The following is a 371,109-nucleotide window of genomic DNA, read 5'->3' on the forward strand; positions in this document are numbered from 1 at the left end:
GGTTATTTTTATAAAATTTATTTGTTCATTTGAAGCAGAAGAAAATCCATAATAATACCCTTGGATTCTTTCAACATTGTTCATGTATTGACTATAGCTCGAAAGTTCTAGGATATTTTGAGGAAGTAGATTCTGAATAATTAATCTTTTATTATATAAATAATTTTCTAAAACAGGACTAATCTCCCCTTTTGATTGTGCAATTTCATCTTGTTCAGTTGTGCTTGATACTCTTTGAAAAACGATTTCACCGCTCACAGGCTGAACATTAAAGTCATACCCAGCATAAATGCCTTTCAAAAAAGGTTTGTGCATTACTTTTTCATTACCGTAATATATTGACATATAAGCATCTCGATCTGTATTTGAATTTTCCTTTCTAAAAAGTACAGTTATAACACTTCTTAAATCTAAAATTGTACCGTGATACACAAAAGTAGATAGTTTGCTGTCTTCCCAATAATACAAAACCCATTCTACTTCCTTTAAACCAATTGATACAGTTAGCTTTGTTTTGATTATACTTTTATTTTCCCCAATATAATAGCCAACATAAAACTCTTTATCATTAGATATTATTTTTTTTTCAAAAATTCCATATTGATTGCTTCTGTCTTTATCATTTATGAATTCACTTCTGTCTAAAAAATCGTAAACATCTTTATATCCTAATGCGTGAAAATATGCAAAAGAGAATTCTCGAGATAATTTTATAAGTTTCGAGCCGTTTTTATAAAACCTCCACTTGTTGTATAAATACTTACCGTTTAAATATAGATTGTTCTCTGAGTCAATCATTTTTTTTATGCTGGGAAGTTTCTCGTCAAAGTTATTAAATCCATACAGCTGATAATCAATAATTAAATTAGAATCTATTTCATATTTTACACGAAATTTACTAATTAATTCTTGATGTAATTTGCTGAAAACGTCTCCGTCAAGTATAAGAGTTCCTTTAGTTCTATTTTTGTCAAACATAAATTCCTATTTAATTCCTCAAATGTACAGGAATATTTTAAAAATAATTAAAAAACAGGAATATTTTATGGAAAGAAAATAAATACTCAATTTTGTATAAACCAATTAACAACCATTAATATGAAATTAATAACCATTAACATGAAACAAAATTTATTATTATTAGTTCTTTTTGTTCCATTTTTATTATTCTCTCAAGATGTAAAACTAAACGGGACCGTTAAATCCGCTTCTGAAGTTTTGCCAGGAGTTAATGTTTTAGAAAAGGACACAAATAACGGGACATCTACAGATGCAGATGGAAACTTTAGTATTAAAGCAAAAGAAGGTGGTACGCTGGTATTTTCATCTTTAGGTTATAAAACCAAAGAAATTAAAATTAATAACAATAAAGTAATAAACGTTACTCTTGACGAAGATGCTTCACTACTTAAAGAAGTTACTGTAAGAGGGTTTAGTGATGTGAGAGGAAAGGCTAGAAAACGACTTGAATCAATTCAAAGCATGCCTGAAAGTGTTACTGCAGTAACATCTCAACAAATTGACATTACTGGCATTGATGATATAGGAGGTTTCTTGACACAAATTCCAGGAATATCATATAGCGAATCTCAAGATCCTGGAACAGTTATGATTAGTGTGAGAGGTATTCCACAAATTAGATATGGGGCTTCTCCAATAGCTACAGTTGTTGATGGAGTTTATTTAGCATCTGCTGATTTAAATAATCAATCTTTATTTGATATTGATCAAATTGAGGTAATTAAAGGGGCTCAGGGTTTATTTTATGGTAAAAATGCTATAGGTGGAGCAGTTGTGATCACCACAAAACAACCAAAAAATGGTTTTGAAGGTAAAGTGAAGGGGGGGTATGGAAATGGAAACACAGTTGATTTAGAGTCTAATATATCTGGATCTATAGTTGATAATAAGTCCTTTTATCGATTTGGAGTTAGTTATTCAAATTCTGATGGATTTATTGAAAACACTACGCTTAAAAAGAATGTAGATTTTAGAAAAGATTTATCAATGCGTGGATTATTGAAATTTAGACTAGGAAGTTCTAGTACTTTATCTTTGACAGGGCAGCATAATAGTTCTAGAAGCGGGTCGGTGACATACGTTAATAGTAATGATAATCCAGATTTTGAAGATTTTAACCCGAATAGTTTTAAGGGCAATCCAACTGCAGATTTTTTAGGAGTTGGTACATTAAAATCTACAATTGTAGCAGCTTCTTTTGAAACAGCTTTTGATGGATTTAAATTAGAATCTCACACATCCTATTCTGATGTTGACTTATTCTATAATGGTGATTACTTAGCATTTGCACCAATAGATGTTTACGGACCAACTCCAGCAGCTTTTCAAACGATGAATAGAACATCAAGAACACTTAATGAAGAACTACGTTTATTGTCTTCGAATTCTTTGTCTAAATTGCAATGGAATTTAGGTCTTTTCTACCAAAATGTTGATTCCAATTGGGACACAAATGCATTTTATAATGAGGATCCAACAGATTTTAATTATACAAATACCGCAATAGATAGGTTGTCAGCAGACAATAATACTTTAAAATCTCTAGGCTTATTCGGTTTTTTAGAATATAATTTAACAGACAAATTTAATATTTCTGCTGGTTTGAGAAATGAATGGGAAACATTGGAAAATATGGAGAATGTGAGTGGTGTAAAAAGTAATAGATCGTACAATGCATTTCAACCAAAATTATCGGCTTCCTATAAGTTTTTAAAAGACAAAATGCTTTACGCAAGTTATAGTCGAGGTTTTAGAAGTGGTGGTTACAATTCTTTAGTAGTACCTGCTAGTGGAATTAAGAAGGAAATTGATCCTGAATTTACAAATAGTTTTGAAGTGGGAGCAAAAACGAGTTTTTGGAAAAATAGGTTTATATTTAACCTAGCTTATTTTAATACTGTTTTTGAAAACCAACAAGTTTATCGTTTTGGTTCTGATGGGGTAAGAAGCTTTTTAGGAACAGTAAATTTTGAAGAATCTAAAGCTTCCGGTTTTGAAGTAGATGCTAAATTAAGAATTTCAAACCATTTTGATTTATTAAGTGGTGCATCATTTATAAAAACTGAAATTACAAAAGCATTTGAGGCATCAGCAATAGGAAATAAAATTCCATTTGCACCACAAAGTAGTTTTTATGTAGGTTTATTTGCTCATTTCAAAGCGGGAGAAAATTCTAAAATATCAGCAAATATAAATGTTGAGAATAAAGGTAAAAAATATTGGTTTGCTGACGATTTATATGGGACAGACCAAAAGGACGTTTTCCAAAAACCTTATACTTTAATCAACACAAAGTTGATATATGATATTAAAGATTTTACAATTGGTTTATGGGGAAAAAATATTTTCAACACACAATATAATCAAGAATGGTGGCCTTTTGGTGTATTCGATGGAGATCCTAAAGGAGGTCCTATTGGAGATATTCGTACACCAAGCCAACCAGCAACATACGGGATAGAATTATCTTATAAATTCTAAAACCAAACCTTATTAAATATTGACAGTTTTTTGATATTTATATTTTGAGTAAGTTAATCTAGGCTTTAGAAAACTTTTAAGCTACTAAAGCCTTTATTTAAAAAATCCAAACAAGTAAGAAAGTAAAATAAAAAATAAAAAAATGAGAGTAGCAACAGATATTGGCGGCACTTTTACGGATCTTGTATGCCTAGAATTTGACAAAATAACAGGTAAACCCACAGGCGTAAAAGTAGCAAAAGCAGATACAACTCCTTCCAATTTTGAAGAAGGTATCATTAATACTATAAACAAGGCGGAACTAGACTTGAAAGAAATAGATTTTTTCGCCCATGGAACCACTGTAGTTATTAATGCGCTTACAGAACGCAAAGGAGCAAAAACAGCATTAATTACAACAGAGGGATTTAGAGATGTACTAGAAATAGCACGATGTAACCGTCCAGATCTTTTTAATTTTAATTTTGTAAAACAGCCTCCTTTTGTTCCACGTTATCTTCGTTTTGAGGTAGAAGAGCGAATGAGTTATAAAGGAGAAATCATAAAGGAGTTAAATAGTGAAGCTTTAAAAACCATATTAAAAACATGTAAGGAAGAAGGAGTTGAATCTATTGCAATTTGTTTATTACATGCCTACAAAAATCCAAAACATGAAATTCAACTAGCTAAAGAAATTGCTCTGTTAAATAGTTCAATTGAGGTTATTTGTTCTTATCAAGTTACTCGAGAATGGCGCGAATATGAACGTACTAGTTCTACAGTGTTGTCTGGTTATATTTTACCAATTGCAAAAAAATATTTAAATAATCTTGAAGAAAAGTTAAAGGCAAAAGGATTACGTGATGCTCCATACATTATGCAATCTAATGGCGGTATTACAACCCTAAACGATGTGCGAACAAACCCCATAACGATGGTAGAATCTGGACCCGCAAGCGGCGTTTTTGGAGCCATTGCTTTAGGGAAAATTATTGGCAGAACAGATTTAATTGTGCTTGATATTGGTGGAACCACAGCCAAATGTGCTTTAGTAGAAAACGGTCAAGTAAAAATCACCACCAATTATAAAATAGAACATTCAAAAACCGAAGCAGGGTATCCTATTCAAACGCCAGTAATTGATATTGTAGAAATAGGAAATGGCGGAGGTAGTATCGCATGGATTGATGAAGGTGGTAAAATGCATGTTGGGCCAAAAAGTGCTGGAGCAATGCCTGGACCAGCCTCATATGGAAGAGGAGGTAAAAACCTGACAACTACGGATGCAAATATTATCATGGGAAGAATTCATCCAGATTATTTTATTGGAGGAGAACTACAACCTGATTATCAAAGTATCGAAGAAGCTGCAAAACCTTTATGTGAAGCACTAAAAGGAACAAAAGAAGAAATTGCAAAAGGAATTATTAGAGTAGCAAATGCCAATATGATTAATGCCTTAAAACTTATTTCAGTAAATAAAGGTCATGACCCAAGGGATTTCACTATGGTAGTTATTGGCGGTGGTGGTGCGATGCATGGCGCCGATTTAGCAAGAGAACTCCAAGTTGCGGAACTAATTATTCCACCCCATGCAGGAGTATTTTCTGCTTTTGGAATGCTTATGTCAGACATTAGAAGAGATTATATCAGAACAAATGTTTTAACGCTTTCTAGCGAGCAAAGCGACTCTATTAAAACAACTTTTAATGAAATGAAAGAAGAAGCAAACATAAGTTTCTTTGCTGATAACTATACTTCTGAGGATATAAAATTTACTTTTTATGCTGATTTACGCTACGCAGGACAAGAACATTATGTAAAAGTCTTACTACCATATTTTTCAGAAAACACCTCTTTAGCATCCATTATTGAACACTTTCATAAGGAACATAAAAAGCACTATTCCTTTCAATTGGATGCACTGGTAGAGTTGGTTAATTTTCATTTGGTTGCAGAAGTAGAAGTAGACAAACCTGATTTTCCCCTCATTGAAAATACGGGAAGAAAAGTAGATTCCGCTATTTTCGATACAAGAAAAGTAGATTTTGATGATTTAGGAATTCATCATACTCCATTTTACCATAGAGAGTTACTAGAACCCGACATGACAATACATGGACCTGCAATTATAGCCGAAAAAGCAACTACAACAGTAGTAACTCCTCTTCATATTGTAAATATAGACAAATATGGAAATCTTATTTTAACACTTCAAAAAACAGTATAATGGAAAAATTCACTTTAGAAATCATTCAGGACACATTAGTAGCAGCTGGCGATGAAATGTTCAAAACCTTGGAACGTACCAGTATGAGTCCAATTATATATGAATCACTAGATTATGCAGTAGGGATTACAGATGTAAAAGGAGAATTATTGGCTCAAGGCAATGGTGTCACCGCTTTCTTAGCGGCATTGGACTCTGTAGTTAAAGCCACATTAGACAAATTTAATGGAGAGAATACCTTAAAAGAGGGAGATATAGTTATTGCAAATACACCTTATGCAGGTGGAGGAACACATTTGTCTGACGTGTCAATAGTTTACCCCGTTTTTTATAAAAAAGAATTGGTTGCATTTACAGTTAACAAAGCACATTGGACAGAACTAGGAGGTACATATCCTGGCTCTGTTTCTACAGTATCGACTGAGATTTATCAAGAAGGAATGCACTTTCCATTTATCAAGATAAAATCAGAAAACGTGATCAATGAAGCCGTAATAGATATGATAAAAGCTAATGTCCGATTACCTGACAGTACATTGGGTGATTTATATGCGGGTATTGCTGCTGCAGAAGTTGGAGCAAGACGAGTAATTTCAATCATTGAAAAATACGGATTAGAAACGTTCAAGAAAGCCAAAGATGATTTTTTGGATTATGGAGAGCGTATGTGTATTGAGGCATTGAAGAAAATACCAAATGGCGTTTACGAAGGAGAATCAGCAATAGAAGACAATGGGTTTGGTGAAGGACCATTCCCTATAAAAGCCAAAATTACTATTACAGATGAAGAGTTTATTGTAGATTTTAATGGTTCTCATCCGCAAGTAAAAGGAGCTACAAACCTTTCCTTTAGTGGTTTGGTAACGGGTTCTAGAAGTCTTTTTAAAGCCATTACTACACCAAGTATGGATGCTAATGGTGGATCGTTCAGACCTATGAAAGTAATTTGTGAACCAGGTACAATTGTAAGTGCAGAAGCTCCATCGGCTGTATCAGTGTATTATGAAGTATTAATAAGCGCTATAGATTTATTATGGAAAATTTTGGCACCAGTAATTCCAGATAAATTACCCGCAGGGCATATGCGTTCGATCTGTGCAACATTCATTTCAGGAATTCATCCAGATACCAATAAATTTTATATTCAAGCTGAACCATTAGCCGGAGGTTGGGGTGCATCTGCAACCCATGATGGAAATAGAGGACAATTGTCTTGTGGTAGTGGTGAATCCTACAACATCCCTATTGAAATACGAGAAATGCGTTACGGAATTCAGGTAGAACAATACGCATTTCATAATGAAGGTGGTGGCTATGGCGAATTTCAGGGTGGCAACGGGCAATATATAGATTATAAAATTTTATCCGATGGTGCACATGTAACAGCAGCTTTTCTAGGAGAGAAAACAAAAACTTGGGGGATGAAAGGAGGACACGATGGTTCTTATAATTATTTCATGATTATTAGAAAAGATGGCTCTAAAAAAAGATATAGTTTAGGGACTAATATTTATCTGGAAAAAGGAGACATTGTACGATGTGTCACGGCAACTGGTGGTGGATACGGAAGCCCAACCAATAGACCCAAAGAGAAAATCCTATTAGATGTAAAAAATGGGTTTATAACCCAAAGTGAGGCGCAAGAATTTTATAAAATATCATAAAAATGTTCTTTAATAAAGAAACATATACATCTAGAAGATTAGAACTTATCAAAAAAACAGGTAGCGGCATTATTATTTTACCAGGCAATGGTGAGTGTGCTAGGAATTTTAAAGCCAATACCTATTTTTTTGTTCAGGACAGCTCCTTTTTATACTATACGGGTATAAACTTACCTGACTTAATATTAGTTTTAAATTGCGAAACTGGAGAGTCTATTCTTTTTGGAAATGAAGCTTCTTTTGATCATAAGATATGGATGGGACATCAAGAATCTTTAAAAGATAAAGCTATTAAAATTGGTATTATTAGTGTATTAGAAGTAAATAAATTATTTGATTATATAAAAAATTACTCCGTTAAATCTAATATTCACTATTTGCCAACTTATCGTTCATCTACAAGCATCCTCCTATCGCAGCTTTTAGATAAATCTATAAATGAGATAAATGCAAAGATTTCAATAGATTTAATTAATGCTGTAGTTTCACAAAGAGAAATAAAATCTGCTTTAGAAATTCAAGAATTAGAAAAAGCGTTAGACATAACAAGGGAAATACATCTTAAAGTAATGTCTATAACCAAAGCTGGTAAAAAAGAATCAAATTTAGTTGGAGCAATTGAAAATACAATAACTACACAGGGGAGCTACACAGCATATCCTCCAATAGTTACTGTACAGGGTCAAATATTGCATAATTTTAATTATACCAATGAGCTTAAAAAAGGACAGTTATTATTAGGTGACTTTGGAGCGTGTTCTCATTCTGGATATGCTGGAGATATTACTAGAACTATTCCTGTTTCAGGAAAATTTACTGTAAAGCAAAAAGAGATTTATCAAATTGTATTAGATGCTCAAAATAAAGCCGTAGAATTACTTAAGCCCAATGTATTATTTAAAGATGTTCATTTAGCCTCATGTATGACCATAGTTGACGGTTTAAAAAATATAGGTTTAATGAAAGGTGATACCGAGGAAGCAGTAGCGGCGGGGGCTCATGCTTTATTTTTTCCTCATGGTTTAGGTCATATGATTGGTTTAGATGTTCATGATATGGAAAGCGTGGGCGAAAACTATGTTGGCTATGATGATGAGGTTTCAAAATCAGACCAGTTTGGATTAAAGTCATTAAGACTTGGTAAAAGATTGAAACAAGGATTTACTGTTACCATAGAACCAGGGATGTATTTCATACCTGAACTAATTAATGACTGGAAGTCTAATAATAAAAAATGTGCACCATTCTTTAATTTTGATAAAATTGAATCCTATTTAGATTTTGGAGGGATAAGAATTGAAGACGAATATGTAATAACAGAAAAAGGAAGCGAAATTTTAGGGAAATACATCCCAAAAAAAATAAGTGAAATAGAACAAATTATGTTAGATTAAAAAAACTTTTTATAAAATTTAAATTATGGAAAATACTAAAAATGCATCTTTAAGAATAATGTATTTAAATCCTGTAGGATTTAGTTCTTTAGATCAGGTCTTTGCAGATATGGCAAAGGAATATAAAGAAGAAGGAACAGAAGTTCACATAACCTCATTGAACCCATCGGTAGGTCAAATGAATAATTTGGAGTACCGTACTTTCGAGTCTTTCATTCATTTAGATACGCTAAAAGCTGTAAGACAAGCCTCTTTAGAAGGATTCGATGCTATTATAATTGGATGTTTTTATGACCCTGTTATAGAAGACGCCAGAGAAATAGCTGGAGATATGGTGGTTTTAGGACCATGTGAAGCATCGTGCCAAGTGGCAGTTCGAATTGCTAACAATTTCTCGGTATTAATTGGCAGAAGAAAATGGTACAATCAAATGAATGAAACCATAAAAAGATATGGTTATGGTGAAAAAATTGCCTCTTTTAGAGAATTATCAATGACAGTCCCTGAATTTGTAGCGAACCCAAGTTGTACTAAAGAAGAAATTATAAAACAAGCAAAAATTGCTGTTGAAGAAGATAAGGCCGAATGTATTATTTTGGGTTGTACCTGTGAAATTGGACATTATAAAGAAGTACAAGAAATAATAGGTGTACCAGTAATTGACCCATCAATAGCTGCCCTAAAAACGGCTGAAAGTGCAGCCGGTCTAAAAAAAATAAGCGGTTGGGGAACAAGCAAAAAATGGGGGCTAGAACCACCTTCGGAGGAGGATTTAAAAGCATTTGGCATATTGCAAGAACCTTATGTTTTTGGTAATCGTATAATTGTAAATTAATAATTTTATGAGCGAAATTAATAACGAAAAAAAAATAAACTGGCTAGGATTATTTGCTATTTGGTTTGGTGGTATGGTTAGTGTACCGTCTCTATTAATAGGCAGTATGTTAATCAAGGGATTAACCTTTTATAATACACTTTTAGCTGGGTTTATAGGGTTTTCAGTTGTCTGTGTTTTTATGTGCTTAGAGAGTATTGCTGCATTTGATACAAAAAAAACAACGGTACAACTTGCGAGTAGCTCATTTGGAGTAAATGGCGCCAACATTCTAGTTGGTTTGGTGGTAGGTATTTCTTGTATAGGTTGGTTTGGAGTACAATGTAATGTAGCTGGTTCTTCCTTTGCAGAAATTATGTCTATTTATTTTGAGGATGTTTTTTCGCCTAGAATATGGTCATTTATTATTGGATTAATGATGATGTTGACAGCTGTTTTAGGCATAAAGTATCTGAAATACCTAAATTACATAGCCGTTCCAGCCAAAATATTGTTATTAGTGTTTGGTGTAATTATATCTTTTCAAGGCAAATCTTTCAATATTATATCTAGTTATACACCTCCTGAAAAAATAGCGTTTTTAACAGCCATAGGACTTTCAATTGGTTTTGTTTCAGTTGGGGGTGTTATTTCTCCAGATTATGCTCGATTTGCAAAAAGCAGAAAAGATGTTATTAAAGGAGTTATTTTAGGATTGTTGCCGGCAGGTATTTCATTGTTGGGAGTAGGAAGTATGTTGGCTATATTACAGAATACTTATGACATTGTTGAGATATTCTCCAAATTTGGTTATCCATTTATGGCATTATTAATCTTAATTGTTGCCACTTGGACTACAAATGTGATGAATGCTTATTCGTCAGGATTAGCTCTTAATCAACTGTTTCATTTTCCAGAAAACAAGCGTTATATAAGTACAATTATTGCGGGTGTTATTGGTGGAGGTTTAGCAGCAATAGGGATTTTAGATAAATTTATGGATTTTTTGATGATTTTAACCATAACTGTTCCTCCTATTGCTGGAGTTCTGATTTCAGATTATTTTGTCTCTAAATCTTTTAATCCTAATACAAATCAAGCATTTAACTGGAAAGGGATTGTTTCTTGGCTTTTTGGAGTTACAGTAATGCTCGTAATGGAAAATCCTATAAAAAATGTATTAGGCATTGCCGTTTCATTGATTTCCTATTATGTTTTCCAGTTGTTTTTCAAAGGTATTAAAAGCGAAAAAATTGAATTATGATTACTCATAAAGTAATTCAATTTCATAAATACGGTGGTACGACTTGGATTTGATCCTATTGGAAGGAGTTTTTAGATAACTATACAGATGTTCTTACTAAAGATGCTATCTTGTTTTTATATGGATTACTTTCTGGAAAAGTTACCCAAGTCCCAATTGTTCAAATGGTAAGAAATAATGCTATTATTTATCCTTACTCTATATTCAACTTTGTTTGTAAACCAAAAATGCTCGAACGAAGATTTTTTTATTCTAAATGGTATCAATAACGGACTTCTTTAGCCCGTTATTGATAAAGTATTTTCTTTTTTGGATATAATAATAGTTTATGAATATATGAAAGAGTAATATTCAAAAAGGAAAAATTGTAGTTGAAGTAAATTAAAAAATTAAAAAATTATAAATATAATATTATGAAAGTATATCAATTAGCGTATCCGAAACCCGAAGAAAATTATTTAAAAGAGATAGTTGAAATCAACGATAAAACGATTTTAAAAATGGGAACTTGCTTCTTTAAAGCAGGATCAAGACTCCCTGAAATAGGATTAAAAGCCAATTCTGAAAACGAAATTTCAATTATTATGGAAGGAAGCCTTAAAGCCATATCCGAAACAGGAGAAAGAATAATACAAGCTGGCGAAATATTGCAATTTAAACCTAATGAAATGCAAGCAGGAGAATTTTTAGAAGATTGTAAAATTATATGGATTTTAATGGAATAATTATGATTAAAGTATTTGATAGTGAAGAGATCAAAAAACGCCTTGATTATATTAATTTGATAGATGCGTTAGAAAAAATATTTTTGAAGAATGAGGTTATTTATCCTGAAAAAAACTATTACTCTCTTTCAAAAAATACTAATGATGAAAACATCATCATTAATATGCCTGCTTGGGACAACGATTATTTTGGAGTAAAGTTAGTTTCTGTTTTTCCAAATAATGAAAAAAAATATCAAATACCATCTCTTCACGCTGCATATTGTTTGTGGGATGCAAAAAAAGGAGTGCCATTGGCCTATTTTGACGCTACCGAAATGACGAAAATTAGAACTGCGGCAACATCAGCTTTAGCATCAAAGTATTTATCAAAAGAAAATTCGAATACCCTATTAATTATAGGAACGGGAGAAATGGTGCCTTATTTAATAGAAGCTCATTGTGCCGTAAGACCTATAAAAAAAGTATATGTTTGGGGTAGAAATAAAATCAAAGCTATTCGAATCAAGGCTTTAATAGACTCCAAAATGTCAGGTTTAGAATGTATTGCTATTGATGATTTATCTAGCATTATTAAATCTGTAGATATAATAAGTTGTGCTACTTCTAGCAATGATGCAATTATCCAAATAGAACATATTACACCAGGACAGCATTTAGATTTGATAGGTTCTTTTACGCCTCAAAGTCAAGAAGTAAGCTGTGAGGTAGTCGCTGCATCATCAATTTATTTGGATGATATAAAAGCAACACCAAAAAAAGCAGGAGAAATTTATCAAAGTATTGAAAAAGGATTTATTACTTCAGAATGTATCAAAGGTGATTTAATTACCTTATGTAAAGATAAAAATCACAAAAGAACAAATGATGATGAAATTACACTTTTTAAATCAGTTGGGATCGCTATAGAAGATTTTGCATCCGCTAAATTAATATGGGAAAGTAGGTTTTGAATATCCAACCTAAATAAAATTCATAACTCATGAAAATTTGATGATTAAAAAAATTATTTCCAAATAGATGGTTCAGATAGTGCAAAAAAACACAAAAAAAAATGATTAAAATATTTAACAATACACAATTTGCTTTTGCATTAAAAAGCGATTCCGAACTCGACAGAGCTTATTTTCTTTTTAAAATGATTGATAATCAACCTTTAGTAAAAATAGGAACAGCTATTACAAATTTTGCCTTAAAAGCAAAGCTTCCGGTTGAAAGATTAATTCGAGCAACTGTTTTTGATCATTTTTGTGGAGGTGTAAATGAAGATGATTGTTTGAGTGTAGTAGATAAAATGTTTACCAAAGGAGTATCTTCAGTATTAGATTATTCTGTTGAAGGAAAAGAAGAAGAACAGCAATTTGATGCCGCTCTACAAATGACTCTAAAAACAATTGAATTTGCCAAAGAACGAAAGGCAATTCCTTTTGCTGTTTTTAAACCTACAGGTTTTGGAAGTATCGGTTTATTTGAGAAAGTGGGAGAGAAAAAAACTTTAACTTTAGAAGAACAAGCAGAATGGAATAGAGTAGCAGCTCGTTTTGATTTAGTTTGCAGTGAAGCACATAAAAAAAATGTAGCTTTACTTATAGACGCAGAAGAAAGCTGGATGCAAGATGCAGCTGACGATTTGGTTACACAAATGATGCAAAAATACAACAAAGAGAAAGCGATAGTTTTCAATACTTTACAAATGTACCGTTGGGATCGTTTGGATTATTTGAAAAGCCTACATAAACAAGCCGAAAAAGAATGTTTTTTCATAGGCATGAAATTGGTTCGTGGTGCTTATATGGAAAAGGAAAATGTCAGAGCAGAAGAAAAAGAATATCCAACACCAATTTGTGCTTCAAAAGAAGCAACAGATCAAAATTATGATGCGACTGTGCTTTATATGACTGAACATTTAGATAAGATGTCCATTTTTGCAGGAACGCATAATGAACAAAGTTCTTATACTTTAATGAGTTTGATGGAGGAAATGGGAATCAAAAATAATGATAACAGAATCTGGTTTGGTCAATTGTACGGGATGAGTGATAATATCAGTTATAATTTAGCAGCACATGGTTATAATGTAGCAAAATATTTGCCGTTTGGCCCCGTAAAGGACGTCATGCCTTATTTGATTCGTCGTGCTGAAGAAAACACTTCTGTAGCGGGACAAACAAGTAGAGAACTGTCAATGATAAAAACAGAAAGAAACAGAAGAAAAGAGAAATAGTCTTTTTGATAACAAAATAATAAATAACAATTTAATCGAACAACAACATGCCAAAAGGAATTTACAACGTCCCTAAAGCGTTTAACGAAGTCGTTAAGTCCTACGCTCCAGGTAGCACCGAAAGAAAAGAAGTCTTAGCTACTTTTACAAAAATGTATAATGAAAATGTTGATGTTCCATTATACATTGGAGGAGAAGAAATCCGCACCGGAAAAACGAAAACCATAAACCCTCCTTTCGACCACAAACATGTTGTGGGACAGTACCACGAAGCTGATAAAGAACATATAGAAAAAGCCATTTCAACTGCTCTGGAAGCTAAAAAGAAATGGGCTAATTTAGCTTGGGAACACAGAGCATCGATATTTTTAAAAGCTGCTGAATTGCTTGCCGGACCTTACCGTGCTAAAATAAATGCTGCTACTATGATTACTCAGGCAAAAACAGTACATCAAGCTGAAATTGACGCTGCCTGTGAATTTATAGACTTTTTGCGTTACAATGTGCAGTTTATGTCTCAAATTTATGCAGAACAACCCGCTTCATCCGAAGGTGTTTGGAACAGATTAGAACACAGACCACTTGAAGGATTTGTTTATGCAATCACTCCATTTAACTTTACAGCAATTGCCGGTAATTTACCAGCTGCTCCAGCATTGATGGGAAATGTTGTAGTTTGGAAACCAAGTGCTACACAAATTTATTCTGCAAATGTAATCGTAGAAGTATTCAAACTAGCAGGATTACCGGACGGTGTAATCAATGTGGTATATGGAGACTCTGCGATGATTTCTGAAACGTTATTAGGAAGTCGTGATTTCGCAGGAATCCATTTTACAGGTTCAACTCGTGTTTTCAATGACATTTGGGGAAAAATTGGACAAAACATCAGCAAATACAAAACATATCCAAGAATCGTAGGAGAAACTGGAGGTAAAGATTTTGTTGTGGCGCATTCATCAGCTATTCCGGCTCAAGTTGCTACAGCACTTTCCAGAGGAGCTTTCGAATACCAAGGACAAAAATGTTCAGCTGCTTCAAGAGCTTATATTCCACAATCGATATGGTCGGAAGTGAAAAAATTACTAGTAGCTGATTTAGCCTCAATGAAAATGGGATCACCAGGAGATACAAATAATTTCGTTTCTTCCGTAATTTCAGAAAGTTCATTTGACAAATTAGCCGGTTTTATTGACCAAGCTAAAAAAGATGCTGATGCCGAAATTATTGCAGGAGGAAATTACGACAAGTCTGTTGGTTATTTCATAGAGCCTACCGTCATCGTAACTACAAATCCAAAATACAGTACAATGGAAACCGAATTATTTGGACCAGTATTGACGATTTACGTTTACGAAGATGCTAAATGGGAAGAAACTCTAGTTTTAATTGATTCCACGTCTGAATATGCCTTGACAGGAGCTGTTTTAAGTCAAGATCGTTATGCAATTGAATATGCTATGAAAGCTTTAGAAAATGCCGCAGGTAATTTCTACATCAATGATAAACCTACAGGAGCTGTTGTTGGACAACAACCATTTGGAGGAGCAAGAGCTTCAGGTACTAATGACAAAGCAGGGTCAGTATTGAATTTATTACGTTGGGTTTCGCCAAGAACTATCAAAGAAACCTTTGTTACTCCAGAAGATTTCAGATACCCATTTTTAGGAGAATAAACCCCTCTATTCTACAAAATAAAAATTTGAATTGATTTTAAAACCCCACAAGATTAAATTATTTGATTTTTTGTGGGGTATGTATTTTGTTGAAGTTGCTAATTGACAAGTAAATTGATTTTTCAAAACATTTTTTGATTAACAAAAAAGTTCCTAAATTAAGTTAGTAACTATTTCCGCATAAATTCAATCAACCTAATAGCAAAACAGTTCTAAAAATCTATTAATAAGGCGATCTCAAAGGCGAATGCAATTCGACGTGATTATCTTTAGGATAACTTCTAGTATAATTCGAGGTCAGAAGACCTCGAAGAGCAGGGGGAATTTCATTGTTCGTGCTACGCACGCAACGAAATTCTAGCTGTTATAAGCCGTTTTATTTATTTACAAAGACAGATAAATTTTCTGAAATTTCGTTTTCATTATAATTTTCTGAAATGTCTTTCAAGTCTGTTTCGGAATAGATTGGATAAAATATTTGGTATCAAGACAGTTGCTAGCCGTGCGGCAGTAGCGGTAAAATTTCTGGTTCTGTTTGAAGAAAACTTTTAATTTAAGAAGTTCTGAGTTATAATATTTAGCTATTGTTTTATAGGAGCCCAATGGCTTGTTGGTTTCTATAGTATAGATTTCGCTATAGTAAATCAGTTTAGCCGCAAACTTTGGTTTGATATCGCGAAACAATTCTATTTCTTCTTTCTTGTTCAACGATTTGTATTTTATGAAAAAGGTTTTCAGTTTCTCTAAGGCAGCAACGCTGCTTTTCATTGCCTGTTCTGCTGATTGTATTGGGCTTTCTGTTTGCAGATGGATTACTTTTAATTGCTGCTCTAATTGGGACATCAAGGATTCAGAAAATAATTTCATTGAAGCGATTTAAGATTTACAAATTGACTTACTTGGTAATTGAATTGTTCTGTAAATCTATTTGATGGTGACTACCTTTGCAAATGGAGTGGTGTGCGATTCCCGAATTGAATATTGAAATTCCCGAATTGCATAGTAGTTATAATTTTATTTTTTTGCATTTATGATGACATCTTAAATTGTTTAAATAAGCTGTGGTAATCATGGATTGCGATGTTGTATGATCCTTTATATCTGCAAAGTAGCTTTTTAGTAAATGGTACTAAAAACAGCTTGTTTTAAAGAAATACTACTATATTTACTATAAACTATTATAAATTGTATGATTGACATTCTCAAGGTTAAAACAGAACTTTTATTGGAAGAAACAAAAACATCAGGTCATGCTCCGTTAAAGTTTATTTGTAATGATAACAATTTGTATTACTGTAAATATTTAGTTGATTTTGATCCAAATGAAATTAATTGCCTTGCTTATGAAATAGTTTCGCATTATCTACTGAAAGCCTTGAATATCCCTACTCCAGATATTGCTTTGGTTCAGGTTGCTGAAGGAACTTTGGATAAAAGTAAAATCGTAAAAAACAGACGCCTTCGTGTAAACCATATTTGCTTTGGTTCTAAAGGAATAGATCCTTCAGAAGAAATTAATGAATTTGAAACCTGTAGTAACAAAAGAGAGTACAATCGAATTGTAAATCCAGAAGATGTTATCAAAATTGCTCTTTTTGATTTGTGGATTAATAATGTAGATAGAGGGCGATTTATCAATCCAGGTTTTAATTACAATCTATTGGTTGTTAGATCTGGCAGCAAACGTAAAATAATGGCATTTGATCATGCTTTTGTTTTTGGTGGAGTTCAGCAAATAGGAGTTTTTAATTCAAAAATGCCCTTCGAAAATCAGGATAAGTTTCATCAATCAGATTTTTACAAGAGCTTTATTCGTTATATGGACGAAGAAGAAATAATTGAAATTGTTGATAATTTCATACCTTTGTTGAAAATTTCCTATAAGGAGGTTATTGATGCTATTATTTTTCAATTAGCTGATGTATGGAAATTAACGCCTAATTTAGCGGACCGAATACAAGAATATTTGTTTTGTGAAGAACGAATTGAAAAAGTAAAAGCGGTTATATTGAACAGTAAATCCATTTATTAAAATGAAAACATTTTTTAGCATTGTCAGCATTCAAACTAACCCTATTTCTTCGGAAAAATTGGTTATGGGCGTTTTGGCTATTACCGAAAATGAAATTCATTTTGACTATTCTAAGAGCAAATTAGGATTGTTGGATAAATTGGCTCCTACCAAAGTTGGGATTGGAAGCATGGCTAAAAATGCCTTGCAGCAAATCAAGCAAAAAGTGGCTGAGACTAATAAAGCGTTGACCAAAGACCAACAGCAATTAGTATTTGCAAAGTCGATTTTCTCTAAAGATTATATTTCTTATTTGAATAAATATAATAATGGCATTTTGCATTTTACGGAACCTACATCTTTGCCTTTTGATTTTACTGCCGAGAAATTCATGCAGTATTATTACAACTTTGTAGGTGAAACGATAGCTATAGAAACCAAAAAAGAAATCGTGACTTTTGCCAAAAAGATAAAACCTGCTTTTGAAAAAGAAGGTCTTGACGAAAAAGCGGATCTAAAATTTACTTTTGACCCTTTTACTTTCAATGGTATTCTAAAAGAGACACATATCCCGCTGATTACTAAAAATGGAGCTATTAGTGCCATTCAAATCGTTGATTTTAGTTTAGGAGAACAAACGGTGGTGCATCATTTGTATGAAACAAAAATTATAAAAGAAGCTTTGAATGTCTTTGCGAAAAAGGCCAATACTACAGTTAAAAAAATTAAAATTGCTTTTGAAGAACCCATTCAAGGTACATTACAATACGATTTATTTGATTTGAGTATTCAAAACTACAAAGATGATTTTGATTTTATTACACCAGATGTATTAGAAAAAGAAACGGAAGTGATTTGTAACTCTGACAATATCAAATTTTCTGAGTTTCTTTTGACTTTAGAATCTTAAAAAGGGCTTTTCAGCCCTTTCTTTTTTGCATTACAGTTTCTATTTGTTCTTTAAAACTTTTAATTACACTTCACATTGCAGTCACGGAATACAATTCTGCGCCATCGGGATTACTTCTCTTAATTGATTTTGATTGTTTGCACGAGCGAGACGCTCGCATTAGCGCGGCTAAAAATGGCAAACCTATTGGGATTTATGTTCTTCAATTAAATTAATAATTGTTTCGTTTATATTACATATTTCACCAAAATCCAATTTAAACCATTCTCCTCTTGTGCGATTTTCTTTGTATATTTTGTGAAGTTCTTTTTCGATTTTTTTATCACATTGCCAAGCTTTTAATAAAACTACATTTGGTTCCTTAGACTGCAATGTTCTTTCTCTATATTTAGGATTTTTACTCTGTCCAATTTTAAAAGTAAAGTCATCACAATTCATCATTATATATACATATTCCACATCAGGAGCCAAATTTTTATAATTTTCTATTTCTAAAAAACTTCTATAAAATTTTACTCGATTGTAAGTTTTTATAATTTCTATTGCTGAAGACGAAACCAAAATTCCTTTTCCTGTTCTTTGAAGATCAGATGTGGTAACCGTCATGATATCATTTGCTTCAAAGAAGGTTCTTAGTTGATGTATGAATGTATTGTAGACTGATAAGACTTCTAGTTTTTTATTAATTTTGGTAATTTCCAATGAAAAGAGAAGTAAAATATTGTAAAAATTATTTTCTTTAAATTTTAATTCTAGCATGTAACCTGGATGTTCATGTGAAAATTGAACGTACACAAATTGTATTTCATAAGATTGTTCAAAATTCGCTGATAAAGCAAAACATTCATTTGTTAGCCCTCTAAGAACATTACCAATTTCTAGATTATCTTTTGCCCATTGCCTAACGGTTTCAAATTCGAGATTAAATAATTTACTATCAAATTCATTATTTAAATCTGTTCTCATCGAATTGGTTCTTTAAGGCGTAGTTTTTTTGACATATACTGTAGTGTAATCGATTCATGAAAAATAGTAAGTTTTATTTGTTTTTAAGCACAGTTCTTTGTTAGGTGATGTTCACTCTTTCAATTTAAACTCAATATCACATAGAATTTTATACACATTTTCAAAAAAAACCAATGCATTTGTCTTAGACGAACTGTCTTGTTGTAATTGCGCTATGGCTGGAGAAGTTTTAGCGATATCAATTATTCTTGTAATTTTAACATCTTCATTGTTAATTAAATTATTTTGTACTTCTGAAAAATTAAAGAGAAAGCCGGAAAAGAATTGTGGTAAGTCTTTATTTATGACTGAAGTTTGAGCGTGCGAATATGCATCCCTTAATGATTTGGCCTTTTCATTTAAATATTGGAATTGAGCTGAAGATATTAGTCCTTTACTTTTCGCAAGCGATACTGTCTTTGGCAATTTTAAATGATCAAATTGACTATGTACATGATTTACTGCCTTGTTATATTTTTCAAAATCCGAATAAGTCAAACCTTTTGTTTCAAACTTAATCAAGGCCATTTTCATCGTACGTTCAAGCAAATGACTTGTTGAAGTAATGCTTGCGGTATACAAACCAAATAAAAGACAATTTAAGGCCTCCATTTTCAAAGAATTAATCTCACACATTTCAATTAAGTTGTGATTATAGTACTTTTTAAGTTCATCAAAGTTCTGATCAATTCTTTCTGAAAAATGATTTTTTAAATTCTCTTTGTTGCTCATTTTTTATTATTAATTTCGCCTAACATTCCCGCGCTTGGCTACGTTGCCAATCAAAGCGAGCTGCGTTGTTTCGGTGAAGATAAACTTTCTTCGTAATATTGCTTTCCGGTTAGTTAAGTATTTGGCAATAATCGCTTACTGTGTGTTATGGGAAGTGCTTTTTATACAATTTCTATCTCTTCTTCTCTTAGCCAACCAAAATCTAATAAGTTTTTTTTTAATGTTGTTGAACTATCTGTATAGGCTACAATAGCTAAACTTTCTTTAGCTCTACTACAAGCAACATAGAAAAGTCTTGATGTACGATCTATTCCTGTTTCTTTACCGTCTGCAATATTTTTATTATCTGCTGGAGTTAGTGATTTTGTTCCGAATAACTTATCGTAACTGAACATAAATCCTTTTGCTTCAACATCATCGATAACAACCATTACTCTATCATACTCTAGTCCTTTTACACCTTGATGTGTTCCAAATCCTGAGTTTTCAGATATGTAGTCATTGTATTTTATTATCTCATTAAAATCTGCATTTAATGCAATATCCCAAGCAAGTAATAATTCATCATCTTCCTCTTCTTCCTCTCCAGTTTCAACGCGAGTGATAGAAGATCGTTCTATAGCTAACTTTAAGTCAGCGGGTAATTTGAATAACTTTGAACCATTTATATTGTTTAGTATTTCTAATAATATAGGTGATTTATTGTCATCCCAAAGTTTTAGAAGTTTTTCAACATTAGTGTTAGCTGTTTTTAATATACTGATTTTATCACTTTCGTTTTTGATGTTTTCCTTATCAAAAAGGGGGGATTGCTTTTTAATAATATTAGCTATTTCAAAACTATTATTGCTTTTATGAGCTAGTAATAATGGTAAAATTATTTTAATGAAAAAATTAACTGATGAGGAGCTACCATCTAACAAACCAGTTTTCATTTTATCAACAGAATATAATGGATTAAAAAAAGTCGAGAACCCCATCCTAACAGCAGCCATATGGTGTTCAAGGGTAAGAGTCTTTACAGGAATATATTTTTTATCCTTTGGAATATTTTTGTCTGTCCATTTATCGTCTTCCGTGATTGATGACATTTTCTGTTTAATTGATTCTTCAGTAGATAGTTTATCTAATCCCCTCTGAACGATAAAAAATCTAACAACACCACCTGAATTTTCAATTCTTGGAATTTGCTGTTGTTGATCCCCATCTTCTCTGATTTTGTTGATTAGTTCAATTATTCTAGACTTTGAACGATGATTCATTTGTTTTACCGGCTTCAACCAATCTGGTGGTAAATCTTCTCCTAATTTCTCTTTACCATCACTATAAATACGTTGCATAGTATCACCAAAAAGGCCTAATGAGAATTTTTCTACGTTCAGCGATTGTAATGAAAATAAAGCCTCTATTAGATCTTTTTTGGTATCTTGACTTTCGTCAATTAAAACAATTGGATATTTATTAATTAATATCTGCTTAAACAAATCTTTTGAAGCGATAAAGTGAGAGGCAATTGAAATTACCTCAGCGTGATTTAATGAATCTTTAGTTAAATTATCGCCATTAGGATTATAGATAAATTTAGAGATTTTATGTAGTGAGTCAAGTCTTTTGGTTTTAGATTCAATTTTCCTTTTATTAGTAACAGATGTTTTATTGTTAGGATCTCTGCTTTTTGATAGCTGTATGTTTAAGTCATCTATAGATTTTTTTAAATCTACAACCAACCAAGCTTTTATATCTGTTGTAAAGTTTTGAATTAAATCCCAACAAAAACTATGAATTGTACTAACACTAAAAATTGGATCGTAAGCTAACCTATGATTGATTTCATCTGCAGCTGCATTTGTATAGGTTATTATTGCAATCTTTTTGTTTTTTAACTTAAACACTTTTCCATAGTTTTCTTTAAATTGGCTTAGTACATTTACTAATGTGCGTGTCTTACCAGATCCGGCACCTGCAAAAAGAAAAAAACTTTTAGGATTAGTAGGATCAATACAATCGTAAATTTCAACATCAACATTTTTATCAATATCATTATTATAGGTAGTCATCTTACTTAAGTTTAATTGATGTTAATATTTTTATTTGATTTCAATTGTTCTTCGATCCAAATGAGTCCTTCTTCAATATATTTAGGTGTATTTAAATTTTCAGGATTTTCGAAATACAAAACGTCTAAAGCAAATTCTGCTTTTTTTGCACCTTCCGCATTAATTGCATCATAAGCTTTTTTTGCAACATTTGTAATATCAGTTTCATTAGCTGACTCAACCATTTTTTTAAGCAAACCTGATGATTTAGATATTGACTTAAACGTTTCAATATTTTCTACTACAAGTGCATCTTCGAAAGTGTATGGATAAATCTTTTTACCTTTTATATCTATTTCATTTTGAAACGCAACTCTAATTGGATTATCAGCTAGAACTTTATCTTTATATTCTAAGTCTAACAACTTATTGATATCATTAAGTCTAGGATTCCAACTTTTTAGCGTATCGTTATTAGTTTCTTGGTTAGATACTTTTTTAGGTTGACACTTTCTAAATTTCTCTTTTGGGGGAGTTTTTGAGTTGTCAGTATATTTTTCTTGAGAATCAATATCTGTAATAATCAAAGTAATTAAGTCTAATTTTTCAATTAATGGTTTTAAGCGATGAGCGTGACTACCTCCAATTTCAAGAATCGTTACATAACAACTATCAAGTATTTGGTGTTTATTTTTTATAAAATGAGGAATAAGCATTCTTTCTGCAGGTCCTTCAACTAATATTGCCGCATCTGCAAAAAATAAATCATTATGAGTTGTATTAAGATATCTAATAATAAACTTTTCAGTTTCCTTCTCTTCAGATACAGCACTATCAAAAACTGATTTTAAACTAAGGACTTCTGATGTCGGTATTGTCAATGTATTATTTCTTTTGAAATATCTTAGACTCTCAAATTTTTGATGTGCTATATAACTTGAATGAGTACTTATAACCAATTGAGTTGTGAAATCAATTTTTACATCCAAATCAGGATGCTTTCTTAGAACATTATATGCTTTTTTAATAAAAACTTGTTGTACTTGAGCGTGTAAATGTGCTTCAGGTTCTTCAATTAAAACTAAGTGTAGAGGTTCTATAATATCATTATCTTCACTTGTTGCCTTACCTTTACGCATCCATTCATCTCTGTATCGCATTAATTTGAAAATTATTGATATTAAGTTTTGATACCCTAATCCATTGTATTTCTCGGGTAGAGATAATCCATTGTCAATTTCATATCTAACTGCAGATTCGTGTTCTAATCCATCAGCAGCTTTAATGAGCGATGATAAAGTTATTTGAGGATTACCAAAACCAGGATAATTCAAATCTTCTAATTCTTTTAAAGGGTCTTTAAATCTAGTTTTTAGATTGCCATCAAATACCAATTGAGCATTATTCAATTTTTCTAGTGCATCTAAGTCATTTTCTGTTGGGTCTATGGAAGGGTTAAGATGTTTGTCATAGTAAGTACGTAATTGAGATGATAGATTTCTAGAATTTTGTGATTCTGTATTGTCTGAATTGGCATCGCTAAACCCTCTTTGAGCATTTATTGTGTCGATTTTAATTAATCCATTAAGTGGATTTCCTTCTAAGGCAATATTATGTTCAGTTAATTCTTGATCTTTATCAAATTTCTTGGGGTCTAGAATATATGTTTGGATTTCAAATAAAGAATTTAATTTTTTTTCACAGAATTGCCAAAAATCTTTAGGCCATAATTCAACATTTTTACCAGAATCAGTATTTAGCTTCTTTACTTTACTTCTGCTTACAATATACTCTTCAATTAATGCTTCTAAATTTTTAGGTTGGAAAATTAATCTAATCCCTAGTAGTCCACCTTCCCAATCTAGAGTAGGAATTAAATGGCTTACATATCTTAGTTCTGAGGTCTCTACATTTATCCATAAATCCAATGAAGGTAAATATGGTTCAAGTAATTTCATACTTTTATCCTCTTCTGACAAATCGGAATTTATAATCCAAGTTTCAGCGATTTTATTTAACTCCGTCCAATTAGATATTGTAAAATCTTGTGTTTTAAATTCCTTTCTTTTTAAAAAAGTTATTAAAGCATCCATCGCCGTGGTCTTCCCACTATTATTTGCTCCTACAAATATTGTTTCTTTTTCAGAAAATTCAATTTTACATGAATTTAGTTTTCTGAAATTTTTGATTTTTATAAAGTCAATTTTCATAGTTGGTTTTTATGTGAAGTAATTAGGGAGTATTTTCCACGTTCTGACGCTTTGAGATGGTGTGTGGTTCGTAATCTTTTGCAGAAAATATGATACGAAACGGTAATTCCACTAAATTACACACTAGCTCAAAACGGCGGTTGTATGCTGTTGCTCTACAGTAATTTTTCTTTCGTGTTTCGAAGACTCTATTACAGATTGATTTTTTTCTAAACTCAAAACCCAAAAAGTAATAACCCAAATGATTAACATTAAGATTTGATATTTAGTTTTGTCAGAATATTTTAATGCTGTTAAAAATTCATGAAGCAATGTGAAGATAAGTAAACCAAAAAACCAGCAAATTTTTGGATAAATATTATGATTATCAATAAAGCTAAGTAACACTAATAAAAGCAAAGGTTGTAGTCCCCACATTGTCATTAATTTGATGTAACTTTCACTTGGAAGTTCTTCATCAATTTTAATGGTTATGTCTCCCAAAATGTCAGTATTTTGATTTGCTGTTTCATAATATTCTCGTCTACTATTTCTTTCGTTTTCTCTTTTGATATATATTACAGTAACAGTAAGTATAATGGAAAAAATTGCACCGATAAATTGAAGTAATATGCTGTTATTATAAATAATTGATATTTCCATATTAAAATCTATTATTTACCCAATTTTTAATTCTAATGTCTCTATCTTCCAATAAGCTTTTCCACAATTCGTGACTTTTTAAACCATCTTTATCGAACTCTGTTTTATAGTAGTCAATTGGAACTCCAGGCGTCAATAATGGAATGAAATAATTCACATATCTTGTTTTTTTATTTGTAATTATTATTTTACAAAGTAAATTTACGGTCACTAAATTGTCGAGTAGATTTACTTGATCTGACTTTTGTAAATATTTTTCAGGAATCAAAAATATTGTATTTTGAAAACCAGGACTGAAATTCCAATCGACGATGAATTCATTATATAAATTCTTTTTTACATCTAAGTCTTCAGGGTTTGAAAGCGCTAACTCTAACCAATGATAAATTAAAACAAGGCTCTTAAAGGATTGTTGTTCATAAAAATTGGCATTAGCCCATTTCATCAAATTACTCTCGTAAAATTTGAGTTTAAGATTACTATTATCCGATCCTCTCAACTTTTCAAAAAGTTTTATTAATTCATGTCTATTAGGAAATATTATATCCTCGATTATGGATTCAATTTTAATTTCTTCATTATATTTAAAAGAGCTTATCAGTTTTATTGACTCTTCAACATAATTTGCAATGTAACTTTCCTTATTAAATATTATTTCAATATTTGTCATTTTGTTCATTTTTGTCTTACAATAGTATACAACTTGTTTATATCAGCCACAAAATGGCCATAATCTACCCGAATTAGTTTGCTTTGTGCCATAAAATTGTTTTTTATTGGCCTGTACCAAACATACAAAACCATTTTTATTATCCTTTACGGTTTTCCACATTATCAGAAAAAAATAAAATGTAAATAAACAAAGACTCCTCAGTATCTTTTACTTTTTTCTATTCTTCCAACTACCATTATAAGGCCTATCCCTCAAATGTTCATAAAACTTCCCTGTCACATAAAGACCTATAAGGCATACCACAATTAGTCCTATAATTTCATACCATTTCATATTTTGAATTTTTAATTAAGATCAAAATATGTATTTAAATTTTTATAAGATATGCAATTTGGAAAATTCAATATGCAATTTAGAAGTATTGCTAAGAAATTAAAAAAAGATGCCTAAGCATCTTTTATTTGTTATCATTTATTTTAAGTTTTTTGTCTATTTCCTCAACTCGCTTAAAAAACTCAGATACTGGCACTTTATAATATTCACACAATTCATAAAGAGTACTGACGGTCATATTCTGATTTCCGGTTTCATTACGGCCAATATGAATTGACAAATCTTTATTAGCTTTTATATTGTTTGCTACTTGCTCTTGGGTCAATCCAGTTTTAGCACGAAGTTCTTTTAAAACTAGCTTTACTGCACTTAGTAATTGTTCATTTTTTATCTGTTCCATAGTATTTCAAATTGAATCAGAAAAATATTTTCACACAATGACATATTTGTCATTTTATTTTTTATCTTTATGCCCTAATTCTATTAGAATTAATATTATTTTTGCGATTCTTCATATAAAATATTTGAAGCATTCGCTTTGAATCTCGTTTTCAAAAACTGGTAATTTTTAAACGCTCGAGATGATAAGTACGATGCTCACGTCCCATGGCGTGGGCTCACTTATTCGTGCGTAGGGTATACCAGTACCTTGAAAAACGATATAAGCTGAGTTCCATGCCATTTTTATTTCTAATAGGCTCATACTCCGCTTAACATTCTTAGCACCGCTTCATCCTTTTCATAGTCTCGCAGCAGTTTAACCCACTAAAACCCGCATGCCTATGACATAAAAAAAATACTATCTGTTTAATGCCTGTGCTGTTTCTTTATTTTGAGTTAGTGTTTTAGTGCAGGCTCTTTTTTAAAATTATGAATTATGAATTATGAATGGTGAGTAGTAAAAAGGTCATTTTTATTTTGAATTTTAAATTTTGAATTGAGATAAAGAACGAAGGCGCCGATCCTCAAAATCAATCTTACTTTTTTATATCACACTCACGCCACATTACCTTAGGAATACAATTGAGTTTATAACATCTGAATTATTAAAATGAAATACTACAAACAAATACAAATAGGAATAATTTTACTTTTTATAGCAACGATGATTATGTGGCTTTATGGTTGAGATAGTTTCACCGAAACTGATCTTCCAAAGTCATATTGTGAGGGGCAAAGAGGTCATTTTTATTTTAAATTTTGAATTATAAATTTTGAATTGAGATAAAGAACATAATAACAAGAACAAAGAAGCAAGAATATAAATCTAACTAAAATGATGCCTATGACAGAATAATAACATTGAAAGTGAGATTGCTTTCCACCACGGCGGACAAGCTTTGCCTCGCAATGACAAAAAAGGCCCTCCAACCGTCTCGACAACTGCATAGAGGACCAATGCTAACAAAACTAACGTTTCATTTAACTATACCAATATTATGAATAAAAATTCATTATTTATGGGTTGGGCAGTATTTTATTATCCTATTCTTTTTGGATTATATCTTTGCTGTCTTCCCGTTATGGCTAGAACGCCATTGCCAAAACCCATTCTTCAACAATATACTATTACCGGAACTGTAAGAGACAGTCAGGGTGTACTGCCTGGTGTTACTGTATCGGTTCAGGGAAAATCAACAGCCACCATTACAGATTATCAAGGTAAATATGGCATAACGGCCACGGCGACTGATATTCTTGTTTTTTCTTTCGTAGGGTATACCACCTTAAATATTCCTATAGCCGGACGCACTATAGTTAGTGTACATCTACAAGAGGATGCTACCCAACTGCAAGAAGTACGAATTAATGCGGGTTACTATTCCGTAAAGGAAAGCGAACGCACCGGAAGTATTGCCCGTATTACAGCTAAGGCTATTGAAACGCAACCGGTCACAAATGTGCTTGCGACTATGCAAGGAAGGATGGCTGGTGTTAATATTGTGCAGGAAAGTGGTATCGCAGGTGGCGGATTTAGCATCAGTATTCGGGGACTGAACAGTCTTCGAGAGGGTGCGAATGCGCCACTTTTTATTATTGATGGCGTGCCCTATTCGTCTGATCCTATTAGCGATCGCCAGACTTCAACCTCTATACCTGGAGATGGAAACCCATTGGGGAGCATCAATCCTAGTGATATTGAAAGTCTAGAAATATTAAAGGATGCAGATGCTACTGCTATTTATGGTTCCCGTGGTGCCAATGGAGTAGTGCTGATTACCACTAAAAAAGGCAAAGCAGGTAAGACGACCTTTACTATTAATTCCAGTCACGGTAGCGGTAGGGTTAGCAAAATTATGCCTCTAATGAATACAGAGCAGTATTTATTGATGCGTAGAGAAGCATTTGCTACTGATGGCATAACGACCTATCCCGCCAACGCCTATGATGTAAACGGAACGTGGGATCCGAGTCGGTATACCGATTGGCAAAAGAAATTGACAGGAGGTACATCTGAGGTTATGGGATTGCAGGCAACTGTTGGTGGCGGTTCAGAACAAACTAAATACCTACTAAGTGGAAATTATCGAACAGAAAGCAGCGTATTTCCGGGTGATTTTTTATATACACGAGGAGGAGCTCGACTCAGTTTTGACCATGTCTCTGAGGACAAAAAGTTTCATATTACCTTCTCAGGAAGCTATACTGTGCAACACAACGACTTGCCTTGGACTGACTTTGTAACCTTATCGCGGCAACTTGCACCCAATGCTCCAGCACTCTATGATGCGAATAACAAGTTGAACTGGGAGAATAGCACGTGGGAAAACCCATTGGCTAATTTAGAAAGCAAAAATATCGCTACAACGTCTGATTTGATTGCGAATAGTTTGCTTTCGTATCGAGTAGCTAAAAATTTAGAATTTAAAACAAGCTTGGGTTTTACTGATCTTCATAATGAGGACAATCGTTCTATACCTTCTACGGTATATGATCCTGCTTATAATTTGGGTAGTCAGTATTCCTCCATTTATAGCAATACTGTGAGCAAGCGGTCTTGGATTGTTGAGCCACAACTGAATTGGAGGAGGGAATATGGACAATCTAAAATTGATGTGTTGTTGGGAGCCAGTTATCAAAACCAAGACAGTAAGAAGCTCCTTAGCCTTGCCAGTGGATTCACCAGTAATAGTTTGCTCAATGACTTGTCATCAGCATCAGTAGTTCAGCTTTTTAATAACGATGCGATATATTATAAATATCAAGCTTTTTTTGGAAGAGCCAATTACACCTTTGCCGACAAGTATATTGTAAATTTCACCGGTAGGAGGGATGGTTCCAGTCGTTTTGGACCAGGAAAGCAGTTTGCTACTTTTGGAGCCATAGGCGGGGCTTGGTTGTTTTATAAAGAGCCACTGCTAGCTGAAAATAGTTCATGGCTCAGTTTTGGAAAACTACGATCTAGTTATGGTACAACTGGAAATGATCAAATAGGGGATTACCAATTTCTAAACACCTACAGCTCCTCTGGATATCAATATGGAGGTACCAATGGTTTGCAGCCTGCGCGACTTTATAATGCTGATTTTGGTTGGGAAACTAATAAAAAATTTGAAGCTGGACTAGAGCTTGGATTTTTTAATGATCGTATTTTTTTGACAACCGCTTGGTATCAAAATCGTTCCTCGAACCAGCTGGTTGGTTTACCTTTAGCAGGAACCACAGGTTTTAGTAGCATCCAAGCCAATTTAGATGCGACCGTTGAAAATACTGGTTTTGAAGCTACGCTGCGCTTAGTACCGATTAAAACTAATAATTTTTCGTGGACGACTAACTTTAACGTGACCCGAGCAACGAATAAATTGATTTCATTTCCCGGTTTAGCAGCCTCCAGTTATCGAAGTGATTATGTTATAGGCGCGCCTACTACAATAAAAAAGTTGTTCCATTTTACGGGAGTTGATCCACAAACAGGAGTATACCAATTTAAGGATGTGAATGGTGATGGCGCTATATCCTTTGAAGACGATCGTGAAACCGTGAAGGATTTTAATCCGAAATACTATGGAGGCTTGCAAAACTTATTTGTTTTTAAAGGTTTACAATTGGATTTCCTATTCCAGTTTGTCAAACAGGAAAACTTCAATTTTGCTGCTACACAGCGCTTTGCTGGATTGTTGAGTAATCAACCATCAGCTTATGTCAACAGCTGGCATCAGGCTGGGGATTTGGCTCCATATCAGAGGTATACTACTGGCACTGACCAACAGGTTATGCAAGCCAGTGAATATTTTGGTTTGAGTGATGGTGCTGTGAGCGATGCTTCCTATATACGACTGAAAAATATTTCGCTTTCTTACGATTTTTCGAGAGCATTTTTGCCACAAGTAGGCTGTAGACTTTCGCTGCAAGCTCAAAATCTTCTTACTATCACTTCGTATAAAGGGGCCGATCCAGAGTTTACTCAAGGAGGCAGCTTACCGCCGTTGCGCGTGGTTTCAGTTGGCATACAACTTACGTTTTAACATTTAAAATTAAAATATATGAAAAATTTAATACGAATCCGAAAATACATTATGAGGCCACTGGTATTGTCGTGTTGCCTTTTCCTTATCAGCTGTGATGATTTTGTTACAATAGACCAACCCAATTCACAACTGACCACAGATGCGGTTTTTGAGAATGCAACCACTGCTACTGCTGCGATGGTAGACGTATACTCACAAATGAGAGAGAACGGACTGTTTACCGGAAAATCTTTTGGGCTTTCTTGCCTGTTGGGTACGTATGCTGATGAAATGGTTTCTTATGAAAACGGTGCGTATACCACAGCCGATTTTTATAACAATTCCTTGCTTGCTTCAGATGCTTTTGTTTCCTTATTGTGGACTAGTTCCTATAATCAGATTTATGCAGCTAATGCCGTTTTTGAGGGAGTGGGCACTTCCTCCTCTATAGCCATTAGCGATAAAAATCAGTTGCAGGGAGAAGCTCTTTTTGCACGAGCCATAACTCACTTTTACCTGCTCAATCTTTTTGGGGATATTCCATATGTAGCCACCACTGATTATGTTTATAACAGTACCATCCCTAGAATGTCTACTGAGGTTGTGTATCAAAAGATCATTGCTGATCTGGAAATGGTTATTCAATTACTAGCTGTCAACTACACTAGCGCAGACCGCACCCGTCCCAATAAGGCAACCGCACAGGCGTTGCTTGCACGGGTGTTTTTGTACCATGGTGATTATGCAGAATCCGCTAACATGGCCTCGGCTGTTTTGAACGATACTTCCAATTATATTTGGGAGGATAATCTTGATGCTGTATTCCTCAAAGAAAGCACTAGCACGATCTGGCAATTTGCTGCTGGAAGCGAAGGGGCGAATGCGTATGAAGGCAGTACTTTTATTTTCTTTTCTGGTCCGCCACAGCTGGTTTCCTTGTCCGATGGTTTCGTATCAGCGTTTGAGCCCAATGATTTGCGGAAAAGTCATTGGATAAAAACTGTGACTGAAGGGAGTACAGTTTGGTATCATCCCTATAAATATAAGCAAGACCTTGCTACAGGCTCGTCTATGGAATACTCTATTATTTTTAGAGTAGCAGAACAATATTTGATACGCTCAGAAGCACGTGCTAGGCAGGGCGAAATCATTGGTGCCAGAGAGGATTTAAACAAAATTAGACATGCAGCAGGCCTATCAGATACAGATACTACTACTCTAGCAACCTTACTCGAAGCCATCTTACAAGAACGAAAGGTCGAATTATTTGCGGAGCACGGGCATCGTTTTTTTGATTTGAAACGCTTTGGGAAATTAAATGATGTTTTGGGTTTGAAGCCAGGATGGAATGCGGGCGACCAATTATGGCCGTTGCCTCAAGCGGAGTTGTTGGTAAACCCATTTTTAAAACCCCAGAATCCCGGATATTAATATGATACTATATAATAATGGCTTTCTTAGGTTTCTCTACAGAAAGACCAATACGACACTTTGTGGCACTATTTGCCGATGGGTTAATTTTTTAATTTTTTTGTTAGTTGCTTGCCCGAATTACGGACAGGTACTACCAAAAAAAGCAGTTACAGAAACTGATTATCATTTGTGGGGAACACTTTATACTGACAAAATATCTGATAAAGGTAACTGGGTAAGCTATGCGATGCGCTATGACGAAAGCCCTGATACGCTTTTTGTGAAGCGTACTGATGGAAAGAAGATGTATACTTTTGCTAAATCCAATGCGGGAGCATTTAGCGGGGAACGTCAATTTGTCTGCCGTGATACTGATGGACGACTATCTCTTCTTGATTTGGAGAAGGATAAGATCAACGTAATTGAAGAAGTGGAAACGTATTCCTTTTCGGGAAATGGTAACTATTTGATTACTGTGGAAGGAAAAGCGAAGCAGCGCGTATTACAACTCAGGAATAGTGGAGGAGAGCTACTGCAAAGCATCGCTGGGATTGATCAATTCCGCATGACTAGTACCAAAGATGCACTGGTCTGTACCATTGAAAACGGTGGCGTTTGCCAAGTACTGAAGGTATCCTTTGGGTCAACTATTGGGAAATCAGTAGTAGCTGAAAGTGGTAGTGGGAAATTTTCGCAACTGATATGGAATGCTGATGGTCAATCTGTTGCTTTTCTTAGAGAAAATAAAGATAGTATCAGTGGAATTAATCGTCCGGCTGTTTTCTGTTTTTCTGTAAAAAATACTACATTATTTCAAATGGAGCCCAATAAAATTCCAGAGGGTTTTTATGTGGAAAGCGGATTCGCAAGTGGTTTAACGCTTTCTCCCGATGGTAAAAGGGTATTTTTTACTATTAGGAAGGAAATTACTATTGCAGAAAAGTTTGATGGTGTGCAGTTGTGGAATGGCAATGATGCGGTAGTTTATCCTGAAAGGCAGACTGTGGGGGATGTCGAATTTAATACCAGAATCTCAGCATGGTGGCCGGAGCGCGATCGTTTTATGCTAATTACCGATGAAAGTAAACCCTTTGGTTTTCTGAATGCTAGTGAAGATTTTGCTATTACTTATAATACGAAAGATTTAGGACCGCAATACAAACTGGATCGCAATGTAAACTATTATGTTACTGATTTAGAAACGGGACGGAAAAATTTGCTTTTAGAAAACCAGTCTACAGAACTAGAGGCATCAAGTTTGTCACCCAGCGGAAAATACTTTGCTTATTTTAAAGATAACGACTGGTGGGTGTATAATTTTTTGACTCGTACCCATTCTAATATTACAGGAAGGCACGGATTACAATTAGCGGATTGGGAAGATAAAATTTGGCAAATTAACTACCGGATTGTAGGCTGGGGTATTCATGACGAATGTATTCTACTTTATGACCGGTTTGATATTTGGCAAATAGATTTTAAAGAAAATAAAGCTGTTCGACTTACTAGGGGGAAGGAGTCGGGAATTACATTTCGGATAGCTCCGCCAGTTGATAGCGAATTTTTTGTACCCTATTTTACTGGACATATTGATGCAGCGATCAATACTAAAAATAAAATAATGTTAAGTGCAAAAAGGAATAATGAAAGTGGTTACTTTATTCTTGGTCCAAAAAAGAACGTAGAACCGATTGTTTTTGGTGATTTTCTTACTACAAAAATACTAAAAGCCAGCAAAGCGAATGCGTATGTTTATGAATCACAGAAATATAATAGTCCGCCAGAATTAAGCATAAGCATGGGCAAGGAAGGGACGAGTAAAAAACTCTATCAGAGTAATTTACAGCATTATAAATATGCGTGGGCAAAGCAGGAAAAGATCTATTATCGGGATTCAAAAAACACACTTTTAACTGGGATCTTGTATTATCCTGCAGCTTATAATCCAGAAAAGAAGTATCCAATGATTGTACACATATACCAAACGCAATCCTATTTACTTCATTATTACATCAATCCATCGCTCCATAATATGGCAGGATTTAATACCTCTAACCTAACTGCTCAAGGTTATTTTGTGCTGCTCCCTGATATTGAATATGAGTTGGGAAATCCAGGGGTATCAGCTGCAGATTGTGTCATTGCTGCCACCAAAGCGGTTGTAAGTAAAGACGTAGTCGACAGTTCTAAAATTGGATTAATTGGACACTCTTTTGGAGGATATGAAACCAATTTTATACTGGGGCAGACCAATTTGTTTGCAAGTGCTATATCAGGGGCTTCTGTTTTTGATCTTGCTGGATGGTATCTTTCTATCGGTTGGACTGCTGGCAGACCTGAGATGTGGCGATTTGAGAGCCAGCAGTGGCGCATGGGAAAATCGCTGTTTGAGGATAGGGAAGGCTATGCGTGTAATTCGCCGCTTACTTATGTCAATAAAATTAAAACGCCTGTGCTCATTTGGACAGGAGAAGAAGATAGACAGATTCATTATTATCAAAGTGTTGCTTTTTATCTTGCGATGCAACGACTGAACAAGAGTGCCATCTTGCTAGTGTATCCCGGAGACGGTCATGCATTGGTAAAAAAGGAAAATCAACAAGACTTTGCTCATCGAATTGAAGATTGGTTTGGCTATTATTTAAAAGGAGAATCACCCAAAAAATGGATTGCTGAAGGAGTACAATAAGAAATGCAGGTCATAAGAAATTATGACCTGCATTAATTTTACCTTAAATTTTTTTTAAGGTTTGTGGGTCAATATCTCTGTACAGTCCGATGTTGGCGAAGGTTTCGCATACATTTGATCTGTTCCGTCAACACAAAGCACAGTTCCGATGTTATTACAGATTTTTTGTGGCTGACAATTGAATGGCGCCGTACGTTTAAACCCTTGCACGCTCGCGATTTCAGATTTAGTTGTCGAATCACTGGTGCTTACCGCACCTGCCGATGCCAACACAAAGGCGACAACGGGAAACATCATTTTAATTGCTAAAGATTTCATAATATTAAAATTTAAAAATTAACTAATGTGATCTACTCTTTTTTACAGGTTTTCGATCTGACCCCTGATACTGGCCGGTATGTCTTTCATTTAATTATTGTATTTATTTTTCAATGTTGCAGCTAGTTTGTAAGAAACAATGTTGGACCCTATTATTGCAAAAAAATGGGTATTGGTTACTATAAAATCATCAATTTTTTCACCGTCAATTTTGTAGATGTAAAAGCTCATTAAATAGGATTTCGTTAGAATGTCGTATACATCGATAACATTTGCATTTTTCCACATTTTTATTTCATCATATCTCCCAGGTAATGTTGAGTTTACGAACAACAGGTTATTATGGATTGCGCTAACTCTGTTTACCAATAATGGGGGTGCTGAAAATACCCTCTGCTTCTTCGCCTTTACATATGCAATTTTGATTTTAGCTTTAGAAGTGGTATCAATTGTGTTTCCGCGATGCACAAGGTTAAGATATTGATCTGAAACCGTATATTGATTGCGGTAGTAGTATAAGTAAACAAATTTTCTTTGCTGTTGACTGTACTGCATTGTTCCATCTGTATCGAATAATCCATCAATTTGTTTCTGAAGAAGTTCATGAGCCGATTTTTTAATTTGGCCATCGTTGAGGTTTACAGTTGCTAAAAGATTTTCTCGAGTATTGCTGAGCGTTCGAATTATGATGGTTGCGGAATCAATGAGTACTGCTTTTGTGAAACCGGGGATTTTTCTGGATTGTAAAACGGCTTTTCCATCACTTAAATTTCCTTTAAAAATTATGGGAACTGTACCGTCGAATAAATAAAAGTGGGGTGGAAGTACTCGTAATTGAATATTATGGAATTTGAACAACGTATCCGTAATCTTGATGTGCTGGGTTGTGATCACTTGAAGTGCTGTATCCAATGTAGTTATCAATGCTGGTGCCGAAGTATTTCCCAGAAATAGCTTACCATTGCTTTCGCCAGCAAAGTAAAAGGAATTGAATTTCAGGTTTTCTACAGTAATTCGTTTGGCAGGAAAGGGAGGAAACCTTCTCACAAAGTTATTGCGATGTTGCACCATGTCTTCAGAAATAAGAAACAGCCCAGCCATTAAAACTACACTTAGTAGCGATATTGCTACAAGACGTATGCTGATATAAAATCGCGGTTTATTCTGCCAATCATTGGAAAGATACAAAGCTGTCGCTGCAAGTATTACCATTGCAATATTGAAAATAAGATGCTCTGTCCAGTTCATGTTTTCAAGGATGCCTCCGCAAGAGCAGGGTACAAATGAGCTGTAATTGAGTATTATGTAGATATAAATTGTAAGTAGTAGCATCAGTCCAAATGCCGAGAACAATCCGATTATTCTGGTTTTTGGTATTGATAGCAAAATAGCTATTGCAAATTCTACTGTTAGTACTGCATAAGAAATATATGTAGCAAAGGCAGTAAGTAAAGGAGATTGAGCAAGCTGTATCTGAAAGTTGTGAAAATCCAGTAGTTTACTGACTGCTGAATAGACGAAAAGCAGTATGAATAAGTAACTAATACTGATCGTGAATTTCTCTTTGAATGTAGCAGTTACTTTCATTGTACTGTTTTTTTTAGTACTGTAAAATTGTAAATAAAAAACATATAACATTATGCAAATCAGGCATTTCGTTATTCAAAAAATAAAACAGTGCAAAAGCATTAGGGTAGAAGATCTTCTTCGGGTCTTGATAGATCACTTGGTTTGTAGCCAAATCTTTTTTTGAAGGCTTTATAGAAGTTAAGATAGCCCTTAAAGCCGTTCAGATATGCAATTTCTTTTAAAGAAACAGCTGTTTGCCGGATCATTAGATTTGCTCTTTTCAAGCGTTCCTCTTGATAAAAGTTATAGACACTTGTTTTGAAAAAATTTCTAAAACCATTTTTTAATATGTGTTCTTCAATAGCAAACATTTGAGCCAAGGAATGTAAAGTGGGTAATGGTTCATCCAGATGACTTAAAATATAATCATGCAGATTTTGCACCGCAGTAACTTCATTGTGTTTGCGAATTTTTGAACCAGAGAGACGGTCATTAATGTCACGCATCTCTTCAAGTATGGTTGATACTGAACTTACAATTATTTCATCGCTATATAGTAATCGTGATACTGTGCAAAATGACGGCAGTAGGTGATTGTCACCAGTAATTAAAATTAATTGCAAAGTAGTGTTGTAATTGGAGTTTTTATCTAATTCATCAAGAATACCTTTCCAAAGATCTTTCGATTGCTGAGCGATCAATTTTCCAAAGTCGGTATTGATAATTGTATCCGGTTTATATTTAAGAGTGTGTGGCACCTCATTATTAAAACTCAATAAAACAAAATCATTATCCAATACAAATGTTAATTGAATTAGATTTTGGTACGGATAGTAAGCACTGTTATGTCCTGATGCCAGACTTATTTTTTGGAGATCTTCCGCAATTTTATTTAATGCGACAGCAATACTTTTTAATTCATCATTGCTATTATCCTGGATGCGGATGGTCATATTTCCACTTGCCATTTCAAACAGCATTTGGTAAATACGTTTAATCCGGACCTGATTAAATTGGTCTGACATAATTATATTATTTGAAGTGATTTGCTGGAGGAAGAAAAGGAAAAACCTTTGCAAACCTATCTAAATAAATTATACGAAGCTAAAAGTATGGTGTGCAATTCGGGAATTGAATAGGTGTTTTTTAGTTAAAAGTGAGTGGTAAATCGTTTTTTAATTCCATAATCAAAGAGTAATTCTCGATGCGTTTTATAATTGATGTAAGGAGTAATAGGATTTATTGTAGTTTGTTTTTTAGGTCTTTACCTGAGATGGAAGATTTATGAGTTTAGGAGGGATTATAATAAAAATGATAGTTGGAAGAGTAGGAGGAAGGAATAGAAAGATGCTAGGAGGTGTCATTTTTTGTTTTATGCCGATGTGGGATACATATCAGTTGGGTATCCAAATAAATAGTTCTTTTGATTATTTGTAATAAAAACTTTATATCTATATTTGTTCAAAACGGACAATCAATAGCGACAATCAACCCAATTTTGAGTGTATAGTCGCTACTTTATAGCGAGTATAAGCAAGTTATGGGCAAGTTGACCGGAACGCAATAAAATCACTATAAAAACCAAAACGTCTGAACCAATGGAATATCCAGAAATTTTTGTAAAAAAAGCAAAAGAATGTAAAAAAACAGAAACCTATATTGGAACAGGTAATCCAAATGGCAAAATTTTAATTGTTGGTAAAGAAACAGCAACAGACACTGAAAACAAAGCAAATGGAAACGAACTGTACGTAAGATTTCAAAATGAAATGCTTCAAGATTTCAAGGAGAATGCTATTAAATGGAATTTAAATATAGAAAATCTAGTTAATGTAGATTCTTTACCAAATTGGATTGGAGGAAAAAATTCTCCTTTGACTTCAAATCCATTGTTCCCTTTTAAAAGTTTACATCCTAAGGAATTGAGAGAAGGTCAAACTTGGAGTAAATATCAAAAGCTACACGATTTAATATTTTTAAACGATTTATCATTAATAAAAGAAAAACAGATTGATTTTCACAATAATTTCTTTTTGACAGAGATGAATAGTTCACCCGCAAAATTCACAAAAGATGCTGACAAGAGCGGAATTCCAAATAGAAAACAATTTTTCAAAGAAAGTGATTTTTTTCAAAATTTTCCTGTTGTCATATTAGCTTGTAGCAATTATATCAATGGTAATGAAATCGAAGAGATTTTCAATGTGAGTTTTGATAAACAATGTGGAGTTGAAAAGCAATTATTTTGGACACATTATAATTCTGATAAAACAAAATTGGTAATTCATACAAGACAATTAAGCACAAATGTTTCAGACAATTTGTTGATAGAAATTGCTAATGAAGTTCGCAATTTCTTAAAATAAAAATTAATTAAAACCGATTAAACAAATAAAACACATTATTATGGCAGTTTATAAATTAAAAGCAAAGGGAAGTTACGGGAACATGTCTAAAGGATATGAATTTCAAGTTATTTCTTCAACAATTCCGACTCCAAATGCAACTGACATCGAAAAAGAAATTGAACGATTAGGTTTTAATTCACAAGCAAAATCATATAAAAGTGCTGGGAATTTTGAAGTAACAAAACTGTAACTAAAAACACAACCTGCCCATAACAGTGGTTTTGCTCAATGGCTTGGGCTTGGTTTTTTCCTGCGGAAAAAACGCTGTCCGCCAAAATTGGGTTTGTGTTTGGAGAGTTCGGTCTTGAATCACAAGCCACTGCGCAAATCCACGGGACGTTATGCCTCATTCTAAAAAGACGACAGTGCAACAAAAGAACGACAGAAATATGACGGAAAGAAAAGCCAATGCTTCCGCAAAATCAAAAGAGGTGCAACCCAACGCACAAGCCGACTCACGGTTGCACTACATTTGTTTTTTCCAAAACGTACAAATAACAATATGAATCTTAAGGAAACTTTTGCTGAATACGAGCTAACTCCAGGACAAACAAATCTTATTGCCGAATTGGAAGAATTTCTTGCCGACAAATCAACATGCTTTTTGCTTAAAGGTTATGCAGGAACTGGAAAAACTTTTATGATGAAAGGGCTCACAGACTTTCTTTCTACAAATAAAAGAAGTTTTAGAATTTCTGCACCGACAGGGCGAGCAGCTAAAGTAATTTCACAAAAGACAAAACACAAGGCATATACAATTCACAAATCAATTTATTCAAGCAAAGACTTGAAAGAATTTAAAGTAAAAGAAGAAGACGGAACAGAAACTTACAAATTCTATTACGACTTAAAGAACAATGTAGACCCTGCAAACACAGTTTACATAATTGATGAATCGTCAATGCTCTCAAATGTTTACTCCGAAGGAGAATTCTTTAGGTTTGGTTCAGGTTACTTATTAAAAGATTTAATTAATTATATCAATTTTGATAACAATGACCACAATAAAAAAATAATTTTCATTGGTGACAATGCACAGTTACCTCCAGTCAATATGAATTTTTCGCCAGCATTGGACTGCAAATATTTAAAAGAAAATTGTAACATTGAATCAAAAGAGTTTGAGCTCACAGAAGTAGTAAGACAAAAAGCGGACAGCGGAATACTTCATAACGCAACCAAAATACGTGAATCATTAAAAGCTAATCTTTTCAACCAACTTGATATTGAAATAAATTTCAAAGACATAAATAAAACGAAACACAAAGAACTTCTTTCAAAATATTTACAAGCTTGTAACAATAGCATTGATGACGAAACTATAATTGTGGCTCATTCCAACTCATCAGTAAAAGAGTATAACGACTTTGTTAGAAACCACTTTTTTCCAAATCAACAATTTCTTACGGTTGGAGACAAAGTGATTTTAGTTAGCAATAATTACAATCATCAAAAAATGGAATTGCTTAATGGCGATTTTGGCTTTGTAAAACAAGTATCGCCAGTAAATGAAAGCAGAGTAATTAAATTGAAACGAAAAAATAGAGTTGGAAAATTAGTCGAAATTGATGTTCGTTTGACTTTTCGCAACGTAATGATTGCTTTTACGGACGAAGAACAAAACAAACAAGACATCGAATGCAAGATAATTGAGAATCTACTCTATTCTCACAATCGTGATTTAAGTTCAGACGAGCTGAAAGCTATTTATATTGATTTCAAAATTCGTAACGGCTCATTAAAAGCAGGAACTAAAGAATTTAAAGATGCTTTGAGAGCAGACCCTTACTTCAATGCTTTAAGAATAAAATTTGGTTATGCAGTAACTTGTCATAAGGCACAAGGTGGAGAATGGAAAAATACTTTTCTAAATTGCAAAACGTCAATGGGTTATTTCAATTCAAGTTATTTTCGTTGGCTTTACACAGGAATCACAAGAGCAAAAGAAAATCTATTTGCAATTGACGAACCACATTTTAAAATTGGAAGTAACCTTCAACCACCAAGGATTGAAAATATCGCGCCCCGACAAGACATACTTGTTTTAAGTGATGAAATATTAGAAATGGAAATACCTTTTGACCTTCCAAACGAAACACCATTTTTAAGAAACATATTTCTTGCAATAAATGATGTTCTGAAAGATGCGAACTTGAAGATTAATTCAGTCAAACATACAAGTTATTTGGAACATTACACTTTCTCACAAGGAAACGAAAATGTAGTTTTCAAAATCCATTTCAACAATAAAAATAAAATCACAAGAATTGAAAAACCAACAAACAGAACAGAACTTGTTGAGTCAATTTATTCTGTGTTAACTCAACTTGAAAATAAAGCAATCATTTTAACAGAAGAAAAAACGACCGAATCAAAAAGCGAGAGCCTATTTGAATTTGAAAAACCATTTTTAAAAGAGTTTTATGACAGCATAAAACTGAAAATAGAACCCACCAATATTTACATCAATAGTATTGAACACAACTCTTATTGCGAAGTATATGAGTTTAAGAAAAACGGACTCATTGCAACTTACAAGTTTTGGTATGACGGTAAAAGCATCTTTAAGAAAACGGAAATTATTCCAGCAAGAACAACAGGTTTGACGGATGAAATTAATGAACTTCTAAAACACACTAATAATTAATGGATTCTAAAACTGTTTTTGAACTTAGAAATGAAGCCAAAAATTTAGAAGGTATCTCAAAACTCAATAAATTAACTGAGGCATTAAATCTTGCACAAAGATTATTTTCTGTCGAACCTTATGATGAGTGGATTCAAAAGGCATTTGCTTACACTCTAATTGATTTAAGTAAATACTATATTTTCAATAAAAACATCAATCAAGCTGGAGTTTATTATAATCAGCTACTTTTAATAAACTTTCAAGAAGTTGACGATATTATAGAAAGCCAAAAGAATTTTCTTCGTCCGAAAATTGATGTCAATTATACAGAAGTTCAAAAAGCAGAGGAACTAAGTAAAAATGGAAATCATCGAGATGCTTTAAATATTTTCAAAAAACTGATTACTGAAAATCGTCTAACTGAGCTTCACCACGAAGCTTATGGTTGGGTAATATACAGATACATAAAAGATAAAGAAAATGAATTAACCTCAATTCAAGTTAGAACCTTTCTAAGAGATTATATAGATTTAAAGAATGAAAGACCATCAATGCTTCATTCTATGATTTTGAATTTCGCACTGCATTATTCAAAAGACCATTCTGATTTCAATCTTTATAATTTCTTTAAATTATGGAATCCTTTAAACTTAAGGAATGAAGATAAAAAGAAGCAGCATTTTAATGATAAGGAAATCCCATCATTAATTTCAAGAATATTTAGAGAATTCAACGAAAAAGATTTATCAATAGATATTGACTTTCTAATTGAAAATACTGATTTAAATATCGGGGAGGATTTGAATACTTGGGAGTGTTTTTTAGATTGGGATGATTTGAATACTTCGGTTAAAATATACACTTCTACTCAAAAGGTATTAGATTTATTAAGAGAGCCTTATTTCTGGAGATTATTCAATGCCTACAAAGAAAATAAGAAGTCTGAACTATGGAATGTCTTCAATAAATACAATCAGACTTTTTCAAAATATGAAAGGTCAAAATGGCATTCTGAAATTTTGAGTATTGCCGAACGATATATGCAAGAAACCGAAGAATGGAGATTTTTAGATTTTTTCAAAATTTGGAATCCTGAAAACCTACTTGACGAAGACTGGAAAGAAGTTAAGAAAGATAACAAAGTTTATAAACCACTCGCTATTAAATGCATAAAAAAGACTTTTGAAATTATAAAGACCCAAAACAAAGAGTTTAGTGAAAATTGGTTGATACCTATTTATTCAAAAGCCGTTCAACTTTATCCAAATGATGAATGGCTTTTAAGGGAGAACGCTTTATTACTCATTAAAAACAATGAATTTGAATCAGCAATTAATATTTACAGAAAACTAGTTTTAGAGTTAGGCGACAAATCGTATATCTGGAATGAGTTTTCTTCTTGTTTCAAGAACAAAAAAGACTTAAAAATCGGAATGCTTTCAAAAGCTATTCAGCTTGAAAAAAATGAAGATTTTCTTGGCGATATTCATCTAGAACTAGCTAAGACACTTTTTGATAATGGCTTAATCGAAAATTGTATTGTTGAACTTAATTCTTATAAAATACATAGAGAATTGAAGGGTTGGAGATTATCAGAATCATTTATTGAAATTTCGAACAAAACAAAAAATCAGAACACTAACCTAAAAGACAACAAAAGTCTCTATGACAAATATATTCCTATTGCTGAGCTATATGCTTACGAAGAAATTGACTGGACAGAAGTAATATTGGTAGATAAATGGAAAAATGAAGGCAAAGAAAGAATTGCTTTTACAAATGGAAAAACAATTGATTTTTCAATTGGTAGCAGACGATTTGGTTTATTAAAACAATCATCAATAGGTAAAGTCTATAAATTTAAGTTGCACAAGCAAGAAATCAAAAAAGAGGTTGAAGCCAAATTTGCTTGGATGGGAAAAACAACTATCACAGATTATAAATACATTCCATTAATTGTTGATAAATCAGAAAAACCAGACTGGTCAATTCTTGATGATATTTATGCTACAATTGATTACATCAATACTGAAAAAAATATAATTCACGCCATTACCACGGATAACAAAGAAGTATTTTTCCCAAAAGGCAAAATTCAATTACAGATTGGCGACTTTATTAAAGCTAAATATTACAGCAAGAAAGTAAAGGATGAAATCAGAATTGAATTAAAAGACATTGCCAAGATTGACAAAGAAAATGCAGTTGTTCATTTTTCAAAAATAATTGCAGTTATTGATGGAGTAAACAAAGAAAAGAATCTTTTTCATTACGTTGGAAGCGCAACTGTTCAAGGTATTATTCGATTCACAGAAACCGATATAATTCCAGAAGAAGGGAAGTTTTTAGAAATATTTTACACTTCAAAAAAGCATAGAACCGAAAATAGAACAATTATTAAACCAATTCAGATTAATGAAACCGAAGAAATAAATCCTAAATTAATAAAGTCTATAAATGGTATTTTGGTATTGAAATATAAAACTAGTGGAGGTACTGTTGATTTTTATGACTTGGATGAGGATGATATGAGCTACACATCACCTGACTTTGGTTTTGTTGGAGATTTTTATGTTCCAAAAAATGTTTTATGTGAAAATAAAATAACGACGAATTGCAATATTACAGCAACAGCAATTTTTTCGGGAGACAAATGGAAAATCATAAAATTAGAAAAAGTATAAGCCACCGCATTTGGTAGCACATTTGCAGTTTTTTCCAAACGCAAAACGACACGAAAATGAACAAGTAAACAACGACTGAAGAAATAAGAACGAGGCATAACTGCCGTTTGGCAATATGTCGGGTTTTAGGCTTAATTTGAAGTTGGTTTTGTATTTGTGAGAATTTAAAAAAGTGTTAATTGGTATTTTTGATAATTTTATCATTGTTGCTGTTTGACATTTTGTTTCTTAAAACCATCATATCCTCACTCACTTTTTTATCCAATATTTTAGCATAGTGTTGTGTGGTTCTTATGTTTTTATGGCCCAACATTTTACTCACACTTTCTATTGGAACACCATTTGTGAGCGTTACAGTTGTCGCAAAAGTGTGTCGGGCAATGTGGAAGGTTAAATCTTTTTTAATGCCACAAACATCCGCTATTTCCTTTAAATAGCTATTCATTTTCTGATTGCTTAAAATGGGTAGCAGTTTATCTTCATTTATGCATTGTGGATGATTGGCATATTTCAGAATTAATTCTTCCGGTATAGGGAGGAGGGGAATACGAGAAGCGGTTTCTGTTTTTTGACGATGGGTGAATATCCATTTTCCACCATCAATACCCATACTGATGTTTGATACCGTTAAGTTTTTGACATCGATGTAAGCCAGACCGGTAAAGCAGCTGAAAACGAAAATATCTTTGACTAGGTTTAGTCTTTCAGTTATGAATACTTTGGAATAGATATCCTGAACTTCTTCTTGCGTTAGATAATCTCTTTCGACTTCCCTAATTTTTGATTTATAGTTTGCAAATGGATCTTTATCTAGCCATCCATTTGAAATACAGATTTTGATTATCTTTTTGAAGTTCTTAATGTATTTGACTGCTGTGTTGTTAGCGCATTTGCGGACACTTCTTAGATAGAATTCATATTCTGTTATGAAAGGATGGTCTATTTTATTGATTTCAATATCGGATATGTTGTATTTCCACTCCAAAAAGTCTTTGGTGTGCTTGAGTGAGGTTTTGTATCGCTCTAGTGTTCCAGGTGCGTATTCGAGCCCTATTAACTCTTCTACTTTCCGGTTGTGCTCTTCGAAAATAGGGATGAGCATACGTTCACGCTCATTGATGCCGAGAAGTCTATTTTTGAAAACTTCAATTGTGAGGGGTTCATTGCGGTGAATTAATTCCATTTGGATATCGAATATTTTTGATTTCAGTAAATCAAGGTATTCATTTAATGAACGAGCATTCTCTGTGTTGCCTTTCATTTTTGACATCTCAGGAGACCATTTAGCGGAATCTATGAATTTTTTGGTACTGAACTCTATTCGATTTCCATCTACAGTTAATCTTACATAGATAGGAAGTAGACCAGCAGCATTAGCTTTTGTGCTTTTGGCATAAAAGTGCAATGTGATTTTAGTTTTCATAGTGGTAACCTTTTAATTATTATTCAATTTAGATTTCTAAAGGATATCAAACAAGATGTTTAAATAGTGGACTAGTGTTAAATTAGCCATTGAACAGGTTGTTTGAAATGCTTAAGTTGATTCAGCGAGACCCTGATTTTTGAAAAATTCTAGGGTCTCGATTTTATCTCGTTAAGGATGAGATTAGATGAATAATTTGAATATGTCATAAAAGCAAAAACCCCGTAAATCATAAGATTTACGGGGTTTTGATACCATTTGTTTTTCTACTGGCGGAGAAAGAGGGATTCGAACCCCCGGACCTGTTACAGTCAACAGTTTTCAAGACTGCCGCATTCGACCGCTCTGCCATTTCTCCAGTGAGCGACAATCATTACCTGATTGCGAGTGCAAATATAAGCACCTTTTTCGATTATCAAAAACAATTTGAAGAAAAATTTCAACTGTTTTTTAAACTATTTTTTAATCGTTTCATTTCCTTTATATTAGCTTGAAAATATTTTTTAGAAATAAAAATAAAAAACTCTAATAGTTGACGTATTCTGTGATTTCAAGACCATAGCCAATCATTCCAACACGTTTTCCTTGCTCGGTATTAGATACTAATCGGATCTTAGAAATATCAATATCGTGTAAAATTTGTGCGCCAATTCCAAAATCTTTATTGTCAATTTTAAGTTTCGGTGCTTTCATGTGGCCGTCGGCTTGTAATGTTTTCAATTCAGAGATGCGACTCAGTAAATTTACCGACTGCATATCTTGATTAATGAAGATTACAGCTCCTTTTCCTTGTTCGTTTATTTTTTTAAACATATCGTCCAGTTGTTGGTCGGCATTATTAGTCAAGGTGCCCAAAATATCGTTGTTAACCTGAGAAGAGTTGATTCTGGTTAGAACAGGCTCGCCAAGGTTCCAAGTTCCTTTAGTTAAGGCAATATGGATTTGCTTGTTGGTAGTTTGTTGGTACGCTCTTAAACGAAAGGTGCCAAAACGAGTAGTAATGTCAAAATCTTCTTTCTTTACAATTAGGCTATCGTGTTGCATGCGGTAGGCTACAAGTGCTTCGATAGAAACTAATTTTAAATCAAATTTCTTAGCAACTTTAGCTAATTGTGGCAAGCGCGCCATTGTTCCATCTTCGTTCATTATTTCGACAATCACACCAGCCGATTTGAATCCCGCTAATCGAGCAAAATCTATAGCTGCTTCGGTATGACCTGTTCTTCTCAAAACACCTCCTTGTTTAGCGATCAAGGGGAAAATATGTCCCGGTCTGGCTAAATCATGTGATTTAGTATCAGAATCTACTAAAGATAAGATAGTTTTGGCTCTGTCAGCAGCCGATATTCCTGTTGTTACGCCGCCACCTCTTAAATCTACAGAAACTGTAAATGCCGTTTCCATAGGGTCAGTATTGTTTGTAACCATTACGTGTAATCCTAGTTCTTTACAACGGCTTTCAGTCAATGGTGCACATATTAATCCGCGACCGTGAGTTGCCATAAAGTTGATCATTTCTGGAGTTACTTTTTCGGCTGCAGCCAAAAAATCACCTTCGTTTTCTCGATCTTCATCATCAACAACTATGATTATTTTTCCTTGACGTATGTCTTCGATTGCTTCCTCAATTGTGTTAAGGTGTATTTTATTTGTGACCATGTTAGGTATTTTATTTTTTAGATGGAAATATTTTTTGAAATAGTTTTTGGAATGGACTTAAAATAAGGTCCATGTTTATTAGTCCTATGTCATTTGTTGCGCGATAGGTTAATAGGATAGCTAATGGTGTTAAGATAAAAGAAGACATCCACGCTCCCATAAAAGGAGACAGACCATTTTCTTGCGCTATTTTCTTGCCAAATGTATTTATAAAGTGATAGGAGATAAAGATAAGTACTGCAAATATAATAGGTAGACCAAGTCCTCCTTTTCTAATGATGGCACCTAAGGGTGCTCCTATAAAAAACATCATAAAACAAGCATAAGCGATTACAAATTTATCGTAAAAGGCAAGTTGATGGTTGTTGATGTTTTTCTGCTTACTTTCAAAATTGACTTTAGTAGCATCGATAGAGTAGCCTGTGCTTACGGTGTTGCTATTTGCCATTTTCAAAATCTCTAATTTCTGCCTATTGTTATATAAAGCTAAAATGTCAGCGGGAAGTGGCTTCTCTTTTTCTTTGGCTGTTTTAGGAACGATATTTTTTGAGGTAATTCCTGTTCTCGAATTAATATTTTCCGAATTGGATACAATTTCGCTTTTCAAATTTTTATGTAAGGAATCTAAGGTGTAGCTCAATTCATTAATGGTCAACATAGTATTAGTGTTGGCAATATTATTTTCGTTTACATCTACTTTATTGAGTTGCGATAAATCGATATTAAGAGTGTATTTTTTAAAAGCGCTTTTTGCGAAAGGCATTTTTATTCGGTCTTCATATTTCTTTGGAACTAGATCTTCATAATAGTTACCGTCATTTAGAACAAGTTGTAAGATGCTGGATGTTTCACTGCTAACTAATTTTCCGTCTTTAGCTTTGATGACCGTCTTGCTACCGTCTCCAACACTTGATTTCTTATGGATCGTAACACCAGTTAAAACGCTTCCATTTTCTCCCGACTTTTTATTGACTTTGATGTTGTAATCTCCTACGTCACTAAACTGACCTTCGGCAATGGCCATGGCGGGTTTTACTTGCGCGATATTTTTTCTGAAATTGATAAACTTATATTCGGCAAAGGGAATTACATTATTGGCAAAAAAGAAGGCGACGATACTAAGCAAAAGTATAAAAGCCGTAAGGCCTCTCATCGCTCTTTGCAACGATATACCTGCAGATTTCATTGCAGCAAACTCATAGTTCTCGGCTAAGCTTCCAAAGCTCATTATCGAAGCTAATAATATGGAAAGGGGCAATACCAGCGGAATAATTCGAGGCATCGAGAACATTAAAAACTTAATGACTAAAGCAAAATCTAAATCTTTACCAGCAAGTTCTGCTATAAAGAGCCATACTGTTTGCAATATGAATATAAAAAACAAGATTACAAATACCGTAGTAAATGTAATCAGGAATGTTTTTAATAAGTATTTGTCGAGAATTTTCACCTAAAGATTTAATCTAATTTATTGATGTAGTAATTTGGATATTTACTTTCGGCAAAGATAAATTGATTTTTTGACAAAGGTTGATTGGTTTTAAAAGAATTAACGGTTAAAGTAGTTTTTGTTCCTTTTTTACCTACTTCTATCAAATTATAGATGTGTTTCGTTTGTACATCGATCCCTAATAGTATTTCTTTTCTCTGATCTTTAGCGTTAGTAGGAATTAATTTGATGTACTGTATTTTGCGACCTCTTACATCTTGCAGAATATCCATCGAATATTTATAGCCGCTATTAAAAAAAGTTAACATTTTTGAAGGTGTAATCGCACTGTCGTCTTTTTCGTTAAAACTCGAAATTGTAATTTCTTCATCTTCAGGAACGATGGTGTAGGTTTTTTTTCCGTCAAAAATTTTAGTTATTCCCATGAAATTCAATACGTATTGATTGTTTTTCATAGTAACATTTCCCTTACTATCTTGATTTATATTTTCTCTAGAATTGTTTAAAGAATATTTAAAATCAATTACAATATTGTTATAACTTCTAACTTTTGCTGTTACCTGATCTAAAAGTGCTTTCGCATTTTTATCTTGTGCTTGTGTCGAAAAGCTAAAAAGTAGTACAAATGTAATTAGAATGATTTTTTTCATGGTTTTAATTGTTTTGTTCATTGTTAAAAAATTGATCAAGAGAACTCATGTCCAGAATATTAACACCACGTGCTTTACTTCCTTCAAAAGGACCTACAATTCCTGCTGCTTCTAGTTGGTCGATTAATCTACCAGCTCTGTTGTAGCCCAGCTTTAGTTTTCTTTGTAACAATGATGCTGAGCCTTGTTGTGCATTAACAATAATTTCGGCAGCTTCTCTAAACAAAGTATCTCTTTCGGAAATATCTACATCAAGATTGATGCCACTATCTTCTCCCACGAATTCTGGAAGCAAATAAGCTGTAGCGTATGCTTTTTGGGATCCAATAAAATCAGTTATTTTTTCTACCTCAGGCGTGTCTATAAAAGCACATTGAATTCGCACCACATCATTACCGTTTGTATAAAGCATGTCTCCGCGTCCTATCAGCTGATCTGCTCCAGAAGTGTCTAAAATTGTTCTTGAATCAATTTTTGATGTTACTCTAAAAGCGATTCTCGCAGGGAAGTTGGCTTTGATCAAACCTGTAATTACATTTACAGATGGTCTTTGCGTGGCAATAATCAAATGGATACCAATTGCTCTGGCTAATTGTGCCAAACGGGCAATGGGAACTTCGACTTCTTTTCCAGCAGTCATAATCAAATCGGCAAACTCATCTACTACTAATATAATGTAAGGTAAAAAGCGATGTCCGTTTTCAGGATTTAGTTTTCGAGCCTTAAATTTATCATTGTATTCTTTAATGTTTCGCACCATCGCATCTTTTAACAGCGAATAACGATTGTCCATTTCTACACAAAGAGAATTCAAGGTATTTACCACCTTTGCGTTATCTGTAAGAATAGCATCTTCACCATCAGGAAGTTTGGCTAAATAGTGTCTTTCAATTTTATTAAAAAGAGTCAGCTCCACTTTTTTAGGGTCGACCAATACAAATTTAACTTCGGCGGGGTGTTTTTTGTACAATAAAGAAGTTAGAACTGCATTTAAACCAACCGATTTTCCTTGTCCAGTGGCACCCGCCATCAATAGGTGAGGCATTTTAGCAAGATCTACCACAAAGGTTTCGTTAGAAATAGTTTTTCCTAAAGCAATAGGCAATTCCATTTCAGCTTCTTGAAATTTAGCCGAACCAATCACACTTTTCATAGAAACCATCGTTGGATTCTTATTCGGCACTTCGATACCTATTGTTCCTTTTCCAGGAATAGGGGCGATGATACGAATTCCTAATGCCGAAAGGGATAAGGCAATATCGTCTTCGAGATTCTTAATTTTTGAAATACGAATTCCTGCTTCTGGAACGATTTCATATAAGGTTACAGATGGTCCAACAGTTGCCTTGATTTGCGCAATTTCAATTTTATAATTGCGCAGTGTATCAACAATTCTATTTTTATTTTCTTCTAGTTCTTCCTGGTTAATTGTGATTCCACCAGTTGAATATTCTTTTAAAAGATCAATTGTAGGGTATTTATAGTTGGATAAATCCAAAGTAGGATCGAATAAACCAAAATCGGATACAAGTCTAGAAGCCAAATTCTCTTCAATAAGATCTTCTTCGGGCGCAGTTTCGATCACAAAGGAATCATCAACAGCGTTTTGATCTGTCAGAATTTCTTCGACTACTTTCGGTTTAGAAATAGGGTCAAGATTGATTTCTGAAGATTTACTAATAGTTGGTTTTAAAGCTTCTTTATTAACTTCAAATTGAGATGGCTTTGCAACTGGAATACTGTTTTCTAGTTCTTTTTCTTCTGTTAGAGCAAACTCTTCTAAATTATAAGAGTTTCCTGTTTTAGCAACAGAAGGAGAACCTAAATCAGACTTAATTTCTTTTTTTGTATTTTCGAAAAAGGACTGAATTCTTTCTGGAGATAGTTTTAGTTTAAATATAACATAGATAATTAAACCAAAAATTAACAGTAATAATGTTCCTGTTTTTCCAATATAATCCTGCAAGAACAAATTCAATTCATAACCGATTGTTCCTCCTAATTCTGGAAGGGAAGTGGCGAAAAAGCCAAATAAAATCGACAAAACAATAATCGCAAATAAATCCCAAAACCAGATTCCTTTCAATTTATTAAAAGAAATTCCCAAGATTAAAAAGATTCCTGTTAGAAAAAATAAGCGCACAAAAAGAAACGAAGCAACCCCAAATCCTTTGTAAACAATTGCATCTGCTAATAAAGCGCCAAATTTCCCCAACCAATTCTGCACAACTTCTGAGCGATCTGTGAGTTGTGAAACAGCACTTTGATCTGCTTGGCCGTGAATATAAAAGGAGATAAAAGCAAGCAGTAAAGCAACAGAAAATAAGATAAAGAGACTACCCAGCACGATTTTGTGCTGTTTCGTTAATACCCGCGATGTACCTACTTTAGCTTTTGAGTTGATTTTCTTGTCTAAAGTTTCTTTTTTTATTGTTTTTGCCATTCTTGATTGTATGTACTACTGCTTAAAAAATAAGGGGAACGTATATGATTAAACCGATTATTATTGCAGTTATTCCCGCAAAAAAAACTGCTCCCGCTGCAATGTCTTTTATGAAGCCAATTCTTTCATCATAATTAGGATGAATAAAATCAGCTATTTTTTCTACAGCCGTATTCAGTCCTTCAATACTCATCACAAAACCGATTGCCAAAGTTTGAAAAAGCCATTCGGTTGCCGAAATATGAAAATAAAATCCAGCGATGGTGACTAAAATTCCTAATGAAAATTGTATCATTATGCTGTGCTCTGTAGTGATTAATTTCACTGCCCCTTTTACGGCATAATTAACACTTTTTAGTCTTCCTGTGATGAAGCTATTGTCTTTTTGAAATTCCATTAAATAAAATTATAGTACTGCTAAAGCAGCTGCATAATTTGGTTCATTAGCAATTTCAGGAACTTGCTCCGTATGGATAATAGTACCGTTTGTGTCAACCACAATTAGCGCTCTAGAGTGTAATCCAGCTAATGGACCATCAAGAATTTCAAGACCGTTTGCTTTACCAAAATCTCCATTGTTGAAATCAGATAGGTTTATTACATTTTCAAGTCCTTCAGCACCACAAAAACGTTTTTGAGCAAAAGGTAAATCTCTTGAAACGCATAATACAGCCGTGTTTTCTAATTTTCCAGCACTCGAGTTGAATTTTCTTACTGAGGTAGCACAAGTCCCAGTATCTATGCTTGGGAATATATTTAACACTAATCTTTTTCCAGCAAAATCACTTAGTGAAGCGACAGAAAGATCGTTGTTTATTAATTTAAAGTCAGACAGTTGTGTTCCCACTTTTGGTAATTCTCCTGAAGTATTTATTGGATTTCCTCCTAATGTAATTGATGCCATGATATGTGTTTTTTAATGAAGTTCAAAAGTATGAAAATTAATTAAGAATTAGGATTTAAGCTGTAAGATTTTAGTACGGGGAACAAAGGTTTCTAATCAAGTGGGTTTTCGATAAATAGGAGATAAATGAAAAAAACGCAGCCATTTCTGAGTGCGTTTTTTCTATAGTAGCGGTATAAAAGAGTTTCTATTTGTCGATAGAACCCAGCACTCTTTTCATAAAAGTGTTTAGGGCTTCTTTTTTATCTGTTCCGGATTTTACTAATTTATTTACTTCTAAAGCTCCGTACATATTCGAAATCAATTCACCTATAACATCTAATTCTTCGTCTTTCAAAGACGGGATTTCTGTCATTGCTTCCAGAACTTCAATCGTTTCAATGATATAATCTTGATCGTTTTCTTCAATAAACTGAGTCAAATGCTTTATTACAGGTAATTTCATTTTTTTAAATTTAGGAATTCTGATTTAGGATTGAGGAATAAACAAATACTATTTAGGAATTGTAATTTGAGTTCTAGGAATTAAACAATTTCATTTACTAATTCAATTAGTACTTCTTGCTTATTAGTTTGCGTTTCGTTTACCAAAACTCCGTTTACAAACGTAGCAAAAGTTGGTAGGTTACTCACATTGGCCATTTTTCTTGACTCAGGAGAGTTTTCAGCATCAACAAGGACAAAAGCAATTGCTTCGTTTTCTGAAGCCAATTTTTTGAATTTTGGTTTCATTATTCGACAATTTCCACACCAAGAAGCCGAAAATTGAACTACTACTTTCTCGTTTTTAGTTACTAAATCCTGTAATGTATCTTCGTTTAAATCTATTAACATGTTTTTCTTTTTAAATTCAATTTCAAAAATTAAATGGTAATTTCAAAAATTAATGGCAATATCAATATTCAATAATTAAAATTGATATTGCCATTGATATTGATTTTTTATTCTTAGTTCAAGCTTAAATATGCAGCAGTACTGTTTCTGTCAGCGCTCATCGCTTCTTTACCAGCCTCCCAGTTTGCAGGACATACTTCTCCTTTTTCTTGGATATGAGTATAAGCATCAACCATACGTAAATATTCATTTACATTACGACCTAGTGGCATATCGTTTACACTTTCGTGGAAAATTTTTCCAGTTTCGTCAATTAAGTAAGTAGCTCTAAAAGTTACATTCGATCCTTCGACAATTACAGAGTCAGTTTCTTCACTATATTCTGTAGAATCGACATCAAGAATACCTAATATGTTAGATAAGTTTCTGTTTGTATCAGCAAGAATTGGGTAAGTTACACCTTCAATTCCACCGTTGTTTTTTGGAGTGTTTAACCAAGCAAAATGCACTTCACTTGTATCGCAAGAAGCACCAATTACGATTGTATTTCTTTTTTCAAATTCCGGTAATGCTGCTTGAAAAGCGTGTAGTTCCGTTGGGCATACAAATGTAAAATCTTTTGGGTACCAAAATAATAATACTTTTTTGTTGTTTTTTGTAGCTTCTTCGAAAATGTTGATTTTTAAGTTGTCACCCATTTCTGAGATAGCGTCAACTGCAATACTTGGGAATTTTTTACCTACTAATGACATAATAATATATTTTATTGTTTTTTTAATGTTTTGCAAAAATAGGCATTAAGCTCGTATTTAAAGAATCAATTCCAATTATATATTTTTATTAAGCAATAGATTTTAACTATAAAAACAAAAAAAATACCATAACTGAAAGAGAGCTATGGTATTATGATTTTATGGAGATTTTTGTAATATGGTATTTTAGTTATTTTTTTCAGCTACCAATTGTCTGATTTTTATATTGAATGCCGCAAAGAGTAAAGTCATAAACGGACTTATAATATTGAAGAAGGCATAAGGTAGATAATCGAAAGTCGAAACGCCCAATGTACCAGCATGATAGGCTCCACAAGTATTCCAAGGGATTAATACAGAAGACACAGTACCGGAATCTTCTAATGTTCTACTTAAATTTTCAGGTGCTAGACCTTTCTTTTCATAGGCTTTGGCAAACATTTTACCAGGTACAACAATCGCTAAATATTGGTCAGAAGCTGTAATGTTTAGGGCTAAACAACTTCCTACTGTCGCTGCAAATAGCCCAAAAGTAGTATGTGCTAATTTTAACAATGCATGACTTATTCTAGCCAAAGCACCAATGGCATCCATAATTCCGCCAAAAACCATAGCACAAAGTATTAACCAAATAGTGCCTAACATTTTTTTCATTCCACCTGAGGTGAATAATGATTCTAGGGTTTTATTATCGGTAGCTACGACCACGTCTCCAGTTATAGCATTCATGACTCCTTTATAAGCCGACTGGAAAGTCATTTGGTCAACTCCAGCAATTTTATTTATGATATGTGGTTGAAAGAAGATAGCAAAGGCTGCAGCTAATAACGTACCAATTAGCAATGCTATTAACGGCTCCGTTTTTCTAATAATTAAGCCAATTACGACTACAGGCACAAGGAATAACCAGGGTGATATTGTAAATGAAGCTTTAATATCGGTTAACAGGGTAGCAATATCAACGTTTCCAGTCACATCCACGGAGAGACCAAGCACAATAAAAAGAATGAATGTGATAACATATGTTGGTATTGTCGTTAAAGCCATGTATCGAATGTGGGTGAACAAATCAGTTCCAGCCATTGCAGGAGCAAGGTTTGTTGTATCTGACATGGGAGATAATTTATCACCAAAATAAGCACCAGAAATTACTGCACCAGCTACCATTCCCAGATTAAACCCCAATGCACCACCTACACCAATCAAAGCGATACCAACAGTGGCACTCGTTGTCCAAGAACTTCCTGTCGCTATTGAAATTATAGAACATATAATTAGTGTGGCCGGCAAAAATATCGCTGGACTCAGAATTTGCAAACCGTAATAAATCATCGAAGGAATAATTCCGCTAACTAACCAGGTTCCTGCTAAAGCACCCACCATAAGCAATATTAGTATGGCACCTACAGTAGATTTTACATTTTCAGATACTTCCTCTATCATTTTATGGTAGCTAACTTTATTAAAAAAGCCAACAATAGCCGCAACAGCTCCTCCTAACAGTAAAACAAATTGATTGCTGCCGCTCAAAGCTTCATCGCCATAAACATAAACATTAAAAGCGAGCATGATTACAAGTGCAGCGACTGGGATTAATGCTTCACCAATTGATAATTCTTTATTTTTATGTATTTTTATGTCCATCGTATTTCTAAATCTTTTGAGTTTGCAATATAGATAAAAAAGGTTCGATTAGCCTAACGCAATTTTCTGAAAAATTAAGTTTATGCCTTGTCTTATTTAATTTATTTAACAAAAACAGAGATGTTTGTGTGTTTTTATTCGAATTTAATATGGATTATATTAAAAAATAGAATACACAAGGTTCCCTTTTTTTAATAGATTTTTATGTCAATATCTATTTATATATTGCTAATGTTCACAGGTAGAGTTCCTTGACAAGGAATATTATTAAGCAGTTGAAGCGCCGCAGTTTCCTGAAATTCCTCAAAATCCTGATAAATTTGAACAAGGCCAGTTAGCGATTGTATGTTAGGAAGTAGCGGTAAAACATAAGGATTTCCAAATAAATATAAAACACATTTTTTTGTTGTGAATACATTTTTTAGTAACTGTAAAACAGAGTCTTCAATGTCAAAATTATTCATTGGTTTGGCTTTTGGTACAAAAAGCGCAATAATTAGCGTATCATAATCAGCTAAATTATTTTCTATTTCCTCACTTTTGTTCGTAGCATCCATCTCAATTGCAAAATTTGGTGCAGATAGGGAAGGAGTAAGTGTTTTAAAAAAAGTATTTTCGGTGGTTTTATAAATGCTTAGGCCTGCTAATTTACCTCTTTTTGCGGCATCAAGAACTACTGCCGTATTTTGATTGTCCTTGATATTAGTAATACAATTTTCAGCAATTTTATAATTCAAAAGAGAAGCTGTTGCAAAATCTAATTCGGTCGTAGGAACCGTTTCTATATCAGATAAACCTACTTTTTGCTTGCATTTTACAATTCGATTGTAGCTGTCTTCAATACGTTCAGGAGTAGCGTTTTTAAGTATTTCTTGAATGCCTTCGGGTACATTTTCGGCAAAACACAACACATCATTTCCGGCGTTGAACGCTTCCCATTCCAGTTGCCCCTTTATTTCGTAAAGCATAGATACACTGCGCATATTCAAGGCGTCTGAGATAATTAATCCATTATAGTTTAATTGCTTCCGCAAAAGATCCTCCACGACTGACTTTGATAATGTAGCCGAAGTATTTGCTCCGCCATTCAATGCAGGCACTGCTAAATGTCCTATCATAATTGAATCGACATCACTTTCGATTCCTTTTATAAAAGGATATAATTCATTTTCGAGTAATTGCTCTAGGCTTTCTTCTAAAACGGGTAATCCTAAATGAGAATCAACATTGGTATTTCCATGTCCGGGAAAATGTTTTAAACATCCTAAAACACCTACGTCGTTCATCCCTCGTAAATATTCTAATGCAAATTGAGCCACCTTTTCTTTATTTTCTCCAAAAGAACGGTACCCAATTACGGGATTATTTGGGTTATTGTTTACATCGGCTAAGGGCGCTAGATTATAATGTATCCCAGCCGATTTTAGATCAAGTCCTATTTGTTTCCCTACTTCATATACTAAATAGGATTCGCTCAAAGGCAAAGCGCCAAGTGTAATCGCATATGGGTATTGCGGTGTTTTTTCGACACGCATCGCTAAGCCCCATTCGGCATCAATACTCATTAATAGTGGAGTAGTGGCACATTTTTGATAGCGTACAATTAAATCTTTCAGTCGTTGGTAACTGTCATCATTAAAGACAATTTTCTTCTTAGTTTCATAATTAGTAGCAGCGCTGGCTCTACTATGAAAAAAAGTAAGACCGCCGATGTTGTGCTTTCTAATTAACTCTTCGGTTGCTTGAATATTTTCTTCGGTGTCGTTTATAAAAACAGCTGGAAAAAAGAATTGTCCTATTTTTTGTTCTAATGTCATTTTTAGTTCTTAGTTTTTAGTACTTGTTTGTAAGTTTTTAGTACTTAGTTTTACGTGATAATAGATTGGTGTTTAGTCCTATTAGTTCAAAGTTGGAGTAATATTTTCACTGCAAATTCAAGACTTACTTAGCTATTAAACAGTAATTATCGCTACTCTTTATCGACTACATTCTCGCTAAACAGACTAAGAACTTTGTACTCACGGCCAGGTACTATTTATTATTGTCCGATTTCTTTCCAAATGCCTTTGGATAAATCAAATAACGCGAAATTATCAATCCTGGAATTGTGGCTAGAAAAACCCAAATAAAGAAGTTTCCGTAACCTAGATAATCTTGGATAAAACCACTAACCATTCCAGGTAGCATCATACCTAATGCCATAAATCCTGTAGCAATAGAATAATGAGAGGTTTTCGATTCGCCATCGGCTAGATAAATTAAGTACATCATAAAGGCGGCAAAACCAAAGCCGTAGCCAAATTGCTCTGCAATAACAGTAGCATAGATATAGTAAATTGAGGAAGGATGAAAATGGGCTAATAAAACAAAACCGATAATAGGTAAGTGCATCGCTAAAATCATTGGTAACATCCATTTGCCAAGACCGTCTCTGGAGATTACAATTCCACCAATTATTCCACCTACCGTTAATGCCACTACACCAAAAGTACCATAGATAATACCTACGTCTTGGGTTGTCAATCCCATTCCTCCAACAGAAATATCGTCAATTAAGAAAGGAGTAAGCATTTTTAATAATTGGGATTCCCCCAAACGAAATAAAAGGATAAAAGCCAAGGCTAATCCAATTTGTTTTTTTTGAAAGAAGCTAACAAAGACATCTCCAAAACTTACTTTTGGTTCCGTTGATTTCTCATCCTTCGCAGGAGTAACTTCAGTTCTTGGCGTAGCGAAATAATTATAGATGGTTAAAGCAGTCATAATTAAACCCACGATAATCATAGTATAAGACCATGCTTTTTGCTTGTCGCCATATTCCTGCTCCAGATACCCACCTATGATTACGATCAAACCATTTCCGGTAAGCATAGAAAGTCGGTAGAATGTACTTCGTATTCCTAGAAAAAAAGATTGTTGTTCTTTCTCTAAAGCCAACATATAGAAACCGTCACTCGCTACATCATTCGAAGCAGATGCGAAAGCCGCTACCCAAAAAACAGCAAGACTGATCACAAAAAAATTATTCATGGGTATCGTTAAACCCACAATCAAAAAAGCAATAGAAATCACTAATTGCATGGCTAGAAACCACTTTCTTTTGGTTGCATATAAATCGATGAAAGGGCTCCATAATGGTTTTATAACCCAAGGAAGATATAATAGACTCGTGTAAATCCCGATATCTTCATTATCAATTCCCAGGTTTTTGTACATAATAACCGAAACCGAGATAATTATCGCATACGGCAAGCCCGAAGCAAAGTTCAAAAATGGTATCCAATACCAGGGTCTGTTATCTATTTTCATTATTCAAAGAACTTTGGAACGTTTTGATTTCAATAGGTTTGTTAACTAAAGTAGCCTGACTTTCATTACCGTAGTAATCAATGAAAGAAACAGCGCAGATATTATTTTTTTCTAAAAGGTTATTCTGAACGTTGATGGTAATGCTATTTTCTTTTTCTTTAAACGCAATTTTATCAACGATTTGACTTGGATCATTAATGTCCAGTTTAGAGCTGTTTTTTGCACCGTAAACCATAACGTAACGAATTTTGCTCAGCGACGGATAGTTCAATGTAACCGCTGCAGTTGTCTTGTTAGACTTAATATTAGAAATAATTGGGTACTCAATATTTGTTTTTCTAAAATTAGGAACCACATAAGGAAGCGCTGGGTATTTGTACTGATTTTCCAATAGCAAATCAGTCACAGCTTTGTTTCTGTTCACAAAAGATTTGGCACTAAAAAAAGCATTTCCGCCCATGTTTTTGTAAGAACGGGTCATATCAATCTGATTCGGAATCTCATTTGGGTTAAACCATTTTTTATCAGAGTCGGTGTTGACTTTATAACTTCCGTTCCCAATGTAAATAGCCGTATTCGTTGAGTTTGCTGCCCACCATTTAATTAGTTTTGCATAGGAAGCTGTTTTGTGTTCGATACTCCAATACAATTGCGGAAGCAAGTAATCAATCCAGCGATGCTCCATCCACGCCATTGGGTCAGCAAACAAATCGTCATAATTTGTTTGCCCGGAATTCGTATCTGATCCTCGTGGATCGACTGATTTGTTACGCCAAACACCAAATGGGCTAATACCAAATTGTACCCAAGGTTTAATTGATTTTATAGAGTAGGAACAGTATTTTACAAAATTATTCACGTTATAACGCCTCCATTCTGGCAAACTCATTCCCTCGCCATATTTTTTGAAAGAAGCGGTGTCATTAAAATTTTCTCCGGGTATTTTGTAAGGATAAAAATAGTCATCAAAATGTATTGCATCGATATCATAGTTTCTAACTACTTCATCAACTACATTAATTAGATGAGTCTGAACCTCAGGCAAAGCGGGATTGTAGTAGTATTTCCCACCATATTTGATCATCCATTCTGGATGTTTAAAATAATCATGATCTGGACTTAATTCTGCGGTATTCAGATTCATTGTGGCGCGATAGGGATTCATCCAAGCATGGAATTCAAAACCGCGTGCATGAGTTTCTGTAATCATCCATTCCAAAGGATCAAAATAAGGACTTGGTGCTTTTCCTTCTTTTCCGGTCAAATACTTAGACCAAGGCGCTAGTTTTGAAGGATAAAAAGCATCACCAACACTTCTTATTTGAACAATAACAGCATTATAATTTAGTTTTTTATAGGTGTCTAAAATTTCAATAAAATCCGATTTTTGTTTTTCGATTGGATCTTTTCCGCTTTTTGGCCAGTCAATGTTAACCACAGTGGCGATCCAAACAGCTCTAAATTCGTTTTTAGGATAACTCACTGTTTCTTGTGCGATTCCATTCGAAAAAGACAATAAAAAAAAGGAAAGCAATAGAAAAATGTAATGGTTAGGCTTCATTATTGGGATGTTTTTATAGAATTCAAAAATAGTTTTTTTAGCGACAAGTATTAAATATAAAAGTCTTAAAATTGGAATTCTTTAGCTGGAGCAATTTCTTTGCCAATTATTAGCTACTCACTGTAAAAAACGACTTCTTTAAAGGTCGAATTACGCACTATACTTTAAAAATCAAATTGTATTTATAAAATAGCCATAGGATTACAGACCAAAAAACAGCATAAAACAGGGCATAGGCTAAGGAGGAATTTAATGGATTTTCAAATATTGATACAATCCAGACGTTATAGATTAGATATTGGATATTGATTTGGTCCGTTGCGATTTCAGGATTTTGAATGGTAATGGAGCTCAAAACTCTTGGAATTATCCCAGAAAAGAAAAAAACGATCATAGGATTCACTCCCCAAAACAGAAACAACTTTGTCCATTTTTTATAGTTTGCCACATCAATTATATAATATAAAACGGCCAAGCATAAAGCAGCGATTCCGGCAGTATATAACACATAAGAACTTGTCCAGAGTGGCTTGTTTAATGGAAAAATTAAGCTCCATATCAAGCCAAGAACCAACAGGACACTACCTACAATGGCTATTTTTTTGACAATTTCTATTTTTGGAATTTCTAAGTTGAGAATTTGTCCCACAAACATTCCTAAAATACCGGTACCAATTGCTGGTAAAGTGCTTAAAATTCCTTCGGGATCCCAGGTTTTTGAGTAACTCCATAAATGTCCGTTTAGGATTAAATTGTCTAACCAAGCCGCTAAGTTGGTGCCTTTTTCAAAATTGGCTTCGCCAAATCCAGGAACGGGAACAAAAGCCATCAGAATATAATAGCCAATTAAAATAGAGGCCGCAAGGAGAAGTTGTGTTTTTAAGGTGGTTTTTAAATATAAAAGAGCAATGAAGAAATAGACAATTCCTATTCGTTGTAAAACCCCTGGAATTCGTACATCTTGGTAGGCTGGAATGTTACTATAAGCTAAGAATAGTAGGATTCCAAGTATAGAGAAAACCAAATACGTTTTAATTTTCAGGCTGAAGTTTCCAAGAAGGGCATAGGCTACTGCAAAAGTTATTAGCAATCGAACAAGGAGTAATGAAACACCTTCTAAACCAAAGACTTCTATTCGGCTAAAGTAATTTAAGAATAATCCCAAACAAAAAATCCGCAAAGAACGAACGAGAATTTTATTAAAAACGGTGAAGTCAAACTGTTTTGTTGGCATTGCAAAAGGAATTGCAGTACCCATTATAAAAATAAAGAATGGGAAAACTAAATCAGTAGGAGTACAGCCATGCCATTCTGCATGTTTTAAAGGCGGATAAATAGAGCCCCAACTTCCCGGGTTGTTGACGATCGTCATTAACAAAATTGTGAACCCTCGGAATACGTCAAGCGAAATTAAACGTTCTTTTATCATGGTGATTTATTTTATAATAGCTTCCTGAATTATTTTCTGAATATCTTCTCTAATTCTTTCTTTCGATAATTTATTTCCTTCAGGTCCTACTTCAGGATAGGTTCTGTTCGAAAGCAAAACATATACAATTTCTGTTTCTGGATCTACCCATGCAATGTCACCAGTAAAACCAGTATGTCCAAAACTGAATTCAGAGACACAGTTGCAAGTAGAACCGTCTTTGCCTATTCTTTTATCAAAACCTAAGCCTCTTTGAACACCTTCTGCGGCGTAATGCGAAGTGTTAAATATATCAAATGTTTGTTCAGAAAAGTAGCTTTTATTGCCATAATTACCTTTTTGTAGAAACAATTGCATCATTTTAGCCACATCCATCGCATTCGAAAAAATTCCTGCATGACCTGCAACTCCGCCTTCCATAGCAGCAGCCATATCATGTACATATCCTTGTATTACTTGATGACGGAAGTAATTGTCAACTTCTGATGGTGCAATATTGTTTTTGTCAAATTTTGTCAACGGATTGTAAAGTGTATTGTTCATTCCTAGAGAACTGTAAAAGTTTTTCTGACTTAAAACTTCTAATGGTTGTTTGGTTTTTCTTTCTAAATATTCTTTTAAAATAATAAAGGTAAAATCACTGTACTTGTATTCTTTTTTTAAAGACAATGGAGAATCAGCGATTATTTTCATAATCGTATCATGATAATCATTTCTGATAAAAAGATTATCTGCTACTTTAGTAGAAAACTGCGCATTCGGAACTTTACGATAATATTTTTCAGAAGGATTATTTTTACTGTCCAATGTTGCTTTATAAAATGGAATCCAAGCCTGAAGTCCAGCGTAGTGGGTAAGTAAATCCTTAAAAACGATGTTTTCTTTATTTGTTTTCGAAAAAAAAGGAAGCATTCTCTTTAGCTTAGTGTGCAATTTCACCTTCTTTTTATCATATAATTGCATAACATTTGGAAGCGTCGAAATCATTTTAGAAATCGAGGCTACATCATATAAATCCGAATTTGTAACCTTTTTTATAGTGTCATAAGTGTGATGACCATAGGATTGCTGGAAAATCACATTGCCTCGTCTTGCTACTAATACTTGCATTCCAGGAGTCATTTTGCCATCAATTGCTTTTTTTGCAACGCTGTCAATTTTAGATAAAATCTTTGGATTGATATCTTCATTTTCAGGAGTAGTAAAACCCAGTCGGTTTAATTTTTGTGTTGATAAACCATAATTTACAGGAAAATAATTATTTATGGAAACCGGTAATTTACCTTTGGCTTCGACCGCACCAAATAGTATTTCTGCAGAAACGATTTGACTAATATCTGAATTTTGGTACGAAAGTACTAACCCTTCGATATCGTCAAAATTAGTTACTGGTAATAAAGAGTACGGTTTTGCAAAAACATCTAAGATTACTTTGTTGTTTTTTGCAATTTCTTGCAACCAAAACAATTCTGTTTCAGAAACATTTTGCTTTTCCCAAACTCCATTTTTCTTGTGTAGACCAACGATTACGGTTTTGTATTTTTTTAATTCGATGTTTAAACTGTCGATATTAGTATGAGACACTTCGGTTATTTCAGTATATTTTTTTAATGTTGCCACAAAAGAACTATTCACGGCCTCGCCTAATTTTACGTAGGCAATTTTTTGGCTTAAATCTTTAATAGGAAGTATGTTCTTGTCATTTTTTAATACTGTAATTGCATTTTCATACAGTTTGTAACTTAAAGCTTCATTTTCTGAGGGATTCAGCTCCGCTGACAAATTTTCAGTAACAATAGGCTTGTATTTATTTAGACCTACTTTGTATTTATAATGTAATATTTTTTTTACGGAATGTGCCAAGCGCTCTTCAGTGAGAATACCTTCATTATAAAATCTTTCTAGTTTTTTAAATCCTGCAGCAACGTCAATAGGGAAAAGTAAAATGTCGTTACCTGCAAGTAAAACGGCTAATTCAAGATCGCCAGGACCTTTAAAGTCACTCGCACCTTTCATTCCTAAACCATCGGTAAAAATCAAGCCATCAAAACCTAATTGTTTTTGAAGTACATTAGTCACTATATTATAAGAAGCCGATGAAGGGTGATTTTCTTTTGGTTCTAAACTAGGAATGTTAAGATGTCCGACCATTACAGAAACTAAACCTTCATCAAACATTCGTTTGTAAGGATGTAACTCTACTAAGTCAATTCGCTCTTTAGAAAAATTAACTAATGGCAATGTATGATGAGAATCGGTTGATGTGTCGCCATGACCAGGGAAATGTTTACCTGTACTAAAAACTCCTTGCCCTTGAACGCCTTTCATCAAAGCGATAGCTTTATTAGCTACATTATTTTTATCCTCACCAAAAGAACGATTTCCGATAATAGGATTTTTAGGATTGGTGTTGATATCAATCACAGGCGAAAAATTGAAATGGATTCCCATTCGCTTACTTTCAGCTCCCATTTGTCGACCTACTTTCTCAATTAAACTCAAATCTTGTATCGCTCCTAAAGTCATGTTCCACGGAAAAAAATAAGTAGAGTCTAACCTCATACTTAATCCCCATTCGGCATCAATTGCCACGAATAAAGGTACTTTTGCTTCTGCCTGATACTGATTCGTTAATTTAGCTTGACGACCTGGACCACCTTGGAAAAAAATTACACCTCCTATATTGTATTCTTTAATTAACGCTTTGGTTTTATTTTCATGAACCGAATCTTTGTTAGAATAAGCCGAAATCATATAGAGTTGTCCTATTTTTTCTTGAACAGTCATTTTGGTATAAATACTATCGACCCAGCGGGTTTCTGGATCAGAATCTTTGAAGAAATTTTTTCTTTCGGATTTTTTTAATGCAGTATAAATGGTTTTATCTTCTGTATAAGAGTCTTTTTTTAAGGCACTAATTGTATCGTTTTTTTTGGAAATAGCGCAATTAGTAATTAATAGTAAAAACACCGTGTAAAGGCTAATCTTTATAAAAAAATTTTTCATTTAATTTATTTTTATGTGAAGTTCATACCTTTCTTATGTTAGAGTGGCATACAATAATTTAATCTATACTTTAATTTTTTTACAGTACTAAAAACTTATTCTTTCGGTACTGCGTGAACTGGTTAATAGTAAACCTAGATAAGTTAATAATCCGTTGAGAACTATTAATTCATTGTCAAATACATATCCAGAAAATAAGGTTCTGGAATATTCGTTTATTAAATAGGTAAATAGGGGAGACAGTAAGCAAATAAATGGGACTAGTTTGTCATTGACATTTCTGTTTTTTTGGAACAAACCAAAAGCATATAATCCTAATAATGGCCCATAAGTGTACGATGCCACTCTAAAAATCATACCTACTACCGAACTGTCATTAATAGAATTAAAAACAAGTATCACTACAAAAATAAGTGCTGAAAAACTGATGTGTACAAAATGTCTAATGCGTACATTATTTTTCTTCTTTTGATTTTCTTCTTTATCCATTCCTAGAAAATCGACACAAAAAGAAGTTGTTAATGCTGTTAAAGCCGAATCAGTAGTAGCGAAAGTAGCTGCAATAATTCCAAGTAAAAATATAATCGCTGGAATTATAGAAAGATGATTTAAGGCTATTTCTGGAAAAAGCAAATCGGTTCTTGGTTTACCTGTAATTAAATCTGTTGGTACGGCAATTCCGTTTTTGTTTGCATAGATATAAAGTAAAGCACCTACGCTCAAGAAAAATATATTGATAACAACAAAGATTCCTGTAAAGGTAAACATATTTTTTTGGGCTTCGCCAATGTTCTTGCAACTCAGATTTTTTTGCATTAAATCTTGGTCAAGACCTGTCATTGCAATGGTGACAAACATTCCTCCTAAAATCTGTTTTACAAAATGGAATTTACTTCCCAGGAAATCATCAAAGAAAAATATTTTAGAATAATTACTATTTTTTACCTCTTCGAATGCAGCAATAGCGCTCAAATTCATGCTATCACAAATAAAATAAATTGTTAGGAAAACTGAAGTTACCAAGAAAAACGTTTGTAAAGTATCTGTGATAATGATTGTTTTCAGTCCGCCTCGATAAGTATAAGAAAATATAAGAAGTAAAGCGATTAACACAGTCATCGCAAAAGGAATTCCATAAAAATCAAAAACATAGCGCTGCAGTACAATAACTACTAAATAAAGTCTAAAAGCAGAGCTTATCGTTCTACTAATTAAGAAAATAGAAGCCGCAGTTTTATAACTGTAAAACCCCATTCTTTGCTCGATATAGCTGTAAATAGAGGTTAAATTCATTCTGTAATACAACGGTAATAATAACTTGGTGATTATTATAAATCCTATTGCATTACCTATTATAAATTGAAAATATTTGAATTGTTCACCACCAGCTGCACCAACTTCTCCAGGAACGGAAATGAAAGTAACTCCAGAAAGAGCAGTTCCAATCATACCAAAAGCCACTAAATACCATTTTGAATTTTTGTTGGCAGTAAAAAACGCTTCGTTTCCATCATCTTTCCGACTCACTCTGTGAGAGATATAAAATAATACTCCGAAATAAACGATGATTAGAATGAGGATTGCGCTTGGTGTCATTTTTGGTTTTTAGAGGTTGGTAGTTCTGTTGTAAATGTAGAGTAGAGTTTGAAGTATTTACTATTAGTTTCCTAAATTTTTATTTTCAGCTAATAAAACAGCTCTAACACTTTTGTATTTATTTAATAGTTCTGCAGCTAATTTTTCATCTATTCGAAGCTCTTCTACAATCATTTCAACACCTCTTTGAACTAGTTTTTTGTTAGATAGTTGCATGTCAATCATTTTGTTTCCATACACTTTTCCAAGCTTTATCATTACCGAAGTAGAGATCATATTTAGGACAAGTTTTTGCGAAGTTCCCGCTTTCATACGTGTACTTCCTGTTAGAAACTCTGGACCTACAACAATTTCAATAGGAAAATCGGCTTCTGCTGAGATCAAACTATTGCTATTACAAGAAATACTTCCGGTGCTAATTTTATTTTCACCAGCCATTTTTAAACCACCAATGACATAAGGGGTATTTCCCGAGGCTGCAATTCCAATAACAAAATCAGCACTTGTAATGTTATGTTTTTTTAAATCTAGCCAAGCTTGATTAAAATCATCTTCGGCGTTTTCAACTGCTTTTCTAATGGCGTAATCTCCACCAGCAATAATTCCGATTACTAAATCGTGCGGCACTCCAAAAGTAGGAGGGCACTCTGATGCATCTAAAATACCAATTCTACCAGAAGTTCCAGCACCAATATAAAACAAGCGACCGCCCTGTTGCATTTTTACAACAATGGCATCTACCAGTTTTTCAATATTTGGTATTTGTTTTTTTATTACGCTCGAAACTTTCTTATCCTCGGCATTGATTCCCATGAGTATTTCTTCGGTACTCATTTTTTCTAGATTAGCGTAAAGCGATTCTTTTTCGGTATCAGGATTATTTTTAGCCATTTTTATACTATTTAAAAGGTGAAGCTTTAATTATTTATTGTATTAATAAATCAAATATTTAGAACGCATTTTTTTAAATGAATTCAAATCTTTCTGCCAGCTTTGTCTTATCTTACTTTCCGAAACTCCAGTTTCAATCTGAGTTTGTAATTTCTTTGTTCCAGCTAATTTTGTAAAAAAGGCGTTGAAAAATTTAGTTTTGTCGCTGGTGTTTTCATAGGCTTTAATTAGCCATTTTAGTTCAAGTCGTTTAAGTTTAGGGTAGGATGTTAGATCCTCACCAAAGCATTCTTTTCCATTATGCATGGGGTCTTTAGCTCCAAAATTTGGTTTTGGAGTAAAGCTAAAATCAAAACTTTTTTTATTTAAAAAAGGGGAACCATAGATTTGAAATTGCTTTTCTGTACCGCGGCCCATACTTACATTAGTACCTTCAAATAGGCATAAACTAGCATAGAGATTTATAGATTGGTCGTTTGGTAAGTTTGGCGATGGTTTTACTAGTAAGCTGTATTGCATTTTACGATTATAGTCGATACAAGGGATAACAGTTAATTTGCATTGTGCTGCATTTTTTAACCATTTTTGACCATTTATCATTTTTCCATATTCACCAATTGACATTCCATGAAGCAGCGGAATAGGATGCATGCCAACAAAACTTGTAAATTCTTTTTCTAATAACGAACCATCCACAATACTACCATTTGGATTTGGTCGGTCTAGGATTATGAGAGGAATTCCATTCTCAGCACATGCTTCCATAACATAATGTAAAGAAGAAATATAAGTGTAAAAACGAGCACCAACATCTTGCAAATCGAATAGCAAAACATCAAGGTTCGCTAATTGTGCTGGTTTTGGTTTTTTGTTATCTCCGTAAAGGGAAATTATTGGCAATCCAGTTTTAGGATCTTTTCCATCAACCACATGTTCGCCTGCATCTGCCGTTCCTCTAAAACCGTGCTCAGGCGCAAAGATGGTTTGAACATTTATTTTTTTATCTAGTAGGAAGTCGACTAAATGAGTATTATTAGACAAAATTCCAGTTTGATTGGTTATGATTCCAACTTTTTTATCTTTTAATAATGGGAGGTACTTCTCAAAATTATCAGCTCCAGTTTTGATAACGCTTTTAGACTTATTCGTTTTAGGATCTATTTCTATGTTTGATGGAGTCGAGGAAGCTTGAAAAGAAATAGAAAACAACAAAATAAAGGTTAGTTTTTTTATAAATAAATCCATGATAATTTAAGATTAAATCACTGTTATTAAAAGCGATAATTAGTTGAAATGAGGATAAGGTAAACCACTTTAGCTAAGCTAAAGTGGTTACTATCCAGTAAAATAAGGGTTTATTTATTTGTGAAGAAAGTTAATACGGGGATGTTTACCGTAGCACTAGGTAATCCATTGTTTAGACCTCCTACGTAACCTCTACTAAAAAAAGTGTAAGCTCTTCCTTTTCTTGGTGTAAGTGTAGTTTTGGCAACAATTGTAGCTGTGCCCACTGTACGCAATTGAACTTCGTATGTCGAAGATTCTAGATCAGGGATTGGTATAATTGGAATAAATGCTTCATTTCCTTTTAAGTATGTAACTCCAGAATATATAACAGCATTGCTATTCAACTCTTTAATAGAGAAGTCAAAACCTGTTGTTGGCGTATTTGTAATCACATTTATAAAGCGGATATAAGCTTTTGTAGGGTCAGTTAGGGTAACTGACAAATCATCTTTTATTGTGTGTGCCGTATAATTTGGAGACAATCCTACTATGAAACTAGTGTAATTTTTTTTAGCCTCGATATTAAAAGGAGAAGTAAAAAGAGTACTAGCTGCTACAGTTGCAGTTGCAGGAGTCTCTACTCTCAAATTTTTAGTTCCAGAAGGAATTAACGAGTAATTGATGGAAGCTGGATAACCACTACCATAGTTAGTTCCTATAGGTAAACCTGATAATACAGTAACTCCACTAGTTTTTACGTCATCAACATACCAAATGGCACTAAAGTTTTTTCCGTCTGGACCAATAGCTGTATGTTGAAATTTCACTAAAGCATCATTTGGAGAAACACTTTCCTTATATGGAGAAAAATTAGTTTCATCACCACAAGAAGAAAAGATACCTAAGCTAAGTACAGCTAATCCTAAGTACTTTGTAATTGTTATTTTTATATTTTTCATCTGAATTTATTTAAGAGTAGATAATTAGGGTTGAGAGAACCACATTTCTTCTGTATGATAGCTTGGTTTATCCGCTCCAATAGCTTGCAATGCAGCAAAGTTCCATACGTATTCTGAATTGAAACGCGGACGAACTCTATATGCTAATTTTCCATTATTATCTGGCGACAATGTAGGGAAAGCTATTGTTTCATAAACCAAAGGATCATAGTGGTATTTTCTCATATCCGTCCAAGTTTCTAAATATCCATACCCAAAAAGGGCTACATATTTTTGCATCATAATGTGCTTAATCGTCAGATTTGCAGCAGTAGGAACAATATTTACATCACTAAGGAAAGCGGCTTTTTGCGCAGCCGTAATCAATGCAGCTGTTGGTGCAACTGTAGATACAACCGTATTTCTATTTACCATATCAATACTTGCTTCAATCCCTTTTTTGTAAGCGTCTAATGCCATTGCTTTGTCTCCTTTTATAAATGCTGCTTCTGCTTTTATGAATTGTAATTCAGCATAAGTCATTAAAGGAAAATCAGCTTTGTCTCTAAAAAGGTATCTTCCAGGAATAGTACTGTTTCCAGAGCCTATCGTTCCCCATAAGTTAGGAATACGCGTAGCAGCAACAGTTCCAGCTGTAGTACTTAATGGATTTCCTCTAAAAACGCCATCTGCCGAAGGTTGTAAAATGTTAGCCATACGTGGATCTACCGTTCCTCCAAATACTGTTCCATCCATAGCACGCAAAATGAAATCAGATTGACGGAAACTATTTAAGTTATTACGACTAGGTCCGAAAAAGTTAGCGTCAGATGTGCTTGTTGCTGTAAATTTAACGTAGCAATCATCATTGATGCTTGATAACGATTTGTTTACATATTCAATCACTTTATCAGGGCTGTAAGTTGTTTTGTTGATTAAGTTATTTGAATTTCTAGCTAATACTCCATAGGCAAATTTGGTCCATTTAGTTCTATCACCACCATATATTAAATCTCCTTTTGCGGTATAACTAACATCTGATTTTCCATCCGTTCTTGCTAAATCAACGATAGCTTCATTAGCTAATTTTACCACTTCAGCATAAGCCTCTTCTTGAGTTCCATAGTCAAATGTAAGCCTAGCAGTAAAGACTTGATCAAATTTGATAAGATTTGAATGGTAGTCTGTAGATACTTGCCAAGTCCAAGCTTTAATTGCTTTTGATAAACCTACTATATCATATCGTTGGTTTTTATTTGCAACTTCTTGAGCTTGTGTAAGGTTTAATCCAATCGAGTAATAAGCCATTTTCCAAATTTCTCCACCACTATCACTATTTGCAATATAACCGTATTGGTCAAATATATAATTAGCGGTTGTATGAGAAAAGTATTGGGTGTATTTACCTAAGAATCTAGAATCAAATTGAATTCCTGTAGCCATAGAGGCCTGGATATTAGGTAAAAGATATATTGGCTCCGTAACAGTTGGAAAACTGGGATTAATATTTACTTCTGCTATTTCATCACGATTACAAGCTGTAGATAATAAGGCTACCATTGATACAGCTATATATTTTGTTATGTTTTTCATTTTATTATGTATTAAATTCCAAATTTAAAACCTAGATTAAAACCTCTTGCGGTTGAAAGTACTCCGTAGTCAAACCCTGTACCACCTGCGCCACCAGAACTTGCGTTCAAACCATTTACAGCAGGATCAGCTCCTGTATAATTTGTGATCATAAAGGCATCAGTTACGGTGATATACATGGAAACACTACTGAAAAATTTTGTTTTTTTCAACATTTCCGAAGAGAACTTATAGCTCGCTGTGATGTCTCTCATTCTTAACCAATTGATGTCTTTTTCGATAAAGTCAGAGTCAACATAATTAAGATTATAATATTCGTTTTGGTAGTAAGGAGTTACTTGAATATTGTTTTTAGTTGGTGTAGAAGAGTTTTCTAAACCGTCTTGGAATACACCTTCTAAAACCAAGGGAGTTTCACGATCTAAAGTTTTAGTACTTAAACCTTGAGTGTATAAATACGCTGCTGTTGCATTGTAAATATCTCCACCTTTACGGATGTCTAACAAGAAGGATAATTTGAAGTTTTTATAGTTAAAACTATTTTGAAGTCCAATAGAAAAATCAGGATTTCTATCACCTACAATAGGAAAGGACTGATCTTTCACTGGCTGACCATTTGAAGGGTTGATTAAAATATCACCGTTGTTGTTTCTCAAATTAGTAAATCCTGTAAACGTTGTCAATGGGCCACCTACTCTGGCACCACCTCTAATGTTTCCAAATAACCAAGTGTCTGAAGTATAATATTCAGGTAAAGTAGGAGGTAGGCTTAATAATTCACTGTCTGTTTTAGTGAAATTGGCCATTACATCCCAGCTAAAGTTATCTGTTAAGATTGGCGAACCTGTAAGTGTCATCTCAAGCCCTCTGTTTTGTAACGCTCCAAAGTTAAATGCAGTTAATACAAATCCAGTTCCATAACTTAAACGCATGTTGTTGATAATAGGATTATCAGTTTTTCTTTTATAAACAGCAACGTCAATACCTATTCTGTTTTTAAGAAAACGCATCTCTGTACCAAACTCAGTAGAGGTATTCATCTCTGCTTGAAGATTAGGATTTGCTCCAGTAACTGAATAACCAAAACCTCCACCAGTGGTTGGCTTGGTTTCATAAGTAGGCGATATCGAATAAGGCTTAGCGTCATTTGCTACTCTTGCATAAGATGCTCTTAATTTTCCATAAGATAAAATATCGTTGTCTTTTAATGCGCCTAATTCTGTAAACACAAAACTTAAAGAAGATGAAGGATAAAAGAAAGAGTTGTTTGCTCTTGGTAAAGTGGAAGAAACATCATTTCTTCCCGTTAATGTTAGGAATACAATTTTGTCATAGTCTACAGTAAATTCTCCAAAAACACCATCAACGCGTCTTTTGATTATTCTTTCTTGTGAACGTTGTGATAATGGATCAGTATTATTAATATTCATTACGTCCACCTCATAGTAACGTTCTCCTTTTGTAGAAAGAATTTTATAGTTATTCTCTAATCTAGCAGCACCTATACGAAGTAAACCATTAAATTTTCCAATGGTATGTTTTGCAGTACCAAATGCTAAATAGTTGTAATTATTCGATTGATCAGTATATTGCTCAAAGTAACCACCTGTCGAAATACCAGTACCGCTACCAATACCTAAGGCACTTCTAGATGATTCTGGATGTACTGACTTGAATCCTTGAGTTGAGTTTGCATCTATACCAAAACGTCCTGTAAAACTTAACCAAGATAAAGGATCATAAGTTAAAGCAACATTGGTTAAAATACGATTGTTTTTATCATTTCCTTTGTTTTTATTTACTTCAAAAAATGGATTATCTACCTCAGTATCATTTGTTCCATCAGTAATTTTACGTCGGCTACCATCAGAGTTTAAATAATTTGTAACGTCCTCATTAGCAGGATAAGATAATAAGTTTAATAAAAATCCACCAGCTCCTTTAGATGTTTTGTCTGTTTCAGATTTGATGTAAGAAAAAGAAGCTTCTGATTTTAATTTATCACTAATTTTTGCAGTTCCGCTTAAAGATAAATTTAATCTATTGTAAGCTGAATTTGGAACAACACCAGTTTGCTCTAAATTAGACATAGACAAACGATACGTCATTTGTTCCGTTCCTGCGTCAAAAGTAAGGGCGTTTGTTTTCTTAATACCTGTTTTAAAGAAACTATTGATATTGTCATATAATTGAGTTCCATCAGCATATTTTTCTCCAAAATGTCTACGAAAATTATTATTAGATATACCATTAGAACCTCTTTGATAAACTCTTTGTGTTTCTGGGAAACGATATACATCATCTAGCCTGATATCTGTGGAATAGGTGATTGTACCTTTTCCTTTTTTTCCTTTTTTAGTAGTAATGATGATAGCTCCATTTCCTGCTTCTATACCATATAATGCAGCAGCTTCAGGGCCTTTCAATACAGTAACTGACTCAATATCATCTGGATTTATATCAGCACCACGATTGGTATAATCAGTATCTCTGTTTGGTCCATTCGAAATTAATAATCCTTGATCTAAAGTAGAGTTACTAATAGGTAAACCATCAACAATAAACAAAGGTGAATTGTTTCCACTCATTGAGTTTACACCACGTAGTTGGATTGCAGCAGAAGCGCCCGGAGCACCAGAAGTACTAGTTACTGTTAAACCTGCTATTCTTCCTTGTAAAGCATTGATGAAATTTTCTCTTTGCGTATCGGCGATATCAGAACCTTTTACACCTTGTGTGGCATAACCTAAAGATGCTTTTGGTCGATTAATACCAAAGGCTCCAGTTACTGTAACTTCTTTTAGATTTTCTGCACCTTCATTTAATGTAAGGTTTAATGTGGATCCTGTCACTTTTAATTCTTTGGTTTCAAAACCAATATAACTAAAAACAAGCACATCAGTGTTTGATGCATTGATAGCATAGTTACCATCTAAATCAGTGACGCCACTCTTAGTAGTGCCTTTAATGAGAACTGTCACTCCAGGAATCGGAATCCCATCGGTTTTGTTTTTTACAGTTCCAGTAATTGTTTTTGTTTGTGCAAATGTGATTTGTACTACCAAAAACAACAATGAAATCAGGAATAATTTTTTCATAATTATTTGGTTTATGTTATGGTTATTAAACAAATGTATTTATTCTCTGCAAATAATTGCACTATTTTTCGAGTTATTTTCATTAAAAACTTTAATAATGCAACATAACGCAGTTTTTTGTTGTTTAAATTTGCAGATAATCGAAATTCTATCATAAATTAGAACCTACTAATTCATTATTTTTATACATTTGTTTTTATCATACACCATTATACTATGCTTAAAGCAGAAAGACGTAATATTATATTGAAAAAACTTACTGATGAACAGCGAATTAGCACAATTGACTTGGCTGAGGAGTTGGCTGTCTCTGAAGATACTATTAGAAGGGATTTAATTAAGTTGCATGAAAAAGGACTTCTTGAAAAAGTGTATGGTGGTGCTATTCCCGTTGTTAACAAGGCAAAAAATATTTTTGATATTGTGATATCAAACGTAGATAAAAAAGAAATAATAGGGAATAAGGCGCTTTCGCTACTTCATGATGGTCAGGTGATCATTATGAGTGGGGGAACTACTAACTTGGTTTTTTCTAAATTAATTCCACCATTATTAAAAGCGACAGTCTACACTTATAGTTTGCCTATTGCGATGCAATTGTCTCAATATCCTAATATAGATTTGATTTTTATTGGAGGTAAAATGCAAAAAAATGCTATGGTTACTATAGGAATCGATGTGCTTCAGGTTTTGTCAAAAATTAAGGCCGATATCTGTTTTATGGGAGCTAGTAGTATAAATGTCCAACAAGGACTAACCGAAATGGGGTACGAGGTTTCCATTGTTAAGAAAGCAATGATCGAATCATCAGATAAAGTGGTTTCTATGTTTACTTCAGATAAATTGGCTACAAAGATGCCGCATGTTGTTTGCGAATTAAACAAGTTAGACACTATAGTTACAGATTTAAGTCCAGAAGATGCTAGGCTGGAAGAATATAGGAAATTAGGAGTTACCGTTTTATAACAGTCTGGAAAAAATTTTTGCATTATTTTGCGTTATTTTTTTTACTTCTAGAGCAGTACAACAAAAAGATTTTTTTGGTTTTACGCTATCTTTGATGTGCAGTATTCAAACTTTGATATGTTATTAAACAAGGAAATAATTCTTTGATTTAAGATGTTTAACGAAGTTTAATTTAGCCCGTTTACAACGAATATTTTAATATAATTAGATTTACATGTCGATCGCATTACAACTAAAACGATTATCAGACTCATTAGAAGGAACACTTTTATATGACCAACTCCATAAAACACTCTATGCTACTGATGCTTCGGCTTATAGGATAATGCCTGTGGCAGCTGCCTTACCTAAGAATGAGGCAGATATTATAAAATTGGTTCATTTCGCTAAGGAAAATAAAATTTCTCTAACTCCCAGAACAGCAGGAACTTCTCTTGCAGGGCAAACGGTGGGTGATGGTATTGTAGTTGATGTTTCTAAATATTTCACAAAAATTCTCTCTTTCGATAAGGATAATAAAACGGTGACTGTTCAACCGGGTGTAATTCGGGACGAACTGAATTTATACTTGAAGCCGCACGGCGTGTTTTTTGGTCCTAATACTTCAACATCTAATCGTTGTATGATAGGAGGAATGGTAGGAAATAATTCTTCGGGAACAACTTCCATCCGTTATGGTGTTACCAGAGATAAAATTGTAAAGATAAAAGCGATTTTAAGTGATGGTTCTCAGGTTGTATTTGGCGAATTAACTTCAGCTGAATTTATCGAAAAAACAAAAGGGAATTCTCTTGAAAGTAATATTTATAAAAGCCTGTTTACTGAATTATCAAATGAGGCGACCCAACAGGAAATTGTAAAAGAGTTCCCGAAACCGGAAATCCATAGACGAAATACAGGATATGCAGTAGATATATTATTGCAATCTGATCTTTTTGGCGGAAGCCAACCCACCATAAATGTGGGGAAATTACTTTGTGGAAGCGAGGGAACTTTGGCTTTTACAACCGAAGTTACTTTGAAAGTTGATCTTTTACCACCCACTAATAATGTGATGGTAGTAACGCATTTTACCAGTGTTCAAGAAAGTTTAGAGGCGGTGATGATTGCCATGAAGCATCATTTATATACCTGCGAAATGATCGATGATACGATTCTTGATTGTACAAAAACAAACAAAGAGCAAAGTAAAAATCGGTTTTTTATTCAGGGTGAGCCCAAAGCGATAATGATGTTTGAGGTGGCTTCACATGCCAGTATGGAAGATGCCGAAATGCAAGCCAATGCTTTGATTAAAGACTTAGAAGCCAATCATTTTGGTTACGCTTCGCCAAAATTATACGGTGCTGATATTGAAAAAGTAAACGAACTTAGAAAAGCAGGTCTCGGACTTTTAGGCAGTATTGTAGGTGATGAAAAAGCAGCTGATTCTATTGAAGATACCGCTGTTGAATTGAGTGATTTACCTAATTATATCGCTGATTTTTCGGCGATGATGAAACGCCACGGCCAAGAAGCGATTTATTATGCTCATGCTGGAGCGGGAGAATTGCATTTGCGTCCTGTTTTGAATTTAAAAACAAAGGAAGGCGTTTATCAATTTCGAAATATTGCTACCGAAGTAGCACATTTGGTAAAAAAATACCGCGGTTCACTTAGTGGTGAACATGGCGACGGAATTGTTCGTGGTGAATTTTTACCTTTTATGATTGGCGAAAAAAATTACGAATTGTTAAAACGCATTAAATTGGCATTCGACCCAAATTCGGTTTTGAATATGGGGAAAATTGTTAATGCTTTGAAAATGGACGAGAATCTTCGTTTTGAAGTTGGTAGAGTAGAACCAGAAATTCAAACTATTCAGGATTTTTCAGATAGTATGGGCGTTTTACGTGCTGCCGAAAAATGCAATGGTTCAGGAGATTGCAGGAAATTACCATCGGCGGGCGGAACTTTATGTCCGAGTTATCGTGCCACGCGAAATGAAAAAGACACGACTCGTGCCCGCGCCAATGCCTTGCGGGAATATCTAACCAATTCAGAAAAAGATAATAAATTCAATCATAAAGAATTATACGAGGTTTTTGAACTTTGTATTAGCTGTAAAGCTTGTGCAAGCGAATGTCCGTCTAATGTTGATGTGGCGGCGCTTAAAGCTGAATTTTTATACCAATATCAAAAGGCAAATGGTTTTTCGCTTCGAAATAAAATTTTTGCTAACAATTCGAAACTAAATAAACTAGGAAGTATTTTTCCATCCCTAACTAATTTTATGGTACGCCAACCATTTGTGAAAAATGGAATGGGAATAGCTTCAAAAAGAGAAGTACCATTATTAGCTCCAAAAACGTTTAGAAAATGGATCGAAAACAATAAACCTAAAGCAGCAGGACTTTCATTTGCAAACGGAAAATTGTATCTTTTTTGTGATGAATTCACTAATTATTATGATGTTGCTGTAGGGATTGATGCGTATGAATTATTGACACAATTAGGCTATGAAGTGCTAATTGTCGATCATGAAGAAAGCGGAAGAGCATATTTATCTAAAGGTTTTCTGGAAGAAGCCAAAGCTATTGCTAATAAAAATGTCGGCACTTTTGCACCAATTGTCACAGCTGGAATTCCATTAATTGGTTTAGAGCCATCGGCAATTCTGACATTTAGAGATGAATACATTCGTCTGGCTGATGATAAGGCTTCCGCCGAAAAATTAGCAAAAAACTGTCTGACAGTTGAAGAATTTTTCAAAAGAGAAATTACAGCTGGTAAAATACATGAGGAGCAATTTTCGGATATTCAAAAAACGATAAAAATTCACGGGCATTGCCACCAAAAGTCATTGAGTAGCGTTGAAGCTTCTTTTGCGATGTTGAATGTTCCAAAAAATAACTCCGTTACTATTTACAATTCAGGTTGTTGTGGTATGGCGGGTTCTTTTGGTTATGAAAAAGAACATTATGAGATCAGTATGCAAATGGGGGAGGACACCTTATTTCCAAAAATTAGAAGTACGGCCGATACAACTGAAATTGCTGCTGCTGGTACAAGTTGTCGCCACCAGATTTTTGATGGAACCAATAGAAAAGCTTTGCATCCCGTTACCATTTTGAGAAGTTGCCTAAAATAATATTCTTATTCTTTTATATGATGAATGGGAATTTAAAACGCCTAATGCTATGAAAAAATCAATCTTTTTTACTTTCTTTTTATTCGTTTTTTTACCTGCTCAAGCAGCTAAGATTGATACTTTAGAAGTTTTTAGTGCAGTGATGAATAAGAATATAAAAACCTGTGTCGTTACTCCAGATAGTTATGATAAAAGCAATAGAAATTTACCAGTTGTATATCTGCTTCATGGCTATAGCGGAAATTATGCTACTTGGCTGAAAAGTTTTAAAGACGTTGCGGAGCAGGTAGATAAGTATGATTTTATAGCCATTGGTGTTGATGGTAATTATTCCAGTTGGTATTTTGACAGTCCAGTTGACCCAAATTACCAATATGAAACTTATATAATTGATGAACTAATACCTTATGTTGATAAGAAATATAAAACGATTGCAAGTCCTAAGGGCAGAGCAATAACAGGTTTGAGTATGGGCGGACACGGTGCCTTATATTTATCCTTTAAGAATCAGGAAGTATTTGGAGCAGCAGGAAGTATGAGTGGAGGGGTTGATATTCGACCTTTTTCGGAAAAATGGGATATTAAGAAACGCTTGGGTTCAATAACCGATTTTCCTGAAAATTGGGAAAAAAACACGGTGGTTAATATGCTAGAATTGGCTCAAACTAATTCACTAAAACTTATCATTGATTGCGGAGTTGATGATTTTTTTATTGATGTCAACAGACAGCTTCACCAAAAGATGCTGGCACTAAAAATCAATCATGATTATATTGAGCGGCCTGGAAAACATAATATTGATTATTGGGAAAATTCATTGAAATTTCAATTGTTGTTTTTTAATAATTTTTTTAAGGAAACAGTTAGGGAATAAGGAGGGGAGTTTAGTTATGTCCGGATGGTGAACTAAAGAATAAGACGCAAAAATTGCTTGAAAAAGTACAATTTTATTTACTAGAGCAATGCAATTTTAAACAAAATATAAAAGATGAAAAAAAAGCTCTTATTAATTGTCATTTTTTTAAGTTCTATGAGTGTCTTAAAAGCACAGAAGCTAGATCTTATTCCGAGACCAGTTAAAGTTGAACAAACTTCGGGGGCGTTTGTAATTCCTTCATTGGTACACATTAGTATAGATAAAAAAGCACAAAAAAGTGCGGGATATATTGCGGATTCGTTTTTTAAAAATACGGGAATTAATCCAAAAATTTCTATTGGTAAAAGAAACCAAAAAAACACAATACGGCTTGTCGTAGATCAAAAAATGAATGTTCCAAATGATGGTTATACCTTGAGTGTTGCAAAGACCGGTGTTGTTGTCAAGGGAAAATCTCATAATGGAGTTTTGAATGGCTTTCAAACCTTACTTCAAATGTCTTCTGCAAAAGATGTTAAAAAAGGAACAATCCCTTTTGTGAAAATAGAAGATTATCCTCGCTTTGAATGGCGCGGAATGATGCTGGACGTTTCGAGACAGTTTTTCGATAAGGAAACCGTTAAAAATTATATCAGTTGGTTAGCGGCACATAAAATGAATATTTTTCATTGGCATCTCACTGATGATAATGGCTGGAGAATTGAAATTAAATCCATGCCCGATTTGACTTCAAAAGGAGCGTGGCGAGGTCCAGGAGAAGTGCTGTTGCCTTCTTATGGCTCTGGAGATAAGCGTTACGGCGGTTTTTATACACAAGAAGATATTAAAGAAGTAGTCGCTTTTGCCGCTGAACGTGGCGTTTCTATTATGCCAGAAATTGAAATTCCAGGACATTCTCGCGCCGTAACTGCCTCTTATCCTGAAATAGGTTGTGTTACAACGCAAGAAACAAAAAGTGTTCAAGGAGAAGTGAAGAACGTATGGTGTGTAGGTCGCGAAGAAAATTTTGAGATTCTAGATGGCATAATTAAAGAGTATTCAGAACTTTTTCCTTTTGATTACATACATATTGCAGGTGACGAGGTAAACCGTGCTAATTGGGAACATTGTCCGAAATGTAAAGCGGTGATGGCAAAGGAAGGCTATACTGATACGTTTCAATTGCAAAACTATTTCTTTAGACGAATTGAAAAAATTGTTGAGAAATACGATAAAAAATCAGCGGGCTGGAACGAAATCCTGAAAGGTGGCGAACTAAGTCCAAAAACGGAGATTTTTGCTTGGCAAGGAGTGAGTTACGGAATCGAATCTGTGAAAAAAGGACATCCTACTATTATGATTCCGGGACAATATACGTATTTTGATATGGCACAATCTGAAGAAGAGCGTGGTCATCGATGGGCCGCTATTACAGATACTAAAAGAGTGTATTCATTTGAACCAGTTCCAGAGAATGACCTATCAGTTGAAGAACAAAAATTAATTAAAGGTGTTCAGGGTGCATTGTGGAGTGAATATCTTGATGTTCCAACTCGATTTATGGAATACCAAAGTTACCCAAGAATTGCTGCTTTGTCTGAGATTGCTTGGTCTAAAAAAGAACATAAAAACTGGGATGATTTTTATGGAAGGTTAACTAATAGTCACTTGCAGCGTTTAGCTGATTTAGGAATTGCTTTTAGAGATTTTCCGCCTACAGCAATTTATAAAAATGGAAAGATAACGGTAAGGTTGCCTTATGAAGGGGCGGTTGTTCGCTACGATACAGAAGGAAATGAGCCTACAAGACAATCTCCTTTATATACAAACTCAATTGAAACCAAAGAGTATGAAAAATATAGGTTCCGTACTTATTTCAATGAGAATGCTGCTAGTCCTGCTGTAAAAGTGGAGAAATTACCAGTCGCAAACTGGAATACTTCAAAAGTGGAAACTATAAAGATTTCAGAAGATATTACGGATCATATCGATAAAAAAGCGATTTGGTATTTATCTTTTAATCCAGTAACTGACGAAGCAACGAGTGGCGTAATCAAGGAAATTTCACTTTTTGAAAATGATAAATTAATTAAAACCTATTTACCAGAAAGAACTTTAAAATCAAAACCTAGCTTGCGTTTTGTAATCGAAAATTACAACGATAACAACAAGTATCGTTTAGATTTTACAGTAGAAAATAAAGAGGTCAAAGAATCGGCTGCAAAGGTTGATTTCATTGCAAGTCCGTATCAAGAACCAGAAGTAAAAGTGACTTCATCGATGGCCGAAAATCCAAAATTTCCATTTACAAGATTAGAAGATTATAATTTAGAAACCTATTTGCGTACGGATGTTCCTTGTGAAAATGGCGACTGGATTTTATACACTTTTACTACTCCTGTTATTTCTTCAAAAATTGAAGTATTGACGGGAATTCCACACCACCCGAGATTTATTGTAAGTGATGGACATGTTGAATACTCGTATAATGGAGTCGATTTTATAAAGGGAGATCCTTTTGATTATGGAAACGCATTTATTTATCCAAAACAAGCTGTAAAAGCAGTGAAAATTGTAATTACGGGAACCAATAATGAACCTATTATGGCAGGACAAGATTTAAGAATTAATCCTTAAAAAATGAAAAATACAGTTATCAGAGCGTTTCTTATTTTGTTAGTTTTTTCAGGAATCAGCTGTCGTTCGGTGAAAAAATCTTTCGACACTAAAAAAAATGAAGTTTACATTGACTCGATGTTTACCAATGGACTTGAAAAAGGCTTCTTTCCTGGTGCCCAAGTAATTGTAGGAAGTAAAGACAGTATTTTTATTTCAAAAAACTACGGCTTTCATGATTATTCAAAAACCGAAGTTGTAAAAGCAGAGGATGTGTATGACTTAGCTTCGATGTCCAAAGTTTTAGGAGCGACCCTAGTAGCGATGCGATTAGTAGGTGAAAATAAGATGAATTTAGAAGATAGACTAGGAGATGTTGTAGCATTTTATAAAAATACTGCGATTGCTGATTTGACACTTTTCGAATTATTAACCCATACAACCGGGATAAAACCATCCATCACTTTCTATCAAAGTTTGTTGTCTACCTCTAATGGATTGCCATTTTTTAGCGATCAAAAGTCGGAGAATTATCCGGAGCTATTTGATACGATGTATGTGAATAATACTATAGTTTATGATGAGGAATACGTGTCATTAGAACCGAAAGAAAATTACATCCAAATAGCTAAAACTCTGTGGCTGAATCCTGAATTTTATACTACAGTATATGAGAAAATAGCAGTGGCCAATACTAATCCAAGTGGAAAATACTTGTACAGTGACCTAAACTTACTTCTTGTAAAGCAAATGATCGAGTCTAAAACGGGTGTGAAATTAGACCAATTAACCAAAGAAATATATAACGAATTAGGCATTTCAACTATTGGATTTAACCCTTTGAAATGGACAGTTGAGCAAAATGTAATTCCAACAGAAATTGATAATTTTTTTAGAAAAGATACTATTAAGGGTTATGTTCACGATGAAGCAGCGGCGATTTTTGGAGGTATTTCTGGGAATGCTGGGTTGTTTGCAAATGCAACCTCCATCTCCGTAATTTGTCAGATGCTGCTAAACAAAGGAAATTATCAAGGAAAACAAATTCTTAAAACGAAGGTCATTAGAGAATTCACAAAATCGCCTTTAGTCAAAAAAGGAATTTATCGCGGACTTGGTTTTGATAAACGAAAACCAAATGACATTTATAAAAAAAATGATTTTGGACATACTGGATATACTGGAACCTTTTTCTTTTTAAATCCGGACAATGATCGATTCTTGATCATTTTGTCTAATCGTGTGAATCCTAGCCGAAGCAATACATTGATGTATAAAGATGATTTTACGGCTAAGATTTGGAAAAAAATAAATAAGAATAATTAAATTGGCACTGTGTGAAAGCTAATTCTAATTTGCATTTTGCCTACTTCAATTTCCTTTAAGGAAATGCACAAAATCCAGTAATTATCTTGAAAGTATTTCTGAAATAATTAACTCTTTTGATGTTTTTCAGCGAAGAGTTACAGCTTTTTTTTCTGGCTTACTCCCTCTAGAATGTCATATTGTTATATTTAAGTCAAATGAGGATTTTTAAATTGCAGGATTGACTTTTGATATAGTTGATTTGTGTTGTTTTGACTTTTTATCGATTTCTAATAAAAAATAACTGTCTTTTTATCGAAATATGAATTTGTTTTATACATTTGATTTTTAAATAAAACTTACGTTATTAGTATAATAATGGGGTGTTATTTAAAGTATATTAAATTTTAATGTAAAAATGTAACGAATGACATTTTCAAGTTTATTTCGAAAGAAGACCGTACAGGATATCTTAAAACAGATTGAAAAAAATGAAGCCGACGGTCACGAAGCGCTAGGCCGACATTTAACGGCTCGTGATTTAACAGCTTTTGGAATTGCTGCTATAGTTGGTGCTGGTATTTTTAGTACGATTGGTAAAGCCAGTTCAGACGGTGGCCCTGCCGTTATTTTCCTTTTCTTATTTACGGCTCTTGCCTGCAGTTTTGCTGCATTTGCTTATGCAGAGTTTGCTTCTATGGTTCCCGTTTCAGGAAGTGCTTATACTTATTCTTATGTTGCCTTTGGCGAACTGATGGCTTGGATTATCGGTTGGGCATTGATCATGGAATACGCCATTGGGAATATTACGGTTGCCATATCCTGGAGTGATTATTTTACAGGCTTGCTCGATAGCGGCGGCATCCATTTGCCCCAATGGGTACAAATGGATTATCTAAGTGCATCAAATGGTTATAAAGACGCAACTGCTTTAATGCAGGGCGGAAAATTATATGAAAATCTTAGTGAAGGATTAAAGGCAGCTTACACTGCCTGGACCACGGCGCCAACAATAGGTTCGTTCCATTTTGTAGCCGATTTACCTGCGCTGTTTATTATCATATTGATTACGGCTTTAGTTTATCGCGGCATGAAAGAGTCTCGTAATGCGAGTAACGTTATGGTGGTTGTGAAGCTGTGTATTATCCTTTTGGTTATTGCAGTTGGGATTTTTTATGTAGATACTGATAATTGGACTCCTTTTGCGCCAAACGGTGTGAGCGGAGTTTTGAAAGGAGTGTCGGCGGTTTTCTTTGCTTACATTGGTTTTGATGCAATTTCTACCACAGCCGAGGAATGTAAGAATCCGCAACGGGATTTGCCGCGCGGTATGATGTGGGCGATTATTATATGTACGATTTTATATATTATTGTTGCTTTAGTTTTAACTGGAATGGTGAATTATTCGGAGCTGAATGTGGGTGATCCATTAGCGTTTGTATTTCATAAAGTAGATTTAAAATGGATGTCGGGGATTGTGGCGGTGAGCGCTGTGATTGCAATGGCGAGTGTTTTATTAGTTTTCCAAATGGGGCAACCTCGTATTTGGATGAGTATGAGTCGTGACGGTTTGTTACCAAAGCGTTTCTCTAGAGTGCACCCAAAATTTAAAACACCTTCTTATGCAACGATTGTAACAGGTTTTGTAGTGTCGGTTCCAGCCTTATTTTTAAACCTGACTATGGTGACTGATTTGTGTAGCATTGGAACTTTATTTGCCTTTGTACTAGTTTGTGCTGGAGTATTAGTATTGCAAAATAAACCTGATATACCAAGAGGGAAGTTTAAAACACCTTATGTAAATTCAAAATATGTGATTCCTTTTATGTTGGCTGCCGGTCTATATTACGCTTTTAGTTATAACAATAAAGCGACAATGGATTTTCTTACTAATGAAACCCAAGTAAACGATGCAACCACTATTATTACTTCTTTAAACAAAGAAGAATCCACAAAAGTATATGATTATCTAGTAAGTATCGGAGGCCAAAAAACAACTGCTGAATCGCTAGATTTAGAAAATTTATTGAGTCAGTACCAGAAAGATGATGCGAATTACGCCACTGTTGTGGCAGGATTGCCGATAAACAATGCATTAAAATATGAAAGCGGGCTAAGTTTGTTTAAACATAAAATTCCAATGTGGATTTTCCTCATTGTGTTGGTAGGACTTACTTTCTGGTCATTCGCTGAAAATTTATCTTTAATTCCGTTATTAGGTTTAGTAAGCTGTTTGTATATGATGGCAGAACTGAGCGTATGGAACTGGATTTATTTTACCGCCTGGTTACTTATCGGACTTACGATTTACTTTGGCTTTAGCCGAAAAAACAGTAAATTGAATTTGAAAGAAGCCTAGTATACTCATTATTTGTAGTAAACCGTCTTGATTATTTTAAGGCGGTTTTTTTTATAGTTAGTTGCTTTTTAAATTAGTTGATAAGAAATAATCACTTACCGTTGTAAAAAAAAATACCCAGCCGCCACACGAAAAGATTTGTAAAGCTGCTGGGTATTTTATGAATTTCGAAAAATTAAAACTTTGTCATTCTGCCTATCGAGAGAGTTAAATACTCTCAACAAATTTTAAAAATATTTTTTTATGTAGCTCCAAATCCATATTAGGAGAAAGCGACGCACGAACAATATAATCCTTATCACCTTCCTTAGTTGTTCCTTGAGTCGATGTTGCAGGAATGGTCCAATAGCAGCCTTTTAATTGGCCATAGCTCACACAGAACTTACTCTCGTTAGGAATTTCTGTAATCATTAAGTTAATTAACTTCAAGTTCAAGGCTCTTTTATGAGTTTCTTTTTCTTCGGCAGTATTCCCTTTAGTAGGAAGATCCAGTGAAAAAACAGATGGTGTAAATCCTTGGCTCGCTAATTCCTCTGAAACAAAATTGATTTTTGCCTCGGGTAGAGCAGTATTGATAAAGTTTACAAAATCACGTGTATTACTATAAGCATCCTTAATTCGCTGATTCATGGATGGCAATTGCTTGGCTAAAATTTCATATTGTAGCGCCGTAGCCTCATTATCACACAGCGTAAGATGCATTTCTATTTTCTCCATCAAAGCTTCCGTTTTTGTATTTCCTACGCAGTATCCAGCCGTACATTGTCCGCCACTTGGAAATTTAGAACCACTAGCAAATGAAATAGTTCTTATTTCAGAAAGTACTTCTCCCACACCTAAAAAGTGAACATTTGGACAAAAGGTTTGATCTAGAATAAAAACGGGATCTATCGCGATTGTACCAAAAGCCGTTTTGCGTTCTTGACTTAACACCCTTTTTAAATCTATAAGATTAGGTACTTCGACTCTTGGGTTTGTTGGGATTTCAGCAATGATGTAAGGGATTGCGTCTTCAATAGCAATTTTTGCTAAAACAGTATCAATGCTTTGAACCATATCGTTATCACCATCAACAAGTAAGTCAACTATTTCAACATTATCTAGGCAAGCAGCGACACGTCTTGCTTGGTCATTTGTACCACCATAACAATTTGGAGGGACAATAATTTTTATCGCCTTTCCTTTGTGTTTTTCTACCGCATCGTGAACTAATCCCATTAAAATCGCATACTGAATGGATAAACCACTTGAAGCCACTAATGGTTTTGTAGTTGTGGCAGTAATGGATTTAATTGATTCTAAAACCGAATTTTTATCTGCTTCAACATTAGTTTTTCGATTATGAATAGGAGATTGCTCTACTAAAGATCTCAAAGCTGTAAGAGAATCATCTGGAGTCATGGCAACAGTCTCTCTTCTTCTTACATGCTGAATTTCGGATATGTAACTTTCGTTTTTTGGACCATTTACTACTAAAACGCTTCCTAGGTCTCCATGAAGACTGATGAAAAAGTCAATTTCAGTAGGGAGATTAACAGTATCAAATTCCGCTTGTTGCGAAATAAAGATTGTACTTCCGTTTTTTGGATTGCTATTAGTATTAGAAATGGCTTCAGCATTTTCAACTTGTTTTAAATCGAAGGTATAACCATAAATATTTCGCACTATTTCGGCATCAAAAAATTCAAGCAATTCACCGGTGTAGAAGATTTGGATGTTTTTCTTGTCTAATGCGTTTTTTCTTAGAATTGCCAAAATAGGAACCGTCTTAGATGAAAAACTGATGACATTTTCAGACTTTAAATTATTTGCCTTGGCAATCGCCCATTCCAGTAAACAAGATAAAGGATGTCCTAAGCGAATGTAGTCGTATGCCGTAGGTAATTCACTTAGGGCAGCTGATTCTGAATTATTACCGTCGTATAAAGCTTCGAACTGCTCTAAGAATTGAGTTTTCGCCAATTTTTCGTCATATATATCTAGTCGATGGGTTGTTATACTCAACCAGCCAGTTGGCATGTTTTTTAACACCTCTTTAATGTAATTTAGCCTCTTATTATTGTCCATTATTTTACTCTTTAAATAGTAGGGCAAGGTACATTAATAAGATTTGTTTTAAAAGGGTGCTAGCTGTTTTGTTGCCTTGTCGAATTATTTCATGCTATCGCGAATAAGCTGCACGTTCGAAGAATGCAGTAAATTTCAAATTCCTCACGGTTTTCACTTCGAAGAATAATTATGTAATAATTAAAGTAAATTCTGTAAGGTGGTTGCTGTGTATTCTTTCAATATTTGTAAAATAATAACAAACTAAAAAACAGGATTATGAATAGACAATATTCTAGAGTGGGAAAAACGTATCCAAAGATGGATCCTACTGTATTATGCAGTAACTCTAAAAGAGATCTAAATTCATTTTCTAGGACTGAAGAAAACAAGGTAGTTCAAAGCCCGATAAATTCAACAGTTGGTAGCTTTTTAGGAAAATAAGTACTAAAGATAAATAATAACTAAATTTTAAAATTATGAAAAAGATTAAAAAAACAGTTTTAGCTCTTTTATTATTCAGCGGAGCGGCAGCAAGTGCACAAGATAGTGCTTACACAAATATGATAAAAATTGGTGTTAATGGAGGTATAGCATTGCCTTCAGAAAATGCATCAGCAACTGTAGGAGTAGATTTAGGATACCAATATTTAGTTACGCCAGGTTTTGGACTAGGGATAGCGACGGGTTACAATCAATTTTTCGGAAAAGAGAATGACGGAATCAATAACAATGATTTCGCTGTAGTACCTGTAGCAGCTATGTTTAGATACTATCCACAAACATCTGGTTTTTATCTAGGAACTGATCTAGGGTATGGATTTATTACCGGTGATGATAAAGTAGCGACAAATTCATTAGTAGATAGACCTACAGGTGGTTTGTATATTAAACCAGAAATAGGATATCATAACATTCACTGGAATTTTGCATTACAGTACACTAAAGTATTTACTGGAAGCGAAGGAAACATTGGATCTCAAGATTATTCAGTAGGTGCATTAGGAGTAGGAATAGGTTATAACTTACCATTAGGGAAATAAATGGATTTGAAACATTTCAGGTTTCGAATTCAATAGATTAAACTAAAATTTTAAAAGCATTTGGTGTGAGACTTTTGTCCTCGGCCATCCTTTTAGAATTTTAGTTTTTTTTGTTTAGTAGAGTTGGGAATTACCTAGAAAGTGGCTTTTTGAGTAGCACTTGGAAACGGGAGAAATTAAAGGTTGTACAAGAAAAACTAAAAGTAAAAGTGCTAGAAAAAGCAGAAAAGAAACCTTTTTTGCCCAAATGTCCTTGTTGTAAAACAGGCAATTTGCATCGAATAGCGGTTTTTGACCAGCGTGGTTCGCCTGCTTGGTACCTTGGCGATAGCCAAAACTTAGTTGCCTGTAAAAGTTAACTTTATGGGTAAGGGATTCTATGTCCAAAAGTGAAGGAAAAACACATTAAAACCAACTGAAAAACTACTTCAAAAAAAAGAGGCGCATTGGCCTCTTGATTATTTCACTCGAAACTTTACGATAACTCCATAGTGTTTACGGCATGTAATCGGTTCCGTTCAACACGGATTTCATTGTTCGTGCTACGCACGCAACGAAATCCTAGCTGTTATAGGCTGCCCTTTTATCCTCTATTAAAAATACAATTTTCTAATTCTTTATAAACTTCCATTTCTGGAGTAACATATTCAGATAACGTTAGTTTAAAACTTTCAGCATTTACACTTCCAGTTATTCCACAAAAATTTCTAAATCTATTAGTTTCATCTTTTATATTATCATCAATTACATTAGTCACGAACTTATCATATTCTGTTTCGTTAAATGTTAAACTATTCGCATTGCAAAAGGCAATTAAAACTTCTTTGTCAAAAAGATAGTTTTCAATTTCCCATCTTTTCATTATTCTAAAATGATCGGGATTAGTTTTTAAGTATACTTGTCTATCATTTTCGTCATTTTGCCTTCCAGATGAAACATCTCTGTCTTTAAAAACAAAAATTTCTATATCTGAAAAGACCTTTGTTAAAATAGCCAACGCAACTTCGCTTCTTTGGTCTAACTCTGTATTACCACCACTTGAAATAAACAAAGTGTCGTGATATTTTTCTCCATAAATGTTATTAAAAACTTTGGCGTCGAAACCGTTCTCCTGTCCATTTGTGCCTGGTCTATCTTTTCCTTCACAATATATTATTCGTTTGGGACTAACTAAACCAGTTAAGTCGTCCAATGCGGTTTCAAAGATTTCTTTCCATTTGGAAAGAGATTTTTTTATAGGAGTTAGTGTTTGTTGTGTTGATGCCCAATTAATTCCTTTTTGAAATTGAATTATTTGACATTCATCTTTCAAATCTTCTTGTAATGCTCTAAGAAATCCAATACTATGAGTTGCTAACCATATTTGACAATTCTGACCAATAAGTTTATTTATTTCGAGTAATAGTTTTTTTTGAATTGAAGTATTTATGTGCAATTCCGGTTCGTCTATCAAAAATATAGTCTCTGAATATTCATCTTGTCTTAAATATAAATCTAACAAAATATCTACCACTTCCTTTTCACCCGAGGATAATACATTAAATTCAAACTCAATTGGATGGTCGTCTTTTTTAAAGAATAGAGTTCCTTTGTTAGCTTCAATATCTCCAATACTTGTGATTTCTAAATCAAGGCAATTTTTTAGAGATTGATTTAAATCTCCAATTATTTTAGCTTTGGCTGAATCATAGGTTGCTGTTGATGGATTATCTTTTAAATATTTATTGAATTTTATATTTAAACGTCTGTAATTTTCTTCCATTTTGTCATCAAGATCAGAAGAAGCCGTTGCGCCATAATTATTTAATCTAATTTCGCTTGTAGCTTTTGATTGACTAACTTTTAAATTACTATTATATCGATATGGACTTCTAAAAGAGAACATAGTATTTTCATTTCCAATTTTACTTCTGTTACTTTTTACATTATTGAAATCTCCATTATCAAAATCAATAATTACGTTCTCGTAATTAAAATTTGGAGTTTGAGTCATTGAATGATAAGCATATCCTTTTTGCCCTTTGTTTCCTATCTGATTATAAGCATTATTGACAAATAGCATTCCGTCAAGAACACTACTTTTACCACAACCATTTGGACCAACTAAAGCAATAATTCTTTTGGGTTCACTTCCTAAATCAATGGTTAAATCGTGAAATCTTTTGTATCCATTTTTTAGTTGTATTCTTTTTATCTTCATTATGAATTATTTGATTGATTATTAGGTTGTTGCGGTAGGGTTGCCTATAACTTATATATACTCGCTACATAATAGCGACTATGCACCTAGTTTGAGGTAGATGGTCGCTATTGAGTAACTTATCAATTAGCTAATATATAATATTTTATTTACAAATTATCAAAGAGATTTTTTATTTGTCTAGTCCTTTTGGTATGAACAGGAGAGTAGATTTCTGTTGTTTTGCAACTACGGTGTTCTGGTAATTCTTAGTAAAATTATAAATACGTTCCGCTTGGAAGTAAATGGGTGGTGCAATTGAATTCTTGTGGAGAATTCTTTAAGATATCAAAAGGTGTATTTTGTGGATTATTGCTTTCGCGGTCGAAGAATGGTCTCGCGTGAAGGATGGTAGTGGAAATCCTTTTATGTAGCGTAGCGAAATAAAAGATTGCAACGTACAGCCTGACCCTGCTGCAACGGAGTGGAAGCAGGGACACGCCCAGATGATTTAAGATTTAAGAACAACGTGCTTAATTCAAAATAGTGCATTAATTGTGAGATGCTGAATCAAGTTCAGCATTAACAATCCGCCATGTTGACTGCAATGGCGAGTCCACCTTCTGAAGTTTCTTTGTATTTGTTGTTCATATCCTTAGCGGTTTGCCACATGGTATCGACTACTTTGTCTAAAGGCACTTTGGCGTTCTTAGGATCGGTTTCTAGGGCTAGTTCGGCGGCATTGATGGCTTTTATCGCGCCCATAGTATTGCGTTCGATACAAGGGATTTGTACCAGACCGCCAATAGGGTCACAAGTCAAGCCCAGATGGTGCTCCATGGCAATTTCAGCGGCCATTAAAACCTGCTCTGGGGTTCCGCCCATCAACTCACACAGTGCTGCTGCAGCCATAGAAGACGAAACGCCAATCTCTGCCTGACAACCGCCCATTGCAGCTGATATCGTAGATCCTTTCTTGAAAATACTACCTATCTCTCCAGCAACTAAAAGGAATTGCTTGATTTCTTTAGGTCCTGCATTATGGTTCTCAATCACTAAATAATACATCAATACCGACGGAATTACTCCAGCGCTACCATTTGTAGGCGCTGTTACAATACGGCCTAAAGCGGCGTTGACTTCGTTTACGGCCAAGGCAAAACAGCTTACCCATTTCAGGATTTGGCGAAATTTTACTTCGGTCAGTCTTATTTGCTCCATCCACGTTTGCGGATTGCTATAATTTGATAATCCAATTAAATTTTGATGCATGTCAAATGCTCTGCGACGCACTTTCAAGCCACCCGGAAGGATTCCCTCCGTATGACACCCGATGTACATGCACTCTAACATGGTGTTCCAGATGCGCATTAACTCATGGTCGATAACAGCCTCGGTGCGCATGGATTTTTCGTTTTCATAAACGATTTCAGAGATTTTCTTGTCTTCAGCTTTACAATAGGCTAAAAGATCAACTGCTTTATCGATAGGAAACGGAAAAGCACATTTTATTTGTACTTTCTTTTTGGCATTAAGGCGTTCTTCTTTAACTACAAATCCACCACCGATGGAGTAGAAGGTAGCGACATGCTTTTTTCCATTCGAAAGAAAAGCGGTAAATCGCATTCCGTTAGCATGAAAAGGAAGAAACTTTTTATTGAAAACGATATCTTGCTCAAAGGAAAATGGAACTAGGATTTCGTTGCCTAAATTGATTTGGTTTTCCTCTTTGATGGCTTTTATAATTCCATCTATATTTTCTACAGGAATGTATTCTGGGTCTTGACCACTTAGTCCTAGCATAACAGCTAAGTCAGTTGCATGTCCTATTCCTGTTAGGGAAAGGGAACCATATAAGTCTGTTTTTACTCTTACAACATCCTGAATCAGGTTTTTACTTCTTAGCTCTTCAAGAAAGCGCTCTGCGGCTCTCCATGGTCCAAGGGTATGCGAACTAGAAGGTCCAACACCAATTTTTAGCATGTCAAAGACAGAAATACATTCTTCCATAATTAGAGTAGTTTAAAGCGCAAATATAGCAGAAATTAGCAATGATGTAAATCAAAAACGGACTAATATTAGTTATTTGGTAAAAAATTAAGTCCGATTTTATCGATTCTGTAAATAAAAGTAAGATTGTCTTTGTTATATAAATTATAACGCCCTTAGACACAGTATTTACCAGTTAATAAGCAAGATCGCATTCGATTAAAAGTTATTTTAATCCAATACTAAAACGGATATCCAATGGCAAGATTAAACACTAGGTTCTCTTTTCGCCAAGAACGATCACCAAAATTCACTTGATCTAAAACCCAGCGGTCTCCATCAGGTAAATACGGTTTGCGAATAGGGAAAGCAAGATCTGTTCTTAACACTAAAAAAGAAAAGTCAAAACGCAATCCGGCACCTACACCCACGGCGAATTCTTTTAAGAAGTCCTTAGAAAACTTAGCTCCAGGTTTTTCCGGATTCTCTTTTAACAACCAGATGTTTCCTGCATCTACGAATAACGCACCTTTTACAAAATCATAAATGGTAGCGCGGTATTCTGTACTGAATTCTAATTTTAAATCTCCGGATTGATCAGCAAGAAAGGTATTTGAAGTTGAAGTCCCATCAAAACTTCCCGGACCTATAGAACGTGCTCTAAAAGCTCTAATACTATTTGTACCACCGTTGAAAAACTGTTTTATAAAAGGCATCTCATCTGAGTTTCCATAGGCAAATCCTGCACCCGCAATGATTCTGCTGGCCAATTGTTTTTCGCCACCTAATTTTAAGTAATGACGGAACTCATTTTCGACTTTTACAAATTGGCTGAAGGGTACATTATAGACTTTTACAGTATCTCCTTTTTTCAAGTTGGCACCCGTCACTAGTCCCGCAATATTTCCTGATAAGTCCACTCCGGCTTTGTAGTAGAAGGTGTTCTTCCTTCTTTTTTGCATCGTGTTCGTGTAGGTATAAGAATAGGTAGGGCCAAAGATTAATTGTTTTTCGATCACTTTGCCAAGCGAAGCATTTTCAGCGATTTTTTCTTGATAGAGTGGGGTTACGTTGTTCGGACTGGCATATGTAATTTCGGTAACATTGAACTGATGTTCTTTGCGCTCGTTTTCTTTCCATAAATAACCAAAGGAGCCTTTGAATGTTTGTAGTGAATATAATTTAGTTCTTTTTTGGAACTCATAACCTAATGTTGCTTTGGTTTTTGGAACAAAACCACTAGAAGATTCAAAACGGAAAGGAGCGACAATTCTAGGCCAAATTAGATTAGCTTCATTACCAAAACGGTACACATTGAAGCCGTTATTTACTCCTGAGACTTGTACTTCTAATCCAGCAAATGCAGATACAGTAAGTAATTCAGCCCCTTTTAATAGATTTCTATTGCTCCAGTTTAAATTCAGTTCGGTACCGCTATAATTAGCTGAGTTTGTCTTGGCCGATAATTCCAAACGAATGGATTTTTTAGGTAAAGGAGTAAGGAAATAATAAGCATCGAGATAATTCCCGATGGTGTCTGCTACCTTAAATTCATTTTTCACAAACTTAAATGTACCTAAATTAACCAAGCGATTTAGAGATAGATTGTGGTTAGTGCGATTGTATAGATCGTCTTTTTTGAAATATAAGGTACGATCAAAAATTCTAGGTTTAAACAAATTTTCAGAGTCGATAATGGTAAAATCATTATGATGTACAATTGCATCTGGTGCAACAATGACACTATCTGCGTTGATAGAATAGTTAGGATATACTACGATATCGTTAATGCGGTACTGTGTTTGTGACAACTCTGGAGTTTCGTCTTTTACCATAACGATTAAATCGACCTTATGGTCAGCTACGGTGCTGTCTACTTGAATTTTTAGAAAGTCAGGATGGAAATAGTAGAATCCTTTTTCCTTAAGCCGTGCATCGATGCGTATTCTTTCTTCTTTAATAGTGGTAAGATTATAGCCTTGATCTTTTTTTAATAAAGACCTTCTTTTTGTTGCACTAACAGCAGTTGAAAGCACCGAGGAATCTTGTGGAAATTGCACGTCTCTAATTAGGTATTGCCTTTTAGGAACTACCGTGTAAATTGCTTTTACTGTTTTCCCGCGACGTGTTGAGTCGGCTGTTGATTTAGTATTAAAATAGCCGTTGTTTTCGGCATTGTTTTGTAAAACGAGTTTGTTGTATTCGAGATCTACTTTACTGTAATAAACTGGAGCTTCGCCTACTTTGTTTTTTAACCAATAGCGAAATCCCTTTTGTTTTTTTGGTGTACCCGCAAGATTGTAAATAAATAATTTAGGTCTTAATCCCAGAATTGAGGCATTGGGTTTTGGTCTTACAATAGCTTCAAATTCCGCTTGTAATGCTTTGCGTTCTTTTTTTGGTGTGGTATTGCCTTCTACTTTTATTGTGGCACCCACATACAACAGTTCTCCTTCTGGTAGGTTTTTTGTACCGCTACAAGAAGCCATGAACATTATTATAAATAGAAAATATAGTATGGAATTCTTTTTCATCAGACTTCTATTTGGAGTGTTCTTATCTTTATTTGTTTTTCTTTTTATCTGTTTTTTCTTTTTCGAATAACTCCCTAAATTTATCGTAATCTAAGGTAATAACAAAAGCAAGTCCAGTTTCAACGACCTGACCTTGAAGAGCAACTTGGTATTTATTGATGCGGTATGCTTTTAATTTATACCTGCCGTCCTTAGAAAGTTGGTATTCTATAGTGACATCACCGGCTATAGTATTTGCCTCTTGATTTTGCTGTTGTGGACCTTCTAAACCAAAACTACTTCCTACGGTAATCTTCAGTCGATCGTTTAGTAATTTTTTAGATATCCCTACATTCAAATCAGTTTTGTTTTCCAGTTGGCCTGTAGTATAATCCTGGGACGAAACTAAATCAAAATTAAGTTCGACACCGCTTATTAAATTACCTGCTAAATTATTCAATTGCTGAGACAGAATTTTACTTGCACTTTCTCTAGCTATTGAGGAAACGCTAGCACCTCCAGATTCGCTAGCAAATGGATTTTCGCCTATGAAACGATTCAGCAGGAGTAGAGCAAATACTTGTTTGTTAAGTTCGTCCGGCTGCTGACGCAACTGCGTTAGTTTAGCTTGAGTTGTATTGATGATTTCTGTTGAAACACTGTTATTCCCTTCGGGCATTAATATATCAAAAGAAATACTTGGCTTCATTAAATCGCCTTTCATTTTTAATTCAGTTTCGAAAGGTATTTTTTGTTTATAGGTGTTTCTTACCGAAGCAGAAACATTAGCTAACTGATCGTCCACTAAATCAATAGGTGCGGCTTCATTTTTATAGACAGCAATGATATTGATATCAGCTTCTGTTGGTTCGCCAGTCCACAAAATATAACTCCCACTTTTAATATCAAACTTTCGTTTGATTAGGTTGAAGTTCATCTCATAAGCTCCTTCTTTCAGCTCGTATCTTCCTGTTAAAGTTGTTTTTCCTGAAGGATCAATTCCTCCAGTTAACTGGGCTTCGCCTTTTAATTTTAAGAAATCGCCATTGGCTTTGTCGATTACAATCGAAAGTTCAGCTTCTTTATCGATTTCGATATTTACAGAGGCATTAATACCTGTAATTTCAAGATTACTTAATGCTTCATCTGCTCTCAACGTCTTCTGAATCATCGGCGGGTTGTCCTGATCGATAAATTCAACAATTCCCTCTCTGTCTGCTATCGAAGGATCAGATTGTGGCATTACAATGGTGAATTTAGTGTCTTTGTTGACTTTTATGTTTCCGTCAACGATAGGACTTTTAAAAGTACCACCAATTTTTAAATGATTGTCCAGATACATTTCGCCGTAATACAAATCATTGTCTTTTTCCTGAGAATTAATGGCTTTAAAATTCACGGCATCAAGTGATAAATCATAGCCAATGTTACTTAAATTTTGAGTGGCGATTTTTCCGTTAATAACTAAATCATTGTCTCTTTCGTCTTTTATAGTAAAGCGATTGAAAACGATCGTATTTCCAGTAAAAACAATCTTATCATTTAAGGATTTAAACGTAGAATTAAGTGGGGTGACTTTAAATCCAATTTCGTTGAATTTTAAATCACCAACTACTAGTGGTTGGTTTGCTTTCCCTGAAATTTTAAAATTCCCGCTAAAAAAACCACTGCTTTCTTTTAGGTTGTCCAATGTAAAACCTTGGATGCTTTTTAGATTTATTCTCGAAATATCCAAGTTCATGTCTAAAATTCCTTCGCCCGTTTTATAGGTTCCGTTTAAATCGACTAGATTGTCTTGTCCTGTGATAGAAACTCTGGTGTTGTAAGTATCAGCCACTTTATTGTTAACATGCAGGTTTACGGTACCCACGGTGTCTTTTTTGAAGGCAAAATTATCTACAATCATATCAGCAGTAAATATGGGAGTTTGATTCAAGTTTTTAACAACTGCTTTACCATTAATGTTTCCGCCTATTTCTAAATCTCCCTTTACGGCAATATTTGTGATTGTCTCGATCTTAAAATTAGTAAAATCAATAGAAAGTGGAGCATTTTCTTGGGTTGACTGTGATTGTATTCTAATGCTGCTTTGCTCTTTGCTTAATTCAAAATTACTAGCATAGATTCCTTTTTCTCCAAAACGAAGCAGGTTATTATTGTCCATTTTCCAAGACTCATAATTAAGCAATAAATTATTCGGGTCAAGACGAAGTTCGTTATTTCCCGAAGCTGCTTTCAAAGTTCCAGATACTAGGTATCTTTCTTTATCCTTTAGATCTTTTAATTGAAAGGTATAAGCAGCGGTATTGTCTTGCACTATTCCATTTATGGAAGTATAAGGCAACTGGAATTGACTATTTTGAATATCATCTACAACAAGAGAATATACTAAAGCATTGTCCTTTGTATCTACTTTTAACACTCCATTTGTAATGGTATTATCACCATAAATTAATTTAGGAATGGCTCCATTCAAAACAATAGAATCATTGACTGTGTTGTATCTTCCAGTGATAGAGATAGGTTCAAGGCTCTTTAGCTCCGGAATGAATTTTATTAGTAAAGGACTGTCTGCAATTCTGATATTAAAAGCTAGCTGTTGCTTTTCGGCAGTTGTTGCTTGTTTATTTTGATTTGGATTATAATAATGAGCTATGGAGTTTGTTAGTGCATCGGCTATGGTTGCTAGTTTGTATTTTCCTTCTATTTCCGCATTTAAAAATGGAGATTTGAAAGTTAATGCATTTCTGTTTGCAGTAGAAGTGATAACCATTGTAATGGAATCCATGACAAACTGCTCATTTTCATCGGCAATAGTAAGGTTGGTAACATTGAAATTTCCATTTAGATAATCTAGATCAACTGACTGAAGATCTGCATCTATCTCTCCTCTAATCTTCATTGGTCCAGCGTGAAGATTTAACTTTGCTAGGTCTGCAACATCGACATTTAGTTTTATTTTTCCAGTAGGATACTTGTCTTTAAAACTTCCACTACTGACTAAGTCAAAAGTTAAATTAGGATCGTTACTAGCAGCTACAGCTTGAAACAGTCCGTTGTTTATGTTTCCTTTAAGATCGAGATTTGTATAGTTGTACTTATTATAATTGAATTTTCCAATGGTTCCTTTTACGGCAGCATTAGCAGTTTTCGGGTCTAATCCTGATCCTTTGACAGTAGCATTTAAACTTATTTTTCCAATGGAATTATTCTTAATCAGTTTGCCGAGATCGAAATTTTCCAACTTTGCTTTGACATCATATTTTTCTTTGTTTTTTATTCTCTGGTCAAAAGCAGCAATGATTTTTGCAGGACCAAAACTACTTTTTAAATCAAGATTGGTACTGAAGTTATTGATGGTTCCTTTAAAGGTTCCGCTGGCATTAAATGCAGCAGGTAAACGCATTGAATTCGGAATAGTTTCTTTTGGAAGGAAAGTATTAAAATCCTTTGCTGTAGATGCAAATTCCTTGATGTCCAAATCAAAGTAGGCTTTTTGGGTATCTGGTAATCCAGTAATAGTTCCGCTTCCTACAATCTTCGTATTTCCTATGCCGCTAATCTCTAAACTCGGGATAGTTACGGCACTTAATTTTCCATACACCTTGCTATCTACATTTAGTATAGCATTTGGATTATCTTTAAAAGGAACGGTATTAGCTAAACTAGGTACAAATAGCAAAATATCTTTAAATCCTACACTACTTTTTTTCAAAGTGGCATTAATGCTTAAATTTTCTAAATTTTCACTTATTGCCGCGATTGATGAGTAGCCAATTAGGAGTTCGTCTCTTACTAGTGTTTGTGGTGTTCTTAAGTATAAGTTTTTAAGAAATGAATTTGTTTTACCATAGAAGAAATCAGCTTTAAACGACTCAATATTAAGACCGCTTTGCTCTTTTGCCGAAAAATCATTTACTTTTCCAGAAATACTTACAGAGCTGTAATGAATGTCTTGGGTGTCAAAACTTAGTGATTTTAATTTTAAATGGTTCGAATCAAAACCTTTTGGTAAAGCTGTAATGTTATTATTGTCGTAGTTGAAATCAACTCTTTTGAAGTTAGATTGTCTCACTTTAAAATCCCAATCGCGACTTTCATTTGGAGCCGATTCTTTTTTAGTCGTGTTTTTTTCTGTTTTACCAAGGGCTAATTTCCCATTTGCATCTGATAGATTTAGAACATCGATTAAGAAAAAACGATTGTAAAAGTCGGTTTTGTCAAATTTAACAACGGCATTTTTTAGCGATAAAGTAGTGCTTAATTTGTTTAGTTCATCCTTATAATCTACTGCAATTTTAGACAAATCAATTTCGCCTAAAAGTAGCGTATAACTAGTTGGTGGTGCATTGTCCTCTTGAATATTCGTTTGTGCAATACCTTGTTTGTATTTCAGGTCTAAACCTTTGATTTTAATTTTTGGCACTTCAAAAGCCATCGCGTCTAAATCAAAAGTTTTGATGCGTGTTTCCAGGTGTTGCAATTTGATGTACATGTCATTTTTTGAGAACGCATCCGTATATCTTAGATTTATGGTGTCCAGATTAATTTTTTCTAACGAAAATGTCATCGGAGTTGCCTCTGGATCTTGCTTCTCTGGTGAAGAGAATGCTTTAATGATATAATCAAAATTATATACGGACGTAGAATCTCTATTGATATTTGCCGATACTCCGTGAAAGTCGATGGAGTTAATTTCAACCTTGTTATTTAGTAATTGAAACATACTAATGTCGACAGCGAGTCTATTAGCAAGCAGCAAGGTATCTTGCTTAAGTCCTTCAATGTATACACCTTCTAGAATTATTTTTTTAGGAAAGCCAATATCTATTTTAGCTACAGACACCTTAGTTTTTATTTTACTCTCTAGATAAATTACAGCTTTATCCTTGGCAAAATTTTGAACATAGGGAATTTGGATAAGCAGTAAGATCAATAAAAATAATACAATGATTATTCCTACTGTCCATTGGATAACTTTCAAACCTTTTTTTAAATATTCTTTCAAACGATACTTTTTTTTCTTAATCTAAAAATTCAAAATATGCTAAAATTCAGAATTGAATTAACTACAAAGATGAAAATTTATATTGGTACTCTTTTATAAAAAAGTAAGTTTATATTGCAAAATTAATGGATTAGGATAAAACTAGATCTAGTTTTCTTAACATCGTATTTTCTTATTGTCTAAAATGGGCGTATTAAAACGGATTTTTCTCTATGGTTAGGTTCTATATATAGGGATTTCGTTAATTTCTTGCGCCTGTTTTTCTTTTAATAAATAATCTTTTATTGCTATTAGCATGGCTTTGTTAGACGTAAATAACTCTCTGTTAAAATTGATTACTGTGGTAATGTCAATTTTTTCTAACGAAGTATTTTGTGCCTCGGCGTAGAAGTCGTTTAAAGCGGAACTATAGTTTTCTTGTATTGTATTAAAAAATCCCTGCAGATTTTCAAAATTGGCTGGAACTTCCGCAGTAATTAGATTGTGAAACTCCTGGTATAAATCTTGTGTTTCCTGTTTATTTTGGGTGAAGAAATTATACTTAATGTCTTTGGACGAATTTCTAAGGTTGTCAATATTAGATTCAATATCTTTTACACTTTTTACCGAGTGCATCGCGCTACGTACCGCAGAAATTAACTGGTTGAGATCAGAATATTGATCGGATTGTAGTTTTGACCTTAATTCTAAATAAAACACCTGAAGTTCTCCCTGTACCTGCTTTAGAAAATCATATTTTTGCTCTTTAGTTTTTATGAAGAACTTCTTTTTTTCATTGATGCTTTCATAGTTAGGATTAGTACGAATATAATGGGTATCAATTTTAAACTGTTCGAGATTGAAAAGCATGCAATTATTAATAAAAAAGTGTGTTTCTCTTTTAAATAAGTCGAAAGCAGTTAAGGGTTCTACGATAGAGGCATGTCCAATAAATGCGGTTACAGTTCCATCTGTGTCTTTGAAAAATCCTTCCAAAAAACGAGTAAAATGATCTAATAGCGGTATGAATAGTAGAACCGAAAATAGATTAATGATGGTCGAGAAAGTGACTAAACCAATGAGAGGATCTTTTACATTTAGTAAGTCAGTTATCAAGAATAGTAGAGGGGATAATAGTAGGAACGCAAATAGAGTGACAAAGACATTAAAAAGAAAATTCCCGAGCACAATTCTCTTTTTGGAAGCGCTGCCGCCTATCGCGCCAAGCATTACTTTAATAGTTGTTCCGGTTTGTGAACCCAATATTATTGCGGCGGCAATAGGCAAACTGATAGCACCAACGTGGATCGCACTAAGCGTAAGTGCCATGGTAACCGAGCTGGATTGAACCAATAAGGTGATAATAAAGCCAATGAGTAAAAAGACAGCAAGATGCATCGACTCGTATTGAGAAAAATTAAAAAGTTTTACCTGAGCTTCCATGGCGGTTTTCATAAAAGACAATCCTATAAAAAGTAAACCAAATCCGAAAAGGAAATAGGAGATATAGCGATAGTTTTTTCGATTACCAAAAAGGATAAGAATAAAGCCGCCTACACAAACAACAGGATAAGAAACTACTTCTATGTCCATTTTAAACCCGAGCACAGCCACGACCCAGCTATCAAGTGTAGTACCCAAATTTGCTCCAAGAATAATAGCCATCGCATTTCGCATAGTAAAAACACCAGCACCTACAAAGGCAAGAACCATGAATGAAACCATGGAGCTGCTCTGGAGAATTCCTGTCACTATCGCTCCGCCGGTAACCGCACCAATTCTGTTCTTAGTTATGCGTTGTAAAAAGAGTTTAAAAGTGCGTCCGGAAAGATTTTTTATTGATTCTTCCAGTAAGTACATAGCAAATAGAAAGAGGCCTACCCCTGCGCTGAGTTTGAGAATATGATAGAAGATATCCATAGCAGAAAATATACCTAAAGGTAAGAGGAAAATCCTTGATATGAAAACGAAAGGATAATTTGTAATTAGCGCTATTATCTGAATTCATAATTTTGCTTTGACAAGTACTTTCTATGATTCAGCATAATTATTAGGTAACATTCATACTAATTACTACATAACACTGGTATTAGGTTAGTTGTATTTTGTTTAGTAAATTATTAACAAGAATATATTTTGTAAAAAATTCAAAAGAAAACTAATTTTTCATTAACTTTATATTTAAGTGTAAGTAAATCAGTTGTTTAATGCTTTAAATTATTTAATTATGTCTGGAGAAACTTTTTTAATGTGGTTGCTTTTAGGAGTAGTTGCAGGATGGTTAGCAGGGCTGCTTATTACTGGTGGCGGTTTTGGAATTATCGGAAATATGGTTGTTGGTATTATTGGTAGCTTTCTAGGAGGTTGGATTGGCGGAAAACTCGGTATTTCAGATGCTGTGGTTGGCGGTTTTAGTTTTGCAAGTATCGCAACTGCTGTGCTTGGAGCTATAGTATTACTGTTTGTCGTTAGTTTAGTAAGAAGAGTATAGACGGCTTAAGAAATACTTGTAGGTTCTTGAAGTCAATAGTTTTCTATTGGCTTTTGTTTTTAATTTTTACTGGTTCCAATACATGACAATGATAAATACAATTATTGCCAAAATTCCAATTAAAGAACTGATAAAAAAATTATCAACCCATTTTTCAAGTTTGATTTCTTTCTTTGATTTTTGTGTTCAAATCGAAAAAAAGGACAAAACCGATGAAATAGTTAATAGCAATGCGACTATTGAGGTAAATTCATCAATTAGAATTTTTCTAGTGGCATCTGTCATATGAAGCGACGTAATTATAAAGAGACAAAAACCGAGTGGGTTAGCTGATTTATTTAGAATATGCTGAGAAGTTTTGTTTGCCAAAGTTGGTTGTTTTTTAGAGAAAGTAGCTGCACTATTTAAGGAAGATCGATCAGTTAAATCTTATAAATAAGGAGTTTGTGATTTTCTAATACTCTACAATTGCAGGTCAAGTTCTTTAATTTGTTTTTCGAAAGTGAGTGCATATTGATAGCCGTAGTCTAAAATTTCATCTGCTCTTTTTAAGTTAAAAAGGCTAAACTGACTCATGTTTGGCGGTTCAATGTATAAAGTACAGCTATCTATTTTACTTTGTACCGAGCTTTTCATGGCCAAATGAAAGCAGCGGTCAACAATATTATTCATGTGTACTTGATCTACCTCTTTCTTGATGGAGTTGACATAACTACCAATTATCACGTCGCATTGCCCAACTAAAGGTTCAATAGGAAAATTATTGAGTACGCCGCCGTCCACGTACAAAGTGTTATTGTAGTTTACAGGTTGGAACAACAAAGGCATACAGGAAGTAGCCATTAGCGATTGCGATAAATTTCCAGATGATAAGTAAACTAGTTCTCCTTTTAAAATATCGGTAGCGGTTATATACAATGGTATGTTGAGATCCTCAAAAGAATTAGTGGGAAAACTTTGCTCATAAATGTCATTGAATCCTTTCATAGCAAAAAAGCCTTGCCTCTTAATAAGAATGTTAGAGAAACTAAATATTTGTCCCTTTTTTAGAATACTAACAATCTCAGCGATAGAATAACCTGCAGCATAGAAAGCGCCTGCAATTGCACCAGCACTAGTCCCTGAAATATGAGAGGGAACAATTCCAAATTCTTCCAACGCTTTTAAAACCCCTAGATGAGCAATTCCTCTAGCGCCACCTCCTGATAATACAATGCCAATTTTGCTTTTCATTTGCCTATATATTCTGCTGAACTAATATAAATAAAAAAGACTGATTACCAACAATAAACGTTGACAATCAGTCTTTTTCTAATTTTTATAAAGATTCAATACGTTTGTAAATTTAGAATAGATTTTACAAACTTTGCATGAAGAATAAATTAGAGCGCAATAAAGTCGGCTGTTTTAGGAATTACATTCATTACTTCCATAGCAATTGCCGGAGTTGGATTAGCTATTTTTCTAAGTTTTGTATCCATCCACGCACCATCTACTGTTATTGTGGCGCACAATTGATCTTCGCCGTTTCTTAGCTCATGTACAATTGACCAGCGAGAAGCATCAGCTCTCATTTTAGAAATTTTAGTATGCATGAATATAGTATCTGCAAGTCCTATTTCTTTTCGAAAGATACACTCTTCTCTAAAAAGAATAGGGCCAAAAGAATTTTTTTGTAAAACTCTCATTGTTAATCCAAGGCTTTCCAAAATTTCGATACGATGCTGCGCCCCAAAATCATAGTAAGCACTGTGTCGCACATGAAAGTTAGGGTCTAAATCTGACCAACGAAAGGATAATTGTTTACTGAAAGATGTCATTATAATTTTTCTATTTAATTTTTTATTTTGCAAAAGTTGGTTTTCACCACAGCCAAATCGCGATGTGTACCTGAAAATTGCGATTGCGAAGATAAGAAAAAAAGGAGTTTTTATGAAAAATAGCAACTTTGTATTTGATGAACAATCTTTGTGAAGGAACAACGAGAAAAGTTTCGTGTTGTCTAAATTAAGCTGTCGAATACCAGTGGTATAAAGAGGCTAAATCTACTGTTTAGACTATCAGAAAAAAAGCGAGAACGACAATGATTTTAAAACTATATTTGCGCTTTGGTATTTTTGCCAAGACTGATCCCCGTTTTTTATGATGACGAAAGATGAAATAATGCCTAAGACCGCAATAACTTCAGATGAAATTGATAGATGCATCGCCATATTGGCGCAATTAAATTCGAATACCGACGAGATTTTCGATATTGAAAAAGATAAAAGAACGGCTTTGATTAAAGCGGCAGGAATGTTTTCGAGACCAGATCGCGACGAACTTTCGAGACGTAAAAAAGACGGTAGGTTAGTAGCCAAGCGCAAAAAAGAAAAGCAAGACAAAACCGCTCGTAAAGAAACTGGAATACGTCACGCTCGAGAAGCAAGTATATTTGTTGCGCCAAAACTTTTGGCATATAATGATCTTGCTAGCAAAGAACAGTTAGAACTAGAAACTCCTAGAAATTGTTATGTGTGCAAAACTCCATTTACTAAAATGCATCACTTTTACGATACAATGTGTACAGATTGTGGAGATTTTAATTACGCCAAACGTTTCCAAACAGCAGATGTAAAGGGACAAATTGCGATTATAACAGGTTCTAGATTAAAAATTGGATATCATATTACACTAATGCTGCTTCGTGGAGGAGCAACCGTCATTGCCACTACTCGTTTTCCAGTGGATTCAGCTTTGCGTTTTTCTAAAGAAGAAGATTTTATGGAGTGGGGACACCGCTTAAAAATTCATGGATTAGATCTACGACATATTCCTAGCGTGGAGATTTTTTGCAATTTTATAGAACAAAAATACGAGCGTCTCGATATTCTTATCAATAATGCGGCACAAACCGTGAGACGACCAGCGGGATTTTATACTCATTTAATGGCTAATGAAGAACTGCCAATAAGTGACTTACCAAAACAAGCGCAAAATTTATTATTAGACCATACTGATTGTTTACAGGAATTAAAAGTATTGACTTCTGGAGCTTCTTCTAATCAGAATATGCCGGTTACTTGGCACGGACCGGAACCTGGTATTGGTTTACGGGCTTCCGCCAAATTATCTCAGATTCCGTATAGTTTTGATAATACATTAGTAGCCAATGAAGTATTTCCAGAAGGGGAGTTGGATGCCGATTTACAGCAAGTAGATTTAAGAAAAACGAACAGCTGGCGATTGCGATTAGGACAAATCGAAACCACAGAAATGATTGAAGTACAACTTGTCAATTCAGTAGCGCCATTTGTATTATGCAATCGACTTTCGGAAATAATGAAGAAAGACAATACAGGAAAAAAGCACATCATAAATGTTTCGGCCATGGAAGGCAAGTTCCATCGCTTTTTTAAAGAAGCTCGTCACCCTCATACTAATATGGCCAAAGCGGCTTTGAATATGCTAACACACACCGCCGCAGGGGAATTGGCAAAAGACGGAATATTCATGAACGCTGTAGATACGGGTTGGGTAACTGACGAAGATCCTGCAGAACTTGCCAAAAAGAAACAAGAACTAGAAGATTTTCAGCCACCTCTCGATATTGTTGATGGCGCTGCACGAGTAATGGATCCTTTGTTTGACGGTATAAATACAGGAAAGCATTGGTGTGGAAAATTCTTAAAAGATTACAACCCGATCCCCTGGTAATAAACTAAACTTCAATTTTTTTCTTGAAATTACGGACACTTTATTGCGTGTCCGTAAATCTTTCTATATAAATATTTAAGGAAATTAAACACAAGCAAGAACTTGAAATATATTCTTAGTTTGGAATTCATTTTATAAAGTCCTCTTTAATTAAAAAACGCCATAAGAATCAATTTACAAAACTTAATTTTTGTTTGATTCGACTATTTGTGTCTACGGAGTGTTTTAATGACTGTTTATGTATGTAATTAGTATTAATTATAAGGGTTTCCGCTATAAATGGTTAATAGATAATTTCACTTTTATTTAAATAAAAAAAATGATTTTTTAAGGTTTATTTAACAAAAAAGAATAGATTTGGAATCTATAATGTTATTAAAAAACCAAAAAGACTATTTATGAGATTTAACCATTTTTTTTTAGGAGTGTTATTTATGATAATAATGCCCACAGTGCTAAATGCCCAATCAATCAAAGGGATTGTATTGGATGAGAATGGACAAGCGTTGCCGTATGCTAATGTTGTTGAAAAGGTAACTTCTACCGGAGTCACCACAGACGGCAACGGTAATTTTGAAATTAAGGTAAAGGGATTTCCAGTTACATTAATCGCAAAGTATGTTGGATTTCAAAACAAAAGTATCGAGGTGACTAGTGATGGTGCAGCTATCACTTTTAAGTTAAGCCCTAATAACAGCCTAGATGAGGTTGTTGTAACGGGAAACAGATCAAAAGTGAGAAGTGTATTAAATTCAGCTGTACCAATCGATAAGTTGTATGCAGAAGATCTTAAATCAAGCGGGCAGGTAACATTTGATAAAATGTTAGCTTATAAAATTCCGTCATTTAACTCAAGTAGTCAAGCGGTTTCTGACGCGACTGCGCATTTTGACCCAGCAGATTTACGTGGTTTAGGCCCGAGTCGTACTTTGGTATTAGTAAACGGAAAAAGAAAAAATCAAAGTGCTTTAGTGTACATCAACGATACTCCAGGTAAAGGAGAAGTAGGAACAGATATGAAAAGTATTCCATTTTCTGCTATCGAAAGAGTAGAAGTACTTCGTGATGGAGCTTCGTCTCAATATGGTTCAGACGCCATTGCAGGAGTAGTGAATATTATCTTGAAAAAACAAACTAATTTTACTGAAGTAAATCTTACATCGGGAGTAACTTCTGAAGGAGATGGTTTCAATTTTGGAGCAGATCTTAACTCAGGATTTAAAATTGCTGACAAAGGTTTTGTGAATTTTAATATTTCTTACTTAGACCAAAATAAAACGAACAGAGCAGGGAGACCTGGAAGAGACGGTTTATTTGAAGTTGAAGCAAACGATCCAACATGGGGAGATTGGTTAAGTAGAAATCCTGACTTAGGAATGAATATTGGGCAACCAGATTCTAAAATGGGAGCCTTTGTTGTTAATGCCGAATACCCACTTTCGGATAAAACGACACTGTATGCTTTTGGAGATATAAATATTAGAAAAGGAACAAGTTTTGCTTTGTACAGAGCGCCATACTGGGTTTCAGATCCGAATAATTTATTACATGAAGCGGGTACAACTTATAATGGTTTCCAACCTACATTTAATACGGATGTATTTGATAATCTTGGATCTATTGGAATAAAATCTAACATATTAGGTTTTAATGCTGATTTCAGTTTAACAGCAGGTTCTAATAAAGTGGATTATATAGTAGGAAATACATTAAATGTATCTTTGGGCGCAAACAGTCCTACAGAATTTGAAGTAGGTGGTTATACTTTTAGTCAATTAGTAGGAAATGCTGATTTTTCTAGAACTTTTGATAAGGTAACCTTCGGTTTTGGAACTGAATTAAGAAAAGAAAGATACGAAGCTAGAGCAGGTCAACCAGAATCTTATGCCGGAGGTGGTGCACAGTCATTCCCTGGAATTCAACCTTCGAATGCATTAAATGAAGATCGTAACAACTTTGGTATTTATACCACTTTAGATTACGATATGACAGAGGCTTTTTTGATAGGAGGATCTTTAAGATATGAGAAATATTCAGATTTTGGAGATAACTTTTCTTGGAAAGTAAACTCACGTTACAAGCTTAATGATGATGTTGCTATACGTGCATCTTATAGCACAGGATTTAGAGCTCCTGCTTTACACCAAATCTATTTGAGTAACATTCAAACCTTAGTTTCTGGTGGTACAATTTCTAATCAGGGAACTTTTAACAATGTGGATCCAGCAGTGAGAGGACTTGGAGTTCCTCAATTGCACGCTGAAAAATCACAAAATCTTTCAAGTGGTATTACTTTTAGATCAGGTGCTAATTTTTCTGCTTCGCTAGATTTCTACAATATTAAAGTGAAAGACCGTGTATTATTTTCTGGAGAAGTAGGATTTGACGGCGATGATAATACAACAAACCCGGTTGAAAGAGTATTGCTTGATAATGATATCACAAGTATGAAGTTTTTTATCAATGCAGTTAATACAATAACTAATGGTGTTGATGTTGTTTTGAATTACAAAAACCTTGAAATAGGAACGGGTAAACTTGGACTTAGTTTAGCATCTACATTTGCTAAAACTAAAATTGACGGACAAATTGCTACGCCATCGATTTTGAAAGCGAACGGATACGATATTTTTAACCGTAAAGAGCAAGGTAGAATCTTAAGTGCAAGACCTAATACAAAAGTTTTGTTAGGAGCTAATTATGATTTGAACAAAACAACGTTTATTTTTAATAATACTTATTTTGGAGAAGTGTCATGGCAACATGCTACTGATGTCTCCAAAGATCAAACTTTTGCAGGAAAAGTTATTACAGATTTAGGAGTTGCTTATAAATTTACATCTACACTTTCAGCTAATGTGATGGTAAACAATCTATTTAATGTGTATCCAGATGAATTGGATCCAAAAGGAGATGTTGCTACTGATTTAGGAGGTCGTTTTAAATACCCATGGGAAGTTAACCAATTTGGTTACAGCGGAACAACATTTACAGCGGGTGTAAACTTTAAGTTTTAAGAATCACTTAATAGACTATAAATAAAAAAAACGGGATTTAATCCCGTTTTTTTTATGACTGTAATTTACTTTTTTTTTAAATCTAAAATAGAATTGATAGAAGTCTCGTTATAAAAATGCTTAGTATATTAAAACCAGATAATTAAGCAGGTATTTTTTCGATGATGATGGCATCTCCAGCTGTATCATAGTAAGTACAAGTCATTTCGATAATATCAATACGCCAGTTAGCGATTCCAGATTGAGCCGCCTGTTGGCAAAAAGTAAAATAATCGCTTTGTCCGCCTTGATGCATCACTAGAAACTCGATGAAACGTTCTTTATTAGCCATTGGCGCAATTCTAAGAAGGTTGTATTTTTTATCCGTACTTACAGCATACTCCTTGTTGCCATAATAAGAAACGCGTCCGTCATTGACATGAGTATCATATCCTTTTACACCTAAATTGATTAAGTCTTGAATATAAATTGGAAAATCACTTCCGGTTTGTACTTTATCGTGTGCTAGTTTAATTTGCTCTAGGGTAAACATTACTTTTAGTTTTTAATTTATAAGTTTGAAAATTGATTAATTATAGTCCGTTTTTCGTAATGAGTTCGTCTATATTTTCGGTAATTCCAATAACTTATTTGGAATTTGAATCTATAATTTGTCGATTACACGATCTTTATAACTTTAGGATTATTCTAGCTATACTTTCAACTTGTTTTTATGATTTTTTATACGACTGTAACTGCTGCTTTTAGGATTTAAATAAGAATCAATTTGAAGTTTATGTTGTTCTATTTGGTATTTATTAAAATTATCCCATTTTGGAGCATAGCTTGTTTTTTGACCATATAAGGAATCAATACATACATTGTCGTCTTTATATTTGTCGTGTAAAACTTCTAAAATTTTAAAGAAAAACGCGTCGAGCAATACTATAGCGTCAAATTGAGCTTTAAGATTATCATAATTAGTGTCGGCTGGATTAAGTAATTGTAGTAAATCCAACAGCTCTTTCTTTTCGGCCTCATCAATTTCTGTTAAGTAACCGTATTTTAAAGTTTTATAAACTAAATTATTCCAAGCTACGCTATCATGTCCCCATTTAACATCAGGAAGGCTTAAAGAATGCTCACAGATTAAAACAATAGCATGTAGAACATCATTTAAATACTCTGCTGGAAACTCATCAAAACTTCTAAATTCGAAACCACTTTGATACATCTTTTCCTGATTGAAATCAAGACCAACTTCTGGAAGTAGTTGGTATTCCATTTCCAATTCTATTCGGTCTCTCCACCAGATGTTATCTTCTTTTTCAAAATTTAGTAGTTTTCTAAAATCATCGACCTTGTAAGTAAGAATTTTTCCTCTTGGCATTGCCTTATTATAAGTTCCTACGCCAATATAACGAGACATGGCATTTCGCATAGATCCCATTGTGAAATTTTCATCCATATCATAGGTATCGCTGATCACTCCCATAATATCTGGACTTCCTAAAGTCGCTATAAAGAAAGGCTCAAACCATTGTAATAAATAAATAGCATTAGCATGTGTTTTATCGAAAGTATCGTAATCTACAATGCGGCTATTTTCTGTAAGAGTAGGTAAAGTAATATGAAAATGGTAAGTTCCGTTATTAAACAAAACAAGGTTTTCTTGATTTGTCATAAACATATTAAGACCATTATTATAATCTGGAAAAGATAATTTTTCATTTAGAACACCTGACTCATTGATTTTATCGAGAAATAACTTTTTGGTAGCTTTTAACTCATTACAAGAGCCAACGATGGTTCTGTTTTCAAAATATTTTGTTACAAATTCGATAGAATCACCATCAAAATGCACAGATCCCATAGTTTTTTCTCTTTGGGTAATCATACTTTGAATATTATACGGCTGATTTTCAAGAAAAGTTTCCATGATAGATTTTCCAAGATATTCAGGATTGTCAATCGGCTCGGGTTTTGCTTCAGTAATTTCGTTACTGGTCGCAATTGCAAGTACTGCCGGAATTGTTTTATGCTGGAAGTTAATATCAAGCTTTTCTAAGGAATGACTATTAATCATTCTACTTACTTTGTATTCTTTGTCTAAAGTGAAAGCTTTCTTCAATAAAGGAGCTAAGCTTTCTGGCTTATAGCATTTTCTATAATCAATACTATATTTCTCAAAACCAATTTTTTCTTGTATAAATTCACCAGATACTATTAAGGATTCTTCAAATTGCATGTAGGTTTCGTTTTCTAATCCAATTCCCCAGTAATATTTTGCTGTGTGATTTACTTTCATTTATACAAGTAGTTCTTTAATATGTTAATTAATCTTTATAGTTATTCTTTTTTGACTTTAAAACAAGAATTTTTAAGGTTTAAGTCCTTTAAAAACAGTGGTTTATTCTGTTTTGTTTTTTTTGAATTCGCAATTATAAAGCGCTTTGTACTTTTAATTTACAAGAATTGATTCCAATTCTAAAATTTTAGTGTTTATACCCCTAAAACAACCGTTGAAAAAATAAAATTTTGTACTGTAATTATAAAATATGTACTGTATGTAATTTATTTTATATCAATGATTTAAGCAGGAGGAAAGCCGAATTATAGTTTTTGCTATTCTTGTCATTTTCCAAAGTGCAAAAGTACTTAAAAATAATGTTATTTCCAACTAGATAATTGAATGAAAAATAACGAAAAAGCAAGAAGTTTTTATTTAAATGTTATTTAAAATGAAAAATAAATTTATTTAAAGTTATAATCGTTCAATATATTGATTTTAAAATAATTAAAACAAGGGGGCTAGTTGATTTTATTTTTGTTTTCGAGCTGTTTTTATTCTTAAAGTTGTCATGGTTTTGAAGACGCAAATAAGTGTTGATTTTATCCAATTAATGATAAGCTTATTTAGTCATGATAGTAAAAAACAGAGGAAGAATAAAGTGCATTATTCCACCAATCTTTTCTAGCTTTGGCGAAGTAGTTGTAATTCAATTTTCCCGCTTGTGATTGCAAAGGATACACAACAACACCATTTTCTCGATATGCTTTTTTTACTACTGTTTCTGGTACAACAGGAACGATATGTCCGGAGAGTCCTTTTTGTTTTCTTTTGGCGCAAATTATTCCTACACCTCCGTTAGTATTTACTTTGTTTTGCATTTCGTCAAGGTTGTATATCCTTTTCCAGCCAAAACTTTCTCCCCATTTCAAAAACCAATCGTGGATCGCACTAGAATAAATTGTTTCTACAGTTTCACCATAAACGGCTTCTACATTTTGCCCGTCAAGTATTTTTTTGATTGCGTCGTCTGTCCACCAAACTGTAGGTAGGTAAACTTTAGAGAAATAACAGAAATCATAAGAGTATACGTTACAATAAGTATCTTCGACTGTTCTTTTATATCGAATGTTTGTAGTTACATCTAGTTTATCGATTAGGCGAGCGATACTTTCTCGTTTTGTTGCTGAATCAGTTAAGTCTCTAAATGGAATACTAGAATCGCAAATAGGCGTGTACTTCATTAAGGTAGAGTCTAAACGGGAATTTATATGAGGTAAAAAACCGGCAATCTTTATTTTGCTATCACAACTTGAGTCAGTAACTATAGACTCAAAGATGTTAGTAGTGGTATCATTATTCATTTTGACTAATTTGATATATTATCTTACAATGCTCTAATCTAAATTGTATTTTATCTCGTTTATTAGAGCAGTATTTTAATTACTAATTTTTATAAAAAAAGTTTTTAAAGGTTTAAGCGTTCTACAAATATTAAGAACTATCTAGGGCGCCTTTGAGTAAAAAATCTTTCTTTAAAAATTTAAAAGTAATAAAAAAATAGTAAAAAGACTTGCTAGAATGTGTTTGAAAATTAAAAATAAAGCATTAGAATCTGGGGGATTCCTATTTTAAATCTTATCCCGAAGCTGGTTTTAAACTTTGCTTTCTCCATTTAAATCAGTTGTAAGTACAAGACTCATATAGTCAAAAAACGGGCGTACCGATTTAAATAATTCGTTTACCTTGTTTATGAAATCTGGGTCAACTACTTCTTGATCAGTAAAATGATGTCTCAAGATAAATTGCTTGTGCCGTATTAAATTGATTGCTTCATGATCTTTTGAAAACCCTCTTGGAGACGTTAGAACTTTATCGCCAGCCAACTCTGTGAAATTTTCCTTTATTGATTTAGAGTTAAAAATTTCACGCCAGGCGTCATGATTTAGTTCGATATCTTTTCTTATTCTTTTTAGGTCATCTGGATTAGGTGAGAAAAAACCGCATGCTAGAAAATTATTTTCGGGTTGGATATTCAAATAATACCCACCTCTTTTTAAGGAGGTAGCTCGTTGTAATCCTATTGCAAAACGAGGTTTATAAGGCAATTTGTTTTTACTAAATCGAACATCATTATAGATTCGGTACAGACTTTTTTTACCAGAAGCATTTTCGATGGCGTCGTGAGAATTCATTAGAAGTATAAGTTGGTCAGCAAAAGCGATAATGTTATTTTGTGCTGTAGTATATTGTGTTTTATTTTCAGTAAACCAGTCTCTATTGTTATTCTTCTCTAGATTTTTTAAAAAAGTAATGCTGCTATCGGTTATTATGAAATCTCTCATTATTCATTTTTATCAAATGTAGGAAACTTTTTTTATGAAGTATGAAATTTGGGTTGTAGTACTTCATTTATGGGGTATATGTTGTAAACCACAAATACTCTTGTTAAGGGATTGAAATAAAAATTGGACTAAGATGATTAATTAGATAATATAGGAATAGCTTTTAAATATTTAACTTAAACTGCCACTCAGACTGCACTATTTTTTCAATGTCAGTCAATTCAAAATGTCATGTTGGCAGATTATTTTCCGCCATTTTAACATAAACTGACAATTAATAAGGAGCTTTTGGCTTGGCACAAAGATTGCTTTAGAGTCATCAAGTTATAAAAATAAGTATACAATAAATTAAATATATTAAAAATGGGTAAAATAATCGGAATTGATTTAGGTACGACAAACTCTTGTGTCTCTGTAATGGAAGGTAACGAAGCAGTTGTTATCCCTAATGCAGAAGGAAAAAGAACAACACCATCTATCATCGCTTTTGTTGAAGGTGGAGAGATTAAAGTGGGAGATCCTGCAAAAAGACAAGCGGTAACAAATCCTACCAAAACAATTGCTTCTATTAAACGTTTTATGGGTCATTCTTTTTCTGAAGTTACGGCTGAAGCAAAAAGAGTTTCTTACAAAGTAGTAAAAGGGGACAACAATACACCACGTGTTGATATTGATGGTCGTTTATACACTGCACAAGAATTGTCAGCAATGACACTTCAAAAAATGAAAAAAACTGCTGAAGACTATTTAGGTCAAACAGTTACTGAGGCAGTTATTACTGTTCCTGCTTACTTTAATGATTCACAACGTCAAGCGACTAAAGAAGCTGGTGAAATTGCAGGTCTTAAAGTTATGCGTATTATCAACGAGCCTACAGCTGCAGCTTTAGCTTACGGTCTTGATAAAAAAGGAAAAGATCAAAAAATTGCTGTTTACGATTTAGGTGGAGGTACATTTGATATCTCTGTTCTTGAATTAGGAGACGGAGTTTTTGAAGTATTGTCTACAAATGGTGATACTCACCTTGGTGGAGATGATTTTGACCACGAAATTATTGACTGGTTAGCTGCTGATTTCTTAGCTGAAGAAGGTATTGATTTACGTTTAGATCCAATGTCTTTGCAACGTTTGAAAGAAGCTGCTGAGAAAGCAAAAATTGAATTATCTTCTTCTGCTGAAACTGAAATCAACTTACCATACGTAACTGCTACAGCTTCAGGACCAAAACACTTAGTTAAAAAATTAACTAGAGCTCAATTTGAGAAATTAACTGACGCATTAGTAAAACGTTCTATGGCACCAGTTGCTAAATCATTGAAAGATGCAGGTTTAACGGTTTCTGATATTGACGAAGTGATTCTTGTTGGAGGTTCTACTCGTATGCCAAGAATTGCTGAAGAAGTTGAAAAATTCTTTGGTAAAAAAGCGTCTAAAGGAGTTAACCCTGATGAAGTTGTTGCAATTGGAGCAGCTATTCAAGGTGGAGTTCTTTCTGGAGATGTAAAAGATGTATTGTTACTTGACGTTACACCTTTATCTTTAGGTATCGAAACTATGGGGGGTGTTATGACAACTCTTATTGAGTCTAATACTACTATTCCAACTAAAAAATCACAAGTATTCTCTACTGCTGCAGATTCTCAACCAACAGTTGAAATTCACGTATTGCAAGGAGCTAGAGCAATGGCTGCTGATAATAAAACAATTGGTCGTTTCCATTTAGATGGTTTACCACCAGCTCCAAGAGGGGTTCCACAAATTGAAGTAACTTTTGATATTGATGCTAATGGTATCATCAAAGTTTCGGCAACTGATAAAGGAACTGGAAAATCTCACGATATTCGTATCGAAGCTTCTTCTGGATTAACATCTGAAGAAATCGAAAAAATGAAACAAGATGCTGAAGCTAACGCTGAGTCTGACAAAATCGCAAGAGAAAGAGCTGAAAAATTGAACGAAGCAGATGGAATGATCTTCCAAACTGAAACTCAATTGAAAGAGTTAGGGGATAAATTATCTGACGAAAACAAAGTAGCTGTAGAATATGCATTAACTGAATTGAGAATGGCTCACCAATCTCAAGACATTCCTGCAATCCAAACTGCGCTTGATAATATCAATGCTGCTTGGAAAACTGCTACTGAAGCAATGTACGCTCAAGGAGAACAAGGTCAAGGTGCTGCACAGCCACAAGCTGAAGCGCAAGGAGACGATGTTCAAGACGTAGATTACGAAGAAGTAAAATAATTATTTTCTGTAGAGATGCACTTCGGCGCATCTCTACTATATAATACAAAAAACCGATCTAGAAATAGCTCGGTTTTTTTATGCGCTTTTTGTATTTTTTTTATGCATCATTTTCAGAATTACTAATACGTGTGGAAATGTGATAGCTGCAAGAAAAGAGAAAAACAGAGCATTAAATATTTCTTTATCTCTAAATAGGAAATAGAGAAGTCCAATTCCCAATAATGAAACCAACCAATATACAAAGGCATTCCTGCAGTAGGCTATGAATAGGCTAAAGTTAAAAGAACCATAAATGAATATTATTTGGTCAATTATAGAAGGAATGCTATGCCAAATGATAAAGTAGATTGCAAATCCCCATATTAAACTGGAAGTTTTGAATATGACCGCAAAAACCACAAGAAAAAATAATTCTGCCTGTAATTTTTTTCGAAAGGATTCAAAATTCCAATAAAAATAAGCACTTATACTTAGAAAGATCAATCCGCTAGTCAAGAGGATTTCATTTATATATAACGTAGGGACTTTAAATCGTATAATCTCAGTTACGATCACTTCAACTTCATTAGAATGAAAGTAAAATAACAAATACAATATAATGATTCCGTAAATAAAAGGATAAACAATCAAGAGAAATTTTGAGACTTTAAAATCCAAATACAAGCCTTGCTGATCGCCAAAGTGAAAGGCACTAACAAAAATAAAAAGAATTAAGGCTAGCATAGGTATTAAATAGAATAGCAGTACCCCAAATAAAACTACAAGAACATAATAGGTTAATATTTTTTTAAATGAAATTCTGTTGTGAGAATCGTTTGTACTCTGAATTATAAGTAAATCATTAGCACCATGTAAAATTCCAAAGCTAAAAATGAGTAAAAAACCAATTACTATTTGAACTTCTGTTGGAAAAAAGGAGGTGAGCCATAAGCAAAAAAAGCTTGCTACGATTGCAATATTTGTGTATCTAAGCATGATTAATTTAAATTTGTTTAAAATTAAACAAAAACAATGGAACAAAATGTAATTTATTTGTTTAACATTACTTATATTTGATTAAACAAATAACCTTTAACCTTTAACCTTTAACCTTTAATTATGACAAATTTTATGTTTATTTCAGGAATGGTTGCAAAGTTATCTCCTACAGACTACGTAGGATTCACTTTTTTCGTAGGGTGCATGGCAATGATGGCCGCATCTGCATTTTTCTTTCTATCACTTAGTCAATTTGATAAAAAGTGGCGTACTTCAGTCTTAGTTTCGGGTTTAATTACTTTTATTGCTGCAGTTCATTATTTCTACATGAGAGATTATTGGGCCGCATTTGGAGAATCACCTACCTTTTTCCGTTATGTTGACTGGGTATTGACAGTGCCATTAATGTGTGTTGAGTTTTATTTAATATTGAAAATAGCGGGAGCTAAGCAATCTTTGTTATGGAAGATGATTATTTATTCTCTAATAATGTTGATTACTGGTTACTTTGGTGAAGTCGTCTTCACGGAAGCCGCCGCTTTTTGGGGAGCAGTTTCAGGAGTAGCTTATTTCTTAATCGTTTACGAGATATGGTTAGGTGAAGCTTCAAAATTAGCGAAAGCTGCAGGTGGAAATGTACTTACTGCACACAAAATATTATGTTGGTTTGTACTTGTAGGTTGGGCTATATACCCATTAGGATACATGATGGGGACAACAGGATGGTACAACGGATTAATTCCTTCTGGTAATATCGATGTTGTCTACAATATCGCGGACGCAATCAATAAAATTGGTTTTGGATTAGTAATATATACTTTAGCAGTGAAATCACAAGTTAACTAAAAAATACAAATTTATTTGTTTATTAAAACCGGGCTAGTCATAGTTCGGTTTTTTTTTAGCTGTGCAACATGATAAATCTCATGGTATACAAGAAGAGGGCTTAATACCTTTGTTTACTTTAATAATTATCGAATGAAATCATCGGTAACACTTATTTCAAAAATGTTAAGGGACTATTCATTGAAGAAAGAATTTTGTAATATTACTGTATATATAATTTTACATGAGAAAAATTAAATTTAAAAAAGTTAGAAAAGTACAACCGAATAATCTTGAATATACCGGAAGGCACAAAAAGATGGAGTCGGAACTACAATTATTTGTTTATGACACTGCAGACTTTCTTGAATATGAAGAAATTGATATTATCGACTTAAAGAGTTGTATTAATGATAAAAAAACAAATTGGCTGAATCTACACGGTTTAAATGAACTTGAAATAATAGAAGCAATAGGAGCTTTTTTCAAGATTGATAATTTTTTGCTTTCTGATATTTTAAACACGACTAGGCGAACAAAGGTGGAAGAATCGCCAGATACTTTGTTTTTTAATATAAAATCCATGCTGCCTGCTGAGAATTCAGATAATATTAGTGTGGAGCAAATTAGTTTTTTAATAAAAAATAATGTTCTGATTTCTTTCCAAGAAAAGAGAAGTGATTTTTTCTCACATATAAGGGAAAGAATTAGAAACCAAGCTGGAAGTGTTCGTAGTAAAAAGGCTGATTTTTTACTGTATTTGTTGTTAGATGCTGTTATGGAGAATTTCTACATCACTATCGAAAATGAAGAAGACAAAGTCGAAGAATTAATAAATCTTTCTAAGAATAGTACCGACCCCAAAATTCTGGAGCGAATTGAGAAACACCGTGATAATTTTAATTTTTTAAAACGTTCGATTGTTCCACTTCGGGATTCCTTGTATGCGATTAAAAGTTTGAAAGAAGACGAAGATTTTGAAGTTATCGAATTAGAAACCTTCAGCTATTTTTCGAGATTGCATCAAAAAAGCTTAGAGCTTTTAGAGCAAATTGACTCAGATATGGGGATGTTAGAAAGTGCATCTAATTTCTTTTTCTCTTCGCAAACGCATAAGATGAATGAGATTATGAAAACATTGACCATTGTATCTGCAATATTTATTCCGCTTACTTTTATTGTTGGAATTTATGGGATGAATTTTGATAATATGCCCGAACTAAGGCAACATAATGGATACTTTACGGTTATTGGTGTCATGATTTTAATCGTAATAGGAATGGTTTTTTATTTTAAAAAGCGTCGATGGTTTTAACTACTAAAAGAAGGTAAATATTCAATTTATATTAGAATTAAATTTAAAAACAAAAAATGAACAAAGCCATATACATAGCGACTTCTGAGCACAATAGTGGCAAGTCGATTATTACTCTAGGTTTAATGAGTATGCTAATTGGTAAAACAGCCAAAGTAGGTTATTTTAGACCTATAATTGAGGATTTTGAAGATGGAAAATTAGACAATCACATCGAAACTGTAATCTCTCATTTTGGTCTGGATATTGCATTTGAAGATGCATTTGCCATTACCAAAAGCAAGCTGATAAAAAAGAAAAATCAAGGTAGAATAGGAGAAGTTCTCGATCTAATTATCGATAAATACAAACGACTGGAAGAACAATTTGATTTTGTTTTAGTTGAGGGAACGAGTTTTAGCGGTGAAGGAACCGTAATCGAACTCGATATGAATGTGTTAATCGCTAAAAACTTAGGGATCCCAACAATAATTGTGGGTTCTGGAGTTGGTAAAACATTAGATGAGTTAGTTGACAGCCTTTATTTGGCATACGATTCCTTTCGAGTAAAGGAAGTCGAAGTGTTGGGAATTATTGCTAATAAAGTACAACCTGAAAATATTCAATTAGTAACTGATGGTTTGAGAGCAAGTTTGCCAAAAGAGATTTTGGTTAATTCTATTCCAATTATTCACAGTTTGAATAATCCAACGATTAAAGAAATTGTTGATGAACTAGGTGCCAAAGTGCTTTTTGGTGGTGAATTCTTAAATAATCAAATTGGGAATTTTAGTGTTGGAGCCATGCAGCTGCGCAACTATTTGTTACACCTGAAAGAAAATGCGCTAGTAATCACTCCTGGTGATCGTGCTGATATTATTTTGGGAGCATTGCAAGCCAATGAATCTGCAAATTACCCAACCATTGCAGGAATAGTTTTGACGGGTAATATAGTCCCTGACGACAGTATTCTTAAATTAATTGAAGGACTAACTAGTGTTGTTCCTATTATTTCTGTTGAAGAAGGGACATATCGAATAACCAATAAAATAGGCGATATCAAAGCTAAGATTTATGCTGATAATAAGCAGAAAATCGAGACTTCTATTAATACTTTCGAAAAGTATGTTGATTTGGATAGTTTGGCTAAAAAACTAAGTTCTTTTGAAGCGGAAGGGATGACTCCAAAAATGTTTCAGTACAACCTAGTAAAAAGAGCTAAAAAACATAGAAAGCATATCGTTTTGCCAGAAGGGAATGACGATCGAATTATTATCGCTGCCTCTCGATTGTTAACTATGAATGTAGTTGATATTTCTATTCTCGGAAATAAAAAACAAATTGAAAATAAGGTAGCAGAATTAGGTATAGCTTTCGATTTTTCGAAAATAAAAATCATCAATCCTATTGAATCTGAGAATTATGAGGACTATGTAAATACCTATTATGAGTTGCGCAAGAACAAAAATGTTACTTTGGGAATGGCGAAAGACTTAATGGAAGACGGCTCGTATTTTGGGACAATGATGGTGTATAAAGGTCATGCGGACGGAATGGTTTCTGGAGCAGCTCATACCACCCAACATACGATTCTACCAGCCTTACAATTCATAAAAACGAAACCAGATAGTTGTATTGTTTCTTCAATATTTTTTATGTGTTTAGAAGATCGAGTATCTGTTTTTGGCGATTGCGCCATTAATCCGAATCCAACTGCAGAACAATTGGCCGAAATTGCAATTTCTTCAGCCGATTCCAGTTTAGCTTTCGGTATTGAACCAAAAGTGGCTATGCTGTCTTATTCTTCTGGTTCTTCGGGAAAAGGGGATGAAGTAGAAAAAGTGAGAAAAGCAACTGAAATAGTGCGATTAAAACGCCCCGATTTAAAAATTGAAGGACCGATACAATATGACGCCGCAGTTGATATGGCTGTAGGACAAAGTAAAATGCCAAATTCAGAAGTGGCTGGACAGGCAAGTGTCCTTATTTTCCCTGATTTGAATACGGGTAACAATACGTATAAAGCAGTGCAAAGAGAAACCGGAGCATTAGCCATCGGGCCCATGTTGCAAGGATTAAACAAACCTGTAAACGATTTAAGCCGTGGCTGTACAGTGGATGATATTATCAATACGGTGGTTATTACAGCAATTCAAGCTCAGGGATTGTAGCTTTTTATTTAAAGATTGAAATATTTTATGATGTAAACGATAATCTTTTAATCTTGAAATATTTCAATCTTTTGATCTTTAAATTAAATATAAATGAAAATAGTAATAATAAATTCGGGGAGTTCATCCATAAAATACCAATTAATTGAAATGCCTTCAAGAGCTGTTATTTGTAGCGGTATGATCGATAGAATAGGGCTAGAAACTTCAAATATCACCTATAAAACTAATACTGAATCTTTAGAAGAAAATAAACCTATTCTGAACCACAAAATAGGACTCGAAAGAATTGCGCAACTGTTGATGGATCCCAGTATTGGTGTAATTAAAAGCACTCAAGAGATTGATGTCGTGGGACATCGCGTAGTTCACGGTGGCGCTAGTTTCTCTAATACGGTTGTTATTGATTCGGCCGTAAAGGAAAAAATAAAACAGCTTTCTCAGTTGGCACCTCTCCATAATCCCGCAAACTTGGAAGGAATAATTGTAGCAGAAGAGATTTTTAAAGAAGCTACACAAGTGGCTGTTTTTGACACTGCTTTTCATCAAACGATTCCTGTTATAGCACATAAATATGCGATTCCCAATAAATTATTAACGGAAAATAAGATTAGAGTCTATGGTTTTCACGGAACGAGTCATAAATACGTTTCAGAAAGGGCTGCAGAATACTTAGAAAAAAGCAGTAAAATTATAACAATTCACTTGGGGAATGGCTGCAGTATGACCGCGATTAAAGACGGTGTTAGTATCGATCATAGTTTGGGTTTTGCACCTTCTAACGGACTTATTATGGGTACCAGAAGCGGTGATATAGATCAGTCGGTTGTGTTTTACATGGTTAATACGTTAGGTTATACTTTGGATGCAGTGAATAATCTATTGCTTAAAGAAAGCGGAATGCTGGGGCTTACCGGTTTCAGTGATTTGCGAGATATAGAATCACAAGCAGAACAAGGAAATAAGGAATGTCAGCTAGCACTGGAAATGAACGCCTACCGAATTAAAAAATTCATTGGTTCTTATACTGCGGTAATGAATGGTTTAGACGCCATTATTTTTACGGCTGGAATAGGGGAGAACTCGTCCTATATTAGAAAATTAGTTTGTACTGATATGGAGTATTTTGGACTGGATTTAGACGATGGTAAAAACGAAGTTCGTTCGAAACAAATACGAGAAATTAACACGGTGAATTCGAAAACTAAAATTATGGTGATTCCAACTAATGAAGAAATTGAAATTGCCAATCAAGTATATGACTTGCTTTTGAAGTAAAAAATTGAGTTTTATTAAAAAGGCTTTTTCTGTTAGATTATAAATACAATAAACTATGAATATTTTTGTTTCTTTACGCGTAGAATAAATTTCTAGTTCTGAATATGACTTTGTAAAGAAGTAAAGACTTTTATATTAGTATCATTGACTGACCAATAATTATATAAAAATAGAATACGAATTAACCACAATCAATAATGAAAAAAAACACATTTATTGCCTTATTATTTATAGCTAGTAGTTCTATTTCGGCACAAAAAAGTGACGAGCAAATGCTTAAGGAAGTCTACAATTCAGCTTTAACAAACTCTAAGTCTTACGCTTGGTTAGATCATCTATCTAATAAAATAGGATCTCGTTTATCTGGATCAGCGGGTGCTGAAAAAGCAGTTGTATATACTAAAGCCGAAATGGAAAAGCTCGGTTTTGATCGAGTTTATCTGCAAGAAGTAATGGTACCAAAATGGGTAAGAGGAGAAAAAGAAACAGCGTACATCTTAGATAATAAAACCAAAATTACAGTTCCTATTTGCGCGCTTGGCGGTTCAATTGCTACTCCTAAAAAAGGAATTACTGCTGAAGTTATTGAAGTGAATAGTTTGAAAGAATTAGCAGAACTAGGGAAAGATAAAATTCAGGGGAAAATTGTATTCTTCAATAGAGCTATGGACGCTGCTCAAATTGAAGCTTTTCATGCTTATTCGGGAGCGGGAGATCAACGGTATGCTGGAGCTGCAGAAGCCTCTAAGTTTGGAGCCGTTGGTACCATTGTACGTTCTTTAAACTTACGATTAGATGACTTTCCTCATACTGGTGCTCAAGGATATGGTGATATTCCGGAGTCGCAATACATCCCTGCTGCTGCAATAAGCACAAACGGAGCTGAATTGTTGTCGAAAACTTTAAAATCGAATCCAAAATTAAAATTTTATTTCAAACAATCTTGCGTGCAAATGGATGACGTTTTATCCTATAACGTAATCGGAGAAATAAAAGGGAGTGAGTCGCCAGAAAATATTATGGTTGTTGGTGGGCATTTGGATTCTTGGGATTTAGCCGATGGCTCACATGATGATGGAGCAGGAGTAGTGCAAAGTATGGAAGTGGTAAATATATTTAATAATTTAGGGTATAAACCTAAAAATACCTTGCGTGTCGTTCTTTGGATGAATGAAGAAAACGGACTAAGAGGAGGCAAAAAATACGAAGAAATTTCACTTTTGAATAAGGAAAATCATATTCTTGCTTTCGAAAGTGATTCAGGAGGCTTTACGCCTAGAGGTTTTTCTATTGAGGGTGACGCTGCAAATTTTGATAAAATAGTAAGCTATAAGAAATTATTCGAACCTTATTTAATACATAGTTTTGTTGTTGGACATGCTGGTTCTGACATTGGGCCATTAACGTCTAAAAAGATTATTAAAATGGGTTTAAAGCCCGATTCTCAACGTTATTTCGATCATCATCATGCAGGAAATGACACCTTTGATGCTGTAAATAAAAGAGAATTAGAATTAGGAGCTGGAACAATGGCTTCTATGATTTATCTGGTTGATAAATATGGTATTGTAAATTAGAAATTTTATACCAGCTTAAATAAATTAAAACCACAATCGTACCGATTGTGGTTTTTTAATTATAAAGTTACTTTGTTCAAAAAAATAGATAGGAAAATGACACGCATTTTTTAGCTATTTGAAAGAGAAAAATAGACATAAAGTATACTTTATGTAAATAGTTTTAAATATCTGATATGTAGTATTTTATGATAAATTAAGGTTGTATTTTATCAGGTTCTTTTATTTCTTCATCTCCTTCTCCCAATAGAACGGATAATGTTTTCAATCTACTGGAACGATCAGCAATTAGTTTTGCGATACTTGCAAATGGCACAAAGAGAATCATACCTGCAGCACCCCATAATATTCCTCCTAGAGTAATAATGATGATGATTACTAAAGCATTTATTTTTAATCGCCTGCCCACTGTAAATGGAAAGATTATATACGCCTCCAAGGCTTGGACAATAACAAAAACAACGATAACAGCTATCGGATACCAAATAGAGTTAAAGGTTATCCAAGAAACTGCAATGGGTAAAAGAGCGGATATTATGATTCCTACAAAGGGAATAAAGGTAAGTATGGAGGCTATAAAACCAAACATAAATGGATGTGGTACGCCAATAATTAAAAGACCGATACTATTTAAAAGACCGACGAGTAAGTAAACTAATAGCATCCCTTTGACAAAGTTGTAATAGGCGTGTATAGTTTCAACTAGAATTTCATAAATCGTTTCTTTTTTGTCTGACGGAAAAATTAAGTACAATACTTTAACTAAAAGATGACGGTAATAAAGAATAAGGGCTGAAAGTACAGGGATAATTAGAAGAAAAAACAGGGATTCTGAGATTGAATATAGTGAACTTCGAAGGAGTGAAAAAGCTTCTTTTCCCGAATTATTTATGTAATTTTTAAAAAATGCAACTTGCTCTTCAGTAGTTACATCAAAGCGCTCTGCAATAGAAATACTGACTTGATTCCAAGTTTCCATGACTTTTTTACTGAACAAGTCCCACTCACTTGTGAATGCATTGATTTGTATAAATAGTAAATAAACTATAAACCCGAATAAAGAAGTTAGAAGTAAAATAGAAATACTAATAGCGCCTATTTTGTTGATTCCTTTGTTTTCCATCCACTTGCAAATGGGGAAAAGGATAAAACTGATTAGTAGTGAAAAGCTGAGTGGGATGAATAGTGTTTTTCCAAAATAAAGTATAAAGCCAATTAAGACAATATATTGAAGTATTTCAAGTGCTGAAAATTTACCAGATGAAGATTGTATTTTCGGAAATTTTATCATTACAGCTTTCTACTTTAAAAATTATCTTTTTTATCGCGCTACTATTTTTTTCCTCAAAAACAATCAAGCATAAATAAACTCCATTGTTCTAGTTTAGTCTTTGAATGTGATAATAAATTTAGCACCTTCATTTAAGCTACTTGCTACTTTAATTTTTCCCCCAAGGCTAGTAATATGATTGTACACTAAATAGAGTCCAATGCCGTTGCTATCGCTATTGTTACTGAATTTTTGATGCAGTCCAAAAATCTTATCTTTCACTTTATCCATATCAAAACCAAGTCCCTGATCTGAAAATAGTAATTGATTCATTCCATCCGTCCTTTTAGTTTGGATTGTAATAACAGGAACATGATCTATTTTTGCATATTTAATAGAATTAGTTACTAAATTCAAAAAAATACTTTTCATGTAAGCTTTATTAAAAGTAATAGTTTCAAAAGCAGAAAAGTCAATGTCAATAATTGCTTTCGAATCTTTAATTAAAGAATTTACAGAAATTAGTACTTCATCAAGAGCTTCTCTTAAATTAATCTCTTCAACTTGAGTGTTTAAATTCTCATTTACAACTAATTCATCAATCGAATTGTTTAAAGTCTCTTTTAAATTTTCACTAGTAATTTTAAGAATATTTATTAACTCTAGGGTTTCTGTATCATAGATTTTAGAAACATCTAGAAGATTAAAAACCGAAAGCATGTTGTTTACAGGTGACTTTAAATCATGTGAGGTTTTATGTGATAAGAGCGTTAGTTCCTTGTTTATTTGTGTTAGTTTGGCAAGGAGTAAATTACGTTCCTCTTCCATTTCTTTTTTATGAGTGATATTTTTGGCTATTGCATAAACTAATCTTTCAGATAATACAGGCATAGATGTCCAAGATAACCAAACTATTTTTCCGCTTTTAGTGAGATATCTATTTTCAAAGTTCAAAAGTGGCTTGTCATTATAGACTTGTTCTCTAGTTTCTATTGTACTTTTCAGGTCTGGTTTATAAACGAAATCACTTATGGGAGTGGCATATAATTCTTCATCAGAATAACCTAATAATATTGAAACCGCGGAGTTTATTCTCTTAAAATAACCATCAAATCCTGCAATACAAATTAAATCCGCGGATATGTTGAAAAAATTATCAAAGCAATAGATTCCATCAGGATCCGTATTCGTTTTGTTTTTAATCATTGGACTTTGTAGCATTAATTATTTATTTTTCAGGCTAATACTAATTTCGTGAATTCGCTAGCTGGCAAAAAAGAATTGTTTTTTCAAAATTAAATAATAATAATTTAAATATTGATACTATTTAATTCTTATTTCAAATAAAATGAGAAGCAATATTTATTAGAAATAGCTAAAAAATATTATACAAGAAGAGGCTATCATAACATGATAGCCTCTTTTTTATGTACAGCAAAATTAAAGTATGTTGTGCTTAATTTTACTGAGGTCTTTTGTCCTTCAGTTTTTTTTAGATTCTAAAAATACCTCCAACTGCAATTATCCTTTGAAAAAAGAAAAAATCTTGTGAGGCGCTATCTTCGGTACTTTGAGTTGTACGAATATCTTGCATATTTATGTAACCGCCTTTTAATTCTCCTTGAATATAAAAGTGTTTGAAAAAGGTAATGTTTAAACCCGCTTTTAATGAAGTTCCAAATCCTGAAATATGAAAATCGTCATGGCGTTCTTTTCCCATTAGGGTTGTATTTGTCTTAGGATATAATACTCCAACACCAACACCTTCCGTTAAATTAACTTGGATTTTATCTGTATTACCAATTTTAAAAATAGAAGAAATATCATCATGTCTAGAAAACTCTGTATTCACATAGTTCAAACCATCCGTGTGCTCATACATTAAAAACTGTTCTGTCAAAACAGTTGGTGTATTATTGTATTGTCCATCAAAAGCAGTATTTGCAGCAATAGTCCCTGTAATGTTAGCCGTTTGATTTTGGGTCATTACATATTTCATATGATCCACTCCTATTGCAATGCTGTAATGGTCATTGATGAAATACCCCATTCTAAAATTAGTCTGAGGAATTGTCATTTTTGCAGGGTTAATGTAATCAACATGCCAACCTTTAGGTTTGTCTTGTGCTTTCAGATTATCTATCGTGAAGTTATAGTCTTTTCCCTTAAAGGTCACATCAGATTTAGAGTAACTTTCTCTATTTCCACCCCATGAAACAATGAACTTGCCTTTGTTGTGGGCCGTATATTTATCTTGTATTTTGATTTCTTCTTGTGCGGTAACCGAATTAGAAAAAACTAAGGCAGTAAATGCCGCGTATAAAAATATATTTTTCAATGAACGAATTGTAAAAATTAAAATGAATTAACCGTTTTTCTGATGGCTACAAGCTTAGTCATTAAAGCCTCAAAATAATCTAAATGCAGCATATTTGCTCCATCACTTTTGGCATTAGCCGGATCAAAATGAGTTTCGATAAAAATTCCGTCAACACCTACAGCAATTCCTGCTTTGGCAATTGTTTCAATCATATCTGGTCGTCCACCCGTTACACCAGCCATTTGGTTGGGTTGTTGAAGTGAATGTGTTACATCTAAAACTGTCGTTGCATATTGCTGCATAGTAGGGATTCCTCTGTAATCAACAATCATGTCTTGGTAACCAAACATTGTTCCGCGATCTGTTACCATTACGTTTTGATTGTTGCAATCCAAAACTTTTTGTACGGCATGTTTCATGCTTTCCGGACTCATAAATTGTCCTTTTTTCAAGTTTACGACTCTTCCTGTATTGGCTGCAGCCACAACTAAATCAGTTTGACGAACTAGAAAAGCTGGGATTTGAAGTACATCCACATATTGAGCGGCCATCGCTGCATCTTCATTTGTATGAATATCAGTTACGGTAGGGACATCAAAAGTTTCAGATATTTTTCTAAGAATTTTTAGCGCTTTCTCATCACCAATTCCAGAGAAACTGTCAATTCTAGAGCGATTTGCTTTCTTAAACGAACCTTTAAAAACGAAAGGAATTTGCAATTTATCAGTAATACCGATTAATTTTTCGGCAATTTGCATCGCCATTTCTTCACCTTCTATCGCACATGGCCCAGCGAGTAAAAAAAAGTTACCACTATTGGTATGTTTGATTTGAGGAATATCTTGTATGTTCATAATAGTTTTTTTGAAAGTGCAAAGATAGTTATGATTTGTAACTTAAGTTTAGATTTTATCGCTTTTTTAAGAAGCTAGTTCCTGTTCTTGATTCGTTAGAGATAACAGCTCGACGACAAGAGGTTTCTTATGTTTTAAAATTTCTTTAATGCCAATCCTACAGGCACCATTAAAACTCCCTTTTCATAGATGTTTAAATAAAGAACCACTGGTTTTTTTTGTCCCTGCCAAGTTACTTCATATACATCGAGAAATCCAGCACCCATTTCGCTTCTTTTAGTTGGAAACGGACAACAGCTTTCTAGTTTTTTAAAAGTGATTTTTTCTCCTTTAGGTCCAGATAAAGCATTCAAAAAGCGTTCTTGATTGATAGACTCGTTCAAAGTATTTCGATAAAAAACATTGATAGGGTAGTCCTTATTGTATCCGTATTTTGCTTCTTTACTGAATTCTGTAATCACAAAAGTATTGTGCTGCGAGATTTGTGGTATAGGAGCATTGTCATCAATATTCTGTATTGTTGATTTGGTGCTTACACAAGAAGTCGTTAAGATAATCAGTGTTATAAAAGCAACGATTTTTTTCATATAATAGATTTTGTTGTTTTGAATGTTGAATATGCTTTATCGCACAATAGGAATTAGAAACAAATATAAAAAGAAGTTTTACTCTTAGTTGTTATAGTAGCCTTTTTTTATGATTGCTTAGCTTTTTGATCGAATGTAACATTTCTCACATACTAGGTAATAAATGCTTCCTATATTTGCAGCAAAATTAAAAAATATGAATTTTATAACTCAAACATGGCCTTGGTATCTTTCAGGCTTTTTAATCGGCAGCATTATGCTGATCTTAATTTATTTTGGAAAGTCATTTGGAATGTCTTCCAATCTACGCTCGTTATGTTCTATGTCGGGATTAGGAAAACGTGTTGGTTTCTTTAACTTTGACTGGAAAGCACAGCGATGGAATCTTGTGGTGGTTGTAGGAGCGATGATTGGAGGCTTTGTGGCCGTTAATTACATGAGCGATCCTTCAAACGTTAGTATTAATCCAGCAACTATTGAACAGTTAGCTAAATTGGGAATTGATGCGCCAGATGGTAAATTGTTACCGAATGCACTTTTTGGACCTGATGTTTTTAGTTCGCCAAAAAGCATTTTAATATTGTTAATTGGAGGCGTTTTAGTAGGTTTTGGAGCTCGTTATGCAGGCGGTTGTACTTCCGGTCACGCAATTTCTGGATTGAGTAACTTGCAAATCCCTTCTTTAAAAGCCGTTGTTGGATTTTTTGTTGGCGGTTTGATTATGGCTTATTTATTATTCCCCTTAATTTTTTAGAATATGAAAGTATTAAAATATTTATTGGTTGGTTTTATTTTCGGAATTGTACTTACAAAAACTGAGGCGGTTTCTTGGTACCGAATCTACGAAATGTTTAGATTTCAGTCGTTTCATATGTACGGAATTATAATGGTTGCGATCCTTACAGGAACTATTGGAATTCAAATAATGAAAAGATATAATGTGAAAGATATCAAAGGATTACCAATTGAAATCCAAGATAAAGAAAAAGGATCGACACGCTATTATGTTGGCGGATTGTTTTTTGGATTGGGTTGGGCACTTGTGGGTTCCTGTCCAGGTCCAATATTCATTTTACTAGGTGCTGGTTTCTGGAGTATTAGTATTGTTCTTTTTGGTGCGCTGTTAGGCACTTATATTTATGGCGTTTTAAAAGATAAATTACCTCATTAGTATAGTAGTAGTTACTACTTCAAAATATATAAATAGCATTTTCTAGAAATTGAAAATGCTATTTTTTTTATTTAATTCGAAAATCCCGCATACGAGTAAAAATTGCGCTACAAGGTATGTTATCATAATTAGAAAGGAATCTAAAACAACGGGCTGATAAAACTTGTTGAAAGCAAGGATACTGTCTGAGGTTACAAAAACAATGGCTCCTATCAAGATATACCAATTTCCGGGCGTATCCCATATTAAGAATCCTTTGAAAGCAAATAATAGCATCGTTGAGATAACTAATGCATATACAAAAACGGGAATAGTCAAACCATCAAGACTTGGCAATAGTAGAGACATCATTAAGCTGAGATAGACTATAATTGCAGTAACTCCTATCCAGAAAACAGCGATACTTTTGGTTTTCTTAGGTTTTATTTGTTTGTTAAATAAGAGTATATAGGCGATATGAGACAGTAAGAAAGCGATTAAACCTACCATAAAATACATCTCGTCTCTGTCAGCAAATAAAAGGATAATATCACCAATCCATGAAAAGAATAAAGCTGTAAGTAAGAACTTTTTCGATGGGAAATCACTATGAAAATACACTCCCAATATTAAAAATGGAAGTAGAAAAGGTTTAATGTACCAAGCAATATCTTCGTGACCTAAGAGGATAATTAAAAGGTAAGTAAAACTTATAAAAACATAGCTTTTTAAAAACAAAGTACTTTTCATGGTCGGTTTTTAGACGTGGATAAGAGAAGTTTTTTTTGCTTTAAACTCGAAAGAAACAAAATAAATGGACATCACTAATGAAAGTAGGAGGTAAGAGATTACAATATAACTTGCTAGCGGAAAAAAGGAATTGAGTCCAAACCAATCTCCAAAATAGTATATAATACCGAGGCCAAATAAAAAACGAACGGTTTCCCAATACACAGAAAACCGACTTTCATCCATTAACTCCGTATAACTATAAATAGTGAGGAATATAAATAGGCCGTAAATAAAAATAGAAGGCAATCCTATTATAGCAATATTATTAAAAAGAAAACTGACAAATAGTAAACTTATTAATGCTTGAAAAACAGACCAATAAACAAGTTTTGATGAAGCATTAGTTCCATACTTTTCAAAAGCATAAACATTTGTAATCTTGTTTACTGGATACTTTTCTTCAAAATTTTCAGGACGCCAACCAGTGGGTTTAAACCAAATTGTAAATTTATCCTTCCAGTTTTCTGCACGCCAAGCATCCGAAATTAGTAATCCTAAATGCTGAAAGTTAATCCGAATTGGATTCCAAGTTTGTGCTGGTCTTGTAATGCCGTAAACAGCTGGGACAGTTTCTAATTCCTCTTGGAAAGTATGGAATAATTTATCCCAAATAATAAATATCTGCGAGTGGTTCTTGTCAATATATTCTGGGTTAATAGCGTGATGTACTCTATGATGAGATGGAGTAACAAGAATATGCTCTAAAAACCCCATTTTTTTTATATGCTTGGTATGATACCAAAATTGAAGAAATAATTGAATTGGAAGCGTAATAACAATAACAGAAGTAGGCACTCCGATAATTGCCGCAGGAATTAATAAAAAAGTAAATAAATTGACGAAGCTGGAAACGGTTTGTCTTAATGCACATGCAAGATTGAATTCCTCACTGCTGTGATGAATGGCATGTTTGTTCCAGAAAAAGTTCACCTGATGCGCGATACGATGCGTCCAGTATCCGTAAAAGTCAATGATTATAAAGGCCACGATATACGTATAAACGTTGGCTTCTAAATGAAAAACTGCAATTTTAGAAACCATCCAACCATAGGAAATAAAAGTGATGCTTAAACCTAAGACGTCTTTTACCGCATTTGTAATTCCAGAACTAACGCTCGATGCACTATCCATTAGCGGCACGCTGTCTTCGCCTTTATATGCACCATAAATTTTTTCCACGATGATCAGTACCAAGAAAAAAGGCATTGCAATTAGTAATATTTTACCATATTCTTCCATAAAAGCATTCTATTTTACCCAAATATAGGATAAAATAGAATGTTTTTTGAATTATTGTAAAAAAAAAGAATATGGTATTTATTAGCGTTATTCCTGTAGTTTAGATAATTTCTGCACTTAAACCTGCTTCTAATAAGCTGGTGCATTGTGGCTTCAATTTGTCAAGTGGCCCCGTTTTTACGGTACATTTACCGTTGTAATGCACAATTAGCGAACATTGTTCTGCTTGTTCTGGTGTATGGTCACAAACACGCATCAAGGTGTCGATTACATGGTCGAAAGTATTGACATCATCATTATAGACGATGATTTCGTTATTTTTAGAGGTCACTTCTTTAACACTGACTTTTTCTCTAATTTTTTCTTTTGTACTCATTTTTAAATAATTTAAGGGTTAGATAAAAATATAGTTTGGCTTATCAATTTTTAAAAATGCAAAACACAAAATTTTGCATAGTTTTAAAGGGCGTTCTATTATCTTCATTAATTCATTCTAGTTTTGCAAACGCGCGCCCAATTTATTTTCCAGTTGGATTATTGGTATATAATTTAGTTGCTAATTTACGTATTTAAGTGAAACCCAGTTGTTTCTTTCAAATTTTTTAACATACGTTAAGCCTTTCTCTGTGCAGGAAGCATCGATAAATGGAATGTCTTGCGTATAAAAACCACTTAATAAAAGTGTTCCTTTTGGGTTTAAGCAATCTACATAAGTTTGCATGTCGTTCAACAAAATGTTTCTGTTGATGTTCGCAATAATTAAATCATATTTTTTATCTTTCAACAAAGAAGCATCTCCTTCATAAACAGTAATATGTTTGCAGTTATTACGTTCCGCATTTTCGATAGAATTGAGATAACACCAGTTGTCAATATCGATGGCATCAATAGGCTGAGCGCCTTTCATTTCGGCAAGAATAGCTAAAATAGCGGTACCGCAGCCCATGTCTAATGTTTTCATGCCCGTAACTTCTGTTTCTAGCAAATGCTGAATCATCATATGAGTTGTCTCGTGATGACCTGTACCAAAACTCATTTTAGGCTCAATCAAGATATCAAATTCGGCATCTGTTTTTGGGTGAAAAGGAGCACGCACATGACAATTTCCTTCTACATCAATTGCTTCAAAGTTTTTTTCCCATTCTTCATTCCAGTTTACCTGATCGATTTCTTCGAATGTATATTCGATTTTAAACTCCTCTGAATCTAATATTTGAATATTCGCAAGGATATTTTCGTCCCACAATTCTTTTTGTACGAATGCAGAAATTCCAGTCTCCGTTTCTGTAAAACTTTCAAAAGCAGTTTCTCCTAATTCAGCGATTAATATTTCTGAACCTAACTCTTTTGGTTCAACCGTAAAATGGTATCCTATATATATGTTTGACATCTTTAATTTTTTTGCAAAGGTACTCTTTACTTTGTATAATATAAAAATAAAAAAAGCGGTAAATTCAATTACCGCTTTTCGTGTATGTTCAGATAAGAGGTTTAGATTGCGCTTACAATCGCAACAAAATCATCTGCTTTTAATGCTGCACCACCAATAAGACCGCCGTCTACATCTGGCTTAGAGAATATTTCTTTAGCATTTTCTGGTTTTACACTTCCGCCATAAAGTATTGAAACTTCTTCTGCGATTTCGTTTCCATATGCTGTGCGAACTGTTTGTCTGATGAATTCGTGCATTTCCTGAGCTTGTTCTGGAGAAGCAGTTTCACCTGTTCCAATAGCCCATACTGGCTCGTAAGCTAGAACAACATTTCCCCAGTCTGAAGCTTGAATGTTGAATAATCCATCTTTCAATTGATTTTCTACTACATTAAAATGATTCTTAGTTTGACGGTCCTTTAATTCTTCGCCAAAACAAAAAATCACGGTCATGTCATGCTCTAAAGCAGTATTTACTTTACTTGCAATTAAGGCATCTGTCTCATTAAAAATAGCTCTTCTCTCTGAGTGTCCAAGAATTACTGTATTCACACCTACATTTTGCAACATATCAGCAGATATTTCTCCTGTAAATGCTCCACCTTCTGCTTGATGCATATTTTGGGCAGCCACATCTATATTGGTGAATTCTAAATGATCAACCGCTGAAGCTAGGTTGATGAAAGTTGGCGCTACAATGACTTGTACTTTAGTTTCGAGAGGCATTTTATCGATCAATTCATTCAATAAATCTTCAGTTTGCTCCGCATTTTTATGCATTTTCCAGTTTCCTGCAACTATCTTTTTTCTCATTTCAATTGGTGTTATATTTAGTTCTTAGTTTTTAGTTCTTTTTTAAAATGGTATTATTTTAAAGAAGCTAAAGTTTCATTAATTTTATCAAAATCTGTTTCTATTGCGCGGTACAAAACTATTTTACCAGTTTTATCTACAATAATGTACCTTGGAATCCAATCTAAATCGATCGCTTTAGCAAAAACTCCGCCCATTTGGTCGTTAACCATATACTGATCTCCTATAAGTGCGTGTTTTTCAATTCCGGCTTTCCATTTATCAGCCGTTTTATCCATCGAAAGAAAAACATAAGCTACGTCTGGATTGTTCGCCTGTAGTTCTTTTATTTTTGGCATTGCTTTTACACAGTCTCCACACCAGGAAGCCCAAACTTCAATTACAATTGTTTTTCCTTCGTGTTTCTTTAATATATCTTGAAAAGCAACTTGACTTCCGTCACTCGCTAGCAATGTTTCTGATAAAGCTACTTTCGAAAATTCAGTTTTTTGTCCATCAGTTTTAGCACAAGAGAATGCAACGAAAGCTGTTAATAAAGCAAATATTTTTTTCATTTTTTTATTTTTAACAAAGTTAAACAAACAATTTAATTAGGGTATACAGTTTAAAAAAAATTAAATAATCTCATTCGAAATAACAAAACAAACGAGCTTCGTTATAAATTCCAAAATGAAATCGTAATAGTTGGACTTAAAATCAAATCTGGAAGAACTTAAATTGTAATTAAAGTAATAAATCCGACCAAAATCCTAATTTTTTGTATTATGAAAGTCTGATTTTAGGGTCTAAATAGGCATAAATAATATCGACTAGGATATTGATCGCCACAAATGTCGTTGAAATCACCAAAACTGAACCCATGATTACAGGCAGGTCTAAATTGTTCAACGCTTCTACTATTTCTTTCCCTAATCCATTCCATCCAAAAATAAATTCAACAAATACCGCTCCGGCAAGCATCGATGCAAACCATCCTGAAATTGCAGTAACCACAGGATTTAAAGAGTTCTTTAGGGCGTGTTTTCTAATGATTTGAAATTCAGAAAGGCCTTTTGCTCTTGCTGTTCGAATGTAGTCTTGACCAAATGTTTCCAATAATGAGTTTCGCATTAGCTGGATTACCACTGCCAGCGGACGGATTCCTAAAACCACTGCTGGTAAAATTATATTCTTCCATTGGATATAGCTTCCTTCTCCAAAATCATCTACTTCATATAAACTTCCGGTCATATTCAAGTGCGTATACTTTTGCAATACAAAACCAAAAAGCCAAGCAAATAAAATCGCACTAAAAAATGACGGAATACTCATTCCTAATGTGCTCACAAGTGCAATTAAGCGATCAATCCAGCTATCCTTGTGAAGTGCTGAAATAATTCCTAATAGAACACCAAAAGCTATCGCAATGATAATGGCGAACAAGGCTAATATTGCTGTGCTTGGCAAAGTATTGCCAATTATCTCTGATACTTTCTTACCACTTTTCTGGAAACTTTCCCTTAAATAAGGAGTTTTAAGTACCACAATTGAATTCGAAAAAGTAAACAACTTTGCCGCATTGTATTTACCTTTACTCAAATAAGTATAATCTGATTCGGTTGTACTGTGCAGTGAAATAGGCGAGAGGTCGTTGAGATAATATAAGTATTGGGTCGCAATGGGTTTATCAAAACCATACTTTTTCTTGATCAATGCTAATTGCTCTGAGTTTTCATTTTGATCCAGCATCATTCTTGCGGGATCTCCAGGTAACACATTAAATAAAAAGAAAATGACTGTAATTACCCCAAAAAGAGTAAGTAGCGCATATCCGAATTTATTGAGAAAGTATTTCAGCATTGTTAAATCTTCGATTGCCAAAAGCGAAAAGTGATTAAGTTAAACTTATGTTTTTCCTTCTTTACTTTTCGCTTTTTAGTTATTTATAATTTCAAATCTTCGATGTCGTTGTAATGAACTTTTTGTTTAATCGTTCCTTTTTCAAGAAGCACAATACTAGGATTAGCTCTTTCGATCGTTTTTAAAGTTATTGCATCACATTTATAGAAGTCAAATGTAAGTCCGTATGTTTTCTGGGCTTTTGCAACTTCTTCTGTACTGGAGTTCGTCATTCCTATTACTTTGTAACCTTTAGCTTTTGCTTCCTGACTTAATTTGTTCAGTTTATTCATTCCTGCTTCCTCTGAAATTGCTAAGTCATAGGTAACAATCATCATTAATTTAGGCTCTGCTAGCAACTCATCTTTATGATCATAATCGTCTTTCATCATCGTGAAATCATGAATAGGAGGAACGTAACCTTCAGTAATTACTTTGTCTTTTCGCTCTACAAAGTTGGCTCCGTCTGGAAGATTCATTAAATCGTCAGTCGTAAACTCTTTGTCCACTCCATTTACATTATAGATAAACAGCATCTCTACAACAGACTGTGGCGCACCTTCGGGAATTTCCATTCCTTTTTGGATATTTGCTTCTACTTTATAAGGACGAAAGTCTACTAAAGGCAAATGATTAAGTAACCAAACTGCCATCAAGATACACAAGATTATAGTTGCGTAGGTAATTGTATTTTGAATACTGTTTGCAAAAAGGGGCTTTACTAATTTTTGATTAATGAATAAAATAAGGATAAAGAATAGTAAAACGATATCCTTAGTGAAAGACTGCCAAGGTGTAAGTTTTAAAGCATCTCCGAAACAACCACAATCTTTTACCACATCAAAATAAGCTGAATAGAATGTTAAGAATGTAAATAATACAATCATAAGGAAGAGACTTCCAATCGTGAATTTAGATTTGTATCCAATAAGAAGCATGACGCCAAGAACCACTTCGACGATGACTAAAAATATAGCCAAGCCTAATGAAAGCGGTACTAAAAAAGGGATGTTAAAAACGGGTTCGCTAAAATATTCAGCCAGTTTATAGGAGAAACCTACTGGGTCGTTTAGTTTTATTAATCCCGAAATGATGAAAAGTAAGCCAACGAATAATCTTGAGAATTGAGTAATTATGTTTTTCATTTTATCTACTATTTATTTACCAAAATTCATTAATATTAGTGCAAAAATGGAATAGTTAATCATGTCTTGATAATTTGCATCAATACCTTCTGACACGATTGTTTTTCCTTTGTTATCTTCGATTTGTTTTACGCGAAGTAGTTTTTGTAAAATCAGGTCTGTTAAAGAACTTACCCGCATTTCGCGCCATGCTTCGCCATAATCATGGTTTTTGTTTTCCATTAATTCTTTGGTGAGTTGGACTTTAGCATCATATAAAGCAGTTGCTTTTTCGACATTTAAATCTGGCTGCTCTACAACTCCTAATTCCAATTGGATTAGCGCCATTATAGAATAATTAATGATCCCGATGAATTCTCCGGTTTCGTCTTCGTTTACTTTTCGAACTTCATTTTCCTGTAAACTTCTTATTCTTTGTGCTTTGATGAAGATTTGATCCGTTAAAGAAGGCAATCGCAAGATGCGCCAAGCACTTCCATAATCGGTCATTTTATTGATAAATAGCGAACGACAAATCGCAATTACGTTATCGTATTCTTGAGAAGTATTCTTCATTATTGATGTATATTTGTCTAAAATTTCCTCAAAAATAGGGATTAATTTTAAAAGGTTTAAAGTTTCAGGTTTAAAGTTAATGGAATTGTTGAGTTTTGTAATTAAACAACTTTGATCATGAAAAATATAAACCTTAAACAAGGAGAAGCTTAAACAAAGAAAAAATGACAATCAACTGTAAAGGACGACTTATCGATTTATCAATTCCCAAAATTATGGGAATTTTGAATGTAACGCCAAATTCATTTTTTGATGGTGGAAAGTACAATGATGAAAGTGAATTGCTGACTCAAGTTGGGAAAATGTTAAGCGATGGAGCTACTTTTATTGACATTGGAGCGTACTCCAGTAGACCTAGTGCTGAATTCGTTTCAGAGGAAGAGGAGTTGGATAGAATAATTCCAGCAGTTCAATTAATCTTAAAACATTTTCCAGATGCCTTACTTTCGATCGATACATTTAGAAGTGAAGTAGCCAAAGCTTGTATAGAAAATGGTGCAGCCATTATAAATGATATTTCGGCTGGAAATCTGGATGAATCGATGTTTGATGTTATAGCTAAATATAAAGTTCCTTATATTATGATGCACATGCGTGGCACGCCACAAACGATGCAAAGCATGACTAATTATGAAGATATTGTCAAAGAAATGCTGTTTTATTTTTCAGAAAAAGTGAATAAAGCAAGGAGTTTAGGTATTAGTGATTTAATTATTGATCCCGGATTTGGCTTTGCTAAAACGCTAGATCAGAACTATGAAGTACTGCGAAAAACGGAATTATTTCAGCTTTTAGAATTACCTTTATTAGTTGGTATATCTAGAAAATCGATGATTTATAAGTCGCTTAATAGCAGTGCAAAAGAAGCGTTGAACGGAACTACAGTTTTAAATACAATTGCCTTAACCAAAGGAGCCGGTATTCTTCGTGTTCACGATGTAAAGGAAGCGGTTGAATGTGTTCAACTTTGGAGTAAAATTAATTTATAAATAGGGAATAAAAATTCAGAATTCCTTTTAATACATACAGATGAAATATTTAAGTTTAGTTATTCTTTTTCTTTTGCTGTCCTGCGGAAATAAAGAAGATATATTATTGCCAAAATCGAATGTGACCATGGTGTCTAATGTGTTAGATCATTCACCCATTTATATTTTTTTTAGAACAAACGGCAACGATACTTTGGCGGAAGTCAACAGAAAAAATAGCATTATTACAACCAATTGGATTTTTAATATAGACAAGCGGCTGCCTTTAAGACTCGTGATTCCAGAAGTGATAAAACTGCAAGAAAAAAAGCGAACTGAGAAATCGCATGTAAATGAAAAAGCCGAGAATTATTATTCTTATGCGGATAGTATTGGTAAGAATATGGCTTTTATTCCCTTTACAAAAGTGTTTTATAAACTGGAGCCTACAGTATCAAGTGCGCTAGTAATTTACTTTTATAAAGATAAGATTACGGTTAATAATACTGTAGTTGCTAAAGCCGAATTACAAGAATATTTGAATAATATTCAAGTAGAAAGTGACATGCCAGTTGTATTATACTTTGATAAAAATAGTAGTTATGGTTCTTATATTCAAAATAAGGTTTTTATAAAAAGCATTAAATTAAATAATAAAGGTTTGAGTTTTGATGAAAATCAAGAGTATCTATTTTAATAAACACAAAAGCTGAACACTAAAAACTGATTACTGAATACTTTTTTATTGGTGATGATAAGGTTCATTCTTCAAAATCGTAAACCCGCGATACAATTGTTCTATGAAAAATAAGCGCACCATTTGGTGAGAAAATGTCATTAGCGAAAGCGATATTTTGCCTTGAGCTTTAGCATAAACCGTGTCTGAAAAACCATAAGGTCCACCAATTACAAATACTAAAGTTTTTACGCCAGAATTCATTTTCTTTTGTAGTTCTTCAGAGAAACTTACGCTGGAGAAATTCTTCCCATTTTCATCTAATAAAATTAATTGGTCAGTGGTGGATATTTTGGCTAGAATCAATTCGCCTTCTTTCTCTTTTTGTTGGCTTTCAGATAAGTTTTTTACATTTTTTATATCTGGTATAATTTCTAAATCAAATTTGATATAAAAAGACAAACGCTTGGTATAATCATCAATCAAAGACTGTAATGCTTTATTATCGGTTTTGCCAATGGCGATTAGTTTGATATTCATTTTAGTCTATTTTAAAGGAAAATTAGCTTCGAAAGTCTTGAAACGAGTATCTAAGTCCTTTGTTAATTGTTTTTTCAGCTTTTCGTCCTGAATAAAGCTGAAGTTTATACTGTTGTACACATATTGCTTAATATCAGGATAGGAAATGTCTTTGTATCTTTTGGCTAATAGAACATACTGCTCGGTCATATTTGTTCGTAGTATTCCAGCATCATCAGTACTAATTACGATGGGAACTCCAAAATTTCTGTACAATGATATAGGATGGCGGTTTTCCTTGACTTTCAATATGAATTCATTACTCACTAAATTGATTTCGATAACAATCTTGTTTTTTGCCATATAGCGCAACAACTCGTACGATTTTGCTTCATATGCCACATCAACACCGTGCCCAATACGATTGGCTCCAGCGGTGTAAACAGCATCGCTAATATGCCAAGTTAGATCTTCAGGTTGAACTAGTCCAAGAGTAAGCTCGCCAGCATGCATTGAGTATTTTACATTTGGGTACTGAGAATGGCAGTAATTAAACATTACCATATGCAACCAATAATCTTTCATGGATGTTTCTCCATCCTCTGGAGAAACTATATTAACGCCAGCCATAAGCGCGCTCTTGTCTGCTGAGATAAAAGCGACCACTAAATTTTTAAACAAATCAACAGGTTCCATAAAGCGCAATACAAAATTTTGATAGCGCATCGTGAAACGCTGATCATCAATTTTTAAATCATTGTGCATTTTTTCCACAAAGTTAGAATTGAAAGTGCTAGCGTCTTTAGCAGCATCTCTTTCTAACATTTTCTTATACAAAATATCGAGTAGCGCTTTTACTCCTTTTTCGTCTCTTTTAATTGCTAATTGTCTTAATTGCTTATTAAAATCACTTAGATCTTCAGTCTTTATATTAGAAGGAATGGTAGATAATTGCGTTTCGATATAACTTACATTTTCTGAAATAGCTCTATTTTTTAGTTCCAATAAACCTTCGCCAAAATGACCTGTAATCGCTGGGCTAAATTTATCAAAAGACTCAAAAAATAATTTGTCAGATGGGTAGCTAACATAGTTATAATCTTTTACAGACCATTTTTCCATTATTTTTTGTTTGTAAATATCTAGTTCGCCACGACCTTTAATAGCAGAGAATTGTTCCCAGTTTCCAGTGGCAGGTTTTTCTTTAAGCACCTGCATGGTTGCGGTATTGAGGTAGAAATCATCGGCAATAGCATCTTCTAAAATAGGCTCGGCATAAATAGAACCACTAAAATGATGGTGTAAATCGCCTCCTTTTGGCATTTGAGAAAAGAATGCAGTTAACTGCGCTTCATTGTCTCTGATTTTTTCTAAATATTGACTTGGAGACTGCGCATACCCAAAGTTTAGTATTGCAGAAAAAAGGATTGTATAAATTAATTTCATAGTAGCGGTTTCTATTGCCCGACGGCTATCGGTAATTGTCCATTAGCGGAATTTATTTTGAATTGCAGAATCCGTAAATAGGTGTTATTTTTTCGATTCTAAGCATGCAGTTCAGAATAAATTGGAGGCAAATATAGGTGATAAAGCGAATAAAAAAAATAGTCGCAATAATTACTCATTATTCAGCTTGATATTAAACGGAGTAGTACATTTATTTTTTGAATAGTAAAATTAGCTGTATTTTGATTGTTGATCGAAAGGGAGGTTGTTTTTTAATTTTTAGCTTGTTAGTAAGGCATATAGAGATTCGGTTAAGAATAATAAAAATTGTGTTTTACTATAATTGTTTGGTAAATAAACTCGCGCTCTTCAATTGATTAATATCATCTTCAAAGTCATTTGATATTACTGCCCTTTCAAATGACTGATAGGAGTGATGTAAAGCGGCTTTTTTTATAGCAAAATTATCGATGGCGTATAAACTGGTGTAGGCTTTTTGCAGACGCAGTGTTACTTCGATATTTGCGGCACCGTCTCTTGCAATGGGTCTAAAGGCATCTTCAAATAAATCACTAATAACAATTTCGGGAACTGCAATTCGATCGAATGTTATCTTTTTTTCGACAGTAGTAGTACTAGCATTATTCCAAAGCGAAAATAATCTTACATGACTGCCAATAATTTGAATAGCAGTACCCGGATCGTTAATTCCAGGAGATAAAGCTCTACTCGCTATTTCAGTTAAAGTAATGAGTCCAAAACGAGGATCTTCGTCAAAATATCGGATGTGACCCATTGTAAATGCATTTATCAATTCGCTAAAATCATCTACCACAACAGGATTACTTTGCGGGCTAATGTAAAATAAAGGCTTGTCTAAGGCGACAAAGCTACCTTGAATTGCATTTATGGTAATCAAAACATCTAATTTTTCAGCGATTTCCTGTAGTCTAGACATATTAATCTGCTGTACATAGCCACTTGTTTCGCAAAATACAGCAAGACCTTTTACAGTGGAAGGGTTAACGGCAATACCGCCTAAATTAGGTAATTTCAGTCTGTTTTTTATGGCGTTGAAGGCAGCATTCTCGACTAATTTGATGGTGTGACCCATACGGCCCAATTTAGAAATGCGCTCCACCCATCTTAAAAAAGTAAGTATAACTAAGGTGAAAAACAGTAGTGTGAATACCAATAAGGTAAAATGACCAGCTGTGCCATAATAGCCGTTTTTTAGCGCGACCATTGCAACTATACTATATATAAAAGCGCCTATAAAAACCGAAAGAGCATTTTGAGAAACATCATCGGCAATTATTAATTTAAAGGACCGAGGAGTTGCAATGCTGCTCGCCGCCGAAAATGCGGAAATCATTGATCCCACTGCGAAAATAGCAATTACTAACATGCTAGCCGAAATGGTGTTTAGCAAATCCCCTAAAGACTCCGATTTAATTTCGGGAACTATTTCATGAATAGATGTAGCATCAGCTAATTTTGCTATTAAAGCACCTAATATCGAAACAACACAAAAAATGAATGGTCTAAACCATAGTTTTTCTCTGAGTCGATTAATAGCAAAGAGTATGTTTTTTCTCATGAGATTTCAATTTATACTAAATTAAGGATATAATTTTAAAAGTAACTTAGATGGTAGATGGATGTCTAACATAGTAGTTCTAAAGTATATTTTAAAAAGAGGTAAATTTAACGAGGGCTTCCATTTAATCCTGCTTGAATTTTTTCATCAGCTAATGCTTTGTTCTCGCTATCAGCTTCCATTTTATCAGCTTCATCTTCTCTTGAAATAATAAGGCTGATACTTATAGGGAAATGATCAGAGTCAATTGTTTTTTCAACTTTCATGTCGACGAGTCTAAAATGGCTGCTTAAAAAGTAATGATCCAGTGGCCATCGCAATAATAGCTGCTTTGCGTTAAAAGTACTATACATGCCGCGTCCACGTCGAGGATCCATTAATTCGCTAGTTTTTAAGAATAATTCGGTAGTGTAACTCCAGGCCACATCATTCATATCGCCTATAACAATACAGGGATCTTTATACTCTTTTGCCATTTTTCCAATTAATAGAATTTCGGCATCTCGGTCGGTACTATATTTGTTTTCTTGGGGTACCGGTGGTGTGGGATGCAGACCATAGATTCTTACATTTTGGTTGTCGTATTCTACGTCCACAATAATAGAGGGGATTTCCTTATCAATAAGGAAATTGATTTTCTGTTTTTTTAATGGTAATTTGCTGTAAAATAGTAAGCCATAAGTGTTTTCTTGTGGTATTTCTAAGTAGTAAGGATATTCTTCTCGAAGTCCTATTACCGCTTCTAGCCATTTTTGATCGGTTTCTACTAAGAATATTATATCTGGATTTCTCTTTTCTATCAATGCAAGAAGTTTTGAATAACTGGTATTGTATTGGTAAACATTAGAAACAAGTATGTTTATAGTATCTTGGTTGGGTGCTTTTACACGGTCAATCATTGTTCTTCCCAGAAACGTAAACGGAAGTATAACATAGAAAAGATGGATGAACGTAACGCCTAGAAAAACAATGATGCACCAATCTATTGTCAGTAGAGTGTCTCTAAACAATAACAACCAGGCTGCAATAAGAAAGCCAATGATTACAAACTTTTGTAATCGAGGGTAATCAAAAACACGAAAAACCCAAAAATCTTTTTTTATTAATGGCAATAGTACCATAAGTATAACCAAAAAGGAAAAGAAATAGAGTGAAATCTTTAATATTGTCATGGAATGCTAGTTGTGTTAAATTTTAAAGTGTTTTGTATAATAAGCATGTAATCTATGTTAAGACACAGTAATTAAAAGTGAAAAATATCATATAAAGTATAAAAGTACTCATTAAGTACTAGTTTACTGCTTTTTTGATTGCAAAAAAAAAGAGTTTTTTCGGACAATAAAATTATTTTGCCACAATGAGATAAGGAAATTAAATAAGTCATTAAAGCTCAAATTAGAAGTGACTGTACTGCTAAGAATGTGATTGTTATAAGTAAAGGATTTCACTACTGCTACTTTTATTTGGTCTTAAAACTACTAAAAAGATTACAAAGCAAGTTTTTCAATCCACAAAAAATAGCTTACTTTAGCAGTATATAAATTTACTATAAACATGATTAGCGAAGCACAATTTCAAAACGAATTACAGATTTTAATTGCAAATGCCATCCGTGAAGATGTAGGTGATGGTGATCATAGCTCGTTAGCTTGTATTCCAGCTTCGGCTCAAGGAAAAGCAAAGTTATTAGTGAAAGATGACGGAATTATTGCCGGTGTTGAATTTGCTAAAATGATCTTCCAATATGTAGATCCAAACTTAGAAGTTGAGACCTTTATAGTTGATGGTACGCCAGTAAAATACGGAGATTTAGTATTTCATGTGTCGGGAAGTTCGCAATCGATACTTAAAGCAGAAAGAATGGTTTTGAACTCGATGCAACGCATGTCAGCCATCGCTACCAAAACAAATAATTATGTCAAGTTACTTGAAGGAACGGATACTAAAATATTGGATACTCGTAAAACCACACCTGGTTTTCGAGTTGCCGAAAAATGGGCAGTAAAATTAGGTGGTGGCGAGAATCATCGGTTTGCCTTGTATGATATGATTATGCTCAAAGACAACCATATTGACTTTGCTGGCGGTATAACTTTGGCGATAGCCAAAACAAAGGAATATCTCAAGGAAAATAATTTGGACTTGAAAATTATTGTGGAAGCTCGAGATTTAAACGAGGTTAAGGAAATCGTTGCCTGCGGCGGAGTGTACAGGATTCTATTAGATAATTTTGACTTTGAAATGACTAGAAAGGCAGTGGTTTTTATAGGTAATCAAAGCTTAACGGAATCATCGGGGAATATTAATGAAGAAACTATTAGAGCGTATGCTGAGTGTGGAGTGAATTATATATCTTCGGGAGCATTAACGCATTCTGTCTCTAATATGGATTTGAGTTTAAAAGCGATATAAATTTACTAATTTCGCAACCTGATCCCAGTTATTAAAGGGACTGATACCTGAATAGAATGAGTGAGGAAATTGAAGAAAAAATTGATAAAATCCCGGTGTTGCGCAATTTTGCAATATATTTAAAAGGGATCAAATTGAAGTGGCTGGCTGATTTACGGCTTTATGATTTAATGGAATTGTATGTTTTAGGTATTGTAGAAGGGGCAGTATCGAATAGGGCTGGTTCTATTGCATTTAGTTTTTTTATGGCATTGTTTCCATTTGCGTTGTTTATTCTTAACCTTATCCCATACATTCCCATTGAGGGATTTCAAGCTGATTTTTTGAAATTTGTATCAGAGGGAGTTCCTCCTAATACATTTTACGCGATTGAAAATATTGTAAATGACATATTACATAATAGTCATTCAGGATTGTTATCTACGGGTTTTATACTGTCTATTTTCTTGATGGCTAATGGATTAAATGCTATTTTGGGAGGCTTTGAAAACTCAAGACATGTCTTAGTAAAAAGAGGTTTTGTTCGTCAATATTTGATTGCCGTGGGGATGTCTGTTTTTTTATCGCTGTTGTTACTAGTTACAGTAGGTGTTATTGTAGTTTTTGAAGTATTTATTCATAAATTAACCGCTAATCAGGTTTTAAATGAGCAAATTCCATTAATTGTGATGGGGAGGTATTGTTTTTTAATTGCAATGATTTTAACGACCACCTCAATACTATTCAAATTTGGAACAAAACATGATAAATCAAGAGCATTCATTTCTATAGGATCGGTTTTTTCTACGATTTTGACTATTATTATTTCGTATTTTTTTGGAATTTGGGTTATCAAATTTTCTCAATATAACCAACTTTACGGCTCGATAGGAACTTTACTAATTGTGATGTTCTATATCTGGATAAACTGTATGATTTTACTTCTAGGTTTTGAATTGAATGCAGCAATAAATAATTTGAAAAGAAAAAATAATATTAAGACAATCTAAATGATTTTCGCTAATTTTATGGTATGTTTGATGTAAGTAAAGCTATTTTTGGTCTTAGAAGCGCATTAATTGAGGGATATATCCTTCTGATTCAAATAAAATAAAAAGAAGTTTCCTCTTAAGGGAAATTGTAAAAAAGATAAATTATGAAAAAGAGTATCACATTCGTATTGCTATTTGTTTCAACATTGTTTTACGCACAAGGTCATGATGTAATTGGAAAATGGAAAACAATAGATGATCAATCTGGAGAAGCTAAATCAGTTATAGAAATTTATGAAAAGTCCGGAAAAATTTATGGTAAAGTAATTGAAATTTTCGATGCTAAGCATAGAAAAGATCGTTGTAATGGTTGTGCAGGAGAAGATGCAAATAAACCAATTCTTGGGTTAACAGTCATAAAAGGACTTTCAAAAGATGGAGACGAATACAATTCAGGAAAAATTTTAGACCCTAAAAATGGTAAAGTTTATAAATGCTTGATTACTTTAGAATCAAAAGATAAACTTAAAGTACGTGGATATATTGGATTTGCTGTGTTAGGAAGAACTCAATATTGGAATAGAGTTAAATAAGATTTTCTATATCTCTAAACTGTACTGATAAACCCCCAATATTTAAAAGAATGCTTTTTTTTGCCGAAGTAATTTTACCGCTTTCTCTTGCCAAAACGTTCACGTATAGTATATCGGAAGCCGAGTACCATTATATAAAGAAAGGAATGCGGCTTGCAGTTCCTTTTGGAAAAAGTAAAATCTACACTGCTCTAGTTGTAGAAACCCATCAAAATAAACCCACATTATACGAGGCTAAGGAAATTCATCAAATTCTAGATGAAAATCCTATTGTTACTGAAATACAAATATCCCATTGGCAGTGGATCGCGTCGTATTACATGTGTGCCATTGGGGATGTATATCGTGGTGCTATGCCAAGTGCTCTACTCTTAGAAAGCGAAACTGTTATTTCTCAGAAAGCAGATGGTTTTGTTGATGAAAGTACACTTTCAGACGATGAGTTTTTAATATTCCAAGCCTTACAGCAGCAATCTTCTCTAAAGGTGCAGGATATCATTGCAATTTTAAACAAAAAAAATATTTTTCCGGTCATTCAAAAACTGATTGATAAGAATATATTGGTGCTTCAGGAAGAAATGCTGGAAAACTATAAACCAAAATTAGTTCGCTACATTCGTTTGCATTCTAAATATGAATCCAATCAAGGATTAGGCGCATTGTTAGAATCACTAAAAAGCGCTAACAAACAAAAAGAAGTTGTTTTATCTTATTTTCAATTAAGCGCTACTGACAAGAATCCAATCACTGTAAAAAAACTAGTGGACGCTGCTGGAACAAGTTCGGCAATTGTAAAAACGCTAATCGATAAAGAAATATTCGAAGATTATTTTATACAGGAGGATCGCGTTAATTTTGCAGGAAAGAGTAGGGACACGGAATTGCAACTTAGTAAAGCCCAACAAAATGCTTTTGACGGAATAAAAGAAAGTTTTACGCAAAAAGAAGTTACTCTTTTACATGGTGTAACTTCCAGTGGAAAAACAGAGATTTATATAAAACTGATTGAAGAATATCTTCTTACAGGAAAGCAAGTGTTGTATTTACTACCTGAAATTGCGCTTACCACCCAATTAGTAGGCAGGTTAAGAGTTCATTTTGGAAATAAAGTAGCTGTTTTTCATTCGAAATACAATAACAATGAGCGTGTAGAAGTATGGAATCAGGTGTTGCAAAACTCTGAGAAAGCACAAATAGTGATAGGAGCGAGGTCGGCATTATTTTTACCCTTTGCTAACTTAGGTTTTGTAATTGTCGATGAAGAACACGAGCAAACCTTCAAACAAATTGATCCTGCTCCCAGGTATCATGCTCGTGATGCCGCAGTAGTATTAGCAAGTTTTTATAAAGCTAAAGTTTTATTAGGTTCAGCAACACCTAGTATTGAAACTTATTTTAATGCTGTTTCAAAAAAATATGGCTTGGTAGAAATTAAGGAGCGATATGGTAAAGTGATGATGCCGGATATTGAACTCGTAGATTTAAAGGACAAGTATTTTAGAAAAAGAATGAAAGGTCATTTTAGTGACACCTTGATCGAAAGAATTACAGAGGCTATCGCTGTAGGAGAACAAGTGATTTTGTTTCAAAATAGAAGAGGGTATTCTCCTGTCGTGGAGTGTATGACTTGTGGCCACGTACCGCATTGCCAGCAGTGTGATGTGAGTTTGACCTATCATAAGCATAAAAACCAGCTGCGATGTCATTATTGTGGATATTCTATTGCTAAACCCACACATTGTCACAGCTGTTCTAGTGTTGAATTGACTACTAAGGGCTTTGGAACTGAGCAAATCCAGCAGGAATTAACAACTCTTTTTCCTGAGAGTAAAATCGGAAGGATGGATCAGGATACTACCCGAGGTAAATTTGGATTCGAAAAAATAATTGATAGTTTTAAAAATCGAGAGATCGATATTCTTGTGGGAACGCAAATGTTAGCAAAAGGACTTGATTTTGATAATGTCAGTTTAGTAGGAATTATGAATGCTGATAATATGTTGTATCATCCTGACTTTAGAGCTTTTGAAAGAAGTTTTCAAATGATGACACAGGTGTCTGGGCGTTCAGGGCGTTCAGAAAAACAAGGAAAGGTGATTATTCAAACTTATAATCCAGAGCATAATACAATTCAGCAGGTAACTAGGAATGATTATGCAGCAATGTATAAGGAGCAGTTATATGACAGACAAATTTATAAATATCCACCTTATTTCAGAATTATAAAAATAACATTAAAACATCGTGATTTTGACAAGCTTAAGGAAGGGTCTATGTGGTTGTACCAAGTGATTAGTCAAAATTTAACTATACCTGTATTAGGTCCAGAGGAACCCGCGATAAATAGAATCAGAAACGAATATATTAGAACTATTATTATTAAAATTCCAACTTCTATTTCGATAATAAGTACTAAAAATACAGTTCAAAAAATGTTAAACAGTTTCGACTCAGTTGCTCAGTATAGAGCAATTAAGGTGTCAATAAATGTCGATTTTTATTAAAGTAGTTTTTTATACAAATGATAGTGCTTTTACTAGGTCCTCTTTTCTATTTCTACTCAATGGTATTTTAGTAATACCGATTTCGGCAAATTTACTATTGAAGCGATCTACTTTGTCTACGTTTATAATGTACGACTTGTGAACTCTTACAAATTTCTTTGGTGACAAATCATTTTCGAATGCTTTCATTGTAGAAAGTACTAAGTTATTGTCATCTTCAGTTACAACTCTTACATAATCACCAAAAGCTTCAATCCATTTTATTTTTGAAGTAAAAATCTTTAATTTTTTTAAATTACTTTTAATAAAAATATGTTCTCCGTCTTCTTCTTTGGTGTCTTTTTTAAGTAAATGTAAATCCATCGCTCTGGTTACAGACGCGTTAAATCGGTCTAATGCAATCGGTTTTTGAAGATAATCGGTTGCATCATAATCAAATGCTTTTAAAGCATATTCTGCTTTAGATGTAATGAAAATAATCTGAGGTTTGATTTTTAAGCCGTCTAAAAAATCAAAACCGCTGATTACTGGCATTTCAATGTCAAGAAATATCAAGTCTACATTGTGTATAGACATACAACTTCTCGCTTCTATCGCATTTGAAAAGTCGCCAATTAAGTGTAAACTTGGATGGTTGTTCACAAGCTTCGAGATAATCATTCGTTGGATGGAGCTGTCATCCACTACAACACAGCTTAGTTTCATAATGGTTGGTTTTAAGATTTAGTTAAGTAAATGTATAGTTTTTTTTCAAATGAATAATAATTTGATACCATTTATTTTGTCATACGTCGATTAAGTTAAAATTAGTCTTGATTATTCGAAAATAAAAACTACTTTTGCACCCAAATTAACATATAAATAAATATTTATGAATCATTATGAAACTGTTTTCATTTTAAATCCCGTTTTATCTGATGTTCAGGTAAAGGAAACAGTAAGCAAATTTGAAGATTTTCTTACTACTAGAGGAGCCGAAATGGTATCGAAAGAAGACTGGGGCCTTAAAAAAATGGCTTACGAAATTCAAAACAAAAAATCTGGTTTTTACCATTTGTTCGAATTCAAAGTATCAGGAGAAGTTCTAATTGCTTTTGAAACTGAATTTAGACGTGACGAAAGAGTTATGCGTTTCTTAACTGTAAGTCTTGACAAACATGCTATCTCTTGGGCTGAAAGAAGAAGAGCAAAACTTAAATCTCAAAAAGCTTAATTATCATGGCAACATTACAACAATCTGCTTCAGGAAAAAAAGACGGGGATATCAGATATCTTACTCCTTTAAACATAGAAACTAACAAACAAAAGAAATACTGTCGTTTCAAAAAATCTGGTATCAAGTATATCGATTATAAAGATGGTGATTTCTTATTGAAATTCGTAAATGAGCAAGGAAAAATTCTTCCTCGTCGTTTAACTGGAACTTCATTAAAATACCAAAGAAAAGTGTCTGTAGCTGTTAAGCGTGCACGTCACTTAGCTTTAATGCCATACGTGGCGGATTTACTTAAATAATAATTAAAATCAGTTGTTGGTTTTCTGAAAATGAAACCTAACTTCTATAATAAAGGACAACAACATGGAACTTATTTTAAAACAAGACGTTCAAAACGTAGGATTTAAAGATGATATCGTAACTGTAAAAAACGGATACGGTCGTAACTTTTTAATTCCACAAGGATTTGCTCAATTAGCTACTTCTTCTGCAAAGAAAGTATTAGCTGAAAACTTGAAACAAAGAGCACATAAAGAAGCTAAAGTTGTAGCAGATGCACAAGCAACTGCTGAAGCTTTAAAAGCTATCGAAATTAAAATTACAGCAAAAGCTGGTGGTGAAAAATTATTCGGTTCAATCACGAATATTGACATCGCTGATGCATTAGCAAAAGGTGGTCAAGCAATTGACAGAAAATTCATCACTAGCGGTATCGTTAAACGTACTGGTAAATATACAGCTAATGTACGTTTACACAGAGATGTAATTATCGAATTACCTTATGAAATTGTTGCAGAATAATTTCAATTGTTAAACAATTTGTTTACAATATTTAAAAATCACTCTTCGGAGTGATTTTTTTTTTGCCTTCTTTTTGATATAAAAAAGAATCCTTTCGTGTAAGCCGAGAAATAATTAATTGTTTCTTGTTTTGAACCTGGAGAAATCAGCTATTTTTTGATTAAAAATTATAAATTTGCTACAGAGTAAAAATAATAGAAACTTTGTGCCTTCCGAAAACTATCGGAAGTGCCTTTGTAGAAAAACAAATTTCATGAAATATACAAGATTAACAAAAGAGCAATTTGACGAATTAAATCAAGAATTCAGTACTTTTTTAGCTACCCAAACTATTGATAAGGCTGAATGGGACACTATTAAAGCAGAGAAACCAGAAGTAGCCGAGCAGGAACTTGATGTGTTTTCTGACCTGGTATGGGAAGGAGTTTTGACTAGAGCTGAATATTTAGAGCATTTTTCGAAAAATCATATTTTTCTTTTTCAGAGTTTCGATACTCATGTGCAATCTATAGTTCTAAAATCATTAGTTCCAGAAGTTGATTTTTTAACAAAAGATGGATTGCAATGGCTTAGTGACAATATGTTTACAGATACAATCGAAATGAAAGTAGGTAAAAAAGAGTTTACAGAAGAGCGTAATACTTCTCTTTTTGCTTTAATACAGCAAGGTGCTTTCTTAAGTGACGGTCAATTATACAAGCAAATTAATTCAATTATTGAAGGGTAAATATTCACTATATTTATTTTAAATTGGTTATTTTAGTACGCGATTATCAAATACTAAAATAGCCAATTTTTTTTCTATGGATGTTCAAAATACGATTCTAAAATTAAGGGAAGAATTAGATCAATACAATTACAATTATTATGTATTGGACGAACCCACTATATCGGATTATGAATTTGATATAAAACTTAAAGAACTTCAAGATTTAGAAAATACACATCCTGAATATTTTGATGAAAATTCTCCTACGCAACGTGTTGGAGGTGCAATTACTAAAAATTTTAAAACAGTTCCCCACGAGTACAGGATGTATTCTTTAGATAATTCCTATTCTAAAGAAGATTTAATCGATTGGGAAAAACGTGTACAGAAAGTTTTGGGCGAGGTACCATTAGAATATACTTGTGAATTAAAATATGATGGCGCATCAATTAGTATTACTTATGAGAATGGAAAACTAAAAAAAGCCGTTACCAGAGGAGATGGCTTTCAAGGTGATGATGTTACTAATAATATCAAAACGATAAAGTCAGTTCCGCTACGTTTAAAGGGTAATTTTCCTGCTAAATTTGATATTCGTGGCGAAATTATTTTGCCGTTTGCTGGATTCGAAAAAATGAATCAGGACTTAATTGAAATTGGAGAAACACCTTATTCAAATCCTAGGAACACAGCCTCTGGAAGTTTAAAACTTCAGGATAGCGCTGAAGTTGCTAAAAGACCTTTAGATTGTCTGTTGTACTTTCTAATTGGAAATAATCTACCATTTAAATCTCAGTTCGATGGCCTGGTAACGGCCCGAAAATGGGGTTTTAAAGTTCCCAAAGAAGCCAAGTTAGCTCGTAACTTAGAAGAAGTTTTCGAGTTTATAGACTATTGGGATGCGCACAGACATAATCTTCCGTATGAAACGGATGGAGTGGTCGTGAAAGTGAATAACTTTCAGCATCAGGAGGAATTAGGTTATACTGCTAAATCTCCGCGTTGGGCGATTGCCTACAAATTTAAATCAGAACAAGTTTCGACCAAGCTAAATTCGATTTCGTATCAGGTGGGAAGGACAGGTGCAATTACGCCAGTCGCTAACTTGGAAGCGGTACAACTAGCGGGAACTATTGTAAAGCGAGCTTCGCTACACAATGCTGACCAAATTGAGAAGCTTGATATTCGGGTAAACGATACAGTTTTTGTAGAAAAAGGAGGAGAGATTATTCCGAAAATTATTGCTGTAGATTTAAGTATGCGCCCTGAGAATTCAGAACCTACCATATACATTACGCATTGTCCAGAATGTGAATCATTATTGGTTCGAAATGAAGGTGAAGCGAATCATTATTGTCCTAATTTTTATGGCTGCCCTCCACAGATTATTGGAAGAATCCAACATTATATTTCCAGAAAAGCAATGGATATTGAAGGACTTGGGGGCGAAACAGTAGCACTACTTTTTAATAATGGATTAGTTCATAATTACGCCGATTTATATGAATTGAATGTAGCACAAATTCTTCCACTGGAAAGAATGGCGCAGAAGTCAGCCGAAAATTTGGTTAATGGCGTCCAAAATTCAAAAGGCATTCCTTTTGAGCGTGTTTTATATGCGCTAGGAATTCGATTCGTTGGTGAAACTGTAGCCAAAAAATTAGCTAAACATTATAAAAACATTGAAGCGTTAAGTTTGGCTACGTTGATGGATTTAATTTTGGTTGATGAAATTGGGGAGCGGATTGCACAAAGTGTCATTGAATTTTTCGATAATGAACAAAATATAATTATTGTTGACAGATTAAAAAGTTACGGAGTTCAGTTTGAAATTGTTGAAAAATCAAACCCAAATGCAACCGACAAGCTTAGCGGGAAGACTTTTGTCGTTTCTGGTGTTTTCGAAAAATTCTCCAGAGATGATTTAAAGAAAGCGATCGAAGACAATGGAGGAAAGGTAGGGAGCTCAATTTCTGCAAAAACTAATTACATAGTTGCTGGAGATAATATGGGACCGGCAAAATTAGAAAAGGCTGGAAAACTCAATATTCCAATCATTTCTGAAATTGAATTTATGAAGTTGCTAGAATAACTTTAAAAGCATAACAGATGTTTGGACTTAAGAATGAAAATACTCGTGGAAAACGATTGACAATACTATTTTATAGTATTGCGCTAATTGAAGTAATTACAGAATTGCTTTCGGATATAGTATTGGTATTTATTTTTAAACCTTTATTGTCTATTGGAATTATGGTCCTGTATTGGAATGCATCTAAGGAAAGAAATCGCACTTTTTTTGTTGTGCTTTTTTTGTCGATGGTTACTAATATTCTTTTTATTCCTGGGACCGAGAATTTATTGTTTATGGGGCTAATCGTTTTTTTAGCACATAGGTTACTGCTAATTTCTTATGTAGTGCAGCTAATAAAACTCAAGGATTATTTCCCTTTATTTATTGCTGTTTTGCCTTTTTTATTTATTTTTTCTTATTTATTGTCGATTTCGACAGAAATACAAATGAAGAGTTATTTTGTATTAATAATTCAAAATGTCTTGATTTCGGTTATTGGCGGACTTGCATTGTCTCAATATGCGATGAATTATAATAAAATGAATTCCTGGTTGTTAATTTTTGGATTGCTGTCTGTAACGCAGTATTTTATTGTTTTTATTGAGAAATATTACCTTTCGAATATAGCGCCAATAGCGTTTAGGCCATTGGCGATGCTATTGAATGCCAGTGTTTATTATGTGTTTTACCGCTTTGTGATAGACGCAGAAAAAGTAAATGCTGAATCGGTGATTTTGTTAGACAACGATTGATCTTCCTTCGTGTGTTTTATTTTTATTTGAATCAAAAAACACATCAATTCGACCAAGGTTTATTCCGTAACATCCTACTTGATTTACTAGAACTTCTTTGTTATCAAGGTTTTTGACAATTGTTGGTTTGTTTAAAAATGTATGAGTATGTCCACCAATAATCATATCGATATCCTTTGTTAGTGCAGCTAATTTTAAGTCGCAAATCTTTTCTGGTTCATTTCTATAGTTGTACCCTATGTGGGATAGACATATCACTAAGTCACAATTTTCTTCTTTTTTCAAAATACGTACCATGTCCTGGCTTATTTCTACAGGGTCATTGTAAACTGTTTCTCCATACATATTTTTGTCAACTAGGCCATTTAATTCCACGCCTAATCCAAAAACGCCAACTTTAATTCCGTTTTTATTGAAGATTTTATAAGGTTTTACAAAACCGTCCATAAGCGTGTTCTTGAAATCATAATTCGAAGAAATGAATTCGAAACTAGCATGTGGTAACTGCGCATAAAGACCTTCGATACCGTTGTCAAAATCATGATTCCCTATCGTTGCGGCATCATAGCGCATCATACTCATCAATTTAAACTCCAGTTCTCCGCCATAATAGTTAAAATAAGGAGTTCCTTGGAAAATATCACCAGCGTCCAGCAGTAATACATTCGGGTTTTCTTTTCTAACGGCTTCTATTATTTCGGCTCTTCTAGCAACACCACCCATATTTGGATTCCTTGGATGATCTGCAGGAAAAGGATCAATATAACTGTGAACGTCATTTGTGTGTAAAATGGTAAGTTGTTTTATTTTCGAGGATTCAAAACTACTTAATGACAAACCCAAACCTACAAAAGCAGTTCCAGCGGCTGTTTTCTCTATAAAATCTCTTCTTTTCATCAATTTATTTTTTTTGGAGCTATTTCCCGCTCCCGAAGCTTCGGGAGATTACAATCTTTTTATCTCGTTCTAAAAACGAGATAGAAAGGATTTTCATTTCTATCGGGGCTAGTCGTTATGGTATTAAACCACTTTTATTAATACTAATTATTCTTCTGTAATTCGAATATCAGTTGGTACGGGAATCGTATCAACGTCTTTAAAATAGTCGATCAGTATATCGCGAAGTTTATAATTCAAATCATATTTTTGAACACCTTTAGAAAAGAAAGTCATATTGTCTCCTCCGTTTGCTAAATAATCATTGGTAGCAACATAATAAATTGTCTCAAGATTAAGTGCTTTGCCTTGTACCTGAATACTTTTTGGTGTGCCATTTTTGTCAATCGTAAAAGACATTCCAGATAGAGGATGTGGTTTTTTATCGGCAATAAAATAATTTACTAACTCTGTGATTTGTTCGCCTTTTAAAGCAATGACAACAAGACTGTTTTCAAAAGGCATGATTTCAAAAGCAGTTCGGGCAGTAACATCTCCTTTTGGAAGTACTGAGCGAATTCCGCCACTGTTGAGCATGCATATATCAATGTTTTTGTTTTCTCTACTTTTAAATACGCGGTTCCCTTGGCTTCTCGTAACGTCAGACTGAAGGTTACCAATTTTAGTTTGCCATTTCCCTGAACTTTTATCTAGCGTTTCCGGACAATAGGCTAAGACGGTGTTTAGATCTTTATTTATGTGTTCCCTATAAGGTTTGATAAAAGCATCAATTTCAGAGCTTTGATTGGTTGTGTTTACTATAGGAACTAGTTTTCCTTCAATAGTAGTAACATGAAGAACTTGTTTACTGCACGAAAGCGCAGAAAATAATGTTAAGAATATAACAAAAAGTTTTAAAAACCCGTTATACTTTTTTAGATTTACCATTTAAAATGAGACTTTATTAATTAATTTTGTTATCCAGTAAAATTAGTATGTTTTTAAGTTATATAAAAGGTTTTTTCGTAAAAAGGAAGTTGAAAAATATTTTTTATGATGTAAAAAGTAGTACGTTTTCTGGTGCTATAAAAACGGTGGGACTAATTATTGATGAAAGTCATTTTTTAGAGAGAAATTCTTTGATGAAAGAGTTGGTCGAAAACGGAATTTTAGAAGAAAACATTACAATTATTACTTACAAGAACAGCGTAAGTAAAAGTGGTACGACAGCTGATTTTAGTTCGAAGGATTTGAAATCAAATTTTGAAATAACCAATGCAGCTGTAAATGATTTTATCAGCCAGGATTTTGATGTATTGATTAGTTATTATGAGGTAGATAGACCAATTTTAATGTTGATCACTCATTGTTCTATTGCTAAACTCAAAGTAGGATTTGCATCAATTGATAAAAGGTTGAATCACCTAATAATAGATACCACTGCTGAAAAAAATGAGGTTTTTACAAATGAGTTGTTCAAATATTTAAAAAGAATCAAACAAAATTAATTTAATATAATCATGCAAGCATTAATAGGAACTGGTGTTGCCCTTGTGACTCCCTTTAAAGAAGATTTTTCAATTGATACGGAAGCATTGTGTAGAATTGTAGAATATTCAATAGCCGGGGGAATTGAATATCTTGTAGTTCTAGGAACAACAGCAGAGAACGCCACACTTTCTGAGGCAGAAAAAGAGGTGGTTATTAAAACAGTAGTGGACTGCAATAATGGACGCTTACCATTAGTCTTAGGAGTAGGAGGAAACGATACTAGAAAGATTGTTGAAGAGTTAAGAACTAGAGATTTATCTGCTTTTATTGCGATACTTTCAGTTTCTCCATTTTATAATAAACCTACACAGGAAGGAATATATCAACATTTTAAAGCGATTTCTGAAGCCTCTCCAATTCCTGTGATAATATACAATGTTCCTGGGAGAACGTCAAGTAATATGTTGCCAAAAGCAGTTTTGCGATTGGCAAATGATTTTAAAAATATTGTAGCTGTTAAAGAAGCTGCTGGAGATATCGTTCAAGCGATGCAAATATTGAAGGATAAACCAAGCGATTTTCTAGTGCTTTCAGGAGATGACATGATTGCTTTACCAATGGTTCTTGCGGGAGGTTCAGGCGTGATTTCAGTAATAGGACAAGGTTTTCCGAAAGAATTTTCTGAAATGATTCGTTTAGGATTGGATCGCAAAGTAGAGGAAGCATATAAATTGCAGTATCTTTTATCTGATTCTATTGATATGATTTTTGAACAAGGAAACCCTGCTGGAATTAAGCAAGTGTTTGATTCATTGGGTATAGCAGAAAGTTTTGTGCGTTTACCATTAGTTCAGGTTGATGAATCCTTAGCTCAGAGAATCGATGATTTTGTTAAAAAATTATCAAATTAGATATACTAAGTACCGCTTACTTATTAAGCAAAGAAATATTTTGTAGTAGCTAAATTAATAACTAAATTTGCCACCGAAACTTCGGTATGATTTTTTGTGGGTTTGAGTAACCCATAGAATAAATAAAAAAAATTAAATGAAAAAAATTGTATCTCTATTGCTTCTTACTGTTCTTTTTGCTTCTTGTAACGAATACCAAAAAGCACTGAAAAATGATGATGTAGCCGCGAAATTTGAAATGGGTACAAAACTTTATGAAGCTGGGAAATATAGTAAAGCAATACGACTTTTTGAACAAATAGCACCTGCTTACAGAGGGAAACCGCAAGCAGAAAAGTTGTTTTACATGTTTGCACAATCTTATTACAAAACAAAACAATATTATTTAGCTGGTTATCAGTTTGAAAGTTTCGTTTCAGGATATCCAAAAAGTGAAAAAATACAGGAAGCTGCGTATTTAGGACCTAAAAGTTACTCTATGTTGTCACCAGTTTACAGCTTAGATCAAACGGATACTTTTAAAGCAATTGATAAATTACAGGCTTTTATTGATACTTATCCTAACTCTGAGTATTTGCCTGAGGCTAATGCAACAGTGCGTGCTTTAAGTGAAAAAATCGAAAAGAAAGTATTTGAAAATGCTAAAGGATACAACACAATATTAGATTACAAGTCAGCAATTGTCGCTTTAGATAATTTTATAGCTGATTATCCTGGAACTCCTTATAAAGAAGATGCTTTATTTTATAAGTTTGATTCTGCTTACCAACTAGGAATCAATAGTGTTGAATATAAGATGGAAGAACGTTTGAATGTTGCAAAAACAGCACATACAAATTTGATGAAATTTAACGCTGATACAAAATACAAAAAAGTAGCTAACGAAATGCTAGCTAGAGTTGAACAAGATTTACAAAAATTTTCTAAATAAATAAAGTCATGGATTTAAAAAAGACGAATGCTCCGGTAAATACAATAACCTATAATAAAACTGTTATTGAAGAACCTACTGGAAATGTGTATGAGGCGATAACCATTATGGCTAAAAGAGCAAATCAAATCAATTCTGAAATTAAAAAAGAATTGACTGAGAAACTAGAAGAGTTTGCTACATATAATGATAGTCTTGAAGAAGTTTTTGAAAACAAAGAACAAATTGAGGTTTCTAAATTCTATGAAAAATTACCAAAGCCACATGCTTTAGCAGTTCAAGAATGGTTAGATGGTAAAATTTATCACAGAGATTCAAATAAATAAAAGTGCAATGTCAGTTTTAAGCGGAAAAAAGGTTTTACTAGGAATTTCTGGTGGAATTGCCGCCTATAAAACAGCGTCATTAGTACGACTTTTCATAAAAGCAGGTGCACATGTCCAAGTGATAATGACACCTGCTTCTAAGGATTTTGTAACTCCTCTTACATTATCCACCTTATCTAAAAACCCGGTTCATTCCACGTTCTTTAATCAAGATGAAGAAAACGAAAAATGGAATAATCATGTTGAGTTAGGGCTTTGGGCAGATCTTATGGTTATTGCTCCCGCTACTGCAAATACCTTGTCTAAGATGGCAAACGGTAGTTGCGACAATCTTTTGATCGCTACCTATTTATCTGCCAAATGTCCTGTGTATTTTGCACCAGCAATGGATTTAGATATGTATATTCATCCCTCTACAGTAGCTAGTTTTAAAGCTTTAAAAGAATTTGGAAATAACATAATTCCTGCCGAAAGCGGGGAACTTGCCAGTGGTCTTTCTGGCGAAGGAAGAATGGCTGAACCTTCAACTATTATTCGTTTCTTGGAAGCTGATTTAGAAAGTAAATTACCCCTCAAAGGAAAAAAAATACTAATTACTGCCGGTCCTACATACGAAGCAATAGATCCTGTACGTTTTATAGGAAACCATTCTTCGGGTAAGATGGGATTTGATATTGCTAAAAGTGCTGCTAACTTAGGCGCTTCAGTTATTTTAGTAGCTGGTCCAACACATTTTAAGGTAGATCATTCTTTAATTAAAGTGATAAATGTTGTTTCTGCTCAGGAAATGTATGAAGCCTGTCATCAGTATTTTGGAGAGGTAGATGTTGCTATAGCGGCTGCTGCTGTAGCTGATTACCGACCAAAAAATGTGGCTACTCAAAAAATTAAAAAGGCCGCAGATAATTTTGTTATTGAGCTCGAAAAGACAAAGGATATCCTAGCTTCGCTTGGAGATAGAAAGAAAAATCAGTTTTTAATTGGTTTCGCTCTAGAAACTGAAAATGAAATTGAAAATGCAAAGGGGAAAATCCAGAAAAAAAACTTAGATTTGATTGTTTTAAATTCTTTACAAGATCAAGGTGCAGGTTTTGGAAAATCAACTAACAAAGTTACCTTTATTGATAAGGATTTTAATATCGAACCGATGGAACTGAAATCGAAAGAAGCCGTTGCTGACGATATATTAAATAAAGTAATTGCGAAATTTAATGAATAAGATAATTACCTTTTTATTACTACTTTCAGTTGGGCTTACTCAAGCGCAACAGCTTAATTGTACTGTGACGGTAAATTCAGATAAATTAAGCAATGCTAATCAGCAGGTTTTTAAAACTCTGGAGACATCGTTAAATGAGTTTGTAAATAAAACAGATTGGGCAGGACAGTCATTGAAACAGAGCGAAAAAATTAGTTGTTCGATGTATATTACTATTGAATCAAATAATTCAGATCAGTTTACGGCGACCTTACAAGTACAATCTTCAAGACCTATTTACAATTCCTCTTATTCATCACCAGTTGTAAACTTCAATGACAAAGATTTTAGTTTTAGATATACTGAGTTTGAGAATCTTCTTTTTAATCCTACTTCCTTTGAGTCAAATCTCGTTTCTGTGATTTCTTTTTATAGCTATATTATTTTAGGAATGGATCAAGACACCTTCGTTTTTGAATCTGGAGATTCTAATTTTGAAGTTGCACAAAATATTTCAAACTTAGCGCAACAAAGTGGTTACAAAGGTTGGAGTCAGTCAGATGGAAACCAAAATCGTTATTTTCTTATTAATGATTTGTTATCCGGATCATTTTCAACAGTACGAAAATCGTCTGTAGACTATCATTTAGGCTTAGATCTTATGTCAAAAGATTTAAAATTGGCCAAAGAAAAAATAAAGGGAACTTTATTAGATTTAGGTAAATTTAACTCATCTAAACCCAACGCTTTTTTGACACGTATCTTTTTCGATGCCAAATCAGATGAAATTCTCTCTGTTTTTTCAGGCGGACCCAGCAGTAATATCTCGGATTTAATTGAGAGTTTGAATAAAACATCGCCATTGAACTCCAGTAAATGGGAAATGATTAAATACTAAATTTATTAGCTTTTTTACAATAAATTTAAATCTTCATAATAAAACACACCAGAAATGATAACCACGCTATCGATAAAAAACTATGCATTAATAGAAAAATTAAGTATAGATTTTTCAAAAGGATTTTCAATTATTACGGGAGAAACAGGTGCTGGAAAATCGATTATTTTAGGAGCTCTAGGCTTGGTTTTAGGAAAAAGAGCCGACTTGACTTCTTTAAAAAATAAGGAGGAAAAGTGTATTATTGAAGCTCATTTTGAAATATCAAAATACAATTTATCCCCTTTTTTCGATAGTAATGAATTAGATTATGAAGACGATACTATTGTAAGACGCGAAATTCTTCCTTCGGGAAAGTCGAGAGCTTTTATCAATGACAGTCCTGTGAATTTACAAGTTTTACAAGAGCTGAGCTTGTTTTTGATAGACATTCATTCGCAACAGCAAACAAGAGAACTCTCTGATGAGAATGTGCAGTTTGATATCATTGACGCTATTGCGGGAAATTCAGAAAGTATTCAAGAATACCAAGCACTTCTTAAAAGCTATAAAACCGATAAAACCAAGTTAAATTCGCTTATAAAAAAACAAGGGGAATCGTTAAAAGAGCAAGAGTACCATAGTTTTTTACTAAATGAACTAGTTGAAGCAAATTTAAAATCAGGAGAGCAAGAAGTTCTTGAAGATGATTTCGAAAAGTTAAATAACGTAGAGATTATCAAGGAATCTCTTGATAAATCGTTGGCTGTTGCCAATGAAGAACAAATAGGAGTTTTATATAATTTAAAAGAAATAAAAGGTTCGTTACAAAAAATCGCCTCTTTTTCGACAGACTATAATGCGCTATTAGAAAGAATCACAAGTGTCGCTATAGAGTTTGATGACATTTCAGATGAACTGAGTCGCTGTTCAGATAAACTTATTAATGATCCAGCACAATTAGATTTTATTGGTCAGAAGTTACAGCTTATTTATAATTTGCAAAAGAAACATCAGGTTTCGACTGTCGATGAATTATTAGAAATCCAAACTCAATTAGAAAATTCAGTTTTTGAACTTGGTAATTTAGAAGGAGAAATAGAAAAATTGACACTTGCAATTCAAGAAAAAGCTACATTATTAGATAGTCAGGCGATGCTTATTCATAATAAAAGAGTGGAAGCAGTTCCTGTTTTATCTCAAAAAATGATTACTATATTAGCGACCTTAGGAATGCCTAATGTTCGTTTTGATATTCAACTAATAGAATCTGCTAATTACTATAATAATGGTAAGGATGAAATTCAGTTTTTATTTTCGGCCAATAAAGGAACAGACTTTGGTATACTGAAGAAAGTTGCTTCTGGAGGTGAAATGTCTAGAATAATGCTTGCTGTAAAAGCAATATTAGCACAATATTCGAAGCTTCCAACATTGATTTTTGACGAAATTGACACTGGTGTTTCTGGAGAAATCGCCATCAAAATGGGCGAAATCATGAAAGAAATGAGTCAAACCATGCAAATTTTTGCAATTACACATTTACCACAAATAGCAGCAAAAGGAAACGCACATTTTAAGGTTTCGAAATCAACGGTAGGCGAAGACACGCAGTCTGAGTTAAAATTACTGTCAGAGGAAGATCGAATCATTGAAATCGCCCAAATGCTGTCTGGAGCAGTAGTCTCAGATTCTGCTCTAAATCACGCTAAAGCCTTGCTGAACTAGTTTTTTGGGTTATATTTGCCCTCTTTAGTTAGAAGTAGAATAATTTTCATAAAAAATAGAAATAGTAAATCAACGATTAAACGATATAAAAAATGATCATAGAACCAAGAATGAGAGGATTTATTTGTTTGACATCTCACCCAGATGGATGCGAGCAAAACGTAAAAAATCAAATTGAGTATGTAAAATCAAAAGGTGCTATTGCTGGTGCTAAAAAAGTATTAGTAATTGGTGCTTCAACAGGATTTGGATTAGCGTCAAGAATTTCTAGTGCTTTTGGATCTGATGCTGCAACTATTGGAGTATTTTTTGAAAAACCACCAAGTGAAGGAAAAACTGCTTCTCCAGGTTGGTACAACTCTGCTGCTTTCGAAAAAGAAGCGCATAAAGCAGGTTTGTATGCTAAAAGTATTAACGGAGATGCTTTTTCGAATGAAATAAAAAAACAAACATTAGATCTTATAAAAGCGGATTTAGGACAGGTAGATTTAATTATCTATAGCTTGGCTTCGCCAGTTCGTATGCATCCAGTTACTGGAGTTTTGCACCGTTCAGTTTTGAAACCTATTGGAGATAAATTTACTAATAAAACTGTTGATTTCCATTCAGGGAAGGTGTCAGAAATTTCGATTGAACCGTCATCTGGTGATGATATTGAAAATACTGTTGCTGTAATGGGAGGTGAAGACTGGAAAATGTGGATCGACGCTTTAAAATTAGAAAATCTATTGGCTCCAGGTGCAACAACAGTTGCTTATTCTTACATTGGCCCATCTTTGACTGAAGCGGTTTATAGAAAAGGAACAATTGGTCGTGCTAAAGATCACCTTGAAGCGACTGCATTTACTATCACTGACAGTCTTGGTGACATTGACGGGAAAGCTTATGTTTCTGTAAATAAAGCCTTAGTAACACAAGCAAGTTCAGCGATTCCAGTGATACCTTTGTATATTTCTTTATTGTATAAAATAATGAAAGATGAAGGGATTCATGAAGGTTGTATCGAACAAATTCAACGTTTGTATGCGGATAGATTATTTACTGGAAAAGAAGTCCCAACGGATGAAAAAGGAAGAATTCGTGTTGACGATTGGGAAATGCGTGCTGATGTTCAAGAAAAAATAGGCCAACTATGGCAAGAAGCAACTACCGAGAATCTTGCTGAACTAGGAGATTTAGAAGGATACAGAAGTGATTTTCACAATCTTTTCGGATTTGGACTTGAAGGAGTAGATTACAAAGCAGATACAAATGAAATGGTAGGAGTAGAGAGTATCAAATAATTCTTTTCTTTAATTGTAATATAACACCTTATTTTATGCGGTTCATGCCAATTAAAATAAGGTTTTTTTTTGGTTTTAGGAGCTTCACGATTTAGAATTTTGATGAATTATAATCGCGCCATTCGCTGTATTCCCGCTAAATAAAAACTACGGCTAAAAAAGCCTTGTTTTTCTAAATCGGGAGATGCCGCTGCTGTCACGGCTAAAGAGAGGTTATGTGCTATTTAACTTTTGAAAATACTGGAATCAAAAATTACCACAATATTGTCATTCCGGCGAAAGAGGAATCCTAGCTAAAGATGTAGTTTGATGAAATTCCTCCTCTGTACTAATAAAAAACTTATTGCTTGTTTTTTAGCTTAAAAATTTCATAGTAATTTTTAAGCTAAAATAATATTATCTACATCTCATTGCGTTAGAATACGGTTTTTGCTAATTATAAAGTGGACTACTTTAGTAGAATCTCCTTTTTAATATAATTTTAGCTATTAATTTTATATCAATTGCTTACTTTAGTTCGATTGTTAACGCAAGGGGATTTTCGAAACAGAAGATGCTCATATTGTGTTGTAACTCATAAAAATTATATAATGAAAAATCGACTATTATTACTTTTACTATTATTGGCGACTTTTGCCCATGCACAAACAGAACTTACAAGTTTAAAACTAGCCGAAATAAAAGTTCAAGTAGATAAACAAACGGTTAAATTCAGAGATTCTTTGACAAAAGTGAATGACGGTACTGATCTTAAATTAGATATAGAATTTAAAACAGACCTGTACCGGGTTGAAAAATTAGCAGATAAGAAAGTTGCGATTGATTATACCACTTCAGGAATGACCAACGCTATTGTTGAACTCAATAATGATTACGACAAATTACTGAATAAGTATTATGCCATTTTGATAAAAAAACTAGTACCGAAGGATCAAGAAAAATTAAAAGTAGCGCAAAGAAATTGGATTAAGTTTAGAGATAGTGAAATTCAGCTTATCGGAATTGTTTCTAAAACAGAATATTCTGGAGGAGGATCCATTCAAAGTAATATTATGGCGGGTAGAATAAGTGATTTAACAAAAAATCGATTGTATAGTATTAAAGAGCATCTCAATCAATTTCTAGATTAGATTCGAAAGTAAATTCGAGCAAATTAGTTAAGGATTTTGAAAGTAATAAAAATGTTGGAATAACAAGAAGAGGCTTACTTTAATTATATAACGAACCATCAATTAGTAGTTGATGGTTTTTTTATTGAGATAGTATATCTTTGTCGAAAAATTCCCTTATTACAGTAATTAATCCCAGTATAGAAATATGTTTTTTTCTTTAATTATTCCAGTATACAATAGACCTGAGGAAGTAGATGAACTATTAGAAAGTTTATCAAAATCAGCATATAATGAAGATTTTGAAGTTGTGATTATAGAAGACGGCTCTTCAGTGAAGTGTGAGGATGTTGTAAAAAAATACGACAGTAAATTAACTATTGCCTATTATTATAAAGACAATTCAGGACCTGGTGATTCCAGAAACTACGGAATGAAAAAGGCCAAAGGTGATTACTTTATTATTTTTGATTCTGATTGTATTATTCCAACCCAATATCTTCTTGAAGTTGATAAAGCTTTAAAACTAAATTATGTAGATTGCTTCGGTGGTCCTGATCGGGCTCTTGATAGTTTTTCAGATATTCAAAAGGCAATCAACTTTGCGATGACTTCATTTCTTACAACTGGTGGAATAAGAGGCGGTTCTGAAAAAATTGATAAGTTCCAACCTAGAAGTTTTAATATGGGATTGTCTAGAAAAGCATTTGAAGCATCAAATGGCTTTGGAAACATCCATCCCGGTGAAGATCCAGACCTATCAATCCGATTGTGGAATTTAGGTTTTGAAACCAAACTCTTTCCTGATGCGTATGTTTATCATAAAAGAAGGATTGATTGGGACAAGTTTTCCATACAAGTAAATAAATTTGGTAAAGCCAGACCGATACTTAACAGTTGGTATCCGCAGTACAATAAAATCACTTTCTTTTTTCCGTCTGTTTTTATTATTGGATTTGCGGTCGCAGTGCTGTCTCTGATTTTCAATTTTGACGCATTGCTTAAATTGTATTTTATTTATTTTTTGGTACTATTTTTGGTGTCAACTTATCAGAATAAAAGTATTAAAATTGGCTATTTATCAGTAGTAGCTGTTTGGAAACAATTTTATGGTTACGGAATAGGTTTTATAGAATCATTTGTAAAAATTATTATTCTAAAACAAAAACCACAAGTAGCTTTTCCTGAATTATTTTTTAAAGTTTAAGTATGACTAGAATTATAGGATTGACTGGAGGTATCGGAAGTGGAAAGACTACAATAGCAAATCATTTTAAAACTTTAGGAATTCCTGTTTACATAGCAGATGATGAAGCTCGAAAAATTATGCAAACTTCAGTAGTAATCGATGCTATTAAGAAGACATTTGGTGAGACACTTTTTGAAGGAGAAGTATTAAAAAGAGATAAGCTTGCTCAAATAGTGTTTAACGACCCCGAAAAACTGCAGCAACTCAATGAGATTGTTCATCCGGAGGTAAAACGACATTTTAAACAATGGCTTTTAGAACACAAGGCGTTTCCAATCGTAGTTTATGAAGCCGCTATATTATTTGAGAGCGGAAGTTACAAAGATTTCGATGTAATTATTACCGTTACAGCCCCTTTAGAATCAAGGATTCAAAGGGTAATGACGCGCGATAAAACTTCAAGAGAGCAAGTTTTAGGTAGAATAAATTCACAATGGACTGATGAACAGCGCGTTTCAAAAAGTGACTATGTGATCGAAAATATTGAAATTGAAAATGCTAAAAGAGAAACAGAAAATATTCTTAAAATTTTGAGGATTAAACAAAATGAGTATTAGATGTTAATGTTTGGTTAATACATTATCATTCATATTGTTAAAATGTTAATTTTGAACCGATGAATAAACTTTTTTTTAGATTACTGGTTTTATTGATGAGTTTATCCTTAATAGGGATAATTCTAGTTCAGGTGTATTGGTTTAATACATCATTTAAAAATAATGATGAACAATTTAAATTTCACGTAACACAAGTTATTGGTAACGTTGCTGATAAGCTTCAAAAACAAGAAGCGTATAGTTTTTATGACAAATACAATCGCATAAAAGATAGTACTGGGAAAACACCAAGAAAAGAAGATTTAACAGAGTTTTATTACGTACAAAGAAATACGAAAACAAATAAAACTATTGTCTATTCAAATAGTGTTATTTCTGAGGATTACGACATTTCATCTTCATTATTTAATAAAAAGTTTAATAATGAAAAGTTTAAAAATTTTAGTTCTAAACGAGTAACTGAGGTTTATAACAATAATACAGTTGATAAATCAAGTTTGTCTAATAATCTACTTCCTGATGTAACGGTTGAAAAATCAGGTAATCTAGATGTTTTGGATAAAGTACAATTTGAAATCTCTTACAAGGATATTGCCGCGGCAATGCCATTAAATGAAAGAGTTTCTAAAGAGGAACTTCAAAAATTAATAAAAAAGGAATTAGAAGAATACGGTGTAAATACAAAATTTGAATTCGGAATTTACAGTAATGGTATTGCTACAAACGTAAAATCTCCTGAATTTAAATACGATAAAGAATTAACCTATTCTATACCTATTTATACTGATAACGAAGGAAATGAAAAATACAAGTTATTAGTTAGTTTTCCGCACAAGAAAAAGTTCTTATTGTCTGAATTGATTAGTATAACTGTTTTATCGATCATTTTCACGTTAATTATTATTGTGGCTTATACAAGTGCTTTAAATCAATTGATACGCCAACGTCAAATTTCTGAAATCAAAACTGATTTTATTAATAATATGACGCATGAGTTTAAAACACCTATCGCTACCATTAATTTAGCTCTAGATGCGATTAAAAACCCAAAGATAATTGATGATAAAGAAAAGGTTTTCAAATACCTGCAGATGATTCGAGACGAAAATAAACGGATGCATGCCCAAGTTGAAAATGTTTTACGAATTTCTAAACTCGAGAAAAAAGAGCTCGATATAGATAAGGAATCGAGTAATGTTGAAGAGGTGATTCTTGACGCTATAGAACACGTTAATTTAATTCTAGAGGATAGAGAAGGACAGATAAAGACTCATTTTGATGCTAGCAGAAAGACAGCATTAATGAATGACGTACATTTTACAAATGTGATTGTAAATGTATTAGAAAATGCTATTAAATACTCTCCGGATGTACCTGATATTGATGTGTATACAGAAAACATTAAAGATATGATCCTTATTAAAGTAAAGGATAAAGGATTAGGAATGAGTAAGGTAGCTCAAAAAAGAGTTTTTGAAAAATTCTATCGAGAACATACCGGAAATATACATAATGTAAAAGGGCACGGTTTAGGATTGGCTTACGTTAAAAGAATTGTAGAAGACCATAACGGTCAGATATATGTAGAAAGTGAGAAGGGAAAAGGAAGTACCTTCATTATAAAATTACCTTTAATAAATTAAGATACCACTAATATAATAGAAAATGGAAAATATAAATAAAAAAATACTTTTAGTAGAAGACGACCTTAATTTTGGTGCGGTACTTAAAGATTATTTAATGTTAAATGATTTTGAAGTTACTTTAGCTAAAAACGGTATGGAAGGGTTTGAAAAATTCAAGAAAGATACGTATGACTTATGTATTCTTGATGTCATGATGCCATACAAAGACGGATATACATTAGCGAAGGAAATAAGAGAGAAAAATAGCGAAGTACCTATTATTTTCCTTACGGCAAAATCGATGAAAGAAGACGTTTTGAAAGGTTATAAAGCAGGAGCTGATGATTATTTGAACAAGCCTTTTGATTCAGAAGTACTTTTGATGAAGATAAAAGCGATCATTCAAAGAAAATCTTCTGATTCTAAAACAGAACAAGTTCAACATGAATTCAATATTGGGAAGTTTCACCTTAATTCTAAATTGAGATTTTTAACTTTCGACAATCAAGAACCAATAAAACTGTCTCCAAAAGAGAATGAGTTATTAAAAATGTTGATTCTTCATGAAAATGATTTAATGCCAAGAGAATTAGCCTTGACAAAAATATGGAGAGATGATAATTATTTCACCTCTAGAAGTATGGACGTCTACATCGCTAAATTAAGAAAGTATCTTAAATTAGATGAAGATGTTGAAATTCTAAACATTCATGGTGAAGGATTTAGACTTGTTGTTAAGAACAAAGTAGAGAAATAAAATAATAAAGGCTTCGAGAAATCGGAGCTTTTTTTTTGGGGAGTTTTGTCGAAATTTTATTCTTTATTGCCAATTCAGTTGTAAAGCAAAGCAGTTTTTGTTCTCTTTTGTTATACTAAAGGTAGTGGATTCTTCACATAGATTCTCATGAATAATAACGGTGTCATTTAAGGAAAGTTCCTTCATGAAATTCATTTCAAAACTGCTCATCTTTTGATTGAGAATCAATTTATCGTCCACATGATCTAAGCACCATTCTAGGTATTTTACATTGTTGACGTGATTGACAATATCCAAATCAGATAAATAGACTACTTTTTCAAAAACAACTTCCTTCTCTGGATTAACCGTTATTTTGGAAAAACTTTCTTGCGTAGGGTTTCTTTCGGGATAGAGTTCGAAATGTTGATAGGGCAACGCCAATGCTTCTGGACGTCGTTTCTCCGTATTAAAAACGGCCCAGAAAGTTTCTGAACCTACTATTTTAACGCCATTTAAATGCATTTCTAAGGCACGTACAGAACGGGAGTTTTCTAGTGTGTTTATCCATGTTGTTACCGTTACAACGTCTCTCCATTTCGGAAGCGCGCTAATCTCAACACGCATTCTGCTTAATACCCAGGCTTGGTCGAATTCCTGCATATCAGAAAAACTGATGCCACCCATATCTGAGTGTGCCGCAGCTGTTAATTGCAAAATATTGCACAAGTCAGTGTATTTTAAATAGCCATTTGGCATGCATTGCGTGAAATTGATTTCCCATTCCTTACTTAAAATTGAAGTGAAATTTGGAGATATTGGCATGAAGATTTAAGATTTATGATTAACGATTTAGGATTTTTGATTTTTTAAGAAGGGATGAAATAAGTGTATATTTATCACTACCGAAATCAATATAAGAAATCCTAAAAAGAAGTAATTTTTTTGTATAAATTTTTAAAAGAAGGTTGTGAAATTTTCATTTATAGACCTATATAATATAGCATAACTAAATATGTTGTAAAAAGTAAAAATAAAATTTTACTGATTACTTTCAAAACTTTCAATGATCTAATTTTTTGGAGTTGACGTAATCGATAATTTTTGAATATGGTGTTTCAAAATGGAACCATTTTGTGTTTTCCTCTCTTTTGAACCAAGTGAGTTGGCGTTTGGCAAAACGTCGTGTGTTTTTCTTGATTTCTTCGATGGCAAATTCTAAGCTAAAATCGCCGTCTAGATAACTGAAGAGCTCTCGATAACCTACTGTTTGCAAGGCGTTCAGTTCTCTGTTTATGTACAATCCTTTGGCCTCTGCCAATAAACCTTCGTTTATCATGATATCAACCCGTTGGTTGATTCGGTTGTACATTAAACTTCTTTCAGCTTCAAGACCAATGAGAATAGGAGTGAAGCTACGTTCGTTCTTTTTCTGGTTTAAAAACGAGGAATATGGCTGTCCTGAGCCAATGCAAACTTCTACAAAACGCATCATGCGTTGTGGGTTTTGCAGAGTTTGTGGATTCTCATTTGTAATTTTATCGAAATATGCTAAATCGAGCGCTTTTAATTGCTCTTGTAAATAGATGATGCCTAATTTTTCATATTGCGCATTTACAGCTTCTCTTACTGAAGGATCAATTTCGGGAAAATCGTCAAATCCTTTTAAAATAGCATTAACATATAAACCAGAACCGCCTACTAGTACTACGTAGTCATTTGTCAGGAATAATTCCTCCATTTTTTTAATAGCTTCTTTTTCAAAATCACCTACACTGTAGTTTTCGAATATCGATTTGTTCTGAATAAAATGATGCGGAGCGGCAGCTAATTCGGTTGTTGATGGTACGGCAGTTCCAATTGTCATTTCCTTAAAAAATTGACGGCTGTCACAGGAAATGATTTCGCATTTATAATGATTAGCCAAGATTATACTCAAGGCTGTTTTTCCTATAGCTGTAGGTCCGACGATGGTAATTAGATGTTTCATATTTATTTTTAGCCCAGATAGCAACGTAAACCCCGGACGACTGCAAGTTAGTATTTCTAGATGTAAAAGAGCGCCTTAAGAAGCTCCTTTTATGTCTTAGAAATACAATTTCCAGGCGGAGGAGTTGTAGTGAATAGCTGGAAATAGCTTCATAAATTAGTCAGTGGTAAAGGAATGTCCGCAATGAGGGCAATAATTAGCATCCTCAGGATGATCTTCGTTACCGCAAGCGCTGCATGGTTTTTTTGGCTTTAAAGCAAGGTTCTGCGCACTTTTCGCTATCTCGGCAGTTACAATTCCAGTTGGTACGGCAATGATTCCGTAACCTAAAATCATTACTAGAGAGGCGATAAATTGCCCTAATGGTGTAGCAGGGGAAATATCTCCATATCCAACGGTGGTTAAGGTCACGATTGTCCAATAGATACTAACAGGAATACTAGTAAATCCATTTTCTCGACCTTCTACAAGGAACATTATTGAGCCAATTAATATGGTGCTGATAAGAACAAAGTAGATAAAAACGATTATTTTCCCTCTACTGGCTTTAACAGCTTGGTTGAGTTGTGTGGATTGAGTTATAAACTTTGGATGGTTTAATATTTTGAATAATCGCAATAAACGTAAAGAACGAATGACAGTGAGAACACTTGTTCCCACAACGAAAAACGAGAGATACATAGGGAGAATTGCAAGTAAATCGATAATACCGTAAAAGCTAAATATGTATTTCCAAGGCTTATTAATCGAAATGATTCTAAGCAGGTATTCCAGCGTAAATAATCCAGTGATAATCCATTCAAGTAATACTAAGGTACGATGGTACTTGGTGTCAAATCCACTAACGGTTTCCATCATCACTAAAAGGACACTCAGTACAATAAGACCTAGCAGAATTAAATCGAATAACCGACCCGCTTTTGTTCCAGTACCATGGATTATGATATTAACTTTTTGTCTAAAACGTTCGTATTTTGATTTTATATCAGGCATAAGAAAGCGTAGTATTTGGAATTGAATTTTAGAAATTAATGATTTTAAATCCTTTGTTTTTTCTAATATGCCCCTGAATAATTGTACGTGTATCTCGATTATTTTGCATTGGAACGATAATGTTTTTCAGGATTTCGATATTATTGATCTGATAATTTAAATCGTAAAAAACATAGCCTTTGTAAATACCGTTTTCGACTAAAACGGCACTGCGTTCATTGACAGTTCGCCCTTTTTCAACGATAATCATGTTTGTGTGTTCAAAACTATTTTTAGCAATGAGTGCTGTTACTCTTGAATTGTATTCTACTGTCGAGATGGTGCCCACACATGCGCCATCACATTCTTTTATTTTATATTGAAAACAAGCTGCTTTTGTCTGATATAATCCAGTATATTTTTGACATAAATTAAATTCCTCAGTGATTCTGAATAAAATATTTTTACCTTCTTGTAAGCTGGTGAACGAAGTGATTTCTTTTTTTCTACCGTCAGCTTTTTGTATCTTTAAGTTTAAATAGCCGTTTTCGTCCATTTCAGGATACAATGCCCATTGAAAAATACTTTTTCGTTGCGCTCGGTTATATTTTGGTTTGTTTTTCTTGATCTCTTCACTTTCCTTCAATAGTGCAATAAGCTCGCTCCCTGTTTCTTCATAAGTTACAGTGAAGACTTCCAGTTGGATTTTTTTAGCACTATTAGTAATTCCTGTGAAATGCTGGTTTACTCGTTTCTTGATGTTTTTACTCTTCCCTATATAAATAAGATCACCTTTTTCATTATGGATATAATAAACTCCCGTAGCATTAGGCAAGCCACTTAAAATATCAACTAATTTAGGAGCGATTCCTTTCTCGATTTTTAATCTAATGAAGTCTTTGACGATTTCTTTTTCAAGATCTTTATCCAATAACATTTTGAATAATTTTACTGTAGCCAAAGCATCGCCACTGGCTCGATGTCTATCAGCCATTGGAATTCCTAAGGCTCTTACAAGTTTTCCTAAGCTATGAGAAGGTTGTTCTGGTAGTAATCTTTTAGATAATTCAACGGTACAAAGTGTTCTTAAATTAAAATCATAGCCTAAGCGACGAAACTCTGTTCGTAATATTCGGTAATCGAAATCGGCATTGTGTGCTACAAGTACGCAATCATTTGTCATTTCGATGATTCGTTTTGCAACTTCAAAAAACTTGGGAGCCGACTGTAACATGGCGTTATTAATCCCAGTTAATTTTACTACAAAGGGTTGAATTGGAATCTCAGGGTTGACTAAACTTATGAATTGATCTACTATTTCATGACCATCATATTTGTATATGGCGATTTCAGTAATTCCTTCTTCATTGAATTGTCCTCCGGTGGTTTCTATGTCTAGTATTGCGTACATTGTCAATATCAATTTCAATTTCAAAAATCAATGTCAATATCAAACTCAATTTTATAAATCAATACCAATTCCTAAGGATTAAAAATTGTGATTGCTATTGTAATTGTTATTGAAAAAACATTGACATTACGATCGAATTATTTTTTATTATTAATCATTTTTGAAGTGATTGCGATGAGTTCTTCAACTTCGGTCAAAAGCCACTTCTTTTCTTCTGAATCGCCTGCTTTTATATAATCAAGAACTTTTAAAGAATTTCGAGATTCTTTCAATTCCTTTACCGTTAATGAGGCTTTAAAAACAAAATCTTTGCTAGTTAGCATGCCTTGAGCTTCTCCATAATTTAATGCAGCACTTCCTGAAGATCTTATAAGTTGGTTTTTATAATATTCGATTTCGTATGATTTTTCTAATTTTCTAACAAAGAAAATACATTCGCCAGCAAATCGAACCAAACGATCTTCAAAATTATATATTTTATCAAAATTAGGTTCGTCAACTTCCATTGTTAATTATATTTTTTTGAATTTCAATTGTCATAGCCATTTCCATTACCATTGCCATTGAAATTGCCATTGCTATTTCATCTCCCCCCAAATATACTACTTCCTATGCGAATCATCGTGCTTCCGCATTCGATAGCCAGCTTATAATCGCCAGACATTCCCATGGAGAGCGTACTAAATTGACAGTTTTCAGAATGATGCGATTGTAATTTATCAAAAATTGATTTCAAATACAAAAACTCCTTTTTTATTTGATCTTGGTTCTCTGTAAATGTGGCCATTCCCATTAATCCTGTGATTCGTATGTTTTTCATTTCCGCAAATTCAGGTGAAGCGAGAATAGCATGTAGTTCGTCTTCATCGAGACCAAATTTTGTTTCTTCCTCCGCAATATGCATTTGTAGTAAGCAATCAATAATTCTATTGTTTTTTAAAGCTTGCTTATTAATTTCATTGAGTAATTTAAAACTGTCTACTCCATGAATCAAGCTGACAAATTCAGCCATAAATTTAACCTTATTTGTCTGAACATGACCTATCATGTGCCATTGAATATCTTTTGGCATTTGTTCCCATTTTTCAGTCATCTCCTGAATTTTGTTTTCACCAAAAATACGTTGACCCGCATCATAAGCTTCCATTAAATCTGGAATAGGTTTAGTTTTTGAAACAGCAACCAGCGTTAGCTGCTCTGCTAAGGTATTTTTTATCGAAAGTAAATTTTCAGCTATTGACATAGAGAGGGTTTTTATATATAAACTCTTTTTATCGAAATAAAGTTCATAGATGATTATGCGTTATTAGATTTAGACTTAAAACAAGTCTTTTTTTTGGGTATAATTTGAACAATATTCACCTAAGCTATAATATTGTAACTGTTAGTAGTTAAAAGAATATATCGAACTATAGAAATGATTTTTTTCAATTCGAAAGTAACAACTTTGTGAAAAGTGTTATCATTGATAGAATACTCCGCTCTAAAAGGAATAATTCTGGAAATTATTTATTGTTTTAAGTTGGTAGTCGCACTATTCAATAGAAACTACGACTACCAACTTTTACTTTACGCAAACTGTTTAGAGATTTTCTCTGCTTTTTTGCTCTCTGAATAATCGTAGAATCCTTCACCAGATTTCACTCCTAATTTTCCGGCGCGAACCATATTAACTAGTAGTGGGCAAGGAGCGTATTTTGGGTTTTTGAATCCGTCATACATTACGTTTAGAATGGCAAGACACACATCAAGACCTATGAAATCAGCTAATTGCAATGGTCCCATAGGATGGCCCATTCCTAGTTTCATTACCGTGTCAATCTCATATACACCAGCTACTTTATTGTATAATGTTTCGATAGCTTCATTGATCATTGGCATCAAAATTCTATTAGCAACAAAACCAGGGTAATCATTGACTTCGACTGGTGTCTTTCCTAATTTTTCTGAAAGCGTCATAATAGTTTTCGTCACTTCATCACTGGTGTTGTATCCACGGATGATTTCGACTAATTTCATGATAGGCACTGGATTCATAAAGTGCATACCAATAACGCGTTCGGGATGTGAAACTACCGCTCCAATTTGAGTTATAGAAATCGAAGATGTATTTGTTGCTAATATCGTATTGTGAGAACAAGCCTCATTCAATTGTTTGAAAATATTTAGCTTTAATTCTACATTCTCCGTTGCAGCTTCTACCACTAAATCCACACCTACAACTCCGTCTTTAATATCAGTGTAGGTAATTATATTTGTGATCGTTTTTACTTTGTCTTCTTGGGTAATGACTCCTTTTGAAATCATTCTATCTAAATTGGCAGCAATTGTCGCCATTCCTTTATCTAAAGATTTTTCAGATAAATCAATTAATTTTACTGTAAAACCACTTTGGGCAAATGTATGGGCAATTCCATTTCCCATTGTTCCTGCACCGATTACTGCTATTATTTTCATTTATTGTATATTTAATTCTAAAGTTTTCTCGTTTAACTTTTAAATTTGAAAGGCTGTTCTATTTCTTGAAACAATCGATAATTTGATGCGCAACTCGCAAAGCTTCTGTAGCTTGATCTAAAGTGACAATAGGTGCAGTATTATTATTTATTGCATCTGCAAATGTTTCTAGTTCCTCAAGAATGGCATTGTTTTGTTCCACATCAGGATTCGAAAAATAGATTTGTTTTTTTACTCCTTCGGCATTTTGCAAAATCATATCAAAATCACCTGGAGTTTCTGGTGCATCTTTCATTCTTACCACTTCGCATTTTTTCTCTAGAAAATCGACAGATATGTAGGCATCTTTTTGAAAGAAACGTGTTTTTCGCATGTTTTTCATCGAAATTCTACTGGCAGTTAAATTAGCAACGCATCCATTTTCAAATTCGATTCGGGCATTTGCAATATCGGGTGTATCGCTAATTACCGAGACTCCACTAGCACTTATCTTTTTTACTTTAGATTGTACTACGCTTAAAATCACATCGATATCATGGATCATTAAATCCAAAACTACAGGAACGTCTGTACCACGAGGATTGAACTCAGCCAAACGATGCGTTTCAATAAACATAGGTTTATCAATCATATTTTTAGTGGCGATAAATGCGGGATTGAAACGTTCCACATGTCCCACTTGTCCCTTAACATTATATTCATTTGCCAAAGCAATAATTTCTTCTGCTTCTTCAATCGTATTTGAAATGGGTTTTTCTATAAAAACGTGTTTACCAGATTTGATGGCAACTTTGGCACATTTATAATGGGAAAGGGTTGGAGTAACAATGTCTATTACGTCAACTGCATGAATAAGAGTCGCAATTGTACTAAAATGTTTGTACCCAAATTCTTTGGAAATTTTCTCGGCATTCTCTTGATTTGGATCGTAAAATCCAACTAATTCATATTTTTCAGACTGTTGTAATAAACGTAAATGTATTTTTCCTAGGTGTCCAGCACCTAATACTCCAATTTTCAGCATAATAATGTTGTTTCTACAAAAATAGCAATTAAAATTAAAAATCCATTTTTTAAAATAGCAAATTGCAATTAAACTAGTAATAATTTGATCACGAATTTAGGACTTGTTTATTGGTATTTTTACTTCTATTTTTGCTGAAATAAAATAATAAACTTTGAAAGATACAGCCAAACATCAAGGACTTCGGAATCAATTAGTAAGCGTTTTAAGGGAAAAAGGGATTACCGATGTGAATGTGTTGGATGCGATTAAAAAGATACCGAGACACTTGTTTTTGAATTCCAGTTTTGAAGATTATGCCTATCAGGACAAGGCTTTCCCTATTGGTGCTGGTCAAACTATTTCGCAGCCTTACACGGTTGCTTTTCAATCTCAACTGTTAGAAATTAAAAAAGAGCACAAAGTATTAGAAATAGGAACTGGCTCTGGATATCAAACGGCAGTTTTATGTTTGATGGGAGCAAAGGTGTTCAGTGTGGAACGACAAAATGAATTGTTTAAACAGACTTCTACTTTGTTACCCAAATTAGGAATTCGTCCAAAACATCTTTCCTTTGGTGACGGATATAAAGGCTTACCAGGTTATGCTCCCTTTGACAGTATTATTGTTACCGCAGGAGCTCCTTTTATTCCGCAGCCGCTAATGGCGCAATTAAAAGTAGGAGGTAGGCTTGTGATTCCGTTAGGAGATACCGTACAAATTATGACCTTGCTAATTCGGGTAAATGAAACGCAATTTGAGAAGCATGAACTGGGCGAATTTAAATTTGTTCCCTTATTAGAAGATAAAAATTAAATTAAAGCCTCGTTCAAAGAGGCTTTTTTATTGGCTAATAGTTCTAATGTTATTTTCTAAACTTTCTTTCTCTATTTGAGCTAGATATAACGTGAAAGCATCATTATTTTCTTTAGAAATCGATTCTTTTAAGGATTGAAAATACCTGTTGCGGCTTTCATTTTCAGCTTTAATGTTTGCAATTAGGTAACCATGCTGCAGTAGAACAAAATTCATAATTAGCCGAGATACCTTTCCGTTTCCATTTATAAATGGGTGAATTGTAAGTATGCGCTGTTTTATTGTGGCAGCCAATATTATGGGATGTATTAGATTTTTATTCATTTCGTACCAATTGAAAAGCGCTTCTAATTCTCGCGGAATCGATGCTGGTTCACAAGGAGTAAAACTTCGATCCTTAATTGTGATCGACACAGCGCGGTAATGACCTGCTTCTTTAGGAAGTATTCCTCTTAAAATAATAGCATGAATGGATAGCAGTTCTTTTTCAGTAAAAATTGTATTGCTTTCAACCTTATTTTTAATAAATGCAATCGCTTCTTGATGGTTAATTGCTTCCAGATGCTCGCGCATGCTCTTGCCAGAAATAGTTTGGCCTTCATTAACAACCAGCTCAGTTTCGTTAAGCGAGAGTGTGTTTCCTTCGAGTGAATTAGTATTGTAGGTGTATTCTATTTCTAAAGCCTCGGTGAAGCTATTATTTTTAATTTGCTTCGAAAGATTCAGTTTTGCTTTAAAAGAATCAATTTCATCTAAAAGTTGTTGGAGTACTGTTGATACTTTTTTAGCTGTCGAGCTTGAATTTAATCTAATTTCTTCTTCGGCAGCACGTAAAGCTTTTAAAGCAAATTCATCATTACCTATTTCATGGATTATTTTTTCTTTCAACCAAGAAATTATAATTGTTTCATAATCAATATCTAAAAGTGCAGCTAATTTTGAAACTTGATCTTTGGTTGGTTTTCGAGTTCCGCTCTCAAATTTACTGATAAGTGCTTGGTCAATCCCTAAAAGTTGAGCTACTTCTCTTGTTTTAAAGTTTTTAAGCTCACGAGCTTCTTTGAGTAATGTTTTCATTTTTAAACCAGATTATAAATAGTCTTGACAAATTTAGTCATCAAAGTAAACGTTAAAAAAGGGTAATCGCATTTACCCTTTCGTTATTAAAACTCTTTCTTGATACGCGCTAAATCACGCTTAGTATCTGCTTCTTTTAATGATTCTCTTTTGTCATAGGTCTTCTTACCTCGACAAAGCCCTATTTCAAGTTTGGCCATTCCTTTCTCGTTAGTAAACAATTTTAAAGGGACTATAGTTAAACCTTTGGCTTGAACACTTCGGGCTAAACTTTTTAATTCTCTTTTATTTAGTAACAATTTTCGCTCGCTACGTGCTTTGTGATTGAATTGATTTCCAAAGGTATATTCTTCGATATAGGTGTTGATGGCAAAGAGTTCTGTGCCACTGAATTCACAAAAACTCTCAGTGATATTGGCCTTTCCTAAACGGATGGATTTGATTTCAGTACCCGCCAAAACAATTCCTGCAGTGAATTTTTCGATTATTTCATAATCGTATCGGGCTCTTTTATTAAGTATGTTGACTTTTTTTAGCATAGGACTACAAATGTAGGAACAAATCAATGAATCGACACTATTTTTTATAAAATTGATTTAAATTTGCACTATGGAAAAGCAACAATCAAAAAATCCGCTTCACGGAATAACGCTAAAATCAATCTTGGAAAAACTAGTAGATCATTACGGATTTGATACTTTGGGTGAGTTGGTGAAAATTAAATGTTTTAATGACAATCCAAGTGTAAAATCAAGCCTTACTTTTTTAAGAAAGACAGATTGGGCAAGGAAAGAAGTCGAAGAACTCTATATTCAATCTCTGTCTAAATTTGATAAATAGCGTTAATTTATTCGATACGAAATCATAACTCCTCCTCTGTAAGGAATCCATTCACCGCTTTTATTGTAATTTGTAGCATTATCGTATCGTTCTCCGGTGCTTATAAGATAACCTTTGTAAAAGCCTTGATGAGAACCACCGCCTAAAAAGCAGTCCAGCATGAATTTATCATTTATTTTAGTTTGATAACCAATGGTACCGCCCACAAAATACCCCAAGCCATGTTCAGAATAATCAGTGTTTAAATAATTCCATTTTTGGAATTTATACAGGCTAGCACCAATGTGAGCTCCAAGATAAAAACCATTGAATTTTTCTTTAAAATGATATCTATATTCTGGTGTAATAGTATAAAATTGTCTCGGTTTTCCATTAACTGATTTCCAAGGAGAACCCAAAATATCAAAGTGGAAAGTTGATTTTTCACCTATACTGGTTTCGATACCTACATTAGGAATAGATAACAAAGTGGTTAAAGCATTAACTTTAACGTAGGTCTGACTTTGTAATTGAAATGAAATTAAAAGAACAATAAAAAAAAGTAGTTTTTTCATAAGGTTAAATTGACTGAACAATGAATAGATTTACTATTTTCAGCATTAGTTGCAAATATAAAGTAAAAGCGCAAGAATATGTAATCTAAATATTATAAAAAATGAATTAATTAGTATGTTATAACTGATTTAATTTCGAATAAATTACACTATCCCAAAACCGGCCTTCAAAATATTCATTCTCTCTTAAATGGGCTTCTTTTATGAATCCATTTTTTTGCAAAACCTTCTCCGAAGCTAGATTATTTGGGTCAATAACTCCTTCAACAGAGTGCAATTGCATTGTCTTAAAACCATAGTTCATTAATTCATTTACGGCCTCTGAAATGATTCCTTTTCCGCTAAAGTCAGGCAGAAGCATATAACCTATTTCAGCACGATAATGTTCTGGTCTTATTCTGTAAAATCCGATTAGACCGATTAATTCCGAATCATTTTTAAGTGTTATAGCCCAGTTTATACCTTCGTTATTATCGATTTTATCATCTATCATTGCAATGTGTTCCAGAGCATCCTCAGTAGTTTTAAGCAAAGGTCTTGGAATGTATTTCATGGATTCAGGGCTTGAACGTAATTCGAGAATAGCGCTTGCATCATTTTTATTAACACGTCTCAAAGACAGACGTTCAGTTTCTAGATTTGGAAATGGAGAGAAGTTTATAGTTAACATTTATTTTGTGGCTTAAAGGATTTCGATACTAAATTCGGCATTAAAAGTCTGGTCTGGATCTAAGATTTGAATGCCTTCTTTGTCCATCATATTTCCATTATTATCAATTGAATCAGAATATCCAAACCAAGGTTCAATACAAAGAAACGGCGCATTCATTTTTGTCCAAATTCCAAGATGTGGAAAAGAAGCATAATGAATTCGAAGGAATGGTGTTTGATTCTTCGAGATTGTTAAAAAGTGGGATTGCAATGTTTTAAAAATCAAAGCATCGTCCTTAAATAATTCATGTTTTAGCGGAACCAAATTATTGGTCTTAGCAAGTATTTTAGTTTCATTCGAAATCAAATCATTTTGCAAGAGGCTGTATTCTAAAACTTCGTCTTTTTCAAATTGTAAATTATAGTCTTCAAAATTGCCTGCTAGAGCAAAAGCTGGATGTGCTCCTAGCGAAAAAGGCATTTGTGTGTTGCTCTTGTTTAGGACCTTATAAGCAATAGTCAAGCTATCGCCGTCAAGAGTATAAATGATCTGCAGCTCGAAATCAAATGGATATTTTTTTATGGTTTCTTCAGATGATTTTATTGTAAAAGTGGCGCTATTTTCATTTTTTTCGATTAATTCGAATACCATATCTCTGGCAAAACCATGTCGTGATAATTGATATTCTGCACCATTATATTGGTAGCTATTATTTTTTAAAGTTCCTACTATTGGAAATAAAACAGGAGAGTGTTTGCCCCAAAAATCAGCATTGCCTTCCCAGATATATTCGACATTTAGCTTACTTTTTAAAGAACATAATTCTGCTCCAAGGTGTTTAATTGCTGCAGTTAAATTTGAATTTGTTATTGTTGTTATCAAAATGAAAGCTGTATTTAGGATTAATTAATTAGGATTGTAAAGATATTTCTTAATTTTCATAATTAATAAGGAAAACTACCATAAATAATTTCTTAATTTTTCATTAAAGGATCGAATTAACTATACCAGTACAATTATTTTTACTTAATTTGCTTACAAACAACGAAAAACATGAAAAATATTAGGTTTAAAACCATGCTTCAAATGGTTTTATTATTGGGGATTACTTCCCTTTATGCGCAACAAGCTCCTGTAAATAAGGTAAGTACGTTAGAGTCAAATTACAATTACCATGATGCTTTTGCGCCATTTTTTTACACAAAGAATGGAACCAGTACAAGATCGGCAAGTGGTCAGCCAGGTGCAGAATATTGGCAAAACAGAGTCGATTATCAATTAACGGCAAAATTGAATGAGAATAACAACGAAATTATAGGTACTGATTTAATTACCTATACTAACAATAGTCCTGATACGATGTCTTTTGTATGGATGAACTTAGACCAAAATCTATTTAAAGAAGATTCACGTGGTAATGCTGTTGTTCCATTAACGGGTAGTCGCAATGGAGGTCAAGGTGAGGTTTTTGACGGAGGTCATAAAATCAAATCGGTAAAAATTGTTAGTACTATCAAAGGGAAAACTACCGAAGTTGACGCTAAATATATGATTAGCGATACTAGAATGCAGGTTTTTCTTCCGCAGGTTTTGAAGGCAAAAGGCGGAGTCGTAAAAATTAAAATTGATTTCTCTTATATTTCTCCAATGGAAGGTTCAGACAGAACTGGAGTTTTGGAAACTAAAAACGGAAAAATTTTCACCATTGCACAGTGGTATCCGCGCATGTGTGTTTATGACGATGTAAGAGGTTGGAATACGCATCCTTATTTAGGAGCATCTGAATTTTATTTAGAATATGGTGATTTTGACATTAAGATTACTGCACCAGCAAATCACATTGTGGTTTCTTCAGGTGAGTTAGTGAATCCTGCAGCAGTTTATAGTACTGTTGAGCAAAATAGATTAGCTAAAGCGAAACTAAGTGACAATACGGTTGTAATTCGTACCGAAGAAGAAGTAACTGCATTAGCAAAAAACACTTCTACAGCTACTAAAACATGGCATTATAAATTTAAAAATGCTAGAGATTTATCTTGGGCTTCTTCAGCGGCATTTATTTTAGATGGTGCTAAAATTAACCTTCCAAGCGGAAAAAAATCATTAGCATTATCGGCTTATCCGGTTGAAAGTGCAGGTAACGAGGCTTGGGGACGTTCTAGTGAATATACTAAATATTCTATCGAACATTATTCTAAAAAATGGTTAGAATATCCTTATCCAGTAGCTACAAATGTGGCAGGAAATGAAGGTGGAATGGAATATCCAGGAATCGTTTTCTGTAGCTGGGAATCTAAAGGAGCTGATTTATGGGGAGTTACTGATCATGAATTTGGTCATATTTGGTTTCCAATGATTGTAGGTTCAAATGAGCGTTTATTTGGTTGGATGGATGAAGGTTTCAATACCTTTCTAAATTCATTGAGTACAGCTGAATTTAATAATGGTGAGTACAAAGAGGAAGCGATGAATTTACATCAAAATGCGGAAATGTTTACAAGTCCACATTTAGAAGCGGTGATGAGTTCTCCTGATAATATGAAGGAAGCTAATATTGGTCTTTTACTGTATTATAAACCTAGTACAGGATTAACAATTTTGCGCGAGCAAATTTTAGGAAAAGAACGTTTTGATTTGGCTTTACGTACTTATATCGAACGTTGGGCTTATAAACACCCTACTCCAGATGATTTCTTTAGAACGATGGAGAATGTTGCAGGTGAAGATTTAAGTTGGTTTTGGCGAGGTTGGTTTCAGTACAACTGGCGTTTTGACCAAGGTATTAATGGAATCAAATATGTAAAAAATGATCCTAAACAAGGAGTTATCATTACCGTTGAAAATTTCGAAAAAATGCCTATGCCTATAATCTTAGATGTAAAAACAAAAAGCGGTAAGGTCGAAAGAATAAAACTTCCTGTTGAGATTTGGCAAAAAAACAAGGAATGGTCGTTTAAGCATAATTCTACAGAGGAAATTGAAAGTATTACTTTAGATCCAGAGCATGTTTTCCCAGATAGTAATTCAGAAAATAATGTGTGGACTTCTGATAAAGGTACTGTTGAAAAAGATTTAATTTTAGATGGTTACTTAGGTAGCTACTCGAATGCTCAAGCGCCAATAAAAATTGCATTTTCAGAGAAAAATGGTGTGCTAAATGTGCTGATTACTGATTATCCATCGTTTTCTGTAGAACCAATAGGGAAGAACCTATTTGAATCTAAAAGAGCAGGATTGAAATTCCAATTTAATGAGAGTCAAACTGGTTTTGAAATGATTATTGGTGACACTCAAAAAATACCGTTTACGAAAGATAAATAATATTTTATAAAACAATTACAAACGAAAAACACCAGCAATTTGCTGGTGTTTTTTTATACAAAATATTTTGTTTTCTTATGCTGGAATCTGCTGACTTAAGCAATGCAAGGTTCCGAACCCCCAGATTAAATCAATAGAACTGATTCCGATGATTTCTCTATCAGGAAAACAGTCAGCAAGGATGTTCAGCGCTATACGGTCATTAGGATCGTTAAAAGTAGGAACTAATAGGCATTTATTCAAAACTAGGAAGTTAGCGTAACTTGCCGGCAATCTTAAATCTTCAAAATCTACTCGATTTGGCATCGGTAATTCAACAATTTTAGGTGATTTACCATTTTCTAATTTAGCATTTTGCAAACGTTTCAAGTTGTCTTGCAAAGGAGCGTAGTTAGCATCTTTTGGATCTGATTCTACAATGGTTACAATCGTATCCGCATTGATAAAACGGCATAAATCATCGATATGTCCATGAGTATCATCGCCTTCAACACCATCGCCTAACCAAATTACATTCGATACTCCTAGGTATTCCTTGAAAATTGCTTCGTAATCTGCTTTGGTAAAGTTTGGATTTCTCACCTGAATATCAGGATGCATTAAGCATTCTTCTGAAGTCAACAAAGTACCGCGTCCATTACTGTCTATTGCTCCACCTTCTAGAATTACAGGTTTATCTTTGTACATCACCTGGGTAAGTGGCATATCTAGAAAATCAGCTACTCTAGCAGGGACATGTTTGTCTAACTGGAAATTTTTATATTTTGCCCAACCATTAAAATTAAAGTTTAGCGCTTCTCTTAGATCTCCATTTTTTACAACAATTGGCCCCGAATCACGCATCCAACTTCTATTTGTTTTTTGGATGATAAAGGAAACATTATCGAGATTTACTCTTGCCATTTCTAACATTTCGCTCACTTTACCTTTTAGTTTTTCATCAAAAACAACTAAAAAGACTGTTTCATATGTTGCAACTTTCTTAATAAACTCAACAAATGCCCATTGAATCGCTTCGTATTTTCCAGGCCAGTCTTTTCCGTTATGAGGAAAACAAAGTAAAATGCCTTGTTGGTTTTCCCATTCGGCAGGGAATCTTCTGTTATTTTCAGTCATGATTTTTTTCGATTATAAAGGACAAAGGTAAACATTAAGGAGCAATTTTTAAATTGTTTTTGAATGCTTGAAACCAAATAAGAGGAGTCATTTTAATTTTTTTAAGCAGAGTAGTTTTGTTAATCATTCGATAATATTATTTTAATCTCGCTTCGATGCAATCTCTATATTTTTGGAAAAACTAAAAATAGAATTATGAAAAACTATGGATTAGCCTTATTTGCATCAATTTTTTTATTGACAGCTTGTGCAAATGAAAACACTAATGAGAATGAAATACCGGAAGGAATGGTAAGTGAAAACCCTTCTAGTTTTAAAGAAATTGCTTCGATAACTATTGGAGGCGAAGGAGCAGCCGAAATAAGTGCTTACGACGAAGTTTCTAAGAAACTTTTTACGGTGAATAATAGTGATAATAATAAAATTGATGTGATTGACCTAGAGGATCCAACCAATCCAAAACGTATTGCAAGTATTAATTTGTCAGTTTATAACGGAGCTTCAAACAGTGTGGCTACATACAATGGTAAACTTGCTGTAGCTTTAGAATCGACCATTGACAAACAAGCCAATGGCAAGGTGGTCGTTTTTAGTACTGCTGATTATAGCTTGATTAAAGAAATTACCGTGGGTGCTTTACCGGATATGGTTGTATTTTCGCCTGATGGCAAATTTATTGTGACAGCCAATGAAGGAGAACCGAATGCAGATTATACTATTGATCCCGATGGTTCGATTTCTATAATTGATGTCTCAAATAATTATGCGGTGACCACATTAAACTTTGCTGGTTTCGAAAGTCAATTGAGTACTTTAAAAGCAAAAGGATTTAGAATTTCTAAAATGGCTAAAAGTTTTACCGCCGATATTGAACCAGAATACATTACTATTTCAGCCGACTCTAAAACGGCTTGGGTTACCTTACAAGAAAATAATGGGGTTGCCAAAGTGGATTTGACAAGTAAAACCATTTCGTCTCTTTTTGGCTTGGGATATAAAGATTTTAATTTGGCAGAAAACGGAATTGATATCAGCGATAAAGACGGAGCTGTTGTATTCAAGCCTTGGAAAGTAAAAGGGATGTTTATGCCAGATGCAATTGCGAGTTATACTGTAAACGGAACGCCTTATTTTGTTACGGCTAACGAAGGAGATGCTAGAGAATACGGTAGTTATGCTGATGTAAAAAGATTAGCTAAAATGACTTTTGATGCGACTGTTTTTCCTGATGCAACTACTTTTAAAGCAGATGCCATGATGGGGCGATTGAATTTGATTTCTACAGAAGGCGACACAGATAATGACGGTGATTTAGATGAGTTAATTAGTTTCGGAGCCCGTTCATTTACGATTTGGAATGGAAATTCAGGAAGTTTAGTTTTTGATAGTAAAAACGATTTAGACAAGCGTTCGAACGATTTTGGAACTTATGATGACGGCAGAAGTGACGATAAAGGTTCAGAGCCAGAATCAGTAGTAGTAGCCAAAATGGGAGATAAAAACATCCTATTTGTAGGATTAGAAAGAACCGATACGGTAATCATTTATGATATTACTAATCCATTGGCTCCAAAATACTTGCAAAGTATCAAAACAGGTGATGCCCCAGAGGGATTACTTTTCATTCCTGCTTCAAAAAGTCCAACGAAAAAAAGTTTGCTGATAGTAAGCAGCGAAGGGGATGGAACTGTTAAATTTTTTCAACCTGATTTGAATTAAGAATTAAAATTATTGTTTCTACACAAAAAAAGCTACCAAATTGGTAGCTTTTCTGCATTTATATAAAATGAAATTAGTCGATTGCTCTTTTAGTGATATCTCCAAAAGCGTCTATTCTTCTGTCTCTGAAAAACGGCCAGTTTTGACGTACATTTTCTTGTAAATCTAAATCAACTTCGGCAATTAATATTTCTTCTTTATCGTGTGAGGCTTGCGCCAAAATTTCACCTTGTGGTCCTGCAATGAACGAAGCGCCCCAAAACTGGATTCCGTCCGTATCTGGTAGGTATTTTTCTAAACCTATTCTGTTAGCTGCCGCTACATATACACCGTTTGCTACCGCATGTCCTTTCATAACATTCATCCAGGCACCGTATTGATTTTCGCCAAATTGCTCTTTCTCTCCCGGATGCCATCCTATTGCTGTAGGGTAAAACAAAACTTCTGAACCACCTAAGGCAGTCAATCGAGCAGCTTCAGGATACCATTGATCCCAACAAATTAAAGTTCCAATTTTTCCTTTTTTTGTTGGTATCGTTTTGAAACCTAAATCACCAGGAGTAAAATAGAATTTCTCATAAAAATGAGGGTCATCTGGAATGTGCATTTTACGGTATAATCCCGCTTCTGAACCATCAGTATCAATTATATAAGCGCTGTTATGGTAAATACCAGCCATTCTTTTTTCGAAAAATGGAACAATGATTACCACGCCTAATTCTTTTGCCAAAGCACTAAAAGCGATAAACGAAGTACTGTAAAGCGGTTCGGCAATTTCGAAATTGGCTACATCTTCACTCTGACAGAAATAGTGACTGCTATATAATTCAGGAATCGAAATAACCTCAGCACCTTGACCTGCAGCATCACGTACCCAACTCAAACACTTTTTTAGGTTGTTTTCGGCAACATCGTTCAGGTTTAGTTGAATAACTGCAATTTTATATTTTTTCTTTGACATAGTCTTATTTTTAGATTGCAAAAATAGTGAATTTTATAAAGAGTAGAAAATCATAAAATTGAAAAAAAGAGCAATAAAAAGTATGGTGCTAAAAAGACGTTAAAGAGATTGCAATAGGAAACGATAATACATTGTATAAGGTTATAAAATCAGATCTAAATTCGAAATAAGAAAAAAAGGAACTATTTTTGTTGCTTAGAATCAATCAAATACATTTTTATGAAAAATATTTTTAAAGCTACTCTAATTCTTTTCACATTGCTTTTTAGCTGCACTTCATTATTAGCACAGTCAAAAGACAAAAAAGCTAATGCGATTGTCAAAGAAATGCTAACTGCAATGGGTGGAATGAAAAATTACAATTCAACCCAGTTTATTCAATGGGATTTTGTGAATAGAAAACTCTCTTGGAATAAATGGACCGGAGATGTTCGCGTCGAAAATCCATCAGCAAAACAAGTAATTTTAGTAAATATAAATACTTTAAAGGGCAAAGTATATGAAAATGGAGTACTAGTAAATGATCAGGCTAAAGCCAAAGAGCTACTTGAAAAAGGGAAAAACTGGTGGATTAATGATTCTTATTGGTTAGTAATGCCATGGAAATTACAAGATCCTGGTGTAAGTCTAAAATATGTTAAAACAGAGAAGTTACCTAATGGTAAAACCGCCGATATATTGCAACTTACCTTCAGTGCTGTTGGTGTAACTCCCGAAAATAAATATTGGTTGTTTGTAGGTAAAGAAGATCACCTGATAAAGCAATGGGCTTACTATAAAAACTTTAATGATGCTGAGCCTAAGTTTTTGAAGCCTTGGAGCAACTATCAAAAAGTGGGTAATATTTTGCTTTCTTTCGATAGACCAAATGAAGAGGTGGGACCAAAAAACGTAGTCGTTAAAACTAATTTAGATTCCTCTATTTTTACAGAGCTATAAAAAGTAAATATTTTCATTTCGCAATAAAAAACCAGTCTAAATTGACTGTTTTTTTATTGTGAAATATCCGAATCTTGAGTTATTTTTAAAAGTAAGGTTTAGTGTTTTCGGGTTGTAATTTAGGCGAGCAAATCAAATATTCTACTTCAACTCACAATTATCCGGCTTTGATAGTTAAAAACTGGAAAGTCAAGAAACATCGTTTAGGGTTTAGTTAAGCGGTATTGGTAGTTCATGTTTGCGGCTGCCGTCTTCTGCACTTTCTTCAAACAAAATAAGGATTAATGTTGAATAATTGTCTTTTTTCTCAATGTCAATTGTGAAGTCAAAATTACCCCATTCTGGTGCGCCAGCGTCTGTTGTTGTAAATCCACTTTTCAATTCATTATGACCGTCCTCAATAACCCAACTAATGTTTGCTTCCCAAACTTGTGCTTGTCCTTGCAAGCGGAACTTATTTTCACCAACTTTTTCTACCGTTACTTGGCGAAAACGTTCATTTGAAGATGCTGTAACCATTTCTTCTTCGGGTGCTATGGATTTTGTTATTTGAACAGTATCATTAACAATTGTGGTATCAATACTTTCACTATCGTCTTTATTTTGTTTGTTGCATGCTAGTAATAGCAAACTTAATAACCAGATTGTCGATTTTATTTTCATGTTTTATTTAGTTTTAATTTTTGTCCTATCGGCATTTTACCAGAACATATTGTCAGAAAGATTAATCTATATTTATTTGTAATAACAGATTTTCGATTCTTCATATTTTACTATTTCGCTTTTCTCTACTTAATCAAACTTACCACCAAATAATAAAATACTCTATATAGGAACCGTTATATTTTTGCCAAATTAAGGGAGATTGTTTTTCCTTCATACAAGTTTGAATGTCTTTTACTACACCATTAAAGTCGGTCCAGATTTCGTTTTCAGCAGGATCCATTCCCCATTCCTTTTTTGAAGGGATATAATAATTTTTTGCGGGATTATCCAGCTTGCTAAATGTTTCCATGTTTAGATAATACCCTTTTATGTCTTTTTCATAAATAGGGTTAAAATTACCTTTGTATTTGTAAGGAATAAACAGGGAAACTAATAAACACAACGCTTGGGAAATCTCGTTGATTGCAATAGCTTTAAACCTTGATTTAGCACAATTGTGGTATAGTAAAGGAAATTGTTTAGTTTTTAATTTTTCTAATTTCTCTTTTAAAGAATCATTCCTATTTGGGCCAATCCAATTATTTATAGCTTCTGAAGAAATGCTAGGGTCAAACAGGTAAAACTTATAAGCTAACTCCATGTGAATTAATTGCTTTGTATGTTCCTCTTCAATAATAAAATCAATTTCTCCTATGGTTTTATTATCTTCAATTAACTGAGTATTTTCATACAAGACATTGTAGTTGGATGAAGATTTAATCAATTCAGAAACAATTTTCTCTACTAAATGACCTAATCTCACATTAGTTGGTAATTGAAATTCGAGGTCAGTTGTTAGGTTTAATGCTGAGAGATCAAAAGATTGCAAGCCTGTCACAGAAAAGTCTAGACTATTCACTTTTACTATTGATGCTATCCTAGACTTTGTTTTCATTATATAGTAGGTGTTAATGTATTTTGTTTCCGCAAAGATACACAGAGCCTGCGTAGCGATTTATTTTAAATAGATAAGACATATAAGTTTTCGCTTTTTAATTATTTAAAAAACATAATAAATAGAAGCGCATATAGCATTTTTGTTTTTCAAAGATACGTAGATACAGCATAGAGATTTTTAAAGAATCACAAAGAATTTCTGTAAATCAATTTATTCTGAGCTTCAATCGCAACTCAAATAATGCAATCAAATTATCTTGATTTTACGCCAAACTTATCAAAATATATTCTTAAATTAGTATTTGGTTCAAAGCGCATAAAGATATGTTTAACTGTCTTTTTTTTACCAAATTAAATTTCCGTTTTTAATGTGGATTTATCGTTCCCAATAATATAAAATACGTGATTAAACAAAGACTTGCCCTTAGTTTAAAGATTTGTTAAATTACTAATAACAAAAGTTAACAAGTAGCAAAATGTAATTACATTTGTAATACTACCGCTATTAAATGTTGATAGTGTAGTAAGGCAATGGGACTATTTAATAACTCAAATTAAAAGATTATGACTATAGATTTTGAAATCATCGAAAAAGAAGAGATAGAAACTTTAAAATTTCCACATACTGAAGTATTAGAAGACGAAAGTGCTATCATCCAGCGGAAGAATGAATTAAAGCGAGCACTTGCTTTAGGAAATTTAGAACATTCTAAAATTCAAATTTTCTTTGAAGATGATTCGTCAAAAAAAATGGTTGAAACCACAGTTTGGGCATTAACAGATGAGAGTGTTGTGCTAAAGAAGGGTGTTGGAATCCCAATTAATAGAATTTTAAAAATAGCATAAAAATAAATCTTCTACAAAGAAGTTTATTTGTTTTTTCCATTCTTAGGAACGAGAAATTTGCTTATTTATATATACAGTAAAATTTGTTTCAGAAAGAGAGGCAAAGGAAATCCCAGAGATTTTCAAAGGATTATAAAGAATTTCCACTTAAAAGGTCGTTGCGATGAACAGTCTGTCCGACGTGTTGGAAAGCAATCACAATAAGAGATTTTTCACAAGAGGTTCAAATTATATTCTAGAATAGGAACGGGAACGAAGTCAGAAGACTTCGCCTTTACTTTGAAATTGATAAAAAAATACCAGCCTTTCAACTGGTGTTGTAAAGAACCCTTTCAGAGTTCAAAACTCTGAAAGGGTTGATAGATTAAATTGATTTATTGTTCTGATTCCGTTTGGTTTCTAAAAACCAATTCCCCATTGAAAGCATCGAGCAATATGATACTGTCCGTAGCGATTTTTCCGGCTAAAATTTCTTTAGAGAGGCTATTCAATACGTCTCTTTGAATCACACGCTTTACAGGTCTGGCTCCAAATTGTGGATCATAGCCTTTCTCCGCCAAGTAAGCGATAGCTTCAGGCGTGGCATCCATGGTGATTCCTTGCAGCGCAAGCATTTTGGTCACGCTCTTAAGTTGTAAACTAACAATCTTAGTTATATTAGCAGTGGTTAATGGCGTAAACATTACGATTTCGTCGATACGATTGATAAATTCTGGACGAACGGTTTGTTTTAATAAACCTAGCACTTCGGTTTTAGCGGCCTCCGTGGCTGCTTCCATACTTCCTTTTAAGTTTTCAAACTTTTCCTGAATAATCTGACTTCCCATATTAGAAGTCATTATGATAATTGTATTTTTAAAATCGGCGAGACGTCCTTTATTGTCGGTTAATCGTCCTTCGTCTAATACTTGCAACAAGATGTTAAACGTGTCGGGATGTGCTTTTTCAATTTCATCCAGTAATATCACAGAATACGGTTTTCTACGCACCGCCTCAGTCAACTGACCGCCTTCGTCATAGCCCACATATCCTGGAGGCGCACCCACTAAACGGCTCACGCTATGGCGTTCCTGGTATTCACTCATGTCGATACGGGTCATGGCATTTTCATCATCAAACAGGTATTCTGCCAATGCTTTTGCCAATTCAGTTTTACCAACACCAGTTGTCCCAAGGAATAAAAAGGTTCCAACTGGTTTTTTCATATCTTGTAATCCGGCGCGGCTTCTACGTACGGCATCACTTACGGCCTCAATCGCTTCTTCTTGACCTACAACACGCTGATGCAATTCGGCTTCTAGGTGCAATAGTTTTTCGCGTTCTCCTTGTAGCATTTTCATAACTGGAATTCCAGTCCATTTGGCTACAACTTCTGCAATATCTTCGCGAGTCACTTCTTCTTTTATGAGTGAACTTCCGCCAGCTTGGTTTTCGACAAGTTCATTATGTAAAACATCAAGACGTTCTTGGGCTTCTTTGATTTTACCATAGCGAATTTCCGCTACTTTACCATAATCGCCATCACGTTCGGCTCTTTCGGCTTCGTATTTATAGTCTTCGATTTCTGTTTTTATTCCTTGAATATTATCGACAACATCCTTCTCTGATTTCCATTTGGCATAAATTTCATTTCGCTCTTCTTTAAGATTGGCTAAATCCATTCCTAAAATTTTGAGCTTGCTTTCATCTTTTTCTCTTTTTATGGCTTCAATTTCGATCTCGAGTTGCATTACTTTTCGATCTAAAACATCCAATTCTTCAGGTTTTGAATTGATTTCCATGCGTATTTTTGAAGCGGCTTCGTCCATTAAATCAATGGCTTTGTCCGGAAGAAAACGGTTGGTAATATAGCGTTGTGATAATTCGACTGCAGCGATAATCGCCTCGTCTTTTATCTGTACTTTGTGGTGTGTTTCATATTTTTCCTTGATACCTCGCAGGATTGAAATTGCACTTTCAGTATCTGGTTCTTCTATAATTATTTTTTGAAAACGTCTTTCGAGCGCCTTGTCTTTTTCGAAATATTTTTGGTATTCATCCAATGTGGTGGCACCAATAGCGCGCAGTTCTCCACGAGCCAAAGCAGGTTTCAGAATGTTTGCCGCATCCATTGCGCCTTCGCCACCTCCAGCGCCTACGAGTGTATGTATCTCATCAATGAAAAGAACAATATCACCTTCGGCAGCGGTAACTTCTTTAACGACGGCTTTCAATCGTTCTTCAAATTCTCCTTTATATTTGGCTCCCGCAATCAAGGCACCCATATCTAGTGAGAATACGATTTTATCTTTCAAGTTATCTGGCACATCACCGTCAACAATTCGATGCGCTAAACCTTCGGCAATGGCGGTTTTACCTACGCCGGGTTCTCCCACAAGCATTGGATTGTTTTTTGTACGACGCGTTAATATTTGTAATACTCTTCTAATCTCTTCATCACGACCAATTACAGGGTCTAATTTCCCTTCTTTGGCTAGTTCGTTTAGATTTTTAGCATATTTATTCAAAGAGTTATACGTTTCTTCGGCAGAGGCGGAAGTCACTCTTTCTCCCTTTCGCAATTCGTCAATCGCGGCTTTTAATCCTTTTTCGGTTACGCCTTGGTCTTTTAATATTTGGGCAGCTTTACTTTTCGAATTAAAAATTGCTAGAATTAAATGTTCGATAGAAACAAATTCATCGTTCATTTTCTTTGCAATACTTTCTGCTTCATTTAAGGTTGAATTAGCCGTTCTGGAAAGCATTATTTCGCCTCCACTTACTTTTGGGAAACTTTGAATTGTGCTGTCTACTATTTTTATAAATAGTGGCACATTTACATTTAGTTTTTTCAAAATAAAAGGAGCTACATTTTCGTCCACTTCAAGCATGGATTTAAATAAGTGTTCGTTTTCTATTTGTTGTTGGCCAAAGCCTTGAGCAAGCTGCTGTGAGTGCTGGATGACCTCCTGTGATTTAATCGTAAATTTATTTATGTTCATGATTTTATATTTTTGGAGTTATTTTGGTAACTTTGATAATTATTATTCAATTTATATTCCAATACAAAAACGCAGACAAAATGACTGTATCCGCGTGATTTTAATCATATTAACAGGACAAATTGTCTTAAAATTAATAAATTATGAGTTTTTTTAAAAATATCTTTAGTGGTTCGTCTGACAACCAAAATGAATCTACATCTAAAATTGCCTGGAATGCTTTAACTGATTTGGAGCAGCTAAATGAGATTGTATCTCTTTCTAATGATAAACCAGTTGTTATTTTCAAACACAGCACGCGCTGTAGTATAAGTAGAATGGCTTTGAAACAGTTTGAAAATGAATTTGATCTCTCAGATAAAGTTACGCCATATTTTTTAGATTTAATAGCGCATCGCGATGTTTCTAATGATATTGCATCACGATTTGGAGTAATGCATCAATCGCCGCAATTATTGTTGATTAAGGGCGGAAAATCAGTTTATGATGTTTCCCACAGCGACATCGATGCTGACGCTCTGAAGGGGAAGGTATAGTTCTAAAAAAGGTTTAAAAAAAAGCCACGAATTCACTAATTAAATAAATGATTAGTGGATTCGTGGCTTTTTCTTTTTAAAATTTTCCACTAGAACCGCCACCACTAAATTCACCTCCATCAAATTCTATATTTGATCCCGTTGAAGTTTCTGGTTTTAAGCCCAGTTGTGACGAAATCAGTATTTCGGCATCTAAGAAAGTATTTGTTTTGCTAAACCGGTCGGGCTTAAATGTGATTCCAGTTTCTTTGTCTTTAAGTTTTTTGATAGCTAAATAAGTTAGTACAAAGAGGAGTACACCGCCAATCGTTAATATAATTTCAATAGACAAAATAGGATAGTAAAAATGGATGGTATAGATAGAAAAACTAAGTGTTAAGAACCCAATCCAAAACATTATTCTATCTTTTTTTAATATCGAATAGACTAGGTAAAAAAGTGGGGCAACAAAGGTAAAACCATAAAAGAAGAATGCAAACGGAATATCACTATCTGGAGCAATCTCAGTTCCAAGAAGTACAACTGAAAGTTCACGCACTACCAGGTAATTTCCGGACAGGTAAAAGAGAATAAGGCTGAAACTATTCGCTAAAGAAATTCCTTTGTAATAAAATGGGTTTGTTATTTTAGACACAACTGTTTTACTACTAAAATAGATTACAACAGCAAATAACATCATTACAAAAGGCAAAATAGTTTTACCAAAAGTACCTATTTCAAACATGGCGTAGATTACAGTAGCTGTCAATGCTAGACAAAATAGTAATGCCATGGAAAGATGTAGATAGCGTAGATAGCTAATTAATCCAGTAATCGTTATAATTGATGCAATTACCATCTCGTTTCCATCTGTTAAAATACCTACGGCTATTGCCAAAGTTAATTGAGATCCTACTATAAAAGCATCATCTAAGCCATGTCCATACAATTTTAGACGACTTAAAACTTCTGCTCCTGCAAAACCAATGGTGGTATATAGGAATACAATTACTTTGAAATTTTCAGTTATTAAATCCTCGCTGAGTAAAGTTAAGAAACCACAGATAGAGGAGTATAAAAAACTTCCCAATATGAAAAAAGCCAGTCTGATTAATAGGTTATTACTATTTTTAGGAGTTGCTAGTTGTCTAGAAATGGCATTATATTGTTCATTATCTATGAAGCCCCCTACTTTTAAAGAATGTGCTTCTTCTACTAGAATCAAATTCTCTAATTCACCTTTATCGTATACTATCATCGTTACTGTTTTTATTGAATTTTTTAATAAGGCGAATAAATAAGATTATAGATATTATAAAATAAAAGGGCACGAAAAAGAAGAAAGAAATTAAAAATTCATCAATATTTAGTAAAGCAATTGCTTTGAATAAAATGATATTAACTCCAATATAGGCATAAATGATTGTGAAAACAAAAAGAGAAACAGATTTGACTTTGTAACTGGAGATATAAAAGTAATACAAGGCAGCAGCTAAAATAACTGCGAATACGAACCAGTGTGGTTCAAATAAATTATTAACACAGGAAATACTTATAAGGTGTAATCCAAAAGTCAAATAGACTAAGGTGAAATGCTTTTTTAATGCAATTTGTTTACTGTAAATTGACCAAAGAACGAGTACAACTCCTAAAGCTATCCCCGAATAGCTTAACGTATTTGTTGTGTAGAAATTATTATTGAGTAGCGATTGCGGGCTAACTGTTAAACCAATATATGCGGCTAGGCCAGTTATAGCAATGGATAGGATGCTTTTATTATCAAAATAATAGGCGCAAAAAAGTCCAATCACTGTGGGAACTAAAGTAGCCAATCCATAATGAGTGCCAAAAGCGTTGTATTGATATTGTAAGTAGCCTATAAAAATACAAGTCAAAAGAACAGCAGCAAGAATGAGGTTGTCAAATATGGGATTCTCAAAACTAGTCTCTCCTTTTTGAAATCCATTGCTATTCTTGAAACTGAAGTAGTAACAAATAATGGCTACCACTAATAGAAATGATAAGATAGCGATATGACCAATCGTGTCAATATTTTGATAAATCAATATTCCAATTCCCGTGGTAAAGAATAAAACTGACAGGTATAGAAACAATTTTAACTCGGTGTTTAGCGAAAAAATCTCTAAATTTCGATACGCTTTAACCTGCTTAAATTGAGTGTCCGTTATTAATTTTTTCTCAAAAAGAGTCTGAGTTGCTTGTTCTTTAAAAGAATCCATAGTTATAATTTAAATGGGCTACTATTCAAATATATGTATTCTGTGTTGATTTTCCGTACTACTTTTTTCGCATAGTATGATTTCAAAAAAAAATCCATTCAGTTAAGAATGGATTTTTAAAGAAGTTGTGCAAATTATAGTTGTTGTATTTTTAATACGATTTGTCCATTTTATCTTTTATCTCAGCTAAACACAAATTATTAATACTCCCTTCATGCGTATGTTTAGTTTCTTTTGGAGATTCGTAAGTGCCATTCTCTAATTGCTCGGCTACAGCTTTGTATGCGTCTCTAAAAGGCATTCCAGCTACAACCATTTCATTTAAAGTATCTACAGTAAACAGGTAGTTGTATTTTTTATCCGCTAGAATATTGTCTTTTACTTTGATATCTTTTATAGAGAAAATGGCAATATCTAGACAGGCTTTTAGGTTTTGAATAGCCGGAAACAAGCCTTCTTTTAATAATTGTAAATCTCTGTGGTAGCCACTTGGAAGATTATTTGTGATTAAAGTGATTTCGTATGGTAAAGCTTGAATCTTGTTGCATTTTCCGCGGATTAATTCAAAAACATCTGGGTTTTTCTTGTGCGGCATAATGCTAGAACCTGTTGTCAAATGCGCAGGTAAACCAATAAAATCAAAATTCTGACTCATGTACAAACAAACATCCATCGAGAACTTAGCCAAAGTTGCAGCTACACTGCTCATTGCAAAAGCCAAAGTTTTTTCTGATTTTCCGCGGCTCATTTGAGCGGCAACCGAATTGTATTTTAAAGTTTCGAAACCTAATTCTTTTGTAGTGAATGTTCTGTTAATAGGGAAGGAGCTACCGTATCCTGCAGCAGAACCTAGGGGATTTTGATCTACCACTTTCAATGCAGCATTCAACATCGTAATATCATCAATCAAGGTTTCAGCATAAGCTGAAAACCACATTCCGAATGAAGATGGCATAGCGATTTGTAAGTGTGTGTACCCAGGAAGCAAAACATTTTGATATTTCTCTGCTGACTCCATTAGTAAATCAAAAAGTGATTTTACTTGCTCTTTTAAATCAATAACAACGTCTTTTAAATACAAGTTCACATCAACTAGAACTTGGTCGTTACGAGAACGAGCGGTATGAATTTTTTTACCAGCATCACCTAGTTTCGCCGTCAATAAATATTCAATTTTGGAATGCACATCTTCAAATGAATCTTCGATTATAAAGTTTCCTTCAGCGATATCAGTAATGATTTCGTTTAAAGCTGCTATTAAAGAATTTGTTTCAGTAGTAGTTAATAAACCAATGCTCCCTAACATTTTAGCGTGAGCAATGGAGCCCAAAGCATCATATTTAGCTAAAACTAAATCCAATTCTCGATCGTTACCAACGGTGAATTGTTCGATTTGTTTATCAGTAGGTATTCCTTTTTCCCAAAGTTTCATAGTTGTATGTTTTGTTTCGCAAAGTTTCTCAGAGGTAGCTCAGAGACTCGCAAAGTTTAATTTTTTAATATTTGTTTCACAAAGTTTCTCAGAGATTCGCAAAGTGTATTTATTTATTTATTTATATCGAACAATCTCCCGCCTCTAATCAATTGCGTTCATTTTATTGTTTTAAGAAATCACCAAGTATTTTAATATACAATTTAATTCCTTCTTCGATTTCGTTCACATATATAAATTCGTCTGCGGAGTGCGACCGTAGCGTATCTCCAGGTCCTAATTTCAAAGATTTACAGCTCAAAACAGATTGGTCAGAAAGGGTAGGAGAGCCATAAGTCGTGCGTCCTAGAGCGATTCCGGCTTGGACTAATCCATGCGATTCTGGAATAGACGAGGAACTTAAATTCATAGAACGCGGCGTAATCTCTGCGTTCACATTGTCTTTTACAATTTGTAAAATTTCATGATTCGTATAGCAGTCGTTAACACGGATATCGATAACCAAATCACATTCTGAAGGTACGACATTGTGTTGTTTTCCGGCATTGATTTGGGTAACGGTCATTTTTACGGGACCTAATTGCTCTGATATTTTGTCGAAAGTATAGTTTTTAAACCATTCCATGACCGGAATCGTTTTGTAAATCGCATTGTCGTCATTTAGATGTGCGGCATGACTTGGCGTTCCTTTTACTTTTACATCCAAGACTAATAAACCTTTTTCAGCTATAGCCAATTGCATTAAGGTAGGCTCGCCCACAATTGCACAATCTAATTCCGGTAAATGTTTTAAGACACTATTTAAGCCATTTTTACCGCTACTTTCTTCTTCGGCAGATCCCACAATGACAATGTTATACGGTAAATTTTCCTTAGCATAAAAATGGACAAAAGTAGCTAACAAAGAAACCAAACAACCGCCGGCATCATTACTACCTAAACCAAATAATTTACCGTCTTTTACAAAAGCATTAAACGGATCGTTTGTGTAGGCTTGGTTGGGTCTTACAGTATCGTGGTGGGAATTTAAAAGCAAGGTAGGTTTAGCGTCATCAAAATGCTTATTGTAAGCCCAGACATTATTGTTTTCTCTTTTGAAGGGGATATCGTTTGAATTGAACCAGTTTTCAATTAGTATGACAGTCTTATCTTCTTCGCTTGAAAAAGAAGGAGTCTCAATTAGTGCTTCTAAAAGGGAAATGGCTTCTTGTGTAAGGATTTCGATGTTTTTCATTTTATTTTTGTTTTTGCCGCTAAGGCGCAAAGGCGCAAATTTTATTTTTTATTAGATATGCGATAAACAATACCCGTTGCTGCTCCATCTACTTTGGAGAGGGCTTTGGAGAGGATATTTATAGTTGTATTGTAGTGCAAATAGCATCCTCGTTTTCTAACATGCTATGGTGGCCAATTCGTATTTTTTGAACTCCTTTAGACAAGCTATTGAAGCAATTGTCTAGTTTTGGAATCATACCAGAATGAATGGCTTTTTCTTCTTTTAATTTCGAATATAACTCCGCATTCATATTTAAAATTACTGAGGAATCATCTTCTGAATCGAATAAAACACCTGGTTTTTCGAAACAATAATTCAAAGTTACCTTAAAGACTTCTGATAAGGCAATAGCTAACTCGCTGGCTATCGTATCAGCATTTGTATTTAATAACTGCCCGTTTTTATCATGGGTTATAGCGCAAAAAACAGGAACAATACCGCTAGAAAGCAAAGTTTCTAATAGTGGAGTGTTCACTGATTTTACATCGCCTACAAAGCCGTAATCAATTGTGGGGTGATTTCTTTTGTCTGACTGGATTAAATTCCCATCCGCTCCAGAAAATCCCATCGCATTAGTATTATGAGCCTGTAATTGCGCCACAATATTTTTATTGATTTGCCCCGCATAAATCATTACTACCACATCAAGCATAGGCGCATCAGTAATACGACGTCCGTCAATCATTTGTGGAACTAAACCAATCCTTTGAGCCATTTTTGTCGCTGACTTTCCACCACCATGCACGAGTACTTTATAGCCTTCAATGTTGGAGAAATCAGTTAGAAACTGTTGTAGCTCTTTGGGATCATCAATTATGTTTCCACCTATTTTTATTACGGTAACGGATTTTTTATTGCCCATTTTTTAATATTTTTTGCAAAACTAATTGTGCTGCATAGGTTCTATTGTTAGCTTGTTCGATTACAATTGAATTCTCGCTGTCAATCACTTCATCGGTAACAATCACATTACGTCTAACTGGTAAACAGTGCATGAACTTGGCGTTGTTAGTCAGTTTCATTTTATCTGCTGTTACTGTCCAATTTGGATCTGAATTAGTGATTTTTCCGTAGTCTTTGTAGTTGCTCCAGTTTTTAGTGTAGATGAAATCGGCATTTTCAAATGCTTTATTTTGATCGTATTCAATCTTGGAATCTTTGGTAATTTCAGGATTTAATTCATAGCCTTCAGGATGCGTAATGACAAAGTCCGCATCTTGTAACTGCATCATTTCCACAAAGGAATTGGCTACAGCCTGAGGTAAAGCTTTAGGGTGCGGCGCCCAAGATAAAACAACCTTTGGTCTGTGTTCAGTTTTGAACTCTTCCATAGTAATCGCATCGGCAAGGGATTGCAAAGGATGTCCTGTGGCGCCTTCCATATTAACGATGGGCACAGTGGCATATTTTAAAAATCCGGCTATTACGGTTTCGGCATTGTCTTTTTCCTTGTCTACCAATCCAGCAAAAGCTCTAATAGCGATGATATCACAATACTGAGACACTACTTCTGCAGCTTCTTTTATATGTTCTGAAGCGCCTTGATTCATGATTGCTCCATCTTCAAATTCTAGTGTCCAACCTTCATTGGTAAAGTTCATCACCATGACGTTCATTCCCAAATTTAAAGCCGCCTTTTGAGTACTCAAGCGGGTTCTTAAACTTGGATTAAAAAACAACATCCCTAAGGTTTTGTTCTTTCCTAGTTTTTTATTTTTAAGCGGTTTGCTCTTAATTTTAATTGCCGATTTCACCCATTTAGAGAGAGAGTCGATATCTTTTATTGAAGTATAGTTCATCGTTATGTTATTTTAGTAAAAGGTATTTTGTTTTTTAAAGCATTCAAAATGAAATTATCATTTAAACCATTGACAACCCAAGTCTCAATATTAGCTGCCTTAGCAATGGCTGCCGCTTCAATTTTAGATTGCATTCCACCTGTTCCTTGAGATGATTTCGTATCACCTACCTCTTTTTGAAGAGACTTAATGTCTTTAACTAAAGTAATAGTTTCAGGTGTGGAATCGTGGATAGACGATTTTGTATATATTCCATTTGTATTGGTAGCGATGATTAATATATCTACTTTTAATAAAACTGCCGCTAATGCCGCTAATTTATCATTGTCACCAAATTGAATTTCATCGGTTGCAACGGTATCGTTTTCATTAATAATCGGAATGTAATTGTTCTCTATTAATACATTAATAGTATTGACAATATTTACTTTTGACTGTTCTTTTTCAAAGTCAGAATAGGACAATAAACACTGAGAAGTAAGTAATCCTAAGTCGCTGAAGTTCTCATGAAAAATCCGCATTAAATGGGGTTGGCCAATAGATGCTAGCGCTTGCTTAACAACGATTTCTCTTCCTTTACTCTCTAGTTTTACGAACTGTTTTGCTGCGGCGATAGCGCCAGAACTAACAATAATAAACTCGTAATCCTCGTTTAAAGCGGCAATTTGCATCCCAATATCCTCAATCTTTCCTCTCGAAATATGATTGGTTTCTCTTGTTAATGTATTTGTACCTATTTTTAGTAATATTCTTTTTTTAGCCATTGTATTTAACCGCGTAGGTTTTTTTTTAATTTACTTCTAACCGCAAAGTTCGCAGAGGATTTTCCTTACTTTATTTTTTTAACCGCAAAGGGCACAAAGTTTTTCTTCCTTTTTTATCTATAAAAACGCAAAGTTCGCAAAGCGGTGTGTTAGTATTTTGTACCTAAATTCCAATTACTATTTTCTCAAACGGATTACTGTACATTAAATACTAAACACTGCAAACTACCTAATTTGTCCATCTCCGTAAATATACCATTTATTAGTAACCAGGTGTTGCAGTCCTATTGGTCCTCGTTGATGCAATTTGTCTGTACTGATGGCGAGTTCACCACCAAGACCTAATTGACCTCCATCAGTAAACCGTGTGGATGCATTATGATATACTGCTGCCGTATCCACGTTTTCCATGAATTCCTGTGCAACAGCATCATTTTTAGTAATAATCGAAGCCGAATGACCTCCACAATATTTGTTTATTTTTTCAATTGCCTCTTGATCAGAATTAGTGGTTCCAATGACGATTTTGTAATCTAAGAACTCTTCATACCAAATCAAATCAGACTCAATTGCTTTTACTCCAGTTGCTTTTGCGACAACATCGTCTCCTAGAACTGTAACATTAAATAGTTGCAGCTCGGTAATAATTTGCTTTGTGAAAATTTCCCAATTTGGCAAATTCCTATCGATTAACACTTTATCCAAAGCATTACAAACTGAAATATTTGAAGTTTTTCCGTTCATGATAATGGCTAAAGCTTTATCTAAATCGGCATCTTTGTTTACATACACAAAATTATTCCCTCTACCACTTACTATTACTGGGCAAGTAGCGTGTTTCTTAACAAAGTTAATCAGGTTTTCACCACCACGAGGAACAATTAAATCGACTTTTTGTGTTGGTTTTTCTAGAAAAGCTTGGGTTTCATTTCGGTCATAATTTAAATATTCGACCCAAGAATTAGCTACATCATTGTCTGTTAAGGCTTGATGCCAGAGGCTTACAATCTTTAAATTAGAAAGCAATGACTCTTTTCCGCCTTTTAGCAAAATTTTATTTCCTGATTTAAATGCAATTCCGCCTGCTTCGACAGTAACGTCTGGCCTTGACTCATAAATGATTAAAATAGTTCCAAAAGCAGCCGTTTTATTGCTGGCTTTCATGCCGTTGTCATGAGTAAAATTAAATCGAACTTGCCCCACAGGATCTTCTTGAGTTGTCAATTGTTGTAACGATAGAATCATTCCGTCAATTTTAGCATCATCAACGAGCAAGCGTTTTTCCATAGCCAAATCATCACCGGAATAGTTGGCAAGATCTTGCTGGTTTGTGGTTTTTATAGCTGTTCTTTCTTTTTCGAGAAGCACAGCCATTCGACTTAAAACGGCATTTCTTTTTACGATTGGAAGTATTTTGTTCATTGTTCTAAAATTAGGAGATTTGTCAAAGTTTAAAACTTTATCAAATATTGATTTATATCTAAGACTTCAATTCTGCCAACGATTCTTGCAACGCGACAATAAATGTATCTATCGCATCAGTTGTAATTGTTAAAGGTGGAAGAATTCTCAATAAGTTTTTATTGTTGGCACCTCCAGTAAAGATATGCTTTTCGATAATCATCTTTTTTCTCAACGTGCTAACATCAAAATCAAATTCGACACCTAGCATCAATCCTCTTCCTTTTACTTTTGTAATTTCAGGGATTTGCTTAATGGCTTCAAAAAAGTAATCCGATACCTTATTAGTGTTTTCAATTAATTTTTGATCTTCGATAACATCCAGCACTGCGATTCCAGCGGCACAAGCTAAGTGGCTTCCGCCAAAAGTTGTTCCTAATAGTCCGTAACTTGCAGTAAATTTTGGAGAAATCAATACACCACCAATCGGGAAACCGTTCCCCATACCTTTGGCAGTGGTAACAATATCAGGATTGATTCCGTGATGTTGAAAAGCAAAGAATTTTCCGCTTCTTCCGTATCCTGATTGTACTTCATCTAAGATTAAAACTACATCGTGTGCTATACATGCTTTTTCCAAAGCTTGAAAAAACTCGGTTGTTCCTTGGTCTAAACCACCAACACCTTGAATAGGCTCGATAATTACCGCACAAACATCTCCCTTTTTTAATTCGGCTTGTACCAAATCAATTTGGTTCAAAGGCAAGAAAGTAACTGCTTGCTGCGCATTTAACGGCGCTACTATTTTTTTATTGTCTGTAACCGCGACTGCCGCAGAAGTTCTTCCGTGAAACGAATTTTCAAAAGCAATCACTCTTGATTTATTGGTATGAAAGGAAGCTAGTTTCAACGCGTTTTCATTGGCTTCAGCCCCAGAACTGCATAAAAATAAGCTGTAATCAGTTAAACCAGAAGCTTTGCCTAGTTTTTCAGCTAACTCTGTTTGCAATGGATTCTGGATCGCATTTGAATAAAAACTAATGTTGTCTAATTGTGCTTTCACTTTAGCAACATAATCTGGTTGGGTATGACCAATAGAAATTACTCCGTGACCAGAGTATAAATCTAAATATTCAGTTGCGTTGTCGTCTGTAATGGTGCAATCTAATGCTTTTACAGGAGTGATATTATATAATGGGTAAACGTCAAATAAGTTCATTTTTTTTTGTTTAATGGTTTAAGGTTTAAAGTTTCAAGTTAGGTGGGCAACTTTGAACTTTAAACTTGAAACAAATTTTTAAAACCCTGAAGGTTTCAAATGCAATCCAGTTGTTTCTTCAAGTCCAAACATTAAATTCATGTTTTGGACGGCTTGACCGGAGGCGCCTTTTACTAAATTATCAATTATTGAAGTAATTAGTATCCGGTTTCCTTTTTTCATTAAACTAATGATGCACTTGTTCGTTTGCACTACTTGTTTCATGTTGATGTTAGTAGTGGTAACGGTTACGAAAGGTTGGTCTTTATAAAAAGCTTCATATTTAGCAACTAAATTCTCTAAACTTTCTTCTACGGTAGTATATAGAGTAGCGAAAATTCCTCTAGCAAAATCTCCTCTATTCGGTACAAAAATCAATTCGTTTGCATAATCAGCTTGCAGTTGATTCACACTTTGATTGATTTCACCTAAATGTTGATGATCGAATGCTTTGTAATGTGACATATTGTTTGATCTCCAACTAAAATGTGTAGTTTCTGATGGGCTAACTCCTGCACCGGTGCTTCCTGTTGTAGCATTGATATGTACATCGCTATTTAATAATCCTTCTGCTGCAAGCGGTAATAAAGCCAATTGGATTGCTGTAGCAAAACAACCTGGATTTGCGATATAGTTTGCGTTTTTAATATTGGTTTTATTCAGTTCAGGCAAACCGTACACAAATGATTTTCCTTTGAATTCTTTGTCCTTCGTCAATCTGAAATCATTTCCTAAATCGATGATTTTAGTATGGCTGGCAAATTGATTTTGTTCTAAAAACTGAATCGATTTTCCATGACCTAAACACAAGAAAACAACGTTTACATTTGGATTTACAGTGTCAGTAAAATTCATTTCTATATCACCCATCAAATCATGGTGTGCCACTGATAAAGGCCTACCAGCGTTTGTAGTACTGTAAACAAAATCAAGTTTTGTGTTAGGATGAAACATTAGTATTCTAATTAATTCTCCTGCCGTATATCCTGAACCTCCTATTATTCCAACATTAATCATGTTTTTATTTTTTAAAATCTATTAGAATTAAACCTTTGAGAGTAATTCGTTTTTTTTTTATTACTCGTAAGTTTCATTATTTACAGACGAAAATATGTTTTGGGCATTTCCTAGTATCTTGATAAATCCTTTGGCATCATCAGATGTCCAAGCATTGTTCATTTCTCCATATTGACCAAAACCTGTATTCATCAAATCATTTTCTGATTCAATTCCGTCAAGCGTAAAGTGATACGGCTTCAATGAAACTGTTACAGTTCCGTTAACTGTTTTTTGAGTGTCTTCAAGGAAAGCCTCAATATTCCTCATTACAGGATCAAGAAATTGACCTTCATGAAACAACATTCCGTACCAGTTTCCTAGTTGCTCTTTCCAGTATTGTTGCCATTTACCAAGGGTGTGTTTCTCAAGTAAATGATGTGCTTTTATGATAATTAATGGAGCAGCAGCTTCAAAACCAACTCTTCCTTTAATACCGATAATCGTGTCACCAACATGTGTGTCTCTACCAATTGCAAAGGCATTTGCTAATTTCTCAAGAATAACAATATTGTCAACTGGTGATTTTTTAATACCATTGATAGCAATCAATTCGCCTTTTTCGAAAGTCAAAGCTACTTTTTCTTCGCCTTCTTTTTGTAATTGCGAAGGATAAGCTTCGCTAGGAAGTGGTTGACTTGAAGTTAAAGTTTCTTTTCCACCTACACTAGTTCCCCAAAGTCCTTTGTTGATTGAATATTGTGCTTTCTCCCAAGAATAGTGTACTCCGTTTTTTGCTAAATAATCCACTTCTTCTTGTCTTGATAATTTCAAGTCTCTAATAGGAGTGATGATTTCAATTTCGGGAGCGATGGTTTGGAAAATTAAATCAAAACGAATTTGGTCATTTCCAGCACCGGTGCTTCCGTGAGCAATTGCAGTTGCACCCACAGATTTGGCATATTTTATAGCTTCAATTGCTTGAAAAACACGTTCAGCACTTACAGATAATGGGTAGGTATTATTTTTTAAGACATTACCAAAAATTAAATACTTGATTGCTTTATCGTAATATCTGTCTACAATGGTTAGGTTAGCGTGTTTTGCACTTCCTAATTCGTAGGCTCTATCTTCAATTGCTTTTAATTCGGCATCATCAAAACCTCCAGTATTGATTAATACGGTGTGAACTTCATATCCTTTTTCGTTTTTTAAATACTTAAGGCAATATGAGGTATCTAAACCTCCACTATAAGCTAATACAACTTTTTTCATATTTTGATCTATTATGGGCTATTGGCTTTAAGCCTTTAGCAGATTATATATATTATTTTAATTTAGTCTTCTAAGAAAAGGGCTTGTTTGATTTTTTTCAAACGATTCCAAATTCTAACATTAAAAGGATGTTTTGGCGGCACCTTAGCTTTTTCCTTCGGATCATAAAGCATTCCAGTACACAAGCACATTTTGTTATCTTTACTTTTTAAAATTTCATAATTGGTACACGTTTGACATCCTTTCCAAAAACTGGGATCTGTCGTTAGTTCAGAAAAAGGAACTGGTTTATATCCCAATTCAGAATTGATTTTCATTACAGCTAATCCCGTTGTGATTCCGAATACTTTTGCATTTGGATATTTTTTCAAAGAGTAATCAAACACTTTAGATTTAATTTTTTTGGCTAGACCTATATTTCTGTAATCAGGATGTACAATTAATCCTGAATGCGCCACATAGTTGCTGTCTTGCCAACTTTCGATATAACAAAAACCTGCAAAAACGCCGTTGTCCAAAGCGATAACTGCATCTTGATTTTGCATTTTTTTCAAAATATATTCAGGCGTTCTTTTAGCAATTCCAGTTCCTCTCAACAAGGCAGACGACTCTATAGTATCGCAAATAATTTGTGCGTACTTAAAATGCTCTTCCTGGGCAATAATAATAGAGATATTCATTACAAGAGTTGAATTTTTGAGTTAAAAAATGATTTGTAAGATAGTTTTAAAATGCATTCTTTGTTTCCCAAAATAAAATAACAAAAATACGAATTTATTATCCAATGAATTGAATAACAAGGAAGTATGATGAAAGAAATATTGATTTTGGAAAATAGGTATTCCAACGGGAAACAAATGTGATTTCAAAATGAAAAAAAAATAAATGAATAGAAATATTTACAACACAACTGTGGAAACTATACTAATAGCGTCCGTACTTCGGGAGAAGTAGCAGTTGTGATTATCCGTGAGTTTGGATTAATATTTAAATTTGTATTATTCATTGGTGCAAAAGTACACTATTTTATTTTACGCAACACCAAACTTCATGCTTTCTAACAAAATTTTAATTCTTTGTTGCATTTTATAAAAATAGCAATTCTATGAAAATTATGTTGCAAGAGACTTTGTAATTTCTGCTCACTCAATCAGCAATAGACCAAAACAGGAGGTCTGTCTGCGCAATAGTGTTTTTCTTGACCGACTTTAAATTTAATTAGCAGGATCTTTTTTCATTTCGAAAACCTTGAAATAAGGTCATAAAAAAACCATCAAAGTAGATTTGATGGTTTTAATTTTTATAGAAAATAATGAATTAATGTGCCGATGAAGTCCCAGTGTCTAAGTTGACACCTTGGCTTTTTAGTATTTTAGGACAGTAATAGCCATAAAATGCCAAATAGGCAAAACCAAGAAGAGGTACCACATAAGAAAAACGTGTAAAAGTAATGCCAAGTATTCCGTTTGGATTAGTTAAATCTAAATCGCATATTGCTCCTTGAACTAGCGGGATTACACCACCACCAAGAATCATCATAATTAAGAATGAAGACGCTTTTCCAGTGTTTTTTCCTAACCCTGCGATAGCTAAATCGAAGATAGATGGCCACATGATTGATAAGAATAAACCTCCTGAAATAAAGAAGTATTTAGCGATTTCAGTATCTGTACAAACTAAACCTGCAAACATCATGGTTAAACCAGCGATTGCAAAAAGCATTAATGTTTTACCTGCATTTTTACCACCAATAAAACTAACGCCTATAAACAATAAGATCCAAAGAGGGTAGATGTAGAATTCAGAAACATTATGACCAGCAAATATATTAGCTCCGATAATTACTCCAAATGCTAAAGCGGGCACGATAAACTTAAGCGCAGTGTTTACTAAGTTAGTTGTGTTAAACACATTCACACCACCATTCCAGCGACCAATCATTAAACTTCCCCAGTAAAGTGCAATAAATGGAGAAATTGCGTCTTCTAATATTCCTCCAAATTCCCTAGTATGAAGTAAAGCTGGTAGATTACTGATAATTGTTACCTCTGTTCCAACATATATAAAGATACCTATCATTCCTAAGTACAATTGTGGATAGTCTAAAATGCTGAACTTAGCGTGTTTGCTTTCAATTTTAGCCTCAATCACATCTGTTTTTGCTGGATCCTCTATTCTAGAAAAATACATGAATATTGCAACTAAAACGAAAGTAAGACCTAAAATTATAAAAGGTAATTTAATATCTTCTAATGAAAGACTTGTCTTTTTGTTATCTCCCATTCCAAAAAGTGCAATACCTAGAAGAATAGCACCAAGTGTTGTTCCAAATGAGTTTAAACCTCCAGCCAAAGTTAAACGGTGTGCTCCAGTTGCTGGACTTCCCATTTTAATAGCAAGTGGATTTGCAACAATTTGTTGAATAGAAAACCCAAGACCCACAGTAAACAATGCGGTCAAAAAGAATGGAAAACTTTCCATTGTTGCAGCAGGAACAAATAAAAACGAACCTATCGCAGAAATAAGTAATCCTGTAGAGAGCGTTTTTTTGTAGCCAAATTTTTGTAAAACATCAGACTTTAAAGAAACAAGAAAGAAAATTAGTGAGCCTACAAAATATGCGGCATAAAATGCCCAAGCCACTAGTTGTGATTGCAGTTGAGATAATGTAAAAACTTTTTTGAAAACGGGTATTAATATATCATTGGCAGAGCCAACAAATCCCCAAAAGAAGAAGACTATTATTAATGATATAAACTGTCCCCACTTAGTTTGTAAATTTTCTGAATTCATAATTATTGATGGTTAATTTTTTTAGTTCGGTCGTAAATGTAGATTTTAAGTAAAGTAAAAAAAAATTATTTATAAGAAAATTGATTAAAATTATACAATCGGCAGTATTTCTATAATGAACAACATATTTTTGTCGTTTGCTACGTTTTTTATCATAGATTTTCTAATCCAAAATTCTAATTTTTACATCTTTGCTATAATTTCTTCCTATGGGAAGTGTGTAAGAATGTACTTGTATTCTATTTCCTTCTATAGATTTTACTTTGTTTACAGCTATAATATAGGATTTATGGATGCGAGTAAATTGATCCTCAGGCAACTCTTCGGATAAAGCGGTTAAGGATTTATGGGTAATGTAAGTTTTATCAGTAGTGACTACTTTTATATATTCTTTCATCCCTTCGATAAATAAGATTTCATCAATGATTATTTTCACCATTTTCTTGTCAACTTTGATAAAAATGTGAGAATCAACCTTTAGTGTATCAGCTTTTAAATTGTTTTTTAAATTAAAATCGGCTTCGATTTTGTGAATACATTTAATAAAACGAGGAAGCGGTATGGGTTTAACTAAATAATCTAAAACATCAAGCTCGTAACTCTCGGCAGCAAATTCTCTAAAAGCGGTCGTAATCACAATTTTAGTTTTGTTTTCAATCAATCTGATTAGTTCAAAACCAGTCATTAAAGGCATGTGTATGTCTAAAAAGACGACATCGATAGCGTTGCTGTTTAGAAAATCTAAGGCCTCGATAGGATTATGAAAAGTCCCGATGATTTCAAAATCAGAAAAATTAGTAAAATAATTCTGCAGTATTTTTGTTGCTAAGGGCTCATCATCAATCAAAATACATTTAATCTTCATTTTGGATGGGTATTTGCAGTCGAATGATATAATAATTGAATTTTATTGTTTTTTCTAAAGTGAAATTATTTTGAAAAATCAATTTCAACCTTTTTTTGGTGTTGGATAAACCAATCCCTTTTTTTGTTTTAGTATTTTGTGAAAGTACAAAATTATTTAGTATTTCAAATTGCAGCTTGGTTTTATCGATTACTTTGCAATTAATCTTAATTCTGAGGTTGTTATTGCAAGGTCCGCCGTGCTTAAACGCGTTTTCAATCAATGTTATGACGAGCAAAGGTGGAATTTTTATGTCCTCAATGTTTGATTCGATATTTACCGCTACTTCCACATGCTCAAAACGAAGTTTTTCGATTTCGATATAATTCTGGATATAATCAATCTCTTTGGTTAGGTCCACCATTTGGGTTCCCTTAATATCATATAAAACATATTCCATCAATCGAGAAAGTTTTAAGATTACATCAGGGACTTTTTTAGAGGATTCTAAAGATAAAGCATAGAGATTATTGAGCGTATTGAAGAAAAAGTGTGGTTGTATTTGAGTCTTCAGATATTTGAGTTTCATCTTAGACTGATTCTGCTTCATAATCGTATTTCGATCTCTTTCTTTTAACCAATTCATGGTAGAGAAGACAGAAGAAGCAATAGATAGTACATAAATTTCGCCAATGGTTACTGCAACAATATGGTTTATATCAAAGGGACGATATACTTTGTTGGCTTCAGGCCAAATATTTTCTGAAATCATATAATAGGTCAATCCAGTTTTGGCCATATAAATAACAGCTAAACTCGCTAGTAGCGCTAAGGTATATTTATAATATTCGAATTTTACAATGTAACGAGGAATGAGCACAATTAGATTAAAGTACACAAAAGGTATGTGCAAGGAAAACTCAATTAGGTTGGATTTAAAAGAGTATGGATAATTATCAAAGTAAGAACCCCAACGCAAAAAGTTGATTAAAAAAAAGATAACCCAAAACCAAATATGATTTCGGAACTCCGTATTAAATTTTATTTTTCTAATGGGCTTCAATTGAAAATAAATTAGAGGTTAAATCATTGCTTTTCAAAACTATTAACAGGATTAATTTGCAACTTTAAGGAATTTGCAACCAAAAATCGAATTTTAATCCAATAAAATCCAAAATAAAATGAATTTAACATATTAACTGCTTAACAACTACAGTTCGTTAAAGAAATGATGTCGTTTGTTGAATATTAGTAATTTTTTCTATCAGAATGCTTTAGTAAAATACACTTTGTTTACTAAAGGATGTGGTTAATGCCGATTTTCATGTTGTTAGTATAATTTATTTTTTTAAGAATGTTTTAACAGATAGATTTACACTATAACTAACAAAAATCAATAAAAATGAAACAAATTATTTCAATCTTTATGATTCTTTTCACTGTACAAGTTTCACTTGCGCAAATGAAAACTGTCAAAGGTTCGGTTACAGATGGAAATCGCGCTCCTATACCAGGAGTTAATATTATCGTTCAAGGTGAGAGCACGTCAGCAAGTACTGACTTTGATGGTAATTTCTCTGTTCAAGTTGCAAAAGGTAAAACCTTATCTTTTTCTTATTTAGGTTTAGAGACAAAAAATGTTGTGGTGGGTGAATCTAGTACAATCAATGTCAGAATGAATGAGGCAGCTACAAATTCTTTAAATGAAGTTGTGGTCACTTCATTAGGAATCACTAAAGCGAAAAAAACATTAACTTATTCAGCTCAGGAATTAAAAGGGGAGGAATTAGTGCGAGTGAAAGATGCTAACATTATCAATACCGTTGCTGGTAAGATTGCTGGTGTGGCTATTACTAAAAGTTCCTCAGGTTCAGGAGGTTCAACTAAGGTGGTAATTAGAGGTAATTCTTCGTTTACAAATAACCAACCATTATATGTAATTGATGGTATTCCATTGTCAAATGGAGGTTCTGTTCAACCTAATGGAACTTTTGGAGATTTAGCTGGAGGTAATAGAGATGGAGGAGATGTTGTTTCCTTAATTAATCCTGATGATTATGAGGGTATGACTGTGCTTAAAGGAGCGGCTGCTTCTGTATTATATGGTAGTCAAGGTGCAAATGGTGTAATATTACTGAGTTCTAAAAAAGTAAAAGCAGGTGTAGAAACATTCAATGTAAACTCAGTTACTACATTTGATTCTGTAGCTTATTTGCCTGAATTTCAATCTGATTATACTTCAAATGTAGGTGATGCCAAAAGCTGGGGAGCAAAACAAAAAGTAGAAGGAGATATCAAAGATTTTTTTAATACTGGAACTACTCAAATTACTTCTATGTCTTTTTCGAAAGCTACTGAAGGAGCTTCTACTAGTTTAACCTATGCTAATACTGATGCGTCTGGAGTAATACCAGGAAATCATTTGAAGAAAAATAATTTTGGAATACGTCAAACGTCAAAGTTTTTTGATGATCGATTGAATGTAGCGGTAACTGGTAATTATGTTTCTCAAAAGATTAACAACAGGCCTGTAAACGGTTTATACTTTAATCCAGTGAGTGGTGTTTATTCTCATCCTAGAGCATTTAGCCTAAATGATTTGAAGAACTATGAAGTTTTTGATGTTACTAAAAACTGGAATGCTCAAAATTATCCTGGATTTGCGGCAGTTAATGAAAATAATGAAAATCCATATTGGCAAATTAACAGACAAAAATCTTTTGATACTAATAATTTCTTTAATGGAGCTATTGCTTTAGATTACAAAGTTACCGATTGGTTTCGTTTAACTTCAAGATATAGTTATAACAGAAGTGAAAGTAATTTTGAAAAAGAAATGTACGCTACATCAGCTACTTCTTTAGTACATCCTAAAGGAAGATACATTAATTCTAACTCTATCGCAAGTCAAAATTATGCAGATATAATAGGTTTAATAAATACTAATTTCTCAGAAGATTTTTCTTTTAGTGGAACTGTTGGAGCAAGTATTAATAATGGCAAGAGTACAGGACTTACTTTAGATTCTGGAATTGGTGGCGGATTGAAAAATGCTAATATTTTTACTTTAGGAAATTTTGCAAATAATAATGGGAATTATCAAACTGCGTATCAAAGAGAAGTACAATCTGTATTTGCAGCAACTACATTGGGTTACAAAGATTATTTATTCCTAGATGCTGCCGCAAGAAATGATTGGTCATCGACTTTAGTAAACACAGATAATCCAAGTTTCTTTTATCCTTCTTTAGGTGTAACAGCGATTATAAGCGAAATGACTACAATGCCAGATTTTATCAATTTTGGAAAAGTACGTGCTACTTATGCACAAGTTGGTAATGACATTGCTGCTTTTATTACAACACCTACCTATTCAATAATTGCAGGTCAACCAGTTAATCCTCCTGTAGGTCCAAGACCAGGAACTACTTTGAAACCAGAATTGAAATCAGAGTATGAATTAGGTACAGAATGGAGAATGTTTAATAATAGATTAGGTTTTGAAGTTTCATACTATGATTCGAAAACTAAAAATCAATATATGCAAGTTCCTGCTGAATCTACAAATGAAAATGGATACCTAAACTATGCAATAAACGCTGGAAGTATTTCTAACAAAGGATTTGAGGTGGTTTTATTTGCTGATCTTGTTAAAGGCGATAAATTTAACTGGGAATCTAGAATCAACTATTCTCAAAATAGGAGTAAAGTAAATGATATTCCTGCTCAAAATCTAGAAGGAAGAATCGTGCTGACTGATCCAGGATCGAATAATTATAGATATTCATTAATAGAAGGAAGACCTTTTGGTATAATTGAAGGTAAAAACATTCAAAAAGATGATCAAGGTAGATTGTTAGTTGGTGATAATGGCAAGTTGTCTGTTAATGCTGATTGGGAAGAAGTTGGAAATGCTAATCCAGATTTCATGTTAGGTTTTTCTAATACATTTAAATTTGGTGCTTTTACAGCAAATATCTTAATTGACGGTCGTTTTGGTGGTGAAGTTTTAAGTTTAACGGAAGCTATCAATGATTTTAACGGAGTTTCTAAAGCGAGTGGCGATGCCAGAAATGCTGGTGGTGTTAAAATTAATGGTGCCAAAGCTGATGGAACTGCTGTAACTACAATGGATGCTTTCGATTATTACGATAAAACGGCAGGAAGAAACGGTGCAACCGGTGAGTATGTTTATGATGCAACTAATATTAATGTAAGAGAAGTTTCTATTGGATATACTTTCAGTAAAACTAAATTACCATTTATGCAAACAGCAAGTATTTCTTTAATCGCAAGAAACTTATTCTTTATTTATAAGGATGCTCCATTCGATCCAAATATTGCATTGAGCACAGGTGAAGGCTTGCAAGGTGTAGACGTTTTCGGTTTACCGTCAACAAGAAGTATTGGTATTAATTTAAATTTAACTTTTTAATCTTACAATCATGACAATAAATAAAATAAAAAGAACAGCATTATGCCTTTCTTTACTTACGGCTTTTAGTTGTACAGATAATTTTGAGGAGATAAATACAAATCCAGAAGGTGCAACTACAGAGCAATTAGATCAGGATTATAATAGTATAAAATCTTTGTTTAAGCCAGCATTTAATCATTTGTATATTTGTGAAACTACATGGCAATACCAAATTCAGCAAAGTTTACAAGCTGATGGATGGTCAGGTTATATGACTACTCCAGTTCCTTTTGGACCGCAAAACAATCATGATTATGTTTTGAATGGCGGTTGGAATAGCTACGCTTGGGATGATGCTTATGTTAATATTATCTCGTATTTATATAAGGCAGAACAACGTTCCAAAGATAAATTTGATCAATTTTATGCTTGGTCTTTGATCTTGAAAGTTGCAACCATGCAAAGAATTACAGACATGTACGGACCAGCTGTATATTCTAAATTTGGAAAAGGAGTTGCTACTTATGATTCACAAAAAGAAATCTACAATCAAATGTTTAAGGATTTAGATTTTGCCGTAGCAGAGCTAACAAAAAGGAATACAGCGGGCGAAAAAACTGCTTTTGACGAAACTGATTTGTCACTGTATGAAGGAAAGTATGCAAAATGGACAAAATATGCCAATTCATTGCGATTAAGAATGGCGATGCGTATCTCTAAAGTTGATCCTGCATTAGCAAAAGCGGAAGCAGAAAAAGCAGTTAGTCATTCGATTGGAGTTTTTACAATAAATACTGATGCTTTAAAAATTAAATCTCCTACGGATCTTAACGTAATTGACGTTATGAGTCATAGTTGGGTTGGTTTATTTATGGGAGCTGACATGGAATCAATTTTAGGAGGTTATCAAGATCCAAGAATAGCTAAATATTGGAATACTTCAGCGGTAGAGCCAGGACAATATAAAGGAGTAAGAACAGGAATTGTATATCCTTCAGGAAGTACTTATTCTAAATTTTCTAAAACAGGTCCTAGAACTAAAACTGGGGAAATTACTTGGATGTCTACTGCAGAAGTTTATTTCCTTAGAGCCGAAGGTGCTTTAAGAGGATGGAATATGGGCGGAACTGCACAAAGTTTATATGAAGCAGGTATAAAAGCGTCATTTGAACAAAATGGTGCGGAAGGGGCTGACGCTTATATTACAGATAATACCAAGCTACCTAAAGATTACGTAGACCCACTTAATCCTGCAAATAACGCACAAGCAATTAGCAAGATTACTGTTGCTTGGGGAACTGATAAAGAAAAGAATTTAGAGAAAATTATTACTCAAAAATGGATCGCTACTTATCCTGATGGTCAAGAAGCGTGGTCAGAATTTAGAAGAACAGGTTATCCAAAATTATTCAGAATATCTAATAACCAAAGTAATGGCCTTATTAGCACGGAGCTTGGAGTGAGAAGACTAGCTTTCTCCAATTCAGAAGTTAGTAATAATAAAGAAGGAGTAGCTTCAGGAGTTGCAGCGCTAGGAGGGCTTGACAATGGAGCAACTAGACTTTGGTGGGATACCACTGGGCCTAATTTTTAAATAACAAATTAAGTTAATAAGTTAAAATGGTATAGGTATGTAAATTACTTATACCATTTTTAAAAACCACTTCTTTATAAAGTCGTATTAAACAATATAAAATGAAAATTTCTTTAGAAATTAAACCGGATATAAGTTATAAAAGTGCTGGAAAATTTGAAGACACCAGATTTGAAAAAATTCACAACGAGATTTTCAAAAGTTCAAGTGAAGCGTCTTTAATTATCGCCCAAGAAATAGCTCAATTAATAAGAGATAAGCAAGAGCAAAACCAAGCTTGTGTTCTAGGTCTAGCAACTGGTTCTTCGCCTATAAAAGTGTACGAGGAATTAGTACGCATGCACAAAGAAGAAGGACTTAGTTTTAAGAATGTGATTACATTCAACTTGGATGAATACTATCCAATGACCAAAGAAAACAGCAAGAGTTACCACTATTTCATGCACCAACATCTTTTTAATCATATTGATATTAAACCTGAAAACATCAATATTCCTGATGGAACTGTGGCTATAGGAGAGTTAAATCAGTATTGTATTGATTATGAAATGAATATTAGAAATTCAGGTGGCTTGGACTTTCAATTGCTGGGAATAGGACGTACAGGTCATGTTGGATTCAATGAGCCAGGTTCTCATATCAATTCAGGAACTAGGATCATTACCTTAGATTATATTACTAAAGTTGATGCTTCATCTGATTTTAATGGAATTGATAATGTTCCAAAGAGAGCGATCACCATGGGAGTTTCTAGCATTATGCGATCTAAAAGAATTGTACTGATGGCTTGGGGACAAAATAAAGCTGATATTATAAAAAGAACGATTCAGGGTGATATTAGTTCTGAGGTTCCTGCTACATTCTTGCAAAATCATACTAATACTACTTTTGTTCTGGATCAATCTGCGGCTTCAGAATTGACTCGATTCAAAACACCCTGGTTAGTAGGGGAATGTTTTTGGACACAGGAATTGAAGAGTAAAGCAATTGTTTGGCTTTGCCAAAAAACAAATCGAGCCATTCTCAAATTAACAGACAGAGATTACAACAATAATGGCATGTCAGATCTTCTAGCGCAAGAAGGTTCCGCTTATGATTTGAATATTAATATGTTTAATGTTTTACAACACACTATAACAGGATGGCCAGGAGGAAAGCCTAATACCGACGATTCTCATAGACCTGAAAGGGCGTACCCTGCAAAAAAACGTGTAGTTCTTTTTAGTCCTCATCCAGATGATGATGTGATTTCAATGGGCGGTACTTTTTCGAAATTAATAAAGCAAGGACATGATGTACATGTCGTTTATCAAACATCAGGGAACATTGCAGTTACTGATGACGAAGCTTTAAAATTTGCCGAGGTGGCTAATGATTTTGTTGGCGATGATGCTAGCAAAATTAATTTCCGTGCTGTTGTAGATTTTTTAAATACTAAATCAGAGAATCAATCAGATTCTTTAGAAGTTAGAAAATTAAAAGCTTTAATACGTCGTCGTGAATCCTATGCCGCAACAAGATATATAGGTTTAAAAGATGAGAACACCCATTTTCTTGACATGCCATTTTATGAAACCGGTCAGATAAAGAAAAAGCCCATAAGCGCAGCAGATATTAGTATTGTAGCAGATATCATCGAAAAAATAAAACCCCATCAAGTTTTTGCGGCTGGTGATTTAGCTGATCCCCATGGAACTCATGAAGTTTGTTTGAATGCCGTTTTTGCAGCTATGAAACAATTAAAACATAAATCTTACATGGATGATTGCTGGTTATGGTTGTACCGCGGCGCTTGGCATGAATGGGATTTACATGAAATTGATATGGCAGTACCATTGAGTCCAGACGAAGTTTTATTGAAAAAACACGCGATTTTATATCATCAATCCCAAAAAGACAGGGTGATGTTTCAAGGAAATGATTCTAGGGAATTTTGGGTTCGAGCTGAAGATCGAAATAGAAACACAGCAAAACTGTATGACGATTTGGGCTTGTCAGAGTACGAAGCGATAGAGGCTTTTAAGCGTTTTGATTATTAAAAATAACATTTAAATTTAGTTACTACTATATGAAATACTCCTTAATCTTATTATTTGTGGCTTTTATATCAAATGCCCAAATAAAAAAAGAAAATTTAAATTTGATGCCATGGCCTCAGAATATAACCATGCAAGAAGGTGTTTTTGCACTTACTAAAAATTTTAAAGTAAATATTACTGGAGATCCAAATTCGAGAATTTATGTAGGAACTACAAATTTTCTACGACGATTAGATGGAAGAACTGGCTTGTTCCTGACTCAAGGCTTTGTAACTCAATTGAACGAATTTCCGGAGGCCGAGTTGCAAATTAATTGCTCTAAAAAAGGAAAGATTGATCTCTATGAAGACGAAAGTTACCATTTAGATATTCAACCCAACAAAATTACGATTAATGCCACAAGCGATATTGGAGCCCTACATGCATTAGAAACTTTATTGCAATTATTGCAAAATGATAGTAATTCTTACTTTTTCCCGACAACCTCGATAACAGATTTGCCGAGGTTTACTTGGCGAGGTCTAATGATCGATGTAGCAAGGCATTTCCAGCCCGTAGACGTAATCAAACGAAATCTAGATGCCATGGCGGCTGTCAAAATGAATGTTTTTCATTGGCATTTAACTGACGATCAAGGTTGGAGAATTCAAATAAAGAAACATCCTAGATTAACTGCATTGGCTTCGGATGGCTCTTTCTATACTCAAGAAGAAATTAAAAGTATTGTAAAATATGCTGATGAAAGAGGGATTCTTGTTGTTCCAGAAATTGATGTTCCGGGTCATGCTTCTGCTATATTAACTGCCTATCCAGAATTGGGCAGCAAAATAATTCCTTTGACAAACGGAAATTCAGAGAAGAATAGGGAAGCAATTGCTTTGTCAACTTACGGAATCGAAAGAAATGCAGGTATTTTTAATCCAACTTTAGATCCCACGAATCCGAAAACCTATCAATTACTAAGTGAAATTTTTGATGAGGTTTGTCCATTATTTCCGGGTGCCTATTTCCATATTGGCGGCGATGAAAATGAAGGAAAGGATTGGGATTCAAACCCACGAATTCAGGAATTTAAAAAGAAAAATAAGTTGGTTACTAATCATGATCTTCAAACCCATTTTACGATGAAATTAGTTCCGATGTTGAAAAAACATGGAAAACAATTGATGGGATGGGAAGAGATTATGACAAAAGACATGTCTAAAACAGCCATTATACATTCTTGGAAAGGACCAAATGAAGGCGTGCCCGTTGGGCAATCAGTTGCAAATGCAGCAAAAAATGGTTATAAAACCGTTTTGTCAAATGGATATTATATTGATTTGATGCAAAGTGTAAATGACCATTATTTGAATGATCCAATTCCCAAAGGAAGCAATCTAACAGCTGATGAAAAATCCAGAATATTAGGTGGAGAAGCAACCATGTGGACCGAACTCGTAACTCCGCTAACGCTTGATTCCAGAATTTGGCCAAGGACTGCAGCCATTGCTGAGCGATTATGGTCTAATCAAGAGGTGGTGGATTTAAATAGTATGCATAAAAGGATGAAAACAGTATCCTTTCGACTCGAAGAACTTGGAATTACACACATTCGAAACAAACATGTAATTTTAAGAAATATAAGTAATAATCAGGAAACAAGAGCTTTAGAAGATTTTTCGAATGTATGCGAACCACTGAAAATCTATAAGCGTAATGCTGGCGGAACTGAATATCAGATGTACTCTCCTTTGACATTATTTGCTGATGCCTGTACAGCCGATGCTTCGGATGCATTAGATTTTGATAGCGCGGTAAATAAGTACTTAGAAAATAAAAATACGGAGAATCAAAAAAGGGTTACTGATTTCTTTAGAAAATGGATTGAGATGGATACAAATTTAATTGCATTAAGTGCTAATGCACCACTTGTAAAGCCGCTGTTGCCTTTATCAAAAAGTCTAAGCGATTTGTCACAGCAGCTTTTATTGGTGATTGAGATGAAACAAGTTACTAATACTACTTCTATTAAAGATCTTTTAGAAAAATGCAATTCTAAAGAACATGCTGATGTAGAATTGGCGGTTTATAATAGTTTAAAAAAGTTAATGTAAAAAAGTTTCGAAAAAGAGGAATTGAATTAGCCTTTTTTAGAACAATCTTTTCTTTATTTGGTTAAATGGTTTTGTTTAAAGAAATGATGTGGAACCTGGTAATTAATTGCCAGGTTTTTTTTAGTTTATTGAAGCAATAACAAATTCGATTTAAAAACACAGAAGAATATTGCCTTAAATAAATGATTATTTTTTCGTACTTTTGCGGAAATTTTATAAAAAGAGATACATGCTAACAATTAATAATTTATCAGTTCAATTTGGCAAACGAATTTTGTTTGACGAAGTAAATACCACCTTTACACACGGTAATATTTATGGAGTTATCGGTGCTAATGGAGCTGGGAAATCTACATTTCTTAAAATAATTTCAGGTGAAATGGACCCTACATCAGGTCATGTCCATTTAGAGCCTGGGAAACGTATGTCGGTTTTAAGTCAAAACCACAATATGTTTGATGAACATACTGTATTGGAAACCGTAATTATGGGGAACAAGACTTTATATGCTATCAAAAAAGAAATGGACGAGCTCTATTTAGATTATAATGATAAAAATGCAGATAGAATAGGTGAATTGCAAGTGCAATTTGAAGAAATGAGTGGTTGGAATGCTGATTCTGATGCCGCTGCAATGCTATCAAATCTTGGAATTGGAGAAGAGCACCATTTTACATTAATGGGAGATCTAGAGGGAAAAATTAAAGTTCGTGTCCTTTTGGCACAAGCTTTATTTGGAAATCCAGATTTACTGATAATGGATGAGCCTACCAATGATTTGGATTTTGAGACTATTGCTTGGTTAGAAAATTTCTTGGCAAACTATGAAAACACAGTAATTGTAGTATCGCATGACCGTCACTTTTTGGACTCTGTTTGTACTCATATTTCTGATATTGATTATAGTAAAATAAACCATTATTCAGGGAATTATACTTTCTGGTATGAGTCAAGCCAGTTAGCTGCAAAACAACGTGCACAACAAAACAAAAAAGCAGAGGAAAAGAAACAAGAATTAGAAGAATTTATTCGTCGTTTTTCTGCGAATGTAGCCAAGTCTAAACAAGCTACTTCCCGTAAGAAAATGATTAGTAAGTTAAATATATCTGAGATAAAACCTTCAAGTCGTCGTTATCCAGCGATTATTTTTGACCAAGAGCGTGAAGCTGGAGATCAAATTTTGAATATCCAGAATCTAAGCGCATCTATTGATGGTGAAGTTTTGTTTAAGGGTGTTGATTTAAATATGGCCAAGGGAGATAAAATTGTTTTATTTTCTAAAGATTCACGTGCCACAACTGCTTTTTACGAAATTTTGAACGGGAACCAAAAAGCGGATTCAGGTTCTTATGATTGGGGAGTAACGACGAATCAAGCTTATTTACCGGTAGAAAATCATTCTTTTTTCGAAAATGATTTGTCACTTGTAGACTGGTTGCGTCAATGGGTAAAAACAGAAGAAGAACGTGACGAAGTAAATATTCGTAGCTTCCTAGGGAAAATGATTTTCTCAGGAGAAGAAGCATTAAAAACATGTAGAGTGTTATCAGGAGGAGAAAAAGTACGTTGTATGATGTCTCGAATGATGATGGAAAGAGCTAACATATTGATGATTGATGAGCCTACAAATCATTTGGATCTAGAGTCAATTCAAGCGTTTAACAATTCATTGAAAAACTTTAAAGGATCTGTAATTTTTACAACTCATGATCATGAATTTGCTCAAACTGTGGGGAATAGAGTAGTTGAATTGACACCAAATGGAGCAATTGACAGCTATATGACTTTTGATGAATATTTAGATGATGAAAAAGTTCAAGAATTAAGAACTAAGATGTACGCTAAATAATAGCGATATAAAACTATATTTGAAACTCCTGCGACATCGTGTTGCAGGAGTTTTTTTATACCTTGATTCGGCTATTTCTTGCCAAATAATTTACTCACAACAAAGAGGATAATCGCAATGACAGCGATGACTATAAAAATACCTACACCCATTCCAGCTTTAAAAATTCCTTCAATTACAGAACATCCCGTAAGCGATAATACTACCGTTAAAAGCAGTAAAACTCTAATTATTTTATTTTGCATAATTTCTAGTATTTAGTTTAATTTTTTAGGTTTGATAAAATTAAGTAGATATGTTAAATTTATATTTACATAATTACGTATTTATGTTATACAATTATTGTAATTGTAATTTTGTTAAAATGAATTTTTAATCTCCAATTTTAATTATTAAATCCTAAATTGGAATTCGTATATTTGCAAAACCAAACACAACACATTATTATGACTCAAAAAGTATTGCTCAATTCCAAAGAAGTCAATATCATTCTGCATCGTTTGGCTTGTCAGCTAATTGAAAAACACCTCGACTTTAAAGATACAATTCTAATAGGAATTCAGCCTAGAGGAACTTTTCTTGCGGAGCGACTTAAAAAAATTTTGGAAAAGGAATATAATACGCCTGAAATAAAATTAGGCCTCTTGGATATTACGTTCTTTAGAGATGATTTTCGAAGAACCGAAAAACCATTAGAAGCAAATGAAACTAAAATTGATTTTATTGTCGAAAACAAGAAAGTAATCTTTATTGATGATGTATTGTTTACAGGCCGTAGCATTCGATCTGCCTTAACAGCGATTCAATCTTTTGGCAGACCTTCAGAAATCGAGTTACTTGTTTTAATTGACAGACGTTTTAGTCGTAATTTACCTATTCAGCCTGATTTTAGAGGGAGACAAGTTGACGCCATAAACAATGAAAAGGTAAAGGTGGAGTGGAGTGAAAATAATGGTGAGGACGCAGTGTATTTAGTGACTAATTAGAAGACTTGATTTAAGTCGGGAAGAATCTAATTTTATAAAAATAAAAATAATCGTAAAAAAATGAAAGAATTAAGCGTAGATCATTTATTAGGGATAAAATATATTAACAAGAGTGATATTGACCTTATTTTTGAAACAGCCGATCATTTTAAAGAAGTCATTAATCGTCCCATAAAGAAAGTACCTTCGCTACGAGATATTACAATTGCCAATATATTTTTCGAAAATAGTACCAGAACAAAACTTTCTTTTGAACTGGCACAAAAAAGATTATCTGCAGATGTGATTAGTTTTTCGGCAGCACAGTCTTCTGTAAAGAAGGGAGAAACTCTAATCGATACCGTAAATAATATTCTATCGATGAAAGTCGATATGGTGGTCATGCGTCATGCGAATCCTGGAGCAGCTTACTTTTTGTCTAAAAACGTGAAAGCAAGTATCATAAATGCAGGTGATGGTGCACATGAACATCCTACGCAAGGTCTTTTAGATAGTTATTCGATACGAGAAAAACTAGGTGAAGTAGGAGGTAAGAAAGTGGTAATTGTTGGTGATGTATTGCATTCCAGAGTTGCGTTATCTAATATCTATGCTTTGCAAATGCAAGGTGCCGAAGTTAAAGTTTGCGGGCCAAAAACGCTAATCCCAAAACACATAGAATCACTTGGAGTAACCGTAGAGCCAAATTTACGTAAAGCGCTAGAATGGTGTGATGTTGCTAATATGTTGCGCGTGCAAAACGAACGTATGGATGTGAATTATTTTCCTTCAACTAGAGAATATGCGCAACAGTATGGAGTTGATAAAACCTTACTTGATTCTCTGAATAAGGAAATTGTAATCATGCATCCAGGACCTATAAATAGAGGTGTGGAGATTACATCTGAAGTGGCGGATTCTAGTCAATCTGTTATTTTAAACCAGGTAGAAAATGGGGTAGCAATTAGGATGGCAGTCATCTATCTTTTGGCTTCAAAAATTCAGTAATAAAAATAAAGGTAGTATCTTAGCTATATAGAAATTTTGAAATCCCATTACAATGAAAGTAGATCAAAAAGGCCACACAATTACAATTAAAGATACTCAAGGGGATTTCACTTCTTTTTTGATGAAAGTTACGCATCAATATAAAACCTTTGAAAATCATAATATTACAATAGATCTTTTACATCATAAAGACTTAACTGTCGATGAAGTAAAATTATTCTTACCTCTTTCTAAAGAGCATAAAAAAGCAAAAAAATCATTTGTAGTTGTCGTTTCAGATTTAGATTTTAATGCTGTTCCAGATAAACTAACTGTGGTTCCTTCTTTACTGGAAGCTAATGATATTATCGAAATGGAAGAAATTGAAAGAGATTTAGGTTTTTAAAAATCATTTATTCTATTGTCTTTAATCGAAAAGTATCATTTTGAAACTAACAATACTAGGCTGTTATGCAGCTACTCCACGTACATTTACAAATCCGACGTCTCAAATTTTAGAAATTAAGAATAGATTATTTCTAATTGATTGCGGAGAAGGTACACAAGTACAATTGCGTAAAAACAAAATCAGATTTTCTAAAATTAATCATATTTTTATATCGCATTTGCATGGCGATCACTTTTTTGGCCTTATAGGTTTAGTGTCCACTTTTACATTGCTTAATCGAACTACAGATTTACATATTCACGGACCAAAAGGAATCAAAGAAATTATAAAGTTGCAGCTGCGATTGACCAATTCCTGGACGAATTATAATTTACATTTTCATGAATTAGAATCGAATGAAAGCGAGATTGTTTTTGAAGATGATAAAGTGGTTGTAAAAACAATACCGCTGAAACACCGTATTTATACCAACGGTTTTTTATTCGAAGAAAAGACCGATAAAAGAAAATTGAATACGGACGCTGTTCAGAATTATGAAATTGACAAATGTTATTATCAAAATATTAAAAACGGTAAAGATATCACCTTAGATGATGGAAGGATAATTGAAAATACACAATTAACATTCGATCCAAAACCACCATTGCGCTACGCATTCTGTTCTGACACCAAATACAATGAGGATATAATTCCAATAATAGAAGGAGTAGATGTCTTGTATCATGAATCTACTTTTTTGCAATCAGAAGAAACGCTGGCAGGCAAGACCATGCATTCCACAGCAAAAGAAGCTGCGACAATTGCTTTGAAAGCTAATGTAAAACAATTAGTTTTAGGGCATTATTCTACGCGTTATGAAAATATTAGTCTTTTTAAAGAGGAAGCAGAAACTATTTTCCCCGAAGTTCTATTAGCTGACGACGGACGTAGTTTTGACTTTTAGCCTCAGTCCGAACGATTTAACAAATAAAAGAAATAGCCTTATTTTTAGAAACTGATAGTTTAATAATAGAATCATCTTAAAAACACATAGAAATGCAAGATTTAAGCAATTATAGAAAATCGTATGAAAAGAGTGAGTTATTAGAATCTAACATTCCAGAAGATCCTATCAACCTTTTCAACAGGTGGTTCCACGAAACAGAAGGTTTTGGAGGAAATGAAGAAGTAAATGCGATGACTGTATCGACAGTTGGTCTCGATGGATTTCCAAAGGCTAGAGTTGTATTATTAAAAAAATTCACAGAAGAAGGCTTTATATTTTATACCAATTATAATTCAGAGAAAGGCAAAGCGATTGAAGCAAACCCAAATATATGTCTTTCTTTTTTTTGGCATAGTATGGAGCGCCAGGTTATTATAAAAGGAATTGCTCAAAAGACCTCAGAAGTAATCTCAGATAATTATTTTGACTCAAGACCTGAAGGAAGCAAGTTGGGAGCCCTAGTTTCTAATCAAAGTGAAGTAATTCCATCTCGCACATATCTTGAGGAAAATCTAAAGCAATTAGAAGAAGATTTTGATAGCATCGTGATTCCAAGACCACAACACTGGGGTGGTTATTTAGTTGTTCCAGTTGAAGTTGAGTTTTGGCAAGGAAGGGCTAATCGTTTACATGACAGAATTAGATATAAAAGCTTAGAAGATTTTTCTTGGAAAATTGAAAGACTATCTCCTTGATATGTAGGAAAAACGTAAAGGCTGGTGTTAAATTAATGTATTTCGTCGATTTTAATTGATTGTTTGTCGATAAAAAAAGTAGTTTTGAATTTGGAAAACAACTAATATTCAAAATAATAATAAATGAAGTAGCGGATGCTAACAAGTTTATTATTTATCTACTACAATTTTTTTATGAGATCAAAATCACTTTTAGTATTAGGCCTTATTTCGGCTATAATTACTATGAATTCTTGTTCAACAGATTCTTACGAAACACCAGAATCCATCGCATTGGATAAACAATCTCCTACTATTTCACAAACATCTACGGCAACTGTAGACTTGTATAATTATTCTTATTCTACTTCTGAAAATCAACTTGTGGATTTAATTAATGCGCACAGAGTTAGCATTGGTTTACCTGCATTAGTTAAAGCGAATTATATTTCCTTAAAGGCGGAAGGTCATAGTAATTATATGATTAGTACAAGTATGCTAAGTCACAATAACTTTACAGTACGTGCCGAAGATATAATGAAAACTCTAGACGCTCAATCAGTAGGTGAAAATGTTGCATATAATTCTAGTACAGCACAAGCTGCTTTTGATGCTTGGATGGCAAGTCCAGGACATAAAGCGAATATTGAAGGCGCTTATACAAATTTTGGTGTCTCAATTAGAGTGGATTCTGCAACTGGAAGAAAATACTACACCAATATTTTTGCAAAGATGTAAATCATAATTTTATTTAATAAAAATACTGTCTCTTTAAAAATAGACGGTATTTTTTTATCCTAAAAGTGTAAAACATTTTTATTTAAATATAGATTTTGAAATACTATCTTTTTGAATCTGGATGAGCTATTCATTTAGAAGTTAAAAAAGTCAATTACAAGAGTGAAATTTAGATTTCCAAAATTATATTCTTTAATAAGCTAGTTCAGTATTTCTTTTGAAAAAGTAAGAAAAATTACAAGTATTTTTAATAATGATGTAGTTCGTCGATTTTTTTTGTTTGTTTAACGGAATTGTATGTATGTTTGAGGAGAATTAGAACACAATTAAGATACAACATTAAAGAAGTTTGCCCCACAATCTACTTTAAACTTAAACTACTGAATTATGAAAAAAATTTTACTTCCTACAGTACTATTATTAGCGGTAATATTTACTTTGAACTCTTGTTCTTCTGACTCTTCTGAAGTAACGCCAGTAGAAGCTCAAACTCAAGTAGTAGTAAATTATACATATTCTCCAATTGAGTTAGAAACCTTAGCACTAATAAATGATTATAGAGTAAGTGTTGGTCTTAATGCCTTAGAGAAAATTAATTACATCTCTGCGAAATCAGAAGTGCATGATAATTATATGATCACTAATAATGTGGTTAATCACGATGGTTTTGTAGACCGTTCTGATAAAATTATAAAAAATCTTGGAGCAAAAACAGTGGGTGAAAATATAGCATACAATTACAATACGCCTGAAGCTGCAGTAGCTGCATGGTTAAAAAGTCCAGGTCACAAAGAAAATATAGTTGGAAATTATACTCATTTCGGAATTTCTATCAGAGAAAATTCGGTAACTGGTAAAAAATATTACACTAACATCTTTGCGAAAATATAAGTAGATTATTTTTTTAATGAGGCTGTTGTTCCCAAATCGCAGCCTCTTTTTTTTACTTCAATAATTTTTTTTCAAATTAGAGGCTGCTGTCCCCAATAGCAGTCTCTTTTTTTTTGTTCGTTTCCCGAATAATAGTATCACTTTAAGTAATTATAGTTAATGAATTATAATCGATGCTTTTCTATAATAATTAGTCATAGAGGATCGTAAAGTATTGCAATTTTAAAATAGAATAAATTGGCAAAGTGACATCAACACAATATCTTTGGAGCAATCAAAATAAAGATAAAATGACAACCCATCTCGCACTGCTTCGTGGTATAAACGTTTCTGGTCACAACATGATTAAAATGGATGCGCTAAAAACAACTTTGGAAAACATTGGTTTCACAAAAGTGCAGACCTACATTCAATCAGGGAATGTTTTTGTAACTACTGAGGAAGAAAGCGCTCTCAAAGTGGGTTTTATCATCAAACAGGAACTTTTTAAAGTTTTTGGCGGTGATGTACCAGTGATCGTTATTAATGCGGCTGACTTACAAGCTTGCTTCACCAATAATCCCTTTTTGAAAGAAAAAGAAGTAGACACTAAGAAATTATATGTTGCTTTTGTATCGAAAGAACTTGGGTCTGAAAACATCAATGATTTGAAAATTAGCCAATTTAAACCCGACGAAGCTTATTTAGATGGCAATCGAATTTTTATTAAATACGCCGTTGGAGCTGGAAAAACGAGACTTGATCAAAAATATATTGAGAAAAAACTAAATCTTACAGCAACCATAAGAAACTGGAATACCGTGACACATTTGTTAAAGATGTATGAAGAAATGGTTTAATTTGATTGAGATTGAAACCTTTTGAATTAGTAGATTATCGACTTATTTTTCTTAAAATTCTACATTAATAGTATCCCAAACTCCGAATCATTTGATTTCGGAGTTTTTTTATGTTGGCGATAAGCCAATAAAAAAGGAATTATTAATTGATTTCTTATGATAGTATTCAGAGGAGTATTGGATTTTTTGTTTTAATTTTATTGATAAATTGCGTAAAAGTTAATTTTGTAACTGTCTTAAATAGAAATTATTGAATGTGCTATGTTAAACAATTAATACTTCACTACAAGGATTTGGAATAACACTAGAAGGAGGTTTGAAATTCTATTTCTTCTACGAAAGATTTGAAAATATATAAAAATAGTAATATGGAAGCAGATGCGAGAACGATTATTTCAGTTGAAACTATGATTAACGCACCCGTAGAAACGGTATGGAAGAACTGGATCACGCCCGAGAATATTGTTGTGTGGAATGTAGCTTCAAAGGATTGGCATACACCCTACGTAGAGAATGATTGCCGAATGGATGGTAAATTTCGTTATAGGATGGAAGCCAAAGACGGTAGTACGGGTTTTGATTTTATTGGTAAATATGAAGAGGTTAAAATATACGAGCAAATTACATACACTATAGAAGACGGAAGAAAAGTAAAAATTATTTTCACATCTGAAGATAATCAAACCAAAGTAATAGAATTATTTGAAGCAGAAACTGAAAACTCTATCGAATTACAAAGAGAAGGTTGGCAAGCTATTTTGGATAATTTTAAAAATTATGTCGAAATCCGATTGGAACAAATAAGTGCATCAAAATGGAAGATCTAAAATTAGTACTGCCATAGATTCTACTCCGAATCCTCTAGGTCTTCGGAGTTTTTATTACGATCACTATTTTTCTATTAAATCACAATACCAAAATCCGAATTCAAATGCGTCTGTGGAATCAGTATCGCAAGCGCTATTTGAAGCAACCGTTTTTGGTTTCTCGTATTTTCGATACACGATTTCGCCAACTTCAAAATCAATTGGTTTTGCGAATATAGGTCCATCAAAAGTAAAAGTGTGAAATTCACCGTTTTCGCCACAAACATCTACATTTTCTGGTAAATCGTTTATAAAATTTTGATCGATAAGGCGTCCTACAAAACTTTTATCGAGATAACGCTCGTTAACGCAAACAACGATGGTTTTAAACCCTAGCGCAATGAATTCCTTTATCAAATCATGAGTTGGTACTTTCCAAAGCGGAAAAACACCTATCAATCCCATTGTGGCTAATTTGTCTTCTCTGTATTTACGGAGATCATCCAAGAAAATATCACCAAAAACAGAGTGCGTTACGCCTTGCTTCTTCAGTTTTTCAAGTGTATTCTCCATGACACTTTCATAAGCTTCCATAGTGGGCATTTCTGGAATTTGCATAATTTCTAGCGGTAATCCTATGCTTTTAGCCTGTTGCTTTAGTAATTCTATGCGCACGCCATGCATGGAAACACGCTGAAATTGCTCGCTGACGCTCGTTAGCAAGCAGTGTTTTTCAAATTCTGGGTCTTTTAAAATTTTATATAGGGCGAGAGCAGAGTCTTTTCCGCTACTCCAGTTAAATAAGGCAATCTTTTTCAATGTATTTTGGGTCAAAATTTATGTCTACAAACTTACAAAATTACTTCTATTTGTTTCTGAATCCTTTGTAACTTTGGGTTTTACTTCTTAAATTTTCTTGAATGAAATATCTGTTTCTTTTACTATCCACGTTGGCTTTCGCCCAACAAACAAAATACGTTGATTTCAAATCGGTTTCCGGTCAAATCAGTTTAGATCCTAAAGAAAAATCGGTTGCGGGTTCTGTCAATTATTGGTTGGAGGTTTTAATGCCTATTGATACTATAAAAATAGATGCGCAAAACATGAGTTTTACAAAGGTAAAACTGAATAACAAAGACGTGGGCTTCATAAATTCTGAGAAGCAATTGCTAATCATCTTTCCGTTTAAAAAGGGTAAAAACGAAATCAGTTTCGAATATAAAGCAACACCAAAGCAGGCTCTGTATTTTGTAGGTTCTGATGCAGCAGATGATTTACAAATATGGACGCAGGGACAAGGGAAATATACAAGTCATTGGTTTCCTAGTTTTGATGATGTGAATGAAAAAGTGATTTTTAGTATGGAACTGGTTTTTAATCAGGATTATCAGGCAATTTCAAATGGAGTACTGACTCATAAAACAACGAACGGCAATAGTTCATCATGGCAATATAAGATGGAAAAGCCCATGAGTTCTTATTTGCTGATGCTTGCCATTGGTAAATTTGATAAATATACAGAGAAAACAAAATGTGGAACCGAATTAGAATTGTATTTAGAAAAGAATCATGCAGATAGATACGAAGCAACGTATCGGTATTCTGCTAGAATGTTTGATTTTCTGGAGAAAGAAATAGGAGTGAAGTATCCTTGGAAAGTTTATAAGCAAATTCCGGTTCGTGATTTTCTATATGCCGGAATGGAAAATACCTCGGCTACCCTTTTTTCAAGTAGGTATGTGGTCGATTCTACAGGTTTTGAAGATCGCAATTATATCAATGTCAATGCCCATGAACTGGCGCATCAATGGTTTGGAGATTTTATCACCGCCGAAAGTGGAAAACATCATTGGTTGCAAGAAGGATTTGCTACTTATTATGCCTTACTTGCCGAACGGGAAATCTATGGCGACGATTATTTTTATTCTAAGTTATATGAATCAGCACAGCAAATTAAATATGCTTCTAGAACCGACTCGATTCCGGTGATGAATGAGAAAGCAAGTTCCTTAAGTTTTTATCAAAAAGGGGCTTGGACATTATTCGTTTTACATGAGGCAATAGGCGACAAAGCATTTAAAAAAGTCGTGCGTCGCTACTTAGAAAAATACGCTTTTCAAAACGTAACCACAGCTGATTTTTTCCGGGAAGTTAATAGAGTATCTGATTTCGACACCAATAATTTAAGTAAAGTTTGGCTTGAATCAACTGTTGTTAGTAATAATGAAATCAATGAGTTATTGGGTAAAAATAAAACCACCAGACTTTTATTAGAATTAGATATCCTAAAGAAAAAACCATTAGCTGAAAAATCAGCGTATATGGCAGAGCTCCTTACATCAGACGTGTATTATACGGTAAAGGAAGCGCTTGTTAACCAACTTAAAAGCGAAAAATTTGAAGCTAAAAAACAGTTATTGGAATTGGCTTTAGCTACTAATAACATCCCAGTTCGTCAGGCTGTAGCCAATACAAATTCAAAAATCCCAGAAGATTTTAGATTACAATATGAGACTTTGTTAGATGATAAATCCTATCAAACGCAGGAAATAGCGCTGTTCTATTTATGGAATAATTTTCCCAAACATAGATCAAACTACTTGGAGAAATCTAAAGACTGGGTTGGTTTTAGTGATAATAATCTAAAGACATTATGGTTATCACTGGCGGTATCAACGCCAGAATATGATGCAGACAAAGCATCTTTAATAGCGGAATTAATCAATTATTCTTCACCTAAATTTGAAGCAATTACACGTCAAAAAGCTTTAGAAAAGCTGATTGCTTTCCAACTAATTAATGCTGCTGTTTTAAAGAATTTAGTAAACGCGACTACACATCATATGTGGCAATTCTCTAAGTTTGGAAGAGATAATATTCGAACAATGTTAAAAAACAAGGAAATGGTGATTTCATTTGAGAACTTAGTGTCTCAACTAGATGAAAAAGAAGAATTCCAGCTAAAGAGACTTTTAAAGGAATTGCAATAGATGATACCGTAATTATTATCGCTGCTTTATTCAAATAAAAAACACAACATTTTTATACTACCAAAGCTGTCCTACCTCATCTTTTATAAAAGCCAAAGCGGCACTACTAGGAGATGGTTTTTCTAATAAATCACTTAGAACTAATTCTCGTAAACCATCAGCATTTGTTACTTTTTCGTTTGCGGCAGCTAATCGAATCATCTGAATTGTTGCATTTTTGGCTGTAACAATAATGGACCAACAACGTTCCGAAATATAAATTTGTTGGGCGAGATTATGCTCAAATTCTTGCTCTATCTGTGCAATTACAAAATTTCTATAGTCATTTTTATCTTCAGAAAGAGGGCTGATTCTTACCATCAATTGCGAAGGGTTAATACGCTCCATAAACAAAGTCATACGCTCATAAGCCTGCAGGCGAACGGGCAATGTCGATGCTTGATTGTCTTTTTGCAACAACCATCTTCGGGTATTTTGTTGGTCTTTAAAATGAGAATTAAATAAAAAATAGGCAACACCACCTGTAATTAAAGATGGAAGAGTATAGGCAATTATTTCAACGATAAGAGGAGAATTCATTTGTTTTCAATTTGGTAAAGCAAAAATATACTTTTTGGAGATAAATTCACATGAATTGTAATGGAATGTATCTACGGAGTAGTACTTTTGCAAAAAATATTACTTTTTCAACAAGGTTTAGTGTCTCATCATTTTATTTCGTGCCATTAATGGAGGTTTATATCATTGTTTTTCTTTGTATTGCTGCTTTTGCAGCAGGTCTTATTGATGCCATAGTAGGTGGCGGTGGACTTATTCAAACGCCCGTTGGGCTAATATTATTACCTAATTTACCGGTTTCTACCGTAATTGGAACCTTGAAAATCCCAGCCTTTAGCGGAACTTCATTTGCGGCTTATCAATACTTGAAAAAGGTAGATATGAACTGGAAATTGCTGTTTATTATGATGGGACTGGCCATGCCTTCAGCATTTTTAGGGTCTGCTTTATTGACTTATATGAGCAATGACTTTATGAAGCCTTTACTGCTTTTCATTCTTTCACTTTTGGCAATTTACACCTATGCTAAGAAAAATTTCGGACAGCACGTGGAGAGAAATATTTCCGAAAGAACTCAGATTTTAAATGCAATCATCATCAGTTTTGTAGTTGGTTTTTATGACGGATTTATTGGTCCGGGAACAGGAAGTTTCTTTGTGGTCGCTTTTATCGCTTTGATGGGGTTTGATTTTCTTCAGGCTTCTGCCAATGCTAAAATGGTTAATCTAGCGACAAATTTTGGTTCGATCTGCTTGTTTATGATGAAAGGAAAAATTATTTGGGCTATTGCTTTGCCCATGGCTGCAAGCAATGCGCTTGGGGGATGGCTCGGCGCTAAACTGGCTATAAATAAAGGGAATGGGTTTATTCGCATTTTCTTTTTGATTATCGTTGTGGGTACCTTGATCCGTTTTGCTTATGATGTCTTTTGGATCTAAGAATACACTCAAATAATGCAGTCTCAACTTTTCTAATAAGAAAAAAATGAAGCGGTTTTAAGGGAAATTTCAGCCGTTGTACTGTTTTTAAAGCGAAAATAATTTAGAATAGAAAAACCTTCGAGTTACAGGGTCATTTATCAAATTGATATGATTGAGAATAATTATAATATAAAATGAAAATCAAAAAAGAAGTTCGATTATTACCCGAAAAAAACAAATCAATTGCGACTATTTTAGCTTTTGCATTAGTCCCTTTATCGGGATTAGCAACAGATATTTACTTGCCTTCGATGCCTCAAATGGGTATTTCGTTAAACACCAGTGAAAGCAATATTCAACTTACGTTGATGCTTTTCTTAGTAAGTTATGGCTTAACGCAAATTGTAGCGGGTAGTCTATTAGATGTTTATGGAAGATACCGCTTGTCGCTACTTGCTTTACTTCTCTTTATTGTAGCGAGTTTAGTGATAGCGACCACCGATAGTATTTGGGTGATTTATTGCATGCGTGTTTTACATGGCATTTCTGTAGCTTTTATTGCCGTCGCTAAGCGTACTTTGTTTGTCGATATCTATGAAGGCGCAAAACAAAAAAGCTATTTGAGTATTATGACTATTGTCTGGTCTGTAGCGCCTATTGTCGCTCCCTTTATCGGCGGATATCTACAATATGGATTCGGATGGCGTTCTAATTTTTACGTTTTGGCATTTTTTGGATCTATAATGCTAATTTTAGAGCTGATATTTTCTGGGGAAACTTTGAAAACTAGAAAAAAAATGGAAATAATTGCAATTAAAAACAGCTATTCTGAAATGCTGCAACGGAAAGATTTTAGATATGGCTTGCTTATGTTAGGAATTTCGTATGGAGCAGTAATGTTTTATGGTCTGAGTGGTCCTTTTATTCTGGAACATGAGTTGGGTTATTCAGCAATTGTAACGGGATATGTTTCATTGTTTCTAGGAGCAGGCTGGATGACAGGTGGGTTTCTATCGAAAGCATTAATTAGCAAACCGTTAGTGAGTAAATTAAGAGTGGCTAATTACATTCAGTTTGCTCTGGTTTTAACCATGATGTTAAGTGCTCCATTTCTAAGTAACTTATTCACGATAGCTATTTTTGCTTTTTTAATTCATATTGCGGCAGGCTTCACTTTTAGTGTTTATTTTCCGTACTGCCTGAGTAGTTTTCCTCAATATGCAGCTACAGCGGGAGGATTAACAGGTGGAATAACCTATGTGCTTACTTCTCTTTTTAGCTATGGGGTCGCGTATCTCGTTCAGGCAAATACACAATTTGGACTTGCAGAAGGATATTTACTTTTAGTTGTTGGTGGATTTTTTACTTTAATATTGATAGGAAATAATTTTAAAAAGGCGCAAAATGAACAAGAAAGCAAACTGAATTTGCAGCAATGTAACAAGTAAAATCTAACATTTATAGATAAAGTAGATTTAGCTTACTACACGAAAATATAGAATGCCTATTATTTCGTGCAACTTTACTTTGTTTGTGAAATTAGTGCAATACCTAACTTTCTATGCCTGTAATTTTTCCCTGTAAAGCATTAATCGAATAAGTACCTCGGATTTCGATTTAAAACTCCTTTTTAATTCTTAAATTCTTATTTTTGCATAAATAGATAATTTCCATGCAAAAATACATTTCCCAACTTAACGAAGCACAACGCGAACCGGTCTTGCAAAAAGACGGTCCTATGATTATTATTGCCGGTGCTGGTTCAGGTAAAACACGTGTTTTAACGATTCGTATTGCCTATTTAATGCATCAAGGAATCGACGCTTTCAATATTTTGTCGCTAACTTTTACCAATAAAGCAGCACGTGAGATGAAAAAACGGATCTCTGATATTGTGGGATCTAGTGAAGCCAAGAACCTTTGGATGGGAACGTTTCACTCTGTTTTTGCTAGAATTCTGCGCTCTGAAGCTCATTTGTTAGGATATCCTTCTAATTTCACGATTTACGATTCACAGGATTCGCTACGTGCTATTTCTGGAATTATCAAAGAAATGCAATTAGATCGCGATGTTTACAAACCCAAACAGGTTTTAAGCAGGATTTCGAACTTTAAGAATAGCTTAATTACTGTAAAAGCATACTTCAATGATCCGGATCTTCAAGAAGCGGATGCGATGTCCAAAAAACCTCGTATGGGGGAATTGTATCAAAGTTATGTAGACAAATGTTTCAAATCTGGGGCAATGGATTTTGATGATTTATTGCTAAAAACCAATGAACTATTGACTCGTTTTCCAGAGGTACTGGCGAAATATCAAAACCGTTTCCGTTATATCCTTGTGGATGAGTACCAAGATACAAATCACTCTCAATATTTAATTGTTCGTGCTTTATCAGATAAATTCCAAAATATATGTGTGGTTGGTGACGATGCCCAAAGTATTTATGCTTTCCGTGGTGCTAACATCAATAATATTTTGAATTTTCAGAAGGATTATGAAGGGGTGCAAACCTTTCGATTAGAACAAAATTATCGTTCGACAAAAAATATTGTGGAAGCGGCAAATACCGTTATAGATAAAAATAAAACTAAACTGGATAAAATCGTTTGGACCGCTAATGATTTTGGTCCAAAGATAAAAGTGCATCGCAGTATGACTGATGCTGAAGAAGGTCGTTTTGTAGCTGGAACGATTTTCGAACAAAAGATGCAAAACCAAATGAATAATGGTGCTTTTGCTATCTTATACCGCACCAATGCGCAATCTCGTGCGATGGAGGATGCGCTAAGAAAAAGAGATATTCCGTATCGAATTTATGGAGGTTTGTCTTTTTACCAAAGAAAAGAAATTAAAGATGTGCTTTGTTATTTGCGATTGGTAATCAATCCAAAAGATGAAGAAGCGTTGATGCGTGTGATCAATTATCCGGCGCGAGGCATAGGAAATACTACGATCGAAAAATTAATGGTCGCAGCCAATCATTATAAAAGATCAATTTTTGAAGTGATGCAAAACATTGATAAAATTGATTTGAAATTAAATTCTGGAACCAAACAGAAACTATTAGATTTCGTAACCATGATTCAAAGTTTTCAGGTGATTAATGAAAATCAAGATGCTTTCTACTTAACGGACCATGTTTCTAAAAAAACAGGATTGGTTCAGGAATTGAAGAAAGATGCCACACCCGAAGGAATGGCCAAAATCCAAAATATAGAAGAATTATTAAACGGAATCAAGGATTTTACCGAAGGCCAAATAGAAATTGATGGTGCTCGTGGTGCTTTATCTGAATTCATGGAAGACGTAGCTCTAGCCACCGATTTAGACAAAGATACTAGCGATGAAGATCGTGTTGCCTTAATGACAATACATTTAGCAAAAGGATTAGAGTTTCCTCACGTTTTTGTGGTAGGAATGGAAGAAGATTTGTTTCCAAGTGCCATGAGTATGAGTACCAGAAGCGAACTTGAGGAAGAACGCCGTTTGTTTTATGTAGCCCTGACAAGAGCCGAACATCAGGCGTATTTGACCTATTCGCAATCCCGTTACCGCTGGGGTAAATTGACTGACAGTGAGCCTTCTCGTTTTATCGAAGAAATTGATGGACAATATTTAGAGTATCTCACTCCCGCAGAAAATAATTACCGATACAAACCCATGATTGATAGTGATATCTTTGGGGATGTGGATAAGTCTAAATTGCGTTTGGCCAAACCAGCCAACGGAACACCTCCACCACAAATTAAGGGGAATGCTGTTAATCCTGAAATAAATATTCGTAAATTGAAAGCTATTTCCAATAATGGAAGTTCAGGAACTGCTAATTTATTCGACAATAAACTGGTTGCTGGAAATATGGTTATGCACGAACGCTTTGGCAAAGGGCAAGTAATCAATATTGAAGGAGTAGGGGCTGATAAAAAGGCAGAAATTAAATTTGATGTGGGCGGTATAAAAAAATTATTATTGCGTTTTGCAAAATTGGATATAATAGGATAATAAATTTTGTTTCATACTATTTTGTGCGTCTGTTCGAGTGTTTTTTGTGTAGCGTAGCGGAACACAAAATGTATCGAGAACTGTATTATTAAAAGCGGTTTACAAAATGATATTATGAAACAGTCCTTTGTATATATATTAAAATGTTCTGACAACTCTTATTATACGGGGGTAACTAGTAATTTGGCTCAAAGAATATTTCAACATGAAAAAGCTTTTTATCCGGATTGTTATACGGCAAATAAAAGACCTCTAACATTGGTTTATTATTGTGAATTTACAGACATTAATTTTGCAATAGATATTGAAAAAAAAATTAAAAAATGGTCTAGGGTAAAAAAAGAAGCATTAATCAACGAAGAATATGACAAACTGCCTAATTTAGCAAAGAAAAAGTTTATCAATCAACCTAAAGATTTGTAAGTTAAAAATAAAAGGTATTCAAATTAGTGATATAACTAATTTTTAAAACGCTTCTCGATACTATTTTAATTAGTATAGCTTTCGCATTACTAATCAAAATCACTCGAAGAGACGTGCGAATCACTATAAAACAAAACAAAATGGCACAATTTATAAAAATATACGAAGATAAACCTAACGAAGCGGCTATAGCCAAAGTAGTAAAGATTTTAAGAGATGGTGGTTTAGTTATCTATCCAACAGATACGGTGTATGGTTTGGGGTGTGACATTACAAACACAAAGGCTTTAGAGCGCATAGCTAAGATTAAAGGGATAAAATTAGAAAAAGCAAATTTTTCATTCATTTGCCATGATCTAAGCAATATTTCTGACTATGTAAGACAAATAGACACGGCAACTTTTAAGTTATTAAAAAGAGCTTTGCCAGGACCTTATACCTTTATTTTACCAGGAAATAATAATTTACCTAAGGAATTTAAGAAGAAGACTACTGTAGGAATACGTGTTCCAGATAATTCGATCGCTCTGGAAATTGTACGTCAATTAGGGAATCCTATTGTTTCCACTTCTATTAGAGACGATGATGACGTGATTGAATATACTACTGATCCTGAGCTTATTTTTGAAAAATGGCAAAATCTAGTTGACATGGTTATTGATGGTGGCTACGGTGATAACGTAGGTTCTACTATAATTGACCTATCAGGAGATGAACCAGAAATAATAAGAGAAGGAAAAGGAAGTTTAGATATTTTGTAGTAAGCTGCTTTTGTTTTTAGAAATGTAAGCATAAAAAAAAAACGTTCCGAATTTCGGAACGTTTTTCTATTTATGTAGTTTGTAAATTCAAACTACACTATGAATTTTCAAAACTATTGTTTTGGGTTTTTCATTTCTTTTTCGATCATTTCGTAGAATTGATCAATTTTAGGCAATACAACAATGCGAGTTCTTCTGTTACGAGATCTGTTATCAGCTGAATCATTTGCTACTAACGGTACGTAAGAACTTCTACCTGCAGCGATTAATTGAGAAGGGTTAACACCTAATTCATTCGTTAATACACGAATAATTGAGGTAGAACGTTTCACACTTAAATCCCAGTTGTCAAGTAAGATGTTGTTTCCAATGTACGGAACGCTATCAGTATGACCTTCAACCATACATTCAAAATCTGGTTTGTCATTTACAACTTTAGCAACTTTAGCTAAAACTCCTTTTGCTTTATCAGTTACGTTGTAACTACCGCTTTTGAATAACAATTTGTCAGCTATAGAGATGAATACAACTCCTTTTTCAACATTAATTTCAATGTCTGGATCATTGAATCCAACTGTTCTTTTTAGACTTGTAACTAAAGCAAGTGTAACACTGTCTTTCTTAGTTAACGCGTCTTGCATTCTAGTAATTTTTAAATCTTTTTCTTTGATTGACTCTAATGCTTTTTCAATATTTTCGGCACCTTTAGTAGTCAATACAGTCATGTCCTTAGAAGTACTGATCAACGTTTGGTTGTGGTCTTTTAAACCAGCAACTGTTGCTGTAAGGCCTGCTTTCTCTTCTAGACAAGAATTCAATTTTACGGTACAACTATTCAATAAGTCTTGAGTTTCTTTGTTTTTCGCTTCTAGTTCGCTGTATTTCTTTTTAGAAACACAAGAGGTTAAAAGGGCTAGTACTGATAAGGCAATTACAATTTTTTTCATAAATTTAATGTTTAGTGAATTACAAAAATAGTTTTAATAAAGTTAATAAAATAGATAATTTAATGTTAAAATTAATTAACAAATACCTTGCCACCATTAACAAAGTATTGGAAAACGATGCTTTTGAGCTTGTAATACTTCTTACTCTGGAAAGTCCCTCTTTTTTTGTAAGTGTTTGAAAATAAAGTATAAAAAGAATAATGAGCTTTCATAATTGCTGTAAAATGCGAAAATTTACCTTGTAAAATAAATTGTATACCCGCTATTCCGTCTAGTACCATACGGACAAATAAAATACCAAACAAACTTTCCTTTGGTAGGTTCTTGGTTAACATTAGTAATGAATTTCTGAAGTTCAAGTAGGTTTTCATTGGATGTCCTTGTTTTAAAGTAGCACCACCCACATGATACACTAAGGATTTGTAGTTGTATTTTATGCTATATCCCTTATTGATAGCACGCCAGCATAAATCGATTTCTTCCTGATGAGCAAAAAATTCATCGTCAAATCCATGCAATTCTTTAAAAACATAACTTCGGATGAAGAAACAAGCTCCTGAAGCCCAAAATATTTCTCTGTCCTGGTCGTATTGTCCTTGGTCTTTTTCGATGGTATCAAAGACACGACCACGGCAATAGGGATATCCATATTTGTCAATGAAGCCACCAGCAGCGCCAGCATATTCGAAATATTCTTTATTTTTAAAATCTAAAATTTTAGGTTGTACAATCGCAGTTTGAGGATCGTTTTTAAAAGTATCGATAACAGATGACAACCAGTTTGCAGTTACTTCTATATCTGAATTTACCAAAGCATATATTTCAGCATCAACGTGTTTCAGCGCTTCATTATATCCTTGAGCAAAACCAAAGTTCTCGCTATTTTTTATGATTTTTACAGTAGGATAGAACTGTTCTATATATGACACGGACTCATCTGTAGAAGCATTGTCTGCAACATAAATAGTGGCTTCTGGCGAAAATTCGATTATTGAAGGTAAAAATTGCTCTAATAATTGTACACCATTCCAATTAAGGATAACGACTGCTATATTCATTTTGATTATTTAGATCCTATATTCAGGGAGTTCAGACAGAAATTGGTATTTCTCGTTTTCGAAATCCATTTGGCAAAAGTAGTGATTCATTCCGTTGGTTACCATCAAATATTCGGCTTTCATTGTCATGTTGTAACGTGCTATTTGGTCAAAGGTTGCTTGGGCAATTTTTATTTCGGGAGCTTTGCATTCGATTAAGACATCTATTGAACCATCGTTCTTAAATACGACCACGTCATATCTCTTGCGTAAGCCGTTGACTTTAAGTACTTTTTCTACATTAATCAGGGATTTCGGGTATTTTTTTTCTTCCAATAAAAATCGAACAACATGCTGGCGAACCCATTCCTCGGGAGTGAGAATGATAAATTTTTTCCTAATTTCGTCAAAAATAGACACTTTATTTTCGCTATTTTTGAAGCGGAAAGTATAAGAAGAAAAATCCAATTGCTGCATCAGGCAAAAATAATTAAAATGTTTAAAGTTTACCGCTTAAAGTTAGGGTTATTTACAAAGATCTAACTGAATACGACAACTAAAGACTGAATACTCAAAAAAATGGACGAGGTTATAAAAATTCTGAATGATATTAAAAGTGGGAACATCAAACCAATTTATTTTTTGATGGGTGAGGAACCTTACTATATTGATATTATATCAGATTATATTGAAAAAAATGTCTTGTCTGAAGAAGAAAAGGGATTTAATCAAACCGTTTTGTACGGTAGAGATGTTTCTGTCGAAGACATTATTTCTACTGCAAAACGCTATCCAATGATGGCTGAACGCCAAGTGGTAATCGTAAAAGAAGCGCAAGAGTTGACACGAACGATTGACAAGTTGGAAAGTTACGCCGAGAATCCAATGCCTTCTACCGTTTTAGTGATTTGTTATAAGTACAAAACATTAGATAAACGTAAAAAAGTAACCAAGGTACTGGGGAAAAATGGGTTAGTTTACGAAAGTAAAAAATTATATGAAAATCAAGTTGGAGATTGGATAAAACGCATACTGGCTAGTAAAAAATATACGATCGAACCCAAAGCTAATGCAATGCTTGTGGAGTTTCTGGGAACAAACCTAAGTAAAATAAATAATGAGCTTGAAAAGCTACAAATTATTTTACCCAAAGGAAGTGTAATCACCCCTAAAGATATTGAAGAAAACATCGGGTTTAGTAAAGATTTTAATGTGTTTGAACTCCGCAAAGCAATAGGGGAAAGGAACCAACTAAAAGCGTACACTATCGCTGAAAATTTCGCCAATAATCCAAAAGAGAATCCGATGGTCGTTACTACCAGTTTGGTTTTTGGTTTTTTTATCCAATTACTAAAATACCACGGACTGAAAGATAGAAACCCGAAAAATGTCGCATTAGTTATTGGAGTCAATCCATTTTTTCTAAAAGAATATGATGTAGCGCTTAAAAATTATCCAATGAAAAAGGTGAGTCAGATTGTGGCTTCCTTGCGGGATATCGATGTGAAAAGTAAAGGAGTAGGAGCGAGTTCTATGTCAAATTCTGACTTATTGCGAGAAATGCTCTATAATATATTCAATTAGTATTTATATATACGATATTTGCACTGAAAAAAACAGACTTTAATTATGGGAATGAATAAGAATACTATTTTAGGATGGGCTACTTTTATAATGATAATAATGGGTTTACTTTTAATAGGTCTTGGCGCATTTAGATACAGCGATGTTTCTGGATGGGGATTTGCTGCTGTTGGCGTGGGATTCTTAGCAAATGCGTGGGTTTTTAGCTCACTTAAAGGCCGATTATAAAATCGCGTCGAAAAAAAATGCTGTAAAAAAAATAGATTTTATATATTAGAAGAAGAAAAGCACTGTGGAAATAGTGTTTTTTTTATATAATATTACATTAAAAAAAAATAGAATTGTTTATGTGGAAAAAATTATCAATAAAATCGCAGTTAATATTAATTCTATTGATTCCATTTTCAGGGTTAATTTATATCACTATTTCAAATATAAATTTCTCTGTTGAGCATTATAAAAATATTGATGAAAGTTTAAAAAATGTTAAAAATATAGCTGCATTATCAGAAGGTATTGAGTTGATTGGCAGCGAGCGCGGGTTGGCTAATTATTCTTTTTTTGATACAAATAAAAAGAACGATTATTTAGAAAGCAAACATAAAACGAATGAATGGTTTTTAAAGAATGATATTAAAGATACTTTAATCTTTACTGATCTTAACAAAGCTCATACAAGAATTTTAAATCTGCGAGAAAGTATTAATGATAAAATTGAAGATCCTGTCACTACTTTTGTTAAGTACACAGAAGTTAACGAAAGTCTCATTAATCTAATCGATAGAGAAATTATTTATAGTAAAAATGTTAAAATTTCCGCACTTGCAAATAATTATAGCAGTTATGTGATGTTGAAGAGAGCAGCATTATTAAAAAGAGCTGTAGTACTGCAAACTTTAATAGATAAAACGAATAATAGTGCATTAATAGATTTGTACTTTCAGTCTAAAGTATATATTAGAACTACTGAATTCAAATTGTCAAATTATAAAAATGATCTTCTAAATGCAAAGCTGATTGAATTTAGAAACTCTAAAAATTATGTGTCTTTTAATAACGCCGCACAAGATATTATAAGTAATAAATTGAATTATTCCCCTCATGAATGGTGGAAAGGGTCCTCGAATATTGTAAAAGACATCGCTAAATTAGAAAAAGATAATTTAGATTACATTGTAAAATTTGCTAGTAATGAAAAAGCATCAGCATTAAGAGGTGTCATAATTTTAGTCTCTATTCTTTTACTATTTCTAGCAATAACTTTTATTTTATTATATAAATTAGTCAATCAATTATCTGGCTCGTTGTATTTAATGTCTACAACAATAAGGAAGATATCAGAAGGAAAAATTATACGCAACCCTACTTTTTCAGGAAATATTGAATTTCAAGATATTAGTGATTCCTTTAATCAGATGTTAGTAGGAATGAAAGAGCAATTAGAGTTAGCATCAAAAATTAGTTCAGGACAGTATGGAACAAAAATTAGCCTAAGAAGCCAAAACGATACTCTCAATAAGTCAATGAACGTAATGTCTCTGGAACTAAAGAGGATGGAAGAAGATTCTATTGAACTTAACAAAATGAAGGAGAGTATAAGCAAGATCAATAATTCTATATTAGAATCAACAGATTTAGAGGAATTTGGAAAAAAAATATGTCATACTCTTGTCGAGCAAACCGAAGGTTGTCAAGCTAATTTTTATATAATTAATGCTACTAAAGATAGCAATCAACTTTATAAAATAGGGGGCTATGCTGACCATAAAAACACTCCTGCTGTTATTAAGATCGGGGAAGGTTTAGTAGGAGAAGTTGCCTCGTCAAAACAACAAAGATGTTTGAATAACTTGCCTAATACTTATTCCTACTTAGCCTCTTCTCTCGGCGAAACGCCCTATTTTAATGTATTGATTACACCTGTTTCCTTTCGAGATAAAGTTATTGGTGTGATCGAAATAGGATCTTTGGAAAATTTTAGTGATGATCATAAAGTACTTTTAAAAACGATTTCAGATTCAATAGGAAGTGCAATTGAAGTTTATGTGCGCAACGAAGAATTGAAAATTTCTGTCGATGAAATTAATCGGAAAAATAACATACTTCAAGTACAAGAAGAAGAACTAAGACAAAGCAATGAAGAGTTAAATAAGCAATCTATGTTGCTGCAACAATCGGAGGAAGAACTCAAGAATCAAGCAGCAGAATTAGAGCAAACGAATTCCTATCTGGAAGAAAAAGGGCGTGAACTTGAACATAAAAACCATGAAGTTGTCATTAAAAATGAAGAGCTAGTTATTGCGCAAGAAGAATTGAATATTAAAGCCGAGGAAATTGCGCAAGCAAGTAAGTATAAGTCTGAGTTTTTAGCTAATATGTCTCATGAGTTAAGGACACCTTTAAATAGTATTTTGATTCTGTCTGACCTATTAAAAGAGAATAATTTAGGAAATTTAACAGATCCACAAATTGATAATCTTTCGGTAATCAATTCTTCGGGTAAAGATCTACTAAATCTAATTACTGATATTTTAGATATTTCTAAGATTGAGGCTGGTAAAGTCGAAATTTATAGTGAAGAATCCATTGTCGAAAGAGTCTATTCAGACATGGATGGCTTGTTTAGAGCACAAATGGAAAAGAAAAATATTGAGTTAATAACAAGCATTGCTGAAGACTGTCCTAGAAAATTATTTACTGACATTGGAAAATTAGAACAAATACTCAAAAACTTTTTGTCGAATGCATTAAAATTCACTCCTGAAAACGGTAAGGTTTCATTACGTTTTTCATCTGGTTCAGGCAATACTGATTTTACTTCAGAAACATTGACTAAACTGAAATCAGAGGACGTATTATCCATTTATATTGAGGATAATGGGATTGGAATATCGCAAGAAAATAAAAAGAAATTATTTCAAACATTCCAACAAGCAGATAGCTCTACAAGTCGAAAATACGGTGGGACAGGATTAGGTTTATTCATTTCTAAGGAATTAGCGATACTGCTAGGTGGGGAAGTTAAATTTGAAAGTGAGATAAACAAAGGAAGTGTATTTAGTGTGCATATTCCAGCAAATTTCCAAGATTATAAAGCTGAAAAATTAGAATCTCATAGCGCTAATAAGGTAGATTCAATAAGGATAGAAACCCCAATATCGTCGGAAGCTGTCGTAGATTTATCAGAAAATCTTAAGGATGATAGAGATTTGGTTTCGATTGATGACAAAACCATATTAATAATTGAAGATGACGCTTCATTTGCAGACGTATTGTTGCAAGTAGCCCATGATAATGGTTTTAAGGCAATAGTTGCTTATCAAGGAGAAACAGGGTATCAATATGCAAAAAAATACAAGCCAAAGGCTATTATTCTAGACATGAAATTACCCGGAATTGATGGCTGGACGGTATTAAAATGGTTAAAAGAAGACAAAGATTTACAACACATTCCTGTTCACGTTATGTCTGGGATGAATAGAGAAAAATTAGCCAAAGAAATGGGCGCTTTTGATTTCTTAATCAAACCTATTACTACAGCTAAACTAAAGAATGCTTTTGAATCTATCGATATTCAGATAAATAAGGTATTTAAAAAAGTATTGATTTTGGAAGATGATGTAAGTCTTAATTATTCAATAAAAGAGCTAATTCATAACTGTGATCGAAATGTAATTTGTGTTCAGGCACATACCTTTAAAGAAGCAGAGCATATTTTGGCAAACGACGATATTGATTGTGCTATTATGGATATTGGTTTACCTGATTCTAAGAACATTGCAAACATTGCAGCACTTAGAACAGTATCAAAAAATAAACAGATTAATATAATTGTTAATACAGGACAATCCTTGACCGATGAAGAACAACTAGAATTACAAAATAGTGCAGATAGAGTTGTTATAAAAACGAGTAATGTTACTGAAAGATTAAAAGATGAACTACTGTTGTTTCTAGATACTGTGGAGACTTCGAATAAAAAAGTGAATAAAACAGTCTCGAATTTATTGGGAGGAGAAGTTCTCAAGGACAAAACAATTTTGATTGTTGATGATGATATTCGAAATATATATGCGCTTTCAAGTGCTCTAACAACAAAGGGAGCTTCGATTTTAACCGCATTCAACGGAATTGAAGCACTTGAGGTTTTAAAAAATAACGCCACTATTGATATTGTCCTAATGGATGTTATGATGCCAGAGATGGATGGTTTTGAAGCAACCCGAAAAATTAGAGAAAATCCAAAATGGAAAAATCTTCCTATTATTGCACTTACTGCTAAGGCGATGAAAGGGGATCGGGAAGAAATATTAAATGCTGGAGCTTCTGATTATCAGTCTAAACCTATAGATATACAGCAGCTTATTTCTTTAATTAGTATATGGGTATATAAATAGATGATTGAATTTAATGATATTGACGAAATAGTTTTTTTGATAAAAAAACAATATGGTTACGACTTTGAAGGCTACTCGCGAGCATCCTTTCTTAGACGTATCAATCGTTATATGCAGCTTTCTGGAATGGTTAATATAGTTAATTTGAAGAATGATTTGATAAACTATCCTGAAAACTTTAATACTTTCATAAACGAAATAGTCGTGAATGTTAGCGAGTTTTTTAGAGATCCAGATTTTTTTAGTTCGTTGCTAACTAATGTTTTTCCGTATTTAGAAAGTTATCCTAAGATTAACGTATGGAGTGCAGGTTGCTCTTTTGGTGAAGAAACCTATTCATTAGCAATCTTATTAAAAGAACTTAATTTATTAAATAAATCGAGGATATATGCTACAGATATTAGTACAAATGCACTAGATAGATCTAAAAAAGGAATATATTCGATAAAAGATTTTAAAGAATATTCTAATAATTATTTTTCATCTGGGGGAAAAGAATCCTTGAATAAATATTTCGTATCTGACGGAGAAAAAACGATTATAAATTCAGAATTAAAAAAAGATATTTTATTCTCTAGACATAATCTAGTTACTGATGGTGTTTTCAAAGAATGTCAGCTTATTCTATGCAGGAATGTATTAATTTATTTTAATGAAGAATTACAAAATAAAGTTCTAGAGCTTTTTTATGATAGTTTACCAGTTCATGGTTTTCTAGCACTTGGAAATAAAGAGTCATTGCGTTTTAGTTCTATAAATGATAAATTTAAAATTATAGACAGTAAACAAAAAATTTATCAAAAAATAAAATGAGAATAATTATCATTGGTGGTTCAGCTGGTGCTTTCAATCTTATATTATCTATACTCAAAGGATTAGATAAAGAGATTGATATTCCTATTGTATTGGTTCTACACAGACTAAAAAATGCAAAAACGATACTCGAAGATTATCTGCAGCTAGAATCTCATTATAAAGTTAAAGAGGCTGAAGATAAAGAACTTGTCAAAGCAGGACATATCTATACTGCTGCATCGAACTATCATCTCTTATTAAATGAAAATTTAAGCTTTTCATTAGATGTCTCAGAAGAAGTCAATTATAGTAGACCATCTATTGATGTTAGTTTTGAATCTTTTTCGTTTGCCTTAAATGAAAAATGTTGTGGAATTTTATTGTCGGGAGCGAATCAAGATGGAGCAATAGGTCTAAAAATGATTGCTGAAAATGGAGGAAAAACGATTGTACAAGATCCTAACGAAGCCGAATTTTCATCGATGCCACTTTCGGCAATTAAAATATATAATAATCATATAGTGTGCACACTAAGCAAAATAATAAAAAATATAAATAATTATGCCAAATAAAAAACATACTCTTTTATTAATTGATGACAAGCCTGAAAATTTGATGGCTTTAAAGAGTATTCTTGATCAACCAGACAGAGAAATCATCAGTTGTTTGTCAGGAAATGAAGCGTTACAAGTATTACTTACTAAAAAAGTTTCGTTAATACTGGTTGATGTTCAAATGCCTGATATGGATGGTTATGAGTTTGTTGAAATCATAAAGAGTCACCCAAATACGGTCTCTATCCCAACTATTTTTGTCACGGCAATAAGTAATGAACAAAAGTATTTGTCTAAAGCATATGATTTAGGAGCCATTGATTTTTTATCCAAACCTTTAAACACTGAAATTACTCGAAAAAAAGTGGAGTCATTTCTAAAAATTTGGGAATACGATCAAGAGCTAAAAAAATTAAATGAAGTATTAGCTCAAAAGAATGAGGAACTAGAACAATTTGCTCATATCATTGCCCATGATTTAAAGACGCCATTGGGAAACATGCAAATTTTAATAAATTTAATTGAGGAAGATTATAATCTTGAGCTTAACGGTGAGGTTGCAGAACTATTTAGTATGGTGAAAAAATCTTCAAAAAGCATGTCAAAATTAATTGAAGATTTACTTTATTACAGTAAAAATGTGCGAAATAATGAGGGTAAGGAACTAGTTAATATCGAAATTGCAATTGATGAAATTTTAAAACAGACAAATCAGTTAACAAATATTCAAATTGAAAAAGAAAATTTGAATCATAATATTCTTTTTCAACCTCTGGCTTTTCATCAAATCGTTTCTAATATTATATCAAATGCAATTAAATATAATGACAAGGAAGTTTTAAACCTTAAAATCTCTTTTGATGAAGAAAATTCCTCCTTATCAATTAAAGATAATGGCCCAGGTATAAATGATAAATACCATGATAAAATTTTCGAGATGTTTCATACATTGGGTAAGAGTTTTAATGGCGAAAGCAGCACAGGTATTGGCTTAAATTTAGTTAAGAAGCTTGTAGATCGAAACGATGTTTCAATACAAGTTAAAAATAATAAGGATGTAGGATGTGACTTTGTGATTTCAAATTTTGAACTTATTGATTAAAAGGAGTAGGATTTATTGAATTTTATTTCAAATTAGCACAAACATTATGATTGATTCATTCTACTTTAAAGAGTCTTTCTTGATAAAAATATAATACCTTTGCACTTCAAAAATTTATTAATTTTGTGTGCGATAATAGTGGTTTAAAAAGAATTGTATTCTAATTAAAAGACTATTATTACTTAAAAACAATTAAAAAAATAAGATATGTCAGATGATAAAAAAGTAATTTTCTCAATGTCAAAATTGAGTAAAACGTACTCAAGTAGTGATAAACAAGTATTAAAGAATATATATTTAAGTTTCTTTTATGGGGCTAAAATTGGAATCTTAGGTCTTAATGGATCTGGAAAATCATCTTTATTAAAAATAATTGCTGGTGTTGATAAAAACTATCAGGGAGATGTTGTATTTGCACCGGGATATTCAGTTGGATATTTAGAACAAGAACCAATTCTTGACGATAGTAAAACGGTTATCGAAATTGTTCGTGAAGGTGTTGCTGAAACGATGGCTGTTTTAGAAGAATACAACAAAATTAACGATTTGTTTGGTCTTCCAGAAAACTATGAAGATGCGGACAAGATGGACAAACTAATGGACCGTCAGGCGGCATTACAAGACAAAATCGATGCATTAGGAGCTTGGGAAATTGACACCAAATTAGAAATTGCAATGGATGCTTTACGTACGCCAGATGCAGATACACCTATAAAAAACCTTTCTGGAGGAGAACGTCGTCGTGTGGCTTTATGTCGTTTGTTATTGCAACAACCTGATGTTTTGCTTCTTGATGAGCCTACGAATCACTTGGATGCAGAAAGTGTATTGTGGTTAGAGCAACATTTAGCACAATATGCAGGAACAGTAATCGCTGTAACGCATGATAGATACTTCTTAGACAATGTAGCGGGTTGGATTTTAGAGTTAGATAGAGGAGAAGGTATTCCATGGAAAGGAAACTATTCTTCTTGGTTAGACCAAAAATCAAGCAGAATGGCTCTTGAAGAAAAAGTAGCTTCTAAACGTAGAAAAAACTTAGAACGTGAGTTGGACTGGGTTCGTCAAGGTGCCAAAGGACGTCAAACGAAACAAAAAGCGCGTTTACAGAACTACGATAAAATGCTTAATGAAGATCAAAAAGCATTAGACGAGAAATTAGAAATTTATATTCCTAATGGACCACGTTTAGGTACTAATGTAATCGAAGCTAAAGGAGTTGCTAAAGCATATGGAGACAAATTATTATATGATAATTTGAACTTTACCTTGCCACAAGCTGGAATTGTTGGAATCATCGGACCAAACGGTGCTGGTAAATCGACAATTTTCAGAATGATCATGGGCGAAGAAAAACCAGATGCAGGTGAATTTGTTATTGGTGATACAGTAAAAATCGCTTATGTTGATCAAGCGCACTCCAATATTAATCCAGATAAATCGATTTGGGAAAATTTCTGTGATGGTCAAGAATTAATTATGATGGGCGGTCGCCAAGTAAATTCTCGTGCTTATTTAAGTCGTTTCAACTTTGGAGGAAGTGATCAAAACAAAAAAGTTTCAACATTATCTGGAGGAGAGCGTAACCGCTTACACCTTGCGATGACTTTGAAAGAAGAAGGTAACGTTTTATTACTGGATGAGCCTACCAATGACTTGGATATTAATACTCTTCGTGCTTTAGAGGAAGGTCTGGATAATTTTGCAGGCTGTGCTGTGGTGATTTCTCACGACAGATGGTTCTTAGATAGAATTTGTACACACATTCTTGCCTTTGAAGGAAATTCTGAAGTTTATTATTTTGAAGGTGGTTTCTCTGAATATGAAGAAAATAAGAAAAAACGTTTAGGTGGGGATTTAACTCCAAAACGTTTGAAATACAGAAAACTAATAAGAGGATAATATCAATTTGTTTTCGATATTTACAAAAGAGGATGCTTCGCGGCATCCTCTTTTTTTATGCATAACTAGCTTAAATTTATTTGTTTTTCAATAGCTGTTTGATTTCTCTTTTGGACATTTCTTTTGTTATGATAGATTCGTTGTAATCAACTGTGAAGCTATTTTTAGGGATTATTTTGATTGCTCCTGCTGCAGTATAAAAGTAAGGAGTTAAATATACGTGCGGAGTTTTAGATGCTCTTAAAGATTTAGAGCTTTCAAACATTCGATTTTTATCGAAATAGTAAATGCTAAAGTGTAAAATATAATTTTCATTATTGAAATTTGCCAATGTCCCCAACATGGTGTTAGGATATACAATATCTCCTAATTTTACCTTGAAACTGTCTTTTTTAAATCCGCTGTAACTGGCATAAGTTCCGTCTTCGTGTTCGATTTGAATACTATTGGTCTTGCTTGTATAAAGCATCTTAGTAATAGTGTCATTTTGAAATTCATTTTTAAGGTTAACAACTATTCCTTTTCGCATAGCAAAAACGGAATCAACTGTTTTACTATTTGTAGAATATGATTTCCAACTTTCAGGTTTTTCGGCCCCAAAATACTTTTCATTCAAATTGCTACTTTCATAAATAGTAATTTGCGTTCCTTTTTTAAACGGAAGTAAATATTGAAATAAACGATCTACTTTTGGTTCTGAATTTCCAAAAGCATAAGAAGTTTTATAGCCGTAACCAATTCCCAGTTCGCCATTGGTAGGCTTAAGTGACAATAGTCTTCCTGAATTACCTTCTACAACTTGTTCATGATGTAGCGAAGTACTAGTATTACTCAAGCTATTAAACTCCATTTTCACAGTATAACTTCCCGGTTTGTTTTTCGTATAAAAAAAATCTACACTTTTATTGTCATTTCGAACCGAAGTTACTTCGACAGTACGGTCTTGAGCTTGTAACGGAGTAGCGCAACTTACTACAATTAGAATTATAGAAGTAATTAATTGGTAATGATTTTTCATTTATATTTAAATTTAGCTTGGTTTTTTCTAGTAGGTTACGAATGAGATTAGATTAAAAATTTCCTTGTATCCGTAAACAATTAAAACTAGAAATTATATTACGCACACATCACACACATTCTAATGATGTATGGTAGGATAAGTAAATTTAGGAAAATATTAGAATTAAGTGTAAGAAAAAGATTCTTTTATTGACTTAAAACAATTAATTTGAGGGAGTCCTTGTTGAATTGAAAAAAAACAAGGTTCAGGGATAAATAATTAATTTATCTGAAGATCTTTAAATACAGGAAATTAGGGAGTGTATCATTTCAGCATTTTTTATAACAACAAAGGGATGCCCATTTCGGCATCCTTATTATGTTGCATTTACAATTATATTCAGTGGTTTTTAGGATTTAATCTATGCGGATTAAAATCACATTTTCAATCACTTTAATTATAGGTGGTTTATTTCTTTTTCTTGTCGTTGTTCATTAAAAGCAAAACAGTAGCTACTAAGGCTAGACATACAAAACCAAACCCAAAAACAATAATTATCGAACCGCTATCCCAAGTAATAAGTGCTATATTTTTCATGTATATTTTAAATTAAAAATCAAAAATATAGATTTTGAAAGTGATGTAATATGATAAAAATCAGTAAATCGAAATTTATACTAAAAATTTTACTTTTAGTTCGGGAGTTGGGATCATACAACTCTCTTTTTTACCATACCATTTGTATCTGTTTCTAGCAATCCAATCGTATATTATGTCACTAAATGAGTTGGGTAAAAACTTAAATAGTGCTAGTAAACTATAGAAAGAGCCAAGTTTAGAAGCAATTTCTAAAGCCGCTTCCGATTTGTAGTAATAAGCTATTCCAGGTTCGTAAAGTATTATACTATCTGTATTTTGTTGGTCTACTCCAATGTGCTTACATATTTCCACTCCCAAATCAGATTGTAAAGCAACAAAACGAAATAGATCTTTTTTATCGTGTTTTATGATTAATTGTACCGCCGAATTACACAAATTACAAACGCCATCAAAAAGGATAATTTTTTTTTCTTTAGGTATCTTTAATAGTGACGGAGAAATCTCTTTTGACATATTTAGTAGTATTAATTTAACTTTCATTGCGAGGCACGAAGCAATAGCATAACGTATATAAACAACAAAAATTCTTTACTAGGTTTGTCGATGTACTCTAGTGAGTTTGCTTCGTTCCTCGCAAAGACGCTATATCCTGAACACTGATTACTTCTTCTTCATCGCTTCCACCAGTTCCAGTTCATCTAAGCTGACTTTCGAGGTAAACATGCCGTAATTTACAGTTGCTTTATTCTTTTCTATACTGTCAATACTTCCCACAGCTTTTCCGTCGAGCATGCGCACACGATCACCTACTCTTAAAATAGCCTTTACTTTTTCGACTACGGGTTTTAGCTTCTTTTCCTTCTTTTCTTTCCTAATTTCCTCTACATGAACCGTCACTTCGGCAACGACTTCTTTCTTCTTGGCTACGATAGCTTTGGCTTCTTTCGGAGTGGCTTTCTTGCGTTTTGAATTCTCAATTTCGATGATTTTCAAAAACTCACCAATAAGGTCTTTTTTACTTTTATTATTAAAATATTTCTCGGCAATGTCTTCAATTTTCTGGCCTATGTAAATTGTTTTTTGATTACTGTCATACAATTCCTGATAGCTTTCTAGTTTTTGTTTGATTTTGACATTGATCGTTTCCATTTTCTTTCCTTCCTCACGCGCTTTGGTTTCTTCTTCTTTTAGCGTTTGTGAAGTCTTTTCCATCTTTGAGCGTTCCTTTTGTAAGGTCGCAATGGTTTTGTCAAAACGCACTTTTCCAACTTCAATTTTTTTCTTAGCACGATTGATTAGACTAAAAGGAATTCCATTTTTTAGAGCAACTTCAAAAGTAAAAGAACTTCCTGCTTGGCCTAATGCCAACTTATACATAGGCTCCAATGATTTTTCATCAAACATCATATTAGCATTCGTCGCAAAAGGCAACTCATTGGCTAGAATTTTTAGATTCGAATAATGAGTTGTTATTATTCCAAAAGCTTCCCTATGGTAAAATTCTTCGAGGAAAATTTCAGCCAAAGCACCACCCAGTTCTGGGTCAGAACCTGTACCAAATTCATCAATCAAGAACATCGTTTTCTTATTGCACTTCTTTAAGAAGTAGTTCATGTTCTTTAGTCGGTAACTGTATGTACTTAGGTGATTTTCAATAGATTGATTGCCTCCAATATCTGTAAGTATTCTATCGAACAGAAAAGTCTCAGAGCGTTCATGCACTGGAATCAACATTCCAGACTGCAACATCAATTGGAGTAATCCAACTGTTTTTAAAGATATTGTTTTACCACCAGCATTAGGTCCAGAAATCACAATTATTCTGTTTTCTTGCTTCAGTTCAATGGTTTGCGGATGCGTAATTTGCTTCTTTTGTTTGTTGTTTAAATACAAAATAGGATGGTAGGCATCTCTAAAATAAAGACGTCTTTCTTCCGTAATCGTAGGCATTATACCATTGATTCGATTCGCATATTTTGCTTTGGCAGCAATAACATCAATATCACTAAGGAAATCCTGATATTGGATTAATAAGGGCAGAAACGGACGAATATCATTTGATAATTGTTTTAAAATTCGCGTAATTTCTTCGGCCTCTTCGTATTCTAAATTACTTAATTCACGAGAATATTTCAAGGTTGCTTCTGGCTCGATATAGGCGATACTTCCTGTTTTTGAACTTCCTAAAATGGATCCTTTAACCTTACGACGGTACATCGCTAGAACCGCCAAAACTCTGCGGTTTTGAACGAAACTTTCCTTGATATCATCCAAATAACCCAAACTGTTGTATTGTGTCAATGCCACACCAAAACTCTGGTTGACTTTTCCGCGAATTAAATTGATATCTCTACGAATATTTAATAATTCTGGAGAAGCATTGTCTTTTATTTCACCATATTTATCAACGATCGCATCAACAGAAGTGATAATTTCCTTGGTAAACTCAACTTCTAAAGCTCTGGTATTTAGGTGAGGGTAATAGTCATCGAATTTTTTGAAATAAGTCAATAAAAAATTCACCGTTGAAGACAAGGTGGCGATTTTTCTAAAACTACCTACTTCAAGAAAGCTATCCTCTATTGCCAGAAATTTAATTTCGTGAGTTATAGCATCAAAACCATGATTTGGAATCGCATTGTTATTTTGAAAGGAAGAAACATATTCAGATGTTTGCAATAAAGCTTGCATCAAGGTTTCTTTGTCTCTAAAAGGTGTGATTTCTAGTGCTTTTTGTTTCCCAATGTCGGTATTACAGATCTCTGAAATAGTTTCGAGAACGGTTGGGAATTGTAAATCTTGTAAGGTCTTTTCGGTAATGGATATCATTTTATACGGTACGTTCTAAAAGGCTCAAAGTTACAAAGTTTCCCACTAAAAACGGTTTACTTTTTTGTGTAGTTTGCGAAAAACTTTGCGAACTTTGCACTTAAAAATATTCTATGCAAATCAACCTTAAGCCCGAATGGCAAACCCTTTTGGCCGACGAAATTCAGAAACCTTATTTTAATGAATTAGCGGTGATCGTGGAGGAGGAATACAAGATTCACGCCTGTTATCCGCCAAAAGAGTTGATTTTTGCAGCTTTTAATCGCTGTTCATTTTCAGATGTGAAAGTAGTGATTATTGGTCAAGATCCGTATCATGGAACTGGAGAGGCTAATGGCTTGTCTTTCTCGGTGAATGATGGAGTAAGAATTCCGCCTTCGTTGCGTAATATTTTCAAGGAAATCAGTGCCGATTTTGACCATATTTTTTTGCCAACATCGGGTAATTTAGAAACCTGGGCTGAGCAAGGTGTTTTACTGCTAAATGCTTCGCTAACCGTTAGAAAAGACAGTCCAAACAGTCATAAACATTTGAAATGGAATCTATTTACAGATGGTGTAATTCAAAAAATTTCTGAAGAAAAGGACAATGTAATATTTATGCTTTGGGGCGGATTTGCTCATAAAAAAGGAGCTAAAATTGATAGAAATAAGCATTTAGTTTTAGAATCGGGTCATCCCTCACCGATGAGTGCTAATCAAGGAAAATGGTTTGGAAATAAGCATTTCACTAAAGCAAATTCGTATTTGAGGGATAATAAAAAAAAAGAGATTGATTGGATTTTCAATAATGGAAGTCTTTTTTAATAGACCTTTAAAATACTATAAGTTGATATTTATATTCATTTACAGTTCGTTAAGCAAAAAATAATCATGTGTTCTAACAAAATTCAATTTATTTTTCCTTAAATTTATGGATAACTAAAACTAACCTATATGACTGTAGATCAAATATTAAAAGAGAAAGGGCATGAAGTTTATTCAATAGTTTCCACTATTACGGTTTATGAAGCTTTAAGAATAATGGGCGAAAAAAACGTGGGAGCAATTCTGGTGATCGAAGATGATGTTTTAAAAGGAATTTTATCCGAAAGAGATTACGCGAGAAAAATCGTTTTGAAAGACAAAGCTTCCAAAGATACCTTTGTTCATGAAATTATGGGCGAGGAGATTATTAGTGTAAAACCAACGGATAACATCGAATATTGTATGGATTTAATCACCAATAAAAGAGTTAGACATCTACCTGTTTTATTAGATGAAAAAGTTGTTGGTATAGTCTCTATTGGTGATGTGGTTAAATCAATTATTGAATTACAAAAAAATACGATTGATCACTTAGATTCTTATATCCACGGTACTAAAGCTTAATTATACCTAAATTTATAATAACCTAGCGAAATACTATGGCAACAATCATTCTTTCTATTGTACTTCTAGCTATTGCAATTGCTGGAATTGCCATCAAACTGCTGGTGAAAAAAAACGGTAGTTTTTCAGGTACTTGTAGTAGTAATAATCCATTGTTGCAAGGCGATGGGGAGTCATGTGGTATTTGTGGCGCTAGACCGCAGGAAAAATGTAAATCTTAATTCAATTGCTCAATACGCTTCTTTAAACTCTGGGAAGTATGGGTTTTCCAATGTCCATTTTCATCATAAATAAAATAAACCTCCAAATTTAAACTTTTGTTTTTTTCTAAAAAAGCAATCGATTTTTTAAGACCCATCACCATGAAAGCTGTGGCATAAGCATCTGCCGTGATTGCATCATCAGCAATTACCGTGGTACTCAATAAATTATGTTTGGCTGCATAACCCGTTTTAGGATCAATTATGTGTGATAGCTTTTGATTTCCTTCAATGTAAAATTTTCTATAATTACCAGAAGTGGCCAGCGCTCTATTATTTAAAGTTATAATGGCTTCGAGTTTTCTTCTATCGGATTTATCTTCAGTAGGTTGGTCGATACCTACTTTCCATTCTTCAGTATTTTTTTTCCCTTTGGCTTTAATTTCGCCTCCTAATTCGACCAAGTAATTTTTAATCCTTTTGCTTTCGAGAAAATCAGCTATAACATCTACTGAATATCCTTGCGCAATAGCATTAAAATCGATTTGTATTTTTGTTTTTGATTTTATAATGCGGTTATTCTTCAAAGTCACCATTTTATAATTCACTAATTGTAGTAAACTATCAACTTGGTTTTTGCTCAACTTGTTTTTTTTCGTTGGTCCAAATCCCCAGGAATTTACTAATGGACCGACTGTGATATCAAAATTTCCTTCCGTTTTTTGAGACACTTCAACAGATTTATTAAAAACCGTTCTGAAATATTCATCAACAACAACATTTTTTTCATTGTTATTTATTCTAGAAATAATCGAAGTTGGAATCCATGTTGACATCGATTGATCAATATTTTTTAATAGTGAATCAATCTCTTTTTGGTACAAAACACCATTGTCAGATAAGTAAGTAATGTGGTAGGTTGTTCCTTGCGAATTTCCTTCTAGCTTTATAATTTCTTTTTTATCGGAAGCACAACTCGTTAGGACTAATAGCAGAATAAGAAGTAGTGTCTTTGTCATAAAAATATTATTAACCTCCAAAGTCATCAAATGCAATATTTTCCGGTGGAACACCTAGATCGTCTAACATTTTAAATACTGCCGCATTCATCATTGGTGGACCACAAATATAATATTCAACATCTTCAGGTGCTTCGTGATGTTTCAAGTAATTTTGAAATAATACATTATGTATAAAACCAGTGTAACCAGTCCAATTGTCCTCTGGTAATGGCTCAGAGAGTGCAATATTATATTCGAAATTTGGAAATTCTTTTTCTATTTTTCTAAAATCCTCGGTATAAAAAACTTCTCGTGAAGATCTTCCTCCATACCAAAAACTCACTTTTCTATTTCTTTCTTTTTCAGTGTGAAATAGATGAAATAAATGCGAGCGTAAAGGCGCCATTCCTGCTCCGCCGCCTATGTAAATCATTTCTCTTTCTGTTGGTTTAATGTGGAAATCTCCAAAAGGTCCAGCAATTGTTACTTTGTCTCCAGGGTTTAGCGCAAAAATATAGGAAGATGCTATTCCAGGATTAAGCTTCATAAATCCACCTGATTTTCGGTCGAATGGGGGAGTTGCTAATCGAATGTTAAGGATAATAATATTGCCTTCCGCAGGATGATTCGCCATCGAATAAGCTCTAAAAATAGGTTCTGAATTTTTCATTTTTAAATTCCAGATCCCGAATTTGTCATAATCCCCTTTGAAGCGTTCATCAATTTTGTATAAATCATTTTTAAAATTGATTTCACATTCAGGAATATCAATTTGAATGTAACAACCTGACTCAAATTCTAGAAAATCACCTTCGGGCAATTTAACCACTAATTCTTTAATGTAAGTGGCAACATTGTCATTTGAAACTACTTCGCATTCCCATTTTTTGATCCCCATCACATTATCAGGAATGACTATTTCCATGTCCCGTTTTACTTTTACTTGACATCCTAGTCGCCAATTGTCTTGCTGTTCTTTTCTCGAAAAATAAGGGGTTTCAGTTGGTAATATTTCGCCGCCACCGGATAAAACTTGGCATTTACACATACCACAGGTACCACCGCCGCCGCAAGCTGAGGGTAAAAATATTTTTTTGTTAGATAAGGTAGAGAGTAGTGTTGCACCAGCTTCTGTTTCAAGCTGATCAACTTCGTTTATAATTATCTTGACTAATCCTGACGGAATAAGCTTTGATTTGGCATACAGAATTATATAAACAAGTAATGAGTTGAAGAGTAAAAATACTATTACGCTACTTACTATTGTTGTGCTATCAATACTTAATATTATCATTTTAATTTGATTAAAGATTTATATCGAAATCCCCATAAAACTCATAAAAGCGATTGCCATTAAACCAGTTAAAATAAACGTAATCCCTAAACCTCTTAAAGGCGCTGGAACATTAGAATATCTTAATTTTTCTCGAATAGCAGCTAAAGCAACTATCGCTAGAAACCATCCCACACCAGAACCCAAAGCAAAAACAGTGGCTTCCCCTAAAGAGGCATATTCTCTCTCTTGCATAAATAATGCACCTCCCAGAATAGAGCAGTTTACCGCAATTAGGGGTAAAAATATCCCCAAGGAAGTGTATAATGCGGGCGCAAATTTTTCAACAATCATTTCTACTAGTTGTACAATAGAGGCAATGGTTGCGATAAACATAATAAAACTTAAAAAACTTAGATCAACAGACTTGTAGTCATCAGATAACCATTGCAAAGCTCCCGCTTTTAAGACATATTTTTCTAGGAGGTAACAAACAGGAACAGAAATAGTTAATACAAAAGTCACCGCAAGGCCAAGTCCCACAGCGCTTTTTACCGTTTTAGAAATCGCCAAATAAGAACACATGCCAAGAAAATAGGCAAATATCATGTTTTCAATAAAAACCGCTTTTATAAATATATTGAAGTGTTCCATGTTAAAATGTTTAAATCGTTCATTACTTGATTACTTCGATTCAATTAGTTTTTTATTACGACTTCTTTGAATCCATATAAGAATTCCCACAATGATTAAAGCCATAGGTGGCATGATGACGAGACTATTATTGAAATATCCCATTTTATAAATGGATTCTGGAATGACACGAAAACCCATCAGTTCTCCAGAACCAAATAGCTCCCGAATCATAGAAACGATTACCAAAATTAAGCCGTAACCAAAACCGTTGCCCATTCCGTCTAAAAAGGAAGGCCATGGCTTGTTAGACATGGCAAAGGCTTCTAAACGCCCCATGATGATGCAATTTGTTATAATTAATCCCACAAAAACCGATAACTGTTTGCTCACATCAAATACAAAAGCTTTTAAGAATTGATCTACTATAATCACCATTGCCGCAACCACCGTTAGTTGAACGATAATCCGAATGCGATTGGGAATAATATTTCGAATAAAAGAAATAATCACATTCGAAAAAGCACAAACTACCATTACTGCAAGAGCCATTACAATAGAAGGTTTCATTTTTACCGTTACCGCTAATGCTGAACAAATCCCCAATACTTGTACCGTAATGGGATTGTTATCATTTAATGGATCAAATAAAAGTCTTTTATTTTTTGGCGAAAATAAAGGCTCTTTTTCTTTTTTAGGTTTTGCAGGTACTGCGATGGTTTCTTTGCTCATAGCCTGTTATTTTTAGTTGGTTGAAGCTACTACTCCTTGTTTTTTGAAATATGGGATGTAGTTGTTTACCGTTCGTTTAATCATTTCAGAAACTCCTTTACTAGTAATCGTCGCTCCCGAAACTGCGTCAACACCGTGTGTGTCATCTGGTTTTGCTCCACCTTTAATTACAGTAACGGAAACAAAGTTTCCAGAATCATCAAATATTTTCTTCCCAACGAACTGCTGCTGAAATTTTTCTGTTTCAATCTCCGCACCAAGGCCAGGTGTTTCGCTTTTGTGGCCAAAACTAACTCCATAAACAGTATTCTTATCGCTTTCTAGCGAGATAAAACCCCAAATAGGTCCCCACAATCCTTTTCCTCTAATCGGAATAATATAAAAAGACTTGCCATCTTTGGTACAAATAAATAACGGAAACAACTGCTCATTGGTTTTTCCAGTTTTGGCTTTATCCAATTCTTTTTTGAGGTCAATGTCAAATGCAGTGACATTGCCAGTTATTTGTTCCCCTTTATTATTCAACACAATTTGTTTGCTAATGTATTGATTAAAGGCAGCTTCGGTTTCGGATGTTTCAGTAGGAATTGAAACAGAGCTGAGTATATTTTTCATTTTTTCGACCCTAACATTTTTCTCCTGATAGGGAGCAAGACTTATGGCTGTTACTGATAACAGAATAGCAATGACTACCACCATAAAGGAGGAAAAAATAAACGTGGCTTTGTTACTGTCTTTATCCATTTTGATTGTGTATTGGGGTAACTCTATTTAGTCTTTTTTTAATATTTGCTTCTACTACATAATGGTCTATTAAGGGCGCCATTACGTTCATAAATAAAATAGCTAACATCATTCCTTCGGGATAAGCGGGGTTAAATACTCTGAAAAGAATTGCTAACAGTCCTATTAAAAATCCATAGATGTATTTTCCAGTATTCGTTTGTGCAGCACTTACAGGATCAGTGGCCATGAAAATAGCGCCAAAGGCAAAACCTCCCAAAACTAAATGATGTAGCGGGCTGATTTGCATTAAGGTATTCAATCCAAAAATATTAAATATTACAGCCATCAAAAATCCTCCAGCAAAAACTGATGCCATAATGCGCCAACTGCCAATGCCTGTATATAATAAAATTCCAGCTCCAATCAAGCAAGCAATAGTCGAAGTTTCCCCTACAGATCCAGGAATAACACCTATAAAGGAATCCATAATACTGGGAATTTTATCAGCAAAACCAGCTGCTGCATCTCCTAATGGTGTCGCACCACTATAAGCATCAACAACGGCTTGCCCTTTGTTTGTACTCGTGTTAATCCAAACTTCGTTTCCTGACATTTTGGTTGGATAGGCAAAGAATAAGAATGCCCTAGCGGTAAGCGCAGGATTTAAAATATTCATTCCAGTACCACCAAAAACCTCTTTCCCGATAATTACCGCAAAAATGGTGGCAATAGCCAACATCCACAAAGGGACATCAATGGGCATTATAAGCGGAATCAACATACCTGAAACTAAGAAACCTTCATTTATGGTATGTTTTCGAATAATAGCAAAGATGAACTCTGTTGTTAATCCTGCTCCGTAAGAAACTAAGATAAGTGGGAGAACTTTAATAGCTCCAAAAATAAAATTATCCATTAGTGAAACATCTGCAATCCCTAAAGCGAGATGGTGTTGGTTACCAATATTCCACATACCGAATAACAGACATGGAACTAAAGACAACACCACTAAGATCATCGTGCGTTTTAAGTCGATCGCATCGCGTACGTGTGTTCCCTTGCTTTTTGTAGTATGGTTAGGTACAAATAGGAAGGTTTCAAACGCATCAAATGCGGGATGGAATTTCTCTAGTTTTCCTCCTTTTTCGAAATTAGGTTTGAGATTGTTTAGTAAGTTTCTAAGTGGCTTCAAATTCAGATTGTTTAAGGATTAAATTTGGTAACTATTAGATTGTGTGATTTGTATGTCCGTTTAATTAATTTGATACTTATATGTTTAAAAGACTCATTTTTGAGAATTACTATTGAAAATATTTTAGTCCAATTGATAATTTCTTTTTACTAATCTTCTTGATCAACCCCACCAACTTCGCTTTGATTGACGGAAATAACTTTATCGTGGCATTAAATACTCATTGTTTAACGATGCGACTTTTATTCCCTTTTATTAAGGTTTCCTAATAAACTAGTTATAGATTAAAACTAAAAATCTTATATGTCTTAAAAGAGACATAACTATTCAACTAAATTCCTTCCGAACCATATCTAGTCCGTGACGAATGATTTCTTGCGATTTTATTTTTGATGTACAGACTAACTCGCAGAGTGCAAAATCTTCCTCTGCGACTTCATAAATACCCAGCTTTTCCATCATATCGATATCTTCAATTAGTATTGATTTTAAAAGTTGTACAGGGTAAATATTCATTGGAAAAACTTTTTCATATTGTCCAGTCATTACAAAAGGACGTTCTTCGCCATGTAGATTGGTATTTAAATCGTGTTGTTTATTTGGTGTCAGCCAAGAGAAAAAAGTACGAGATACACTGAATTTATCAAAGCCTGGTTTTAGCCAACCCATAAATTCGTATTGGTTTCCTTCTAGAATTACGGTAATTTGGGAATCATAGAAACCTAAAAATCCGTCCGCGGGAACTTTACTGCCTGATAAAATAGAGCCACTAATGATTCGGTTTTCTCCTTTTTTTAGACCTGCATCTAAAAGGATATTTTTTATAGAAGAACCTACAATCGTTTTGTAATATTGGGGTTTTATAATTTGAGAGCCTGTAACCGCAATGGTTCTAGTGGCGTCGAATATTCCTTCGGTAAATAATTTTCCAATGATGACTACATCTTGTGGATGAATGTACCACACGACTTCGCCTTTATTTATTGGGTCAATATGGTGAATTTGCACGCCAACATTTCCCGCAGGATGAGGACCTGATATATTGTTGATTTGTACGTTTTGAGCTTGGCTAAAAGCAGCAGCGGGGGAGCTGTTTGCTTTTAGGTTTAAGTGTACTTTTCCCGTCGTTAATTTTTTTAAGGCATCAATTCCCGTTTGAAAATGAGACTCTTTCCCTGACATAATGAAATCGTTATCAGCTGCTAATGGATTTGTATCAAAAGTAGAAATAAAGATGGCTTTTGGCTTTTCGCTAGGTTTCGCAATAGTTCCGTATGGGCGTTGACGAATAAAAGTCCAAACGCCGCTATCTAGCAGTTGCTCAACGATTTCTTTTCTCGAAAGTTGGTTGGGATTTGATTTACTAAATAAGTGGTGTTTTACTTCCCTATCGGCAAGGATTTTAATTTCTAAGATGACTCTTTTTTCTCCGCGAAGAATTTCAATTACTTCGCCGCTTACGGGAGAGCAAAACAGAATATTTTCATCGTTTTTATCGTAAAATAGTTTAGTTCCAGCTAGAACATTAGTTCCTACTTTAACTAATAATTTTGGCGTAAGACCCACAAAATCTTTTGGTTTAATAGCAAATATCTCGGCCACGGGCAGCTCCAATACTGACTTAACAGCTTCACCTATCAATTTGAGATTCAATCCCCTTTTAATTTTAATATATTCACTCATACATTAATTTATTTTTAGTGGGTATTACTTATGATATTCTGGTTTATGGATGTAATTTTAGTATGCTATAAGATTATGCGTATTAGATTTTTGTTAAAAACAAGAAGTTTAAAGTACTAATTTAATGAATTTGCGTGAAAAAACAACAGTGAAAATATTTTAATTTTGCAATAATAAATAATGTACGACAAAAAAATTAGTTTTATAACTAAATGAATATTAAAGTAATAACATTAAAATTAAATTATAAATCTAACTCTGCTTTATAAAACAAAGAATAAATTGAAGGATTTACATAAGCTACCAGATATGTAAACTAGATAAGTGCTCTATCAATTTCTTGCATTAAATTTAGAGTTAATAAAAGAATATTTTTCTAATCAAAAAAGTGGATTTTAAAAAGTATTAATTAAAAAACAAAACATTTTAAGGGAAACCGTAAGGAAAGCGATTTCTTTAAGACTAATTTCTAAAAAAAATAGTAAGTAGAAGTTATTTTTTAAACTGAAATAGTATTTAGGTTTTAAACTTAGTTAAGGTGACTCGGAATTTTTAGGTAAAATACACAATGTGAATCTCAAAACTAAAGTAATTGAAAACATTTGAAACAGAACGATTATATCTGACGCCAACGACCACGGTGGATCCCGAATTAATTTTAGAACTCTTCAATACTCCAAAATGGATTGAATTTATAGGAGATAGAAATCTAAAATACACTCAAGATGCAAAGGAATATATATCTAATCATATGACTCCTCAACTCGAAAGACTAGGTTTTGGGAATCATACTGTTAGACGAAAATTTGATGGAGCAAAAATAGGTTGCTGTGGACTTTATGATAGAGAAGGCGTGGAGGGAATGGACATTGGATTTGCTTTTCTTCCACAATATGAGAATAAAGGTTACGGTTTTGAAAGTACAAATGCCTTGAAAGAAGCTGCTTTTGCCGAGTTCAATTTAATGGAAATTAGCGCAATCACTACACAAGGGAATATCAGTTCACAAAAATTATTAGTAAAACTCGGTCTGCAATTTGAGAAAAACATCAAACTAATTGATGATTCCGAAGAGTTACTACTATTTAAATTATTGGTTTAGATTAGAAGTAATAGACTTTTTTCTAAATCCTCGATGCTAAGTATAAAAACTGTGGCGCTAATTTTAAATAGAAATTTGAATTCCTATAAAACTGAAAAAATAGTATCTTGGCTCGCTGTAATAAAATAATAAACGAGCGATCGTGATGAATGAAAAGCAAAAATTAAAGGAAGTTGCTGGACTTTTTTTAAAGTTAGGAATTATAGGTTTTGGCGGTCCCGCCGCACACATTTCTATGATGCGAGAGGAAGTAGTGGTGAAAAAAAAGTGGCTCGACGAACAACATTTTTTAGATTTAATAGGTGCTACTAATTTGATTCCAGGTCCTAACAGTACCGAAATGGCAATTCATATTGGTCACGAAAGAGCAGGATGGAAAGGACTTATTGTCGCCGGATTATGCTTTATCACTCCAGCCGTTTTGATAACTGGAATATTTGCTTGGCTTTACAAAGAATACGGTCAGCTGCCTGAAATCCAGCCTTTTTTGTACGGAATAAAACCGGCAATAATTGCCATTATTCTAAGTGCTATTTTTCCTTTGGCAAAAAAATCATTAAAAACAGTTCGATTAGGAATTATAGGTGGCATCGTTTTGCTGCTTTCACTATTGCAGTTCAATGAAATAGCACTGCTTTTTGGCGCTGGATTCCTGGCTTTGTTTTGGAATTCCATAACCAACAAAGATTCTAATATTAAAGGAAACAACTGGATTCCGCTGATGCTAATTCCAGTTTCTAAAACAGCTTTATTAGTACCCACTAACTTAAATTTATTTCTGATTTTCTTAAAAATTGGGGCAATACTATATGGAAGCGGTTATGTGCTTTTTGCTTTTTTGGATGCCGAATTAGTTGCTAAAGGATTACTCACCAGGACGGAATTGATTGACGCCATTGCGGTAGGACAATTTACACCGGGACCTGTTTTCTCCTCAGTTACTTTTATTGGCTATCAGATCAATGGTATATCAGGAGCACTTATTTCTACGCTAGCAATATTTTTACCCTCTTTTGTATTTGTGGCGCTATTAAATCCTTTGGTAAAAATGATGAGAAACTCAAAGTCTTTTGCCCTATTTTTGGACGCGGTAAATGTAGCTTCGATTGCGATAATTGTATCAATCTGTTATGAATTAGGGACTGAAACTATCACAGACTGGCGTACGATTTTAATAGCTTTATTGAGTATTGGAATTGCGTTCAATTATAAGAAAATAAATAGTGCTTTTATTGTTTTGGGAGGAGCATTAATGGGTTATTTACTGTTTTTGGTTTAACAAAATTTGTTTCGTTTTTCTAGTCTTTTTCGAAAAATAGAGGGGAACATAAAAATATAAAAAAGCCACTAAGAACGATACTTAGTGGCTTTTTTGGAATTAACAACCTCTTAAATTTTTATTCGCAATAGCTTATTGCCATCCACCACCAAGGGCTTTGTACAATTGAATTACAGCTCTATATTGTTGGAACTTGTTATCTACTAAACTTAATTCGGCATTTAAAGCATCATTCTTAGAAGTCAAAACCTCTAGGTAATTGGCTAAACCATAAGTCAACAATTCATCTGAAAAATTAGCTGCTTTTTTAAGGGCATCAGCCTGTTTCACTCGAACCGTCATTTTATAAGTTTCATTATTGTATTGGGCTAATGCATCTGAAACTTCTTTACCTGCAGTAAGCAATGATTGTTCAAACTGTAAGTAGGCCTTCTCCTGATTGGCTTTGGCAATTTCATATTTCGTTCTAACTTGTCTTTGATTGAAAATAGGTTGTGTTAGACCCGTAATCACATTAGCAAATATAGAATTAGCACTAAACCATTCTTTCAAATCGATACTTTGAAGTCCGCCTGTAGCTGTAATTCTTAAGGCAGGATAAAATCCGCTTTTGGCTACATTAGTCATTTCAAAATTAGTGATTAAATTGTATTCGGCTGCGATCACATCAGGTCTGTTTCTCAATAAACTTGCAGATACTCCTAGGGTAATTGCTGGTTGCATTGTTTGAGATTCGAATGTGTTGCGTTCAATTTTAGCCGAAGGCTCTCCTAAAAGAATACTCATCGTATTTTCAAGGAAAATGATGTTGTTCTTTAGATCCGCAATGATAAGATCAGTAGCATATTTTTGAGCTTCGGTTTGTTTAACACCAACTTCAGTTACATTACCGGCCTCTTTTAAAGCAAGTATAGTTTCAACACTTTTGTTGCGGTTAATCAAGGTTTCTTCAGCTACTTTTATTTGTGCATCGACTGAAAGTAATTGATAATAAGTAGTCGCGATTGAGGCAATCAACTGTGTTTTTATCGCTTGGTTTACGGCCGTAGTTTGCAAGTAAGATGCATTAACAGCACGTTTATTGCTTCTTATTTTACCCCAAATATCTGCTTCCCAAGATAAAGAACCCGTTAATTGATACTGATCTGTGCTGCGGTCTTTTAACAAAGCGCCAAACTGACTGTTTCTAGATAATTCCTGGTGCGTCCAGTCTGCTCCTGCAGAAAGAGTAGGGAAGTAGCCCGCTTTTCCTTGCTTCATTGTTGCCTCAGCCGCAACTAGATTTTGCATGGCAATACGGATGTCTAGGTTGTTTTGTAATCCTTTAGAAATATATCCTTGCAATAATGGGTCTGTAAAAACCTTGTCCCAGGACACATTAGCTAATGAAATAGTGTCCGTAGACACTACCTCATTTCGATATAAATCAGCTGTTTTTAATTCTGGTCGTTTGTAGTCTTTAGCAACGAAACACGATTGCATTACCGTTGCAGTTAGCCCTAATAGCGCGACTCTGTATATTTTATTTTTCATTTTCTTCTTCTAAAAGTGGAACATCATTTTCATTAGCAACTACTGGTTTTCCAGATAGACGTTCTTGTAATCCTTGAAAGATGATAAACAAAATTGGAATAACAAATACTCCTAAAATTGTTCCTACTAACATTCCTCCAACAGCTCCCATACCGATAGAACGGTTTCCTACTGCTCCAACACCTGAAGAAAATGCCAATGGCAATAATCCGAAGATAAAGGCTAGTGAGGTCATTAAAATAGGACGCAAACGTGCTTTGGCACCTTCGATAGCGGCTTTTGTAAGATCCATTCCATTTCGGCGCCTTTGTATAGCAAACTCGACGATCAGAATGGCATTTTTGGCCAGTAGTCCTATCAACATTATCAAGGCGACTTGGAAATAAATATTATTTTCTAAACCGGCCAGTTTTATAAAACCAATAGCTCCTGCAAGACCTACAGGTAGTGAAAGTAGCACTGATAATGGTATTAAATAACTTTCGTATTGTGCACTCAGCAAGAAGTAAACAAATATTAAACTCAATAAGAATACACCAATTGCTTGACTTCCCGCTAAAATTTCTTCCCGGGTCATTCCAGAGAATTCGTAGGTATAACTTTTTGGCAAATGTTCTGCAGCTACTTCCTGAATAGCTTTAATTGCATCTCCTGAACTGTATCCTGGTTTTGCTTTACCGTTTACGTTTACTGCTTTTAGCATATTAAATCGCGCCACGGCTTCAGGTCCATAAATTCTTTTGAAATCAACAAATTGACTTATTGCAACCTGCTGTCCTGAGGAATTTTTAACATAAACAGAATTAATCGATTCCAGATTGGCGCGGTCTGATGCTTTGGCTTGAATCATTACACGGTATTGTTTTCCGAATTTATTGAAATCCGTGGTGTACAATCCGCCATAATAACCTTGCATAGTACTAAAAATATCAGTTACTGAAACTCCAGCGTCCTTGGCTCTTTCTACATTAATATCCATTTGATATTGTGGAAAAGAAGGATTAAAGTTTGTAATTGCATATTGAATTTCAGGCCTTTTCATTAATTCGCATAGAAACTCATTACTCACCTTACTCATCGTCGCCCAATCATCATCTCCTTTGTCTTGAATTTTTAGTTCAAAACCATCTGCTGATCCAAAACCTTGCACACTAGGTGGCGTAAAAAACAGTGCTTTTGCATCTTTAAAGTGAGCGGTTTTAGCAAATAGTTGCCCCACAACAGCATCAACTGATTGGTTGTCTTCTTTACGTTCGCTCCAGTCTTTTAATCTAATAACGGTAAAGGCATAAGAACCTCCATTTACACTGTTTAACAAACTGAAACCTACCACACTCATTCGTGCTTCTACAATGTCCATTGATCCAAGAATAGAATCTAATTCATTGACCGCAAGTTGAGTTTTCTCTAAGGTTGTTCCCGGAGGAAGCGTCAAATCGGCCATGATAATTCCCCTGTCTTCATTAGGAATAAACCCAGAAGGTGTTGATTGGAACAAAATGAAAGTAATTCCTGAAAACACTACTAAAGCCGTAATGGTAATCCATTTTTTCCGTGCTAAGAATCCAAGAGACTTAACATATTTGTTATTCATTCGATCAAAACTAGTGTTGAAAGCGATGAAAAATTTATCTTTAAAGTTTTTGTCTTTATGGTCAGAATCTTGGTGTGGCTTTAAAAATAAAGCACATAATGCCGGGCTTAAAGTCAAAGCGTTTACTGCCGAAATCAAAATAGCAATGGCCAATGTTATGGCAAATTGCTTATAAAATACTCCCGATGGACCACCCAAGAAAGATACTGGAATAAATACCGCTGCCATTACTAGCGTAATCGAAATAATCGCTCCTGTAATTTCGCTCATTGCTGATAAAGTAGCTTCTTTTCCGGATTTAGCGCCCTCATCAAGTTTAGCATGTACTGCCTCGACGACGACAATGGCATCATCGACCACAATACCAATCGCCAGAATCATAGCGAAAAGTGTTAACATATTTATAGAGAAACCAAATATTTGAAGGAAGAAAAAGGTTCCAACAATAGCTACAGGTACTGCGATAGCAGGAATTAAAGTAGATCGAAAATCTTGTAAGAATAAATAAACCACAAGGAAAACCAGTAAAAAGGCTTCGATTAAAGTATAAACTACTTTATCAATAGAGGCGTCTAAGAACGTTTTAGTATTATATGGAATAACATAATCCACTCCCGCAGGGAAGTTGGGTTTTGTTTCGTCAAGAATATCTACAATTTCAGTAATGATGTCTTGTGCATTCGAACCAGAAGTTTGAAATACACCAACAGCAACACCTTGTTTACCCATAGCGATATTCTTAGTCCCATAGTTGAAACCACCCAATTCTACGGTAGAAACATCTTTAAGTCGCAAGAAATTTCCATTTCCTATTGCTTTTACAATGATATTTTCATAATCTTCTACTTCAGAAAGACGCCCTTTGTATTTGATTACATATTCATAAACTCCATCGGCATTTTCTCCAAATTTTCCTGGAGCAGCTTCAACATTTTGTTCTTGCAATGCAAGTTGAATGTCTTTAGGAGTTAGGTTATAAGTAGCCATTTTTGCAGGATCAATCCAGATTCTCATCGAATAATCTTTGGCTCCAAAAACATTAACCTGACCTACACCTTTAACACGTTGTAATTTAGGTACTAGATTTATTTTGGCATAATTCTGAATATATGTTTCATCAAAATCATCATTATTAGAATATAAAGCAAAGAACATCAAGGCACTAGTCTGGCTTTTTACGGTTGTAACTCCAGTTTGCACTACTGCTTGAGGCAGTTTAGAAGTCGCACGAGCCACTCTATTTTGCACGTTTACCGCAGCTAGATCTGCATCAACTCCTAATTCGAAGTAAACAGAAATTTTAGCCGAACCATCATTAGCGGCAGAGGAAGTCATATAGGTCATTCCTTCGACACCGTTGATCTCTTCTTCTAGCGGTATAACCACACTATTCAGTACTGTTTCGGCATTTGCACCAGTATACGTTGCAGATACTTGAACTGTTGGCGGAGCAATTTCGGGGTATTGTTCTACGGGTAATGACATCAATCCTAAAACACCTAAAATGGTAATTAAGATTGAGATTACGGTCGAGAGTACTGGCCTCTCTATAAAAGTTTTTAACATCTCAGTAAATATTATTTAGTAGTAGTTTTTGTTGCAGTTTCTGCAGCTGCTGGAATGACTTTTTCAGCTACCGTATTTTTTGTAGGCTGTGGTACAATTTCCATGTCCTCTTTTAGTTTGGAAGCTCCTTCAACAACGACAACATCTCCTTCAGCAAGTCCCGAAGTTACAATGTAATTCAAGTCAGAAGTTCCATTAGTTTCTATAATTCTCGACTTTACTTTGTTGCTTTTATCAACAGCATAAACCATTTGTTTTCCCTGCACTTCAAAAACAGCATTTTGAGGTAATAAAATAACATTGCTTTGTACGATTGGTAAACGAACAACTCCGCTACTTCCGCTTCTTAAAATCCCTTCTGGGTTCTTAAATTCGGCTCTAAACTCTGTTGTTCCAGTAGTTGCATTTACTAATCCGTTAATCGTTGCAATTTTTCCTTTTTGATCGTATTCTGAATTGTCTACTAAAATCAGGGAAACTTCTGGAGCTGATTTTAACTTTTCAGCAGTTGTAGCACCTTTAAATGTCTTATTAAAATAGAGCACTTGTTTTTCATTCATAGAAAAGTAGGCACGTACAATTTTTGTGTCAGACACTGTTGTTAAAGGCATTTCGCTAGTAGGATTTACTAAACTTCCTTCTTTAAAAGGCAAACTACCAATGACTCCGTTTACAGGAGAATATATGGTTCCGTAACCAATATTAGCAGCAATACTTCCATAAGCACTTTTAGCTTGTGCTAATTTTGCTTTGGCTGTAGCCAATTGAACATTACTAATAATGCTTCTTTCTACAAGAGGCTTCAAACGATCTACTTCGACTTGTGCCGCTGATACCATCGCTTTTGCAGCTGATGCATCTTGGTTTAGCGTTTGTGTTTCTAATTTGAACAAAATTTGTCCTTTTCTTACCACCTGACCTTCATCAACATACACTTTTTGGATAAATCCGCTCACTTTTGGTCTAATTTCAACATTTTGTTGACCTTCAAGATTAGCAGTAAACTCTTGATAGACCGTCGCATCTTGAGTTATTATTTCTTGTACAGGAAAAGGAGCGGGTCCTTGTACTGCAGCTTGTTGTTCTTTCTTTCCGCACGAAGAGAGTAGCAGTACGAAAGCTATTAGTGGTAATGAAATTTTTTTCATTTTGTTAAATTTGATTAATTATTGATTATTATTGTTATTATCGATTTCTATTATTTTAAATTCAGCAATGGTCTTTACAAAAAGTTCCTCCATTTCTTCAATGTGATTTTTATATGCTTTTACATTCTCCAAATTGCATTTTTCTTGAGGACATGTAATGGTTTGTTCGCGATAATGAAGCATTTTATTAACAAGAAATTTTTCCGCTTCCAGCATTTTTTTATAATTCAAAAGTCGTTCGCTTAATGGAGAGGCTTTGAAATATTTTTTTCGATCACCAGCAATTGTGAAATAATTTATTTTCTCCATTTTAAGCAGTAAATTCAGGTTTGTGGATATCGAACTCTTACTCGCCGATAACTTTTCGACTAAACTCTCAAAGGTCAATCCCGATTTGCATCCGTCAATAATCAGTAATGCTAAAATTCTCGCTGCTAGTGGAGGAATATTATATGTAGACGCAAAATGAATTCCGGAAAATTCAATGAGTTCCCCTCTCTCTTTTTGTAAATTGTCCATGTTTTTTTTTGCAAAGATACGATTGGTTCGCAAATCACCGAACCAATCGAACTTAATGTTATGTTAATTTTATCGAAATGAAATAAGCTCGAGAAATAGCCAGTATTTTATAAGTATCACTGGTAGTAAACAGCTGTAAAAAACACTTTGAGAAACTAAAATCTATTTTTCCTATATTTGTTGACCTAAAAACAAACTTATAGTGAGTCAAATCAATAAGCTAAAAATATTCAATGACCCTATTTATGGGTTTATTACCATACCCAATGCATTAATTTACGATTTAATTCAGCATCCTTATTTTCAACGCCTGAGAAGAATTTCGCAAATGGGATTGTCTTATCTTGTTTACCCAGGAGCGAACCATACTAGGTTTCACCATGCTTTGGGTTGCATGCATCTCATGCAAAAGGCAGTTGATGTTTTGCGTTTTAAAGACGTTGAAATTTCAAAAGAAGAAGAAAATGCGCTTTATATTGCCATTTTATTACATGATATAGGACATGGACCTTTTTCGCATGCCATGGAAAGAAGTATTGTTGAAGACGTACACCATGAAGAAATTTCTTTGTTGTTTATGCATCAGTTAAACGCTGAATTTGATGGGCAACTTGATTTAGCTATAAAAGTATTTAAAGGCGAATACCATCGTTTGTTTATGTTGCAATTGATATCCAGTCAGCTGGATATGGATCGAATGGATTACCTAAAAAGAGATAGTTTTTACTCGGGTGTGGCCGAAGGAAATGTCAACTCAGAACGATTGATTCAGATGATGAATGTGGCTGATGATGTTTTAGTAATCGAAGAAAAAGGGATTTATTCTGTTGAGAAATTTTTGATGTCCAGACGTTTAATGTACTGGCAAGCTTATTTGCATAAAACCAGCTTAGCGGCCGAATTGATCTTGACGCGAATTTTAAAACGTGCCAAAGAACTAACCCTAAAAGGAGTGGTTTTACCATCAAGTAGACCTTTGAACTATTTCTTGCAACATAAAGTTACAATGGATATATTTGATGCCCAGACTTTAAATTTATTCGCTCAACTCGATGATTTTGATATAATTAGTGCTCTAAAGGAATGGCAATATCAAGATGATTTTATTTTATCTACGATGAGTAAAATGATAATTAATAGGGATTTATTAAAAATAAAATTAACTAGCGATAAAGTGCCTAGTGAAGATTTACAACCTTTAAAAGAACGTTTTGCATTAGAAAACAATATCAGTTTATTAGAAGCAAACTATTTTATTTTTAAAGGAAAAATAAAAAACCAAGCTTATAGCAAAGAAGCAGAACCCATACGAATATTGAAAAAAGATAGGACAGTAGAAACTGTCATTGAATCTTCTGATCAGTTGAATTTAAAATCATTATCTAAATCAGTGACCAAATATTACATATGTTTCCCAAAACAACTCGTGGAAATGAACATTTAAAATCTATTTTTTTATATTTTTGTCGCAATGAAATTTACAGCAGAACAAATAGCGGGAATATTGGAAGGAGAAGTTGTTGGGAATCCCAATGCTGAAGTGCATGAGTTGTCTAAGATTGAAGAAGGAAAGGAAGGGTCGCTGACTTTTTTATCAAATCCCAAATACAATAACTACATATATAGCACCCAAGCTACAATCACGATTGTAAATAAAAGCTTTTTTCCAGAATCGGAAATAACGACAACGATGATAAAAGTAGAAGATGCTTATTTGGCTTTTTCTAAATTATTAGAGTTCTATGATCAGGCAAAAGGGGCTAAAAGCGGAATCGAACAGCCGTCGGTAATAGCAGAGAATGCTACTTATGGTAAGAATTTGTATTTAGGTAGTTTTAGCTATGTAGGTTCTAAGGTCGTTTTAGGCGACAATGTGAAAATTTATCCTAACTGTTTTATCGGAGATAATGTTGTCATTGGCGATAATGTAACTATTTTTGCAGGAACTAAAATTTATGAGCAAACCGTAATTGGAAAAAATTGTACCATACATTCTGGTGCGGTGATAGGAGCTGATGGTTTTGGCTTTGCGCCAAATCCTGACGGAAGCTTTAAAAAAATTCCGCAAATAGGAAATGTCATAATAGAAGACGACGTAGACATCGGTGCTTGTACATCTATAGATCGTGCTACAATGGGTTCTACAATTATAAGAAAAGGAGTGAAACTGGACAATCAAATCCAGATAGGTCACAACGTGGAAATAGGAGAGAATACCGTAATTGCAGCTCAAACTGGTGTTGCAGGCTCTACTAAAATTGGGAAAAACGCAATGATTGGCGGTCAGGTAGGTATTGCAGGACATTTAACCATTGGGAATAATGTTCGAATTCAGGCACAATCCGGAGTAGGAAGAAACATCAAAGATGCGGAGATCTTACAGGGAAGCCCAGCATTTGGCTACAACGATTACAGTAAATCGTATGTCCACTTTAAAAATTTACCAAAGATCGTCTCAGAATTAGAAGAATTAAAAAAACAAATATTAAACCAAAAAATCGGGAATAATGGTTAAACAGAAAACTATAAAGACAGAAGTTTCGCTAACAGGAGTTGGATTGCACACTGGTAAAGAAGTTACAATGACTTTTAAACCTGCTCCGGTAAATAATGGTTTTACTTTCGTCCGAGTAGATTTAGAAGGACATCCTGTTGTTGAAGCAGATGCAAACTATGTTGTAAATACACAACGAGGAACCAATTTAGAAAAACTTGGAGTAAAAATACAAACGCCAGAACATGTGTTAGCGGCCCTAGTTGGTTGTGATTTAGATAATGTTATTATCGAATTAAATGCTTCGGAGCTGCCTATAATGGATGGTTCGTCTAAATATTTTGTTCAAGCACTTGAAGAAGCAGGCGTAGAAGAACAAAACACAAAACGCAATGTTTATGTTGTTAAGGAAGTTATTTCATTTACTGACGAGGAAAGCGGAAGCGAAATTTTAATCATGCCAAGTGATCAATATTGTGTTACTACGATGGTTGATTTTGGTACAAAAATTTTAGGTACTCAAAATGCAACTATGAAAAGCATTTCTGAATTTAAAAATGAAATTTCACAATCAAGAACCTTTAGTTTTCTACATGAATTAGAATCATTGTTAGAAAATGGTTTAATTAAAGGAGGTGACTTGAACAACGCTATTGTGTATGTAGATAAAGAAATCTCTGCAGCTACTATGGAGAATTTGAAAGTTGCTTTTGGAAAAGAAGATATCAATGTGAAGTCAAATGGGATTTTAGACAATTTGACATTACATTATCCTAATGAGGCTGCAAGACACAAACTACTTGATGTAGTAGGTGATTTAGCTTTAATTGGAACAAAAATACAAGGTAAAGTTATCGCTAATAAACCAGGGCATTTTGTAAATACACAATTTGCTAAAAAAATGGCAAAAATCATAAAAATCGAACAAAGAAATTATGTTCCTGTTTTTGATTTAAACCAAGAGCCCTTGATGGATATCCATAAGATTATGGCTGTACTTCCTCACAGACCTCCATTTTTATTAATTGACAGAATTATCGAAATGTCTGAAAGTCATGTGGTAGGAATGAAAAATGTTACAATGAACGAAAATTTCTTTGTAGGACATTTCCCGGAAGCACCAGTAATGCCAGGAGTTTTAATTGTGGAAGCAATGGCACAAACCGGAGGAATATTAGTATTAAGTACAGTTCCAGATCCTGAAAATTATTTGACTTATTTCATGAAAATTGATAATGTTAAGTTCAAACAAAAAGTATTACCTGGTGATACTTTAATTTTCAAATGCGATTTAATAACACCTATTCGAAGAGGGATTTGTCATATGCAAGCAAATGCTTACGCTAATGGTAAATTAGTTGCAGAAGCCGAATTAATGGCTCAAATTGCTAGAAAGCAATAAATTAATAATAGGATAAGACCCTGAAATATACCCTTTCATGGTTTTTATTTTATAGATATAAATTATAAAAAAAAGTAGATGAATCAACCATTAGCATATGTTCATCCTGGTGCGAAAATCGCCAAAAATGTTGTCATTGAGCCTTTCACAACAATTCACAATAATGTAGTTATTGGAGACGGTACTTGGATAGGATCTAATGTTACCATTATGGAAGGCGCGAGAATTGGAAAAAATTGTAATATATTTCCTGGCGCAGTTATATCTGCTGTTCCACAGGATTTAAAATTTGGTGGAGAAGAATCACTAGCAATTATAGGTGATAATTGTACGATTAGAGAATGTGTGACTATTAATAGAGGAACTGTAGCATCTGGACAAACTCTAATTGGCAATAATTGCTTAATTATGGCTGCTGCTCATATTGCGCATGATTGTATTGTTGGCAATAATGCTATTATTGTTAACGGTGTTCTTTTAGGAGGACATGTTACTATTGGGAATCATGCTGTTATAGGAGGCTTAGCTGCTATTCATCAATTTATTAGTGTTGGTGATCACGCCATGGTTTCGGGTGGTTCATTAGTGCGAAAAGATGTACCTCCGTTTACTAAAGCGGCCAAAGAACCTTTGTCGTATGTAGGAATCAATTCTGTTGGACTGAGAAGGAGAGGTTTTACATCTGAAAAAATCAAAGAAATACAAGAGATTTATAGGATTTTATATCAAAAAAATTACAATGTAACTCAAGCTTTAGGAATAATTGAAGCAGAGATGGAAGCGACTCCTGAACGAGATGAAATCATTGATTTTATTAGAAATTCTTCACGTGGTGTAATGAAAGGCTATACAGGAAATTACTAAAGAAAGCTCTGGCTCGTGGCATCTAGCTATTAGCCTAAAAATAAATAATTTAAATATAAATCGCTAATAGCCATAAGCTAATAGCCAAAAGCAAAATAAATGGCATCTACTTCAGACATTAAAAACGGATTATGCATTAAGTACAATAATGACATATACAAGATTATAGAATTTCTTCACGTTAAACCGGGAAAAGGACCTGCTTTTGTTCGAACTAAATTAAGAAGTTTGACAAATGGAAAAGTATTAGACAATACTTTTTCTGCTGGGCATAAAATTGACGAAGTGAGAGTTGAAAACCACAAATTTCAATTTTTATATCCAGAAGGAGATGATTTTCATTTCATGAATACGGAGACTTTCGAGCAAATTTCTTTGAACAAAAACATTTTAGATTCGCCAGATTTATTAAAAGAAGGAGAAAATGTAATGGTAAGTATCAATACAGAAACAGATTTACCTCTTTCTGTAGATATGCCTGCGTCAGTAATTCTTGAAGTAACTTATGCTGAACCAGGAATTAAAGGGAATACTGCTACAAATGCTACTAAATCGGCAACGGTTGAAACTGGAGCTAGCGTAAATGTACCTTTGTTTATCAATGAAGGAGATAAAATTAAAATTGATACCGCATCAGGTTCTTACATGGAGCGTGTAAAAGAGTAAATTACAGTTTTCAGTATTCAGTTTGTCATCAAGCTGAATACTGACTATTGAATACCGAATACTAAATTTATGAAATTTCCAAAAGTTTACGCGCTAAAAGAAATTGCCACTATTATCAACTGTGAATTTGTTGGGGATGCTAATTTTACAGTATCTGGAATGAATGAAATTCATGTTGTAGAAAAGGGCGATATTGTATTTGTGGATCATCCTAAGTATTATACCAAAGCTTTAAATTCAGCTGCGACTATTATTTTGATTAATAAAAAAGTAGATTGTCCAGAAGGAAAAGCATTATTAATTTCAGAAGATCCCTTTACTGATTTTAATAGATTGACGAAACATTTCAAACCTTTTGAGTTTTCGAGTGCTTCAATTTCTACTTCAGCTGTAATAGGTCAAGGGACTATAATTCAGCCTAACGCTTTTATTGGAAACAATGTAGTAATAGGTAAGAATTGTTTAATTCATGCCAATGTTGCGATTTATGACAACACCATAATTGGAAATAATGTCATTATTCATGCTGGAACAGTTTTAGGCGCCGATGCTTTTTATTACAAAAAGCGAGAAGATGGATTTGATCAATTGCTTTCAGGTGGTAGGGTCGTGATAAAAGATAATGTGGGTATTGGCGCACTTTGTACAATTGACAAAGGAGTTACGGGAGATACCGTTATTGGAGCAGGAACAAAAATTGACAATCAGGTTCATGTTGGTCATGATACTGTAATTGGAGAAAAGTGTTTAATTGCCTCTCAAACTGGAATAGCAGGTTGCGTTATTATAGAAGATGAAGTTACTATTTGGGGACAGGTAGGAACAACAAGCGGAATCACGATTGGCGAAAAAGCTGTGATTCTGGGCCAAACAGGTGTTACAAAATCTGTTGAAGGTGGAAAGTCCTATTTTGGTACGCCAATAGAAGAATCACGAGAAAAATTAAAACAACTAGCTAATATTAAGAAAATTCCAGAAATTTTAAATAAATTAAAATAATATGACAGCAAAGGAACTCGTTCAAAGTTTTTATAAATCAGATGCTCTTATTGATAGTGCAGTGCTGAAGGAATATTTGCACGCAGACATTCTGGTAGATTGGAATAATAGTACGGGTTTTGTACAGCTTAACTACGATGCTTTAATAAATCTGTCTGAAGAATTAGGTCGCGCATTTGTTCGATCGAAGATTAGAATAAGTCATATTATTGAAGAAAATGATATGATTACAGTGCGCTATTCTCATTTTGTTAAAACAATAGAAAACCCTAGAGAAGAGATGTTAATGGCACATTTCATATCGATTTGGCAAATAAAAGACAATAAATTATTTCGAGGCCACCAAATGAGTCAATTAGCATAATTTATTTTGTTAATAAATGGCCACAAATAATTTTCAAAACCTTACTTTTGCATCACAATTTTTAAAAATCACATAAAATATATATCATGAGTGTTTTAGTTAATAAAGATTCCAAAATAATTGTTCAAGGATTTACAGGAAGCGAAGGAACTTTCCATGCTTCTCAAATGATTGAGTACGGAACAAACGTTGTAGGTGGTGTTACTCCAGGAAAAGGTGGCTCAACTCATTTAGATCGTCCTGTTTTTAATACAGTAAAAGACGCTGTAGAACAAGCAGGGGCTGATACTACTATTATTTTTGTACCACCCGCTTTTGCTGCTGATGCAATAATGGAAGCTGCTGATGCAGGAATAAAAGTGATTATCGCTATTACAGAAGGAATTCCTGTAGCTGATATGATCAAAGCAAATGCTTATGTTAAAGAAAGAAACGCAAGATTGATAGGACCTAACTGTCCAGGAGTTATTACTCCAGGTGAAGCTAAAGTTGGTATTATGCCAGGTTTTGTTTTCAAAAAAGGAACTGTAGGTATTGTTTCTAAATCAGGAACATTAACGTATGAAGCGGCTGACCAAGTAGTAAAACAAGGTTTAGGAATTACTACAGCAATTGGTATTGGTGGAGATCCAATCATTGGAACTACTACAAAAGAAGCGGTTGAATTGTTAATGAATGACCCAGAAACAGAATGTATCGTAATGATAGGTGAAATAGGTGGACAATTAGAGGCTGATGCTGCTAAATGGATTAAAGCTGATGGTAACCGTAAACCAGTAGTAGGATTTATTGCAGGAGTTACCGCTCCAGCTGGTCGTACAATGGGTCACGCAGGTGCTATTGTAGGTGGAACTGATGATACAGCAGAAGCTAAGAAAGAAATCATGAGAGCATGCGGAATCCACGTGGTAGATTCTCCAGCTGAAATTGGTAAAAAAGTAAAAGAAGTTTTAGGATAGTTTGCTATTTTAAACTAAAATAGAATAAGCCTCACATTTGTGGGGCTTTTTTATTATAAAATAGAATTAAAGAATATCTTTGCACTTTATTAAAAGAGGTCATGTTTTGCCTTTTCATTTAATAAATAAAACATATGGTTGTAGTGATCCTTGCTTATTGTGGGGTATTTTTTTGTGAAAGCCAAATAAAATAAAAATAAATAATATGTATAAGGAATTAAAAAAATTCAAGGTTAGCGACTCATTTTCATTTGCTACAGACGACAGCTTAGAACAAGTTTGTAATGCTTCAGAAGGAAGCGGTGTGTTTTTAGTATATGCAGTAGGAGAAGAAAAAGAGTTAATCATGGTAGGTTCTACTGGAACAGTACAAAATGATGGCTCTTTGAAAATAAAAAATGGTGGCTTAAAAGAAAAGATTGTTGAAGGACATCAATTTGCAAAAACAGGAAGAAAATATTCTTGGCCAGCGCAAATGTCTAAAGAAGATATTAGTTTGTTAGAAGTAGTGTGGTATGAAACATTCAATGATAAAACTAAAGGAATTCCAACTGCTGTAGAAGCACAAGTTTTACAGAACTTCTTAGATGAAAACGGTAGATTACCGAGATGGAATGTAGCATTCTAAAACATTTCAACCTATATCATTATAAAATAGCTTTACTTCGGTAAGGCTTTTTTTATGAAAAATTATTAGATTTTATCGTTTAGATCTCCTGAATGTATTACATTTGCAGCCGTTATCACGAATCTCTTTATGAGATAGCAACCTGCAACAACGAGCAAGGTGCTAAAACGATAAGCCAAATCCTTTGGAAAAAATGTTGTTTAATTCCCATTTTTTAGCTTTTGTTTTTCGTCATATTTAATTCATATTAAAATTAATTTTATGACTGTTTTTTCGAATAAAAGAGGAAATCCGTACGCTTTGATTCCCCTGTTTGTTTTTATTTTTACTTTTCTAGGTGCTGGAATTGTATTGGATGATTTTTATGCATTTCCATTTCCAATTGCGGTAATAGTGGGGATTATTGCTGCCTTTTTACTATTCAAGTCCTCCACAGATGAAAAAGTAGCGACTTTAATTGCAGGTTGTGGCGAAAGTAAAATCATGACTATGTGTTTGATTTATTTACTTGCGGGAGCATTTGCAGTGGTTAGTAAAGCGATGGGTGGTGTCGATGCTGTGGTAAATTTAGGAATCAGTACTATCGATGTGGCTTATTTTCCATTAGGAATATTCTTAATTGCTGGGTTTTTATCAACTGCTTCCGGAACTTCTGTGGGTGCAATTGTAGCAATAGGTCCTATAGCGGTGACATTAGCAGATAAAAGTGGCGCTTCATTGCCTTTAATTTCAGGTGCTTTATTGGGTGGTTCCATGTTTGGAGATAATCTGTCTATGATTTCAGATACTACTATTGCGGCAACTCAATCTTTAGGATGTAAACTGAAAGACAAGTTTAAAGTCAATTTATTTATTGCGCTTCCAGCCGCGGTAATTACTATAATTTTATTCTTTTACCTAGGTTTAAATTCAGATATTGTTGCTGTTGAGCTGCCTAAAGCAAGTTTTGAATGGCTTGCAATTATTCCATACCTATTAGTAATTGTTCTGGCCTTGGTAGGATTAAATGTGTTTTCCACCTTGCTTATTGGTACAATTCTAGCGGGTATCATCGGTTTTTTTAGCGGTTCTTTTACGTTTATGGAGTTTATCCAAAAAATATACGAAGGTTTTACTTCAATGACTGATATTTTCTTATTGTCAATGCTTACGGGAGGTTTAGCTGCTTTGGTGGATAAAGCAGGTGGAATTGATTTTTTATTATACCAAATTAAAAGCCGTATCAAAAGTAAAAAATCAGCGCAGGCAGGAGTTGGTGCGCTAGTTGGATTTGCTAATTTGGCAATAGCCAATAATACAGTATCGATTGTAATTACTGGGCCTATTGCTAAGGAAATAAACGACGAATATCATTTAGACGCTAAAAAAACAGCCACTATTTTAGATATTTTCTCGTGTATTGTTCAGGGTATTTTACCATACGGTGCTCAGGTTTTGTTGATTTTAAGTTTTGCAGCAGGTAAATTAGACTTCTTTGATTTAATCAGTAATGCTTGGTATCATTTGTTTTTATTCGGATTTACTTTATTTGCAATTTATAGCTCACATTGGGATAAATGGATGAAAAAGTTTTTGAAAGTATAAATTGCTGTAATGACACAATTTTATTGAATTTGAAATTTTTTTTAAGAAAGGAATTACTCTATATTTGACAATTCGTTTGTAGCCCTGATAGTAACGAAAATCCTTTTATGTAAGCCGCGGCGGACATAAAAGATTGCAGTGGATAGCAGGAATAGCTTCAAATAAATATTAAACTTATTTTATAACATGAAATTACTAGAAGGAAAAGTAGCCATTATAACAGGCGCAAGTCGCGGAATAGGAAAAGGAATCGCTGAAGTTTTTGCAAAACATGGAGCAAATGTTGCTTTTACTTACAGTTCATCTGTTGAGTCGGCTTTAGCATTAGAAAATGAATTGAACGCGCTTGGAATAAAAGCCAAAGGATACCAATCGAACGCTGCTGATTTTAACGAAGCACAAACTATGGTTGATGCTGTAATAGCTGAATTTGGAACTGTAGATATTTTAATCAACAACGCTGGAATCACTAAAGACAACCTTTTAATGCGTATGTCTGAAGAAGATTTTGACCAAGTTATTGATGTCAATTTGAAATCGGTTTTTAATATGACAAAAGCGATTCAAAGAACATTCTTGAAAAAACGCGCTGGATCAATCATTAACATGAGTAGTGTAGTGGGAGTGAAAGGTAATGCGGGTCAAACGAACTATGCCGCTTCCAAAGCTGGTGTTATTGGGTTTACAAAATCAGTAGCACTTGAATTAGGTTCGCGCAATATTCGTTGTAATGCGATTGCACCTGGATTTATTGAAACGGAGATGACTGCAAAATTGAATGATGATGTAGTTCAAGGATGGAGAGACGGAATTCCTTTGAAAAGAGGTGGTACTACTGAAGATGTTGCTAATGCATGTCTTTTTCTTGCATCAGATTTGAGCGCGTATATTACGGGTCAAGTTATGAATGTTGACGGAGGAATGCTTACTTAAAAAATAGTGATCAGTATTCAGTTTTCAGTATCAGTACAAATAACTTATAATTGATGATTAAATAATACTAAAATATGACTACAACCACTATACTATTATTGTTTTTATCATTATTAGTAGCTGGTTGTTTATCATTTTTTCAATATTTTTATAAAGCCAAAAACAAATCAAAACTGAATTTGTTTTTGGCTTTTTTACGTTTTTTAAGTTTATTCGGGATTATGTTGCTGTTGATTAATCCTATAATTACCAGAAATACACTTGAAATTATAAAACCGCCTTTAGCGATTGTTGTAGATAATTCAAGTTCAATTACGGCATTAGATTCCAATAAAAAAGCATTAGAGGCTTATGCAGCAATAGCAACTAATACAGCATTAAAAGAGAAGTTTGACATACAATCGTATCGTTTTGATGCCGAGTTTGAACCTTCGGAGGAATTTGATTTTAAAGGAACACAGACCAATCTGGGTGGGATTTCTAAAGAATTAAAAAGTATTAATAGAAATAGTACATTCCCAACAATTCTCCTAACTGACGGAAACCAGACTTCTGGGAATGATTATGTCTATAGTTTTGATCCTAGCAATAAAGTTTATCCTATCGTCTTAGGAGATACAACTGCGGTAGTTGATCTAAAAATTAGCCATATCAATGTCAATAAATATGCGTTTTATAAGAATAAATTTCCAGTAGAAGTGTTTTTGAATTATTCAGGTGATAAAAACATAGTAGCTAATTTTACTATTTCGGAAGGAAATTCAGTTGTAGTAAAACAAAGTATTTCTTTTTCTTCTTCGAAAAAAACTGCCGTGATAAATGTCCTTTTAGCTGCAAATAAAATTGGTTCCCAAATATTCAAAGCAACAATTAGTGGTGTAGAAAAAGAGAAGAACAGTTACAATAACACTAAGAATTTTGCTATCGAAGTAATCGATCAAAAGACAAATATTGCACTAATAACCGCAATAAATCATCCAGATGTAGGCGCTTTAAAACGCAGTATTGAATCTAATGCTCAGCGTAAAGTAACTATTGTTAATCCAAAAGCTATCAATTCATTAAAAGATTATAATGTGTTGATCTTGTATCAACCAACTGCAGCTTTTAAATCTGTTTTCGAAGAAAATAAATCAGCAGGAATAAGTTGCTTTATTATCACAGGAACGAGTACTGATTTTTCATTTTTAAATCAAGAACAAAGTAACTTAGTATTTAAAATGAGCTATCAAAAAGAGAATTATTTGGCGGGCTTTAACCCGCAATTTAATTTATTTGCCATTGATAATATTGGTTTCGAAAATTTCCCACCATTGGAAAATGCATTTGGTACAATTACGCCGAAGGGAAATGCGGATGTTTTACTTTTTTCAAAAATTAGAAGTATGGAAACTAATTCTCCATTACTGGTTTATACTGAAAATAAAGGAAAGCGCGATGCCTTTCTATTGGGAGAAAATATTTGGAAATGGCGCTTGCAAAGTCACGTGGATACGCAGTCGTTCTCAAAATTTGATATCTTTATGGATAAGACAATACAATATTTAGCGTCCAGCAGTTCTAAAAAAGCATTGGTTGTCAATCATGAAAGTTTTTATAATTCAGGCGATGCGATTGAAATTACCGCTCAGTATTTCAATAAAAATTATGAATTTGACAATAAAGCCCGTTTGACCATAATTGTAACAAATACAGCAACGAAACAAACAAAAAACTATGATTTATTAAAGGGAAACGCCTTTTACAAAGTAAATCTGGGCGGACTTGCTGCAGGGAATTATAATTTTACCGTAAAAGAGTTGAATTCAAATACTAGTTATTCAAGCCGTTTTGAAATTTTGGATTTCGATAGAGAGAAACAATTTGTCAATCCCGACATGGAAAAATTAGTGCAGCTGGCAACCCGAACACAAGGCACAGTATACTCTCCGGACCAAGTGGCGGTATTGATCAAATCACTTTTAGAAGATGAAAATTATAAAGCAATAGAAAAAAACAAGGCAACCAGATCACCTTTGATTGATTGGATAATGCTGTTGATTTTAATAATCTCCTTACTAGCTACGGAATGGTTTGTCAGGAAATACAACGGATTGTTATAAATAACACAATACTACAATGGATTTCAGATTAAAAGTATTCTACACGGTCGCGACCAGATTGAGCTTTACAAAGGCATCAGTAGCACTATTTATAACACAACCAGCCGTAAGCAAGCACATACAAGAACTAGAGGAATCGTATAAAATTAAACTTTTTGATCGAACGGGATCGAAGATTTCCTTGACGATCGCCGGAGAAAAATTATTAAAACATACCAAAAGTATTTTCGAAATCTATCGTGAAATCGATTTTGATATGGGTGCGCTTATAAATGAGCAACGTGGAATACTGCGAATAGGAGCAAGTACCACAATTTCTCAATATATTATTCCGCCAGTATTAGCCCGTTTTCATCAAGAAATGCAGGGAATCAACGTCAATTTGCGCAATGGAAATACAGAGCAGATTGAAAGTGCCTTATTGAATAAAGAAATTGAAATAGGGATTGTAGAAGGGCAGTCTAAAAATAAAGGAATTAAATACACTCCGTTTTTAAAAGACGAATTGGTACTTGTATGTAACAGTACAAGCGCATTGGTCAACAAAGAAGAAATTACCAAGCAAGATCTACTGGAATTGCGATTTTTATTGCGTGAGCAGGGTTCAGGAACTCTCGAAGTAATTGAACATGCCTTAAAACCTTTAAAAATTAAAATGTCTGAGTTAACTGTCGAAATGCAATTGGGAAGTACCGAAAGTATTAAATCGTATTTAATGAACTCTAATTGTGTTGCTTTTATTTCGATTCATGCGATTCAAAACGAACTGAAAAACAATGAATTGGTGATTCTTGATGTTGATAATTTAACGATGGAACGTTATTTTTATATCATTAGTTTACAAGGAAAAACCGACGCTCTTTCAGACTTGTTTATTAAAAATATTTCAAGACATTATAACCTGAAGTTATAGGAGATTGTTAATTATGCTTAGTGAAAGTCATATAAACTGCTGACCTTTGTAAGGTAATAATTAAATAAATTTATTGTGAAAACGCAATCCATTATTAAAAAAAATAGTGCTACTTTTCTTCAACTAAATCCAACCTTTCAGAAAATAATCTTTGGTATATTAACCGTTCTTTGTCTTACAGGCTTTATTTCTCCACCAATGGGATTATTGTTGGGTTTAGTTGTGGCGAACTTATCAGGTCATCCATTTTTAGAATTAAATAACAAGGCAACTAGTATCTTACTGCAAGTTTCGGTTATTGGACTCGGCTTCGGTATGAATGTAAACAGTGCGCTATCTGCTGGAAAAGAAGGTTTTATATTTACAGTAGCTTCTATATTTTCTACTTTAATTTTAGGATATTTTATTGGAAAATGGTTCAAGATCGAAAAGAAAACGGCTCATTTAATCTCTTGTGGAACTGCTATTTGTGGCGGAAGTGCCATTGCAGCGATTGCGCCAGTGATAAAATCGGATGAGAAACAAACTTCGGTGGCTTTAGGAGTGATATTTATTTTGAATTCGATTGCGTTGTTTTTATTTCCTGTAATCGGACATTGGTTGGATCTCTCTCAGCAAGAGTTTGGTTTATGGTGCGCTATAGCAATTCATGACACAAGTTCAGTCGTGGGTGCGGCTAACAAATATGGACCAGAAGCATTGCAAATGGCAACTACGGTAAAACTCGCCAGAGCTTTATGGATTATTCCTGTTGCCTTGATAACAGCAGTATCATTTAAAAACAAGTCTAGCAAGGTTAAAATACCGTATTTTATTGGATTGTTTATTTTAGCAATGCTACTGAATACTTATGTTCCTCAAACTGCTCTTGTTGGACCTGGCTTGGTTGCACTTGCAAAAATTGGATTGACACTTACTTTATTCTTAATTGGAGCTGGATTAAACTTCAATGTGCTAAAATCCGTCGGTTTAAAACCGTTATTTCAAGGTATTTTACTTTGGGTTTTTATTGGAACAGCAGCATTACTATCAATTATCTATTTTAATTAGGAATACGAGTGAATATTTTCTTTTGATGACAAAGAATTGTAATCGGAGATAATCATACATAAGCGCTATTAAAAGAAAAAAAGCAGCTATAAAAAGGGTTTTTATTTCGAAAAAAGTATACATAAAACCACCTAATATACAACCTATAAAAAAGAATACAATGATTGATAATCTAAGATAGATACTAGTCTTCAATCTTTTTCTTTCGGTTGCTTTTTTGTAAAAAAACAATTGCGATAATTCGATTCCTAAATCAGTAAAAAGTCCCGTTAAATGGGTGGTCCTTACAATTGAGTTTGATATCTGTGTTACCAATGAATTTTGTACTCCCATTGAAAAAAGCAATGAAAAAGCGATACATTTTCCCGAAATCGTTGATAAATCACCTTTTACTCCAAAAAAACCAACTAAAACCAAAATTAGTATCTCCAGTGATATCGGAATTACATGTGATAAATTTGGCTGTTTTAAAGCGACTGATTCGGCTAAAAAATTTGATACAAAAGCACCAGCTAAGAAAAAAAGAGTAAATACAAAAAATGTAATTGCCGCGGTATAGTTCTGCTTAAAGATTTCTTCAGCAAAGAATGCAAAATGCCCTGTAACATTTGTTGTCAAGGTTTTTACTGCCAATACTCCCGTAATATTGACGATTCCTGCAACGAATGATAAAAGCGTGGCTAAACGTAAATTATGGATAAAAGTTCGGTTTTTTCCTTGGTGGCGAAACATAGTTAGATATAAGTTATTTCTTAATTTACGTAATCTTGAAGAAGATATTTCCAAATGCTATGAAAAACAAATACATTTGTGCTTCAAAAAAATAAAAGTAATGATAAATATCAAATTTAAGCGTACAATCCTGTTGCTAACTGCAATATTCATAGGATTTCTAACATTATCATGGGGATTCGTAGGGCATGAAAGAATTAATAAAGCAGCTGTGATGGCTTTGCCGAAACCGCTTCAGGTTTTCTTTTACAACCATATTGATTTTATAACCCACGAATCTACCGTTCCAGATTTAAGAAAGTATATTTTGCAAGATAAGGCGGAGACTCCGAGACATTATTTTGACATGGAAAATTTTGGTAGTGTCGACAGTTTTCCACAGTCTATGGCCGAAGCCAAAAAGAAATATGATGACAAATTTTTAGCCAAAAACGGAACATTACCTTGGCATATCCAAGATATGATGACCAAATTGACGCAAGCCTTCAAAGACAAACGAAAATCAGAGATCTTATTTATTGCTGCCGATTTAGGACATTATATCGCTGATGCGCATATGCCATTACACACTTCTGACAATCACGACGGACAATTAACGGATCAGAAAGGAATTCACTCTTTGTGGGAAAGCAGATTACCTGAATTATTTGTTAAAGATTACAAATTCACAGTAGCTCCTGCAAAGTATTATGAAGACGTGAATAAAGCAACCTGGGACATGATTAGTGATACTCACAGTTTGGTTGCTCCTCTTTTGGCAGCCGATAAAGGTCTTAGAACAACATTAGGCGCAAATCAAATATTTGTGACGGATGCAGAAGGAAATGTGGTGAAAAACAAATACAACAGCGCAAGATATACCAATGAATATGCGGCTAAATTTCATACTGCCTTAAACGGAATGGTCGAAAGCCAAATGAAGAAGGCGGTTACTGTAACTGCTAGTTTCTGGTATACGGCCTGGGTTAATGCAGGAAAACCGGATTTAAGTAAGCTAGATTCTGAAGCGCTTACTAAGCGTAATGCTAAAGCCTATAAAAAGGATAGTAAACTCTTTAAAAAAGGAGAGCTTTTTGGTCTTGAAATTGAAAAGGATGCCGAATAAAAAATAATCCAATTGGATAAAAAAAAAGCCTGTGAAATCGTTTTTCACAGGCTTTTCTATTTGATTTAGTTATTTCTGGTATTTCTTTTTCTTCAAAATATCCGAAGCTACTTGATAGTAAGAGATTGTTTCATGTACCAAGTCGGTTCTTTCTTTTTTCAAAGGCTTTTGATCGTAATAGATTTGGAAATCACTCTCAACTCCAGCTTTCGGTAATAAAGTCAATTTAAATTGTTTTACTTCTTGTTTGGGTGAGATGATGGTTAAAACATTTTCTTTGATCATTCCTAAATCTTGATACGTCCCAATCAACGCTCTTGGATTGTAATCTGATTTTAAAACATCTTGACCAAAGAATTTACTTTGGTAGTTAAAATTTAAAAGCCCAAACAAGGTGGGCATAATGTCAATTTGCGACATCAAATTGGTGTAACGCTGCGGCTGAATAAATCCAGGACTGCAAATCATGGCTGGAATTCGGTATTTATCAACGGGTAGCTCGGTTTTTCCAGCGCTGGATGCACAATGATCTGATACAATCACGAAGACAGTATTAGCAAACCAAGGCTGTTTTTTGGCCATTGTAAAGAATTTGTTTAGTGCATAATCTGTATATTTAACTCCACCTTCACGTGATTTTACATCACCTGCAATATCAATTTTATTGTTCGGATAGGTAAATGGCCTATGGTTACTTACCGTCATCCAATGGTTGAAGAATGGTTTTCCAGTTTTAGCTTCTTCATTCATGACTCTAATAGCTTTGTTAGCCATGTCTTCATCACAAACACCCCACACATTAGAAAATGTAATTTCTTGCGGTAGCAGTGTTTTCTTATCTACGATATCATAACCATTTCCTAAAAAGAAATCTTCCATGTTGTCAAAGAAAGCATCTCCGCCGTAAAGGTATTTCACATTATATCCTTTCGCTTTAAAAACACTTGCTGTTGAGAATTTATCTTTATTGTCTTGTCTTTTCACAACACTTTCTCCAGCTGTAGGAGGAATACATAAGGTTACCGCTTCTAAACCGCGAACAGTTCTATTTCCTGAAGCATAAAAATTAGTAAAAAGTAAACTTTGTGTTGCTAAGCTATCTAAGAATGGCGTGATATTTTCCTCGTTTCCATACGTTTTCATGAAATCAGCACTGTAACTTTCGATAGTGATTAAAACTACATTTTTATGGTTCTCGGCAGCGGCACTTTTAATTTCTCTTAAAGTAGATTCTCCAGTAATCCCATTTATTTGTTGAGCTAGTAAGGCATAAACTTCTTTTTCGGGTAGTGTTATATAGAATTTAAAATAGTCCAATTCACTATTCATAAAAGCCAAATAAAATTTATAGATTCCATTGGACTGTAATTCATTTGAAAAAATATTCTGCGAATTTTCTTTGGTAGCTAAAAATGGAATCGCCAATAATGACAGTCCGAACAAAACAAGATAAATTCCTGATATTTTAATTTTTTCAACAAATGTGGGAATGTTGTCAATATAACTTCGGGATCCTTTTAGTATAAAATAAGTAACGATCCCCGCTATTATAAAAAGTCCAGAAAACAAAGGAATTACAGGATAGGACTCCATAATATTTCCAATTACCTCATTGGTGTAAACCAAATAATTAACCGCAATGAAATTGTATTTTACTCCAAATTCATTCCAGAAAAAATATTCACTAATCGCATTTTGTAATATCAAAACAACAAATAAAAACATAACGAAGGCAAAAAGCCAATATCTAATCTTGTCACGGTGTTTTGGTGCAAAAAGTAAAAGTCCAAATAAAAACGTTTTTATCCCAACGAATATAAGACCAATCTTTGGTAATTCACCTCCATATTCATTCAGAATTGATTTTCCTGAAGCTATGTAAAGAAATAAGGTTATAAATAGTCCAAAGACAATGTAGCCGTAGGGTTTTAGGTATTTCCCATTAGATATAAAAATCAAGTACAACCATAAGAAACCGCTGGCGAGTATAAAAACAAAAACATCAGAAACGAAACCAAAGATAAAAATCTTTAAGGCATCTGTCCAAATAAACAAGGTATCAGTGATGGGATGGAAGAGCAGTATGATTCTTAGGATGAAACTAACTGTTACGTAGAAAAAAATAAGATTATAAAAAGGGGATAATTTTTTATAGAACGACATGTTTTTTTTTACAAATTAAGGTATTTAGATTTATAAATCGTTCAATTATAAGGGCAATCATTCTTAATTTTCACTTAAGATGAGAATTTTTTAACAATATTGATTTTGATTTAGAGTTACATTTGATGAAGATTAGGTAGTGTTGAGAAAAGACCGCCTACCAATTGGTTTTGAAGGAGTTAATAAAAATCGATTTAAAATTAAAATGATAATGAAAAAAGTGATGGTAATAGTATTCCTTTTTGTGATAAGTCTAGGGTATTCTCAAGATTGGAAAACAAATTTTGAACTCGTAAAGAATGAAGCTGTTAGTCAAAAGAAGCCAATTTTATTAGTGTTTTCAGGATCAGACTGGTGTGCACCCTGTATAAAATTAGATAAGAACATTTGGCAATCTGCAGAATTCAAGGAATATGCTGCAACTAATTTAGTATTAGAGCGTGCTGATTTTCCGAAGAAAAAACAAAATCAACTGGAGGCTGATCTTAAAAAACAAAATGAAGGTTTGGCTGAAATGTATAATAAAGACGGTATTTTTCCATTAGTTGTTATTTTGGATTCTAACGGAAAAGTATTGGGTAAGACCAGTTATAAAAACGTAACTCCTACAGAATATATCCAACTACTTAACTCATTTATAAAATAATAATGCGACAGCTATCTTTAATTTTATTCTTATTTGTTGGTGTCGTGGTCTCTGGACAAGTCACCCAAAAAAGAACATTGTCTATGTTGGGTAGTCCCTTTGAAATGATTGTTGAAGCCAAAGACATTCCGGAAGCCGATGCTTATATTGACATGTCTGTTGCCGAAGTGTCTCGCATTGAGAACTTAATCTCAGACTGGATTCCGACGACGCCAATCTCTGACGTCAATAGAAATGCTGGAATAAAACCAGTTAAAGTGCCTCAAGAAGTATTTGATTTAGTGCAGCGCTCGATACAAATATCTGAATTAACCTCAGGAGCTTTTGATATTAGTTGTGCCTCGATGGATAAAATTTGGAAATTTGATGGCAGTATGACCAAAATGCCTACACCGGAGGAAATTAAAAAATCAGTGGAGAAGGTGGGCTATAAAAATATAATGCTAGATGCTGAGAACAATACAATTTTCCTTAAAAATAAAGGAATGAAACTAGGATTGGGCGGAATTGGTCAGGGATTCATTGCCGATAAAATAAAAGCATTACTTATTTCGAAAGGTGTGATTGCCGGAATCGTAAATATATCTGGGGATATCAACACCTGGGGAAAACAGCTCAATGGAGAAAAATGGAAAGTGGGAATTAAAAATCCGTTAAATAAGGACAAAATTTTCGCCACTTTTCCGCTGGAAGACAGCGCTGTAGAGACTTCAGGAAGTTATGAGAAATACGTGACTTTTAACGGAATACGATATTCACATATCATTGATACCAGAACTGGTTATCCTGCTTCAGGAGTGATTAGCGTTTCGGTTTTTGCAAAATCAACAGAGTTTGCTGATGCGTTAGCAACGGGTGTTTTTGTAATGGGAGTAGACGTAGGATTAGATTTAGTCAATCAATTACCGGGAGTAGGATGCATATATGTCGATGATAAGGGCAAAATATTTGCATCAAAAAATATAGATTTAAAAAAATTCAACAATGAATAGATTAGCTCTTTTTATAATCGTTTTGATTACCCTGCAATCTTGTGTTGCAGTTAAGGAATATGATAAATTATACATTAACGATCCTGACATGAAGTTAGCGGCAAAACCTTCTGAGAAATACGAAACCACTTTTCAGGTATATCGTGAGGCTGCAGCAGGTGCCAATGGCGGAAAAACTGGTGGTGGATGTGGTTGTAATTAATATAGCAAGATGAAAAAAATAATATTTACGATGGCTTTGTTAATAAACATGGCTGTTGTTGCCCAAGTTAAAGATTCAACGACCACTTTTAAAAAGAGAGTTTTAGAAAATACCGAAGTGGATTTATTACTAAGTTACTATAATCAGGATGGGACGCATTCTGCCGTTAGCGGTGGAATAGGTTCAGAAAAACTATCTGATTTAGCTTCAAATATTGTTGTGGCCGTTCCGCTAAATGAGGATGATGTCTTAACTTTTGATGTCGGGATTTCGGCTTATACTTCTGCCTCTTCAAGCAATATTAATCCGTTTAATGCAACGGGGGCTTCTGGAGCTGGATATGATGATGATAGAACGGCAATTGGAAAAAATGCCGCTGCAACTAATACGTATGGCACTCCATGGCAAGCTTCATCGGGAGCTTCAAAGAGCGATCAATTGGCTTCTGTTAGTGTAAATTACAGTCATAATTCCGATAATAGAAATAACATTTGGAGTGCTGATGTTTCTTTTTCGAATGAGTATGATTATACTTCCATTGGTTTTGGAGGAGGGTTTACCAAGTTGTTTAATGAGAAAAACACCGAGATAAGCATAAAAGTCAATGCTTATTTAGACCAGTGGAGACCGATATATCCAACAGAGCTTCATGAATATGCGCAGTACGGTGCAAATTTTCAAAATCAAGGATATTTGGTAGGGGTTAGTATTTTAGATCAAAACGGTGCTACATCAAATGGGTATTTGCCATCGGCATTTAAACCTTACGATAAGTCAAACAGAAATTCGTACTCGGCTTCCTTTTCATTCTCTCAAATACTGACAAAGAAGATTCAAATGTCTGTTTTTATGGATGTTTTGCAACAAGAAGGCTTATTGGGAACTCCTTATCAGAGAGTCTATTTTGCTGATAAAGCAAATTATTACATAGGTCAATCGCAATATATTCCAGTATATACCACTTCAGAAAATAGAGGAGTATATCAATTAGCCGATGACAAAGAGCGACTACCGAGTACCCATTTTAAAATTCCGATAGGAGCACGACTCAATTTTTATATCAATGAATTTGTCGTTGCCAGAACCTATTATAGATATTATCAAGACAATTGGGGTATTCAAGCGCATACAGTATCAATTGAGTTACCTATTAAAATTAGCTCCAGTTTCACTGCTTATCCCATGTTCCGTTATTATACGCAAACGGCTTCAGATTATTTTGCTCCCTATGAAAAACATCTTTCAACAGAGAAATATTATACTTCGGATTATGACTTATCAAAATTCGACAGCAGTCAATATGGTTTAGGTTTCACTTATACTGATATTTTTACTCGAGCTAAAATCTTTGTTTTAGGATTAAAATCAATAGATTTACGATTGAATCATTACACTCGAAGTGATGGCCTTTCGGCAAATATTGGTTCTTTAGGTTTTAAATTTTTATTGGAATAAAAAACAAGAATATGCATATTTTAATAGTGGAAGATGAAGCGGGTATTGTACAATTTCTCCAACAAGGTTTAGAGGAGGAAGGCTACCAAATAACGAGTGCTTCTGATGGACTCCAAGGATTTGAATTGATACAGAAACACCAATTTGATTTAATTTTGTTGGATTGGATGTTACCTAAAATGAGTGGATTGGATTTGTGTAAGGCTATTCGAAAAAAAGACACTAGCACACCGATACTATTTTTGACGGCTAAGGACACGGTTCAAGAAACAATTGAAGGGATAAAGGCGGGAGCTAATGATTATATTAAGAAACCATTTAGTTTTGAAGAATTAGTGGAACGCATCAAAATTCATTTCCGAAATCAAAATGAACAAGATATTCTAACTCTTGGCACTATACAGATTGATATTGCAAAACATGTCGTTTTATCCCATGAAAGGGAAGTACAGCTAACCAATAGAGAGTTTAATCTGTTGTGTTACCTTGTCAAAAACAAAGGGAAAGTATGTACCCGAAATCAAATTATAGAAGATGTCTGGGATATTCATTTTGATTATGATACTGGTGTCATTGATGTTTTTATCAATGCTATCCGTAAAAAGTTAAATTTAAAAATCGAAGAAGATTACATAAAAACAGTTCGCGGTGTAGGTTACATTGCAAATGACTAAGTACTAATGCAAAAATTTTCATTTAAAAATAGAATTGCCTTCAACTATATTATCACCACAGCTTTATTGATTTTTGTGGTGTTTTTTACTATTTATTCCATTGTAAAGTTCAGCGTTTACAATCATCTCAATAATGATATTGGCAAAGAGGTAAAGAATCACATGAACGAAATTGAAATAAGAGATAACACTATTTTTATTATTCATGTCGAAGAATGGAAAGAAAGAGAGCACAACACTGTTGATGTCAACCCTGTTTTTATTCAATTCTTAGATAATAATGGTTCTTTAATTGAAAAATCACCCAACCTAAAAAAACAAAACTTAATACTTCATAAGAATATCGACGACAATGAGCTATTTGACACCAAATTATTAAGCAATAAAATTCGGCAAATACAGATTCCAATATACAACCAAACAAAAAAAATAGGTTATTTATTGATTGCAATGTCTTTGGAAGATGCTTCAATGGTCCTTCAAAACTTATCTGAAGTGCTAATGATTGCTTTTCCTCTAATTCTAATTGTACTTTTTCTGATTGCACGGTTTATTGCCGGGAGAAGTATAAAACCAATTAGTTCTATTATAGAAACTTCTAATAATATTACCAAAGATAATTTGACTTCTAGAATTCCATTGCCTCAAAACCGTGATGAGCTCTACGTTTTATCTAAAACAATAAATAACTTATTAGACAGAATCGAAAATACCATTGAAAGAGAAAAAGAATTCACCTCTGACGCTTCGCATGAATTAAGGACTCCCTTGACCGTAATAAAAGGAACGCTGGAGGTTTTAATAAGAAAGCCAAGAAACGTTGAAGAGTACGAAGAAAAAATTAATTATTGTATTTCCGAAGTGAACCGCTTAAACAATCTGGTAGATCAATTGCTGCTGCTTGCGAGATTTGAAAATCAAAAACAAAGCTTAAAGAAGGAAAAAATTTGTTTAAATGCAGTTATTCTAGATTCAATTTCAAGATATTCGAATACAATTCAAACTAAAAATATTCAGGTTACAGCAGAATTTAAAAAGGACTATTATATTGAAACGGATATTTATTTATTCTCAATAATAATAAATAACTTAATTTCTAACGCATTAAAATATTCGGATATAAATACTAAATTAGCTATTACTATAACAGAAAATGATAATATAATCGAATGCAGTATAATCGATTCAGGTATTGGGATAGCTTCTAAGGATGTTGAAAAAGTTTTTAATCAATTTTTCAGATCTAATTCAACAGAGCATCCTGAAATTAAAGGAACGGGATTGGGACTATCAATCGTGAAAAAGTTATGTCTATTACTAAGTATTGACATTCGAATTTCAAGTCAGGAAAATATTGGAACGGCAGTAATGTTAAGCTTCTATAAAGAAGACCTTAAGTAGTTCTTAAGACAATCCTTACCGATTTACTGTATTTTTGAAAAATAAAATAAAGTAAAAAATGCTTGAAAAAATTATTGCTTTTAGTCTTAAAAACAAACTTATTGTTTTACTGTTTACCTTAGGAATATTTGGATTCGGAATCTATTCTGTTTTCCAAATTTCTATAGGAGCTGTCCCAGATGTTACCAACAATCAGGTACAGGTTATTACTACTTCGCGAAATCTTTCTACTCAAGATATCGAACAATACATTACGTATCCAGTAGAAATTGAAATGGCAAATTTGCCTGGTGTTATAGAAATTCGATCTATTTCAAAATTTGGCTTATCTGTGGTCACCATTGTTTTTGACGATGATTTGGGAACTTATTTACCGCGCCAATTAATTGCTGAAAAAATTAAAGCGGCATCAGAGAAAATCCCAGCAGGTTTTGGAACTCCAGAAATGGGACCCATTACTACCGGTCTTGGCGAAATTTACCAATACACTCTCGAGGTAAAACCTGAATTTAAAAATCAATATTCTGTAACTGATTTAAGAACCATTCAAGACTGGGTTGTAAAACGCCAATTATCGGGAATAAAAGGGGTAGTTGAAATAAATACTTGGGGCGGTTATTTAAAGCAGTATGAAATTGCATTAACCCCTTCTAAGTTAAAAGCCATGAACATCAGTACTACAGATGTTTTTACGGCGCTTGAAAACAATAATAGTATTGCCGGTGGTGCTTATATCGAAAAAGTAAATCAGAGTTATTTTATTCGAGCCGAAGGAAAAGTGAAATCGCTAGCCGATATTGAAAATATAGTAGTTAAGAATATAAACGGAATGCCAGTTTATGTAAAAAATGTAGCTGATGTCCGTTTTGGTCATGCAAATCGTTTTGGTGCTATTACCGGTAACGGTGAAGGGGAGAAGGTACTTGGACAGGTGATGATGCTGAAGGGTGCCAATTCTAAACAGGTAATCAATGACGTAAAAGCAAGAATTGCCGAAATCCAAAAATCATTGCCAGACGGAGTTTATGTAAATGGGTTCCTAGAGCGCAGTGAGTTAGTTGCTAAAACTACTTTTACAGTTGCTGAGAACCTTATTTTAGGTTGTCTAATCGTAATTTTTGTCGTGGTTTTATTGTTAGGAAACTGGCGTTCTGGATTGGTAGTGGCTTCTGTGATTCCGCTATGTTTATTATTTGCGATATCATTTATGAATATTTTTGGAATAGATGCAAACTTGATGAGTTTAGGCGCTATCGATTTTGGAATTATTATTGATGGAGCGGTAATTATCGTTGAGTTTATAGCTTTTCAGATAGCCAGTAAAGCAGCCCAATTAGGACCAATGTCTAAGGAAGACCGTCAACTAGAAATTGATCAGATTACTTATAAAAGTGCTTCAAAAATGATGAATTCGGCTATTTTTGGACAATTGATCATCTTAATTGTTTTTATTCCAATTCTTTCTCTTTCAGGAATCGAAGGTAAAATGTTCAAACCTATGGCAATGACGTTTAGTTTTGCCTTAGTGGGAGCGATGATCTTGTGCTTTACCTATGTTCCGGTTGTTTCTTCGCTATTTTTGAAACCAAAAGAAGAGAATACAAACTCGTTTTCCAGTAAATTAATACGGAAATTTAATTCGTGGTATTTTCCTGTCATAACATGGGCTTTAGGGAATACTAAAAAAGTATTATACGGCGCATTGGGATTATTAGTTATGGCAGTAGTTTTATTTAGCACTATGGGAGGGGAATTTATACCAACATTAGACGAAGGAGATTTTGTGATTCAGCCCGTATTAAAGACAGGAACTTCCTTGACAAAGACGATTGCTACCACGACTAAAATAGAACAAATTATTCTAAAAAACTTTCCAGAAGTAGAGCAAGTAGTGAGCAGAATAGGTGCTGCCGAAGTTCCTACTGACCCTATGAGTATGGAGGAAAGTGATGTAATAGTTAAGCTAAAGCCAAAATCAGAATGGGTATCAGCAGAAAGTAAAGATGAACTGGCAGATAAAATTAAAGCAGCGATTGAAAAACAAATTCCAAATATGGAAATTGAATTTACCCAACCGATCGAAATGCGTTTTAACGAATTAATCTCGGGGACTCGATCTGATGTGGCCGTAAAAGTATTTGGTGAAGATTTAAATGTATTAGCTCAAAAAGCACATGAAATCAAAAAAGCCATTGAAAAGGTAGAAGGAGCATCAGATGTTATTATCGAAAAAACGGAAGGTTTACCTCAAATGACCGTGTGTTACGACCGTTCTAAAATTGCTCGTTATGGTTTAAATATTTCGGAACTAAATGATATGATTGCGCTCGGATTTGCCGGAAAAACTGTGGGTAATGTATTTGAAGGTGAGAAACGATTTGATATGGTGATTCGTTTGGATCAAACCAATAGACATGATATTAATGACTTGAAAAATTTATATGTTTCAGCTCCTAATGGGGAACAGATTCCACTTCAGGAATTAGCCAACATTGAATACACAGAAGGTCCTGCCAAAATATCAAGAGATAACACGAATAGAAGAATAGTAGTAGGAATTAATGTTCGAAACAGGGATTTACAAAGTGTGGTTACTGACATCCAGCACATTGTGAATACAAAAATCAAACTACCTGCAGGCTATTACGTTCAGTATGGAGGACAATTCGAAAACCTTCAAAGTGCCAAAGCCAGATTGTTGGTTGCCGTACCTATTGCATTAATCTTGATTTTTATCTTATTGTATTTTGCTTTCGGTTCGATCAAAGAAGCCTTAATGGTGTATTCAGCAATACCGCTTTCGGCAGTAGGCGGAGTGTTATTTTTATGGATGAGAGGATTGCCTTTTAGTATATCAGCGGGTGTTGGTTTTATTGCGCTCTTTGGTATTGCAGTTTTAAACGGAATTGTATTAATTGAACATTTTAAAGAATTAAAACATCAAGGAATGAAAAACATTGATGAACTCATACTGAAAGGAACGACCGATCGATTGCGTCCTGTTTTGCTAACGGCCGCCGCTGCAGCCTTAGGTTTTTTACCAATGGCAATATCTTCTTCTGCAGGAGCAGAAGTGCAAAGACCTTTGGCAACAGTCGTAATTGGAGGTTTATTTACAGCGACAATTTTGACCATGGTAGTGCTACCTATTTTATTCAAGGTATTTGATGGAAAAGAGTTTAAAAAGGCAAAATTTAAAAAACACAATACTAACACCTATCTAATTCTATTGTTGCTGAGTACTTCGTTTGCCTTTGCACAAAATTCAAATCCCGAATTAGATAGTTTAATAGTAAAAGGTATTACAAATAATAAAGGCATAAAAGCCATTCAATTGCAGGTAGACAAGTACCAGGCTAGTATAAAAACTGCCTACACCTTTGAAAAAACCACTATTTATTACAATTATGATCAAAATAATCTGGCTTCTAATAATGAACCTTTGAAGATCTTTGGAGCACAACAAAGGTTTTCTTTCCCAACGGTTTATGGAGCTCAGAAAAAAGTTTATGAAACGGAATATAAAAAGAAAAAAGCCAGCTTTGAAATTCAAAAAAACAAACTTTCGTTAGAAATTTCTAAAGTGTATTATCATATTGCGTATATACAAAACCGTGAAAAGTTATATTTCTATTTGGATAGTTTGTATCAAAATTTTTCAAAAGCAAGTGATAGACGTTTTGAATTAGGTGAAACCAATTATTTAGAAAAAATAACCGCACAAGCCAAATTTAGACAAATAAAAACAAACTTGTCTCAAATTGAAAATGATAAAAAAGCACAGTATGACTTGTTGTATTCCTTGATTCAAACGGATGAAAAAATAGCTGTAAAAAACAATTCGATTACTCCCTTATTTAATACAACTGAAGAATTAAGTACTGGAATTCATAATGCCTATTTAGAGAGTGTTACGGCTAGTTATAAAAATCAAATCAAACTTGAAAAACAACATTGGCTGCCAGATTTGCATTTAGAATATTTTAGAGGTTCGAATACAGGATTGTCACAATCATTAAATGGTTTTCAAATTGGAATTGGGGTTCCCATTTTATTCTCGGGAAATATTTCAAAATCAAAAGTGGCTGAGTTAGAATTACAAAGTTGGGAGCAAGAAAAGCAAAACGAAGAACAAAAGAGAGAGCAGTTTATTCAACAAAAAAAGAACGAATTAGCCAAGTACCAGGAAGCAATAAATTATTACAAACAATATGGAAAAAAGTTATCGGATGAAATTATTAAGGTGGCGAATTTAAGTTATAAACACGGAGAAATTGATTTCTTCCAATATATTCAAAGTTTAGAGAACGCAACAGCTATTCAAGTTGAATACCTAGACAACGTACTTCAATTCAATGCAACCCAACTCGATTCACAATACCTTAATTTCTAATACATAAAAAATGAAAAAAACACTATATATACTCGCCTTGTCAATCGTTCTATTTTCGTGCAAAGAAACCAAAACAGAAGAAGCAGTTGCTACCGATGCTACTTTAGTCATGGTGACACTGCCGCAATTTAAATCTTCGTCAATGGAAATAGGAAGTCCTATTGAACAAGATTTTGAAGTAACTGTAAAAACAGCTGGAAAGATAGATGTTCCACCACAAAACAGAGCCAAAGTAACTACGTTTGTTGGAGGAAACATCAAAGCAACTAGGTTACTAGTAGGTGATAAAGTGAGAAAAGGACAAGTATTATTGACTTTAGAAAACACAGAATTTCTTGATATTCAAAAAGAATATTTGGAAGTAGCGGAACAGATTAAATATTTAAAATCAGAATACGAGCGTCAAAAAACATTGTTTGATGAAAAAATTACTTCTCAAAAAAACTATCTAAAAGCGGAAAGTGAGTATCGAAGAGCAAAAGCAATGTATCAAAGTTTAAAAGCAAAATTGCAGCTGTTAGGCATTAATCCCGCATACGTCGAAAACGGTAAATTGACATCGGTAATTACTATTTATGCTCCTATTTCGGGAGACATCGTGGTAATGAATGCCAATGTTGGTATGTATGTAGCGCCTTCAGATGTGATGCTAGAAATTATTGAAACGGATCATTTACATTTAGAATTAAATGTATTCGAAAAGGACATATTAAAAGTAAAAGTGGATCAGGACATCAATTTTACAGTGCCAGAAGCTACAAATGAAGTGTTCCACGCTAAAGTACATTTGGTAGGAAAATCTATTGAAGGAAATGACAGAACAATTAACATTCACGGGCATTTAGATGACAATATGAAGCAAAAATTGATCACCGGAATGTTTGTGGAAGCGGCAATTGTGGTAGATTCTAAAAAAGGACTGGCCATTCCAACAGAAGCTTTGATTACTGAGAACGACAAAAATTACGTACTTTTATTAAAGGAAGAAAAAAACGACAATTATTCTTTTAAGAAGATTGCGGTCAAAATAGGAGAGAAATCAGAGAAATATGTTGAAATTATTCCTGATAATCAAATTAATTCTTCTTCTAGAATTTTAACAAAAGGCGTTTTTGACGTGGTTAATTGATTATAAAGTATGGATTTAAATAAATTGAAAGGGCAACTGCAAACTGAAGTTGACACTGCTTTTCTTTATGATAGCATTGCCGAGATTCAAGCTGATGAAAATCTCAATAGGGTCTTACGAAGTTTGTCAGATATTGAGAAAGGGCATGCGCAACATATGTTGGATAAAGTAAGGACTATTGAACAGAAATACAAAATGCCTGCTCCATCTTCAAGAGCTAAATTTCAGCTCAAGTTGGGTAAGCTTTTTGGTTACGGATCCATAATCAGTAGCTTGTCAAGTATCGAAAAACAGTTTGCTGTCAATTCGATAAAGAATAAAATCGAAAAAGGAGAAAAGCCAACTGGTTTTGAACACAATCACCTTAATATAATAGAAGCGGTGAACAATAATGCGGCTTTAAATGTCTCTGGAGGTTTTCTTTCTAAATTTGAAAGCCGACATAAATCAGTCGGGGGAAATGCCTTACGCGCAGCTGTTTTAGGTTCTAATGACGGTCTGGTTTCTAACATGAGTTTGGTTATGGGTGTTGCTGGTGCTGCAGTCTCTAACAATACTATTTTATTGACGGGAATTGCAGGATTGATGGCTGGAGCTATTTCGATGGCACTAGGAGAATGGCTCTCGGTTCAAAGTTCTAGAGAATTGAATCAACGCCAAATCGACTTAGAGACAGAAGAATTAGAAGCATCTCCTGAAGAAGAAAAAAAAGAATTAGTTTTATTATATCAGGCCAAAGGAATGAATGTGATTGAAGCTCAAAAACTGGCAGATAAAGCTTTTGAAAACCATGAAACAGCCATTGATGCCATAATCACTGAAGAACTAGGTATAGATAAAGAGGAATTAGGAGGTTCTGCCTGGGAGGCAGCAATCGCTTCCTTTATTTTATTTTCAATTGGAGCCATTATACCATTATACCCTTTTATGTTTTTAGATGGTAAAAACGCTATACTTTTGAGTGTCGGTAGCAGTGTAATAGGGCTTTTTGGAATAGGAGCTGCTATTACATTGTTGACAGGTAAAGGAATTCTGTTTTCGGGATTCAGGCAAGTTTTCTTTGGATTAGCAGCAGCAGCAATAACGTATGGAATTGGATCCTTGATTGGAGTTTCTTTGGGGGGCTAAATATTGCAATAAATCAAGTTACATGAATTTATTCAAAAACAGATTATTAACTATTTAAATATAATACTATGAACGACGCGCATTTACATTTAATGGTAAACCATTTTCCGATCATCGGAACGATTTTCGGCATTGGAATATTAATAGCCGGTTTAGTGCTAAAAAATAACGCTTTAAAAAACACAGCCTATATTTTGTTCATAGTTGCAGCGCTTTTTGCAGCGCTAAGCATGAATACTGGTGAAGGAGCGGAGGAACTTGTTGAAGATATGCCTAATATCGGAAAAAAAATAATTCACGAACATGAAGAATTAGCTGAAAAGTTAGCTTTATTATTGTATGCTACAGGAATTTTTAGCTTACTGTCAATATATACAAGTAGCAAAAATCATAAATTGGCAATAATAGCATCTTATATTACATTATTTTTAGCGATCGGAGCAGCTGTGTTAGGGTCGAGTGTAGGAACTTCAGGTGGCGAAATACGTCACACTGAAATTCGTGATAATGCAGGGATTTCAGCTGTTGAAAGCGACAACGTAAATTCAGAGATTACGACGACTAGAAACGAAGAATAATGCTTTTTAACAAATTAGCGGTATTTAGTTAAACTAAAAAAGCTTTTTAATAAAAAAAAGTATTTATATTTGCACAAGTAAAAAAAGACAAAATTATGTTCGCTATACAATTACATCATCATCATTTTCATTATTGCTCTCAAGCGATGTGTTAACGATATGGTTGTAAGTCATCCTATTCTAAAACCCGTTTGAGTACATCAAACGGGTTTTTTGTTTAATATCCTTTGTACTCAAACATAATATTATAATCAAATAAAAAAAATTACAATGAGTACATTAAAAATTGCAATTCAAAAATCAGGACGTTTAAACGAAGAAAGTATTCAAATCCTAAAAGATTGCGGAATCTCGATCAACAACGGAATCGATCAATTGAAAGCCGAAGCTTCTAATTTTCCTCTTGAAGTTCTATACTTAAGAAATTCAGACATTCCTCAATATTTAATTGATGGTGTGGTAGATATCGCCATTGTTGGGGATAATTTATTAGTCGAAAAAGGAAAAGGAATTCAAGTTGTTCAGAAACTAGGTTTTTCAAAATGCAAAGTTTCAGTTGCAGTTCCTAAAACATTCGAGTACAATTCGATTCAAGATTTAGACGGACTACGAATCGCCACTTCTTACCCAAATACAGTAATTGAATATTTTAACTCTTTTGGAGTAAATGTTGATATTCACCAAATTTCTGGTTCTGTAGAAATTGCTCCTAATATAGGTCTTGCAGATGCTATTGTAGATATAGTTTCAAGCGGAAGTACCTTATTTAAAAACAACTTAAAAGAAGTTGAAATTATCCTTAAAAGTGAAGCGGTTTTAGCTGTTTCGCCAAAAGTAACGCCAGGCGTTCAAAAGCTAATTGATACTTTAAAATTCCGAATCGAGTCTGTTTTAAGAGCTAGAAAATCAAAATACATTTTGATGAACGTACCAAATGATAAAATAGAGGAAGTTGGAAAAATTCTCCCAGTATTGCGTAGTTTAACGGTATTGCCATTAGCACAAGAAGGATGGAGTAGTGTACACTCGGTAATCGATAAAGACACTTTTTGGGATGTAATTGATCAGTTAAAAGAGGCTGGTGCCGAAGGAATTTTGATTTGTCCTATTGAAAAAATGGTACTATAAAAATATAAATTATGAGTATGAATTATGAGTTTAATAAAAACGTCTAATTGATACTTTTGCGAACTTTGCGAATATCCTTTGTGAACTTTGCGGTTAAACCACAATAAAATGAACAAAATATACAATCCAAGTCCGGAAAACTGGTTTGCGATACTCGAAAGACCAACTAAAACGGTTGACGATATCGAGCAAACCGTAAAAGAAATTTTTAAAGAGGTTCAGAAAAAAGGAGATGAAGCAATCTCAAAATATACTTCGTTATTTGATGGCGTGACGATCAGTAATCAAGAGGTGACTGAAACGGAAATAAAGGAGGCTGTCGCTGCAGTTTCGGATGAACTAAAAGTGGCAATACAATTGGCTAAAGGCAATATCGAAGAGTTTCACGCAGCACAAAAAACAAGTCGCGTTGAAGTCGAAACTATAGAAGGAGTTAATTGCTGGCAAGAAAAAAGACCAATTCAAAAGATAGGTTTATATATTCCAGGCGGAACGGCACCTTTGTTTTCTACCGTATTGATGCTTGCGGTACCAGCAAATATCGCGGGATGCAAAGAGATTGTTTTATGTTCGCCGCCAGATAAAACTGGAAAAATAAATCCAGCTATACTATATGCCGCTAATTTATGTGGAGTCACTAAAATTTTAAAAGTGGGCGGAATTCAAGCGATCGCTGCTATGACTTTTGGAACCAAAACGATTCCGAAAGTATATAAAATTTTTGGACCAGGAAATCAATTTGTAACCGTAGCCAAGCAGTTAGCAACCCAATACGGTGTTGCAATTGATATGCCTGCAGGACCATCGGAATTATTGGTTGTTGCAGATGATAGCGCTGTTCCAGCATTTGTAGCCTCAGATCTATTGTCGCAAGCAGAGCACGGAACGGACAGCCAAGTAATTTTGGTGTCAACCTCAAAGACATTAATTGACGCCGTTGAAGAAGAAATCCAAATTCAATTAGAGGCCTTACCAAGAAAAGAAATTGCCGAGAAAGCAATTGCTAATTCAAAGTTGATTTTTGTCGAAAATGACCAAATCGCTTTAGATTTAATCAATGAATATGGCCCAGAACACTTTATAGTATGTACGTCATCGGATGATTTTTATATTGATGGAATCGAAAATGCAGGTTCTATTTTTATAGGGAATTATACACCGGAAAGCGCGGGAGATTATGCTTCTGGAACAAATCATACTTTACCAACAAATGGTTATGCTAAAAACTATAGCGGCGTAAACTTGGATAGTTTTACAAAATCAATGACTTTTCAGAAGATTTCTGAAGTAGGAATTCAGAATATTGGAAAGGCAATTGAAGTGATGGCCGAAGCGGAAGGCTTGCAAGCACACAAAAATGCAGTTACATTACGATTAAAAGCGATTAAATATGGAAAATAGTTTCGACATAAATAATTTAGTTCGTGAAAACGTTAAAACGATGAAGCCGTATTCATCTGCTCGTGATGAATTCAAAGATTTTGATGTTGCTCAAATGATATTTTTGGATGCCAATGAAAATCCATATCAAAATGGAGTGAACCGTTATCCTGATCCACAGCAAAGTAGTGTAAAAGTCGTTTTGGCCAAACAAAGAAACCTGAAAGTAGATCAAGTTTTATTAGGTAATGGAAGCGACGAAGTATTGGATTTATTATTCAGAGCTTTTTGCGAACCCAAAACTGACAATGTAATCACTTTACCACCAACGTACGGAATGTATAGCGTATTGGCGAATATTAATGCAGTTGAAAATAGAGAGATTTTATTATCTCAAGATTTCCAGCCCGAGATTGATGCTATTTTACAAGCTGTCGACGCAAATACAAAAATGATCTTTTTATGTTCGCCGAATAACCCAACAGGGAATTCTTTTTCTGATGAAAGTGTGGTTACTTTACTTCAAAACTTTAATGGATTGGTAATAATTGATGAAGCTTATATCGACTTTTCAAAGAAGCAAAGTTGGTTAAATGAATTAGATGAATACCCTAATTTGATCATTACGCAAACCTTATCAAAAGCGTATGGTTTAGCGGGCATTCGATTGGGAATTTGTTATGCTTCTGCAGCTATTATTTCGGTTTTAAACAAAATAAAGCCACCTTATAATGTGAATGAATTAACACAACAAAGAGCATTAGAAAGATTAGCAGATAAAGAAAAAATACAATTAGAAATAGACTCAATTTTAATACAAAGAGATGATTTACTTAAAGTATTAAATGAAGTGAATTTTGTATCAAAAATTTATCCAACCGAAGCTAATTTTGTTTTAATAAAAGTAGATGATGCCAATAAAAGATATGCAGAATTGATTGCTAAAGGAATTGTGATTCGTAACAGAACAACCCAACCTTTATGTGAGAACACCTTGCGTTTGACTATTGGTACAGCGGAAGAAAATAAGAAGTTAATGGAAGCTTTGCAAAGCTGTTAATGATAACAACTCTTTCAGGGTTTTGAACCCTAAAAGAGTTTTGAAAAATATAAGAATGAAAAAAGTACTTTTTATCGATCGTGATGGAACGATCGTTTTAGAACCAGAAGGATATCAATTAGATAGTTTAGATAAACTGGAGTTTTATCCCAAAGCATTTCAATATTTAGCTAAAATCGCTAAAGAACTAGAATACGAATTGGTCATGGTGACTAATCAAGACGGATTAGGAACGGACAGTTTTCCAGAAGATACTTTCTGGCCTACTCAAAATTTCATTTTAAGAGCTTTCGAAAATGAAGGTGTTCTTTTTGATGATATTTTTGTAGATCGTTCTTTTCCCGAAGATAATGCGCCAACGCGCAAACCAAGAACTGGAATGTTAACAAAATACATCGATAATCCCGCTTACGATTTGGCAAATTCCTTTGTATTAGGAGATCGTTTAACAGATGTCGAATTGGCTAAAAACCTTGGTACAAAAGCCATTTTCATGAATGTTAGTGAAGGTGCTGGAGTTACAGAAATAGCTTCCAAGCGCGAAGAATTGGATGATATTATCACCTTACAATCAATTGATTGGAAGGAAATATATGAATTTTTGAAATTAGAAGCACGTTCAGCTACAATTTCGAGAAAAACGAATGAAACCGATATTTACATCAATCTGAACTTAGACGGAACAGGGAAAAGTAAAATTGAAACTGGAATTGCTTTCTTTGACCATATGCTAGACCAAATTGCCCGTCATGGCCAAATGGACTTAGAAATCCTTGTAAAAGGGGATCTGGAAGTTGACGAACACCATACTATTGAAGATACCGCAATTGCTTTAGGTGAAGTTTTTGCGAAAGCATTAGGAAACAAATTAGGCATTGAGCGTTATGGTTTTTGTTTGCCAATGGATGATTGCTTAGCGCAAGTGGCGATTGACTTTGGAGGTAGAAACTGGTTGGTTTGGGAAACCGAATTCAAACGAGAAATGGTAGGGAAAATGCCAACAGAGATGTTTTTACATTTCTTTAAATCTTTCTCTGATGGAGCAAAAGCAAACATCAATATCAAAGCCGAAGGAGAAAACGAACATCATAAAATCGAAGCTATTTTTAAGGCTTTCGCCAAAGCGATAAAAGTAGCCGTAAAACGCGATACTGAGAAAATGATTTTGCCATCGACGAAAGGGATGTTGTAAAAATTTGTTTAAAGTTTCAGGTTTAAAGTTAGCACGATAACTTTAAACCTGAAACTTTAAACTTGAAACAAAAATAGATGAAAATAGTAATCATAAATTACGGAGCAGGAAATATTCAAAGCATTATGTTTGCCATTGAAAGATTAGGATTCAAAGCGGTTTTAAGTAACAATCCAGACGAAATAAAAGCTGCGGATAAAGTGATTTTTCCAGGTGTGGGCGAAGCCAGTTCAGCGATGAAAATGCTTCTAGAAAGTGGTTTGGACAGTCTAATTCCAACATTGACGCAACCTGTTTTAGGTATTTGTTTGGGTATGCAGTTGATGTGCAATGCTTCTGAGGAAGGTAATACAAAAGGTTTGGGGATATTTGATGTGGATGTGATTAAATTTACTCCAAAAGTAAAAGTGCCACAAATGGGTTGGAATCAAATTTATAACTTGAAATCGCCTTTATTCGATGGAATCGCTGAAAACGAATACATGTATTTAGTACATAGTTTTTATGCCCCAGATTGTGCGGAATCCATTGCAACCACAAATTATGAAGTTGAATACGCATCAGCTTTGCAAAAAGATAATTTTTACGGAACCCAGTTTCACCCTGAAAAAAGCGGCGATGTGGGAGAAAAAATCCTAGGAAATTTTCTAAAATTATAAATAATTTAATGGCAAAAATCAATTTCAATCTTAACTAAAAAAACGTTAATCTACAATCAAAAAACGAATGAGAATAATACCAGCAATAGACATCATCGACGGAAAATGTGTTCGCTTGTCAAAAGGAGATTACAATACCAAGATAATTTATAATGAAAATCCAGTAGAAGTAGCCAAAGAATTTGAAGCTCACGGCATTGAATACTTGCATTTGGTAGATCTTGACGGTGCAAAATCAAGTCAGATTGTCAACTATAAAATATTGGAGCAAATCGCTTCTAAAACGAAACTAAAAATTGATTTTGGTGGTGGTTTAAAATCGGATGCCGACTTAAAAATTGCTTTCGAAAGTGGCGCTAGCCAAATTACCGGTGGAAGTATTGCGGTTAAAAACAGAGTTTTATTCGAAAAATGGATTCAAGAATACGGCGCTGATAAAATTATTCTTGGAGCAGACGCTAATAATGAAAAAGTAGCGGTATCAGGTTGGTTAGAAGAATCTGATGAAGACTTAATTCCCTTTATAGAAGGATATCAAGCTAAAGGGATTCAACATGTTATTTGTACAGATATAGCCAAAGATGGAATGCTCGAAGGGCCGAGTTTCGATTTATATGCTAAAATTCTGGCGGAAGCCAAAGGAATAAAATTAATCGCTTCGGGGGGAATTTCTACCTTTGATGAATTACCAAGATTAGCCGAATTAGGTTGCGAAGGAACCATTATAGGAAAAGCCATTTACGAAGGGCGAATTTCGTTGAAACAATTGGAAAATTATATTTTAAATAAATAGATTTTTTCGCAAAGTCACCCAAAGGAAACACAAAGATTGTCTAAGATTTTTGTGTGTCTCTGCGCCACCTTTGTGAATCTCTGTGTAATACAACAATTATGCTTACAAAAAGAATCATACCCTGTCTCGATATAAAGAACGGTAGAACGGTAAAAGGCATTAATTTCGTAGATTTACGTGATGCTGGCGACCCCGTGGAATTAGCTAAAATTTATTCAGATGAAGGAGCCGATGAATTGGTGTTTTTGGATATTTCTGCAACAGAAGAAAGAAGAAAAACTTTGGTTGATTTAGTACGAAAAGTGGCTTCTACCATTAATATTCCGTTTACGGTAGGTGGCGGAATTTCATCTGTAGAAGATGTGGAGATTTTACTTCAAAATGGAGCAGATAAAGTTTCAATCAATTCGTCGGCAGTAAAAAACCCGAAATTGATAAATGACTTGGCTCAAAAATTTGGAAGTCAATGTGTAGTTGTTGCAATCGATGCCAAACAGATTGACGGTCAATGGATAGTGCATTTAGTTGGTGGAAAAGTACCAACGGAATTAACCTTGTTTGATTGGGCAAAAGAAGTGGAAGAAAGAGGAGCAGGGGAAATCCTGTTTACGTCCATGGATAATGACGGAACGAAAAACGGTTTTGCTAATGAAGCCTTAGCCAAGCTTTCGAGTTTAGTCAATATTCCGATAATTGCTTCTGGAGGTGCAGGAAACATTCAGCATTTTGTAGATAGTTTTACCGTTGGAAAAGCTGATGCCGCTTTGGCAGCAAGCGTATTTCATTTTAAAGAAATCGAAATAAAAGAATTGAAAATAGAACTAAAAAATAATAATATCGAAGTCAGAATATAGATCAGAGAGCATAGAAAATAGACTGAGAATTGAGGGTTGATTTATTCTCTATATTCTATTCTCTTTATTCTTCCTAAAAAAAATAAAAATGAACATAGATTTTTCAAAAAACACGGATGGATTAATTCCGGCCATAATTCAAGATAGCGAAACCAATGCTGTTTTGATGTTAGGCTACATGGATGCAGCGGCCTATCAAAAAACAATCGATACTAAAAAAGTAACTTTCTACAGCCGTACCAAACAAAGACTTTGGACAAAAGGTGAGGAAAGCGGTAACTTTTTGAATGTGATTGACATCAAAAATGACTGTGACAACGACACCTTATTAATTCAAGTCAAACCAGAAGGACCAACATGTCACAAAGGAACTGATACTTGCTGGGCCACAGAGAATAAATCGGATTACGGTTTTATTTCTGATCTAGAAGAAACGATTCAAGTGCGAAGAGAGAACGCAGATTCTGAAAAGAGTTATGTGGCCTCTTTGTTCAAATTGGGAATCAATAAAATTGCACAGAAAGTGGGTGAAGAAGCAATCGAAGTGGTCATCGAGTCAAAAGATGATAACGATGACTTGTTTTTAAGTGAAAGTGCCGACTTGCTTTTTCATTATCTCATTTTGCTTCAAGCGAAAGGATTCAAAATCAACGATGTAGTTGACGTTTTAAAAAGCCGTCAAAAATAGAGACTCTTTTCTTGTTAAATTCAACCTTGCAAACCCAATAGTATTTTCATTTACTATTGGGTTTTCTTTTTTCTTTTATTTCAGGTCTCAATCCACTATATTTACTTTTATTATACAAAATACCACTATACGCGTTATGAATCTTGACAATACAACTAGTACATTAAAATCAAAGCAAACCATCATAAAAACTGGACTTCACATAATATTAACCACAGACGAAGACGATATACGTCCAGTATATCTCGCAGGAAATTTTAACAACTGGAGTACCCAAGACAAGGAGTTTGTAATGAAGAGAATTGGAACGGGCGTATATCATTTCAAATTCACACATGATTTCGACTATCCAGAAACACTTTTGTACAAGTTTACAAAAGGTGATTGGAGTGAAGTGGAAATTGACAGCGAAGGAAATCGTACTGAAAACAGATCTACGACGCAGCATACAGGAGTACAAAAGGAACATGTAGGAAGATGGCGAAGAAACTGGCTTCCTTTTAAACAAAACTATTTGCCACAGGTTCTTCTTATCTCTGATGAATTTGAAATTCCGCAGCTGAATCGAACTAGAAAAATATGGGCGTTGCTTCCACATGACTATGATACCTCAGGCGAAAGTTATCCCGTAATGTATTTGCAGGATGCACAAAATTTATTCAATGAGAATGCTGAATTTGGCAATTGGGAAATAGACAAAAAACTGGCAGTAATGTCAGAATATAAAATTGGTAAAATTATTATAATTGCTATTGAACATGCAGACGAAGATAGAATTCAAGAATACAATGTTGGCAGAACAATATTAGGAAAAGGACAGGGAAAAAAATACATTCGTTTTGTGACCAAGACCTTGAAACCCTTTGTAGATAATAATTTCCGCACTAAAAAAGACCGTGCTAATACCGGAATTGGAGGGAGTTCGATGGGAGGACTTATCAGTATTTTTAGCGGTTTGCGATATCCAAAAGTATTTGGTAAATTGATGATCTTTTCGCCTTCACTTTGGGTAAAACCTGATATGAAAATAAAAATGGACGAAGAGCAAACAGAGGACACTAAAATATATTTGTATGCCGGTGGCGATGAAAGTGATACCATGATTGAACATGTAAAAAACTTCAAAGAAAGAGCGATCGCAAGTGAGTTTGTAAAAGACAAAATGAAAATTAATTTGAGTATCAATAAGGAAGGAAAACACAATGAGACCTATTGGAGTGATGAATTTCCAAAAGCGATAGAGTGGCTTTTTTTTAACACCAAAGACAATTAGATGAAAACTAAAGAAATAGATAAATTAGATAATTTTTCAGGAACAGTTTTAGTACCTGTTTTTGAAACCACTGTTAAAAGCATTGTTCCCATTAAGTTTGAAGGTTTAGAAATTTCGTCGAAAGTGTTCTACGGTAAGAAAGACACGCATTATTTAGCTGAGAAAGATGGTAATACCTATATATTTATCGGACTGGGGAAAACAATTGATTATAAAGTATTAAAAACAATTGCTAGGAGAATTTCGTTTAAAGAAAAAGAAAGTTTAGGTAATAGTGTCGCTTTATTTATACCAGAAGAATTCAATAATGATCAAGTGGAAGCCACGGTTTCGGGCTTGTTATTAGGCACCTATAATTTAGGTCATTATAAAAAGAAGGACGAGCATCCTTTTTTAAATCCTGATTTTGAATTGGAAATCCTGTCCTCTAAAGATCACACTGCAACAGTTGATAGAGCGATTAAAATAGCCCGCGCCCAACTTCAAACTTTAGCGCTGGTTGATTTGCCGCCAAATAAGGCTACTCCTAAATATTTGGCTAACTGGGCTCAAGATAAGGGAGCAAAATACGGTTTTGAAGCAAATGTTCTTGGTCTGGAAGCTTGTGAAATAGAAGGACTTGGAGCTTTTTTGGCTGTAGCCAAAGGGAGCCAAAACGAACCACAATTCATTATAATGAATTATACTCCAGCTGCGACTATTCCTAATTTGAAACATGTAGGTTTAGTGGGAAAAGGAATCACTTTTGATACTGGAGGACTTAACATAAAAACAGCTGGAATGCTGCATATGAAGTGCGATATGGCCGGCGGTGCTGCGGTTTTTGGTGCCATGCAACTTATTGCAGATTTACAATTGCCCGTAAAAGTTACTGCGATTGTTCCTTGTGCCGAAAACGCTGTTGATTCTAAAGCTTTTTTACCAAGTGATGTGATTCATAGCTACGACGGAACCTCAATCGAAATTATTGATACTGATGCTGAAGGTCGTTTGATCTTAGCTGATGGAATTTCTTATCTAATAAAAAACTTCGATCCAGAATATATTGTAGATATCGCCACACTTACAGGAAGCAGTGTTGGAACTTTAGGGTACGAATGTGGCGCTTTGTTTACCAATAATAAATCTATTTCTAAAAAACTTCAAGAAGCGGGAGATTCAGTAGGGGAAAGACTTTGGCAATTGCCACTTTGGGATGCGTACAAACAAGATATAGAAAGCGATATTGCTGATGTTAAAAATTATAGTGGAAAACCAGTAGCCGGCGCCATTAGCGCGGCTAAATTTTTAGAATATTTTACGCAAGAGCATGCTGCATGGGCACATTTAGACGTTGCTGGTGTTGCATTTGGCGACGATGAATTTGCAAAAAGCAAACATGCTACGGGGTACGGAGTACATTTATTAACCAAGTTCATTGAAAATTTATAAGCTTATGCAAAATCCTAAAACATTTATTTGTATTTCTAATTATTTCAAGGGAGCCGATTTTTTAATTCATTTAAAAAGTTTGGGCAACAAAGTCTACCTTATCACTAGTGAAAAACTGAGAGATAAACCATGGCCGCATGACGCTATCGATGAAACATTCTACATGGCTGGTCAGGATACTGACTGGAATTTAGAGCATTTATTATTGGGCGTAGGTAATTTAATGAAGTCCAATAAAATTGATGCTATTGTTGCATTAGACGATTATGATGTAGAAAAAGCGACCTATCTAAGAGAGAATCTGAGAATTGACGGTATGGGACAAACTACAGGTCGTTACTTTAGAGATAAACTGGCGATGCGCATGAGAGCGAAGAGTTGTGGAATTTTGATTCCTGATTTTTGTTCGTTGTTTAATGATCATGATATCAATGCGTTTGCTGACGATGTATCTCCGCCCTGGGTTTTAAAACCTCGTTCAGAAGCCTCAGCATCTGGTATTATAAAAGTTTATGACAAAGAAGCTTTATGGATTCATATTAACGAAATGGGGAACAACCGTTTTAAATATTTACTAGAAGAATTTATACCAGGAGCGGTTTACCACTGTGACAGTTTGATTTTAGATCGAAAAGTCATTTTTAGTTTGACTTCAAAGTATTTGGCTACGCCAATGGAGATATCGCATGGAGGCGGAGTTTTTCGTAGTTCGAATATTCCGTATAATTCGGAAGATGATAAGGCGATAAAAAAAGTAAATGAACAAGTTTTGAAAGGCTTCGGATTAAAATTTGGCGCCGCACATACTGAATTTATAAAAAGCGATCAGGATGGAGAGATTTACTTTCTAGAGACATCATCTCGTGTAGGTGGAGCCCATATTGCAGAAATGGTAGAAGCCGCATCGAACATTAATCTTTGGAAAGAATGGGCAGCTATTGAAGATGCATTGGTAAGAGAAAAGAAATATATTTTACCCAAAGTAAAAAAAGGGTATGCAGGAATTGTACTTACCTTGTCTAAATATGAAAATCCTGATTTATCATCCTTTTCTGATTCCGAGGTCTGCTTTAGAATCCCTTTGGAGTACCATGCAGGATTAGTAGTGAAGTCAGATAAAAATGATAGGATTTTAGAGTTATTAAATGATTATGTCGATCGCTTAGTTGCCGATTATTCCGTTGTAGTACCGCAGGAAAAGGTATCTAAGTTGCATTAGTTTTTTCTTTTAAAGTTTACAAATAAGCGACCATTTTTAATTGATGAGTCGCTTTTTTAATAAACTTAATTTAACTCCAAATCGTATTGTTATTATTACCTTCGAAGAAATTTTTAAAAAATTAAAATTAGATTTTATTATTTCTTCAGATGAAAAAAATGGTTCTTCTTTTATGTATTTTATCCTTTCTAAGTTGTAAAACACCACATGCACAGGATTCGTCTGTAGTTCAAAAGTCTGCTCAAGATTCACTTTTCACAATAGCATTTGGTTCCTGCGACAACCAAAAGATTAAAAACGAACTTTGGCCAGACATAGATGGTAATCATCCTGCTGTTTGGATTTGGGGCGGAGATAATGTTTATTCGGATACTGAGGACATGCAATTTCTTGAAAATAATTATAAAATTCAAAAGCAAGATTCAGCGTATCTTTCGTTTATTAAAAATAAAATCATTCTAGGAACTTGGGATGATCATGACTTCGGGGCAAATGATGGGGGAGTTGAATATCCATTTAAAAGAGAAAGTCAACAATTATTACTCGACTTCTTAGGTACTTCAAAGAATGCTACTGAACGAAATAGACACGGAGTTTATACCGCAAAAACGATTCTTGTAAATAAAAACCGCGTAAAAATTATTGTATTAGATACCCGATTTTTTAGAACTAAACTAACGAAAGCATCTGGGAATAAACGTTTTCAACCTAATAAATACGGTGAAGGAACGGTTTTAGGTGTTGAGCAATGGCAATGGCTAGAAAACGAACTCAAATCATCGAACGCCCAGTTTAACGTTATTGTAAGTAGTATTCAATTTTTGTCTAATAAGCATGGTTTTGAAGCTTGGGCAAATTTTCCTCATGAAGTGGAGAAGTTAGAAAAAATGATAGTTTCCTCAAAAGCACGTGGTGCTTTTATAGTATCAGGTGATCGCCATATTGCGACTTTTTCTTCCAAAAATGTTAGTGGTTTAAATTATCCTTTAATTGATTTTACTTCAAGCGGATTAACGCATACTTATACCACTTATTCAGGAGAGGAAAATCCATATGTAAAAGGTGAAGTAGTAAACGACATTAATTTTGGTCTACTAAAGTTTGATTTCGAAAATAATAAAGTAATTATGCAAATACGAGGAAAAGAAAACAAATTACTCCAAGAATTTATTCAAGATTATCCCCGAAAATAAGATTTAGAGAATTAAATTTACAGATTATAAAAGTTTAAATTTATTTATAACGAATACAATATGAAAAAGCAGATAGCCATTTTATTATTATCATTTTTAGCATTTAGTGAAGCAAAAGCACAACATCATTTAGAACAAAAATTTACCAGACAAGATAGCTTAAGAGGAAGTATTACCAAAGAAAGAGCTTGGTGGGACGTTAAATACTACCATTTAGATATTAAAGTAAATCCGAAGGATAGTACTATAACTGGTTCAAACACTATTAAATACAAGGTTGTACAAGAGTACAACCGCATGCAAATTGATCTTCAAAATCCTTTAACAATAAATAAAGTGATTCAGGACGGTGTCGAATTAAAGTACAACAGGGAAGGTAATGCCTACTTCATTGACTTGGTTGCTCGACAAAAAGAGGGTAGTATAAAAGAGCTTAAAGTTTTTTACGGCGGAAAACCAAAAGTGGCTAACAACCCACCATGGGACGGTGGTATAACTTGGAAAAAAGACAGTAACGGTAACCCATTTATAGCGTCAACTTGTCAAGGATTGGGAGCTAGTGTTTGGTGGCCAAACAAAGATCATATGTACGATGAAGTTGATACTATGCTAATTAGCGTGAATGTTCCTGGAAATTTGACGAATGTGTCTAATGGACGTCTGCAAAGCGTTAAAAAACTAAAAGACGGAACAAAAACCTTTAATTGGTACGTTTCGAATCCGATCAATAATTACGGAGTTAATATAAATGTAGGCGATTACGTTTCCTTTTCAGAAAAATACAAAGGAGAAAAAGGCAATTTAGACCTAAGTTATTATGTTTTAAAAGACAATTTGGCTAAAGCCAAAAAACAATTTAAAGATGCACCTAGAATGCTTGAGGCTTTTGAACACTGGTTTGGGCCGTATCCTTTTTATGAAGACAGTTTTAAACTGGTAGAAGCGCCATATTTAGGAATGGAACATCAGAGCTCGGTTACTTATGGTAACGGTTTTGAAAATGGTTACAGAGGTACGGATTTAAGTGGAACAGGTTGGGGGCTAAAATTTGATTTCATCATAATTCATGAAGCTGGACACGAATGGTTTGCCAATAACATTACAAATAAAGATATCGCAGACATGTGGATTCATGAGAGTTTTACCAACTATTCTGAAAGTATCTTTGTGGAATATTTTTATGGAAAACAAGCCGGTTTTGAATACGTAAGAGGACTAAGAAAAAAGATTCAGAACGACAAGCCAATTATAGGAACCTATGATGTAAACAGTGAAGGTTCAAGTGATATGTACTACAAAGGAGCTAATATGCTTCATACTTTACGCCAAATTGTAGATAGCGATGAAAAATGGAGATCGATATTAAGAGGATTGAACAGTACTTTTTATCATCAAACGGTAACTACAAAACAAATTGAGGGTTACCTTAGTGACCAAGCTGGGCTGGATTTACAATCTTTCTTTGATCAATATTTAAGAGACACTAGAATACCTACATTAGAGTATTTCTTCAAAGACAATAAAATGGGCTTTCGTTGGACTAACTGTGTTGCAGACTTCAATATGCCGGTAAAAATTTTCATTAATGGAAAAGAACAATGGCTTAAACCAACAATAGAATGGACAAATAACACTATTTCTGTTGAGAATCCGAAACTTAAAATGGATCCAAATTTTTATGTAGCAGAACTTAATATTACAGAATAATTTTAATTAATTTTACCAAGGTTTATTAAAAACAGCATTGCCAAATTCCATTTGCTTTATGAAAAATTCAATTACGCTACTATCTCTATTCTTCAGTATTGTTGTTTTTAGTCAAAACAGCACAAAAAATCAAGGAGTAGAGATGGATAGTATTGAAAATCAAGCAAGTCCTTTTCGAATTAATCTTGATTCAATAGGACTTGTAAAATCAAGTGAAATGCTAGATGAGGAAGCATATTGGGCACTTATTGATAATTCAATTAAGGAAACTACAAACCAAGAAGATCAAGAAATTTTTCTAGTTGCGGCAATTGAGAAATTGACTCCTCAGGAAATGATAGGCTTCCGTTTGCGAACAGACAAACTCCTTTTTGATAGTTATAATCCTGAATTATGGTGTGCGGCTTATATAGTTAGTGGCGGATGCACTGATGGCGGATTTGAATATTTTAGATGTTGGTTGATTTCTCAAGGTAAAGAAGTGTTTTACAAAGTAAAATCTAAGCCAGACACTTTAATTGATCAAGTCGTTGAAGACAAAGAATCTTATGAATTTGAAGGGTTTTGGTATGTGGCGATGAATGCATTCAAAAACACAACAGGCCAGGATTTGTATGCCTATATTGATTATGATACTTTTGTGACCAATGACGAAAACTATCCATTATTAAATTTTAATTGGAATCCAGATGAACCGGAAACCATGGGGAAAATTTGTCCCGTTTTATTCGAAAAGCTTTGGAAATAAAGGTGTTATCTTTCAAATAAACCGATAGTTCCACCAACCCAGTCTTTGTCTTTATTGAATTTTACACCTATCATTTCGCCACGGCTTAAACGAACCAGGTTGCATAATAGAGTAGGAGCGACATCATCTTTTTTCCAAGTGCAAAGTACACGAACTTCTGCTTTTACTTTGCCATCAGGAGATTGTACGATGGGAATATAGTTTACTTTCTTCTGAAGAATATAGAGTTCTTTTTCTTCAACTGCTTCGATATCTTCTTTTTTTACATGGAAAATAACGCCTGTACCAGAAAAAGAAAATAAGGGTTTTAATACATAATTCTCTAAATCTTTAGGGATTTCAGTCAAGTCGCTTAGCAATGTCGTTTCAATAAAATATTTCCCTTTTAAGAAAGGTAGAATGAATTTACTGATCCTAAAAAACCAATTGGGATGTCCAGCCCATTCTACATCAAGATCATCGGAGAAGCTAAAGTCTAATTTTAAATCTGTTCGTAAATCTAATTCGTCAAAAATTACCCTGTTGTAGATGCGCTTGACAAGAATATCCTCACCGTTTTCGTTTTTGTAAAATAGTTGGCGGCCTTTTTTAATTAGCTCCGTTACGCACACAATCGGCATTCCAATATCTCTTTTGCAATAATAAAAGTCAATTTTAGTGTTTTGCTTTCCGGGCTCTATTTCGAGTAAAATAACATTTTCCGCAGGATGATTGTTACAGATTACTTCTTCTACAATATCGAGATATTCTTGTTCGTTAAGTCCATTAAAGTAAGGAGTCAATTCGTTGAGAAAAGGATATTGACACACAAATTTGTTGTATAACATTGCCTGATAATTGTATAAAGTAGGAAAGCCTTGTACTTCAATCAACTTCGGGATTACAGCACCGTCTTCTTCGCAAATTCCAAAATCAATCGCTAAAAAAGTGGTGTGCTCATCTTCATTAGGAACTTTTGTATTTAAATCTAATGATTTATTTGTCAAGGACTTAAACCCTTCTTTCTGAATTAAAGCTATAACATCTTGACAGCCTTCTATTAATTGTTCTTTTAGCTCGTTAGAAATAAAAAAAGGAGTTTCCGCTATTCGAAAAGTAGGTTCATAATCAAAATCGGCTGCAATATCATCTTTTAATAGTTGGTATTTTTCTTCCGTAAATTGCTCATTGAAGTGCTTTCGATATTTTGAAATCATAACGACTAGGAGGTATTAATTAGACATTATCTTTTTTGTTTTTAATAAATCGTTTATCGCCGTACGAAGAAAATTCGGAATCAAGGTTTCGTTCGTTCTGTAGATTTTGTCGTCATCCATCAAATCTTCTAGCATATTTCTAAACTTTCTTTTTCCTTTCATTTCTTTTATCTTTTCCTTGGCTTCCTTATTTCTAAGGTGAGAAACGAAGCTAATTGGATCTGCTTCAGGATGAAATTGTGTTCCTACAAAATAATCTGTGAATCGCACCGCCATAATTGCACGCTCGTATTGTACATGATCTCTTATTTTTTCGAGGGAAATTATTTTGGCTCCCTTTTTCGAAAAAACTTTAAGATTAGGCTGTACCACTTGGTAATCTCTAGAATCAATAGCATAGAATGGATCGCTTAAGCCTTCGAATAAAGGATCTGTTTGACCTTCTTTGGTTTTATGGATCGTCATTACTCCAAAGGAAGTATCATTCCTTTTTGTTATCTCTGCTAAGCCAAAGTGCTTGCAAGCCATTTGAAAGGAATGACAAATAAACAATACATGTTTTTTTACCGGATTTTCTAAGTTCCATTTGGTTAAAGTATCAATAAATGCGTAGTATTTTGTATCCCAAGTGCCATCACCAATTAACGGATTTCCTGGACCGCCAGTTGAGATATAAATATCGTACTGCTCGATTTCGGGTAATTCACATTTTCCTCTTACATCATATATTTTGAAGCTAACAAAAGGGCTAAATCTGTTTATGATGTCAATTATACAGCGCATTCCCTGATTAGGTTCACCATTGTACATGTCTAAAAGAGCGATTGTAATTTTTTTCTTGTCCATCTTGGTAATCGTTAATAAAAAGTAGGTTACAAATGTAATCTAATAATTTATAAGCCTTTAGTGAATTCATCCGTAATAAAATCGACCACTTTTATAATGTCATTTGTTTTTTCGAAAACTGCTAATTGTTTCGCTGCACCAGTTCCGTTTTTCAATATCTGATGCACATAATTAATCTGTTCACGGCTGCCTAATTCGTCTATAACATCATCGACAAAGTCCAATAATTCGAGAATTAATACCCTTGTTTCCACTTCTTTTTGAAGTCCGAAATCAATCATGTGACCCTCGATTCCATAACGCGAGGCACGGAATTTATTTTCTTTTATCAGCGCTAATCTGTAGATATTGAAACTCATATTTTGCAAGTTTAGCTTATATAATTTTGCCACAACAGCTTGGATAACAGCAACGATACACATGGTCTCTTCAACTGTTAGACTCATATCACAAATTCGGAATTCAATGGTGTCATAAAAAGGATGCAAACGCAAATCCCACCAAATTTTCTTTGGATTATCAATACAATTGGTTTTTACCAAGGTCTCTAGGAAATTATCGTAAGAAGCCACAGAATCAAAATATTCAGGTAAACCGGTTCTTGGAAATTTATCAAATACTTTTGTTCGAAAGGATTTGTAGCCCGTATGTCGTCCTTCCCAAAAAGGAGAATTGGTTGAAAGAGCAAATATATGAGGTAGAAAATAGCAAGCTTGATTCATTAATTTCAATCCTATTTCGCGATTTTCAATCCCCACATGGCAATGCATCCCAAATATTAAGTTAGAGCGCGCTGCGTCCTGTAATTCGTTTACTATGGTATGATAGCGAGGATCGTCAGTAATAGGTTGGTTTTGCCATTTCGAAAAAGGGTGCGTTCCAGCGGCACCCACAATTAATCCCTGTTTATCGGCTAATTCTACAATTTTGCTTCTCAGGAATTTAATTTCTTTTTCGGCTTCGTTGACATTTGTACAAATGTTAGTACCTACCTCGACAACCGACTGATGCATTTCGGCTTTAACTTGCTCGTTGAGGATAATCTTTGCACCATCCACAATTTTTGACAAATGGGAGCGTAGGTCTCTGGTTTCGGGATCTATAATTTGATATTCTTCTTCAACACCAAGTGTGAAAGCAGGTAGTTTTTTCATTTCTAAAGTTTTTTCAGAAGCTAATCCTGATTGCGGACAAGCAGGATTAGCTATTTGATACAATCCATCTTGTAAAAAAAATGATGGAATTTCTTCCCGATATTTCGGGACTATCTAGGCTAGGATTTTGGCTGTCTGATAATTTTATTTTCCCGCAACCGCGTCTTTCATAAATGTTCCCCAAGTCAGATTCATTATTCCTGGTTTTTGCTTTTTGGCCGCAGCAATTGCCATTTTAGCCGATTCTTCTACAACCCATTCAAAGTTTTCTGCGCCTACAGAAGTTAACTCAGCATCGGGTGCTGGATTGCCAAAATCAATGGCATAAGGAATACCATCACGAACCGCAAACTCGACAGTGTTAAAATCATAACCCAATCCTTTGCAAAGTCGCAAAGTATAATCTTTTATAGTTGCTAATAATTTTTTATCCACGGGCGGACCGTCAATTACATAACGAAGGTGATGTGGGTTGCGTGGTTCATACTGCATGATTCTAACCGCTTTACAACCTAGGCAATACACTCTAAAATATTCGGTAAAAACCATTTCCTCTTGGAGCATCATCACTAATTGATTCGTTTCTTGATGTTTCTCCCAGAATTCTTCTTTGTTTTCCAATCTATAAACATTTTTCCATCCGCCTCCAGCATAAGGTTTCATGTAAGCGGGAAACTTTATATAATCGAATATTCCTTCCCAGTCCATCGGGAATTTTAGGTTTCTGAATGATTTTCCAGTAGTATCTGCCGGATGCTCTGCAGAAGGCAATAAAACCGTATTGGGTAATGGTACTCCAAGAGTATCAGCTAATGAATTATTGAAAAATTTATCATCTGCGCTCCACCAAAATGGATTGTTGATGACATTTGTGCCTGTTATGGCCGCATTCTTTAAATAGGCGCGATAAAAGGGAACATCTTGAGATATTCGGTCGATGATGACAGCATATTCTCCGTCTTTATTTTGAACAACTTTGTCGATGGAAACCGCTTCAGCAATAATTCCTTTTTCGTTTTTCGAATTAACACGGTCAATAAATGCTTGCGGATAGGTATCTTCCATCCCAAATAAAATTCCAATTTTCTTCATTTTTTATCTCGTTTACCTTATTAATTTAGATATGTTTTTTGTGTTTAATAGTTCTTTAGAAAAACTTGATTCGGGATAGGTAATGAGCAAACATTTCCTTCCATAAAGGCCAGTCGTGTATTCGTTCTTGGCGTATATCGAGCCAGTGATGTACATTCTTGTCGCTCAATACTTTGCTTAGTTTTAGATTAGCATCGAAGCAAATATCCCAATTTGAGGTTCCTAGAACAATATCCATCTGCCATAATTGGGGATCTTCTAATCCATATAAATAATCCTCAGGACTATTAAAAAACACATCGTCATTATGAAAACCATCTAGAAAGCTTTTTATGTTAAAAGCACCACTCATAGAAAACAAATGACTCACATAACCGGGATGTCTGAAGGCAAAATTAGCTGCGTGATAGCCACCAAAGCTACAGCCAGCAACGGCAACTTTCGCCGTAGGAGTATTATTTTTTACTTTCTCTACAATTTCGTGACAAATCATTTTGTCGTAGCGGACATGATTTTCGATGCGGTGTACAGGATAAATATTCTTGTTATAAAAACTATCTCTATCAATGCTATCTGGACAATAAATTTGAATTAAACCCTGCTCCACATACCATCTAGCCGATTCTATCAGGCCCATATCTTTATTTTCATGGAAACTTCCCATCGAAGTAGGAAACAGAATAACCGGATATCCCGAATGCCCAAACACTAACATCTCGATCTCCTTATCTAGGTTAGGAGAATACCATTTAAAATATTCTTCTTTCATACATTTTGGTTTTAACAATAATAACGAAAATATTTATGGAAATAGGAGTAAAAAGCTATATAATTCGTGTTTTTACATTAAAAATAATAGGAATCCTTAAATTATTAGATATTCCTATTATTTTCATTCGAATGCTTGAGTTTATTGAGAATAACAAAATATAAACGCCTATGCTCGCTGTCTGTTGAGAAAAAACCAATCCGAATTTAGATCTATAGCTTAGATTTAATTTTTACTAAAGTGTTTCGACTTCAAACAGTTGTACTTGGCTTTTTAATCTTTCGATCAACATATTCATCATTCTTTTATTGAGGTTTGACGAATTATTGATATAAAACACATATTCCTCAGCTGTGAAAAGTCCTATAACCATTCCCTTTAAAGCATTTCTATATTTAATGTCTTTTTGAACGGCGTTTTCGATGGTAGACAACTTCTTTTCCGTCGTTTGTGAATAAAAATCACTCTTGTATTTAGCAGAATAATTTTTGAAACTGGCAACAAATAAATCGTTTTGTAGCTTTAAGATGGGCCGAAGAACTTCATTTTGGAACATTTCTTCAGTAGAGGATTGCGAACTAATACTTCCTATTGTTGCTCCTCTAAATTCTTTTAAAAAATTATCTCTCTTATCCATTTTTTTTTTTTCTTTAAAAATAGAACAAAAGAAACAGAGATAGGTTAATTTAGCATTATAAAAAGTAAAAAGATGCGATTTCACACTAGAAAATGGATAAAACCAGAAGACTTAAATCCAAATGGAACTTTATTTGGCGGGCAATTATTAGCTTGGATTGATGAAGAATTAGCTTTATATTCAATAGTTCAGCTAGAGAATCAAAGAGTGGTCACTAAACACATGTCGGAAATTAATTTTACTAGCTCAGCAAAACAAGGAGATATTATCGAAATTGGTATTGATGTAGTAAAGTTTGGAAACACTTCACTAACCTTAAAGTGTGAGGTGCGTAACATGATGACGCGCGAAACGATTATTTCTATAGCGAGTACTACTATGGTAAACTTGGGAGCGGACGGTAAGCCGAAAGCGCACGGTAAAACAGAAATTGAATTTGTAAGAAATCGATTGTAACGATTTTCGATAAACATAGAAAAGGGAATGAAGATTAAAGTCTACATTCCCTTTTTTGTGTTTATATCCAATCTAAATTTTCACTTATTGTTGAAGAAACTCATTGGTTGAAGGCATTTCATAAAGCTCCAGACCAAAATATGGAACTGATGCAATAATATGATCAAATATATCCGACATGATATATTCATAATTTTGCCATTGCTTGTCGCTTGTAAAAGCATAAACTTCTAATGGAACACCTTGCGCGGTGGGTTGCATTTGGCGACATAGAAGTAATAAATCTTTGTTTATGGCTGGATGTTTGTTTAGATACTGAGTAATATATTTTCTAAACAAACCTACATTTGTAAGATTTCGACCATTAATAGCGAGTGATTTGTCAATACCATTATCCATATTGAATTTATCAACTTCAGACATTCGTGTGTCAATGTAATCACTAATAAGCGATATATCCTTTAGTTTTATAAGTTCTTCATTAGTCAAAAAATGAATACTGCTGGTTTTTATCAAGACATGCCTTTTGATACGTCGCCCATCTGAGTTAAGCATACCGCGCCAGTTTTGAAAAGAATCAGAACTTAAGCTATACGTTGGAATAGTAGTAGTCGTATTATCAAAATTTCGCACTTTTACAGTAGTCAAATTGATTTCGATAACATTTCCGTCTGCTCCAAATTTACTCATCGTAATCCAGTCTCCTATTCGAATCATATCATTAACAGAAACCTGAACGCTAGCGACAAAACCTAGAATAATATCTCTAAATATTAAGATGATAATTGCTGATACGGCTCCAAAAGTGGTCAAGAGTTCCGTATGACCTATTTCGAATAATCTCGATATGATAATCGTAATCCCCACAATCCATAGCACAATCATGATAACCTGAATGAAACTGTCGATGGGTTTGTCGCTGTATCGTGGTTTCAGTTTTAGATAATCTCGTAAGGCATTAAAAATGGTACGAATAATCCATAGCACTAAAATAACGATATAAATTCCGACTAACTTCCCAAAAACCCCTTCCCAATACTCATAACGTTCTAAAATTACCGGAACTGATTTATAGATAAAAAGCAACGGAATTAAGTGGGCTATGTATTTCGCAGTTTTATTCGAAACTAATAAATCATCGAAATTCGTTTTGGTCTTTTGTGCTATAAAAATCATTATAGTTACTAAAACCAGTCGGAATACGATATAAATGGTATAGGCCAGAATACACATCAGGGCTATATTAAGTATCAAACTTAAATAGGATGCAAAACTGTATCCCATTCCCCATTTACGGAATATAGGATAAAAAAACGTGAATGTTTTTTCTATGAATTTAAGCATTTACGCAATATTTCTTCTCGATATAGAAAGTACCAAATGGAATTAAAGATGCTAATTGGATAATAGAAAAAGTCTTAAAATCCCAATTTTGTGGTTTTTTAAGTAAAATAGCCATCAAAACGTAACCTATAAATAATACGCCATGACTCATTCCTATAGGATATAATAAAGTTTTGTATAATTCTAAATTTGTAGGTTTGATAAAAAGCATATTCGAAAATAAAGCCAAATATGAAATTCCTTCTAGGATCGCTATAATCTTAAAAATCTTGAGCATCTAATTTTTTTTTAAATTAACGACAAAATTAAGTAATATGATTGATTTTATAAGCATCCAATCTTAAACTCTTTTACTTTTGTAATCTGAAACTTTTAAAATGAGCAAACGCGATTTAAAAAAATACCTGCACCAACTTACGAAAGACCAACTCGAAGAACAAATTCTTGAATTGTATGAGAAATTTAGTCCTGTAAAAGTGTATTATAATTTTGTTTTTAATCCAAAGGAAGACACGCTACTGCAGGAATGCAGGCTTAAGATTTCAAATGAATACTTCCCGATTCAGACTGCTGCCAAGAAACGCAAAAAGCCAAAAATGCGTCGGTCTGTTGCCCAGAAATACATCAAGCACTTTGTTACTTTGGGCGTAGACCCATATGTAATAGGGGATGTTATGTTATATAATATCGAAGTCGCTCAGACCTTCGCAGCCGAAAACATCATTAAACAAGAGCTCTTTTATAAAAGTATGTTTAATTCCTTTGAGCAGGCTGTAGTTTTTATGATTGCAAATGGAATTCTCAATGAATTTAAAAGTAGAATTGAATCTATTCATAAGGAAACGATTACACAACGATGGAAAAACGAGCCTGAATTTCACGCAATCATCGAAAGATTCGAGTATTAGCAGGCTCCTCATAACAGAAATTTCTTCACTCTATCGCTATATTTTTAATTAAATATAACAGAATAACTGTTTTTTAGACGTATTTTTGCAAAAACCCAACAAAAAACAATGTTTGAAAATACTATAGAAATAGAAAAGGAAGACAGAAAAGAACTCTATGGATACCAAAAAGGAGATATTGATTCCATTTTTGAAAGGATAGACAATGCGCCAAAGCAACATCACCTATTATATCAGCTGCCTACCGGTGGTGGTAAAACGGTTGTGTTTTCTGAAATCGTTCGTCGTTATTTATCAAAAAGCGACAAGAAAGTGGTTGTTTTAACACACCGAATTGAGTTGTGTAAGCAAACTTCTAAGATGTTAAAAGGTTTTGGTGTAAAAAACAAAATTATTAACAGCAAGGTAAAAGACCTTCCAGACCAAAACGAATATTCTTGTTTTGTGGCCATGGTTGAAACTTTAAAAAACCGTATCAATGACGAGAAACTACATTTAGATAATGTAGGACTAGTCATCATCGATGAGGCGCATTACAACTCTTTTAGAAAATTATTGAGTTCGTTTACAAATGCGTTTATTCTGGGAGTTACGGCAACGCCTTTGAGTTCAAATATTAAATTGCCAATGCACGAAAGCTACAATGAATTAATTGTAGGAGACACCATCAGCTCATTAATTGACAACGGTTTCTTAGCTAAAGCAATAACATACAGTTACGATGTAGGTCTGACTTCTTTAAAAGTGGGAATCAACGGAGATTACACCGTAAAATCATCAGATGATTTATATACAAATATGGCCATGCAAGAGAAATTATTGCATGCTTATACTGAAAAATCATTGGGTAAAAAGACCTTGATTTTCAATAACGGAATTAACACTTCCTTATATGTTTATGAAACATTTAGAGAAGCGGGTTACCCAATACGCCATCTTGACAATACGAGTAGCACTGAGGAACGTAAAGATATTTTACAGTGGTTCAAGAAAACGCCAGATGCGATTTTAACTTCGGTGGGGATTCTTACCACTGGTTTCGATGAGCCTACCGTAGAAACTATCATTCTAAATAGAGCTACAAAATCGTTGACTTTATACTATCAAATGATTGGGCGTGGATCTAGAAAATTGCCTAACAAGGATATGTTTACAGTAATCGATTTAGGAAATAACGCTGCCCGTTTTGGTTTGTGGAGTGAGCCTGTAAACTGGCAACACATCTTTAAATCACCCGAGTTTTATCTAGAAAATCTGCGTGATGATACCGAGATTGAATTGTATTTCAAATATTCTATGCCGCCAGATTTACGTGCTAAATTTAGTAAAACTGCCGATGTAACTTTTGATGTCGATGAAGAGCACAAACTTATCATTGCCCAAAACCTACGTTCAAAAGTAGTTTTAGACAAATCGCTAGAGCAACATTCTTCAATGTGTGTGGATAATACTGAAACATTGCAAGAAGCAAAATCATTGTCACGCGAACTGGATGAGGATATAGAATGCCGTATCAAACGCTATTCTAAATGTTTGAGCCAGTGTAGTAAAAACTACCGCGAATGGCTGGTTGATGATTACAAATTAAAAATGACATTAATGATCGGGAAGAAGTATCGTGAGAAAATCATGAACGAACCTGATGAAGATTAATATAAGGAGCTTTTTCCTGCTGTACACTGTATCTGTTGTGGTGAACACCACCACAACAGGATGTCGTTACCATCAGGGCTAGGAATCCAGCATACAAACAACTATTTTTTATAAAATAATAAATCCAAAAAAATGCCAAAACAATTCTCTGATTTAGGGATTTCAGCACCAATTCTAAAAGCAATTTCCGAATTGAAAATTGTTACGCCCACAGAAATTCAGCTTAAAGCAATTCCGCTACTTTTAGCAAACACCACTGACTTAGTTGGGCTTGCAAAAACAGGAACCGGAAAAACGGCGGCTTTTGGATTGCCTCTTTTACAATTAATAGATACGACTTCGCCAACGGTACAAGCGATTATTCTGGTTCCTACAAGGGAATTAGGACATCAAATTTTTAGAAACCTAGAAGATTTTGCAAAATACCTTCCTGAAGTTTCTATAGCAGCAACCTGCGGTGGAATCCCAATAAAACCACAAATCGAACGCCTAGCTGCACCCACACATATTGTGGTAGCAACACCAGGTCGTTTAATTGATTTAATTCAGCGCAAAGCAATCAATCTTAAGGAAACCAAATTTCTTGTTTTAGATGAAGCCGATGAAATGGTGACTATCTTAAAAGAAAGCCTAGATGAAATTGTTGCCGAATTGCCTAAGGAGCACAAAACATTATTGTTCTCAGCTACTATGCCGGGAACTATAAAACAGTTAATACAAAACTACCTCAATAAAAATGTAGTTCAGGTGAGCGCTAATATGGAAACAGTAGGGAATCAAGGGATTGATCACGAATATATTGTGGTAGATCCTATTGAAAAACTAGATGTTCTAATGCATTTCCTGAATTCAAAAGAAGGACAACGCGGAATCATATTTTGCAAAACTAAAGCAGCGGTGAATAAACTAGCTAAAAACCTAGCGATCAATCGTTTTTCATCAGGTGCCTTGCACGGTAGCTTATCACAAGGAATTAGAGACCGTATCATGGAGCAATTTCGTGAAGGACATATCAATATATTAGTAGCGACAGATCTAGCTGCCAGAGGAATTGACGTAAAGGAAATTTCGTATGTAGTTAATTACCATCTACCTGATGCGTATGAAGCTTACGTACACCGTAGCGGAAGAACTGCCAGGGCAGGAGCAAAGGGACTTTCATTAACTGTATTGCAACCAGAAGAAGTAAAAGAAATCGCCGACTTCGAAAAAGAGCTAGGAATTAAATTCACTGAATTTAAAAAACCAAGTGCGCTAAGCATCGAAGAAAACAATACCTTACTTTGGGCAAAACAAATATTCAAAACAAAACCCAACCACGAAGTGGATGCGGAATTGAAAACTAAAATAAAAACGGTTTTTCATCATTTGACTAAGGATGAATTGATTGAAAAACTATTGGCTAATTATTTATTGCAAAACAAAAACGAGCCAGTAGAAAAACCGGTTAAAAGACAAAAAATGAAATAGTATTTTTACTGTTTTATAAATGATAAACCATTACTGTGCTTGATGAAAGCTGGGTAATGGTTTTTTTGTTTTAGCGCAGCTCATGAAATCAACAGGGTAAAATGAAAGAAAAAGATTAATTATTTATAAAAAAAGCAGCAAAAAGATCTATATATTTGATGTTATTTATTATTTAATGGCTAGTTATGCAGAAATTACGTAGGTAAATTCGATTTTAAAAAACCATTTGTTTCCGCAGAAAGTTTAAAAGCAGTTGGCAGTAATTTTAAAAAGACAAGAGAATTTAATAATATTAAAAAAATTTAACTTATGATAAAATTTTGGTTAATTGCTATTTTTATTTTTATTATTTCAACATATATATTGTCGAAATTAACTTTGAAATCAAACAGAGAAGAAGCGGGTGAACGAATTTGGAGATTTGGAAATGGAAGGTCTGTTTATTGGCGTATTCTTACTTTGTGCAGTTTTGGAATAACTGTTGTAATAATGCTTATTATGCATTGGATAGGAATTCCTATTCTGTAAAAAGTTATTACTATTTAAAATTAGCAGTTTAAGCCAATATCTCTCGGATATATCTCCGCAACGAAAACTCATTCTATTGTAAAAAAATAAACTATGACTAAAACAAAAACCTTATGTCTTGTAGGATTACTATTTTTTGTAAGCAGTTACGTTTTCTTTTCTCAAGGGGCATTGAATGCGCAAAAACATATTGATTTAGCGTATTGGCTTAATTTGATAGGAGCAGTATTCCTGTTTTCTTTTAATTTTGTATTTCCTAAAAACAAGCTTAACTCCGTTGCCTCGGTCTTGACAGCTTTAGGAGTTATTGCTCATATAGGACTTTGCACAATTGACTTTATCATGTGGAGTTTTGGAAACGATGCAATTAGTAGTGACAAACTACGTGAGCATATTAGCAATACACCACTAATTTTATACCCTTTTGTTATAATAGGACCATCATTACTATTTCTCGGTTTAGCGGCCCATGCTTTAAATTTTATTAAAACAAATCCCATACCTGCGCTAATGGTAGTAATAGGAGGTCCATTTGTTGGAATTTCTTATTTTATTTGGAATAATGGAATTCTGATGTTGCTAAGCTGTATCGTATTTGCTTTCGGGTTAGGGCTGCTTTTGTATAGTAAAGAAGTACGGGAATTAGTTCCAAAAGCGGTGACTTAAAGCAAATTAACGAAGCATACTCGAATATTACGGCGCTGCGATACCCAATAATTTTATTTAAATTTTCTTTATTGTATGAAAATCCATATTAACCTTCGTTAAATGTGCTGTTAATCGATAATAATTGCAATAACTGGTATTATGGCTCGTTACATTATCTAACAATAACTAGATTCTATACCTAGTTTCGAATTCAAAGGATTTTTAGTCATGAAGCACATTACAATTACGGCAATTGCCCTATTACTTTTTACAACAAACATTTTTAGTCAAACCCCAAACAAAATTGTCAATTTAGCTACCGTAGAAGGTCAGTTTCAGAATATTATTGATAAATCAAATAGTTTTCAGGATTACAAAGTTATTAAGAAAACTTCCTTACTGAAATTACAATCGAATGTACTTGATTCTCTTAAGGTTTCAAAAAATAAAGTGTTAGCTAATGTAAACTTTCTAAATTCCCAAAAACGAGCGATTGCTGATTTAGAAGCTAAATCTGCTAACTCAGAAACTATTCTTGCCAACTTAAAATCGGAAAAGGATAGTATTTCACTTCTTGGCATTCCATTAGAAAAAACGTTTTTTAAAACATTGTTTTTCTTTATTGTGATTGGCTTGATCGCTACATTGGTGTTTTTCATTTTTAAATTCAAACAAAGCAACATTATAACTATAGAAAGTAAATTAGCGTTACAACAGTCGGAAAAAGAATTTGAAATCTACAAAGAAAAAGCCTTAGAACGAGAACAAAAGGCAATGCGCAGGCTGCAAGATGAACTGAATAAAAAGAAAAAAGAATTCGCTACAGCTTTACCTAAATAATAAAAAGCAAGGATTATAAACCTGAAGTTTTCATTAAACAAGAATTTAAAAATAGGATAAGAGCTGTTGAAAACCTATCAACAGCTCTTTTTTTATTCCATAAAATACGGAATTTAATTGTAGAAAAAGTTTGAGGAAAGAGAATGTTATTCGGTTTTTTAATTCCATATAAAGTATTGATTATCAACTAAATTTAGTTATTAGCTAATTACTAGCTTTGGCTACATAGCAAAAAATAGTATTAGTATTGCTATTTTAAGAGTTATCCAATCGATTATTAATTATACTAATAAAGATTTTCCCTTGGTCGAAAAGACAAATTTTCGAGTAGTTATATTTCGGTTGTACAATAGATAAAGTGAAAGAAGTAATCCTGCTATAGTTTTTTACTATTTTGTATCTTCAAAATCCCTCATAATTATTGTATATTTAGGGGGAATTTTCACATTAAAAAACCTAATTAAGAGCATATGAATATTGTAATAATAGGAGGCGGATTTGCGGGATTAAATCTAGCCAAAGAACTTTTAGACCAGAAAGATATTCAAGTTACCCTTGTTGACAAAAACAATTATAATTTCTTTCCACCATTAATATACCAAGTGGCTACGGCTTTTTTGGAACCTTCCAGTATAAGCTATCCTTTTCGAAAGTTTTTTGCAGGGAAAAAAAATCTCCAGTTTCGCCTTGGCGAATTAAAGACAGTCGTTCCTGCCGAAAATAAAATTATTCTGAATAATGGCGAATTAAGTTATGACTATCTAGTTTTCGCAACCGGTGCTGAAACAAGCTACTTCGGAATGGATAACGTACAGAAAAACGCCATCCCGATGAAAACGCTCAATGATGCCATCGAAATGCGGAACACCATTCTTAAAAATTTAGAAAAAGCGGCCATTTGCAAGGACATTAGAAAACGCCGCAAACTCCTAACCATTGTTGTAGCCGGTGGTGGCCCCACAGGAGTGGAAGTTTCTGGTATGTTTGCCGAAATGAAAAAGAATATTTTCCAGAAAGAATATCCTGAACTAGGAACTGCAGCGAGTAATATCTATCTCATCGATGGCGGACCAGCTTTGCTAGCTCCTATGAGTAAAGAATCGCAAGAAGACACTCATAAAGCGCTGACTGAATTAGGAGTAGTGATACAATTGAATACTCAGGTGACTGATTATGTTGACGATACCGTGTTTCTTTCTAATGGCGAAACCATTCAAACAAAGAACTTGATTTGGGCAGCCGGAGTTTCGGCTAAAATATTTGATGGGATTCCCACCGAAAGTTATGGTCGCGGAAAACGAATGGCCACCGATGCCTACAATAAAGTAAACGGAACCGAAAATATATACGCTATTGGAGATACTTGTATTCAGCTAACCGATGCTGCATTCCCGGGCGGACATCCACAAGTGGCGCAAGTTGCTATTCAGCAAGGATTGAATCTAGCCGAAAATTTCAAGTTAATCGGAAAAAACAAGCCTTTTATTCCATTTAAGTACAATGATAAAGGCTCGATGGCAATTATAGGAAAAAATAAGGCAGTAGTAGATTTACCAAGTCCTAAAATGCATTTCAAAGGCTTTTTTGCCTGGGCAATTTGGTTGTTTATTCACCTGATTTCTTTAATCACGTATCGCAACCGAATTAAAACATTCTTCAACTGGATGATCGCTTATTTTGCCAAAGATCAATCTCTTCGAATGATTATTCGACCAGATAGTTCTAAAAAGAAAAGCAACAATGAACCTGCTTGTTAAGCTATAATTTTAGTTGTATCAATTACAAGGAGATTACAATTTAAACTATAAGCCATATAAATTTATTTGTATGGCTTATTTCTTTTTAAATCAAGTAGAGCAAAATTTAAACCATATAAGTCATATAAGTTTCCTCGTAGAATTTGATATGGCTAATTATTTCCGACAATCCCTCTGTTTTCTATCCAATAGAGCTACTTTCTAAACACAACAAAAGTCTGTCGCTATGCGTTTAAAAAAAAGAAAAAGTAAAACTTTTAACTTACATGACTTATATGTTAAAAACACACAAACCATAAAACACCTTAAACTTTAGCAGCAATATTCCTCTTACCCACAGTCAAAACTAGCAAAGCCGTAATAGAACTCACCGCCATAATAACCACCATAGGAACCATAGTATCCGTTAGAAAAGTCCCTACTGCAAAAGAAGCCACAGCACCCAACCCTAATTGAATAGCCCCCATCAATGCTGATGCGCTACCAGCATTTCGCTTAAATGGTGCCAAAGTCAAGGCAGCCGTATTCGGATTTGCAATCCCTAAACATACTAAGAACATAAACAGCATCGCAATTGTTTCATACAATCCTAGCAAATCACTCATCGCTAGCACTAAAAAACAACTGCTTATAACAGATTGCGTTATCAAGGCTCCAAAAATCATTTGCTCACTAGTAAATTTTCTCAACAACAACGAATTCAACTGACTACCACCAATAAAACTTAAGGACATAAAAGCGAAAATCCAACCATAGGTTTTGGCATCGACCTCAAAAATATCCATAAATAAAATAGGGGAGGCCGCAACATAAGTAAACAAGCCCGAGAAAGCGATCGCGCCCGTAAAAGCGTAAGTATAAAACTGAGGTTCTCTAATGACACTCCAGAAATTTAGAATAATTGGTTTTGGTTTCAGCGAAATCGTAGTATCCGGTTCGTAGGTGTGTGGCAAACCAAAATGAGCCGCTAGCAGGATTAAAATCCCAATAACCATTAAAATTAAAAACACAACGTGCCATCCAAAAGCATCGGTAACATAACCACCAACGGTTGGCGCTAACATTGGTGAAAGTCCTACTACCAACATCAACATGGAGAGCACTTTTGGAATCTCTTTTACTTCAAATAAATCCCGAACCATAGAAATAGAAGCCACCGTAGCAGCACAACTCCCTACGGCTTGTATGAATCGCAAACCTATAAACGTATCAATATCAGTCACAAATGCGCAGCCTAAAGAGGCCAAAATATACACCATCAACCCAATAAACAAAGGCTTTTTTCTACCATAACGGTCTAATAGCGGGCCGTACAGCAATTGCCCAGCCGAAATCCCAATGAAATAACTCGATAAAGTCAGGGCAACCTTAGCGACGGTAGTATTCAAATCAGTGGCAATTCCCGAGAAACCCGGTAAATACATATCAATTGAAAACGGTCCCAGCGCGGTAAGCGACCCTAAAATAAGGATAAGCTGTAAATATCTTTTTTTGGATCTATGTGTAGTAGTACTCAAAATAACTTTTTTAAATTTTTTGCAAAGGTAAATATTTAAAATGCCAAAAGACCTACCATCTCACAATATAAAACGCCCGTTCTCATTTTAGTTTTTTTTGGGAGCTTTTCTTGCTATGTGTTACAAGCTTTATGGCTTCAACCGTTTTTTCTAAGTCCTGGCAGGCGCTTCCTTTGGTCGCACTGCCACAACAAGAAAAAAGTGGTTTCATCTCACAAAGGCTTTTCACTGCTATCAAGGCTAGGAAATCCTTCAAATTATGCCCGTTTATGGTTTCCCGTAAAGAAACTGGTTTTTAACACGTTATATTTGAAAAGCATATCTATCAATATTTTTTTTATCAGAATAATCGTAAAAAAAGTATATATTTGATAATATAGAAAAACACTAATAAATAGTAAATTATAGTTGGGATTAAGTACAGACTACTACAAGTTAGTTCTTTAATACTTTAGAATCGGAGGAAAATATTAAATAACATAATATTAAAAATCAATACTGATGGAAGATTTAAAATTAAAACTGCAACAATTACACCAAAGAGTTGACTCTTTAAAAGATCAAATTAATACAGAGGAAGCGACAAAAAATGCTTTTGTCATGCCTTTTATTCAAATTCTTGGGTATGATATTTTTAATCCGACAGAAGTAATTCCTGAATTTGTTTGCGACATAGGTACAAAAAAAGGAGAAAAAATAGACTATGTTATTAAAAGAGATGGAGAACCAATTTTAATCATCGAATGTAAAAATTGGAAAGAAAATGTAGACGCTCATAATTCTCAATTACATCGATATTACCACGTTTCAAAATCACGTTTTGGTGTTCTAACTAACGGACATATTTATAACTTTTATGCCGATTTAGAGAAACCAAATATAATGGATGAAAAACCTTTTTTTACCTTAGATATTTCAAACTTGAAAGATACAAGTTTAAAAATTTTAGAAAATTTTTCTAAAAACGGTTATAATCTTGAAGAGATTTTAGATTCTGCTGAAGGACTTAAATATATAAAAGCAATTAGAAACGAATTTGAAAAAGAACTACAAGAACCTTCGGACGAAATTGTTCGTCTTTTAGTAAATAGATTTTTTAATAAACCGTTAACTGCTCCAAGGTTAATTGCATTCAAAGAATACACTAAAAAAGCGTTTTCAAATTCAATAAATGAATCCATAAACTTCCGATTAAATAATGCTTTAAATATTACTGAATCTGTTCCTTCAAAAACGACCGAACAAACTACAGCAATTGATGATAATGTTGAAACTCCAAAGTTCATTACAACGGAAGAAGAAATTGAAGGTTCTCAAATAATCAAAGCTATTTTAAGAGAAATTTTACCAGCTTCACGAATAGCATTCAGAGATACACAATCGTATTTTGGTGTTTTATTAGATGATAATAATCGAAAACCTATTTGCCGTTTACATTTTAATTCAGCAAATAAATACGTTGAACTTTTCAATAACGGAAAGGATAATGGTGAGAAAAAATTAATATCATCTTTAGACGAAATTTACGATTATAAAACTGAATTATTAGCAACAATTAAGACCTACGAATAAAGAGAACGGCTCAAGCTATAAAGAAGGTTAGCGAGATTGGAGTTTTAGAGGAAATATCGTTTCACTCTTAGTTATCATCAATTCTAAAAATTAGCGAATACGAAGCACAAAATATCTCAAAGTGCCAAAACATTATAGAGTCATCAAGAAAAACCGAATTAGATCCATAAATCTATTTCGGTTTTTTATTTTCGAAGAAAATAAGAATAACTACTAACTACCTATCAATAAAGCGATTCCTGAGATAAATAACAATCCTAGTATGATTTTTTTTAGTAGTACTTCATCTAGTTTTAAATAGACTTTCTTACCTAAAAATAAGGCTAAGATGAAAAAAGGCAAAACATAAAGTGAATTGTAAACCTGGCTTAAAGTCAAAAATCCACCTAGGGCCAAAACGGGAATTCGCATTACAGTTACTAATCCCAAAGAAGCGAACATAGTCGCTCTAAAAGTCTTAACATCGGCAGTTTCATTTTTAACAATCATCACATACAAAGGACCGCCAGTGGCAAAAAGCCCAGAGAAAAAACCACCCATAAAACCAAAGACATGTTTCATTTTGTTCATTATTTGAAACTCTTTTTTAACTTTTAGGCTATTCAAAACAAATAGAATAATAAATAGACCAAGCGCTTTTTTTAGAAATATGGGTTTTCCATAAGTCAAAACAATGATCCCAACTATAATTCCCACGAAAGAAGATAAGGCTAAGTTTTTAACTAAATTTTTATCAATATGCTCCCATTCTTTATAAACATAAATAGGAGTGGAGATCAAGTAAAAAATAGAAATATACCCCACCGCCTCAGATAAAGGCATTACAAAAAGTAAAAAGGGCAGTGCTATTAATGCGCCTGCAAAACCAATAATGGTTTGAATAAAAAAACCGGTAAATATCCCAATGGTAAGTACTAAAATCGGAGTGTCCATAGCACAAAAGTACTCTTAGATTCAGGATTTTTAAAATTTATTCCATCGATAAAAACGTATTTATCCGTAATAAAATGGTATTTTTAGACTTTAAAACTTTTTTAATGGTAGATACGATAGATTTAAAGATAATTGCGCAATTAGAGATCAATGCGAGAGCTTCTTATGTAGAAATTGGCAAACAAATAGGACTTTCACCATCATCTGTTCGCGAGCGAATCCAGAAACTGGAAGACAGCGAAATCATAACGGGCTATAAATTAGCCTTAAACAATCAAAAGCTGGGTTATGGTTTAGAGGTTTTTATTATGTTTAAGTTGTTTAGCGGCAAGCTAAAAACCTTTTGCAATGAGCTAAATGCATTTCCAGAGATTTCTCAGATCAACAGAATCACAGGAACCCATAATATATTTATGAAAGTCGTTCTTGTAGATCAATTGCATTTGCAAAAATTCATTGATCGTCTATTAGTTTATGGCGAACCCACAACCCACTTAATTTTATCAGACCTGAAAAATTCAAATTAAATTTAACTTCAAAAAACTCTCAGACCAAAAATTCGCAAATTTAAAAATAATTATAATTTGCGAATTTGCGGTCAATATCTGGAATCCTAGCTGGCAAACTTTCAGACCATGTAGTGGTATAGTGGTAACTATAATTTAACTTCAAAATTTTTTTGTTTCTTTTTTGATCAAGCAAAAAAGAAAATTAAAAAAAAATCCTGACAGATAAAACATTATGTGTCAGGATTTAATAAAACTAGTATTTCTTATTATGCTGTAATTTCAACTACTTCAAGATCAAAAATTAGTTCTTTTCCAGCTAAAGGATGATTTCCGTCTAAAATAACAGACTCTTCTTTAACTTCAACAACTAATAAGTTCATTTCTTGACCTTCTGGTGTGCGAGAAACTAATCCCATACCAACTTCTGGATCCATTTCTTGAGGCAATTCGCTTTTTGGGACTTCGATAAGTAAATCTTCGCGAGGATCTCCGTAAGCTTCTTCTGCTGGAATGGTTATTGTTTTTTTCTCATTTAATTTCATATCGATCAGCCCTTTTTCAAAGCCAGGAATCAAACTTCCTTGCCCTAAAGTGAACGCTAATGGCTCTTTTCCTTCAGAAGAATCAAATACTTGTCCGTCTGCTAGTTTTCCTGTGTAATGTACTTTAACCGTGTTGTTCTCTTTAACCTGAGTCATAAATTTTTTTTTAAATTTTTAAAAATACGTTTTGCACAACTTTAAATCCTTGCGCTCTTAAATTTAAACCTTCTGTATCCTTAGGCGCCAAAACCATTCCAAAACAACAATAAAAGATACAAATTTATAAAAAAGAAGAAATTTGTATCTATTATTCCTAGAACATAAGAATAACGCAGAAATTTATGAGTAACGCTAACTATAAAAAAGCTAATAAGCTTCTACTTTATGCCAAAATACTCCTGACAGCAATGGCAGCTACAGAATTCGAAACTATATAATTATGTAACTATTAATTAAAATGCAGGCCTACTTTTGACTGGCTTTTTAGTACTTTTATACTTTCGAATACATAAAAGAGTACTATTTTAAAGATAAAATCCATGGCAACTGCTAAAAGTATAAATCCCGCAACAGGAGAAACAATCAAAGAATACAACCGAATTTCTACTAAAGAAGCCTTAGCAAAAATAGCCGCTTCAAAAATGGAATTTCACCAATGGAAACAAAAAACTTTTGCCGAACGTGCGAAATTAATGTACGCTTTAGCTGATGTTCTTGACGAAAACAAAGAGGAATATGCCCAGCTCACAACGCGCGAAATGGGTAAAATAATAGGGCAGGCCCGCAAAGAAATTGAAAAATGTGCTTTGGTATGCAGGTATTATGCAGAGCACGCAGCCACATTACTAGCTGACGAAACCGTAAAAACCGAGGCGACAAAGAGTTATGTAACTTTTCAACCTATTGGAGTAATACTTGCAGTAATGCCTTGGAACTTTCCTTTTTATCAGGCGATTAGGTTTGCAGCTCCTTCATTAATGGCCGGAAATACAGGTGTTTTAAAACACGCTTCTAATGTACAAGGTTGCGCCTTGGCAATTGAAGAAGCATTCCTAAAAGCTGGATTTCCAAAAGACGTTTTTACAAATTTGAATATCGATTCTAAGGAGGTTAAAATACTTATCGAAGATAAAAATATTGCAGCCATTACGCTTACTGGAAGTGATGCAGCTGGTCGTTCTATTGCGGCAATTGCTGGCCAGAACTTAAAAAAAACGGTGATGGAACTAGGAGGTAGCGATGCCTATATTATCCTGGAGGACGTTGATTTAGAAAAAGCAACTGATTTAGCCACTTTGGGCCGGTTGCAAAACAACGGACAAACTTGTATTGCTGCCAAACGATTTATTGTCCTGGATGCCATCTATGATGACTTCGTAGCCTTATTCACTAAAAAAATGAAAGCCGCCAAAATGGGCGAACCAACAAATGAGGATGTCTATTTCGGACCAATGGCAAGAATAGATTTAAGAGATGAATTGCACGAACAAGTAACAAAAACAATCAAGCAAGGCGGACGATTAGTGCTGGGAGGAACAATTCCTCAAGGAAAAGGCGCTTATTATCCAGCAACAATACTCACCGACTTAAAACCGGGAATGGAAGCTTTTGATAATGAATTATTTGGACCTGTAGCCTCAGTAATACGTGCCAAAGACGATGCTCATGCCGTTGAATTGGCAAATAATTCGCAATTTGGTTTGGGTTCTGGCGTATTTACAAAAGATAAAAGACGCGGCGAAAAACTAGCTTTACAGTTGGAAGCGGGAAGTAGCTTTGTCAATAAATTAGTAGTTTCTGATCCAAGATTACCTTTTGGCGGAATTAAAAACAGTGGCTATGGCAGAGAACTCGCTGCTTATGGAATTCGTGAATTTGTTAATACAAAAACGATTTGGATTGATTAGAAAACCTTAATAGCTAAAGAAACTATGCAATTTTAGTGCGAACTGATCGTATTTTACATAATAATCAAAATTTAGATAAATGAACAAAGAAAATGCAGCTGTTGATTCTATTTTAGTTCAGGATTTTAACGGCAAACAAATTGATTTATTAGAAAAATACCATGGAAAAGCTATTTTGGCAATCATTTATAACAATCAATGTTTGGGATGTACTGGACGTGCAATTCCTTTGGCATACGAATTACAGAAAGAAAATAAAGAAATTCAGGTAGTTGGTATTCATACTAGCTTTAACAATACAGAAACTACTGAGATTGATATTAAAAGTATTTTTACAATTGACGAACTTCCGTTTCCAATTTACTTGGATTACGGCCATGCAGTTTACGATCAATTTGACTCTGCGGGAACACCACAATGGGTTTTAATTACAAAGGAAGGAATTTTATCGCGTTCCATATTTGGTTCTCAAGAAAACGCTCAGAATCGTTTGATGTATGCTTTGGAGGAATTAGTTTAGAAATATCACAAAATATACTTGAAATAAAGTACAACAATTAGTGATTTTTGATGGTTTTTATAAATATTTACTTCAAATTACATTTAATAATAAATGAACTATAATTTATATTATGTAAAATAGAATTATTGAGAACTACTCTAGATCCACTACTTTAGTTATTAAACGAGCCATGCTATCAACTGTGTAGTCCTAATAAATTATGAGGATATTGTTTTTTAAAATTCATTTAAGGCATCACTAAATTTCGCGATGCCTTAAATAAATCCATTGAATAAAAAATTATAACTTTTTGGTTTCAGTACTTTATAAATACCTTTCCTGGAAAACTTTCTGATGGTGTTTTTGATGTCCAATGACAATAAAACCAATCGCACGAACCGATACGGCACAATTTGATGCAACTCCTACTCTGATTAATTGCTCTTCTGAAAAGCTTTTAAAAAGAGCTAAAGTAGATTGTCTCACCACCGCTAATTCTGTCAATAAAACTTGTAAACCTCTTTCATTGGCATTTGTATTGTCAACATAATCATTTTCGTCAAAACCCGGTAATGGCGTTTTATCATTTCTAGAAATTCGCAAAGCGCGGTAACTAAAAACGCGCTCTGTATCGATAAGATGCTGAATGATCTCCTTTATGGTCCATTTTCCTTCAGCATAACGGTAGTCAAACTTATCCATAGGAATGTTCTGTACAAATTTTATAAATTCATGCAGACAAATTTCTAACTCTTCAATTAAGTTAACATTGTTCAATGCTTCTATATATGGCGCATAATACGGCGCATATTCAGTATTGGGTAATTGACTTGATTTCATATTTTTTCTTGTTTATGCCGAGTTTCTACTTGCATTTGTGTTTCCAAAAAGAGAACGCATTACAATTTTTTCATAGACTTTTATTAAACTCTCATCTGGAACACCTTCCTTGTTGAGCTCGTTGATTCTCAATAAAGCATATTGTTGTATTGTCAACAAAGGCAACACTATACGTTCTCTTATTTGAATCGACGCTTTACCATCAGGATAGTTTTCCATAAGCTCTGTATGACCTGCAATTTTTAGCAATAATCTTTTCGATTCTAAAAATTCATCATAAATAATTTGCCAAAATTCTCCAAATTGAGGATCTTTTTTCATGTAAGCGGTTAGTGGAAAAAATGACTTCGCGATGGACATCATACTATTCTCTAATAGTGTTTTGAAAAACAGCGAATTGTCATATAAATCTTGAACCTTGTTCCACTGACCGGATTCTTCAAAATGCTTCAGCGCTGTACCTACTCCATAAAATCCAGGAACATTTTGCTTCAGTTGACTCCAAGAACCTACAAACGGAATTGCACGTAAATCTTTGAAATCCAATTGCTCCGACTTACTTCTTTTTGAAGGGCGGCTTCCTATATTTGTTTTAGCATAATATTTCAAAGTACTCATCTGCTCTAAATATGGAATAAACTTAGGGTGATTTTTGAAACTTAAGTATTTTTCATATCCTAAATTTGCTAATTGCCCCATTACATCTTTCTCTTCGACAGAGAGTTCATTCTTATTTTTACTAAATACCTGATTTGTAACTCCAGCACTTAATAAATTTTCTAAATTGTAACGACAGCTATCTAAAGTTCCAAAATTTGAACTTATCGTTTGTCCTTGTACTGTAATCTGAATTTCTTTGTTTTCGATATTTGGACCTAAAGAAGCGTAAAATTTATGTGTTTTTCCACCACCACGTGCTGGTGGCCCACCACGACCGTCAAAGAATATAACTTTTATACCATATTGTCTCGAAATTGCCGTAAGCGCTTCTTTGGCTTTATAGATACTCCAATTCGCCATTAAATAACCGCCATCTTTTGTACCATCAGAGAAACCAAGCATAATTGTTTGCTCCATTTTTCTGTTTTTCAAGTGATTTGCATACATTGGGTTTGTATACAATTGCTCCATAATATTGTGGGCATTCAGCAAATCTTCAACAGATTCAAACAAGGGCACAACATCAACAGTAGGCTCTTCCCAGTCTGTCAAACGGATCATCGCAAAAGTTTCCATTACATTTAGCGCACTTTCATTGTTACTTATAACATAACGATTAGCACCAAATTCGCCATTTTTCTCCTGAATAATTTTTATCGCTTGGATGGACTCGATAGTTGATTTTGTTATTTCATCGTCAAAATCATTCGAATCAATATCTCCTTTAACATTCGATAAAACTTCAAATTTTTGAGCTTCGGTTAAATCAAAATAGTTTTCAGGAAAAACAGCAGAGTCTGAATTTACAAAGTGCTTGTGAATATCTTTGAAAACAGCGTCATGAATACGGCTATTTTGACGGATATCTAAAGTAGCAAAATGAAAACCAAATAGATTCACTTTTATGATAAGCGCTTCCAATTGATCCAAATAAAGAGACTGATGTTGTTCTATAACGATTCGCTTAATCTTGTTCAATTGAACTTTAAATTCTTCTAAAGTAAGATAAATTTCACCTTTCGAATAGAAAACAGAACGATAAAGTTTATGTTCAAGTTCAGACACTAAAACATCAACACCTAAGAATGTTAACTTTCTTTTTAAACTTCTAATCTCGATGTAATAACACTTTAAAATAGATGTTCGCAAACGCTCTGCCACATTCAGTGTAATATCGGTAGTTACAAACGGATTCCCATCACGATCTCCACCAGGCCAGAATCCTAGCTTTATCAAAGGATTTTGAATTGACTCCCCCTGAAATACATTTTTTTGAAGGTAATGAACCATATCCCCTGATGTGCTGTAAAAAACATTTTCAAGGAACCAGATCAAGCTAACTGCTTCGTCAAAAGGATTTGGTTTTTCGCTTTTTATGAAAGGAGTTTTCCCTAATTGAGCCAAGAGCTCTTTTATATTCAATAAATTATTTTCGCGTATTGCTTCTGTTAAATCATTAATAATCCCTAAAACAGAACCTGGGTAAAACTGAGTAGGATGCGCTGTTAAAACAGTTCTAACATTAAAGCTTTCGAGAAAATCAATCAATTCTTCTTTCTTTCCTTTGGCATCGGCTTTCTCTTTAATATCTCTAAGCGATCCTCTACCTTCCATGTTATTAACAATAGGAAAAGCAGCGTCTTCAACAGCATCAAATAATACGATTTGGCGCTCGATGTACTGGATAAAACGAAACATAAAATCGATCTTATCTGCCTCTTCTGTACTATTCGAATATTTACTAGTAAAATAATCTACAATTTCTTTCGGAGTCTGTGATTTTTTGAAACCACTCTCGCAAACATCAGTAAATAAAGGAAGTAAAGCACCTGTATTATCTATGGAGTCAAATGGCAAAGTGATAAATACGCTGTTGTAAATATTGTATTTAGACAGGACGTTTTGATTGAAACGTTCAATTTTTGGCAGTGTATACATAATTTTGTTATAGTTGGTTTGTTATAGTGGAAAATAGTTATAAAAAAATAACCCCAAGAACTAACTTGAGGTTATATAAAAATATAGCATTCAAGTGAATTACATGTTTTTGAAAATAGTATGCATCAAGCGTTTCTTGTCATTGATGCTTTCTTCTAATGAAATCATAGTTTCAGTTCTATAAACTCCTTCAATATCATCAATCATAAAAATAACATCCTTTGCATGTTTAGTGTCTTTAGCTCTAATTTTACAGAAAATATTAAATTTCCCCGTAGTTACTGAAGCTACAGTCACAAAAGGAATTTCGTTAATACGTTGTAAAACGAATTTAGTTTGAGAGGTATTATTAAGAAATACTCCAACATAAGCAATGAAAGAATATCCCAATTTATCGTAATCAAGAACTAATGACGAACCCATTATGATTCCTGCATCTTCCATTTTTTTAACCCTAACGTGCACGGTTCCTGCAGAAATTAATAACTTTTTTGCAATATCCGTAAACGGAACTCTTGTGTTATCAATTAACATATCTAATATCTGATGATCTACTTCATCTAAACGGAACTTACTCATATCTCTTAAATTAATATTTATACTTGACTAATACAAAGTTTAAAAATATACTAAAAAACGATAAATTGATGTAAATTATTATTTATTTATCAATCCGTTAACAAATTTAATGCTATTTTCTAAATAAAAATCGGCTTTTTGATTTAATTTCGGAAAGTTACTGTCCTTATCTTTATATGCTGCTTCTTTTGCATCGTACTCAAAATGACCATAATACCCGTCTAAATCTCCAATCTCTACAAAATAAGCATTAAAAACGAATTCGTCTTCTATTAACTCCTCCTTGTATTGTGCAGCAAAATTCGTAATTTTTTCTATACCATCATAATTTAATTTGACATTTTTATATAAAAAATCATAAAAAACGACTTTATTTTGAGGAATATTCAAGTATTTGTTAATTCCGTTGTCAACTATATCGTTTTCGCTAAGTATAGTAAAACTTGAAAGTAAGGCCATAAAAATATATTTCCTAGTTTCTTCCCTCTGATAATCTTCATGATAATGACCGGCCTCAAACAACAAAGTAGGCACTCCAAGTGCCTGAAAAGTATCACCAATACAATTTAGATTAAAAGAATCATCAAATCGTCCTACTTGGCCTGGTATATACTGTTGCAAAACTTCATTAATGCCAGCAATAAGATGAATGGCTTTTAATCGTGATTCATTTATTTCTCGTTCCTCATTATAAGAAGGCGCTAAAAAAGAGACTGTGGCTGGTTTTCCACTACTGCCAACTCCAAAAATAGTACGCTGATCGTGTAGATTAAAACAATAATGAGGTTTGAAGCAGTGAAACACCTCTTGTAAAACCCTACTTTCCGGCTGCGTTAGGTCTTGTGAATCCCTGTTTAAATCTATTGCATTAGCGTTTACGCGGGTATATGCTTTCGCACCATCTGGATTAAGCATTGGAATGCAACAAAAGGTAAATGCTTGTAATAATTCGCTTGCAAGGGAGGAACCATTATGTAACACATTTATGAAGTCAAACAGCGCCTTTGTAGTTGTACTTTCATTTCCGTGCATTTGAGACCAAAGTAATATTTTGGTCTTCCCATGCCCAATTTGGTACTTATAAATTGGTTTTTTAAGTACTGATTCCCCAACAATCGAAAGTTGATTATTGGTGTTTAATTTATTTAATAAAGGCTCAATTGATTCTAAAGTAAGATACCTACCTTCAATAGACTGCTCCTTATTATCATTGAATATTTGTTCTAAATCCATAGTGTATTGTTTGATTTACAAAAGTAAACATCTTTATTTTTACAATTGTAAATAGTTTAAAAGGATTAATTTTTAGAATTGTAAACAGTTAATTGCCGCTATTGCCTATGGCGCTAGTTTGTTAAATTGACAAATGTTATCTGTATTTTGCATCATGTTCAAAAACTTATTTATCAGTCACTTGAGTTACTTTATCCAATGTATTACTTCTATTAAACTATTGATTTAAGGACAATTTACAGATGTAATTTTGCTATTGTCAGCTGTTTATGTTACATTTGTAAATAAACTAATTCTAATCCACTATTTACAATGGTAAACATTGAAGATTTTATAAAACGGCTCGAAATTATATTGGATTATTACGGTTTAAACGCTTCCGCATTTGCCGATAAAATTGGTGTGCAACGCTCCAGTTTGTCTCATCTTCTATCCGGCAGAAACAAACCTAGTTTGGATTTTATTCTTAAAATTCTAGATGTATTTCCTGATGTGGATTTGTATTGGATTTTAAATGGCAAGGGTAGTTTTCCAAAAAATAATGATCCTATTCGAAAACAAGAAAATAATTTGGAACCAGTTGAGAGAACAATTCCAACTGTTCCAACTCCAGAAGTTACAGCTACGCGAGATCTATTTTCTGAAGAAAAAAATAAGGGCGATAAAAATAGTTTCGCATCAAAAAGTGAAGAAATTCAAAACGCTGTCAACTCATCCATTTCTGCTGATGTCGAAAAAATTGTATTTTTTTATAGGGACGGTACTTTTAAAGTTTTTACGCCAAACTAAAAAAGCCAATCCTTTTTTTAATTAAAGTATTGGCTTTTTTTTGGGACTAGATATTTAAATATGATTATTCTTTGAATCCTCTTTCGGGAATCTTTCCTTCGACACCTATAAAATGTTTTTTTAAAATAGTTAGATCTTCCTCAAGATTTCCTGTTGGCATTAAAGGAGCACCTAGACTAACTTCTTTTTTTCCAAAATCGAATGCTACTGGAATTATTGGCACATTCGCTTTTAAAGCGATATAGTAAAATCCTGTTTTAAGTTGGTCTACTTTATTGCGAGTTCCTTCGGGAGCTATAGCAAGACGAAAAACTTCCCTTCTACTAAATATAGCTGCAATTGAATCTACTTTATTCATCCCGCCAGAGCGATCGAGTGGTTCCCCGCCCATATATTTAAAATAGTGACCAAATGGAAAAGTAAATAATTCCTTTTTTCCCACAAAGTTCATTTCTAATCCTGTTATTCCTCTCGTAAATATCCCAAGATAGAAATCATGGGCACTAGTATGTGGCATAACCATCAGTACGCATTTCTTAATGTTAGGATCGATCTGGCCAATAATCTTCCAACCCATAAGCCGGAAAAAGATCCATTTATAAATTTGTTTTTTCATTACTGTGTAATTTGTTGCAAAATATATAATTTAAAACTTATTTTTGATAAAAACCCTTGTTGATGCTAAAAAAAGTACTTAGTTACCTTATTCCGATTAAAATTCATACCGAAAAATCCTCTCTTAGTAAATGTATTGAGGTCACTTGGGCTAATGGTGAATTAGTATTGGATTCAGAAAATACTAATTACTCTTATGGCAGTTTGCAACGCGTTTTAAGATATGGATTGAAAACCATCGGATTTGACAAAATCGTTAAAATGGAGCACATTTTAATTCTTGGTGTCGCTGGCGGCAGCGTTATAAAAACTTTAGTTGACGAAATTAAATTTGGCGGCCAAATTACCGGTGTCGAAATTGATCCTGATATTATCAAAATTGCCAATCAGTATTTTAAGTTGGATGAAATTCAACAACTAGAAATCATAATTGATGATGCTTTTGAGTTTGTTTTGAAAACCAAAAACAAATACGATCTGATTATCATTGATGTGTTTCAGGATACTACAATGCCGAATTTTCTTTATGAAAGTTATTTTACCAATCGCGTTTGCTATTTACTAAAAAGTAAAGGTTTTGTACTTTTTAACACTATGCTTTTAAATAAGGAAGATAACCTTAGAAATGAAAAATATATTGCTAATTTTTGTACGGTTAATCACAACATAAAATCGATACCTAGAATTGAAGTTCACAATGAGCTAATTGTAATAGAAAAAAAAATGTAATCAATTTTTAAATACTCCTTTTCTCTTTTCTTAACTAAAAGATATATTTCGTACTTTCCATAGGAATAGTAAAACCAAACTTGATGAAAAAAATCATTCGCAAACTGCTCTTAGGCAATGTAACTAAAATGGAAAATCCGCAGTTTAATCCTATTCAAAGGCGAATTCAGAATATAAAAGCAATTTGGAACAACGATCATCAGGATGACAACGGAATAGAAAAAATTGTTCGTTTATTTCTAGCTTCTTCTCAGTTGTTTTTCCCTGGAATATATATAAAGTATTTAGTTGCTAAAAAAGGTGCTGAGTATGAAGATCTGGCGGTAGATTTCTATGTGTTATTAAAAGTCGCTTTTCCGTTACTGATTTTAATGAACCACTGGCAAAATAACCATCTCGTTCTTGAGATAATGGCTTATGTTATGCTTGAAACGATCTTGTACATTCCCACATTGATATTTGCGTCTGATTTATTTTCGAAACCGCGTTCTTATAAAAGGTCCATGTTATTGCTCTTTTTTAATTATATCGAAATGGTATTCGGTTTTGCTGTTTTGTATTCCTTTGCAAATAATTTTAACAAACCCTTTACGCATTGGTTTGATGCCATCTATTTTAGTACCGTAACGGCATCCACCATTGGCTACGGAGATTTTCATCCCGTAGATCCTTTTGGGAAATTTTTGGTGAGTGCACAATCTATGATCGTATTGATGTTTGTGGTTTTATTCCTGAATTTTTTCTCTACTAAAATAAAATCAAAAGGCTATTTTGACCAAGACAACCCAGAATAAATTACAACATCAGTCTTGCCCTTTCTAAATCCTCGGGAGTATCTATTCCGATACCTACATGGGTTGTTTCGATCATTTTAATTCTTTTTCCAAACTCTAAATAACGTAGTTGCTCTAGTTTTTCGGATGCTTCCAAGGATTTCATTGGCAAACTATAAAAATCCAACAAAGCCTGTTTTCTAAACGCATAAATCCCGATGTGCTGCATGTACCGAACACCCACATTCTTCTCTCTAGGAAAAGGAATCACCGAACGAGAGAAATACAATGCAAAACCATTTTGATCTGTTACTACCTTAACATTGTTTGGATTATTAATATCTTCCTCATCGTTAATTTCTCGCATTAAGGATGCCAAATCAACCTGAGCGGCAGCGTCTTTTCTAAAAATATCAATCAATTTCACCAAAGGTTCGGTATCGATAAACGGTTCGTCGCCCTGCACATTAACTACTATTTCTACATCTAAGTTAGTTACTGCTTCTGCAATTCGATCACTCCCCGACTCGTGTTCTTTGATACTCATAATGGCTTTTCCACCATGAGAAACAATTTCGTCATAGATTAAATCAGAATCCGTCACTACAAAAACATCGTCAAACAACTGCGTGTTTACTGCGGCTTCATAAGTTCTTAAAATCACCGTTTTTCCACCAAGGTCTTGCATTAATTTGGCTGGAAATCTTGTGGAAGCGTAACGGGCAGGAATAACGGCTATTATTTTCATTTTTTTTGTTTTTGTTTTTGCAACGAAGGCACTAAGAATCAATGTTTTATTTGCTTTTGTTGATACGAGTTTCTTCTTCGTATTATCTCAAGCAAATATATAAATTCTGGTATTATTAATTATCCTTTGAATTATTTGCAAATCCAGCAATTAATCCCATAAGCAATATGCCTAAAAGAGATTCAATCGAAGAAATAACTTTTAAAAAACCATCAATTTTTTGAATACTCCTCCACATTCTGATCTTTGTAAAAATTTAAAACTTTGACATAGAAGACAATGCGATACTTTTTTTAAGGTTAACCTAACAAAAAAAAACTCTTTTTAGAACTATACTACAACTCTAATCCTTTGGTTTTTTAATCAAAACTCTTTTTAAATATTTATTTACTGTATTTTCAAACCAGATTAAACTGATGTAACTTATTAGAAGCGAAATGATTAAAATAATCGAAATAATATAATATTCATTAGCAATGTGAAAATGCGATTTATTATATTGAAGGAAATATTTCAAAACTAGTTGATGAAACATATAGAAACCAAAACTTATCTCGCCAAGTAAAATCAAGGTGTTATTAGATAATAATTTTGATAAAACACCTTTTTGGAAAGAGAATACTAATATTAAAAAACTCATTGGTAACCAATAATAAACGGAGTATCGCACTACTAATGGAAGCTCGCGATGAAATATAAAAAAAATAACTAGTAATAGTAAAGAACTAAACTCTAAGACATTGTAATTAATTACTCGCTCTCTATTTTTTATTTTTAAATATAATTCGAAAAGTACAATCCCCACGATAAAATCAAAAATTCTAAAAAACGGATTTACATAGAAAAGGTTTTTATAATAGTCTGGCGGAGTAATTAACATTAATATTGGCACCAAAAGTAAAAACGGAATCAATAAAACCTTACTGTAATTGAGATTCTTAATTCTTGAAATTAGAAGAATTATTAAAGGAAACATCAAATAGAAAAAGAGCTCCGTAGAAATACTCCAAGAAGGAGAGTTAAAAGAAAAGTATATTTTCTTTATGGGAATAAAACTCTGGGTTAGTGTAGCATTAAAGAGCAACTGCTTCAACCATAATGAAATCTCAAAATTCACATTTTGAAGCGTTATTGGCACAGCAATCAATAAAGTCAACAAATGCAGCGGATAGATTCTAGCAATTCTAGCGATATAAAAATTGGATTTTGATGTTTTTTTGTTAATGATCGAATCGCGGTAATTATAAGCCAATATAAAACCACTTAGAATAAAAAAGAAACTAACCCCGATATAGCCTTCTTTTAATATGAATTCGTGAATCCACCTCAAATTAGGTGATTTACTTTTTGCCAAAAAAGTCATATGATGTACAAATATCATAAAAGCAAAAAAGAAGCGTAATGAGGTAAGCGGTTTTATCATTTAAATGTGAAAATTAGATTGGATTATGACAGCTAAAAAATAAAACTACTCTACAAAACTCTCATCTTTAAAACCGATCAAATATAATTTATTTTTTGCTCTGGTCATAGCGGTATACAACCATCTAATGTAATCTCTGTCAATTCCATTTGGTAAATACGGCTGTTCTATAAAAACAGTGTTCCACTGCCCTCCTTGCGATTTATGACAGGTAATGGCATAGGAGAATTTTACTTGTAAACCATTAAAATATTCGTTGGCTTTTACTTTTTGAAACTGCTTGTACTTGGTTTCTCCTTCATAATCTTTCAAAACTTCCTGATACAATCTATTGGATTCTTCATAAGTCAATGACGGTGATTCACTTTTTATGGTGTCTAATAATAGAACGGTTTCAAAAGGTTTTTGATCTGGATAATCGACCATTCTAATTTTTACGTTGGCAAACTTAAAACCGTATAGTTCCTTAATATTGAAAATTTCTAATATTTCGATAATATCCCCATTGGCAATAAATCCAGCATGATCAGAATCTTTCAACCAGAAATAATTGTTCTTAACGACCATTAAGAAATCGCCAGATGACAATTCGCTTTCTTTGTCAAGAATTTTGGTTCTTATCTGCTCATTGTATTGATTGGCTCTTTTATTCGAACGAACAATAAAAGCGGTGTCTTCTATACTATAATTACTGTAGGCTGAGTTGATTGCATCCTGAATATCGTAGCCATCAGTTAGGCGAACGATATCTTTAAATTTTCGAACATTAAATTTAAACTCCGTGATAAAGGAATCTTTCAATAGCTCTCGAAGCTCCGTCGCATTATACAAAATTCCAGAATCTTCTTCCTGACGCATTACTTCGTCAAGTTCTATATATTCGACTTCCTTATTGTAATTCAAACTTAAAGTATGAGTATCCAGTGCAGGGCTGATGTCTAAATTCACTGGCGGCAACTGAGCCGTGTCGCCCAGCAACAGCATTTTGCAATTAGTTCCGGAGTATACATAAGAAATCAAATCATCAAGCAAAGAACCATTTTCGTAGAGTTTAGAATCGGAGTTAGTGTCCGAAATCATCGAAGCTTCATCGACTATAAAAATGGTGTTTTTATGTTTGTTTTGTTGTAAGGTAAAAGAAACGCCACCACCGGAAGACTTCTTTGGGAAATAGATTTTTTTATGAATTGTAAAAGCAGGTTTGTTCGAATAACTGGCAATTACTTTAGCAGCACGACCAGTTGGCGCAAGCAAAACATATTTTTTATCAATGTCCAAAAGGTTATTTACAATTGTCGAAATCACCGTCGTTTTTCCCGTTCCTGCATATCCTTTTAGAACAAAAATCGTGTCGTTATGAGTATCAGTTAAGAAAATAGCGATTTTTTGAAAAAAAATATCCTGTTTGTAGGTAGGTACAAAAGGAAATTTATTTCGGATAAGGCTATAAAACGAGGAGGAATTCATCTGACAAATTTTAACTGCAAAGTAAGGGTTTCAATCTCAAAAATCAATGCATTTATCTAATTCAATTTCGATTTTAGTTTCGATTATTCTAATAAATTATTTGTACTGCTTTTTGCAGTTGGCGTGGTCATAGTCATTGCTATTGTTATTTTAATTTGTAAGTTTGTCATCGCATTTAATCTTTTTGTTTTTCTAAAGACAGAATGGATTATAAATTAGATTATGTCTACACAAAACACGAATATTACCGAAAAAAAATATAAAAAACTCTCCATTCAAGTTTCCTTGTCTGGTTTGTCTTTTTGCTGTTTTGACACACTCAATAACACCATTACTTCCTTTAATGAAGTGCATTTTGATTCATTTCATAAAGGAATTAAAATTGAAGATTTATTTTCGAATGCTTTTAGAGATTATCCGGAATTGACCGAAACCTATGATGATGTATTAATTATTCACAATAATAATTTGTCCACATTTGTTCCCGCACCACTTTTCGATGAAAATTTTCTAGGAAGTTATTTGCAGTACAATACTAAGGTTTTTGACACTGATTTTTTTGCATACGATGAAATCAGTAATTACCAAATTAATTCGGTTTACATTCCTTATGTAAACATGAACAACTTTTTTATTGATCAATTTGGCACTTTCGATTACAAACATGCCAACAGTATTTTGGTCTCAACTCTTTTGGATGCATCCAAAAATATTGACGATAAGAAAATGACCGTTCATTTTAGCGAAGGACATTTTGAGATTATTGTGATTCAAAATCAGAAGCTGTTATTATTCAATTCATTTGATTATCAAACTCCTGAAGATTTTATTTATTATGTATTGTTTACCGCCGAACAATTGAGTTTAAATCCAGAATCTTTCGCATTAGAACTAATCGGGAATATTGACACCGAAAGTGATTTTTTCAAAATAGCATACAAATACATCCGTAACGTTTCACTAATTGATGTGGAAGATTTACGATGGAACAATTATTTTTCTGAGGCCGAAAACAGAAATCATTTTATACTTTTCAACTCATGAGAATCATTTCAGGAAAATACAAGGGAAGACGCATTTCTCCGCCAAAAGGCTTACCCGTTCGTCCCACTACCGATATGTCTAAGGAAGCATTATTCAATGTTATCAACAACCATTTTAATTTTGATGGTTTGAAAATATTGGATTTATTCGCAGGAACCGGAAACATCAGTTATGAGTTTGCCTCCAGAGGTAGCGAGCCTATTACCTCAGTAGATGGTGATTTTGGCTGTGTGAAATTCATAAAGCAAGTAGCAGCCGAGTATGATTTTAATATTGCAGCAACTAAGAGTGATGTTTTTAAATTTTTGGAAAGAAACAATGCTAGTTTCGACATTATTTTTGCTGACCCACCATACGGTCTGGACCAAAAGATTTTTGAGAAAATTGTCTTATTGATTTTCGAAAAAAACACTCTTAACGACGATGGGATGATGATAATCGAACATTCTAAATACACCAAGTTAGACCATATGGATAATTTTTCATTCAAGAAAAGTTACGGCGGTTCTATTTTTAGCTTCTTCGAATTAAGTTCCGCCGACCAAGAAACAGATCCTGATCTTTTTGAAGATAGCGAAGAAGAATAAAAGTCATTAAACCTTTATAAATACTAAAGTCCCCGTGAAAACGAGGACTTTTTTTTATGTCTTTAAAATCATTTAATAAAACTATTTCCCAATAACCCAACCCAATGAAAAATTAGCAATTAAAGTAAATTCATCTTCAAATTTATCCATATTATAACCAATTCCTAAATTCAAGCCTAGATTAAAATTGCCTTTATAGGTACGCTCAAATCCCCAAACTGGCCCAACAGTTAATGACGGAATTGTTTTCGCGAAAGAATCATTTGTAGTGCTAGATTCAAAAAAATAAGCTGCGGTAAATGCAACAAATCCTCCAGAATTATGTGCTGTAACCTTACCTTTTGCAGCTCTCTTTTCTAAATTATAGTAGTGTCGAAATTGTTCGTTTATTACGGGATAAAAATCCCAAGTAGAACCAATAAAACTATGCGAGCGATACCCAAACCCTAAGCTAACTTCAGAATATAAGGTGTTTTTATCACTAAAACCATGCTCGTACACAATCCCTGGAACAAGAACATTAATTTTGAATTGACTTTTTTCTACTGCGGCATTGTCTTGTGCTTGTAAAGTAGTGAAGGCAAGCAGAATTGAGAATAACAAAAACTTCTTTTTCATCTTTAAAAATGGTTCGTTAAGCAGTATAATTTCAACTTGGTTCGAAATTAAAACACAACACAAACATAAGAAATAGATTATAAAGACAAACAGCTACTCAAGCTTATTTTTGAATTTATATAATCTTTAAAGAAAATAATCTTAAGATTCTAATTTCTCTGATAATTTATCCAATACCTTTTTGTAGGTAGGCATTTCCATTTCATACTTCAAACCTTCATTCACCACAAATTCAGTCAAAGAAGCCAGTTCAAATTTTCTGCCGGCTAAGACATCGCGATGCATCGATGAAGTAGCGTATTTTGGAGTTTTTTCCAGTTTAAGAATCGCTTGCATTACGATATCGTTGGGCAAGTTCAATCCTTTTACAGCGGCTAACATGGTAATCTCGTTTAAGAGTTCAACATAGACTATTCTATTAGAATTACTATTTATGATTTCGCCAATATTTTGATTTAAATAGGAAGTAGCTGAAGCCAAAGCAGAAATAAAAACAAATTTCTCCCAGACTGTTTCCTCTATATTTTGAACGAAATCACTATCTATGCGCGCATTTTTAAAAATAAGCTGTAACGCTTTCAGACGAGCTATTGGCGCAGAATCAGAACCAAAATACAGTTTTTCATAAGACCCCATTTTTCTAATAATACCTGGAGATTCGATCATGGAAATGATATAAACGCAACCTTGTAAAACTTCATTATCAGGATAAAGGGTACTTATTCTTTCGGGCGCATCGACACCGTTATATAAAGGAAGGAAAATTGTGTTTTTAGTGATGCATTTTTCTAATGCGAGGAGGCTTTCTTCTATATCATAGGTTTTTGTCGCACAAATAAGATAATCCAATTTCCCAATAACCTGAGGATCATTCGAAACTATACTTGGAAAGGCAATGAATTCATTTTCGTCTGTGATGATCTTTAATCCTGAAACTGCGATTGCTTTTTGAGTTTCCCCGCGAGCTATAAAAACAATTTCGATTTGGTCTGATTCAGCGTAGGCTTTCGCCAATAATCCGCCAAAATAACCACCTACTCCACCCATTCCTAAAATTCCAATTCTTGTAAGCATAGAAAAAGTATAATCAAAAACGTTAAAAAAAACAGACCTATAAGCCGGATTCTGTTAACACTGAATTAATTTCAGTGTCACCTTATCATTTATCTAGTCTCGTTGTTACCAACGAGATCAAGCTATCTACCCTTCAACAACGGACGAGAAGCCCTTAAATGCTGATATACTTGATATTTCACCGCATAGAGTTTACCTGGTTTCACTACAGCATTACCTGTACATACTTTCTGTTGCACTTGTCCTAATCTTGCCTTTGCAGACAAAACCGACGGGTGTTACCCGCTATGCTTCTCCATGGTGTCCGGACTTTCCTACTTGTCTCGTTCCTAAAAACGAGACGAGTCGATAAGGCGGTCTGTGCTGCAAATTTACAACATTTTTAATGCCAAGTCAACAATTGAGTTTCTAGTTTAACAGCTATTTTACAAAGTCTTAATTTTAAATTGGTTATCTTTAGAATTAATTAAAAAATTGGTAGCTATGAAACCTATTTATCATTATTCAACAGTATCAGAAGCTCTTAATGAATTAAGACAACTGGGATTTGAATACGATTATAATATCCATTACGAGGATATTATTAAAAATCCCGGTAATCATGATATAGAACATGTGTATCGATATGAAGGAGATTCTGATCCCGGTGATTCGGCCATAGTGTATGGTATTAAATCAGTGGATGGAAAAAAAGGTGTTTTTGTTACCGGCTTTTCAGCAACTTCAGGAAATAAAGCAGCAATTGTACTCGCTAAGTTGTGTATTACAAATAGTGAAAATCAATGCAGAACTTAATTATCGTCTTTTAATAAAATAAAATTAGCTTTGTCATACCATAATATATTAACCTCCAATAATTAAATTCCTTAAAATAAAAATTATGACTAAAATGTATCATTATGCCACGGTTTCCAAAGCTTTAGACGAACTAAATGAAAATGGATTTACTTATGACTTCAACCTTCACGAAGAAGATATTGCAAAAAACCCTCAAAAATATGAAATCAAGCACATTTATCGCTATGAAGGAGATACAGATCCTGGAGACGAAGCAGTGGTTTATGGAATTCAATCGATTTCTGGAAAAAAAGGAGTTTTTGTAGCTGGCTTTGCTGCGAATTCAGTGACTGAGGCCGCTCAAGCACTAATAGAAATCAGCATAAAAAATCGAGCTAAATCATAAAAATAATCTATAAATTTTAATGAAAGCAATTTCAGAATTTATAAGTTTAAAATCAACTAAAAAATATTATGGAACATAACTATCACTATGCCACTGTATCTAAAGCCTTAGAAGAATTAAAAGAAAAAGGATTCACTTATGATTTTAACCTTCATGAAGAGGACATTGTAAATAATCCCCATGATTATCAAATTGTACACATCTACCGTTATGAAGGAAATACAAATCCAGACGACGAAGCCATCGTTTACGGAATACGGACAAAATCTGGTAAAAACGGTGTTTTTGTAAGTGGATTTGCAGCAAATTCAGTTAGTGATGCCGCACAAATGTTAATTAATATTACTATTAAAGGTAGAAATAAATAATTTCTGAATTAAACAAATTATCGTTTTCATAATATAATGGCAATGCCTATATTTGCTTTCGAATAAAAAATTTATGGAACAATTTGTTGTATCGGCTCGTAAGTATCGTCCTCAAACATTTAATGATGTAGTGGGACAAAAAGCTATTACCAATACTTTGTTGAATGCCATAGATAGTAATCATCTTGCCTCTGCCCTATTATTTACAGGTCCCAGAGGAGTTGGTAAAACAACTTGCGCTCGTATCTTGGCTCGAAAAATCAATCAGCCGGGTTATGATGACCCTAATGAAGATTTTGCTTTTAATGTATTCGAATTAGATGCTGCCTCTAACAATTCTGTTGATGATATTAGAAACTTGATTGATCAAGTTCGTATTCCGCCACAAACCGGAAAATATAAAGTCTATATTATTGACGAGGTGCATATGTTGTCTTCTGCGGCTTTTAATGCTTTCCTGAAAACATTAGAAGAGCCGCCAAAGCACGCTATTTTTATTTTGGCAACTACCGAAAAACATAAAATTATTCCAACGATCTTATCGCGTTGTCAGATTTTTGATTTTAAAAGAATCACCGTTAAAGACGCCAAAGAACATCTTGCCGAAGTTGCAACTAATCAAGGAATCGTATTTGAAGATGATGCCTTACACATTATTGCACAAAAAGCAGATGGTGCCATGCGTGACGCTTTGTCAATTTTTGACAGAGTAGTTTCTTATTGCGGAACTAATTTGACGCGTCAAGCTGTTACGGAGAACTTGAACGTATTAGATTATGAAACTTATATCACGGTTACCGATTTAATTCTTGAAAATAAAATTCCTGAATTACTGATGGCTTTCAACGAAATTCTTTCGAAAGGATTTGATGCGCATCACTTTGTATCTGGATTGGCTTCCCATTTTAGAGACTTATTAGTTAGTAAAACGCCTTCAACTTTAACTTTATTAGAAGTTGGTGAGCAAGCTCAAAAAATGTATGGATTGCAAGCACAAAAATGCAGTCAAGATTTTTTATTGAAAGGAATCACCATTGCAAATGATTGTGATTTAAAATACAAACTGAGTCAAAATCAAAGATTGCTTGTTGAACTTTGCTTAATGCAACTTGCCTCTATCACTTTTGATGGAGAAAAAAAAAAGTTGAGTCCTTTATAATTCCTCCTACTTATTTTAGAAAAAATGATTATTCGATAGCTGACCAATCAAAAGCTGTGGAAACAAAGCCTGTTGCTTTACAAGCTGTTGTGGAACCACAAGAAATTGTATCTGAAAAGAAAATTGAATTTGTTTCTCCTAAAAAAGTAGAAACGACTACAAATGAACCTAAGATTTCGGCCTTTTCATTGTCTAGTATTCGTGCCAAAAAAGCATTAGAAGAAAGTAATAAATCGTATGTAAAGGAAGTAGTTGATTTCCCTACGGAAGCATTTACAGAAACCGAAATGTTATTGCAATGGACCAATTATGCAAAACGCCTTGGAGATAAAGGCTTTAAAATTATGGAGTCCTTATTGCTGATCAATGATCCCGTTTTGAATGGTTTTAACATTACAATCGAATTGCCCAATGAAGGTTCGAAATTAGATTTTGAAAAAGAATTAAATGGCCTCTTAGGTCATTTGAAAGGACATTTACACAATCACGATATTACAATCGATATTATTGTAAATGAAAGTTTCGAAAATAAAAAGAATTTTAATGATCAAGACCGCTACAATCGTTTACACGAAATAAATCCTAATATTGAATTGCTGCGAACTACATTTGGATTAGATTTGAATGCTTAAAACAGCATTTTTGAAAATCGTTATTTTCTAATGTAACTTATCTCTTCTCTAAAATCACTCATGAATTTTAAACTAATAGCCCAATATTGTATAACTAATATTAGGCTTTAGCAAAGTACTAATAACTATATTTTTCCAAAATACATGGCTTTTACAATTCCGTCAGACAATCCGATTTTTGGAACATAAATTTGTCTTGCTCCGCTCCATTTCATCGCATTGAGATAGATTCTAGTGGCCGGAATGATAACATCGGCGCGATCTGGGTTTAATCCTAATTCAGAGATTCTTTGTTCGTATGACAATGAATTCAAGAAGGAATATTGTGAGGTCATATAAATATAAGACAATGGCTTTTCTTGAATTTTACCTGACATTTTAAACAATTTATTAATGTTCCCACCAGATCCAATAAGGGTAACTTCTTCGTAATCTTTTGTATTAAATTTAATCCATTTTTCAATTTCATCCCATACCACATCGCAGACCATTCCGTTCAACAATCGAACCGTTCCTGCTTTAAATGATTTGGAAGTAACTATTTTCCCACCCGAAAAAAGTGTGAATTCTGTACTTCCACCACCCACATCTACAAAAAGATAGGTTTGATCTGTTTTTAGCAAATGATGCAAATCCGTTGAAGCAATAATTGCCGCTTCCATTTTACCATCAATAATATCGATGTTAACATCGGCTTTTTCCTTTATTAGGGCCACAATTTCTTTTCCATTGTAAGCCTCCCGCATTGCAGAGGTTGCAAATGCCTTATACGATTGAACTTTATGTACTTTCATCAAGAGATTGAATGCTTTCATGGCATCACACATTCTGTCGATATTTTCTTCAGATATTTCACCAACAGTAAAGGCGTCCTGCCCTAAACGAATAGGTACACGTACTAAGGAACTTTTATTAAATTGAGGTTCTTTACCCTCTTGTTCGACAATATTTACTACTAATAAACGCATGGCATTTGATCCAATATCGATTGCTGCGTATTTTTTTATGTTAATCATTCTTGATTATGATTTTGAATTTACTTTTTTACTGCTATATCAGTTAAAAAAATGTTGTTTCTATGAAGTTTCAGCTAATAATTCGACTTTCTTTTGATAATATTCATAGGTTTCTATCTGAGCTCTAAATACAGGGTCATCTTTTCTTTGGCGATACTTATTATCTAATAGTTCAGAATGAACACGTGCTTTTACGTTTCCTTTCCAACCTAAATCAAAATTGTCGATTAATTCTTTTTTAATTCCTTGATCGTAAATTGGACAGGTTACTTCTACCCTTCCGTCGAGATTACGCGTCATAAAATCTGCAGAGGATATATAAACCTCCGTTTGTCCGGCATTTCCAAAAATATAGATTCTAGAATGCTCTAAATAGTTATCAACAATACTGATCGCTTCGATATTAGCACTCATCCCTTTCACTCCAGGAATCAATGAACAAATCCCTCTAACTTCCAGTTGTATTTTTACTCCTGCATTACTGGCTTCATACAATTTATCGATCATACCAAAATCAGATAAACTATTCATTTTTAGTTTGATGTATGTTTTTCGTCCAGCTAATGCATGCAGAATTTCTCTATCAATTAATTTATAAAAACGAATTCTAGTGTAATGAGGTGAAACAATTAGATGCTTGTAGCGATACAACCTATAGTTAATATTAAAGAAATCAAATATTTTGTTTATGTCTTTTAGAATCTGTTGATGACTAGTAAATAATGTCACATCAGTATAGACCTTTGCCGTTGCCTCATTGAAGTTCCCTGTCGATATAAAGCCGTACCTTTTTACTTTACCATTTTCATTTCTTTCGATAACACATATTTTACTGTGTACTTTAAGTCCCTTTACCCCAAAAATAAGTTCGATACCTTCCGTTTGCATTTGTTCAGCATACGATATATTTGACGCTTCATCAAATCGAGCTTGCAATTCAATTTGCACTGTTACTTTCTTACCATTTTTGGCGGCATTGATTAACGAGCTTATAATTTGCGAATTTTTAGCTAATCGATACAGTGTTATTTTTATAGTAGTGACTTTAGGATCTAATGCAGCTTCACGAAGAAACTTAGTGAGATATGAAAAGGTTTGATAAGGTGCATTCAATAGATAATCTTTTTCACTGATTTTCTCTAAAATACTACCTTCTAGACTTAATCCAGGAATGGGTAATGGATCGTTTTTTGCATACAATAAGTCGAATCTCCCCAAATTTGGAAAATCCATGTAATCTCTTCTGTTATGATAGCGACCGCCTGGTATAATGCTATCTGTAGAATCGATTTTCATCTTGTCTAGAAAGAATTTTAGGGTGTCTTTATCGATTGTTTGATCATAAATAAAACGAACAGGTTCTCCTATTATTCTATCTTTTACACTTGTCGAAATTTTCTCAAGCATACTTTTACTCAAATCACTATCAATATCTAATTGCGCATCACGACTAATCTTTATCATATGAGCACTAACACTTTGGTAATCAAAAATATTAAATATACTTTTTAAATTGTGTCTAATTACATCATCGATAAGAATTACATATTGTCTGTCATCGTCTGAAGGTAAAACTACAAATCGATTCATCGTCTTTGGAATTTCGATAATTGCATAGCGAACTTCTGAATTTTTTTTCATGACTAATTTAATAGCCAAATACCCCATATTGTCTCTTAATAAAGGAAACTCAGATAGATCATTTAAGATTATGGTTACTAACTCAGGACTAAGTTTTTGTATAAAGAAATCTTTTAAATAAATTTCTTGATCTACTGAAATTTCATTCTCGTTAATGATGAAAATATTTTCGGCTTCTAGTTCAGTTTCAATTTTTTTAAGAATAAGAAGACTTGCAGTTTGATCTTCGATTACAATCTCAGTAATGTCTTTTACTAGTTGTTGAGCCGAAATACCGCCTAGAATTTTCTCTCCGCTTTTACCTGATAGACTTAATCTGCGAATGGCTGCAAAACGAACTCTAAAAAACTCATCTAAATTATTAGAAAAAATTCCTAGGAATCGCAATCTGTCTAAAAGTGGCACTGAATCATCTGCTGCTTCTTGAAGTACTCTGGCATTAAAGGCTAACCAACTTTTCTCCCTATCTATATATTTTTTCTCTCGCACTATTTTTATTTTAAATCTTTTGGAACAATTATTTTTTGGGTGATACCTTTTTCAATTTCTTTCCAGTATTTGGTATCGAATTGTAAAGATACAAAACCAGCTGTAGGTACATTACTAATAAATGTATTTCCAAATTTATTAACAAAATTTGTAATTGCCGCATTATGTCCAAAAAGAATGATGCTTTCAAAACTATTATCACATGATTTTATAATCTTTTCCAATTGATTTTCGTCAAATGTGTATAGCTCGTCTTTATATACAATAGAATCTAAAGGGTATAAAATGTTTTGTGCAAAAATAGTTGCAGTATCTATCGCTCTTTTTGCAATACTACTCCATATTACAAATGTTTTAGGAATAAAATCCAAAATACTTAATGAAACTAAATGCGCATCTTTCATTCCTCTTTGCTCTAGTGGCCGATCAACATCTTTTAAAGGTACATCCCAATTAGATTTAGCATGTCGTATTAATATCAAATTTTTCATAATAGATAGTATTTAGTGTAAATCTCAATAGGAATTAACTGAAATAGAAAGATACAATTATTATTAATTAAATATGTTTTTTTGTTCGAAAGAAATATCATAAATAAATCTTATTCAAAACAATGTAAGTCAGTAATTTAAGACTAAAAACAGGTCTTTTTATTTAGAAAAATACCTGTTAAATATATAGTCGTTTTAATTTTATTCAATTAGCAAGAATTATCATCGATATGTCCTGTTTTGATTTTCAATGATTAAATTATAAAAAATCAAAAACTTGAAGCATAATCGTTGTAATGATAGTAGGGATTAGAAAGTTCAACTATTTAATAAAAGTGGAAAATGAAGCATTATAGAAATCAATTATTTTAAAAATTTTGAAAGAATTAATTTATATTATGATACTAAACTATTACGCTCAAACATCCTTTAAAATTGTTAAACTTTAACATAAAAATAAGTTTTTTTACAAGAATTTCTAAAAAAATATCTAAAATTGGCTCTATTTTTTTGCAAAAATATGCAATTGAACGAGTATTTAGGTTATTCAAAGACAAAAAAATAAAAGGCTACTATTTCTTATTAATTTTGAATATCAATAATAAGATAAAAAATATTTTATTGAATTGCAATGGTTTCCTGCCCGAAATCTATCGTTCATTTTAAAAACAAAAAATCCTACTGTTATGATACTAATAATTACTATTTTAATACTGGTTATATCAATAGCCAAAATAATAAATTATTCAGAAGTCCAATTTCCAAAATATTGGATTCAACTGCTTTTTCCTAAAGTAGTATCTAGAGCATACTTTTTTGATTCCATTAAAACAAATTTCACCACCATAGTTGTGATTCCTTTTGAATCACGACAATTCCATGATCATTAGTGTAAATCAGTGTAAACTTGAATTACTCCTACTAACAACCCCATTTCTAACGATTTAAAAAAATCAATGATGAAAACAAATTTACCCAAACAAAAATCGAAACAAGCCATTCTAAGTCTTATACTATTAATTTTGGTTTCTTTTACGAATGGATATGCACAGGATACAAATATTACATTCGATAACAGTAGCGCTTCGTTAACAACAGCTCCAGCTTGTCCTTTAGGAGGATGTACTGCTCAGGATGTAACTTTTGGAGATGTATATTTAGGTGACGCTGTTGGAAATTTAGCTACCTTGACCTATATTTCTGCTAATAATCCACTATATATCTGGGTTAAAATTGCATCTAATAGTTCCAAACATGATTTGTTATTTCAATTTGATTACTTAGTTGGTGGTGTTCGAAAAAACTTCGATAATACTAATTTTGTTGGTTCGACAACAGATAGATTAACAATTAAAATTAGAGGAAATATAATCACAGCTGGTTCTAAATATAGAATGGCTGAAATAACAAACTATACCGCAGGTCAATCCCTTGAGCTACAAAATATCTATTTAGGATGGAATACAAATGGAGGCGCTATAAGTTCTGGTCAGAACATTTCTTTTATTACTTGTAATAGTCCAAAATGTAGTAGTGCCTATTCTGGAGGTATAATTATAAAAACACCCTTATTTGCTGATTTTTCTATTAGTAAAACTTGTGATGGCGGTACTTTTGAAAAAGTGGTTTATACTAGTACTTCGACAGGTATTGAAGGAAATACTAATTATAGCTGGTTATTTCCTGGAGCTGTAACGATTTCTCCATCAAGTTTATCAACAAGTGGACCATACACCGTAACTTATTCCTCTGCTGGTCCTCATAGCGCTAGCTTAACAGTGTCGGATCCATTAAATGCTGTAATTCCGAACACTAAAACAATTAACAATATTAATATCGCATTGTGTTGTACTTCGCCCGTAATTACAAATAAAACTGCAACTATTTGCACAGGAAATTCATTCAGCATTAATCCCATAACAGCAGGCAGTGATATTGTTCCTAGTGGCACAACTTACACATGGTCAACTCCTGTAAGTAGTCCTTCGGGAGCTATAACTGGAGGAACTTCTCAAATTACTGGAGCTACAGGACCTATAAGTCAAACTTTAACAAATACGACGAATAGTACTGCCACATTAACTTATACTGTTACGCCAAAATCAGAGTCCTGCACCGGTACTCCTTTTACAATAACAGTAACAGTAACTCCTAAACCAACTAAAGTATCTACTCCAGTGACAATCTGTTCTGGTGAGACTTATACTTGGACTGTAAATGGAACTGCTTATACGGAAAGTGGAACGTATTTAGTAACMAATGACGGATGTACTGCTAACCAAGAATTGGTATTGACAGTAACTCCTAAACCAACTAAAGTATCTACTCCAGTGACAATCTGTTCTGGTGAAACTTATACTTGGACTGTAAATGGAACTGCTTATACGGAAAGTGGAACGTATTTAGTAACCAATGACGGATGTACTGCTAACCAAGAATTGGTATTGACAGTAACTCCTAAACCAACTAAAGTATCTACTCCAGTGACAATCTGTTCTGGTGAGACTTATACTTGGACTGTAAATGGAACTGCTTATACGGAAAGTGGAACGTATTTAGTAACCAATGACGGATGTACTGCTAACCAAGAATTGGTATTGACAGTAACTCCTAAACCAACTAAAGTATCTACTCCAGTGACAATCTGTTCTGGTGAAACTTATACTTGGACTGTAAATGGAACTGCTTATACGGAAAGTGGAACGTATTTAGTAACCAATGACGGATGTACTGCTAACCAAGAATTGGTATTGACAGTAACTCCTAAACCAACAAAAGTTTCTACTCCAATGACAATCTGTTCTGGTGAAACTTATACTTGGACTGTAAATGGAACTGCTTATACGGAAAGTGGAACGTATTTAGTAACAAATGACGGATGTACTGCTAACCAAGAATTGGTATTGACAGTAACTCCTAAACCAACTAAAGTATCTACTCCAGTGACAATCTGTTCTGGTGAAACTTATACTTGGACTGTAAATGGAACTGCTTATACGGAAAGTGGAACGTATTTAGTAACCAATGACGGATGTACTGCYAACCAAGAATTGGTATTGACAGTAACTCCTAAACCAACTAAAGTATCTACTCCAGTGACAATCTGTTCTGGTGAGACTTATACTTGGACTGTAAATGGAACTGCTTATACGGAAAGTGGAACGTATTTAGTAACCAATGACGGATGTACTGCTAACCAAGAATTGGTATTGACAGTAACTCCTAAACCAACTAAAGTATCTACTCCAGTGACAATCTGTTCTGGTGAAACTTATACTTGGACTGTAAATGGAACTGCTTATACGGAAAGTGGAAC

311 protein-coding genes, 1 tRNA gene, 1 other RNA gene, 1 pseudogene and 1 riboswitch (1 of these 315 cut by a window edge) are annotated in these 371,109 nt (G+C 33.8%); of the genes and pseudogenes, 164 read left to right on the forward strand and 150 right to left on the reverse strand.

The annotated features are described in order from the left end of the window. Positions 1-978: the 5' portion of a hypothetical protein gene (locus E0F98_RS04355; protein ID WP_132109394.1), read on the reverse strand. It extends 870 nt beyond the left edge of the window; the window shows 978 of its 1,848 coding nt (coding positions 1-978); the start codon lies at positions 976-978; its stop codon lies off the left edge, out of view. Positions 979-1,119: 141 nt separating this feature from the next. On the opposite strand from E0F98_RS04355, the gene E0F98_RS04360 reads away from it, so the two are divergent. The 10 genes from E0F98_RS04360 (at position 1,120) to pruA (ending at position 15,471) form a co-directional block, all read left to right on the forward strand. Beyond that, complete coding sequence (locus E0F98_RS04360) at positions 1,120-3,501, forward strand: TonB-dependent receptor (RefSeq protein ID WP_165929283.1); 2,382 nt, start codon at positions 1,120-1,122, stop codon at positions 3,499-3,501. A 142-nt stretch (positions 3,502-3,643) separates the two neighbouring features. After that, positions 3,644-5,710, forward strand: coding sequence for a hydantoinase/oxoprolinase family protein (locus tag E0F98_RS04365; protein ID WP_132109396.1), 2,067 nt, complete (start codon positions 3,644-3,646; stop codon positions 5,708-5,710). Then, positions 5,710-7,374: a hydantoinase B/oxoprolinase family protein gene (locus E0F98_RS04370; RefSeq protein ID WP_132109397.1), complete on the forward strand. Its 1,665-nt coding sequence runs from the start codon at positions 5,710-5,712 to the stop codon at positions 7,372-7,374. Before E0F98_RS04365 ends, E0F98_RS04370 begins: the two co-directional genes overlap by 1 nt. Positions 7,375-7,376: 2 nt before the next feature. Beyond that, positions 7,377-8,768, forward strand: coding sequence for an aminopeptidase P family protein (locus E0F98_RS04375; RefSeq protein ID WP_132109398.1), 1,392 nt, complete (start codon positions 7,377-7,379; stop codon positions 8,766-8,768). Between the two features lie 25 nt (positions 8,769-8,793). Continuing rightward, entirely contained in the window at positions 8,794-9,603 is an 810-nt protein-coding gene (locus E0F98_RS04380) for an aspartate/glutamate racemase family protein (protein WP_132109399.1), read from the forward strand. A 7-nt stretch (positions 9,604-9,610) separates the two neighbouring features. Then, entirely contained in the window at positions 9,611-10,846 is a 1,236-nt protein-coding gene (locus E0F98_RS04385; RefSeq protein WP_132109400.1) for a cytosine permease, read from the forward strand. A 413-nt stretch (positions 10,847-11,259) separates the two neighbouring features. Then, complete coding sequence (locus E0F98_RS04390; RefSeq protein ID WP_132109401.1) at positions 11,260-11,571, forward strand: cupin domain-containing protein; 312 nt, start codon at positions 11,260-11,262, stop codon at positions 11,569-11,571. Then, positions 11,553-12,524, forward strand: a complete 972-nt coding sequence (locus E0F98_RS04395; protein ID WP_132109402.1) for an ornithine cyclodeaminase family protein — start codon at positions 11,553-11,555, stop codon at positions 12,522-12,524. Before E0F98_RS04390 ends, E0F98_RS04395 begins: the two co-directional genes overlap by 19 nt. A gap of 101 nt (positions 12,525-12,625) precedes the next feature. Continuing rightward, positions 12,626-13,795: a proline dehydrogenase family protein gene (locus tag E0F98_RS04400; protein ID WP_132109403.1), complete on the forward strand. Its 1,170-nt coding sequence runs from the start codon at positions 12,626-12,628 to the stop codon at positions 13,793-13,795. 47 nt (positions 13,796-13,842) lie between these two features. After that, positions 13,843-15,471: an L-glutamate gamma-semialdehyde dehydrogenase gene (gene pruA, locus E0F98_RS04405; protein WP_132109404.1), complete on the forward strand. Its 1,629-nt coding sequence runs from the start codon at positions 13,843-13,845 to the stop codon at positions 15,469-15,471. A gap of 444 nt (positions 15,472-15,915) precedes the next feature. Here the strand turns inward: pruA and E0F98_RS04410 are convergent, their stop codons facing one another. Continuing rightward, a complete protein-coding gene (locus tag E0F98_RS04410) occupies positions 15,916-16,338 on the reverse strand; it encodes an RteC domain-containing protein (protein WP_243699196.1) in 423 nt (140 codons plus the stop codon). 322 nt (positions 16,339-16,660) lie between these two features. Here E0F98_RS04410 and E0F98_RS04415 point away from each other — a divergent pair, with 322 nt between their 5' ends. Together E0F98_RS04415 and E0F98_RS04420 are read left to right on the forward strand one after the other, a co-directional pair. Continuing rightward, the gene (locus E0F98_RS04415) at positions 16,661-17,503 is read left to right on the forward strand and encodes a HipA family kinase (RefSeq protein WP_132109405.1); all 843 of its coding nucleotides are present in this window, start codon (positions 16,661-16,663) and stop codon (positions 17,501-17,503) included. Between the two features lies 1 nt (position 17,504). Next, a complete protein-coding gene (locus E0F98_RS04420; RefSeq protein ID WP_132109406.1) occupies positions 17,505-18,392 on the forward strand; it encodes a hypothetical protein in 888 nt (295 codons plus the stop codon). 183 nt (positions 18,393-18,575) lie between these two features. On the opposite strand, the gene E0F98_RS04425 is transcribed toward E0F98_RS04420, so the two are convergent. The 7 genes from E0F98_RS04425 to E0F98_RS04455 all read right to left on the reverse strand — a co-directional run bounded on the left by E0F98_RS04425 (position 18,576) and on the right by E0F98_RS04455 (position 26,423). Further along, complete coding sequence (locus E0F98_RS04425; protein WP_132109407.1) at positions 18,576-19,358, reverse strand: GIY-YIG nuclease family protein; 783 nt, start codon at positions 19,356-19,358, stop codon at positions 18,576-18,578. Between the two features lie 111 nt (positions 19,359-19,469). Further along, on the reverse strand, positions 19,470-20,129 hold the full coding sequence (locus tag E0F98_RS04430; protein ID WP_132109408.1) for a hypothetical protein: 660 nt from the start codon (positions 20,127-20,129) through the stop codon (positions 19,470-19,472). Positions 20,130-20,290: 161 nt separating this feature from the next. Next, positions 20,291-22,186, reverse strand: coding sequence for a UvrD-helicase domain-containing protein (locus E0F98_RS04435; protein ID WP_132109409.1), 1,896 nt, complete (start codon positions 22,184-22,186; stop codon positions 20,291-20,293). Positions 22,187-22,197: 11 nt separating this feature from the next. Then, a complete protein-coding gene (locus tag E0F98_RS04440) occupies positions 22,198-24,375 on the reverse strand; it encodes an ATP-dependent endonuclease (protein ID WP_132109410.1) in 2,178 nt (725 codons plus the stop codon). Between the two features lie 123 nt (positions 24,376-24,498). Continuing rightward, the gene (locus E0F98_RS04445; RefSeq protein ID WP_132109411.1) at positions 24,499-25,017 is read right to left on the reverse strand and encodes a hypothetical protein; all 519 of its coding nucleotides are present in this window, start codon (positions 25,015-25,017) and stop codon (positions 24,499-24,501) included. Position 25,018: 1 nt separating this feature from the next. After that, positions 25,019-25,687: a hypothetical protein gene (locus E0F98_RS04450; protein WP_132109412.1), complete on the reverse strand. Its 669-nt coding sequence runs from the start codon at positions 25,685-25,687 to the stop codon at positions 25,019-25,021. Positions 25,688-26,147: 460 nt separating this feature from the next. Further along, complete coding sequence (locus E0F98_RS04455) at positions 26,148-26,423, reverse strand: helix-turn-helix domain-containing protein (RefSeq protein WP_132109413.1); 276 nt, start codon at positions 26,421-26,423, stop codon at positions 26,148-26,150. 1,039 nt (positions 26,424-27,462) lie between these two features. On the opposite strand from E0F98_RS04455, the gene E0F98_RS04460 reads away from it, so the two are divergent. The 3 genes from E0F98_RS04460 (at position 27,463) to E0F98_RS04470 (ending at position 34,573) form a co-directional block, all read left to right on the forward strand. Continuing rightward, a complete protein-coding gene (locus E0F98_RS04460; RefSeq protein WP_132109414.1) occupies positions 27,463-30,489 on the forward strand; it encodes a SusC/RagA family TonB-linked outer membrane protein in 3,027 nt (1,008 codons plus the stop codon). A 66-nt stretch (positions 30,490-30,555) separates the two neighbouring features. Then, the gene (locus E0F98_RS04465) at positions 30,556-31,902 is read left to right on the forward strand and encodes a RagB/SusD family nutrient uptake outer membrane protein (protein WP_317126183.1); all 1,347 of its coding nucleotides are present in this window, start codon (positions 30,556-30,558) and stop codon (positions 31,900-31,902) included. Positions 31,903-32,002: 100 nt separating this feature from the next. Continuing rightward, entirely contained in the window at positions 32,003-34,573 is a 2,571-nt protein-coding gene (locus E0F98_RS04470; RefSeq protein WP_165929284.1) for an alpha/beta hydrolase family protein, read from the forward strand. 54 nt (positions 34,574-34,627) lie between these two features. On the opposite strand, the gene E0F98_RS04475 is transcribed toward E0F98_RS04470, so the two are convergent. The 3 genes from E0F98_RS04475 to E0F98_RS04485 all read right to left on the reverse strand — a co-directional run bounded on the left by E0F98_RS04475 (position 34,628) and on the right by E0F98_RS04485 (position 37,485). Further along, complete coding sequence (locus E0F98_RS04475; protein ID WP_132109417.1) at positions 34,628-34,891, reverse strand: DUF6520 family protein; 264 nt, start codon at positions 34,889-34,891, stop codon at positions 34,628-34,630. A 90-nt stretch (positions 34,892-34,981) separates the two neighbouring features. Further along, a complete protein-coding gene (locus E0F98_RS04480) occupies positions 34,982-36,478 on the reverse strand; it encodes a MauE/DoxX family redox-associated membrane protein (RefSeq protein WP_132109418.1) in 1,497 nt (498 codons plus the stop codon). A 101-nt stretch (positions 36,479-36,579) separates the two neighbouring features. Next, on the reverse strand, positions 36,580-37,485 hold the full coding sequence (locus tag E0F98_RS04485) for a helix-turn-helix domain-containing protein (protein WP_132109419.1): 906 nt from the start codon (positions 37,483-37,485) through the stop codon (positions 36,580-36,582). A gap of 573 nt (positions 37,486-38,058) precedes the next feature. Between E0F98_RS04485 and E0F98_RS04490 the strand changes: the two genes are divergently transcribed. The 4 genes from E0F98_RS04490 (at position 38,059) to E0F98_RS04505 (ending at position 44,181) form a co-directional block, all read left to right on the forward strand. After that, the gene (locus E0F98_RS04490; RefSeq protein WP_132109420.1) at positions 38,059-38,826 is read left to right on the forward strand and encodes a hypothetical protein; all 768 of its coding nucleotides are present in this window, start codon (positions 38,059-38,061) and stop codon (positions 38,824-38,826) included. A gap of 40 nt (positions 38,827-38,866) precedes the next feature. Next, positions 38,867-39,058 (forward strand): hypothetical protein, encoded by a 192-nt coding sequence (locus E0F98_RS04495; protein WP_132109421.1) that lies wholly within the window; start codon positions 38,867-38,869, stop codon positions 39,056-39,058. Positions 39,059-39,370: 312 nt separating this feature from the next. Beyond that, the gene (locus E0F98_RS04500) at positions 39,371-41,515 is read left to right on the forward strand and encodes an ATP-dependent DNA helicase (protein WP_132109422.1); all 2,145 of its coding nucleotides are present in this window, start codon (positions 39,371-39,373) and stop codon (positions 41,513-41,515) included. Next, complete coding sequence (locus E0F98_RS04505) at positions 41,515-44,181, forward strand: tetratricopeptide repeat protein (protein ID WP_132109423.1); 2,667 nt, start codon at positions 41,515-41,517, stop codon at positions 44,179-44,181. The genes E0F98_RS04500 and E0F98_RS04505 overlap by 1 nt, the downstream gene beginning before the upstream one ends. Before the next feature lie 175 nt (positions 44,182-44,356). Here the strand turns inward: E0F98_RS04505 and E0F98_RS04510 are convergent, their stop codons facing one another. From E0F98_RS04510 to E0F98_RS04620, 23 genes are all read right to left on the reverse strand, one after another. Beyond that, a complete protein-coding gene (locus E0F98_RS04510; RefSeq protein WP_132109424.1) occupies positions 44,357-45,604 on the reverse strand; it encodes a site-specific integrase in 1,248 nt (415 codons plus the stop codon). A 270-nt stretch (positions 45,605-45,874) separates the two neighbouring features. Beyond that, positions 45,875-45,962: transfer RNA gene (locus E0F98_RS04515), tRNA-Ser, on the reverse strand. Positions 45,963-46,129: 167 nt separating this feature from the next. Beyond that, the gene (gene ribB / locus E0F98_RS04520) at positions 46,130-47,263 is read right to left on the reverse strand and encodes a 3,4-dihydroxy-2-butanone-4-phosphate synthase (protein WP_132109425.1); all 1,134 of its coding nucleotides are present in this window, start codon (positions 47,261-47,263) and stop codon (positions 46,130-46,132) included. Positions 47,264-47,273: 10 nt separating this feature from the next. Further along, positions 47,274-48,713, reverse strand: a complete 1,440-nt coding sequence (locus E0F98_RS04525; protein WP_132109426.1) for an LptF/LptG family permease — start codon at positions 48,711-48,713, stop codon at positions 47,274-47,276. Positions 48,714-48,721: 8 nt separating this feature from the next. Then, positions 48,722-49,363, reverse strand: a complete 642-nt coding sequence (locus tag E0F98_RS04530) for a LolA family protein (protein WP_132109427.1) — start codon at positions 49,361-49,363, stop codon at positions 48,722-48,724. Positions 49,364-49,367: 4 nt separating this feature from the next. Then, positions 49,368-51,806, reverse strand: a complete 2,439-nt coding sequence (locus E0F98_RS04535) for a DNA translocase FtsK (RefSeq protein WP_132109428.1) — start codon at positions 51,804-51,806, stop codon at positions 49,368-49,370. A 22-nt stretch (positions 51,807-51,828) separates the two neighbouring features. Next, complete coding sequence (locus tag E0F98_RS04540) at positions 51,829-52,203, reverse strand: diacylglycerol kinase family protein (RefSeq protein ID WP_132109429.1); 375 nt, start codon at positions 52,201-52,203, stop codon at positions 51,829-51,831. A 9-nt stretch (positions 52,204-52,212) separates the two neighbouring features. Further along, on the reverse strand, positions 52,213-52,710 hold the full coding sequence (gene tpx / locus E0F98_RS04545; protein ID WP_132109430.1) for a thiol peroxidase: 498 nt from the start codon (positions 52,708-52,710) through the stop codon (positions 52,213-52,215). 187 nt (positions 52,711-52,897) lie between these two features. Continuing rightward, on the reverse strand, positions 52,898-53,155 hold the full coding sequence (locus E0F98_RS04550) for a DUF6952 family protein (protein ID WP_132109431.1): 258 nt from the start codon (positions 53,153-53,155) through the stop codon (positions 52,898-52,900). An 80-nt stretch (positions 53,156-53,235) separates the two neighbouring features. Next, positions 53,236-53,544, reverse strand: coding sequence for a thioredoxin family protein (locus tag E0F98_RS04555; RefSeq protein ID WP_132109432.1), 309 nt, complete (start codon positions 53,542-53,544; stop codon positions 53,236-53,238). A gap of 113 nt (positions 53,545-53,657) precedes the next feature. Beyond that, positions 53,658-54,296 carry a peroxiredoxin gene (locus E0F98_RS04560; protein WP_132109433.1) on the reverse strand — a complete coding sequence of 213 codons (639 nt, stop codon included), beginning with the start codon at positions 54,294-54,296 and terminating at the stop codon, positions 53,658-53,660. A 186-nt stretch (positions 54,297-54,482) separates the two neighbouring features. Then, a complete protein-coding gene (nhaC, locus tag E0F98_RS04565; protein ID WP_132109434.1) occupies positions 54,483-55,940 on the reverse strand; it encodes a Na+/H+ antiporter NhaC in 1,458 nt (485 codons plus the stop codon). A 218-nt stretch (positions 55,941-56,158) separates the two neighbouring features. Next, positions 56,159-57,757, reverse strand: a complete 1,599-nt coding sequence (locus tag E0F98_RS04570) for a glycoside hydrolase family 3 protein (RefSeq protein WP_132109435.1) — start codon at positions 57,755-57,757, stop codon at positions 56,159-56,161. Between the two features lie 214 nt (positions 57,758-57,971). Continuing rightward, complete coding sequence (locus tag E0F98_RS04575) at positions 57,972-59,249, reverse strand: MFS transporter (RefSeq protein ID WP_132109436.1); 1,278 nt, start codon at positions 59,247-59,249, stop codon at positions 57,972-57,974. After that, entirely contained in the window at positions 59,236-60,810 is a 1,575-nt protein-coding gene (locus tag E0F98_RS04580) for a glycoside hydrolase family 10 protein (RefSeq protein WP_132109437.1), read from the reverse strand. Before E0F98_RS04580 ends, E0F98_RS04575 begins: the two co-directional genes overlap by 14 nt. Before the next feature lie 157 nt (positions 60,811-60,967). Next, complete coding sequence (locus E0F98_RS04585; RefSeq protein ID WP_132109438.1) at positions 60,968-62,239, reverse strand: acyltransferase family protein; 1,272 nt, start codon at positions 62,237-62,239, stop codon at positions 60,968-60,970. 6 nt (positions 62,240-62,245) lie between these two features. Next, complete coding sequence (locus E0F98_RS04590; protein ID WP_132109439.1) at positions 62,246-65,245, reverse strand: glycoside hydrolase family 3 N-terminal domain-containing protein; 3,000 nt, start codon at positions 65,243-65,245, stop codon at positions 62,246-62,248. Positions 65,246-65,332: 87 nt separating this feature from the next. Further along, positions 65,333-66,841 (reverse strand): sodium:solute symporter, encoded by a 1,509-nt coding sequence (locus E0F98_RS04595; RefSeq protein WP_132109440.1) that lies wholly within the window; start codon positions 66,839-66,841, stop codon positions 65,333-65,335. A 63-nt stretch (positions 66,842-66,904) separates the two neighbouring features. Then, the gene (gene murQ / locus E0F98_RS04600; RefSeq protein ID WP_132109441.1) at positions 66,905-67,732 is read right to left on the reverse strand and encodes an N-acetylmuramic acid 6-phosphate etherase; all 828 of its coding nucleotides are present in this window, start codon (positions 67,730-67,732) and stop codon (positions 66,905-66,907) included. 42 nt (positions 67,733-67,774) lie between these two features. Then, the gene (locus tag E0F98_RS04605; RefSeq protein WP_132109442.1) at positions 67,775-68,977 is read right to left on the reverse strand and encodes an exo-beta-N-acetylmuramidase NamZ family protein; all 1,203 of its coding nucleotides are present in this window, start codon (positions 68,975-68,977) and stop codon (positions 67,775-67,777) included. A gap of 110 nt (positions 68,978-69,087) precedes the next feature. Continuing rightward, positions 69,088-69,918, reverse strand: a complete 831-nt coding sequence (locus E0F98_RS04610) for a DUF4397 domain-containing protein (protein WP_132109443.1) — start codon at positions 69,916-69,918, stop codon at positions 69,088-69,090. 24 nt (positions 69,919-69,942) lie between these two features. Continuing rightward, the gene (locus E0F98_RS04615; RefSeq protein ID WP_132109444.1) at positions 69,943-71,490 is read right to left on the reverse strand and encodes a SusD/RagB family nutrient-binding outer membrane lipoprotein; all 1,548 of its coding nucleotides are present in this window, start codon (positions 71,488-71,490) and stop codon (positions 69,943-69,945) included. Positions 71,491-71,501: 11 nt separating this feature from the next. Then, positions 71,502-74,588, reverse strand: a complete 3,087-nt coding sequence (locus E0F98_RS04620) for a SusC/RagA family TonB-linked outer membrane protein (protein ID WP_132109445.1) — start codon at positions 74,586-74,588, stop codon at positions 71,502-71,504. A gap of 216 nt (positions 74,589-74,804) precedes the next feature. Here E0F98_RS04620 and E0F98_RS04625 point away from each other — a divergent pair, with 216 nt between their 5' ends. The 6 genes from E0F98_RS04625 to E0F98_RS04650 all read left to right on the forward strand — a co-directional run bounded on the left by E0F98_RS04625 (position 74,805) and on the right by E0F98_RS04650 (position 85,820). Continuing rightward, positions 74,805-75,554, forward strand: coding sequence for a DeoR/GlpR family DNA-binding transcription regulator (locus tag E0F98_RS04625; protein WP_132109446.1), 750 nt, complete (start codon positions 74,805-74,807; stop codon positions 75,552-75,554). 214 nt (positions 75,555-75,768) lie between these two features. Continuing rightward, complete coding sequence (locus E0F98_RS04630; RefSeq protein ID WP_132109447.1) at positions 75,769-78,684, forward strand: FAD-binding and (Fe-S)-binding domain-containing protein; 2,916 nt, start codon at positions 75,769-75,771, stop codon at positions 78,682-78,684. 49 nt (positions 78,685-78,733) lie between these two features. After that, positions 78,734-79,558, forward strand: a complete 825-nt coding sequence (locus E0F98_RS04635) for an alpha/beta hydrolase (protein WP_132109448.1) — start codon at positions 78,734-78,736, stop codon at positions 79,556-79,558. Between the two features lie 114 nt (positions 79,559-79,672). After that, positions 79,673-82,177, forward strand: a complete 2,505-nt coding sequence (locus E0F98_RS04640; protein ID WP_132109449.1) for a beta-N-acetylhexosaminidase — start codon at positions 79,673-79,675, stop codon at positions 82,175-82,177. A gap of 3 nt (positions 82,178-82,180) precedes the next feature. Then, positions 82,181-83,482 (forward strand): serine hydrolase domain-containing protein, encoded by a 1,302-nt coding sequence (locus E0F98_RS04645; RefSeq protein WP_132109450.1) that lies wholly within the window; start codon positions 82,181-82,183, stop codon positions 83,480-83,482. A 406-nt stretch (positions 83,483-83,888) separates the two neighbouring features. Then, positions 83,889-85,820, forward strand: coding sequence for an amino acid permease (locus tag E0F98_RS04650; RefSeq protein ID WP_132109451.1), 1,932 nt, complete (start codon positions 83,889-83,891; stop codon positions 85,818-85,820). Between the two features lie 207 nt (positions 85,821-86,027). Here E0F98_RS04650 and E0F98_RS04655 read toward each other — a convergent pair whose 3' ends face one another. Then, positions 86,028-87,887 carry a PLP-dependent aminotransferase family protein gene (locus E0F98_RS04655; protein ID WP_132109452.1) on the reverse strand — a complete coding sequence of 620 codons (1,860 nt, stop codon included), beginning with the start codon at positions 87,885-87,887 and terminating at the stop codon, positions 86,028-86,030. A 258-nt stretch (positions 87,888-88,145) separates the two neighbouring features. On the opposite strand from E0F98_RS04655, the gene E0F98_RS16010 reads away from it, so the two are divergent. The 3 genes and pseudogenes from E0F98_RS16010 to E0F98_RS16360 all read left to right on the forward strand — a co-directional run. Then, positions 88,146-88,310 (forward strand): hypothetical protein, encoded by a 165-nt coding sequence (locus E0F98_RS16010; RefSeq protein WP_165929285.1) that lies wholly within the window; start codon positions 88,146-88,148, stop codon positions 88,308-88,310. 35 nt (positions 88,311-88,345) lie between these two features. Beyond that, complete coding sequence (locus E0F98_RS04660) at positions 88,346-88,909, forward strand: hypothetical protein (RefSeq protein ID WP_132109453.1); 564 nt, start codon at positions 88,346-88,348, stop codon at positions 88,907-88,909. Between the two features lie 143 nt (positions 88,910-89,052). Then, positions 89,053-89,268: pseudogene (locus tag E0F98_RS16360) on the forward strand (IS91 family transposase); the annotation flags it as partial. 224 nt (positions 89,269-89,492) lie between these two features. Here E0F98_RS16360 and E0F98_RS04670 read toward each other — a convergent pair. The 5 genes from E0F98_RS04670 to E0F98_RS04690 all read right to left on the reverse strand — a co-directional run bounded on the left by E0F98_RS04670 (position 89,493) and on the right by E0F98_RS04690 (position 102,497). Beyond that, positions 89,493-91,109, reverse strand: coding sequence for an AAA family ATPase (locus E0F98_RS04670; RefSeq protein WP_132109454.1), 1,617 nt, complete (start codon positions 91,107-91,109; stop codon positions 89,493-89,495). 561 nt (positions 91,110-91,670) lie between these two features. Next, on the reverse strand, positions 91,671-93,098 hold the full coding sequence (locus tag E0F98_RS04675; RefSeq protein ID WP_132109455.1) for an L-serine ammonia-lyase: 1,428 nt from the start codon (positions 93,096-93,098) through the stop codon (positions 91,671-91,673). Between the two features lie 221 nt (positions 93,099-93,319). Beyond that, positions 93,320-95,611, reverse strand: a complete 2,292-nt coding sequence (gene tamL / locus E0F98_RS04680; protein ID WP_132109456.1) for a translocation and assembly module lipoprotein TamL — start codon at positions 95,609-95,611, stop codon at positions 93,320-93,322. Positions 95,612-95,639: 28 nt separating this feature from the next. Next, positions 95,640-100,598, reverse strand: coding sequence for a translocation/assembly module TamB domain-containing protein (locus tag E0F98_RS04685; protein WP_132109457.1), 4,959 nt, complete (start codon positions 100,596-100,598; stop codon positions 95,640-95,642). Positions 100,599-100,814: 216 nt separating this feature from the next. After that, the gene (locus E0F98_RS04690) at positions 100,815-102,497 is read right to left on the reverse strand and encodes a Na/Pi symporter (protein ID WP_132109458.1); all 1,683 of its coding nucleotides are present in this window, start codon (positions 102,495-102,497) and stop codon (positions 100,815-100,817) included. A 307-nt stretch (positions 102,498-102,804) separates the two neighbouring features. Here E0F98_RS04690 and E0F98_RS04695 point away from each other — a divergent pair, with 307 nt between their 5' ends. Next, positions 102,805-103,068 carry a GlsB/YeaQ/YmgE family stress response membrane protein gene (locus tag E0F98_RS04695; protein ID WP_132109459.1) on the forward strand — a complete coding sequence of 88 codons (264 nt, stop codon included), beginning with the start codon at positions 102,805-102,807 and terminating at the stop codon, positions 103,066-103,068. A 462-nt stretch (positions 103,069-103,530) separates the two neighbouring features. On the opposite strand, the gene E0F98_RS04700 is transcribed toward E0F98_RS04695, so the two are convergent. Together E0F98_RS04700 and E0F98_RS04705 are read right to left on the reverse strand one after the other, a co-directional pair. Next, a complete protein-coding gene (locus tag E0F98_RS04700; protein ID WP_132109460.1) occupies positions 103,531-104,301 on the reverse strand; it encodes a patatin-like phospholipase family protein in 771 nt (256 codons plus the stop codon). Positions 104,302-104,450: 149 nt separating this feature from the next. Then, the gene (locus E0F98_RS04705; protein WP_132109461.1) at positions 104,451-104,888 is read right to left on the reverse strand and encodes an acyl-CoA thioesterase; all 438 of its coding nucleotides are present in this window, start codon (positions 104,886-104,888) and stop codon (positions 104,451-104,453) included. A 325-nt stretch (positions 104,889-105,213) separates the two neighbouring features. Here E0F98_RS04705 and E0F98_RS04710 point away from each other — a divergent pair, with 325 nt between their 5' ends. Further along, entirely contained in the window at positions 105,214-106,764 is a 1,551-nt protein-coding gene (locus E0F98_RS04710) for an SDR family NAD(P)-dependent oxidoreductase (protein WP_132109694.1), read from the forward strand. A gap of 398 nt (positions 106,765-107,162) precedes the next feature. Then, positions 107,163-109,781, forward strand: coding sequence for a TonB-dependent receptor (locus E0F98_RS04715; RefSeq protein ID WP_165929286.1), 2,619 nt, complete (start codon positions 107,163-107,165; stop codon positions 109,779-109,781). Between the two features lie 142 nt (positions 109,782-109,923). Here the strand turns inward: E0F98_RS04715 and E0F98_RS04720 are convergent, their stop codons facing one another. From E0F98_RS04720 to E0F98_RS04735, 4 genes are all read right to left on the reverse strand, one after another. Continuing rightward, complete coding sequence (locus E0F98_RS04720; RefSeq protein ID WP_132109462.1) at positions 109,924-110,313, reverse strand: DUF1398 domain-containing protein; 390 nt, start codon at positions 110,311-110,313, stop codon at positions 109,924-109,926. 159 nt (positions 110,314-110,472) lie between these two features. After that, the gene (locus tag E0F98_RS04725) at positions 110,473-112,068 is read right to left on the reverse strand and encodes a hypothetical protein (RefSeq protein WP_132109463.1); all 1,596 of its coding nucleotides are present in this window, start codon (positions 112,066-112,068) and stop codon (positions 110,473-110,475) included. 608 nt (positions 112,069-112,676) lie between these two features. Then, positions 112,677-113,414 (reverse strand): hypothetical protein, encoded by a 738-nt coding sequence (locus tag E0F98_RS04730; RefSeq protein WP_132109464.1) that lies wholly within the window; start codon positions 113,412-113,414, stop codon positions 112,677-112,679. 291 nt (positions 113,415-113,705) lie between these two features. After that, a complete protein-coding gene (locus E0F98_RS04735; RefSeq protein ID WP_132109465.1) occupies positions 113,706-114,395 on the reverse strand; it encodes a DUF2461 domain-containing protein in 690 nt (229 codons plus the stop codon). Between the two features lie 363 nt (positions 114,396-114,758). Between E0F98_RS04735 and dnaK the strand changes: the two genes are divergently transcribed. Next, the gene (gene dnaK / locus E0F98_RS04740; protein WP_132109466.1) at positions 114,759-116,642 is read left to right on the forward strand and encodes a molecular chaperone DnaK; all 1,884 of its coding nucleotides are present in this window, start codon (positions 114,759-114,761) and stop codon (positions 116,640-116,642) included. A 78-nt stretch (positions 116,643-116,720) separates the two neighbouring features. Here the strand turns inward: dnaK and E0F98_RS04745 are convergent, their stop codons facing one another. Next, positions 116,721-117,620 carry a Brp/Blh family beta-carotene 15,15'-dioxygenase gene (locus E0F98_RS04745; RefSeq protein ID WP_132109467.1) on the reverse strand — a complete coding sequence of 300 codons (900 nt, stop codon included), beginning with the start codon at positions 117,618-117,620 and terminating at the stop codon, positions 116,721-116,723. A gap of 123 nt (positions 117,621-117,743) precedes the next feature. Here E0F98_RS04745 and E0F98_RS04750 point away from each other — a divergent pair, with 123 nt between their 5' ends. From E0F98_RS04750 to E0F98_RS04770, 5 genes are all read left to right on the forward strand, one after another. Further along, on the forward strand, positions 117,744-118,469 hold the full coding sequence (locus E0F98_RS04750; RefSeq protein ID WP_132109468.1) for a bacteriorhodopsin-like: 726 nt from the start codon (positions 117,744-117,746) through the stop codon (positions 118,467-118,469). A gap of 223 nt (positions 118,470-118,692) precedes the next feature. Further along, complete coding sequence (gene corA, locus E0F98_RS04755) at positions 118,693-119,763, forward strand: magnesium/cobalt transporter CorA (protein WP_132109469.1); 1,071 nt, start codon at positions 118,693-118,695, stop codon at positions 119,761-119,763. Positions 119,764-119,819: 56 nt separating this feature from the next. Further along, a complete protein-coding gene (gene pta / locus E0F98_RS04760) occupies positions 119,820-121,913 on the forward strand; it encodes a phosphate acetyltransferase (RefSeq protein WP_132109470.1) in 2,094 nt (697 codons plus the stop codon). 93 nt (positions 121,914-122,006) lie between these two features. Continuing rightward, on the forward strand, positions 122,007-123,191 hold the full coding sequence (locus E0F98_RS04765) for an acetate/propionate family kinase (RefSeq protein WP_132109471.1): 1,185 nt from the start codon (positions 122,007-122,009) through the stop codon (positions 123,189-123,191). Positions 123,192-123,388: 197 nt separating this feature from the next. Beyond that, entirely contained in the window at positions 123,389-124,768 is a 1,380-nt protein-coding gene (locus tag E0F98_RS04770; RefSeq protein ID WP_132109472.1) for a M28 family peptidase, read from the forward strand. A gap of 196 nt (positions 124,769-124,964) precedes the next feature. Here E0F98_RS04770 and E0F98_RS04775 read toward each other — a convergent pair whose 3' ends face one another. The 5 genes from E0F98_RS04775 to E0F98_RS04795 all read right to left on the reverse strand — a co-directional run bounded on the left by E0F98_RS04775 (position 124,965) and on the right by E0F98_RS04795 (position 129,799). After that, the gene (locus E0F98_RS04775) at positions 124,965-126,059 is read right to left on the reverse strand and encodes an AI-2E family transporter (protein WP_132109473.1); all 1,095 of its coding nucleotides are present in this window, start codon (positions 126,057-126,059) and stop codon (positions 124,965-124,967) included. A gap of 93 nt (positions 126,060-126,152) precedes the next feature. Continuing rightward, entirely contained in the window at positions 126,153-127,259 is a 1,107-nt protein-coding gene (locus tag E0F98_RS04780) for a PAS domain-containing sensor histidine kinase (protein WP_243699197.1), read from the reverse strand. 271 nt (positions 127,260-127,530) lie between these two features. Further along, positions 127,531-128,376, reverse strand: coding sequence for a hypothetical protein (locus E0F98_RS04785; RefSeq protein ID WP_132109474.1), 846 nt, complete (start codon positions 128,374-128,376; stop codon positions 127,531-127,533). Between the two features lie 17 nt (positions 128,377-128,393). Next, positions 128,394-129,212 (reverse strand): 3-deoxy-8-phosphooctulonate synthase, encoded by an 819-nt coding sequence (gene kdsA, locus E0F98_RS04790; RefSeq protein WP_132109475.1) that lies wholly within the window; start codon positions 129,210-129,212, stop codon positions 128,394-128,396. A gap of 134 nt (positions 129,213-129,346) precedes the next feature. Then, a complete protein-coding gene (locus E0F98_RS04795; RefSeq protein WP_132109476.1) occupies positions 129,347-129,799 on the reverse strand; it encodes a 2-dehydro-3-deoxyphosphooctonate aldolase in 453 nt (150 codons plus the stop codon). 196 nt (positions 129,800-129,995) lie between these two features. On the opposite strand from E0F98_RS04795, the gene E0F98_RS04800 reads away from it, so the two are divergent. Together E0F98_RS04800 and E0F98_RS04805 are read left to right on the forward strand one after the other, a co-directional pair. Beyond that, the gene (locus E0F98_RS04800) at positions 129,996-130,553 is read left to right on the forward strand and encodes a YeeE/YedE family protein (RefSeq protein WP_132109477.1); all 558 of its coding nucleotides are present in this window, start codon (positions 129,996-129,998) and stop codon (positions 130,551-130,553) included. A 3-nt stretch (positions 130,554-130,556) separates the two neighbouring features. Next, complete coding sequence (locus tag E0F98_RS04805; RefSeq protein WP_132109478.1) at positions 130,557-130,970, forward strand: DUF6691 family protein; 414 nt, start codon at positions 130,557-130,559, stop codon at positions 130,968-130,970. A 42-nt stretch (positions 130,971-131,012) separates the two neighbouring features. Here E0F98_RS04805 and E0F98_RS04810 read toward each other — a convergent pair whose 3' ends face one another. The 9 genes from E0F98_RS04810 to E0F98_RS04850 form a co-directional block, all read right to left on the reverse strand. Continuing rightward, a complete protein-coding gene (locus E0F98_RS04810) occupies positions 131,013-131,699 on the reverse strand; it encodes a lysoplasmalogenase (protein ID WP_132109479.1) in 687 nt (228 codons plus the stop codon). 9 nt (positions 131,700-131,708) lie between these two features. Then, positions 131,709-132,980, reverse strand: a complete 1,272-nt coding sequence (locus E0F98_RS04815; protein WP_132109480.1) for a sterol desaturase family protein — start codon at positions 132,978-132,980, stop codon at positions 131,709-131,711. Positions 132,981-133,080: 100 nt separating this feature from the next. Continuing rightward, positions 133,081-133,356: an ATP-dependent Clp protease adaptor ClpS gene (locus E0F98_RS04820; protein WP_132109481.1), complete on the reverse strand. Its 276-nt coding sequence runs from the start codon at positions 133,354-133,356 to the stop codon at positions 133,081-133,083. A 180-nt stretch (positions 133,357-133,536) separates the two neighbouring features. Beyond that, complete coding sequence (prmA, locus tag E0F98_RS04825; RefSeq protein WP_132109482.1) at positions 133,537-134,370, reverse strand: 50S ribosomal protein L11 methyltransferase; 834 nt, start codon at positions 134,368-134,370, stop codon at positions 133,537-133,539. Between the two features lie 101 nt (positions 134,371-134,471). Further along, on the reverse strand, positions 134,472-135,224 hold the full coding sequence (gene tpiA / locus E0F98_RS04830) for a triose-phosphate isomerase (RefSeq protein ID WP_132109483.1): 753 nt from the start codon (positions 135,222-135,224) through the stop codon (positions 134,472-134,474). A gap of 53 nt (positions 135,225-135,277) precedes the next feature. Next, a complete protein-coding gene (locus E0F98_RS04835; RefSeq protein WP_132109484.1) occupies positions 135,278-135,778 on the reverse strand; it encodes a TlpA family protein disulfide reductase in 501 nt (166 codons plus the stop codon). A gap of 208 nt (positions 135,779-135,986) precedes the next feature. After that, positions 135,987-137,063, reverse strand: coding sequence for an ABC transporter permease (locus tag E0F98_RS04840; RefSeq protein ID WP_132109485.1), 1,077 nt, complete (start codon positions 137,061-137,063; stop codon positions 135,987-135,989). 83 nt (positions 137,064-137,146) lie between these two features. Continuing rightward, positions 137,147-138,247: a BT_3928 family protein gene (locus tag E0F98_RS04845; protein WP_132109486.1), complete on the reverse strand. Its 1,101-nt coding sequence runs from the start codon at positions 138,245-138,247 to the stop codon at positions 137,147-137,149. Between the two features lie 12 nt (positions 138,248-138,259). Then, positions 138,260-138,802: a DUF1599 domain-containing protein gene (locus tag E0F98_RS04850; RefSeq protein WP_132109487.1), complete on the reverse strand. Its 543-nt coding sequence runs from the start codon at positions 138,800-138,802 to the stop codon at positions 138,260-138,262. Between the two features lie 164 nt (positions 138,803-138,966). On the opposite strand from E0F98_RS04850, the gene folP reads away from it, so the two are divergent. Together folP and E0F98_RS04860 are read left to right on the forward strand one after the other, a co-directional pair. Further along, complete coding sequence (folP, locus tag E0F98_RS04855; RefSeq protein ID WP_132109488.1) at positions 138,967-139,791, forward strand: dihydropteroate synthase; 825 nt, start codon at positions 138,967-138,969, stop codon at positions 139,789-139,791. A gap of 40 nt (positions 139,792-139,831) precedes the next feature. Next, the gene (locus E0F98_RS04860; RefSeq protein ID WP_132109489.1) at positions 139,832-140,467 is read left to right on the forward strand and encodes a hypothetical protein; all 636 of its coding nucleotides are present in this window, start codon (positions 139,832-139,834) and stop codon (positions 140,465-140,467) included. A gap of 45 nt (positions 140,468-140,512) precedes the next feature. On the opposite strand, the gene rlmH is transcribed toward E0F98_RS04860, so the two are convergent. The 4 genes from rlmH to E0F98_RS04880 all read right to left on the reverse strand — a co-directional run bounded on the left by rlmH (position 140,513) and on the right by E0F98_RS04880 (position 145,183). Next, on the reverse strand, positions 140,513-140,986 hold the full coding sequence (gene rlmH, locus E0F98_RS04865; RefSeq protein WP_132109490.1) for a 23S rRNA (pseudouridine(1915)-N(3))-methyltransferase RlmH: 474 nt from the start codon (positions 140,984-140,986) through the stop codon (positions 140,513-140,515). Positions 140,987-140,992: 6 nt separating this feature from the next. After that, positions 140,993-142,411 carry an amidohydrolase family protein gene (locus E0F98_RS04870; RefSeq protein ID WP_132109491.1) on the reverse strand — a complete coding sequence of 473 codons (1,419 nt, stop codon included), beginning with the start codon at positions 142,409-142,411 and terminating at the stop codon, positions 140,993-140,995. Positions 142,412-142,748: 337 nt separating this feature from the next. After that, entirely contained in the window at positions 142,749-144,011 is a 1,263-nt protein-coding gene (locus E0F98_RS04875; RefSeq protein ID WP_132109492.1) for a DUF2254 domain-containing protein, read from the reverse strand. Between the two features lie 107 nt (positions 144,012-144,118). Then, positions 144,119-145,183: an endonuclease/exonuclease/phosphatase family protein gene (locus tag E0F98_RS04880; RefSeq protein ID WP_132109493.1), complete on the reverse strand. Its 1,065-nt coding sequence runs from the start codon at positions 145,181-145,183 to the stop codon at positions 144,119-144,121. A 382-nt stretch (positions 145,184-145,565) separates the two neighbouring features. Between E0F98_RS04880 and nadC the strand changes: the two genes are divergently transcribed. The 4 genes from nadC to priA all read left to right on the forward strand — a co-directional run bounded on the left by nadC (position 145,566) and on the right by priA (position 150,491). Beyond that, entirely contained in the window at positions 145,566-146,423 is an 858-nt protein-coding gene (nadC, locus tag E0F98_RS04885; protein ID WP_132109494.1) for a carboxylating nicotinate-nucleotide diphosphorylase, read from the forward strand. 56 nt (positions 146,424-146,479) lie between these two features. Then, positions 146,480-147,412 carry a YihY/virulence factor BrkB family protein gene (locus tag E0F98_RS04890; protein ID WP_132109495.1) on the forward strand — a complete coding sequence of 311 codons (933 nt, stop codon included), beginning with the start codon at positions 146,480-146,482 and terminating at the stop codon, positions 147,410-147,412. A gap of 146 nt (positions 147,413-147,558) precedes the next feature. Next, complete coding sequence (locus E0F98_RS04895; protein ID WP_132109496.1) at positions 147,559-147,987, forward strand: DUF2147 domain-containing protein; 429 nt, start codon at positions 147,559-147,561, stop codon at positions 147,985-147,987. A gap of 50 nt (positions 147,988-148,037) precedes the next feature. Beyond that, the gene (gene priA, locus E0F98_RS04900) at positions 148,038-150,491 is read left to right on the forward strand and encodes a replication restart helicase PriA (RefSeq protein ID WP_132109497.1); all 2,454 of its coding nucleotides are present in this window, start codon (positions 148,038-148,040) and stop codon (positions 150,489-150,491) included. A 9-nt stretch (positions 150,492-150,500) separates the two neighbouring features. On the opposite strand, the gene E0F98_RS04905 is transcribed toward priA, so the two are convergent. Beyond that, a complete protein-coding gene (locus E0F98_RS04905) occupies positions 150,501-151,196 on the reverse strand; it encodes a LytR/AlgR family response regulator transcription factor (protein ID WP_132109498.1) in 696 nt (231 codons plus the stop codon). A 166-nt stretch (positions 151,197-151,362) separates the two neighbouring features. Here E0F98_RS04905 and rpsF point away from each other — a divergent pair, with 166 nt between their 5' ends. From rpsF to E0F98_RS04935, 6 genes are all read left to right on the forward strand, one after another. Beyond that, positions 151,363-151,704 carry a 30S ribosomal protein S6 gene (rpsF, locus tag E0F98_RS04910; protein ID WP_132109499.1) on the forward strand — a complete coding sequence of 114 codons (342 nt, stop codon included), beginning with the start codon at positions 151,363-151,365 and terminating at the stop codon, positions 151,702-151,704. Between the two features lie 5 nt (positions 151,705-151,709). Continuing rightward, positions 151,710-152,006, forward strand: coding sequence for a 30S ribosomal protein S18 (gene rpsR / locus E0F98_RS04915; RefSeq protein ID WP_073017581.1), 297 nt, complete (start codon positions 151,710-151,712; stop codon positions 152,004-152,006). A 64-nt stretch (positions 152,007-152,070) separates the two neighbouring features. After that, positions 152,071-152,508, forward strand: a complete 438-nt coding sequence (rplI, locus tag E0F98_RS04920) for a 50S ribosomal protein L9 (RefSeq protein WP_132109500.1) — start codon at positions 152,071-152,073, stop codon at positions 152,506-152,508. Positions 152,509-152,761: 253 nt separating this feature from the next. Beyond that, positions 152,762-153,235, forward strand: a complete 474-nt coding sequence (locus tag E0F98_RS04925; RefSeq protein ID WP_132109501.1) for a DUF6495 family protein — start codon at positions 152,762-152,764, stop codon at positions 153,233-153,235. Between the two features lie 76 nt (positions 153,236-153,311). Next, positions 153,312-155,309, forward strand: coding sequence for an NAD-dependent DNA ligase LigA (gene ligA, locus E0F98_RS04930; RefSeq protein ID WP_132109502.1), 1,998 nt, complete (start codon positions 153,312-153,314; stop codon positions 155,307-155,309). A 17-nt stretch (positions 155,310-155,326) separates the two neighbouring features. Continuing rightward, positions 155,327-156,043 carry a hypothetical protein gene (locus E0F98_RS04935; RefSeq protein WP_132109503.1) on the forward strand — a complete coding sequence of 239 codons (717 nt, stop codon included), beginning with the start codon at positions 155,327-155,329 and terminating at the stop codon, positions 156,041-156,043. Here the strand turns inward: E0F98_RS04935 and E0F98_RS04940 are convergent. Both E0F98_RS04940 and E0F98_RS04945 read right to left on the reverse strand, forming a co-directional pair. Then, the gene (locus E0F98_RS04940; RefSeq protein ID WP_132109504.1) at positions 156,029-156,940 is read right to left on the reverse strand and encodes a bifunctional metallophosphatase/5'-nucleotidase; all 912 of its coding nucleotides are present in this window, start codon (positions 156,938-156,940) and stop codon (positions 156,029-156,031) included. The genes E0F98_RS04935 and E0F98_RS04940 overlap by 15 nt on opposite strands. A 147-nt stretch (positions 156,941-157,087) precedes the next feature. Beyond that, positions 157,088-157,867 carry a 5'-nucleotidase C-terminal domain-containing protein gene (locus E0F98_RS04945; RefSeq protein ID WP_132109505.1) on the reverse strand — a complete coding sequence of 260 codons (780 nt, stop codon included), beginning with the start codon at positions 157,865-157,867 and terminating at the stop codon, positions 157,088-157,090. Between the two features lie 47 nt (positions 157,868-157,914). On the opposite strand from E0F98_RS04945, the gene E0F98_RS04950 reads away from it, so the two are divergent. The 13 genes from E0F98_RS04950 to E0F98_RS05010 all read left to right on the forward strand — a co-directional run bounded on the left by E0F98_RS04950 (position 157,915) and on the right by E0F98_RS05010 (position 170,961). Further along, positions 157,915-158,427: a DUF6913 domain-containing protein gene (locus E0F98_RS04950; protein ID WP_132109506.1), complete on the forward strand. Its 513-nt coding sequence runs from the start codon at positions 157,915-157,917 to the stop codon at positions 158,425-158,427. A 12-nt stretch (positions 158,428-158,439) separates the two neighbouring features. Continuing rightward, positions 158,440-159,321 (forward strand): 4-hydroxy-tetrahydrodipicolinate synthase, encoded by an 882-nt coding sequence (gene dapA, locus E0F98_RS04955; RefSeq protein WP_132109507.1) that lies wholly within the window; start codon positions 158,440-158,442, stop codon positions 159,319-159,321. Positions 159,322-159,457: 136 nt separating this feature from the next. Continuing rightward, positions 159,458-160,252, forward strand: a complete 795-nt coding sequence (locus E0F98_RS04960) for an outer membrane protein assembly factor BamD (RefSeq protein WP_132109508.1) — start codon at positions 159,458-159,460, stop codon at positions 160,250-160,252. 8 nt (positions 160,253-160,260) lie between these two features. Further along, complete coding sequence (locus E0F98_RS04965; protein WP_026709525.1) at positions 160,261-160,578, forward strand: DNA-directed RNA polymerase subunit omega; 318 nt, start codon at positions 160,261-160,263, stop codon at positions 160,576-160,578. Between the two features lie 7 nt (positions 160,579-160,585). Beyond that, the gene (gene coaBC, locus E0F98_RS04970; protein WP_132109509.1) at positions 160,586-161,797 is read left to right on the forward strand and encodes a bifunctional phosphopantothenoylcysteine decarboxylase/phosphopantothenate--cysteine ligase CoaBC; all 1,212 of its coding nucleotides are present in this window, start codon (positions 160,586-160,588) and stop codon (positions 161,795-161,797) included. Further along, a complete protein-coding gene (gene porD, locus E0F98_RS04975) occupies positions 161,790-162,674 on the forward strand; it encodes a type IX secretion system protein PorD (protein ID WP_132109510.1) in 885 nt (294 codons plus the stop codon). Before coaBC ends, porD begins: the two co-directional genes overlap by 8 nt. 54 nt (positions 162,675-162,728) lie before the next feature. After that, entirely contained in the window at positions 162,729-164,381 is a 1,653-nt protein-coding gene (gene recN, locus E0F98_RS04980) for a DNA repair protein RecN (protein WP_132109511.1), read from the forward strand. Between the two features lie 92 nt (positions 164,382-164,473). Beyond that, positions 164,474-165,664 carry an enoyl-ACP reductase FabV gene (gene fabV, locus E0F98_RS04985; RefSeq protein WP_132109512.1) on the forward strand — a complete coding sequence of 397 codons (1,191 nt, stop codon included), beginning with the start codon at positions 164,474-164,476 and terminating at the stop codon, positions 165,662-165,664. A gap of 590 nt (positions 165,665-166,254) precedes the next feature. Further along, positions 166,255-166,794, forward strand: a complete 540-nt coding sequence (locus E0F98_RS04990; RefSeq protein ID WP_132109513.1) for a lysozyme inhibitor LprI family protein — start codon at positions 166,255-166,257, stop codon at positions 166,792-166,794. 187 nt (positions 166,795-166,981) lie between these two features. Further along, positions 166,982-167,980 carry a glycosyltransferase gene (locus E0F98_RS04995; RefSeq protein ID WP_132109514.1) on the forward strand — a complete coding sequence of 333 codons (999 nt, stop codon included), beginning with the start codon at positions 166,982-166,984 and terminating at the stop codon, positions 167,978-167,980. A gap of 2 nt (positions 167,981-167,982) precedes the next feature. After that, positions 167,983-168,579, forward strand: a complete 597-nt coding sequence (gene coaE, locus E0F98_RS05000) for a dephospho-CoA kinase (RefSeq protein WP_132109515.1) — start codon at positions 167,983-167,985, stop codon at positions 168,577-168,579. Positions 168,580-168,638: 59 nt separating this feature from the next. Then, a complete protein-coding gene (locus E0F98_RS05005; protein ID WP_132109516.1) occupies positions 168,639-170,222 on the forward strand; it encodes a sensor histidine kinase in 1,584 nt (527 codons plus the stop codon). Positions 170,223-170,244: 22 nt separating this feature from the next. Beyond that, entirely contained in the window at positions 170,245-170,961 is a 717-nt protein-coding gene (locus E0F98_RS05010) for a response regulator transcription factor (protein WP_132109517.1), read from the forward strand. Between the two features lie 63 nt (positions 170,962-171,024). Here the strand turns inward: E0F98_RS05010 and E0F98_RS05015 are convergent, their stop codons facing one another. The 8 genes from E0F98_RS05015 to E0F98_RS05050 form a co-directional block, all read right to left on the reverse strand. After that, complete coding sequence (locus tag E0F98_RS05015) at positions 171,025-171,765, reverse strand: acyl-[acyl-carrier-protein] thioesterase (RefSeq protein ID WP_132109518.1); 741 nt, start codon at positions 171,763-171,765, stop codon at positions 171,025-171,027. Between the two features lie 238 nt (positions 171,766-172,003). Beyond that, entirely contained in the window at positions 172,004-172,930 is a 927-nt protein-coding gene (gene miaA, locus E0F98_RS05020; protein WP_132109519.1) for a tRNA (adenosine(37)-N6)-dimethylallyltransferase MiaA, read from the reverse strand. 156 nt (positions 172,931-173,086) lie between these two features. Then, positions 173,087-173,923, reverse strand: coding sequence for an ion transporter (locus E0F98_RS05025; RefSeq protein WP_132109520.1), 837 nt, complete (start codon positions 173,921-173,923; stop codon positions 173,087-173,089). A gap of 28 nt (positions 173,924-173,951) precedes the next feature. Continuing rightward, positions 173,952-175,313 carry an exonuclease domain-containing protein gene (locus E0F98_RS05030; RefSeq protein WP_132109521.1) on the reverse strand — a complete coding sequence of 454 codons (1,362 nt, stop codon included), beginning with the start codon at positions 175,311-175,313 and terminating at the stop codon, positions 173,952-173,954. Between the two features lie 137 nt (positions 175,314-175,450). Then, positions 175,451-175,819, reverse strand: a complete 369-nt coding sequence (locus E0F98_RS05035) for a four helix bundle protein (protein ID WP_132109522.1) — start codon at positions 175,817-175,819, stop codon at positions 175,451-175,453. 77 nt (positions 175,820-175,896) lie between these two features. Next, a complete protein-coding gene (locus tag E0F98_RS05040; RefSeq protein ID WP_132109523.1) occupies positions 175,897-176,556 on the reverse strand; it encodes a YggS family pyridoxal phosphate-dependent enzyme in 660 nt (219 codons plus the stop codon). A 326-nt stretch (positions 176,557-176,882) separates the two neighbouring features. Next, on the reverse strand, positions 176,883-177,770 hold the full coding sequence (locus E0F98_RS05045) for a 3-hydroxyacyl-CoA dehydrogenase family protein (protein WP_132109524.1): 888 nt from the start codon (positions 177,768-177,770) through the stop codon (positions 176,883-176,885). Between the two features lie 58 nt (positions 177,771-177,828). Continuing rightward, positions 177,829-178,794, reverse strand: a complete 966-nt coding sequence (locus E0F98_RS05050) for a Gfo/Idh/MocA family protein (protein ID WP_132109525.1) — start codon at positions 178,792-178,794, stop codon at positions 177,829-177,831. A 154-nt stretch (positions 178,795-178,948) separates the two neighbouring features. On the opposite strand from E0F98_RS05050, the gene E0F98_RS05055 reads away from it, so the two are divergent. After that, entirely contained in the window at positions 178,949-179,590 is a 642-nt protein-coding gene (locus tag E0F98_RS05055; RefSeq protein ID WP_132109526.1) for a protein-L-isoaspartate(D-aspartate) O-methyltransferase, read from the forward strand. A 27-nt stretch (positions 179,591-179,617) separates the two neighbouring features. Here the strand turns inward: E0F98_RS05055 and E0F98_RS05060 are convergent, their stop codons facing one another. Both E0F98_RS05060 and smpB read right to left on the reverse strand, forming a co-directional pair. After that, positions 179,618-180,667, reverse strand: a complete 1,050-nt coding sequence (locus tag E0F98_RS05060) for a Fic family protein (RefSeq protein WP_132109527.1) — start codon at positions 180,665-180,667, stop codon at positions 179,618-179,620. Between the two features lie 86 nt (positions 180,668-180,753). Beyond that, entirely contained in the window at positions 180,754-181,206 is a 453-nt protein-coding gene (gene smpB / locus E0F98_RS05065) for an SsrA-binding protein SmpB (protein ID WP_132109528.1), read from the reverse strand. Between the two features lie 70 nt (positions 181,207-181,276). Between smpB and E0F98_RS05070 the strand changes: the two genes are divergently transcribed. After that, on the forward strand, positions 181,277-181,507 hold the full coding sequence (locus E0F98_RS05070; RefSeq protein WP_132109529.1) for a VF530 family protein: 231 nt from the start codon (positions 181,277-181,279) through the stop codon (positions 181,505-181,507). A 2-nt stretch (positions 181,508-181,509) separates the two neighbouring features. Here E0F98_RS05070 and E0F98_RS05075 read toward each other — a convergent pair whose 3' ends face one another. The 3 genes from E0F98_RS05075 to E0F98_RS05085 all read right to left on the reverse strand — a co-directional run bounded on the left by E0F98_RS05075 (position 181,510) and on the right by E0F98_RS05085 (position 183,595). Next, the gene (locus tag E0F98_RS05075) at positions 181,510-182,061 is read right to left on the reverse strand and encodes a DUF3575 domain-containing protein (protein WP_132109530.1); all 552 of its coding nucleotides are present in this window, start codon (positions 182,059-182,061) and stop codon (positions 181,510-181,512) included. 118 nt (positions 182,062-182,179) lie between these two features. Beyond that, the gene (locus E0F98_RS05080; RefSeq protein WP_132109531.1) at positions 182,180-182,731 is read right to left on the reverse strand and encodes a GNAT family N-acetyltransferase; all 552 of its coding nucleotides are present in this window, start codon (positions 182,729-182,731) and stop codon (positions 182,180-182,182) included. A gap of 12 nt (positions 182,732-182,743) precedes the next feature. Further along, entirely contained in the window at positions 182,744-183,595 is an 852-nt protein-coding gene (locus E0F98_RS05085; RefSeq protein ID WP_132109532.1) for an aldose 1-epimerase family protein, read from the reverse strand. 171 nt (positions 183,596-183,766) lie between these two features. On the opposite strand from E0F98_RS05085, the gene E0F98_RS05090 reads away from it, so the two are divergent. Continuing rightward, positions 183,767-186,034 (forward strand): M1 family metallopeptidase, encoded by a 2,268-nt coding sequence (locus E0F98_RS05090; RefSeq protein ID WP_132109533.1) that lies wholly within the window; start codon positions 183,767-183,769, stop codon positions 186,032-186,034. Positions 186,035-186,109: 75 nt separating this feature from the next. Here the strand turns inward: E0F98_RS05090 and E0F98_RS05095 are convergent, their stop codons facing one another. Beyond that, on the reverse strand, positions 186,110-187,150 hold the full coding sequence (locus E0F98_RS05095; protein WP_132109534.1) for an agmatine deiminase family protein: 1,041 nt from the start codon (positions 187,148-187,150) through the stop codon (positions 186,110-186,112). A gap of 195 nt (positions 187,151-187,345) precedes the next feature. Here E0F98_RS05095 and E0F98_RS05100 point away from each other — a divergent pair, with 195 nt between their 5' ends. Further along, a complete protein-coding gene (locus E0F98_RS05100) occupies positions 187,346-188,869 on the forward strand; it encodes a choice-of-anchor I family protein (RefSeq protein WP_132109535.1) in 1,524 nt (507 codons plus the stop codon). Positions 188,870-188,942: 73 nt separating this feature from the next. Here E0F98_RS05100 and E0F98_RS05105 read toward each other — a convergent pair whose 3' ends face one another. Further along, entirely contained in the window at positions 188,943-189,830 is an 888-nt protein-coding gene (locus E0F98_RS05105) for a carbon-nitrogen hydrolase (RefSeq protein ID WP_132109536.1), read from the reverse strand. Positions 189,831-190,049: 219 nt separating this feature from the next. Between E0F98_RS05105 and E0F98_RS05110 the strand changes: the two genes are divergently transcribed. Further along, positions 190,050-190,769 carry a hypothetical protein gene (locus tag E0F98_RS05110; protein ID WP_132109537.1) on the forward strand — a complete coding sequence of 240 codons (720 nt, stop codon included), beginning with the start codon at positions 190,050-190,052 and terminating at the stop codon, positions 190,767-190,769. A gap of 210 nt (positions 190,770-190,979) precedes the next feature. Here E0F98_RS05110 and E0F98_RS05115 read toward each other — a convergent pair whose 3' ends face one another. Together E0F98_RS05115 and E0F98_RS05120 are read right to left on the reverse strand one after the other, a co-directional pair. Next, the gene (locus tag E0F98_RS05115; RefSeq protein WP_132109538.1) at positions 190,980-191,432 is read right to left on the reverse strand and encodes a Gmad2 immunoglobulin-like domain-containing protein; all 453 of its coding nucleotides are present in this window, start codon (positions 191,430-191,432) and stop codon (positions 190,980-190,982) included. Between the two features lie 139 nt (positions 191,433-191,571). Further along, positions 191,572-192,369 carry a DUF1853 family protein gene (locus E0F98_RS05120; RefSeq protein ID WP_132109539.1) on the reverse strand — a complete coding sequence of 266 codons (798 nt, stop codon included), beginning with the start codon at positions 192,367-192,369 and terminating at the stop codon, positions 191,572-191,574. A 566-nt stretch (positions 192,370-192,935) separates the two neighbouring features. Between E0F98_RS05120 and E0F98_RS05125 the strand changes: the two genes are divergently transcribed. After that, a complete protein-coding gene (locus E0F98_RS05125) occupies positions 192,936-193,217 on the forward strand; it encodes a hypothetical protein (RefSeq protein WP_132109540.1) in 282 nt (93 codons plus the stop codon). A gap of 374 nt (positions 193,218-193,591) precedes the next feature. On the opposite strand, the gene clpB is transcribed toward E0F98_RS05125, so the two are convergent. Beyond that, positions 193,592-196,198: an ATP-dependent chaperone ClpB gene (clpB, locus tag E0F98_RS05130; protein WP_132109541.1), complete on the reverse strand. Its 2,607-nt coding sequence runs from the start codon at positions 196,196-196,198 to the stop codon at positions 193,592-193,594. Between the two features lie 143 nt (positions 196,199-196,341). On the opposite strand from clpB, the gene ytxJ reads away from it, so the two are divergent. Next, positions 196,342-196,734 carry a bacillithiol system redox-active protein YtxJ gene (gene ytxJ, locus E0F98_RS05135; protein ID WP_132109542.1) on the forward strand — a complete coding sequence of 131 codons (393 nt, stop codon included), beginning with the start codon at positions 196,342-196,344 and terminating at the stop codon, positions 196,732-196,734. Positions 196,735-196,810: 76 nt separating this feature from the next. Here ytxJ and E0F98_RS05140 read toward each other — a convergent pair whose 3' ends face one another. The 15 genes from E0F98_RS05140 to E0F98_RS05210 form a co-directional block, all read right to left on the reverse strand. Beyond that, positions 196,811-197,971 carry a hypothetical protein gene (locus E0F98_RS05140; RefSeq protein WP_132109543.1) on the reverse strand — a complete coding sequence of 387 codons (1,161 nt, stop codon included), beginning with the start codon at positions 197,969-197,971 and terminating at the stop codon, positions 196,811-196,813. Beyond that, positions 197,955-198,953, reverse strand: coding sequence for a DUF2157 domain-containing protein (locus E0F98_RS05145; RefSeq protein ID WP_132109544.1), 999 nt, complete (start codon positions 198,951-198,953; stop codon positions 197,955-197,957). Before E0F98_RS05145 ends, E0F98_RS05140 begins: the two co-directional genes overlap by 17 nt. 151 nt (positions 198,954-199,104) lie before the next feature. Beyond that, on the reverse strand, positions 199,105-200,385 hold the full coding sequence (argH, locus tag E0F98_RS05150; protein ID WP_132109545.1) for an argininosuccinate lyase: 1,281 nt from the start codon (positions 200,383-200,385) through the stop codon (positions 199,105-199,107). Positions 200,386-200,548: 163 nt separating this feature from the next. After that, positions 200,549-201,619, reverse strand: coding sequence for a M20 family metallo-hydrolase (locus E0F98_RS05155; RefSeq protein WP_132109546.1), 1,071 nt, complete (start codon positions 201,617-201,619; stop codon positions 200,549-200,551). Positions 201,620-201,737: 118 nt separating this feature from the next. Continuing rightward, complete coding sequence (gene argB / locus E0F98_RS05160; protein ID WP_132109547.1) at positions 201,738-202,523, reverse strand: acetylglutamate kinase; 786 nt, start codon at positions 202,521-202,523, stop codon at positions 201,738-201,740. Further along, a complete protein-coding gene (locus tag E0F98_RS05165; RefSeq protein ID WP_132109548.1) occupies positions 202,513-203,460 on the reverse strand; it encodes an N-acetylornithine carbamoyltransferase in 948 nt (315 codons plus the stop codon). Before E0F98_RS05165 ends, argB begins: the two co-directional genes overlap by 11 nt. Positions 203,461-203,462: 2 nt before the next feature. After that, the gene (proB, locus tag E0F98_RS05170) at positions 203,463-204,224 is read right to left on the reverse strand and encodes a glutamate 5-kinase (RefSeq protein ID WP_132109549.1); all 762 of its coding nucleotides are present in this window, start codon (positions 204,222-204,224) and stop codon (positions 203,463-203,465) included. Positions 204,225-204,449: 225 nt separating this feature from the next. Next, positions 204,450-205,646, reverse strand: coding sequence for a glutamate-5-semialdehyde dehydrogenase (locus E0F98_RS05175; RefSeq protein WP_132109550.1), 1,197 nt, complete (start codon positions 205,644-205,646; stop codon positions 204,450-204,452). A 58-nt stretch (positions 205,647-205,704) separates the two neighbouring features. Beyond that, entirely contained in the window at positions 205,705-206,844 is a 1,140-nt protein-coding gene (locus tag E0F98_RS05180) for an aspartate aminotransferase family protein (protein ID WP_132109551.1), read from the reverse strand. 78 nt (positions 206,845-206,922) lie between these two features. Beyond that, complete coding sequence (gene argC / locus E0F98_RS05185; protein WP_132109552.1) at positions 206,923-207,900, reverse strand: N-acetyl-gamma-glutamyl-phosphate reductase; 978 nt, start codon at positions 207,898-207,900, stop codon at positions 206,923-206,925. A 60-nt stretch (positions 207,901-207,960) separates the two neighbouring features. Beyond that, the gene (locus tag E0F98_RS05190; protein WP_132109553.1) at positions 207,961-209,154 is read right to left on the reverse strand and encodes an argininosuccinate synthase; all 1,194 of its coding nucleotides are present in this window, start codon (positions 209,152-209,154) and stop codon (positions 207,961-207,963) included. Positions 209,155-209,216: 62 nt separating this feature from the next. Beyond that, a complete protein-coding gene (locus tag E0F98_RS05195) occupies positions 209,217-209,834 on the reverse strand; it encodes a GNAT family N-acetyltransferase (protein ID WP_132109554.1) in 618 nt (205 codons plus the stop codon). 637 nt (positions 209,835-210,471) lie between these two features. Continuing rightward, complete coding sequence (locus E0F98_RS05200; RefSeq protein WP_132109555.1) at positions 210,472-211,947, reverse strand: MFS transporter; 1,476 nt, start codon at positions 211,945-211,947, stop codon at positions 210,472-210,474. A gap of 163 nt (positions 211,948-212,110) precedes the next feature. Beyond that, positions 212,111-212,812: a LytR/AlgR family response regulator transcription factor gene (locus E0F98_RS05205; protein ID WP_132109556.1), complete on the reverse strand. Its 702-nt coding sequence runs from the start codon at positions 212,810-212,812 to the stop codon at positions 212,111-212,113. Then, a complete protein-coding gene (locus E0F98_RS05210) occupies positions 212,802-213,704 on the reverse strand; it encodes a sensor histidine kinase (protein WP_243699199.1) in 903 nt (300 codons plus the stop codon). The genes E0F98_RS05205 and E0F98_RS05210 overlap by 11 nt, the downstream gene beginning before the upstream one ends. Positions 213,705-214,193: 489 nt before the next feature. Between E0F98_RS05210 and E0F98_RS05215 the strand changes: the two genes are divergently transcribed. From E0F98_RS05215 to E0F98_RS05235, 5 genes are all read left to right on the forward strand, one after another. Further along, entirely contained in the window at positions 214,194-217,226 is a 3,033-nt protein-coding gene (locus tag E0F98_RS05215) for a SusC/RagA family TonB-linked outer membrane protein (RefSeq protein WP_132109558.1), read from the forward strand. A gap of 10 nt (positions 217,227-217,236) precedes the next feature. Continuing rightward, entirely contained in the window at positions 217,237-218,802 is a 1,566-nt protein-coding gene (locus tag E0F98_RS05220; RefSeq protein WP_132109559.1) for a RagB/SusD family nutrient uptake outer membrane protein, read from the forward strand. A gap of 101 nt (positions 218,803-218,903) precedes the next feature. Continuing rightward, on the forward strand, positions 218,904-220,841 hold the full coding sequence (nagB, locus tag E0F98_RS05225) for a glucosamine-6-phosphate deaminase (protein ID WP_132109560.1): 1,938 nt from the start codon (positions 218,904-218,906) through the stop codon (positions 220,839-220,841). Positions 220,842-220,870: 29 nt separating this feature from the next. After that, on the forward strand, positions 220,871-222,937 hold the full coding sequence (locus tag E0F98_RS05230) for a beta-N-acetylhexosaminidase (RefSeq protein WP_132109561.1): 2,067 nt from the start codon (positions 220,871-220,873) through the stop codon (positions 222,935-222,937). A 229-nt stretch (positions 222,938-223,166) separates the two neighbouring features. Then, positions 223,167-224,786: an ABC-F family ATP-binding cassette domain-containing protein gene (locus tag E0F98_RS05235; RefSeq protein ID WP_132109562.1), complete on the forward strand. Its 1,620-nt coding sequence runs from the start codon at positions 223,167-223,169 to the stop codon at positions 224,784-224,786. Positions 224,787-224,857: 71 nt separating this feature from the next. Here the strand turns inward: E0F98_RS05235 and E0F98_RS16015 are convergent, their stop codons facing one another. Then, on the reverse strand, positions 224,858-225,031 hold the full coding sequence (locus E0F98_RS16015) for a hypothetical protein (protein WP_165929287.1): 174 nt from the start codon (positions 225,029-225,031) through the stop codon (positions 224,858-224,860). 201 nt (positions 225,032-225,232) lie between these two features. Here E0F98_RS16015 and pyrR point away from each other — a divergent pair, with 201 nt between their 5' ends. The 9 genes from pyrR to E0F98_RS05280 all read left to right on the forward strand — a co-directional run bounded on the left by pyrR (position 225,233) and on the right by E0F98_RS05280 (position 232,101). Further along, positions 225,233-225,772 (forward strand): bifunctional pyr operon transcriptional regulator/uracil phosphoribosyltransferase PyrR, encoded by a 540-nt coding sequence (gene pyrR, locus E0F98_RS05240; protein ID WP_132109563.1) that lies wholly within the window; start codon positions 225,233-225,235, stop codon positions 225,770-225,772. Between the two features lie 60 nt (positions 225,773-225,832). Continuing rightward, complete coding sequence (locus tag E0F98_RS05245) at positions 225,833-226,759, forward strand: aspartate carbamoyltransferase catalytic subunit (protein WP_132109564.1); 927 nt, start codon at positions 225,833-225,835, stop codon at positions 226,757-226,759. Between the two features lie 52 nt (positions 226,760-226,811). Next, positions 226,812-227,144 (forward strand): ribonuclease Z, encoded by a 333-nt coding sequence (locus E0F98_RS05250; RefSeq protein WP_132109565.1) that lies wholly within the window; start codon positions 226,812-226,814, stop codon positions 227,142-227,144. A gap of 40 nt (positions 227,145-227,184) precedes the next feature. Continuing rightward, positions 227,185-228,090: a ribonuclease Z gene (locus tag E0F98_RS05255; RefSeq protein ID WP_132109566.1), complete on the forward strand. Its 906-nt coding sequence runs from the start codon at positions 227,185-227,187 to the stop codon at positions 228,088-228,090. A 92-nt stretch (positions 228,091-228,182) separates the two neighbouring features. Further along, positions 228,183-228,827, forward strand: coding sequence for a pyridoxamine 5'-phosphate oxidase (gene pdxH / locus E0F98_RS05260; protein WP_132109567.1), 645 nt, complete (start codon positions 228,183-228,185; stop codon positions 228,825-228,827). A 174-nt stretch (positions 228,828-229,001) separates the two neighbouring features. Further along, positions 229,002-229,544: a CAP domain-containing protein gene (locus E0F98_RS05265; RefSeq protein ID WP_132109568.1), complete on the forward strand. Its 543-nt coding sequence runs from the start codon at positions 229,002-229,004 to the stop codon at positions 229,542-229,544. Positions 229,545-229,931: 387 nt separating this feature from the next. Next, positions 229,932-230,435, forward strand: a complete 504-nt coding sequence (locus tag E0F98_RS05270) for a CAP domain-containing protein (RefSeq protein ID WP_132109569.1) — start codon at positions 229,932-229,934, stop codon at positions 230,433-230,435. A gap of 290 nt (positions 230,436-230,725) precedes the next feature. Next, a complete protein-coding gene (locus tag E0F98_RS05275; protein WP_132109570.1) occupies positions 230,726-231,274 on the forward strand; it encodes a DUF1697 domain-containing protein in 549 nt (182 codons plus the stop codon). A 368-nt stretch (positions 231,275-231,642) separates the two neighbouring features. Then, on the forward strand, positions 231,643-232,101 hold the full coding sequence (locus E0F98_RS05280) for an SRPBCC domain-containing protein (RefSeq protein WP_132109571.1): 459 nt from the start codon (positions 231,643-231,645) through the stop codon (positions 232,099-232,101). Between the two features lie 63 nt (positions 232,102-232,164). Here E0F98_RS05280 and E0F98_RS05285 read toward each other — a convergent pair whose 3' ends face one another. Then, positions 232,165-232,899, reverse strand: coding sequence for a Dph6-related ATP pyrophosphatase (locus tag E0F98_RS05285; protein WP_132109572.1), 735 nt, complete (start codon positions 232,897-232,899; stop codon positions 232,165-232,167). A gap of 101 nt (positions 232,900-233,000) precedes the next feature. Here E0F98_RS05285 and E0F98_RS05290 point away from each other — a divergent pair, with 101 nt between their 5' ends. Further along, positions 233,001-235,070 carry a M1 family metallopeptidase gene (locus E0F98_RS05290; protein ID WP_132109573.1) on the forward strand — a complete coding sequence of 690 codons (2,070 nt, stop codon included), beginning with the start codon at positions 233,001-233,003 and terminating at the stop codon, positions 235,068-235,070. Between the two features lie 57 nt (positions 235,071-235,127). Here E0F98_RS05290 and E0F98_RS05295 read toward each other — a convergent pair whose 3' ends face one another. After that, entirely contained in the window at positions 235,128-235,649 is a 522-nt protein-coding gene (locus E0F98_RS05295) for a DUF7935 family protein (RefSeq protein ID WP_132109574.1), read from the reverse strand. 149 nt (positions 235,650-235,798) lie between these two features. Here E0F98_RS05295 and E0F98_RS05300 point away from each other — a divergent pair, with 149 nt between their 5' ends. The 5 genes from E0F98_RS05300 to E0F98_RS05320 all read left to right on the forward strand — a co-directional run bounded on the left by E0F98_RS05300 (position 235,799) and on the right by E0F98_RS05320 (position 241,738). Beyond that, a complete protein-coding gene (locus E0F98_RS05300; RefSeq protein WP_132109575.1) occupies positions 235,799-236,566 on the forward strand; it encodes a sulfite exporter TauE/SafE family protein in 768 nt (255 codons plus the stop codon). Between the two features lie 176 nt (positions 236,567-236,742). Next, entirely contained in the window at positions 236,743-237,996 is a 1,254-nt protein-coding gene (locus tag E0F98_RS05305; RefSeq protein WP_132109576.1) for an MFS transporter, read from the forward strand. Positions 237,997-238,220: 224 nt separating this feature from the next. Next, a complete protein-coding gene (locus E0F98_RS05310) occupies positions 238,221-240,554 on the forward strand; it encodes an ATP-dependent helicase (protein ID WP_132109577.1) in 2,334 nt (777 codons plus the stop codon). Positions 240,555-240,668: 114 nt separating this feature from the next. Beyond that, positions 240,669-240,977: a GIY-YIG nuclease family protein gene (locus tag E0F98_RS05315; protein ID WP_132109578.1), complete on the forward strand. Its 309-nt coding sequence runs from the start codon at positions 240,669-240,671 to the stop codon at positions 240,975-240,977. Positions 240,978-241,117: 140 nt separating this feature from the next. Beyond that, positions 241,118-241,738, forward strand: coding sequence for an L-threonylcarbamoyladenylate synthase (locus E0F98_RS05320; RefSeq protein ID WP_132109579.1), 621 nt, complete (start codon positions 241,118-241,120; stop codon positions 241,736-241,738). 113 nt (positions 241,739-241,851) lie between these two features. Here the strand turns inward: E0F98_RS05320 and E0F98_RS05325 are convergent, their stop codons facing one another. From E0F98_RS05325 to E0F98_RS05335, 3 genes are all read right to left on the reverse strand, one after another. Further along, a complete protein-coding gene (locus E0F98_RS05325) occupies positions 241,852-242,685 on the reverse strand; it encodes an OmpA/MotB family protein (protein WP_132109580.1) in 834 nt (277 codons plus the stop codon). A gap of 71 nt (positions 242,686-242,756) precedes the next feature. After that, positions 242,757-243,743 (reverse strand): glycosyltransferase family 2 protein, encoded by a 987-nt coding sequence (locus tag E0F98_RS05330; RefSeq protein WP_132109581.1) that lies wholly within the window; start codon positions 243,741-243,743, stop codon positions 242,757-242,759. Positions 243,744-243,752: 9 nt separating this feature from the next. Next, entirely contained in the window at positions 243,753-244,199 is a 447-nt protein-coding gene (locus E0F98_RS05335) for a type I restriction enzyme HsdR N-terminal domain-containing protein (RefSeq protein ID WP_132109582.1), read from the reverse strand. A 102-nt stretch (positions 244,200-244,301) separates the two neighbouring features. Here E0F98_RS05335 and holA point away from each other — a divergent pair, with 102 nt between their 5' ends. The 7 genes from holA (at position 244,302) to ettA (ending at position 254,056) form a co-directional block, all read left to right on the forward strand. Further along, a complete protein-coding gene (gene holA / locus E0F98_RS05340; protein WP_132109583.1) occupies positions 244,302-245,306 on the forward strand; it encodes a DNA polymerase III subunit delta in 1,005 nt (334 codons plus the stop codon). A gap of 45 nt (positions 245,307-245,351) precedes the next feature. After that, the gene (locus tag E0F98_RS05345; protein WP_132109584.1) at positions 245,352-245,534 is read left to right on the forward strand and encodes a CAL67264 family membrane protein; all 183 of its coding nucleotides are present in this window, start codon (positions 245,352-245,354) and stop codon (positions 245,532-245,534) included. A 119-nt stretch (positions 245,535-245,653) separates the two neighbouring features. Next, positions 245,654-249,703: a response regulator gene (locus E0F98_RS05350; protein WP_132109585.1), complete on the forward strand. Its 4,050-nt coding sequence runs from the start codon at positions 245,654-245,656 to the stop codon at positions 249,701-249,703. Next, positions 249,704-250,516, forward strand: a complete 813-nt coding sequence (locus E0F98_RS05355; protein ID WP_132109586.1) for a CheR family methyltransferase — start codon at positions 249,704-249,706, stop codon at positions 250,514-250,516. After that, positions 250,513-251,070 carry a chemotaxis protein CheB gene (locus E0F98_RS05360; RefSeq protein WP_132109587.1) on the forward strand — a complete coding sequence of 186 codons (558 nt, stop codon included), beginning with the start codon at positions 250,513-250,515 and terminating at the stop codon, positions 251,068-251,070. Before E0F98_RS05355 ends, E0F98_RS05360 begins: the two co-directional genes overlap by 4 nt. Further along, on the forward strand, positions 251,060-252,154 hold the full coding sequence (locus E0F98_RS05365) for a hybrid sensor histidine kinase/response regulator (protein ID WP_132109588.1): 1,095 nt from the start codon (positions 251,060-251,062) through the stop codon (positions 252,152-252,154). Before E0F98_RS05360 ends, E0F98_RS05365 begins: the two co-directional genes overlap by 11 nt. 207 nt (positions 252,155-252,361) lie before the next feature. Beyond that, on the forward strand, positions 252,362-254,056 hold the full coding sequence (gene ettA / locus E0F98_RS05370) for an energy-dependent translational throttle protein EttA (protein ID WP_132109589.1): 1,695 nt from the start codon (positions 252,362-252,364) through the stop codon (positions 254,054-254,056). A gap of 76 nt (positions 254,057-254,132) precedes the next feature. Here ettA and E0F98_RS05375 read toward each other — a convergent pair whose 3' ends face one another. The 4 genes from E0F98_RS05375 to E0F98_RS05385 all read right to left on the reverse strand — a co-directional run bounded on the left by E0F98_RS05375 (position 254,133) and on the right by E0F98_RS05385 (position 258,485). Further along, positions 254,133-255,074, reverse strand: coding sequence for a peptidoglycan DD-metalloendopeptidase family protein (locus E0F98_RS05375; RefSeq protein WP_132109590.1), 942 nt, complete (start codon positions 255,072-255,074; stop codon positions 254,133-254,135). A gap of 450 nt (positions 255,075-255,524) precedes the next feature. Beyond that, positions 255,525-255,653, reverse strand: coding sequence for a hypothetical protein (locus tag E0F98_RS16250; protein ID WP_262708993.1), 129 nt, complete (start codon positions 255,651-255,653; stop codon positions 255,525-255,527). 75 nt (positions 255,654-255,728) lie between these two features. Then, the gene (locus E0F98_RS05380; RefSeq protein ID WP_132109591.1) at positions 255,729-256,169 is read right to left on the reverse strand and encodes a thiol-disulfide oxidoreductase DCC family protein; all 441 of its coding nucleotides are present in this window, start codon (positions 256,167-256,169) and stop codon (positions 255,729-255,731) included. 147 nt (positions 256,170-256,316) lie between these two features. Next, positions 256,317-258,485: an endonuclease MutS2 gene (locus E0F98_RS05385; protein ID WP_132109592.1), complete on the reverse strand. Its 2,169-nt coding sequence runs from the start codon at positions 258,483-258,485 to the stop codon at positions 256,317-256,319. A gap of 113 nt (positions 258,486-258,598) precedes the next feature. Here E0F98_RS05385 and ung point away from each other — a divergent pair, with 113 nt between their 5' ends. From ung to E0F98_RS05400, 3 genes are all read left to right on the forward strand, one after another. Further along, on the forward strand, positions 258,599-259,291 hold the full coding sequence (gene ung, locus E0F98_RS05390) for a uracil-DNA glycosylase (RefSeq protein ID WP_132109593.1): 693 nt from the start codon (positions 258,599-258,601) through the stop codon (positions 259,289-259,291). 129 nt (positions 259,292-259,420) lie between these two features. Beyond that, positions 259,421-259,855 carry a CBS domain-containing protein gene (locus tag E0F98_RS05395; RefSeq protein ID WP_132109594.1) on the forward strand — a complete coding sequence of 145 codons (435 nt, stop codon included), beginning with the start codon at positions 259,421-259,423 and terminating at the stop codon, positions 259,853-259,855. Between the two features lie 35 nt (positions 259,856-259,890). Further along, on the forward strand, positions 259,891-260,076 hold the full coding sequence (locus E0F98_RS05400) for a membrane or secreted protein (RefSeq protein WP_132109595.1): 186 nt from the start codon (positions 259,891-259,893) through the stop codon (positions 260,074-260,076). Here E0F98_RS05400 and E0F98_RS05405 read toward each other — a convergent pair. From E0F98_RS05405 to E0F98_RS05435, 7 genes are all read right to left on the reverse strand, one after another. Then, a complete protein-coding gene (locus tag E0F98_RS05405) occupies positions 260,073-261,074 on the reverse strand; it encodes an FAD:protein FMN transferase (RefSeq protein WP_165929288.1) in 1,002 nt (333 codons plus the stop codon). The two genes, E0F98_RS05400 and E0F98_RS05405, sit on opposite strands and share 4 nt — an antisense overlap. A 10-nt stretch (positions 261,075-261,084) precedes the next feature. Then, complete coding sequence (nqrF, locus tag E0F98_RS05410) at positions 261,085-262,350, reverse strand: NADH:ubiquinone reductase (Na(+)-transporting) subunit F (protein WP_132109597.1); 1,266 nt, start codon at positions 262,348-262,350, stop codon at positions 261,085-261,087. Positions 262,351-262,368: 18 nt separating this feature from the next. Then, positions 262,369-262,983 carry an NADH:ubiquinone reductase (Na(+)-transporting) subunit E gene (gene nqrE, locus E0F98_RS05415; RefSeq protein WP_132109598.1) on the reverse strand — a complete coding sequence of 205 codons (615 nt, stop codon included), beginning with the start codon at positions 262,981-262,983 and terminating at the stop codon, positions 262,369-262,371. A gap of 30 nt (positions 262,984-263,013) precedes the next feature. Beyond that, complete coding sequence (locus tag E0F98_RS05420; RefSeq protein WP_132109599.1) at positions 263,014-263,694, reverse strand: NADH:ubiquinone reductase (Na(+)-transporting) subunit D; 681 nt, start codon at positions 263,692-263,694, stop codon at positions 263,014-263,016. 12 nt (positions 263,695-263,706) lie between these two features. Then, positions 263,707-264,438 carry an NADH:ubiquinone reductase (Na(+)-transporting) subunit C gene (gene nqrC, locus E0F98_RS05425; RefSeq protein ID WP_132109600.1) on the reverse strand — a complete coding sequence of 244 codons (732 nt, stop codon included), beginning with the start codon at positions 264,436-264,438 and terminating at the stop codon, positions 263,707-263,709. Continuing rightward, positions 264,431-265,612, reverse strand: coding sequence for an NADH:ubiquinone reductase (Na(+)-transporting) subunit B (locus E0F98_RS05430; protein ID WP_132109601.1), 1,182 nt, complete (start codon positions 265,610-265,612; stop codon positions 264,431-264,433). The genes nqrC and E0F98_RS05430 overlap by 8 nt, the downstream gene beginning before the upstream one ends. Positions 265,613-265,939: 327 nt before the next feature. Beyond that, positions 265,940-267,295: a Na(+)-translocating NADH-quinone reductase subunit A gene (locus tag E0F98_RS05435; RefSeq protein ID WP_132109602.1), complete on the reverse strand. Its 1,356-nt coding sequence runs from the start codon at positions 267,293-267,295 to the stop codon at positions 265,940-265,942. 592 nt (positions 267,296-267,887) lie between these two features. Here E0F98_RS05435 and E0F98_RS05440 point away from each other — a divergent pair. Both E0F98_RS05440 and chrA read left to right on the forward strand, forming a co-directional pair. Beyond that, complete coding sequence (locus E0F98_RS05440; RefSeq protein WP_132109603.1) at positions 267,888-268,397, forward strand: GNAT family N-acetyltransferase; 510 nt, start codon at positions 267,888-267,890, stop codon at positions 268,395-268,397. A gap of 145 nt (positions 268,398-268,542) precedes the next feature. Then, entirely contained in the window at positions 268,543-269,676 is a 1,134-nt protein-coding gene (gene chrA / locus E0F98_RS05445; RefSeq protein ID WP_132109604.1) for a chromate efflux transporter, read from the forward strand. A gap of 132 nt (positions 269,677-269,808) precedes the next feature. Here chrA and E0F98_RS05450 read toward each other — a convergent pair whose 3' ends face one another. From E0F98_RS05450 to E0F98_RS05465, 4 genes are read right to left on the reverse strand one after another with little or no spacing between them, the layout of a single operon-like run. Continuing rightward, positions 269,809-271,209, reverse strand: coding sequence for an efflux transporter outer membrane subunit (locus tag E0F98_RS05450; protein WP_132109605.1), 1,401 nt, complete (start codon positions 271,207-271,209; stop codon positions 269,809-269,811). Then, complete coding sequence (locus E0F98_RS05455) at positions 271,199-274,369, reverse strand: efflux RND transporter permease subunit (protein WP_132109606.1); 3,171 nt, start codon at positions 274,367-274,369, stop codon at positions 271,199-271,201. The genes E0F98_RS05450 and E0F98_RS05455 overlap by 11 nt, the downstream gene beginning before the upstream one ends. Positions 274,370-274,380: 11 nt before the next feature. Then, complete coding sequence (locus E0F98_RS05460) at positions 274,381-275,517, reverse strand: efflux RND transporter periplasmic adaptor subunit (protein ID WP_132109607.1); 1,137 nt, start codon at positions 275,515-275,517, stop codon at positions 274,381-274,383. Positions 275,518-275,535: 18 nt separating this feature from the next. Next, the gene (locus E0F98_RS05465) at positions 275,536-276,036 is read right to left on the reverse strand and encodes a GbsR/MarR family transcriptional regulator (protein WP_132109608.1); all 501 of its coding nucleotides are present in this window, start codon (positions 276,034-276,036) and stop codon (positions 275,536-275,538) included. Positions 276,037-276,238: 202 nt separating this feature from the next. Here E0F98_RS05465 and E0F98_RS05470 point away from each other — a divergent pair, with 202 nt between their 5' ends. The 14 genes from E0F98_RS05470 to E0F98_RS05535 all read left to right on the forward strand — a co-directional run bounded on the left by E0F98_RS05470 (position 276,239) and on the right by E0F98_RS05535 (position 290,994). Beyond that, positions 276,239-277,480 carry an HD domain-containing protein gene (locus E0F98_RS05470; RefSeq protein ID WP_132109609.1) on the forward strand — a complete coding sequence of 414 codons (1,242 nt, stop codon included), beginning with the start codon at positions 276,239-276,241 and terminating at the stop codon, positions 277,478-277,480. 27 nt (positions 277,481-277,507) lie between these two features. Next, complete coding sequence (gene lpxD / locus E0F98_RS05475) at positions 277,508-278,551, forward strand: UDP-3-O-(3-hydroxymyristoyl)glucosamine N-acyltransferase (protein WP_132109610.1); 1,044 nt, start codon at positions 277,508-277,510, stop codon at positions 278,549-278,551. Beyond that, complete coding sequence (locus E0F98_RS05480; protein WP_132109611.1) at positions 278,544-279,932, forward strand: bifunctional UDP-3-O-[3-hydroxymyristoyl] N-acetylglucosamine deacetylase/3-hydroxyacyl-ACP dehydratase; 1,389 nt, start codon at positions 278,544-278,546, stop codon at positions 279,930-279,932. The genes lpxD and E0F98_RS05480 overlap by 8 nt, the downstream gene beginning before the upstream one ends. Positions 279,933-280,010: 78 nt before the next feature. Next, complete coding sequence (gene lpxA / locus E0F98_RS05485; protein WP_132109612.1) at positions 280,011-280,796, forward strand: acyl-ACP--UDP-N-acetylglucosamine O-acyltransferase; 786 nt, start codon at positions 280,011-280,013, stop codon at positions 280,794-280,796. Positions 280,797-280,895: 99 nt separating this feature from the next. Then, on the forward strand, positions 280,896-281,462 hold the full coding sequence (gene efp, locus E0F98_RS05490) for an elongation factor P (RefSeq protein ID WP_132109613.1): 567 nt from the start codon (positions 280,896-280,898) through the stop codon (positions 281,460-281,462). 69 nt (positions 281,463-281,531) lie between these two features. Beyond that, positions 281,532-282,461, forward strand: coding sequence for a UDP-3-O-(3-hydroxymyristoyl)glucosamine N-acyltransferase (locus E0F98_RS05495; RefSeq protein ID WP_132109614.1), 930 nt, complete (start codon positions 281,532-281,534; stop codon positions 282,459-282,461). A gap of 1 nt (position 282,462) precedes the next feature. Then, positions 282,463-282,825 (forward strand): nuclear transport factor 2 family protein, encoded by a 363-nt coding sequence (locus tag E0F98_RS05500; protein ID WP_132109615.1) that lies wholly within the window; start codon positions 282,463-282,465, stop codon positions 282,823-282,825. Positions 282,826-282,911: 86 nt separating this feature from the next. Next, positions 282,912-283,784, forward strand: coding sequence for a succinate--CoA ligase subunit alpha (sucD, locus tag E0F98_RS05505; RefSeq protein WP_132109616.1), 873 nt, complete (start codon positions 282,912-282,914; stop codon positions 283,782-283,784). Between the two features lie 205 nt (positions 283,785-283,989). After that, complete coding sequence (locus E0F98_RS05510; protein ID WP_132109617.1) at positions 283,990-284,412, forward strand: hypothetical protein; 423 nt, start codon at positions 283,990-283,992, stop codon at positions 284,410-284,412. Positions 284,413-284,519: 107 nt separating this feature from the next. After that, a riboswitch (SAM-I-IV-variant riboswitch) is annotated at positions 284,520-284,616 on the forward strand. 57 nt (positions 284,617-284,673) lie between these two features. Continuing rightward, positions 284,674-285,996, forward strand: a complete 1,323-nt coding sequence (locus E0F98_RS05515; protein WP_132109618.1) for a Na+/H+ antiporter NhaC family protein — start codon at positions 284,674-284,676, stop codon at positions 285,994-285,996. A gap of 186 nt (positions 285,997-286,182) precedes the next feature. Then, positions 286,183-286,929 (forward strand): 3-oxoacyl-[acyl-carrier-protein] reductase, encoded by a 747-nt coding sequence (gene fabG, locus E0F98_RS05520; RefSeq protein ID WP_132109619.1) that lies wholly within the window; start codon positions 286,183-286,185, stop codon positions 286,927-286,929. Between the two features lie 74 nt (positions 286,930-287,003). Further along, positions 287,004-289,031 carry a hypothetical protein gene (locus tag E0F98_RS05525; RefSeq protein ID WP_132109620.1) on the forward strand — a complete coding sequence of 676 codons (2,028 nt, stop codon included), beginning with the start codon at positions 287,004-287,006 and terminating at the stop codon, positions 289,029-289,031. A gap of 16 nt (positions 289,032-289,047) precedes the next feature. After that, a complete protein-coding gene (locus E0F98_RS05530; protein ID WP_132109621.1) occupies positions 289,048-289,944 on the forward strand; it encodes a LysR family transcriptional regulator in 897 nt (298 codons plus the stop codon). A 144-nt stretch (positions 289,945-290,088) separates the two neighbouring features. Beyond that, the gene (locus E0F98_RS05535) at positions 290,089-290,994 is read left to right on the forward strand and encodes a YeiH family protein (RefSeq protein ID WP_394345845.1); all 906 of its coding nucleotides are present in this window, start codon (positions 290,089-290,091) and stop codon (positions 290,992-290,994) included. Here E0F98_RS05535 and E0F98_RS05540 read toward each other — a convergent pair. Further along, positions 290,974-291,726 (reverse strand): YoaK family protein, encoded by a 753-nt coding sequence (locus E0F98_RS05540; protein ID WP_132109623.1) that lies wholly within the window; start codon positions 291,724-291,726, stop codon positions 290,974-290,976. The two genes, E0F98_RS05535 and E0F98_RS05540, sit on opposite strands and share 21 nt — an antisense overlap. A gap of 100 nt (positions 291,727-291,826) precedes the next feature. Here E0F98_RS05540 and E0F98_RS05545 point away from each other — a divergent pair, with 100 nt between their 5' ends. Then, the gene (locus E0F98_RS05545; protein ID WP_132109624.1) at positions 291,827-292,831 is read left to right on the forward strand and encodes a zinc dependent phospholipase C family protein; all 1,005 of its coding nucleotides are present in this window, start codon (positions 291,827-291,829) and stop codon (positions 292,829-292,831) included. 69 nt (positions 292,832-292,900) lie between these two features. Here E0F98_RS05545 and E0F98_RS05550 read toward each other — a convergent pair whose 3' ends face one another. Continuing rightward, the gene (locus tag E0F98_RS05550; RefSeq protein WP_132109625.1) at positions 292,901-294,994 is read right to left on the reverse strand and encodes an LTA synthase family protein; all 2,094 of its coding nucleotides are present in this window, start codon (positions 294,992-294,994) and stop codon (positions 292,901-292,903) included. A 211-nt stretch (positions 294,995-295,205) separates the two neighbouring features. Between E0F98_RS05550 and E0F98_RS05555 the strand changes: the two genes are divergently transcribed. The 24 genes from E0F98_RS05555 to E0F98_RS05670 all read left to right on the forward strand — a co-directional run bounded on the left by E0F98_RS05555 (position 295,206) and on the right by E0F98_RS05670 (position 322,917). Next, the gene (locus tag E0F98_RS05555; RefSeq protein ID WP_132109626.1) at positions 295,206-295,640 is read left to right on the forward strand and encodes a thioredoxin family protein; all 435 of its coding nucleotides are present in this window, start codon (positions 295,206-295,208) and stop codon (positions 295,638-295,640) included. A gap of 2 nt (positions 295,641-295,642) precedes the next feature. Further along, positions 295,643-296,632 carry an FAD:protein FMN transferase gene (locus E0F98_RS05560; RefSeq protein ID WP_132109627.1) on the forward strand — a complete coding sequence of 330 codons (990 nt, stop codon included), beginning with the start codon at positions 295,643-295,645 and terminating at the stop codon, positions 296,630-296,632. Beyond that, positions 296,625-296,834 (forward strand): DUF4266 domain-containing protein, encoded by a 210-nt coding sequence (locus tag E0F98_RS05565; protein ID WP_132109628.1) that lies wholly within the window; start codon positions 296,625-296,627, stop codon positions 296,832-296,834. The genes E0F98_RS05560 and E0F98_RS05565 overlap by 8 nt, the downstream gene beginning before the upstream one ends. Before the next feature lie 9 nt (positions 296,835-296,843). Then, positions 296,844-298,289: a DUF3570 domain-containing protein gene (locus tag E0F98_RS05570; RefSeq protein ID WP_132109629.1), complete on the forward strand. Its 1,446-nt coding sequence runs from the start codon at positions 296,844-296,846 to the stop codon at positions 298,287-298,289. Positions 298,290-298,300: 11 nt separating this feature from the next. Next, positions 298,301-298,963 (forward strand): response regulator transcription factor, encoded by a 663-nt coding sequence (locus E0F98_RS05575; RefSeq protein ID WP_132109630.1) that lies wholly within the window; start codon positions 298,301-298,303, stop codon positions 298,961-298,963. A 6-nt stretch (positions 298,964-298,969) separates the two neighbouring features. After that, positions 298,970-300,364 (forward strand): sensor histidine kinase, encoded by a 1,395-nt coding sequence (locus E0F98_RS05580; RefSeq protein ID WP_132109631.1) that lies wholly within the window; start codon positions 298,970-298,972, stop codon positions 300,362-300,364. Between the two features lie 58 nt (positions 300,365-300,422). Beyond that, positions 300,423-304,757 carry a CusA/CzcA family heavy metal efflux RND transporter gene (locus E0F98_RS05585; RefSeq protein WP_132109632.1) on the forward strand — a complete coding sequence of 1,445 codons (4,335 nt, stop codon included), beginning with the start codon at positions 300,423-300,425 and terminating at the stop codon, positions 304,755-304,757. A 10-nt stretch (positions 304,758-304,767) separates the two neighbouring features. Continuing rightward, positions 304,768-305,886 carry an efflux RND transporter periplasmic adaptor subunit gene (locus E0F98_RS05590; RefSeq protein ID WP_132109633.1) on the forward strand — a complete coding sequence of 373 codons (1,119 nt, stop codon included), beginning with the start codon at positions 304,768-304,770 and terminating at the stop codon, positions 305,884-305,886. A 9-nt stretch (positions 305,887-305,895) separates the two neighbouring features. Then, a complete protein-coding gene (locus E0F98_RS05595) occupies positions 305,896-307,014 on the forward strand; it encodes a VIT1/CCC1 transporter family protein (protein WP_132109634.1) in 1,119 nt (372 codons plus the stop codon). A gap of 68 nt (positions 307,015-307,082) precedes the next feature. After that, a complete protein-coding gene (locus E0F98_RS05600) occupies positions 307,083-307,592 on the forward strand; it encodes a hypothetical protein (protein ID WP_243699200.1) in 510 nt (169 codons plus the stop codon). A gap of 270 nt (positions 307,593-307,862) precedes the next feature. Next, complete coding sequence (gene hisG / locus E0F98_RS05605) at positions 307,863-308,720, forward strand: ATP phosphoribosyltransferase (protein ID WP_132109635.1); 858 nt, start codon at positions 307,863-307,865, stop codon at positions 308,718-308,720. A 108-nt stretch (positions 308,721-308,828) separates the two neighbouring features. Further along, positions 308,829-310,121: a histidinol dehydrogenase gene (hisD, locus tag E0F98_RS05610; RefSeq protein ID WP_132109636.1), complete on the forward strand. Its 1,293-nt coding sequence runs from the start codon at positions 308,829-308,831 to the stop codon at positions 310,119-310,121. Next, entirely contained in the window at positions 310,111-311,160 is a 1,050-nt protein-coding gene (hisC, locus tag E0F98_RS05615) for a histidinol-phosphate transaminase (protein ID WP_132109637.1), read from the forward strand. The genes hisD and hisC overlap by 11 nt, the downstream gene beginning before the upstream one ends. A 55-nt stretch (positions 311,161-311,215) precedes the next feature. Further along, the gene (gene hisB / locus E0F98_RS05620; protein ID WP_132109638.1) at positions 311,216-312,352 is read left to right on the forward strand and encodes a bifunctional histidinol-phosphatase/imidazoleglycerol-phosphate dehydratase HisB; all 1,137 of its coding nucleotides are present in this window, start codon (positions 311,216-311,218) and stop codon (positions 312,350-312,352) included. Positions 312,353-312,429: 77 nt separating this feature from the next. Continuing rightward, entirely contained in the window at positions 312,430-313,011 is a 582-nt protein-coding gene (gene hisH / locus E0F98_RS05625) for an imidazole glycerol phosphate synthase subunit HisH (RefSeq protein WP_132109639.1), read from the forward strand. 67 nt (positions 313,012-313,078) lie between these two features. Continuing rightward, positions 313,079-313,804, forward strand: coding sequence for a 1-(5-phosphoribosyl)-5-[(5-phosphoribosylamino)methylideneamino]imidazole-4-carboxamide isomerase (hisA, locus tag E0F98_RS05630; RefSeq protein ID WP_132109640.1), 726 nt, complete (start codon positions 313,079-313,081; stop codon positions 313,802-313,804). Positions 313,805-313,902: 98 nt separating this feature from the next. Continuing rightward, positions 313,903-314,658 (forward strand): imidazole glycerol phosphate synthase subunit HisF, encoded by a 756-nt coding sequence (hisF, locus tag E0F98_RS05635; protein ID WP_132109641.1) that lies wholly within the window; start codon positions 313,903-313,905, stop codon positions 314,656-314,658. Between the two features lie 88 nt (positions 314,659-314,746). Beyond that, positions 314,747-315,346, forward strand: coding sequence for a bifunctional phosphoribosyl-AMP cyclohydrolase/phosphoribosyl-ATP diphosphatase HisIE (gene hisIE, locus E0F98_RS05640; protein ID WP_132109642.1), 600 nt, complete (start codon positions 314,747-314,749; stop codon positions 315,344-315,346). A 136-nt stretch (positions 315,347-315,482) separates the two neighbouring features. Then, on the forward strand, positions 315,483-316,619 hold the full coding sequence (locus tag E0F98_RS05645; RefSeq protein ID WP_132109643.1) for an alpha/beta hydrolase: 1,137 nt from the start codon (positions 315,483-315,485) through the stop codon (positions 316,617-316,619). Continuing rightward, positions 316,620-318,050 (forward strand): leucyl aminopeptidase family protein, encoded by a 1,431-nt coding sequence (locus tag E0F98_RS05650; RefSeq protein WP_132109644.1) that lies wholly within the window; start codon positions 316,620-316,622, stop codon positions 318,048-318,050. It abuts the gene before it with no gap. Between the two features lie 4 nt (positions 318,051-318,054). Beyond that, entirely contained in the window at positions 318,055-319,269 is a 1,215-nt protein-coding gene (locus E0F98_RS05655) for an ATP-grasp domain-containing protein (RefSeq protein WP_132109645.1), read from the forward strand. A gap of 149 nt (positions 319,270-319,418) precedes the next feature. Beyond that, positions 319,419-320,462 (forward strand): alkaline phosphatase D family protein, encoded by a 1,044-nt coding sequence (locus E0F98_RS05660; protein ID WP_132109646.1) that lies wholly within the window; start codon positions 319,419-319,421, stop codon positions 320,460-320,462. Between the two features lie 60 nt (positions 320,463-320,522). Further along, positions 320,523-322,169, forward strand: a complete 1,647-nt coding sequence (locus E0F98_RS05665) for a M1 family metallopeptidase (protein ID WP_132109647.1) — start codon at positions 320,523-320,525, stop codon at positions 322,167-322,169. A 58-nt stretch (positions 322,170-322,227) separates the two neighbouring features. After that, positions 322,228-322,917 carry a DUF4240 domain-containing protein gene (locus E0F98_RS05670; RefSeq protein WP_132109648.1) on the forward strand — a complete coding sequence of 230 codons (690 nt, stop codon included), beginning with the start codon at positions 322,228-322,230 and terminating at the stop codon, positions 322,915-322,917. A 5-nt stretch (positions 322,918-322,922) separates the two neighbouring features. Here the strand turns inward: E0F98_RS05670 and E0F98_RS05675 are convergent, their stop codons facing one another. The 6 genes from E0F98_RS05675 to E0F98_RS05700 form a co-directional block, all read right to left on the reverse strand. Next, positions 322,923-324,113, reverse strand: coding sequence for a hypothetical protein (locus E0F98_RS05675; protein WP_132109649.1), 1,191 nt, complete (start codon positions 324,111-324,113; stop codon positions 322,923-322,925). 15 nt (positions 324,114-324,128) lie between these two features. After that, complete coding sequence (locus tag E0F98_RS05680) at positions 324,129-324,959, reverse strand: type 1 glutamine amidotransferase (protein ID WP_132109650.1); 831 nt, start codon at positions 324,957-324,959, stop codon at positions 324,129-324,131. Between the two features lie 47 nt (positions 324,960-325,006). Then, positions 325,007-326,113, reverse strand: coding sequence for a carboxylate-amine ligase (locus E0F98_RS05685; RefSeq protein WP_132109651.1), 1,107 nt, complete (start codon positions 326,111-326,113; stop codon positions 325,007-325,009). Positions 326,114-326,257: 144 nt separating this feature from the next. Continuing rightward, complete coding sequence (locus E0F98_RS05690; RefSeq protein WP_132109652.1) at positions 326,258-327,205, reverse strand: ATP-grasp domain-containing protein; 948 nt, start codon at positions 327,203-327,205, stop codon at positions 326,258-326,260. A 55-nt stretch (positions 327,206-327,260) separates the two neighbouring features. Then, the gene (locus tag E0F98_RS05695; RefSeq protein ID WP_132109653.1) at positions 327,261-327,974 is read right to left on the reverse strand and encodes an esterase family protein; all 714 of its coding nucleotides are present in this window, start codon (positions 327,972-327,974) and stop codon (positions 327,261-327,263) included. 235 nt (positions 327,975-328,209) lie between these two features. Continuing rightward, positions 328,210-328,611, reverse strand: coding sequence for a glyoxalase (locus tag E0F98_RS05700; RefSeq protein WP_132109654.1), 402 nt, complete (start codon positions 328,609-328,611; stop codon positions 328,210-328,212). A gap of 72 nt (positions 328,612-328,683) precedes the next feature. On the opposite strand from E0F98_RS05700, the gene E0F98_RS05705 reads away from it, so the two are divergent. Further along, entirely contained in the window at positions 328,684-329,067 is a 384-nt protein-coding gene (locus E0F98_RS05705) for an acyl-CoA thioesterase (protein ID WP_132109655.1), read from the forward strand. An 84-nt stretch (positions 329,068-329,151) separates the two neighbouring features. Here the strand turns inward: E0F98_RS05705 and E0F98_RS05710 are convergent, their stop codons facing one another. Together E0F98_RS05710 and E0F98_RS05715 are read right to left on the reverse strand one after the other, a co-directional pair. Continuing rightward, on the reverse strand, positions 329,152-330,411 hold the full coding sequence (locus E0F98_RS05710) for a mechanosensitive ion channel family protein (RefSeq protein ID WP_132109656.1): 1,260 nt from the start codon (positions 330,409-330,411) through the stop codon (positions 329,152-329,154). Further along, positions 330,404-330,688 (reverse strand): DUF3817 domain-containing protein, encoded by a 285-nt coding sequence (locus E0F98_RS05715; protein ID WP_132109657.1) that lies wholly within the window; start codon positions 330,686-330,688, stop codon positions 330,404-330,406. Before E0F98_RS05715 ends, E0F98_RS05710 begins: the two co-directional genes overlap by 8 nt. Before the next feature lie 100 nt (positions 330,689-330,788). On the opposite strand from E0F98_RS05715, the gene E0F98_RS05720 reads away from it, so the two are divergent. The 6 genes from E0F98_RS05720 (at position 330,789) to E0F98_RS05750 (ending at position 338,215) form a co-directional block, all read left to right on the forward strand. Continuing rightward, entirely contained in the window at positions 330,789-331,319 is a 531-nt protein-coding gene (locus E0F98_RS05720; RefSeq protein ID WP_132109658.1) for a DUF6155 family protein, read from the forward strand. 108 nt (positions 331,320-331,427) lie between these two features. Further along, positions 331,428-332,972, forward strand: a complete 1,545-nt coding sequence (locus E0F98_RS05725; RefSeq protein ID WP_132109659.1) for a DEAD/DEAH box helicase — start codon at positions 331,428-331,430, stop codon at positions 332,970-332,972. A gap of 132 nt (positions 332,973-333,104) precedes the next feature. Continuing rightward, positions 333,105-334,442, forward strand: a complete 1,338-nt coding sequence (locus E0F98_RS05730) for a DEAD/DEAH box helicase (protein WP_132109660.1) — start codon at positions 333,105-333,107, stop codon at positions 334,440-334,442. Positions 334,443-335,063: 621 nt separating this feature from the next. Beyond that, complete coding sequence (locus E0F98_RS05740; RefSeq protein ID WP_132109662.1) at positions 335,064-335,636, forward strand: hypothetical protein; 573 nt, start codon at positions 335,064-335,066, stop codon at positions 335,634-335,636. 210 nt (positions 335,637-335,846) lie between these two features. Beyond that, positions 335,847-336,458, forward strand: coding sequence for a hypothetical protein (locus E0F98_RS05745; protein WP_132109663.1), 612 nt, complete (start codon positions 335,847-335,849; stop codon positions 336,456-336,458). Between the two features lie 470 nt (positions 336,459-336,928). Beyond that, a complete protein-coding gene (locus E0F98_RS05750) occupies positions 336,929-338,215 on the forward strand; it encodes an NAD(P)/FAD-dependent oxidoreductase (protein WP_132109664.1) in 1,287 nt (428 codons plus the stop codon). Between the two features lie 305 nt (positions 338,216-338,520). Here E0F98_RS05750 and E0F98_RS05755 read toward each other — a convergent pair whose 3' ends face one another. Then, positions 338,521-339,732 (reverse strand): multidrug effflux MFS transporter, encoded by a 1,212-nt coding sequence (locus tag E0F98_RS05755; RefSeq protein WP_132109665.1) that lies wholly within the window; start codon positions 339,730-339,732, stop codon positions 338,521-338,523. Positions 339,733-340,233: 501 nt separating this feature from the next. Between E0F98_RS05755 and E0F98_RS05760 the strand changes: the two genes are divergently transcribed. Further along, positions 340,234-341,304 carry a type I restriction endonuclease gene (locus E0F98_RS05760; protein WP_132109666.1) on the forward strand — a complete coding sequence of 357 codons (1,071 nt, stop codon included), beginning with the start codon at positions 340,234-340,236 and terminating at the stop codon, positions 341,302-341,304. A 213-nt stretch (positions 341,305-341,517) separates the two neighbouring features. Here the strand turns inward: E0F98_RS05760 and E0F98_RS05765 are convergent, their stop codons facing one another. Next, complete coding sequence (locus tag E0F98_RS05765; RefSeq protein ID WP_132109667.1) at positions 341,518-342,237, reverse strand: sulfite exporter TauE/SafE family protein; 720 nt, start codon at positions 342,235-342,237, stop codon at positions 341,518-341,520. Positions 342,238-342,341: 104 nt separating this feature from the next. On the opposite strand from E0F98_RS05765, the gene E0F98_RS05770 reads away from it, so the two are divergent. Further along, positions 342,342-342,764 (forward strand): Lrp/AsnC family transcriptional regulator, encoded by a 423-nt coding sequence (locus E0F98_RS05770; RefSeq protein ID WP_132109668.1) that lies wholly within the window; start codon positions 342,342-342,344, stop codon positions 342,762-342,764. 248 nt (positions 342,765-343,012) lie between these two features. Here E0F98_RS05770 and E0F98_RS05775 read toward each other — a convergent pair whose 3' ends face one another. Continuing rightward, positions 343,013-343,444 (reverse strand): FKBP-type peptidyl-prolyl cis-trans isomerase, encoded by a 432-nt coding sequence (locus E0F98_RS05775; protein ID WP_132109669.1) that lies wholly within the window; start codon positions 343,442-343,444, stop codon positions 343,013-343,015. 383 nt (positions 343,445-343,827) lie between these two features. Between E0F98_RS05775 and E0F98_RS05780 the strand changes: the two genes are divergently transcribed. Together E0F98_RS05780 and E0F98_RS05785 are read left to right on the forward strand one after the other, a co-directional pair. Further along, a complete protein-coding gene (locus tag E0F98_RS05780; protein WP_132109670.1) occupies positions 343,828-345,195 on the forward strand; it encodes an NAD-dependent succinate-semialdehyde dehydrogenase in 1,368 nt (455 codons plus the stop codon). 79 nt (positions 345,196-345,274) lie between these two features. After that, positions 345,275-345,715, forward strand: coding sequence for a TlpA family protein disulfide reductase (locus E0F98_RS05785; RefSeq protein WP_132109671.1), 441 nt, complete (start codon positions 345,275-345,277; stop codon positions 345,713-345,715). A gap of 306 nt (positions 345,716-346,021) precedes the next feature. Here the strand turns inward: E0F98_RS05785 and E0F98_RS05790 are convergent, their stop codons facing one another. The 4 genes from E0F98_RS05790 to E0F98_RS05805 form a co-directional block, all read right to left on the reverse strand. After that, positions 346,022-346,537 carry a DinB family protein gene (locus E0F98_RS05790; RefSeq protein ID WP_132109672.1) on the reverse strand — a complete coding sequence of 172 codons (516 nt, stop codon included), beginning with the start codon at positions 346,535-346,537 and terminating at the stop codon, positions 346,022-346,024. Between the two features lie 12 nt (positions 346,538-346,549). Beyond that, complete coding sequence (locus E0F98_RS05795) at positions 346,550-349,135, reverse strand: phosphoenolpyruvate carboxylase (protein WP_132109673.1); 2,586 nt, start codon at positions 349,133-349,135, stop codon at positions 346,550-346,552. A 99-nt stretch (positions 349,136-349,234) separates the two neighbouring features. After that, complete coding sequence (locus tag E0F98_RS05800) at positions 349,235-349,714, reverse strand: Lrp/AsnC family transcriptional regulator (RefSeq protein ID WP_132109674.1); 480 nt, start codon at positions 349,712-349,714, stop codon at positions 349,235-349,237. A 78-nt stretch (positions 349,715-349,792) separates the two neighbouring features. Continuing rightward, a complete protein-coding gene (locus tag E0F98_RS05805) occupies positions 349,793-350,947 on the reverse strand; it encodes a M14 family metallopeptidase (RefSeq protein ID WP_132109675.1) in 1,155 nt (384 codons plus the stop codon). A 312-nt stretch (positions 350,948-351,259) separates the two neighbouring features. On the opposite strand from E0F98_RS05805, the gene E0F98_RS05810 reads away from it, so the two are divergent. After that, positions 351,260-351,736, forward strand: a complete 477-nt coding sequence (locus tag E0F98_RS05810) for a helix-turn-helix domain-containing protein (protein ID WP_132109676.1) — start codon at positions 351,260-351,262, stop codon at positions 351,734-351,736. A 64-nt stretch (positions 351,737-351,800) separates the two neighbouring features. Here the strand turns inward: E0F98_RS05810 and E0F98_RS05815 are convergent, their stop codons facing one another. Continuing rightward, on the reverse strand, positions 351,801-352,352 hold the full coding sequence (locus tag E0F98_RS05815; protein WP_132109677.1) for a 1-acyl-sn-glycerol-3-phosphate acyltransferase: 552 nt from the start codon (positions 352,350-352,352) through the stop codon (positions 351,801-351,803). A gap of 62 nt (positions 352,353-352,414) precedes the next feature. Between E0F98_RS05815 and E0F98_RS05820 the strand changes: the two genes are divergently transcribed. Then, complete coding sequence (locus E0F98_RS05820; protein WP_132109678.1) at positions 352,415-353,080, forward strand: spermidine synthase; 666 nt, start codon at positions 352,415-352,417, stop codon at positions 353,078-353,080. 83 nt (positions 353,081-353,163) lie between these two features. Further along, the gene (locus E0F98_RS05825) at positions 353,164-353,874 is read left to right on the forward strand and encodes a potassium channel family protein (RefSeq protein ID WP_132109679.1); all 711 of its coding nucleotides are present in this window, start codon (positions 353,164-353,166) and stop codon (positions 353,872-353,874) included. Between the two features lies 1 nt (position 353,875). Here the strand turns inward: E0F98_RS05825 and kdsB are convergent, their stop codons facing one another. The 3 genes from kdsB to E0F98_RS05840 all read right to left on the reverse strand — a co-directional run bounded on the left by kdsB (position 353,876) and on the right by E0F98_RS05840 (position 357,491). Next, positions 353,876-354,601 (reverse strand): 3-deoxy-manno-octulosonate cytidylyltransferase, encoded by a 726-nt coding sequence (gene kdsB / locus E0F98_RS05830; protein ID WP_132109680.1) that lies wholly within the window; start codon positions 354,599-354,601, stop codon positions 353,876-353,878. Between the two features lie 343 nt (positions 354,602-354,944). After that, a complete protein-coding gene (locus E0F98_RS05835; protein ID WP_132109681.1) occupies positions 354,945-356,024 on the reverse strand; it encodes an acyltransferase family protein in 1,080 nt (359 codons plus the stop codon). Positions 356,025-356,069: 45 nt separating this feature from the next. Continuing rightward, on the reverse strand, positions 356,070-357,491 hold the full coding sequence (locus tag E0F98_RS05840; RefSeq protein ID WP_132109682.1) for an ATP-dependent DNA helicase: 1,422 nt from the start codon (positions 357,489-357,491) through the stop codon (positions 356,070-356,072). Positions 357,492-357,713: 222 nt separating this feature from the next. Here E0F98_RS05840 and E0F98_RS05845 point away from each other — a divergent pair, with 222 nt between their 5' ends. Next, positions 357,714-358,535 carry a DUF3822 family protein gene (locus E0F98_RS05845; RefSeq protein ID WP_132109683.1) on the forward strand — a complete coding sequence of 274 codons (822 nt, stop codon included), beginning with the start codon at positions 357,714-357,716 and terminating at the stop codon, positions 358,533-358,535. After that, positions 358,532-359,122 carry an RsmD family RNA methyltransferase gene (locus tag E0F98_RS05850; RefSeq protein ID WP_132109684.1) on the forward strand — a complete coding sequence of 197 codons (591 nt, stop codon included), beginning with the start codon at positions 358,532-358,534 and terminating at the stop codon, positions 359,120-359,122. The genes E0F98_RS05845 and E0F98_RS05850 overlap by 4 nt, the downstream gene beginning before the upstream one ends. 81 nt (positions 359,123-359,203) lie before the next feature. Here the strand turns inward: E0F98_RS05850 and E0F98_RS05855 are convergent, their stop codons facing one another. From E0F98_RS05855 to rnpB, 3 genes are all read right to left on the reverse strand, one after another. Beyond that, positions 359,204-359,740, reverse strand: coding sequence for a hypothetical protein (locus E0F98_RS05855; protein WP_132109685.1), 537 nt, complete (start codon positions 359,738-359,740; stop codon positions 359,204-359,206). Between the two features lie 141 nt (positions 359,741-359,881). Continuing rightward, on the reverse strand, positions 359,882-360,814 hold the full coding sequence (locus E0F98_RS05860) for a ketopantoate reductase family protein (protein WP_132109686.1): 933 nt from the start codon (positions 360,812-360,814) through the stop codon (positions 359,882-359,884). A gap of 24 nt (positions 360,815-360,838) precedes the next feature. After that, an RNA gene (gene rnpB / locus E0F98_RS05865) (RNase P RNA component class A) lies at positions 360,839-361,179 on the reverse strand. A gap of 118 nt (positions 361,180-361,297) precedes the next feature. Between rnpB and E0F98_RS05870 the strand changes: the two genes are divergently transcribed. The 5 genes from E0F98_RS05870 (at position 361,298) to E0F98_RS16160 (ending at position 364,156) form a co-directional block, all read left to right on the forward strand. Continuing rightward, positions 361,298-361,609 (forward strand): hypothetical protein, encoded by a 312-nt coding sequence (locus E0F98_RS05870; RefSeq protein WP_132109697.1) that lies wholly within the window; start codon positions 361,298-361,300, stop codon positions 361,607-361,609. 85 nt (positions 361,610-361,694) lie between these two features. After that, on the forward strand, positions 361,695-361,997 hold the full coding sequence (locus tag E0F98_RS05875) for a hypothetical protein (protein ID WP_132109687.1): 303 nt from the start codon (positions 361,695-361,697) through the stop codon (positions 361,995-361,997). Between the two features lie 68 nt (positions 361,998-362,065). Continuing rightward, complete coding sequence (locus E0F98_RS05880; RefSeq protein WP_132109688.1) at positions 362,066-362,365, forward strand: hypothetical protein; 300 nt, start codon at positions 362,066-362,068, stop codon at positions 362,363-362,365. Between the two features lie 73 nt (positions 362,366-362,438). After that, positions 362,439-363,524 carry a DNA polymerase III subunit gamma/tau gene (dnaX, locus tag E0F98_RS05885; RefSeq protein ID WP_132109689.1) on the forward strand — a complete coding sequence of 362 codons (1,086 nt, stop codon included), beginning with the start codon at positions 362,439-362,441 and terminating at the stop codon, positions 363,522-363,524. A 56-nt stretch (positions 363,525-363,580) separates the two neighbouring features. Next, entirely contained in the window at positions 363,581-364,156 is a 576-nt protein-coding gene (locus E0F98_RS16160) for a DNA polymerase III subunit gamma/tau (RefSeq protein WP_243699201.1), read from the forward strand. Positions 364,157-364,281: 125 nt separating this feature from the next. On the opposite strand, the gene E0F98_RS05895 is transcribed toward E0F98_RS16160, so the two are convergent. From E0F98_RS05895 to E0F98_RS05905, 3 genes are read right to left on the reverse strand one after another with little or no spacing between them, the layout of a single operon-like run. Beyond that, entirely contained in the window at positions 364,282-365,172 is an 891-nt protein-coding gene (locus tag E0F98_RS05895; RefSeq protein ID WP_132109690.1) for a Ppx/GppA phosphatase family protein, read from the reverse strand. 60 nt (positions 365,173-365,232) lie between these two features. Continuing rightward, positions 365,233-367,302: a polyphosphate kinase 1 gene (ppk1, locus tag E0F98_RS05900; RefSeq protein WP_132109691.1), complete on the reverse strand. Its 2,070-nt coding sequence runs from the start codon at positions 367,300-367,302 to the stop codon at positions 365,233-365,235. Between the two features lie 5 nt (positions 367,303-367,307). Then, the gene (locus tag E0F98_RS05905; protein ID WP_132109692.1) at positions 367,308-367,793 is read right to left on the reverse strand and encodes a SixA phosphatase family protein; all 486 of its coding nucleotides are present in this window, start codon (positions 367,791-367,793) and stop codon (positions 367,308-367,310) included. 959 nt (positions 367,794-368,752) lie between these two features. On the opposite strand from E0F98_RS05905, the gene E0F98_RS05910 reads away from it, so the two are divergent. Further along, positions 368,753-371,109: PKD-like domain-containing protein (locus E0F98_RS05910; RefSeq protein ID WP_317126187.1), on the forward strand; the 2,357-nt coding region annotated here is incomplete at its 3' end.

Source organism: Flavobacterium hiemivividum, assembly GCF_004349145.1.
In the GTDB taxonomy this organism is placed as follows: domain Bacteria; phylum Bacteroidota; class Bacteroidia; order Flavobacteriales; family Flavobacteriaceae; genus Flavobacterium; species Flavobacterium hiemivividum.

Coding starts and splice junctions, on each gene's coding strand:
- rplI (WP_132109500.1), top strand. CDS start 152,071: ATGGAACTTATTTTAAAACAAGACGTTCAAAACGTAGGATTTAAAGAT.
- E0F98_RS05540 (WP_132109623.1), bottom strand. CDS start 291,726: ATGTTTCGCCACCAAGGAAAAAACCGAACTTTTATCCATAATTTACGT.
- E0F98_RS04670 (WP_132109454.1), bottom strand. CDS start 91,109: ATGAAGATAAAAAGAATACAACTAAAAAATGGATACAAAAGATTTCAC.
- nqrE (WP_132109598.1), bottom strand. CDS start 262,983: ATGGAACACTTCAATATATTTATAAAAGCGGTTTTTATTGAAAACATG.
- E0F98_RS05710 (WP_132109656.1), bottom strand. CDS start 330,411: ATGCTTAAATTCATAGAAAAAACATTCACGTTTTTTTATCCTATATTC.
- tpx (WP_132109430.1), bottom strand. CDS start 52,710: ATGGCATCAATTACATTAGGAGGAAATCCAATAAATACTTCAGGAGAA.
- E0F98_RS05565 (WP_132109628.1), top strand. CDS start 296,625: ATGAATAGATTAGCTCTTTTTATAATCGTTTTGATTACCCTGCAATCT.
- porD (WP_132109510.1), top strand. CDS start 161,790: ATGAATAAGATAATTACCTTTTTATTACTACTTTCAGTTGGGCTTACT.
- E0F98_RS05180 (WP_132109551.1), bottom strand. CDS start 206,844: ATGAACTTATTTGACGTTTACCCATTATATAATATCACTCCTGTAAAA.
- E0F98_RS04725 (WP_132109463.1), bottom strand. CDS start 112,068: ATGAAAGTAAATCACACAGCAAAATATTACTGGGGAATTGGATTAGAA.
- E0F98_RS05460 (WP_132109607.1), bottom strand. CDS start 275,517: ATGAAAAAAATTTCATTACCACTAATAGCTTTCGTACTGCTACTCTCT.
- E0F98_RS04630 (WP_132109447.1), top strand. CDS start 75,769: ATGTCGATCGCATTACAACTAAAACGATTATCAGACTCATTAGAAGGA.
- E0F98_RS04715 (WP_165929286.1), top strand. CDS start 107,163: ATGAGATTTAACCATTTTTTTTTAGGAGTGTTATTTATGATAATAATG.
- E0F98_RS05480 (WP_132109611.1), top strand. CDS start 278,544: ATGGTTAAACAGAAAACTATAAAGACAGAAGTTTCGCTAACAGGAGTT.
- E0F98_RS05880 (WP_132109688.1), top strand. CDS start 362,066: ATGGAACATAACTATCACTATGCCACTGTATCTAAAGCCTTAGAAGAA.
- E0F98_RS16010 (WP_165929285.1), top strand. CDS start 88,146: ATGAATAGACAATATTCTAGAGTGGGAAAAACGTATCCAAAGATGGAT.
- E0F98_RS05810 (WP_132109676.1), top strand. CDS start 351,260: ATGGTAAACATTGAAGATTTTATAAAACGGCTCGAAATTATATTGGAT.
- E0F98_RS04500 (WP_132109422.1), top strand. CDS start 39,371: ATGAATCTTAAGGAAACTTTTGCTGAATACGAGCTAACTCCAGGACAA.
- E0F98_RS05895 (WP_132109690.1), bottom strand. CDS start 365,172: ATGATTAACATAAAAAAATACGCAGCAATCGATATTGGATCAAATGCC.
- hisD (WP_132109636.1), top strand. CDS start 308,829: ATGAACAAAATATACAATCCAAGTCCGGAAAACTGGTTTGCGATACTC.
- kdsB (WP_132109680.1), bottom strand. CDS start 354,601: ATGAAAATAATAGCCGTTATTCCTGCCCGTTACGCTTCCACAAGATTT.
- E0F98_RS04815 (WP_132109480.1), bottom strand. CDS start 132,980: ATGGAAGAATATGGTAAAATATTACTAATTGCAATGCCTTTTTTCTTG.
- chrA (WP_132109604.1), top strand. CDS start 268,543: ATGAATGAAAAGCAAAAATTAAAGGAAGTTGCTGGACTTTTTTTAAAG.
- E0F98_RS04905 (WP_132109498.1), bottom strand. CDS start 151,196: ATGAAACTAAGCTGTGTTGTAGTGGATGACAGCTCCATCCAACGAATG.
- E0F98_RS04690 (WP_132109458.1), bottom strand. CDS start 102,497: ATGGATATCTTCTATCATATTCTCAAACTCAGCGCAGGGGTAGGCCTC.
- E0F98_RS04430 (WP_132109408.1), bottom strand. CDS start 20,129: ATGAGCAACAAAGAGAATTTAAAAAATCATTTTTCAGAAAGAATTGAT.
- ettA (WP_132109589.1), top strand. CDS start 252,362: ATGTCAGATGATAAAAAAGTAATTTTCTCAATGTCAAAATTGAGTAAA.
- E0F98_RS04800 (WP_132109477.1), top strand. CDS start 129,996: ATGAATTTTATAACTCAAACATGGCCTTGGTATCTTTCAGGCTTTTTA.
- prmA (WP_132109482.1), bottom strand. CDS start 134,370: ATGTCAAACATATATATAGGATACCATTTTACGGTTGAACCAAAAGAG.
- hisC (WP_132109637.1), top strand. CDS start 310,111: ATGGAAAATAGTTTCGACATAAATAATTTAGTTCGTGAAAACGTTAAA.
- lpxD (WP_132109610.1), top strand. CDS start 277,508: ATGAAATTTACAGCAGAACAAATAGCGGGAATATTGGAAGGAGAAGTT.
- E0F98_RS05245 (WP_132109564.1), top strand. CDS start 225,833: ATGAAAGAATTAAGCGTAGATCATTTATTAGGGATAAAATATATTAAC.
- E0F98_RS04595 (WP_132109440.1), bottom strand. CDS start 66,841: ATGACACCAAGCGCAATCCTCATTCTAATCATCGTTTATTTCGGAGTA.
- E0F98_RS05570 (WP_132109629.1), top strand. CDS start 296,844: ATGAAAAAAATAATATTTACGATGGCTTTGTTAATAAACATGGCTGTT.
- E0F98_RS04590 (WP_132109439.1), bottom strand. CDS start 65,245: ATGAAAAATTTTTTTATAAAGATTAGCCTTTACACGGTGTTTTTACTA.
- E0F98_RS04360 (WP_165929283.1), top strand. CDS start 1,120: ATGAAACAAAATTTATTATTATTAGTTCTTTTTGTTCCATTTTTATTA.
- E0F98_RS04810 (WP_132109479.1), bottom strand. CDS start 131,699: ATGAAAAGTACTTTGTTTTTAAAAAGCTATGTTTTTATAAGTTTTACT.
- E0F98_RS04615 (WP_132109444.1), bottom strand. CDS start 71,490: ATGAAAAACATAACAAAATATATAGCTGTATCAATGGTAGCCTTATTA.
- E0F98_RS04475 (WP_132109417.1), bottom strand. CDS start 34,891: ATGAAATCTTTAGCAATTAAAATGATGTTTCCCGTTGTCGCCTTTGTG.
- E0F98_RS05685 (WP_132109651.1), bottom strand. CDS start 326,113: ATGAAAAAACTACCTGCTTTCACACTTGGTGTTGAAGAAGAATATCAA.
- nqrF (WP_132109597.1), bottom strand. CDS start 262,350: ATGATAATATTAAGTATTGATAGCACAACAATAGTAAGTAGCGTAATA.
- E0F98_RS04675 (WP_132109455.1), bottom strand. CDS start 93,098: ATGGAAGAATGTATTTCTGTCTTTGACATGCTAAAAATTGGTGTTGGA.
- E0F98_RS05220 (WP_132109559.1), top strand. CDS start 217,237: ATGACAATAAATAAAATAAAAAGAACAGCATTATGCCTTTCTTTACTT.
- E0F98_RS04490 (WP_132109420.1), top strand. CDS start 38,059: ATGGAATATCCAGAAATTTTTGTAAAAAAAGCAAAAGAATGTAAAAAA.
- E0F98_RS05360 (WP_132109587.1), top strand. CDS start 250,513: ATGAGAATAATTATCATTGGTGGTTCAGCTGGTGCTTTCAATCTTATA.
- E0F98_RS05590 (WP_132109633.1), top strand. CDS start 304,768: ATGAAAAAAACACTATATATACTCGCCTTGTCAATCGTTCTATTTTCG.
- E0F98_RS04635 (WP_132109448.1), top strand. CDS start 78,734: ATGAAAAAATCAATCTTTTTTACTTTCTTTTTATTCGTTTTTTTACCT.
- E0F98_RS05300 (WP_132109575.1), top strand. CDS start 235,799: ATGGAGGTTTATATCATTGTTTTTCTTTGTATTGCTGCTTTTGCAGCA.
- E0F98_RS05310 (WP_132109577.1), top strand. CDS start 238,221: ATGCAAAAATACATTTCCCAACTTAACGAAGCACAACGCGAACCGGTC.
- E0F98_RS05775 (WP_132109669.1), bottom strand. CDS start 343,444: ATGACTCAGGTTAAAGAGAACAACACGGTTAAAGTACATTACACAGGA.
- E0F98_RS05145 (WP_132109544.1), bottom strand. CDS start 198,953: ATGGATTCTTTTAAAGAACAAGCAACTCAGACTCTTTTTGAGAAAAAA.
- E0F98_RS04795 (WP_132109476.1), bottom strand. CDS start 129,799: ATGAAAAAAATCGTTGCTTTTATAACACTGATTATCTTAACGACTTCT.
- clpB (WP_132109541.1), bottom strand. CDS start 196,198: ATGAACATAAATAAATTTACGATTAAATCACAGGAGGTCATCCAGCAC.
- E0F98_RS04730 (WP_132109464.1), bottom strand. CDS start 113,414: ATGAATAATGATACCACTACTAACATCTTTGAGTCTATAGTTACTGAC.
- nqrC (WP_132109600.1), bottom strand. CDS start 264,438: ATGGATAAAGACAGTAACAAAGCCACGTTTATTTTTTCCTCCTTTATG.
- E0F98_RS05850 (WP_132109684.1), top strand. CDS start 358,532: ATGAGAATCATTTCAGGAAAATACAAGGGAAGACGCATTTCTCCGCCA.
- E0F98_RS05675 (WP_132109649.1), bottom strand. CDS start 324,113: ATGATTTCAAAATATCGAAAGCACTTCAATGAGCAATTTACGGAAGAA.
- E0F98_RS05815 (WP_132109677.1), bottom strand. CDS start 352,352: ATGAAAAAACAAATTTATAAATGGATCTTTTTCCGGCTTATGGGTTGG.
- E0F98_RS05420 (WP_132109599.1), bottom strand. CDS start 263,694: ATGAGCAAAGAAACCATCGCAGTACCTGCAAAACCTAAAAAAGAAAAA.
- E0F98_RS05080 (WP_132109531.1), bottom strand. CDS start 182,731: ATGTTAACTATAAACTTCTCTCCATTTCCAAATCTAGAAACTGAACGT.
- sucD (WP_132109616.1), top strand. CDS start 282,912: ATGAGTGTTTTAGTTAATAAAGATTCCAAAATAATTGTTCAAGGATTT.
- E0F98_RS05200 (WP_132109555.1), bottom strand. CDS start 211,947: ATGAATTCAGAAAATTTACAAACTAAGTGGGGACAGTTTATATCATTA.
- E0F98_RS04925 (WP_132109501.1), top strand. CDS start 152,762: ATGAAATATACAAGATTAACAAAAGAGCAATTTGACGAATTAAATCAA.
- E0F98_RS04585 (WP_132109438.1), bottom strand. CDS start 62,239: ATGATAAAAGAACGTTTAATTTCGCTTGACGTATTCCGAGGGTTCACA.
- E0F98_RS05645 (WP_132109643.1), top strand. CDS start 315,483: ATGAATCTTGACAATACAACTAGTACATTAAAATCAAAGCAAACCATC.
- E0F98_RS05875 (WP_132109687.1), top strand. CDS start 361,695: ATGACTAAAATGTATCATTATGCCACGGTTTCCAAAGCTTTAGACGAA.
- E0F98_RS05295 (WP_132109574.1), bottom strand. CDS start 235,649: ATGAATTCTCCTCTTATCGTTGAAATAATTGCCTATACTCTTCCATCT.
- E0F98_RS05045 (WP_132109524.1), bottom strand. CDS start 177,770: ATGAAAATAATAGCAGTAATCGGTGCAGGAACAATGGGAAATGGAATT.
- rpsF (WP_132109499.1), top strand. CDS start 151,363: ATGAATCATTATGAAACTGTTTTCATTTTAAATCCCGTTTTATCTGAT.
- E0F98_RS04510 (WP_132109424.1), bottom strand. CDS start 45,604: ATGAAAACTAAAATCACATTGCACTTTTATGCCAAAAGCACAAAAGCT.
- miaA (WP_132109519.1), bottom strand. CDS start 172,930: ATGAAACATCTAATTACCATCGTCGGACCTACAGCTATAGGAAAAACA.
- E0F98_RS05275 (WP_132109570.1), top strand. CDS start 230,726: ATGACAACCCATCTCGCACTGCTTCGTGGTATAAACGTTTCTGGTCAC.
- E0F98_RS04645 (WP_132109450.1), top strand. CDS start 82,181: ATGAAAAATACAGTTATCAGAGCGTTTCTTATTTTGTTAGTTTTTTCA.
- E0F98_RS05780 (WP_132109670.1), top strand. CDS start 343,828: ATGGCAACTGCTAAAAGTATAAATCCCGCAACAGGAGAAACAATCAAA.
- E0F98_RS04945 (WP_132109505.1), bottom strand. CDS start 157,867: ATGGTAAATCTAAAAAAGTATAACGGGTTTTTAAAACTTTTTGTTATA.
- E0F98_RS05015 (WP_132109518.1), bottom strand. CDS start 171,765: ATGCCAATATCTCCAAATTTCACTTCAATTTTAAGTAAGGAATGGGAA.
- pyrR (WP_132109563.1), top strand. CDS start 225,233: ATGACTCAAAAAGTATTGCTCAATTCCAAAGAAGTCAATATCATTCTG.
- E0F98_RS05205 (WP_132109556.1), bottom strand. CDS start 212,812: ATGAAGATTAAATGTATTTTGATTGATGATGAGCCCTTAGCAACAAAA.
- E0F98_RS04655 (WP_132109452.1), bottom strand. CDS start 87,887: ATGGACAATAATAAGAGGCTAAATTACATTAAAGAGGTGTTAAAAAAC.
- E0F98_RS04550 (WP_132109431.1), bottom strand. CDS start 53,155: ATGAAATTACCTGTAATAAAGCATTTGACTCAGTTTATTGAAGAAAAC.
- E0F98_RS05110 (WP_132109537.1), top strand. CDS start 190,050: ATGAAAAATATTTTTAAAGCTACTCTAATTCTTTTCACATTGCTTTTT.
- E0F98_RS05660 (WP_132109646.1), top strand. CDS start 319,419: ATGAAAAAAATGGTTCTTCTTTTATGTATTTTATCCTTTCTAAGTTGT.
- E0F98_RS04575 (WP_132109436.1), bottom strand. CDS start 59,249: ATGAAAATAGATAACAGACCCTGGTATTGGATACCATTTTTGAACTTT.
- E0F98_RS04745 (WP_132109467.1), bottom strand. CDS start 117,620: ATGCTTAGATACACAAATATTGCAATCGTAGCAAGCTTTTTTTGCTTA.
- E0F98_RS05025 (WP_132109520.1), bottom strand. CDS start 173,923: ATGCCTGATATAAAATCAAAATACGAACGTTTTAGACAAAAAGTTAAT.
- E0F98_RS05655 (WP_132109645.1), top strand. CDS start 318,055: ATGCAAAATCCTAAAACATTTATTTGTATTTCTAATTATTTCAAGGGA.
- E0F98_RS05325 (WP_132109580.1), bottom strand. CDS start 242,685: ATGAAAAAAATTGTAATTGCCTTATCAGTACTAGCCCTTTTAACCTCT.
- E0F98_RS05385 (WP_132109592.1), bottom strand. CDS start 258,485: ATGATATCCATTACCGAAAAGACCTTACAAGATTTACAATTCCCAACC.
- E0F98_RS05585 (WP_132109632.1), top strand. CDS start 300,423: ATGCTTGAAAAAATTATTGCTTTTAGTCTTAAAAACAAACTTATTGTT.
- E0F98_RS04555 (WP_132109432.1), bottom strand. CDS start 53,544: ATGTTAATAGATTTAAACGAAGATACATTACAGGATTTAGTAACTAAA.
- ribB (WP_132109425.1), bottom strand. CDS start 47,263: ATGGTCACAAATAAAATACACCTTAACACAATTGAGGAAGCAATCGAA.
- E0F98_RS04435 (WP_132109409.1), bottom strand. CDS start 22,186: ATGACTACCTATAATAATGATATTGATAAAAATGTTGATGTTGAAATT.
- E0F98_RS04390 (WP_132109401.1), top strand. CDS start 11,260: ATGAAAGTATATCAATTAGCGTATCCGAAACCCGAAGAAAATTATTTA.
- E0F98_RS04875 (WP_132109492.1), bottom strand. CDS start 144,011: ATGAGAAAAAACATACTCTTTGCTATTAATCGACTCAGAGAAAAACTA.
- E0F98_RS05335 (WP_132109582.1), bottom strand. CDS start 244,199: ATGCAGCAATTGGATTTTTCTTCTTATACTTTCCGCTTCAAAAATAGC.
- hisIE (WP_132109642.1), top strand. CDS start 314,747: ATGAACATAGATTTTTCAAAAAACACGGATGGATTAATTCCGGCCATA.
- E0F98_RS05550 (WP_132109625.1), bottom strand. CDS start 294,994: ATGTCGTTCTATAAAAAATTATCCCCTTTTTATAATCTTATTTTTTTC.
- E0F98_RS04845 (WP_132109486.1), bottom strand. CDS start 138,247: ATGAAAAACATAATTACTCAATTCTCAAGATTATTCGTTGGCTTACTT.
- E0F98_RS05495 (WP_132109614.1), top strand. CDS start 281,532: ATGAAATTTCCAAAAGTTTACGCGCTAAAAGAAATTGCCACTATTATC.
- E0F98_RS05765 (WP_132109667.1), bottom strand. CDS start 342,237: ATGGACACTCCGATTTTAGTACTTACCATTGGGATATTTACCGGTTTT.
- hisA (WP_132109640.1), top strand. CDS start 313,079: ATGAGAATAATACCAGCAATAGACATCATCGACGGAAAATGTGTTCGC.
- E0F98_RS04705 (WP_132109461.1), bottom strand. CDS start 104,888: ATGACATCTTTCAGTAAACAATTATCCTTTCGTTGGTCAGATTTAGAC.
- E0F98_RS05905 (WP_132109692.1), bottom strand. CDS start 367,793: ATGAAAAATTTGATATTAATACGACATGCTAAATCTAATTGGGATGTA.
- folP (WP_132109488.1), top strand. CDS start 138,967: ATGACAATCAACTGTAAAGGACGACTTATCGATTTATCAATTCCCAAA.
- E0F98_RS04890 (WP_132109495.1), top strand. CDS start 146,480: ATGAGTGAGGAAATTGAAGAAAAAATTGATAAAATCCCGGTGTTGCGC.
- E0F98_RS04895 (WP_132109496.1), top strand. CDS start 147,559: ATGAAAAAGAGTATCACATTCGTATTGCTATTTGTTTCAACATTGTTT.
- E0F98_RS05595 (WP_132109634.1), top strand. CDS start 305,896: ATGGATTTAAATAAATTGAAAGGGCAACTGCAAACTGAAGTTGACACT.
- E0F98_RS05270 (WP_132109569.1), top strand. CDS start 229,932: ATGAAAAAAATTTTACTTCCTACAGTACTATTATTAGCGGTAATATTT.
- E0F98_RS05715 (WP_132109657.1), bottom strand. CDS start 330,688: ATGCTCAAGATTTTTAAGATTATAGCGATCCTAGAAGGAATTTCATAT.
- E0F98_RS05235 (WP_132109562.1), top strand. CDS start 223,167: ATGCTAACAATTAATAATTTATCAGTTCAATTTGGCAAACGAATTTTG.
- E0F98_RS05665 (WP_132109647.1), top strand. CDS start 320,523: ATGAAAAAGCAGATAGCCATTTTATTATTATCATTTTTAGCATTTAGT.
- E0F98_RS05705 (WP_132109655.1), top strand. CDS start 328,684: ATGCGATTTCACACTAGAAAATGGATAAAACCAGAAGACTTAAATCCA.
- E0F98_RS05725 (WP_132109659.1), top strand. CDS start 331,428: ATGTTTGAAAATACTATAGAAATAGAAAAGGAAGACAGAAAAGAACTC.
- pdxH (WP_132109567.1), top strand. CDS start 228,183: ATGCAAGATTTAAGCAATTATAGAAAATCGTATGAAAAGAGTGAGTTA.
- argH (WP_132109545.1), bottom strand. CDS start 200,385: ATGAAACTTTGGGAAAAAGGAATACCTACTGATAAACAAATCGAACAA.
- E0F98_RS05760 (WP_132109666.1), top strand. CDS start 340,234: ATGGAAGATTTAAAATTAAAACTGCAACAATTACACCAAAGAGTTGAC.
- ligA (WP_132109502.1), top strand. CDS start 153,312: ATGGATGTTCAAAATACGATTCTAAAATTAAGGGAAGAATTAGATCAA.
- E0F98_RS04625 (WP_132109446.1), top strand. CDS start 74,805: ATGCTTAAAGCAGAAAGACGTAATATTATATTGAAAAAACTTACTGAT.
- E0F98_RS04950 (WP_132109506.1), top strand. CDS start 157,915: ATGTTTTTAAGTTATATAAAAGGTTTTTTCGTAAAAAGGAAGTTGAAA.
- E0F98_RS04805 (WP_132109478.1), top strand. CDS start 130,557: ATGAAAGTATTAAAATATTTATTGGTTGGTTTTATTTTCGGAATTGTA.
- E0F98_RS05870 (WP_132109697.1), top strand. CDS start 361,298: ATGAAACCTATTTATCATTATTCAACAGTATCAGAAGCTCTTAATGAA.
- ung (WP_132109593.1), top strand. CDS start 258,599: ATGCAAATCAACCTTAAGCCCGAATGGCAAACCCTTTTGGCCGACGAA.
- E0F98_RS05720 (WP_132109658.1), top strand. CDS start 330,789: ATGAGCAAACGCGATTTAAAAAAATACCTGCACCAACTTACGAAAGAC.
- E0F98_RS05035 (WP_132109522.1), bottom strand. CDS start 175,819: ATGGAAGTTGACGAACCTAATTTTGATAAAATATATAATTTTGAAGAT.
- argC (WP_132109552.1), bottom strand. CDS start 207,900: ATGATTAATGTTGGAATAATAGGAGGTTCAGGATATACGGCAGGAGAA.
- E0F98_RS04780 (WP_243699197.1), bottom strand. CDS start 127,259: ATGCTACAAAGTCCAATGATTAAAAACAAAACGAATACGGATCCTGAT.
- pta (WP_132109470.1), top strand. CDS start 119,820: ATGAACAAAGCCATATACATAGCGACTTCTGAGCACAATAGTGGCAAG.
- E0F98_RS05510 (WP_132109617.1), top strand. CDS start 283,990: ATGTATAAGGAATTAAAAAAATTCAAGGTTAGCGACTCATTTTCATTT.
- E0F98_RS05825 (WP_132109679.1), top strand. CDS start 353,164: ATGAAAAAAATCATTCGCAAACTGCTCTTAGGCAATGTAACTAAAATG.
- E0F98_RS04605 (WP_132109442.1), bottom strand. CDS start 68,977: ATGGATTTATTTATAAAAAAACTAACCTTTATTTTGTTGTTTTCTATT.
- E0F98_RS05105 (WP_132109536.1), bottom strand. CDS start 189,830: ATGTCAAAGAAAAAATATAAAATTGCAGTTATTCAACTAAACCTGAAC.
- fabV (WP_132109512.1), top strand. CDS start 164,474: ATGATCATAGAACCAAGAATGAGAGGATTTATTTGTTTGACATCTCAC.
- E0F98_RS04535 (WP_132109428.1), bottom strand. CDS start 51,806: ATGGCAAAAACAATAAAAAAAGAAACTTTAGACAAGAAAATCAACTCA.
- E0F98_RS05040 (WP_132109523.1), bottom strand. CDS start 176,556: ATGTCAATAGCTGAAAATTTACTTTCGATAAAAAATACCTTAGCAGAG.
- E0F98_RS04775 (WP_132109473.1), bottom strand. CDS start 126,059: ATGATAAAATTTCCGAAAATACAATCTTCATCTGGTAAATTTTCAGCA.
- E0F98_RS05515 (WP_132109618.1), top strand. CDS start 284,674: ATGACTGTTTTTTCGAATAAAAGAGGAAATCCGTACGCTTTGATTCCC.
- E0F98_RS05560 (WP_132109627.1), top strand. CDS start 295,643: ATGCGACAGCTATCTTTAATTTTATTCTTATTTGTTGGTGTCGTGGTC.
- rpsR (WP_073017581.1), top strand. CDS start 151,710: ATGGCAACATTACAACAATCTGCTTCAGGAAAAAAAGACGGGGATATC.
- E0F98_RS05545 (WP_132109624.1), top strand. CDS start 291,827: ATGATAAATATCAAATTTAAGCGTACAATCCTGTTGCTAACTGCAATA.
- E0F98_RS05690 (WP_132109652.1), bottom strand. CDS start 327,205: ATGAAGAAAATTGGAATTTTATTTGGGATGGAAGATACCTATCCGCAA.
- nhaC (WP_132109434.1), bottom strand. CDS start 55,940: ATGGACATAAAAATACATAAAAATAAAGAATTATCAATTGGTGAAGCA.
- proB (WP_132109549.1), bottom strand. CDS start 204,224: ATGGCTAAAAAAAGAATATTACTAAAAATAGGTACAAATACATTAACA.
- E0F98_RS04580 (WP_132109437.1), bottom strand. CDS start 60,810: ATGAAGCCTAACCATTACATTTTTCTATTGCTTTCCTTTTTTTTATTG.
- E0F98_RS04395 (WP_132109402.1), top strand. CDS start 11,553: ATGGATTTTAATGGAATAATTATGATTAAAGTATTTGATAGTGAAGAG.
- E0F98_RS04750 (WP_132109468.1), top strand. CDS start 117,744: ATGACAAATTTTATGTTTATTTCAGGAATGGTTGCAAAGTTATCTCCT.
- E0F98_RS05745 (WP_132109663.1), top strand. CDS start 335,847: ATGAAGCACATTACAATTACGGCAATTGCCCTATTACTTTTTACAACA.
- E0F98_RS05345 (WP_132109584.1), top strand. CDS start 245,352: ATGGGAATGAATAAGAATACTATTTTAGGATGGGCTACTTTTATAATG.
- E0F98_RS05280 (WP_132109571.1), top strand. CDS start 231,643: ATGGAAGCAGATGCGAGAACGATTATTTCAGTTGAAACTATGATTAAC.
- E0F98_RS05730 (WP_132109660.1), top strand. CDS start 333,105: ATGCCAAAACAATTCTCTGATTTAGGGATTTCAGCACCAATTCTAAAA.
- E0F98_RS05450 (WP_132109605.1), bottom strand. CDS start 271,209: ATGAAAAATAAAATATACAGAGTCGCGCTATTAGGGCTAACTGCAACG.
- E0F98_RS04380 (WP_132109399.1), top strand. CDS start 8,794: ATGGAAAATACTAAAAATGCATCTTTAAGAATAATGTATTTAAATCCT.
- smpB (WP_132109528.1), bottom strand. CDS start 181,206: ATGCTAAAAAAAGTCAACATACTTAATAAAAGAGCCCGATACGATTAT.
- E0F98_RS05290 (WP_132109573.1), top strand. CDS start 233,001: ATGAAATATCTGTTTCTTTTACTATCCACGTTGGCTTTCGCCCAACAA.
- E0F98_RS05695 (WP_132109653.1), bottom strand. CDS start 327,974: ATGAAAGAAGAATATTTTAAATGGTATTCTCCTAACCTAGATAAGGAG.
- E0F98_RS05860 (WP_132109686.1), bottom strand. CDS start 360,814: ATGCTTACAAGAATTGGAATTTTAGGAATGGGTGGAGTAGGTGGTTAT.
- E0F98_RS04870 (WP_132109491.1), bottom strand. CDS start 142,411: ATGAAATTAATTTATACAATCCTTTTTTCTGCAATACTAAACTTTGGG.
- E0F98_RS04720 (WP_132109462.1), bottom strand. CDS start 110,313: ATGTTTACCCTAGAGCAAATTAAACTAGCACACGATAAAGTACAAACC.
- E0F98_RS04650 (WP_132109451.1), top strand. CDS start 83,889: ATGACATTTTCAAGTTTATTTCGAAAGAAGACCGTACAGGATATCTTA.
- E0F98_RS05090 (WP_132109533.1), top strand. CDS start 183,767: ATGAAAAATATTAGGTTTAAAACCATGCTTCAAATGGTTTTATTATTG.
- E0F98_RS05010 (WP_132109517.1), top strand. CDS start 170,245: ATGGAAAATATAAATAAAAAAATACTTTTAGTAGAAGACGACCTTAAT.
- nagB (WP_132109560.1), top strand. CDS start 218,904: ATGAAAATTTCTTTAGAAATTAAACCGGATATAAGTTATAAAAGTGCT.
- E0F98_RS04695 (WP_132109459.1), top strand. CDS start 102,805: ATGTCTGGAGAAACTTTTTTAATGTGGTTGCTTTTAGGAGTAGTTGCA.
- E0F98_RS04660 (WP_132109453.1), top strand. CDS start 88,346: ATGAAAAAGATTAAAAAAACAGTTTTAGCTCTTTTATTATTCAGCGGA.
- E0F98_RS04485 (WP_132109419.1), bottom strand. CDS start 37,485: ATGTCAGACCAATTTAATCAGGTCCGGATTAAACGTATTTACCAAATG.
- fabG (WP_132109619.1), top strand. CDS start 286,183: ATGAAATTACTAGAAGGAAAAGTAGCCATTATAACAGGCGCAAGTCGC.
- dnaK (WP_132109466.1), top strand. CDS start 114,759: ATGGGTAAAATAATCGGAATTGATTTAGGTACGACAAACTCTTGTGTC.
- argB (WP_132109547.1), bottom strand. CDS start 202,523: ATGGGCAATAAAAAATCCGTTACCGTAATAAAAATAGGTGGAAACATA.
- E0F98_RS05100 (WP_132109535.1), top strand. CDS start 187,346: ATGAAAAACTATGGATTAGCCTTATTTGCATCAATTTTTTTATTGACA.
- pruA (WP_132109404.1), top strand. CDS start 13,843: ATGCCAAAAGGAATTTACAACGTCCCTAAAGCGTTTAACGAAGTCGTT.
- E0F98_RS04620 (WP_132109445.1), bottom strand. CDS start 74,588: ATGAAAAAATTATTCCTGATTTCATTGTTGTTTTTGGTAGTACAAATC.
- E0F98_RS04505 (WP_132109423.1), top strand. CDS start 41,515: ATGGATTCTAAAACTGTTTTTGAACTTAGAAATGAAGCCAAAAATTTA.
- E0F98_RS05500 (WP_132109615.1), top strand. CDS start 282,463: ATGACAGCAAAGGAACTCGTTCAAAGTTTTTATAAATCAGATGCTCTT.
- E0F98_RS04640 (WP_132109449.1), top strand. CDS start 79,673: ATGAAAAAAAAGCTCTTATTAATTGTCATTTTTTTAAGTTCTATGAGT.
- hisF (WP_132109641.1), top strand. CDS start 313,903: ATGCTTACAAAAAGAATCATACCCTGTCTCGATATAAAGAACGGTAGA.
- E0F98_RS04365 (WP_132109396.1), top strand. CDS start 3,644: ATGAGAGTAGCAACAGATATTGGCGGCACTTTTACGGATCTTGTATGC.
- nadC (WP_132109494.1), top strand. CDS start 145,566: ATGATTAGCGAAGCACAATTTCAAAACGAATTACAGATTTTAATTGCA.
- rlmH (WP_132109490.1), bottom strand. CDS start 140,986: ATGAATATCAAACTAATCGCCATTGGCAAAACCGATAATAAAGCATTA.
- E0F98_RS04420 (WP_132109406.1), top strand. CDS start 17,505: ATGAAAACATTTTTTAGCATTGTCAGCATTCAAACTAACCCTATTTCT.
- E0F98_RS04480 (WP_132109418.1), bottom strand. CDS start 36,478: ATGAAAGTAACTGCTACATTCAAAGAGAAATTCACGATCAGTATTAGT.
- E0F98_RS05435 (WP_132109602.1), bottom strand. CDS start 267,295: ATGAGTGAATATATTAAAATTAAAAGGGGATTGAATCTCAAATTGATA.
- E0F98_RS05050 (WP_132109525.1), bottom strand. CDS start 178,794: ATGCTGAAAATTGGAGTATTAGGTGCTGGACACCTAGGAAAAATACAT.
- E0F98_RS04455 (WP_132109413.1), bottom strand. CDS start 26,423: ATGGAACAGATAAAAAATGAACAATTACTAAGTGCAGTAAAGCTAGTT.
- E0F98_RS04570 (WP_132109435.1), bottom strand. CDS start 57,757: ATGACATTAGAACAAAAAATAGGACAATTCTTTTTTCCAGCTGTTTTT.
- E0F98_RS16250 (WP_262708993.1), bottom strand. CDS start 255,653: ATGAAAAATATAGCACTTATTACTTGGGATAGCGGTTCGATAATTATT.
- E0F98_RS05060 (WP_132109527.1), bottom strand. CDS start 180,667: ATGAAAACATTACTCAAAGAAGCTCGTGAGCTTAAAAACTTTAAAACA.
- E0F98_RS05580 (WP_132109631.1), top strand. CDS start 298,970: ATGCAAAAATTTTCATTTAAAAATAGAATTGCCTTCAACTATATTATC.
- E0F98_RS05790 (WP_132109672.1), bottom strand. CDS start 346,537: ATGAAATCAAGTCAATTACCCAATACTGAATATGCGCCGTATTATGCG.
- E0F98_RS05700 (WP_132109654.1), bottom strand. CDS start 328,611: ATGGATAAGAGAGATAATTTTTTAAAAGAATTTAGAGGAGCAACAATA.
- E0F98_RS05005 (WP_132109516.1), top strand. CDS start 168,639: ATGAATAAACTTTTTTTTAGATTACTGGTTTTATTGATGAGTTTATCC.
- E0F98_RS05140 (WP_132109543.1), bottom strand. CDS start 197,971: ATGATAGTATACGATAAAGGTGAATTAGAGAATTTGATTCTAGTAGAA.
- E0F98_RS04965 (WP_026709525.1), top strand. CDS start 160,261: ATGGATTTAAAAAAGACGAATGCTCCGGTAAATACAATAACCTATAAT.
- E0F98_RS05785 (WP_132109671.1), top strand. CDS start 345,275: ATGAACAAAGAAAATGCAGCTGTTGATTCTATTTTAGTTCAGGATTTT.
- E0F98_RS04880 (WP_132109493.1), bottom strand. CDS start 145,183: ATGACAATATTAAAGATTTCACTCTATTTCTTTTCCTTTTTGGTTATA.
- holA (WP_132109583.1), top strand. CDS start 244,302: ATGGACGAGGTTATAAAAATTCTGAATGATATTAAAAGTGGGAACATC.
- E0F98_RS05650 (WP_132109644.1), top strand. CDS start 316,620: ATGAAAACTAAAGAAATAGATAAATTAGATAATTTTTCAGGAACAGTT.
- E0F98_RS05680 (WP_132109650.1), bottom strand. CDS start 324,959: ATGGACAAGAAAAAAATTACAATCGCTCTTTTAGACATGTACAATGGT.
- E0F98_RS05230 (WP_132109561.1), top strand. CDS start 220,871: ATGAAATACTCCTTAATCTTATTATTTGTGGCTTTTATATCAAATGCC.
- E0F98_RS04370 (WP_132109397.1), top strand. CDS start 5,710: ATGGAAAAATTCACTTTAGAAATCATTCAGGACACATTAGTAGCAGCT.
- E0F98_RS05465 (WP_132109608.1), bottom strand. CDS start 276,036: ATGGACAATTTACAAAAAGAGAGAGGGGAACTCATTGAATTTTCCGGA.
- E0F98_RS05115 (WP_132109538.1), bottom strand. CDS start 191,432: ATGAAAATAAAATCGACAATCTGGTTATTAAGTTTGCTATTACTAGCA.
- hisH (WP_132109639.1), top strand. CDS start 312,430: ATGAAAATAGTAATCATAAATTACGGAGCAGGAAATATTCAAAGCATT.
- E0F98_RS05600 (WP_243699200.1), top strand. CDS start 307,083: ATGAACGACGCGCATTTACATTTAATGGTAAACCATTTTCCGATCATC.
- E0F98_RS04375 (WP_132109398.1), top strand. CDS start 7,377: ATGTTCTTTAATAAAGAAACATATACATCTAGAAGATTAGAACTTATC.
- E0F98_RS04860 (WP_132109489.1), top strand. CDS start 139,832: ATGAAATATTTAAGTTTAGTTATTCTTTTTCTTTTGCTGTCCTGCGGA.
- E0F98_RS04850 (WP_132109487.1), bottom strand. CDS start 138,802: ATGAAGAATACTTCTCAAGAATACGATAACGTAATTGCGATTTGTCGT.
- E0F98_RS05165 (WP_132109548.1), bottom strand. CDS start 203,460: ATGAACTATACTTCAATAAAAGATATCGACTCTCTCTCTAAATGGGTG.
- E0F98_RS05770 (WP_132109668.1), top strand. CDS start 342,342: ATGGTAGATACGATAGATTTAAAGATAATTGCGCAATTAGAGATCAAT.
- E0F98_RS05400 (WP_132109595.1), top strand. CDS start 259,891: ATGGCAACAATCATTCTTTCTATTGTACTTCTAGCTATTGCAATTGCT.
- E0F98_RS05670 (WP_132109648.1), top strand. CDS start 322,228: ATGAAAAATTCAATTACGCTACTATCTCTATTCTTCAGTATTGTTGTT.
- E0F98_RS05575 (WP_132109630.1), top strand. CDS start 298,301: ATGCATATTTTAATAGTGGAAGATGAAGCGGGTATTGTACAATTTCTC.
- E0F98_RS05215 (WP_132109558.1), top strand. CDS start 214,194: ATGAAACAAATTATTTCAATCTTTATGATTCTTTTCACTGTACAAGTT.
- E0F98_RS05795 (WP_132109673.1), bottom strand. CDS start 349,135: ATGTATACACTGCCAAAAATTGAACGTTTCAATCAAAACGTCCTGTCT.
- E0F98_RS04445 (WP_132109411.1), bottom strand. CDS start 25,017: ATGGAAATATCAATTATTTATAATAACAGCATATTACTTCAATTTATC.
- E0F98_RS04450 (WP_132109412.1), bottom strand. CDS start 25,687: ATGACAAATATTGAAATAATATTTAATAAGGAAAGTTACATTGCAAAT.
- E0F98_RS05365 (WP_132109588.1), top strand. CDS start 251,060: ATGCCAAATAAAAAACATACTCTTTTATTAATTGATGACAAGCCTGAA.
- E0F98_RS04530 (WP_132109427.1), bottom strand. CDS start 49,363: ATGAAAAAAATCATTCTAATTACATTTGTACTACTTTTTAGCTTTTCG.
- E0F98_RS04995 (WP_132109514.1), top strand. CDS start 166,982: ATGTTTTTTTCTTTAATTATTCCAGTATACAATAGACCTGAGGAAGTA.
- E0F98_RS04735 (WP_132109465.1), bottom strand. CDS start 114,395: ATGAGAGATTTCATAATAACCGATAGCAGCATTACTTTTTTAAAAAAT.
- E0F98_RS05120 (WP_132109539.1), bottom strand. CDS start 192,369: ATGAAAACAAAGTCTAGGATAGCATCAATAGTAAAAGTGAATAGTCTA.
- E0F98_RS04385 (WP_132109400.1), top strand. CDS start 9,611: ATGAGCGAAATTAATAACGAAAAAAAAATAAACTGGCTAGGATTATTT.
- tamL (WP_132109456.1), bottom strand. CDS start 95,611: ATGAAAAAGAATTCCATACTATATTTTCTATTTATAATAATGTTCATG.
- E0F98_RS04960 (WP_132109508.1), top strand. CDS start 159,458: ATGAAAAAAATTGTATCTCTATTGCTTCTTACTGTTCTTTTTGCTTCT.
- E0F98_RS05835 (WP_132109681.1), bottom strand. CDS start 356,024: ATGATAAAACCGCTTACCTCATTACGCTTCTTTTTTGCTTTTATGATA.
- E0F98_RS05175 (WP_132109550.1), bottom strand. CDS start 205,646: ATGAACAAAATACTTCCAATCGTAAAAAGAAATGCCGTTTTAAGTCGA.
- E0F98_RS05330 (WP_132109581.1), bottom strand. CDS start 243,743: ATGAATATAGCAGTCGTTATCCTTAATTGGAATGGTGTACAATTATTA.
- E0F98_RS05315 (WP_132109578.1), top strand. CDS start 240,669: ATGAAACAGTCCTTTGTATATATATTAAAATGTTCTGACAACTCTTAT.
- E0F98_RS04765 (WP_132109471.1), top strand. CDS start 122,007: ATGAAAATAGTAATAATAAATTCGGGGAGTTCATCCATAAAATACCAA.
- E0F98_RS04835 (WP_132109484.1), bottom strand. CDS start 135,778: ATGAAAAAAATATTTGCTTTATTAACAGCTTTCGTTGCATTCTCTTGT.
- coaBC (WP_132109509.1), top strand. CDS start 160,586: ATGTCAGTTTTAAGCGGAAAAAAGGTTTTACTAGGAATTTCTGGTGGA.
- E0F98_RS05840 (WP_132109682.1), bottom strand. CDS start 357,491: ATGAATTCCTCCTCGTTTTATAGCCTTATCCGAAATAAATTTCCTTTT.
- E0F98_RS04610 (WP_132109443.1), bottom strand. CDS start 69,918: ATGAAAAATATAAAAATAACAATTACAAAGTACTTAGGATTAGCTGTA.
- E0F98_RS04440 (WP_132109410.1), bottom strand. CDS start 24,375: ATGAAAATTGACTTTATAAAAATCAAAAATTTCAGAAAACTAAATTCA.
- E0F98_RS04425 (WP_132109407.1), bottom strand. CDS start 19,358: ATGAGAACAGATTTAAATAATGAATTTGATAGTAAATTATTTAATCTC.
- ytxJ (WP_132109542.1), top strand. CDS start 196,342: ATGAGTTTTTTTAAAAATATCTTTAGTGGTTCGTCTGACAACCAAAAT.
- kdsA (WP_132109475.1), bottom strand. CDS start 129,212: ATGAACATACAAGATATTCCTCAAATCAAACATACCAATAGTGGTAAC.
- E0F98_RS05530 (WP_132109621.1), top strand. CDS start 289,048: ATGGATTTCAGATTAAAAGTATTCTACACGGTCGCGACCAGATTGAGC.
- E0F98_RS05455 (WP_132109606.1), bottom strand. CDS start 274,369: ATGTTAAAAACTTTTATAGAGAGGCCAGTACTCTCGACCGTAATCTCA.
- E0F98_RS04410 (WP_243699196.1), bottom strand. CDS start 16,338: ATGAAATTATTTTCTGAATCCTTGATGTCCCAATTAGAGCAGCAATTA.
- E0F98_RS04770 (WP_132109472.1), top strand. CDS start 123,389: ATGAAAAAAAACACATTTATTGCCTTATTATTTATAGCTAGTAGTTCT.
- E0F98_RS05350 (WP_132109585.1), top strand. CDS start 245,654: ATGTGGAAAAAATTATCAATAAAATCGCAGTTAATATTAATTCTATTG.
- E0F98_RS04460 (WP_132109414.1), top strand. CDS start 27,463: ATGAATAAAAATTCATTATTTATGGGTTGGGCAGTATTTTATTATCCT.
- E0F98_RS05195 (WP_132109554.1), bottom strand. CDS start 209,834: ATGAATATCTCTATTATTATTGCCCAGGAAGAGCATTTTAAGTACGCA.
- E0F98_RS05855 (WP_132109685.1), bottom strand. CDS start 359,740: ATGAAAAAGAAGTTTTTGTTATTCTCAATTCTGCTTGCCTTCACTACT.
- E0F98_RS16015 (WP_165929287.1), bottom strand. CDS start 225,031: ATGCAAAATAAAATAATTAGAGTTTTACTGCTTTTAACGGTAGTATTA.
- E0F98_RS05030 (WP_132109521.1), bottom strand. CDS start 175,313: ATGTACGCAATACTAGACATAGAAACCACCGGAGGACAATTCAATGAA.
- E0F98_RS05250 (WP_132109565.1), top strand. CDS start 226,812: ATGAAAGTAGATCAAAAAGGCCACACAATTACAATTAAAGATACTCAA.
- E0F98_RS05155 (WP_132109546.1), bottom strand. CDS start 201,619: ATGAAAAACATCGAAATCCTTACACAAGAAGCCATTTCCCTTTTAGAA.
- E0F98_RS04820 (WP_132109481.1), bottom strand. CDS start 133,356: ATGAGTACAAAAGAAAAAATTAGAGAAAAAGTCAGTGTTAAAGAAGTG.
- E0F98_RS05190 (WP_132109553.1), bottom strand. CDS start 209,154: ATGAAAAAAGTTGTATTAGCTTATAGTGGAGGTTTAGATACCTCATAT.
- dnaX (WP_132109689.1), top strand. CDS start 362,439: ATGGAACAATTTGTTGTATCGGCTCGTAAGTATCGTCCTCAAACATTT.
- efp (WP_132109613.1), top strand. CDS start 280,896: ATGGCATCTACTTCAGACATTAAAAACGGATTATGCATTAAGTACAAT.
- E0F98_RS05355 (WP_132109586.1), top strand. CDS start 249,704: ATGATTGAATTTAATGATATTGACGAAATAGTTTTTTTGATAAAAAAA.
- E0F98_RS05265 (WP_132109568.1), top strand. CDS start 229,002: ATGAGATCAAAATCACTTTTAGTATTAGGCCTTATTTCGGCTATAATT.
- E0F98_RS05820 (WP_132109678.1), top strand. CDS start 352,415: ATGCTAAAAAAAGTACTTAGTTACCTTATTCCGATTAAAATTCATACC.
- E0F98_RS05555 (WP_132109626.1), top strand. CDS start 295,206: ATGAAAAAAGTGATGGTAATAGTATTCCTTTTTGTGATAAGTCTAGGG.
- E0F98_RS04415 (WP_132109405.1), top strand. CDS start 16,661: ATGATTGACATTCTCAAGGTTAAAACAGAACTTTTATTGGAAGAAACA.
- E0F98_RS04990 (WP_132109513.1), top strand. CDS start 166,255: ATGAAAAATCGACTATTATTACTTTTACTATTATTGGCGACTTTTGCC.
- E0F98_RS05380 (WP_132109591.1), bottom strand. CDS start 256,169: ATGTCAAAAGAGATTTCTCCGTCACTATTAAAGATACCTAAAGAAAAA.
- E0F98_RS04540 (WP_132109429.1), bottom strand. CDS start 52,203: ATGGAATTTCAAAAAGACAATAGCTTCATCACAGGAAGACTAAAAAGT.
- E0F98_RS05320 (WP_132109579.1), top strand. CDS start 241,118: ATGGCACAATTTATAAAAATATACGAAGATAAACCTAACGAAGCGGCT.
- coaE (WP_132109515.1), top strand. CDS start 167,983: ATGACTAGAATTATAGGATTGACTGGAGGTATCGGAAGTGGAAAGACT.
- E0F98_RS04700 (WP_132109460.1), bottom strand. CDS start 104,301: ATGAAAAGCAAAATTGGCATTGTATTATCAGGAGGTGGCGCTAGAGGA.
- hisG (WP_132109635.1), top strand. CDS start 307,863: ATGAGTACATTAAAAATTGCAATTCAAAAATCAGGACGTTTAAACGAA.
- recN (WP_132109511.1), top strand. CDS start 162,729: ATGATAACCACGCTATCGATAAAAAACTATGCATTAATAGAAAAATTA.
- E0F98_RS04710 (WP_132109694.1), top strand. CDS start 105,214: ATGACGAAAGATGAAATAATGCCTAAGACCGCAATAACTTCAGATGAA.
- E0F98_RS05070 (WP_132109529.1), top strand. CDS start 181,277: ATGGAAAAGCAACAATCAAAAAATCCGCTTCACGGAATAACGCTAAAA.
- murQ (WP_132109441.1), bottom strand. CDS start 67,732: ATGGCTAAAAATAATCCTGATACCGAAAAAGAATCGCTTTACGCTAAT.
- lpxA (WP_132109612.1), top strand. CDS start 280,011: ATGAATCAACCATTAGCATATGTTCATCCTGGTGCGAAAATCGCCAAA.
- E0F98_RS04840 (WP_132109485.1), bottom strand. CDS start 137,063: ATGCTGAAATACTTTCTCAATAAATTCGGATATGCGCTACTTACTCTT.
- E0F98_RS04560 (WP_132109433.1), bottom strand. CDS start 54,296: ATGTCATTAGTAGGTAAAAAATTCCCAAGTATTGCAGTTGACGCTATC.
- E0F98_RS04495 (WP_132109421.1), top strand. CDS start 38,867: ATGGCAGTTTATAAATTAAAAGCAAAGGGAAGTTACGGGAACATGTCT.
- E0F98_RS05525 (WP_132109620.1), top strand. CDS start 287,004: ATGACTACAACCACTATACTATTATTGTTTTTATCATTATTAGTAGCT.
- E0F98_RS05800 (WP_132109674.1), bottom strand. CDS start 349,714: ATGAGTAAGTTCCGTTTAGATGAAGTAGATCATCAGATATTAGATATG.
- E0F98_RS05740 (WP_132109662.1), top strand. CDS start 335,064: ATGACTAAAACAAAAACCTTATGTCTTGTAGGATTACTATTTTTTGTA.
- E0F98_RS04935 (WP_132109503.1), top strand. CDS start 155,327: ATGTTTGGACTTAAGAATGAAAATACTCGTGGAAAACGATTGACAATA.
- E0F98_RS05805 (WP_132109675.1), bottom strand. CDS start 350,947: ATGGATTTAGAACAAATATTCAATGATAATAAGGAGCAGTCTATTGAA.
- E0F98_RS05845 (WP_132109683.1), top strand. CDS start 357,714: ATGTCTACACAAAACACGAATATTACCGAAAAAAAATATAAAAAACTC.
- tpiA (WP_132109483.1), bottom strand. CDS start 135,224: ATGAGAAAAAAGATAGTTGCAGGAAACTGGAAAATGCATAAAAATGCG.
- corA (WP_132109469.1), top strand. CDS start 118,693: ATGAGAAAAATTAAATTTAAAAAAGTTAGAAAAGTACAACCGAATAAT.
- priA (WP_132109497.1), top strand. CDS start 148,038: ATGCTTTTTTTTGCCGAAGTAATTTTACCGCTTTCTCTTGCCAAAACG.
- E0F98_RS05305 (WP_132109576.1), top strand. CDS start 236,743: ATGAAAATCAAAAAAGAAGTTCGATTATTACCCGAAAAAAACAAATCA.
- dapA (WP_132109507.1), top strand. CDS start 158,440: ATGCAAGCATTAATAGGAACTGGTGTTGCCCTTGTGACTCCCTTTAAA.
- E0F98_RS05395 (WP_132109594.1), top strand. CDS start 259,421: ATGACTGTAGATCAAATATTAAAAGAGAAAGGGCATGAAGTTTATTCA.
- E0F98_RS05750 (WP_132109664.1), top strand. CDS start 336,929: ATGAATATTGTAATAATAGGAGGCGGATTTGCGGGATTAAATCTAGCC.
- E0F98_RS04940 (WP_132109504.1), bottom strand. CDS start 156,940: ATGAAAAGAAGAGATTTTATAGAGAAAACAGCCGCTGGAACTGCTTTT.
- E0F98_RS04400 (WP_132109403.1), top strand. CDS start 12,626: ATGATTAAAATATTTAACAATACACAATTTGCTTTTGCATTAAAAAGC.
- E0F98_RS05405 (WP_165929288.1), bottom strand. CDS start 261,074: ATGACAAAGACACTACTTCTTATTCTGCTATTAGTCCTAACGAGTTGT.
- E0F98_RS05075 (WP_132109530.1), bottom strand. CDS start 182,061: ATGAAAAAACTACTTTTTTTTATTGTTCTTTTAATTTCATTTCAATTA.
- E0F98_RS05125 (WP_132109540.1), top strand. CDS start 192,936: ATGACTATAGATTTTGAAATCATCGAAAAAGAAGAGATAGAAACTTTA.
- hisB (WP_132109638.1), top strand. CDS start 311,216: ATGAAAAAAGTACTTTTTATCGATCGTGATGGAACGATCGTTTTAGAA.
- E0F98_RS05095 (WP_132109534.1), bottom strand. CDS start 187,150: ATGACTGAAAATAACAGAAGATTCCCTGCCGAATGGGAAAACCAACAA.
- E0F98_RS05375 (WP_132109590.1), bottom strand. CDS start 255,074: ATGAAAAATCATTACCAATTAATTACTTCTATAATTCTAATTGTAGTA.